Here is a 458,009-nt window from a genome sequence, read left to right as displayed (position 1 = left end):
TCGGCGTCGATCTGCTTGCCGTTCTCGGTGGAGACGCGGACACCGTCGGCGGTGTACTCGACGCCGGAGAAGCGGGCCTTGAGCTCGAACTTGATGCCGCGCTTGCGGAAGGCGCGCTCCAGCAGCTTGGAGGAGTTCTCGTCCTCCAGCGGGGCCAGGTGCGGCAGGGCCTCGACGATGGTGACGTCGACGCCGAAGGACTTCCAGACGGACGCGAACTCGACACCGATCACGCCACCGCCGAGGATCACGGCGGACTTCGGGATGCGGTCGAGCTTGAGGGCGTGGTCCGAGGAGATCACGCGGTCGCCGTCGATGGTCAGGCCCGGCAGCGACTTCGGCACGGAGCCGGTGGCGAGGACGATGTGGCGGCCCTCGATGCGCTGGCCGTTGACGTCCACCGAGGTCTGCGAGGAGAGCTTGCCCTCGCCGGTGACGTAGTGGACCTTGCGGGAGGCCACCAGGCCCTGCAGGCCCTTGTACAGGCCCGAGACGACGTCGTCCTTGTACTTGTGGACGCCCTTGATGTCGATGCCCTGGAAGGTCGCGAGGACGCCGAACTCGGCGGCCTCGCGGGTCTCGTCGGCAACCTCGGCGGCGTGCAGCAGGGCCTTGGTCGGAATGCAACCACGGTGCAGGCAGGTACCGCCCAGCTCGCCCTTCTCGATCAGGGCCACGCTCAGACCCAGCTGAGCGGCGCGGAGCGCCGCGGCGTAACCGCCGCTTCCGCCTCCGAGAATGACTACGTCGAAAACGGTGCTGGCGTCGTTCGCCACGTCACGTCCTCCATGCAAAGGGGTGCGGATCGCCGGGCCGGTCGCGGTCCGGTGGGTCGGGTAAGCCTTGTAAGGCGCCCAGTCATGCCGGAAATACATCTTCGCACTTGTTCGCGGCGGCTGATGTCCGGGGCTGCCTCGGCAGGGTCACAGTGTCAGCTCGCCGGGGGCGGAATGCCCCATGGATGAGGGTATCGCCCCAGCTCACAGCGGTACGAGTGGCCGTGGGAGGAGTGGCTGAGCCGATCGTGGACCAGGGCTGTTCCACCCTGCGGAACAAAGTTTCGCCCGGGGCGAACACGGTCTCGAAATGTGGCGAACTGTATTACCGACAGGTAACTCGAATGCAGAGAGGCCCGGCGCCTTGTGGCGCCGGGCCTCCCGTGGATCAGCGGAGCCGTCAGGCCTTGCCGCCCGCGGCGGTCTCCTCGGCGAAGCGGACCAGCGTGCGGATCGCGCTGCCGGTGCCGCCCTTGGGGGTGTAGCCGAACGGCGCACCCTCGTGGAAGGCCGGGCCGGCGATGTCCAGGTGCGCCCAGTCGATGCCCTCGGCGACGAACTCCTTCAGGAACAGACCGGCCACCAGGCCGCCGCCCATCCGCTCGCCCATGTTGGCGAGGTCGGCGATGGTCGACTCGGTCATGCCCTTGCGCAGGTCGGCCGGGAGCGGCATCGGCCAGGAGGCCTCGCCCGCCGCGTCGGCGGTGTTGTGCAGCTGCTCGCGCAGGTCGTCGTTGTTGGCCATCACACCGAAGGTGCGGTGGCCCAGCGCCAGCACCATCGCACCGGTCAGGGTGGCGACGTCGACGATGACGTCCGGGTTCTCCTCGCCGGCCCGGACGATCGCGTCGGCCAGCACCAGACGGCCCTCGGCGTCGGTGTTGAGCACCTCGACGGTCTTGCCGCCGTACATCCGCAGCACGTCACCCGGGCGGGTGGCCGAGCCGGACGGCATGTTCTCGGCCAGCGCCAGCCAGCCGGTGACGTTGACGGCCAGGCCGAGGCGCTTGGCGGCGACGACGGCCGCGAACACGGCGGCGGCGCCGGCCATGTCGCACTTCATCGTCTCGTTGTGGCCGGCCGGCTTCAGCGAGATGCCGCCCGAGTCGTAGGTGATGCCCTTGCCGACGAAGGCGAGCGTGGCCTTGGCCTTCGGGTGGGTGTAGGCCACCTTCACCAGGCGGGGCGGGTTCTGGGAGCCGATGCCGACGCCCAGGATGCCGCCGAAGCCGCCCTTGGTCAGCGCCTTCTCGTCCAGCACCTCGACCTTGAGGCCGTGCTCCTTGCCGGCCGCCTGGGCGATCGCGGCGAAGGACTTCGGGTTCAGGTCGTTCGGGGCGGTGTTGACCAGGTCGCGGGCGCGGTTGATCTCCTCGCCGACCGCCGTGGCGCGCTCGACGGCAGCCTTGGCGTCCTTGCTGCCCTTGCGGTCCGTCAGCACGACCAGCTCGCCGACCGGCGCCTTGCCGTTCTCGCCGTTCTTGTACGAGCCGAAGACGTACGAGCCGAGCAGACCGCCGAGCGCGGCCGCCTCGATCTCCTCGGCCGAAGCGGCCGGGAGGGCCAGCGCGGCCTTCTTGGTACCGGCCAGGGTGCGGGCGGCGACACCGGCCGCGCGGCGCAGGGACTCCAGGGAGTAGCCCTCCTCGGCGGCCTCGCCGAGGCCGACCGCGAGCACGAGGGCGGCCTTCAGGCCGGCCGCGGCGGGGAGCTTGACCGCCTCGCCCTCGGCGCCGGTCGCGCCCAGGGTGCTGAGGACCTCGGCCAGCTTGCCCTCGAACGCCTCGGCCACGGCCTCGGCGCCGGGAGCCACCAGCAGGCCCTTCGGGCCCTTGGCCACACCGATCACCAGGGCATCCGCGCGCAGCGAAGCGGCGGAGGAGGTGCTCACAGACAATGCAGTCACGTAAATGCGTCCTGTTCTTTCGCGGTCCACGGCCGAGTACGGCGCCGGTGCCGCACCGGCGTAACCCCGGCGTGCTCCGCTGGAACAGGGCGCAGGGCTACGGTGCTCCCCGCATGGTAGTCCGCATGCTGGGATCCCGCCGCCCCCGCCTTCGCAGGTGGGCACCCCCGGGCACGCGCGGGCGGCTACCCCAGGGCGCGGGGAACTGCGCGAAACCGGAAGAAACGTTGCCGCACCGAACCTGAAGCCACGCGTTGCACCGCCCTGGCGTCGGGTCAGGTCATGGCCAGCAGGACCAGCGCCCCCGTCGCCGCAGTCTCCGCCATCGCGCCCAGCACATCCCCGGTGATCCCGTCGAGCCGCCGCACGCACCGCCGCAGCAGCACCCACGAGCACCCGACCCCCACCGCAAGCGCCGCCGGGTACCGCAGCGCCGACCACCCCTCGCCCCAGCCCGCGAGGCCGAGCCCGAGCGCCGCACCCGCCGACACCACGAGCGCCCCGCCCACCGGCACCGTCCCCGCCACCATCGCCCCCAGACCGCCGGGCCGGGCGGCGGGTACGGAGCGCAGACAGCCCCACGCCAGCGCGCACCGCGCCGTCACGGCGGCGGTCAGCACGGCCAGCGCCCCGCGCCACTCCGAGACCGAGAACTGCCCGGCCAGTGCCGCGACCTGGGCCAGCAGCACCAGAACGAGCGTCAGGACACCGAACGGTCCGATGTCCGACTGCTTCATGATCCGCAGCGCGTCCTCGGCCGGCTTCCCACTGCCCAGACCGTCGGCGACGTCCGCGAGCCCGTCCAGATGCAGGCCCCTGGTCAGGGCGGCCAGGACGGCGACGGCCGCCACCGCGCCGAGCAACCCGCCCGCACGCCAGCCGACCAGTGCCCCGGCGGCGGCCGCGAGCGCGCCCAGCACCAGCCCGACCAGCGGAGCGCAGAGCATCGCCCGCCCCGCCGTCGGCCGGTCCCAGCGGTCCACCCGTACCCGCAGCACGGACAGCGTGCCGAACGCGAAGCGCAGCCCGTGCACCCCGGACCTCAGACCCGGCCCAGCAGCTCCGCGGCGCTGGGCAGCCGTGGCGGCTCCTTGGGCGTCGCCACCTGAGTCACCGTCGGCACGGCGGACGGCTCGGCCAGGGTGTCGGCCGCGGCCTGCAGCAGCGGCAGCGCCAGCAGTGCGCCGACGCCCTCGCCCATCGAGACGTCCAGGCCCTGCAACGGCGTCAGGGTCAGCCGGTCGTACGCCTTCGCCTGGGCCGGCTCGCCCGTCGACTGCCCGGCCCGCCACCACTCCGGCGCCCGGAACGCGATCCGCTGCGCGACCAGCGCGCAGGCCGCCGAGACCACACCGTCCAGCACAACCGGCAGCTTGCGCACGGCGGACTGCAGCAGAAAGCCCGTGATGGCGGCGAAGTCCGCTCCGCCGGTCGCGGCGAGCAGCGCCAGCTGGTCACCGAGCACCGGACGGGCCCGCCGCAGCGAGTCCCGGACGGTCGCGCACTTGACCATCCACACCCGGTCGTCGATCCCCGAGCCCCGCCCGGTGACCGCCGCGGCGTCGGTGCCGCAGAGCGCGCCGATCAGCACCGCGGCGACGGTGGTCGAGCCGACCCCGAGATCGCCGAGCACCACCACGTCCGTACCGGCGTCGGCCTCCTCGTCGGCGACCGCCATACCGGCCCGGAAGGCGCGGGTGGCCTCCTCGAGGGTCAGCGCGCTCTCCACGTCGATCCGGCCGGAGCCGCGGCGCACGCGGTGCCGCACCACCTCGTCGGGGAACTCCTCGGGAGCGGCGTCCACCGCGAGGTCGACGACCCGGACCTCCGCGCCGTAGCGCCGCGCGAGCACGGCCACCGGGGCGGTGCCGTCCAGCACGGCGTGCACCCGCTGCGCGGTGCCGCCCTCGGCCGGCAGCCGGGAGACCCCCAGCGAGGCCACCCCGTGGTCGCCGGCGAACAGCAGCACCTTGGCGGCCGTCAGCGGCCGCACCGGGGACCTGCCCTGTACGGAGGCCAGCCAGCTGCCGAGCTCCTCCAACTGCCCGAGGCCGGCACGCGGCTTGTCCAGCTGCTGCCAGCGTTCCTCGGCGGCCCGGCGGGCGCTGTCGTCGGGGCGCTCGACGAGCGAGGAGAACGTATCGAGATCCACGGTCGTGTCCATCGCTCGGAAGGCTACACGGCAGGGGCTTTGATGGTCAGCACTTGCCCGGCCACCACCAGCAGCACGCGCTCGGAGGCCTCGGCCACCGCCATGTTGAGCCGCCCGAGGGTGTCCCGGAAGCGGCGGCCGGCGGCGGTGGCGGGGACGACGCCCATCCCGACCTCGTTGCTCACCGCGATCACCCGACGCTCCGTCAGCCGCCAGGCCTCGGCCAGCGCGTCACAGCGCCGCTGCACCGCCCGCTCGCCGCCCGCCGCCCACGCGGCGTCGTCCCAGGCCTCGCACTCGTCCATCACGGTGGTCAGCCAGAGCGCCAGACAGTCGATCAGCACCGGCGCCTCGTCCTGCCGGTCGCCGAGCACCGCCTCGAGCTCGCAGGTCTCCGCCGTCCGCCAGCTCGCCGGACGCCGCTCCCGGTGCAGCTCGACCCGCTGCGCCCACTCCGGATCGCCGTCGCGGGTGCCGCTGGTGGCCACGTACAGGACGTCCTCGTACGCGGCGAGCAGCTGCTCGGCCCGGGTGGACTTGCCGGAGCGGGCGCCGCCGAGGATCAGGGTGCGGGGGAGTGGCATGGCGGACATCCTGCCCGATGAGGCATGGGGACGATCAGGGCGGGCACGCTAACCTGCGCACCACAACACGTGGTCAGCGGGAGGAGCCCAGGCATGGTGTGGACGTGGCGGTACGAGAAGAAGGACGGCACGGTGGTCACCCCGCCCGGCGGCGAGGAGGAGTTCGCGGGCCAGGGCGACGCCGAGTCGTGGATCGGCGAGAGCTGGAAGCAGCTCCTGGAGGACGGTGTCGACACAGCGGTCCTCCTGGACGACGACCGCGTCATCTACTCCATGAGCCTGCACGAGAGCTGACCGACCGACGCCGGCCAACACCGGCGCAACCGGCCAACCACCAGGGGCGCGGGGCTCTGTTTGATCAACTGCGCGCGCGAAACCGGAAGGTACGGTCCCGCACCGAACCCGAAGCAGTGAGCTGCACCGCGCCCCTGAGGTCGCCTACTTCACGCCCACCACATGCAGCAGAGCCGCCACCTGACGGTACGGATCCTCACGCCCGGCCCGCTCCTCGGCGTCCAGCAGCTGCGCGAGCTGCCGCCCGTCCACCGGCGCCGCGTCCTCCGGGGCGTTGTCCGTGAAGACCCGCACCCCGTACCAGTCCCGCAGCGGCACCGAGACCTCCGACAGCGTGGTCGCCAGGTCGGTGAGCCGGTCCGCGCGGGCGGGCAGGCCGAGGCGGTTGGTGTAGCGGGAGCTGTCGAAGGCGTGCAGCGCCGTCCGCCAGTCACCGGTCAGGCCGGGCCGCATGGCCAGCGCGTCGGCGTTGCGCACCAGCAGCGACAGCAGGCCGCCGGGCGCCAGCATCCGGGCCAGCGAGGCCAGCATCGGGTCCGGGTCGGGCAGGTACATCAGCACGCCGTGGCAGAGCACCACGTCGAAGCTGCGCGGTCCGAACCACCGCCCGCACTGGTGCCCGTCACCGCCCAGCAGCCGGACGCGCTGCCGGACCTCCGGCGGCTCGGCCGCCAGCGCGGCCTGTGCGGCGCCGAGCGTGACCGGGTCCGGGTCGAGCCCGGTCACCACGTGTCCGGCTCGCGCCAGCCGCAGTGCCTGGGTGCCCTGCCCGCAGCCCACGTCGAGCACCCGCAGGCCGGTCAGCCCGTCGAGCTGCTCGGTGAGCTGCCGGGTGACGAGCTCCTGCCGGACCAGATTGCGCAGCCCGCCCTGCCGCTCCAACCACGGCGCGGCCGGGTACGGGGCACTGCGGGCCGGGAGCCGGTCATGTCCGCCCGACCCCTGCCAGGGCAGCGCGTACAGCCCCGGGCCCTCCGGCCCGGACGGAGTGGCCCAGGAGGACTGCGGCGGGACCGGCTCGGCGGTCAGGGCCGCTCGCCCCGCTTCACCTGCGGCTTCGGCAGCCGCAGCCGCCGCATCTGCAGGATGCGCATCAGCGAGTAGGCGACCGCGCCGCGGGTGTTCTGGTCGGGGAAGCGCTCGGCGAGCGCCTTGCGCAGGCCGAGGCCCAGCCGGACGAAGTCCAGCACGACCAGGACGAAGAAGGCCAGGAAGAGCATGGTGGAGAGCAGCTGCAGCACGGGCACCCGCACGACGCTGAGGATCAGCACCACCACGGCGTACGGCAGGAAGAACTCGGCCAGCGACCAGCGCGAGTCCACGTAGTCGCGGGCGAAGCGGCGCACCGGGCCCTTGTCACGGGCCGGGAGGTAGCGCTCGTCGCCCTCCAGCAGCGCGGTGCGCTGCCGCTCACGCTCGGAGCGCACGCGCTCGCGGCTCTGCTTGGCGGCTGCCTTACGGTCCTTGGGGACGACCACCCGGGTACGCCGGTTGGCCTCGGCCTCACTGCGCTTGGGCGTCGGCCGGCCCTTCTTGGCCTGCGGGTCGCGGGACTGGGTCATCTCGTCCTGCTCGGCCAGCGCGGTGGCGGCGGAGGAGGCATCATCTGAGCGGCGTCGGAACACACCCCCAGCGTACGTGCTGGCCGGGCGCTTGTGACGGGGCCCTTGGAACCGAACCGGTATCGATGCGTCCGTCTCCGGGCTCACCTGGCGTGTCCCCTACGGGTGCCCCTCCCCGCGGCGGATCATGGACCAGGGTCGGATCCACCCTTGGGATGAGGCCGCAGCTTCCGCGCTGTAGCAGTCTTGTTGCAGGCAGGTGCACTGCGGCGATCGGCTCGCTGCACATAGACTCGATCCTGTCAGTACGAGACGGAACCGCAGGCCCGAGAAGGGGGCACCCGAGGCCCATGAGCGACGGAATCATGAAGCGTATGGGGCTGATCTTCCGCTCCAAGGCGAACAAGGCCCTGGACCGTGCGGAGGACCCGCGAGAGACGCTCGACTACTCCTACCAGAAGCAGCTCGAACTGCTGCAGAAGGTCCGCAGGGGCGTCGCCGACGTGGCCACTTCGCGCAAGCGGCTCGAGCTCCAGCTGACGCAGCTGCAGCAGCAGTCCGCGAAGTACGAGGACCAGGGACGCAAGGCGCTCTCGCTGGGCCGCGAGGATCTCGCCCGTGAGGCGCTGACCCGCAAGGCCAACATGCAGTCCCAGATCACCGACCTGGAGATGCAGTACCAGCAGCTCCAGGCAGAGGAGGAGAAGCTCACGCTCGCCTCCCAGCGGCTGCAGGCCAAGGTGGACGCCTTCCGTACCAAGAAGGAGACCATCAAGGCCACCTACACCGCCGCCCAGGCGCAGACCCGGATCGCGGAGTCCTTCTCCGGGATCTCGGAGGAGATGGGCGACGTCGGCCTGGCCATCCAGCGGGCCGAGGACAAGACGGCCCAGATGCAGGCCCGGGCCGGCGCGATCGACGAGCTGCTCGCGTCCGGTGCGCTCGACGACGCCAGCGGTCTCGGCCGCAAGGACGACATCGAGGCCGAGCTGGAGCGCGTGGCCGGCGGCTCGGACGTGGAGCTGGAGCTGGCCCGGATGAAGGCCGAGCTCACCGGCGGCACCCCGGCGGCGCAGCCGGCGATCGAGCAGGGCAAGCAGGACACCCCAGGGACGATCAACTACAACAAGTGATCCGACACTCCACGACAGCAGGGAGACGCGCCGGCATGATCATGAGGGTCATGGGTGAGGGGCAGTTCCAGGTGGGCGAGGCCCATCTGAACCGGCTCAACAAGCTCGACGACGAGCTGCTCACCGCACTGGAGGCGGGGGACGAAGGACAGTTCCGGGCCGCGCTCGGAAAACTGCTGGACGCGGTGAAGGAGTGGGGCACGCCGCTGCCCGACGACTCCCTGGAGCCGTCGGACCTGATCCTGCCGAGCGTCGACGCGACGATCGAAGAGGTCAGCGCACTGCTGCGGGACGAGGGCGACGGGCTGATCCCCGGTCTGCCCGAGTGACAACGTGAGAAAGGGCGGCTCCCCGTGACGGGGGAGCCGCCCTTTCGCGTACCCGCTACGGCAGGGCCAGCATCCGGTCCAGCGCGGCCTTGGCGTACTTCTCGGTCTCCGGGTCCACGGTGATCACGTTCGGCACCCGGCCGTCGACCAGCGACTCCAGCGCCCAGACCAGGTGCGGGAGGTCGATCCGGTTCATGGTCGAGCAGAAGCAGACCGCCCGGTCCAGGAAGACGATCTCCTTGTCCGGGTGCGCCTTCGCCATGCGGCGGACCAGGTTGAGCTCGGTGCCGATGGCCCACTTGGAGCCGGGCTCGGCGGCGTCCAGCGCCTTGATGATGTACTCGGTCGAGCCCACCATGTCGGCGGCCGCGACGACCTCGTGCTTGCACTCGGGGTGCACCAGCACGGTGACGCCGGGGATCCGCGCACGGACGTCGTTCACCGAGTCCAGCGAGAAGCGGCCGTGCACCGAGCAGTGCCCGCGCCACAGGATCATCTTGGCGTTCCGCAGCTGTTCGGCGGTCAGCCCGCCGTTCGGCTTGTGCGGGTTGTAGAGCACGCAGTCGTCCAGCGAGAAGCCCATCTCGCGGACGGCGGTGTTGCGGCCCAGGTGCTGGTCCGGCAGGAAGAGCACCTTCTGGCCCTGCTCGTACGCCCACTCGAGTGCCCGCTTGGCGTTGGACGAGGTGCAGATGGTCCCGCCGTGCTTGCCGGTGAACGCCTTGATGTCGGCCGAGGAGTTCATGTACGAGACCGGGACCGTGATGTCCGCGATCCCGGCGTCGGTGAGCACGTCCCAGCACTCGGCGACCTGCTCGGCGGTGGCCATGTCGGCCATCGAACAGCCGGCCGCGAGGTCGGGGAGGATCACCTGCTGCGCCGGGCCGGTCAGGATGTCCGCGGACTCCGCCATGAAGTGCACACCACAGAAGACGATGTACTCGGCCTCCGGGCGGGCGGCGGCGTCGCGGGCCAGCTTGAACGAGTCGCCGGTCACGTCGGCGAACTCGATGACCTCGTCACGCTGGTAGTGGTGGCCCAGGATGAAGACCCGGTCGCCGAGCTTCTCCTTGGCCGCGCGGGCGCGCTCGACCAGGTCCGGGTCCGAGGCGGGCGGCAGGTCGCCGGGGCACTCGACGCCACGCTCGCTGTTGGGGTCGGCCTCGCGGCCGAGCAGCAGCAGAGCGAGCGGCGTCGGGGTGGGGTCGACGCCGTAGGTCTCGATGGTGGTGGTCACGGGCGGGTGCCCTCCTGTGCGGCCGATCAGTCGAACAGCCTTCTCGTCTATCTGACGCTATCTATCATAACCCGTTAGCGTCACTCTGACGATGGCCATCCTGTCGATGTGATGAGAACCGCTCGCCGGGACGGAGTCTTCCCCCGCGTGTCGAGAGGCGTGGACAGCCCGGTCACGTTAGCTGGTCCCATGAAGGCAATCGCGATCAGGCGGTACGGCGGCCCGGACGTCGTCGAGTACACCGAACTCCCCGATCCCAAGGTCGGGCCCGACTCGGTGCTGGTGCGAGTGAAGGCCGCCGGGGTCAATCCGGTCGACTGGAAGGTCCGCGAGGGGTACCTGGACGGGATCCTGGACGTCCACTTCCCGCTGATCATGGGCTGGGACGTGGCGGGCGTGGTCCAGGCCGTCGGCGGTGGCGTCACCGAGTTCAAGCCCGGCGACGAGGTGATCGGGTACGTCCGCAAGGACACCGTCGAGCACGGCACGTACGCCGAGCTGGTCTCCGCCCCCGTGCGGACGCTCGCGCTCAAGCCGGCCGCGCTGGACTGGGCCGCGGCGGGCGGGCTGCCACTGGCCGGGCTGACCGCCTACCAGGGGCTGGTGAAGGCCCTGCGGGTCACGACCGGGGAGACCGTGCTCATCCACGCCGCGGCCGGCGGGGTCGGCACGCTGGCCGTCCAGATCGCCGGGGCGCTCGGCGCCCGGGTCATCGGCACCGCCCGGGAGCACAACCACCGCTTCCTGCGCGAGCTCGGCGCCGAGCCCGTGATGTACGGCGAGGGCCTGGTCGACCGGGTCCGGGAGATCGCGCCCGAAGGCGTGGACGCGGCGTACGACCTGATCGGGGGCGACGCCGTCGAGGTCTCGGCCCAGTTGGTGGCCGACCCGTCGAGGATCGCCTCGATCACCGACTTCGGCGTGGTCGCCCGAGGCGGGCACTACGTCTGGACCCGCCCGGACGCCGCCGATCTGGCGGAGCTGGCGAAGCTCGCCGACCAGGGCAGGCTCAAGGTGCCGGTGGCCTCCACCTTCCCGCTGGCCCAGGCCGGCAGCGCGCAGGCGCTGAACGCGGAGGGACGGACGCGCGGGAAGATCGTCCTGTTGATGGACTGACCAAGAGTTTTCGCCAGAATAGAGCGGTGTGTCGTTTCTTCAGCGGCACGGCGAATTCAGGCACAACCAGTGGAGCCCCGCACCGATGAGCACGCACAGACCGCCGGAACCGGGCGGGGCCTCCCTCGACGACACGGACCGTCTCCTCCTCAACCACCTGAGCCGTGACGGCCGCGCCTCGTACGCCGAGATCGGCCTGCTGGCCAACCTCTCCGCCACCGCGGTCCGCCGCCGGATCGACCGGCTGCGCTCCCGGGGCGTGGTGCGCGGCTTCACCGTCGTCCTGGACCCGGCCCTGCTGGGCTGGCAGACCGAGGCCTTCGTCGAGGTCTACTGCCGCGAGCGCACCTCGCCGGAGGAGCTCCTGGCCAGCCTGCGGCAGTTTCCCGAGGTGGTCGCGGCCTGGACGGTGACCGGCGACCCGGACGCGCTGGTCCACCTGCGGGCCTCCGACACCCGTCACCTGGAGGCCGTCATCGAGCGCATCCGCAAGGAGCCGGGCGTTCAGCGAAGCCGCAGCTCGGTGGTGCTCTCCCAGCTGATCGGCTGATCGGCCGAGCCGTCTGAGCAGCGCCGCATACCGCCCCGAGCCGAAGGGCGCGCCGACGCCGAAAGCGACGAGCGACAAACGGGCGACGAAGGAGCGAGTGCCAGAGCGAGGAGTGTCGGCGTCGGATTGGAGCGCCCGGAGGCGAGTGGGCGAATCACAGCGCAGGAATCCTGCGTGCGACGCGCGGAACGCGCTCGAAAGCTGCCTCAGCAGGCGCGTTCCGACGCGCGCCCGAAGGTCCACGCTGCCTACGCTGAACGTGTCCGGCAGGCCCCACCAGCCCCGGGCCTCCCTGACACCCCACAGCGAGAGGCACCCTCGTGTCCGCAGCCCCCAACCGCATGCACCGGCCCGACAGCGAGTTGGTCGATCTGGTATTCGACTACATGCGCGAGCGGCTGCAGTACGACCCCGTACCGCTCGACCACCCCGGCGACGGCGAGCACCTGCGCGCCCACCTCGCGGGCGTGCTCAACGAGCACGGGAACAACCCCGCGGACGTGCTCAAGCTCTACGACCACGAGCTCTCCCGGGCGGTCATCTCCGCCGACAGCCCGCGCTACCTGTCCTTCATCCCGTGCGCCCCCACCAAGGCCGCACTGCTCTTCGACATGGTGGTCTCCTGCGCCTCGCTCCAGGGCATCTCCTGGCTGGAGGCGGCCGGTGCGATCGCCGCCGAGAACCAGGTGCTGCGGCTGATAGCCGACCGCGCGGGCCTGCCCGAGTCGGCGGGCGGCACCTTCGTCTCCGGCGGCTCGGCCGGCAACCTCTCCGCGCTGGTGGTCGCCCGCGACGTGGCCCGCCGCAAGCTCGGCGTAGGACCGGAGGCGCGGCTGCGGATCGCCGTCGCCGACCAGGTGCACTCCTCGGTCAAGAACACCTTCAACATCATCGGCGTCGAGGCCTTCAAGGTCCCGACCGTCGACCGCCGGTTCACCGGCGAGGCCCTGCGCGCGGCGCTGGCCGCAGACCCCAACCCCGAGACCGTGATCGCGGTGGTCGGCACGGCGGGCACGACGAACGAGGGCATCGTCGACGACCTGCAGGGCCTGTCCGAGGTCACCCGCGAGCGGGGCATGTGGTTCCACGTGGACGGTGCGTACGGCGGCGCGGGTCTCTTCGCCCCCTCCGTCCGCGAGCGCTACAACGGCATCGAGCACGCCGACTCCTTCGTGGTGGACCCGCACAAGTGGCTGTTCGCGCCGTTCGACTGCGCCGCGCTGATCTACCGCAACCCGCAGCTGGCCCGCGCCGTCCACACCCAGGACGCCTCGTACCTCGACGTGCTGCACACCGAGGGCGACGAGTGGAACCCGACCGACTACGCCTACCACCTCACCCGCCGGGCCCGTGGGCTGCCGCTCTGGTTCTCGCTGGCGGTGCACGGGACCCAGGCGTACACCGACGCGATCGAGGAGGGCCTGAAGCTGGCCCGGGAGACCGCGCAGGTGATCCGGGAGACCGAGCACCTCGAGCTGCTCATGGACCCGCAGCTCTCGGCCGTCTGCTTCCGCCGCACCGGCTGGACCAACGACGACTACTACCGCTGGTCGCAGCAGCTGCTGGCCGACCAGATCGGCTTCGTCACGCCGACCGGCTGGGACGGCGAGACCGTCGCCCGCTTCGCCTTCCTCCACCCGGGCACCACGATGGAGATGGTCCACGAGATCCTCGCCACCATGGCGTAACGGGTTTCCCCGCGAGAGCGAGTTCTTCAGGGGCGCGGGGAACTGCGCGAATCGGAAGGTACGGCGCCGCGGTCCGGCCGTTACCGGCTGACCCTGGGTGCCCTTCCGACTCGCGCAGTTCCCCGCGCCCCTTGTGGTGACCCAGCTAGAGCAGGCCGCCGCTCGGGATGTAGGGCGTCGGTGGCCGCATGCCCCGCAGGGCGAGGTACCCCCGGGTGTCCAGGCTGAGGCCGACCTCCAGGCCGACGTCCACGGCCCACTCCTGCTCGGCGGTGAGGAACTCGACCAGAGCGTCCTCCCCGTCGGGCACCCGGGCCAGAGCCTCCCGCAACAGCCGCGTGGCGATCCGCTTGGACGTGGCGGCGAGCAGCTTGACGCCACCGCCGTCGCGGTAGCAGTAGCCGCTCCCGGCCAGCGTGTCCGCGATCAGCAGCTCGTCGTAGTGGGCCAGCATGAACTCGTGGTCGGGGCCGTGGGCCGCCCCGCGCAGTCGCCGGTCCACCGAGTCCAGCAGGTGGCGGTGGGTGGCGTTGCCGGGGTGCACGGGGATGTCGCCCGGGTCCTGGAGTCCGGAACGGTCGACCGGGCCCGTCAGCCGCATCGTGGGGTGCAGTGTGAAGCCGGCTGCGCGGTAGCGCCGGGCCGCCGCCGGCGACGGCGAGGCGCAGAGCATCCCGCGCAGACAGCCCCGCCCGTACGCGGCCGCGCGCTCCAGCAGCAGCCGGCCCACCCCCTTCCCCTGGGCGCTCGGCAGGACGGTGAACAGCGTGAGGATCCACACACCCTCCCGCCGCATCGACAGCGCGCAGCCCACCGGCTCGCCGTCCTGCTCCGCGATCCAGCAGCCCTCCGGGTCCGTCTGCACCAGGTGCCTGGTCCTGGCCCGGTGGTGCACTGTGCGGGTGATGTCGTCCGGTGCCTCGGCGGGAGTCCCGGCGAGGTGCCGGAAGGCCGCTCGCGCGATCTGGTGGACGGCCACGGCGTCCGCCTCGGTGTCCTGGAGCTGACGAATGATCACGCCCTCCATCCTGGCCGCCGGGACCACCGAAAGAGGGCCGTTTGCCGGGATCGGGCACCGAGCTTGGTCGCCGGGTGTGCGAGCATGGGTGCGTGGGGGAGTGGGCGACGAAGAACGTCCCCCAGAAGAACCACAGAACCATCGCCCGGGAAATGAATCCGGGTGGCCGCTGGTTGGCACTGGCGGCAGATCGTCGTCACAGACCCGGGAGTAAGCAGATGACCGTCCAGGACGAGACCACCGTCGAGAGTGGTCTGCTCCTTACCGATGCCGCTGCGGCCAAGGTGAAGGGCCTGCTCGAGCAGGAAGGCCGCGACGACCTCGCGCTGCGCGTCGCCGTTCAGCCGGGCGGTTGCTCGGGCCTGCGTTACCAGCTGTTCTTCGACGAGCGCTCGCTCGACGGCGACGTGGTCAAGGACTTCAACGGTGTCAAGGTCGTCACCGACCGGATGAGCGCGCCGTACCTCGGCGGCGCCACGGTCGACTTCGTGGACACCATCGAGAAGCAGGGCTTCACGATCGACAACCCGAACGCCACCGGCTCCTGCGCCTGCGGCGACTCCTTCAGCTAAGTCCTGAAGCAGCGCAACGGCCCCCGAGACCACTCGGGGGCCGTTGTCGTTCTCCGCTACTGCGGTCCGCCGGCCGGGCCCGGGTCCAGCGGGACCTGCTGGCCGGTGCCGAGGTCGATCACCTTGCGGCCGGCCAGCGGGTGGTCCAGCTGGGCGGTGACCGTCTCGCGCTTGGCGAGCGCCGGGCACTCCCGGCCCCTCGGCGCGGGCTCGGTGACCACCACGCGGACGTCCACCTCGCCCTGCTTGGACTCGTCCACCTTCAGGCCGTACTTCGCGCAGACGCCGCCGTAGAACCAGACGGTGAGCGTGTTGCCCTGCACCTGGTGGGCGAGGGCCGGCAGCTTGACCGGGGCGGGCTCGCCGACGGCTATCCCGGGGCCGCTCGGCGAGGCGCTGGGAGCCGGGGTGGGGCTCGAGGACGGGCTGGGGGACGCGGTGGCGCTGGGCGAGGCGCTCGCCGAGGGCTGCCCGGTCGCCGAGGCACTCGCCCCGGTCGAGCCGCCGGCCGATCCGCACGCGGCGACCGTCCCGACGGCGAGCATCAGCCCGGCCAGCGCCGTCACCCGGCGCCTGCGCGTGGCCCGGACCGGTACGGCTGCGGTCTTCTCGTCCATGGTGTGACATTCCTTCCGAGGGCTCAGCACTCCGCCACCGCAGTGGCGCTGCGCGGATCTGACGTGCCCCGGAGGAATCCGGTTCCCGGCTAGCTGCCGTACTCGGCCATTTCGGCGACCAGCCGCTGCGTACGGGACGGCACCGAGACGCCCACCGGGGTAGCGGCGGCCGGTTCGGGGCCGGCGGTCAGCGGGGGCCAGAAGCGGCCCAGCCGACGCGACGAGCTGACCAGCTCGTCGAGAGTGTCGGCGTCGACGTCACCCGTCAGGACGCTGGGGACGCGCAGGGCGGTTCTGCTGGGCATCATCGGTCATCGCTCCGATCGCCGACCGCGGCGGCACTGCCACGGACCTGGGCGGGGGCCGCAATCCGGGCCTCCTGTCTGCGACCCTAGGCCGCCGCACTGCGCTGGGCCAGAGCTACCCAGGGGTAGTACTCGTTCGATCCATCGGTGCGGCCGGTATGGCTGACAGGGTCCGGCCCGGTACCGTGTGAGGGTTCAGTCAACTGATTTTCGGCCTCCGGCCACCTGAGGAGACCTCGTGCGTATCGCCGTCGCCGGCTCGATCGCCACCGACCACCTGACGACCTTCCCGGGCCGCTTCGCCGACCAGCTGGTCGCGGAGCAGCTGCACACGGTCTCGCTCTCGTTCCTGGTCGACACCCTCGACATCCGCCGCGGCGGGGTCGCCCCGAACATCGCCTTCGGCATGGGCGTGCTCGGCCTGCGCCCCGTCCTGGTCGGTGCGGCCGGCGCGGACTTCGAGGAGTACCGCGGCTGGCTGGAGCGCAACAATGTGGACACCGACTCGGTGCACATCTCCGAGACCCGGCACACGGCGCGCTTCATGTGCACCACGGACCAGGACCACAACCAGATCGCCTCGTTCTACACGGGCGCGATGGCCGAGGCCCGCAACATCGAGCTCAAGCCCGTCCACGACCGGGTGGGCGGCCTGGACCTCGTACTGATCGGCGCCGACGACCCGCAGGCGATGGTCCGCCACACCCAGGAGTGCCGGACCCGTGGCTACGCCTTCGCCGCCGACCCCTCGCAGCAGCTGGCCCGCCTGGAGGGCGAGGACATCCGCGAGATCGTGGACGGCGCCGCGTACCTGTTCACCAACGAGTACGAGGCCGCGCTGATCGAGTCCAAGACCGGCTGGGGTGCGGAGGAGATCCTGGGCCGCGTCGGCACCCGGGTCACCACCCTGGGCGCCAAGGGCGTCCGGATCCAGCGCAAGGGCGAGCCCGACATCACCGTCGGCTGCCCGGCCGAGGACCGCAAGGCCGACCCGACGGGCGTCGGCGACGGCTTCCGGGCCGGCTTCCTGGCGGGCATCTCCTGGGACCTCGGCCTGGAGCGCTCCGCCCAGCTCGGCTGCATGCTGGCCACCCTGGTGATCGAGACCGTCGGCACCCAGGAGTACGAGCTGCGCCACGGCCACTTCCTGGAGCGCTTCGCCACCGCCTACGGCGACGAGGCCTCCGCCGAGGTCCGGTCCAAGCTGGTCAGGTAGTCCGCCGTACCAGGTAGGCGGAGCCCCGGTCGCGCCCGTAGTCGGCGGCCGGGGCCTCGCCCAGGTACTCCTGCTCCCGCATCTCGCACCAGGCGGGGATGTCCAGCCGCGCCGCCTCGTCGTCGGACAGCACCGCGACCGTACCGCCGGGCGGCACCTCGCCGATCCGCTTGGCCAGCTCGATCACCGGCAGCGGGCACCGCTTGCCGAGAGCATCAATAACCAGGGTCTGACGACCGGACGCCGCAGGCACGGCCAGGTCGAGCCCGAGCGGGGCCCGTACGCCCGCGACGATGTCCGGCAGGACGGCCAGGAAGCGGTCGACGTCCGCCTCGGCCACGCCGTACGGGAGGGAGACCCGGACGTTGCCCTCGGTCAGCACACCCATCGCCGCCAGTACATGGCTGGGCGTCAGGGTGCTGGAGGTGCAGGAGGAGCCGGAGGAGACCGCGAAGCCGGCCCGGTCCAGCTCGGTCAGCAGCACCTCGCCGTCCACGTAGAGGCACGAGAACGTGACCAGGTGCGGCAGCCGGTTGACCGGGTCGCCGACCACCTCCACCTCGGGGACGAGCCGGGGCACCTGGGCCCGGATGCGCTCGACCAGGGCGTGCAGCCGGGCGTTCTCGCGCTCGGCCTCCGCCCGTACGGCGCGCAGCGAGGCGGCGGCGGCCACGATCGCGGGCACGTTGACGTACCCGGGGACGCGGCCCCGCTCGCGCTCGTCGGCGGGCAGCGGTGAGGCGTAGCGGACGCCCTTGCGGACGGCGAGCACCCCGACGCCCGCCGGACCGCCCCACTTGTGCGCGCTGGCGGCCAGCAGCGACCAGCCGGGCGGGACCGGCAGCCGGCCGGCGCTCTGCGCGGCGTCGACCAGCAGCGGGACGCCGGAGATCGCGGCGGCCGTCTCGGTGACCGGCTGGACCGTGCCGACCTCGTGGTTGGCCGACTGGAGGACGGCCAGCGCGGTGTCCGGCCGGATGGCGGCGGCGAAGTCCCGGGCGGAGACCAGGCCCTGGCGGTCGACGCCGACCTCGGTCACCTCGCCGCCGGCCGCCGCGTGCTGCTCCGCGGTGTGCAGGACGCTGGAGTGCTCCACGGCGGAGTGCACCAGGTGACGGCCCGTCCGACGGTTCCCGGCCAGTGCGCCCAGGATGCCCAACTGCACGGCTTGGGTGCCGCTGCCGGTGAAGGAGATCTCGTCCGCCCGGGCCCCGAGCACCTCGGCGACGGTCTCCCGCGCGGCGTCGAGCAGCATCCGGGCCTGCCGTCCGGAGCGGTAGAGCCGAGCCGGATCGGCCCAGCCCTCGTCCAGCGCCGCGGTCAACGCCTGCCGGGCGACGGGGTGCAGAGGTGCGGTGGACGCGACGTCGAAGTAGGTCACATGCTCACCGTAGACGAGCGGCCCCGGTGGCATGCCCCTTGCCCGGTTCGCCGGATTCGTCCGTGCCCGACGATCCGTCACCCGCGTGTCGCAGTGCCATCCCCCGATCGGCTGTGCGAGCCTCGAATGCCCGCCATGACCTGCGATTCCGTGCCCCCGGGGGCTGATCGGGTACCCGGGCGGCGCGTTACCGGGACCTGCCCGTCAGGAGCGCATAAGGCTGGAGTAGGGTTTGGCCCGCATAAGCATTCAAACCGTGCCCGTGGCCGGGTCGCCGGGGAGGCGCACAGCACTCCCGGGGGGCGACGCGATCGCGGGCGAGACTTCGGGAAGGCGCTACGTGAGTCCCAACGGCTCCGACCGCTCGCCGCGGCGCACGATGCGGCGGAAGCTGCCTCAGGCGCTGGCACTGGGCCTCGTCATCGCGACCGCTACCGGCTGCTCGGCCAACGACCTCCCCAGGCTTGGCCTCCCCACCCCGGTCACCAAGGAAGGGCCCCTGGTCCTCCACATGTGGCAGGGCTCCTGGATTGCGGCGCTGGCAGTCGGTGCATTGATGTGGGGTCTGATCCTCTGGAGTGTGATCTTCCACCGGCGCAGCCGCAGCAAGGTGGAGATCCCCCCGCAGACCCGGTACAACCTGCCTATCGAGGCGCTGTACACCGCGGTCCCCCTCGTCATCGTCTCGGTGCTGTTCTACTTCGTCGCGCGCGACGAGGCGACGCTGACCCAGACCTCCGCCAAGACGCAGCACACCATCAACGTGGTGGGCTTCCAGTGGAGCTGGGCGTTCAACTACGAGAACAGCGAGAAGCCGGACCCGGCGAGCACCACCGCCGCGTACGACGTGGGCACCCCGGGTGAGCCGCCGACGCTCTACCTGCCGATCAACGAGTCGGTGAAGTTCGTCCTCACCTCGCGGGACGTCATCCACGACTTCTGGCCCGTCAACTTCCTGATGAAGCAGGACGTCGTGCCGGGCGTGGTCAACGCTTTCGAGGTCACCCCGACCTCCTTCGGCACCTTCAAGGGCAAGTGCGCCGAGCTCTGCGGCGTCGACCACTCGCGGATGCTGTTCAACGTCAAGGTCGTCTCGCACGACGCGTACGAGCAGCACCTCAAGGAGCTGCGGGCCAAGGGCCAGACCGGCTCGGTGCCCTCGGGCATCACGGGCATTGAAGGTGAGAAGTGACTATCCTCAACGAACCCGCCGCGGCCGGCGGGCCAGCCGGGGCCCCGGTCACGGCCGGCGGGGCCGAGCGGACCCGCAAGCCGGGTTCCACCATCATCAAGTGGATGACCACCACCGACCACAAGACGATCGGCACGATGTACCTCGGTACGTCGTTCGCCTTCTTCCTGATCGGTGGCATCCTCGCGCTGGTCATGCGTGCCGAGCTGGCCCGTCCGGGGACGCAGATCCTCTCGAACGAGCAGTTCAACCAGGCGTTCACGATGCACGGCACGATCATGCTGCTGATGTTCGCGACGCCGCTGTTCGCCGGTTTCGCGAACTGGATCATGCCGCTGCAGATCGGCGCTCCCGACGTCGCCTTCCCGCGACTGAACATGTTCGCCTACTGGCTCTACCTGTTCGGCTCGATCATCGCGGTGGCCGGCTTCCTCACCCCGCAGGGTGCGGCCGACTTCGGCTGGTTCGCGTACTCGCCGCTGTCGGACGCCGTCCGCTCGCCGGGTGTCGGCGCCGACATGTGGATCATGGGTCTGGCCTTCTCCGGCTTCGGCACGATCCTCGGTTCGGTGAACTTCATCACCACGATCATCTGCATGCGCGCGCCCGGCATGACGATGTTCCGGATGTCGATCTTCGTCTGGAACGTCCTGCTGACCGCCGTGCTGGTCCTGCTGGCCTTCCCGGTGCTCGCCGCCGCGCTGTTCGCCCTCGAGGCGGACCGCAAGTTCGGTGCGCACGTCTTCGATCCGGCCAACGGCGGGGCACTGCTCTGGCAGCACCTCTTCTGGTTCTTCGGCCACCCCGAGGTGTACATCATCGCGCTGCCGTTCTTCGGCATCGTGTCGGAGATCATCCCGGTCTTCAGCCGTAAGCCGATGTTCGGCTACTCCGGCCTGATCGCTGCCACCATCGCGATCGCCGGCCTCTCCGTGACGGTGTGGGCGCACCACATGTACGTCACCGGACAGGTGCTGCTGCCGTTCTTCTCCTTCATGACCTTCCTGATCGCGGTCCCGACCGGTGTGAAGTTCTTCAACTGGGTCGGCACCATGTGGAAGGGCTCGCTGAGCTTCGAGACCCCGATGCTCTGGACGATCGGCTTCCTCGTCACCTTCCTCTTCGGTGGTCTGACGGGTGTTCTGCTGGCCTCCCCGCCGATCGACTTCCACGTCTCGGACTCGTACTTCGTCGTGGCGCACTTCCACTACGTGGTCTTCGGCACCGTCGTCTTCGCGATGTTCGCCGGCTTCCACTTCTGGTGGCCGAAGATGACCGGCAAGATGCTCGACGAGCAGCTTGGCAAGATCACCTTCTGGACGCTGTTCATCGGCTTCCACGCGACCTTCCTGGTCCAGCACTGGCTCGGCGCGGAGGGCATGCCCCGCCGCTACGCCGACTACCTGGCCTCGGACGGTTTCACCACGCTGAACACCGTCTCGACCATCGGCTCGTTCCTGCTCGGTCTGTCGATCCTGCCGTTCCTGTACAACGTCTGGAAGACCAACAAGTACGGCGAGAAGGTCGAGGTCGACGACCCGTGGGGCTACGGCCGCTCGCTGGAGTGGGCGACCTCCTGCCCGCCGCCGCGGCACAACTTCCTCACCCTGCCGCGGATCCGTTCGGAATCCCCGGCGTTCGACCTGCACCACCCGGACATCGCGGCGCTGGACTACCTCGAGTACCACGGTGAGCCGGCCAAGCACTTCGCCGGGGTCACCCCCGCGACGTACGACACCCCGCAGCTGGGCAAGGGCAAGAAGAAGGAGGGCGACGCCTGATGAAGGAACAAGGCAAGATCTTCATCGGCTTCGCGGTCTTCATCCTGGTGATGGCCATCGTCTACGGCCTCTGGACCTCGCACGCCGGCAAGCCGGAGCCGGCCGGTACCACGGCGCTGTTCCTGGCCTTCGGCCTGTGCGCCTTCATCGGGTACTACCTCGCCTTCACCGCCCGCCGGGTGGACAGCGGCGCGGGTGACAACCCCGAGGCCGAGGTCGCGGACGACGCCGGTGAGCTGGGCTTCTTCGCCCCGCACAGCTGGCAGCCGCTCTCCCTGGGCATCGGCGGCGCGCTGGCCTTCCTGGGCGTCATCTTCGGCTGGTGGCTGCTCTACTGGTCGATCCCGATCATCGCGATCGGCCTGTACGGCTGGGTCTTCGAGTTCTACCGGGGCGAGGACCAGAACCAGTAGGTTCCCCCGCTCCGAACCTTCGGGCCGGACATCCCTTCTTAGGGGTGTCCGGCCCGAAGCGCTTCCCGGGTACGGCCCCCCGGGTGGTCGGCTCACTCGTTCGGTGCAACCAGGGCTCCGGCCGGGTGCCGCGCCTGTCACCCATTCCTACGATCTGATCAATCATCGGAACCCTTGGAGGCAGCGATGAGTGGCAGTCGAGGTCGTAAGAGTGGGCGGGCGGTCATAGCGGGTTTCCTGGTCCTTTCACCGGTCGCGGGCTGCTCGTCCGGCGGATCGGAGAGCGCACTGGCGCTTCCCGAGTCCGTGGACGCCGGCCCGCTGGTGCACATCTCAGCCGTCGGTGAGGTCGACCCGGCGCAGCCCTTCACCGTTACCGCCGAGTCCGGCAGCAAGCTCACGGACGTCACCGTCACCGGCTCCGACGGCCGCGTGGTGACCGGCAAGCTGGCCGACGACCAGCGGACCTGGACGTCCACCGGCCGGCTCCGGGCGGGCACCCACTACACCGTACGGATCACCGCCGACGACGGGAAGGGCGGCCGCGGCGAGACCACCACGAGCTTCACCACCGTCGCCGCGAAGAACCTGCTCACCGCCGAACTCGGCCCCGACTCCTCCGGCAGCGGCGTCTACGGCGTGGGCCAGCCGCTCACCGTGAAGCTCTCCGAGGCGGTCAAGGACCCCGTGGCCCGGCAGGAGGTCGAAAAGAGCCTGACGGTGGTCTCGGAGCCCGCCGTGACCGGTGCCTGGTACTGGGTGGACGACAAGAACCTGCACTTCCGCCCGCAGGAGTACTGGCCGGCCAACGCGAAGATCAAGCTCAGCTTCGACCGCCCGGGCGCCCGGATATCCGACGGCCTGTACGTGGGGGAGCCCAGCACGCGCTCCATACGCACGGGGGACAAGGTCGAGGCCGTGGTCGACGCCGGCTCGCACCAGCTCACCTACCGCCGCAACGGCCAGGTGGTGAACACCATCCCGGTCACCACCGGCAAGCCCGGGTTCTCCACCCGGAACGGCATCAAGGTGGTGCTCGGCCAGGAGTCCGTCGTCCGGATGAACGGCGAGACCATCGGGATATCGGCGGGCAGCCGGGAGTCGTACGACCTGGAGGTCCACTGGGCCACCCGGGTGACCTGGAGCGGCGAGTACGTGCACGCGGCGCCGTGGTCGGTGGCCTCGCAGGGGGTCGACAACGTCAGCCACGGCTGTACGGGCATGAGCACCGACAACGCGAAGTGGTTCTTCGACCAGACCCGGATCGGCGACATCGTCCAGGTGGTCAACAGCCTCGGCCCGCAGATGGAGCCCTTCGGCAACGGCTTCGGGGACTGGAACATCACCTGGACCGACTGGGTCAAGCACAGCGCCCTCGCCAAGCCCGTCACCACCGCGGGCTCGACGGATCCCGGTGAGGCCGCGGGCAGCCTGCTGCCGGAGGTCTGATCAGCCGTCGGCCCCGTAGACCAGCTGCAGCGCGCCGTTGACGGCCGCCAGGGCGTCCTCCCTGGACACCCCGAGCCGCACGGCGCGCTCGGCGTACTCCGCGGCCGCGGCGGCGGCCAGCCGGTGCGCGGTGTCCCCGGCGGCGGCGATCAGGGTGCCGCGCCGGCCGTGGGTCTCCACCACCCCGTCGGCCTCCAGCTCGCGGTAGGCCCGGGCCACCGTGTTGGGGGCCAGCCCGAGATCCTCGGCGAGCGCCCGTACGGTGGGCAGCTTCAGCCCGGTGGGCAGTACCCCGCTGCGGGCCTGCTCGGCGATCTGCGCCCGGACCTGCTCGTACGGGGGAGTGGCGGAGGCGTGGTCGATGCTCAACTGCATGGCACTCATTGTGCCCGCAAACGCTTGGGGCCCTGCACGATGTGCAGGGCCCCAAGTGGTGTGGCGATCAGGTGAGATCAGTGGTGGCCGTGGCCGCTGGTGATCTCGCGGTGCTCCTCGGCGGTCGGCTTGGGGATCTGGTTCCCCTCGCCGAAGTAGCCGCGGGAGAGCTTGGCGCGGGTCTTGGTGAGAACGCCGACCTTGCGCTTGACGCCGTTCTCGTCGACCTCGGCCGGGAGCTCCATCGGCTCGTACTGCTCGTGCGCCGTGTACTTGTGCAGCTTGTCCTGCGGCAGCTGGGCGTGGACCTCGACGAACTCACCGTGCGGCAGGCGCTTGATGATGCCGGTCTCGCGACCGTGCAGCACCTTCTCCTTGTCGCGGCGCTGCAGGCCGAGGCACCAGCGCTTGGTGATGAAGAAGACCAGGACCGGGATCACGAAGAAGCCGACCCGCACGAAGTACGTGATGTCGTTGATCGACAGGTGCAGGTGCGTGGCGATCAGGTCGTTGCCACCACCGATCAGCAGGATCAGGTACTCGCTGACCCAGGCCGCGCCGACCGCGGTGCGGACCGGAGCGTTGCGCGGGCGGTCCAGGATGTGGTGCTCGCGCTTGTCGCCGGTGATCCAGCCCTCGATGAAGGGGTAGGCGGCGATCGCGAACAGCACCAGCGGGAAGACCATCAGCGGCACGAACACACCCATGTTGAGGGTGTGGCCCCAGGCCCGGATCTCCCAGCCCGGCATGATGCGGATCAGGCCCTCGGAGAAGCCCATGTACCAGTCCGGCTGGGCGTCGGTGGACACCTGGTCGGGGCGGTACGGGCCGTACGCCCAGATCGGGTTGACCGTGGCGACCGCGGACATCGCGGCGACCATGCCGAACACCAGGAAGAAGAAGCCACCGGCCTTGGCCATGTAGACCGGCATCAGCGGCATGCCGACGACGTTCTGCTCGGTCTTGCCCGGGCCCGCCCACTGGGTGTGCTTGTGGTAGAAGACCAGGATCAGGTGCGCCACCAGCAGGCCCAGCATGACGCCCGGGATGAGCAGCACGTGGATGGTGAAGAACCGCGGCACGATGTCGGTGCCGGGGAACTCCCCGCCGAACAGGAACATCTGGCCGTAAGTGCCCACCAGCGGGACGGCGAGGATCGCGCCCTCCATGAAGCGGATACCCGTACCGGAGAGCAGGTCGTCCGGGAGCGAGTAGCCCATGAAGCCGTCGAACATGCCCAGGAAGAGCAGCAGGAAGCCGAAGACCCAGTTGATCTCGCGGGGCTTGCGGAACGCGCCGGTGAAGAACACGCGCATCATGTGCACGAGCATCGAGGCGACGAAGACGATCGCGGCCCAGTGGTGGATCTGACGGATCAGCAGGCCACCGCGGACCTCGAAGCTGATGTCCATGGTCGAGGCGTAGGCCTCGGACATCTTGATGCCGTCGAGCGGGGCGTAGGGGCCGTGGTAGACGACCTCCGCCATGCTCGGCTTGAAGAAGAGCGTCAGGTAGACGCCCGTCAGGATGATGATGATGAAGGTGTAGAGGGCGATCTCACCGAGCATGAAGGACCAGTGGTCCGGGAAGATCTTGCGGAGGTTGGCCTTGGCGAGGGAGTAGATCCCCAGCCGGCCGTCCGTCCAGTCGGCTGCCGCCTCCCACTTGTTGGCGGGCTTGTCGCGAGTGGACCCGGTGCTGGGCCTGGCGTCGCTCTTGACGCTGCTCGCGGAACTCATGAGCGCTCCCAGAAACTCGGGCCGACGGGCTCGTCGAAGTCGCCGGTGGCGACCAGGAAGCCCTTCTCGTCAATGGTGATCTTCAGCTGCGGCAGCGGGTGACCGGCCGGGCCGAAGATGACACGGGCACCGTCCGCCAGGTCGAAGGTCGACTGGTGGCAGGGGCAGAGCGCGTGGTGGGTCTGCTGCTCGTACAGGCTGATCGGGCAGCCGACGTGGGTGCAGATCTTGGAGTACGCGAGGATGCCGCCGAAGCCCAGCTCCGCCGAGTTCTTGTCCTTGATGTCCTCCGGAGCGATCCGGACGAGCATCAGGGCGTCCTTGGCGATGTTCTGCTGGAAGTCCTCGTCCGACTCCTCCAGGCCCTCGGGCTTGGCGAAGGTGAGCGAGCCGATGACGATGTCCTCGGCCTTCATCGGCTCGTTGGTGTTCATGTTGATCAGCGGGATCGGGTTGGCCGGGGTGGCCTTCTGCCAGCCCGTGTGATCCAGCTTCTTCTCGGGCAGCGGGCCGAGGTCGCGCAGCAGCACCACGCCGGAGAGCGGCACCAGGGCCATCGAGCCGATCAGCGTGTTGCGGATCATCTTGCGGCGGCCGAAGCCGGACTCGGCGGCACCGGTCTTGAACTGCTCGATGACGTCGTTGCGGACCTCGTCGTCGGCCTCGATCGGGTGACGCTCGGCCGGGAGCTCGTGGTCCGACATCAGGGTGCGGGCCCAGTGGACCGCACCCGCGCCGATGCAGAACAGCGCCACACCCAGCGTCAGGCCCAGCGCGAAGTTCAGCGCGCTGACGTGCCCGATCGGGAAGATGAAGACGATCTTGTCGATCGGGAAGATCACGTACGACGCGATGAACCCGATGGTCGCCAGCATCGACACGACGAACATCAGCGAGACCTGGCGCTCGGCGCGCTTGGCGGCCCGCTCGTCGATGTCGGTGCGACGGGGCTCGTGGGCCGGCAGGCCCGGGTCGGCGAACGGGTCGCTGTGGGGGGCGACCTCGTGGCCCTGGGAGGCGTCGTGCGCCTCCGGCAGCTTCTCTTCAGGCATCTCGTGGCTCATGACTTCTTGGCCTTGGTGGTGTGGGCGGCGACCCAGATCGCGACCGCGATGAGAGCGCCGAGACCGAAGATCCAGCCGAACAGACCCTCGGTCACCGGACCGAGGCTGCCCAGGGTCAGACCACCGGGGTTGGGCTCATCGTTGGCGGTGTGGCGGACGAAGGCCACGATCTGCTTCTTCTGCTCCTCCGGCATGGTGGTGTCGGGGAACGACGGCATGTTCTGCGGGCCGGTCTGCATGGCCTCGTAGATGTGCTTGGCGTCGACACTCTCCAGGGAGGGGGCGTACTTGCCCTTGGTCAGGGCACCGCCCTGGCCGGCGAAGTTGTGGCACTGGGCGCAGTTGGTGCGGAACAGCTCGCCACCCTTGGACACGTCGTCCGGGTTGGTGGAGGTGTACTGCTCCTTGGTCGGCGTCACCGGGCCGGGGCCGAGCGAGGCCACGTACGCGGCCAGCTGGTCGATCTCGGCCTGGTTGTAGATGACCTTCTTGCGCGGGACCTGGGCGCCCGGCTGCTGCGCGGGCATACGGCCGGTGCCGACCTGGAAGTCGACGGCGGCGGAGCCGACGCCGACCAGGCTCGGACCGTCGGTGGAGCCCTGGCCGTTCAGGCCGTGGCAGGAGGAGCAGCCCACGGCGAAGAGCTTCTTGCCCTCATCGATCGCGAGCGACTGCGCCGAGGTGTCGGCCTGCGCCTTCTCGGCGGGCGCGAACGCGGCGTACAGCCCCCCGGTGGCCGCCAGGGCGAGAAGTAGGACGACCAGCGCCGCCAGTGGGTGGCGCCGTCGTGCGGAGAGCTTTTTCACGGATGAACCCCGGTGTCAGGATCTGGTCGGCTGGTGGGCGTGCCCGGCGGTCCGGTCTGGTCGGGCCGGCTTCGGGGGACGCGCGGTCGGTCGGTGCAGGTGAGCGGCCCCGGCCGGCGGTCAGCGACCTGATCAGCTGGTTACTTGATCAGGTAGATGGTCGCGAACAGGCCGATCCACACGACGTCGACGAAGTGCCAGTAGTACGACACGACGATCGCGGCGGTGGCCTGCTCGTGCGTGAACCGCTTGGCTGCGTACGTCCGTCCCAGGACCAGCAGGAACGCGATCAGACCACCCGTCACGTGCATACCGTGGAAGCCGGTGGTCAGGTAGAACACGGTGCCGTACGGGTCGGAGGACAGCGAGAGGCCGTCCTCCTTGACCAGCGAGGTGTACTCGTAGATCTGGCCGCCGATGAAGATCGCGCCCATCACGAAGGTGATGATGAACCACGAGCGGAGCTTCTTCACGTCACCGCGCTCGGCGGCGAAGACGCCGAGCTGGCAGGTGAGGGAGGAGAGCACGAGGATCGTGGTGTTCACCGAGGAGAAGGGGACGTTGAGGGCGCCCGCCTTCTCGCTCCAGAACGCCGCGCCCTTGACCGAGCGGAGCGTGAAGTACATCGCGAACAGGGCCGCGAAGAACATCAGCTCGGAGCTCAGCCAGACGATGGTTCCGACGCTGACGAGGTTCGGCCTGTTGACCGCTCCGTGCGCGTGTCCGGTTTCTGTTGCTGTTGCTGTCGCCACGACGGACATTATGTCGGTCCCTTATTCCGTCTTCACGCCGGGGGGTGTCCCTCGGAGTGTCCGGTGCGTGCGGTATGCCCCGTTGAGGTCCGACGGGGCGTCCGACGAGGCGGTCGGTGGCGCTGTGTCCGTTTTCTGACGGTTCTTCGGAGGGGGTCGGGTGGGCCGAGCACTCCTTTGCCCCGCGTGTCACTCCCGCCGCCGGGCGCCCGGGTGGGCTAGGAGGTCCGCCGTACGAGTGGTGTACACCGCCGAGGGTGACGCTCCGTCCTCCATGCGGGTGACGCGTGAGCGTGCCGCCTTGAGAGAGATCGCGCCAGGGACTCACCTCGGGGGGTGGTCGGGAGTAGCATCCGGAGGTGAACGTGGTCCGGATCACACCGGACCTGGTGGAGCCGACGTACGACGCGAGCACGACGCACGACGTAACAACGCAGGACGTAATAAGAGGACGAGCACCCGGGAGCAGGGCCCATGGCGCACACGACCGACGACACGCTCACCGTTCTGGTCTACAGCGACGACCGCAACACCCGCGAGCAGGTCACCCTGGCGCTCGGCAAGCGCCCGGCCGCCGACCTCCCGGAGGTCCGCCACCTGGAGTGCGCGACGGTGCCCGCGGTGCTGCGCGCGCTGGAGAAGGGCGGCGTCGACCTCTGCGTGCTGGACGGCGAGGCCGTCCCGGCCGGCGGGCTCGGCGTCGCCCGGCAGATCAAGGACGAGATCTACGGCTGCCCGCCCGTGCTGGTGCTGATCGGCCGGCCCCAGGACTCCTGGCTCGCCGCCTGGAGCCGGGCCGACGCGGCCATCGCCCAGCCGGTCGACCCGGTGGCGCTGGCGGAGGCGGCCGCCACCCTGCTCCGGGCCCGGCTCACGGGGCGGGCTCCGGCGCACCACTGAGGTTCTGGGACTGGTTGTCTCACCAGGAGAGAAGGGGAGCGGAGATCGCGGCGGTGGCGCCGCGCCGCTCGCTAGGCTGACTTCATCCCTTTCGGTGAACCGATGAGAGCTGGAGTCAGCCATGGTGAACGTGCACCCTGCGAACGGCGGTAGCGACCCCGCGCAGGTGGTCCGCACCTGGCCGGACATCCTGAGCGCGCTGCTGGCCGGCACCGACCTGACCCAGGCCGACACCGCCTGGGCGATGGACAGCATCATGCGCGGCGAGGCCAGCCCGGTGCAGGTGGCCGGATTCGTGGTCGCGCTGCGGGCCAAGGGCGAGACGGTCGACGAGATCTCCGGTCTGGTCGAGGCGATGTACGCGCACGCCGAGCCGCTGAGCATCCCGGGCCCGGCCGTCGACATCGTCGGCACGGGCGGCGACCGGGCGAAGACGGTGAACATCTCCACCATGTCGGCGATCGTGGCGGCCGCGGCGGGCGCCAAGGTCGTCAAGCACGGGAACCGGGCGGCCTCCTCGGCCAGCGGCTCCTCCGACGTCCTGGAGCGGCTCGGCATCAGCCTCGACCTGAGCGCCGAGCGGGTGGCCGAGGTCGCCGAGGAGGTCGGGCTCACCTTCTGCTTCGCCGCCAAGTTCCACCCCGCGATGCGGCACGCCGCCCCGGCCCGACGCGACCTCGGCGTGCCCACTGCCTTCAACATCCTCGGGCCGCTGACCAACCCGGCCCGGGTCACCTCCCACGCCATCGGCTGCTTCGACACCCGGCTGGCCGGGCTGATCGCGGGCGTGCTGGCGCGGCGCGGCGCGACGGCGCTGGTCTTCCGGGGCGACGACGGCCTGGACGAGCTGACCATCTCCACCACCTCGCGGGTCTGGATCGTGAAGGACGGTCAGGTCACGGAGGCCGCCTTCGACCCGCGGGACGTGGGCATCGAGCTGGTCGGCATCGAGGCGCTGCGGGGCGCGGACGCCGAGTACAACGCCAACGTCGCCCGGCGGCTGCTGGCGGGCGAGCGGGGGCCCGTACGGGACGCCGTTCTGCTCAACACGGCGGCCGCGCTGGTCGCGCTGGAGCTGACCGACGCGCCGCTGGCGGAGCAGCTGGCCGCGGGTATCGAGCGGGCTGCGGCGGCGATCGACTCGGGTGCGGCGGAGGCCACGCTGAAGCGCTGGTCCGAGGCCACGGCGCGCTGAGGGTCTCCTTTCAGGGGCGCGGGGAACTGCGCGAAACCGGAAGACGCACGGCCGTCACCGCTCCACCGGGAGCAACAGGCACCCCGCTACGCCGTTTCGCGACCGAGTGCCAGTGGCTCTCGGCGAGGCGGTGACGGCAACGCCGTCTTCCGTCACGCGCAGTTCCCCGCGCCCCCTGTTGGCTCGCCGCGCTTGTCCGGATGGTGGGCCGTGGTTTGACCACTCTGCGGGCTGTGCTTAGAGTCTTCGACAGGTCATGAGTGACAGCGACAAGCCCCAGCTTGCTGTCCGGCAACCCTCCGTCCGTGGCGGGGTGCCCTGGGTGAGGACCGGGCTCCGCGGCGAACCGTCCGCGTGGCAAGCGCGGACCACCGGCATATCTGCACTCCCGGGGTCCTGACCCCGGAGGAGTGCACTCCCATGTCCGTGACCACCACTGATCTCTGCGCCCCGCTCGCCGTCCTCGGCCACGACGTCCAGGTCCCGCTGGTCAGCGGCGAGAAGGTCGCGTACGCCGCGCTCGACTACGCCGCGAGCTCCCCGGCCCTCCAGCGGGTCTGGGACGATGTCGCCGCGTACGCCCCCTACTACGGCAGCGTGCACCGCGGCGCCGGCTACCTCTCGCAGCTGTCCACCGACCTCTTCGAGCAGAGCCGCCGCACCGTCGAGGAGTTCCTCGACCTGCGCGAGGGCGACCAGGTGGTCTTCACCCGCGCCACCACCGACTCGCTCAACCTGCTGGCGGGCGTGCTCCCGGCCGGCACCCGGGTCTTCGCCTTCGAGACCGAGCACCACGCCTCGCTGCTGCCCTGGCGCCGTGAGGGCCTGACGGTCACCTACCTGCGGGCCCCGCGCTCGCACGCCGAGGCCGTTGCCGCCCTCGACGCCGCGCTCGCCGACGCGGTCGAGGGCCCGAAGCTGTTCTGCGTCACCGGCGCCTCCAACGTCACCGGCGAGCTGTGGCCCGTCGCCGAGCTCACCGAGGTGGCTCACCGGCACGGCGCCCGGGTCGTCCTGGACGCCGCGCAGCTCGCTCCCCACCACCGGGTCTCCGTCCGCGAGCTCGGCGTCGACTGGGTCGCCTTCTCCGGCCACAAGCTGTACGCCCCGTTCGGCGCGGGCGTGCTCGCCGGGCGCAGCGACTGGCTAGACGCGGCCGAGCCGTACCTGGCAGGTGGCGGCGCGAGCCGTACGGTCGCCCGCGAGGTGGACGGCTCGGTGGCCGTCGAGTGGCAGAGCGGCCCGGCGCGGCACGAGGCCGGCTCGCCGAACGTGATCGGCGCCTACTCGATCGCCTCGGCCTGCCGGGCGCTCGGCGAGGCCGGCTTCGAGGTGCTGGAGGCCCGCGAGCAGCGGCTGATCGCCCGTCTGAAGGCCGGGCTGGCCGAGATCCCCGAGGTCAAGGTGCTGAGCCTGTTCGGTGAGGACGCCGCGCGGGTGGGGGTGCTGTCGTTTGTCGTCCAGGGGTGGAACAGCTCGCACTTCGCGGCGGCGCTGTCGGCCGAGTACGGGATCGGGGTGCGGGACGGGCTGTTCTGCGCGCACCCGCTGGTCCGTACGCTGCTGGGCGGGGAGGACGCGGCGCCGTCCGAGTGCGGTGCGCCGGAGGCCTCGCTGCCGGGCGAGCGCAGTCTGAACGCGATTCGGGTGAGCTTCGGTGCCGGGACGCCCGACGAGCACCTGGAGCGGTTCCTGGCCGCGGTTCGCGAGCTGGTCACGGACGGTGCGCGCTGGACGTACCGCAGCGAGGGCGGCCGCTGCGTTGCCGACACCCGTCGCTGAGGGGTGCCACCAGGGGCGCGTGGGGGCACCTCCCGGCCGAAGGCTGGGGGAGAACTGCGCGAGGCGGAAGGTGCGGCGCCGTCACTTCCGATTTCGCGCAGTTCCCCGCGCCCCTGATAGTGCAGGCTGATGGCGAGCCCGAAAAAGCTACTCGTCGAGGCCGAGGGCGAACGCGGCTTCGAGGTCGTGCTGGGAGTAGGTGCGGAAGGCGATCTGGGTCTCGGTGTGCTCGACCCCGGGGACCTTGTTGAGGCGGCCGGGGATCACCGTGGCCAGGTCGTCGTGGTGCCGTACCCGGACCATCGCCACCAGGTCGTAGCCGCCGGTCACCGAGTAGACCTCGCTGACGCCCTCGATGGCGGCGATCGCCTCCGCGATCTCGGGGATCCGGTCGACGCTGGTCTTGATGAGAACGATCGCGGTGATCACTCTGCGGCTCCTGTCCGTGGGGTTGGAGCCAGCGTATCGGGGGCCCGCCGACGCGTCCCCGCCCAGGCGGCCAGGTATCCGGCCGTGAAGCCGATGACGTGGACCAGGTAGGCCACCCCGGGTCCGCCCGAGCGGACCGACCACCACTGCAGGACGAACCAGAGCCCCAGCACCAGCCAGGCGGGGAAGCGCAGCGGGATGAAGAGCAGCAGCGGCACCAGCGCGGTCACCCGCGCCCTCGGGTAGAGCCGCAGGTACGCGCCGAGCACCCCCGCGATCGCCCCCGAGGCGCCGACCAGGGCCCGGACGGATTCGGTGGAGTGCGCCTCGGCCACCGCGTAGCCGTACGTCGCGAGGTAGCCCACCGCGAGGTAGCAGAGCAGGAAGCGCAGCCGGCCGAAGCGCTCCTCGACGCCGGGGCCGAAGACGAACAGGAAGAGCACGTTGCCCAGTAAGTGAAGCCACCCTGCGTGCACGAAGAGCGAGGTGAGGACGGAGAGCACGGGCAGCTTGCGGGGCGAGGGGGAGACCGAGCAGTCCGCCGCCACCTTTGGCAGGGCGGTGAGTTGATCGGCCGTCAGCGGGCGGTTGCGGACCAGTTCGGCGGGCACGGCGCCCCAGCGCTGCTCGTACCGCTGCTCGGCGCAGACCCGGCTCTGGCCGATGCCGTAGCGCGGGTTGAGTCCGAAGCTAGGGCCGATCAGCAGGACCAGCGCGTTGAGCGCGATCAGAGTGAGGGTGACGACCGCCGGACGGCCGGGCGGGCTGTCGTCCTGCGCGCCGACGTGGTCGAGGACGGGAGTCACCATGCTGCGAGCATTCCTCGGGCCGCCGGTGCTGACACCGCGTTGTACTGCGTGTGGGTGACGCCGTCGAGTGTCTGTACCGGTGGCGGGCGGCGAACGGGCAGGCAATAGGCTTGGTCGTCAAGACCCGGGTACAGCCGAGAGACTGCACCGACCGAGAGGACAGGCCGATGACCGTCGCCGCACCCACCGCTGAGACCCGCTGGCGCTGCACCCTCTGTGGCAACCTGACCCGTTTTGACGTGACCCGCTCCTCGCGGGTCGTCGAGTACCTGCACTTCGACCTCGCGGGCGAGTCCAAGGTGGAGGAGACCGAGGTGCTCGCCGAGACCATCGAGTCGGTGCGCTGCCGCTGGTGCAACGCGGTGGACCAGGTCGAGCTGGTGGCCCGTCCGGGCGCCGAGGAGCAGGCGGAGCCGCAGGAGTCCTGAGACGCCCGACCGGCCCTGCCCGGGGTGTGACGACGTCCCGGGTGGGGCACGGTACACGGGACAATTGCAGAGAGCGGTGAGTTTGAGGGCAGCGGCAACCGGCCGTACGGACCCCGCAGAGCAGGATCGGAGCCGAGGACGTGGTGGACGCAGCGAGGGGGCCAGCCGAGACGCAGGGGCATCCGCCCGCTGCGGACGCGGCCCGTGCCGTCCCGGTGGCCGACGCCGAAGCCGGCACCGAGACCACCGCCGAGCCCGGCACCGAGTCCACCACCGAACCGGGCACCGAGGCGGCTGCGGAGCATCTTGACCGGCCGCTGCCCGAGGGTGTCCGCCGCCGGGTGGTCGGGATCGCCGCCGACGCCCTCGGCGGCCTGCCGCCCGCCGATCTGCCCGCCTCCCTGCGGCAGTACGCCAAGTTCACCCCGGCCCGCCGGGCCAAGTACGCGGGCACGGCGCTCGCCGCCGCCCTGGAGTCCGAGCCCGTCTTCCGGCTGCGGATAGCTGACCGCCTCCGGCTGGGACAGCCCGACCTGGTCAAGGCCCTCGAAGCGGGCAGTGTGCCCGGCGCCGCCGATCCGATGGACGTCGCCGCCGCCGCGTACCTGCTGCGCCCGGCCGGCTGGTCCCGGCTGGTGGCCGAGGCGGGCGAGCAGGTGGAGCGGGCCGGGGCCGAGGGCGCCGCCGCCGAGGCCGCCCGGCTGGTCGAGAAGCTGCAGGAGGAGCTGGCCGAGCTGCGCTCGCAGGCGCGGGCCGATCTGGAGCGCCAGCGGGCCGACTCGGAGGGCGTCCGAAAGGAGGCCGAGTCGCTGCGTAAGAAGGTGCGCAGCCTCGAGAGCGACACCAAGCGGGCGCAGGCCGAGGCCAGGAAGGTGCATGCCGAGCTGGAGGCCGCGAAGTCCGCGGCCGCCGCGGAGCGGAGCGCGGCGGAGGGCGAGGCGCGTCGCCTGAAGCACCGGATCTCCGAGCTGGAGACGGCCGTGGAGGCGGGCCGGCGCTCGGCCAGGGAGGGCCGCAGCGTCGAGGACATGCGGCTGCGGCTGCTGCTGGACACCGTGCTGCAGTCGGCCCAGGGCCTGCAGCGCGAGCTGGCGCTGCCGGTCACCCAGATCCACCCGGCGGACCTGGTGGACGCCGTCGTCCCCGGCTCCGCCTCGCCGCACGACGTGGCCCGGCGCGCGCTCGCCGAGGACGACCCTGCGCTGCTGGACCAGCTGCTGGCGATCCCTCAGGTCCATCTGGTGGTGGACGGCTACAACGTCACCAAGACCGGCTATCCGGCCCTGCCGCTGGAGCAGCAGCGGATCAGGCTGCTCGGCGGTCTGGCGATGCTCGCCCAGCGCACCCAGGCGGAGGTCACCTGTGTGTTCGACGGGCAGGATCTGGACGTTCCGGTGATCATGGCGCCGCCGCGTGGCGTACGGGTGCGGTTCAGCCGTACGGGGGAGACGGCGGACGAGCTGATCCGGCGCCTGGTGCGGGCCGAGCCGCAGGGACGTCCTGTGGTGGTGGTCTCCACGGACAAGGAGGTCGCCGACGGCGTGCGCAAGGCGGGCGCCCGTCCGGTGGCGTCGATTCTGCTGCTCAACCGGCTGGCCCGGTCCTGAGAAGTCCTGATGGCTGGTCAGCGTGGCGTGGCCGGGATGTGTCGGTCCCGTGAATTCCCCTCTGCGGCAAGAAGTTCGTAGAGGTAGGGGAGTGGCGCGAAGCTGTGATCTTCACTAGGGTCTGGCGTCAAACCTATTTTCCGGACTGTCACTCGATTGGGTGAGTCCAGCAGGAAGAAGGAGCTAGACCCTTGGCCTCCCACCGCCGTCCCAAGCAGCCGAGCCGCGCGCGGGTCTCCGTGCTGACCGCTGCCGCAGCGACCGCGGTCGCCCTGTCCGCGCAGGTGAGTGCCCACGCGGCGCCCGCCCAGCCGAACAAGGACGAGATCAAGGCCCAGGTCGACAAGCTGCTCGAGGAGCAGGAGCAGGCCTCCGAGAAGTACAACGGCGCCAAGGAGCGGGCCGACCAGCTGCGCAAGCAGGCCGACCAGCTGCAGGACCAGGTCGCCCGCGGCCAGGACCAGATGACGCAGCTGCAGAGCGGCCTGTCGGCGGTGGCGGGCGAGCAGTACCGGGCCGGCGGGATCGACCCGTCGGTGGCGCTGATGCTCTCCTCCAATCCGGACGGCTACCTGGCGCAGGCGTCCAGCGCCGAGCAGGTCACCGAGACCCAGGCGCAGACCCTGAAGTCCCTGAAGGACCAGCAGCGCCGGCTCGACCAGCAGAAGCAGGAGGCCGCGGCCACGCTGGCCGAGCTGGACCGCAGCACCAAGATGCTGAACGACGCCAAGGCCGAGGTCCAGCAGAAGCTCCAGGAAGCCAAGACCCTGCTGAACAAGCTCAGCGCCGCCGAGCGTGCCGCCATCCTGGGCGACCGGGCCTCGCGCAGCGACTCCCGCTACGACATCAGCAACCTGCCGGACCCCGGTGGCTACGCCGCCGTCGCGGTCAACGCCGCGATGAGCAAGCGCGGCGCACCGTACGTCTGGGGCGCCACCGGCCCCAACAGCTTCGACTGCTCGGGTCTGATGGTCTGGGCGTACGCCAAGGCCGGTGTCTCGCTGCCGCGTACCTCGCAGGACCAGGCGACCGTCGGCACCCGGGTGCCCTCGCTGGCCCAGGCCCAGCCGGGCGACCTGGTCATCTACCACAGCGACGCGCACCACGTCGGCATGTACATCGGCAACGGCCTGGTGGTGCACGCCCCGCACACCGGCGACGTGGTCAAGATCATGGACGCCGACGCGATGCCGATCAAGACCATCCGTCGGGTCTGACGCTCAGTCTCATATCGGACATTTGGCTACCGTTCGCCACATCTGACGCACGGTGACACGCGCGGGCCCACCGAAATGTTCCTGTGATCCGGAACACGTCCGGTGGGCCCTTTCGCGTCCATATGATGAGAATTCATCAGCCGAACGTGCTTTTTCCGTCACCCTCGGTCGTAATCACAAGCGAACTTGGCCGTCATTCCGACTTTTTACCTACAAGGATTTGAACGGATCACGGTTTCGTTACTAGGGTCATGCCTCGAGCCACCGCACAGTCGATCACCCAGCCTGGGTGGCGGCGGTGGCTACCGCCGAGTCCGAGAAACAGCGGGGCAGGTCAACTGTCCTACGGGGAAGCCCCGGAAGGGGTGCTGTGGATCGGAGCCGGGGAACCACGTTCCTCGGGGTGAATCGGCGCCAGGTCGGCAGTCAGCTGCCGGTGAGGCGTCGTAGGGCATCTCTTCCAGCCCGAACCCGTCAGCTCACCCGGTAGGCGGACGTAGGAAGAAGGAGTCCGCCTTCGTGGCGTCCCATCGTCGTCCCAAGCCTGCCAGCCGTGCCCGCGTCTCGATCATGACCGCTGCCGCCGCAGCGGCCGTGGCCCTCTCCTCGCAGTCCGGTGCACACGCCGACCCGGCGCCCACCAAGGACGAGGTCAAGGCCCAGGTCGACCAGCTCAACGAGCAGGCCGAGCAGGCGACCGAGAAGTACAACGCGGCGACGGAGAAGCAGCAGACCCTGCAGAAGCAGGTCGGCAACCTCCAGGACCAGGTGGCGCGGCAGCAGGCCGAGGTGAGCACCCTTCAGGGCAGCCTCGGCGAGATCGCGGCCGAGCAGTACCGCAGCGGTGGGATCTCGCCGACCGTCCAGCTGATGCTCTCCAGCAGCCCGGACTCCTTCCTCAGCCAGGCCGGCTCGCTGAACCAGCTCGGTGCCAGCCAGAGCGACGCGCTGAAGACCCTCAAGGACCAGCAGCGCCGGCTCGACCAGCAGAAGTCCGAGGCGCAGTCCAAGCTCGCCGAGCTGGACGCGACCACCAAGGACCTCAAGGCCAGCAAGGACGAGGTCAAGGGCAAGCTCGCCAAGGCCAAGGCCCTGCTCGACTCGCTGACCCAGAAGGAGCGCGACGACCTCGCGGCCGCCGAGGCCAAGGCCGCCTCCAGCTCCCGCGCCTCGCGCGACCAGACCCGCGTCGACCTGAGCAACGTGCCGTCCGGCTCGTACACCGCCAACGCGATCGCCGCCGTCCAGAGCAAGCTCGGCGCCGACTACGTCTACGGCGCGGCCGGCCCGACCAACTTCGACTGCTCGGGTCTGATGCAGTGGGCGTACGCCCAGGCGGGTGTCTCCATCCCGCGTACCTCGCAGTCGCAGGCCTCGGCCGGGACCAACGTCGGCACCAACATCGCCAACGCCAAGCCCGGCGACCTGATCATCTACTACAGCGACATGCACCACGTCGGCATGTACGTGGGCGGCGGCCAGATCATCCACGCCCCGCACACGGGCGCGGTGGTCCGGTACGAGTCCGCCACGGTGATGCCGATCGCGGCCATCGTCCGGGTCTGATCCCGTACTCCTCCCCGCAGGCCCGGCCCCCTCATGGGTGCCGGGCCTGCGGCATCTCCGGGTTCGTCGAGCTGATGTCCGATTAGGGGTCAAATATTCGGTGTTACGGGGGTTTGGACTAGATCGCTGTGACTCGCTAACGTCTGCCCCCGGACCTCCGCACGGACGGCCGCCCATCCCGGGCGGCGGCGGTGGCCCGGCCGCAGGAATGGAGTCGCCGCATGTCGATGCACCGCCGTTCCCAGCTGCCAGGCGCACACCGGCTGGCCCGTGCGCTGGTACTCACCGCAGCCGCGACCACCGCGCTCGGCATGGCGGTCGGCGGAAGCGCCCAGGCGGCGCCCGCCGCGCCCGCCGAGCCGCCCTCCAAGAAGGACGTCAAGGCCCAGGTGGACCAGCTCTACGACGAGGCCGAGCAGGCCTCCGAGAAGTTCAACGCCGCCCAGGAGTACCAGAAGCAGCTTCAGGCCGAGACCGGCGCCCTGCAGGGGCAGGTGGCGGCCGGGCAGGAGGAGCTCAACCGGCTGCGCGCCGACCTGGGGGTCGTCGCGGCGGCCCAGTACCGGGCCGGCGGCATCGACCCGGCCGTCCAGCTGATGCTGGACTCCGACCCCGCGGCCTACCTGAACCGGGCCCGCAGCCTCGACCAGGCCGCCGCGCGCCAGAACGACACGCTGCACCAGGTGATCGACCGTCAGCGGCGACTGGACCAGCGGCGGGCCGAGACCACCGCCAAACTCGCCGAGCTGGAGGAGGTCCGCCGTGCGCTCGCCGAGAGCAAGGAGGAGGTCCAGCAGCGGCTCACCAAGGCCCAGCGCCTGCTGAACACCCTCGGTGCGGGCGAGCGCGCCCGGATGGTCGCCGAGGACGCCAGGGACGCCGAGAAGCGGGCCACCCGCGGCCTCGACCGGCTCGACCTCGGCAATCTGCCGCCCTCCTCCGACCGGGCCGCCGCCGCCCTGGCCGCCGCGATCAGCAAGATCGGCTCACCGTACGTCTACGGATCCACCGGCCCGCGCACCTTCGACTGCTCCGGTCTGATGTACTGGAGCTGGCGGCAGGCCGGAGTGACCTTGCCGCGTACCTCGCAGGCGCAGGCGTACGCGGGGCAGCGGGTGAGTCTGTCCGAGGCACGACCGGGAGACCTGGTGATCTTCTACAGGGACATGCACCACGTCGGCATGTACGCCGGCGGCGGCGTCGTCGTGCACGCGCCCTACCCGGGCGCCAAGGTCCGCTACGAGAGTGTCAACGCGATGCCGGTCGCCGGGGTGGTGCGAGTCTGAGCACCGACGAGGAGCCGCTGGTCACCGACCTGCCCCGGTCCGCCGAGGCGGGTCGCTGCACGCTGTCCCGGCGCGGTGCGCTGCTGCTGGCGGCCGGCGGGCTGGCCCAGCTCTCGCTGCCGTTCACCCGGCCCGCCGTCCGGACCGTCACGGCGTCCCCGGCGATCGCCGTGCCCTCGGCCCGGCCGGGGATCGAGGCGCTGCTCGCCGAGCGGGCCAGGGCCCTGCACCAGGTCGACCTGGCCGCCCTGCTGGCCGGCGTCACCCCGGAGGCCAGGACCGCCCAGCGCGAGGCGCTGGCCCGGATGGTGCAGGTGCCGTTCGCCGACGTCTTCTACCGGCTCACGGACTTCGAGGAGCCCGGGCCCGCCGACCGGCTGACCGCCACGGCCGAGTTCGGCTTCCGGCTGCAGGACGTCGACGACCACCCCGCGGTGATGGCCCGCAAGCTGTCCTTCGTCCGGGCCGGTGGCGGCTGGCTGCTCTCGGGCGACCAGCCGACGGGGCCGTCCGCGCTCTGGGACCAGGGGGTCGTCCACGCGGTACGCGGAAAGCACAGCCTGGTCCTCGGCCCGGCCGGGGAGAGCGAGCTGGCGCCCACGGTGGCGGTGGCCGACCGGGCGGTACCGGCCGTGAGCGAGGTCTGGGGCACCGGCTGGGCAGGCCGCCTGCTGGTCGAGATCCCTGCGACCGAGGTGCAGTTCGCCCAACTGCTGGGCGTCCCCGCGGCCGACTACCAGGGCATCGCCGCGGTCACCACGGCCGCCGCAGGGGCCCCGCTGCACGCCCCCGCGGACCGGGTGCTGATCAACCCGGAGGCCTTCGCCGGGCTCACCGAGCTGGGGCGGCGGGTCGTCACCACCCACGAGGCGACCCATGTCGCCACCCGCGCCGACACCCGGGCCTGGACGCCGCTGTGGCTCTCCGAGGGCGTCGCGGACTTCACCGGGTACCGGGGCACCGGCCGCACCCCCCGCCAGATAGCCCCCGAGCTCGCCAGGGACGTCGCAGCGGGCCGGATCCCGCAGTCGCTGCCCGCCGACGCGGACTTCGCGGCGGGCTCCGCCGGGATCGCCCAGGCGTACGAACTCTCCTGGCTGGCCTGTGATCTGATCGCCCGTCGGTTCGGCACGGACCGGCTGGTCGCGTTCTACCGCGCGGTGGGGGCGGAGGGGCCGCCCGCGGACCGGGACGTCTGGCTCGACCGGGTGATGCGCGACCGGCTCGGGCCCGGTATCGCCGAGTTCACCAAGCTCTGGGTCGCCGAGACGGCACGGCTCGCGGGCTGAGGCGCCGTCCGGCCCCGCCGGTCGGTCAGCTCCGGTGCGCGGCCACCTGGGCGGCGAGCTGCCCGGCACCGATGAAGTCGGTGTGGGTGCCCGCACTGGTGCAGGCGAAGGCCCCGGCGACGGCGCCGGCCAGCATGCACTCCTCGGCCGGCCGGCCCGCGAACCACGAGCTGAGGAAGCCGGTGACGAAGGCGTCCCCGGCGCCGTTGCTGTCCACGACCGGCTGGCCCGGGTCGACCGTCGGGAAGTGCCGCACGGTGTCGTCCTCCCGGGTGAGCAGGTAGCTGCCCTCGCCGCCCGCCGTCGCGGCGACCAGCCTGGCCCGGCCCTCGGCCAGGACCGAGCGCATGACCTCCTCGTGGCGTCCCCGGCAGCCGGCCACCGACAGGAAGACCAGGTCCGAGCGGAGCGCGTAGAAGCGGTGGTGCTCGTCCTCGCCGTCCCAGGCGTGCAGGTCGGTGGAGCAGCTCAGGCCCAGGCGGTGGATGTCCTGGTAGAGCTCGCGGTTGATGCCCGTGATGGACAGGTGCACGTGGGCGGCCTGCTCCAGGAAGGGCAGGTAGAACGCGCGGGGGAGTTGCAGGCCGGCCGGGTGGCGGCCGTCGTAGAAGGAGAAGCGCAGCCCGTCCGCGTCCACCAGGTTGATGCCCCGCGGGGTGCCGGCGGGGGACAGCAGGTGGCTGAAGTCCAGGCCGCGCCGACCGTACGCCTCCAGGATCATCGCGCCCTGCGGGTCCTCGCCGAGGAAGTCGATGAACTTGGTGCGCAGGCCGAGGGTGTGACAGCCCAGGGCCACCCCGTTCCCGGTGTGCCCGACGTAGTCGATCACCGGGGGGACGTACACCGAGTCGGCGTCGGGGATCTCCAGCCGGTCGACGCGCACGATGGTGTCGACGCCGGCTCCGCCGACGACCAGGATGTCGTACTCGGACATGGGGCCCCTCGGTGCGTGCGGAGGTGGCCGGCCGACGGTGCGTCAGGCGGCGTGCCGATGTTTCCATCGGGCGGCGGCCGCCTGCAAGGCCTTGCGGAAACTTTCTGGAGATCCCGTTCGGGGGTGGCCGTTCGGCGGCGGTCGCTCAGGGGCGGTCGACGACGATCGGCCGGTCCAGGCCGTCCAGCAGGTCCTGCTCGTACGCGATCCCCGGCCGTACGGGGTAGCCGGCGGGCTCCAGCGCGGGCAGGACCACCGTCCGGGCCGGTTCGGGGGCGCGGGTGGACCGCCACAGGCGGCGGCAGGAGACGAGGGCGGCGGCGAGCAGCAGCAGGTTCCGTACGGTGAGCACCGTCACGCCCCACGGCCGGCTGTCGTGCACCTGGCCGAAGAGCACCGGGAACTCCACCGTGGTGACCAGCGTGGCCACCAGGATCAGCACCGCGACCGGCTTCTGGCTGGTGCCCCGCACCGTCAGACAGACGGCCGCGATCCCGACCAGCCACACCAGGTACTGCGGGCTGATCACCCGGCTGGTCACGGTGAACAGCAGCAGCGCGGCCAGCGCCGCGTCATAGGTGGTGGACGGCTGCCAGCGCTTGGCCCGCAGCCGCCAGAGCAGCAGCCAGGCGAAGCCGAGCAGGGTCGCCGCCACCGAGACCCTGGAGATCACCGGCACCCACGGACCGAGCAGCTCCACCGAGCCGTAGTTCATCGACACCTGGCCGTTCCAGCCGCCCGCCAGCCGCGCGAAGTGCAGCGGCAGCGCGCCCAGGGACTCGACCTCGATGCCCCGGTCCCGCTGGAACTTGAGGAACTCGAAGGCGCCGTTCATCCCGGCCGCCAGCAGGAAGCCCAGTGCGCTCAGGGCGGCCAGCGCGGCCGTCCAGGAGCGCCTGGTCCGGCGGCCGCGCGGGGTGCCCGCCAGCGCCAGCAGCGGCCAGATCTTCACCAGGCCGCCGAGGCCCAGCAGGATGCCGCCGATCGCCGGACGGCGCAGCAGCGCCAGCAGCCCGGCGACGGCGATCGCGGTGACGATGATGTCGTACCGGCAGTAGACAGTGGGACCGAGCAGTGGCACGCCCGCGACCCACACCCAGGCACCGGTGAAGCTCCGGCCCCGGCGCGTCCCGGCCCGCGTCAGCAGGCCCATGGCGAGCGCGTCGAGGATCCCGCAGAGCACGTAGAAGGAGACCAGGTAGGACCACGGCAGGAGGCCGGGCAGCAGGATCACCAGGGCCGCGCCGGGCGGGTACTGCCAGGTCACGTCGTCGAGCGGGAAGGTGCCGGTCTGCAGCACCTCGTACCAGCCGTGGTAGATCACCGAGACGTCGGCGGTGACATCGGTGCCGGAGATCCGGATGACGCCCACCACCATCAGCACGATCAGTACCCGGGTGACGAGCCAGCCGGCCGCCAGCGCCCAGAGCGCCCCGCCTGCCGGGGGACGCGGAGCGGGCAGCGCGGTACTGCCGGTGTTGCCGGTGACACCGGCCGGGACCAACTCCACTGCGCTCCTCGTTCGTCTCGGACGTCACAGAACCGCAGGCGTCGGGACGCCCTCCAACGGGAACCGTGTGCCCCCCGGGCCCACCGTAGGGCCTTACCTGTCTGGACCGGCCCGGGACGGAAACGGTTGCGCTGCCTTGCCGCGTTCCCGGCGAGCCGTGGTGTTGACCTATGGTACGGATCACCGAGCGGTACACCGAGCACCCCCCGACCGAGCGAGCCGTGGCATGCACAAGACCCTGATCGTCACCAACGACTTCCCGCCGCGGCCCGGCGGCATCCAGGCCTTCGTCCACAACATGGCCGTCCGCCAGCCCGCAGGGAGCGTCGTGGTGTACGCCTCGACCTGGCGGGACGGCAGCGAGGTCGCGCGGTTCGACGCCGAGCAGCCGTTCCCGGTGATACGCGACCGGACGAAGATGATGGTGCCCACGCCCAGGGTCACCCGGCGGGCCGCCGAGATCCTCAAGGCCGAGCGCTGCGACTCGGTCTGGTTCGGCGCCGCCGCCCCGCTCGGGCTGATGGCCCCCGCGCTGCGCCGGGCCGGTGCCGGGCGGCTGCTCGGTATGACCCACGGCCACGAGGCGGCCTGGGCCCAGCTGCCGGGCTCGCGTCAGCTGCTGCGCCGGATCGGCGAGGGCACCGACACGCTCACCTACCTCGGCGAGTACACCCGCTCCCGGATCGCCTCCGCGGTCGGCCCCGAGGCGGCGAAGCGGATGGTCCAGCTGCCGCCGGGCGTCGACGAGCAGACCTTCCGCCCCGACTCCGGCGGCGCCGAGGTGCGGGCGCGGCTCGGGCTGACGGACCGTCCGGTGGTGGTCTGCGTCTCACGCCTGGTGCCGCGCAAGGGCCAGGACACGCTGATCGCGGCGATGCCGCAGATCCTCGCAGACGTACCGGACGCGGTGCTGCTGATCGTCGGCGGCGGCCCGTACCAGGCGGACCTGGAGAAGCTCGCCGAGGCCACCGGGGTCGCCTCGTCGGTGCGGTTCACCGGGGCCGTGCCGTGGTCCGAGCTGCCCGCGCACTACGGCGCCGGGGACGTCTTCGCGATGCCGTGCCGCACCCGCCGGGGCGGGCTGGACGTGGAGGGCCTGGGCATCGTCTACCTGGAGGCCTCCGCGACCGGCCTGCCGGTCGTGGCGGGGGACTCGGGCGGGGCGCCGGACGCCGTGCTGGAGGGCGAGACGGGGTACGTCGTCCCGGGGCGCTCGACGGACGTGCTGGCGGAGCGGATCGTCCGGCTGCTCCACGACGAGGAGCTGCGGCGGCAGATGGGGGAGGCCGGGCGCCGCTGGGTCGAACGCTCCTGGCGCTGGGACCTCCTGGCCGGCCGCCTCACGTCCCTCCTGGCCGCCTGAGCCCCTCCGGGGAGATCGGGCAAGCCACGGGGGCGCGGGGAACTGCGCGAATCGGTAGGCCACCGGGCCCGGCTGACCGCAGTTGCCTTCCGATTCGCGCAGTTCCCCGCGCCCCTGATTTTCCCCGAATTCCTGATGTGCCCCGAGCTCCGGAGATGAAGAGCCCTCAGCGCTGGTAGAGGGCCTCGACGTCGGCGGCGAAGTCCTTCAGGACGAGGTTGCGCTTCAGCTTGAGGGACGGGGTGAGGTGCCCGCTGGCCTCGGAGAAGACGGTGTCCAGGACGCGGAACTTCTTCACCGCCTCGGCCTTGGAGACCGCCAGGTTCCCGTCGTCCACGGCCGCCTGGAGCGCGGCCAGCAGGTCCGCATCCTCCCGCAGGTCGGCCACGGTGGCCTCGGCCGGCTTGCCGTTGAGCTCCTTCCACTTGGGGAAGAAGTCCTCGTCCACGGTCACCAGGCAGGCGATGAACGGCTTGCGGTCGCCGACCACCATCACCTCGCCGATCAGCGCGTGCGCCCGGATCCGGTCCTCGATCACCGCGGGGGCGACGTTCTTGCCGCCCGCTGTGACGAGTATCTCCTTCTTCCGGCCGGTGATCGTCAGGTAGCCCTCGTCGTCGAGGCTGCCGATGTCGCCGGTGGCGAACCAGCCGTCATGCAGGGCCTCCGCCGTGGCGGTCGGGTTGTTCCAGTAGCCGGTGAAGACCTGCGGGCCCTTGAGCAGGACCTCGCCGTCCTCGGCGATCCGGACCGAGGAGCCGGGCAGCGGCTGGCCGACGGTGCCGATCTTCGGCTTGTCGTGCGGGTTGAAGGCGGTGGCCGCGCAGGTCTCGGTGAGGCCGTAGCCCTCGAGCACGGTGAAGCCGATGCCGCGGTAGAAGTGGCCCAGCCGCTCGCCGAGCGGGGCGCCGCCGGAGATCGCATGGGTGGCCCGGCCGCCCAGCGCCGCCCGCAGCTTGCTGTAGACAAGTCTGTCGAAGACCTTGTGCTTGAGCTTCAGCGCCAGCGAGGCGCCGCCCTGGTCCAGCGCCCGGCTGTACGCGATGGCGGTGTCGGCGGCCTGGTCGAAGATCTTGCCCTTGCCGTCGGCCTGGGCCTTGGCCCGCGCGGTGTTGAAGACCTTCTCGAAGACCCGCGGCACACCGAGGATCAGCGTCGGCCGGAAGGAGGCCAGCTCGGCCGTGACGTCCTTGATGTCTGAGACGTGGCCCAGCTTGATCGGGGCGATGGCCGCGGCGATCTCGGCGATCCGGCCCAGCACGTGTGCCAGCGGCAGGAAGAGCAGGACGGAGCTCTCGCCGGTACGGAACAGCGGCTCCAGACGGGCCGTCACATTACCCAGCTCGGCCAGGAAGTTCCCGTGCGTCAGCTGACAGCCCTTCGGGCGGCCGGTGGTGCCCGAGGTGTAGACGATGGTGGCGATCGAGTCGGCCGTCGGGATCGAGCGGCGCTCGGTCACGGTGGTGTCGGCGACCTTCGCGCCCGCCTCGGCCAGCTCGGCCAGCGCGCCCTTCTCGATCTGCCAGGTGTTCTTCAGCTCCGGCAGCCGGTCGCGGACCTCGGCCACCACCGCGGCGTGCGCGTCGGTCTCGGTCACCACGGCGACGGCCCCGGAGTCGCCGAGGATCCACTCGACCTGCTCGGCGGAGGAGGTCTCGTACACCGGCACGGTGATCGCGCCCGCGCACCAGATCGCGAAGTCCAGTAGCGTCCACTCGTAGCGGGTGCGGGACATGACGCCCACCCGGTCACCGGGCTCGATGCCGGCGGCGATCAGGCCCTTGGCGGCGCTGTGCACCTCGGCCAGGAACTGCGCAGCCGTCAGATCCGTCCAGTGGCCGTCCGCCTTGCGGCTGAGTACCGCGACGCCCGGGTGCTGCTCGGCGTTCTGGTGGACGAGGTCGGAGAGGTTACCGCCGCTCGGTACCTGGTAGCGGGCCGGAAGGCTGAACTCGAGCAAGACTGCTCCTCGTCTGCGACGCTGCGGGACGGCAGGACGTTACTGCCCGGTAGGTGGATTCGGCCAGGGGGGTCGGCCCCGTTGTTCGAAGAGTCACACCGCAGGGCCGTGGAGGGATCGTTTCGACTCGCACCTTACGACAGCACCGATGAAACCCGCCGGTAGCCCAAGCCCCTCCAAGGCCCGGTGACTCGCCCTTCGGCTCAGGGCCGCGAACTGTGGCGATCTCCGATCGCGATAACCTGCCCTGGGCGCACACCTGAAGAGACGCGGAGGGCCGTTCCATGGCGGAGCACACCAGGTCGAGCATCATCATCGACGCGACCCCGGCCGAGGTCATGGCGGTGATCGCGGACTTCGCCGCGTACCCGGCGTGGACGGGCGAGGTCAAGGAGATCGAGGTGATGGAGACGGCCGAGAACGGCCGGGCCGCCCAGGTGCGCCTGCTGCTCGACGCCGGTGCGATCCGCGACGAGCACGTCCTCGCCTACACCTGGGACGCCGACCGCGAGGTCAGCTGGACGCTGGTGAAGAGCCAGATGCTGCGGGCCCTGGACGGTTCGTACAGCCTCGCGGCCGCCAAGGGCGGCACCGAGGTCACGTACCAGCTCGCCGTCGACGTGAAGATCCCGATGCTGGGCATGATCAAGCGCAAGGCCGAGAAGGTCATCATCGACCGCGCGCTCGCCGGCCTGAAGAAGCGCGTCGAGGGATAGTGGCGTCCCGGACGATCCTCGTCACCGGTGACGGCTCGCCGCTGGTGGCCGCCGCCACCGCGCTGCACGCCGCCGGGCAGGGCAGGCGCACGCTGCTCCTCGCCGCGGACGACCCGCACCGCACGCTGGACACCGTGCTCGGCGTACGGCTCACCGAGCAGCCCGCCCCGTACGCCGACGGCCTCACCGTCGCCCGGGTCGACGAGCAGGCGGCCTTCCGAGGTGCGCTGGGCGAGCTCGGCGGCCGCCTCGGACCGGCCCTCGACCTGATCGGCGCTACCCCGCTCGACCCGGAGGAGCTCACCCCGCTCCCCGGCACCCGGCAGCTCGCCCTGCTCCGCGCGCTGCGCGCCGCCGACGCCCACGTACTGGTCGTGGCAGCCCCGCATCCCGCCGAGCTGATCGCCGCGCTCGCCCTGCCCGAACAGCTCGACCGCTACCTCGCCCGGCTGCTGCCCGAGCAGCGCCAGGCCGCCCGCGCGCTGCGCCCGCTGCTCGCCGCGGTGGCCGGGGTGCCGATGCCCGCCGACTGGCTCTTCGAGGCCCGCACCTGGGCCGCTGCCGCGCTCGCCGAGGCCCGCTCCGTGATCGAGGCGCCCGGCACCTCCGTCCGGCTGGTGGTCGATGCCGAGACCCACAGCCCCGACGAGCTGCGCCGGATCCGCTCGGGCCTGGCCCTCCACGGGCACCGGCTGGACTCCGTGATCGTCCACCGGGCGCTGCCCGCCATGGCGGTCGACTCGCCCGACCCCTGGCTCGCCGCCCTGGCCGCCCGCCAGCGCGAGCGGCTGGCCGAGCTCGCCGGGCACTTCGACGTACCGGTGCTGACCTGCCGCCAGCCGGAGGCGACGCTGGAGGGGATGGCCGCCGAGCTCTACGGCGACGGGGCGCAGCCCGTTCCCCGGGAGACCCCCTGGCGGGTCGAGGACCGGCTCGCCGAGGACGGCCTGCTGGTCTGGCACCTCGCCCTGCCCGGCGCCGACCGGGCCGACCTGGAGCTGGTGCGGCGCGGCGACGAACTGGTGGTCGGCATCGGTGCGTACCGTCGGATCGTCCTGCTGCCCTCCGCGCTGCGCCGCTGCACGGTGAGCGGCGCGGGGCTCGCCGACGGCGTGCTCTCGGTCCGCTTCGCGCCGGACCCGGCGCTCTGGCCCCGTGGCAGCGGCGGGGACGTCCGGTAGTTTCGGGTGGACCGCGGCCGTGGGTGGCCGCCTGAGGAGAGGCTCCCGATGGCCGACGAACAGCCCCTTGCCGCCGAGCTGGGACCCCTGGTGGAGGAGGTCCGCCGGTTCGCCTCCGCGGTGGGGGAGAAGGCCCAGGAGTTCGGCGGGAAGCTGCGCGAGCAGAACCCGGAGGTGTACGGACATCTCGCCGCCGCAGGGGGCGAACTGCTCGCCGCGTACCGGGCGGCCGTCTCCGGCCACGAGCGGCGCTGGGCCGGCCCCGGACACGCCGACAGCGAGCCCATCGACCTTGACGGACCGTCAGACAACTAGTGAAGCCGCAGGTCAGGAGTGGTCACCGTACGGCCCAGGCTCATCACCCAGCGAGGCAAACCGTACGACTTTTGAAGACGCCCTCCCATCTTTCGCTCAAATTGTCTTCGGTTAATGTATGCGCCGGTGTGTACGGGAGCACCGTTGTGCGGGTACCGTTCCGCTCAGCGGGAACGAGTGAATAGCTGAGGGACACATGGCTCTGACCATCGGCGTCGATGTCGGCGGTACGAAGATCGCGGCCGGCGTGGTCGACGAGAACGGCGAGATCCTCGCCAGGACTCGGGTACCCACCCCGGCCGACCCCCAGTGGGCGGTCGACGCCATCGCACAGGCCGTACGCGAGCTCAAGGAGCAGTACCCGGACGTGGCCGGTGTGGGCGTGGGTGCCCCGGGCTTCGTCGACCGGGAGCGCTCCACGGTGATCTTCGCGCCCAACATCGCCTGGGAGAACGAGCCGCTCAGGACCCGGATCGAGGAGCTCACCGGCCTCGGGACCGTCGTCGAGAACGACGCCAACTGCGCCGCCTGGGCCGAGTTCCGCTTCGGCGCGGCCGCCGCCTACAGCGACATGGTGCTGATCACCGTCGGCACCGGCATCGGTGGCGGCATCGTCCTGGACGGCCGGCTGCACCGCGGCCGCTTCGGCGTGGCCGGCGAGATCGGTCACCTCAACATGGTTCCGGACGGCCTGCTGTGCGGCTGCGGCGGCAGGGGCTGCTGGGAGCAGTACGGCTCGGGCCGCGCGCTGCGCCGCTACGGCCGCGAGAAGGCCGCGGCCGATCCGATCCACGGCAAGCGGATGCTGGAGCTCAACGACGATGTGGCCGAGACCATCCGCGGCATCCACATCACCCAGGCCGCCGAGGAGGGCGACCCGCTCGCCCTCGAGTGCTACGAGGAGCTGGCCGACTGGCTGGGCCGCGGCATGGCCGACCTCGCCGCGCTGTTCGACCCCGCCGTCTTCGTACTCGGCGGCGGCGTCTCCGACTCCGGGAGCCTGCTGCTCGACCCCGTGGTCAAGGCCTTCGGCAAGTACCTGACCGGTGGCGCCCACCGCCCCCGCGCCGAGGTCGTCCTGGCCTCGATGGGCTCGGCCGCAGGCATCTCGGGCGCGGGCGACCTCGCCCGGGTCTGAGTTCTCACCCCGAACGGCGAGGCAGGAGCCGGTGCTCCCGCCTCGCCGACAGGCCCTGTCCGGCCGATCTTGCCGGGCGCACGACGCGCCCCCAGCCTTCGGTCGGGAGGTACCCCCAGGCATCCCGCCTCTACGCGTCGGCGGATCGGCCAGGTACGACCCAGTACGAGGCCGATCCGCCGAAACGCCCAGCCGGGCGCCCACCGCCGCGCGCTGATCCGACAAGATCGGCCGGACAGGGCCTAGCCTTTCCCGGGTGAGTCCGGAAACCGAGCTTCCCGAACTGCCGCCCTCCGGGGCCGAGCCCGACGGCGGCCGCCGCGTCCGCCTGCTCAGCTACAACATCCGCTCGCTGCGCGACGACCGGCACGCGCTGGTGCGGGTGATCCGGGCCTGCGCGGCCGATCTGATCTGCCTTCAGGAGTCGCCCCGCTACTGGCGGCCCGAGGGCCAGGCCGCCTGGCTCGCCCGGCAGACCGGCACCGTCATCCTTTCGGGCGGCGGCCGGATCGCGGCCGGCCCGCTGCTGCTCGGCAGGCTCGCCGTCGACGTCCTGGAGACCCGCGACCGGCTGCTCCCCAAGACCCGCGGCCTGCACGCCCGGGGCTTCGCCACCGCGCTGGTACGGATCGGCGGCTCGGCCCCCTTCGCGGTGACCAGCTGCCACCTCAGCCTCGACCCCGACGAACGCTTCCGGCAGTTCGGCCTACTGCCCACCCAGTTCTCACCGGGCGAGCACGGCATCATCGCGGGCGACTTCAACGAGCACCCCGACGGCCCCGGCTGGCAGCGGCTGGCCGCGGACTTCCAGGACGCCCACCTGACCGCCCCCTGGGGCGGCACCTTCACCTCCGTCCCCGAGAACCCCCACCAGCGCATCGACGCCGTCTTCACCACCCAGAGCCTGAAGGTCCTCGCCTGTGGCGTCCCGCACGGCCTCCCGGGTGTCTCGCCCGCCGACCTGCTGGCCGCCACCGACCACCTGCCGGTCCTGGCCGTCGTCCGCGTTCCACCGGACCGGGCGTAACCGCCCGACGGTGACCGACCAAGGGCATCCCGACAGTAGGTAAGGCAGCGGGCCCCTGTGGTACCCGGTCCTGATCTGTTGCCCGCCTACTGGCGGAGCCTCTAACTCACCTGGCGGATGTTGGCGCCGACCAGGACGCCGTTGGAGACGGTGTAGGTGCCTTGGTAGACCTTGACCGTGCCGTCGGTCTGGGTGGCGTAGAGGACGGCCTCGACCGTGGAGGAGCCGCTCTCCAAGTTCCGCCGCAGGAAGGCCGGCCGGGCCGCATCGGCCTTCTGAGCCGGCGTCAGACGACCGCGCCGCCGTTCGGGTCCTCGGGCTCGTCCTCGTCGTGGTTCTTCATCCGGGCCACCAGGGTGACGAAGCCGCCCAGGAAGGCGCTCACACCGACCCACGCGGGCCAGCCGGCGACCTCGCGCCAGACCACGGAGTCGAACAGCAGCAGGGCCGGGCCGCCGAGGACGGCGAGCCAGGCGAACTTGGTGGTGGTGTCCGCCTCGGGGAGCGGCGGGGGCTCCGGCGGGACGAAGTGGCCCTCGTCCGGGTCCTCGGCGGCCTCGTAGTCACGCGGACCGCGAGCGAGACCGGGGCTCGGTTCAGCGGGGCGGGGCCGGGGCTGCGGGGCCAGGTCGGCGAGGTCGTCCCGGGCGCGGAGGTTCTCGATCTCCGGCCACTCGGGGTTGTTGAGGTCCACCGGGTCGTCGAACTGGGCGACCAGGGCCGCGAAGATCGCGTCCTGCTCGGCCTGGCTGCCGGCCTTCGGGCGCCGTACGGGCGCGTCCGGCTCGCCGGCGGGCTCGCTCTTGGCGCTGCCGTCCCGGGGCAGCTCGTCGTCGCCGCCCGCCGTGTTGGTCTCGTGCACTGCCGGCCCTTCAGCCCAGGTGGTTCTCGGCATTCACATCCGCGGAAGCAGCCGGGGCCAGCCGCCTGATGAACTCGAGGCTCGCCTCGAATATCAGCTCGGCGTCGTGGTCCAGCGTCGCCACGTGGTAGCTGCGCTCGCAGAGCAGCTCTGTCACATCGGTCGAGGATATCCGGGCGAGCACCAGTTCCGAGTTGGCCGGCGAGACCACGTGGTCCTGCGGGCTGTGAAGCAGTAGAACTGGCTGACGTACGTCGGGCATTCCCGCCTGGACGGTCTTCCACAGCCGGGCCAGTGACCAGGCGGCGTGCAGCGGCGTCCGGTCGTAGGCGAGCTCGTTGGAGCCCTCCAGCGCAATGTCGTTGGCGACCCCGGGCAGGCTCGGAACCAGGTGACGGAGCACCGGCAACAGCACACTTGCGGGGTTGTCGGAGCGGACGGACGGGTTGACGAGCACCACCCCGGAGACGGCCGGGCCGTGCTGGGCCGCCAGCCGCAGGGCCAGCGAGCCGCCCATGGAGAGCGCGCAGACGAAGACCTGCTCGCAGGTCTCGGCCAGCTCCCGCAGCTCGCGGTCCACCTCGGCGTACCAGTCCTCCCAGCGCGTCAGCTGCAGGTCCTGCCAGCGGGTTCCGTGGCCCGGCAGCAGCGGCACCGAGACCGTGAGCCCGGCGGCGGCGAGCCGGTCGGCCCAGGGACGCATCGACTGGGGGGAGCCGGTGAAGCCGTGGACGAGCAGGACCCCGACCGGCCCGCCCTTGTGACGGAACGGTTCGGCACCGGGCAGCACTGGCATCTGCGGGCTCCTTCGCGGGCGGCGCGGGGCGTGGCGGGGTCGGGAGCCGCATCGTCCCACGCCGTCCCGCGCCCCGTACAGCCCCTCTACCGCCTGCCGGTGCGCACGCGAAGGCGGCGGGGCATTAGGATCGACCGGTCCGCATAACAGGAGGCCCGGGTTGTTCTACCGACTGATGAAGATGATCGTCGCACCACTGCTGCGGATCTTCTTCCGGCCGTGGATAGAGGGTGCGGAGAACATCCCCGACGAGGGGCCCGCGATCATCGCGAGCAACCACCTGTCCTTCTCGGACTCCTTCTTCCTTCCCGCCCTGATGAAGCGCCGGGTGACGTTCATCGCGAAGGCGGAGTACTTCAACACCCCGGGCCTCAAGGGCAAGCTCACCGCGGCCTTCTTCAAGGGCGTGGGCCAGCTCCCGGTGGACCGCTCCGGCGTCCGCGGCGCGGGCGAGGCGGCGATCCGCAGTGCGGTCGCGGTGATCGAGCGCGGCGAGCTGTTCGGCGTCTACCCGGAGGGCACCCGCTCGCCCGACGGCAAGCTCTACCGCGGCAAGGTCGGCGGTCTGGCCCGCGTCGCGCTGGCCACCGGCGCCCCGGTGATCCCGGTCGCGATGATCGACACCGAGAAGGTCCAGCCGCCCGGCCAGGTCGTGCCCAACTTCGGCATCCGCCCCGGCATCCGGATCGGCCGCCCGCTCGATTTCTCCCGCTACCAGGGCATGGAGAACGACCGCTTCATCCTCCGCTCCGTGACGGACGAGGTGATGTACGAGATCATGCGGCTGTCCGGCCAGGAGTACGTCGACATCTACGCGACCGCCGCCAAGCGGCAGATCGCCGACGACAAGAAGCGCGCGGACGCCGAGCGCAAGGCCGAGCAGAAGGCGCTCAAGGCGCAGCAGGAGGCGGAGAAGAAGGCCGCCGAGGCCGAGGCGGGCGGCAAGGACGGCAAGGGCAAGGACTCGGCGTAACGCGGTAGGGGTAGGGGGGCAGATGGCGGACCACAGAGCCGAACTGGCACGGCCCACCAGCACGGTGGCAGTCCGCGGCGGCACCCTGGCGGCGGGCGGGATGTCCGTCGAGATGCCGCTCTGGCGGGCGATCTCGTACTTCCGGGTGATGGCTCTGGCGTACGCGCTGTTCCGCTACTTCAACGCCTACCTGGACTACCTCCACCCCGTCTCCGGCTGGATCTATCTCGGCGCCCTCACCCTCTGGACGCTCGCCAGCACCCGGGCCTTCGCCGGCCCGCTGCGCTGCACCTGGTACGTGCTGGCCGCCGACCTGGCCTTCGCCGTGACCGGCGTGGTGATGAGCGGCATCATCGACACCCCGGCCCGGATCCACGGCGGCGCCCTGACCCTGCCGACCATCTGGGCCGCCGGGACGGTGCTCGGCTTCGCGGGAAAGGGCGGCTGGAAGCCCGCCGCCCTCGCCGGCACGGTGATCGGGGCGGCCAACATCGTCGGCCACGGCGGTGTCTCCCCCGACAACCTGCACAACATCGTGCTGCTGATGGTGGCCGGCTGCGCCATCGGGTACGTGGTCGAGCTGGCCCGGGCCAGCGAGGCGGCGCTCACCCGGGCCCTGCAGGTCGAGGCGGCCACCCGGGAGCGCGAGCGGCTCTCCCGGGACATCCACGACGGGGTGCTGCAGGTGCTCGCCCTGGTGCAGCGCCGTGAAGGTGACCTCGGGGAGCTCGGCCGGCTGGCCGGCGAGCAGGAACGCGCGCTGCGCACCCTGATGACCGGCGGCCCGCTGCCCCGGCAGGCCGGGGCCGACCAGGACCTGCGGACGCTGCTCACCCCGTACGCGGACGACCGGATCACCGTCTCCGCCCCCGGTACGCCGGTGCTGCTCGCCGGCCCGGTGGCCGGCGAGCTGGCCGCCGCCGTGGGGGCGGCCGTGGACAACGTGCACCGGCACGCGGGTGAGCGGGCGCGCGCCTGGATCCTGATCGAGGACGAGCCCGAGGCCGTCACGGTGAGCATCCGCGACGACGGGCCCGGCTACCCGGCGGGCCGCCTCGGCGAGGCCGAGAAGGCCGGGCGGCTCGGGGTCTCCCAGTCGATCCGCGGCCGGCTTCTGGACCTCGGCGGTACGGCCGAGCTGTACTCCGTGCCGGGTGAGGGCGTCGAGGTGGAGCTTCGGGTGCCGAGGAGAGAGAAGTGACCGTGGATCAGGTACGGGTCATGGTGGTGGACGACCACCCGATGTGGCGCGAGGCGGTGTCCCGCGATCTCGCGGAGGCGGGCCTGGACGTGGTGGCCACGGCCGGGGACGGCGAGGAGGCCGTCCGCCGGGCGCGGGCCTCGTCGCCGCAGGTGGTGGTGCTCGACCTCAACCTGCCGAGCCTGCCGGGCGTCGAGGTCTGCCGCCAGGTGGTGGCGTACGACCCGTCGGTGCGCGTTCTGGTGCTCTCCGCGAGCGGCGAGCACGCGGATGTCCTGGAGGCCGTGAAGTCCGGCGCGACGGGCTACCTGGTCAAGTCGGCCGGGCGCGAGGAGCTGCTGGACGCCGTGCGCCGTACGGCCGTCGGCGACCCGGTCTTCACCCCGGGGCTGGCCGGGCTCGTCCTGGGGGAGTTCCGTCGGCTGGCCGCGGAACCCGCTCCCGCCGCCTCGCCCGCCGTACCGCAGCTGACCGCCCGCGAGACCGAGGTACTGCGGCTGGTGGCCAAGGGCCTGTCGTACCGCCAGATCGCGGACCGGCTGGTGCTCTCGCACCGCACCGTGCAGAACCACGTCCAGAACACCCTCGGCAAGCTGCAGCTGCACAACCGGGTCGAGCTTGTGCGCTACGCGATCGAGCAGGGCCTCGACGACGAGTAGGTGCGGCAGCCGAGGCCCCTTGGGTTCACCCGATCCCGTCGAGTGCCCACGTTATATGTCTTTTCCGGCGTACGGGTGAAAGCCCGTAACTCTGACTTCCCGTCACCTCTCCACCCCTGCTAGAAATTCGGCGACATAAGTCGTGCACGAATAAACGCGCTGGGGAAAATGTGAAGAGGAAGACTCTGTCGGTACTCGCCGCGGCGGTTCTCGCGGTCCCGGCCATCGCGCTGTCCGTCCCGCCCGCCTCCGCCCAGGCCGCCCCGCCCGCGGCCGTCGCCGCCGACGCACCGGTCGCCGACGAACCCGAGGCGGACCCGAACTGCTTCGACGGCGACTGCAAGCTCGGGCCCGCGAAGCTGCCCACCACCGGGAAGCTCGGCGAGCTGGTGAAGGACTACCAGCGGTTCGGCGGCCTCAGCTCCAAGGACTTCCTGCGCACCTACTGGGACCCGGCGGCGGGCTCCAGGGGCCGCTGGAAGTACCCGAGCAACAACGGGTTCAAGGTCGGCGAGGACGGCCGGACCCTGCTCGACAAGAAGGACGTGGAGGTCGAGGTGAACACCGCCCTGGACCGCTTCGGCTCCGAGGAGGGCGCCTACCTCGCCCTCGCCGGGACGCCGTACGCGAAGCGCGCCATGCCGCCGCAGGGTCTGGTCGAGCCGGTCGTCTACCACGACTACGTGGTCAAGAAGCCGTTCAAGGTCTACCGGGGCACCACCGCCCCGTACTTCAACCAGCCGGGCGACGGCACCCAGTTCCAGCTGGACCACACCCTGCTGGCCGACATCCCGGGCGTCCCCCAGGACGACAAGAAGATCCTGCCCTGGCTGATCACCAACCACTACCTCGACCGGGCGTGACGCGATGAGCGACTCCCTCGAAGAACTCGCTCCCGGCCTCACCCAGCTGGACCTCGACGGACAGCTTCCGGACCAGCCGGCCTGGTCCCCGGGCCGGGCCGCCGGGGCCGCCGGGCCGGTGGAGAGCCGGTACTTCAAGCGGCTGGCCGACTGCCGCAAGGACACCTACGACGTCGTCGTGGTCGGTGGCGGGGCGGTCGGCTGCGCGATCGTGCACCGGCTGCTGCAGCGGGGGTTCCGGGTCCTGCTCCTGGAGAAGGGCCCCTTCCTGCTCCCGGAGCACGTGCAGAACCTCGACCCGGTGTACCAGCCGCTGATGACCAAGGCCGTCGCCGAACCCTGGGACATCATCCCCAAGGACGGGTACGGGCTGGCGCCGCAGATCCCCTTCCTCGGCGGCCGGGCGCTGTTCTGGAGCACCTGGATCCCGCAGCCCGCGCGCGAGCAGATGCCCGGGTGGCCGGACGCGGTGCTCGACGAGCTGCGGCCCTACTGGGGCGCCGCGCGCAAGCTGCTGGGCTCGGTCGAACCCTCCGACATGGGGCCGGAGTTCGACACCTTCCACCCCCGGCTGGTCCGGCGCCTGTTCGACGGTCTGCCCGCGCTGCCCGACTTCGTGGACTACTCCCGCGAGCGTGACCTGGAGACCCCGCTGGCCTCCCGCGCGACCACCTCGACGCTCGGGTACCGCAAGTTCAGCCCGGTCCCGCTGCTGCTCGACGCCGCCGTCCGGTACGCCGTGAACGGGCAGGCCGGCAAGCCCCGGCTCTCGGTGGTCGCCGAGTGCGAGGTCCTCGGGATCGAGGCCGAGCAGAAGGACGGCCTGCAGGTCGCCAAGACCCTGCTCACCAGCCAGGACAAGCTCGAACTGAACGGCACCCCGGTGGTGCTGGCCACCGGGGTGATCGAGCCGACCGGGCTGCTGATGCACGCCTTCCCCAAGGCCCTCAGCCCGCTGGCCGGCAAGAACCTGGGCGGCCACGTGGCCAACTGGTTCACCGTACGGGTGCCGAGGGCCGCCTACCCCGACCTGCCGGACCGGTTGCAGATCTCCTGCACCTACCTGGAGGGCACCCACCGCCCGCCGGGCGGGAAGCCGGGCGACGCCCGGGACTTCCACATCCACCTGATGGCCGCCTCCAACCCCAGGCCGGCCGACGCCGTCGCCGACCTCTACCGGCTCATCCCGGACTCCTTCGACCAGGAGTTCCTCACCCAGCTCACCGACTCCGAGCACATCGGCTTCCTGGTGCACTGCCTGGGCGAGTGGCGCGGCGAGCTGACGGGCGCCTCCCAGGTCACGGTGGACACGAAGGGCAGACCCGGCGTCAAGATCGTCCCGAGCGCCGCGGACCTGGCCCTGGAGAACGCCATGGAGAAGGCCGCGGACGCCCTCGTCGGGCTGCTGGCGAACGGTCAGACCCCCCAGTACTGGGACAAGGGGTGGATCAGCGGGCCGCCGCCGAACCGGCGCAAGAAGCTGCTGGTGCACGAGTCCGGAACGCTGCTGATGGGCAGTACCGCCGCAGACTCCGTCACCGACCACCTCGGCCGCCCGCACGGGGTGGGCGGCGTCCATGTGGCCGGCGCGGCGACCTTCCCCAGCAGCGGCTCGTGGAACCCCACCCTCGCCGCCGTCGCGCTCGGGCTGCGGCTGGCCGACAAGCTGACCAGGAAGGCGGGCTGATGACGACCACGTACCCGCGCGAGACCGTCGACGGATTCGTCGAGGTCTCCCGCCTGCTGACCGGCTTCGAGACCTTCGAGCTGTACGGCACCGGGATGGCCGAGCTCTACCTGGAGACCATGATCGACCAGGTCGGGGAGGCCGCCTACCAGGAGTTCGTCTTCGCCCTGGACCGGGCGGACAGGGACCCGGAGAAGATCCAGGACGAGGTGGCGCAGGACATCGCCCGTGCCGTCACCCACCTCTGGTACCTGGGTGTCTGGCCGCAGCTGTCGGCCTCCGCCCACGGCAAGCTGCGCCGGGAGAAGCCCAACGTGGCCTTCACCGCCGCCCCCGAGGCCTATGTCGAAGGACTGGTCTGGCGGACGTTCCACGGTCACCCGCCGGGGGCCAAGCCGCCCGGCTTCGGCACCTGGGCGGCCCCGCCGCCCGGCGCCCCCGAGATCCCCGCGCCGCAGCAGCAGGCAGGAGGAACGTCATGAACCACGCACGTGAACTCGACGGCCACAAGTACGACGTGATCGTGGTCGGCGCCGGGCTGGCGGGCACCATGGTCGCCAAGCAACTCGGCGACCAGGGCTGGCGGGTGCTCGTCCTGGAGGCGGGCACCCAGACCCTGGACACCTGGCCCGGGCACCTCGACGCGATGAACACCTTCTACGCCGCGCTCGCCAAGGTGCCCAACTCCCCGTACCGGCCCAACGAGGCGGCCCCGTCGTCCGACGTGCTGCACACCGTGTCCAAGCCGGGCGGCGGGTACGAGTCGAAGGGCTACCTCGTCCAGAACGGCCCGCTCCCGTACGGCACCGACTACCTGCGGGCCAACGGCGGCACCTTCATGCACTGGCTCGGCCTGACCCCCCGGATGCACCCGACCGACTTCCAGGTCAGGACCACGTACGACTACGGCCTGGACTGGCCGATCGGCTACGAGGACCTGGAGCCCTACTACCGCGCGGCCGAGCGGGAGATCGGCGTCTCGGGCGATGTGGCCGAGCAGAAGCGGGAGATCGGGCTGCCGTTCCCGGAGGACTACGTCTTCCCGATGCACGAGATCCCCAGCAGCTACCTCGACCGGGTGCTGGCCAGGGACTTGGACGGCACGCGCGTCGACTCGGCCCACACCTCCGAGCCGATCGAGCTGAAGGTCGTCAACACCCCGCACGGCCGCAACAGCACGCCCAACAACATGTACGACGGCGGCAAGGGCTACCGCCCCGTCGAGGCGGCCGGGCTGCCCAACTACGGCGAGCGCTGCGTGGGCAACTCCTCCTGCACGCCGATCTGCCCCGTCCAGGCGAAGTACAACCCGCTCAAGACCCAGGCCGCCTGGAGCCAGAAGGTCACCCTCGCCGCCCGCGCCGTCGTCACCCGGGTGCTGGCCGGTGAGAACGGCCGGGTCTTCGGGGTCGAGTACCAGGCGTACGACGACCCGGCGGCGCCGGTGGCCACCACCCACACCGCCGAGGCGCACATCGTGGTGCTCGCCGCGCACGCGATCGAGAACGCCAAGCTGCTGCTGGCCTCGCAGCTGGCCAACAGCAGCGACCAGGTCGGCCGCAACCTGATGGACCACCCGGTCATGCTCACCTGGGGCCTGATGCCCCAGCCGGTCGGCCCGTACCGGGGGCCCGGCTCCACCTCCGCCCTGGAGGCCTTCCGCACCGGCGACACCCGGTCCTCGCACGCGCCCTTCCGCGCCGTGATCGCCAACTGGGGGTGGATCTGGGCGGCCTTCTCGCCGGGCAGCGACGTGGCGGGCAAGCTCGGCATCCCGTTCAGCACCCAGAAGCCCCGGGGCAAGGCGGTGTACGGCAGACGCCTGCGCGAGGAGCTCGGCGACGAGATCGGGCGCCAGTTCGCCTTCCAGTTCGAGATGGAGCAGGACGCGGAGGCCCGCAACCGCGTCACCATCGACCGCCGGTACCGCGACCGGCTCGGCAACCACCGGCCGGTCCTCACCTACGACCTCTCCGACCATGTGAAGGAGGGGATGGCCGTCGCCCAGCACGTCTCGCAGCAGATCTTCGTGCAGCTGCGGGCCGAGAGCCACACCTGCTACTCCGACGAGTCGCCGAGCTTCTTCGAGTACGAGGGCGCGCCCTTCGAGTTCCACGGCGCCGGCCACGGTGCGGGCACCCACATCATGGGCACCGCTCCGGCCAACTCGGTGGTCGACCAGTGGCAGCGCACCTGGGACCACCCCAACCTGTACGCCGTCGGCTGCGGGAGCATGCCGTCCATCGGCACCTCCAACCCGTCGCTGACCATGACCGCCCTGGCGCTGCGCAGCGCCGAGCAGATCCACCGGGACCTGATGGACCTGCACCGGCCGCTGATGGCCGGGGTCGGGACCTCCCCCGCCGACCGCCCGGAGGCCGCGAAGTGACCACCACCGATACCGCTGTCACGGACTGGCAGTACCCCTTCACCGACATCGTGGGCCGGGTCGCGGAGCTCGAGCAGCCCCCGTTCAAGGTCCCGGAGACCGTCGAGGAGCTTCGGTACTTCCTGCAGGCCGCGCTCGCGCTGGAGCACCTGACCATCCCGCCCTATCTGACGGCGATGTACACCCTCAAGCCCGGCACCAACCGCGAGGCGTTCTACGCGATCCGTGCCGTGGTCCTGGAGGAGATGCTCCACATGACGCTGGTCGCCAACCTGATCAACGCGGTCGGCGGCAAGCCCGTGGTGGCCCACCCGGACTTCGTGACCGACTACCCGGTGACGCTGCCGTACGCCAAGGAGAAGGTGCCCGTCGCGCTGCGCCACTTCGGCCCGGAGGCGCTGCGCACCTTCCTCTTCATCGAACGGCCCGAGGACGTCGCCGAGCTGCCCGGCCACCCCACCGTGGCCGACGACGACGGCTGGACGTCCATCGGCCAGTTCTACAACACGATCCGCCAGGGCCTGCTCAACCTCGCGTCGACCAAGGAGAAGGAGCGCAAGCTCTTCGACAGCGACCGCAAGCAGGTCGGCCCGGAGGACTTCTTCAACTCCGGCGGAGAGGTGTTCGAGATCCACGACCTGGCCACCGCACTGAAGGCGATCCGGGTCATCACCGAGCAGGGCGAGGGAGTCGCGGAGACCATCTACAACTCCGACCACCAGCTCTTCGGCGAGGCGCAGGAGCCGGCGCACTTCTTCCGCTTCATGGAGATCTACCAGGAGCGCAAGTACGGGCCGCACGACACCCCTTACTCCGGGCCCACCGGCCCCGCCCTGGTCGTGAGCTGGGAGGACGCCTACCCGATCCCGCCGGAGGCCACGGTCGCCGAGTACCCGGAGGGCGAGGTCCGAAAGGCGGCCGGCGACTTCAACGTGGTCTACGCCCGGCTGCTGCTGCACCTGCAGGCCGCGTACGACGGCGAGCCCAAGCGGATCCAGGCGGCCGTCCCGGCGATGCTCGAACTACGGGATCTCGCCGAGCAGTTGTACCGGAACCCGCACCCGGACGAGGAGCTGCGAGACCAGGGCCTGCACGCCTGCCCCACCTACGAGATCTACGGCACGCACTTCGGCGAGGCCCGCTCCCAGCTGGACGGCGGGCTCGGCGGCGTCGCGGCGCTGCTCACCGGCCTGTCCTGACGGGCCGGCCGGCCCTCCCGAGAGAACCACCCACCCGAGAACACCCGAGGAGCCCCCGCATGACCAACAACGGCAAGTCCCTGCCGCCCGTCCCGGCCCCGTTCCGGCTGCCGTTCCACTACGGCGCCTTCCACAACATCGGCATCGACTTCCTGGTCGACCCGAAGAACCCGACCGAGCGGCTGCGGGGCACCAGCCTGGAGCCGACGCTCTTCGGCGGGAAGGCCTGCGTCTCGCTCAACTACCAGATGTACTTCGCGCAGTTCGAGAACGGGGGGAGCGTGATCCAGGAGATCGAGGTCAACATCATCGCCCACCCGACGGCGAACTCCTCCCACGTCCCCACCCTCACCTACGAGCAGTTCGCCCAGGGCGAGGACCAGACCAAGCTGATCGGCAACAGCCGCATCCACGTGGTCTGCGACTCGGCGCTCGCCATCGAGGCGGGCAAGAAGCTGTTCGGCGAGCCGAAGATCCCCGCGGTCTTCGACGTCACCATGCCCACGCCGAACGCCAAGCCCGCGCAGCTGTGGAAGATCGCCTGCAACAACGCGATCCTCAGCAGCGACAAGCAGCGGGTGGAGCCGAAGAGCCCGAAGGAGCCGCTCTTCTCCTTCGAGGCCGACCTGTCGACGCTGGCCCCCGCCCCGGTCAGCATCGCGCCGTTCACCGAGTACGGCGTCAAGGACAAGAAGCCCGTCGCCGCGCCGCTCAACGTCTCCCAGCCCTACCAGGGCTACACCCTCACCGACGCCACCTCGGGCAGGGTGAAGCTGACGGTGTCCGCCAAGGACTCGGACGTCGGCAAGACGCTCACCGAGCTGATCGGCACCGCCAAGGCCGCGGGCATCTGGGTCTACCAGTCGCCCGTCGTCGCCCAGCAGAACCGCGCGTACTACGTCGAGACCAAGTCCTGATCCCGGGTGCGCGGGGCGGAATGTCCCGCTCCGCGCCCTTCGGCTCAGGGGCGAGTAACGGGCACCCGACCGGCCGTCAGCTGCGGACGGCGCTCGCGTCCCGCAGCAGCCCGGCGACGATGTCCACACCCTCGCGGGTCAGCACCGACTCCGGGTGGAACTGCAGGCCGGCGAAGCCCGGCCCGCGCAGGGCGTGGACATCGCCGGTGACGGCATCCCGGGAGACCTCGATGCCCTCCGCCGCCAGCCGAACGGCCTCGGCGTCGGTGCAGCGGGCGGTGAAGGTGTTGTAGAAGCCGACCGTGCGGCGGGTGCCGAACAGGTCGACGCTCTCCTGCGCGCCCTGGTACGGCACGGCCTTGCGCGCCAGCGGCAGCCCGAGCTCGGCCGAGAGCAGCTGGTGGCTCAGGCAGACCGCCAGCAGCGGCGCGGTCCGCGTCCCGGCGCGGACGGCGGCGAGGGAGTCGGTGACGATCGGGCGCAGCAGCGCCATCTTGGCGTCGGCGAGGTCGGCCGGGTCGCCAGGGCCGGGGCCGAGCACCAGCGGACCCGGGTGGGCGGCCACGCGCGCCCGCAGCCCGGGGGTGTCGTACCGGAGCACGGTGACGTGGTGGCCGAGCGAGGTCAGCAGGTGGGCCAGCATCGAGGTGAAGGTGTCCTCGCCGTCCACCACCAGGGTGTCCAGCCCCGCGGCGGCCGGGGCCGCCTGCTGCATCCGCAGCCAGAACGGCGCGAGGTTGGTGCGCCGGGCGTCGAGCGCGGCCTGCACCCGGTGGTCGTCGGCCAGCCGGGGTCCGCCCGAACGGCCGGACGGCTTCGCCGGCGCCGGGCGGGCGCCGATCGCGGTGAGCACCCCGGCCGCCTTGGCGTGCGTCTCGGCGACCTCGGACTCCGGGTCGGAGTGGCGGACCAGCGTGGCGCCGACCCGGACCACCAGCCGGCCGTCGGCCGGGTCGATGTCGGCGGTCCGGATGCAGATCGGCGAGTCCAGCAGCTGCCCGCCGCTGGCCGAGCGGCCGATGAGCGCCAGCGCGCCGGAGTAGTAGCCGCGGCCCGAGCGCTCGTACCGCTTGATCACGCGGGTGGCGTTCTGCACCGGGCTGCCGGTGACGGTGGCGGCGAACATCGTCTCCTTGAGCACCTCCCGGACGTCCAGCGAGGTACGGCCGCGCAGCTCGTACTCGGTGTGCGCGAGGTGCGCCATCTCCTTCAGGCGAGGGCCCAGGACCTGGCCGCCGAGGTCGCCGACGGTGCACATCATCTTGAGCTCCTCGTCGACCACCATGGTGAGCTCCTCGAGCTCCTTGGGGTCGTGCAGGAACTCCAGCAGGGAGTCGATGGTCGGGCCGCCGGAGGGATAGCGGTAGGTGCCCGAGATCGGGTTCATCACCACCGTGCCGCCGCTCTGCCGGACGTGGACCTCGGGGGAGGCGCCGACCAGGATCCGCTCCCCGGTGTGGACGAGGAAGGTCCAGTACGCGCCGCGCTCCTGCTCCAGCAGGCGGCGGAAGAGGCTCAGGGCCAGGGCGGGGGTGAACCCGTCCAGCTGGGCGCTGAAGTCCCGCCGGATCACGAAGTTGGCGCCCTCGCCGCGCCCGATCTCGTCCTGGATCACCCGGCGGACGATCTCCGCGTACTCCGCGTCGTCGATGTCGAAGGAGCCGTTGGACAGCGAGACCGGCAGCTGCGGCAGCGTTTCGAGGGCCGAGGCCAGCGGGAAGGCGTACTGCTCGTCCACCGACAGAGCCTGCAGCGGGGTGCCGTCGTCGTGCGCGTCGAAGCCGCGCTCGCGGATCTGCCGGTACGGGACGAGCGCGAGCAGGTCGTGGCGCGGACCGCCCGCCGGCAGCCCGGCCCGGACCGGCAGCTCGGCCAGCGTCTCGTACGAGCCGACCGTGCCGAGCAGGACCTCGACGGTGTCGAGGGCCAGCCGCGGCGCGCGGCGGTGCAGCAGGGCGAAGGCCGGGGCACCCGGGGCGGTGAGGCGGGCGAGCAGAGCGGTGAGGTCGGTCACGAGAGGATGGTTCCTTCCGGGGAGTCGTCGCTGGTGCGGTACCGGTCCGCATCGTTTCCCGGAGGGCCATCAGGCGGTTATACGCCGACGGCCGCCCCGAGGGGCGGCCGTCGTGCTCGTCTGGAGACGCGCTATCGGTGGGCCACCTCGGGGATGGTCCACCACCAGGAGTAGGTGTGGGGCGCGTTCATGGCTCTGAGAGTAGCCGATCCGAATTCGGGGTGAAGCAGATCACGCGAATGTCCGAACTGTGTCTCACCCATCGGGCAGTGGTCACAATTCGGTTGTCACAACCCGTAGCCTTGACCCTGTGACCGTGACAAATCCCCACCACACCTGGCAGTCCCTGCCCGCGGCGCAGCAGCCTGAATGGCCGGATCCTGAGGCGCTGCGCAAGTCCCTTGCGGACCTCGCCTCGTATCCGCCCCTCGTCTTCGCCGGCGAGTGCGACCAGCTGCGCGCCCGGCTCGGTGCCGTTGCGCGTGGTGAGGCCTTCCTGCTGCAGGGCGGTGACTGCGCCGAGGCCTTCGACGGCGTGTCGGCCGAGCAGATCCGCAACAAGCTCAAGACCCTGCTTCAGATGGCGGCCGTGCTGACGTACGCCGCCTCCGTCCCAGTGGTCAAGGTCGGCCGGATCGCCGGCCAGTACTCCAAGCCCCGCTCCAAGCCGACCGAGACCCGCGACGGCGTCACCCTGCCGACCTACCGCGGCGACTCGGTGAACGGCTTCGAGTTCACCGCCGAGGCCCGCATCCCGGACCCGGAGCGCCTGAAGCGGATGTACAACGCCTCCGCCGCGACGCTCAACCTGGTGCGTGCCTTCACCACCGGTGGTTACGCGGACCTGCGCCAGGTGCACGCCTGGAACCAGGACTTCGTGCGCAACTCGCCCTCCGGGCAGCGCTACGAGAAGCTCGCCCGGGAGATCGACAACGCGCTGGCCTTCATGCAGGCCTGCGGGGTCGCTCCCGAGGAGTTCAAGACCGTCGAGTTCTACTCCTCGCACGAGGCGCTGGTACTCGACTACGAGACCGCGCTGACCCGCGTGGACTCGCGGACGGGCGACCTGTACGACGTGTCCGGCCACATGGTCTGGATCGGTGAGCGCACCCGCCAGCTGGACGGCGCGCACATCGAGTTCGCGTCCAAGATCCGCAACCCGATCGGTGTGAAGCTCGGCCCGACCACCACGGTCGAGGAGGCGCTCACCCTGATCGAGCGGCTCGACCCCGAGCGCGAGCCCGGCCGGCTCACCTTCATCACCCGGATGGGCGCGGGCAAGATCCGCGATCACCTGCCCACCCTGGTGGAGAAGGTCACCGCCTCCGGCGCCCAGCCGGTGTGGATCTGCGACCCGATGCACGGCAACACCTTCGAGGCCGAGACCGGCCACAAGACCCGCCGCTTCGACGACGTGCTCGACGAGGTCAAGGGCTTCTTCGAGGTGCACCGCGCGCTCGGCACCCACCCGGGCGGCATCCACGTGGAGCTGACCGGCGACGACGTCACCGAGTGCGTCGGCGGCGGCGACGAGGTGCTGGTCGACGACCTGCACCAGCGGTACGAGACGGCCTGCGACCCGCGGCTCAACCGCAGCCAGTCGCTGGACCTCGCGTTCCTGGTGGCGGAGATGTACCGCGGGCACTAGTCCTTGGCTGCGTTGATCGCAATGTGATGAAGGCCCCTTCGGTCTCGGGATTCCCGAGGTCGGAGGGGCTTTGTCATGCCCGGATGCTTGGGTAAGGTAAGGCTTAGCGAGCTAAGGGAAGCCTTGGCTCTATCTGTGAGCCTGACCGTTGGGAGAGACCGCGATGTACGTGTGCATGTGCCATGCGGTCACCGAGGACCAGGTCAAGAAGCAGATCGAGAACGGCGCCGACACCCCGCGCCGGATAGCCAAGGGCTGCAAGGCCGGCACCGACTGCGGCTCCTGCGTGCGACGCATCCAGGCCCTGCTGGGTGAGCACGGTGCCCGCCCGTGCCCGACAGCGCGGCTGGCCGCCAAGCTCGGGCTGGCTGAGCCGGAGACCGGCCTGGTCGAGGCCGTCCGGCCGCTGCGCGCCGCCTGAGGGGCAGCGCTCCCGCTCGGGGATCCCGCGGCTCAGGACTCCGGCTGCTCGATCAGCTGGGCCAGGTAGAGCGCCTCACCGAGCTTCTCGAGCAGCTCGAGCTGGGTGTCGAGGTAGTCGATGTGGTGCTCCTCGTCCGCCAGGATGTCCTCGAAGATGTTGGCCGAGGTGACGTCGTTCTTGGCCCGCATCACCACGATCCCGCGCCGCAGCCGGTCGATGGCCTCCACCTCGACCTGGCGGTCCGCCTCGAACATCTCCTTGACCGTCTGACCGATCCGGACGTGGAAGAGCCGCTGGTAGTTGGGCAGCCCGTCGAGGAAGAGGATCCGGTCGGTGAGCACCTCGGCGTGCTTCATCTCGTCGAACGACTCGTGCCGGGTGTACTTCGCGAGCTTCGTCCAGCCGAAGTTCTCCTGCATCTTGGCGTGCAGGAAGTACTGGTTGATCGCGGTCAGCTCGGCGGTGAGCTGCTCGTTGAGGAACTCGATGACCTCGGGGTCGCCCTTCATGGCGGTGCCTTCCTGCTTCAGACGTCACGCGCGGAACCACGGCTGACCGCATGGTGGCACTGTCCAGGGCGTAAATTCCAGTAAGTTCACACTTAGTGATAGATGCGTCGGAATATCCGATTTGCCGGAAATTGGGGCCCGGTAGGGGTGCGCGCGGCGGAGTGCCCGCGGTCTGTCACCATGGAGCCATGGGTCAGTCCGAACAAGAACCGCTTCAGTCGTCTGACCCGAGGCTCCCTCCCGGGCAGCGCCTGCAGCGCGGCTGGCCGGTGCTGCACTACGGCCCCGTCCCGCGCTTCAAGCCGCTGACGTGGGACTTCCAGGTTTTCGGGGCCACCGCCTCGGCCGACAAGCACAGCTGGGACTTCGAGGGCTTCAACGCCCTGCCGCGGGTCACCGTGCGAGGTGACCTTCACTGTGTCACCCGCTTCTCCATGCTCGGCAGCGAGTGGAGCGGCGTGTCGGCCTCCACCATCCTCGACCTGGTGCCGCCGGCCGACGACGTCACCCATGTGATGGTCTGGGCCGAGTACGGCTACAGCTCCAACCTGCGCCTCGCCGACTTCGCGGACCCGCGCACGGTCTTCGCCACCCACCGCAACGGCGAGCCGCTCACCGTCGAGCACGGCTTCCCCGTCCGGCTGGTGGTCCCGCAGCTGTACGCCTGGAAGGGCCCCAAGTGGGTGCGCGCAGTCGAGTACATGCGCGCCGACCGGCGGGGTTTCTGGGAGGAACGCGGCTACCACAACCGCGCCGACCCCTGGTCCGAGCAGCGTTACTCGTACCAGGAGGAGCCCGGCGACGGGCCGTTGCGGTAGCGGCGCCCCTGCTCAGTCCAGCAGTGCTGCGACGGCCGGGACCGTCTCGGTCTCGCCCATCCGGAAGGCCAGCCAGGAGCCGTCGCCGAAGGCGAGGTCCAGCCGGTACGCCTGACGCGCCGGATGCGGCTCGCGGCGGCGGACGTACGCACCGCGGGGGAGCTCGGCCAGCAGGTGCTCGGCCTGGGGCTGCCCGGCGCGCGACTCGCTGCTGAGCAGCAGGAGCCGGTGGCTGGTCAGGACAAGGGTCACATCATCCTTGTCCCAGAGGATCTTCGGCGCTGCCGCATTGCGCACGGCGCAGAGAAGCTGCCCGGCCGTGCTCTGCCAGCCTCCCGACCACGAGCCACCGTGGAACGGTCGGCGGATCGCCCGGTAGCTTCTCCGCCCAAGGGCTGGCCCGCGCCAGCTGACGGTGAACGGATTCATCCACTCGGGGAAGATCGTGTTGAACAGCGCGCCGAACCAACTCTCGACGTCGGCCGACCGCTTCGGCTTCTTCCACCGGTAGGCCCGGGGGACCTTCAGCGGGAGCAGGTCGTCGATCCCGCACTGGACCGCGCCGAGCAAGACCTCGCCCTGGCGCAGATGCGGTGTCACCACCGGGTGGAGCCAGGTGGGGCCGACGGTGGTCGGCTGGTACGTGCTCACCCGAAGGCCTCCTCGATCCGGCTGCGGTCGACATGGTATGCCGGGGGTGCCTCGTCGCCGTTGTCCAGCAGCGAGCGTCGCCCGGTTTCGTCCATGGCGTAGTCCTTGAGCGGACCCTTCCACTTCCTGTCGAGGCCGACCTCCTTGAGGCCGTGCTCGACGGCCTTCTGCGGCAGCTTCAGTGCCTGCCGCTGCAGCAGGCTAAGGCCCTCCTCCTTGCCCTCCTTGCCGCTCAGCGCCTTGGCGGTCTTTCGGACGTCAGCGGCCGCGCTGCGAACCTTCCGGGCCTGCTGGAGGATCTCCTTGATCGGCTTGCCGGCTCGCTGGGCCTCCTTGAGTTCCTTGATCGCCTTCATCAGGTCCTTGAGTACAGTAGCGAGCCTCTCGGAGACCACCCCGATTCGCTCGATATAAACCGCAACCTCGGCCCCACTCACCAGAGCGTCGACGACGGTCGCCATGCCGAATGTCACCAGGTCGAGGATGAAGCTGGTCGCCAGCTGAGCGATCAGCATTTCGATCAGCTCGGAGATCAGGTGGATCACCGTCTCCTCGGCGAGCTCGCACTCCTTCGCCGCCTGGCCGAGGATCTGGGCCGTCTGGCTCATGTCCTCGGCGGTGGCGTCGACGGCCGTGACGATCTCGCCGGTGTGCCTGGCGAAGGAGTCCGAGGCCTGGCCCTGCCAGTCCTCGGAGAGCTGGGTGGCGCCGGTCCGCAGGTCATCGGCGACCTGCTGCATGTCGACGGCCCGGTCGTGCCACGCCTTGGCCGCCTCGGTGAGCAACTCCGGTGCGCCGGTGACCTTTTCGAGCCAGGTCAGGACACCGGTCTTCTCCAGCGTCCACTCGACGGCCTCGTCCAGGGCGCCGCTGATACCGCTGCGGTCGGGGCTCTTGGCCTCCGGGACAGCGGGGAACTCCTGCCGGTTGTGCTGCCGGGCCCAGCTGTAGGCATCGGAGGTGCCCCAGCTCTGCATGGTGCTCACGCGGGGATGACCTCCATCGTGCGAACCACGTCGAAGTCGATGTTCCGGTAGCCCTCGGCGGTGCCGGAGAGCCCTTCGGCGGTGTCCATCAGCAGCTGCGACAGGTCGGAGCAGTTCTGCAGGTCCGCGTCGTGGTGCTCCTGGTAGGAGGTGTACAGCCCGTGCGCGTCCGGGAGCAGTCCGAAGGCGTTGGACGGGATCTCGATCGAGCCCAGGGAGCTCATGATCTGCAGGACGCGCTCCGACGCCTGTTCCAACTGTGCGGCGTATCTGTCGAGCGCCTCCGGATGGACCCGGTACCCGTCCTGCATGCTCTGCTCCCCGTCGTGGCCTCGCGTTCGGTCGGCGTCAAGCTACCGCACCGAATCGGCGGAACAGCCGGGTTGAGGGCCCGTCGGCCGGGCCTGCGCAAAGGTCTTACGCGGATATGGTTCGTTCTTTACCGAACCGGCCGCGGCAGGGGCCAACGGGCTCAGAACAGGCCGAAGTTGATCACCACGACGGTGTCCTGCGGGCGTCGCTGACCCGCCGTCGGCGTCTGGCTGACCACCTTGCCGGTGCCGAACAGGTTGAGCCCGTTGCTCTGGGTCTTGAAGCCCGCGTCGGTCAGCGCCTTGGTGGCCTCGTCCTTCGTCAGACCCACCACGCTCGGCACCGGGACCATGCCCTTGCTGACCACAAGGGCCACCGGAGTGTTCACCGCGAGCTGCCGGCCGACAGCCGGATCGGCGCTGACCACCGAGCCCTCGGGCACGGTGTCGCTGAACTCCTCGGTGGTCGTACCCGGCGTCAGGCGGCCATCGGTGAGCGCCTGCCTGGCCTGGGCGAGCGGCTTCCCGACGACGCCGGGCACGGCGACCCGCTCCGGGCCCTTGGAGAGGGTGACCTTCACCGGATCGCTCTTGCGGACCCGCTGCCCGACGCCCGGATCGGTCGACATCACCTGACCCGAGGGCACGGTCTCGCTGAACTGCTGGGTGAACGCGCCCTGCAGCCCGGCGGTCTCCAGCGTCGCCACCGCCTGCGCCTGGGTCTGCCCGAGCACGCTCGGCATCGTCGTGTACAGCGCACCGGACAGGAAGTAGCTGGCCCCGCCGACCAGGAGCAGCACTGCGGCGATCACGGAGACCCAGATCAGCGGCTTGCGCGAGCGGCGCGGCCGCTCGGCCCGTACGGGGGTCGGCTCGTCGTACGGGCGCGGCCGGGCGAGCATCAGCGTCGGGACGTCCAGCACGCTGGTCCGCTCCACCGGCTGCTCGGCCTGCGGGTTCACCGGCCGGTCCAGGACGGAGGTCAGCTCGCCGGTCGGGTACTGCGGGGTGGGGCGGGAGGAGGCGGGCGGCTCGGCGTCCAGTTGAGCGGGCGTCAGGCCGCGCCGGGCCCGCTGCAGGGCGGCCAGCAGCTCGACGGCGTCGTACGGGCGGGCCTGCGGGTCACGGGCGGTCGCGGCGGCGACTATCGCGTCCAGTTCGGGCCCGACGCTCGGGGCGACCCGCGAGGGCGGCGGGACGTCCTCGTGCAGGTGACGGTAGATCACCTGCATCGGGTTGTCCCCGGTGTGCGGCTTGGCGCCGGTCAGCATCTCGTACAGCAGGATGCCCGAGGCGTACACGTCCACCCGCTGGTCGGTCGGCGTACCGGGCTGGACCTGCTCGGGGGCCAGGTAGGACACCGTGCCGAGCACGGTGCCGGCCGAGGTGGTGCTGGTGACCGAGCCGTCCGTACCGGAGAGCAGCCGGACCAGGCCGAAGTCGGCGACCTTGACCAGGCCGCCGTCGGTGATCAGTACGTTCTCCGGCTTCACGTCCCGGTGGACGAGGCCGGCTCGGTGGGCGGCGCCGAGGGCGGCCAGCACCGGCTCCAGGATGTCCAGGGCGGCGCGGACGCTGAGCGCTCCGCGGTCCCTCAGGACGTCGCGCAGGGTGCGGCCGGGCACGTACTCCATGGCCAGGAAGACCGTCCGGCCGTCGGCGCCCTGGTCGAAGACGTTGACCACATTCGGGTGGGCGAGCCGGGCGACGGCTTTGGCCTCCCGGATGAAACGGGCGGAGAACTCGGCGTCGTCGACCAGCGAGGGGTGCATCACCTTCAGCGCGACCACCCGGTCGAGCCTGGTGTCGGTACCCCGGTAGACCGTGGACATACCGCCTGCCGCCACGCGCTCGTCGACCCGGTACCGGCCGTCCAGCAAGGTCCCGATCAGCGGATCGTGCAGCGTTCTGTCCACGCGAGGAGTGTAGTGCGGCGCGGCGCCCCAAGAACCTGCCGGGCAACGGGCCGGCCTTTAGGGGCGCAGGGAACTGCGCGAAACGGAAGGTCCCGATGCGGCACTGTTCTCGGGGGAGCAGGTTGCACTGTCCGCCGTTGCCGTCGGCTGCGTCGTTGCCTTCCGGTTTAGCGCAGTTCCCCGCGCCCCTGTCTGGGCTCGCCGACTGCGTTCGGATGCGGCCCCTGTCTGGCTCGCCGACTGCGTTCGGATGCGGCCCCAGTCTGGGCTCGCCGGTTGCGAGAGGTCAGAAGGCGGGGCGTTCGCGGTGGTCGAGGTCGGCGCGGCCGGCCATTGCGGAGGAGGCTTCGGCGTGGAAGCGGCGGGGGATGCGGCCGGCCCGGTAGGCGAGGCGGCCGGCCTCGGTGGCGCGCCGCATCGCGTCGGCCATCAGCACCGGGTCCTGGGCCCGCGTCACGGCGGAGGCCAGCATGACCGCCGAGCAGCCCAGCTCCATGGCGAGCGCCACGTCGGACGCGGTGCCCGCACCCGCGTCCAGGACAACCGGGACACCCGCACTCTCGACGATCAGCTGGAAGTTGTGCGGGTTGCGGATGCCGAGGCCCGAGCCGATCGGCGAGCCCAGCGGCATGATCGCCGCGCAGCCGACGTCCTCCAGCTTCCGCGCCAGCACCGGGTCGTCGTTGGTGTACGGCAGCACCGTGAAGCCGTCGTCGACCAGCGTCTCGGCGGCGTCCAGCAGCTCGATGGGGTCCGGCAGCAGGGTCCGCTCGTCCGCGATGACCTCCAGCTTCACCCAGTCGGTGCCGAGCGCCTCGCGGGCGAGCCGGGCCGTCAGGACGGCCTCGCCGGCGGTGAAGCAGCCGGCGGTGTTCGGCAGGATCCGGATGCCGTTGCGGGTGAGCACGTCCAGGACGGACCCCTGGGTGCCCGGGTCGACCCGTCGCATCGCGACGGTGGTCAGCTCGGTGCCGGAGACCCGCAGGGCCTGCTCCAGGATCTCCAGGCTCGGCGCGCCGCCGGTGCCCATGATCAGGCGGGAGCCGAAGGTGGTGCCGGCGATGGTGAGAACGTCGTCCGCCACGGTGCTCAGCCTCCCTGGACGGCGGTGAGGATCTCGATGCGGTCGCCCGCGCTGAGCCCGGTCGCCGGCCAGGCGCTGCGCGGCACGACGGTCTCGTTGAGCGCGGCGGCCACGCCGGTCGGCGAGGCGCTCAGCTCGGCCACCACCTCGGCGAGCGTGGTCGCGGGCGGCACCTCGCGGGGTTCGCCGTTGACGGTGAGCGGGATGTCGTTCATGCGGCGACCTTCGAGCTGAAGCGGCTGGGGGAGAAGGGGGCGGCGAGTTCGGGTGTCACGCCGGTGGTCAGGTACTCGGCGAGCAGGTCCGCCGTCACCGGGGTGAGGAGGACGCCGTTGCGGTAGTGGCCGGTGGCTGCCACCAGGCCGGGCAGGGCGGTGGGGCCGAGCAGCGGGGCGTTGTCCGGAGAGCCGGGCCGCAGCCCGGCGCTGGTCTCGACGAGCGGCAGTTCGGTGAGCCCGGGGACCAGCTCGTGGGCGTCGCGCAGCAGCTCGTAGACGCCTCCGGCGGTCACCGTGGTGTCGTAGCCCTGCTCCTCGCTGGTCGCGCCGATCACCAGCTCGCCGTCGGCGCGCGGCACCAGGTAGATGTGCTGTCCGCGCACCACGGCCCGGACGTTGCGGGAGAGGAACGGCGCGTACGAGGCCGGGATGCGCAGCCGCAGGATCTGGCCCTTGACCGGCCGGATGGCGGGCAGCACGCCCTCGGGCAGGCCGGGGAGCAGGTGGCTGTGCGGGCCTGCGGCGAGCACGATCTGATCGGCGGTCAGCTGTCCGCCGTCCTCGAGGCGGACGCCGCTCGCGCGGCCGTCGGTGAGCAGCAGCTCGGCGGCGGAGGTCCGGTGGAACCCGACGCCGGCCCGGGTGCAGGCCTCGACCAGCGCCCTGCACAGCCGCCGCCCGTCCACCTGGTGGTCGTCGCTCACGTGCAGGCCGCCGCGGACCCCGGGCGCCAGCATCGGCTCGAGCTTGCGGCACTCGCGGCCGGTCAGCCACTGCGATGCGAGGCCGAGCCGCTGGTGGAACCGGTGCAGTTCGCGCAGTTCCTCGCGGTCGTCGGAGTCCAGGGCGACGGCGAGCGTGCCGGTCTGCCGGTAGCCGGTGTCGAGGCCGCTGGCCTCGGTCAGCTCGGCGGCGAACGCCGCGTACCGCTCGTTGGAGGCCATGCCGAGCCGCAGCAGCGGTTCCTCGCCGTACTGGAGCTCGGTGACGGGGGCGAGCATGCCCGCCGCGACCTGGGCGGCGCCGCCGCCGGGCGCCGGGTCGACCACGGTGACCGCCAGTCCGCGCTGGGCGGCGCGCCAGGCGAGGCCTAGGCCGATGATGCCGCCGCCGATCACGAGAACGTCTGTGCCGGTGCGTGCCACAGTCTGGATTCTCCCTTCGCCGGTATGACCCGGATCAGGTTCGGACGGTCGCAGGCCGCGTAAGCCCGCCTCTCAGCCCGGTGCGCCGGGCTCCCGTGATGAGGTGCACCCACCATAACGCCGGGTGTCGCGATGGCCGAAGGCGCGTACGAGGCGTGGACACCCCTCGATAGGGTGGCGGCGTGGCTGAGCTGAACATCGTGGATCGGGTGGTCGTCGTAGGCGCCGGGATGGCGGGCGCGCAGTGCGCGCTCACGCTGCGGCAGGGGGGCTGGCAGGGGCGGATCACCCTGGTCGGCGAGGAGCCGCACCTGCCGTACGACCGGCCGCCGCTCTCCAAGGACGTGCTGCTCGGCAAGAGCGACACCACCGCCTTCGACATCGACTGGCACCATCTCGGCATCGAGCTGCTGCCCGGCCGCCGTGCCACCGGCCTGGAGCCCGGCGTGCTGCACACCGACGCCGGTGAACTCCCGTACGGCGGACTGGTGATCGCCACCGGTGCCGAGGCCGTCGCCCTGCCCGGGGCCGCCGGTGCCCAGGTGCTGCGGACGGTCGACGACGCGCTCGCCCTGCGTGCCCGCCTGGTGCCCAGCGCCCGGGTCGCGCTGGTCGGGGCCGGCTGGATCGGCGCCGAGACGGCGACCGTGGCCCGGCAGCTGGGCTGCGAGGTGACGGTGATCGAGGCCGGTCCGACCCCGCTGCCGGGTGCCCTGCCCGCGGAACTGGGCGCGCTGATGACCGACTGGTACGCGGCCGCCGGGGTCGAGCTTCGCTGCGGTGTCGGGGTGGCGGCCGTGGAGCCGGGAGCGGTGCTGCTCGCCGACGGTGCCCGGGTGCCCGCCGACGAGGTGGTGGTCGGTATCGGGGCCCGCCCGGCCACCGGCTGGCTGGCCGGCAGCGCGGTCGAGCTCGATGCGGCCGGCGCGATCCTGGTCGACGAGCACCTGCGCACCAGCGCCCCGGACGTCTGGGCGGCCGGCGACTGCGTCTCGTACCCCTCGGCCCGCTCCGGCACCCGGCTGACCGTCCAGCACTGGGACCACGCGCTGCAGTCCGGCCGGGCGGCGGCGGCCGCCGTCCTGGGCGCCGGGGAGCCGTACGACCCGGTGCCGTACTTCTGGTCGGAGCAGTTCGGCCGCATGGTCCAGTACGCCGGACGGCACGCCGGGGCCGAGGAGCTGATCCGGCGCGGCTCGGCGGCCGACGCGTCCTGGACGGTGCTCTGGCTGCGCGAGGGCCGCCTGGTCGGCCTGCTCACGGTCGACCGCCCGCGTGACCTCAACCAGGGCCGTCGCCTGATCGAACGCGGCGCGGTGCTGGACCGGGCGTTGGCCGCCGACCCGTCGGTGCAGTTGAAGGCCACTGTCGCGTAGAGGCGCCGCGAGGTGGCAGTCTGGTGCCGTGAGCGAGATCGAGTCCAAGATTGAAGCCCTTGTCCCGGCATGGCTGTACCTGCCCGACATCTCCGAGCAGTGGGGAGTACCCGTCACCGAAGTCCGCGACATGGTGCGGTCGGGGAAGCTGATCGCCGTCCGGCGCGGCCCCAACAAGTCCCTGCAGGTCCCGGCCGCCTTCATCGACGGCCCCGGCCTGGTGAAGCACCTCTCCGGCACGCTGACCCTGTTGCGGGACTGCAAGTTCACCGACGAGGAGATCCTGGAGTGGCTCTTCACCGAGCAGCCGTCGCTGCCCGGCACTCCGATCCAGGCGCTGGTCGAGAACCGCGGCACCGAGGTGAAGCGCCGGGCCCAGGCGGAGCTGATCTGATGGCGGACGCCCGCGCGCAGCTGGCCGACGCCCGGCTCTACCTGTGCACCGACGCCCGCCGCGAGCAGGGCGACCTGCCCGAGTTCCTGGACGCCGTGCTGGCAGGCGGCGTGGACATCGTCCAGCTCCGCGACAAGGGGCTGGAGGCCAAGCAGGAGCTCGAGTACCTGGAGGTCTTCGCCGACGCCGCCCGCCGGCACGGCAAGCTCTTCTCGGTCAACGACCGTGCGGATGTCGCGCACGCCGCGCGGCCGCAGGTGCTGCACCTCGGGCAGGACGACCTGCCGGTGCCGGCCGCGCGGGCGATCCTCGGCGAGGAGATGATCTTCGGGCGCTCCTGCCACGCCGAGTCCGAGGTGGACGCGGCGATCGCCGAGCCGGGCGTGGACTACTTCTGCACCGGCCCGGTCTGGCCCACCCCGACCAAGCCCGGCCGTTACGCGCCGGGGCTCGGCCTGGTCTCGTACGCGGCCAAGGCGGTGACCGACCGGCCGTGGTTCGCGATCGGCGGCATCGACCTGGGCAACCTGGACGAGGTGCTCGCCGCCGGGGCCCGGCGGGTGGTCGTGGTGCGGGCGATCACTGGTGCGGAGGACCCGGGCGCGGCGGCTGCGGAGCTGGCTCGCCGACTCAGGTCCGCGTAGGGGTACCCCCAGGGGCGCGGGGAACTGCGCGAATCGGAAGGCCCCGGTCTGCCAGGCGCCTTCGGCAAGAAGTTGCACCGCCCTCGGATCTGCAGAGCGGGTGCGTCTTGCTCATCGAGGGACGGTGCGGCTTCGGGGCCTTCCGATTTCGCGCAGTTCCCCGCGCCCCTGGGGATGCCCGCTCTCGTACGGCGCACGTCCGGGGGATGCCCGCTCTCGTACGGCGCACGTCCGGGGGATGCCCGCTCAGTACTTGCGGATGGTGGCGGCTTCGGCGAGGGCGAGGAGGGTTGAGCGGGCGGGGCCGTCGGCGAGGGGGGCTGCGTCGAGGGCTGCCAGGGACTGGCGCATCAGTTCCTCGATGCGCTGCTCGACCACCTCGGCCGCCCCGCTGCGCTCCACCAGGGCACGCAGGGCCGGAATCTCCTCCGCCGTCAGGTCGGGTGCGCCCAGCCGCTCGTCGAGGTGCCGCGCGTCGGCCGGCGACAGCCCCCGCATCGCGTGCGCGACCAGCAGGGTCCGCTTGCCCTCGCGCAGGTCGTCCCCGGCGGGCTTTCCGGTGACGGCAGGGTCGCCGAAGACGCCCAGCAGGTCGTCGCGGAGCTGGAAGGCCTCGCCGAGCGGCAGGCCGAAGGCCGAGTACGCCTCCACCAGCTCGGGCCCGGCCCCGGCCAGCAGTCCGCCGACCTGCAGCGGGCGCTCGATCGTGTACTTCGCCGACTTGTAGTGCAGGACGGTCTGCGCGCGGTCCAGCGCGCCCCCGTCCGCGGAGTCGCCGGCGACCGGTTCCAGGACGTCCAGGTACTGGCCGACCATCACCTCGGTCCGCATCAGGTCGAAGGCCGGCTTGGCCGCCAGCACCCGCGCGGAGGGGAGGCCGGAGCGCAGGAACAGCTCGTCGCACCAGATCAGCAGCAGGTCTCCGAGGAGGACGGCCGCCGAGGCGCCGTACTGCTCGCGGTCGCCGCGCCAGCCGCTGTCGCGGTGCAGCGCCTCGAAGCGGCGGTGCACGGAGGGCAGGCCGCGCCGGGTGTCGCTGCGGTCCATCAGGTCGTCGTGCACCAGAGCGCTGGCCTGCAGCAGCTCGAGCGCGGCGGCGGCGTGTGCGATGCCCGTACTGTCGGCGGCCCCGCCCGCGCCGCGCCAGCCCCAGTAGCAGAAGGCGGGGCGCAGCCGCTTGCCGCCGTCCAGCAGGAACTCCCGCAGCGCGTCGGAGGCGGGCACCAGCTGGGGGGAGATCTTGGCGAGCAGCGTGGACTGCCCGTCCATGAACTCCGCGAGGGCCGCGTTGACGCGTTCGCGGACGGCCTCCGTATCGATCGGGCTGGCCGGCCGGCTGGTGGACGAGGACACGAGTAGGACTCCGGATCACTGGGGTGACAATCAGCCTAACGGGGGCCGAGGCCGTCGTCCGCACGACGCCTGTCACCCGAACGTGGGACGACGTCTCAGCAGATGGACCACGATTGTCAAGGCCTTCGCCAGGCCCGCTAACCTGCCAGCATGGCACTCGGCATCCCCTCCACCAGAACCGACCGCGCACAGACCGTGCGCGATTTGCTGGCGGCGGGTGACCGGTCGTTCTCCTTCGAGTTCATGCCCCCGCGCACCGAGGCGGGCGAGTCCAAACTGTGGGACGCGATCCGCCGGGTCGAGGCCCTGGATCCCAACTTCGTCTGCATGACCTACGGCGCGGGCGGCTCCTCGCGCGGCCGTACGGTCAACCTGGTCGGCCGGATCGCCACCGAGACCACGCTGACCCCGGTCGCCCACCTCACGGCCGTCGACCACTCGATCGCCGAGCTGCGCAACATCATCGGCCAGTACGCGGACGAGGGCGTGCGCAACGTCCTCGCCGTGCGCGGCGACCCGCCCGGCGACCCGATGGGCGAGTGGGTCCGCCACCCCGAGGGCGTCACCTACGCGTACGAGCTGGTCGAGCTCATCAAGGGCATCGGGGACTTCTGCGTCGGCGTGGCCGCCTTCCCGCAGATGCACCCGCGCTCGGACAACTGGGACGACGACATCCGGCACTTCGTGGCCAAGTGCCGGGCGGGCGCGGACTATGCGATCACCCAGATGTTCTTCGAGGTCGAGGACTACCTGCGGCTGCGCGACCGGGTCGCCGAGGCCGGCTGCGAGACGCCGATCATCCCGGAGATCATGCCGGTCACCAACGCCAGGCAGCTGGAGCGCTTCCCGCAGCTCAGCGGCTCGCCCTTCCCGGTCGAGCTGGAGCGCAGCCTGCGCGCGGTGGCGGACGACCCGGAGGCACTGCGGGCGGTGGGCCTCGAGCACGCCACCGCGATGTCCGAGCGCCTCCTCGCGGAGGGCGCCCCCGGGCTGCACTTCATCACCCTCAACCACTCCACGGCCACCCTGGAGATCTACCAGAACCTCGGCCTGCACCAGCGCTGAGCCCGTCCGGGAATGTGGGTTCGGGAGCGCCGAGCCTGTACAGTCGCCCGCACACGCGCGGGTACGTGACTGGAGGCATCAGGATGGGCATCGGGTACCTGCTGCTGTATGTCGCGTTGGCGGTGGTGGCGCTCTGGCTGATGGCCGAGCTCCTGCTGCAGAACCGGGCCCCGCTGCACTGGCGGGCCGTCGCGCTGGCCGGATTCCTCTGCGTCGTCGCGGGGATGCGGCTCAGCTCGGTGGTGGTGATCGGCGCGGGCGCGGCCGCCTTCGCCGTCGGCCAGGTCTTCGTCACCCTCTCCGTCAAGCGCGGTTACATCGCCGGCTGGTCGCTGCGACGCCAGGACGGCAGCCTGCCGGGCCCGCTCTCCCGCATCCCGCTGCTGAGCGCCGCCACCGGTGGTGCCGTGGTGGCCGCCGCCGTGGTCGAGCCCGTCGGCGAGGTGGGCCCGGTCGAGCCCGAGGCGCCGGTCGCGGCGTACGAGATGCAGGAGCTCACCCCGGACGAGGGCGTCTACGCCGAGGAGCCCGCGCCGTACTACCAGCAGCAGCCCGAGCAGCCGTACTACCAGCCCGGCTACGACCCCGCGGCCGTCCAGTACGCCGACCAGCAGTGGCAGCAGCAGCCCGCCTTCACGTACGACCAGTCCTACGGCACCCAGCCCCAGTACCTGGACCCCTACGGCCAACCCCAGTACCAGGACCCCTACGGCCAGCCGGTGCAGCAGGGCTGGGAGTACCAGCAACAGCCCAGCACCCCCGAGCAGCAGCCCGCCTACGGCTACCAGCCCCAGCCCTGGGACTACCAGCAGCAGGGCTGAGCAGCCCACCAGGACCGAATACCGCGCGCGGTCTCAGGCCGGGCCGATCACGCCCGCCGTGATGGAGGCGGACATGCCCGCGCGGGCGAGCCCGCCGCCGGGGTGGGCGGTCGCGCCGATCAGGTGGAGACCGGGGAGCGTCGACCGGTTGGGCGGGTTGAGGTAACGGCCCGCGGTGCCCGCGAGGGACGGGGGAGTCTCCGGCGCGGTCGGCGGCAGGATCTCGCGCCACAGGACCCGCTCCCGCAGGTCCAGCCCGGCTGCCGCGAGGTGGTCCAGGAGATGGTCGGCGTAGGCGTCGAGGCCTGGGCCGGCCTTGACAGGCACGGTGACGGTGAGTGAGACGGCCTCGTGCGCGGCGTCCGGGACGAGGAGCGGGTCGTCCGGGCGGTGGACCTGCACGGTGGGGTGCCGGGCCAGGCCGGGGTGGTCGAAGAGCGCGTCCAACTCCTGCGCGTTGTCCCGGGCGTGCACCACCGTGCGGTACGGCGTCCCGGCGGGGCGTGCGCCGCTCAGCGCGAGCAGGACGGTCAGCCGGCCGACCTCGGGCGTTCCGCCGGCCGGGACCTGGACGGGAGCGATCCGCTGCTCGGCCAGCCGATGGGCGTCCATCGCCGAGAGCACCAGGTCGGCCTCGAACCGGCGGTCCCCGGCCGCCACCCCGCAGGCCCGCCCGTCCTCGACCAGGACCTCCGTGACCGGGGTGTCGAAGTGGAACTCCACCCCGCGCTGCTCGCACCGCCCGAAGACCGCGTCGGCCAGCGCCCGCAGGCCGCCCCGGACGTACCAGACGCCGAAGGACTGCTCCATGTACGGCAGCACGGTGGCCCCGGCGGGCGCCTCGCGCGGGTCCAGCCCGGCGCGCAGCGCGTACTCGTACAGCAGGGCCGTGAGCCCCGGGTGGCCGCCGAGTTCGCGGTCGGCCACGTCGGCGAGGGTGGCGGTACGGCGGGTCAGCCGGGCCAGGCCCCGGCGGGGCGGCGCGGGGTACGGGTCGGTGTGCAGCGGCCTCGGGTCGGCCGGGAGGGGCTCCTCGAGGAGTGGGCGCCGGGTGGCCTCCCAGACCGCGCGGGCCCGGTTCATCACCTCGCCCCAGCGCTCGCCCGAGCCCAGGCCGAAGGCCGTGTCCAGGGCCTGCCCGACGCCGCCGCGGGAGGCGTTGGGCAGCAGCAGATCGGTGCCGTCGGGGAAGAGGTGCCGGCTCTCCGGATCGACCGGGGAGAGCCCGACCAGCGCCTCCAACGGTTCCTTGCCCGTCTTCAGGGCGAGGTCGCGGTAGACGGCGGGCAGCGTCAGCAGGCTCGGCCCGGTGTCGAAGGAGAAGCCGTCGCGCTCGTAGCGGCCGACCATCCCGCCGTACGTCCCGCTCGCCTCACAGACCGTCACCCGATGCCCGAGGGTGGCCAACCGCGAGGCGGCCGCCAGCCCGCTCATTCCTGCGCCGATGATGACGATCCGTGCCATGGCACATGATCCTATGCGGGACTCAGGGACTCACTCGGTACGTGGCCGGCTGCGGCTGTCGTGCGGCCGCCCGGGCGGCCTTGCGCTCCCGGCGGCGCTGCACGAAGCGGCGGATCCGGGAGACCGCGAACCACACCAGCACCGCGCCGATCGCCAGCAGCGTCGCGGCCAGCGAGGCGGCGATCCACGGGTGGAAGATGGCCAGCGTGACCAGACCGGCCACCGACAGGTCCTCGGCCATGCTCAGCACGATGTTGCTGGCGGGCTCCGGCGAGGTGTTGACGGCCATCCGCAGCGAGGCCTTGATGCCGTGGCTGACCAGCGCCGTCGTCCCGCCCACCGCCCCGGCCGCGACCTCGCCCAGCGAACCGGGGTCGTGGCTCGCCAGCAGCGCACCCACGGTCGCACCCGCGATCGGGCGGATCACCGTGTGGATGACGTCCCAGACCGAGTCCACGTACGGGATCTTGTCGGCGACCGCCTCACAGAGGAACAGCACCGTCGCGGCGATCAGCACGTCCGTGCGCTCCAGGACCGGCGGCACCGATTCGGCCCCGCCGAACCGCCCGAACAGACCGAGCAGCAGCACCACGGCGTAGGCGTTGATCCCGCTCGCCCAGCCGCTGGTGAAGATCAACGGGACGATGCCCACGTTCGTGCTCCCCTCCGAGTCGCCGTCCGAACGTCGAACGGCCGGGCCACACCGTACCGGGACGGCGGCCCGGCATGTCAGGACGCCGAGGCGGGCCCTACGGTTCCACCCGGGGGGTGTCCGGGCGCAGTTGAGTACGGATACTCAGTTCCCGAGTTGAGTACCTCAACGGATGGCCTCCCACCTGCGGGAACGGCAGGATGGAGGTCATCGGGAGGACGGGCCGTCAGGCGCCGTCCCCGGCAGCGGTCTGTGGGCCGCGCACTGCAGCCGGTCACGGCCACGCACCGCCGACACGGGGCGGCGGAGCGGGGACGAGGGGGACGGCTACGGGGGAATACCGGGAGCGCGGGGCCGCCGCCTCGCGCACCGGTGGACGTTCAGGGCGGTTCCGCACAGCACGCCGACGGGGGATCGGGCCTGGCGGGACCGCCCTCGCCATGTCCGCAGCCCCCTGGATTGTCAGTGGTGCCGTCCACGATGGAGGAGCACGGGTCGTCCGGCCCGCGCGACCCGCTTCGGACCGGGGGAGCTCATGACCATCAGTCACCCTGAGACCGTCACCCGCCGCCCAGCCGCTCCGCAGGTTCCTGCGCAGCCCAGCCCGTCGCCGCAGCTTCCGTCCCCCCACACCCGGGGTGACGATGTCCACCAGGTGCTGCGCCGGGCCGCCGCCCCGCCGGCCGCACTCGATCTGCTCCGGCACGCCGGCGCCACCCTGACCCAGGCCCGCCGCTGCGGCGATCCGCTCCAGCGGTACGCCACCGCCCACCTCGCCGCGCTGCGCACCACGGCCGCCGTACTGGCGGTGCGCGGGCGTCCGGAGAAGCGCCCGCGCCGGCGGCAGGCCATCCGCAGCGCCTGGGACCTCCTGCCGGAGGTGGCCCCCGAGCTGTCCGAGTGGGCCGTCTACTTCGCCGCGGGCGCCCGCCGCCGGGCCGCCGCCGAGGCGGGCATCCGCAGCGCGGCCACCGCGCGCGACGCGGACGACCTGATCCGCAACACCGCCCTGTACCTGCGCATCGTCCAGCGCCTGCTCGGCCTCCACCCCGACGCCCCGGCCGAGCCGTTACCGCTGGACGGCCAGTAGCTGCGGCAAAGGGCCTAAGGTGGAGCCGTTCAGTGAAACCTCTGTGCCGAGGAGCTCCTGCCTTGTACCCGACGCGTCCCCGCAGCGCCCTGCGTACCGCCGTGGTGTGGGAGGTGGTGCGAGCGGCCCTGGAGCAGCGGGCCGCGGAGTTGGACCAGCCGGTGCTGGACGTGCTCGACACGGGCGGCGGCACCGGTAACTTCGCCGTGCCCGTGGCCCGGCTCGGTCACCGCGTGACGGTGGTCGACCCGAGCCCGGACGCGCTCTTCGCGCTGGAGCGCCGCGCCGCCGAGGCGGGTGTCACCGACCTGGTCCGCGCCGTCCAGGGCGACACCCAGACCCTGCCCGAGGTGATCACCCCGGCGACCGTGGACGCGGTGCTCTGCCACGGCGTCCTTGAGGTGGTGGACGACCCGGCCGAGGCGCTCGGCAACCTCACCGGGACGCTGCGCAAGGGCGGCCTGGTCAGCCTGCTCGCCGCCAACCGCAACGGCGCGGTGCTGGCCCGTGCCCTGGCCGGCCACTTCAACGAGGCCCGCGCCGTCCTGGACGCCCCGGACGGCCGCTGGGGCGCGCACGACCCGATGCCGCGCCGGTTCAGCGTCGAGGAGCTCGGCGACCTGGCCCGCGCGGCCGGTCTGCGGGTCGACGCGGTGCACGGTGTACGGGTCTTCGCGGACCTCGTCCCCGGCGTGCTGGTGGACACCGAGCCGGGCGCGATGGAGGCCCTGCTCAAGCTGGAGCAGGCCGCCGCCGAGCAGCCCGCCTTCCACGCCGTCGCCACCCAGTTGCACCTGCTGGCCGCGCTCGTCTGACCGGGTCGTCGGGCCGTGGATCGGGCTCCCGCCCGACGCTGCCCCGCAGGTCCCGGAGATTCCGGTGATCCGGGCACTTGTACGCGTCCTGCAACGTTGGGTTCCCTGTGGGAGCAGAGCGTGGAAGTGGCCCGAGCCACGTGCGCTCGACCACCCCGAACCACGGCGCCGGACCGTATGATCTGGGTAAAGCCGGAAAGCATGACAGCCAGACGCATGGGGCATATGGACCACACAAGGCCGAGCCAGGGGTGGCGGACCGGTCGCCCCGCGACCGACGAGTAGGAGGACTCCGTGCCGCTCTCGGAGCACGAGCAGCGACTGCTCGAGCAGATGGAGCGAGCGCTGTACGCCGAAGATCCCAAGTTCGCGTCAGCGCTCGAGGGAACCGGGCTGCGCACCTACACCCGTCGGAGGGTCTACCAGGCCGCCGCGGGGTTCGTGGTGGGCATTGCTCTCCTGATGGGGGGCATGGTCGCTCAGCTCATCTGGGTGAGCGTCGTCGGGTTCCTGGTGATGCTGGGCTGCGCGGTCCTCGCCGTTACCGGCTGGAGGCGCGGTCCGGTCGGGCACGGAGCGGGTGCCAAGGCGACCCCGGCTCCGAGCCGAAAGGCCGGTGTGATGGACCGGATGGAGCAACGCTGGCAGCGCCGTCGGGATGAACACGACGGCCTGTAGCCGCACTGGAACGAAGTCTGAGGGCGGGCAGTCGAGTCGACTGCCCGCCCTCAGGCTGTCCTGCTACCCACGCCTCCCGAGCCTGCGGAACATCGTTCCGACCCGCTCGGTGACTCGCGTCCGGCGGGCCCGGAAGCCGTCCTGGACGGCCGCCACCCGGTCCGCGATCCGCCACCGCAGCCGTATCGACGAGGCCGGCAGCAGCACCGCACGCGCCCGGCCGCGCCGCCCCGCCCAGGCCTTCAGACCGTCCGTCGCGGTCCGTACGTCGGGCCCCAGCGGCAGCTGCGGCTGAACCTCCCGCGCGTACAGCACCTGCTCGGTGGCCAGTGCCAGCCGCCCGGCGGCGGCCGAGGCGGTGGCGTCCAGCTGCCCGGTCTCGGCGATCCGCCGGGCCGTACCGCGCGGCGTCCGGGCGTCGTCCGGCGGGATGCCCAGGTCCCAGGCGCTGTCGATCAGCTCCTCCCAGGCGGCCAGCACCTGCCGGTCGGTGAGCTCGGCCGGCGGGGCGCCGGGCAGGTGCCTGCCCACGCCCAGTCGGCGACGGCGCAGGCGCGCCCGCCAGAGCATCGGGGTGGCCAGCAGGCCCAGCACCACCAGGCCTCCCGCCAAGGAGGTCAGGCCCTGCCAGGAGAGCCACCACGGGCGCTGGTGCACCGTCCGCACGGCGACCGGGGAGTCGTCCGGGCAGTTGTCGAGGCGCCGCTGCTGGGCGGCGCAGCTGCTGCTGGAGCTCGGTGCGGCGGAGGCGTTCTCGCTCGGTGCCGTCGTGGGCTGCTCGGCGCTCGCACTCGGGGAGGGCGCGGCCTGCTCGACCGTGTACCCGGGCGTGGAGCCCAGGTTCGGGGTCGGCTCGAAGCGCAGCCAGCCGGCGCCGGGGAAGTAGAGCTCGGGCCAGGCGTGGTAGTCCTGGCTGCGCACGACGAACTTGCGGTCGCTCTGCTCCTTGCCGGGGGCGAAGCCGATGGCGACGCGGGCCGGGATGTTCAGCGAGCGCGCCATCGCCGCCATGGTGGCGGCGAAGTGCACGCAGAAGCCGGTCTTGTCCTGCAGGAACTTCACGATCGCGTCGTTGCCGGTCCCCGCGTCGACCTTGAGGCTGTAGTGGAAGTCGCCGTCGGCGAACCAGTTCTGCAGCGCCACCGCCTGGTCGTACGGGTTCGACTTGCCCGCCGTGACGCGCCGGGCGGTCTCGGCGACCACCGGCGGCAGGTTCTGCGGCAGCTGCAGGTACCGCTGGGTGATGTCGGGCGGCGGGCTGCCGGCCCTGCGCAGCTGGTCCGGGCTCGGCTCCACGTCCAGGCTGGTCACGCGGTAGCCCAGGCCCTTGGTGCGCTGGCCGTTCTCGCCGATCAGGGCGCGGGTGTTGGGCTCGTAGCGCCAGTTGCCGGGCACCGAGACCGCGTCGGCGGGGTAGGGCATCGGCAGCCACTCGGTGCTCAGGTTGTCGGAGATCCTGATGTCGGTGCTGACGGGGGTGGTGGAGACGCCGGAGGCGAGCCCCTGCGGGTCGGGCAGCGGGTCGGGGACGTTCTGCAGGCGCTGCTCGGAGATCTTCCACTGGACACCGTCGAAGCTGTCCAGGGCGGCGATCCGCAGGTACATCTCGCGGGCGCCGCTGGAGTCCGTGGCGTAGCGGAGCATCTCGACGTTGTCCGGCCGGCGGAGGCTGTCCGTCAGTGCCACCACCGGGTTGAGCGAGGTGAGGCCGCCGGTGCCCTTGCCGATGCCGCCGTGGCCGGCGCCGCCGCCGACCAGACCGAGGTCGCCGTGCGGGATGAAGGCCGGCAGGATCAGCGCGCACACCAGGGCGAGCAGGCCGACCCGGTGGCCGCTGTGCGAGAGGGTGCCGGACGCGCGCTGGGATGTGCCGTGGAAGACCCGCCCCCAGCGGGAGAGCCGGTCCTGGCCCTCGGCGAAGAGCAGCAGCAGGTAGCCGGCGGCGCCGAACAGGAACCAGAGCCAGGCCCCGCCCCCGCCCGACAGCCCGGTGCCGACCGAGTAGAGCGCCAGCAGCGGCAGCCCGGCCGCCGCCGCCCGGCGGAAGGTCACCGCGAGGGTGTCCACCACCACCGCGACCAGGGTGACCGAGCCGACCAGGATCAGCCGCAGCCCGTCGGTCGCGGGAGCCGGGATGGCGTACTGCTGGACGTCGGTGCCCCCGTCGGACAGCAGCGAGCCGACCGCGTCGAGGGCCCGCAGGCCCGGCAGCACCCCGTAGGACATCGAGGACTGCACGAAGACCAGCAGCAGCACATAGAGGACGATCACCAGCTGGAGCGGCACCACGGCTCTGCGGGGCAGCGCCAGACGGCGCAGGCCCGCGCCGGCGGCGGCGGTCACGGCGGTCAGGAAGAAGGCCTGCGCGACCCAGCCGGCCGGGCTCACCAGCGGGGTCAGACAGAGCGTCACCAACGCCGTCGCCAGCGCCGAGAAGAGCGTCAACTTGGCCCGGGTGGTCACTCGCCGACCTCGTTTCGATAGGGGGCGGCCTTCGCCGATCGGTCGGCCAGGCGCCAGAGCGCGGGCACCGAGTCGCCGGCCTTGGCGGACAGGACGGTCCAGCCGGCCTCGCGCAGCGCGCGCACCTGCCGCACGGCCTCGTCGTCCTCGGTGCCGGGGAGCAGATGGCGCAGCCCGGCCCAGGTGCCGGTGTCCAGCAGGAACGCGACGGCTCCGCCGGTCCGGCGGCGCAGCCGCCCGAGCCGGGCCACCTGCTCGTCGTCCAGCGAGCCGAGGACGGCCACCAGCAGGCCCTCGCCGCCGAGGCGCAGCACCTCCTCGGCGCGGCCGAAGCCGCCGCCGTCGGAGTTCTCCACCACGGCGAGCGCGTCCAGCAGCAGCCCTGCGGCCTCGGCCACCGTGCCGACACCGCCCGCGCCCGGGCCCGGCACGGAGAGGCCGGTGTCGGTGAGCAGCCTGGTCCGGTAGCCGCGCTCCATCAGGTGCACGCCCACCGAGGCCGCGCAGCTGACGGCCCATTCGAAGGAGGACGCGGGGCCGCTGCCCCGGTGCCCGATCTCGCGGGTGTCCAGCAGGACGGTGGCGCGGGCCTGGAGCGGCTGCTCCTCCCGGCGGACCATCAGCTCGCCGTAGCGCGCGGTGGATTTCCAGTGCACCCGGCGCAGGTCGTCGCCGTGCCGGTACTCGCGCGGGATCACGTCGTCGTCGCCGGCCAGCGCCAGCGTCCGGGTGTTGCTCTCGCCGTGCCCGGCCCACTCGCCCGCCAGCCGTACGGTCGGCAGCGACTGGACCTGCGGCACCACGGTCAGCACGTCCGAGGCGGAGAAGGACCTGGTCAGCTCGCACATCCCGAAGGGGTCGGCGACCCGCAGCTGGAGCGGCCCGAGCGGGTAGCGCCCGCGCAGGTCGGAGCGGACCCGGTAGGAGACCTCGCGGAAGCCGCGCGGCTCGACCCGGTCCAGGACGAAGCGCGGGCGCGGCCCGAGCACGTACGGGACCTTGTCCTCCAGCAGCAGCAGGCCGGTGGGGACCCGGGAGACGTTGTCCAGCCGCAGGTGGACCCGGGCCTCCTGGCCGGCCGCGGCGCGGTGCGGGGTGAGCCTGCGCCCGCCGGCCACCCGGTAGCGGGTGCGCAGCAGCAGGACGGCGGCGGCCAGCGGCAGCGCGGCCAGCAGCACCCCGACCTGCAGCAGCGCGTCCTGCCCGAAGACGTACGCGCAGAGCGAGGCGGTGACCCCGGCGGCCAGGAAGGACCGGCCGCGGGTGGTCAGGCCGCGCAGGCCGGTGCGCAGGCCTGACACCTTGTCGGCCTGCGTCACCTCAGCCCCGCCCCTGCGGACGGGGGATCGGCAGCCGGGCCACCAGGTCCAGCACGATCTGCTCGGCGGTGCGCCGGCTCAGCTGGGTCTCGGCGGTGGGCAGCAGGCGGTGCGCCAGGACGGGGACGGCGAGCGCCTGGATGTCGTCCGGCAGCACGTAGTCCCGGCCGTCCAGGGCGGCGGTCGCGCGGGCGGCGCGGATCAGGTGCAGGGTGGCCCGGGGGGAGGCGCCGAGGCGCAGCTCGGGGTGGTTGCGGGTGGCCGCGACCAGTTCCACCGCGTAGCGGCGGATCGCGTCGGCGACGTGCACCGCGCGGACCACCTCGATCAGCTTGAGGATGTCGTGGGCGTGCGCGACCGGCTGGAGGTCCTCCAGCGGGCTCGCGCCGCCGTGCACGTCGAGCATGGCGAGCTCGGCCTCGGCGCTCGGGTAGCCGATCGAGATCCGGGCCATGAAACGGTCGCGCTGGGCCTCGGGGAGCGGGTAGGTGCCCTCCATCTCCACCGGGTTCTGGGTGGCCACCACCATGAAGGGGGAGGGGAGTTCGTAGCTGGTGCCGTCGATGGTCACCTGCCGCTCCTCCATGGACTCCAGGAGGGCCGACTGGGTCTTCGGCGAGGCGCGGTTGATCTCGTCGCCGACCACGATCTGCGCGAAGATCGCGCCCGGGCGGAACTCGAAGTCACGGCGGTTCTGGTCGAAGACGTTGGTGCCGGTCACGTCGGACGGCAGCAGGTCGGGGGTGAACTGGATACGGCGGACATTGCAGTCCAGCGACTTGGCGAGCGCCTTGGCCAGCATGGTCTTGCCGACGCCCGGGACGTCCTCCAGCAGCAGGTGGCCCTCGGCCAGCAGCACCGTCAGCGCGATCCGGACGGCCTCCGGCTTGCCCTCGATGACGCTCTCGACCGAGGCGCGGACGCGCTCGACCACCGCGCTCAGCTCGTGCAGGCCGGCCGGGCGTGATGCCGCCCCCGTGCCGACTGCGGCGGTCTGTCCGTTGAAGGTCGTCACCCGTTAGCTCCCATGCCCCGATTCGCGCCGGACCTGTTCCCGGGCCGGCCCCACCCGATTACGCGGCCCGCTGCCGTACGGTTCCACCGGAGCGGTACGGGGCAGGCCTGCAGGCGCATTCTTCCCTGTCGGGCGGCCAGAAGTCACTCTCACCCGCTGAGGTACCGGGCCGACCACAGGGGCGCGGGGAACTGCGCGAGATCGGAAGGCAACGGCCTGTGCCCTTCCGCTGCGCGCAGTTCCCCGCGCCCCTGGGATGCCCGATCCAGCCGCTCAGTGGATCTCGCGGAGCAGACCCGTGTGGACGTCGAAGACGAAGCCGCGGACGTCGTCGGTGTGCAGGAGGAACGGCGAGGTGCGGACCCGCTGCATGGACTGGCGGACGTCGCCGTCCAGGTCGACGAAGGACTCCACCGCCCACTGGGGGCGCTGGCCGACCTCCAGCTCCAGCTCGCGGCGGAAGTCCTCGGTGAGGCCGAGCAGGCCGCAGCCGGTGTGGTGGATCAGCGCGATCGAACGGGTGCCGAGAGCGCGCTGGCTGATGGTGAGCGAGCGGATGGTGTCGTCGGTGACCACCCCGCCGGCGTTGCGGATGACGTGAGCGTCGCCGAGTTCGAGGCCGAGCGCGGCGAACAGGTCGAGCCGGGCGTCCATACAGGCCACCACGGTGACCTTCTGGACGGGGCGGGCGTCCATCCCGCCGTCGCGGAAGTCGACCGCGTACGCGCGGTTGGACTCGATGAAGCGGTCGATGATGCTCGGGGCGGGATCGGCAGCGGCGGTCGGCGTGGGCCGGTCGGGGGTCACTGTCATACCGATGACGCTAATAGGATTTCGGCCCCCGTGGTGGGTGTGGAGCGGTCTGATTCTCCCGGTGTGATGGAGCACATAGCGGAGCTCGAGTGGTGTTCGAGGCGGCTCGCCCGTTCTGCCCGGTTTTGCCCGGCGCGCGCGGAGGCCGGTGCGCGTTGCGTCCGACCGGGGGACACCGACCGGGCCGGCGGCCCGGACCTGCGAAGACGGATACCTCCGCCCGGGTGGTGCGCCGTCGCGGACGATTGACTGGGGAGTGCGGCGCGATAGAGTTGCGGCGCAGTGGAGCACACTCGTCACGCATCGTCAACTGTGCTTTCGCGGCTGGTTGATGCAGTCCGTACGCAGCCCGCGGCCTCCACCCGCTCCGTGCCTCCTGGCGCACCTTCCCCGGTGCCGGGCGGCCTCTCCTTCCCCAGGCGAGCGGGCGGGGACCACGGGCGGCGTACGGAATCGCTCGTTCAGTGGTCCAAAATGGTCGACATGAGCACCGACAGCGGTACAGCGAGCAGTCCGGCACCCAAGCACGTCCCGGTGATGCTCCAGCGCTGCGTCGACGCGCTGGCCCCGGCGATCTCCGCCCCCGGCGCCGTGGTGGTGGACGCCACGCTGGGCCTCGGCGGCCACAGCGAGGCGCTGCTCACCCAGTTCCCCGAGGTCCGGCTGGTCGCGGTCGACCGTGACCCGGCCGCCCTCAAGCTCTCCGCCGAGCGCCTTGCGCCGTTCGGGGACCGCGCGACCCTGGTGCACGCCGTCTACGACGAGATCCCCGAGGTCCTCGCCGACCTGGGCATCCCGAAGGTCCAGGGCATCCTCTTCGACCTGGGCGTCTCCTCGATGCAGCTGGACGAGGCCGAGCGCGGCTTCGCCTACGCCCAGGACGCGCCGCTCGACATGCGGATGGACCAGACCCGCGGCCTGAGCGCCGCCGAGGTGCTCAACACCTACAGCCACGGCGACCTCGCGCGCATTCTCAAGGTCTACGGCGAGGAGCGGTTCGCCGGGAAGATCGCCTCGGTGATCGTCCGTGAGCGTGCGAAGGAACCGTTCAGCAACAGCGCGCGTCTGGTCGAGTTGGTACGCAACGCCATTCCGGCCGCCACCCGGCGCACCGGCGGAAACCCGGCCAAGCGGACCTTCCAGGCGCTGCGGATCGAGGTCAACGGCGAGCTGGAGGTCCTCGACCGGGCCATCCCGGGCGCGCTGGACTCGCTCGCGGTGGGCGGCCGGATCGTGGTGATGTCGTACCAGTCGCTGGAGGACCGCCTGGTCAAGCAGTACTTCGCGGCAGGTGCCACCAACACCGCCCCGCCCGGTCTGCCGGTCATCCCCGAGGAGCACCAGCCCTGGCTGAAGCTGCTCACCCGAGGCGCCGAACTGGCCACCGAGGGGGAGATCGAGGAGAACCGGCGTGCCGCGCCCGTGCGACTGCGCGTGGCGGAGAGGATCAGGGACCGAAGCACCCGGGGCTGACCTGGCCCGACGGGGGACGAAGGGCCTCCTCGCGAGCGCCCGGAGGCGAGCGAGGAACGAGGGGAGAGCGCAGTGCCGGTGGCCGGCGGTGGCCCAGGGGTTCGAGCACGGCGGGAGAGCAGCGCGCTCCCCGGTCAGGGCGCCAGAGCGCGGATCACCGTACGGCCCGGCGCCCGGTCGGCCCGGGGGCGCACGCCCTTCGCGGTACTGGTCGTGGTGCTGCTCTCGGGCGGTCTGCTCGGCCTGCTGATGCTCAACACCGCGCTGAACGAGGGCTCCTTCGAGCTCTCCCGGCTGCAGAAGCAGACCACCGAGCTGACGGACCAGCAGCAGACGCTGCAGCAGCAGATCGACCAGGGTTCGGCCCCCGACGCGCTGGAGCGGCGAGCCCGCGAGCTGGGCATGGTGCCCGGTGGCGACCCGGCCTTCCTGCAGGACGACGGGAAGGTCCAGGGCAAGCCGGGCCAGGCCCAGGACACCCCGCCGGTGAAGCGTTCCGGCAACGACCTGTGGCAGCAGGCCCGGCCCAGCGCCCAGCCCGGCGCCCAGGACAGCGCCCAGCCCAGTGCTCAGCCCGGCGCCTCGGCGGCCCCGAGCGGCGATCCCGGCGTACAGATCAACCCGGCGCCGCCGGCCACCCCGTCAGCTCCGGCCGGAGGTACGCCGCGATGAGTACGCCCCGTCAGCCCTCGCGGGGCTCCGGCGACCGCAAGCCTCCCCGCCCGAACCCCGCTCGCAAGCCCGGCGAGCGCCCGCGCCCGCCGCACCAGCGCGGCGCAGATCCCCGCCGCAGCGCCGACCAGCGCCGCGCGCCCGCCGCCCGCAGGCCCCGGCCGCCGGCCCCCCGCCCGCAGCCCCGCCTGATCAAGCTGGGCGATCCGCGCCGCCGTCTGCGGGTGGTCACCGTCTCGCTGGCCCTGGTCTTCTCGGTGTTCGCAGGCCGGCTCGTCCAGCTCCAGCTGCTCGACTCCGACGCGCTGGCGGCGCAGGCGGGCGCCAACAAGTACGTCGAGGTGAAGCTCTCCGCCGAACGCGGCTCGATAACGTCCTCCGACGGCGTCGCCCTCGCGACCACGGTCGACGCGTACGACATCAACGGGGACCCTTCGCTCTACACCCCCGAGACAGCGCAGATCCCGGACGCCCCCGAGCAGGCGGCGGCGCTGCTGGCCCCCATCCTGGGCCGCTCCAAGGAGCAGCTGGCCGCCGCCCTGCACACCCCGAAGACCAAGTGGGTGCCGCTCGCGCCCCGGCAGAGCCCGGAGACCAAGCGGCAGATCACCGATCTCAGGGCGACCCTGGCCAGGCAGACCGACACCAAGGCCTGCCGCGCCCAGAAGCTCCTGGTCGGCAAGCCCGCCGAGCAGGGGGGCCGCCAGTACGTGGACGCCGCCTGCGTGAACCCGCTGGCCGGGGTCATCTCCCAGGAGAGCACCCGGCGGATCTACCCCGCGGACGGGCTGGCCGCCAACCTCGTCGGCTTCGTCAACGCGGACGGCACCGGCACGGGCGGCCTCGAGCTGCAGTTCCAGAAGGAGCTGGCCGGCAAGGACGGCAGGAGCACCTACGCCTCGGCCGGGGGCCGGATGGTGCCCACCGCCGGCGGCAGCCAGCAGTCGCCCGTACCGGGTTCCGACCTGCGGCTGACCATCAACCGGGACATCCAGTGGGCGGCCCAGCGGGCCATCACCGACCAGGTGGCCAACGCCGGGGCGGAGAAGGGCTACGTCATCGTCCAGGACGTGCGGAACGGCCAGATCCTGGCCATGGCCACCTCGCCCGGCTTCAACCCCAACGACCTCTCCGCCGCCAAGTCCGAGCAGCTCGGCAACGCCGCCGTGCAGGACGCGTACGAGCCGGGCTCCACCGCCAAGCTGATGACCATGGCCGCCGTACTGGACACCGGCGCCGCCGCCTGGGACACCCACGTCACCGTGCCCAACACGCTGCAGCGCTCGGACCGGGTGTTCCACGACGACATCGACCACGAGACCTGGTACCTGACCCTGGCAGGGGTGCTCGCCAAGTCCTCCAACATCGGGACCATCGAGGCGGCCGAGCACCTCGGCAAGACCCAGCCCGAGGCCAACCAGGTGCTCGCCGACTACCTGCACCGGTTCGGTATCGGCCAGTCCACCGGCCTCGGCTTCCCGGGCGAGACCAAGGGCATCCTGGCCAAGCCCGAGGACTGGAAGGGCTCGCAGCAGTACACGATCCCCTTCGGCCAGGGCCTGTCCGTGAACGCGCTGCAGGCCACCTCGGTGTTCTCCACCATCGCCAACGGCGGTGTCCGGGTCGCCCCGAGCCTGCTGATGGGGACCACCGGGCCCGACGGCCGGTACACCCCGGCCCCGGCCGGGGTGCAGACCCGGGTGGTCGGCCCGCAGACCGCCAAGACCCTCACCGAGATGCTCGAGTCGGTGGTCACCGACGAGCAGGGCACCGGCGGCAAGGCGCAGATTCCGGGCTACCGGGTGGCCGGCAAGACCGGCACCGCCAACCGGGTGGACCCCAAGACCGGCAAGTACTCCGGCTACACCGCCTCCTTCATCGGCTTCGCCCCGGCCGACCAGCCCAGGGTCACGGTCTCCTGCGTCATCCAGGACCCGGTCAACGGCCACTTCGGCGGCCAGCTCTGCGGGCCGGTGTTCAAGCAGGTGATGGAGTTCACCCTGAAGACCCTGCAGGTCGCGCCCAGCGGAAGTGAGGCGCCCAACCTGCCTGTCGACTGGAAGCCCTGATGAGCGACGCCCCCAACCGTGATGTGAACGAGATCACGATGCAGCCTTCTCGGTTTGGCCCTGGGGGCCCCTCGGCCGATAGCCTTCCCGCCGTGCCGAAACCCGATCAAATCTCCGCGAGCCCGCCCCGCCCGACCAAGCCGGCGCTGACGCCGCTCGCCGAGGTCGCCCGTCTGCTGGGCCTGTCGCCCGCAGAAGGCGGGCAGGTCACAGGCATCACCCATGACTCCCGGGCGGTCCGCCCGGGCGACGTGTACGTGGCCTTCCCCGGTGCCAACTTCCACGGTGCGCGCTTCGCCGCCCAGGCGGTCGCCGCCGGTGCCGTCGCGGTGCTCACCGACGCGGCCGGGGCCGAGCTGGCCGCCGACTGCGGTGCCCCGCTGCTGGTCGTCGACAGCCCCCGGGCCCGCATGGGCGAGCTGGCCGCCGCGATCTACGGCCGACCCAGCGAGCAGCTGCTGACCATCGGGCTCACCGGTACCAACGGCAAGACCACCACCTCGTACCTGGTCGAGGGCGGCCTGCGCGGCGCCGACCTGGTGCCCGGGGTGATCGGCACCGTCGAGATGCGGGTCGGTGACGACCGGATCAAGAGCGAGCGCACCACCCCCGAGTCCACCGACCTGCACGCCATCCTCGCGGTGATGCGCGAGCGCGGTGCGGACGCGGTGGTCATGGAGGTCTCCAGCCACGCGCTCTCCTACGGCCGGGTCGACGGGGTGGTGTACGACGTCGCGCTGTTCAACAACCTGACGCCGGAGCACCTCGACTTCCACCCGGACATGGAGGACTACTACCGGGCCAAGGCCCGCCTCTTCCAGCCCGAGAAGGCCCGCCGCGGCGTGGCCAACCTGGACGACGCGTACGGCCGCCGACTGGCCGGCGAGGCGCCCATCCCGGTCACCACCTTCTCCGCCAAGGGCGACCCCGAGGCCGACTGGCGGGCGCTGGACGTCCAGCTCGGCCCGATCGGCTCGACCTTCCGGGTCGTCGGCCCGGACGGCATCTCGGCCGACGCCTCGGTGCCGCTGCCCGGCCCGTTCAACGTCTCCAACGCGCTCGGCGCGATCACCGCCCTGGTCACCGCAGGCGTCCCGCTGGAGGCCGCCGTCGCAGGCGTGGCCTCGGTCGCCGGCGTCCCCGGGCGCCTGGAGCGGGTCGACGCCGGGCAGCCGTACGTCGCCGTGGTCGACTACGCGCACAAGCCGGACGCTCTGCAGGCCGTCCTGGAGTCGCTGCGCGAGGTCACCAAGGGCCGGCTGCACGTCGTGGTCGGCTGCGGCGGCGACCGCGACCCGCACAAGCGCGGCCCGATGGGCGCCATCGCGGCCCGCCTCGCCGACACCGCCGTACTGACCAGTGACAACCCGCGCTCCGAGGACCCGCTGGCGATCCTCGCCACCATGCTCACCGGCGCGGCCGGCGTGCCGGAGGCCGAGCGCGGCGACGTTCTGGTCGTGCCCGACCGGGCCGAGGCGATCGCCGACGCGGTCGCCCGCGCACACGCCGGGGACACGATCCTGGTGGCGGGCAAGGGCCACGAGCTGGGCCAGTACGTACGGGACGAGATCCGCCCCTTCGACGACCGCCAGGTGCTGCGCGAGGCCATCGCGCACAGCCTGGTCGCTCAGGGGAGCCGAGGAGTGGAGCAGCAGTGATCGCACTGACCCTTGCCGAGGTCGCCGCGGCCGTCGGCGGCACCCTGGACGGTGCCGACCCCGAGGCCCTGGTGACCGGCCCGGTGGAGCACGACTCCCGGAAGCCGGTCGCCGGCGGGCTGTTCGTCGCCGTCGTCGGCGAGCGGGTGGACGGCCACGACTTCGCGGCGCAGGCCGTCGAGAACGGCGCCGTCGCGGTGCTGGCGACCCGTCCGGTCGGAGTGCCCGCCGTCCTGGTCGACGACGTGGTCACGGCGCTCGGCCGGCTGGCCCGCGTGGTGGTCGAGCGGGCGGCCGACACCGCCGTCGTGGCGCTCACCGGCTCGGCCGGCAAGACCAGCACCAAGGACCTGATCGCCCAGGTGCTGCAGCGCCAGGGTGAGACCGTCTTCACGCACGGCTCGCTCAACAACGAGATCGGGCATCCGATGACGGCGCTGCGGGTCGAGCCGAGCACCCGGCACCTGGTGCTGGAGATGGGCGCGCGCCACAAGGGCGACATCGAGTACCTCACCGGGATCACCCCGCCGCGGATCGGCCTGGTGCTCAACATCGGTACCGCGCACCTCGGCGAGTTCGGCTCCAAGGAGGCCATCGCCGAGGCCAAGGGCGAGCTGGTCGAGGCGCTGACCGAGGACGGCATCGCGATCCTCAACGCCGACGACCCGCTGGTCCGCGCCATGGCGGAGCGCACCAAGGCCCGCATCGTGCTGTTCGGCGAGAGCCCGAAGGCAGACATCCGTGCGTCGGACGTTCGCCTGGACGACGCCGGACGGCCATCGTTCACGCTGATCACCCCGGCCGGTTCCGCACCGGTCCAGCTGCGCCTGTACGGTGAGCACCACGTTTCGAACGCCCTCGCCGCCGCTGCGGTGGCGGTGGCGCTCGGCATGTCCGTCGACGACACCGCCGCAGCCCTTGGCGAGGCGGGTGCGCTGTCCCGCTGGCGCATGGAGGTCGTCGATCGGGCCGACGGTGTCACCGTCGTCAACGACGCCTACAACGCGAACCCCGAGTCCATGAGGGCCGCGCTGCGAGCGCTCGTGTCGATGGGGGGCCGGGGCCCGGGGCGCCGCCGTACCTGGGCGGTGCTCGGCGAGATGCGGGAGCTCGGCGAGGACAGCCTCGGCGAGCACGACGCCATCGGGCGGCTCGCGGTCCGACTGGACGTCACCAAGCTGGTGGCGGTCGGCGGTCGCGACGCGGCCTGTATGGAACTCGGCGCGAGGAACGAAGGTTCGTGGGGTGAGGAGTCGGTGCTGGTGTCCGACGCGGACGCGGCGGTCGAGCTGCTGCGGGGTCAGCTGCGGCCAGGGGACGTGGTGCTGGTGAAGGCATCGCGTTCGGTGGGGCTGGAGAAGGTCGCCGAGGCGCTCCTCGCGGACGGGGCTGAGCAGTGAAGCAGATTCTCTTCTCGGGCATGATCGGTCTGATCCTGTCCCTGCTCGGTACGCCGGCGTTGATCCGGCTGCTGGCCAAGCACGGCTACGGCCAGATGATCCGCGACGACGGCCCCAAGGCCCACCACAGCAAGCGCGGTACGCCCACGATGGGCGGTATCGCCTTCATCCTGGCGACGCTGGTCGCCTACTTCGCCACCAAGGCGATAGTGGGCGAGAGGCCGACCGCCTCCGGGCTGCTGGTGCTCTTCCTGACCACCGGTCTGGGCCTGGTCGGCTTCCTGGACGACTACATCAAGGTCGTCAAGCAGCGTTCGCTCGGCCTGCGGGCCAAGGCGAAGCTGCTCGGCCAGTCCTTCGTGGGTCTGACCTTCGCCATCCTGTCGCTCCAGTTCAGTGACGACCGGGGCCTGACCCCGGCCTCCACCCACCTGTCCTTCGTGCAGGACTTCAGCTGGTCGATCGGCCCCGTGCTGTTCGTCATCTGGGCCTATTTCATGATCGCCGCGATGTCCAACGGCGTGAACCTCACCGACGGCCTGGACGGCCTGGCCACCGGCGCCTCGGTGATGGTCTTCGGCGCGTACGTCTTCATCGGCGTCTGGCAGTACGGCCAGACCTGCGCCCACATGATCACCGCCACCGCCAACTGCTACGACGTCCGCGACCCGCTGGACCTCGCGGTGGTCGCCTCGGCGCTGATGGGCTCCTGCTTCGGCTTCCTGTGGTGGAACACCTCGCCCGCCAAGATCTTCATGGGTGACACCGGCTCGCTCGCCCTCGGCGGCGCGCTCGCGGGTCTGGCGATCTGCTCCCGCACCGAGATGCTGCTGGCCCTGCTCGGCGGCCTCTTCGTGATCATCACCCTGTCGGTGATCATCCAGGTCGGCTCGTTCCGGATGACCGGCAAGCGCGTCTTCAAGATGGCACCCTTGCAGCACCACTTCGAGCTCAAGGGCTGGAGCGAGGTGCTGATCGTGGTCCGCTTCTGGATCATCCAGGGTCTCTGCGTCGCCGTCGGCCTCGGGCTCTTCTACACGGGTTGGGTGACCGGATGACCGATCTCCAGTGGCCCGGCCTGCCGGTCGTCGTCGCCGGCCTGGGCGTCTCGGGCATCAGCGCCGCGCGCGTGCTGCGTGACCTCGGCGCCGCCGTCACCGTCGTGGACGGCGGCGACGGCGAGGGCCTGCGCGCCAGGGCCGCGGAACTGGAGGGCATCACCGTCCGCCTCGGCGACGGGGACACCCTCCCCGAGGGCACCCGCCTGATCGTCACCTCGCCCGGCTGGCCGCCCAGCAGCCCGCTGTTCGCCGCCGCCGACGCGGCCGGCGTCCCCGTCTGGGGCGACGTCGAGCTCGCCTGGCACCTGCGCAAGCCCCTGGAGAGCACCGGCGAACCGGCCCCCTGGCTGGCCGTCACCGGCACCAACGGCAAGACCACCACCGTCCAGATGCTCGCCTCGATCCTGACCGCGGCGGGCCAGCGCACCGCCGCCGTCGGCAACGTCGGCGTCTCCGTACTGGACGCGGTGCTCGCCGAGGAGCCGTACGACGTGCTCGCCGTCGAGCTCTCCAGCTACCAGCTGCACTGGGCGCCCTCGCTGCGCCCGCACTCGGCCGCCGTGCTCAACCTGGCGCCCGACCACCTCGACTGGCACGGCTCGATGGAGGCGTACGCCGCCGACAAGGGCCGGATCTACCGGGGCAACCAGGTCGCCTGCGTGTACAACCTGGCCGACCCGGCCACCGAGGCGCTGGTCCGCGAGGCCGACGTCGAAGAGGGCTGCCGGGCGATCGGCTTCGGGCTCGGTACGCCGGGCCTCTCCCAGTTCGGCGTGGTCGAAGGGCTGCTGGTCGACCGGGCCTTCGTCCCCGACCGGCAGAAGAACGCCGCCGAGATCGGCGCCGTCGAGGACGTCAACCCGCCCGCCCCGCACAACATCGCCAACGCCCTCGCGGCGGCGGCGCTGGCGCGCGCGTACGGGGTCGACGTGAAGGCCGTCCGGGACGGCCTGCGGGCCTTCCGCCCGGACGCCCACCGGATCGCCCAGGTCGCCGTCGTCGACGAGGTCACCTGGATCGACGACTCCAAGGCCACCAACACCCATGCGGCGGCCGCCTCGCTGGCGGCCTATCAGCCGATCGTGTGGATCGCCGGCGGCCTGGCCAAGGGCGCGACCTTCGACGAGCTGGTCCAGGGCGCGGCGCAGCGCCTGCGGGCCGCCGTGCTGATCGGCGCGGACCGCGCGCTGATCCGCGAGGCGCTGGCGCGACACGCGCCGGATGTACCGGTGATCGAGGCGGCCGAGGGTGAGACTGGCGCGGTGGCGATGACCGAGGTGGTCCGTGCTGCCGCCGGACTCGCCCGACCGGGTGACACCGTCCTGCTGGCCCCGGCCTGTGCCTCGATGGACATGTTCACCAACTACGGCGAGCGCGGGGATCTCTTCGCGGCGGCCGTACGAGAACTGGGGCGTTGACCCCTAGGGGCGCGGGGAACTGCGCGCGGCGGGAGGGCACCACGTCAGCGTCTTCCGTTTCGCGCAGTTCCCCGCGCCCCTGGGGTCGACCAATCAACAAGGGGGAACCGTGGCGGGTGAGGGCAAGGCGGGGACGGCCGCTCCGCCGGAGCGGTCCTCCAGACTGCAGCTGATCTCGGCGACCACGACCACCTTCAAGTCCGCCGGTCCGGTCACCCGGGCGCGGGCCCTGCGGGCCAGGTTCCGCTACCTGCTGGACCGGCCGCTGACGCCGTACTACCTGATCCTGGGCGCCACGCTCTTCCTGGTGGTGCTCGGGCTGGTGATGGTCTTCTCGTCCTCCCAGATCCTGGTGATGCAGCGTCACCTCCCGATCACCTTCTTCTTCCGCAAACAGCTGGTCGCCGTCCTGCTCGGCGCCGTGCTGCTGGTGCTCTTCGCGCGGATGCCCGTCCGGCTCCAGCGGGCCCTGGTCTACCCGCTGCTCTGCGGGGTGATCGGTGCGCTGGTGCTGGTGGCCATCCCGGGCATCGGCATGAAGGTCAACGGCAACCGGAACTGGATCAACCTGGGCTTCTTCCAGGTCCAGCCCTCCGAGTTCGCCAAGCTCGCCCTGGTCCTCTGGGGCGCCGACCTGCTCGCCCGCAAGCAGAAGACCCACATGCTGGACCAGTGGAAGCACCTGCTCGTCCCCCTGGTGCCCGGCACCGTGGTGCTGATGATGCTGATCATGCTCGGCGGCGACATGGGCACCACGATGATCCTGATCGCGATGCTCTTCGGCCTGCTCTGGATGGTCGGCGCCCCGCTCAGGCTCTTCGGCGCCACCCTCGGCATCGCCGTGGTCGCCTGCACCGCGCTGATCATCACCGTGCCGCACCGCCTCGACCGGCTTGCCTGCATCGGCGTCACCAAGCCGGACCCCAACCTCAACTGCTTCCAGGCCCTGCACGGCCTGTACGCCTTCGCCGCGGGCGGACCGTTCGGGTCCGGACTGGGCGCCGGCGTCGAGAAGTGGGGCCAGCTGCCCGAGGCGCACACCGACTTCATCTTCGCCGCGACGGGCGAGGAACTCGGTCTGGTGGGGACGCTGTCGGTTCTCGGTCTCTTCGCGGCACTAGGGTATGCGGGTATCCGTGTGGCCATCGGTACGAAGGATCCCTTCGTCAGGTACGCCGCGGGAGCCGTCACCACGTGGATCATGGCGCAGGCCATGGTCAACTTGGGGTCGGCACTGGGACTGCTGCCCATCGCGGGCGTCCCGCTCCCGCTGTTCTCCTACGGCGGTTCCGCCATGCTGTCGGCCATGTGCGCCATCGGGGTGCTGCTCTGCTTCGCACGCAGCTCCCCGGCGGCCAAGGCGGCACTCGCCGCCCGGAGCTCGAACTCCCGGACCAGGACACGACTGGCCCGGGTGCTGCCACGACGACGAACCACAGCGCGCCCGGCCCCCCGGCCGCCGCGCAGGGAGCGGTGAATTTCGGTGCATGTCGTACTCGCCGGCGGCGGGACCGCCGGTCACATCGAGCCGGCCCTCGCCCTCGCGGACGCCCTCCGCAGGCACGACCCGTCCATCGGGATCACCGCCCTCGGCACCGAGCGCGGTCTGGAGACCCGGCTGGTGCCCGAGCGCGGCTACCAGCTGGAGCTCATTCCGGCCGTACCGCTGCCCCGCAAGCCCACCCCCGAGCTGATCACCGTCCCGGGCCGGCTGCGCGGCACGGTCAGGGCGGCCCAGGAGATCATCGAGCGGGTCAAGGCGGACGCCGTAGTCGGCTTCGGCGGCTACGTCGCGATGCCCGCCTACCTGGCCGCCAAGCGGGCCGGTGTGCCGATCGTGGTGCACGAGGCCAACGCGCGCCCCGGTCTGGCCAACAAGATCGGCGCGCGCTACTCCGACTTCGTCGCGGTCTCCACCCCCGACAGCAAGCTGCGCGACTCCCGCTACATCGGCATCCCGCTGCGGCGCACCATCGCCACCCTGGACCGCAACGCGGTGCGCCCCGAGGCCCGGCACTACTTCGGCCTGGACCAGCGGCTGCCCACCCTGCTGGTCTCCGGCGGCTCCCAGGGCGCCCGGCGCCTCAACGAGACCATCCAGACCATCGCCCCGCGCCTTCAGCAGTACGGCGTGCAGATCCTGCACGCCGTCGGCCCGAAGAACGAGCTCCCGGTGATCGACGACATCCCCGGGATGCCGCCGTACCGCGCCGTGCCGTACGTGGACCGGATGGACCTCGCGTACGCCGCGGCGGACCTCATGCTCTGCCGGGCGGGCGCGATGACGGTCGCCGAGCTGGCCGCCGTCGGCCTGCCGGCCGCCTTCGTCCCGCTGCCGATCGGCAACGGCGAGCAGCGGCTGAACGCCCAGCCGATGGTCAAGGCGGGCGGTGGCCTGCTGGTGGACGACGCCGATCTGACGCCCGACTGGGTGCTGCAGAACGTGCTTCCGGTGCTCACCGACCCGCAGCGGCTGTGGGACATGAGCCGCGCCGCCGCCGAGTTCGGGCGACGGGACGCGGACGAGCTGCTGGTCGGCATGGTCTACGAGGCGATCGAGGCCTCCAGGGGCGGCCGCCGTCGTGGCTGACGCCTCGGTTCTCACGGACCCGCTGGAGGAGGAGGACTTCGGGGAGCGCGCTCCCCGGCTCCGCCTCTCCCGGCGCGGGATCGTGGTGCTGAGTGCGTTCGGGGCGCTGGTGGTGGGCGCGGTCTGCTGGCTGGTGTTCTTCTCCTCGGTGCTGGACGTGCGCAGCGTCGCCGTCCAGGGTCTGGAGAGCGACCGGCTGACGGCGGACCAGGTCCGTGAGGCCCTGGGTGGTCTGCAGGACGGGCCGCTCGCCCGGGTCGACCTCGACGAGGCCGAGCACCGGGTGGCGGCCGTTCCGCGGGTGGCGAAGGCCGAGGTCTGGCGCGGCTGGCCGCACACCCTGCGGGTCAAGGTGGTCGAGCGCCGGCCGGTGGCCGCCGTCAGGACCGAGGACGGGAAGTTCACCCAGGTCGACGCCACGGGGGTGAGCTTCGCGACCGAACCAACGGCGCCCGCCGGGGTCCCCGTGGTGGAGCTGGCCCTCAGTCAGCAGGCGAACGATGCCCTCGGGGTGATCGGCCGGCCCGAGCTGGTCCGGGCGGCGGTGACGGTGGCCGCCGCCCTCCCGGCGGACGTCGCCAAGCGGGCCGGTGCGCTCCAGGTGCACTCGTACGACGACATCCGGCTTCAGCTCGGAAACGGGGTCACGGTGCGGTGGGGAAGCCCGGACCGGACCGAGCGGAAGGCCAGGGTGCTGACCGCTCTGCTGGGCCAAAAGGCCGTGAATTATGACGTGAGTGCGCCAGATGCGCCAGCAGTGTCGGGATGATCCGGTAAGTTCTATGTCCGAGGGCGGTGTTGACGGAGCCACGGCTCCGGGCCGACCCTTGGTGGTCACCCCGGTTTCACCGGGCGGTTGATGATCACATAGGCTCAAAAGAAAAAAGGGAAGCTCGGCGTGTTCGTTGAACACCGGGCCGTCGCGACCTAATGTCCTGTGTTACCAGGCAGTTCTTCGCAGCAGGCTTGCGAGAACGATGACCTGACGCAGGCACATCAGTAACCCTAAAGGTCAAGTTTAGGGTTCGGGTCGGTGGTCGGAATTTCGGACATCTCGTCACGAATCCGTGCTCCCCACCCATCGACATCCGTCGGTTTTCACGCACCGTGGGAAGCCGACCCGGAAATTCGAGGCGAGAGGCCTTCGACGTGGCAGCACCGCAGAACTACCTCGCAGTCATCAAGGTCGTCGGCATCGGCGGCGGTGGTGTCAACGCCATCAACCGGATGATCGAGGTCGGTCTCAAGGGCGTCGAGTTCATCGCGATCAACACCGATGCGCAGGCCCTCCTGATGAGCGACGCCGACGTCAAGCTCGACGTGGGCCGTGAACTCACCCGGGGCCTCGGCGCCGGCGCCAACCCCGAGGTCGGCCGCAAGGCCGCCGAGGACCACCGTGAGGAGATCGAGGAGGTCCTCAAGGGGGCCGACATGGTCTTCGTCACCGCCGGCGAGGGCGGCGGCACCGGCACCGGCGGCGCGCCCGTCGTCGCCAACATCGCCCGCTCGCTGGGCGCGCTCACCATCGGCGTGGTCACCCGCCCCTTCACCTTCGAGGGCCGCCGTCGCGCCAACCAGGCCGAGGACGGCATCGCCGGCCTGCGCGAAGAGGTCGACACCCTCATCGTCATCCCCAACGACCGGCTGCTGTCCATCTCGGACCGCCAGGTCAGCGTGCTGGACGCGTTCCGCTCCGCCGACCAGGTGCTGCTGTCGGGCGTCCAGGGCATCACCGACCTGATCACCACGCCCGGTCTGATCAACCTCGACTTCGCCGACGTCAAGTCGGTCATGTCGGACGCCGGTTCGGCCCTGATGGGCATCGGTTCGGCCCGCGGCGAGGACCGCGCGAAGGCGGCGGCCGTGATGGCCATCTCCTCCCCGCTCCTCGAGGCCTCGATCGACGGCGCGCGCGGCGTGCTGCTCTCGATCTCGGGCGGTTCGGACCTCGGTCTGTTCGAGATCAACGAGTCGGCCCAGCTGGTCAGCGAGGCCGCCCACCCCGAGGCGAACATCATCTTCGGTGCGGTCATCGACGACGCCCTCGGCGACGAGGTCCGGGTCACCGTCATCGCGGCGGGCTTCGACGGCGGTCAGCCGCCGGCCATCGTCCGCGACCCGGTGGTGAAGGCGACCCCGGCCTCCGCGCCGTCGGCTCCGGAGCGACCGGCCACCCGGCCGTCGTACGGGAGCATCGGCTCGGTGACCGCCCGCTCCGAGGAGTCCCGCTCCACCGAGTCCCCGGTCACCGCGACCGCCCAGCCCGTCCCGCCGCAGGTGCAGCCGGCCCGGCAGCCGTTCGTGGAGAGCCCGGCGGAGGAACTCGACGTGCCAGACTTCCTTAAGTGATCGAACAGCGCGTACGAAACGGTGCTCACTTCGCCTTCACCGACCGGTGGGGCGGGGTGAGCATCGCGCCGTACGGGGAGCTCAACCTCGGCGGCGCGGTGGGTGACTCGCCGGAGGCGGTACGGGAGAACCGAATCCTCGCCGCCTCCTCGCTCGGGCTCGACCCGGCCGACGTGGTCTGGATGAACCAGGTGCACGGAGCCGAGGTCGCCGTGGTGACGGAGCGCCAGCCGGCGGGGGAGGCCCCGACCGTGGACGCGGTGGTCACCGACCGGCCGCTCGCCCTGGCGGTGCTGACCGCCGACTGCACGCCCGTCCTGCTCGCCGATCCGGCCGCCGGCATCGTCGCGGCCGCCCACGCGGGCCGGCCGGGCCTGGCCGCCGGGGTCGTCCCGGCCGCCGTCCGGGCGATGCTGGACCTCGGGGCCCGTGCCGAGCGGATCGTCGCCGCCACCGGCCCGGCCGTGTGCGGCCGTTGCTACGAGGTGCCGGAGGCGCTGCGGGCGGAGGTGGCGGCGCTGGTGCCCGCCGCGTATGCGGAGACTTCCTGGGGAACGCCCGCGCTGGACGTCCCCGCCGGGGTCACCGCGCAGCTCGCCGAGGCCGGGATCACCGAGGTGGTGCGATCATCTGTCTGCACCCTTGAGTCGGCCGATCACTTCTCCTATCGCCGTGAGCAGCGCACCGGCCGGCTCGCGAGTTACGTCTGGTTGGGCTCTGAACTCTCATGACGAATGACATCTACGGTCCGTTCCCCGGCTCGCCGGACTTCCTGGCGGCGCTGACGGAACAGCAGCGCGCCCGCTACGAGGAGCTCGGAACCAACCTCGAGGTGGTGGAGCGCCGGATCGCGGCAGCCTGCGACGCGGCGGGACGGCGCCGGGACGAGGTCACCCTGGTCGTGGTCACCAAGACCTACCCCGCCGAGGACAGCGCCCTGCTGGCCGGACTCGGCGTCACCGATGTCGCGGAGAACCGGGACCAGGATGCCGCGCCCAAGGCGGAGCGGTGTGTCGACCTGCCCCTGACCTGGCACTTCGTCGGTCAGCTGCAGACCAACAAGGTGCGTTCGGTGGTGCGGTACTCGGATCTGGTGCACTCGGTGGACCGGCCCCGGCTGGTGGAGTCGCTCTCGGCGGCGGTGCTCAAGTCGGAGCGGGCCCCGCTGGGTTGCCTGGTCCAGGTCGCCCTCGACAAGGAGGCCGGCGAGGGTGAGGGCCGGGCCGGCGTGGCGCCCGGAGAGGTGCTCGCGCTGGCCGACCGGATCGCCGACACGCCCGGGCTGCGACTGGCCGGTGTGATGACCGTCGCTCCGCTCGCCGGCCCCCTGGCGGGCGACCCGGCGAAGGCTTTCGAGAGGCTGGCGGAAATCGCAACCTCCGTACGGGCGGCGCATCCTGCTGCCACGATGGTCTCGGCAGGTATGAGCGGCGACCTGGAACAGGCCGTGGCCGCCGGAGCGACACATGTACGCGTCGGTACGGCGGTACTCGGAGTGCGGTCACCGCTCCGGTAACGTCACCGGGTAAGTAGATCAGACTGCAGGACAAAATAGGACAGAACCTAGCAGCTTTCTACAGCGCTAGCTAACCGTGGATCGCATCTCCGCGGCCACCTCCATGATCTGACGGGCCATCGCCCTCGGCGAGTCATGGATTGACCGCGGAATCCGCAGGCGAAGGCCGCCGGTGACGATCCACCACAGAGCGGAGGAGACAGGAGCATGGCCGGCGCAATGCGCAAGATGGCGGTCTACCTCGGCCTCGTGGAGGACGAGACGTACGACGGCCAGGGGTACGACCCCGACGACGACTACGACACGGACCCCGAGCCGATCCGCACCGGACGGACGGAGGACCTCCAGCGGCCCGCCCCGGCACCGGCACCGGTCGCCCACATCGCACCGCAGCCCGTTCCGGCTGCCGTACCGATTCGGCAGGAGACGCCGCGGATGGCCCCAGTGTCGTCCATCACACCCGACCGCCGCCACAACCTCGAAAAGAGCGCCCCGGTGATCATGCCCAAGGTCGTGAACGAACGAGAGCCCTACCGCATCACCACGCTGCACCCGCGCACCTACAACGAGGCCCGTACCATCGGGGAACAGTTCCGCGGCGGCACTCCTGTGATCATGAATCTCACAGAGATGGACGACACGGACGCCAAGCGGCTCGTAGACTTCGCGGCTGGACTCGTCTTCGGTCTGCACGGCAGTATCGAGCGAGTGACACAGAAGGTGTTCCTGCTGTCGCCTGCTAACGTCGATGTAACGGCGGAGGACAAGGCTCGGATCGCCGAGGGTGGGTTCTTCAACCAGAGCTGACCCGGCCACGACTTTACGTGTGGGTTCAGAAACAGTGAGTGACTGATGGTGGCTGACGGTCCGTCGGCCAGGGAGAGGGAAGCGGGATGGGGATCGTATGGGCAGTGCTCTACTACGCACTGACCGTGTTCCTGGTGATCCTGCTTTTCAGGCTGGTCATGGACTGGGTCTTCCAGTTCGCGCGCTCGTGGCGTCCGGGGAAGGCCATGGTCATGGTCCTGGAGGCCACGTACACTGTCACGGATCCGCCGCTCAAGCTTCTTCGGCGATTCATCCCGCCGTTGCGTCTCGGGGGCGTGGCGCTCGACCTGTCCTTCTTCGTACTGATGATCATTGTGTTTGTCCTGAGATCGCTCGTGCTGACTCTGCCGTCTTGAGCGCTGCGACAGGATGCCGGTGTGCCGACGATCACGTTGAGGTGAAGAGATGCCATTGACCCCCGAGGACGTTCGGAACAAGCAGTTCACGACCGTCCGGCTGCGAGAAGGCTATGACGAGGACGAGGTCGATGCCTTCCTCGACGAGGTCGAAGCCGAGCTGACGCGTCTGCTCCGCGAGAACGAGGACCTGCGCGCCAAGCTGGCCGCTGCCACTCGGGCCGCTGCGCAGAACCAGGCCAACATGCGCAAGGAGCAGCAGCAGCCGCAGGACGGGCGTCCCGGCGCCCCCGTGCCTGCTGCCATATCCGGCCCGCCGGTGCCCGGCCAGCAGCAGGGCCCCGGTCAGCAGATGGGCGGCCCCGGGCCGCAGCAGCTGGGTGGCCCGCAGGGGATGGGCGGTCCCGTCCCGCAGCAGATGGGCAACCAGCCGCTGGGTCTTCCGTCCGGCGCTCCGCAGCTCCCGGCCGGCCAGGGTGGCCAGATGGGCCAGCAGCAGATGGGCCAGCCGATGGGCGGCCAGCAGCAGATGGGCCAGACCATGGGCGGCCAGCAGCAGCTGGTCCAGCCGATGGGCGGTCAGATGCTGCAGCCGATGGGTGGCCCGATGGGGCAGCCGCAGCTCGGTGGTCCGCAGCAGATGGGCCAGACCATGGGTGGGCAGCAGCAGCTGCAGCCGATGGGCGGTCCGATGGGGCAGCAGCTCGGTGGGCCCATGGGCGGCCCGATGCAGCAGCAGGGCGCCGGCGGCGACAGCGCGGCGCGCGTGCTCGCGCTCGCGCAGCAGACGGCGGACCAGGCGATCTCCGAGGCGCGTTCCGAGGCCAACAAGATCGTCGGCGAGGCGCGGAGCCGTGCCGAGGGGCTGGAGCGGGACGCTCGGGCCAAGGCGGACGCTCTGGAGCGGGACGCTCAGGAGAAGCACCGCGTGGCGATGGGCTCGCTGGAGTCCGCGCGGGCGACGCTCGAGCGCAAGGTCGAGGACCTGCGGGCCTTCGAGCGTGAGTACCGTACGCGTCTGAAGTCCTACCTGGAGACGCAGCTGCGGCAGCTGGAGTCGCAGGCGGACGACTCGCTGGCTCCGCCGCGGATTCCGGCCACCGCTTCGCTGCCGCCGGCGGCTTCGTCGATGGCCTCGGCCGGTGCCTCCTCGATGAGCAGTGGGGCGCCGAGCTTCGGCGGCCAGCCCTCGTTCGGTGGCAACGGGCAGTCGTTCGGCGGCCAGAACTCGTTCGGTGGCGGCAGTGGCCAGCCCTCGTTCGGGGGCCAGGCGAACGGTGGCAGCGGTGCCGCACAGATGGCTCCGGCGGGGATGACCCAGCCGATGGCTGCGGTGCGTCCGCAGCCGCCGCAGCCGATGCAGCAGGCTCCGGCGCCGATGCGTGGGTTCCTGATCGACGAGGACGGCGACAACTGAGTCGCTTGAGTCGCTGACGTAGTACATCGAGGGCGCCCCCTCTGTGACGGATTGTCACGGTGGGGGCGCCCTCGTGTGTGGGGGCGGTGTGTTTACGGGGCCGGGGTGCGGGTGGGGTGCCGGGGACGTGGGCCGGGGAAGCTGCTCCAGGGGGCTGGTGTGATGTACGAGCCTGGCGGCTCACACATCACACTTCTACGCCTCCCTCCGCAACCCACCCCGTCCCGCGTCCCCTCCCGTAGGGCCGGTGGTACGGCAGCGGGGCCGCCTCCGGTGTGGAGACGGCCCCGCTTGGTGTGTTGTCGGTTACGCTTTGCGGAGCTGGAAGGCGAGGCCGAGGCCCTCGTCCGAGAAGTTCTCGGACTCCCAGTCGGCCGCGCCGGCCTGGAAGTCGACGGCGAGGACCTCGTCGGCGACCAGCGGCCCGTGCTCGGCGATCGCCTCGGCGGTCTCCTCGTTGGCGGCGCGCCAGCGGAGGATGATGCGGTCGGCGACGTCGAGGCCGGAGTTCTTCCGGGCCTCCTGGATCTGGCGGATGGCGTCGCGGGCGATGCCGAGGCGCTTGAGCTCCGGGGTGATGTGGAGGTCGAGCGCGACGGTCGCGCCGGACTCGTTGGCCACCGCCCAGCCCTCGCGCGGGGTCTCGGTGATGATGACCTCGTCGGGGGAGAGGGCCACCGTCTCGCCGTTGAGGGAGACGGTTGCCGCTCCGGTGGTGCGGAGGTCGACGGCGAGGGCGGCTGCGTCGGCGGCCGCCACTGCCTTGGCGACGTCCTGGACGCCCTTGCCGAAGCGCTTGCCGAGGGCGCGGAAGTTGGCCTTGGCGGTGGTGTCGACGAGGGAGCCGCCGACGGCCGCCAGGGACTCCAGCGCGGAGACGTTGAGCTCTTCGGCGATCTGGGCGCGCAGGTCGGCGGGGAGTTCGTCCCAGCCCTGGGCCGCGATCAGTGCGCGGGAGAGCGGCTGGCGGGTCTTGACGCCGGACTCCGCGCGGGTGGCGCGGCCGAGTTCGACCAGGCGGCGGACCAGGGCCATGTGGCGGGAGAGGTCGGTGTCGATGAGGGATTCGTCTGTGGTCGGCCAGGTGGCCAGGTGGACGGAGGTGGGGGCGGTCGGGTCGACCGGGACGACGAGGTCCTGCCACACGCGTTCGGTGATGAACGGGGTGAGGGGGGCCATCAGGCGGGTGACGGTTTCGAGTGCCTCGTGGAGGGTGGCGAGGGCGGCCTTGTCGCCCTGCCAGAAGCGGCGGCGGCCGCGGCGGACGTACCAGTTGGAGAGGTCGTCGACGAAGCCCGACAGGAGCTTGCCGGCGCGCTGGGTGTCGTAGGCCTCGAGGGCGGCGTCGGTTTCGCGGACGAGGGTGTTGAGCTCGGAGAGGACCCAGCGGTCGAGCTGGGGGCGGTCGGCGGGCTTCGGGTCGGAGGAGGAGGGGGCCCATCCGGTGGTGCGGGCGTAGAGGGCCTGGAAGGCGACGGTGTTCCAGTAGGTGAGGAGGGTCTTGCGGACCACCTCCTGGATGGTGCCGTGGCCGACGCGCCTGGCCGACCAGGGCGAGCCGCCGGCCGCCATGAACCAGCGGACGGCGTCGGCGCCGTGCTGGTCCATGAGCGGGATGGGCTGGAGGATGTTGCCCAGGTGCTTGGACATCTTCCGGCCGTCCTCGGCGAGGATGTGGCCCAGGCAGACGACGTTCTCGTAGCTGTTCCTGTCGAAGACGAGGGTGCCGACGGCCATGAGGGTGTAGAACCAGCCGCGGGTCTGGTCGATCGCCTCGGAGATGAACTGCGCCGGGTAGCGCTTCTCGAAGAGCTCCTTGTTCTGGAGCGGGTAGCCGTACTGGGCGAAGGGCATGGAGCCCGAGTCGTACCAGGCGTCGATGACCTCGGGGACGCGGGTCGACAGACCGCCGCATTCGCGGCAGTCGAAGGTGACGTCGTCGATGTACGGGCGGTGCGGGTCGAGGCTGCTCTGGTCGGTGCCGGTCAGCTCGGAGAGCTCGGCGAGGGAGCCGACGCAGGTGAGGTGGTTCTCCTCGCAGCGCCAGATGGGGAGGGGAGTGCCCCAGTAGCGGTTGCGGGAGAGGGCCCAGTCGATGTTGTTGTTCAGCCAGTCGCCGAAGCGGCCGTGCTTGACGGAGGAGGGGAACCAGTTGGTGGCTTCGTTCTCCCGGATCAGCGCGTCCTTGACGGCGGTGGTGCGGATGTACCAGGACGGCTGCGCGTAGTAGAGCAGCGCGGTGTGGCAGCGCCAGCAGTGCGGGTAGCTGTGCTCGTACGGGAGGTGGCGGAAGAGGAGGTCGCGGGCCTTGAGGTCGGCGACCAGGGTCTCGTCGGCCTTCTTGAAGAAGATGCCGCCGACCAGCGGGACCTCGGGGGCGAAGGTGCCGTCGGGCATGACCGGGTTGACGACCGGCAGGCCGTACTGGCGGCAGACGGCGAGGTCGTCGGCGCCGAAGGCCGGGGACTGGTGGACCAGGCCGGTACCGTCGTCGGTCGTCACGTACTCGGCGTTGACGATGTAGTGGGCGTCCGGGATCTCGACGAGGTCGAAGGGGCGTCGGTACGTCCAGCGCTCCATCTCGCGGCCGGTGAAGGTCTGACCGGTGGGCTCCCAGCCCTCGCCGAGGGCCTTGGTGAGGAGGGGCTCGGCGACGACGAGCTTCTCGTTGCCGTCGGTGGCGACGACGTAGGTCACCTCGGGGTGCGTGGCTACGGCGGTGTTGGAGACCAGGGTCCAGGGGGTGGTCGTCCAGACGAGGAGCGAGGCGTCGTCGGCGAGGGGGCCGGAGGTGAGGGGGAAGCGGACGAAGACGGAGGGGTCGACGACGGTCTCGTAGCCCTGGGCCAGCTCGTGGTCGGAGAGGCCGGTGCCGCATCGGGGGCACCAGGGGGCGACGCGGTGGTCCTGGACGAGGAGGCCCTTGTCGAAGATCTGCTTGAGGGACCACCAGACGGACTGCACGTAGGAGGGGTCCATGGTGCGGTACGCCTCGTCGAGGTCGACCCAGTAGCCCATGCGGGTGGTCAGCTTGGCGAACTCGTCGGTGTGGCGGGTGACGCTCTCGCGGCACTTGGCGTTGAACTCGGCGATGCCGTACTTCTCGATGTCCTGCTTGCCGGAGAAGCCGAGCTCCTTCTCGACGGCGAGCTCGACCGGGAGGCCGTGGCAGTCCCAGCCGGCCTTGCGGGCGACGTGGTAGCCCTTCATCGTCCGGTAGCGCGGGAAGACGTCCTTGAAGACGCGGGCCTCGATGTGGTGGGCGCCGGGCATGCCGTTGGCGGTCGGCGGGCCCTCGTAGAACACCCACTCGGGGCGGCCCTCGGACTGCTCCAGGCTGCGCTCGAAGACCTTGTTGTCCTGCCAGAAGCTCAGGATCTGGTGCTCGAGGGCGGGGAGGTCCACCTGGGCGGGGACGGGGTTGTAGGTGGTCACTGGGCTTCTACCTCCGGCGGATGCGTGGGTCTGATCCGACGGAGGGACGAGACGGTGTCTGCCGTCCCGCGGTACCACCCTCCTTGACCGCGGTGGTGCGTGCGGCCCTCTTGTTTGGGCTTGCTGCCGGGTCTAGTGGGCCGTGAGGCCGTTCTTCCGGCGGCTCCGGGGTGATCTTCCCGCCGTGCACACCCCCGGGCTCGCACCATCCCCGGGTCGCTCATGGCTGCGTACGTCGGTACTCGTCCCATCTGCGCCTTGCAGGCTTCAGTGTATCGGCCCCGACAAGTGGGTTTGCCGTAACTCGCTGAGTGGTTAGCCGATGACGATCTGGGCACAACTTGGTCAGCACTCGGGCAGGGGCGGCAGCGGCGGCTGCTCGGGTGGGATCGGTATGAGGCATCGGTATGTCCCGTTGTGACCGGATTCGATGGGGATTATCGTTCCGGCACTGGAGGCCGCCGGGAACCGGCGGTTCGATTCGTTCGTAGATGAGGTCGAAGCCATGGCTGAGAAGGCAACCGGCGCTACCGCCACCAAGCGGGCACGCAAGGCCGTGGCGGGCGACTCAGGGGAGGGGACCGTGAACACACGGCACAAGACCAGTACGACGACGGCCGGGCGGGTCGCGGCGACCAGCCGCACCCACACGCCGGCGGGGACCGGCGCAAGGGGCGGCGCCGAGTCGGTGGACCCGGCCGAGCTGCCCGTACGCCCAGGTGAGGACCCCTGGACGGCGGCCGAGGTCGCCGAGCTGCACGGTGAGCTGGACGGCGAGCTGGTGCGGCTCCGGGCCGAGATCGAGGCCGCGGAGGCGGCGATCACCGGCCTGATGCGCGACTCGAACGACGGTGCGGGGGACGACCAGGTCGACGCCGGTACCAAGAACATCAACCGGGAGAGCGAGCTGGCCCTGGCCAACAACGCCCGGGACAGCCTGGCCCAGACCGAGCGCGCGCTGGCCCGGCTGGAGGGCGTCGGCTTCGGAGTGTGCGAGTCCTGCGGCCAGGCGGTGGGCAAGGCCCGGCTGCAGGCCTTCCCGCGGGCCACGCTGTGCGTTCAGTGCAAGGCGAAGCAGGAACGCAGGTAGTCAAGGCGAGCAGCAGAGTGGGCCAAGGGGTCGGGCGTTGCCGTACGCTCGACCCCGTAACGTCGGCCCATTTGTCACGGCAGCGGAGCGGATCATCAGTACGCCAGGTTCCCCGAAGACCCAGGACGACTCCGTCCCGACCGCGCTCCCGGAGGACGCCGTGGAGGAGACCGCCGTCGAGAGCGGAGTGACGGTCGTCAGGCGCCGCCGGATCGGCGTGCTGCTCGCGGTCGCCCTGCTCGCCTACCTGATCGACCTCGGCAGCAAGCTGCTGGTGGTGGCCAGGCTGGAGGGCCACCAGCCGATCGAGGTGGCCGGCGACATCGTGACCCTGCAGGTCATCCGCAACGCCGGGGCCGCCTTCGGTATGGGCCAGGCGATGACGGCGGTGTTCACGCTGATCGCGGCCGCCGTGATCGTGGTGATCTGGCGGATCGCCCGCAAGTTGTACAGCCTGCCCTGGGCCATCGCGCTGGGTCTGCTGCTGGGCGGTGCCTTCGGCAACCTCACCGACCGGCTGTTCCGCACGCCCGGCGTCTTCCGGGGCCATGTGGTGGACTTCATCTCCGTCCAGCACTTCGCGGTCTTCAACCTGGCCGACTCGGCGATCGTGTGCGGCGGGATTCTGGTGGTCCTGTTGTCCTTCCGGGGCAGCAATCCGGACGGTACGACCCATCAGGCCGCCAAGGGCGAGTGAATCAGGGGTCTTCGTTCCGGCATACTCGTACGGGTGAGTACCGCAGCGCAGACCCGCAGCCTCCCCGTTCCCGACGGCCTGGAGGGCGAACGACTCGACGCCGCCCTCGCCCGGATGTTCGGCTTCTCCCGTACCAAGGCCGCCGAGCTGGCCGCTGACGGGAAGGTGACGATCGACGGCGCGACGGCAGGCAAGTCGGACCGGGTGATGGCCGGATCCTGGCTGGAGGTCGAGATCCCCGCTCCCGCCGCCCCCGTGCAGGTCGTCGCCGAGCACGTCGAGGGCATGCGGATCGTCCACGACGACGACGACATCGTGCTGATCGACAAGCCGGTCGGCGTCGCCGCGCACCCCAGCCCCGGTTGGACCGGTCCCACGGTCATCGGCGGTCTGGCGGCGGCGGGCTACCGGATCTCCACCTCGGGTGCCGCCGAGCGCCAGGGCATCGTGCACCGGCTGGACGTCGGCACGTCCGGGCTGATGGTCGTCGCGAAGTCCGAGCGCGCGTACACCGACCTCAAGCGGCAGTTCCACGACCGCGTGACGGAGAAGAAGTACAACGCACTGGTCCAGGGGCACCCCGACCCGATGAGCGGGACGGTCGATGCTCCGATCGGCCGGCACCCGAGCTCGGACTGGAAGTGGGCGGTCACCCAGGCCGGCAAGCCCTCGGTGACGCACTACGACCTGATCGAGGCGTACCGCGCGGCGTCGCTGCTGGACATCAAGCTGGAGACCGGCCGCACGCACCAGATCCGGGTGCACATGTCCGCGCTGCGCCACCCGTGCGTCGGCGACCTGACCTACGGCGCCGACCCGACGCTGGCCAAGCGCCTCGGGCTCACGCGGCAGTGGCTGCACGCCGTGGAGCTGGGCTTCGAGCACCCTGCCGACGGTGCGTGGGTGCAGTTCCGGAGCGAGTACCCGGCCGACCTGCAGAAGGCGCTGGACGTCATCGCCTCGGAGAGCTGAGATGATCCGCGTCGCGGTCGGGGAGGCGGACCTGGCGCTGGTGCACGGCATCCGGCGCGAGGTCTTCGTGGTGGAGCAGAACGTCCCGGAGGAGCTCGAGTACGACGAGCTCGACGCGACCTCGCTGCACGTGCTGGCGCTGGCCGAGGACGGTACGCCGCTGGGCACCGGCCGGCTGATCCACGGCGACGAGGCGCTGAAGCTGACGGGTGTCGAGGGCCGGGTGCTGCTCGGCCGCCTCGCGGTGGTTCGGGCCGCCCGGGGCACCGGGCTCGGCGCCGACCTGGTCCGGGCGATCGAGCAGGCCGGGCGCGAGCACGGCGGCCGGGAGCTCGAACTGCACGCGCAGGTCCAGGCCCTGGGCTTCTACGAGCGCCTCGGCTACGAGGCCGAGGGCCCGGTCTACGACGACGCGGGAATTCCCCACCGGACGATGACCCGGGTCCTGTAGCCTCCGGGCCGTAGTTCTCCAGGAACAGCCCGCGCGGCGTCTAGCCGGTCTTGGGCGGCGTCTCGTCCGTGCGGATGCGGGGGAGGGCGTTCGGGTGCTCGTCGCGGAGGTACGCGATCAGTTGCTCGCGTACCTCGAAGCGGAGGCCGGCGGCGTCGTCCGGCGTCCGGGCCGTCATGGCGGCCCGGATCACCAGGGTGGTGGGGGTGGTGTCGGTGACCTGGAGGGACCACTCCTCGCCGTCCCACAGCGGTGAGGTCTGCAGGTGGTCGTGCAGGGCCGTGCGGAGCCGGTCGACCGGGGTGGTGTGGTCGAGGTGCAGGACCACCCAGGCGAGCAGGCCCGGGTGCTTGCGGGTCCAGTTCTCGAACGGCTTGCTGACGAAGTACGAGACCGGGACGACCAGCCGCCGGTAGTCCCACATGCGGAGCACCAGGTAGGACAGGGTGATCTCCTCGACGACACCCTGCTGGCCGTCCACCACGACGGTGTCGCCGATCCTGACGGTGTCGCTGAAGGCGATCTGCAGGCCCGCGAAGAAGTTGCCCAGCGTGCTCTGAGCGGCGATGCCGGCCACGATGCCGATGATGCCCGCCGAGGCGAGCAGGCTGGCACCGATCGTACGCATGGCCTCGAAGGTCAGCAGGATCACCGCTACGGTGACCACCGCGATGAGCGCGCTGACGACCCGTCGGAGCATGCTGATCTGGGTGTGCACCCGCTGCACCCGTGACGGGTCGTCGCTGACCGTCTCGTACCGGCTGAGGACTGCTTCCAGTGCCGCCGCCACGACCCTGACGGTCAGCCAGCCCAGGCTCGCGATCAGGAACAGCACGGTGGCGTGGTGCAGTCCGTCGCCCTCGAGATCGAGCAGCCGCTCCAGCGACCCCGCGGCCAGCAGCAGGCTCGCCAGCACCACCAGTTGGAGGGGCACCCGGCATCGGCGCAGCAACGGCCAGACCGGCGCCTCCGGATGTCGGGCCGCCACCCGCTGCAGCACCTGGTCGACGATCCACCCGATGGCGACGGTCACGGCGACGATGCCGAGAAGCGTGGACAGCTGCCAGAGCACGGGGGCACCTCGACGGATCGACTCCGGTGTGGTTTGCACCATACCGGGCCGATTTGCCGGATTCCTGCTGTGGCGGTCGGGGTGTTGCTCGAGCCGCTCTGGAGGGGCGCCTCTAGAACAGTCCGTGCCACATCTGCTCGACCAGCACCGCCCACCAGGTGGTGTCCCGGCGGAACGCCTGCGGGTCGATCTCGGCCAGTCCGGTCTGGAGTGCGGCCAGTGCCGCCCCGGCGGCCGTCGGGTCGAGACCCGCCAAGGTGGGCCAGGTGTCGGCGAGCAGCGCGAGGCTACGGACGAAGGTGGACACCGAGCTGTTGACGAAGCGTCCGCTGCCGGTGCGCGGGTGGACGGCCCAGACCGAGCCGGGCTCGTCGCCCGAGTGCTGGACGGCGATCACGCAGAGCCCGTCCGAGCCGATCCGGGTCCAGGAGGCCAGGACGTCGAGCACCTTCGGGTCGGCCGGTGAGCCCGCCGCCATGAAGTGGGTGCGCAGGTCGGCGAGGAGACCGCCCGCGGGCGGGGCGTCGGGCCGGTCCGCGGTGAAGAAGAGCGGGAGTTCGGCAGGCAGTCCGGCCCAGGCGAGGGTGGACCGGGTGGCGTCGGGCAGCGCACTGGCGGCCAGGTCGTCGGCGTCGTATCGGACCACCCTGCCGACGGCGATGGGGAGCTGACGCCCGAGCGCTACGTCCCGGACCGGCTCGGCCGGGGTGACGGCGTCCGGCAGTGGCGCGGGCACCCGGTTCGGCCGGGGCGGCGCGGGGCGCACCTCGCGCTGTTGCCGCTCCGTCAGCGCGGCCACGCCCTGGGTGCGCTCCTCGGCGGCGATCCCGTACGGGTGGTCGCAGCTCACCTCGGCGGTCGGGAAGTGGCGCTCCAGTACGGCGGCCGGGTAGCCGCCCGGCAGGGTGGCCGAGCGCAGGCTGGTGTGAATGGTGCGGACGGCGTTCTCCGGCACGCCACGCCGGGCCAGTTCGGCCACCAGCTGGTGCTCGACCGGCGGGCGGCCGGGGCCTGCAGTGAGGTCGATCCGGGTGGTCTCGCCGGTGACCGGGTGCGGGTAGGTGGCGGTCAGCGCGTTGCCCGGGCCTGTGGCGGGGCGGCTGCGCTGGCGGTACACCTCGATGACCTCGTCCACCGGGATCGAGGACCAGACGCTGAGCTCACCGGTCTGCCGGTCCACCACGCCGCAGGCGTCACCGAGGTCGGCCGGCGGGCGGCGCTCGCCGGTCACCGGGTCGCGCTCCAGTGCTGCGGGCGCGGCCCAGACCGCCCAGCCGAGGTCGAACTCCCGGTTGCGCACCTCACGGCGCTGCTCGGCGGGTGCGTCGCCGTTCAGCCAGCCGTCGGCGGTGCTGAGAGCTTGCTCCTGGCTGATCACGCAGAACTCCTCGATGGTGGTGGATGCTCCGAGGCTACCTGCCGGGCGGGCAAGGCCGGACGGGAACTGCCTGCTGGGGTCATATGATCGCATGACCAATGTCGCGGCGGGCTGAGACAGTTGGCGGCAGCGTACCGACGGAGACCACGGAACTAAGGGGGCGGTCATGGCCGCGGAGCGGGAGATCGAGGACGACGAGCTGCTGGAGGTCGCCGACAACCCTGAGCAGGCGCGCCAGCTGCACAAGGCACTGCGGACGATCGCCGACAACCCCTCGGTGGGCAAGCCCCTGCAGGAGATGGCGAAGGACGTACTGAGTGGCCGGGTCGGCATGCGTGAGGTGGTGCAGTCCGACCGCTACCTCGGCATCATCGGCGACCGGCTGGGTCAGATGCGGGAGGCGGCGGAGAACATGTCGCCGAAGCAGCGGGAGCAGTCCGAGGCGCGCGCGGAGAAGTTGATCGAGGAGCGGGAGCGGGAGAGCGAGGGGCGCGAGAAGCGGAAGTAGCGCGCGGGGTGGGGGTGGCTGACGGTCTGTCGTGTCCGACACATAGGATTGAATGACTGTCAGCCTGCTTGGTTGTAGGCGCGGGTGCGGGCACGGGGAGTCGGGGCGGGGATGGCACAGCAACAGATCGTCGTGGACGCGGACAACCTCCGGTCCGAGGGGCGGAGCTTCGAGGCAGTGGGTGAGGACTTCCTCAACGCCGTCGACCAGATGATGTCCCGGCTGGAGACCCTGGAGAAGGGCGACACACCGCCCTGGGGCGACGACGACCTCGGCGAGAAGTTCGGGGTGGTCTACGAAGGCCTGCGGGACGGCATGGAGGAGTCCATGAAGTCGCTCGGCACCCGGCTCGGTGAGATGGGCCAGAAGCTGCAGGGCATGGCGGCGAACCACGAGGCCAACGAGTCCGAGACCGGCGGCCGGCTCGACGCGATGGGCAGCCGGGTGGACGGACTCGGCGACGGGATCCGCACGATGTCCCGCCCGGTGTACTGACCCGTTCTCGCACCGCGCTCGTCCTGCCTTCGTACCGGCTCCACAGCCGTTGACCGTCCGCCGTTCGTTGTTTTTTGCCAGGGGGGAATGACGTCGTGTCGCTCATGCTGCCGGACAGTGTTGAGTGGGTCCTCGAGATGCTCGGCTACGACTGGCCGACCGCCGACGAGGACAAGCTCATGGAGTCCGCGCAGGTCTGGCGGGACTTCGCGGACCAGGTCGAGGAGATGCACTACCGGGCGGCCGGCTCCGCCAACAGCATCATGTCGGCCAACTCCGGTGACTCGATCGACGGCTTCGGCAAGGCCTGGGAGAAGTTCTCCGGCGGCGGCAACAGCGGGTACCTGGCCGACGCCGCGATGGCCGCGCGGCTGATCGCGGCGGCGCTGGACGCGGCGGCCGTCATCGTGATCACCTGCAAGGTCGCCGTGATCGCGCAGCTCGTGGCGCTGGCGGTGGAACTGATCGCCGCTCAGGCGGCCGCGCCGTTCACCTTCGGCCTCTCCGAGCTGGGCGCGCTCGGCGCCACGCAGGCGGCCAAGCTGATCGTGCGGCGGCTGCTGCGCGAGCTGCGGCAGGCCCTGCAGGAGGCCATCCTCGAAACGCTCAAGGAACCGGCCGTCTCGGCGATCCAGGGCATGATCAGCGACCTGATCGCCCAGACCGTCAACCAGGGTTTCGGCGCGCAGGACGGCTACGACCTGGGGCGGACCGCAAAGCGCGGCGGCAAGGAGTTCGTCGACGCGGCGAAGAACTCCGGGGACACCTTCAAGGACGCCCTCAAGGACGGCCTCGGTTCGCGGGCCGGGGGCGCGGCGCGGCACCACGCCGAGTCGGCGGCCGGGCGGCACGGGTCGGACTCGGGCGGGTCGGAGGGGTCCTCGGATTCCTCGCACTCCGGTGGTTCCTCGCACTCCGATGGCTCCTCGGGCTCCGGTAGCCGTGGCCGGGACGGGGCGGGCGATTCTGGCGGGTCCTCCGACTCATCTGGGTCCTCCGACTCATCTGGGTCCTCGGGCTCTTCTGGCTCTTCGGGCTCCTCCGGCTCGTCCGGTTCCTCCGGCTCGTCCGGTACGGGGTCGCGGCACGCGCCGGATCCGGGAAGCAGCGACGGTTCCACCCGTCCGTCCGGCTCGGGTCCCGAGAACTCGAGTGCCGACAACTCCTCGGGCTCGGGCAACGGCAGCACACCGACCGCGACCCGCCCCGTGTCGAGCGGGAACGACGGCCGCCCCACGGCGCCGTTGGACGCTTTCGGCACCCGGCTCAACTCGGACCCGACCCCCGCCCCGTCCGGCGACAGCACGCCGCCCGCGTCTCAGCACGCCGGCTCGGACGGCGCCGGTCAGCCGTCCGGTGATTCGTCGGGCCCGGCGAGGGCCGGTGACGCAACTCCGCCGCCGTCGGCTGGTGGTGATGGTCAGTCGTCTCCTGGGCATGTTGGGCGTGATGGCCAGCATGGTGGGTCGGGTGACGGCCCTGCGCGTGGTGGTGATGGTCAGTCGTCTCCTGGGCATGTTGGGCGTGATGGTCAGCACGGTGGGTCGGGTGATGGTCCTGCGCGTGGTGGGGATGGTCAGTCGTCTCCTGGGCATGTTGGGCGTGATGGCCAGCACGGTGGGTCGGGTGACGGCCCTGCGCGCGGTGGTGACGGCCAGTCCTCCGGTGCGCATGTAGGGCGGGAGGGCCGGGCCGACGGTTCCGGGGGTGTGCCCCCACGGACTCCGGAGACCCAGCCGACCGCCTCCCACACGCCGGGTCCGGTCAGCGGCGACGGCCGGCCGACGGCCCCAGGGGATTCGTCGGGCCCGGCAAGGACCGGTGACGCTCCGGCGCACCAGTCCGGTACGGCGGAGAGCCGACCCGCTGCCCCGAGTTATGGGCCCGTCCGGCCGTCCGATGGTGCGTCGCCCGGGCCGCAGGGGCCGGCTCCGGCCGGTGACAGCCGCCCGCACCAGCCCGCCCCCGGTGACATTCCCTCGCCGCGTCACGAAGCTGCGCCCGACACGGGCACGGCGACGCGTCCCGACACGGGCACGGCGACGCGTCCCGACGCTGCCCAGCCGCAGGAACGTCCTTCCCAGCAGCCGCCCACCGCAGGCACTCCCGATCCGCGCACCGCTGATCCGCGGACCCCGTCGCCCGCCGGCCCGACACCGGATGCCTCTGCGCCCTCGCACACGCCGGGCGAGCCCGGACCCCGGTCTGCCGACCCCCGAGTGCAACCGTCGGACGGCGTTCCCCGTGTCGACCCACGGACAGCGATGGCCGACCCGGCTCCCGACCGGCAGTCGGACGGCACCCCCAGGCCCGGGTCGCTCCACACGGCCGGCCTCGGGCCGTCCGCGGTCCAGACGGCGCCGGACCACCGCAACGCCCCCGGGGCGGACTCGTCCACGCCCACGAACCAGTCCACGGCCAACCCGGCGGCAACCGGCCCGATGATGCCGGGCGGCACGGCGCCGACCGGGACCCCCGGTGGCGCGACGCCCGGCTCCAGCCGCCCGAGCCCGACCGCCGCTGCGCCGTCCACCGGCGCACCCTCGTCGTCCCGTCCGACCGTGCCCGGCCAGACCGTGCCCGGCCAGACCGTGCCCGGCCAGACCGGGCCGGGGCGGACGGACCGTCCGGACACGCAGTCGCCCTCGAACCCGACCTTCACCCCCCGGCCGGCTGCCGACCGGTCCCCGGCGGCGCCGAGCAGCCCTCCGCGTCCGGCGGGCGACAGGCCGTCCGCCGCACCCGGCACGCCGTCCCGCCCCGACCCCCGGGCCGCGTACGCGCAGTCGCCCGCAGCCCCCGGCCGGACCTCGCCGACCCCGGCCGCGAACCCGCCGCACGGAGACGCGTCCGGACCAGCCCGTCCGGGCGACGCCCCGCGCCACGACCAGGACCAGCGGCCCGCGCCTCAGCACACCCCCGATCACCCGACGGCCGACCCTTCCCGCCCGGACCGGGACAACCACGACCCCGCCGCACCGGACACCACCCACGACCCGTCCAAGGACACGGACCCGTCCCGCCCGGACCGGGACAACCACGACCCCTCCTCGGACACGACCCACGATTCGTCCAAGGACACGGACCCGTCCCCCCGTGCCACGGACAACCGACCCACCGACCGTCCAGGCGGACTGGAGGAGCCGTCCGCCCGCGACCACGAGCGGGTCGAGAGTGCCGTCCCGCGCAACCCGGACGGCACGCCGCAGCGGCACCCGGACCCCAACGACAGCGACTGGCCCGGCGCGATCAACGGCGACGATCCCCACGCCCCCGGCCGCAACAACAACTGCGTCGACGTCGCGCTCGCCACCGTCGACACCTACTCCGGCCACCCGACCCCGGCGGCCTCCCGGACCCCGGACTACGACGCCGACGGTCGTCCCTCCGACCGCGGCGAACGCGGCGGCCGCGACCGCATCGAGAACGCGCTCGGCGCCAAGTTCTCGGACCTGGGCGACGGCCCGAGCGCCTACCGGCGGCTGGAGGACACCCTCCGGCAGAACGGCCACGGCTCGCAGGCGGTGATCATCACCCGCGATGCCGACGGCCGTGCCCACGCATGGAATGCCGTCAACCACAACGGCAAGATCACCTACGTCGACGCCCAGACCGGCCGGCGCAGCGACAAGCCGCTCCACAACGGCGACAACGGCGTCTTCGCCATCCCCCTCACACCCGACCGCCGTCCGGCCAACCCTGCCCCTGACCCCCATCACGACACATCCGACGACCGCCCCGAGCGCCGCGCCCCTGAGCGCCCGGCCGGCAACGATGACGCCGACCGTGAGCGGGTCAGGCAACAGGTCGCGAGGGCCAACGAAAAGGACCAGAAATGGTTCAAGGAGCATTACAGCAAGGACGGCCGCCGTTCTCGTATCGGAAAGAAGGATGAGAACGGCAACGAGATCCCGCAGCTGACGCGGAATCCGAAGTACCCGGAGGACTCCGACGACAAGTGGATCGCCGCATCGGATGCGCCGCCCCCGCTCGCGGAGTCGTACAAGCAGATACCGGATGTGCTCGGCAAGCCCGCGACGGTCGCAGAGGAGCACAAGCAGCGGATCCTCGACGCCGTCGAGAAGCGCAAGAGGGCCATTGCGCAGGACCGGGCGGCCGAGAAGGTGCTCGAGGCCGCAGAGCAAGCACTGGTCGCGAACCGAACGGACGAGAACAAGAAGAAGTACGAGGAGGCTCGCGACGCTCACAAGGATCCGCACGCACAAATGGGCAAGGCCGGTGAGGAGCTCGGCGACCAGGCGGCCGAGTACCACGCCGTGCCCGACCAGGAGAAGTGGGCGGGTGCCACCCGAATTGACGACAGAAAGGAGGGGAACAACAGGTTCGACCAGATCTGGGAGCTGCCTAACGGTGGCTACGTGGTCGTGGAGGCAAAGGCCCCGACCGCGAAGCTCGGTGATCGAAAGGCCACCAACGGTCGGAAGGTGATGCAGGGGCACCCGGACTACTTCGAGGCGATTCTCGCTCAGATGGAGAAGCGCGGCGGCGACGAGGAGGGCCTCGCGGACAAGCTCAGGACTGCCTGGGAGAACGGAAAGCTTGATTATGTCCTGGTTCAGGCAAAGGTGAAGGACGAACAGTACGCCGGCTATAAGATGAAGGAGTTTGACATCGGCAAGCCGGAACCGAGGGGAAGTCAAGATGGTGGAGACGGTGGCTCGTCATGACGTCGACAGTGGCAATGCCGCGCGGGATGTGGAGTCCCTTGTCCGGATCCTCGGGAAGCGGCTCAGTGACGATGAGCTCAGTGCGTGGCGACTCAGCGGTGCCGCCACGACTTCTCTGATCATGGCGGAGAAGCGCGGTCTGCTGGATCCGGTTGCCGAGGAGCTGGAGACGTGGGAGGCCTATGTCACGGCGATGCAGACGTCGTCTGCGGTGTTCGCCGCGCTGACTGCCGAGGGGAACTCGGTGGAGTGCCGGATCGGCGACGAGGTTCGGTCGGTTTCCACGACCGATCCGCAGCACTTCACTGATGCCGGGGCGTGGTTGAACGCGTTCTGGCTGGCCGTGGTCTGCCGGGAGCGCGGGCGTCTGGACATGCTGAGCGCGGTGTCGGTGGATGCGCTGCGGGCTTCGGGGGCGGAGTTCGACGAGTACATCTATGCCTGGGTGGAGGCGCTCCAGGCGTTCTGGGCGGAGCGGCCGGAGCTGGGCGAGAAGTTGGCGGAGGCCATCGAGGGGACGGATCCCGATGTGGCGGTGATCGCCGGACGGGAGTTGGTACTGGAGCTCCTGTACCCGCCGATCGGAGCGTTCTTCCAGTTCGTTCAGCGGGACGTCGAGGCGTTCAACGAGGCGCTGGCGGAGGGGCTTGAGTTGCACCGGCGGTACTGGACCGCGGACGAGGAGCGGGCCGCGGACTGCGACGGGTTCGTCGCGCTCGCCCTGCTCGGCGTGGCCTGCCTGGCGTACGACGCCGGCATGCCGGTCGAGTTGGACTCCGAGTACCTGCCCAAGCATCTGCTGCTGCGCAGCTGGGTCGGCGAGTTCGCCACCTGATGCCGGAGGGCGCAAGGCCACTCGCCGCGCTCGACGGCACCACGCTCGGTGGCCCGGAGAACTCCGGGTGCTCAGCTTCGCGAGTCGGCCCGTCCAGTTCCTGCGGATCGCGCTGTTGCACCATGCCGCGCTGTCCGCGCCCGTGCTGCTCGGGCCCTACGACGCGGGCGACCTGGAGGCCGATGTCGAACACTGGCTGACGGCCCTCGACCGGCCGGCCGCCGAGAGCGGCTTCTGGGAGCACCGCTTCTTCGTCCCGTCACTGATCGCGGCCTGGGAGGGATGGGTCGAACAGCGGCCGAGCCTCGAAGGTGTGAGCGCCGGCTCCTTGGGGCTTCAGCGGCCGAGGTACCGCTCGACGGCTGCCGCGAGGGCCGCGGGGTCTTCCTCCGGCGCGTAGTGGCCCGCGTTCTGGAGTACTTCGAGCTGGGCGTTGGGGTACCACTGCAGCCAGGTGGCCTGCAGGGCCTCGGGGCCCAGGGCCGGGTCGTTCGCGCCGGCGACGAGGAGGACCGGGGTGGGGTTGTCCTTGACACGCTCGTGGAAGTCGTCGCGTGACCAGGAGTTGAGGTAGGCGCGGAAGGCTGTTGCCGAGGAGCGCTCCACCGAGCGGCTCACCATGGCGTCCAGCCAGGCGGCGTCGTGCTGCCCGCCGGTGGTGTTGTCGATGATCGCCCTGCGGTTGGCGGGATTGTCCGCGGCTCCGGCGAACAGCTCCCAGGTCGCCTCGTCGAGCGGGAAGCCGGACGCGGGCACCGGCGAGATGCCGATGATGGAGCGGACGCGCGACGGGGCGTCCAGCATCATCAGCTGAGCCGCCTTGCCGCCCATGGAGTGGCCGATGACCGAGAAGGTCTGCCAGCCCAGGTGGTCGGCCACGGCGAGGGCGTCCTCGGCGACCTCCTCCATGGTGAAAGCGCCGTCGGCGTCCTTCGCCTCGCCGTACCCGCGGCAGTCCAGGAACGCGTAGCTGAAGGTGTCCCCGTTCAGATGCTCGCGGATCGGGTCGAAGCTGGACCGGTCGCCGAACCAGTTGTGGAGCAGGAGGGCTCGTTCGGATCCACTGCCCTGAACCTCGTGCGGAACAACCTGTCCTGTCACTACGTCCCCCGGTGATGAGGTGGTCGCCCAGTGCGGATGTCGGAGGCCACCGACGAGGTCAAGTCTTCTGACCTCCGCCGGGCCAGGTCAACACGCCACGCAGACGGACCGGCAGAGTCGGGGGCAGCCAGATCACTGACGTCGTGTCATCTCTTCTGAAGCGTCCCGTGCTTGCTCGTCGGCGGTTCGGCGTGATGGTCCCGAGGAAGATCGGGAGAATCCCCTAGGGTCGGGGGCCATGGCTAATGTGACCCGATCCCGTGGGGTGGGTGCGCTCGGTGCACCGGTGAGTGGGCTGCGTCCGTGCGTCCGTCGACCGGCGGGCGGACCGGCGCTGTGACGGTCTGCCGGGTCGCGCCGGGTGGGGCGGCTGGGGCGGCTGGGGGAGCGCGGGTCGGTATCTCGTCATCCGGTGGTGGTGAAGGGATGTGCCCGTGACCGGACTGCTCGCCGAGGCAGTCGTGACGCCCGCACGCCACCATGGTGAAGCCCGGCGGCCGTGGGGGCCGGGGAGGACCGTGGCGGCGGCCGTGCTGCTGGCCCTGGCGCTCAACGTCGCGTGGGCGTGGTGGGCGGCGAGCGGGGGCGGCGACCTGGCGGCGCAGTACGCGTGGATGCGGTTCGCCAGGGATCACCCCGAGGCTGCGTACGCCTTGTCGTGGTACGGGGGAGTGCATCCCGTGTCGTACAGCGTGCTCGCGCCGTACCTGATGGCTGCGGTGGGTGTGCGGACGGCCGCCGTGGTGGCGGGCGCCGCCTCGGCGGGGTTGTTGGCCTGGCTGCTGGTGCGTTCGGGGATCCGGCGGCCGGCGGTACCTGCGTCATGGGGAGCGCTGGCCCTGTCGTGCAACGTCGCGAGTGGACGGGTGACCTTCGCGGTGGGCGTGCTGTTCGGGCTCGCCGCGCTGGCGCTGGTGGCCCCCAGGCCCGGGCTTCCGCTGCGAAACCGGCAGGCCTGCACGGCGACGGTGCTGGGGTTCCTGGCCGCGCTCACCAGCCCGGTGGCGGGCCTGCTCCTGGAGGTCGCCGCGGCCGGTCTGTTCCTGGCCGGGCACCGCCGCCGGGCGCTCACGACGGGACTCGGCCCGCCCCTGGTGGTCCTCGCGTCGGTGCTGCTCTTCCCGTTCACCGGGGTACAGCCGATGAATGCGACCTCGCTGCTCGTCCCGACCGGCGCAGCCGTCGCGCTGGCCGTCCTCGCCCCTCGGCGGTGGCGCATCCTCCGGGCCGGCGCCTGGGTGTACGCGGCCGGGGTGGCCGCCACCTGGGCCGTCCCCTCCCCGCTGGGCAGCAACGTGGAGCGCCTGGCCCTGCTCTTCGGCGGGACGCTGTTACTGGCCGCGGCGGCGCAGCAGGGAGGCAGAAGGGCGGTGGCGCTGTACACGGCGTTCGCCGTCGTCGCGGTCTGGCAGCTCGCGAAGCCGGTCGGCGACCTCGCCGTGACCGCGCCGGTGCCGTCCTGGGCGGCGCGGAGCGGCCCGGTGATCGCCGAGCTGCAACGGCTGCACGCGGACCGCGTACGCGTCGAGGCCGTGCCGACCCGATCGCACCGCGAAGCATCGATCCTGGCGCCGTACGTCAATCTCGCACGGGGCTGGAACCGTCAGGTCGATGCCGACCGCAGCGCCCTCTTCTACGAGGCCACGCTGACCGCCCCGAGCTATCACGCCTGGCTGCAGCACTGGGCCGTACGGTATGTGGCCGTGGCCGACAGCGCTCCCGACGGAGCCGCCGAGCAGGAGGCGCGCCTCGTGCGCGACGGGCAGCCGTGGCTGCGCCACATCTGGACGGACGGCAACTGGGAGCTGTACGAGGTCACCGATCCGGTCCCGCTGGCCGATCCACCGGCCACCGTGCAGCGGGCCGGACCGGCGGACATCCTCCTCGACGTTCCCGTCCAAGGCTCCGTCACCGTCCGTATCTCCTGGTCGCCCTGGCTCGGCGTCGACGGCGTGGACGGCGCCTGTCTGGCGCCGGACGGAGACTGGACGCGCCTCTCTGTGCCCCGCCCCGGCGTCTACCGCATCGGGGCGAGCTATCGGCTCCCGCGGCAGGACGTCGGCTGTCCGTGACCGCCGACGCCTGCCGCGGGTAGCGGGATCAGGCGGTGCGCTCGGCGGCGCTGCGCTCGACGCAGAACTCGTTGCCCTCGATGTCGGCCATGGTCGCCCAGCCGGTGCCGTCGGGGCGGCGGTGGTCGGCCACCAGGGTGGCGCCGAGGGTCAGGAGGCGTTCGACCTCCTCGTCGCGGGTGCGGTCCTGGGGCTGGACGTCGAGGTGCACCCGGTTCTTGCTCGTCTTGGGCTCGGGGACCGTGACGAAGAGGAGCGTTCCGCCCGGGGTGGCGACCAGTGCCTCCGGGTCGCCGGGCTTGTCGTCCTCGTGCACCGAGGAGTCGAGCACCTCGGCCCAGAAGCTGCCGAGCGCGTAGGCGTCGGCGCAGTCGATGGTGATGTGTCGTACAAGGGAAGCCATGTGGATCACTATGGCCATACCCGCCACGGCAGTCCACCTGTTTCACAGATCGTCAGTACGAGCCTTCCCAGCGCGTCCAGCGGTCCGTCTCCCGGCTGCGGATGGCGGCCCCTGGGTACCCGATCCTGATCCTTGGCCCGCCTGCCGGCCCGAGTCTCTTACAAGATTCCTACTCCGAGAACGGATAGGATCGGTACCCATGAGCTTCGGTGGGGCATGGCGCCGCTGGCGCCGAGGTCTGACGACCCGGAAGGTGCTGGCGGGCTCGGTGGCGGCGGTGCTGCTGGCCGGGGCGGCCGGGACGGTCGCGGTGGCCTCCGGCGACGATCGGGCGGCGGTGCATCAGGAGGATCGTTTCCTCGAGATGCCGGAGACCCCGGGCAGCGCCCGGAAGGTCAGCCTGGACACCTCCTTCTTCACCACGGGCACCGGCGCCCGCCCCGCGATCCTGCTCGCACACGGCTTCGGCGGCAGCAAGGACGGTGAGCGCGAGCGCGCCCAGCAGCTCGCCCGCTCCGGCTACGCGGTGCTGACCTGGTCGGCGCGCGGCTTCGGGCACTCCACCGGCAAGATCGGGCTGGATGCGCCCGACCGCGAGATCGAGGACGTCAAGCACCTGGTCGACTGGCTGGCCAAGCGGCCCGAGGTCCAGCTCGACGCCCCCGGCGACCCGAAGGTCGGGATCACCGGCGCCTCGTACGGCGGCGGGGCCGCGCTGCTCGGCGCCGCGTACGACTCCCGGATCGACGCCGTGGCCAGCCAGATCACCTGGTGGAACCTGGCCGACGCGCTCTTCCCGCAGGGCGTGCGGGGGAGCGGTGCGGCCGACGGGGTGTTCAAGAAGCTCTGGGCCGGGATCTTCTTCACCACCGGGTCGGCCGGCGACCTGACCGGCCCCCCGAGGGGCCCGCAGCCGCCCGACGGCCAGGTCGGGTGCGGCCGCTTCCTGGACGAGCTCTGCGCGATGTACAACCGCGTCGCCACCGCCGGCCATGCCGACGCCGAGGCCGTCGCGGTGCTGGAGCGCTCCAGCCCGTCCTCCGTGGCAGCCAGGCTCAAGGTGCCGACCCTCGTCGTTCAGGGGCAGCAGGACTCGCTCTTCCCGCTCGACCAGGGCGACGCGATCGCCAAGGCCGTGGCCGCCAACGGCGCCCCCGTCGGCGTCGACTGGTTCGCGGGCGGCCACGACGGCGGCACCGAGACCAGCGCTCGCGTCGACACCCGGATCACGGGCTGGTTCGACCACTATCTCAAGGGAACGGGCAGCGGCACGGGCCCCGCCTTCCGGGTCACCCGGACCGGTGGCGTGGACTCCACCGGCTTCCAGGCCGTGCTGCGCGGCGCGAGCGCCGACAGCTACCCCGGCCTGGCGGGCACCGGCTCCCGTACCTTCGAGCTGACCGGCCGTGAGCAGCGCATCGCCAACCCGCCGGGCGGCGCCCCGCCGAACATCTCCACCCTCCCCGGCATCGGCGCCCTCGCCCAGTTCGCCGCGATCGGCGGCGGCGTCTCGCTCGACTTCCCGGGCCAGTACGCGAGCTTCGACTCCGAGCCGCTGGACTCCACGCTCCACCTCACCGGCGCGCCCGCGGTCTCGGTCAAGGTCCAAGCCGACCGCCCGGACGCCGTGCTCTTCGCCAAGCTCTACGACCTCGGCCCGGACGGCAGGCAGACGCTGCCCCAGCAGCTGGTCGCGCCGCTGCGGGTCACCGGGGCCGACGCGCCCGGCGGCCGTACGGTCGAGCTCGCGCTGCCCGCCGTCGACCACTCCTTCCCGGCCGGACACCGGCTGCGCCTGGTGCTGGCCGCCACCGACCTGGCGTACGCCTCGCCCGCCCAGCCCGCCACCTACCGGGTCGCGGTGAGCAGCCCGCTGACCGCGCCGACCGTGGCCGGGCTGGTCACCGAGGCGGCGCCGCTGCCCGCCCGCACCTGGCTGCTCCCGCTGCTCGCCATCGGCGTCGCCGCCGTCCTGCTGCTGGGCCGGCGCGGTCTGCTCCGGCAGCGGCGGCAGCGGCACACCCCCGACCCGGCGCTGGCCGAGGTCCCGCTGCAGATCACCGGTCTGAGCAAGCGCTACCACGTTGCCAGCGACCGGTACGCCGTCCAGGACCTCACCTTCCGGGTCGAGCAGGGCCAGGTGCTCGGCCTGCTGGGCCCCAACGGCGCGGGCAAGACCACCACACTCCGGATGCTGATGGGTCTGATCCGGCCGGACGCCGGGGAGATCCGGATCTTCGGGCATGCCGTGCGCTCGGGGGCGCCGGTGCTCTCCCGGGTCGGCTCCTTCGTCGAGGGCGCGGGCTTCCTGCCGCACCTCACCGGCCGGGCCAACCTGCACCTGTACTGGCAGGCCACCGGCCGTCCCGTCGCGGACGCCCACTTCGACCAGGCGCTCGCCATCGCCGACCTCGGCGAGGCGCTGGACCGCGCCGTGCGTACCTACTCCCAGGGCATGCGCCAGCGCCTGGCCATCGCCCAGGCCATGCTCGGCCTCCCCGACCTGCTGATCCTCGACGAGCCCACCAACGGGCTCGACCCGCCGCAGATCCGCGAGATGCGCGAGGTGATGATCCGTTACGCCGCCGCCGGACGTACCGTCATCGTCTCCAGCCACCTGCTCTCCGAGGTCGAGCAGAGCTGCACCCATCTGGTGGTGATGGACCACGGCCGTCTGGTCAGCGCGGGCGCCGTCGCCGAAATCGTCGGTGGTGGCGAGCTGCTGCTGGTCGGTACGCCGGCCGGCTACGGCCCGGACGAGCGCGCGGTGGCCGCCGAGAAGGCGGCCGGGCTGGCGGGTGTCGGCTCGGTGGAGGTGGTCGAGCGGGGGCTGCTGGTGCGGCTGGACGGCATGGCGGCCAGTCAGCTGGTCGCCGAGCTGGTCAGACTCGGCGTCCCCGTCGAGAGTGCCGGGCCGCACCGCCGCCTGGAGGACGCGTTCCTGTCGCTGATCGGAGGCTCCGCGTGACGACACTGGACCAGGTGGACCACGCGGCGGGCTACCAGGCCCGCCGGACCCTGCCGCTGCGGGTGGAGGCCGTCCGCCAGCTGCGGCGCCGGCGCACCATGGTGATCACCGGGGTGCTGGCGGCGATGCCGTTCATCATCCTCGCGGCGTTCCAGATCGGCGGTACGCCGAGCCGGACCGACCGCACCACCTTCATCGAACTGGCCACCGCCTCCGGGCCCAACTTCGCGGCCACCATGCTTTTCATGGGCACCGGCTTCATGCTGGTGATCCCGGTCGCGCTGTTCTGCGGTGACACGGTGGCCTCGGAGGCCAGCTGGTCCTCGCTGCGCTACCTGCTCGCCGCACCGGTGCCCCGGGCCAGGCTGCTGGCCCGCAAGTTCACCGTCGGGCTGGCCTTCTCGGCGGGCACGATCATCCTGCTCCCGGTGCTCGGGCTCGCGGTCGGCACCGCCGCATACGGCTGGGGGGACCTGAAGCTCCCGACCGGCGTCAGCCTCCCGGCCTCGGTCGCGCTGCCGCGCCTCGCCATCGGCGTCGGCTTCGTGTTCCTGAGCGAACTGGTCATCGCCGCGCTGGCGTTCTGGCTCTCCACCGCCACCGACGCCCCGCTCGGGGCGGTCGGCGGGGCGGTGTTCATCTCGATCATCACCGGCGTCCTGGACGCCGTCACCGCGCTCGGCGGCCTCCGGGAGTGGCTGCCCGCGCACTGGCAGTACGCCTGGGCGGACGCCCTGCAACCCCAGCTGGAGTGGGGCGGGATGCTGCAGGGCGTCTCGCTCTCGATCAGCTACGCGATCGTGCTGCTCGCGCTGGCCTTCCGCGGCTTCGCCCGCAAGGACGTGGTGTCCTGACGGCAGTCCCACTGGGTGTCCCCGGAGAAGCGCGGGTGCAGCGGGAATGAGCCGTAGAGCCCTGGGGTGTCGGCCCGCCGCCGGTTCACGGGGCGGGGCCGACGGGGTGTCACTTGACGGGGGACCAGACGCGCTCGATCTTCTGGGTGCCGGAGCGGGTGCGGTACGAGCGGGTCCACTTGCTGGTCGCGTCGCGCTTGGTGCGGTCCGAGAGGACGAAGTAGTCCATCTGGACCTGCTCGGGGGTGACGTCGAGAACGCCGTAGCCGTGCGAGTCCAGGTCGACCCACTTGACGTGCCGGTTGGCCGCCTCGATCGCCGCCACGCCCAGCAGGGAGACGGTCTGCGGGGCGACCTTGAGGATGTCGTCGATGTTGTCGGAGCTGACCGAGGTGACCACGAACTCGGTGGCCGCGGTGCCCGAGGCCGGGTAGGTCGCGGCCTCGACGGGCACGTCGGCGGCCCAGGCCGAGTGGATGTCACCGGTCAGGAAGACGGTGTTGCGGATGCCCTGCGAGGTCAGGTGGCCCAGCAGCTCGCGGCGGTCGTGGGTGTAGCCGTCCCACTGGTCCGGGTTCACGGCCAGGCCCTCGGCGGGCAGCCCGAGCAGCTGGGCCAGCGGGCGCAGCAGGTAGTCGGGCAGTGAGAGGAAGGCGACCGGAGAGATCATCACCGAGTTGCCGACCAGCCGCCAGGTGGTGTCCGAGGCCGAGAGGCCGGCCTTCAGCCAGTCCAGCTGGGCCCGGCCGGTGATCGTACGGTCGGCCGAGTCGACGTCCCCGCTGCCCACCTTGGCCTGGGCGGTACGGAAGGAGCGCAGGTCCAGCAGCGAGAGGTCGGCCAGTCTGCCGTAGCGCAGGCGGCGGTAGGTGGTGCCGGCGATCGACGGGCGGACCGGCATCCACTCGAAGTACGCCTGCTTCGCTGCTGCCACCCGGGCCGCCCAGTCGCCCTCGGTGGCGGGCGTGTGGTTCTCGGCGCCGGTCGAGGAGGCGTCGTTGGCGAACTCGTGGTCGTCCCAGATGGCGATGGTCGGCACGGTGGCGTGCAGCGCCTGCAGGTCCGGGTCGGTCTTGTAGCGGCCGTGCCGGGTGCGGTAGTCGGCCAGGTTCAGGATCTCGTGCGCGGGCTCGTGCGGGCGGACCACGGTGCCCCGGGCGCAGAACTCGCCGCTCTTGTACTCGTAGATGTAGTCGCCGAGGAAGAGGAAGGCGTCCAGGTCACCACGCGCCGCCAGGTGCCGGTACGCGGAGAAGTACCCGGCCTCCCAGTTGGCGCAGGACGCGACGCCCAGGCGCAGGTGGGTGAGCGCGGCGTCGGCGGCCGGGGCGGTGCGGGTGCGGCCGACCGGCGAGACGACCCCGGCGGCGGTGAAGCGGTACCAGTACTGGGTGTCGGCCTTCAGGCCCCGGGCGTCCACCTTGACGGTGTGGTCGGAGGCGGCGGAGCTGGTGACCGTCCCGGACGCCACCACCTGGGTGAACGCCCGGTCGGTTGCCAGCTGCCACAGCACCTCGGTGTCGGGCCCGGTGTTGGAGCCGGGCACGGCCTCCGGGGTCGGGGTGACCCTGGTCCAGAGCACGAGGCCGTCGGGGATCGGGTCGCCGGAGGCGACGCCGTGCAGGAACTGCGGCGCGGGCGCGGCGGTGGCCGTCCCGCCCAGGGACAGTGGCAGGGCGGCCGCACCGGCGGTGAGGGCGGCGGCCTTGAGGACCCGGCGGCGGCGCGGCCGGGCAGCGGACGTGGCAGGTATGGGCTCGGTCACCGGATCATGCTACTGGCGGGTAGGTGCTTTCCCGGACCCGTCTCTGACTGTTCGTCGAGTCTTCACCGGTACGTTCGCCGATACGTTCGCCGGTACGTTCACCGGGCCCGACCGGGCGGACCGTGCCGGAGCGGAAGGGGCCGGCCGCTCCGATGGGTGATGATGGAGACCCGGCCCCAGCCCGTCAGCGAAGGAGCCCATCCGTGGCCCAGATCGTCCTCTTCCACTCCGCCTACGGCCTGCGCCCGGCCGTCCTCGCCGCGGCCGAGCGCCTGCGCGCGGCCGGTCACCAGGTGCACACCCCCGACCTCTACGACGGCAGGACCTTCGACACCGTCGAGGAGGGCATGGCGTACAAGGACGAGGTCACCAACGACGAACTGCTCCGACGGGCCGTCACCTCGGTCGTCCCGCTGCTCACCCCGGTCAACGGCACCACGCCCGCCGAGGACGGCCTGGTCTACGCCGGCTTCTCGCTCGGCGGCGCGCTCGCCCAGAACCTCGCGCTCGCGGACGAACGTGCCAAGGGCCTGCTGCTCCTGCACGGCACCTCCGACATCAAGGACGACGCGACGACCTCGATCCCCGTCCAGCTGCACGTCGCCGAGCCGGACGCCTTCGAGCCCGAGGACTGGCTGAACGCCTGGTACCTGCGGATGCTCAAGGCCGGCGCCGAGGTCGAGATCCACCGCTACCGCGGCGCGGGCCACCTCTACACCGACCCCGAGCTGCCGGACTACGACGTCGAGGCCGCCGAGCAGACCTGGGCCGCCGTCCTCGACTTCCTCGCCGAGCTGGACGGCTGACGCCCCGTGGCCGCAGCCGGGTACTCGGGCACCCCGCTTCCGCGGAAGCTGGGCATCAAGCCGGGGGCCGTCCTGCTGCTGGACGGCTCCCCGGCGGGCTTCGAGATCCCCGGCCTGCCGGACGGAGTGGTGATCCAGCGGACGCCGGACCCCGACGACCCGTTCGACGTCGGGGTCTGGTTCCCGTCCGACCGGGCCGAGCTCGAGTCCCGGCTCGCCTGGCTGCGCGCGGCGATGGACCAGGCCGCCGGGCTCTGGCTGGTCTGGCCCAAGAAGGCCGCGAGGATCCCGACCGACCTGAGCGAGAACGTGGTCCGCGAGGTGGCGCTGCCGACCGGCCTGGTCGACAACAAGGTCTGCGCGATCGACGAGACGTACAGCGGCCTGCGCCTGGTCATCCGCCGCGAGCTTCGGCGGGGCTGACCGGGCTTCGCTACTCCTCGATGGCTCCGCCGATACGCCGCAGGTGCTGCCGGAAGGTGTACGAGGGATCGTCGGCGCGCCGGGCCAGGAAGTCGGCGAAGGCCGTCTGCCCGCGCAGCGTCTCACCGGCCCGGATCCTGCGGGCCTGTTCGCGTTCGGTCTGCCGGATCTGACGGGCCGTCGCCAGCACCTCCCCGGCCCGCCCGGCCGGGACGAACAACACGCCGTCCTCGTCGCCGATGACCAGGTCCTCACTGCTCACCAGGTGCGGCCCGAACCGCGCGGACTCCAGCGCCTCCGGCTCCCGCTCGTCCAGCCGCACCGGACCGGGCGGGTACGCGCCGTAGCTGAACACCGGAAGCCCGATCTCCGCCAGCTCGGGCGTGTCGCGGTGCAGCCCCCACACCACCAGGCCCGCCAGTCCTGCCGCCTCGGCCTCCAGCGCTGCCAGGTCGCCGACACAGGCCTCGTCCAGCCGCCCGCCGTTGTCGATGACCAGCACGTCACCCTGCTCGGCGCGGCCGAACGCCTCCAGGAACACGTCCACGCTTCCGTAGTGCCGCGCCGGCAACACCCGCCCCGCGATCCGGTGCCCGGGGGCGACCGCACCGATGCCGGGCGGTGCGGCGCGCAGCGGCACGCCGATGCGGACGCAGGCATCGGCCACCAGCGGTGTGGACAGGTCGGCGAAGGCCTTGAGCATGGCGTACTCCCGGACTCGGTCCCGTCCGCCGTGCACGGATGCAGCGGACGGCGTCGTGATCCTAGCCCGAGCCCATGACGGTTCGTCAGGGTCCGTCCACGATCTCGACGCCGGCTGCGAGCATCCTGGCGGTGATCTGGTCTGCCAGTGTGTCGTGGCAGATGAGCAGGTACATCGGTCGCTCGCCCTTCATGACGATCAGGTAGCCGCTGCCCGTCTGCTCGAGTTGCCACTGGTCACGTCCGGTGGTCCACATGGCCTCGTAGGAGGCGAGGTCCGGCTCGTCGGTTCCGGCCTGGGTACGGTCCCCGGGGCCGGGTCGGCGCTCGGCTCGGAAGGAGACTGCGGGCAGGTAGCCGCCGGGCGCGGCGGGCTGGAGTCGGAGCTCGGGGTATCGGCCGTCTCCGAGCACCTCCAGCACCTCCAGCACCTCGGCCGCCGGGTAACCGAACAGGTCGATGTCGTCGAGGATGACAGGGACGCCGGCCGGGCCGTGCCACGCCGGCGGTCGAGTGCCCCGTCCGACCGTGGGCCGGCGCGGGTGCCAGGCCCGGCTCAGTACGACGTTCGCCAGTAGCGGGTCGGACCGGTCGATTCCGTCCGCGCCGGCGGTCAGCTCGAGGTCGCCCCACTGGACGGTGCAGGTCCACGCCTCGTCGAGAGCCCCCTCAACGCGGACCTGTCCGAGGCGGGCCAAGGTCTCCCGCGTGGTGTCACCGTCCATGCCGAAGCGGAGCGTTCCCGCACCGTCCGGCAGGACGACCCCGACCCCTGGCAGCAGTTCGAACATCCGCTGATCGTCGCGGCTCGCCGCACATCGCCGCAACCGGGTTCACACGGCGGCCCGACGGCGGATCAGAGGCCCGGGATGCGGCCGTTGCGGAAGAGGTCGACGAAGATCTGGTGGTCGCTGCGAGCCCGGTCGCCGTAGGTGTGGGCGAAGTCGACCAGCATGTCGTTGAAGCCCCGCTCGTCGGCCGAGATGGCGGCGTCGATGGCGTGCTCGGTGGAGAACGGCACCAGGCTGTGGCCGCTGGAGGACTCGTCGGCGGCGGCGTGCATGGTCGCGGTGGCCCGGCCGAGGTAGTCGACCACGGTACGGAGGTCGCCCGGCTCGTTGAGGTCGGTCCAGTCGAGGTCGGCCGCGTACGGGGAGACCTCGGCGACCAGCTGTCCCTGGCCGCGCAGCGTGGCGTACCCGAGCCACGGGTCGCTGTGTGCCTGCAGGGCCCGCTGGGAGATCACCGTGCGGTGGCCCTCGTGCCGGAAGTACCCGCGGATCTCCTGGTCGGTGACGTGCCGGGACACGGCCGGCGTCTGACCCTGCTTCATGTAGATCACGACATCGTTCTCGAGCGCGTCGGTGTGCCCCTCCAGCAGCAGGTTGTACGAGGGGAGGCCGGCGCTGCCGATGCCGATGCCCCGGCGGCCGACGACGTCCTTGACCCGCAGCGCGTCGGGCCGGGCCCGCGAGGCCGGAGGCAGGGTGGTCAGGTAATCGGTGAACGCGCTGAGCACCTCGGCGCGGGTGGCCTCGTCCAGCGGGATCGAGCCGCCGCCGGAGCGGAAGCGGCGCTCGTACCCGTCCACGACGGTGAGCTCGTCGAGCAGCTCGACCCTGGTCTGCAGCCGGGCCTGCTGCAGGGTGCTCAGGATCGGGCCGGTCGCCGTGTCGAGGGTGTACGCATCGGCGGGGCCGGACGCCACCAGGGAGGAGATCTGCCCCCGGTACGCCGTGGCGAAGACGCGGACCAGCTCGGTGATCGTCCCGTCGGAGAGCGCCTTGGCGTAGCCGATCAGGGCGAGGCTCGCCGCCAGCCGCTGGACGTCCCAGGTGAAGGCACCGACGTAGGCCTCGTCGAAGTCGTTGACGTTGAAGACGAGCCGGCCCTCGGCGTTGAGGTAGGTGCCGAAGTTCTCCGCGTGCAGGTCGCCGTGGATCCAGACCCGGCTGGTGTGCTCGTCCAGGAACCGTGCGCCGTACGCCTCGAACGGAGCCGTGGTGAGGTCGGCGTAGTACAGCCCGGCGGTGCCCCGGTAGAAGGCGAAGGCCGAGGCCGCCATCTTGCGGAACTTGACCCGGAAGGCCGCCGGGTCCTGGGCCAGCAGCTCGCCGAAGGCCGTGTCGAAGACCTTCAGGATGGTGTCGGCTCGGGCCGGCTCGCGGTCGGCGGCGTTCAGCTGGGTGGCCATGAGTTCGTCCTCTGTGGTGCGGATGTCCCGAACATGATGACGCCGGCAGTATCCGCGCAGGTTCCTCGGGGCGGGAGGTGCCCGGTCAGATCCCCGCCAGCGCCGGGACCCGGCCGTCGGCGATGGCTGTGACGAGGCCCGCGTGGTCGATGTCGTTCTGGTCGGCGTACCGCAGGGCGAACTCGCCGATCGCGCGGTCGAAGGCGTCGCCGTTGCCGAGGTAGGCGGCGATGCCGATCCGGTCCCCGGAGCGGGCGTGGGCCCGCGCCAGCGCGACGCCGCACAGCTCCGCGTACCTGCCCAGCAGGCGCAGCGACATGGACTCGATCTCGGCGGAGCCCTTCATGTCGCGCAGCTGCCGCCAGTAGAAGTGGCGGCCCGCGGGGCCGGTCACCCAGCCGAGGAAGATGTCGCTCGCGGCCTGGATGAGGCGCTGCCCGGCGACCACCCGTTGGCCGTGGTGGTCGTACTCGCTCGGCGGCATATGGTCCTCCAGCACCGAGCGCTGCGCCTCCTTGACCTGCAGGATCAGCGGGTCCTTCTCGTCCCGGCCCTCCAGCAGCGCGATCAGGCACAGGGTGCCGACGCTGCCGACGCCGACCACCTTGCGGGCCGCGTCGACGAAGCGGTAGCGGTCGAGCAGGTGCCCCCGCTCCTCCTGGAGGGTGTCGCGGTAGTCGGCGAGGATGCCTCGGATCATCGCCGTGTCGTCGGTCTCGATCCGCTCCAGCAGCGGCGGCGAGTCGATGAACCGGCGGCGCCCGTCGACGACCTCGGTGAGCTTGGCCGCCGCCTGAAGGCTGTCCCGGCGGCGGGCCTTCGCCAGGTTGGCCTCGAACCGGCGGCGCTGGGCAGGCCGCCCGATCAGCGGCAGGATGTCCTGCGTGTCGATCCGCTCGTACCAGACCTCGAGCTCGCCGATGGAGGCCAGCCGCCGCATCGACCGCCGGTACGCGCCCACGGAGGCGAGCACAATCTCGCGTGCCTGCCGGTCGTCCGCGCCGTTGGCGCGGGCCGCGACGGCGAGGCTGGCCGCGAGCCGCTTGACGTCCCACTCGAACGGGCCGGGGAGGGTCTCGTCGAAGTCGTTGAGGTCGAACAGCAGGGCGCGCTCGGGGGAGCCGAAGACGCCGAAGTTCACCAGGTGGGCGTCGCCGCACAGCTGCACCGTCAGCCCGGTGTGCGGCTGGGTGGCCAGGTCCGCGGCCATCGCGGCGGCTGCGCCGCGCAGGAACGCGAAGGCCGAGGCGGCCATCCTGCCGTGCCGGATGGGTACCAGCTCTGCCACCCGGGTCTCGGCCTGCGCCGCCAGGACCGCCACCGGATCGGTCCGGTCGGCAGCCGGCTCCCAGGCGCCGTGGGACGAACGGGGGACCTTCTGGCGGACGGCCCGCCCCTGCTCGGCACGCTCGGCCACGCCGGTCTCAGCAGACATCCGCTCCTCCGCCGGCCGGTACCCGCTCGGTGACCTGGGCCGGTGTGCCTCACGCTAGGCCACGGAGAGGGAAACCCGTTGCTGTACGCGCTGGTGTCTCGGGAGGAGTGCCGTGTCGGCTGAGCTGGTCCTCGGGCTGGACGTGGGCGGTACCAGCACCCGTGCCGTGCTGACCGACCTGGCCGGGCACGAGCTCGGCCGGTACCGCGCCGAGGGCGGCAACCCGCACCTGCACGGGCCCGCCGAGGCGGCGGCACGGATCGGCTCCGTCGTCCGCGAGGTCCTCGCCGGGCGCGACCCCGCGCGCGTCGCGGCCTGCGTGATCGGCCTGGCCGGGTACCGCACCCTGGGGGAGGAGACCAGCGGCTTCGCCGAGCGGTGCCGGGCGGCGGCCGGGCTCGCGGTTCCGGTGACGCTCTGCCACGACGCCGAGGTGGCGTTCGCGGCGGGCACCGAGGAGTCGAGCGGGGTGGTCCTGATCGCCGGTACGGGAGCCGTCGCCTGCCGGATCGAGGACGGGAGGGTCGCGGCGACGGCCGGCGGTCACGGCTGGCTGCTGGGGGACGAGGGCTCGGGGTTCTGGCTGGGGCGCGAGGCGGCGCGGCACGCGCTCAAGGGCACCGGGGGCCTGGCGGAGGCTGTGCGCGCCGAACTGGGGGCGGACATCCTGCGAGCCGTGTACGCGGAGCCGAAGCGGCTCGCCACGCTCGCGCCGCTGGTGAGCGGCCACGCCGAGGCCGGGGACCCGGCGGCGGGGGAGATCGTCGATCGCGCGGTCGGGCACCTGGCGGCGCTCGTGCGGGAGGCCGCGGCGTCGAAGGAGGCCGGGGCGTCGAAGGGGGCCGTGGTGTTCGCGGGGTCGGTCGCGCTCACGCCGGGGCCGGTACGCCGGGGCCTCGAAGCAGCGCTGCCGGGGGCGCGTCCGGCCGGGGACATCCCGCTCGCGGCGGCCCGGATCGCCGCCGGCTCCGTGTCCGAGAATCCGGGTCGGCCGTGAAGGATTAGACTCCTGGTGCGAGCGTGAAGAGCGTGGTCCGGGCCCTGGAAGTGGTTCGGGCCTTACGTGTTTCAGGTATCCGGAGCACCCACCGTGACCTGCGCGTTCGCCGCCAAGCAGACAGCACCGAGCCCCCGGAGGCCCCGCCTTGAGCGACCAGCCGTACGCGCACCTGCACGTCCACACCGAGTACTCGATGCTGGACGGTGCCGCCCGGCTGAAGCAGATGTTCAAGGAGGTCGACCGCCTCGGCATGACCCATGTCGCGATGACCGACCACGGGAACATGTACGGCGCGGCGGAGTTCCACCGGCAGGCCAAGGAGGCCGGGATCACCCCGGTGATCGGCATCGAGGCATACGTCGCGCCCGAGGCCCGGCACAACACCAAGCGCATCCTCTGGGGCCAGCCGCACCAGAAGAAGGACGACGTCTCCGCCTCCGGCGCGTACACCCACAAGACCATCTGGGCCCGGAACAAGGAGGGCCTGCACAACCTCTTCCGCCTCTCCTCCCGCTCCTACGCGGAGGGCTGGCTGGTCAAGTGGCCCCGGATGGACAAGGAGATCATCGCCGAGCACGCGGCCGGCCTGATGGCCTCCACCGGCTGCCCCTCCGGTGAGCTGCAGACCCGGCTGCGCCTGGGCCAGTTCGACGAGGCACTGAAGTCGGCCGCCGAGTACCAGGACATCTTCGGCAGGGAGAACTACTTCCTGGAGCTGATGGACCACGGCCTCGACATCGAGCGCAGGGTGCGCGACGGCCTGATCGAGATCGGGAAGAAGCTCGGCATCCCGCCGGTCGTCACCAACGACTCGCACTACACCACCGAGGCCGACGCGACCTCGCACGACCTCCTGCTCTGCGTCCAGACCGGCAAGAACCTCTCCGACCCGGACCGCTTCCGGTTCGACGGCAGCGGCTACTACATCAAGTCCGCCGCCGAGATGTACGCCGTGGACTCCTCGGACACCTGGCAGGAGGGCTGCCGCAACAGCCAGCTGCTGATCGCCGAGCGGGTCGACCCGAGCGGCATGTTCGAGTTCAAGAACCTGATGCCGCGCTTCCCGGTCCCGGAGGGCTTCGAGACCGAGGACGACTTCTTCCGCGCCGAGGTGTGGAAGGGCATGGACTGGCGCTTCCCCGGCGGCTACGACGAGGAGCACCGCCGGCAGGCCGAGTACGAGATGAACACCATCTGCCAGATGGGATTCCCCGCGTACTTCCTGGTCGTCGCCGACTTCATCATGTGGGCGAAGAAGAACGGCATCGCGGTCGGCCCCGGCCGTGGTTCGGCGGCCGGCTCCCTCGTCGCGTACGCGATGGGCATCACCGACCTCGACCCCATCCCGCACGGCCTGATCTTCGAGCGCTTCCTCAACCCCGAGCGCGTCTCGATGCCCGACATCGACGTCGACTTCGACGAACGCGGACGCGCCGACGTGATCCGCTACGTGACCGACAAGTGGGGCGCCGACAAGGTCGCCATGATCGTCACGTACGGCACCATCAAGGCCAAGGCCGCCATCAAGGACACCTCGCGCGTCCTCGGCTACCCGTACGCGATGGGCGACCGGATCACCAAGGCGATGCCGCCGGACGTGATGGGCAAGGGCATCCCGCTCTCCGGCATCACCGACTCCTCGCACCCCCGCTACGGCGAGGCGGGCGAGATCCGCGGGCTCTACGAGAACGACCCGGACGTCAAGAAGGTCATCGACACCGCGCGCGGCATCGAGGGCCTGATCCGCCAGCCCGGTGTGCACGCGGCCGGTGTCATCATGTCCGCCGAGCCGCTGACCGACCACATCCCGGTCTGGACCCGGCACACCGACGGTGTGACCATCACCCAGTTCGACTACCCCACCTGCGAGGGCCTCGGCCTTCTCAAGATGGACTTCCTCGGCCTGCGGAACCTCACGATCATGGCCGACGCGGTCAAGGCGATCGAGAAGAACAAGGGCATCAGGATCGAGCTGCTCGATCTCGAACTCACCGACCGCACGACGTACGACCTGCTCTCGCGCGGCGACACGCTCGGCGTCTTCCAGCTCGACGGCGGGCCGATGCGCTCGCTGCTGCGGCTGATGAAGCCGGACAACTTCGAGGACATCTCCGCCGTTCTCGCGCTGTACCGACCGGGCCCGATGGGCGTCAACTCGCACACCAACTACGCGCTGCGCAAGAACGGCCAGCAGGAGATCACCCCGATCCACCCCGAGCTGGAGGCTCCGCTCAAGGAGATCCTCGAGCCCACCTACGGCCTGATCGTGTATCAGGAGCAGGTGCAGAAGGCGGCGCAGATCCTGGCCGGCTACTCGCTCGGCCAGGCCGACCTGCTGCGCCGGGCGATGGGCAAGAAGAAGAAGGAGATCCTCGACGCCGAGTTCATCCCCTTCCAGAAGGGCTGCCGCGAGCGCGGCTACTCGGACGCGGCGATCCAGGCGGTCTGGGACGTCCTGGTCCCCTTCTCCGGCTACGCGTTCAACAAAGCGCACACCGCCGGGTACGGGTTGGTCTCGTACTGGACCGCGTACCTCAAGGCCAACTACCCGGCCGAGTACATGTCGGCGCTGCTCAGCTCGGTCAAGGACGACAAGGACAAGTCGGCCGTCTACCTCAACGAGTGCCGCAAGATGGGCATTCAGGTGCTGCCGCCGGACGTCAACGAGTCGGACGCCGACTTCACGGCACACGGTGACGACACGGTGCGGTTCGGCCTCACCGCCGTCCGCAACGTGGGCGGCCCGGTGGTGGAGTCGATGATCCGCACCCGGAAGTCGAAGGGGAAGTACAGCTCCTTCCCGGACTTCCTGGACAAGGTCGAGTCGGTGGTCTGCAACAAGCGGACGGTCGAATCCCTCATCAAGGCGGGCGCGTTCGACTCGCTCGGGCACACCCGCAAGGGGCTCACGGCGCAGTTCGAGCCGATGATCGACAACGTGGTGGGCGTCAAGCGCAAGGAGGCCGAGGGCCAGTTCGACCTCTTCGGAGGCGACGCCGTCTCCGACGAGCCGAGCTTCGGCCTCGACGTGGTCTTCGCCGAGGACGAGTGGGACAAGTCCTTCCTGCTCACCCAGGAGCGCGAGATGCTCGGTCTCTACGTCTCCTCGCACCCGCTGCACGGCATCGAGCACGTCCTCGCCGACAAGGCCGACTGCGCCATCGCCGACCTGGCCGAGCGCCCCGACGGCTCCATCCTGCAGATCGGCGGCATCATCTCGGGTCTCCAGCGGAAGATGACCAAGCAGGGCAACGCCTGGGCCATCGCCACCGTCGAGGACCTGGCGGGCTCCATCGACTGCATGTTCTTCCCCGCCAGCTACCAGCTGGTCTCCTCCCAACTCGTCGAGGACGCCGTGGTGTTCGTCCGCGGCAAGCTCGACAAGCGGGAGGACGTGCCCCGGCTGATGGGCATGGAGCTGTCCGTACCGGACCTCTCCAACTCGCACGCCGACGCGCCGATCGTCATCTCGATCCCCAGCGGGAAGATCACTCCGCCGCTGGTCGCCCGCCTCGGCGAGGTGCTCACCCACCACAAGGGCAACACCGAGGTACGGCTGCGCCTCGAGGGCGCCCGCCGGACCACGGTGCTCCGCCTCGACCGGCACCGGGTCAAGTCCGACCCGGCCCTCTTCGGCGACCTCAAGCAGCTGCTCGGCCCGAGCTGCCTGGCGAGCTGAACACGGCCCGGCCCCGGCGGTCTCAGGACTGCCGGGGCCGAGCCGCGGTTCTCAGCTCCAGCGGTAGCGGAGCTTCAGGTTGTCGACGACCAGGTTGAAGCGCGCCCGGTCCAGTGCGCAGGCCTCACGGCGCATGCCCTCGTCGTGCACGCGCATCACGCGGTCCAGTGCCACCCAGGAGTCGCGCCCGGTGCGGTCCCACGGGCCCGCGCCGATCGGCACCCAGTCACGGTCGTGGTCGTGGCCCTTGCTGGAGAGCATGATGGCGAGCACCGTCCCCTCGGCCTCACGGGCGACCACCAGCACCGGCCGGTCCTTGCCGCGCCCGTCCCGCTCCTCGTAGGGCACCCACGTCCAGACGATCTCGCCCGGGTCCGGGTCCCCGTCATGGTTGGGCGCGTACGCGGTCCGGACGTGCCCCATGTCGTAGGGCTCGACCTCGACGGTCGCGGTGGGGCCGCTACGGCCCCGTGCGTTCTGGTCCTGATTGATCAACTCGGCCACGCGGACAACCTAGTGACCAGGTGGCACGCAGATCAAGGTCCGGGCTCCGCCAGTAGGTCACCGAACAGGATTTGAGTACCCCAGGGGCGCGGGGAACTGCGCGCAACGGTAGGGCACAGGTCGTCGCCTTCCGGTTTCGCGCAGTTCCCCGCGCCCCTAGGGGGTTACCCCTGCCTCACACTAAAGGGCCAACTCCGTTGGGAGCGCGGCGCTCAGGGCGGCAGTGAAGGCCGAGACGGCCGGGTGGGCGCCGGCTCCGCTGCGGAAGGCGACGGCCGTCCGGCGGCACATCGACAGCTTCGTCAGCAGCACGCCGCCAGGCAGGTCCACCGTGCCGAGCTGGGGGACCAGGGCGACGCCCTGGCCGGCGGCGACCAGGGCCAGCATGGTGGCGAAGTCGTCGATCCGGTGGCGGATCCGGGGAATGAAACCGGCGGCCTGGCAGGCGCCGACGGCCATCGCGTGGCAGAGCGTCCTGGGGGTGGCGACGATCCACGGCGCCTCGCGCCAGTGGCCGAGGACGGCGGTGTCGGTGCCCGCCGGGCCTCCGGGGGTGGCGGAGGCCAGGTACATCGCCTCGGTGAACAGCGGCCGGGTCTCCACTCCCGGCTCCTCGGGGCCCGGCGCGAAGTCGTGGTCGTGGACCAGCGCGATGTCCAGCTCGCCCGCCCGCAGCGCGTCGGCCACGGCGGCCGAGTCGAGTTCGGAGACCATCGGTTCCAGCCCGGGATGCTCGCGGAGCAGGGTGGTGAGCGCGGCCGGGATGACCGCTCGCGCGGCGGACGGGAAGGTGCCGATCCGCAGCGGGCCGGCCAAGCCCTGGCGGGCGCCCGCCAGTTCGGCGGTGGCCTGCTCGAGCCGGTCCAGGACGGCCTCGGCGTGGCGGACCAGTCCTTGCCCGGCGGGCGTCAGCGCGACCCGGCGACCGGTGCGTTCCAGCAGCGGCACCCCGGCCTCCCGCTCCAGTACCGAGAGCTGCTGGGAGACGGCGGACGGGCTGAAGGACAGCGAGCCGGCGACGGCGGCGATCGTGCCGCGGTGGGCCAGTTCGCGCAGCAGGCGCAGGCGTCGGACATCGAGCATAAGCACACCTTACGAGAACCGTCGGAAATATGAACTGGACCTGCAAAGGGTGCGGCCGTCAGGCTCGATGCCATGGACTTGCACGGGATCTATGTGCCGCTGGTGACACCGTTCACGGACGGCGGGGAACTCGCCGCCGGGGCCCTGGAGCGGCTGGCCCACGAGGTGCTCGACGAGGGAGCCGCAGGGTTGGTGGCCCTCGGTACGACCGCCGAGGCGGCCACCCTGGACGACGCGGAGCGGCGTACGGTCGTCGAGCTGTGCGCCCGGGTCTGCCGCGAGCGCGGGGCCACGCTGATCGTGGGTGCCGGGAGCAGTGACACCCGGCGCAGCGCGGAGGCCCTGGCCAAGCTCGCAGGAGCGGATGCCGCGCTGGTGGCCGTCCCCGCGTTCAGCCGCCCGGGCGAGGAGGGGGTGCTGGCCCACTTCGCGTACCTCGCGGAGCGCAGCCCGGTGCCGCTGATCGTCTACCACATCCCCTACCGCACCGGGCAGACGCTGAGCGCGGCGGCGCTGCGCCGGCTCGGCGGCCTGCCCGGGGTGGCGGGCGTCAAGCTCGCCGTGGGCGGGGTCGACCAGGCCGCCATGGAGCTGCTCGGCGACGTACCGCCGGGCTTCGCGGTGCTGGCCGGTGACGACCTGTACCTCTCGCCGCTGCTGGCCCTGGGGGCGGCGGGGGGCATCCTGGCGGCGGCGCACCTGGCCACCGGACGGTTCGTCGAGCTGGCGGAGGCCTGGGGCAAGGGGGACGCGGAGCACGCGCGCGCCCTCGGCCACCGGCTCGCGGCCATGGCCGGAGCGGCCTTCGCCGAGCCCAATCCGACCGTGATCAAGGGCGTCCTGCACGCCCAGGGCCGGATCCCCAGCCCGGCGGTACGGCTGCCGCTGCTGCCCGCGGGCCGGGCGTCCGTCGACCACGCTTTGGAACGCCTCGCCGCCCTGGCCTGCTGAGAAGGCATGATGGGCACGTGCGGGCCGTGATCGAGTACAACACTGGAGGAGAAGTCGGATGAGGATCGGCATCGTAGGAGCCACCGGTCAGGTCGGCGGCGTGGTCCGCAACATTCTGGCGGAGCGCGAGTTCCCCGTGACGCAGCTGCGCCTGTTCGCCTCGGCCCGCTCGGCGGGGCGGACGCTGCCCTGGCAGGGCACCGAGATCACCGTCGAGGACGCGACCACGGCCGACTACAGCGGTCTGGACATCGTGATCTTCTCGGCCGGCGGTTCGACCTCCAAGGCCCTGGCGCCGAAGGTGGCGGCAGCGGGCGCGGTGGTGATCGACAACTCCTCCGCCTGGCGTCGTGACCCCGAGGTGCCGCTGGTGGTCTCCGAGGTGAACCCGCAGGCGATCGCCGACCGCCCCAAGGGCATCATCGCCAACCCGAACTGCACCACCATGGCCGCCATGCCGGTGCTCCGGCCGCTGCACGACGAGGCCGGGCTGACGGCGCTGATCGCCACCACCTACCAGGCGGTCTCCGGCAGCGGTCTGGCCGGTGTCGCCGAGCTGCACAGCCAGGCCCAGAAGGTCGTCGAGTCCGCCGACCGGCTCACCTTCGACGGTGAGGCCGTCGAGTTCCCGGAGCCCGGCGTGTACAAGCGCCCGATCGCCTTCAACGTGGTGCCGCTGGCCGGCGCGATCGTCGAGGACGGCTCCTTCGAGACCGACGAGGAGCAGAAGCTCCGCCACGAGTCCCGCAAGATCCTGGGCATCCCCGAGCTCAAGGTCTCCGGCACATGCGTGCGCGTCCCGGTCTTCTCCGGCCACTCGCTGCAGGTCAACGCCCGCTTCGAGCGCCCGATCAGCGTGGAGCGCGCGTACGAGCTGCTCGCGGACGCCCCCGGGGTCGAGCTCTCGGAGATCCCGACCCCGCTGCAGGCGGCCGGCAAGGACGCCTCGTACGTCGGCCGGATCCGCGTGGACGAGACGGTCGAGAACGGTCTGGCGCTCTTCCTCTCCAACGACAACCTCCGCAAGGGCGCTGCTCTCAACGCCGTCCAGATCGCCGAGCTGGTCGCCGCAGAGCTGAGCTGAGCTGACTGAGCCGAGCTGACACCGCGACGGCCCTGCCCCGACTCGGCGAATGCCGGGGGCAGGGCCGTCGTCGTTCGATCAGCAAGCCGTGTACGCGGTGACAGCGGCTCAGGAGACGGTGACCGGGAGCTCCTGGGAGGCGGCGTCGCCGGTCCACTTGTCGCCGGGGGAGTACCACTGGTAGTCGCCGGAGCCGGTGGCCCTGACCTCGGCGGTGACGGTGCCGGAGGCGTCCGAGGTGGCGGTGGCCACGGTGGTCCAGAGGTGGCTGCCGCGCGGGCGGAACTGCAGGTAGGCCACGCCGTCCTGGTAGCCGTGGTACCTGTTGTCGCTCCAGAACGACCGGGCCAGCCAGCCCTGGATCTTCAACTCCTGCCCGGCACCCGCCTGCTGGGGGACCCCGGAGCCGGCCAGTCGGGCCGCCCGCTTGAGCGAGAAGCCGCCCGCCGTCGGGCCGACGAAGCGGTCGCCGTCGTTGGCCTGCACCTTGAGGTCGACGAACCAGGTGCCGGCCTCGTCGTTGAAGATCTGCTTCTTCGACGGATCGACCGTCACCGTGCCCCGGCACACCGACTTCTGCGCGGACACCGCCGTGCAGCGCATCGGGCCCGCCTTGAGCACCCCGTACGTCGGGCCCCAGACGCCGATCGGGTCGACCGACCTGATCCCCGAGTCGTCGGTGGCGGTCACCACCACCGGGAAGGTCACCGGGCCGGCCGGGCCGAGCAGGATCGAGCGGCCGTCGTTGACGGTGACCGAGGTCACCGCGGTGTCACCGCGCGAGCTGTCCGTGGCGATGGTGGGTACCAGCAGCACGCCTCCCGCCGCCACGGCGGCCACCGCGCACAGCACCACAGAACTCTTACGCATGATCCCTCAGTATCGCCGCAGCCCTGAGGGCACCGTACCAAGCATGATCCGGCAGGACGGTTCGCCGCCCGATCGGGGGGTAAAGGAGTGCCCAACGGTCGTGCGGACCGGGGCTCGGCGCACGCGCCGGCGTTGCCGTCCGGCAGCCCGGCGCCCCTCGACGGCCGAGCCGACCGGGAGAAGAGGTGCGGAAGTGGACCGCTGCGTTGTCCTCGTGGACGCCGGATACCTGCTGGGCGCCGCCGCCAGCCTGCTCGCCGGGGAGCCCTCGCGCTCGCGGGTGACGGTGGATCACACCGCGCTGATCGCCGCGCTGCGTGAACGGGCCGAGGCCGAGACGGGGCTGCCGCTGCTGCGGATCTACTGGTTCGACGCCGCCCCCGAGCGCCGCCCGCTGCCCGAGCACCGCCGCCTGCGGGTGCTGCCCCGGGTCACCGTGCGGCTGGGCGCGCTCACCCGTGCCGAGGGCCGCTGGGTGCAGAAGGGCGTGGACGCCGCGATGCATGCCGAACTCACCGAGCTGGCCCGCAACCGGGCCTGCGCCGATGTGGTGCTGGTCACCGGCGACGGTGACCTGCTGCCCGGCATGATGTCCGCCAAGGAGCACGGCGTGGTCGTCCACCTGTGGGCGCTGCAGGCCGCCGACGGGGACTTCAACCAGTCCGAGGACCTGGTCGGCGAGGCCGACGAGCGCCGGGTGCTGGACCGCGAGTGGATCGAGCAGTGGGTCCGGCCGCGCGAGCTGCCTGCCACCTTCCCGACGCCCGGGCCGCGCCACGAGATCGCCAAGATCCTCGCCGCCCCGCCCGCCCCCGCCGGCCCGGTGGCCCCCGCCGAGCCGGCCGCCCAGGCCCGCCCGGTCGCCGCCCTGAAGGTCGTCCCGACGCCCAAGGACCTCGCCGTACGGACCGCCGCACCCGCGCCCGCCTCGCTGGTCCTGCGCTGGTCCTCCGAGCGAGGCTGGGTGGAGAAACCGGGCAGCGAGACCACCACGGCGGGCGACGGCCTGCCGACGCTCGCCCAGCTCACCACCGCCGAGCAGCGCTGGGCCGACCGCGAGGAGGACATCACCTCCATCGGCGGCGACGCCCACGAGGTCGGGCAGGTCTTCGCCCGCCGCTGGCTGGACCGCCTCGGGCCCGTCGAGCGGCTCACCGCCCTCTGGGGCGACTACCCGCGCATCCCGCACCGCCTCGACGGCGAGCTGCTGCGCTACGCGGCCCGCTTCGGCCTGCTGGCGCACAAGGACGACCAGATCGACGAGCACGACCGGTACGCGATCAGGGCCGGCTTCTGGAAGGAGCTCGGGACGCGGGTGCCGGGCGGCGAACTGGTGGTGGCGGAGGACCGGACGGTGTAGAAGGGGCGCTTCCCGCCCCCTTGTCCGGTTCTGCTCCGCCAGCGCGTAGAGTCTTCGACCGTGAGCGACACCGACCGGCGGGAACCACAGGCCGCGCCGCCTGGCGACCTCGGCGGTCCCGGCCACCACGCCGGTCAGTGCTGCACCGTACGAGGCCTGGCCAAGAGCTACCGCAGCGGGACGGCCCAGAGCAGCGGGACGGCCCGGATCCGGGCCAACGACGGCATCGGCCTGGACATCCGGCGCGGCGAGGTCTTCGGCCTGCTCGGCCCCAACGGCGCCGGCAAGTCCACCCTGGTCCGCCAGCTCACCGGCCTGCTGCGGCCGGACCACGGCAGCATCGAGATCCTCGGCCACGACATCGTCCGCCACCCCGAGCGCGCCTCCCGGCTGCTCGCGTACCTCGGGCAGGAGTCCACCGCGTTGGACGAGCTGACCGTGGCCATGGCGGCCGAGACCACCGGACGGCTGCGAGGCCTGAGCCGGGCGCAGGCCCGAGCCGCCTCCGCCGAGGTGCTCGCCGAGCTCGGCCTGGAACCGCTCGCCGGCCGCCCGGTCGGCAAGCTCTCCGGCGGCCAGCGCCGCCTCGCCTGCTTCGCCGCGGCCCTGGTCGGGGAGCGTCCGCTGCTGGTCCTGGACGAGCCGACCACCGGCATGGACCCGGTGGCCCGCCGCGCCGTCTGGTCGGCCGTCGACCGCCGCCGGGCGGAGCGCGGCACGACCGTCCTGCTGGTCACCCACAACGTCATCGAGGCGGAGACCGTCCTGGACCGGGTCGCCGTGCTGGACGAGGGCCGGGTGATCGCCTGCGACACCCCGGGCGGGCTGAAGGCCCTGGTCGACGGCGACGTCCGGCTCGACCTGGTCTGGCGCACCGAGGCCCCCGTCGAGGTCCCCGCCGTCGCCCGGCTCGCCGAGCGGGCCGAGCGCACCGGCCGCCGCTGGACCGTCCGCACCACCCCCGAACAGGCCCGCGAACTGGTCGCCGCCGTCACCACCGGGCCGGCCTTCGCGGCCCTGGACGACTTCACCCTGGCCACCCCCAGCCTGGAGGACGCGTACCTCAAGCTCGGCGGCCGGCACGGAGGACTGGCGAAGTGACCCTCCTCGACGCCCCCGTGGCCGCGACGGCCGCCCCGCTCGCCCCCGCCGCCCGCCTGCTGCCCTCGCTGGCCGCCGTCTACCGGGCGCAGCTGGCCAGGGCCAGGGTGGCCCGCATCCCGCTGCTCTTCGTCGCGACCTTCCAGTCGCTCGGCATCCTGGTGATGATGCGCGGCGTGGTCGACCCGGGCGACAACCCGGCCGCCCACTCCGTGGTCGCCGGGTCCAGCGTGCTGGTGGTCGCCTTCGTGGCACTCAACCTGCTCGCCCAGTACTTCGGCCGGCTCCGCGCCACCGGCGGCCTGGACTTCTACGCGACACTGCCCGTCCCGCCCGCCGCCGTGGTGCTGGGGGCGGCCGGTGCGTACGCCTCGTTCACGGTGCCCGGCGCCCTGCTCACGGCGGGTGTGGGCGCGTGGATGTTCGGCCTGCCGTGGGCGCACCTGTGGGTGCTGCTGGCGGTCGTCCCCCTGGCGGGCGCCGCGCTGGCCGGGCTCGGCGCGGCCTGCGGGCTGCTGGCCCCGCGCCAGGAGATCGCCACCCTGCTCGGCCAGCTCGGCATGTCGGCGGCGCTGCTGCTGGGCGTCCTGCCGGTCGGGCACCTGCCGGAGGCCGTGCGATGGCTGCGCGACCTGCTGCCCTCCACGTACGGGGTCGAGGCGTTCGCCCGGACCTTCACGGCGAGCCCCGACTGGACGGCCGTCGCCGGCGACCTCTCGGTCTGCGCGGCCGTCGGCCTCGTCTCGCTGGCCCTGGCGACCTGGGCCTACCGCCGGGCGACCACTCGCTGAGGTCCTGATCCATCTCTCACCGGCGAGTCGTGAAACGATGGGCCCCGTGACCGTACCGAACACACCTGCGGGTCCTGGCGCCGAGCCGACGCCCGACGCGAACCCCTACGCCGTGGGCCCCGACCTCCAGCCGCTCGCGCGGGAGCGCAGGCCGCTCCTGCCGGAGCTGCGGATCGCGGTCCTGACGACGGTGGCCTGCGTCCTGCTCGGCGTGGTCGTCGGCCTGCTCTGGCTCTGGCTGGCCCCCCGGGTGATGCTCGTCGCGACCAGCGACGCCATCCGGTACGTGGACCCCGAGGGCGAGCAGCGGGCGGGTGCGGACAGTGTCTTCGCGCTGCTCGGGCTGGGGGCCGGGGTGCTCACCGCGCTGGTCGCCTTCCTGCTGAGCCGCGGCAGGGGCGGCGGTGTCGCGGTGGCGGTCGGGCTGGCCGTGGGCGGGCTGGCGGGTTCGCTGGTCGCCTGGCAGGTCGGGATGCGGCTGGGGCCCGGTACGGACGTGATCGCGAACGCCAAGCATGCCGGGCAGGGCGTGGAGTTCAGTGCGGCCATCGAGCTCGGGGCGCGGGGCGCGCTGCTGGTGTGGCCGATGACGGCGATGGTGCTGCTGCTCGCCCTGTCGGCGGCCTTCGGCAAGCGGGAACAGGACCCCCCGCCCTACTGGGCAGGCCCCCAGTGGTCGGACCCGACCCCCGGCTCCTCCCCGAAGCAGCAGGACGGCGACGCCCCCACCCCACCGGCCTAGCGTCCATCAGGCACGCGGGGCTCACCAGGAGCACGGGGTTCATCAGGGGCGCGGGGAACTGCGCGAAACGGCAGACCGGGAGCCGCACCTGCCCGCCGGGCCTAAGTGGCACCGCCTCACCGGTAGGGCACGAGGTGCAACGTGCCCGCCGGGCCCGGCTGACCGCAGGCGCCTTCCGTTTCGCGCAGTTCCCCGCGCCCCTGAATGGCTCGCCCGACCTGACAGGGTCCCCCGCGCCCAGATGGCTCGCCCGATCTGTCAGCGGCCGATGGGGGCCGTCCGCGCGTTGGTGAGCGTGATGAGGTCGGCGGGTGCCAGTTCGACCTCCAGGCCGCGGCGACCGGCGGAGACGTACACCGTGGGGTGGTCCAGCGCGCTGGAGTCCAGCACCGTCCGCAGCGCCCGCCGCTGACCGAGCGGCGAGATCCCGCCCAGGACGTAGCCGCTGCTGCGCTCCGCGGCCGCCGGCTCGGCCATCGCCGCCCGCTTTCCGCCGACCGCCGCGGCGAGCGCCTTGAGGTCCAGCTGCCCGGAGACCGGCACCACGCCGACCATCAGCGTCCCGTCGACCTCGGCCACCAGCGTCTTGAACACCCGGGCCGCCGGAATCCCGAGGACCTCGGCCGCCTCGCCGCCGTAGGAGGCGGCCGCCGGGTCGTGCTCGTACGCGTGCACGGTGAAGGGCACCCCGGCGGCCTCCAGCGCCACCGTCGCGGGCGTGCCCTGCCCGCCCCTCTTCTTCGCCATGTCCGTGGTCCTCAGTTCGGGCTGAACGCCTGGCGGGTCAGGTCCGCCGCCGGCAGCGAGGGCAGCCAGGCGAGCAGGGCCGTCTCGCGGCGCAGCAGTTCCAGCTCGGTGGTCAGCCGCTGCGCGGTGTCCGCGCAGGCCAGCAGCTCCTGCTTGACGGGGGAGGGGAGCACCGAGGCCGCCGCGACCAGGTACGAGAGCACCTGCGGGTCGGTCGGCAGGTCCTGCTCGCCGGCCAGGCTGGCCTCGCGGGCGCCCGCCAGCCGCTTCTGGTAGGCCCGGAACGCCCGCTCGACCCCGGCCGCCAGCGCGCCCGCGCCCTCGCCGGGCTCCTCGTCCATCGGCTCGATCTCGCCGACCAGGTACGGTCCGTCGACGTCCACCGAGCGCAGCCGGAACCGGGTGGTGCCGGTGACCAGCAGCTCGTACTGGCCGTCGGGCTGCTCCTGGGCGGAGGCCACGTCGGCGACGCAGCCGACGTGGTACAGCGCCTCCAACGGGTCACCCGTCACCGTGCCGAGGCCGTCCAGCGGGCCCGCCGGGCCGTGGTTCTCGCGGACCGGTGCGACCTCCCGGCCGTCCTTGATCGCCAGTACACCGAAACGGCGCGGCTGGTCCTCCGGCTGCGTCAGCAGGTCGGCGACCAGCCGCCGGTAGCGCTCCTCGAAGACGTGCAGGGGCAGCACAAGGCCCGGGTAGAGGACCGTGTTGAGGGGGAAGAGCGGGAGCCGTTCAGTCACGGCGCACAGCGTAGTTGTCCGGAGGCCCACCGCGCTCCGAGGTATTTCGGCCGGGCACCGAAGCCGGGCACCGTCAGCCGCGCTGCAGCATCCTTGTCGCGCCCGCGACCACCGTGGTCGCCAGCACCCAGCCCGAGACCACCAGCGCGGCGGCCACGTACTGCCCGGTCCGGTCCGGGTTCCAGCCGTCCTGGCCGAGATTGACCACCGGCAGCACCTTGCCGAGCGCGTACAGCACCGGGTTCCAGTGCGGTTTCTCGTCGGCCTTCAGGGGCTCCGGCTCGTGCCCGCTGAAGTACGCGGTGCCCAGCGCCCAGGCCAGCACCAGCCAGAGCGCCGCCCGCCCCGGCCGGTAGCCGTAGCCGACCGTCACGTCCTGGAGCAGTCCCCAGAGCCGCCCGGGCAGCGGCAGGGTCGAGCGCCGCCGTCGCTGCTTGGCGTGCTGGACCTCGCGGGCGTCCTCGTCCCGTCCGTCCCGGCGCAGCGCCGCCGCCAGCTGCTCGTACGGCTCCGGCTGGTACTCGCCGAGCGCGTCCTCCAGCCAGGCGATCCGCTCCTGCACCGTGAAGGGCCGCTCGGGCCGGAGCGATTCGTACGTGAAACCGGTGAGCCCGACATGGCCGTCCCTGGGCCAGCTGTGCGGGGCGTCGACCAGATTGCCCACCTTGGCGCGGGAGAGCGAGACCTTGCCGCCCGGCGGCTTGTGGCAGGTGAAGCGGAGTTCGGGGGTCTGGACGCGGCGGAGCGAGAGTTCCTGGAGGGGGGAGAGGTGGAACTCGGCGTGGGTGATCAGGCAGGCGTTCTCGAACTTGCCGTCGACCATCCGGACCCCGCCGTAGGCCCGGAACGGCGTGCTCGGGGTCTCGGCCAGGACCGGCGCGGCGCCGTAGCCGTCGCCGTAGATGGTCCGCGAGTCGGTCCAGCCGCCGTCGAGGGAGCCGCCCAGGTAGAGCGTGTTGCCGACGCTGATGTGGGCCATGTTGAGGCAGTAGCGGTCGGGCCCGGCGGCGCGCAGCTGGGCGCCGCGCAGCGAGAACCGCCCGCCGATCCGGCTGGTGCGCAGGCTGATCTCGCCGAAGACGTGGATGCGCTCGGCCTCCAGATCCTGGTGGATGGTGATCCCGTCGGCGGCCAGCGCGCGACCGTACTGGTCGCCGCCGATGGTGGCCTGGTTGAGCAGCAGATCGGTGCCGATCTTGGCGTCGGTGAGCCGGATACCGTGCGGGACGACGCAGCGGGCCAGATGCAGATCACCCTCGGTGGCCAGCCGGGACGCCTCGATCCGGGGTATCAGGCAGCGGATCAGCCGCAGGGTCTGGGCCCGCGCCTCGGAGATCAGCACCTTCTTCTCGAACCGGCAGTCGGTCAGCTCGACGTACTGCGTGATGGTGGCGCCGGCCAGCCTGAGCGAGCCCGCGATGTACGCGCCGGTGAGCTTGAGGCTCGTCACCCTGGCGGGCGCCGGGCCGGGGCCGTTGAGCAGCAGCGTGGCCAGCACCTCGGCGCGAATCGTCCGCTCGGCGGGCCAGTCGGGGCCGGCGACGACGTCGTCCACGGCGTCGTCACCCGTGCGCAGGTCGTAGTAGCGGCCCTCCCGAAAAGCCTCCCAGAGCCCCCGCTCGGTCGCCGTCCAGTCCGCGGGCGCCTGCTCCACCCGTTCCTCCCCCAAGATCCGTAACTGTCTCGCCTTTCGTATCACGGACTGAAATGCGCGGCTGTTGATTCCGGCCACTCCCTACACTGGGCTCTGTGATCTCTCGAATCGACCTGCGCGGCTCGACCTCCGACCCGCGCGACGTGCTGCCCCGTGCCGAGTTCGACGTGGAAACCGCCCTGGAGAAGGTGCGGCCGATCTGCGAGGACGTACGCCATCGCGGTGTCGCGGCGCTGATCGAGATCACCGAACGCTTCGACGGCGTCACGCTGACGAGTACGCGGGTCCCCGAGGAGCGGATCACCGCCGCCCTGGAGACCCTCGACCCGAAGGTGCGCGCCGCGCTGGAGGAGTCGATCCGCCGCGCCCGGCTCGTTCACCGCGAGCAGCGCCGCACCGACCACACCACCCAGGTGGTGCCGGGCGGCACGGTCTCCGAGCGCTGGGTGCCGGTCGACCGGGTCGGCCTGTACGTGCCGGGCGGCCTGGCCGTCTACCCGTCCTCCGTGGTGATGAACGTCGTCCCGGCCCAGGAGGCCGGCGTGGCGGGCATCGCGGTGTCCTCCCCGCCGCAGAAGGAGTTCGGCGGGTCCGTCCACCCGACGATCCTGGCCGCCTGCGGCCTGCTCGGCGTCACGGAGGTGTACGCCGCCGGTGGTGCCCAGGCGATCGCGATGTTCGCGTACGGCACCGAGGAGTGCGCCCCGGTCAACCTGGTGACCGGCCCGGGCAACATCTACGTGGCCGCCGCCAAGCGCCTGCTCAAGGGCCGGATCGGCATCGACGCCGAGGCCGGGCCGACCGAGATCGCCGTCCTCGCGGACGACAGCGCCTCGGCGCGCGACGTCGCGGCCGACCTGATCAGCCAGGCCGAGCACGACCCGATGGCCGCCTCCGTCCTGGTCACCGACTCGCCCGAGCTCGCCGACGCGGTCGAGGTGGAGCTGGCCGAGCAGGTCGCGAACACCAAGCACCGCGAGCGCGTCACCGAGGCGCTCAGCGGCAAGCAGTCCGGCATCGTCCTGGTCTCCGACATCGAGCAGGGCCTCGCGGTCGTCAACGCCTACGCGGCCGAGCACCTGGAGATCCAGACCCGGGACGCGCGTGCCGTGGCCGCCCGGGTGCGCAACGCGGGCGCCATCTTCATCGGCCCGTACGCTCCGGTCTCGCTCGGCGACTACGCGGCCGGCTCCAACCACGTGCTGCCGACCGGCGGTTGCGCCTGCCACTCGTCCGGCCTGTCGGTGCAGTCCTTCCTCCGCGGCATCCACGTCGTCGACTACTCGCGCGAGGCCCTCGCCGACGTCGCCGCGCACGTGGTCAACCTCGCCAACGCCGAGGACCTGCCCGGCCACGGTGACGCCATCCGCGCCCGCTTCGAGTGGACGGTACCCGGCGCATGAAGATCGACGACCTCCCCATCCGCGACGAGCTGCGCGGCCAGTCCCCTTACGGTGCACCGCAGTTGGACGTCCCCGTCCAGCTGAACACCAACGAGAACCCGTACCAGCTGCCCGAGCCGCTGGTCGCCCGGATCGCCGAGCGCGTCGCCGAGGCGGCCCGCAACCTCAACCGCTACCCCGACCGGGACGCGGTCGAGCTGCGCGAGGGCCTGGCGGCGTACCTGACCCGGACCACCGGCTTCGCCGTCGCCCGGCAGCAGGTCTGGGCGGCGAACGGGTCCAACGAGGTGCTCCAGCAGCTGCTGCAGACCTTCGGCGGGCCCGGCCGCAGCGCGCTCGGCTTCGAGCCCTCGTACTCGATGCACGCGCTCATCTCCCGTGGCACCGGCACCGCCTGGATCTCGGGGCCGCGCAACGAGGACTTCACCATCGACCTCGACGCGGCGCTGGCCGCGCTGGCGGAGCACCGCCCGAACGTGGTCTTCATCTGCTCGCCCAACAACCCGACCGGCACCGCCGTCGGCGCCGACACCGTGCTGGCGCTGTACGAGGCCGCGCAGGCGGCCCGGCCCTCGCTGGTCATCGTCGACGAGGCGTACGTCGAGTTCTCGCACCGCGCCTCGCTGCTGCCCATGCTCGAGGGCCGGCCGAACCTGGTGATCACCCGCACCATGTCCAAGGCCTTCGGCGCCGCCGGGCTGCGCCTCGGCTACCTGGCCGCCGACCCCGCCGTGGTCGACGCCGTGCAGCTGGTCCGCCTGCCGTACCACCTGTCGGCCGTCACCCAGGCGACGGCGCTGGCCTGCCTGGAGCACACCGACACCCTGCTCGGCTACGTCGAGCGGCTCAAGGCCGAGCGGGACCGGCTGGTCGACTCGCTGCGCGGCCTCGGGCTCGAAGTCACCGACTCGGACGCCAACTTCGTCCAGTTCGGCCGCTTCGAGGACACCCACGCCGTCTGGCAGGCCATCCTCGACCAGGGCGTCCTGGTCCGCGACAACGGTGTCCCCGGATGGCTGCGCGTCACGGCCGGCACCCCGGCCGAGAACGACGCCTTCCTCGACGCCGTCCGTACCGCCATCAAGGAGCTGTAGACCCGCTATGTCCCGTATCGGCCGCGTTGAGCGCACCACCAAGGAGACCTCGGTCCTCGTCGAGATCGACCTCGACGGCACCGGCAAGACCGACATCTCCACGGGCGTCGGGTTCTACGACCACATGCTCGACCAGCTGGGCCGCCACGGTCTCTTCGACCTCACCGTGAAGACCGACGGCGACCTGCACATCGACACCCACCACACCATCGAGGACACCGCCCTCGCCCTCGGCGCCGCCTTCAAGCAGGCGCTCGGCGACAAGGTCGGCATCTACCGCTTCGGCAACTGCACCGTGCCGCTGGACGAGTCGCTCGCCCAGGTCACCGTGGACCTCTCCGGCCGCCCCTACCTGGTGCACACCGAGCCCGAGAACATGGCCCCCATGATCGGCTCGTACGACACCACGATGACCCGGCACATCCTGGAGTCCTTCGTCGCCCAGGCCGCCATCGCGCTGCACGTGCACGTACCGTACGGTCGCAACGCGCACCACATCGTCGAGTGCCAGTTCAAGGCCCTCGCGCGTGCTCTGCGCTACGCCTCCGAGCGCGACCCGCGCGCGGCGGGCATCCTCCCCTCGACCAAGGGTGCACTGTGAGCAAGTCCGCGACACTGCTGATCATTGCCGGGCTCTTCCTGTCCGGCGGCGTGTACTCGTTCTGGAAGCAGAAGCAGTCGAAGAGCCTGATCGCGGTACTCGCGATCGGTGCGGTGCTGTGCCTGTCCTCCGGCATCATGCGCCTCTAGAGACTGGAACTCGAATACCCATGGCCAAGAACGTCGTAGTCCTGGACTACGGGTCGGGCAACCTCCGCTCCGCCCAGCGCGCCGTCGAGCGCACCGGCGCGAACGTCACCGTGACCTCCGACTTCCAGGCCGCGCTCGACGCGGACGGCCTGCTCGTCCCCGGGGTCGGCGCCTTCGAGGCGTGCATGCGCGGCCTGAAGGCGGTGCGCGGCGACATGATCATCGGCCGTCGGCTGGCCGGCGGCCGCCCGGTGCTGGGCATCTGCGTCGGGATGCAGATCCTCTTCGAGCGCGGCGTCGAGCACGGCGTCGAGACCGCCGGCTGCGACGAGTGGCCCGGCACGGTCGAGCCGCTGGACGCGCCGATCGTCCCGCACATGGGCTGGAACACCGTCGACGCGCCGGAGGGGAGCCGTCTGTTCGCCGGGCTCCCCGACGACGCGCGCTTCTACTTCGTCCACTCCTACGGCGTGCGCCGCTGGGAGCTCGAGGTGACCAACGAGAAGATCCACGCGCCGCTGGTCACCTGGGCCACCCACGGGCACCCGTTCGTCGCCGCCGTGGAGAACGGCCCGCTCTGGGCCACCCAGTTCCACCCCGAGAAGTCCGGCGACGCCGGCGCCGCCCTGCTGACCAACTGGGTCAACACCCTCTGATACCTGGAGAGCCGTACTCCATGAGCGAACGAAGTGAGCGAATCGTGGGAGCTGTGCCTGGCGAAGCCACCACCGAGCGAAGCGAGGGTGGGGGTATGAGCCGCCTCGAACTCCTCCCCGCCGTCGACGTCCGGGACGGCCAGGCCGTCCGCCTGGTCAAGGGCGCCTCCGGCACCGAGACCTCCTTCGGCGAGCCGCTCGCCGCCGCGCTGGCCTGGCAGAACGCCGGCGCCGAGTGGCTGCACCTGGTCGACCTGGACGCCGCCTTCGGCACCGGCTCCAACCGCGAGCTGCTCCGCGAGGTCACCGGCCGCCTGGACATCAAGGTCGAGCTCTCCGGCGGCATCCGCGACGACGAGTCGCTCGCCGCCGCCCTCGCCACCGGCTGCACCCGGGTCAACCTCGGCACGGCGGCCCTGGAGACCCCCGAGTGGGTCGCCAAGGTCATCGCCGAGCACGGCGACAAGATCGCCGTCGGCCTGGACGTGGTCGGCACCACCCTGCGCGGCCGCGGCTGGACCCGCGACGGCGGCGACCTCTACGAGGTCCTCGCCCGCCTGGACTCCGAGGGCTGCGCCCGTTACGTCGTCACCGACGTGAACCGCGACGGCACCCTCACCGGCCCCAACCTCCAGCTGCTGCGCGACGTCTGCGCCGCCACCGACAAGCCCGTCGTCGCCTCCGGCGGCGTCTCCTCCCTCGACGACCTGCGGGCCATCGCCACCCTCGTGCCCGAAGGTGTCGAGGGCTCCATCGTGGGCAAGGCACTCTACGAGCAGAAGTTCACCCTCGAAGAGGCCCTGGAGGCCGTGTCATGACAGATCGTCAGATCGTACGCGGCAGGGTCGCCGGATTCTCCCCCTGGGAGGACGACTTCGGCTTCGCACGGGCGGTGGCCGCGGGGGACCACGTCCATGTGGCCGGCTCCACGGCGTGGGTGGACGGGAAGATCGAGCACGAGGGCGACCCGTACAACCAGACGCTGGCGGCCTTCGGCGTCGGCCTCAAGGCCCTTGCCGCGTACGGTCTGACGGCGGACGACGTGATCCGCACCCGGATGTACATCACCCACGTCCGGGACGCCGACGAGGTGGGCCGGGCACACAAGAAGCTCTTCGACGCGGCCCGTCCGGTCTCCACCATGGTCGTGGTGGAAGGCCTGATCGACTCCCGGATGATGGTCGAGATCGAACTCGACGCCTACCGCGCCGGGCTCGCGAACTCCCTGGAAGGCAACGCACCATGACCCTCGCAGTACGAGTCATCCCCTGTCTGGACGTCGACGCGGGCCGAGTCGTCAAGGGCGTCAACTTCCAGAACCTGCGTGACGCCGGTGACCCGGTCGAGATGGCCAAGCTCTACGACGCCGAGGGCGCCGACGAGTTGACCTTCCTCGACATCACCGCCTCCTCGGGTGACCGCGAGACCACCTATGACGTGGTCCGCCGCACCGCCGAGCAGGTCTTCATCCCGCTCACCGTCGGCGGCGGCATCCGCACCGTCGAGGACGTCAACAAGCTGCTGCGGGCCGGCGCGGACAAGATCGGCGTCAACACCGCCGCCATCGCCCGCCCCGAGCTGATCCGCGAGATCGCCCAGCGCTTCGGCCGGCAGGTGCTGGTCCTCTCCGTCGACGCCCGCCGCTGCCCGCCCGGCACCGAGACCGCGTCCGGCTACGAGGTCACCACCCACGGCGGCCGCCAGGGCACCGGGCTCGACGCCGTCGAATGGGCAGGGCGCGCGGCCGAGTTGGGTGCGGGCGAGATCCTGCTCAACTCGATGGACGCCGACGGCACCAAGGACGGCTACGACCTGGAGATGATCCGCGCCGTCCGCAAGGCCGTCTCCATCCCGGTCATCGCCTCCGGTGGCGCCGGCAAGCTCGCCGACTTCGCCCCGGCCGTGGAGGCCGGCGCCGACGCGGTGCTGGCGGCTTCCGTCTTCCACTTCGGCGACCTGCGCATCGGCCAGGTCAAGGAGGCCCTGCGCGAGGCGGGGCACCCCGTCCGCTAGGTGCACCATCAGGGGCTCGGGGAACGGGCTCCTGTACAGATGCCCGATTGCGTGGATACCCGCGCCGTTCCCCGCGCCCCTGATGTAGCTGATCGCCTGCCTCAGGCGTTCTGCGGCGGCACGCTCTTGATCACCGCGAACGGTGCGCCGAACGGGTCCGTCAGCCAGGCCATCCGGCCGATGTCCGGCGCGTCCATGGCGGGCATCATCACGCTGCCGCCGGCCGCCTCCGCGCGGGCGACCACCGCGTCGGCGTCCGTCACCTCGAAGTACGGGATCCAGGCCGTCGGCTGGTGCTCGTCCTGCAGTGGAGCGAGGCCGCCGAACATGGCCGAGTGGTCGTCCGGGGCGCCGCCGGCCGGGGTGACGATGGTGTACGTCATCCCCGGCACCTCCATCTCCATGGACTTCCAGTCGAACAGCGCCTTGTAGAAGCCCAGCGCCTTCGGCACGTCGCTGGTGTGCAGCTCGATCCAGACCAGCGTGTCCGGATCGGTGACGGCGTCGAGGCCCTTCGTCGTGCCGGGCTGCCAGACCGAGAACTGGGCGCCCGTCGGGTCGGTGAGACACGCCATCCGCCCGGCCTCCATGACGTCGAAGGCCTCGACCCGGACGGTGCCGCCGGCCTGCTCCGTCGCCTTGGTGGTGGCGTCGGCGTCCGGCGTCTGGAAGTAGATCGTCCAGGCGGAGCTAGCACCCTCCTCGGTCAGCGGACCGAGCGCGGCGACGGTCCTGCCGTCCTTCTGGAAGAAGCCGTACCCGCCCGCCTCGGGGCCGAGCGACTGGAACGACCAGCCGAAGACCGCGCCGTAGAACGTGGCGGCAGCCTCCGTGTCCGGGCTGCCGAGGTCGATCCAGCTGGGTGAGCCGGGCTTGAAGTCGGTGGTGATCATGATCTGTTCCCCTTCGACATGTCGACGAACCAGTGACCGGGGCTGCACGCGACAGGCTGTGACGCACGGCACTTCCCGGCCATCCCTCAGGCTGGCACACCCCACTGACAACCGGGCGCGGCCTCGCCGCGGTCAGTCGATCGGGCCGATCGGAAGCCTGCCGCGCAGTGCTGCCACCGCCTCCGGCGGTCCCTCCACCTGGAGCACGGCGTTCGCCCCGCGCCCGTACGCGAACAGCATCAGCTCGCCCGGCTCGCCGATGATCCGGACCGTGTCGGCGCTCCGGCGCGCCACCGTCACGGTCCGCCCGTCGGGGTGCTGCAGAACGAGCCGGACCGGTGTCTTCGCCCCGGCCTCCAGCCGCGCCAGCATCGGCAGCCGCCGCCACAGCGTCTCCGCCAGCCCTTCCGGCACGGTCAGCGGCTGCCACTCACCCGCCCGGCGGACGTCCTCCGCGTGCACGAAGTACTCGACCACATTGGCCGCCTCGTCCGCCCCGGGCAGGGCGAACGGCGACAGCACGGGCGGCCCGGTGCGGAACAGCCGCAGCAGCTCCTCGTACGGGCGTTCCGCGTACTGCTCCTGCACCCTGGCGGTCCAGCCGGCCAGCGGCTTCACCCGGATCCCGGCGGCCGCGTCGGGCCGTCGTTCCCGCAGCACCAGGTGCGCGGCGAGATCGCCGGTGGTCCAGCCGGAGCACAGCGTCGGCGCCTGCGGGCCGGCCGCGGCCAGCAGTTCGGCGAGGCGGTGGCGCTCGGCGCGGGCATGGTTCGACATAGGGCCACGATAGGCCCTTGCCGGGCACGGGCCGGGACTGCCCTTGCCGGGTCTGGGGCCCCGGAGGACAGTGGGAGCTGGGGGCGGGCACGGCGCGCGGACGATCGAGGCCGGGGGGTACCCGGAGGTACGCCATGACGTTCGTCCAGATCATCGACTGCAAGACCGACAAGGTCGACGACCTCAACCGCCTGATGGACACCTGGGTCGAACAGACCCAAGGTAAGAGGACGGCCACCCACTCCGTCGTCGCGGCCGACCGCGCAGACTCCAAGCACATCGTCGAGATCGTGGAGTTCCCCTCGTACGAGGAGGCGATGAAGAACTCCCACCTCCCCGAGACCGACCGGATATTCCGCGAGATGGTGGCGCTCTGCGACGAGCCGCCGACCTTCACCGACCTCGACGTGATCCGCGACGAGCAGCTCAACAAGTCGGCCGCGCGCCGCTTCTTCGAGGAGGTCGGCAAGGGCAACGTGGACGTGGTCGACGAACTGTTCGCGCTCGACTACCACGACCACGACCAGGCGAACGAGGTCGACACGATGGGGGCGGCGGGCATGAAGCAGAAGGCCGCCGGGTACCTGGCGGGCTTCGACTCCATCACCTTCACCCTCGGGAGCCAGCTGGCCGACGGCGACGAGGTCGCCACCCGGTGGAGCTGGAGCGGCGTCCACAGCGGCGAGTTCATGGGCCTGCCGGCCACCAACAAGCGGGTGGAGATGACCGGCACCACGACCTTCCGGTTCCGCAACGGCAAGATCCAGGAAGGCTGGTGGAACTGGGACAACCTCGGCATGATGCGCCAGCTCGGCCTGCTCCCGCGGTGACCGGGCCCGACCGGGTGCGACGGGCCCTTGACCGGACTGCACGGGCGTCCTAGTGCAGATGACCCGTCAACTTCCGGCCGCCCTGCCGGTTGCTGACCGTCATGGTGCACGTGGCCTCGCGCATCCCCTGCTGGTAGTACTGCAGATACGGCCCCAACGGGAAGCCGTAGTACGGCCCCCCGCCGCCCTGCCGCTTGTCCCACTCCGCGAGCGGCGCCTTGCAGGCCTCGCGCAGCGCGCGCCCGATCTGCGCGTCGTCGGTCAGCCCCTCCGGCAGCAGCACATTGGCGATGGCCTCCCCGTCGTGCTCCGCCTCGCACGGCCGGGCCTCCGCCTTGGTGATGACCGTGCTCAACTGCGGGTGGTCGAAGCACGTCCCCGGCAGGAAGTAGGGGTACGGCAGCACCTTCGACGGACTCGGCGCTGGGCTGCTGCTCACACTCGGCTGCGGAGGCGGCGACAACGCCGCCTTCTTCTCCTCCGGCCACAGCAGCACCCCGCCCCCGACGAGCAGCGCCACCAGCACGACCACCGCCACCACCCACCGACGGCGCGAACGCTCCCTCTGCTCCAACCCGGCCCCCTAGCCTCGCAGCCATTCTGTCCGCAGCCCCCGGGCGCTGCCACGGGTTTGGAGCCATTGGTCGAAGGCCGATCAACTCGGTACCGCACGGTGCGTTATACGCTGTCGGCGGCACGGCCCGGATCAAGAGGAATCTGATGCGAGTCGGAATCATCGGGCACGAGGGGCTCTCGGATCTCACCGAGATGCTCGTACGTGGCGAACTGTGGCAGTTGGTGACGACGTTCGGCAGCTACGAGCTGGTCGGGGTGACCTGTCTGGCCGAGGGGCCGGAGACGTGGTTCGCCCAGTCGGTGCTCGATCACGGGGGCAAGGTCGAGGTCATCGTCTCGGCGAGTGCGGGGCGGGCCGGGGCGTTCGCCGGCAAGGGGAGCAAGGCCCGCCAGCGCCTGCTGAACGAGGCCAACGCCGTGCACCGGCTGGCCCCCGTCGAGGTGGGCGGGCTCGGGGACGACACCTGCCGGGCGCTGGTCGGCATGATCGACGAGCTGATCGCGGTCTGGGACGGCCGCCCCGGCAGCGAAGCGGCCAAGGTCGTCGAGGCGGCGCAGCGGGCCGGCCTCTACGTGCAGGTGGTCTGGCCGGACGGCTGCGAGAGCCCGGCCGAGTGAGTGGCGCCACCTGCAAGAATGGCTCCATGTCCACCACACCCGCCGCCCCCGGCAGCACCGCCCTCGATCCCGCCGTCGCCGCTCGCCTCAAGCGCACCGAGGACGGCCTGCTCCCCGCGATCGCGCAGCAGTACGACACCGGCGAGGTACTGATGCTCGGCTGGATGGACGACGAGGCGCTGCACCGCACCCTCACCACCGGCCGCTGCACCTACTGGAGCCGCAGCCGCCGCGAGTACTGGGTCAAGGGCGACACCTCCGGCCACTTCCAGCACGTCAAGGCGGTCGCCCTGGACTGCGACGGTGACACGCTGCTCGTCCAGGTCGACCAGGTCGGCGCGGCCTGCCACACCGGCGCGCGGACCTGCTTCGACGAGGACGTCCTGCCGGTCGCTCGCTAACCTTTCCCCACCCGTCCCTGCTCACGAACGGTGCCGTCACCCATGGATCTTGAGGCCTTCCGCAAGCTCGCCGTAGACACCCGGGTCATCCCGGTCACCCGCCGGCTCCTCGCGGACGGCCTCACGCCCATCGGCCTGTACCGAAGCCTGGCGGCCGAGCGCCCCGGCACCTTCCTGCTGGAGTCGGCCGAGCAGGGCAGCTGGTCCCGCTACTCCTTCGTCGGCGTCCGCAGCGCGGCCACCCTCACCGCCGACCCCGAGGGCAACGCCCGCTGGCACGGCGCCCCGCCGGTCGGCATCCCCACCTCCGGCGACCCCCTGCAGGTCCTGCGCGCCGCGCTGGAGACCCTGCACACCCCCCGCCACACCGACGACGGCCTCCCGCCGCTCACCGGCGGCCTGGTCGGCTACCTCGGCTACGACATCGTCCGCCGCCTGGAGAAGCTGCCCGACCTCACGCCGGACGACCTGAAGCTCCCCGAGCTCACCATGCTGCTCGCCACCGACCTGGCCGTCCTCGACCATGCCGACGGCTCGGTGGTGCTGATCGCCAACGCCGTCAACCACAACGACCTGGCCAGCGGCGTCGACGAGGCGTACGCGGACGCCGTCGCCCGCCTGGACACCATGGAGGCCGACCTGCGCCGCCCGGTCGATCCGGGCCTGGCCACCTTCACCCCCACCGCCGTTGACGCCCACTCACCCTTCGGCGGAGCTCCGTACCGGGCCGCCGTGGAGGAGATCAAGGAGCGCATCAGGGCCGGCGAGGCCTTCCAGGTCGTCCCGTCCCAGCGCTTCGAGGCGCCGTGCCCGGCCAGCGCTCTGGACGTCTACCGGGTGCTGCGGACCACCAACCCCAGCCCGTACATGTACCTGTTCCGCTTCCCCGGCCCGGATGGCACGGCGGAGGGCGGCTTCGACGTGGTGGGCTCCAGCCCCGAGGCGCTGGTGAAGGTGACGGACGGTCAGGCGATGGTCCACCCGATCGCCGGTACCCGGCACCGGGGGACCACCCCGCACGAGGACGCCGAGCTGGCCGCCGAACTGCTCGCCGACCCCAAGGAGCGGGCCGAGCACCTGATGCTGGTCGACCTCGGCCGCAACGACCTGGGCCGGGTCTGCCGTCCGGGCAGCGTCGAGGTGGTCGACTTCATGTCGATCGAGCGCTACAGCCACGTGATGCACATCGTCTCGACCGTGACCGGCCAGGTCGCCGAGGGCAGGACCGCCTTCGACGTGCTCACCGCCTGCTTCCCGGCCGGCACCCTCTCCGGTGCGCCCAAGCCGCGCGCGATGCAGATCATCGAGGAGCTGGAGCCCACCCGCCGCGGCCTCTACGGCGGCTGCGTCGGCTACCTCGACTTCGCCGGCGACTCCGACACGGCCATCGCCATCCGTACCGCCGTCCTGCGCGACGGCACCGCGTACGTCCAGGCCGGTGCGGGCGTGGTCGCCGACTCCGACCCGGAGAGCGAGGACACCGAGTGCCGTAACAAGGCCGCCGCCGTCCTCCGGGCCGTCGCCACCGCCAACACCCTGCGGTAGCGGCAGACCCCGGCTCGGCGGTCCGGGACACCCGTCATGGATAGTGGACGGGTGACCGGACTGCCTTCGCCCCGTAACGCCGAGCCCGCGACCGCCGGACCGAACGGCGGTCGGCGCAGCCTCGGCGTGATGCTGCTGCTCACCGCGCTCGGCGCCGTGCTGGTGCTGACCGCCGTCGGGCGGACCTGGGCCGAGGGGCGGGTCGGCGAACAGCTGGAGATCAGCGTCACCGGCAGCACGATCTCCGGTCTGCCGGGCGGGCTCGCCCTGGTCGCCCTGGCGGCGGCCGTGGCCGTGTTCGCGGTACGGGGCGCGGGGCGGATCGCCGTCGGCGTTCTGGTGGTGCTGGCCGGGCTCGGCGTGGCCGCCGGGGCCGTGCTCGGTGCGTACGACAACGGGGCGCTGGACGCCGAGGCGGGGCGCAAGCTCGCGCTGGTCAGTGCGCAGGCCGAGCAGATCACTCACAGCGCCTGGCCCTGGGTGGCCCTGGCGGGCGGGCTGCTGCTCGCGGGGGCCGGGCTGCTCACCGTCCGGTACGGGAGCGGCTGGCCCGCGATGGGCGCCCGCTACGACGCCCCCGCACGCAAGGCTCCGGCCCGCAAGCCGTCGGCCGGGCCCGCCGGGACGCCCGCCGACCTGTGGCAGGCACTCGACCGTGGCGAAGATCCCACCCACTGACCCCGGACCCCGCTTTGGGTCGGTCGTCACCGCCCGGCACAATGGAACACGTCAACCCGCCGAGCGCCCCGCGCAGCCCGGCCGGGACCCGGAGAACCAAGGAGCACCCTCAGATGTCGGCAAATGCGCACGGCAACACTCCCGCCGCCTGGACCGGCGTGACCATCGCCTTCGTCGGTTTCACGGTCAGCGGCGTCGCCATGATCATTCCCGCGGTGTGGCTCTTCTGGGTCGGTCTGGCCGTCGTCCTGGTCGCCGGCGTGGTCGGCAAGGCGATGTCGATGGCGGGCCTCGGCAAGCAGCCCAGCCCCCACTACGCGACCACGACGGCCGCCGTCGAGGAGCCTGCCGCGGTCTCCGCGGCCTGATATTCGAGATCCCGGCCCCACCGGGCCGAACTCTCGAGGGTCGAACAGCTGTAGGTCGAACGGCGGGCGCCACGCCCGCCGTTTCGCATGTGGGTGTCCGGCGGCCCCGGCGGGGGCAGAATCGGCAGGGTGAACGCCGTCGCCCCGCAGTCCGCCGCACCCACCCCGCAGCCGTCCGTGCTGCGCCGGCTCAGCCGCCCGCTGGCCGCGCTGGCGGCCGTCGGCATCCCGACCCTGTACGTGGCCGCCGTCGACCCCAACACCCCCGGCCACTACCCGACCTGCCCGGTCCTGCAGGCCACCGGCTGGTGGTGCCCGGGCTGTGGCGGCCTGCGCTGCGTCCACGCGCTGGCCCACGGCGACCTCACCACGGCCGGCCACGACAACCTGCTGGTGCTCGTCCTGGCGGCGGTGCTGGGGGTGCTCTGGCTGCGCTGGCTCTGGGCCGCGCTCACCGGCGGCCAGGCACCCCGGTTCAGCATCGGGCTCAGGCAGACCGTGCTGCTGACCCTGGTCCTGGCGCTCTTCATGATCTTCCGCAATCTCCCGGCGGGAGCCGGCCTGGCGCCGCCGCTCGTGTGACCCGGAGCGTGATGCCACGGGTGACCCCTAGGGGGTGACCCAGCGGAGCGAACAGCGCACGCACCGGTCCGCTCCGCGAGACGCGCGCCGGGCGGATGCGCTTCGCGCCCCCTGCGCCCGATACCATCGAAGTGCAGACGGGGGCGTACGAGCACAGGATCCTCACCGTTCCGTGCGATTCGCACCCGTTCGCCTTGACCGAACTGCCGGTCCGGGAGGACAACCCGTCCCCCGGCGGCTGGCTGGCTGAATGCCCAGCTGAATGCCTAGCAGAATGATGGGGGCGCCCGCGTGAGTGTGCTCGACGAGATCATCGACGGGGTCCGTGAGGACCTCGCCGAGCGACAGGCCCGGGTCTCCCTTGACGAGCTCAAGGAGCTGGCCGCCAAGGCACCCGACGCCAAGGACGGCGTGGCCGCGCTGCGCGGTGACGGTGTCCGGGTGATCTGCGAGGTCAAGCGCTCCAGCCCCTCCAAGGGCGCGCTGGCGGCGATCGCCGACCCGGCCGCCCTGGCGCTTGACTACGCGGCCGGCGGTGCCGCCGCAATCAGCGTACTGACCGAGCAGCGCCGCTTCGGCGGTTCGCTCGCCGACCTCGACGCCGTCCGCGCCGCAGTGGACACCCCGCTGCTGCGCAAGGACTTCATCGTGACCGCGTACCAGCTCTGGGAGGCCCGCGCCCACGGCGCCGACCTCGCCCTGCTGATCGTCGCGGCGCTCGACCAGCCGGCTCTGGTCTCGCTCATCGAGCGGGCCGAGTCGATCGGGCTCACCCCGCTGGTCGAGGTGCACGACGAGGAGGAGATCGCACGCGCCGTCGACGCCGGCGCGAAGATCATCGGCGTCAACGCCCGCAACCTCAAGACCCTTGAGGTGGACCGCAACACCTTCGGCAACGTGGTGGACGCCATCCCGGCGCACATCGTCAAGGTCGCCGAGTCCGGTGTGCGCGGCCCGCACGACCTGATCGCGTACGCCAACCTGGGAGCCGACGCCGTCCTGGTCGGCGAGTCCCTGGTCACCGGCAAGGACCCGAAGGCCGCCGTGGCCGACCTGGTCGCCGCCGGTGCCCACCCGGCCCTGCGCAACACCGGGCGGGGCTGACCCGAAGATGGCCCGTCGCCTCGCTCCCGGCTGCCGCCCGCGCGGCTGTCGCGCGCCCGCACGCCGGGTGCTCGGGCGACGGGTGCGGTACGTGATCGGCTGCGAGCCCGGCCAGGTGCAGGGTCGTCGATGGCGAAGGACGCACGGCTGAGCACAGCCGTTCCACGTCACTGAAAGCCATCTATCCACAAGGACTTTCGCCATGTCCGAGAACGACTACCTGCCAGGCACCCAAGTCCCCGACGCACGGGGCTACTTCGGGGCGTACGGCGGCCGGTTCATCCCCGAGGCGCTGGTCGCCGCCGTCGAGCAGGTCGCCGAGGAGTACGAGAAGGCCAAGGCCGACCCGGCCTTCGCCGCCGAGCTGGACGCCCTGCTCAAGGACTACACCGGCCGGCCCAGCCCGCTGACCGATGTGCACCGCTTCTCCGCCGAGGCGGGCGGCGCCCGCATCCTGCTCAAGCGCGAGGACCTGAACCACACCGGTTCACACAAGATCAACAACGTGCTGGGCCAGGCGCTGCTCACCCGCCGGATGGGCAAGACCCGGATCATCGCCGAGACCGGCGCCGGCCAGCACGGCGTGGCCACCGCCACCGCCTGCGCGCTGTTCGGCTTCGACTGCACCATCTACATGGGCGAGGTCGACACCGAGCGCCAGGCGCTCAACGTCGCCCGGATGCGCATGCTCGGTGCCGAGGTGGTGGCCGTGAAGTCCGGCAGCCGCACCCTCAAGGACGCCATCAACGAGGCGTTCCGCGACTGGGTCGCCAACGTCGACTCCACGCACTACCTGTTCGGCACCGTGGCAGGACCGCACCCCTTCCCGATGATGGTCCGCGACTTCCACCGGGTGATCGGCATCGAGGCCCGGCAGCAGGTCCTGGACCGCACCGGCCGGCTGCCGGACGCGGTCGTCGCCTGCGTCGGCGGCGGCTCCAACGCGATGGGCATCTTCCACGAGTTCATCCCCGACGCGGGCGTCCGCCTGATCGGCTGCGAGGCGGCCGGCGACGGCGCCGACACCCCGCGCCACGCCGCCACCCTCACCAAGGGCGACCCCGGCGTGCTGCACGGCTCCCGCACCTACGTCCTCCAGGACGAGGACGGCCAGACCATCGAGAGCCACTCCATCTCGGCCGGTCTGGACTACCCCGGCGTCGGCCCCGAGCACGCCTGGCTGAAGGACTCGGGCCGCGCCGAGTACCGCCCGGTGACCGACGACCAGGCCATGCAGGCCCTGCGCCTGCTGTCCCGCACCGAGGGCATCATCCCGGCCATCGAGAGCGCCCACGCGCTGGCCGGCGCCCTGGAGCTGGGCCGCGAGCTCGGCCCGGAGGCGACCATCCTGGTCAGCCTCTCCGGCCGCGGCGACAAGGACATGCACACGGCCGCCCAGTACTTCGGCCTCTACGACAGCGAGGGCAAGTGACCATGAGCTCGAAGCTGAGCAAGGCCCTCGCCGCCGCCAAGGCGGAGAACCGGGCCGCCCTGATCGGCTACCTCCCGGCCGGCTTCCCGACCGTCGACGGCGGCATCAAGGCGGTCCGCGCCCTGATCGAGGGCGGCTGCGACATCGTCGAGGTCGGCCTGCCGCACTCCGACCCGGTCCTGGACGGCCCGACCATCCAGACCGCCGACGACATCGCCCTGCGCGGCGGGGTCAGGATCAAGGACGTGCTGCGCACCGTCGCCGAGGTGGCCGCCGCCACCGACGCACCGGTGCTGGTCATGACGTACTGGAACCCGGTCGACCGCTACGGCGTCGCCCGGTTCGCCGCCGACCTGGCTGCCGCCGGGGGCGCGGGCTGCATCCTGCCCGACCTGCCGGTCGAGGAGTCGGACGAGTGGCGCAAGGCCGCCGGGGAGCACGGTCTCGACACCGTGTTCGTCGTCGCCCCGAGCAGCAAGGGCCCGCGCCTGGCCGAGGTCACCGCGGCCGGCAGCGGCTTCGTGTACGCGGCCGCCGTGATGGGCGTGACGGGTACCCGGGCCGCCGTCGGCAACCTGGCCGAGGACCTGGTCGCGCGTACCCGGGCCACCACCGACCTGCCGGTCTGCGTCGGCCTCGGGGTCTCCACGGCTGCCCAGGCGGCCGAGGTGGCGGCCTTCGCGGACGGTGTGATCGTCGGCTCGGCCTTCGTCCAGCGCATCCTGGACGCCGACGGTGACGAGGCGGCCGCCCTGGACGCCGTCCGGACGCTGGCCGGCGAGCTCGCCGAGGGCGTCCGGCGCCGGTAGCTCTCTCCGACAGCCCGTCACCTCTCCCGAGTCCTGGGAGAGGTGACGGGCTGTCGCGCATCCGCAAGCCGGTGAACCCGTACGGGTGAAGAGTGGCCACCTGACGCATCGGCGGGGGTTGACCGGCGTTGAGTGGAGGGACGAGTTGGGGATCCTTCCACCCAACGTGGTTCGTGCACTGTTCGACCGTCGCGGACCGGACCGGAAGACCGCCGAGAGCTATCGAAGGAGCCGCCCGTGCCGTGCCTCCAGCGCGCCGTACTCCTGCGGGCGGCCGCCGCCGCCCTCGCCCTCGGGGTGGCGATCGGAGCCGAGGCCACGGTCGGACATGCGCTGGCCAAGCGGGGTGCGGAGCGCGCCGAGCGCGACGCGTACGTGTGCAGCGAGGCCGCCAGGGTGGAATCGGTGGTCCGCGCAAGCCGCTCGCAGAGCGACGGCCGGCCGGTGCTGACGGGGGTGGTCACGCCCGGGCGCTGCGGCTCGGGCGGCCGCTAGAGCGGTTCGGATCCGGGGCCGAACAGACCGGACAACTACCTGAATCCATCACTCATTCGGCTTAATGCGCGAATGTGGAGGAACCCTCACTCATCCCCTACGGTTCATCGGGAAGCGTGGGTGACACCGCGTCAGGGCGCCGCGCCCGGTCGGCAGCGGCGGTGACCAACCGAGGGGATTCCCGATGGCCAGTCAGCAGACCGCGGAGCCGCGGGCCGGCTCCGCGCTGCGCCGCGCGGTGGACGGGCAGGCGGGGGAGTGGTTCGGCCTCGTCGTCCGGATCGCCCTCGCGCTGGTCTGGGGCTGGGCCGGGCTGGCCAAGATCTCCGACCCGGCCGAGGCCGCGCAGGCCGTCCGGGCCTACGAGATCCTCCCTGAGTCCCTGGTCAAGCCGGTCGGTTACGGGCTGCCGTTCCTGGAGCTGGCGCTCGCCCTGCTGCTGCTGATCGGCCTGGGCGTGCGGATCGACGCCGTCATCTCCGCCGTGCTGCTGCTCACCTTCATCGCCGGGATCAGCTCCGCCTGGGCCCGCGGCATCTCGATCGACTGCGGCTGCTTCGGCGGCGGCGGGGCGGTCGACTCCTCGAAGACGGAGTACCTGCAGGAGATCCTGCGCGACTGCGGCTTCCTGCTGCTCGCGGCCTGGCTGATCTTCCGGCCCCGGACGAAGTTCTCGGCCGACGCCTGGCTCGCCGCCTAGCGGAACGCTGTTCAGAGCCGCTGTCCGAACAATCCATCGGCCCCCACCTTGGACGTACCGAGTGATGAGTGAGAAGAACCGAGAAGGCAAGCGCACCGCCCGCGAGCGGATGCAGCAGGAGCGGGCGGCGGAGGAGGCTCGGGCCAAGCGCAACAAGAAGATGATCATCATCGGCGTGGTGGTGGCGGTCATCGCCGTCGCCACCGCGGTGGGCGTCGTGGTGCAGAACCAGCGCTCCAAGCCGGAGACCCCGGTCTCCGCGCCCGCGGGCGCGATCGGGGACAAGAACCTGGTGATCCCGGCCGGCCCGGCCAACGCGCCGTCCGTCCTCACCGTCTACGAGGACCCGCGCTGCCCGGCCTGCGGCTCCTTCGAGCGCCAGTTCTCGCCGACCGTGGACCAGCTCGAGGACCAGGGCAAGGTCTACCTCAACTACCACATCGTGTCGTTCATCGACCGCTCGCTCGGCGGCAAGGGCTCCAAGTACGGCGCCAACGCGCTGGCCTGCGCGCAGGACGCGGGCAAGTTCCGCGACTACCACGACGTGCTGTACAAGAATCAGCCGGACGAGACCGCGGACTCCTTCGGCAGCACCACCACGCTGATCAACCTGGCCAAGCAGGTCCCCGGGCTGGTCACCCCGACCTTCGAGGCCTGCGTCAAGGACAACAAGTACGGCGGCTGGGTCTCGGCCGTCCAGCAGGACTTCGACAAGTCCAGCTTCAAGTCGACCCCCACGATCCTGCTCAACGGCACCCCGGTCTATCCGAAGAAGGGCGAGGAGCAGATCAGCCCGGAGAACCTGGTGAAGTGGGTCGACGAGGCCAACCAGGGCAAGCCGCTGGGCACCACCGGCGCCGCCTCCGCCAGCCCGGCCCCGACCAGCACCGCCGCCGAGACCAACACCCCGCCGTCCCCCTGATCCACCGCACCGACGCGCCGCCGTGCCCCCGCTCGGGGCACGGCGGTGTCGCGTACGGGAGAACAGTTCGGAAGCTGTGACCCATGCCGGTGCCCGTTTGGGTGCGCGAACACGGTAGCGTCGACATCGCCATGGATATCGCTTACATTCCGAGCCCGTCGCGGGGCGTCCTCTATCTGGGCCCCATCCCGCTGCGCGCGTACGCCTTCTGCATCATCATCGGTGTCGTCGTGGCCGTCTGGCTCGGCAGCAAGCGCTGGGTCGCCCGGGGCGGCGCCAAGCACACGGTCGGCGACATCGCCGTCTGGGCCGTGCCGTTCGGCCTGGTCGGCGGCCGCCTCTACCACGTGATCACCGATCACCAGCTGTACTTCGGCGACGGCAAGAACCCCTGGAAGGCCTTCGCCATCTGGGAGGGCGGCCTCGGCATCTGGGGTGCGATCGCGTTCGGCGCGGTCGGTGCCTGGATCGGCTGCCGCCGCCGGGGCGTCCCGCTGCCGGCGTACGCCGACGCCATCGCGCCCGGCATCGCGCTCGCCCAGGCCTGCGGCCGCTGGGGCAACTGGTTCAACCAGGAGCTCTACGGCAAGCCGACCACCCTCCCGTGGGGGCTGGAGATCCACAAGGTCGAGTCCGACGGCACCGTCATCGACGGCGTCTTCCACCCGACCTTCCTGTACGAGTCGCTCTGGTGCATCGGCGTCGCCCTGCTGGTGATCTGGGCCGACCGCCGCTTCACCCTGGGTCACGGCCGCGCCTTCGCGGTGTACGTGGCGGCCTACACGGTGGGCCGCTTCTGGATCGAGTACCTGCGGATCGACGAGGCGCACCACATCCTCGGTCTGCGGCTCAACGACTGGACCTCGATCCTGGTCTTCATCGGCGCGGTCGTCTACCTGGTGATCGTCGGGAAGAAGCACCCCGGCCGGGAGGCTCCCGACTCGATCGACCCGGCCGCCCACGGCGACGAGGTGACTCAGTCCGTGGACGACAAGGTGGACACCCCGGTCGCGGACGCGACCCCCGAGAGGACCGACAACGGCTCGGGAACCCCTGCCTGACCTGCGCAAACGCAGCGCCCCGGCCGCTCCCACCGCTTCGGTGGCGGGCGGCCGGAGCGCTGTTCGGACAGCCTTACTTTGCTGGAATCTGTCTAATCTTCGGACTAGTTTCGACTGTGTGAGAGCCCTGCGGGCAGCCACCCTCACGGCCTTTCGCCGTGCCCGGCTGCGTCCGAGGGGGGTACCCCGGCCGGCGGCCGGGGTGGACGTTCGAAGAAAGGCCGAGACCGTGACCGTAACCATTGCCGAGCCGATCGCCGAGGAGCACCCCATGCCCCGCATTCCGGCGGAGGGGCACCACCGTGACGTCAACGGCGGCTGGCTGCGGCCGGCCGTCTTCGGTGCGATGGACGGTCTGGTCTCCAACTTCGCCCTGATGGCCGGTGTGGTCGGCGGCGCGGTCAGCAGCAGCACGGTGATCCTGACCGGGTTGGCCGGCCTGGCCGCGGGCGCGTGCTCGATGGCGGCGGGGGAGTACACCTCGGTGGCCTCCCAGCGTGAGCTGGTGGAGGCCGAGATCGAGGCCGAGCGCCTGGAGCTGCACCGGAACCCGCACGGCGAGCTGGCCGAGCTGGCGCAGCTGTACGTGTCGCGAGGCGTGGATCCCAAGCTCGCCCGCGAGGTGGCCAGGCAGCTGTCCGCCGACCCCGACCAGACCCTGGAGATCCACGCGCGCGAGGAACTGGGCATCGACCCGCACGACCTCCCGTCGCCGCTGGTGGCCGCCGCCTCCTCGTTCGCCTGCTTCGCGCTGGGCGCGCTGCTGCCGCTGCTGCCGTACCTGCTGGGTGCGACCTCGCTGCTGCCGGCCCTGGTGCTCTCGCTGCTCGGTCTCTTCCTATGCGGTGCGGTGGTCTCCCGGGTGACGGCCAGGGCCTGGTGGTTCAGCGGCCTGCGTCAGCTGGTGCTGGGCGGCGCGGCGGCCGGCGTCACGTACCTGCTGGGCATGCTGATCGGCGGGCACGTCGGCTGACGCGGGCGGGGCACCCTACCCGAAGGCTTCGTGCGATGGCACAGGGTCTTGCATGGATATGCCGTCAGCTGCGTGACGTTCCACACATGGGTTCGCCCCGGTGACCTGGCCTAACCTCACCAGCGGACGTGCCGACCCGAAGATTCGTGCCTGTCGGTCGGCTGTCGATGATGGATTCGCAGGTAGTGCCGTTCTCGCCATGTGGACGGAGGATTTCGCCCCTGTTTCAGTCCGGGTGCGTCCGGGCACACTGGTGAGAGCGTGCGGACCGGCGTCCGCTTCTCATCGCTCCGGTTACCAGCCGGTAATAGCTCCTGAGCTGGGGCTGCGTCCGCCATGTGGACGCGATATTCCACTTCTCGGGATATCCGGCATCATGTAACCTGCACGAAATCGCAGAGGGCCAACGTCGTCCCTATTGCACTTGCACTTTGCCAAAGACGACGACGGGAGAGCCGATGCTGTCTGCATCCATGCACTCCGCCAACGAGCCCCAGCAGGCCGGCGCCCCCCGCCGGCCCTACGCGCTCGTTCCGGATGCGCGACCTGCTGCTCAGGGCCTGTACGACCCGCGAAACGAGCACGACGCCTGTGGCGTCGGTTTCGTCGCCACGCTGACCGGCATCGCCGACCACAAGATCGTCGAGCAGGCGCTGACCGTCCTGCGCAACCTGGAGCACCGCGGTGCCACCGGCGCCGAGCCGGACTCCGGTGACGGCGCGGGCATCCTGACCCAGGTCCCGGACGCATTCCTGCGTTCCAAGGTCTCCTTCGAGCTTCCGGCCGCCGGCTCCTACGCCGTCGGTATCGCGTTCCTCCCCCAGGAGGACGCCGCCGACGCCGCCGCGGTTGCCCAGATCGAGGCGATCGCCGCCGAGGAGGGCGTCACCGTCCTCGGCTGGCGCGACGTCCCGGTCACCCCCGACCTGCTCGGTGCCACCGCCCGCTCGGTCATGCCCCGCTTCCGCCAGATCTTCCTGGCCGGTGGCGAGAAGGCGGGCCTGGAGCTGGACCGCACCGCCTTCGTCGTGCGCAAGCGCGCCGAGCGCGAGGCCGGCGTGTACTTCCCGTCGCTCTCCGCCCGCACCATCGTCTACAAGGGCATGCTGACCACCGGCCAGCTGGAGCCCTTCTTCCCCGACCTGTCGGACCGGCTCTACGCCTCCGCGCTCGGCCTGGTGCACTCCCGCTTCTCCACCAACACCTTCCCGAGCTGGCCGCTCGCCCACCCGTACCGCTTCGTCGCGCACAACGGCGAGATCAACACGGTCAAGGGCAACCGGAACTGGATGACGGCCCGCGAGTCCCAGCTCGCCACCGACCTCATCCCCGGCGACCTCAGCCGGATCTTCCCGATCTGTACCCCGGACCACTCCGACTCCGCGTCCTTCGACGAGGTCCTGGAGCTGCTCCACCTCGGCGGCCGCTCGCTGCCGCACTCGGTGCTGATGATGATCCCGGAGGCGTGGGAGAACCACGCCACCATGGAGACGGCCCGCCGCGCCTTCTACCAGTACCACTCCAACCTGATGGAGCCCTGGGACGGCCCGGCCTGCGTCACCTTCACCGACGGCACCCAGATCGGCGCGGTCCTGGACCGCAACGGCCTGCGCCCGGCCCGCTACTGGGTCACCGAGGACGGCCTGGTCGTCCTCTCCTCCGAGGTCGGCGTGCTCGACATCGCTTCGGAGAACATCATCAAGAAGGGCCGCCTGCAGCCCGGCAAGATGTTCCTGATCGACACCGCCGAGCACCGCATCGTCGAGGACGAGGAGCTCAAGGCGCAGCTCGCCTCCGAGCACCCGTACGAGGAGTGGGTGGCCGCCGGGCAGATCCAGCTGGCCAAGCTCCCCGAGCGCGAGCACATCCACCACACCCACGCCTCGGTCACCCGCCGCCAGCAGACCTTCGGTTACACCGAGGAGGAGCTGCGGGTCATCCTCGCCCCGATGGCGAAGACCGGCGGCGAGGCGCTCGGCTCGATGGGCACCGACAGCCCGATCGCCGCGCTCTCCGAGAAGCCGCGCCTGCTCTTCGACTACTTCATCCAGCTCTTCGCGCAGGTCACCAACCCGCCGCTGGACGCCATCCGCGAGGAGCTCGTCACCTCGCTGCTCAGCAACCTCGGCCCCGAGGGCAACCTGCTGGCCGCCGAGGCCGCGCACTGCCGCTCCGTCGGCATCACCTTCCCGGTGATCGACAACGACGAGCTCGCCAAGCTGATCCACATCAACGCGGACGGCGACCAGCCCGGCCTCAAGGCCGTCACGCTGTCGGGCCTCTACAAGGTCTCCGGCGGCGGCGAGGCCCTGGCCAACCGCCTGCAGGCGATCGCGGCCGAGGCCGACGCGGCGATCGCCGACGGCGCCCGCATCATCGTCCTCTCGGACCGCCACTCGGACGCCGAGCACGCGCCGATCCCGTCGCTGCTGCTCACCTCCGCCGTGCACCACCACCTGATCCGCACCAAGCAGCGCACCCAGGTGTCGCTGCTGGTCGAGGCCGGTGACGTCCGCGAGGTGCACCACGTCGCGCTGCTGATCGGCTACGGCGCCGGCGCGGTCAACCCGTACCTGGCCATGGAGTCCGTCGAGGACCTCGTCGAGCAGGGCACCTTCCTGACCGGCGTCGAGTCCGAGAAGGCCATCAAGAACCTGATCAAGGCGCTCGGCAAGGGCGTTCTCAAGGTCATGTCGAAGATGGGCATCTCCACCGTCGCCTCGTACCGCGGTGCCCAGGTCTTCGAGTCCATCGGCCTCTCCCAGGAGCTGGTCGACACCTACTTCTCCGGTACCACCACCAAGCTCGGCGGCATCGGCCTGGAGGAGATCGCCAAGGAGGTGGCCGCCCGCCACGCCAAGGCGTACCCCGCCTCCGGCATCACCGCCGCGCACCGCGCGCTGGACATCGGCGGCGAGTACCAGTGGCGCCGCGAGGGCGAGCCGCACCTGTTCGACCCGGACACGGTCTTCCGCCTGCAGCACTCCACGCGCAGCCGCCGGTACGACATCTTCAAGCAGTACACCGAGCGCGTGAACGAGCAGTCCGAGCGCCTGATGACGCTGCGCGGCCTGTTCAAGCTGGACGGCAAGGGCCGGGCCGCGATCTCCGTCGACGAGGTCGAGCCGGTCTCCGAGATCGTCAAGCGCTTCTCCACCGGCGCCATGTCGTACGGCTCCATCTCGATGGAGGCGCACGAGACCCTCGCCATCGCCATGAACCAGCTGGGCGGCAAGTCCAACACCGGTGAGGGCGGCGAGGACCCGGAGCGCCTGTACGACCCGGCGCGCCGCTCGGCGATCAAGCAGGTGGCCTCCGGCCGCTTCGGCGTCACCAGCGAGTACCTGGTCAACGCGGACGACATCCAGATCAAGATGGCCCAGGGCGCCAAGCCCGGCGAGGGCGGCCAACTGCCCGGCCACAAGGTCTACCCGTGGGTCGCCAAGACCCGGCACTCCACCCCGGGTGTCGGCCTGATCTCCCCGCCGCCGCACCACGACATCTACTCCATCGAGGACCTGGCTCAGCTGATCCACGACCTCAAGAACGCCAACCCGGCCGCGCGTATCCACGTGAAGCTGGTGTCGGAGGTCGGTGTCGGCACGGTCGCCGCGGGTGTCTCCAAGGCGCACGCGGACGTCGTCCTGGTCTCCGGCCACGACGGTGGCACCGGTGCCTCCCCGCTGACCTCGCTGAAGCACGCGGGTGGCCCCTGGGAGCTCGGCCTCGCCGAGACCCAGCAGACCCTGCTGCTCAACGGCCTGCGCGACCGCATCGTCGTCCAGACCGACGGCCAGCTGAAGACCGGCCGTGACGTGGTCATCGCCGCTCTGCTGGGCGCCGAGGAGTTCGGTTTCGCGACCGCGCCGCTCGTCGTCTCCGGCTGCATCATGATGCGCGTCTGCCACCTGGACACCTGCCCGGTCGGCGTCGCCACCCAGAACCCGGTGCTGCGCGAGCGCTTCTCCGGCAAGCCCGAGTTCGTGGTGAACTTCTTCGAGTTCATCGCGGAGGAGGTCCGCGAGATCCTCGCCGAGCTGGGCTTCCGCTCCATCGAGGAGGCCGTCGGCCACGCCGAGCACATCGACGCGGCCGCCGCGATCACCCACTGGAAGGCCGCCGGTCTCGACCTGGCCCCGCTCTTCCACGTGCCCGAGCTCCCCGAGGGCGCGGCCCTGCACAACACCACCACGCAGGACCACTCGCTCGACAAGGCGCTGGACAACGAGCTGATCGAGCTCTCGGCCGAGGCCCTGGAGCACGGCGAGACCGTCCGCATCCAGCTGCCGATCCGCAACGTCAACCGCACCGTCGGCACCATGCTCGGCCACGAGGTGACCAAGCGGTACCGCGGCGAGGGCCTGCCCGAGGGCACGATCGACGTCACCTTCACCGGTAGCGCCGGCCAGTCCTTCGGAGCCTTCGTCCCGCGCGGCATCACGCTGCGGCTGGAGGGCGACGCCAACGACTACGTCGGCAAGGGCCTCTCCGGCGGTGTGGTGATCGTCCGCCCGGCGCGCGAGGCGGCCGCCATCGGCGCCGACGCCCAGCACCACGTCATCGCGGGCAACACCATCGGGTACGGCGCCACCAGCGGCCGGATCCACCTGCGCGGCAAGGCCGGCGAGCGCTTCGCCGTCCGCAACTCCGGTGCCACCCTGGTCGTCGAGGGCGTGGGCGACCACGGCCTGGAGTACATGACCGGCGGCCGGGTCGTCATCCTGGGTGAGACCGGCCGTAACCTGGCAGCGGGTATGTCCGGCGGTATCGCGTACGTCCTGGACCTGCGTCCGGCGAACGTGAACGACGGCATGGTGGGCATCGAGGCCCCGACCGCCGCCGACCGCGACTGGCTGCGCGAGACCGTGCAGCAGCACTACGAGGAGACCGGCTCCACCGTGGCCGCCGAGCTCCTGGCCGACTGGGGCAGCGGGGTCTCCCGCTTCTCCAAGATCATGCCGACCGACTACAAGGCAGTGCTCGCCGCCAAGGATGCCGCTGAGCGCGATGGACTCTCCGAGTCCGAGACCACTCGCAAGATGATGGAGGCGGCACATGGCTGACCCCAAGGGCTTCCTGACCACCGGAAAGCAGTTGGCCGAGCGCAGGCCCGTGGACGTCCGTCTGCGGGACTGGAACGAGGTCTACGTCGAGCGCAGCCTCCTGCCGATCATCACCAAGCAGGCCGGCCGCTGCATGGACTGCGGCATCCCGTTCTGTCACAACGGCTGCCCGCTCGGGAACCTCATCCCCGAGTGGAACGACCTCTCGTACCGGGAGGACTGGACCGGTGCGATCGAGCGGCTGCACGCGACCAACAACTTCCCGGAGTTCACCGGCCGCCTCTGCCCGGCGCCCTGTGAGTCGGCGTGTGTGCTGGGGATCAACCAGGACGCGGTGACCATCAAGAACGTCGAGGTCACCATCATCGACAAGGCCTGGGACCGCGGCGGGGTCACCCCGCAGATCCCGGAGCGCCTGTCCGGCAAGACCGTGGCCGTGGTCGGCTCGGGCCCGGCCGGCCTGGCCGTCGCCCAGCAGCTCACCCGGGCCGGGCACACCGTGGTGGTGTACGAGCGCGCCGACCGCATCGGCGGCCTGCTGCGCTACGGCATCCCCGAGTTCAAGATGGAGAAGCGCCACATCAACCGCCGCATCGAGCAGATGCGCGCGGAGGGCACCCGGTTCCGTACCGGCGTCCACGTGGGCGAGGACATCACCGGCCAGCAGCTGCGCGAGCGCTTCGACGCGGTCGTCGTGGCGGCGGGTGCGACCACCGCCCGCGACCTGCCCGTCCCCGGCCGGGAGCTCAAGGGCATCCACCAGGCGATGGAGTACCTGCCGCTGGCCAACAAGGTGCAGGAGGGCGACTTCGTCGAGCCCCCCATCACCGCCAAGGGCAAGCACGTCATCGTGATCGGCGGCGGCGACACCGGTGCGGACTGCCTGGGCACCGCCCTGCGCCAGGGCGCGGCCTCGGTCACCCAGCTGGAGATCATGCCCCGGCCGAGCGACGAGCGCCCGGGCCACCAGCCCTGGCCGACCATGCCGATGACCTACAAGGTCACCTCCGCGCACGAGGAGGGCGGTGAGCGGATCTACTCCGTCAACACCACCCACTTCAGCGGCGACGAGGACGGCAACGTCCAGGAACTCCACCTGGTCGAGGTCGAGTTCAAGGACGGCCGGTTCGAGCCGGTCCCCGGCACCGAGCGTTCCATCCCGGCGCAGCTGGTCACCCTGGCCATGGGCTTCACCGGCACGGACGTCCAGAACGGCCTGGTCGAGCAGCTCGGCGTCGACCTCGACGCCCGCGGCAACATCAACCGCGACTCCAAGTTCGCGACCAACGTGGACGGCGTGTACGTCTGCGGTGACGCGGGCCGAGGCCAGTCGCTGATCGTCTGGGCCATCGCCGAGGGCCGTTCCGCCGCAGCCGCGGTGGACAAGTACCTCGGCGGCAAGACCGCCCTCCCCGCTCCGATCCGCCCGACCGACCGCCCCCTGGTGGTCTGACGGCCCGGGCGGTCGAAAAACCCTCACCGCAATCCGCCGGATGCTCCCCATCCGGCTGCACCAAACCGCGACCCGTCAGAGCCGCCGGGCCAATGCGGTCACAACGGCACCTGCTCCCTCCCCGACCAAGTTGGGGGCAGGTGCCGTTTTCATGTCCCGGCGCTCGCCGCCAGCAGTGCCTCAGCCACCGCTGAGCGTACGTACAGCACGCTACGGCCCGCACGATGGCGCGTCACCAGGCCGGCGCCGCTGAGGGCGGAGAGGTGGTGGGAGACGTTGGGGGTGGAGAGGCCGGTGCGCAGGGCGAGTTCGGTGGTGGAGGCCGGGGCGTCGAGTTCGGTGAGCAGCAGGGCGCGGGCACGGCCGAGGACGGCGGTCAGGCCGTCGGGGACCGGGGTGGAGTGTTCCCAGAGCGTGGCGACGCCGGGTGGGGCGTAGACCAGGCCGGGCTGGTGCGGGGGGTTGGTCTGGGAGTAGATGCCGGGCCAGGCGAAGGAGGAGGGGACCAGCACGAGACCGCGTTCGCCGTCCAGTTGACGTTCGGCGCGGAACCAGCGGTGGGCCACCCGGAGGGTGCCGCGTTCCCAGCTCACCGCCGGGTGCAGGTCGGCGAAGAGGGCCGCCGGCCCGCCGGTGGACATCTGCCGTGCGCGGCGCAGTACTTCGCCCTCGGCAAGCCGTTGGATGCGCGGCCAGAACGGTGCGATCGCGGCATTCCAGTACGCCAGCACCTCCGCCGCCAGCCGGTCCAGCCCGGCCGCCGGTCTGTTCCTGAACTCGGCGACCAGCGGCGGGAGTTCGCCGCTGATCCGGTCGAGGTCGGCCCGCACCTGGTGGTGGCCGGTGGCCAGCAGCCGCTCCAGCTCCTCCTCCACGGTCGGCGCGAAGTTCAGCGGGATCGGCGTGAGGAAGTCCGGGGTGTAGACGGTGGGCACCGGGACCAACTGCGCCAGCAGCTCGATGCCCACCCCTTCGAGCCGGGCCCGCGCCTGCCGCACCCACGGCAGGTGCACCGCATGCTCGCCCGGCTCCTTCAACACCTGGACGCTGTTGGTGACTTCCCACAGCGGCGAGCAGGCGAAGCGCGTCATCGCCAGGTCCTGGGCGGAGAACTCCAGCGTCAGCACGTACGCGCCACCCTCCGAGGATTCCAGCAGGACGAAATCTCTGGGCCCCGGTGATCACCGGCCCGAGGATCGAGCCCATGACCTCCGCGACCATTGCCCGGCCCCTGCGGGCCGTCGGCCAGCAGCGTAACCTCCTCGGCGCACACCTGATCGACAGCCTCGGCAGCGGGCTGCTGCTCGCCTTCACCGTCGTCTACTTCGTCCGCACCACCACGCTCGGCCTGACTGCGATCGGCGCAGCGATCACCCTGGCCCGGCTGCTCGCGATGCCGACCGCGCTGCTCACCGGGCCGCTCATCGACCGGCTCGGCGCCCGCACGGTGGCCGCCGCCGCGAACCTGCTCTCGGCTCTCGCCTACACCGGAATGCTGGCGGCGGGCCGGGTCTGGCAGATCATCGCCGTCGTCTGGCTCGCGCAGGTCGGCACCGCCGCCTACTGGACCTCCAGCACCGGCCTGGTCGTGCTCGCCGCGGAGGAGGCGGACCGCCCGCGCTGGTTCGCGCTGATCGGATCGCTCCGCAATGGCGGCCTCGCCGTCGGCGCGGCAATCGGCGCACTGCTGCTGGGCGTTGGCGGCACCGGCGGGCTGCGCGCGATCGTGCTGCTCAACGCCGTCAGCTTCGCGGTCGCGGCAGCTCTGCTGGCCACCTGGCGACCCGCCCGCGCGGCCGCCGTCGCCCGGGAAGCGGTCCGGGGCAGCTACCGCACGGTGTTGCGGGACCGGCGCTACCTGCTGCTGGTCGCCATCAATCTGAGTTTCGTCTTCGCCTCGCTGATCCTCAGCCTGCTGCTCGCCGTCTACCTCACCGAGGACCTGCACCGGCAGGCCTGGGTGGCGGGCTCGCTGCTGGTGCTCAACAGCGCGCAGGTGGTGCTCACCCAGACCACCGTCACCCGCCGCCTGGCCCGCTTCCGCCCGATCCGGGTCATCGCCGCAGGTTCGCTGCTCAATGCCCTCGCCTTCGGTCTGTTCGCGCTGCTCTCGGCGGCCCCCGGCTGGGCGGTCATGGCGGGCCTCTACACCGCGATGCTGATCTACAACGCCGCCGAGACGGTGGCCACGCCGTACCGCGAGGACCTCAGCGTGAGCCTGGCCGACCCCGGTATGCGCGGCCGCTACCTTGCCGTGTACCAGCTCTCCTGGACGGTCGGCCAGGCCGTCGCACCCGGCCTGCTGACCCTTCTGCTCGGGTACGGCGGCGCCTGCCCGTGGCTCTTCCTCGGCGCGCTGAGCCTGGCCGCCGTACCCGCGCTGCTGCTTCTCGAACGGTCGGTCACTCGGCCGTCACTGCTGTCAGCCCCGGCCGCTGCACCTGCGGGGCGCCCGTGATGAGGTCGAGGACGACCCTGTTGCCGAGCGGGTGCGCGAGGTGGAAGGTCGCCGGGCCGGAGCGCAGCGCCGCACCGCCTGCCCATCCCTGACCCCTTGGTCGGGTTGGTCGGGTGGAGGTACGCGATCAGCACGACCACCGCGTCCGTCTCGTAGGCCTCGGTCCGCTGAATCTCGTCGCAGTCCCCGTGCCCCACGGTGCCGGTCAGCGTGAGCCCGTCCGCCGAGGTGCCGGTCCAACCGGCTCCCGCCACATCGGGGAACAACTGCCCGCTCAGGTAGGCGAACTTGTCGTTCCCGCCGTGAAAGGCGTCCTTCGGCAGCCACTCCGGTCCGGCGTTCACCGGGTAGTAGCCCGTCGCCCAGGCCCGCTCCTCCGCCGAGCTCGGCCAGGCCTTGGCCACTACGTCGGCGCGCTGGTGCGCCTCCGGGATCGGCCCTCTCGCCAGGCCGCCGCTCGACTTCGGAATGTCCCCGTTCGAGCCGCAGGCGGTGGTCAGCGTGAGCAGCAGTGCGAGTGCGGCGAGCTTCTTGGTCATGGCAGTTCCCCCGTAACGACGAATCGGCGGCACTGTGACGTACAGTGCCGCCGACCGGTTCCTCAGGGATCAGAACAGCGGCATGCCCGCGCGCACCAGGCGCCAGGTCACCCCGCCGAAGTCCGCCGGGTCGATGACACCCTTGGCCTTCACCCACGCGATCATCGTGTTGCGGATCTCGTCCGAGTTGGCCCACACCTTGGTCGCCGACGCGACGTGCGGGAAGTTACCGCCGCCGTTGGCCCGGTAGTTGTTCACCGCCAGCACGAACTGCGCCGCCGGGTCCACCGCCTTGCCCTCGTACGACAGGTTCACGATCCGCGAGCCCACCGGCCGGGTGAGGTCGATGTCGTACGAGACGCCGTACACCGAGTCGAAGTTGTAGTCCGGCGTGTTCTGCTGGTTGGTCAGCGTGTCCAGGTTGATCGGGTCGCCGACGGCCAGCTGCGCGAAGTACTTCGCCGAGAACTCCAGGTAGTCCTTGATCTGAGCACCCGTCAGGATCCGGGCCTCCAGCGTGTTCTCGTAGATGTACAGCCCCGCTGCGTCCCGCAGCTTCACCGTCCCCGCCGGGATCAGCGCCGTGCGGTTGAACGGCGCGGCCTGCGCCAGCACCGGCAGGTTGGCGTACGAGGTCGAGGCCAGCGCCGCCTTGACGGTGTCCGCCTGCACCCGGCCGATGAGGTCGATGATCGGCGCGTCCTTGAAACGGGCCTCGGCGATCGACAGCTCCGCCTTGCAGGTGCCGATCACCTGGTTGACGTACTCCACGACCTTCTTGTGCTGGGCGCTGATCAGCTCGACGATCTCCGGGTCCTCGGGCACCGTGTTGGAGTTCAGCACCCGCGAGGTCAGCGAGGTGACGTGCCACTGGCCCCGGCTGAACTCCACCTCGAAGTCGAAGCAGGAGAGCCGCTGCGCCCAGCAGAGCGGCTCGGAGAGCACGACGGTCTTCCCGGTCTCCTTGTTGACGATCAGCCGCTGCGGCACCTCCTTGTGGGTGTGGCCCACCAGCACCGCGTCGATCCCCGGCACCGTCTCCGCCATCTCGCCCGAGGCGTCCTCGGGCCAGGGCAGCTGGTCGCCGTAGGTCGTCGGCTCGTCGATGCCCGAGTGGGCCGACACCACGATGATGTCCGCACCCGCCGCCTTCATCCGCGGCACGTACTTCTTCGCCATCTCCACGATGCCGGGGAAGACCATCTGGCCCGAGACGTTGGCCTTGTCCCAGATCGCGATACCGGGGTTGGTCAGGCCCAGGATGCCCACCCGCAGCGGGCGGCCGTGCCCGAGGTGCAGCTCCTTGATGACGTACGGCTGGAAGGCCGGGCGCTCGTTCTTGGCGAACAGCGCGTTCGCCCCCAGCAGCGGGAAGTCCAGCTGCTCCTCGAAGGCGCGCACCGTCGGGATGCCGTAGTTGAACTCGTGGTTGCCGAGGGCGGCGGCGTCGTAGCCTATGGCGTTCATCGCCTCGGCCATCGGGTGCCGGGGCGGGCGCTTGCCGGCGATCGGCTCCACGCGGGCGTAGTAGTAGGTCAGCTGGGTGCCCTGGATGATGTCGCCGGCGTCGATGAGCAGGGTGCGGTGACAGCCCTTCTCCTCGCGGATCCGGTTCACCAGGGTGGAGATCTTGGCCAGGCCGACGTCGTTGTGCGCCTTGTCGTCGTACTCGGCGTCGGTGAAGTAGTCCCAGTTCAGCACCCGGCCGTGCAGGTCGGTGGTGCCCATCACGGTGAAGGACTGCTTCAGCGGGGCCTTCTTGAGCCCCTCCGCCTCGCCCGCCGTGGCCGGGGTCGCGGCGGCGGCCGGGGTGGCGGCGGCGACCGGAAGGCCGCCGACCAGGGCCGCACCGGCGGCGGTGGCGGCCGAGCGGGTGACGAAGTCACGACGATTCAGGGGCATGGACGACTCCAACGGGGGCAGACGGACCGTCAGCAGCTGTGACGCGCGTAGAGGAACGCGCGTAGAAGTCTGCCGGGGAATCCGCCCGGCGAACAGACCCCGGCACGTTTCCAGCAGGTGAGAAGTTGAACACCTTTACGTGACCAGCCGGGCCACCACCCCCGTCAGCCGGTCCACCTCCGCCCTCAACACCGCCGCCGCGTCCACCCCGCCCGGCTCCAGGCCCTCCCACACCCGAGCCCGGACATAGCCGTCCAGCGCCACCGGCAGCTCCCAGCCGACGATCCGCTCCACCCCCGGCGCACCGGCCAGCGCCGCCAACAGCCCGTCCAACCCCACCGACCCGGGCACCCCGACCAGCTCCGCCCGCTCCGCCAGCTCCCGCAGCGGCTGCGCCTCCGGCTGCCGCCGACCCGGCACCAGCAGCGCCCCCGCCCCGTACAGGCCGGCCACCACGCCCGGCCACCACGGCCCGGCCAACCCCGCGAAATGCAGCCCCAGCCCCACCGCACCCGCCGCGCAACCCACCAGGTTGCGCGGCGACTCCAGGTACTCCAGCGCCCTACTGGTAGCCACGGATCTCCTCGAAGGCCCCGTCGAGCGACCCCGTCCCGTCGAACAGCTTCCCGCCCGTCAGCTCCGCGATCCCCTGCAACTGCCCCTTCGCCGCATCCCCGAAGAGGATCGGGAACACCGGCACCGCTCTCCCGCCCTCCGGCAACTGCTGGAAGAACGACCGGAACTCCGCGTCCGACGCCCCCTCGTTGCTCTCCCCGTCCGTCATCAGCACGATCGAGGTGAACCGGTCGTCGCGCGCGGCGCCCTGCTGCCGCGCCACCACCCGGTACGCCTCCTCCAGCGAGCTGTACACCGCCGTACCGCCGTCCGCCTCCAGCGCCTGCACGTCCGCGTTGATCGACGCCAGCTCCGCCGCCGACGAGGACTGCGGCACCACATGCACCTTCTCCGACTTCACCGACGAGGCGAACGAGATCAGCGTCACCTCCTCCCGGTCCCGGAAGCGCCGCACACCCCGGGTGTCCTCCGCCCCCGTCAGCCGTGCCATCGCCGCCTTCAACGACCGCAGCCGCTCACCCTTCATCGACCCCGAGGTGTCCAGCACGTACACCGTCCGCGACGGCCGCCGCAGCTCGTTCTGGTACGAGGACAGCAGCCCGTCCGCCACCGCCCGGCTCCCCGGGAACGGCAGCTCCCGCCGCCGGTCCGCCGGCAGCCCCGCCGCCGGCGCCACCTCCGCCGTCACCGGACGGCGCAGCGTCTGCTCCGAGATCCGCTGCTGCACATCACTGCGCAGCAGGTACTTCGTCAGCCGCTGGAACGACTCCCGGGCCGGCTGCCCCGCCGAGGCCAGCAGGGACAGCGGATAGTCCGCCGACACCACCCCGTCCACCGGCCGCACCACCGTCAGACGGTCGTCCGCCGGCAGCGTCCGGTTCAACGACAGCAGCACCGACTCGTAGTTCACCAGCGCACCGACCTTCGCCCCCCGGCCCGCCTTCTGGTACGCCTGCGCCAGCCACCCCGACGAGCCCGAGGTCAGCTTCTGCCCCGAGAAGAACCGCTGCAGCTGCGGCGTCGCCTTCCTCACGTCCGCGTCCGTCAGCGCCGACCCCGCCCCCGAGAACGCCGAGGCCACCGCCACCAGCGCCGAGAACCCCGAGTTGGACCGCGACGGATCTGCCATCCCGTACGACAGCCGCCCGGCAGAAGCCGCATCTCCCAGCTGACCCCAGGTCACCTTCGAGCCGTCACCCCAGCCCAGCTCGCTCAGAATGCCGCTGCGCACGCCCACCGCCACCGGTGACACCATCACCGGGGTCTCCGAGATCAGCTTCGCCTTCCCGCCGTCGTCGAGGCGCAGGTAGTGGTTCGACGGGAACCAGACCGCGTCGTACTTGCCGTCCGCCCGGCCGGCGGCGACGGCGTCCGCGCCGTCCAGCGAACCGGTCCAGGCGAACTGCACGGTGACACCCGTCGCCTTCCTGGCCTCCTCCAGGACCGGCGCCATGTCCTGCAGTTCACTTCCCGCCAGGACGCGCAGCACGCCCTCCTTGGGCGTCGGCGACAGGTCGTCGGGTCTCGGATTCGGGTCGCTCGTACATGCCGTGAGCAGCAGGACCAGAACGGCCGGCACGAGCCGCCGCAGTACCTGGGTCGCCTGGGTCGCCAGGGTCACCTTGGTCATCGCCTTCATCCCCCTACCGGCCCTTGGCCGCGTCGACCAGCCTGGACAGCACCGCGACCGCCGGCACCGGTGCCTGCCGGACTCCCGCCGCCGACAGGTCCGGCGCGAAGGCCGCTCCCGGACGCCCGGCCAGCGCGGCGGCGAAGGCGGCGGCGTCGCCCTGCGGACGGAAGCCGAACTTCGCCTCCAGGGCCCGCAGCTTCTCGTCGTCGCGCAGCAGTCTGGCCAGACGGTCGCCCTCGGGTGTCAAGGCAACCGCGGTGTGGTCACTCGAAACGGTGGTGTCCGGATAGAGCACCACCAGGTCCCCCGTCGAACGCCCCTGCGCCGCCAGTGACGCCACCTGCGACTCGTACACCAGCACCAGCGGATTGCCCACGCCGGACAGGAAGTCCTTGAAGGGGCCGTCGCTGCTGGTCTTCTGGTCTCCCTGCATCGCCGTCAACTGCCTTACCAGTGGCGCCGTCCGGGCCACTCCGGCATCGTCCGACACCACCCGGCCGCCGTTCGCCAGGTACGAGACCGCGGCCAGGTGCAGCGCGCCCGAGGAGGATGTCGCCGGGTCCGTCGTCGTCACGTACAGCGCACCGGAGAGCTCGGCGTGACCGGCGCTGCCCTTGAGGCTCTGCCAGGTGCGGTCGGCGCGCACGGCGGCCAGGTAGGCGTCCATCCGGAACGTCCACAGGCCCGATTCGGACTTCACCGCAAGGCCGTTGTCGCGCAGGACCTCGGCCACCGGGGCGTGCGCGATGACCACCAGCGGGGAGTAGAAGGGCCGCACCGGCTCGGTGGAGATGTGCCGGGCCGAGCGGATCTCCTCGGCGGGCGGCAGACTGGACGGGAAGGCGAAGTCGTAGCCGTCCAGGCTCGTACTGGTCATCGACCACGAACCGGTGGTCTGCACATCGACCCTGAAGCCCTTCGCCTTCAGTTCGCGGACCACCGCCGGGTCGGCGAAGAACTCGGCCTTCTCGGAACCGATCAGCCCCCGGACGGCAGTGGTCCCACCCGATCCGATCCGGTCGTGGAACACCGCGAAGGCCACCCCCGCCAGCAGCAACAGCGCTGCCAGCACGCCCCCCACACGTCTCATCGCCAACCCTTCCCCCAGGCCCGGCAGTTCCGGACCATGAGCGTCCCGCCGACTCCGTAGCGCCGGCCGAAGGGCGGATGAACCAGGGGTGAACAGGCCTTCACGGAACGGCATCGAGGTGTCGGTCCTGTGCTCGTCCTGCTCTCAACTCCACCTGTCAGCAAGTGAAGTCACGGCGTGTCAGTTCGTTAACCCAATCGTTCGCCAACCGCCACCGTGCGGCCCGTAGGAACTTCGCTGTTACGCGCCGGTAATGCCTACGCTCTTCAGTCATGCGCCGAGCAAAAATCGTCTGCACCCTCGGGCCCGCCGCCGACTCGTACGACCAGATCAAGGCCTTGGTCGACGCCGGTATGGACATCGCCCGATTCAACCTCAGCCACGGCTCCCAACTGGAGCACGAAGAACGCTACCGCCGCGTCCGCAAGGCCTCCGACGAGACCGGCCGCAGCGTCGGCATCCTCGTCGACCTCCAAGGCCCGAAGATCCGGCTCGACCGCTTCGCCGAAGGTCCTGTACTCCTTGAACGCGGCGACGAGTTCACCATCTCCGTCGAGGACGGCATCGAGGGCGACCGCGAGATCTGCGGCACCACCTACAAGGGCCTCGCCGCCGACGTCTCGCGCGGCGAGCGCATCCTCGTCGACGACGGCCGGGTCACCCTCGAGGTCACCCACGTCGAGGGCCCCCGCGTCCACTGCATCGTCATCGAAGGCGGCCTGGTCTCCGACCACAAGGGCCTCAACCTGCCCGGAGTCGCCGTCTCCGTGCCCGCGCTCAGCGACAAGGACGTCGCCGACCTGCGCTGGGCCCTGCGGACCGGCGCCGACCTGATCGCCCTCTCCTTCGTCCGCAGCGGCAAGGACATCGAGGACGTCCACCGCATCATGGCCGAAGAAGGCCGCCACCTCCCCGTCATCGCCAAGATCGAGAAGCCCCAGGCCGTCGACAACCTCGAATCCATCGTCGACGCCTTCGACGGCATCATGGTCGCCCGCGGCGACCTCGGCGTCGAAATGCCGCTGGAGCAGGTGCCGCTCGTCCAGAAGCGCGCCATCAAACTCGCCAAGCGCAACGCCAAGCCGGTCATCGTCGCCACCCAGATGCTCGACTCGATGATCAACGCCTCCCGGCCCACCCGCGCCGAGGCCTCCGACGTCGCCAACGCCGTCCTCGACGGCACCGACGCCGTGATGCTCTCCGGCGAGACCTCCGTCGGCAAGTACCCCGTCGAGACCGTCAAGACCATGGGCCGCATCATCGAAGCCGCCGAGGACGACATCCTCGCCGCCGGCCTCCCGCCCCTCACCGAACGCAACAAGCCCCGTACCCAGGGCGGCGCCGTCGCCCGCGCCGCCGCCGAGATCGGCGACTTCCTCGGCGCCAAGTACCTCGTCGCCTTCACCCAGAGCGGCGACACCGCCCGGCGCCTCACCCGCTACCGCTCGCCCATCCCCGTCCTCGCCTTCACCTACGAACCCGCCGTCCGCAGCCAACTCGCCGTCACCTGGGGCTGCGAGACCTTCCTCGGGCCCTTCGCACCCACGACCGACGAGATGGTCGCCCAGGTCGACGCCCAGCTGATCGGCCTCGGCCGCTGTCAGAAGGGCGACATCGTCGTCATCACCGCCGGCTCACCCCCCGGCCTGGCCGGCTCCACCAACCTCGTCCGCGTCCACCACGTCGGCGAACTCGACAACTGAACACGCCTCGCGCGTACGGGCGGCGCCCCTTCCGGATCCCGGGGGAGCGCCGCCCGTACGCGCATCAGCGCTGGGCGGCACGGATGTGCTTGACGATCTGGCCGAGATCCTCCGACGCGGCGGAGGGGAAGGCGGTGAGACGCCCGTGCACCGCCCGCGACAGCGGCAGGTCCGCCCCGGAGACCGCCAACGCGACATCCTTGGCGGCCAGCCACACCGGGAAGTGACTCCCCTGACCGAAGGCACGGCCCGCCACACCGGCGAGGGGCCCGTGAGCCATCGCCCCCGTCACCAGCTCCTCCGGCAGGCCGAAAGCATCAGCAAGGGCCATCGCCTCCCCGATCGCGGTGACGCCGGTGATCACCGCATTGATCAGTACGACCTTGAGGGCCGCGCCCGTGCCGGTCGCACCGCAGAGAGTCAGCGTGCCGAACACCTCCAACACGTCCCTGACCTCGGTCACGTCCCCGCCGACCAGCAGCGAGAGCTCACCGCCGGCCGCGCGGTCGACACTGCCCATGACCGGCGCATCCACCAGAGCAACACCCTCCGGGAGCATTCCCGCCACCTCCCGCACCCCCTGCGGGCCGATCGAGGACGCCTCGATCAGAGTGACGCCGGGCCGCAGCGCCGAGGCAAAGGCCCCCACCACCTCCCGCACGGCAGCCGGGTCGGCCAGCATCGTGATGACGACATCGGCCTCCCGGACGGCCTCGGCCGGAGTCGCCGCCACTCCGGCTCCCGCCGCCGCGAGTTGAGCCGCCCGCGAGGCCGTCCGGTTCCACACCGTCAGCGGATAGCCCGCCGCGAGCAGGCGTCGGGCCATCGGCGTACCCATGCCTCCGAGCCCCAGAAACGCGATCTTCTTCTCCATGGCCTCCACGGTAGGCACCGCGATGACATGCCACCAGCGAATGTCTAGCATGGCAGCCATGCCCGAAACGCATGACTTCTCCACCTCCTCGCTGCGCGTGTTCGTCGAGGTGGCCAGGCTCGGCTCCTTCACCGCCGCCGCTCAGACCATGGGTTACACGCAGTCGGCGATCTCGCGGCAGATCTCCGCCCTGGAGAACGAAGCCGGCACCGCACTGTTCGACCGCCTCCCGCGAGGCGTCCGCCCGACCGAACCCGGCCGCCGGCTGCTCGGACACGCGGAAGCCGTACTCGAACGCCTCGACGCGGCCCGCCGCGAGCTGACCGACCTACGAGACCTGGCCACCGGCCGACTTCGCGTCGGCACCTTCGCCACCGCCGCAGCCGCGCTCGTACCCAAGGCCATAGCCGCCTTCCGCACGACCTACCCCGACATCGCCGTCACACTCGAAGAAGGGCTCACCCCCCGACTCCTGACGAAGCTGACAGCCGGCGAAGCCGACGTGGCCGTCATCAGCACCACCTACGACCAGCCACTGCTCGGCGTCGAACTACGCAAGCTGTGCGACGACTTCATGATGGTCGCGCTTCCTCCCGGCCACCGGCTCGCCGGCCGCCGCCAGGTCAGACTCGCCGACCTCGCCGACGAGGAATGGATCGCCGGCAGCTCCCGCCCCGAGGACACCCTCATCAGCTCATGCCTACGCACCGGATTCAGCCCCAGAATCGGCTTCGTCGCACGCGACTGGATCGCCAAACAGGGCTGCGTCGCAGCCGGACTCGGCATCACCCTCATCCCCTCCGTGGCCGCGGACGCCATCCGCCCCGACATCACCCTCGTCTCCCTGCACCCCAAGGACATCCCCGTACGACAGGTCTACGCCGCCACCCCGGACGGCGTCACCCCCTCACCCGCCGCGCGCGCCTTCCTCGACCTGCTGTGCCCGCAGTGAAGCTCATCACCGTCCCACCCCGATCTCGGCCACTCGGCACCAGGAGCGTCGCAGCACCGTCACAACCCGATCGGCAGCCTCCGACCATGGGTACCTTCACCGCAGACGGCGTCTCGGACGAGCAGACGCCGCAGGGAGGGACACAGACCATGAGCAGAACACTCAGAACCGCCGGCGCCGCCCTGGCCGCAGCCGTACTCACCGCCGCCCTCGCCACCGGCTGCGGACCGGACACCACCACCGGCGGAGACGGACAGAAGGCCACCAACGCCGCACCCTCGTCCGTAAGTTCGTCAGCCCTGGGAACCTCTCGGCCCACCACCGTCCAGATCGGCAGGACCGCCTACTGGGGCGGCCTGAAGATCGACGTGAAGTCCGCCACCTACAAGCCCGCCACCGAAGGCGGCTACGGCTACAAGGTCGTCCTCGACACCACCGTCACCAACACCTTCAGAACCACCGCCGTCAGAAACTGGCCCGACTTCGCCATCGACATCGCCGGCACCCCACTCGGTGGCGACTACGGCTCCGCCGTCCCGCCCACCCCCGGCGCCTCCAACCCGCTCACGCTCACCTTCAACGGCTCAGCCGACGCCGACCACGCCTTCACCTTCGACGGCGCCTCCCTCGTCCTCGGCGACGCAAGCGAAGCCCAGGCCGTCGTACCGCTCGGCAAGGGCGGCCGCGAAGCCATCTCCCTCAAGCCGATCGACCTCAAGCTCCCCGCCAACACCGTCCTCACCTCCGGCCGGCTCAGCCTCAGCCTCAAGACTGCACAACTGCGCGCCGACGTCGGCAACAACAACGGCCTCAAGCGCGGCCAGCGAGCCCTGCTCGTCGTCTTCGACATGACCGGACACGTCGGCCCCGCCGGCATGGCCGTCGACGGCGGGATCCTCCGCCTCAAGCTCCCGAACGGCCAGGTCGTCGGCCCCATCGCCGCCCCCATCGAGGCCATCTACCCCGACCGCCCCACCCGCCAGGACCAGGCCGCCTGGTTCGTCTTCGAAGGCGCCACCGACGGCGACTACACCCTCTCCGTCACCGACACCGACACACCCCCGGCTTCCGTCCCCCTCCCCGCCACCGGCCTCAAGGACAGCGGCCCGGTCAGCTGACACACCCTCCACCCAACGGCGCAGCCCCCCGGGGGAGGGGCTGCGCCGTCAGTACTTCGGCCCGATGTGCTCGTCCATCAACGCGACGGATGCGCGGCGGGCGACGGAGACGTCGACGGCCCGGCTCGGCCGCTGCGTGACCTTCCACTGCACACCCACCGCGTCGAGGGTGTCGGTGAAGATGTGGACGATGTCGGCCGAGGTGTTGGTGAAGAAGTACCGCGGGTACTCGTAGCGCTTGATTTGGCCACCAACCGTTCTGGTAGTCCAGTTGGTGATCCGACAGCCATCGGAGTGGATGAGGCCGCGGAGCAGTGCCCACGGGTGCTCGGCGACAATGCGTTGCTGCCAAGGCATCAGAGAGATGCGACGTAGGTGCTTGGGGCCGGCGCCGTGCTGAGGAAAGAGGCAGGGCCAGTGCTTGCTGTTGCTGACCACGCTTGTGCAGCCTGGCGCTCGTATGCTGACCACGCTTGTGCAGCCTGGCGCTCGTACGCGGTGGACCTTATTGCTCGGCATCACGGCGCCGACGGCATGTACGCAGGCATCGATCAAGCCGGGCCAGGTATCGCCGCAGGCTATTCGGAGTGCGTAGACCTCTCGGCGGCCTCGGCTGATGCAGCCATCGCCCAGATAGAGGCCGAGGAGGTAGGCGTAGTCGGCACGTGGGCGACCGGACTCAAGTTCGCCGCATTGGACTGGGCACTCCGCAGTCATCGAGGGGCTCGGCGTAATGCGTGTCGTCCATTGGCGGATGGAGTATCGAGAGATGCCCATGGCGCGGCTTACCTGGCTGAAGGTCAGGCCAGCCTCGTGCAGGGCGACTGCGCGCTGCCGCGTTGCAATGTCGTACATGCTCGCGAGGCTGAGCCACGGCTACGTCTCAGATCGCGGATACCGGAGGATCTTCACCCGGAACGATGAAGATCTCCAACGGTCGACTGTCCTTCAAATCGAAGGAAAAGTACCCCGAGTGGGATTCGAACCCACGCTGGATGGTGTTTGAGACCATTGCCTCTACCGCTGGGCTACCGGGGCTCCCATGGAATCGAAGGTTTCCCTCGATACCGCGTGACTCAAACATACAGGGTCTAGGTAGGCTCGTGCATGCAGCACCCCGCCGGAACGAGGAGCCCCGTGAGCACCGCCGACGAGCAGCCCCAGCCGCTTGAGACCGACTCGCCCCAGATCACCCGAATTGTCATCGCCGAGGACGAGACGTTGATCCGTCTCGACCTGAAGGAGATGCTCGAGGAGGAGGGTTACACCGTCGTAGGCGAGGCCGGAGACGGTGCGACGGCGGTGAAGCTGGTGGAGGAGCTCCGTCCCGATCTGGCGATCCTGGACGTGAAGATGCCGATCCTGGACGGGCTGTCCGCCGCCGAGCAGATCCACCACGCGCACCTGGCCCCCGTCCTGATGCTCACTGCGTTCTCGCAGCGTGAGCTGGTCGACCGGGCCCGTGACGCGGGCGCGATGGCGTACATCGTGAAGCCGTTCAGCAAGAGCGACCTCGTCCCCGCGATCGAGATGGCCGTCTCCCGGTACACGGAGATGCGCACGCTCGAGGAGGAGATCGCCGACCTCACGCAGCGCCTGGAGACCCGCAAGCTGGTCGACCGCGCGAAGAGCGTGCTGCAGACGAAGTTCGGGCTGACCGAGCCGGCTGCCTTCCGCTGGATCCAGAAGACCTCGATGGACCGTCGGATGACGATGGCCGCCGTTGCCGAGGCCGTGATCGAGGAGGGTGTGGCCCAGGACAAGAAGAAGTCCGACGAGGCCAAGCCCGAGAGCTGAGCAGTAATAACGAGGAAGGGCCCGGCCGCAGTGGCCGGGCCCTTCCTTGTTACGTGACTACGTGGTCAGTCCTCGCCGAGGTACGCCTTGCGCACCGACTCGTCGTGCAGCAGGTCCGCACCCGTGCCGGTGAGCACGATGCGGCCGATCTCCATGACGTAGCCCTGGTCGGAGAGCGAGAGCGCGGCCTGGGCGTTCTGCTCGACCAGCAGCACCGTGGTGCCGGCGGCCTTGAGTTCGATGATGGTCGCCATGATCTTCTGCATCATGAGCGGCGAGAGGCCCATCGAGGGCTCGTCGAGCATGAGCAGCTTCGGACGGGACATCAGCGCGCGCCCCATGGCGAGCATCTGCTGCTCACCACCCGACAGGGTGCCTGCGGCCTGCTTTCGACGCTCGCCCAGAATCGGGAAGAGCGTGTAGGCGCGCTCGATGTCCTCGGTGATGCCGGGGGTGTCCTTGCGGAGGAAGGCGCCGAGGAGGAGGTTCTCCTCGATGGTCATCCGCGGGAAGATGTGGCGTCCCTCGGGGGAGTGGGCCAGCCCCAGCGAGACGATCTTGTGCGCGGGCACCGCGTTGAGCGGCTGGCCGTCGAAGGTGATCTTCCCGGCGGTCGGCTTGAGCAGACCCGACAGGGTGCGCAGCGTGGTGGTCTTGCCGGCGCCGTTGGTGCCGATGAGGGTGGTGACCTCACCTTGGTTGACGGTGAAGCTGATGCCCTTGACGGCTTCGATCTTGCCGTAGGAGACGCGGAGGTCCTCGACCTCGAGCAGAGCGGTCACTGGTCGGCCTCCGTGCTGTTCGTGCTGTCCGTGCCGTCGGCAGTGGCGGTGCCGGGGGCTGCCTCGGTGGCTCCTTCGAGGGGGGCGCCGAGGTAGGCGGTGATGACGCGTTCGTCGTTCTGGACGGTTTCGCGGTCGCCTTCGACGATCTTCTGGCCCTGGACGAGGACGGCGGTGCGGTCGCAGAGGTTGAAGATGAACCGCATGTCGTGCTCGATGACCAGGATCGCGATGCCCTTGTCCCGGATGGCGAAGACCAACTCCTCGGCGGCGCGGGTCTCCTGGGGGTTCATGCCGGCGGTGGGCTCGTCGAGGAGCAGCAGGCCGGGGTCGCTCGCGAGGGCGCGGGCGATCTCGAGCTTGCGCTGTTCGCCGTAGGGGAGGTTGCGGGCGAGGTGGTCGGCCTTGGCGGCGAGGCCGGTGAACTCCAGGAGTTCCATGGCCTTTTCGCGGCTCTCGGCTTCTGCGCGGCGGTAGCCGGGGCCGCGGAGGATGGCGGAGAAGAGGCCTTCCTTGGTGCGGCTGTGCCGGCCGACGAGGACGTTCTCCAGGACGGTCATGTTGGCGAAGAGCCGGATGTTCTGGAAGGTGCGGGCGATGCCGGCCTGGGTGACGAGGTGGGGCTTGGGCGGCAGGACGGTGCCCTTGTAGCTGACGGTGCCTTCGGTGGGCACGTACAGGCCGGTGAGGCAGTTGAAGAAGGTGGTCTTGCCGGCGCCGTTGGGGCCGATCAGGCCGACGATCTCGCCGCTGTTGACGGTGAGGTCGACGTTGTTGACGGCGGTGAGGCCGCCGAAGCGCATGATGACGCCGCGGGCTTCGAGCACGGGGGTCGCTGCGGTGTTGTCGGCGGGGCGGGGGGCGGGGACGGTGCTGGTGGTCATGGTGCGGGTCACGCCCCTGCCTTGGTGAGTACGGGCTCGCCGGGCTCGGCCGGCTCCTGGCTCTCGTCGTCCTCGTGGAACTCGAGCTGCTGGCGTCGGCCGGCGATGAGGCCTTCGGGGCGCAGGCGCATGAGGAGGACGAGGGCGATGCCGAAGAAGAGCAGCTGGTAGTTCTTGAGGAAGACCAGCTTCTCGGGGATCAGGTAGAGCAGGGTGGCGCCGACGAGCGGGCCGCTGATGGTGCCCATGCCGCCGAGGACGACGGCGGCGACCAGGAAGGCGCTGTTGGGCGGCACGGAGGCGGCGAACTGGTAGGGGTCGGGCACGACGCTGTAGCTGACGTGGGCCATGACGGTGCCGGCGAGGCCGGCGAGGGAGGCGCCGAGGGCGAAGGCGAGCAGCTTGAGCTTGAAGCCGTTGATGCCCATGGCCTGGGCGGCGGTCTCGTCCTCGCGGATGGCGACCCAGGCGCGGCCGATTCGGGAGTCGTTGGCGCGGCTGAAGACGACGACGACGATGCCGGTGAAGAGGAGCATCAGCAGGAAGTAGTTGGCGAAGCGGCCGAGCGTGAAGCTGCCGAAGGTGTGCTCGATCCCGAAGTTGAACCCGAGGATGTCGAGGTCGGGGATGTTGCGGATGCCGTTGGGGCCGTTGGTGACCTTGGGGCCGGAGATGCCGTCGAGGCTGTTGACGGCGATGCGGAAGATCTCTCCGAAGCCGAGGGTGACGATGGCGAGGTAGTCGCCGCGCAGCCGCAGGGTGGGGGCGCCGATGACGACGCCGAAGACCAGGGCTGCGGCCATGCCGGTGAGTGCGGCGGCCCAGAAGGGGAAGTGCAGGCCGACGGGGGAGGAGCTGGAGCCGGAGACCAGGGCGGCGGCGTAGGCGCCGACGCCGAGGAAGGCGACGTAGCCGAGGTCGAGGAGGCCGGCGAGGCCGACGACGACGTTCAGGCCGAGGGCGACGGTGGCGAAGATGAGGATGTTGACGCCGACGGTCGCGAAGTGGTCGTCGCTCTGGGTGAAGGGGAAGGCGGCGGCTGCGGCGAAGGCGGCGGCCGTGGAGGTGCCGCGGTGGCGCGCTGTGATGGCGGTGAGCCGGCCGGCCAGGCCGGACCGGACGAGGGTCCAGGCGCCGAGTGCGGTCAGGATGAGGAAGCCGGAGAACAGCTCGCCGTACTCGGTGGTGATGCCGTAGGTGAAGACGGTGAGGCCGACGGCGGCGGCGCCGATGATGATCAGCACCTCCACCCAGCGGTTCAGCGGCTTGACGGCGGGTACGTCGGGGCGCGGGCCGACGAGGCGGTTCAGCGCGGTCAGGCCGTAGCGGATCTGGCTGACGACGCCGCCGAGCCGGGGGAAGCCGATGGCGGCGGAGCGGTGCGGCAGGCCGAGTGCGCCGATCAGCGGCAGCAGGGAGGCCAGGCCGGCGACGTAGCCGCCGGGTTCGAGGTTGGCGACGCCGCCGAGCTCGGCGCTGATGGCGATCAGCGTGTACCAGGTGGTGGCGAGGGTGGCGGTGGCCATCAGCAGGGCTGCGGCCTCGGGGCCGGCGGGGCTGAGCCAGCGGGTGCCCTTGACGCCGTAGAGCGGGAGGGCGAAGAGGGTGGTGAGCAGGCCTGCGACCAGGGTGAGGACCTGCAGGCCGCCGGGGTAGCCGTCGACGGTGAGGTCGCCGGGGAACTCGGAGGTCCAGGTCCAGTGGATGAAGGTGCTGGCGGCGGCGGCGAGGCCGCCTCCGGCGACCAGGGCCTTGGCGGCTGCCGGGGGCATCGGGATGACGCGGCGCGTGATGGTGCTCATGGTGTGGTCTCCCGCTTCCTCAGGCTCGGTCCGTGACGCGTTCCCCGAGTAGGCCTTGTGGCCTGACGAGGAGGACGACGATGAGGAGGGCGAAGGCCCAGACGTTGGCCCAGGAGCCGCCGCCGAGCTGGTGCATGCCGGGGACGTCCTGGATGTACGCGGTGGCGAGGGACTCCGCGACGCCGAGGACGAGGCCGCCGAGCATGGCGCCGTAGATGTTGCCGATGCCGCCGAGGACGGCCGCGGTGAAGGCCTTGAGGCCGGCGAGGAAGCCCATGGTGGGGCTGACCTGGCCGTAGCGCAGGCCCCAGCCGATGGCGGCGATGGCGGCGAAGGCGGCACCGAGGGCGAAGGCGATCACGATGATGCGGTCGGTGTTGATGCCCATGAGCTTGGCGGTGTCGGGGTCCTGCGCGGTGGCCTGCATGCCGCGGCCGGTGCGGGTCTTGCCGACGAAGGCGGCGAGTGCGCCCATGCACAGGGGGGCCGCGATGAAGAGGTAGAAGTCCGCGGGCTGCAGGGTGACGCTGCCGAGGTGGTAGGGGCCGCCGGGCAGCTGCGGGAAGCTGCGGCCTGCCTTGGCACCCGGGTAGAGCTGCTCGACGAGCTGCTGCAGGGTGATGGAGAGGCCGATGGCGGTGATCAGCGGGGCGAGCTTGGGTGCCCCGCGCAGCGGCCGGTAGGCGAAGCGCTCTGCGGCGACGGCGACCACGACGGAGACGATCACACCGCCGAGCAGCATGAGTGGCAGGGCCAGCCACAGACTGGTGCCTGACGGGAGGACGAGGTAGGTGGTGAGAGCACCGAACCCACCCGTCATGAAGATCTCGCCGTGGGCGAAGTTGATGAGCTGGACAATGCCGTAGACCATTGTGTAGCCGATCGCGATCAGCCCGTAAAGGGAGCCGAGGATCAGGCCGTTGGCCAGCTGCTGCGGCAGTTCGTGCACCGCTGGGCCTCCGAGGGGGTTCGGTTGGGGGTTCGCTGTGTGGGGTTGCTCGAACCGGTGGCGCACGACGGGGGCGCTGGTTCGCAGCGCCCCCGCCGGGTGGTTCGTGGTGTTGCCGGTACTGCTGCTGGGTCAGCCGCCGTAGGTGCCGGTCTTGGCGACCGTCCAGGCGCCGTCCTTGACGGCGTACACGGTGAGCTGCTTGTTGACGGCGTCGCCGTACTCGTCGAAGGCGACCTTGCCGGTGACGCCGTTGAAGCTGACCTTGCTCATGGCCTCGACGACCTTGCCGCGGGCGTCGGCGGGCAGCTTGCCGTTGTTGGCGGCGGCGACGGCCTTGACGCCCTGGATGATGGCCCAGGCGGCGTCGTAGGAGTAGCCACCGTAGGCGGCGTACGGGTCGGAGTAGTTGGCGGCCTTGTAGTCGGCCACGAACTTCTTGGCGGAGTCGAGCTGCTCGACCGGCGCGCCGACCGAGGTGGCCAGGTCGCCGTTGGCGTTGTTGTTGGCCTTCTTGATGTACTCGGGGTCGTACATTCCGTCGCCGCCCATGACCGGGACGGTGACGCCGGCCTTCTTGAGCTGGTCGGTCAGCGGGCCGGACTGCGGGTACTCGCCGCCGTAGTAGATGATGTCGGCGCCGGCGGCCTTGGCCTTGGTGGCGACGGCCGAGAAGTCGAGGTTGTTCTCGTCGATGTGGTCCGAGCCGGCGATGGAGCCGCCGAGCTTGGTGAACTCCTTCTGGAAGGCCGCGACCAGGCCGACGCCGTAGGTCTTCTTGTCGTCGATCAGGTAGGCCTTCTTCTTGCTCAGGTCCGTGTAGGCGTACTGAGCGGCGAAGGGGCCCTGGATCGCGTCGGTGGTGGCGGTCCGGAAGTAGGTCTTGAACTGGCGCTTCTTCTCGGTGTCGTACTTTTCGCCCTGGGTCAGCGCCGGGTTGGTGTTGGCGGGGGAGATCTCGACCAGGTTGGCGGACTCGAAGACCTGCTGCATGGACTGGGCGACGCCCGAGTTCAGCGGGCCGACCACGCCGAGGACGGTCTTGTCGGCGACCAGGGCGGTGGCGTTCTGCTGGCCTTCCTGGGGGGACTTCTTGTCGTCCAGGGCCTTCACCTTGAAGGTGACGCCGGGAACCTCTTTGGTGTCGTTGGCGATCTTCGCCGCGAGCTCGGTGGAGTGCTGGATGCCCAGGCCGAGCGCGGAGAGCGGGCCGGTGAGCGGGGCGTCGACGCCGATGGTGACGACGGTGCCGCCGGCGTCCTCGGAGCCGCTCTTGTTCTCACCGCGCGAGCCGCAGGCCGACAGGGTGAGCGCTCCGGCGACTGCGATGCTCACGACAAGGAGTGAACGATTACGCACGAGGGTTCCCTTTCTGAGGAAAAGCACCGGGCCGGAACTGGCGGGGTGCCGGGTCGCGCGCTGGGGCCAGGCCCAATCCATTTGGCGCGGTGACTGGCCGTGACTCTAGAACGCGTTCGGCGACTCGGGCAGGGGTGTGGGCAGGCTGTGATTCTCTTGTTATGCGAGCATGCCGCCGTAATCTCACATGCTGATCGTTTCAGCCTTACCGGACACCGGGTGCTACGGGCGGTCTCGGGTCACGGAAGGGTGGAGGTGGCAGAAAGCCTGGTAACACCGGGCATGTCCGGATAGCGGACACAGGTGTCCGGGAGCGGTGAAACGGGCGGTTACGTCCGGATACCGGAATCCGGGCAGGTGATATGCAGGTTTCTGGACAGGTCACGGGCGTAGCCGTCTCCCAGAATCTGACTCACTGTCTGGATTGCGCGCGTGTTACGTAGCGTTACATCGAGAAAGGGCAGGCCCGCGTCGCGTGGTGCGGCCGCACAGTCGGTGACGAGGTACACGACGTCGAACTCGACCTGGCGGCCGGGTTCCACCGTCCGCGGCAGGGCCGTGCCGACCACCGTGGTGGTGATCCCCCGGTAGCTCTGGTGCGCCTCGACGATCTCGTACGGGAAGGGCCCGGTGGCCGTGGCCAGCACCCGGAGCGTGAACTCGTGGCCGCCGGGGGCGGCTTCGCGCAGCTGGCCGCCGTAGCTGAAGCCGGACACCTGAACGGGGTACGGGGGAGGGGAGTTGGCCGCCTGGGCCGGGCGGTCGGCGGCGTGCCGGGCCACCAGCAGCGTGCCGCCGGCCAGCAGCAGGGCGGCGAGCGCGTACCACTGACGGCGGGTCAGCCCGCGGCGCGGAAGGGGGGCGTGCGGCACGACCTTCGCGCCCTCGGCCGCCTCGACTGGGCCGAGGGCGCCGTAGGACCCGCCGGGCTGTTCGCTCCCGTGCCCAGTACCGGACATGCCGCCCCCTCGTCTGGCCACTGCCTGCCCAGACATGGCGGTGGCCAAACAGAAGGACGGCCGGAGGCTCCGCGGGTAGGCAGCTGGGCAACCTCTAGGGGCGCGAGGAACTGCGCGAGACCGGAAGGCACCGGCCTGTGCCCTACCGCTGCGCGCCGTTCCCCGCGCCCCTGTGGTTACCCGCTGCCATGAGAGGCGGACGTTCTTACAGATCCCGCAGCATGCAGGTCAGCCGGCAGCTGGTGATCCGCTTACCGGTGTCGTCGGTGATCGCGATCTCGTACGTGGCGGCGGTGCGCCCCTTGAAGACGGCGGTGGCCACCCCGGTGACCAGGCCGGAGGTGGCCGAGCGGTGGTGGGTCGCGTTCAGGTCGACGCCGACCGCGTACCGCCCGGGCCCGGCGTGCAGCATCGCGCCGATCGATCCGAGCGTCTCCGCCAGCGCGGCGGACGCCCCGCCGTGCAGCAGCCCGTACGGCTGCTGGTTGCCCTCGACCGGCATGGTGCCGACCACGCGGTCCCCGGACGCCTCGACGATCCGGATGCCGAGCCGGTCGCCCAGGTGTCCGCCCGAGAAGGTCGACGGGTCGACGCCGAGCTTCGCGAAGTGGTCGATGACGTCCTGCGGGACTTTCAGAACCGGGGCCGCGTCGGTCATGGTGCTCCTGCCGTTTCTAGGGTCACGTCGTTGTGCCTTCTGGTTGTGCCTGTGATCGTACGACCGGCCCGGGCGGGTGCGGACGGGCCCTGCCCGGCGTCGTCTGCGGCGTTGTCGGTGGCGGGCCATAGGATCGGTGTCCGGCAGTGGAATCGGCAGGAACGGACGTTGACGTGGCTACGCAGAGTGCAGCTAAGAGTGCGGCGGGTGGCGCGGGCTCGGGGCAGCGCCCCCGGCTGATGCTGCTCGACGGGCATTCCATGGCCTACCGGGCATGGTTCGCCCTGCCCGTGGAGAACTTCAACACCACCACCGGCCAGACCACCAACGCGATCTACGGCTTCGCCTCGATGCTCGCCAACACCGTGCGGGACGAGCAGCCCACCCACCTCGCCGTGGCCTTCGACCTCTCCCGCAAGACCTTCCGCTCCGAGGAGTTCCCCGACTACAAGGCGAACCGCGCCAAGACGCCCGACGAGTTCAAGAGCCAGGTCGGCCTGATCGGCGAACTGCTGGACGCCATGCGGATCCCGCGGATGACCGTCGAGGGCTTCGAGGCCGACGACATCATCGCCACCCTGGCCACGGCCGCCGCCGCCGACGGTTTCGAGGTCCTCATCGTCACGGGCGACCGCGACGCGCTCCAGCTGGTCAGCGACCACGTCACCGTGCTCTACCCCACCAAGGGCGTCTCCGAGCTCACCCGCTACACCCCGGAGAAGGTCTCCGAGAAGTACGGCGTGACGCCGAACCAGTACCCCGACCTGGCCGCCCTGCGCGGTGACCCGTCCGACAACCTGCCCGGTATCCCCGGCGTCGGCGAGAAGACGGCCGCGAAGTGGGTCAACCAGTTCGGCTCCTTCGACGAGCTGGTCGCCCGCGCCGACGAGGTCAAGGGCAAGATCGGCGAGAAGCTCCGCGAGCACCTCGACTCCGTCAAGCGCAACCGCGTGCTCACCGAGCTGGTCCGGGACGTCCAACTCCCGCTCGGCGTCGGCGACCTGGCCCGCACCCCGTTCGACCGGGAGGCCGTCGGCCAGCTGCTGGAGGCGCTGGAGTTCCGCAACCCCAACTTCCGCGAGCGCGTCTACGGCGTCGACCCGGCCGGCGCCGAGCTCGCCGCCGAGGTGGAGACCGCCCCCGGCGTCGCCGTCGAGGGCGAGCTGCTCACCGAGGCCGGCGCACTCGCCGCCTGGCTCGACGAGCACGCCCAGGGCATGGTCGCCGTCGCCGCGGTCTACGAGTGGGCGCTCGGCTCCGGCCGCGTCCAGGAGATCGCCCTCGCCACGGGGGAGACGGCCGCCTGGTTCGACCCGGCCGAGCTCGCCGAGGCCGACGAGCGCGCCTTCGCCGCCTGGCTCGCCGACGCCAAGCGCCCCAAGGCCCTGCACATCGCCAAGCAGGTGATGCGCGCCTTCGCCGAGCAGGGCTGGCAGATCGCCGGCGTCACCGCCGACACCGCCCTCGCCGCCTACCTCGAGAAGCCCGGCCGGCGCACCTTCACCCTGGACGTCCTCGCCGAGGAGTACCTCGCCCGCTCGCTGGCCCCCGCCGCTGCCGCCGAGAGCGGCCAGCTCTCCTTCGACGCACCCGAGCACGACGCCACCGCCGGTGCCCAGGCCCTGATGACCCAGGCCCGCGCCGTCCTCGACCTCGCCGCGTACTTCGAGACCCGGCTCGCCGAGGTCGGCGCCACCGAGCTGCTGCAGGAGATGGAGCTGCCCATCGCCGAGCTGCTCGCCCGGATGGAGCGCACCGGCATCGCCGCCGACCGCGAGTGGCTCACCACCATCGAGTCCCAGTTCGCCGCCGAGATCCAGCGGGTCGTCGAGGAGGCGCACGCCGCCGTCGGCCACCCCTTCAACCTGGGCTCGCCCAAGCAGCTGCAGGAGATCCTCTTCGGCGAGCTCGGGCTGCCCAAGACCAAGAAGATCAAGACCGGCTACACCACCGACGCGGACTCCCTCACCTGGCTGGCCACCCAGACCACCAACGAGCTGCCCGTCATCCTGCTCCGCCACCGGGACCAGGCCAAGCTGCGCACCACCGTCGAGGGCCTGCTCAAGACGGTCTCCCCGCAGGGCCGCATCCACACCACCTTCAACCAGATGGTCGCCGCCACCGGCCGCCTCTCCTCGCAGGACCCGAACCTGCAGAACATCCCCGTCCGCACCGAGGAGGGCCGGATGATCCGCCGCGCCTTCGTCGTCGGCGAGGGCTACGAGTCGCTGCTCACGGCCGACTACTCCCAGATCGAGCTGCGCATCATGGCGCACCTCTCCGAGGACGAGGCCCTGACCGAGGCCTTCGCCAGCGGCGAGGACCTGCACACCACCGTCGCCTCCCAGGTCTTCAACGTCTCCAACGGTGCGGTCGACGCCGAGATGCGCCGCAAGATCAAGGCGATGTCCTACGGCCTCGCGTACGGGCTCTCCGCGTACGGGCTCTCCCAGCAGCTCGGCATCAAGCCGGCCGAGGCCCAGGGTCTGATGGACACCTACTTCGAGCGCTTCGGCGGCGTCCGCGAGTACCTGCAGCGCGTGGTCGAGGAGGCCCGCGCGACCGGGTACACCGAGACCCTGCTCGGCCGCCGCCGCTACCTGCCCGACCTGACCAGCGACAACCGCCAGCGCCGCGAGATGGCCGAGCGGATGGCCCTCAACGCCCCCATCCAGGGCTCGGCCGCCGACATCGTCAAGATCGCCATGCTGCACGTCGACCGCGCCCTGACGGAGGCTCAGCTCCGCTCCCGGATGCTGCTCCAGGTGCACGACGAAATCGTCCTGGAGCTCGCCCCGGGTGAGCGCGAGCAGGTCGAGTCCATCGTCCGCGAGCAGATGGCCGGCGCCTACCCGCTCCGCGCCCCCCTCGACGTCTCCGTAGGCGTCGGCCCCAACTGGGAGGTGGCGGCGCACTGACGCGCCGTCAGACCACCGGCACGGGGGCACCCGCTGTGCTCCCGTGCCGGGCCCGGCCGCTAGGATCCGCGCGGCCTGAGCCGCGCAGTCAGCGCGGCGGGCACCGCGTGGGGTGAGGGCATGTCGCAGAGCGAGAACGAGCAGCCGGGTCCGGCCGAGGTGACCAAGGACCGAGCGGGCCGGATACGTCTGGCGGCGGCCGCCGCGGTAGGGGCGCTGGTGCTCGTAGCTGTTGCCGGTTGGGCCACGGCCGGGCAGGGGCCGACCCTCCGGAATCTGCCCGCCGTGGTGCAGGCAGCGCCGTCGGCCGCTTCGGCCACCCCTGATCCGGCGCCCAGCCCGTCGCCGTCTCCCTCGCTCAGCCTGTCGCCGTCTCCCGGCGCCGAGCCGACCACCGAGGCACCGGCTCCCGCTGCGGCGACGACCACACGCCGGGCCACGAAGAAACCGGCCACCGAAATCAGTCCGGGCACCGACAACTGCAACTGCAACGGCGTCAAGGTCGCGCCCGGCCCTTCGTGTGCGAGGAACGCGGCCGGGGAGATCATGACCTGCGACCCGGTCAGGAGCCTCACGCCCATGCCCCGCCCGTCCCCGTCCGGTTCCACCGTCCGCTAGACGGTCACCGCCGTGGGTTGGCCCGCCTGGTCGGCTCCGCCGTGGTGGGGTCCTCGGGCCAGGGGTGGCGGGGGTAGCGGCCGCGGAGGTCGGCGCGGACGGCGCGGTAGCCGTCGCGCCAGAAGGAGGCCAGGTCGCCCGTCACCGCGGCCGGGCGGCCGGCGGGGGAGAGCAGATGGACCGTCAGCGGCACCCGGCCGCCCGCCAGGGCGGGCGCCGCCTGCCAGCCGAACAGCTCCTGCAGCTTGACCGCGAGCACGGGCCGGTCCCCGGAGTAGTCCACCCGGATCCGGGAACCGCTGGGTACGGTGATCCGCTCGGGCGCCAGCTCGTCCAGCCGACCGGCCTCACCCGTCGCCCACGGCAGCAGCCGCTGAAGCGCGGCGGCCGTGTCGATGCGCTCCAGGTCGCTGCGGCGCCGGGCCCTCGACAGCTCCGGCTCCAGCCAGTCGGCGGTCAGCAGCGCCCCCTCGCTCACGTCCGGCCACGGCGCGCCGAGCGTCCGGTGCAGGAAGGCCAGCCGCTCCCGCAGGCCCACCGCCTCCGCCGGCCACCGGAGCACCGAGCCCACCCCCTCGCGAGCCAGCCCGTCGAGCAGCGCGTCCCGCACCAGCGCCGGATCCGGGTCGGCCAGCGGTATCGAGGTGAGCTCGACCGCGCCCAGCGCCTCCACCCGTCGGGCTACCAGATCGCCGCGCCGCCCGCCCGCCCAGCTGACCTCCTCGCGGGTCGCCAGCAGCGAGGCGCCGGCCAGCCGCGCGGTGTCCTCGTCCATGGCCACGGCCCGCAGGATGCGCGCCGACGGCGATCCCGCCGGCCGGTCCGCGACGGCCACCGCCAGCCACTCGACCCCGGCGAGCGCCGAGCCGGGCCCGGCCTCGGCCGCCGTCCCGGAGGCCATCAGATACGGGCCTTCCGCCGACCGCGCCCGCGCGATCCGCTCCGGGTGGGCCAGCGCGACCACCAGGCCTGCCGCGACCCGGTCCGACAGTGCGGTCTCCGGGGTGTCCCCGGCGCGCAGCCGTCGCACCTCCTCGCGCCAGCGCCCCGCGTAGGGGTCGCGTCCCCCGCGCACAGCGCGCCAGACGGCGTGCAGATCGTCGCCGAGCGCCCGGGGCGGCTCCTCCGAGAGCAGCGCCACCAGCTCCGCCGCGCGCCGTGAGCCCACCAGCTCCGCGCCGTCCAGCAGCGCACGGGCGAGTCGGGGGTGCAGCCCGGTGCGCGCGATCCGTACGCCGCGCTCTGTGGCGCGGCCGTCAGCGTCGACCGCGCCGAGGGCGAGGAGGGTCCGGTGGGCCGCCGCCATCGCACCCGCCGGCGGCCGGTCGGGCAGCGCCAGCCCGCGCGCGTCCGGATCGCCCCAGCAGGCGGCCTGGAGCGCGAACGAGGTGAGGTCGGCCAGTGCGATCTCCGGGGTCGGGAAGGGCACCGCCCGGGCGTCCTCCACCTCGGCCCAGCAGCGGTAGACGGTGCCCGGAGCCTCCCGCCCGGCCCGCCCCGCCCGCTGGCGCCCGGCCGCGAGCGAGGACCGTACGGTGACCAGCCCGGCGAGGCCGCGCGCGTGGTCGGTACGGGGCTCGCGGGCCAGCCCGCAGTCCACCACCACCCGCACGCCCGGCACGGTCAACGAGGACTCGGCCACCGAGGTGGCCAGGATGACCCGCCGCCCCTCCGAGACCGCCAGCGCCGCGTCCTGGACCGCCTGCGGAGCCTGCCCGTGCAGCTGCAGTACCGCCACGCCCGGGACGGACAGCATCCCGGCGACCCGGGCGATCTCGCCGACACCCGGCAGGAAGCAGAGGACGTCCCCCTCCCGCTCCGCGAGCGCCCGCCGGACCGTCGCCGCCACGTGCTCCAGCAGCAGCGGGTCGGTCCGCGTCCCCTGCGGCGGGCGAACGGGGCGCGGCGGGGGCGCCCAGACCACCTCGACGGCGTGCGAGACGCCGTGTGCTTCGATCACCGGTGCCGGCCCGTCCTCGCCACCGAGCAGCTCGGCCCAGGCCTCGGTGTCCGAGGTGGCGGAGGCGCAGACCACCTGCAGCTCGGGCCGCAGCGCCGCCCGGACGTCCAGCAGGAAGGCGAGCGCGGTGTCGGCGTCCAGGTGCCGCTCGTGGCACTCGTCCAGGACCACCACGTCGACGCCGCCCAGCTCCGGATCACGTTGCAGCCGCTGCAGCAGCACCCCGGTGGTGACCACCTCCACCACGGTCTGCGGCCCCGTCCGCCGCTCCCCGCGCACGGTGAAGCCGACCTCCGTACCGACCGGCGAGCCCAGCAGCCAGGCCATCCGCCGCGCCGCCGCCCGGACGGCCAGCCGACGCGGCTCGGCCACCAGCACCCGGCGCGAGGGCCCCGGCAGGGCGTCGACCAGCCCGGCCAGCGCCAGTGGCACCAGCGTGGTCTTGCCCGTTCCGGGCGGCGCCGCCAGCACGGCCACCCCGCGCGAGGCCAGCGCGGCGTGCAGCGGCGGCACGGCGGTACGGACCGGCAGTTCGAGCCCGACGGAACGCACCGTCAGCCCCGGCGCGCCACGAAGATCGCCGTCCCGGGGATCAGCCGGCCGCGCAGCGGCGACCAGCCGCCCCACTCCTGCTCAAGGCCCTCGGGCCACTCCGGCTCCACCAGGTCCAGCAGCTGGAACCCGGCCGCCGTCAGCTCCCGTACGCGGTCGCCGATGGTCCGGTGGTGCTCGACGTACGTCGCCTGCCCGTGCTCGTCCTGTTCCACGTACGGCGTGCGGTCGAAGTAGGAGGCGGTCGCCGTCAGCCCCTCCACCCCGGGCTCGTCGGGGAAGGCCCAGCGGATCGGGTGGGTGACCGAGAAGACCCAGCGCGCCCCCGGCCGCAGCACCCGGTGCACCTCGCGCATCAGGGCGGCGGTGTCCGCGCTGAACGGCACCGCGCCGTACGCCGAGCAGGCCAGGTCGAAGGCGCCGTCCGCGAACGGCAGCACGGCGGCGTCGGCCTGCACCACCGCCACCGGCTCGGCCCCGCGCCCGAGGTCGATCCGCCGCGAGTGCTGGAGCTGCCGGAACGAGATGTCCAGCGCCACCGGCCTGGCCCCCTGCGCGGCCAGCCAGCGCGAGCACTGCGCCGCGCCGGCGCCGATCTCCAGCACGCTCAGGCCCTTGACCTCGCCCAGCAGGTGCGCCTCGGCCTCGTCCAGGCCCTCGGGGCACCAGGTGAAGCGGTCGTCGCCGAGGAACTCGCCGTGCTCGTCCTGGTACTCGTCCGCGTTGCGGTCCCACCAGTGCCGCGAAGCCCGGCTGCTCTCCTCGGGCGCGGCCTCGCGCCGGACGGCGTCGTCGTCCTCACCCGGAGCGGAGTCCTCTCCCGGGGCGGAGTCCGCTCGTGATCCGGAGACCTCCTCCGGATCAAAAGAGTCGGGCAGGTCGAAGGGGGTGGTGGCCAAGGTGATAGAGCCCGTCGCGTAGGGTGGTGGCTGCGGAAGCGCTGCTGTCGTGAACCGGCCCTGTCAAAAGGGGTGGCTCCCGGCGGTGGCATCCGGGGAACGGGCCCCTGTGGCTGCCAACCCCGCACCCGACGATCACGGGTGCGAGGTGCGCAATCGGAGGATATGGCCTGATCCATCCCGGTCTCCACCGTCTCGCCCCCTCCGGCGTTGACCGTGCCCGGCTGTCCCCGTATGCTACAAGTTGCGCTGCGGGCCTGCGCGCCTCGGACGGAGCAGGTCGCGCTCGCATCTGTCGAAGACCCCACGGTCGCAAGACGGACACCCCCTGTTGATCAGGTTTTGGTGGGCCGTGCTCTTGGCTGTCCGGCTTTCGGTGGGAGCGATACGGGCCCTCCGCGTGGCATTACCTACGACTTCATGTCCGTACCGGAGCCCTTTTCCTAATGACGAGCCCCACCGACACCTCTGTCAGCACCACCCCGCAGGTTGCGGTCAACGACATCGGCGATGCCGAGGCTTTCCTCGCCGCCATTGACGAGACCATCAAGTACTTCAACGATGGCGACATCGTTGAGGGCGTCATCGTGAAGGTCGACCGTGACGAGGTGCTCCTCGACATCGGTTACAAGACCGAGGGTGTCATCCCGTCTCGCGAGCTCTCGATCAAGCACGACGTCGACCCCCACGAGGTTGTCTCCGTTGGCGACAACATCGAGGCCCTGGTTCTCCAGAAGGAGGACAAGGAGGGTCGTCTGATCCTGTCCAAGAAGCGCGCTCAGTACGAGCGTGCCTGGGGCACGATCGAGAAGATCAAGGAAGAGGACGGGATCGTCACCGGTACCGTCATCGAGGTCGTCAAGGGTGGTCTCATCCTCGACATCGGCCTCCGTGGCTTCCTCCCGGCGTCGCTCGTCGAGATGCGCCGCGTCCGCGACCTCCAGCCCTACGTGGGCAAGGAGCTCGAGGCCAAGATCATCGAGCTGGACAAGAACCGCAACAACGTGGTCCTGTCCCGCCGTGCCTGGCTGGAGCAGACCCAGAGCGAGGTCCGCCAGACCTTCCTCACCACCCTGCAGAAGGGCCAGGTGCGCTCCGGCGTCGTCTCCTCGATCGTCAACTTCGGTGCCTTCGTGGACCTGGGCGGCGTCGACGGTCTCGTTCACGTCTCCGAGCTGTCCTGGAAGCACATCGACCACCCGTCCGAGGTTGTCGAGGTCGGCCAGGAGGTCACCGTCGAGGTTCTCGACGTTGACATGGACCGCGAGCGCGTCTCCCTGTCGCTGAAGGCGACCCAGGAGGACCCGTGGCAGCAGTTCGCCCGTACGCACCAGATCGGCCAGGTCGTCCCGGGTAAGGTCACCAAGCTGGTTCCGTTCGGTGCGTTCGTCCGCGTGGACGAGGGCATCGAGGGTCTGGTCCACATCTCCGAGCTGGCCGAGCGCCACGTGGAGATCCCGGAGCAGGTCGTCCAGGTCGGCGACGAGATCTTCGTCAAGGTCATCGACATCGACCTCGAGCGTCGCCGCATCAGCCTCTCGCTGAAGCAGGCCAACGAGGCCCTGGGTGCCAACCCGGCCGAGGTCGAGTTCGACCCGACCCTGTACGGCATGGCTGCCTCGTACGACGACGCCGGCAACTACATCTACCCGGAGGGCTTCGACCCCGAGGCGAACGACTGGCTGCCCGGCTTCGAGAAGCAGCGTGAGGAGTGGGAGCGCCAGTACGCCGAGGCGCAGGCCCGCTTCGAGCAGCACCAGGCTCAGGTCATCAAGAGCCGTGAGGCCGACGCCGAGGCCGCTGCCGAGGGTGGCGACGCTGTTGCCGCCGCCGCCGGTGGCTCGTACTCCTCCAGCAGCGACGAGGGCTCCGGCGCTCTCGCTTCGGACGAGGCGCTCGCCGCGCTGCGCGAGAAGCTGGCCGGTGGCCAGAGCTGAACCCAGCTGTGAGGCGTTCGCGCTGATCGGTTGAGAGCTTGTCAGGCAGTGGGCCCCATCCGGGTAACCGGGTGGGGCCCACTGTTTTGCTGCTTATGTGTCTTTTATGTGAAGGAAGTTTTGTGAGATGGCGCTCACACGAATGCTATGGGCCTTTTAGGGCCTAGCGCATACCTTGGGATGAGTTGCCCGATTGGGCCCCCATCCGGCCCCCCACGTAAGGCACCCGGTATATGCGCCGAACCCCCGCAGTGACCGCCGAGTCCCATGCGCCCGCCGACCGCAAGGTCGACGGGCGGCTCGCAGCCCTCGGGCGGTTCTGCTTCCGGCATCGGCGCTGGGTGCTGGGGTTCTGGGTGGCGGTCCTGGCCGTGGGCGTGCTGATCGGCGGGCGGGTCTTCGAGGGCACCGTCGCCGGCACCTCGGCGGGCACCTCCGAGGCGGCCAAGGGCACCGCCGTCGTCGCGGCCGCGGACCCGGCCAAGGGCAGCGTCACCGCCCTGGTGGACGGCGCACCGGTCGACGGCCAGGGCGTGAAGGCCGCGGTCACCGAGGCGACCGCGGAGATCGCCAAGCTTCCCGGAGTCGTCTCCGCCGCCGACACCTACAGCGCGGGTTCGTCCCTGCGCGCCACCGACGGCAACGCGAGCCTGGTCTCGGTCCGGATGGCGACCGACAGCACCGGCGCGCAGCTCGACGCCGTCACCCAGCGCCTCGAGTCCATCCACGCCGACGGCGCCCACGTCACCGTCGGCGGCGACCTCGTGCTCCAGCAGGAGGTCAAGGACCAGACCGAGAAGGACACCCGCTTCGGCGAGATCGTCACGCTGCCGCTGACCCTGATCGTGATGGTGCTGGTCTTCGGCGGCCTGGCGGCCGCCAGCCTGCCGGTGATCGGGGCGGTCGCCTCGGTCGGCGGGGCCCTGCTGGCCATGTTCGGCTTCAGCCAGATCATGGACATCGACACCAGCGTGCTGCCGATCGCGACCGTGCTGGGCCTCGGGCTCTCCATCGACTACGCGCTGCTGATGGTCAACCGCTTCCGCGAGGAACGCGGCCACGGCGCCGACATCGCTGCAGCCGTCGAGCGCACCGCCGCCACCGCAGGCCGTACGGTCGCCTTCTCCGGGCTGACCGTGGCGGTCGCCCTCTCCGGTCTCTTCGTCTTCACCAGCCCCGTCCTGCGCGCCGTCGCGGCGGCCGGGGTGAGCGTCGTGGTGATCGCGGTCGCGGCCGCGCTGACCCTGGTTCCCGCGCTGCTCGGCTTCGCCGGACGCCGGATCAAAGCGCCCACCGCGCCCGTCCCGGACGAGGGCTTCTTCGCCCGAACGGTACGCCGGGTCCGTAAGCGGGCGGTGCCGGTCGCGCTGGTCTGCACCGCGCTGCTGGTGGCGGCCGGGGCTCCGTTCGCGGGCGCCCAGATGCGTGACTCCGGCGCCTCCGTGCTGCCGGCCACCTCGGCCGGACGGCAGGTGGCGGACACCGTCGATCAGCGGTTCCCGCAGGCCGCGGCCGCGCCGATCACCGTGGTGGTCCAGGCCGGCCAGGGTGCGGCGCAGTCGTACGCGGACTCCGTGGTGGCCAAGCTGCCGGGCGTCAGCGGCGTCCGGGCGGTCACCCCGGTGAGCGACCAGGTCAGCACCATCGACGTCCTGGTGGACGGCGATCCGCAGGGCGACCGCGCGAAGACGGTGGTCGACGAGCTGCGCGCGGACCGCGGCGGCCTGAAGACCGAGGTGACCGGCGGGGCGGCCTCCGTGGTCGACTTCAAGCAGGAACTCATGAGCCGCGGCCCCTGGGCACTCGGCCTGGTCGCCGCGGGCACGCTGCTGCTGCTCTTCCTGATGACCGGCTCGGTGGTGATGCCGGTCAAGGCCCTGCTGATGAACCTGCTCTCGCTCGGCGCCTCACTGGGCGCCCTGACGCTGGTCTTCCAGGACGGCTGGTTCAGCGGGTTCCTCGGGTTCAGCCCGAACGGCGGCCTGGAGACCTTCATCCCGGTGCTGGTCTTCGCCTTCGCCTTCGGCCTCTCGATGGACTACGAGGTCTTCCTGCTCTCGCGGATCAAGGAGCTACGGGACCAGGGGTACAGCTCCGCCCGCTCCGTGGAGCTGGGGCTCCAACGCAGCGGTCGGATCATCACCTCGGCGGCCCTGCTGATGGTGATCGTCTTCGCCGGATTCGCCGCCGGGGACATGCTGATGGTCAAGCAGATGGGGATCGCGCTGGCCGTCGCGGTGGCGGTGGACGCCACGCTCGTACGGTGTCTGCTGGTTCCGGCCGCGATGACGCTCTTCGGTGACTTCAACTGGTGGGCGCCGGCGCCGCTGCGCCGACTGCACCAGCGGTTCGGGCTGAGCGAGCACGTGGAGCTGCCGCCGATCCCGGTCACCGCGACCGTTCCGGCTCCGCGGGCCGACCTGGACCACGAGCTGGGCGAGGAGCACGGCCGGGGCCGGGGCCAGGAGCAGGTCCGGGAGCTGGCGGCCGTCAGCGGCTGACGCAGGAGTTCCCGAACCCGGGCGCCAGCCCGCCGACGACGTCCAGCGCGCTGCAGGTGGCAGCGGCGCTGCCGGCCGTGCCGAACATCAGGCCGCACACGGCGGCGGCGAGGAGCAGGCCGTTACGGGCGGTCAGGGCCTTGCGGACGGTGGTCACGGGGATTCCCTTCGAGGGCGATGCGGAACGCTCTGCTCAACGCTCGCGCGACCGGGAGGGCATGGCCCGTTCACCCGTCCGGCTCAGGCCAGCCGCCGTAGCAGGGCGACGCCGTCCCGTAGCTGACGCTGCTCCTGCGGGGTGAGACGTTCCGAGATGGCCGCCGCGATGCTTCCTTCGCGGCGGCTTCGCTGTGCCTGGAGTGCGGCGATGCCGGTCCCCGTGGCGGCGACCAGCAGCTTGCGGCCGTCGGTGGCGTGCCGCTGCTGCTCGACCAGCCCGGCTTCGGTGAGCAGCGACACCGTACGGGCCATCGACTGGTGGCGGACGCGCTGCAGAGCAGCCAGCTCGCTGGTGGTGCGCGGGCCCTCGCGGACCAGCCAGCCGAGTACGGCGGCCTGGTTCTGCGGCAGCTCGTCGTCCACCCGCAGCCGGCGTACCAGGGTGCCGATGGCGAGGCGCAGCTCGGCGGCGAGTTCCAGTGGGTCGACGGTCTCCATGGGCATCAGCGTACCCGGTGTTTCTCCAGCAAAACTGTACAGCCTTGCTGTAGTGTTCCGGGTATGCGACTCACCAAGTTCGGACATGCCTGCGTACGTGTCGAGCACGCCGACGCCACCGTCGTGATCGACCCCGGGGTGTTCACCTCGGCCGATGCCCTGGACGGCGCCGACGCCGTGCTGATCACCCATGAGCACTTCGACCACTTCGTGGAGGACAGGCTGCGCGCGGCCGCCGAGGCCGATCCCGGTCTGCGGATCTGGGCCAACCGCTCGGTGGCCGGGCAGCTGGACGGCCTCGGCGCCCGGGTGACGGTGGTGGGCGAGGGCGACGCCTTCGACATCAACGGGCTCGAGGTGAGCGTCCACGGCGAATGGCACGCCGTCATCCATCCCGAGATCCCCCGGGTCGGCAACATCGGCTTCCTGCTGGGCGGGAAGCTCTTCCATCCGGGCGACGCGCTCACCCTGCCCCCGCACCCCGTGGAGACGCTGCTGCTGCCGATCGCCGCCCCGTGGGCCAAGGTCTCGGAGCTGATCGACTACGTCCGCGAGGTCAGGCCGCGGCGCGCCGTTGCGGTCCACGAGGCCGTGCTGAGCGAGGCCGGCCAGCTGGTGCACGGCCGGCTGCTGGGTGAGGGCGGTCCGGGTACGGGCGCCGAGTTCAGCCAGCCGGCCGCGGGCGAGCAGCTCGACCTGGGCCGGTAGCGCCGGAGCTCTCCTTGGACGGTACCTGTGCGATGCCTCAGGTGCGGCGCTGGACCTGCGCGATCGAAGCGTGACCGAAGTGGGCGGTTGCTCGCGCAGTTCTCCCCCAGCCTTCGGCCGGGAGGTGCCCCCACGCGCCCCTGGAGAGTGCATGGCTGACGTCGTGCCCATGATCTGCCGGAGGGCCTAGCCCACCAGGGCGGGTTCGGCGGCCGGGGTGAAGGGGCGGCCGTCGAGTGTCCAGTGGGGGTCGGGGGTGATCTCCAGGGCCGCGTAGACGTGGGCGGCGACGTCGGTGTGGTGGAGCGGGGCCACGGGCGCGCCCGGGGTGATGCCGGGCCCGCTCGCCGCGATCCAGGCGGTGCGCTCCAGCTCCGTACGCCCGCCGTGGCCGCCCTGGTCGAGGTGCCCGTGGTCGGTGACCACGATGACGGTCCACTCCTGTCCGGGGCGGTCGGCGACGGCGGCCAGCAGCCGGCCCAGGCGCCGGTCGGCGGCCTCGACCGCCCGACGGTACTCCTCGCCGCAGCCCAGGAAGTGCGCGGTCTCGTCCACGGCTCCCAGGTAGACGAAGGAGGCCTGCGGGTCGTCGTCGCTCCTGCCCAGCACGTACTCCGCCTCCGCGGTCACCCGCTCGTCGCAGACCTCCCAGGCCTCGGGGGTGTCCTCCAGCGGCGCGATGTACGAGAGCCGGCCCGGTGCGGCGAACAGCGGCCCGCCGCTGCGGGCCAGGAAGAGCGGCTCCCAGCCGCCGGCGGCGAAGGTCCGCCGGCGGTGCCCGGCGGCCAGTCGGGTGGTGAAGTCGGGGAAGACGTCCAGCCGGTTGCCGCCGAAGTGGTTGCCGAGCACGCCGTGCTTGGCGACGCCGACCCCGGTGACGATGGTGGCCCAGCAGGGGCCCGACATGGTCGGGGTGGCCTCGTCGACCTGGACCGGGGCGAGGAAGCCCGCGGCCGCGATGGAGTCCAGGTGCGGGGTGTGCAGCTCCGGCAACAGGTCGAGCCGGACGCCGTCGATGCCGACGACCAGGACACGGCGGGGGCCGGCGGGCCAGGAGGTGGACACGGGACTCCGATCGCTCAGGTGTGGGGGGCCTGACCGGCACCCTAACCGGGCCCGCCGGCCGGACGAAGCGGCGATTCCCGGGAATTCCGGGGGTCGGATCGCACTGTTCGTCCGACGGTGGCCGGATGTTCGTCTGCGTGACTCCCACCGGCCCCCGCTCAGGGCGGGGGAGGCTCGGCGGTAGCCTGACGCCATGCTGAGGATCGGACTGACGGGCGGGATCGGCGCGGGCAAGAGCGAGGTCTCGCGGCAACTCGCCGCGCTGGGCGCGGTGATCGTGGACTCCGACCTGATCGCCCGTGAGGTGGTGGCGCCCGGTACCGAGGGGCTGCAGGCCGTCGTGGCGGAGTTCGGCCCGGGGATCCTGCAGGCGGACGGCTCGCTGGACCGGCCCGCCCTGGGCGCGCTGGTCTTCGCGGACCCCGACCGGCTGGCGGCGCTGAACGCCATCGTCCACCCGCTGGTCCGTGCCCGGTCCGCCGAGCTGGAGGCCGCCGCCGGGCCGGACGACATCGTGGTGCACGACGTCCCGCTGCTCACCGAGAACGGGCTGGCGCCGCTGTACGACCTGGTGCTGGTGGTGGACGCCTCCGACGAGGTCCGCCTCGACCGGCTGGTCCGCCTGCGCGGCATGGCCGAGGCGGAGGCCAAGGCCCGGATGGCCGCCCAGGCCACCCGGGAGGCCCGGCTCGCGATCGCCGACCTCGTGATCGACAACAGCGGCCCGCTGGCGGACCTGGCCCCCCGCGTCCAGGAGGTCTGGGAGCAGCTCAGGGCCCGCCAGACCGGCTGAACGGGTGCCGTCCGATGCGGCCGGTGGTGGCTCACCTGGGTTGGATGAGGTCCCAGCGGTTGCCGTAGAGGTCCTGGAAGACGGCCACCGAGCCGTACTCCTCGTGCCGGGGCTCCTCCAGGAAGGTGACCCCGGCGGCGGTCATCCGGCGGTGGTCGCCCTCGAAGTCCTCGGTGTTGAGGAAGAGTCCGACCCGGCCGCCGGTCTGGTCGCCGATCCTGGCCTGCTGCTCCGGCTTGCTCGGGCGGGCGAGCAGCAGGCCGGTCTCGCGTGAGCCGCGCGGCGCGACCACGACCCAGCGGCCGCCGTCCTCGCGCGGACTGTCCTCGCGCAGCTCGAAACCGACGGCGTCCACGTAGAAGGCGATCGCCTCGTCGTAGTCGCGTACGAGCAGGGTGGTGAGTCCGATGTGTGCCATGCCGGACATGCTGCCAGCCGCGCATGGCGCGGAGCGCGTTCGGGGGAACCACGGGGTCCGGTTGGTCCGCCATCGGTGAACATCCTGGGCACCCGCGGCGGCATCGGGCGATGCTTGCGGAAACGACCGGAGGAGAAGACGGATGACCGAGCGTGCCGAAACCCTCTACGAGGCCGTCGGCGGGATCGACGGCCTCCGCAGGCTGAGCAACACCTTCTACGAGGGCGTCCTGGCGGATCCGCTGCTGGCGCCCGTCTTCGCGGACTTCACCCCGACACACATCGAGCACGTCGCCGTCTGGCTCGGCGAGATCTTCGGCGGCCCCGCTCGCTTCACCGCCGAACTCGGCGGCCACCAGGCCCTGCTGCGGGCCCATCTCGGCCTGTCGATCACCGAGGAGCACCGGACCCGCTGGCTGGAGCTGATGGCCGCCGCCGTCGACAAGGAGCTCCCCGACGACGAGCTGCTGCGCCGCCGGGTCATGGAGTACTTCGACTGGGGGACCAGGATCGCCCGCGACGTCTCGGCCGCGCCGGTCGGCGAGGAGCTCGGGGACCCGGGGCCGACGCCGCGCTGGGGCTGGGACGGCCTGGTCTAGAGGCTTCGCAAGCAGGTCAGGCAGATGGGCAATCACCACAGGGGCGCGTGGGGGTACCTCCCGGCCGAAGGCTGGGGGAGAACTGCGCGACATCGGAAGGCACCGGCCTGCGCCCTTCCGCCTCGCGCAGTTCCCCGCGCCCCTGGGATGCCCGATCCTGATCGGTGCACCTACGGGCGGAGCCTCAGGGCTTGCGGGCGACGCCTGCCCAGATGCCTGTCTCGGCGTCGGTGTCCTGCAGGGCCTGGTCGGGCCGCCAGAGCGGGGCGGTGACCAGGCCCGGCTCCTCCAGCTCCAGCCCGTCGAAGAAGCGCAGCACCTGCTCCCGGGTGCGCATCGTCAGCTGGGCGGTGGCGTTGCGGTAGATGGCCGGGCCCTTGCCCGCCTCCTCGGGGGAGATGAAGTCGGCCGTGCCGTGCGAGAGGGCGAGGTAGCTGCCCGAGGGGAGGGCGTCGACCAGGCGGCGGACGATGCCGTACGGGTCGTCGGCCTCGTCGATGAAGTGCAGCACCGCGAAGAGCAGCAGGGCCACCGGCTGCCCGAGGTCCAGGACCTTGCGGACCTCCGGGCTGTCCAGGATCGCCTCGGGGTCGCGCAGGTCGGCCTGCGCGACCGTCGCTCTGCCCTGGCTGGCGCCCGCGAGCAGGGCGCGGCTGTGCACCAGCACGATCGGGTCGTTGTCGAGGTACGCCACCCGGGCGTCCGGGTGCACCTGCTGAGCCGTCTCGTGGGTGTTCCCCGCGGTCGGGATGCCGGTGCCGATGTCCAGGAACTGCTTGATGCCCTGGTGGGCGAGGTGGCGGACGGCGCGCTGCAGGAAGGCCCGGTTGGCGAGCGCGCTGATCCGTACCAGCGGGCTGAGTGCCATCACCTTCTCGGCGGCCTCGCGGTCGGCGGGGAAGTTGTCCTTCCCGCCGAGGTAGTAGTCGTACATCCGGGCCGGGTGGGGTATCTCCGGGCGCAGGTCGGCCGGTGGGCGGAGCTCCTCGCCCTCGCCCGTCATCCAGTCCAGCGAGACGCCCTGATGCTCGGTCATGTCGGTGTTCCCCCGTGACTGTTCGACGGTTTCGCTTGGCATGATAGATCGGCCGGCCGTACTGCGGGACGGATCGCTCAGCAGGTCTGCGAGTGGGGCTCGGGCCCGGTGGACGGGTCCCGGGTGAAGAGGTAGCGGGCGCCGGGGCCCGCCGCACCGGCCCGGTCGCCGGCGTTGTAGAGCGCGCAGCGTGAGAGCGAGAGGCAGCCGCAGCCGATGCAGCCGGTCAACTTCCGCTTGAGGGTCTCGAGTTCGGCGATCTGCTGGTCGATCCTGGACTGCCAGGACTCGGCGACGCCGCTCCACTCGGTGACGCTGGGCGCACGGTCCTCCGGCAGCCGGTCGAGTGCGGTGCGTGCCTCGTCCAGCGAGAGCCCGACCCGCTGGGCGGCCCGGACGAAGGCCACCCGGCGCAGCGTGGCCCGTGCGTACCTGCGCTGGCCGCCGGCCGTGCGCTCGGCGTGGATCAGGCCGAGCTTCTCGTAGTAGCGCAGGGCGGAGGCGGCGAGGCCGCTGCGCTCGGAGAGCTGGCCGATGGTGAGGAGATCGTGCCGGGAGAGTGCCATGGGCGGCGAGAATACCGTGCTTGACTTGAAGTCGGCTTCAAGTTGCAACCTCTTCCCATGACCACCGCAGCGATCATTCCGCAGGAGTACGGCTTCCGGGACCTGCCGCATCTGATGGCCCTGATGACCGGCGACGAGAAGCACGGCCCGGCCGCCACCTCCACCCTCGACGCCCTCTGGGTCCTCTACGACCGGGTGCTCAGGGTCTCCCCGGCGATGGCCGGGGACCGCGACCGCTTCCTCCTCTCCAAGGGCCACGGCCCGATGGCCTACTACGCCGTCCTGGCGGCCAAGGGCTTCCTGGCGGCCGATGTCCTGCCGAGCTTCGGCTCGTACGACTCCCCGCTCGGCCACCACCCCGACCGGCTGCTCGTCCCCGGCGTCGAGATCGGCTCAGGCTCGCTCGGCCACGGCCTGCCGCTGGCCGTCGGCACCGCGCTCGGCCTGCGCGCCCAGGGGCTCACCAACCCGGCGGTCTGGGTGCTGATCGGCGACGCCGAGTTCGACGAGGGCAGCAACCACGAGGCGCTCGCCTTCGCCGGCGCCTACGGGCTGGACCGGCTGCACGTCGTCGCCATCGACAACTCCTCCGCCACGCACGGCTGGCGCGGCGGCATCGCCACGCGCTTCGAGGCCGAGGGCTGGTCCGCGGTGACCGTGGACGGCCGCGACCACGAGGCCCTGTACGAGGCGTACACCGCACCGCACCCGGGCCGGCCGCACGCCGTCGTCGCCCGGGTGGAGCCCAAGAACTCCTGAGAGGACCACCGATGGACACCATGCGCGAGCGTTTCTTCGCCGTCACCACCGAGCTGCTCGACCACGACCCCCGGCTCGCCGTCGTACTGGCCGACATCAGCACCGACGGCTTCGCCCCTGCCGCCCGGCGCCACCCCGACCGGGTCGTCAACGTCGGCATCCGCGAGCAGCTGCTGATCGGCGCGACCGGCGGCCTGGCACTGGCCGGGATGCGGCCGATCGCCCACACCTTCGCCAGCTTCCTCATCGAACGACCCTTCGAACAGGTCAAGTTGGACCTCGGCCACCAGGGCGTCGGGGCGGTGCTGGTGAGTGCCGCCGGCTCGTACGACTGGCCGGCCGGGGGCCGCACCCACATGGCACCCGGCGATGTCGCCCTGCTCGACACCCTGCCAGGCTGGACGGTGCACGTCCCCGGCCATCCCGACGAGGCCGAGACGCTGCTGCGCCACGCCGCGGCAGACGGCGACAGCAAGGTGTACGTCCGGCTCTCGGCGCACCGGAACGACGCCGCCCAGCCGGTCGAGCCGGGAAGGTTCGTGACGGTCCGTCAGGGTCGGCGCGGTGTCGTGCTGGCCGTCGGCCCGATGCTGGACGCCGTGCTGGCGGCCACCGAGGGCCTGGACGTCACCGTGCTGTACGCCGCCACCGTCCGCCCCTTCGATGCGGCGGGCCTGCGGGCCGCCGTGGGCGACCACGCCGACGTGGTGCTGGTCGAGCCCTACCTGGCGGGCACCTCCGGCAACGCCGCCCACGAGGCGCTGGCCGACCTCCCGCACCGCGTCCTCGGGCTCGGCGTCCCGCGCGAGGAGCACCGCCACTACGGCTCGATCGCCGAGCACCTGGCCGCGTACGGGCTGGACGCGAGCGGCCTGCACGAGCGGATCGCGTCCTACCTCTGGTGAGCCTGGGATCAGTCCACCCGCACCACGGCGGCCGAGTCGGGCGCGAGGAAGAGCGAGCCGTCCCCGGCCGGCCAGCAGTCGCCGTAGAGCGCGAGGGTCTCGGCGTACGGCCGGTCCAGCGGCACCGAGAGCGGCCCGTCGCCGCCGAGGTTGACCGCGACCCGGTACGGGCCCCGGTGCACCAGCAGCCAGCGCTGCTCGTCGTCGTAGGAGACCCGCACGGCCGACAGGTCCGGGTCGGACAGCTCCGGGTGGGTACGCCGCAGGCGGATCAGCCGCCGGTACCAGTCGAGCAGGCCGGCGTGCGGCTCACGGGCCGGTTCGGTCCAGTCCAGGGTGGAGGCCAGCACGGTGGCGGGTGCCTGTGGGTCGGGGATCTCCTCCTCGCGCCAGCCGTGCGAGGTGAACTCCCGGCGCCGGCCCTGCCGGACGGCCTCGGCGAGCTGCGGGTCGGTGTGGCTGGTGAAGTACTGCCAGGGCGTGCCCGCGGCCCACTCCTCGCCCATGAACAGCATCGGGGTGAACGGCGAGGTCAGCACCAGCGCGGCCCCGGCGGCGAGCCGGCCGGGGGAGAGGGCGGCGGAGAGCCGGTCCCCGGTGGCCCGGTTGCCGACCTGGTCGTGGGTCTGCAGATAGCCGAGCAGCCGGTGCCCGTACGCCTGCGGGAACGGCCGGCCGTGACTGCGGCCCCGGAACGAGGACCAGCTGCCGTCGTGGAAGAAGCCGTGGGTCAGGGTCTTCGCCACCGCCGCCAGCGGGCGCTGTGCGAAGTCCCCGTAGTAGCCCTGGGACTCACCGGTGAGCGTGGTGTGCAGTGCGTGGTGGAAGTCGTCGCTCCACTGCGCGGTCAGGCCCAGGCCGCCCGCCTGGCGGGGGTTGGTGGTGCGCGGGTCGTTGAGGTCGGACTCCGCGACCAGGAACAGCGGCCGGCCGGTCGCTTCGGCCAACTTCTCGACCGCGAGGGCGAGTTCCTCCAGGAAGGGGAGTGCCCGGTCGTCCGCGAGAGCGTGCACGGCGTCCAGCCGCAGCCCGTCGATCCGGTAGTCGCGCAGCCAGGCCAGCGCGCTGCCGATCAGATAGGCGCGCACCTCGTCCGAGCCGGGCGCGTCCAGGTTGACCGCGGTGCCCCAGGGCGTGTGGTGGCGGTCGGTGAAGTACGGGCCGAAGGCGGGCAGGTAGTTGCCGGACGGGCCGAGGTGGTTGTGCACCACGTCCAGCACCACGCCGAGCCCCTTGCGGTGGGCCGCGTCCACGAAGCGCTTCAGCCCGTCCGGACCGCCGTACGGCTCGTGCACCGCCCACAGCGACACTCCGTCGTAGCCCCAGCCGTGCCGTCCGGAGAACGGGCAGACCGGCATCAACTCCACGAAGTCCACACCGAGTTCGACCAGGTGGTCGAGGCGCTCGACTGCCCCGTCGAAGGTCCCCCCCGGCGTGAAGGTGCCGATGTGCAGCTCGTACACCACACCACCGGGCAGCGGCCGCCCCTGCCAGGGGATGTCCGACCAGCGGAACGCGGAGTGGTCGACGGGCCTGCTCAGGCCGTCAGGCCCGTACGGCTGGCGCGGCGAGCGCGGGTCCGGCAGTGGCCGGCCGCCGTCGAGCCGGAAGCCGTAGTCCCCCTCGGGCGCCTCGGCCTGCCACCAGCCGGGCCGGCCGCCGTCCGCCTGCATGGGGTACGACGTGCCGTCCACCTCGACCTCGACCAGGAGAGCGTCCGGCGCCCACACCTGATAGCCCGTCACGGACCCTCCGTCAGCAGCGCCACCGGGTAGTGGTCCAGCAGCCCGTCCAACGGTACCGGCCCGGCCGGGAACGTCCGCTGTGTCAGCTGCTCCGTCCACCGCCCGGCGGGCAGCTCCAGCACGGTGTCGCGCCAGCCGCCGGACCGGGCGAGACCGTACGGCAGCCTGGTCACGGCGCTGATCACCCGGGGACCGCGGCCGAAGGCCAGCAGGTGGTCGGCGGCGGGCCCCTCGGCGGCCAGCGGGCGGTAGGAGCCGAACTCGCGGCGCAGGTGCAGGGCCGTGGTGGTGAGGTGGAGCTTCTCGCGCGCGAAGTCACCCATCCGGTCCGTCGGCGAGTCGGTCAGTCGGACGGCGAGCGAGCCCAGCCCGACGGGCGCGCGGTTGTCCGGGTCGACCAGCGTGTACAGCGGCTCCTCGCTGCCCTGGTACACGTCCGGCACGCCCGGCACGGTGAGATGCAGCAGCGCCGCCGCGAGGCTGTTGCTGCGGGCGTACGGCGCCAGCAGCTGGACGAAGCCGGCGATCCTCGGGCAGAGGCCCGGATTGGCCAGCGCCCCGCGGGCGTAGTCGGTCAGGGCCCGCTCGAAGCGGGCGTCGGGGGCCGTCCAGGAGGTGTGCTGCTTGGCCTCGCGGGCGGACTTCAGCAGGGTGGCGACCAGTCGCTCGGCGCTGAGCGGCCAGGCCGCGATCAGCGTCTGCCAGAGCAGCCAGGCCGTGCTGCGGTCCGGGCACGGCCCGGCCGCCGTCGTCCAGGCGGCGCACTCGGCGGCCCAGGCCTCGGGCACCTCGGCCAGCACCGCGAGCCGGGCGCGGGCGTCGGCGCTGCGCTTGGTGTCGTGGGTGGAGAGCGCCGTCATCGAGTACGGCCAGTGCTCCTCCTGGTAGGTGCACCACCGGTGGAAGTCCTCGGGCTTGACGCCGGGGTGGGCCGGGTCGCCGCCTACCTCGTTCAGGCTGAGCAGCGCGTTCCAGCGGTAGAACGCGGTGTCCTCGACACCCTTGGCGGCAACGGCGGAGGCGGTCTGGGCGAAGCGGGTGCAGAACTCGTCCTTGGCCGGGCTGCGCCCGAGCCGGCCCAGCGCCAGGTCGCGGACCAGCTGGGCGGTGGCGTCGCCGTCCGCCACTGCCGCCTCGACGTCCGCGACCGCCCGGAGCGGGGCCGGCTCGCCGGGCCGGACGTACGGCCGGTACACCGGGTAGGCCGTCAGCAGCCGCTGCAGCGTCTGCCGCAGAGCCCACGGAGCGTGGTCGGCCAGCGCCGTCTCGGCGGCGCAGATGCCCTGGACCAGCCGGACCAGCCGGTCGACCTCGGCGGCCAGCTCCCCGTCGGGCCCGGTCAGGTCGGCCCGCCCGCGCCGGGCGGCCTCGTCCGCCCACTGCGGGTCGCCGACGTCGCGCCGGTACGCCAGGATCAGCCGCTCGGCGCCCACCTGGTCGAGGAGCACCCCGTCGATCCGGCGCAGCGCGTCGTACCCGGTGGTGCCCGCGCACGGCCAGTCGGCGGGCAGCTTCTCGGGGCCGGTGAGGATCTTCTCCACCACCGTGTAGGCCCCGCCGGTGGCCTCGGCCAGCCGCTCCAGGTAGCCGCGCGGGTCGGCCAGGCCGTCGGGGTGGTCGATCCGGAAGCCGTCCAGGATGCCGTCGGCGTGCAGCCGCAGCAGCGTGCGGTGCGTCGCCTCGAAGACCTCGGGCACCTCGACCCGGACGGCGATCAGCTCGTTGACGGTGAAGAAGCGGCGGTAGTTGAGCTCGGCACTGGCCAGCTGCCACCAGGCCAGCCGGTACCACTGGCGCTCCAGCAGCTCGGGCAGCGGCAGATCGGCGGTGCCGGGGCGCAGCGGGAAGGCGTGCTCGTGGTAGCGCAGCACCTCGCCGTCGACCGTCAGCTGGTCCAGCACCGCGCCGAGCCGGTCGCCGAGCAGCGGGAGCAGCAGGCGGCCCCGGCCGGGGGCGTCCGACGGCCCGGGCTGCGCCGTCCAGTCGATGTCGAACCAGTGGGCGTACGGCGAGTCCGGGCCGTCCCGCAGGACCTGCCAGAGCGGCTGGTTGAGCTGCTCGGGCACCGGCAGGGCCATGTGGTTGGGCACCACGTCGGCGATCAGCCGCAGGCCGTGCCGGTGTGCCTCGGCGGCCAGCGAGCGCAGGGCGGCCTCGCCGCCGAGCTGCTCGCTGATCCGGCCGTGGTCGACGGTGTCGTACCCGTGGGTGGAGCCGGGTACGGCCTCCAGCAGGGGCGACAGGTGCAGGTGGGAGACGCCGAGCGCGGCGAGGTACTGCACGGCCTGCTCGGCGTCGTGCAGGGTGAAGCCGGGCTGGAGCTGCAGGCGGTAGGTGGACAGCGGGGGAGGCGTGGCGCCCGCCGGGCGTGGCTGTGCGGAGGCTGCGGCGGAGGTCATGGGGTGATCCCTACCCGCGCCGCGCCGTCAGTATGGCCCTCCGGGTGCGAATGGTACGAACGGATGATCCGACCGGTCGTCTCAGGCCGGTCGTCTCAGGCCGGCCGCTGGAGCACCATCAGCGAGCGGTCGGTCAGCCAGAGGGTGTCGCCGGCCTTGACCCTGGCACCGGTGCCCGGGGTCGGCAGGACGGGCTGCGCGGTGTCCACCACCACCTGCCACTCCCTGCCGTGGTCGGCGGGCACGGTGAACTCCAGCGGCTCGAAGTGGGCGTTGAACATCAGCAGGAAGGAGTCGTCGATGATCTTGCCGCCGCGCCGGTCGGGCTCGGAGATGGCGTTGCCGTTCAGGAAGACCGTCATCGACTTGGCGTAGCTCGTGCTCCAGTCCCGCTTGGTCATCTCCTCCGCGGCGGGGGTGAACCAGGCGATGTCCGTCAGGTCGTCGTGGGTGCCGGAGACGGGGCGGCCGTGGAAGAAGCGGCGGCGGCGGAAGACCGGGTGGTCGCGGCGGAGCCAGATCATGCCCTGGGTGAACTCCAGCAACCGGGCCTCGGGCCCGTCCCCCTTCGGCCAGTGCACCCAGGAGAGCTCGTTGTCCTGGCAGTACGCGTTGTTGTTGCCGCCCTGGGTCCGGCCCAGTTCGTCGCCGTGCGAGAGCATCGGGACGCCCTGCGAGAGCAGCAGGGTGGCGATGAAGTTGCGCTGCTGGCGCGCTCTCAGCTCCAGCACCGCCTGGTCCGCGGTCTCGCCCTCCGCGCCGCAGTTCCAGGAGCGGTTGAAGCTCTCGCCGTCCCGGTTGTCCTCGCCGTTGGCCTGGTTGTGCTTGTCGTTGTACGAGACCAGGTCGCGGAGGGTGAAGCCGTCGTGGCAGGTGACGAAGTTGATCGAGGCGATGGGCCGTCGGCCGTCGTCCTGGTAGAGGTCGGAGGAGCCGGTCAGCCGGGAGCCGAACTCGGCGAGGCTGGCGTTCTCCCCGCGCCACAGGTCGCGGACGGTGTCCCGGTACATGCCGTTCCACTCCGTCCACAGCGGCGGGAAGTTGCCCACCTGGTAGCCGCCCTCGCCCAGGTCCCACGGCTCGGCGATCAGCTTGGCCTGGGAGACCACCGGGTCCTGCTGGACCAGGTCGAAGAACGAGGACAGCCGGTCCACCTCGTGGAACTGCCGCGCCAGCGTGGCGGCGAGGTCGAAGCGGAAGCCGTCCACGTGCATCTCGGTGACCCAGTAGCGCAGTGAGTCCATGATCATCTGAAGCACGTGCGGGCTGCGCATCAGCAGGCTGTTGCCGGTGCCGGTGGTGTCCTCGTAGAAGCGCTGGTCCTTGGCGAGCCGGTAGTACGAGACGTTGTCCAGGCCGCGGAAGGAGAGCGTCGGCCCCAGGTGGTTGCCCTCGGCGGTGTGGTTGTAGACGACGTCCAGGATCACCTCGATCCCGGCCGCGTGCAGCGCCTTCACCATCGACTTGAACTCCTGCACCTGCTGGCCCCGGTCGCCGCCGGAGGAGTAGGAGGAGTGCGGGGCGAAGAAGCCGATGGTGTTGTAGCCCCAGTAGTTGGACAGGCCAAGGTCCCTGAGCCGGTGGTCGCGGACGAACTGGTGCACCGGCATCAGCTCGATCGCGGTGACGCCCAGCTTGGCCAGGTGCTCGATCACCGCCGGGTGCCCCAGGCCCGCATAGGTGCCCCGGATCTCCTCGGGGATGCCCGGGTGCAGCTTGGTGAGGCCCTTCACATGGGCCTCGTAGAGCACGGTGCGGTGGTAGTCGGTGCGCGGTGGGCGATCGTTTCCCCAGTCGAAGTAGGGGTTGATCACCACCGAGTGCATGGTGTGCGGGGCGGAGTCCAGGTCGTTGCGGCGCTCGGGGGCGCCGAAGTGGTAGCCGTACACCGACTCGTCCCAGTCGATGTGGCCGCTCATCGCCTTGGCGTACGGGTCCAGCAGCAGTTTGGCGCTGTTGTGGCGCTGGCCCAGGCCCGGATTGTGCGGGCCGTGCACCCGGAAGCCGTAGCGCTGGCCGGGCTGGATGCCCGGGAGGTAGGCGTGCCGGACGAAGGCGTCCGTCTCGCGCAACTCGACGGCCGTCTCGGATCCGTCCTCGGCGAGCAGGCACAGCTCGATCCGGTCGGCGCTCTCGGAGAACACCGCGAAGTTGGTGCCGGCCCCGTCGTATGTGGCGCCGAGCGGGTACGGCTGCCCTGGCCAGACCTGCATATGTCCTCAACTTCCCTGTAGCCAACAGGAATTGGCTCTCGACCGGGCTTGCCCGGCCGAGTGTCCCGTATGTACGGCCCATGCGCACCGTGACGTACGGCACATGGGGCATCCTCCCCAACACCTGCCCGCAGACCGAGTTCATTGACCGCTTGTTCGCCCGAACGGGTGTCCGTGAGGCGGAAGCACCCCGCGCCCGAACGGATTGTTGTGCCGTCAACCGGCTGCGGCCCGCGTGGCGCGGCAGTACGCTTGATCGTCCGGCGCGCTCCGGACCCCATGCGGAAACAGGCTCTGCCAAGGCCGCCATGGTTGAGACTGTGTCAGTGGACGGTCCGTCACTCCATCAGGAGAAGAGGGGCCGAGAGGTGAGGTAGCGCATGGTGGTCCCCGCCGACGGCCGGGGTGGTCCCGAGGGCCCCGGGCGGAGCGAGGCGCCGACGGTGGTCATGCGCACGTCCGCGGCCGGCCGCGGCACCATCCCCGCGCAGCCGGGCCCGCCCGACGGCCTGCCGCTCGCCTGGTCCGACGGGCAGTGGGAGCTGGCCCACCACCGGGTACGGCTGGCGGGCCGGGCGTACGTCTGGCTCAACCTCGTGGAGCAGCGGCTGCGCGCCCTGGTGGACGAGGTGCTGCGCCCGGTCTACGCGCCGGCCCACGGCGAGGACTGGGTGACCGCCGCCGCCGGTCCGGCCGGCGAGGAGTGGGTGCACCGGGCCGGCGCCGTCCGCGAGGTCAGCCGCCGCAAGGGCTACCTGCTCGACCCGGCCGACGACGACCCACTGGTCTTCCTCACCCTGCCCCAGCTGCGCGAGCTGATGGTGCAGCACTGGCCCTGCTTCGAGCCGTACGTGATCGACCGCCGCGAGGTCGAGCTGGCGCTGGACGAGCTGGAGGTCGCCCGGCACGTCGTCTCGCGCAACCGCAGCCTCTCGCAGACCGTGCTGGCCCAGACCGAGCGGGCCGCCGCGCGGGTGCTCACCCTGCTGGACGGCGGTGCCGGCGGGGTGCCCGCCGACGTGGTCGAGGAGCTGGTCGCCGGGCGGTTCGCGGACGTGGTCGCGGTGCACCCGGACCGGGTCCGGCTGCAGCGCGACCTGCCGGTGGAGGACCTGCTGGACGGAGCGCGGCGCCTGGACGCCGTCGGCATCGGGCTGGGGATGCTCTGCCAGAACTACACCGGCAAGCGGCTGGTGCGGCTGGCCTCCGAGGGCTGCCGGGTACGGCTGCTCTTCCTCAACCCGGCCAGCAGCGCGGTGCGCCGCCGGGAGCGGGAGCTGGGCCTCGGGCGCGGTGAGCTGGCCCGCTCGATCGAGATGAACATCATGCACGTCCGCCGGGTGCGGGCCCGGCTGCGGGACCAGGGCGGCTTCGAGATCCGGGTCTTCGACGAGATGCCGAGGTTCACGGCCTACCTGGTGGAGGGCCCGCGGGTGGCGGGGCCGGCCGGCGGCCGCCGGCGCTCGGGGGACGTCGGGGTCGTCCAGCCGTACCTGCGCCGGGCCCGGGGGATCGAGTCGCCGGCGCTGGTGCTGCGCGGCGGTGCGGGCCAGGCTCCGGGCGGCCAGGAGCCCGGACTGCTGGAGGTCTACCGCGAGGAGTTCGAGGGAGTCTGGGCGGACTCGCGTGCCGTCTCCTGAGTGATGGTCGGAGTTTTTGCCGCCCCGGCGTGGACGCTCGGCCGCGCTGGCCCTAAGGTATGCCTAAGCTAAGCCACGCGCCCTGGACAGTTCCTGTCCGGGGCGTTGGGCTGCGCCGTCCCGGTTCCACTCGGTCCCGGGGCACGGGCACAGGACAGGTAAGGCCGGGCTGGTCCCGGGGAGGAGCCCTCGACATGTGGGACGACGCGTTTCCAAGCTTCTTGATCGGCCTACGTGAGGGCCTGGAGGCCGGGCTGATCGTGTCCATCCTGGTCGCCACCCTGGTGCGCTCCGACCAGAAGTCCCGTCTCCCCCAGGTGTGGACGGGCGTGCTGGCCGCGCTGGCGTTGGCCCTGAGCTTCGGCTCCGTGCTCACCTTCACCGCCGCCAAGCTCTCCGGCTCCGCGCAGGAGGCCTTCGGCGGCACGCTCAGCCTGGTCGCCGTCGCCTTCGTCACCGCAATGGTGTTCTGGATGCGCCGCTCGGCCCGCAACCTCTCCTCGGAGATCCGCGAGAAGGTCACCGCGGCGCTCGCCATGGGCGCCGGGACGCTGGTCCTGACCAGCTTCCTTGCCGTCGGCCGCGAGGGCCTGGAGACCTCCCTCTTCCTGTGGAGCACCATCCAGACCGCGAAGGACTCGACCGGCCCGCTGGTCGGCGCCGCCGTCGGCCTGCTGATCGCCACCGGCCTCTGCTGGGGCCTGTACCGCCGGGTGCTGAAGATCAACCTGACCCGCTTCTTCACCGTCACCGGCGCCGTCCTGATCGTGATCGCGGCGGGCGTGCTCAGCTACGGCCTGCGCGACCTGCAGGAGGCCGGTGCGCTGCCCGGCGGCCACGCGTACGCCTTCGACCTGAGCGGGAGCATCGACGCCGGTTCCTGGTACGCCACCCTGGTGCAGGGCGTGCTCAACCTGACCGTCACGATGACCTGGCTTCAGGTCGTCGCCTACGTCGCCTACCTGGCGGTCGTGATGACCCTGTTCGTCCACGGCGTCCGGGTACCCAAGCCCCAGCCCGAGCCCGCCGCTCCGGCCGCCGAGGCCGACCCCGCCGCAGACGCCTCGGCCGAGGAGCCCGCGAAGAGCGGCCGCCCGCGCTGGCTGGTCCCCGCCGTGCTGGTCGCCGTCCCCGCCGTGGTGGCGGGCACCGTCATCGCGGTGAGCGACGGCAAGCCCGCCGAGACCGCGACCGTGGCCGTCTCCGAGGACGAGTGCGGCAAGGGCTTCACCACCCCGCTGCCCGGCCAGCAGGTCTTCCAGATGCACAACACGGGTGACAAGACCTCAGAGGTCTACCTGGTCAACCCGGCCAGCGGCGCCGTCTACGGCGAGATCGAGGGCCTGGCCCCCGGTACCACCCGCGCGCTCACCGCCACCATCGGCACCGGCGACTACGCCTGGCGCTGCGTCCCCACCGGCGGCAAGAGCGTCACCTCGGCAGCCGTGCACGTCACCGGCGGCACGGACGTCAAGGCCGTCATCCCCGTCGCCGAGGACGACCTCAAGGCCCCGCTCGAGGCGTACAAGGCGTACGTCAACCAGGGCCTCGCGACCCTGCTGACCCAGACCCAGAAGCTCCAGGCCGACATCCACGCGGGCGACCTCAACACCGCCCGCGCCGACTGGCTCACGGCGCACGTGCAGTACTCCTCGCTGGGTGCCGCGTACGGCACCTTCGCGGACTTCGACGGGAAGATCAACGGCCGGGCCGACGGCCTGGAGGGCAAGTCCGAGGACAAGGACTTCGCCGGCTTCCTGCGCCTCGAGTACGGCCTCTGGCACAACCAGTCGCCCGCCGACCTGACCCCCGTCGTGGACCAGCTGGCCACGGACGTGGACGGCCTGGTCAAGGCCTTCCCGACCCAGGAGTTCGACCCGGCGGACCTGCCGCTCCGGGCCCACGAGATCCTCGAGAACACCCTCCAGTTCGAGCTCACCGGCTCCACCGACCAGGGCAGCGGCACCAACCTGGCCACCGCCCAGGCCAACGTGGCCGGCACCCAGGAACTGCTGACCGTCCTTCAGCCGCTGCTCAAGGAGCGCAACCCCGGGCTGCTGGCCAAGGTCGACGCCGGAATGGCCCGGATCAACGGCCTGCTCACCGCCGCCCACCGCCCGGACGGCAGCTGGACCCCGCTCGACCAGCTCGCGCCCCGGGCCCGGTACCAGCTGAACGGCGCGGCAAACCAGCTGCTCGAAGACCTCGCTCCCATCCCCGACCTGCTCGAGATCCGGAAGTCCGCCTGATGAACGACCAGACCGCAACCGGCTCCTGCCCCTTCCCGCACGCCGCCGCCGCTGCTGCTCCCGTCGAGAGCGGCTGCCCGGCCGGGCCCGCCCGCCGCAGCTTCGTCAAGGCCGCGCTCGGCGCGAGCGCCGGTGCCGCCGCCATCGCCGGAGGCGCCTTCGGCCTCTCCACGGGCCCGGCGAGCGCCGACAGCTCCACCAAGGCCGCCAAGTCCGGTTCCGTCGCCTTCCACGGCGCCCACCAGGCCGGCATCACCACCCCCGCGCCCCGCTACGCCGCGTTCGTCTCCTTCGAGGTCGTCGCCCAGGACCGCAAGGCCCTGGAGGAGCTGTTCCACACCCTGACCGACCGGATCCGCTTCCTCACCGCCGGCGGCACCCCGCCGGACCTCGGCGTCGGCGCGCCGCCGTCCGACAGCGGCATCCTCGGCCCGGTGCTGCCGACCGACAACCTGACCGTCACGGTCGGCGTCGGCGCCTCGCTCTTCGACGACCGGTACGGCCTGGCCAAGGCGAAGCCCGCCAAGCTGAACCCGATGAAGACCTTCCCCAACGACAACCTGCAGGCCGCCGAGCTGCACGGCGACCTCTCGCTGCAGATCTGCGCCGAGAGCCAGGACACCGTGCTGCACGCGCTGCGCGACATCGCCCGGCACACCCGCGGTGCGATGCAGGTCAAGTGGCGGATCGACGGCTTCCAGAACCCGTCCCGCCCGGACGGCGCCCAGCGCAACCTGATGGGCTTCAAGGACGGCATCGTCAACCCGGACACCAACTCCTCGCGGGAGATGGACAAGCTGGTCTGGGTCACCGAGGGCAGCGGCGAGCCCGCCTGGGCCGTCGGCGGCAGCTACCAGGTCATCCGCATCATCCGGATGCTGGTCGAGTTCTGGGACCGCGTCTCGCTCACCGAGCAGGAGAAGATGTTCGGCCGCCGCCGGGACACCGGCGCCCCGCTGGACGGCGCCAAGGAGACCGACGCCCCGGACTACGCCAAGGACCCCGACGGCAACGCCATCCCGCTGGACGCGCACATCCGGCTGGCCAATCCGCGGACCGACAAGACCGACGACTCCCGCATCCTGCGCCGGGGCTTCAACTACGACCGGGGCATCGACAAGGTCGGCAACCTCGACATGGGCCTGGCCTTCTGCTGCTACCAGCAGGACGTGGTGCGGCAGTTCGAGGCGACCCAGACCCGCCTGATCGACGAGCCGCTGGTCGACTACATCTCGCCCACCGGCGGCGGCTACTTCTTCGTGCTGCCGGGCGTCAGGGACAACGCCGACTGGCTGGGCCGCGGGATGTTCGCCTAGGGCTATAGGTGCTACCGGCCGGCCAGGGGCGCGGGGAACTGCGCGAAACTGCGCGAAATCGGAAGGCTCCGGCCTCAGGTGGATCTGTCTGAGCGAGAGGCACCCTGAAGCGCTCTGCGCGACGGGGTGCCTCTCGCTGTCCGCGCAGGCCTCCGCGCCCCGGATGTTGCCCCGCCGGGCCCGGTTGTCACTGGCAGCGGCGATGATGGTCCACATCACGGCGGACGGACGGAAGGAAACCCCCACATGAGCTGGTGGAAGGAGTCACTGGTCGGCTTCGACCTGGAGACCACGGGCACCGATCCGGCCGAGTCCCGGATCGTCACCGCGGCTCTGGTCGACACCCTCGGCGGCCGCGCCGAGCGGGTCGCCGGCTGGCTGCTCGACCCGGGTGTGCCGATCCCCGCCGAGGCCTCGGCGATCCACGGCATCACCGACGATCAGGTCCGCGGCAAGGGCCGCCCGGCCGCGGAGGCCGTCGAGGAGATAGCCGCGGCTCTCTGCGAGCGGCTGCTGGCGGGCCGGCCGGTGGTCGCCTTCAACGCCCCGTTCGACCTCTCCCTGCTCGATGCCGAGCTCCGCCGGTACGGGCACCCCGGCCTGGCCGAGCGGCTCGGCGGCACCGTCGGGCCGGTGGTGGACGCGCTGGTGATCGACCGTTCCGTCGACAAGTACCGGAAGGGTTCCCGGACACTGCAGCACGTCTGCGCGGTGTACGGGGTCGAGCTGGAGGATGCGCACGAGGCGGGCAGCGACGCGCTGGCCGCCGTCCGGGTGGCCGTCGCCCTCGGCGAGCGGTACCCCGCACAGGTCGGCGAGCTGACACCGGTCAGCCTGCACGAGCGTCAGATCGACTGGTACCGGGCCTGGGCGGAGGAGCTGCAGGCCTGGCTGCGCCGGGGCAAGGATGCGGAGGCCGTGGTCGACCCGCGCTGGCCGCTGCGGTAGCGCCCGGCGCGGCTGAGGCGGTCCGCGAGCAGGTCAGCCAACCGATCAGTACGGGGCATCCCCAGGGGCGCGAGGAACTGCGCGAGATCGGAAGGCAACGGTCTGCAGCTCCCGTTTCGCGCAGTTCTGCCCCGCCTTCGGCCGGGAGGTGCCCCCACGCGCCCCTGATGTGCTTGCTCGGCTGGCTCCTAGACCGCGGGGAAGTCGAAGGAGTAGCCCTGCGCGATCAGCCAGGGCAGCAACTGCTTCAGCGCCGCGACGGTCTGGCTGCGGTCGCCGCCGGCGTCGTGCAGCAGGACCACCCCGCCCGGCCTGAGGTCCCGCTGGACGGTGGCGACGATCGCGGGGGCGCCCGGGCGGGCCCAGTCGCGGGTGTCGACCGACCAGCCGAGCGGGCGCAAGCCGCACTGGGCGGCGATCAGCTGGTTCTCGGCGGTGAAGTCCCCGCCGGGAGCACGGAACCAGCGCACCTTGGTGCCGGCGCCGCCCGCCTTGGCGATCATGTCCTTGGCCGCGCTGATCTCGTACACCTGCTGGTCGTGCGAGAGCGCGTGCATGGGCTGGGGGTGGTGCACGGTGTGGTCGCAGAGCCGGTGCCCCTCGGCCAGGATGCGCCGGACCATCGCCGGGTCGGCAGCGGCCTGCGGGCCGATCTGGCAGAAGGTGGCCCTGGCGCCGTACTGGGTGAGCAGGTCGAGGATCTGACCGGTCGCCGGGCCCGGGCCGTCGTCGAAGGTGAGCGCCACGGTGCGGCCGCCGGAGGCGGTGCCGCGCACGATCGAGGTCGGGGTGAGCGGCGGCGGGGGCTGGGGCGCGGGCGGCCGGGACGCCGAGGCGGACGAGGCCGGCTTCGAGGGGGAGGGCTTGGGCGGTGCGCTGAGCGCGACGGATGTGGTCGGCGTGGCCGAACTCGGGGGTGACGTCGGGGCGGTGGGGCTCACCGTGGAGGGTGTCGGAGCGCCGGTGGAGGGTGTGGGCTCCGGCCGGATCGCGCCCTGCGCGGCCCCGCAGCCGGCGATCAGGACGGGCGCGAGGAGCGCCGTGAGGCCGTACCGAAGACTATGGCGGGAAGGTGACCGGTGGCTGGGTATCCGCATGGCGACGGCTCCTGACGTCGTACCGGCGGCCCGGGGAGGGCGTCTGCCCAGGGGGACGCCACGTGCGAATGCGCTGGTTCCGAAGAAGCGTACGAGAAGTGGAGCACCGTCAGAAGGGGTGCCACCGGACGTCCGTCGCGCCGTCCCGGAGCGAGGCGACCCGCCGGTGGAACTCGGCCGAGGCGGCCGGGTTCCCCGGCACCTGCTGGGCCACCCAGGAGGCGCTGGCCGTCTCCCGGGCGCCGCGCAGCACCGCGAAGCCGGGCCAGTCCCGGACGTCCCAGCCGTACCCGTCGGTGAAGGCTCGGTAGTCCTCAGCCGGTACGCCGTACCGGTCGTGGCTCAGTGCGAGCACCACCAGGTCGTGCTCGCGCAGGTCGGAGCAGACGTTCTCCAGGTCGAGCAGGACGGGCCCGTCCGGGCCCAGGTGCACGTTGCGCGGCAGCGCGTCGCCGTGGATCACTCCCGGCGTCAACTGCGGTGTCAGCTCGGCGATGGCGGCGGCGAAGGTGTCCCGGCGGTCGCGCAGGAACGCGGCGTCCGCCGGATCGACGTACCCCTCGGCACCGGCCAGCCACCGCTCGACCGGGGCCAGCAGATCGCGCCGGCCGAGCGGGAAGGGCGGCTCGGGCAGCCGGTGGAGCGTGCGCAGCAGCGGCGCGAGGTCGGCCGGCCGCGCCTCCCGTACGGCGGGAGCCAGGCGGTGCCAGAAGGTGACGGGGTGTCCGCCCGCCACGCCCGGCTCGGCCAGGTACGGGCGGGCCACCGGCACCCCCTGCTCCGCCAGCCACTCCGCAACCTTCAGCTCCCGCCCGGCCCGCCCGGTGAGCTCGGGTCCGCGCCCGACCTTGGCCACCACGGCCGGGCCCCCGAGGTCGAACACCGCGTTCTCCCCGAGCGCCAACAACCCGGCCCCCACCGGCTCCGCCATCCCGGCCGCAGCACAGGCAGCTGCCAGCAGGGCACGGGCTCTCGGCTCGTCGAAGGTGGTCATGAAACGGAAGCGTACGAGAGCCGGACCCCGCGCCTGGAGCGCCCGGAGGCGAACGGGCGAGTAGCGGCGGGGCCCGGCCGGTGTGACGGGAGGTCAGACCCGGGCGTTGCTCGGGTACTGCCCCTCCGGGAGGTGCAGGCCGGTCGGTGCGGGCGCGGCGGGGGTGACCGGGGGAATGGGGTCGTTGTGGGAGAGATCGGGGAGCCAGTTCAGCCACTTGGGGAGGTACCAGTTGCGCTCGCCCAGCAGGCTCATCACCGAGGGGAGCAGTACCCCGCGGATGACGGTGGCGTCGATCAGGACGGCCACCGCGAGGCCGACGCCCATCTGCTTCATGGACTGCATCGAGAGGGTGCCGAAGACCGCGAAGACCGCCACCATGATGACCGCCGCACTGGTGACCACCCCGGCCGTGCTGCGGATGCCGTACGAGATGGCGGCCCTGGTCTCCAGGCCCCGGTCGTGGGCCTCCTTGATCCGGGAGACCACGAAGACGTGGTAGTCCATGCTCAGGCCGAAGAGGATCACGAAGAGGAAGAGCGGCACCCAGGACTCGACCGCGCCGACCCCGGCCGTGCCGATCAGTGCGGCGCCCACCCCGTGCTGAAAGACCAGCGCGAGCATTCCGTACGCAGCGCCCACCGACAGCAGGTTGAGCACGACGGCGGTGACGGCGATGCCCAGCGAGCGGAACGAGGCGAGCATCAGCAGGAAGGCGAAGGCGACCACGAAGCCGAAGACCGGGAGCATGCTGCCCGACATCTGCTCGTTGAAGTCGTGCGAGGCCGCCGTGCTGCCGGTGACCGGGGCCTCGGTGCCGGGGACGGCGAGCAGGGTGCCGGGCACCACGTCCTTGCGCAGGGCGGTCAGGGCGGCGGTGCTGGTCGCGTCGTTGCCGCTGCCCATCAGCGGGACGTCGATGGTGGCGACGTTCTGAGCCTGGTGCACGGTGACCTGGATCGGGCCGTGCATCTTGCCGGTGGCCAGCGCCTTGGTCTGGAAGTCGGTGATGGCCTGCTGCATCGCCGGGGCGGAGATGTCCCTGGCCTTGACCACGATGGTCGCGGGGGAGGGGCTGCCGGGGAAGGCGGCCTCGATCCGGGCCGAGGTGGCGACCAGGGCGTTGCCCTTGGGCAGCTGCTGCTGGAACGTCAGGTTCGCGGTGTGCATGGTGAGCATCGGCGCGGCCAGCCCGAGCAGCAGACCGCCGGCGAGGACGGTCGCGGCCATCGGGCGGCGCAGTACGGGGGTGAGCACGGCGTTCCAGACCCGGCCGCCGTTGGAGCTGTCGGCCTTGCGCAGGCGGTGCAGGAAGGGCACCCGGCCCTTCTCGACCCGGTCGCCGAGCATCGAGAGCAGGGCGGGCAGCACGGTGAGCGAGCCGAGCACCGCGGTGATCACCACGATGATGGTGGCGAAGGACATCGCCTGGAAGTCGGCGATCCCGGTGAGGAACATCCCGGCCATCGCGACCACCACGGTGACGCCGGAGACCAGCACGGCCCGGCCGCTGGTGGCGGCGGCGACCCTCAGGGCGGTCTCCGGGTCGCGTCCGGCGGCCCGCTCCTCGCGCTCACGGCGCAGGTAGAAGAGGCAGTAGTCGACGCCGACCGCGAGACCCACCAGCAGCATCACCGAGCTGGCGTCGTCGCTGGTGTGCAGCAGCCCGCTGCTGAGCGCGACCAGCCCGCCCGCCGCGATGAAGGCGGTCATCGCGAGCACCACCGGCAGGACGGCGGCGACCAGCGCGCCGAAGGCGATCAGCAGGATGCCGAGGGCGAGCGGCACGGCCGTCCACTCGGCGCGGCTGAAGTCGTTCTTGAACTGGTCCTGGAACCACTTGCCCGCACTGGCCTCGCCGAACTCCTCGACGGTCAGGTCCTTGTGCTCGGCCTGCACCTTCGCGACCGCGTCCAGCACGGCCGGCACGTTCTCCACCGCGTGCTCGCGGTCCTCACCGGCGATGGTGAACTGCAGCAGCGCGGAGTGCCGGTCGGCGGAGATCGCCTTGGTCTCGTACGGGCTGCGCAGCTCGGCGGTCTTCCCGGTGGCCCGGACGGCCGCCCCGGCCTGGTCGACGACGGCGCGGAAGGCCGGGTCGTCGGCGGTCAGGGTTGCGCTCTGCACCAGGACGGTCTCGCCGGCCGGGCTCTTGATCCCGGCCTCGTCCAGGATCTTGGCGGCCCGGGCGACCTGGCCCGGCATCGCCTCGGAGTCGCTGATCTTGGTGCTGCCGTGCACACCGCCGAGGTAGGCGGCGAGGACGACGAAGAGCAGCCAGCCGAAGACGGCGGTCTTTCTGTGCCGGGCGCTCCAGGCGCCCATCGCGGCGGCGAGTCCTAGTTTCACGGTGTTGTCCCCCAGGGAAAGCGGCGGCCCTCGGGGCCGTCGTGGCTGTTGCCGGGCTGCGGTCCGGCTGCACGAACGACCTTAGGAAAACCACATCTGACGCGGCATCCGGCTGGCGGGGGAGTCCGCCCTGGGTCTCCCCCCAGGGCCGGGGTGGGGTTTTCCCTACCTGCTCCTCCTTCTTGGGGTAGGCCGGAGATCCACCCTGAGGGGGAGGCGTCTCCACCCGGAGCACGAGGTGATCTGGCCTGCGCGCAGGTCAGGATGGACCGGGGCCCGAATCGCGGCCCCTAGGGGGCGCGTCCGACGGGGGTCCGCTTGCCGGGCGGCAAGTAGGTTCTCGTAGGATGCTGTTTCTTACTTACCTGCCGACCGGCTAAGAGCAGCGTGCTCTGCGCCGATCCTTGCCGTCGCCCGGCGTCCCGTCCCCCCAGGGCTGCGGTGAACCATGCCCAGGAGGCACAACGAGCATGTTCCACCGAATCGGACACTTCGTCGTCAAGCGGGCGTGGTGGGTGATCATCGCCTGGATCGTCGCCGCCGTCGCCATCATCGGCAGCGCGCCGAAGCTGGACGCGCAGACGGACGAGAGCAGCTTCCTGCCCCGCCACTACGAGTCCATCCAGGCCTCGCTGGTGCAGGAGAAGGCCTTCCCGGCCAACTTCACCCCCGCGGCCATGCTGCTCTTCGAGCGCACCGACGGCGGCAAGCTGACGGACGCCGACCAGGCCGCCATGAACAAGGTGGTCCAGGGCCTCACCGACAAGCACGTCGCGCTGGTCGAGAAGATCCTGCCGGTCAGCCCCCAGTCCACCTCCAAGGACGGGAAGTACGCGCTCTCCATGGTCGCCATGGAGAAGAACACCGCGCACAAGCCGGAGGCGGCCGACTCGGCCAAGCTGCTGCGCGACGACGCCAAGCAGCTGGCCGACGGCAGCAGCCTGAAGGTCCAGCTCGGCGGTCAGGCCGCGCAGAACCTGGACCAGAAGGACTCCTCCGAGCTTGCCAACGCGCTGATCGGCATCGGCACGATCGTGATCATCCTGCTCACGCTGGGGATCATCTTCCGCAGCCCGATCATCGCGCTGCTGCCGGTCCTGTCGATCTTCGTCTTCTCGATGGTCGCCAACGGCCTGATCGCGGACGCGAGCAAGGCCTTCGGCCTCAAGGCCGACTCCTCGGTCTCGGCGATCCTGATCATCGTGCTGTTCGGCGTCGGCACGGACTACTTCCTCTTCCTGATGTTCCGCTACCGCGAGCGGCTGCGGGCCGGTGACGACCGCAAGGAGGCCGTGGTCAACGCGGTCGGCCGGGTTGGTGAGGCGATCGCCTCGGCCGCCGGCGCGGTCATCGTGGCGTTCAGCGTGCTGGTGCTCTCCAGCCTCGGCATGTTCAAGGCGCTCGGCCCCTCGCTGGCCATCGCGGTCGCCGTCACCGCGATCGCGTCCGTCACCCTGGTGCCCGCGGTGCTCTCGCTGATCCCCGAGAAGGTGCTGTTCTGGCCCTCCAAGGCCTGGCAGCGCGAGCCTGAGAACGCCCGGTTCGCCGCGCTCGGCCGTACCGTCGAGCGTCGCCCGGCTCTCGTCGCGATCGTCTCCGGCGCCCTGATGCTCGCCCTGTCCTTCGCCGCGTTCGGCTACAAGGGCACCTTCGACCTCGCCTCCGGCTCGATGCCGAAGACTAAGGAGTCGATGGTCGTCCAGGACACCCTGATGACCGCCTTCTCGGCCGGCGCGGCCGACCCGAGCCACATCTACCTGACCACCACCGAGGGTGGCGCCAAGCTGGACGCCGCCGCGCTCGACGGCTACGCGTCCCAGCTGGGCAAGGTCGACGGCGTCGCCCAGGTCGTCCCCAAGCCGAACCTCAGCGCGGACGGCACGACGGCCGACTTCACCGTCATGCTCAAGGACGCCCCCGCCACCAACGCCGCCATCGACACCGTCGGCAAGCTGCGCACCGTCGCGCACGACGCGGCGCCGCAGGGCACCAAGGCGTACGTCGGCGGCATCACCTCCGTGTACAAGGACATCAACACCGCGATGGCCCGCGACTACTCGCTGGTCTTCCCGATCGCGGCGCTGCTGATCATGGTGATCCTCGGCCTGCTGCTGCGCAGCGTGGTGGCGCCCTGGTACCTGATGGCGGCGGTCGGCCTGGGCTTCGGCGCCACGATCGGTGCCACCAGCCTGCTCTTCCAGCAGGTGCAGGGCGAGGCCGGCCTGATGTTCATGCTGCCGATGTTCATCTACCTCTTCGTGGTGGCGATCGGCACCGACTACAACATCCTGATGATCGCCCGCCTGCGCGAGGAGGTGGCCGAGGGCCACAGCCCGCGCAAGGCGGCGCGGATGGCCATCCAGCACGGCGGTCCGACCGTCGCGGCGGCGGGCGCCATCCTGGCGGCCACCTTCGGCACCATGCTGCTCGCCGGGAACTCGCTGTTCAGCCAGATCGGCTTCTCGGTGGCGTTCGGTATCGCGGTCTCGGCCTTCGTGATGGCGCTGTTCTTCACCCCGGCCCTCACCGCGCTGCTCGGCCGCGCGGCCTGGTGGCCCGGTCACGGTGAGGTGGCCGGCCACGAGGCGGCCGCCCCGGTCGCGCTGCGGAAGGACGACCCGGAGCCGGCCGGCCGCCGCTGAGGCGACGGAGGGCCCGAGGGAGGATCCACGGACCCCTCCCTGGTCAGGGGGCATGCGGTGCTCGCGCCGCGTGCCCCCTTCTGCGCCCGGTCAAACAAAATGTGTCGAGGGAAACTTCTCCGATCATCGCGGGCCGGGCCGTGCTACAGTCGGAGCAGTTGCAGTTTTGGTTCCCATGAACGTTTGTGTGCGCCTGCTGGTACCAACCAACAGGCGCATTTGTTTTGTCCGGTGTTTTGTCTCCGGATGGGGATCGCGGCTACTTGGGGTCTACGAGGTGTGGGCCCCTTGCCCCAGAGAAGGAGACGGTTATGGCTACCGGCGTCGTGAAGTGGTTCAACAGCGAAAAGGGCTTCGGCTTCATCGAGCAGGAGGGTGGCGGCCCGGACGTGTTCGCCCACTACTCCAACATCCAGGCCAATGGCTTCCGTGAGCTCGTTGAGGGCCAGCACGTCGAGTTCGACGTGACCCAGGGCCAGAAGGGCCCGCAGGCCGAGAACATCCGCGTCATCTGAGTCCAGCTTCCGAGCTGAACTCGTAGCGCGAAGCGAGGGCCCGTACCGCACGGTGCGGGCCCTCGCCCATGCCGCCGAACGGCCGGGGCGGCGAACTTCCTCCTGTCGGCCGACCCTCCCCCAGCCTCTGGCCGGGGGTACCCCCAAGGTCCATCGCCACGGCTCAGCCGTGGCCGTCGGCCGATCAGGATGGAGAATCCATGACCAACCCTGCCCGCCCGCCGCGCAACCGCTCCGCCAACGGCGCAGTCAACCGCAGCCAGGGCTCCACCGGCCGCCCGCAGTCGGCCGGCCGTCCCCAGTCCGCCGGGAGCCGCGCCCAGGGCGGCGGCAGCCGCCGCGCCCCCCGGGCCCGTACGGCCGCGCCGCAGGCACCCGCCGACTTCACGGTCGTCGAGGGCACCCCGGCACGCCCGCCGGCCGCGAGCTTCGCCGAGCTGGAGATGCCCAAGGGCCTGCTCTCCGCGCTCACCCGGGAGGGCGTCACCGAGCCCTTCCCGATCCAGGCGGCCACCCTCCCCGACTCGATCGCCGGGCGCGACGTCCTCGGCCGCGGCCGTACCGGCTCCGGCAAGACCCTCGCCTTCGGCCTGTCGGTGCTGACCCGCACGGCCGGACAGCGGGCCGACGCCCGTCGCCCGCTGGCGCTCGTCCTGGTGCCGACCCGCGAGCTGGCCCAGCAGGTCACCGACGCCCTGACCCCGTACGCGACCGCCGTGAACCTGCGGATCGCCACGGTGGTCGGCGGTATGTCGATCACCCGGCAGGCCAACGCCGTGCGCCGTGGCGCCGAGGTACTGGTCGCCACCCCGGGCCGCCTGGACGACCTGATCAACCGTGGGGACGTCCACCTCGACCAGGTGAAGATCACCGTCCTCGACGAGGCCGACCAGATGGCCGACATGGGCTTCCTGCCGCAGGTCACCAAGCTGCTGGAGCAGGTCGCCGAGGGCGGGCAGCGGATGCTGTTCTCCGCGACGCTCGACCGCAACGTCGATCGCCTGGTCCGGCGCTTCCTGACCGACCCGGTGACGCATTCCGTCGACCCGTCGGCCGGCGCGGTCACCACCATGGACCACCACGTGCTCCAGCTGGAGGCGGCGGACAAGGCCTCGGTGGCGGCCCACATCGCCTCCCGCGAGGGCGGCGTGATCATGTTCGTGCACACCAAGCACGGCGCCGACCGGCTCGCCAAGCAGCTGCTCGCCACCGGCGTCCGGGCCGCGGCCCTGCACGGCGGCAAGTCCCAGCCGCAGCGCAACCGGACCCTCGACCAGTTCCGCGAGGGTCACGTCACCGCGCTGATCGCCACCAACGTCGCGGCCCGCGGTATCCACATCGACGGGCTCGACCTGGTCGTGAACATCGACCCGCCGATCGACCACAAGGACTACCTGCACCGCGGCGGCCGCACCGCCCGGGCCGGCGAGTCCGGCACGGTCGTCACCCTGGTGCTGCCCGAGCAGCGCCGTGAGGTCAGCCGGCTGATGACCACCGCCGGGATCCGCCCGACCACCACCAAGATCCGCCCCGGCGACGCCGAGCTGGCCCGGATCACCGGCGCCCGTACGCCCTCCGGCGTGGCCGTCACGGTCACGCCGCCCGTCACCGCCGTACCCGCGGCCGCTCCGGCGGGCAACGGCGCACCGCGCCGCCGCCCGGTCAAGCGCTCCGGGCTGCCGGCGGACGTCGACATCAACGGCAACGCCCGCCGGCCCCGCCCGAAGCAGCGCGTCGGCGCGGGTGCGGGCTCCGGCGGCGGCCGTACGGCGGCCGGCTTCCTCGGCAAGTCCTCGGGGTCCAAGCCCGGTTCCGGCTCCAAGAGCGGCTCCAACTATGGCACCGGACGTCAGCGCCGCAAGGCCGACTAGTCGCGCAGCGTTCACGTGAGGGGCATCGGACCGTCAGGTCCGGTGCCCCTCCGGCGTTCTCACGGGCCGTGAGTGGTAGCTTCTTGGTCCAGCCATGGGATTCATATGACCTGATCATTGCCTTGACCATGGATGGCTGTCGGATGCCGGCGCGGGAAGCGCCACGGGGAGAGGAACCTGCCATGTCAGGGGAGTACCGCGTCGATCCGGAGGCTCTGCGGCGATTCGCCCGGACCTCCGCCGAACGCTCGGACAAGCTGCGGGCGATACGCAGCGAGCTGGGCTCGCACATGCTGGCGCCGGACGCGTTCGGCAAGCTGCCCGAGTCGGCCGAGATCGGCCGCCACTACCAGGAGCGGGCCGAGGCCGCGCTCGACAACCTGACCTCGGCCGCAGACACCATGGAGCGGATCAACACGCACTCCGAGGACCTGGCCCGCTCCTACGAGCGCGCCGAGCAGGAGACCGCGGACTCCATGCGGACCATGATGGGGGGTCTTGGGGCGTGAGCGAGCGTAGCGAGCGAACCATCGGAAGGCGCGTGTTCCGCGAAGCGGCTGCGCAGCGAAGCGAGGCGGACGCATGAGCGGGCCGGTCTCGGGGGCCGTCGACGCCTACACCAAGATCAATGAGTGGATGAGCCCGATGGGCAGTGTGATCGACGAGATCATGCGCCCCATCGTCGAACCGCTCGCCGAACCCCTGGAGTTCGTCACCGGCGACCCGGAGGGCCTGACGGAGGCGGCCGAGCTGTGGCGTCGTCAGGCGCAGGCCCTGCGCGAGGTCGTGGCCGACCAGCGCCGCGACCGGGCCAACCTGGCGTACGACTGGCAGGGGGAGGCCGCCGACCACTACCAGCAGGAGCTAGCCGAGTACGAGACGGCCCTGGAGGCCGAGGCCGACGACATGGACCTCACGGCCGACCAGCTGGAGGAGGCCGCCGCCCAGTGCCGGGTCGCCCAGGACCTGGTCGAGACGGTCATCCGCGAGCTGATCGAGTGGGGCCTGATCACCCTGGCCGCCTCGCTGGCCTTCAGCGTCGTCACCGCCGGTATCTCGCTCGCCGCCGAGGCCGCCGCGGCTGCGGCGGAGGGTGCGATCGCGACCACCCGGATCGCCAACCTGGTCCGGAAGCTCGCCAGCGCGCTCAAGAAGATCGAGGAGGCGCTGAAGGCCCTCAAGGCGGTCTCCAAGCGGCCGCACCTCAACCCGAAGAAGCCGTGGACCTGGAACAAGCCGCTCGACGTCGAGGCCTACCTCGCCAAGAAGGGCACCAAGATGATCGGGAAGGCCGCCCTGCACGGCATCGGCCTGACCGGCGACCCGGTGGGGCAGACCGTCCAGCAGGCCGTCCAGGACGGGCTCGGCCTCGCCGCGGACGAGGCGGACAAGCGGATCGCCGGTAACCAGCACCACGAACCCGAGTTGAGCCCGGAGGAGCGCAAGCGGCGCTTCGACGCGGCCTTCGGCTGAACCAGGGGAGAGACACCATGCTGAACCGGGATCGGGAGATCGTCACACCCCTCCTCCAGCCGGGCGAGCTGCTCGCCGAGGCGGCCAACGTGAGCCTGGCGCCGGGCATCCCGCACCCGCCGCAGGAGCTGCTGACGCCTCGCCGGCCGAGCGCGCTGGAGCAGAAGATCGCCGGCCCGTTCAACTCGCTGCGCAAGGCGTACGCGGTGCTGAACCCGGTCTCCTCCGCCGTCGGGGCGGTCGAGGACCGGCTGATGAACGCCGTGCCGGACTCGGTCGTGCACGGCCAGGGCATGGGCGGCAGCTGGCAGAGCGCGGCCGGGCGGTTCGTGGTCCGGATGCACGATCAGGGCGCCAGTGCCTCCGGCCTGTTCGCGGTCACCGACCGGCGCGCGCTGATGGTCGTGGACCGAGCCAAGCTCTGGCAGCTGAGCGAGTCCAACGCGGTGCACTGGGAGGCCTCGCGCGCGGAGCTGGTCGAGGTCCGCCGCAACGCCAAGGGCGTCCTGCAGCGCGGGCGGCTGGACCTCGTCTTCGCCGACGGCTCCTGGGCGGGCATCGTCACCGGGCTGCCGGCGAACGCCGACCCGCTCGCGGCGGCCTTCGCCCACCGGCCGTACTGACGGCCCTACCCGATGGCCGGGGCCGGGGTGAGCCTGCGCAGGCGCGCCTCGGTCTCGGCGTCGCGCGGTGACAGCACCACCAGGTGCAGCTCGCCGGGCGCCTGCAGCACCACCTGATCGATCCTCAGCATGCCCAGGGTCTCGTGGTTCAGGTCCTTGGCGGTGCCGATGCGCTCCTGCACCTCGTGCTCGTCCAGCCAGCGGTCGGCGTCCGGGAACGCGGCGCGCAGCCGCTTGATCAGCCCGGCCAAGCTCTCACCACCCCGAGCTCCGTACGCGGCGCGCAGCTCGGCCACTGTCCGGCGGGCGTGCCGCTCCCAGTCCACCGTCCGCTCGCGATGAACCTTGTTGGCGAACACCACCCAGGCGAGATTGCAGTCCTCCTGCGACCAGTGCGAGAACTCGAACAGCGCCTCGGCGGCCGGATTCCACGCCCGGATGTCCCAGTCCGCGTCGATCAGGAACGCCGGAAAGGGCTCCTGGGCCTGCACCAGCCGCAGCAGCGGGGCCGGGACCTCGGGGGCCGCCGGGGGCTCGACCGGCAACGGCGCGCTGCCCGCCAGCCGGAACAGGTAGTCCGTCTCCGCCCGGTCCAGCCGCAGCGTACGGGCCAGACTGGCCAGCACCTCCGGCGAGGGGTTGATGTCGCGGCCCTGCTCGAGCCAGGTGTACCAGGTCACCCCGACCCCGGCGAGCAGCGCCAGCTCCTCCCGGCGCAGCCCCGGCGTCCGCCGTCGCACGCCCGGTGCCATACCGACCTCGGCCGGGGTCAGCCGGGCCCGGCGGGTGCGCAGGAAGTTCGACAACGCCTGCCTGCGGAGTTCCGTGCCGGCCATCTCTCGTCCCCCGTCCTGGTGTTCGGACTACCAGTATCGCCACGCACTGCTCCCGCCCGCGGCCGGCAGGGAGGCTGGGAGCACGGAATTCACCCGAGGGGATACGAAGATGATGAACCGTTCGATCCGCGGAGCCCTGCTCGCCGCGATCACCACCGCCCTGCTGGCCGGGAGCGTGCTGCCCGCCACCGCGGCGACCGGCTGCCGGTACCCGGAGGTGGTGGCCGGCCACGCCGACACCCTCCACCCGGAGGGCGCCACCTGGGACGCCGTGCACCACCGCTTCCTGGTCGGCTCACTGCGCCACGGCACCGTCTCGGTCGTCGCGCCCGACGGCAGCGCCGCCACGCTGGTGGACGACCCGGAGGTGCTGGTGTCCATCATCGGACTGCACGTCGACGCCGCACGCGGGCGGGTCCTGGTGGCCAACGCCGATCCCGGTGCGGGGCTGCGGACCTCGCCCGGGACCTTCCACCGGCTGGCCGGGGTCGGTGCGTACGACCTGGCCACCGGGCGGCGGCTGTTCTACGTCGACCTGGCGGCGGTCGCCGGTGACGGCGGCCAGCACTTTGCCAACGACCTCGCCTTCGGCCCGGACGGCACCGCGTACGTCACCGACTCCTTTGCGCCGGTGGTGTACCGGGTCGGCGTCGACGGGGCGGCCTCGGTGCTGCTCCGGGATGCCCGGCTGGCCGCGCCGGGCGGTGGATTCGGCCTCAACGGCATTGTGCGGCAGGGTGGTTGGCTGGTGCTGGGCAAGTACGACGACGGGACGCTCTGGCGGGTCCGGATCGCCAGGCCGACCGAGGTCTCGCAGGTCCGGGTGGCCACCGCTCCCGGCACGCTGACCGGCCTGGACGGCCTGCTGCGCCGCCCCGACGGCACCCTGCTCGGCGTGACCAACGAGCTCGGCGCGGCCGGGCACGACGCCGAGGTCGAGCTCCGCTCCGACGACGACTGGCGCACCGCCCGCCTCACCGCCGTCCACCCCTCACCCGACCAGGCCCCCACCGCCCTCACCCCGGGCCCGGCCGACACGACGTACCAGCTCTCCGGCCGTCTCGACCTGCTCTTCGCCGGCACCCCGAGCGACGCCTTCACCCTGCGTAGGGTGTGACTGCCATGGGAGTGTGCACCGAGGCCCCGCGCCCGGCGCGCACTCCCATCGGCGATCCGCCCTGCGTAGGGTGTGAGGCGGAAGCGGATGGTTCGACGGATGGGAACTGATGGACCTCGGTGCTCGGCTGGCCCTGCAGGAGGGCTGTCTGGACGAGCTGTTGGAGGCGCTGGGCCTGGAGTGGGCGGACTCCGCTGATCCGAGGATCGCCGCCTTCGCCGAGCGGCAGCCGCACTTCCCGCAGTACCACCGGATCGGGCACAAGCGGCAGTTGGTTGTGCAGCACGTGACCGGAAACCGTCCGCTGGTCGAGCAGCACTACGACCAGCTGGTCCGGGCGCTCGTCCACGACGAGGATCCGAGCTCGCCCCGCTGGCTCGCCGCCGCCCTGGTTCAGGCGGTGGGACGGCGACGCGTGCAGGAGAGTCTGGTCAGGGTGATGGAGGAGGGCACGCCGTACCAGCGGGCCTGTGCGGCGGGTGCCTGGAATTGGGTTCAGGCACCGCTCGAGTACGCGACCGAGGAGGACCTCCACGCCGGGCGACCGACCCGGGCGAGCCTCGCCGAGCGGGACGCCCTCGCCGACCTCGAAGCCCGCTACCGGGCCGCGCTGGACACCGGCTCCCGCTAGGCCGTCAGGGCAGGTGCGGCCGGGACCGCCACGCGGGCCTGGTCGTAGCGGTGGAGAAGCAGCTCGGCGATCTCCGGGGCCGCGCCGAGGACCGGGGCGAGGAGGTCCGCGGTGCCGGCCGAGGAGGCGATGCGGTCGGGGAGCAGGCCCGGGGCCAGCAGGTACGGCGCGACGGCGACGCGGCGGACACCTCGCGCCCGCAGGGCTGCGATGGCGTCGGGGACGTGCGGGGGAGTGGCCGAGGCGTACGCGACCTCGACGGCGGCCCAGCCGCGGGTGCGCTGCCACTCGGCCGCCACCGCCCGAGTCGCCGCGTTGGCGGCGCGGTCCGAGGATCCGGCCGCGGCCAGCACCACGCCCGTACGGGAGCGGACGGCGGCCGAGCCGACGTCGAGACCCGCCTCCGCCTCCGCCAGCCGCCGGTCGAGGGCATCGAGCAGCAGCGGGGACGGCCCGAGCACGTCCGCGAGAGGCAGGTCGGCGCCGGCCTCGCGAAGGGCGGCCGGGATGTCGCTCCTGGCGTGGAAGGCGCGACCGAGGAGAAGGGGGACGGCGACGGCGGGTGCGCCGTCGAGCCGGGAGACCACCTGGGGGATGCGCGGGGCGCAGTGGTCCAGGTAGGCGGTGGCGACCTCCAACGAGGGCCGGAGCGTACGGAGTTGGACGACCAGCGCGTCCACCGTGGCGGCGTGCCGGGGATCCCGGCTGCCGTGGGCGATCAGGAGCAGGGCAGGGCTGCCCGCACCCGCGGCGGTGCGGGTGGGTGCGGGTGCGGACAGCCGGCCGTCGTACATGTCGGGGATCCCTAGCGGTTGCCGGCCAGCAGGCCGCGGCTGCGCAGCACGCGGCGCTCCAGCGGCGAGAAGAACAGCAGGTCGATGGCCACGCCGACGAAGAGGATCAGGATGATGCCGAGCAGCACGCCGGACATGTCGGAGAACTCGCGCTGGTTCTCCAGGTACCGGCCGAGGCCGACACCGAGGTCCGGGGAGGCGGCGATGAGCTCGGCCGCCATCAGCGAGCGCCAGGAGAAGGCCCAGCCCTGCTTGAGGCCGGCGAGGTAGCCCGGCAGCGCGGCCGGCAGCAGGACGTGCCGGGCGCCCGACAGGCCGCTGGCGCCGAGGGTGCGGCCGGCCCGCAGGAACAGCGGCGGCACCTGGTCGATGCCGGAGATCAGGCCGTTGGCGATGGACGGGACGGCGCCCAGCAGGATCACCGCGTACATCGCCTGGTCGTTGATGCCGAGCCAGATGACGGCGGCGGGCACCCAGGCCACCGAGGGCAGCGACTGCAGGCCGGAGAGCACCGGACCGACGGCGGCCCGGATCGGCTTGACCCGGGCGACCAGCAGGCCGATCGGGGTGCCGATCACGACGGAGGCGGCGAAGCCGGACAGGCCGCGCCAGACGCTGGTCCAGATGATCGAGAAGAGCGTCCCGGCCTCCCAGAGGTCGGTCAGCGCGCCCCAGACGTCGGCGGGGCTGGGGAGCTTGTACTCGGAGGTCAGGTGGAGGCTGTACGCGGCCTGCCAGACCGCCACGACCAGGAGCAGGCCGAGGACGGGTGGCAGCACCTTCTGCCGCAGCACCTGGGTGATCGGGGTGCGCTGGATCTGGACGGCGTCCAGCGCGTCCAGGCCGGCCTCGACGCTCTTGAGGTCGGACTCGACGGGCGCGGTGGGGGCGGCCTTCTCCAGGCCGGGGACGGTGTCAGTGCTGGCCATGGCGGCGGATCTCCCCACGCAGTTCTTCGGTGATCTCGATGGACAGGTCCGCGACGCCGGCGGATTCGATGCGGCGCGGCTGCGGCAGGTCGATCCGCCACTCACGGGCGACCCGGCCGGGGCGGGAGGAGAGCAGCACCACGCGCTGGGCCAGCCGGACGGCTTCCCGCACGTTGTGCGTGACGAACAGGACGGCGAGCTTGCGCTCGGCCCAGATCCGGGTGATCTCGTCGTGCAGCACGTCGCGGGTGATGGCGTCGAGCGCGGCGAACGGCTCGTCCATCAGCAGCACGTTGCTGCCCTGGGCCAGCGAGCGGGCCAGGGCGACGCGCTGGCGCATGCCTCCGGACAGCTCGTGCACGCGCTTGCCGAACGCGCCGCCGAGGCGGACGAGTTCGAGCAGCCGCTCGGCCTCGGCGCGGCGCTCGGCCCGCGGGACGCCGGCCAGTCGCAGGGCGAGTTCGATGTTCTTGCCGGCCGTGAGCCACGGGAAGAGCGCGTGCTCCTGGAACATCAGCGCGGGGCGGGCACCGGGGACCTCGATGGTGCCGGCGGTGGGCTTGTCGAGCCCGGCGACCAGGTTGAGCAGGGTGGACTTGCCGCAGCCGGAGGCGCCGAGGAGGGTGACGAACTCACCGGGCGCGACGTCGAGGGAGATGTCGTCGAGCACGGCGGTGGCGGCGCCGGGGCGGCCGAAGGACTTGTGCACGTGCGAGAGCCGGACGGCGGGAGCGCCGTCCGTCGCCTCGACGCGGGGGGCGTCTTCCGAGGTGGTCAGTGCCGGGCTCATCCGGGCACCTCCTGCATGAGTGGTCATGGGCCCCTCCTGCCCGTTGGCGGGGAAGGAGGGAGAGGGTCGCGAGAAGCGGGAGCCGGGGTCCGGCCCCGCTCCGCCGTGTGATTGGGCATCGACCAAGGCGGGGCGGGGGCACGGACCACGGAGCTACTGGGTGCGGAGGGTCACTTGGCGCCGAGGCCGGCGTCCGCCACGGCGGCCTGGCCCTTCTCCTTGAGCACCTTGTTCAGCGGGGCGAGGTCGTAGATCCCGGCCAGGTTGGGCTTCTTGAGGAGCCCGGCGGTCACCGCGTGGTCGGCCTCGGCCTGCAGGGTGCCGGCCAGCGGGTCGTCCAGGAAGTCCAGGTCCGACCAGGCGAGGTCGAGCAGCGCGACGTCCAGGGCGTTGCCGGAGGCGTCCTTGATGGCGGCGTTGGCGTCGGCCTTGGCCTTGTCCGGGTTGGCCTTGATGAAGGCGTTGGTGTTCACCGAGCCGCGCAGCACGGCCTCCACCACGTCCGGGTGCTCCTTGAGGAACTTCTGCGAGACGATGATGTTGGTGATCACGAACTTGCTGTCCGGCCACAGGGTCTTCTCGTTGAGCAGCACCTTCGCGCCCAGCGTGACCAGCTTGGAGGCGGTCGGCTCGGGCACCCAGGCGCCGTCGATCGAGCCGGACTTGTAGGCGTCCGGGGTGACCTTGTTGTCCGTACGGACCACGGAGACGTCGCCGGCGCCGGACTGGGCGTCGACCTTGTAGCCCTTCTCGGCCAGGTAGTTCAGCAGCGCGACGTCCTGGGTGTTGCCGAGCTGCGGGGTGGCGATCTTCTTGCCCCTGAGGTCGTCCAGGGTCTTGATCTTGTCGGGGTTCACGACGAGCTTGACGCCGCCGGAGGCCGAACCGCCGATGATCTTGAGGGACTGCCCGTTGGACTTGGTGAAGCCGTTGATCGCCGGGGAGGGGCCGATCCAGCCGATGTCGATCGAGCCGGCGTTCAGCGCCTCGATCTCGGCCGGGCCCGCGTTGAAGACCTGGGTCTTGACCTGGGTGGCGCCGAGCTCCTTCTGGATCAGCCCCTCCTTGAGGCCGACCAGCGGGGTGCCGTGGGTCAGGTTGGCGAAGTAGCCGATCTTCACGGTGTCCGCGGAGAGCTTGGCCCCCGAGGCGTTGGTGGCGGCCACCGGGGCCGAGGAGGCCTTGTCGGTGCTCTTCGAGCCGTAGCCGCAGGCGCTGAGCAGGCTGACGGCGGTCAGACCGGCGATCGCGGCGACGGCGGACCGTCTGATCCGGCCGGAGCCGAGGCCCCTCGCGGTATAACGCAGCACGATGTGCGGGAAGGCCGAGTTCGGTGCCATGAGAGTCGTCCTGTTCATGGAAGGAAGGTGGTCTTGGCGGTGCTTGCGGCACGTGGAGTGCCGGGCAAGCCGGGCTGTCAGGGGAAGGACGGCCCGGTGACAGGGGATCAGCGCCCCTGTCGACCCACACATCGCGTCAGTCCGCCCTGGCCGCTGCCGAGGACGCCGCTGCCGATGCGGCCGCCTTCCTTGTCCATGCCCGAGAACGCCTCGCTGGGCATCAGACCCAGTCCTCCTCTAGGGGTTCAGTGGTGCGTACGGTCTCGAAGGACTCGCCCGCCATGCCGGCGGTGAGAGTCGTGCCGTCGGCCGGGTCGATCAGCAGGAAGGACCCGGTCCGGCGGTTGTCGGTGTAGTGGTCGAGCGCCAGCGGCTCGGCGGTGCGCAGGAGCACGTGGCCGATATCGTTGACCGACAGGCCGTCGGCGCCGGAGCGCTGCTCGAGCGAGTCGATGTCGATGCGGTACGTGATCTCCTTGACCAGCGCGCGCACGGTGCGGGTGGTGTGCTTGAGCAGCACCTTGTCCCCGACGCGCAGCGGGCGCTCGTGCAGGTGGCAGACGGTGGCGACGACGTCCTTGGTGGGCGTCGGGGCCTGGCCTGCCGCGATCAGGTCGCCGCGCGAGATGTCGATGTCCTCGGCGAGGCGGACGGTGATCGACTGGGGGGCCCAGGCGATGTCCGTCTCCTTGCCGAGCGCGTCGATGCCCGCGACGGTCGTGGTGTGGCCGGAGGGCAGCACGGTGACGGCGTCACCGGTGCGCAGCACCCCGGAGGCCAACTGGCCCGCGTAGCCCCGGTAGTCACGGTGCTCGCCGCTCTGCGGACGGATCACGTACTGGACCGGGAAGCGCGCCGGCTCCTCGCTGGGGTCGCTGCCGACCGGGACGGTCTCCAGGTGCTCCAGCAGGGTCGGGCCGCCGTACCAGTCCATGTGCGCGGACGGCTCGACCACGTTGTCACCGGCCAGCGCCGAGATCGGGATCGCGACGACGTCCTCGACACCGAGCGAGGCCGCGTAGGCGGTGAACTCGGCGGCGATGGCGGCGAAGACGGGCTCCGCGTACTCGACCAGGTCCATCTTGTTGACGGCCAGCACCAGGTGCGGGACGCGCAGCAGCGCGGCCACGGCGGCGTGGCGGCGGGTCTGCTCGACCACGCCGTTGCGGGCGTCGACCAGGACCACGGCCAGCTCGGCGGTGGAGGCGCCGGTCACCATGTTGCGGGTGTACTGCACGTGCCCCGGGGTGTCGGCGAGGATGAACCGCCGCCGCGGGGTGGCGAAGTAGCGGTACGCCACGTCGATGGTGATGCCCTGCTCGCGCTCGGCGCGCAGGCCGTCGGTGAGCAGCGCGAGGTCGGGGGCCTCCTGGCCGCGGTTGCGGGACGCGTGCTCGACCGCCTCCAGCTGGTCCGCGAGGACCGACTTGGAGTCGTGCAGCAGTCGCCCGACCAGGGTCGACTTGCCGTCGTCCACGGAACCGGCGGTGGCGAAGCGCAGCAGCGCGGTGGCGGAGGCCTCGCCGAAGGGGTTGTCGGCCGTCGAATCGGCCTGCAGATCAGTCGACATCTTAGAAGTACCCCTCGCGCTTACGGTCTTCCATGGCGGCCTCGGACATCTTGTCGTCCGCCCGGGTGGCGCCGCGCTCGGTGAGGCGGCTCGCGGCGATCTCGGTGATCACGTCGGCGATGGACACCGCGTCCGAGTCGACCGCGCCGGTGCAGGACATGTCCCCGACCGTGCGGTAGCGCACCAGGCGGCGCTCGACCGTCTCGGTCTCCTTGGGGCCGCCCCAGTCGCCGGCGGTCAGCCACATGCCGTTGCGGGCGAAGACGTCGCGCTCGTGGGCGTAGTAGATCTCGGGGAGCTCGATCTTCTCCCGCTCGATGTACTGCCACACGTCCAGCTCGGTCCAGTTGGACAGCGGGAAGACGCGCACGTGCTCGCCGACCGCGTGCTTGCCGTTGTAGAGGCTCCACAGCTCGGGGCGCTGGCGGCGCGGGTCCCAGGCGCCGAACTCGTCGCGCAGGGAGAAGACGCGCTCCTTGGCGCGGGCCTTCTCCTCGTCGCGGCGGCCGCCGCCGAAGACGGCGTCGAAACGGTTGGTCTCGATGGCGTCCAGCAGCGGGACGGTCTGCAGCGGGTTACGGGTGCCGTCGGGGCGCTCGCGCAGCCGGCCGTCGTCGATGAAGTCCTGGACGTGGGCCACGTGCAGGCGCAGGTTGTGCTCGGCCACCACGCGGTCGCGGTAGGCGATGACCTCGGGGAAGTTGTGCCCGGTGTCGACGTGCAGCAGCGAGAACGGCACCGGCGCGGGCCAGAAGGCCTTCAGCGCCAGGTGCAGCATGACGATGGAGTCTTTGCCGCCCGAGAACAGGATCACCGGACGCTCGAACTCGCCGGCCACCTCGCGGAAGATGTGCACCGACTCCGCCTCGAGGGCGTCCAGGTGCGACAGCGCGTAGGGGTTCTCCTGCGTGTCCAGGAGGGTGTGGGTCGCGGTCGTCATGCCAGGCCCCTTGTCGTCAGGAAGGCGTGCAGCTCGGCGGCGGAGTCGGCCACCGACCGGTTCTGGGTCTCGATGCGCAGCTCCGGGTTCTCCGGGGCCTCGTACGGGTCGTCCACGCCGGTCAGACCCGCGATCTCACCGGCCGCCTGCTTGGCGTACAGGCCCTTGACGTCACGCTCCGAGCAGACCTCGACCGGGGTCGCGACGTGGATCTCCAGGAACTCCGTGCCGGCCTCGGCGTGCCGGTCGCGGACCGCGGTGCGGGAGGCGGCGTAGGGGGCGATCACCGGGGCGAGCACCTTGACGCCGTTGGACGCGAGCTTCTCGGCCACGAAGCCGATCCGGGTCACGTTGGTGTGCCGGTCCTCCTGGCTGAACCCCAGCCCCTTGGACAGGAATTCACGGATCTCGTCACCGTCGAGGACCTCGACCTTGTGGCCCTCGGCCCGGAGTCGCTCGGCCAGGGCGAAGGCGAGGGTGGTCTTGCCCGCACTGGGCAGCCCGGTCAGCCACACGGTGGCGCCGCGCTCGCAGGGGGCGGCCGCGCGGGCCGCCTCTGCGGCTCCGTCGGCTGCCAACGTCTGAGCTGTGGTCACGGTGAAGTCTCCTGGTGGTACGGGTTGGTGGTGCGATGTCAGAGATGGATGCCGCACTCGGTCTTGCCCGAGCCGGCCCAGCGGCCCGCCCGTCCGCTCTCGCCCTCGCCGGGCTTGGCGGTGCAGGACAGCGGCGAGCAGCCGATGGACGTGTAGCCCTCCCACAGCAGCGGGTTGAGCAGTACGCCGTTGGCGGCGACGTACGCGTCCACGTCCTCCTGCGTCCAGCGGGCGATCGGGGCCAGCTTCACCTTGCGGCGCTTCGGGTCCCAGGACACCACGGGGGTGTTGGCCCGGGACGGCGACTCGTCGCGGCGCAGCCCGGTCGCCCAGGCGTCGTACCCGCCGAGGCCGCGGTTGAGCGGCTCGACCTTGCGGAGCGAGCAGCACAGGTCCGGGTCACGGTCGTGCAGGTTGGGCCCGTACTCGGCGTCCTGCTCGGCCACCGTCTGCAGCGGCTTGAGCGTGATGACGTTGACCGGCATCACCGCCGCCACCGCGTCCCGGGTGCCGATGGTCTCGGCGAAGTGGTAGCCGGTGTCCAGGAACACCACGTCTACGCCCGGGAAGACGGAGGAGGCGAGGTGCGCCACGACCGCGTCCTCCATCGAGGAGGTGACGCAGAAACGCTTGCCGAAATTGTCGGCGGCCCACTTCAGGATCTCCTGAGGGGTCGCCTCCTCCAGCTCGCGCCCGGCCGTGGTGGCCAGTGCCTCGTAGTCAGTCACGCTCATGTGCGGCTCCCCCCGATGACAGCAGGCCCAGGAACTTCAGCTGGAAGGCACGGCGGCAGCCGTGGCACTCCCAGGCACCGTGACCGGCCTCCGACGGACGCAGGTCCTCGTCGCCGCAGTACGGGCAGTGGAAAGGTGCGGCTCGCTCACTCACGACAGCGCCTCCTCACTGGCCCTGGCCGTCCACTGGGCGAAGCGCTCGCCCTCGTTCCGCTCGGCCTGGAAGCGCGTCAGCACCCGCTCCACGTAGTCCGGCAGGCCGTCCTTGGTGACCTTGAGCCCGCGGACCTTGCGGCCGAAGCCGGCCTCCAGGCCCAGCGCGCCACCGAGGTGCACCTGGTAGCCCTCGACCTGCTCGCCGTTCTCGTCGGTCACCAGCTGGCCCTTGAGACCGATGTCCGCGACCTGGATGCGGGCGCAGGCGTTCGGGCAGCCGTTGATGTTGATGGTGAGCGGCTCGGCGAAGTCCGGCAGGCGCTGCTCCAGCTCGTCGATGAGCGTACGGCCGCGCTCCTTGGTTTCGACGATGGCGAGCTTGCAGTACTCGATGCCGGTGCAGGCCATGGTGCCGCGGCGGAACGGGGACGGCGTGACCCGCAGGTCCAGCGCCTCCAGCCCGGCCACCAGCGACTCGACCCTGCTCTCCTCGATGTCGAGGATCAGCATCTTCTGCTCGGCGGTGGTACGAAGCCGGTCGCTGCCGTGCTCGGCGGCGAGCTCGGCGACCTGGCCGAGCAGCTTGCCGTCGACCCGGCCGACGCGCGGCGCGAAGCCGACGTAGAAGCGGCCGTCCTTCTGCCTGTGCACGCCGACGTGGTCGCGCCAGGTGCCGCTGGGCTCCTCGGGCGCGGGGCCGTCGATCAGCTGGTACTTGAGGTACTCGTCCTCCAGGACCTGGCGGAACTTCTCCACGCCCCAGTCGGCGACCAGGAACTTCAGCCGGGCGCGGTTGCGCAGGCGGCGGTAGCCGTAGTCGCGGAAGATGCCGATCACGCCACCGTAGACGTCCGCGACCTCGTCCAGCGGGACCCAGGCGCCCAGGCGCACGCCGAGCTTGGGGTTGGTGGAGAGACCGCCGCCGACCCAGAGGTCGAAGCCGGGGCCGTGCTCGGGGTGGACCACGCCGACGAAGGCGATGTCGTTGATCTCGTGCGCCACGTCCAGCAGCGGCGAGCCGGAGACCGCCGACTTGAACTTGCGCGGCAGGTTGGAGAAGTCCTTGTTGCCGATGAAGCGGCGCTGGATCTCGTCGATGGCCGGGGTGCCGTCGATGATCTCGTCCTCGGCGATGCCGGCCACCGGGGAGCCGAGGATGACACGCGGGGTGTCACCGCAGGCCTCGGTGGTGGACAGGCCGACGGCCTCCAGCTTCTGCCAGATCGCGGGGACGTCCTCGATCCGGATCCAGTGGTACTGGACGTTCTGGCGGTCGGTCAGGTCGGCGGTGTTGCGCGCGTACTGCTCGGAGACCTCGGCGATCGCCTTCAGCTGCGCCACCGTCAGGCGGCCGCCGTCGATCCGGACGCGCAGCATGAAGTACTCGGCGTCGAGCTCGTGCGGCTCGAGGATCGCGGTCTTGCCGCCGTCGATGCCTTCCTTGCGCTGGGTGTACAGACCCCACCAGCGCATCCGGCCGCGCAGGTCCGCCGGGTCGATCGAGTCGAAGCCGCGGTGGGCGTAGATGGTCTCAATGCGTGTCCGCACGTTGAGACCGTCGTCGTCCTTCTTGAACTGCTCGTTGGCGTTGAGCGGCGTGAAGTGGCCCATGCCCCACTGGCCCTCGCCGCGGTGGCGGGTCACCTTGCGGGCGGCGGCGGGACGGCGCGCGGCGGCGCTGTCGACCTGGGGCTCGACCGGTTCGGGAGTGGGGGCCATGGTGTCGTCCTTAAGCAGCTGGCTCTGTTGCGGGGTGCTGGGATCCCCGGGCGCGGACTGCTCTGACCTGCGGGGTTGCAGCAGGTGGCGAGAGAACAGTGACCCTGGCCTGGGGCGCCCGCGCATCCGCGTCGGCGGGGATGGCGAGGTGGTGGCGCCGGGTGCGGTGGTGGCGGCGGGGTGGGGCTCAGGTCACCGGACAGATGGCGCTGGACACGCGAAGGAGATCGACGTGAAGTCGACCTACTAGGGTGGTTCCGGCGCTTGGCATGGCTAGAGATTCGCACGACGAGCGACTCTCGGTCCACTAACGTCCGCATTCTGGACGATTGAGTATCGCCCTTCGAGATGACGGCCTGACCGCCCCTCATCTGCCAGGCCCGACGGCAACGGTCGGGGCACCTGCGGCGACCAGCGGCGGCCCGGTACGTGCGGGCGCGCGGGGGACCATCGCCGGGGCCGATACCGTAGGCATGTGCAAGCAGCAGGCAGTACACCACGCGAGACCCCGGGCCAGGCCGCCGAGCGTCCGTCCCGGCGCCGGGGCAAGGGCTCCCGGCGGGCCGCAAAGCGCGTCACCCTGCGGTCGACCGTGTGGGCACTGCTCAAGGACACCACCAACACCTGCGTCGAGTACCGCGTCACAGGGCTCGCCGCGGAGGCCGCGTTCTTCACCCTGCTGTCGATCCCGCCGCTGCTGCTCTGCCTGGCGGGCACCCTCGGCTACCTCGACGCCATCCTCGGCGCCGGCACCATCGAGCGGCTCAAGCAGGACATCGTCTCAGCAGCTGGGACGGTGCTCTCACCGAGCTCGATCGACCAGATCGTGCAGCCGCTGCTGACCGGCGTCTTCGACAACGGCCGGCCCGACCTGATCTCGATCGGCTTCCTGCTCTCGCTCTGGTCCGGCTCCCGGGCGCTCTACATCTTCATCGACACCATCACCGTGATGTACGGGCTCGACGGCAAGCGCGGCATCGTCAAGACCCGCCTGATGTCCCTCGGGCTCTACCTCGGCGCGCTGGTGATCGGCTCGCTCGTCCTGCCGCTGCTGGTGGCCGGCCCCGGCCTGGTGGTCTCCGCGCTGCCGAACTCGGCGGCCGTGGTCAGCGCGCTCTACTGGCCGGTGGCGATCCTGCTGCTGGTCGTCTTCCTCACCACCCTCTACCACGTGGCCGTCCCCGTCAGTACGCCCTGGCGCGAGGACATCCCGGGCGCGCTGGTCGCCCTCGGGGTCCTGGTGATCTGCAGCGTGCTGCTCCGGCTCTACCTGGTCAGCTCGGTCGAGGGCCCCTCGGTGTACGGGTCTCTGGCCGCGCCCGTCGCGGTGCTGCTGTGGATCGGCGTGGTGGCGCTCGCCGTGCTGATCGGCGCCGCGATGAACGCCGCCATAGACCGCCGCTGGCCCACCGTCGAGACGGCCGACGCCCGCGCCGAGAACGAGCGCGCCAGCGAGGAGGCCGCCGAGGCGGTGGTCCGCGAGGTCACCGCCCGCCGGGCCGTGGAGCGGGCTCGCCGCGCCCGCGAGCTCGGGCTGGCGGAGGGCGTCGAGGAGGAGTTCGACGAGGACGACGACGAGGGCCACGCACCCTCCGAGTACCCCGAGCGCTGGGCCGACATCCTGCCGCCAAGCAACGTGCGCGGCCGCCTGGGCTCGCGCGGCGCCCACCGCCGCCAGCCCCCGCCCCCGCCGGACAGCGACCGCCCGGCCCCGCCTCCCCGCTACCCGACCCGGGGGCCCTGGGACGGGCTGTAAGGCACGTGTGACCCTCGCCCGCGTCCTGTCGCCACGAGCCTGCCGAGAGGCGAGAGTGAGTGGTGGGACGGACCGCGTGGTCCGCCGCGGCCCGACGCGAGCGAGGAGGAGCCCACCGTGGCCGAGGACGGCTCTTCGACCGGCCCGCTGACGCCCGCGCGGCTGCCCCGGTGGTCGCTCCTCCTGCTCAGCGGCGCGTACGCCCTGGTCGTGGCGGCCGTCGCGGCGGACCTGGCCACCGGTCCGAGGACCACCGCCTCCCCGATCATCGCGACCCTGCCGGTCCTGGCCGGGGCGAGCGCCCGCTCCGTACGGGTCCCGCTGCTGGCCGGCCTGCTGGCGACCGGGGTGGTCGTGAGCCTCTCCTTCGTCAACCCGGGTGTTCCCCTGGTGGTCCACATCGTCGCGGTGTTCGCCGTCCTCGCGGCGACCATGGCCAGCGTCGCCAACGTCGTCCTCATCCGGGCCCGGGAGCAGCAGCTCCACCGGATCCGGACCGTCGCCGAGGCGGCCCAGCAGGCCCTGCTGCGGCCGGTGGCCCAGCGGGTCGGCCCGCTGCGCGTCGCCGTGCGGTACGCGGCGGCCGCCGCCGAGGCCCGCATCGGCGGGGACCTGTACGAGGTGCTGGACACACCGCACGGCGTGCGGCTCCTGCTCGGCGATGTCCAGGGCAAGGGCCTGGCGGCCGTGGAGACGGCCGCAGACGTGCTCGGAGTCTTCCGCGAGGCCGCCGCGACCGACCCCGACCTGGCCGGGGTGGCCGAGCGGCTGGACTCCGCGATCGCCCGCCGCCCCGCGAACGAGCGGTTCGTGACCGCCGTACTGGTCGGCGTTCCGGCCGAGCCGGGGCGGGCCCAGATCGTCAACTGCGGCCACCCGCCGCCCCTGGTCCTGCGCCCTACGGGAGAGGTGCACGAGGTGAGCCCCGACCACCACGCACCCCCGCTGGCGCTGCTCGGGCTGATCGGCGGGCACTACCGGGCGGAGCCGCTGGACCTGGGGCCGGGGGACCTGCTTCTCCTCTATACCGACGGCGTCTCGGAGGCCAGGGACGCGGACGGCCACTTCTACCCGCTCGCCGAGCGGCTGTCCGCGCTGCCGGGCGCTGATCCGGACGGGGTGCTGACCGAGATCCTCGCGGACGTCCGCGAGTACACCGCCGGCGGGATGAACGACGACGCGGCCATGCTGGCCGTCCGCCGGCAGGTGTGAGGGGCACAAGGGGACGGCACAAGGGGAAAGGCGCAGGTCAAAAATAGGATGCGCGCCGCGCGGGGTCGTCCGTAGGCTCTGGCGCAGCATCAGATCAGCAGCAACGAATTCAGGGGCCCCGTTCCAGGGCCGGAACAGAAGCAGGAGGTGAGCCTCGTGGCTGTCACCGTCGTCACGGCTGCCCAGGGCAGCACTCGCACCCACCTCTTCCGCCCGGCCGCCGGCTGACGTACGAGAGCACTCTCGCGCAGCCGTAGACCCGCCGGGATCGCATTCCTCCCGAAGGGCCCACTGCGTTGTCCCACGCATCCCTGAGCACGACCGTCTCCACCCTGTCCGCCTACGGCTGGACTCCCGAGCTCGACGAGCTCTTCGCCCCCCTCGCCGAGGCCGGGCTCACCCCTGCGCGCATCGCCCGGGTCGACCGCGGCCAGTGCGATGTCGTGCTCGCCGACCCCGAGTCGGGCGAGCTGCGCACCGTCCGGGCCGACTCCCGTCCGGTGGGCAGCCCGAACCCGATCGACTGCCCGTGCACGGGTGACTGGGCGGCCGTCGACCTGTCGGCCGACCCGATGCCCACCGTCTCGGCCCTGCTGCCGCGCGGTACGGCCATCATCCGCAAGGGTTCCGGTGGCCGCTCGGACGGCCAGGTGCTCGCCGCCAACATCGACACCGTGCTGATCGCCGCCTCGCTCGCCGCCGAGCCGGACCTCGGCCGGATCGAGCGCTTCCTCGCCCTGGCCTGGGAGAGCGGCGCCGAACCGCTGGTCGTCCTCACCAAGGCCGACCTGGTCGACGACGCCGACCACATCCGCGCCGACGTCGAGCAGATCGCCCCCGGTGTCACGGTGCTGGTGGTCAGCGCCGAGACCGGCGAGGGCCTGGACGTGCTGCGCGCCTGCGCGCCGGGCTCCACCGCGCTGATCGGGCAGTCCGGCGCGGGCAAGTCGACCCTGACCAACGCGCTGGCCGGGACGGACGTGATGGCCGTCCAGCAGACCCGCGCCACCGACAACAAGGGCCGGCACACCACCACCACCCGCGAGCTCATCCCGCTGCCCGGCGGCGGCGCGGTGATCGACACTCCCGGTCTCCGAGAGGTCGGCCTCTACGGCGGCGAGGGCCTGGCCCAGGCCTTCTCCGAGATCGAGGAGCTGGCGGAGAACTGCCGCTTCCACGACTGCAGCCACCGGTCGGAGCCCGGCTGCGCGGTGGCCGCCGCTCTCGCGGACGGGGTGCTGCCGGAGCGCAGGTGGGAGAGCTATCTCAAGCTCCAGCGCGAGAACGAGTGGATCGCCTCGCGCACGGACGCCCGGCTGCGTGCCGAGCGTGCCCGCCAGTGGAAGATCATCGTCAAGTCGGCCCGCCCGCCGCGGCCCTGACGAGCCAGGCGGCCGCCCCGGGTGTCAGGACCCGGGGCGGCCGCCCGGCGGTTCAGGACGGCAGCCGTTCGGGACAGCAGCAATTCTGGACGGCGGTGATTCAGGACGGCAGCTCGCCCGTACGGATCACCTCGGCGTACCAGCGCGCGCTGTCCTTCGGCGTGCGCCGCTGGCTGGCGAAGTCCACGTGCACGATGCCGAAGCGCTTGCTGTAGCCGTACGCCCACTCGAAGTTGTCCAGCAGCGACCAGAGGAAGTACCCGCGCACCGGCGCCCCGTCGGCGGCCGCACGGCGCACCGCGTCCAGGTGGGCGTGCAGATAGGCCACCCGCTCGGGGTCGTGCACCGCGCCGGACGGGTCGCTGTAGTCCTCGTACGCGGCGCCGTTCTCGGTGACCAGCAGGGGGACGCCCGGCAGGTCGTCCCGCAGTCGGGTGAGCAGCTCGTACAGCCCGTCGGCGTCGACCGGCCAGCCCATCGCGGTGCGGGTGCCCTCGGCGGGCAGGAAGCGGATGCCCTGGTCGGCGGGCCACGGCGACAGCTCGCCCTGGTGGCCGTCCTGGCGGGGCGCCGGGGCGGACGGGTCGTCGGAGGCGACCACCGTCGGCGTGTAGTAGTTGATGCCGAGCGAGTCGATGGGCCGGGAGATCTCGGCGAGGTCGCCGTCGTGGACGAAGGACCAGTCGGTGACCTTCGCGGTGTCGGCCAGCACGTCGGCCGGGTAGCTGCCGTGGAAGACCGGGTCGAGGAAGATCCGGTTGGCCAGGCCGTCGATCCGGCGGGCCGCGTCCAGATCGGCGGGGCCGTCCGTGAGGGCCCGCACGGCGGCGAGGTTGAGGGTCAGCGAGACCTCGGCCCCGGCGGGCAGTGCGGCACGCAGGGCTCCGGTGCCGAGGCCGTGCGCCAGCAGCAGGTGGTGATGGGCCGTCAGGGCGTCGGCGGGGCTGGTCCGGCCGGGGGCGTGCACGCCGGAGCCGTAGCCGAGGAAGGCGCTGCACCACGGCTCGTTGAGCGTCGTCCAGGTCGGGATGCGGTCGCCCAGCCGGCCGGCCGCCAGGGCGGCGTACTCGGCGAAGCGGTAGGCGGTGTCGCGGTTGGTCCAGCCGCCGAGGTCCTCGAGGGCCTGCGGGAGGTCCCAGTGGTAGAGCGTGGCGACGGGGGAGATGCCCTTGGCCAGCAGCTCGTCGACCAGGCGGTCGTAGAAGTCGAGGCCGGCCGCGTTGGCCGGGCCGGTGCCGCCGGGCCGGATGCGCGGCCAGGAGAGCGAGAACCGGTAGGCACCCAGGCCGAGTTCGGCCATCAGCGCGACGTCCTCGCGGTAGCGGTGGTAGTGGTCCGCGGCGATGTCGCCGGTGTCGCCGTTGCGGACCTTGCCGGGCGTGCGGCTGAAGGTGTCCCAGATGGACGGCGTCCGGCCGTCCTCGGCGGCGGCGCCCTCGATCTGGTACGCGGCGGTGGCGGCGCCCCAGACGAAGCCGGTGGGGAATCCGGTCGGAGTTCCGGTACGGACAGGAGCGGGCAGGGCCTCTACGGACATGTCGCCTTCCATGGTTGAAGAGTACGAGGGTCAGCCCTTGACGGCGCCCTGCATGATGCCGCCGACGATCTGGCGGCCGAGCAGCCCGAAGACCACCAGGACGGGGAGGGTGCCAAGCAGCGTGCCGGCCATGATGATCGACTGGTCGGGGACGTACCCCTGACCGAGCGACTTGAGGGCCACCTGCACGGTGGGGTTCTGCGAACTCAGCGCCACGATCGGCCAGAAGAAGTCGTTCCAGGTGGCCATGAAGGTGAGCATCCCGAGCACGGCCATCCCCGGACGGGCCACCGGCAGCACGATGCTGCGGAAGATCCGCAGGCTGGACGCGCCGTCCATCCGCCCGGCCTCGATCAGCTCGTCCGGCAGCGCCTGGATCAGGAACTGCCGCATGAAGAACACCCCGAAGGCGGACACCAGCGAGGGCAGGATCACGGCGGGCAGCTTGTTCTGCAGGTCCAGCTTGACGATCACCATGAAGAGCGGGATCACCCCGAGCTGCGGCGGGATCATCATCGTCCCGACCGTGACGGCCAGCAGCAGCCCTCGCCCCCGGAAGCGGAGCTTGGCGAAGGCGAAGCCCGCCAGCGTGGAGGAGAGCACCACGCCCGCCGTGACGGCGGTGGAGACCAGCAGTGAGTTGAGCAACGCGGTGCCGATCGAGGCCTGTTGCAGTGCCTCGCCGATGTTGTGGAACAGGTTCGGGCCGGGTGTGAGCGCCGGAGTCGCCGCGCTGAGCTCGGAGTTGCTCCGGCTGGCGGCCACCAGCGTCCAGTAGAACGGGAAGACGAAGGCCAGCGTGGCGGCCGTCAGCACGGCATAGGCGAGCGGACCACCCTGCAGGGGCGAGCGTTTCATCACGGGTGTCACCGGTCCGTACGGTTGCGACGGGCGGCGATCGCCGCGTTGATCAGGGCGAGTACGACGATCAGCAGGAACATCACCCAGGCCACGGCCGCCGCCCGGCCGAGGTGGAAGAAGCTCCAGCCCTGCTCGTACATGTAGAGCCCGAGGGTCTGGTACTGGTGCGAGATCCCGCCGCCCGCGTTGCCCTCGTACAGCAGGGGCTCGCCGAACAGCTGGGAGGCGCCGATCGTCGAGACCACCACGGTGAAGATGATCGTGGGCCGCAGGCCGGGGACGGTCACATGGCGGAACTGCTGCCAGCGCGAGGCGCCGTCCATCGCCGCCGACTCGTACAGCTCGCCGGGGATGGCCTGCATCCCGGCCAGGTAGATCAGCGCGTTGTAGCCGGTCCAGCGCCAGGTGACGATCGCCGAGACGCCGAACTGCGAGGCCCAGGTGTCGGCCTGCCAGTCCACCGGGCTCAGCCCGACGCCGGCCAGCACCCAGTTGATCAGCCCGTAGTCGCGCCCGAAGAGCTGGGCGAAGACCAGGGTGGCCGCGGCGACCGAGGTGGCGTACGGCATCAGCATCGCGACCCGGAAGAAGGTCCGGCCGCGCAGGCGGTAGTTGAGCAGGTGGGCCAGACCGAGCGCCAGGAGCAGCTGGGGGACGGTCGACAGCACACCGATGGTGAAGGTGTTGCGCAGCGCGTTCCAGAAGAACGGGTCCTCGAAGAGACGCGTGTAGTTCTGCAGGCCCAGCCAGTCCATCCGGTCCGCCGTCTGCAGCTCGACGCGGTGCAGCGAGACGTACGCCGTGTAGAGCAGCGGGAACAGCCCGAAGGCCGCGAACAGGACGAAGAACGGGGCGAGATAGCCGTACGGGGCGAGCCGGGCGCCCCAGCGCGGCCGCGCGGCGCGGGTGGCCTGCGCGGGGAGGGCGGGGGCGGGCCGGGAGATTGTGGCCATGGTGGTCCTTCGGTGGGCCCTCTCTCCCGAGGAGTCCTCGGGAGAGAGGTGATGAGGCGTCAGTTACCGCTGGCCTTCTTGATGTTGTCCAGGGCGTGCTGCCAGGCGGTGGCCGGGGCGGTGCCGGTGCGCTCCACCTCGCCCAGGGCGTCGGTGAACGCCTTGCCGATCACGCCGTCGTCGGTGCCGAGCACCTGGGCGGGCATGTTGGCCGCTGACTCGCTGAAGATCTCGCCGATCGGCGCGTTGTTGAAGTACGGGTCCTTCACGGTTTTGATCGCGGCCTGGGCGCCGGTGCTGGAGGGGAAGGAGCCCTGCTTGGTGAAGAGCTTGGCCTGCTGCTCCTTGGCGTTGAGCCACTTGATCAGCTCGGCGGCCTCCTTCTGGTGCTTGGAGCTTCTCGGGATCGCCAGGTAGGAGCCGCCCCAGTTGCCGGTCTTGCCGGGGCCGGCCGCGATGTCCCACTTGCCCGCGAAGGCCTCGCCGGCCTGGCCCTTGATGTAGCCGATCATCCAGGCGGGGCAGCTGAGGGTGGCGAACTTGCCGGTGCTGAAGGCCTTGTTCCACTCCGGCGTCCACTGCGGCAGCTTGGCCGAGAGGCCGTCGGCGACCAGCTTGGTGGAGTTGGCCCACGCGGTCTGCACGGCCGGGCTCTTGTCGTACACCGGCTTTCCGCTCTCGTCGGCGTAGCGGACCTTCTCCTGGCCGACCTCGGCGGTGAACATCCCGGCCGCGCTGTCCGTCCACTTGTTCCCTTCGGGGGCGGACCCGCCTGCTGCCTTGGTGACGTACTGCTTCCCCAGGGCCAGGTAACCGTCCCAGCTGGACCACTTGGCGGCCAGCTCGGTGCGGTCGGTGGGCAGGCCGGCCGCCTTGAAGAGGTCGGTACGGAAGCAGATCGCCTCCGGGCCGATGTCCGTACCGGCGCCGAGCACCTTGCCGTCGGCGGTCCTGACGGCCGCGCCCTTCCAGGGCACCAGGTCGTCGTTGACGCCGCCGAGCCCGAGGGTCTTGAGGTCGGCGAACTTGTCGGCCTGCTTCTGGACGACGCTGGCGATCCGGCCGACCTCCAGGCCCTGGATGTCCGCGAGCCCGCCGCCGCCGGCGAGCTTGGTCTGCAGTGCCTGCCAGTACTGGCCCTCGTCCTGGGTGTCGGTCTGCTTGATGGTGATGTTCGGGTGCGCCGCCATGTACTCGTCGTAGAGGCCGGTCTCCTTGAACCCGAAGGTGCCGAAGAGGTCGATCGTGAGGGTGACCTTGCCGTCGCCGCCGGCGTTGTCCTTCGAGCCGGCCGTGCCGGAGCTGCAGGCGGTGAGGAGCATGGTGGCGGCGAGGGCGGCACTGCCGACGGCGGCGGTGGTGCGGCGGGCTCTGAAGGGGCGCATGGGGATGCCTCCTGGCGCGGCTGAGGTGGGTGGACGACTGGTCGGACTCTGAGATCGAGGCTGAGAGCGCTCTCAGTCGTTGCGAGGAGACTGCCGGGCGGTCCGTTCTCCCGTCAAGAGGTCGAAACCTGAACGTAATCTCGGGAGTTGGCCCAGCTGTGCGTTTGGAAGGTGAACATCGAGGAGTCGGCGCGGATCTCGCCCTGGCCGTTGACACCCCTCCTCGGACACCTCTACGGTCCGAAAGCTGAGAGCGCTCTCACTCGTTCCCATGCCCCCCACCCGAGGTGCCACCCCATGAAGCCGCCACGCCAGCTCCATCGCGCCAGCCCTCGCACCAGATCCCTCCGCCGCCCGGCCGCCGCGATCACCGCCCTCGCCCTCGCCGCGGCGGCCGCCCTCACCGCCACGGTCGGCGCGGGCAGCGCCTCCGCGGCGACCGTCCCGGTCGGGCTCGGCTCCTACAGCGACAGCCGCCCCGCCGGTACCGTCGGGCCCACCAACTCCGACGGTGCGCCGGTCACCCCCAAGGTCACCGCTCGGATGGCCGGCAAGGCCGCGCCGACCAACGACTGGTGGTCCTCGCTGATCTACCAGCGCTATGCGGGCAACCCGTACTCGGAGAACCTCTACGCCCACCCCTTCACCTTCAAGGCGGCCGCCGGGGGGTTGGAGGTCGGCTACCCGACCACGCCGACCGTCACCTCCGACGGCCGCCAGTACGACTTCACCCACACCCGCGACCTCACCCTCGGCGTGGCCGGTCTCAACTCCCCGGACACCAAGGTCGACGGCTGGTCCGACTGGACCGTCACCCCGTACTGGGCCGACGGCGCCCACACCTTCTCCGCGACCATCGGCCACGGGCTCCCTTACGTCTACGCCCACGCCACCGGCGGCGCGGCCCAGGTCACCGCAGCCGGCACCCCGACGGTCTTCTCCAACCAGGGCAACGTCCTCGGCATCACCGTCGGCGGCCACAACTACGGGCTCTTCGCCCCGACCGGCACCAGCTGGACGGTCAACGGCAGCACACTGAGCGCGGCCCTCGGCGCCAAGGACTACTACTCGGTCGCCGTCCTGCCCTCGCAGGCCGACCTGGCCCTGTTCCGCACCTATGCCTACAGCTTCGTCACCGACACCAAGGTCACCTGGAGCTACCAGGCCGCCAACGGGACGCTGTCGACCACCTACACCGCGACCACCACGCCGCAGGAGGGCAGCCAGACCGGCACCCTCCTCGCGCTCTACCGCCACCAGTGGCTCGCCACCGGCGACGCGCTGACCTCGCTCACGTACACCTCGCCGCGCGGGCAGATGAAGGTGCGCCAGGGAAGCGGCTTCACCACCGTGCAGAGCGTCGGCGGCGTACTGCCCTCGCTGCCGGACGTCGGTTCCTACGACCGGGCCGCGCTGGCGGCGTACGTCCGGGACCAGGCCAACGCGAGCGACCCGTTCCTGGCCGCCACCGACACCTACTGGACCGGCAAGGCCCTCGGGCGGCTGGCCCAACTCGTACCGATCGCTGACCAGTTGGGTGACGCCGCGACGCGTGACAAGCTGCTCGGCCTGATCAAGGGCAAGATGCAGACCTGGTTCACCGGCGGCGGCTCGCCGGGCTTCGCGTACGACAGCACCTGGAAGACGCTGATCGGCTACCCGGCCTCCTACGGCACGGACGCCGAGCTCAACGACCACCACTTCCACTACGGTTACTTCGTCCAGGCCGCTGCCACCGTGGCCCGCTACGACTCCGCCTGGGCCGCCGACTCCGCCTGGGGCGGCATGGTCAAGCTGCTCGCCAAGGACGCCGCCAACAGCGACCGCACCGACACCCGCTTCCCGCTGCTGCGCAACTTCGACCCGTACGCGGGCCAGGGCTGGGCCTCCGGACACGAGGGCTTCGCGGCCGGCAACAACGAGGAGTCCTCCTCCGAGTCGCTCAACTTCAGCTCCGGGCTCATCCTTTACGGCTCCGCCACCGGGGACGGCGCGCTGCGCGACCTCGGCATCTATCTCTACACCACCGAGGCCAACGCGGTGGAGCAGTACTGGTTCGACGCGGACCACGCGGTGTTCCCGGCGAGCTTCGGCCACCACACGGTCGGCATGGTCTGGGGCAGCGGGGCCGCGTACTCGACCTGGTGGACGGCCAGCCCCGGCATGATCCACGGGATCAACGTGCTCCCGGTGACCGGCGGTTCGCTCTACCTGGCGCGCCGCCAGGACGAGATCAAGGCCAATCTGGCCGAACTGAAGGCCAACAACGGGGGAGCCTTCACCGACTGGCGCGACCTGCTCTGGGAGTTCCAGGCACTGGCCGACCCGGCTGCCGCCAAGGCCAACTGGGACAGCGGAATCGGCGGTTACACCCCGGAGGAGGGCGAGTCCAAGGCGCACACGTACCACTGGATCTACAACCTGGCCTCGCTCGGCACGCTCGACCCGGCGGTCACCGCCGACACCCCGACGGCGGCCGTCTTCGTCAACGGCGCGACCCGGACGCACGTGGCGCACAACTACGGTACGGCGGCGCGGGCGGTCCACTTCTCGGACGGCACGACACTGACGGTGCCGGCGCGCTCCACGGCGAGCGAGCGGGGCTCCTTCCAGGACGGCGGCAGCGGCGGGACCACCGGCTCGCCCTCACCCACCCCTACCCCTACCCCCAGCCCGACGTCGACCGTGCCCGCGACCACCGGCAACACCTTCTACCTGCAGGCCGGCGGCGCGCTGTCCACGGCGTACGGTGCCGCGGCCGCCGTGGACACCATCCCCTCGGCGGGCGGCGCCAACCACGACGGCACGCCGTACCAGGCCAAGGTCTACGAGATCCGTAACGTCAGCGGCACCCTGCGTTCCGGCGCGGCAACGGACTTCGACCTCTACGTGGACGCCGGGACGGGCGTCGGGCTGGGGCAGCAGGTCAGGGTCTCCTACGACCTGACCGGCAGCGGCACCTTCAGCCGGGTCGAGACGTTCCGCTACTTCGCGACCGACCCGGTCACCGGCTGGGAGCGGTACTCGGGCGCGGGGGCCGGCCTGCTCTCCGCGACCGGCACGCTCGGCAACCTCGACCACGGCACCATCCGCGTCGAGGTCTGGTCGGCCATCGGCAACGGGCCGGCCCAGCTGCGAGTCGGGGCGAGCCAGGCGCAGGGCAGCGTCTCGGTCCTGCGGATTCCGTTCAACTGAGGTCGGAGACCTGAGGCTTGAGTCCGACCGACAGTGGCCCGCCGGAACATCCGGCGGGCCACTGTCGATCAATTTACGGGTTTTCCGTGGACCTCGGCGGAACGGCCTGATCCCTGCGGGCCCGGTCGTCCTCCTCGGTGACGGGCCTCACTCCCACCGCGCAGTGATAGCACCGGTACGAGCTCTCGTCGTACCGGTACCACTCGTGCGCACCGCAATCGCCCTTCCCCTTCGGGAAGGCCCTGCCGAGCCAAGACGGCAGCAGGACTCTCAGCCTCGTCCTCAGTCTGTATTTCGATGTGATCTCAACCAGCCCCAAAGTCGATCGGAGCAAACAGGTGGGAGGTCATACCTACCACGTAAAGGCCCACGTGAAGAAAGCACCGATACCGAACGCGGCGGCTGCTGCTTCACACCCGCCGAAGACACAGGCCGCGGCGGCCGCGCCGACGGCTATTCCACCGAGTGTCCACTTCGCGGCGCTCCACCAGAAGTTGCTGTGCCCGCCGGCCTTCTTCGAGTGGCTGGAGCGCGAACCTCTGTCACCTCGGGCCTTCTGCTCCTTCTTGATCTTCTGCTTCATGGCCTTCGACGTGTGCGGAGACTTGTAGGCGTCGGCGAGCTCCTTGTCGGTCCAGTGAGTGAACTCGCTGCTGCGCTGCCTCCCCCGGGCGTTCCGGCCGTCCAGGTCGAGCTTGTTCACCGGATCCTGGTTGACGTATTCGTACGCATTGGCGGATCCGCCGGCTACCGGGTCGACCGAGAGGAACCGCCCGGTGGCGGGGTTGTAGAGGCGGGCCCCCATGAGGGTGAGGCCGGTGGGGGTGTCGTCGGAGCGCTGCTTGGCGCCCAGCCAGCCGTATCGAGCCTTGGGCTGGGAGCTGCGGGCGTTACCGAACTCGTCGAAGTCGAGGACGACCGGGGCAACGGCGGTATCCAGCGGGAGCTGAAGGGTGATGTCGCCGTGGAGGTTCGAGAGCTGGAGGACGGTACCCCCGGTCTTGGTGGTGGTGGCGCCGAGACCGCCCTCGCTGCCGGCGACGTTGCGGGTGACGTTTCCTGAGACATCCTCGGTGATCCAGCGGGGGCTGTCGGCGTCCGAGTCGTAGTGGTTGGTCTTGGACCCGGTCTGGGTCCAGGTCCCGGCGTTGTTGGTCTCGGCTGTCCAGGCGTGCAGGCGCTGGTTGGAGTCGAGGGTCCAGGTCTGCCGGTTGCTGCCCGCAGTCTGCTGCTGCACCAGGTCACTGTTGTAGTAGGCGATCGCGGTGCCGGGCAGGGCGGTGGTACGGCCGAACGCGTCGTAGGTGTAGCCGGAGTTCACCAGGCGGTCGGCGCTGTCGTAGATGCTGGTGGCCGTGGTGCCCCCGGTGGTGGTGCAGACCTGGCCGCGGGCCGCGGTGGTGGTGCCGAGTGCGGTGCGGTTGGTGTTCTTGTCGAAGGTGTAGCTGCGGGTGGTGCAGACGGCATCCACGGAGGTGTCCTGCACCTGGGTCAGACGGCCGGTCTTGTCGTAGGTGTAGCTCTGGGCAGCGGTGACGCCGGCAGTTCCGGCATGGGTGGCCCACTGTCCGTGGACCGTCTCGGTGATGCCGTCGGACACCAGCACGGTGCCGTCGCTGTCGCGGGTGTAGGTCCGGTTGACGGCGGCGCCTGCGGGATCCTGGCGGTTCGTCATGGTGAAGCCACCGGGCAGGCCCTGGGTTGCCACACCACCATCGGCGTCGTATCGCGCCGTGAACGTTCCGGCGACGGAGTCCGTGGTCGAGGTCGCCAGGCCGCGCGGGTCGATGGCGGTGTCGTAGGCGTAGGTGGTCGTGGACGGAACACTGTCGGTCACCTTGGTGGGCCGGTTCAGCGCGTCGTACTCGGTGGTGGTGACGCCACCGTCGGCATCCGTGTAGGAGATCTGGCGGCCGAGCACGTCGTACGCCTTGGTGATCGTCCCGCCGCCGGTGGAGTCCTGTTTGGTGACCGCGCCGGTCGCGGGGTCGTAGGTGACCGTGACCGCGGGGACAGCCGTGCCGACGCCGCCGCTGACCGTGGTGGTCACCGGGCGGCCCGCGGCGTCCGCGGTGATCGTGGTGGTGCGGGTGGAGCCGTTGGCGGTCTCGTCGGTCTGGGTGGTCTGGCCGAACAGGCCGTACTGGACGGTCTTGGTCGGCAGCTGGGAGGGGTTGGAGCCGCCTCCGGTGATGTCACCGGCGGGGCCGGTCTGGCAGAGGAGGTCGGCCCACTCCGGGCGGCCGGCGCAGGTGCCGGTGCCGGTCGGGCTGTAGTAGGCCGTCGTGGTGGTGCCGGCGTCCGAGCCGTTGGAGGCGGGCAGAGAGGTGGAGGCGACTCGGCCCTGGCTGTCGTATCCGGTGGTGGTCGTCAGCGCGAGGCCACCCGCGTCCTGGATCTTCTGGGTGGGAACACCCAGGGCCCAGTCGTAGACCGTCTTGTCGGTGCGGGTCTCGGCGAAGACGTCCGGCCAGGCGCGCAGCCAACCGCCGGTGGCGGTGGTGGTGACCTGGTCCTTGATCTTGGCCGTGCCGTCGGTCGGACGGCCCTCGTCGTAGGTCTTCACCGTGTGGGTGCGGGAGGTGACCTGGCTTCCTGCTGCCGCGACCGTCGTCGAGCCGGACACGGCGTCCGCTGCAAGGGTTACCCGGTGCAGCGGTGCAAAAGTCTCGGTCTCGCGCTGCCCGTCCGCGCCGAAGACGCTCGTGCTGGACAGCAGCCGGGCCCGGTCTCCGGAGGGGAGGGTGTCGATGCCGAGGTCGGCGAGCTGCGCCTTGAGCGGGTCGGTGCCGCCAAGAGCCAGCTCGCGGTTGGCGGCGGTCAGGCTGCGGACCTGGTTGCCCCACTTGTCGTACTCGGTCGTGGTGACCCGGTGTCCGGGGGAGACGTCGTTGACCTGGTTGCCCGAGGCGTTCAGGTAGTTGATGTCGGCCCGGGTGTAGTCGCCCGCGTTCAGGTCTGCGCCGTTGTTGGAGGCGGGGACCTGGTCGGACGGGAACACGGCGGTGGCGTCCGTGGGCATGTCCGTCTGACCCCAGCCGGCGCCGGCGGTGGCCGACAGGTCCTCGGGCGCCTTGCTGCCCGTGGTCGGGACGCCGTAGACGAGGGTGCTGGTAGCGGTGCCGTTCACCGTGCTCGCCGTGCCGGGTGTCAGGGTGTTCGTCCACACTGACGTCAGCATGCCCTCACCCGCAGCCGGGTTGGAGCCGACATTCCCGTACGCCATGTGATAGCCGCCGCTGATTCCCGGCGGCAGCACGGCGTAGAGCGCGCCGTCCGACGCGGTACCCACGATGTAGGAGTACTGCGTCTTGGCGCCGGTGCCCAGGCGCGGGTCCCACTCCTGCCGCAGGCGCCCGGCGGTGTCGTAGCGGTAGGTGGCCACGTCGGTGGCGGTCGAAGCTGCGGCGCCAGGGGCGGTGGCCCACAGCTTGATGGTGCTCACCTGGTCGGCGAAGTCGCCGAAGTCGCTGCCGTTGGTGTCACCGACGGCGGTGGTGGAGGTGGCGTAGACGAACTGCAGGACGCGGCAGCCCTTGACGGTCACATCGGCGGCGCAGGCTGCGGAACTGGCCGCAGAGGTCGGGGCGATGACCAGCTTCGGGCGGGCCAGGGTCTTTCCGCCCACGGTGACCTTCTCGGAGACCACGGTCGTGGTCGAGTTGGCCAGGCCGTCCAGCAGGCTGGAGGTCACGGTCCAGGTGGTGGCGGCCGGGTCGACCTTGGAGAAGGTGGTCACGGTGCCCTCGGTGTCGGAGAGGGTGAAGTCTCCGGTGGTGAAGGCTCCGCGCAGGGTGAGGGCCTCACTGCCGGGCTCCGGCACCCAGCCGTCGCCGGCTGCGTTCGCGGTGAAGGCGACGGTGCCGCCATCGGTGCTCACCACGTCCAGCGAGGTGTCCGAGGTCTTGCGGATCTCGGTGTACTCGGACTGGGACACGTCGGAGGCGACCCCCGATACCCAGTTCGGCCCGAAGATCGCTGCCTGGCCCGCCTGGTTCGCCGCGGCCTTCGGGTCACGGGAAGAACTCGTACGACCCACGTTCAGGCCGAACAGCGACACATCGGTGGCGGAGACGGTGAGGTCTCCGGTGAGCAGGTTCACGCTGCCCGGGCCGACGTTCTGGGTCGCGGCGCCGTCGGCCTTGCGGTCGACGATCACCTTGATGGGTTCGGCGGACACGGCGGCGCTGTTGGGGCCGGTGAAGTCGGCGCGGACCTGCACGGTGCCGTCCGGGTTGACCGTCGACGTGGCGTTCCAGGTCAGTGCCGGGCTCTTGCCGGAGGTGAGCGCGGCCGGCCACGAGGTGAGCGCGGTGCCGCCGTTGGTGACGTCGCCCGCCGGGATCTGGGTCCAGGCGTCGGCGTCGGAGCGGCGCCAGGAGAAGGCGACGCTGTCGTACCTGGCGGCGTCGGCCTCGGCGACCAGCGGCACACGGGCCGCGGTGCGGGTGCCGTCGTTCGGCGCGGTCACGCCGCCGGCGCCGACCTGGAAGGCGTACGAGACGGGCTCGGACCTGTTCTCCGCCCGGTCCACCGCCCGCACCTGGAGGGTGTTGGTGCCGGCCTTGGCCGGGGTGACGGTGAGGTTCACCGGTGTGGTGGTGCCGTTGGTGGCGACCCTGGTCCAGGTGGCGCCGTCCAGCGACCACTCCAGGCCGTTCTGGTCACCGCTCGGCGGGGTCACGGTGAACATGCCGGACTGGCCTGCGCCCTTGACCCACTGTCCGGACGGGTAGTCGGTCGAGGTGACCGAGGCCGGGGCGGAGGGGGCGGAGGTGTCGACGGTGAAGTAGGCCCAGGCGGACCAGCCGGTGTTGTAGTGCAGGCCGTCGTAGGGGGAGGTGCGGAACTTGTAGGTCTTGCCGTTGGTCAGGACACCGGCCGGGACCTTGACGGACGCGGGCTGGCCGGACGGCACGTACGGCGAGACCAGGACGTTGCCGACCTGGGCACCGGTGTCGTTGTCGAAGATCTGGAAGGTGCCGTCGACCTTGTCGTTGTTCGGGTCGACGAAGGTGTCCCGCAGCGTCGGCGTGGTCGAGTTGACCCACCAGGTGCCGCTCGTGTCCTTGTAGAAGGGCGAGCCGGCCTGCTGGTCCGTGCCGGTGCGCGGACGGTAGTTGTAGTTCACCGTCAGCTTCGGGACGTTGCTTGCGGCGTTGGCGGAGTTCACCTCCTTCCAGTACTTCGTGGAGACCTCGTCCGGGGCACGCAGGCCCATGCCGGACGTGGTGTTCTTCGCCGACGTCCAGGTCTGCACCAGGTTGGTGACGTCCGCGTTGATCCAGTCGTCCGCCGCACACCCCGTGCGGCCCTTGGTCTCGGTGGAGGTCGCCTTCTTGGAGTTCCACGACGGCTGCGCGGTCCACCGCGAGGCGGTGGAGGCGAGCGAGGTGTCGTAGACGTCCCACGCGTAGGCGGCGCAGTCGCTGTTGCCGGAGTGGAAGTTCCACAGGGACACCGTGGCGCTGGTGATCAGCGCATCGGCGATCGGGCCGGTGTTCCAGTTGATGAACGCACGCGCCTCGCGTGACGACCCGTCGGCGTTCTTGGTGCCGGGGTTGCCCCAGTACAGCTCGGTGTCGGCGGACCAGTCGACCGTCTCGCCCTTCTGCACCCGGGTGTCGAAGACGTTGCCGAGCGCCGTGGTGGACGGGTCCACCGTGACCGGGTAGCGGGTCTTCGGGTCGGCGAGGAACTTGGCGTCGGGGGTGAAGACCAGATCGATGGTGTCGCCGTGCTGGACGACCTTCAGATCGACCTTTCCATGGTTCGGGTGCTCACTCGAGCCCTCGACCGAGGTGGCGTCCCACATCACCGGCGCGGGGAGCACGGCCCGCTTCTCACCGGTCCTCTTGTCCGTGAACAGCACGCTGCCGTCCGGCTGCGCCTCGGCCTTCAGGCCCTTGGCCTTCAGCGGCATGGTGTACGAGAAACCGGCCGCCGTGGGGCGCTGCTTCAGCGTCACGTACTGCTCGAAGCCGGTACGCGTCGCCTCCACCACGAGGTCCGCCGCGCCGTCGGCGATGGCGTCCTGGTAGATCGCCTTCGTGCCGTCCAGTACGGGCTTGGGCAGGCCGCCCTTCCACTGCAGCTCCACCTGCTGGTCGCCCTCGCCGAGCGACACCAGGGTCCGCGCATCGCCCTTGCCGGCCTGCGACTCGGCGAGCGATTTCACCCGCGCACCGCCCGCGCCGGCCAGCTTCAGCCCACGCGGGTGCGCCTTCGGCGCAACCGACCCGTCCGAGGCCGCCTGCAGGCCAAGGTCGACGTCGACCCACTGGCCGTTCTGCTGGAAGCGCACCGGACCGGCGAACAACTCGGACGTCAGAGAGCCGTCCTTGTTCACCCACGTCGTCGACGTCTCCGTCCGCTCCGACAGTGCCTCCACCCGCTGGCCCGACAGGCGGGCCGCGATGCGAGCGGACGGGATGTCAGCAGCCCATGACGGGCCCGACTTGGTGGTCTTGCCCGCCGGGGCGGCGACCGCCGGCTCGGCACCCGCCAGCAGCGACATCGCCACCGCCAGGGCCAAGGTCCCGCTCATTGCCCGGAAGCCGGCGGGTGTTCTCCGCCTGCCACGTCCGGTTGTGTAGGTGCTCATCAATGCTCCTTGACTCACCGTCGTTCAACGGTGACGCCCGGAGCATAAGTTGAGGCCAGAGCTGCTCTGACCAGCACAAATCGGTCTATGTGATCTTGAAATGTCTCAACGCCAGGTAGATCGTTACGATCTTTCACGACACCCGCACAACGCACGGGATCCCGGTGTGGAGCCGGCCTTCTCGCCGTGGCACGCCGTTCACCTTCCAGCACCGCATCGGGTGCCCCGAACTGAGGTCAGGCGGACGGGACTCGCTCAGACCCGCTCCGCCTCCTGGCTGCCCAGCAGGCGGAAGCGGGCGAGTACCACCGGGGTCGCGTCGTCGACCGTGAAGTCCGGGTCGCCGAGCACCTCGCGCATGTCCGCGCTCTGCCAGAAGCCTTCGTGCGACGCCCGCCACTCGGCCACCGTCGCGAACCCCTCGCCCTCGTCGAGGGCGTGCTGCAGCCCTACCTCGGCGAGCGGCACGACCCGTACCCCGGTCCACTCGATCACGCCGACGCCGCGCTTCCGGGAGTCGACCAGCACCTGCCGGGAGCCGACCGCGGGGAGCGGCTCACCCAGCTTCTCGTACTCGGCGAACAGCCCGGTCGTGCTGGTCTTGGACCCGTCCAGGATCGCGGCCACCAGCCGGTCACGCCCTGGTCCGGGGAACGCGAACTCGGCTATCGGGAGCTCGGGGAACTGCTCGGCGGTCATACTGCGACGCTACGCCTCACCCGGATGGCGTGCCGAGGGATCTCCCCGGCATCACGCCGAGCCGCGCCGGACCAGGTGGGTCGGGGTGATCACCGAGGTCGGGGCGTTGACCCGCGGCGAGGTCTGCGTGCCCGCGCCGGCGAGTCGGCGGAGCAGCAGGCGGGCCATGAGGCGGCCCATCTCCTCGATGTCCTGGCGGACGGTGGTGAGGGGCGGTTCCGTCCAGGCGGCGACCGACTCCACATCGTCGAAGCCGACCACCGCGACGTCCTCGGGCACCCGGCGGCCGCGGGCGCGCAGGACGCGCAGTGCGCCGGAGGCCATCGAGTCGGAGGCGGCGAACACGGCGTCCAGGTCCGGCCGGCGGGCCAGGAGCTCGGCCATGGCGCGGCCGCCGCCGTCCGGCGTGAAGTCGCCCTCGGCGATCAGCTCGGGGTCACCGTCGGGCAGCAGGTCGCGGTAGCCGTCGAGGCGGTCGATGGAGGAGGTCTGGTCGAGCGGCCCGGTGATCGTGGCGATCCTGGTGCGGCCGAGCGACTGCAGGTGCTGGACGGCGAGCCTCGCACCGCCCCGGTTGTCGCTGTCCACGTAGACCAGCTCGCGGTCCGACTCGGCACCCGGCCAGCCCGGACGGCCGCCGATCACGGTGGGCAGGCCGACCTTGCGGGCCATCTCGGGCAGCGGGTCGCTGTGGTGCAGCGAGAAGAGCAGCGCACCGTCCACGTGCCCGCCCGCCAGGTAGCGGCCGACCCGGTCGTAGTCGCGCTGGTCCTCGACCAGCAGCAGCACCATCTGGTTGTCGGCGGCGGACAGCTCCCGGCTGATGCCGCGCAGGTGCTGGGCGAAGAACGGGTCGGAGAAGAGTCTGCTCTCGGGTTCGGCGACCACCACCGCGACCGCCTGGTTGCGCCGGGTGACCAGGGTCCGCGCGGCGAGGTTCGGGACGTAGCCGAGCTCGTCGACGGCGCGCTGCACCTTCTCGCGGAGCGATTCGCGTACGCCGGTGCCGCCGTTGACCACCCGCGAGGCAGTGGCCCTGGACACCCCGGCCCGCTCGGCGACGGACTCAAGGGTCGGGCGCGGGAGGGCGCCGGCCGACCGGACCTCGGGCTGCTGCTCGGTCACCGCGGGCTCCTCTCCGGAGATCTCTGCAGGCGGGCTCGGATCCGGCATGTGGCGCCGGACCGTCTGCGCGAAGCCTATCGGGTCCGCAGCAGCTACTGAGAGCGCTCCCACAAGCTGGATCCGACAGCCCCCGTGACTCGCCCGCCGCTGCCCGCGACGCGCCCGCCGACGCCCCGGGCTGACCCGCCGGCTGCCCGGGGCTGACCCGCCGCTCGCGCGGGCTTGCCCGACGCTGACGTCGGTTTTCCGCCAGTCGGCGCCCGGCCGGTGCTTCAGACTGGAGGACGTGATCGACGACGACACCAGGTACCGAGCCGTGGACAGCCGGGACGCCCGTTTCGACGGTGTGTTCTTCACCGCCGTCCGCACCACCGGCATCTACTGCCGCCCGAGCTGCCCGGCGGTGACACCGAAGCGCGTCAACTGCACCTTCTACCCGACCGCGGCCGCCGCTCAGGGCGCCGGCTACCGGGCCTGCCGCCGCTGCCGCCCCGACTCCGTCCCCGGCTCGCCCGAGTGGAACCACCGGGCCGACCTGGTGGGCCGGGCGATGCGGCTGATCGGCGACGGCGTGGTGGACCGCGAGGGTGTCGCGGGCCTCGCCGACCGCCTCGGCTACAGCTCCCGCCAGGTGCAGCGCCAGCTCACCGCCGAACTCGGTGCGGGGCCGATCGCCCTGGCCCGCGCCCAGCGCGCCCAGACCGCCCGACTGCTGCTGCAGACCACCGAACTGCCCGTCACCGAGGTGGCCTTCGCATCCGGCTTCTCCTCCGTACGACAGTTCAACGACACCGTGCGCGAGGTCTACGACCGCACCCCGAGCGGCCTGCGCGCCGAAGCCGGGGCGGGCCGACGCGGTGCGGCACCGGCCGGGACGATCAGCCTTCGCCTGGCGTACCGGGGGGCGCTCGACAGTGACCACCTGCTCGACTTCCTCGCGCTGCGTGCCGTCCCCGGCATCGAGGAGGTGGTGCCCGGTGAGCGGCCCGGCGTCCGGACGTACCGCCGCACACTCGCGCTCCCGTACGGGCACGGCATCGCCGAGGTGGACGGGCTGGGCGCGGGCGACCAGCCCGACCGGGGGTGGCTGGACTGCCGGCTGCAGCTGACGGAACTGCGCGACCTGACCACCGCCGTGTACCGCCTGCGCGCCCTCTTCGACCTGGACGCCGACCCGGACGCGGTGGACGGACAGCTCGGAGCGGACCCGGTGCTGAGCGAGCTGGTGCGCTCCCGCCCCGGCATCCGCTCGCCCGGCCACGTCGACCCGCACGAGCTCGCCGTGCGGGCGGTGCTCGGGCAGCAGATCACCGTCACCTCGGCGCGCACGCTGGCCGGGAGACTGGCCGAGCGCTACGGCCGGGCACTCCCGGAGCCCAGCGGCGGACTGCGGATGCTCTTCCCGGCCACGACCGCCCTCGCCGAGGCCGATCCGGCCGACCTCGCGATGCCGGAGGCGCGCCGCCGGGCCCTGCGCGGGCTCTGTGCCGCGCTCGCGGAGGGCGAGGTCCGGCTGGACGGCGGTGTGGACCGCGAGGCTGCGGCGGCCGAGCTGCTGGCGCTGCCCGGGATCGGCCCGTGGACCGTGGGATACCTGCGGATGCGGGCACTCGCCGACCCGGACGTGTTCCTGCCCAGTGACGCCGGGGTGCGGCACGGACTCGTGCGGCTCGGGCAACCGGGCGACCCGAAGGCGGCCGCCGCGGTCGCCCCGGCGTGGGCGCCGTGGCGCTCGTATGCTGTCCACCGGCTCTGGACGGCACCGTCCACGGAGGAGCGTGAGAAGGCATGACGACGGTCTTCACGACCATGGAGAGCCCACTGGGCCGACTGCTGCTGAGCGGTTTCGTGGACGGGAACGGCCCGGCGGCGCTCGCGACCGTCACGGCGCCCGGGCAGAAGGGCGCACGCGGTGAGCCCGACGCGGACTGGGAGCCCGACGCGGCGGCGCTGGCGCCGGCGGTCGAACAGCTGGCGGCCTACTTCGCGGGTGAGCTGACCGTCTTCGACCTGCCGCTGGCGCCGGTCGGCACCAAGTTCCGGCAGCGGATCTGGGCGGCGCTGGACGACATCCCGTACGGCGGGACCGTCACCTACGGCGAACTCGGCGCGGCCGCCGGTCAGTCGCCGCGCGCCGTGCGGGCAGTGGGCGGGGCGGTGGGTGCGAACCCGCTGCTGGTGATCCGGCCGTGCCACCGGGTGATGGGGGCGAACGGCGCGCTCACCGGCTTCGCGGCCGGGGTGGAGCGCAAGCGGTGGCTGCTGGAGCTCGAGCGCGGCACGCTGTTCTGACGGGCTGTCGACCGGCGCTCCGTCAGGTCCGCCAGGTCCGTCAGGTCCGTCAGCCCGTACGGTCCTCCGGGCCGGAGCCCGCCAGGGCCTTGGCCAGCAGCTCAAGACCCGGCAGAGCGCCCATGACGGCCTCGCGGTCCGCACGGGAGAGGCTCTCCAGGGCGTCGGCCATCCGTCGCTCGTGCGCCCGCTGCCAGTCCCGGAGCTGCTGGTGACCCGCCTCGGTCAGGGCGATCCGCGCGGTACGGCGGTCGCCGGGGTCGGCCTGCCGGTCCACGAAGCCCGCCTCCAGCAGCTTGCCGACCAGCCCGCTCACGGTGTTGGGTGCGAGGCGCTGACGGGCCGCCAGCTCGCCCACCCGCAGGGGGGCCGCGGCCAGCGTCTGCAGGAGCTCCACCTGGGCCATCGGCAGCGACTCCCAGGGGTAGTCGGTGCGGATGCTGCTGCGCAGGGCTCGACGCAGTCGGGTGATCACATCGGTCAGCCGTTGGGCGCGCTCGATCGCCGCCGCCTCCTCGAACGCGGACCCGCCGCCGGCGGCCGGGCCCGCCTCGGAGGCGGCGAGGGCGGGGGAGGGCGAACCGGGGTCGGAGTCGGGCAGCGACGGCATGGCCGACAGCGTAGCGCTTCGTAGCAGATGCCTCGCTGGGTGACCAGATCTGTCAGCGAGTACATCCTGCAACGATGTGATCGCACAGGGACTGGTTCGTTCAGCGAGTAGTTCTGCAGCAGATATATTCGGCCCATGAGCACCGACCGCCGACCTCGTCTCCTCGACAGCCGACTGCTCACGGAGCGCCCTCGTCCCCGTCAGATCGCAGCCTGGCGGCACGCCCACTGGTTGGCCGTCGGCACGGTCTGCCTGGGGGCCTTCCTGGGGCAGCTCACCGCGAGCATCACGGCCCTGGCCTTCCCGGCCCTGGAGAGCGGCTTCCGGGCCAACTTCGCCGCCGTCGAGTGGGTCGCGCTCGCCTACCTCCTGGTCCTGGTGGCCCTGCTGGCGCCGATCGGCCGGCTCTCCGACCTGGTCGGCCGCAAGACCATGTACCTGGGCGGCTTCGCGGTCTTCGCACTCGCCTCGCTGGGCGCGGGACTCTCGGGCAGCCTGGCCCAGCTGGTGGCCTGGCGGGCGGTGCAGGCCGTCGGCGGCGCGATGATGCAGGCCAACAGCGTGGCTCTGGTGGCGCGCGGGGTGCCGGAACGGGCCATGCGTACCGCGCTCGGCGTCCAGGCTGCCGCCCAGGCGCTCGGCCTCGCGCTCGGCCCGACCCTCGGCGGGCTGCTGGTGGCACACGCCTCGTGGCGCTGGGTGTTCTGGATCAACGTCCCGATCGGCCTGCTCGGCATCCTGGCCGGGTGGTTCCTGCTCCCGCGGACCCACCCGCAGGGGCGCCCTGCCACCGAGTTGGCCACCGGGGGAGATGAGGGCCGGGGTGAGAGGCGCTTCGACCTGCTCGGGCTGGTCCTGCTGGCGGGCTCGTCCACCGCACTGCTGCTCGCCCTCTCCACCGCCTCCGGGCTGCCCCTGCCCGGCTGGGCGGTGGCCGCGCTGCTCCTCCTCGCCGCCGTGCTGGCGGTGGCGCTGGCCAGGCAGGAGCAGCGCGCGGACCGGCCGATCATCCCGCCGGGCCTGGTCAACACCCCCGGCATCCGGGCCGGGCTGGTGGTGGCACTGATCGGCTATCTGCTGCTGTTCTGCCCGCTGGTCCTCGGTCCGGTCATGCTGGTCGGCGCCGGCGTACCGGTGACCACCGCCGGGCTGGTGATCACCGCGCTGCCCGCCGCCTTCGCGGTCGCCGCTACGGTCGGCGGTAGCCTGCTGCCCGGAGGCTGGCCCGACGCGACGCGCTGCCGCCTCGGGGCACTGGTCGCGGGCCTCGGCCTGGCCCTGGCAGCACTGCTCCCGGCAGCCCCGGCCTCCTTCGCCGGGCCGCTCCTCGTCGCCGGCTACGGCCTCGGCCTCATGCTCCCGGCCAACAACGCGCTGGTGATGCGCGCGATCCCCGCCGAGAGCTCGGCGGTCGGCGGCGGCCTGGTCAACATGGTCCGCAGCCTGGGCACCGCCCTCGGCACGGCGCTGCCCGTGCTCGCCGTGCACCTGGCCGGCCATGCGGTAGGCGGCCGGGCGGTGCTGGTGCTGCTGGTCGCCGTGGCCGCGCAGGCGGCGCTGCTGTCGGCAGGCGTACGGGCGCGGCGCTGAAGGGGGCGCCGGTTCCCGGGCTCCGGCGGCACCGAAGGTGCGGCCTGGGCGCGAAAACACGACCGGGGTGCGGCGGACGGGACCGTCCACCGCACCCCGGAGGGCCGGCGAGTGATCAGGAGAGCGGCTTGGCGCCGCGCTCCGCGAGCATCCCGGTGATCAGGTCGATCTCGGAACGCTGCCCGTTGACCATGGTCTGGGCGAGGCGCTTCTCCACCGCGTTGGCGCTGAGGTCGACATAGCCCTGGGCCATCGCGACCCCGCCCTTGTGGTGCTGGATCATCAGCTGCAGGTAGTACACCTCGGCGTCCCGGCCGCTGAGCCCGCGCAGCTTCTCGAGCTCCGTGTTGGTGGCCATGCCCGGCATCAGGGAGCCGTCGTGCGCCTGGTAGTCGTGGTCCATCCGCATCCACGCCATCGGCTTGGCGGCCGAGCTCTGCGTCAGCCCCCACTGGTCCAGCCAGCCCGTCAGCATGCCGCGCTGGTTGGCCTGGGTGTTGATGATGTCGAAGGCCAGGTTGCGGACGGCGGTGTCCTGCGTCCGGTCCCGGACGATGAACGACATGTCGATCGCCTGCTGGTGGTGGGTCGCCATGTCCCGGGCGAACCCGGCCTCGGGCGAGTCACTCGCGGGCGCGGTCGCCGCGGTACCGGAGGCGGACGTGCCGCCCGCCAGGAGCGCCGGAACGCCCAGGCAGAGCGCCACGACGGCGGCCAGCGCCGCCGGCCACCACATCCACCGCCGACGCCCCGCCGGCCGCTCCTCGACAGCCGTCTCCGGGTCGGCCTCGTCCGTCACTGGGCGGTGCTGCACGACGCCCCCGGCTCCTGGGTCTGCGGGCCCTGCACGTACTTGGTGAAGAACTGGCCGACCCGCGGGTCACTGGCACTGTCCACCGTCAGCTGGGTGCCCCAGGCGGTCAGCGTGACGGTGCCCTGCTCGTCCGGGTACGGGCTCATGAACGAGTACGGCGTCGCCTTCACCTTCTCCGACAGCGTCTTGATGTCGTCGGCGCTCGCCTTGCCGTTGTAGGTGACCCAGACCGCGCCGTGCTCCAGCGAGTGAACGGCGTTCTCGTTCACGACCGGCTTGTCGTAGACGACGCCCATGCAGTTCAGCCAGACAGGGTTGTGGTCGCCGCCGACCGGCGGGGTCTGCGGGTAGCTGACCTTGGTCTGGACGTGGTTGCGGGAGAGGTTGTCGAAGGTCTTCACGCCCGTGACCGGAGCCTTTGCCGCGGCGTCCTTGGCGTCCTGCTTCGACTTCGCGTCCAGCGCGATCCACGCGCCGCCGCCGATCATGGCGGCCACCAGCAGACTCGCCACGCTGATCGCGAGGATCTTGTTACGCCGGTCGCGGCGCTCCTCCTCGGCGCGCAGCTCGGCGATCCGCGCGCGGCGGTCGGTGGGGCTCGGGCGGCCGGCGTTCGACTTGCTCGCCTTGTTGGACTGCTTGGAGGCGGAACCCATGGAAATTGTCCTTGTCCCCGCCGTGCGCTCTGGGCACGGCGGTATGCGGGTGTGGCGGGGAGGCGGAGCCGTCGGACCGTCCGCGAGGCGGCGCGGGCCGACGGTGGGTTCCGCTCAGGTCCGGAGGACCTGCAGGGCATGGAGGTCCGGCGCGAGGTCGGGCCCGGCCAGGGTGGTGAGCGGTGCCGGGCTCGGCAGTGCCCGCGGCGGACTCAGCTGTGCGGGGACGGCGGCTGCGGGCTGCGGCGGCGCGTTCGGCAGCTGGGACTCCTGGCCGCAGTACGGATGGCTGGAGCAGCCGTTGCCCGGCAGCGGGTGTTCGCCGTCGGCCGAGCACCAGGTGAGCGGCAGTCCGGCATCCGTCGGCGCGCCGATCGGGGCCCCGTGGTGGGCAGAGATCCCCTGGGCCGCGGAGAGCGAGTGGACCGCGTGCGCCGTGTGCGCGGCGGGCCCGGTGACCGTGGTCACAGCAGGCGGTACCTGCTTCGCGCCCACCGCCTGGGCGCGTCCAGCGGACGGGAGCACCACCAGCAGACCCGCCAGCACCAGTGCACAGAGCACGCCTGCCGGGCGGCCCGCGTACGTGGCCCTCCCCGGCGGCGGTGCGGTGACTCCCGGCGCGGTCATGCGGACATATTAATCAGCCGAACGAGTGAAGCGATGCCCCTCACGGGCCATCACTTTCCGCATTGCCCGAGACTTTGTCCGGCTGAATCGGCCCTGCTTGGGGCAGTTCCGGGCAGGTCGGACGCATCGGACCAGGCACTGGCCGGATCGCTGCCCCCACAGGGTGATCGGTTGTCCCCGAATCCCGGACACCGTCGTTCTCCTTGGGGACAATGACGTCGAGTCCGGCACTCAGCCCGCTCGGCAGACGGCACATACGGACGAGGAGCCGCCAGATGAGCAACCAGGGCGCACCCCCGCAGCACCGGCCGGAGGACGGCTGGTGGCACACGGTGTACGAGGGCCCGGCGGGCACCCTGCCGGACACCCCGGACGCCTCGGCGGGCGAGGGCAGCGTCGACGACTGGTTCGACTCGGCGGCGGGCATGATCGGAGTTCAGCGGACGGGGGATCGTCCCGCCCCGCCGGAGCCCGCTGCGGACGATGCGGAACCCGCCGTTTCCTCAGCGGCTCCGGCCGACGCCAGCGTCGACGACTGGTTCGACTCGGCCGCAGGCATGATCGGCTCCCAGCGGACGGGAGAGCCCGCCGCCGAGCAGCCCCCCGCCGAGCAGCCCGCCCCCGAACCTGAGCCGTCGGCTCCGGCGTCGGCTGCTCCTGCGTCGGACGGCTCCGACTCCGGCTCCGACTCCGCGGCCACGGCCCTTCCCGCCGCGGAGGACCCCGCGCCTGCCCCCGCTGCGCAGGAGCCCGAGTCCACCGAGACCGCCACCATCGTTGAGCCCCCCGACCCGATGCCCAGCCACCCGGCCACCGCCAAGCCGTACCAGCCGCCCGTCCCTCACGTCGGTGAGCGCCCTCCCACGTACGGGCCCGAACCCACCGCGCTGCCGGCCTCGGACCCCGACATGCTCGCCGCCCTCGTCCCCGACACCGTCCTCGAAGGCGCCCAGTACGGGGCGGCGACCCTCCGAGCGGTCTCCGTACGGGGGGACTCCGCCCGGTACCGGGGCGAATCCCGTCGGGACGCGCTGCTGGTCACCCGCTTCGGCGAGGGGGAGGAGGGCCTGCTGCTGGCCGTCCTCGGGGCCCCGAGCCGCTCGCAGATCCCCTCGTCCCTGGCGGCCGAGGCGTGCAAGCACCTCGCCGCCGCCATCGGGCGCAGCCGCCCCGAACTCGCGGCCGACCTGCGCGCCGGCGCCCGGGACCGCCTGCGCTACGGTCTGCAGCGCCTCACCGCCCGTGCGGCCGTCCCGCTCAGGTCCTCCGCCGCCACCGGGCCGACCGGCCCCGACGAGCCCGACGACCCGATCGACGAGCCCGCACCTGATGGACAGTCACCCGACCTGTCATCACCCGACAGCGGTTCGCTGCACTGCCTGCTGGTCTCGCTGGACCCGGAGGCCACCCACCGCGCCGCCTTCGGCATCGGCCCCGGCGGGCTCTACCTGCTCCGCTCGGGCCACTGGATCGACGCGTACGCGGCCCGCCTGCTGCACCACCCGGACGGCCGGCCACCGGCTCCCGCGACCGCCGATCAGACTCCGCGCCCGTTCCGGTTCCGCCTCGTCCCGGCGACTCCCGGCGACATCCTGCTGCTCTGCACGCCCGGTCTGGCCGAGCCGATCGCGGACGAGCCGGCCGTCGCGCACTTCCTCTCCAGCCACTGGGCCCACCCGCACCCACCGGGGACGGTCGACTTCCTCCGCCAGGTCCAGGTCCGCGCCAAGGGCTACGCCGACGACCGTACGGCTGCCGTGCTCTGGACCGAGTAGTACCGAGTAGCAGCGGATCAGACGGGGGAGGGCCCTCGGCGGCCGCCGAGCAACGCCGCCGCGACGGAGGCCACCTGCGCGGCGGCCTCCTCCCGGCGTGCCCCCGGCAGTCCGATTGCGATCGGCACCGCGAACCCGTCCAGCAGCGCCCGGATCTGCACGGCCCGGTCGTGCGAACCGTTCGGCGCGAACGTGCCGGCCGCCACGCCCTCCTCGATCAGCGCCACCAGCTCGGCCTGCCAGGGCGCCTCGATCTCCAGCTGCCCCTGCCTGATCTCGGCACTGGACGGAGACCGGCCCCACACCTCGAGCCAGAGGATCCAGCGCGGATCGCCGGGCCCCTCCGGCAGGTACAGCTCCGCGTACGCGGCCAGCCGGTCCCAGACGCTGGCGCCGTCCCGCGCGAGCGCGGCCCGGCGGCGTTCGCCGAGCTGCTCCTCGCTCCAGCGCAGGGTCTCCAGCAGCAGCTGGTCCTTGCTGCCGAAGTAGTAGAGGAGATGCCCCGCGCTCATCTGGAGCTGTTTGCCGAGCCCGGCCATGGTCAGCTTCGCGAGCCCGTGCTCCGCGATCGCTGCGCGAGCGGCCGCGAACACCTCTTCACGCGGTCGCGCAGCACGGCGCGCCCGTGGCTCCGCCATCTGCTCTTCCTCCTGGCTGCTCGGACCGGCGCTCCCACGATACGGCTTCGGCCAGCTCACCCAGGGTCTCGCTGCGATGACGCGTAGCCCGCCCCGGGAGGGGAACAAGATGTTTTGAACGAGTTGTTGTCAACGATCGACTTGCCACCTACGGTGGGAAGCATGACCGAAGACACCGCACCCGGCGCCGCTCAGCTCTCCGGGCCCTTCGCCGGGCCGGACCTCGCGGAGGCGCACGCCAAGCGGCAGTACCCCGCGCTCTTCCGGATCACCGAGCGCCACGCGCACGCCGACTCCCGCAGACGGTGGGAGGAGCAGCGGATGCCGATGGGGCCGATGGATGCCTGGCGGCGGGTGGTCCTGCTGGCCGGCGGCACGGAGTTCCCCGAGGAGGGCGAGCCGCCGGTCGACGCGGACGACCTCGCCGCTGCCCTGGCCCTCGTCCAGTGGGCGCGCGCCGAGGTCGACGAACTGGAGATCGGCCTGCTGGAAATGGCGCGCGGCCGAGGACTGACCTGGCAGCAGATCGCCTACAACCTCGGCCTCGGCTCCGCCCAGGCCGCGCGCCAGCGCCACAAGCGCCTCACCGGCCGCACCGAACCGGCGGAGTGACACAGGGGCAAGTCCCAGATCCCTCCGCCGGTTCGGTGCGGCCACGGGCCACCGGCGCTCGTGTCAGACGGACACGCCGTAGGCCTCGGTGAACGCCTGCTGCGCGTACCCCTCCGACGCGAAGCCGTAGCCGTCACGCCCCCAGTCGGTGCCCCAGCTGTTCCGGACGATGAAACGCCGGTCGGCGGTGTACCCCACGAGGGCGACGGCATGGCCGCCCCGGACGGTCTCCTGCTTGTAGACGTCGAGGTTGCCGTCCGTGTCGCGCGCGTCGTCCCAGGTCCGGTCGACGTCGAGTCGGACCAGGATCGGGCCACTGCCGGATGCCAGCCATCTGCGCCACTCGTCCAGATTCCGGCCCAGGTTGAAGTACGCGGCCACCCGCCGCTGCGCGGCACGGGCATAGAAACCGGCCGTGGACCCGGGAAACAGCAGCGGAGGGGGCTTGAACGGCAGTTCCGCGTCGCGTACCACCCCGAACTTCCGGGCGACGTCGAGAGCCGCCTTCAGGCTGGTGCCCGCCTCCTCGACGAAGGTCGTCGGCTGACTGATGAACTGGTCGGTCTCCTTGGAGGCCATCCAGACGTAGCGGACCGACAGAGGATCATCCTGGCGCAGCCGGTGGGCCTTGACGAAGCACCAGCGAAGGACGGAGTCGGCGGTCGCCCACCCCACGCAGGAGCCCGTGGACTCCTGGTTGCCGATATGCCACCAGGGCTCTCGGAGATCCACGTGGCTCGGGGCCGCCGCGGGCGCTTCCGCCAGCAGCCCCGCCTCGACGGCGTGGCGGGGCTGCCAGTCCCGGTCGGTGTCGCGGGACGGGACGCAGTTCAGGATTCGATGGTTCTGTGCGGCGCTGTCGGAGTAGGTCATGGTGATCCTTTCACCTTGCTTGCCACGCCTTCTGGGGCGGCGAGTTCAAGGTGAGCCTCCCGGAGATTCCGGGCAGCGGCGACGCGGAGGACCCTGCGAACCGCCGAACGGGCTCACACTCCTCCGGGAGGAGTACCTCCGTACGGAAACGTGCCGGACCACCAGCTCGCGCCGGCGGGCTGCTTGGTGGTGGCGTTGAGGCGGTTGAAGAGGTTGGTCACGCCGATCATTTCCAGGTCTGTGCTGAACCGGTGACCCGAACTCCAGCCGGTCTGCTGTGCCTGTCACATCGGCCGGGTTTCGTCGGTCAGTGAGGTGACACGGCGAGACGAGGGAGTGTGACCGATGGACGAGAACGAATTTCTGGCGGAGCGATTCGAGGCGCACCGCACCCACCTGAGGGCGGTGGCCTACCGGATGCTCGGCTCGCTGAGCGAGGCGGACGATGCCGTCCAGGAGGCGTGGCTCCGGCTCCACCACTCCGACCCCAGTGAGGTCGAGAACCTGGGCGGCTGGCTGACCACGGTCGTCGCCCGGGTGGCGCTGAACATGCTGCGTTCGCGCAGGACACGGCGCGAGGAGTCCCTGGACGACGTGCACGTGCCCGACCCGATCGTCAGCAGCGCGGACGGGGTCGACCCCGAGTACGAGGCCCTGCTGGCCGACTCTGTCGGCCTGGCCCTGCTCGTGGTCCTGGAGACCCTGCCTCCCGCCGAGCGGCTCGCGTTCGTGCTGCACGACATGTTCGCCGTGCCCTTCGACGAGATCGCCCCCATCGTGGACCGCTCGCCGACCGCGGCCAGGCAGCTCGCCAGCCGCGCACGCCGCCGGGTGCAGGGAGCGGCCACTCCCGACACCGACCTCGGCCGCCAGCGCGAGGTCGTCGACGCCTTCCTCGCCGCCTCGCGCAGCGGTGACTTCGACGCTCTCCTCGCGCTGCTCGACCCGGACGTCGTGCTGCGAGCCGACACCGGCGATTCGCTTGCGGGCGTGTCCAAGCTGGTGCGCGGTGCCCGGGCGGTGGCCGGGCGGGCGCTCACCTTCGGACGGTTCGCCGAGTTCGCACGACCGGCACTGGTGAACGGAGCCGCGGGCGTCGTCACGGCTCCGGGAGGACAGCCGTTCTCGGTCATGGGCTTCACGATCGCGGGCGGGAAGATCGTCGAAATCAACCTGCTCGCCGACCCCGAGCGCCTGAGCTCACTCGACCTGACCATCCTGGACGACTGACGACTGACGACTGACGACTGACGACTGACGACTGACGGCCCAGGCTGCCGGCCCGGGTGGCTTCGGGGGCCCGGGCCGGCCAACGCGGTGAGCGGGGCGTGATGCTCAGTCCGTGGACGGGTTCTGGCGTGCCCGGTGCGGGCCCAGGTCGCTCAGGACGGCGCCGAGTTCCTCGGGGGTGAGGGGCGTCGCGGGGAGGGGGCCGGCCACCTCGGCGCGTAGGCCGTCGAGGAGGAGGGCGAGGTAGCGACGCCAGGCGTCGGGGGCGGTGGCGGTCAGGGCGGGCACGGCTCGGCCGAGGGCGGCCAAGGCGAAGAGCAGGTCCTCCGCAGTGATGTCGTCGCGCATCGCGCCTTGTTGCTGCGCGCGCCCGACCAGGACGTGGATGGTTTCCCGGTTCTGGACGTGGAGGGCCTCCAGCGAGGGGATTCCTTGAACCCCGGTGGTCATGAGGTCGTTGGCGCCACGGTCGGCGGCCAGGCCCGCGAGCACGAGATCGAGGTACGCCGCGAGGCCGGCCCAGGCGTCTTCGCTCTCCCGCGCTGTTTCGCAGGCCACCGATGTCTCTGTCAGGAGCGCGTGGAAGACCGCCTCGATGAGTGCCGCCCGGTTCGGGAAGTGCCGGTACAGGGTGGCGTTTCCGACGCCGGCCCGTCGGGCGATCTCGTCCAGGGGTGCGTCCAGCCCTTGGTCGGCAAAGACGTTCCGGGCGGCTGCGGTCAGCAGCTCCCGGTTGCGCCGGGCATCGCGCCGCAGCGGTGACGGCTCGCGTTCGCCGACGTTCATCCTGTCTCCTTCCGGAACCGGGGAGCACTCCCCGGATGAGATGATATCGTCGGCGCCGGAAGCGGGGAGCTGTCCCCACTTCAGTCCGACTGCGGAGGGGACGGAAGGACATGACGGACAGAGCCCTGGTGCTGGGCGGTGGCGGTCTCGTCGGGGGAGCATGGGCGATCGGCATGCTGGCCGGCCTGGCCGACGCCGGTGTCGACCTCACGGCTGCGGACCTGGTGATCGGCACGTCCGCGGGTTCGCTGATCGGCGCGCAGTTGGCGTCGGGGCGCTCGGTCGAGGAGCTCTACGAGGAGCAGCTGGGTGGTCCGGACGGCGGAGTCACCGTGCGGGTCACTCTCGGCCAGACGGCCAGGTTCCTGTGGGCGGCACTCGGTTCGCGGAATCCGGAGATCGCGGTAAGGCGCCTGGGGCGGGCGGCCCTTGGCGCTCGTACGGTGCCGGAGAGTGACGTCCACGAGGCCATCGGCACGCTGCTGCCGGTGCGCGACTGGCCTGGCCGACCACTGAAGGTGGCTGCCGTGGACGCGCGTACGGGCGAGTTGACCGTTTTTGATTCAGGTAGCGGAGTCAGCCTGCCCCTGGCCGTCGCAGCGAGCTGCGCGGTGCCGCTCGTGTGGCCGCCGATCACCTTGGGACAGCGGCGGTTGGTCGACGGCGGCATCCGATCGACAGCCAACGCCGACCTGGCGAGCGGCCACCGGCGGGTCGCCATCATCGCCCCGATCCCCAAGGGCCCGGGGCCGATGCCGAGCACGGCCCGGCAGGCTGCGGAGTTGACGCGGGACGGGGCCGAGGTCGCGCTGGCGGTCCCGGGCGACGCTGCACGCCGCGCGATGGGCCGCAATCTCCTCGACCCTGCGCGCAGGGCTGCCGCCGCACGCGCGGGACGCGCCGAGGCGGATGCCTACGCGGCGACCATGGCTGCGGTGTGGAACGACTGAGGAAGTGTCAGGGACTGGTTCGGATGCCGGCGACTCACTGTTCGTCAGCAGCCTGGTCCAGGGCCGCCTTTGCCGCCGGAAGGACGGAGCGGGTACTGATGCGCGCGGATTGATGCCCATCGCCTGTCACATTTCTGCGCTGTGGCGGGTCATAGAAGCGAGAACGCAAGACCCCGGCCGGGGCAAGCCGCACCGGCACACGCCCGATAGGAGCACCTTCGATGTTCACCGCCTACGTCGTCGTCACCGTCCTGGCCGCCATCATGGCGGGCTTCTCGGCCGGCTCCGTCTTCTTCCGCGCCCAGTGGGTCGTGCAGCCCTTGGCCGACTACAGCGTCCCCCAGTCGTGGTGGCTGTGGCTCGGTGCGGCCAAGGCCGCGGGGGCTGCGGGCCTGTTGGTCGGCCTGTTCGTGCCCGTCATCGGCGTCCTGGCCGGGATCGGCCTGGTGCTGTACTTCGCCGGGGCGGTCGTCACCGTGATCCGGGCCCGGTGGTACTCCCACGCCGCGTTCCCGCTGCTGTACATGGCACCGGTGGTCGGCGCCCTGGCACTGGGGTTCGCCGCCTGAGCCGCGGCCGGGCCCCGTCCGACGGAGCCGTCCCGGAAACGGCCGGAGCCGGACCACGTCAGGCACCTTCAGGTGCAGGACGGGTCCGGCTCCGGCGTTGAGGCGGGGCAGCGATCGGACGGTGCCGGCCGTCAGGCCTTCGGCTGCTGCTGGGTGATGCAGTGGATGCCGCCGCCGTTGGCGAAGATCTCGCGGGCGTCGACCAGTTCCACCTTGCGGTCGGGGTAGGCGTCGCCCAGGATGCTCGCCGCGACCTGGTCGCGCGGGTCGTTGAACGCGCAGAGGATGACCGCGCCGTTGGCGACGTAGTGGTTGATGTAGGAGTAGTCGACCGGCTCGCCGTCCTCGTCGTTCAGGACGGTCGGCGCGGGGAGCTCGATGACCTCCAGCTGGCGGCCGGCGGCGTCCGTCGAGGTGCGGAGGATCGCGACGAGCTCCTTGCAGACCTCGTGGTCGGGGTGGGCCGGGTCCGGCTGGACGTGGGCCACGACCACGCCGGGCTTGACGAAGGAGGCGACGATGTCGATGTGGCCGCGGGTGCCGAACTCGTCGTAGTCGCGGGTGAGTCCGCGCGGCAGCCAGATGACCTTGGAGGTGCCGAGCTGGGCGTTGAGCTCCGCCTCGACGGCCTCCTTCGTCCAGTCGAAGTTGCGGCCCTCGCCGAGCTGGACGGTCTCGGTGACCAGGACGGTGCCCTCGCCGTCGACGTGGATGCCGCCGCCCTCGTTGATCAGCTCGGAGGCGAAGCGCCGGACGCCCGTCAGCTCGGTGATGTGCTCCGCGATGTGCTGGTCGTTGTCCCAGCGGGCCCAGGACTGTGCGCCCCAGCCGTTGAACACCCAGTCCGTCGCAGCCAGTTCGCCCTGACCGCTGATCAGGAAGGTCGGGCCGATGTCGCGCATCCAGGCGTCGTCCAGCGGGCGCTCGACCAGCTCGACCTCCGCCGAGACGTAGCGGCGCGCGTCCTCCAGCTCACCGGTGTTGACGATCATCGTGACCGGCTCGTACCGGACGATGGTGTTCGCGACCTTGGCCCACGCCTCCCGGGAGTTGTGCAGGTGCTCGGGGGTGTCGAAGGTCGGGTTGTCGGTCGGGAACGCCATCCAGGTGCGCTCGTGGGGGTGCCACTCGGCGGGCATCCGGAAACCGAGGGAAGCGGGCGAGGCAGCAGTAGCCATGAGGGTCAAATCCTAAGGAGATCAGAGGAAGTAGAGACGGCTGAGGGAGACGCTGTCGGCGGGCTCGGAGCGGAGCGGAGCGCCGTCGAGGGAGACCAGACCGGAGGCGGCCTCCACCTGGACGTTGCCGATCCGGGCGTTGCGCACCATGTTGCGCGGCCCGATGCCACGGGTGTTCCGCACACCCACCCGGCGCCTGCGGGTGGGGAGTTGGTCGGCGGCCACGTCCAAGTACGAACCGTCGGCCGCGGCCTGGGCGACGAAGGCGACCGAGATGTCCGCCGCCGTCGCGCCGTGGGCGCCGAACTGCGGGCCCAGCACCAGGGGTTCGCAGCGGTCGGTGGAGGCGTTCGGGTCGCCCACCACGCCGTACGCGGGGAAGCCGGCCTTGAGGACCAGCTGCGGCTTGGCGCCGAAGTGGTCGGGCCGCCAGAGCACGATGTCGGCGAGCTTGCCGACCTCGATCGAGCCGACCTCGTGGGCCAGACCGTGCGCGATGGCGGGGTTGATGGTCAGCTTGGCGATGTAGCGGAGGACGCGCTCGTTGTCGTCGCCGCCCTCGTTGGTGCCGTACGAGCCCTCGCCGTCGAGCGGGCCGAGCTCGGTCTTCATCTTGCCGGCCATCGCGAAGGTACGGCGTACGGTCTCGCCCGCCCGGCCCATGCCCTGGGCGTCGGAGGAGGTGATGCCGATGACCCCGAGGTCGTGCAGCACGTCCTCGGCGCCCATCGTGCCGGCCCGGATGCGGTCGCGGGCCATGGCGGCGTCGCCGGGCAGGTCGACCTTGAGGTCGTGGGCCGAGACGATCATGCCGAAGTGCTCGCCCAGCGCGTCCCGGCCGAACGGCAGGGTCGGGTTGGTGGAGGAGCCGATGACGTTCTCGACGCCGGCCATCTTCAGCACGTTCGGGACGTGCCCGCCGCCGCAGCCCTCGATGTGGAAGGCGTGGATGGTGCGCCCCTCCAGCACGGCGAGGGTGTCCTCGACCGAGAGGCACTCGTTCAGACCGTCGGTGTGCAGGGCGACCTGGACGTCGTACTCCTCGGCGACCCGCAGCGCGGTGTCCAGGGCCCGGGTGTGGGCGCCCATGTCCTCGTGCACCTTGAAGCCGGAGGCACCGCCCTCGGCCAGCGCCTCGACCAGCGGGGCCGCGTCGGAGGAGGAACCGCGGCCCAGGAAGCCGATGTTGACCGGCCAGGCGTCGAAGGAGTTGAAGGCGTGCCGCAGCGCCCAGGGGGAGTTGACCCCGACGCCCCAGACCGGGCCGAACTCCTGCCCGATGATCGTGGTCACGCCGGAGGCCAGCGAGGCCTCCATGATGCGCGGCGACAGCAGGTGGACGTGGGTGTCGATGGCGCCGGCGGTGGCGATCATGCCCTCGCCGGAGACGATCGTGGTGCCGGTGCCGACGACCACGTCGATACCGTCCAGCGTGTCCGGGTTGCCGGCCCGGCCGATCGAGGCGATCCGGCCGTCGATCAGGCCGATCGAGGTCTTCCTGATGCCCTGGATCGCGTCGATGACGAGCACGTTGCTGATCACGACGTCGCAGGTCTCGCGAACAGCGGCGGCCTTGAGGTGCAGCCCGTCGCGGGCGGTCTTGCCGAAGCCGGCCAGGAACTCCTCGCCCGGCTCCTGGGAGTCGGACTCGACCCGGACGATCAGGCCGCTGTCGCCGAGGCGGATGCGGTCGCCGGCGCGGGGGCCGTGGACGGCGATGTAGTCATGGGGGGTAATCGCTGTCACGACTCGATCTCCGCATCGTCGAACTTGGTCAGATATCCCGTCGCGCGGGCCTTCTCCAGGGCGGCCTCGCGGGCGCCGGGTGCGTCCAGCGGCCCGTCCACCAAGCCGGCGAAGCCGATCGCGACGCGCTCGCCGCCGATCGGGACCAGGCCGACCTCGACGGTGGCGCCCGGGTCGAAGCGGACCGAGGATCCCGCCGGGACGGCCAGGTGCGTGCCGTACGCCGCCGCGCGGTCGAAGGCCAGGCGCGGGTTGGCCTCGAAGAAGTGGAAGTGGGAGGTGACCGAGATCGGCACCGCCGAGGTGTTGTGGACCAGCAGGACCACGGTCTCCTCGACCGGGTCGTAGCCCTCGCCGCTGCCGATCAGCGCGCCGCCGGGGGCGTCGTCGCCGAGCGAGCCGGCGCCCTTGAAGGGGTCGTTGATCACGGCGAGCCGGGTGCCGTCGTCGAAGACAGCCTCGACCTGGACGACGGTGACGACGTCCGGCACGCCCGGCAGGACGTCGTCGGCGCTGAGCACGCTGCGCCCGGCCTCGATGGCCTCGGCGAGACGGCGGCCGTCGCGGGCGGCCTCGCAGACGGTGTCGGCGATCAGGGCGGTGGCCTCGGGAACGTTGAGGCGGACGCCTCGGGCTCGGCGGGCGCGGGCCAGCTCGGCCGCTGTGAAGATCAGCAGCCGGTCCCGTTCGGTGGGGGTCAGTCGCACGGTTCCTCGCTCGCGGGTGCCGGTGGGTCGGAAGGTGGGTCGGAGAAGTTAGAACGACGTTCAAACATCTCCGGCCATTGAACCTGGGCTGGGCCGCCGTGTCCAGCGTTGCTCGCGAGGAACCGTTCGGCGCGCCGGGCGTCGCAATCGAGTATTCGGTGGCGGGTAGATATAAGGTCCCTGATACACAGGAGGTGCCTTCCATGACTACCGACCCGGACGAACTGCTCGCCGGTCCGAAGGGTGTCCGGCTGCGCCTCGGGCCCGCCGTCAAGCAGGCCGAGCAGGCCGTGACGGCGGCCAAGGCCGACGCGCTGCGCGAGCTGGATCTGACGGTGCCGCAGTACGCGGTGCTGCTTCAGCTGATGGAGCGGCCGGGCATGTCCGGCGCCCAGCTGGCGCGCGGCGCGGCCGTCACTCCGCAGACCATGGCGGGCGTGCTGGCCACCTTGGGGGCCAAGGGTCTGATCGAGCGTGAGCAGTCCGAGGTGCACAGCAAGGTGCTGGTCACCCGGCTCGGCGAGTCCGGGCGGGCTCTCGTAGCAGAGGCGGACGCGCGCGTGGTCGGGATCGAATCGGCGCTTTGGACAGCCTTCGAGGAGGCGGAGCGCGAGCTGTTCCGTTCCTTCCTCCAACGTGCGGTTGCCGCGCTGCAAAAGTGAGTAAAGCGCCCCCCGTGCGCCGGTAATGTGACTCGCCGTCACTCATTCAGGGCAGTTTGAAGTGGGCGGGAGAGCAGAATGACGGACCGGCGGAGTGTGCTTCGGGCAGGCACCTTGGCGATGGCGGCGCTTGCCGCGAACCTCGGGGTCTCCACGGCGGTCGCCGCCTCCTCGGGGGGCGGTGGCACCGGCCTGGTGACCACCCCCCAGGAGGCCCTGGCCCGGCTGAGGGCCGGCAACGAGAACTGGGTCGCCAACCGGTCCTCCCACCCCGACGCCTCGCCGGCCCGCCGCCGCGACCTGGCGACCCATCAGGAGCCCTTCGCGGTGGTCTTCTCCTGCATCGACTCGCGGGTCCCCCCGGAGCTGGTCTTCGACCAGGGCCTGGGCGACCTGATGGTCGTCCGTACCGCCGCGCACACCCATGACGGCCTGGTGACCGGCAGCCTCGAGTACGGCCCGGCCGAGCTCGGTACCAAGCTGCTCGTCGTCCTCGGCCACCAGCGCTGCGGCGCGGTGACGGCCGCCGTGAAGTCCTTCCGCGACGGCGAGCGGCTGCCCGGGCATCTCGCAGACATCGTCCGGGACCTCCGGGCGCCCTACGAGGAGGCCCGCCGCCAGGGCACCCCGCCCGAGCAGCTGGTCGAGGCGACCATCCGGGCCCAGACCCGCCAGACCGTGGCCCGGCTGCGCTCGGACCGGCTGCTGCGCCCGCTGGTCGCCACCGGGAAGCTGGAGGTGGTCGGCGCCTACTACTCGCTGGACAGCGGCGCCGTCACCTTCTCGAACTGATTTCCGATCTCGAACTGATCCTCGATCCCGGAATCCGCCGAATAAACCTGTCGGCGGGCCCGGGATGGATCACGCCAGGGCTCCTGAGCCCCACTTCACCCCAGGTGGCCGCGTATGCACTGTTGCGAATCGCGGCAGCTGGGCATGAGGATGGTCGTCAGTAAGGGACGGCCCGACCCGGTGGGGGACTCGGTGCGGCGGCTGTCCGGACGAGGGCGGGGGCGTACGTTGATGGATGGTCAGGCGAGGTTTCCGCGTCAGCGGACGGCTTCGAGCAGCGACACGGTCACTCCCGTCGGGCGTGGCGACACCCCGGCACCCGTGCACGAGCCCGGCTGCGCACTGCACCGAAGGCTGCACGCGGCACTCGACCCGGCAGATCTGGTCGCGGTCAGCACGGTCCGGCACCGGCTGCGGGCGGCGCTGAGCCTCTGGGGGGTGCCCGAACTCGCCGACACCGCCGAGCTTCTGGCCTCCGAGCTGGTCACCAACGCGCTGGTGCACACCGGGCGCGGCGCGGTCTTCGACGCCGTCCTGACCCCGGAGCAGCGGCTGCGGATCGAGGTGCAGGACGGCGCCGCCCGGCTGCCGGGCCGCCGTACCCCCGCCGAGTACGCCACCTCGGGCCGCGGCCTGCTGCTGGTCGAGGCGCTCGCCGACGACTGGGGCGTGCAGCTGCGCGGCGACGGCAAGGTCACCTGGTTCGAACTCGAGGCCGCCTGACCACTCCCTGACAAGCCCCTTGATCGCCGGTCCGTAGCCGATCCGTAACCGGTCCATCGGCGGTCGGTCGGCGGACGATCATCCTGCTCAGCTGGGACCGGATCGTGCGCGATTCACCGACCGGTCGTCCCTCGGCATTGCCGCCTTGCCGAACATTCGACAGGATAGTGAGAATGTGTGTCCGGGAAGGCAGCGGGGAGAACCGAGCCTCGACTGACCGCCACCACCCGTGACACCGTCCGACTCACCACACGGCTATCGCAGTCCGCCCGGACGGCATGGCACGGCAGCGGCAGGAGAAGCATGGCGACAGAGCCCGAGCCGCAAGGGCCCGCGCGCCGCACCCCACCGGCCCAGTCCGCCAGGAGCGCCGCAGCAGTCAACGCGCTGCGTACCGCACCGAGCCTGGCGGGCGGCGGTATCGTGCCCGGCGTCCCCTCCAGAGGTCTGCCCACCCGTACCGGCGACTCCACCCCCGACTGGCTCGAGCCGGCGATGGCCGCCAACGGCATCGGCTCCTTCGACTGGGACATCCGCCGCGACGTCCTGGAGGGCGACCACCGGGCCTGTGCCATCCTCGGCCTGGAGTCCGGCCGCTTCGACCGCAGCTCGGCCGCCTTCCTGGCCATGCTCCACCCCGAGGACGCCCCCGTGGTGCGCCGCCGGGTCGAGCGGGCCGTCGCCGAGCTCGGCCAGTGCGGCGCCTACTACCGCACCGTCTTCCCCGGCGGGGAGCTGCACGCCGTGCGCTTCCGCGGCCGGGTGCTGGCCGACGCCTTCGGCCGGGCCTCCCGGATGGTCGGCTTCGTCTGGGACGCCACCGTCGAGCTGCACAAGCGCGAGCGGGCCGGTGAGCTGGCCGCTCTGCGGGAGGAGCGCTCGCGCTTCATCAAGGAGGCCGCCCGAGCCCTCTCCGAGGCCGTCACCGTCCGCGACGTGGCCCGGGTCTTCACCGAGCTGCCGCTGCCCGGTCTGCCGCCGGACGGCCTGGTGCTCGCCTCGCTGGAGGCCGGCCGGCTGCACGTGCTCGGCGCCAGCGGCTACCCGCCCGAGGACATGCACCCGTACCACCGGACCCCGCTGCTGCCCACCCATCCGGCGGCCGAGGCGATCCGCAACCGCGCGCCGGTCTTCATCGCCACCCGGGACGAGTACCGCGAGCGCTACCCCGAGGCCTGGCCCCAGCTGGCCGAGGGCGGTATGCGCAGCGCCTGGGCCTTCCTGCCGCTGGTCGCCAGCGGCCGGCCCATCGGGGTCTGCCTGGTCAGCTTCGACGACGACCGCCGGCTGGACGCGGACGAGCGCACCCTGCTCTCCACCCTCGGCGGCCTGGTCGCCCAGTCCCTCGCCCGGGCCCGGCTGCACGACGCCGAGCACGAGCTCGCGGCGGGCCTGCAGCGCGTCATGCTGCCGCGCACGGTGCCGTCCGTCCCCGGGGTCACCACCTCGGTGCGCTATCTCGCGGCCGGCTCCGGGCTCCAGATCGGCGGCGACTGGTACGACGTCGTCCCGCTGCCCGGCGGACACGTCGGCCTGGTGATCGGCGACGTCCAGGGCCACGACGTGCACGCCGCCGGCATCATGGGCCAGCTGCGGATCGCCCTGCGCGCGTACGCCGCCGAGGGGCACCCGCCGGCCGCGGTGATGGCCCGTGCCTCCCGCTTCCTTGCGGACCTGGACACCGACCACTTCGCGACCTGCACCTACGCCGAGGTGAACGTCGACTACGGCGTGGTCTACGCCGTCCGGGCCGGCCACCTCGATCCGGTCGTGCGCCGGGCCGACGGCAGCGCGACCGTGGTGCCGGTGACCGGCGGGCTGCCGCTGGGGGTCGCGCCGGACGAGGAGTACCGGGTGACCCGGTTCAGCCTCGACCCGGGCGAGACCGTGGTGCTCTGCACCGACGGTCTGGTGGAGGCCCGCGACATGGACCTCGACACCGGCTTCGCCCGGCTCTGCGAGGCCGTCTCCGGCGAGCTGCCGGGCCGCGGCGAGTCGCCCCGCGACCCGATCGAGGTGCTGGCCGACCGGATCGCCTCGCAGGCCGCGGACTCCACCGAGCGTGAGGACGACATAGCGCTGCTGCTGCTCCGCTGGGACGGCCCGGCCGGCGGCCTGGCCGCCCAGCAGCTGCGCCGCCGGATCGGGCAGGCCGACCTGGCCCGGATCTCCGAGCTGCGCGGCGAGCTGCGGGACGCGCTGCGCCGCTGGGGTGTCGCCGAGCTGGTCGACACCGCCGAGCTGCTGGCCTCCGAGCTGGTGACCAATGCGATCCGGCACACCGACCGGGACGCCATGTTCACCGCCCGGCTCTACCGCGAGCCCGGCGACGGCCGGGTCGCCGAGGCGGGCCGGGCCAGGCTGCGGGTCGAGGTGGAGGACGAGTCCGACCTGTGGCCGACCCGCCGTACGCCGGGGGAGCAGGCCTCCTCCGGGCGCGGACTGATGCTGGTCGAGGCGCTCGCGGACGGCTGGGGCGTGGAGCCCCGGGGCTCGGGCAAGCGGATGTGGTTCGAGCTCTCCGCCGAGCCGCAGGGCGAACCGGCGGAGAGCTGACCAGGGGCCTGCCCGAGGGTGGTCAACCGAACTGCTGCTCCAGGTCCTTGAGCTTCTGCTCCAGGGAGTCGAGCCTCGGCAGGGTCATGGTGTCCTCCTCCGGGGTGAGGTCGACGCTGCGCCGGGCCGGGCGGGCCGGCAGACCGGGCTGGGCGACCGTGATCTCGGCGGGGGCCCCATCGGTTATGGCGGGCTCCGAACCGCCGGCCTCGAGTTGCGGGGTCAGCTGACGGGTCGCGCCACGCGGCCGCCAGACCGCGCCGTGGTACCGGCCGATCGCCCGGATCTCCGCCCGCTCCCGCCGGCTGGCCATCCGCTGCCGCTCGCGGCTGAGCGCGGCCTCGCGCTTGTCGTCCCGCACCTCCTCGACGGCCTCGTCCAGACTGCGGACGCCCTCGAGGAGCATCAACGACCAAGCGGCGTACGTCTCCAGAGGTGCCCGCAGCCAGCGGACGATCCGGATCTGCGGCAACGGCCGCGGTACCAGGCCCTGCTCGCGCAGCGCGGCCCGGCGGGTCTGCTTCAGCGCCCGGTCGAAGAGCACGGCGGCCGAGAGCGACATCCCCGCGAAGAACTGCGGGGCCCCGGCGTGGCCGAAACCGCGCGGTGCGTGCACCCAGTTGAACCAGGCGGAGGCACCGGCGAACAGCCAGACCAGCAGCCGCGAGCCCAGTGCCGCGTCGCCGTGGCTGGCTTCCCGGACGGCGAGGACGGAGCAGAACATCGCGGCCCCGTCCAGGCCGAACGGCACCAGGAACTCCCAGCCCCCGGAGAGGTTGAGGTTCTGCACCCCGAAGCCGACCAGGCCGTGGAAGGAGAGTGCGGCTGCGACGGCGGCGCAGCAGAACAGCAGCGTGTACGAGGCCGCCCCGTAGAGGGACTCCTTGCGCCGACGGCGCTCCTCGTTGCGCTCCCAGGAATCCGAGCCGGCGGCCGAGCCGGCCGCCTTGGTACGGACGAACGCCACCAGCACGGCTATCACCACCAGTGCGACCACGCCCGTGATGGCCCAGCCCAGTGGTATGTCGGACAGTTTCATGGCCTGAACCAGCCTCGCTTTCCTGCCTTGTGATGGCGGGGACCATCATGGCGGATAGCTGACTGCCTTTTGGCTGGTTTGCTGTCAATACGCTGAGGAGAGGGAATTCCGACCAAGATTGCTGCGGATAATAGGATTAGTGATGAATCATTACTTCTGTTCTGTGCACGTCCGAGGGCAGCTGAAACAGGCCTCCGCGGGGCGCACCGTGTAGAACAGACAGCAGCTCACCCGAGTGCGTGTACGCATCGGTGCGGCCCCCGGCTGCTCCAGCAGCCGGAACCCCGCCCCGCCGACGAACGGAGGCTGTTCCGTTCCCGGCAGCAGCTTGGCCAGGTCGGCCGCGGCCCGCTGCTCCTCGCCCAGCAGGCTCCCGAGGTACCAGAGGCCCTCGATGACGTCGTCGGTCGCCATCCCCCAGAGCGTGTGCGGCCCGCGCCGCACCTCGCGGCGGAACGCGGCCAGCACGGGCGTCAGATGCTCCGTCAGCGCCACCAGCAGCTCGGCCCCCAGCGCCGCCTCGTCCGGCAGCACGCGCGCGCCTGGCAGCGCGGCCGCGGGATCGTCCGGAAGGCAGGAGAACTCGAGGGCCCGGACCGTGAGTTCACCCGTGCTGCGGCGGATCGAGACCTGCTCCACCGGGATCCTCGGCACCCGGCGCTCCAGGAGCCAGGGGACGGTGAACAGCAGGGCGACCGGCCAGGTGTAGCGGTGCAGGCAGAAGCCGGCCGCGACGTCCGGGCGCAGGGGCTCGCCGTACTCGGCCAGCCCCTGCCGGGCGTCGAAGGCGATCAACTCCCGTAACGCATCCAGGTTCTGGACGAACTCGGTGGTGGCGGTCCAGCCGTCGCCCGAGCGCGGCGCTCCGGGGCTGATGCGCAGCTCGGGGAAGACGCTGCCGATGCGCGCATAACTTCCCAGCAGTGGCGTGGCCTCGGGCTCGGGCGTGACCTCGGCCTCCGGCGCGGCCGGGCGCGGCTCGATGCTGCTCACGGTCATGGCAGGCCCATCGGGTCGACCGGAGCTCGGGGAGCCCGGGAACGGCAAGGCTGACCTGCCCGAGGCGCTGCTCCCCTCGGACAGGTTAGCCTCACCTTAGCTGATGGTGTCCCCGACTTCCTGCCCGACGCGGCCGTCCGGGGGAGCCGCCGGAGCGGGCACGGCGCTCAACTGGCGCGCGAGCCACACCGGCACTCCCCCCAGTGCCTGCACGAGCCGGGACGCCTCGGCGCGCAACCGCACCGCCTCGGCGGGTTCGGACACCTCGGCCAGCGCGGCGAGCGCCGGTGCGACCCCCACCGTGAAGCCCAGGCTCTCCCGCAGCCGCAGCGAGGCGTGGAACCCTTCGCGGGCCCGCTCGTGGTCGCCCGCCGCCAGTGCCAGGCCGCCCAGATGACGCCACGTGTAGGAGCGCAGCAGCTCGTCCCCGCGCTCCGCCGCGCCCTCGTGCGCCCTGCGGTACGCGATCCAGGCGGACGTACGGTCGCCCAGCAGGTTCTCCGCGACCAGGCCGCGCCGGAAGTCCAGCAGTGGCCGGCCGGGCGCGTCCGGCGGCAGCAGCGCCGAGGTCCGCCCGAGGGCCGCCTGAGCCTCGTCCAGGCGGTCGCGCGGGCCGAGGGTGCTGGCCACGTACGCGAGGAAGCCGCGCGCGCACGAGGCCGCCGCGCGCTGCTCGGCGCTGGCCACGCCGGCCTCCGCCAGTCGCAGCGCCTCCTCCGCCTGCTCCCAGTGGCAGGCGGTGAACAGGCACTGCTCGATGAGGAGTTCAGCCCGGCTCAGGGCGACGGCGGGGTCCTCGGCGGCGGCCGGGCGGAGTATCTCCGCAGCCTCCTGCCAGCACCCCCGCGACCGCAGCCGCCAGACCGCGTCCGCTGTGCTCCCCGGGGCCGTACCGTGCTCCGACAACGCCACCTCCTTGTGTGCGGTGTCCGGCAAGGCGCAGCCCACCAGGTGGGCTGCGCTGTGGCGGCAATTCAACACGGGGGTGAGCTTGTGCACCAGATCACGAGCGCGAGAGGTTCCGGAACCTTGTGATCCTCATCTCACGCACCGTCAGCCTTTTCAGGACGTCCAGCCCGTCTCCATCAGGGCCTCGGCCGCGCCGTTGGCCGGTTGCGGGATGCCGGCGAGGTCGAGCCGGAAGAGCGCCACCAGCAACTGTTCGCCGCGGACCGTCGCCTGATGGGAGTACCCGGCCAGGCTGAACATGGCGGCCGCTATCTCCTCGGCGTGCAGGGTCTGCAGCCACAGGCACTCGACCGCCTTGACGTCGGCCGGCTCGGTGCCCGCGTCCACCTGGGCGACCATCCGGCTGCCCAGCATGGTCACTGCCTCGCTCTCCTGATCCTCCGTCAGTTCCAGGTCCTCGAAGCCGAGCCACTGCAGATACCGGGCCGCCGTCAGCACGGCGTCCTCCTTGCTGCGTACGGGGTGCGGCCGGAACGGCGTGCGCTGCTGCCAGAGGCCGGGCCCCGGCTGGCCCTGCGGTGGGACGGTCGCCGCCGCGCCCGTGTACGGGTGCGCGCCGTACGGGCGGGTCTGCGGCGGGGCGCCGTTCTGCGGGCCGGCGTGCTGGGGGCCGTGGTGCTGCGGGCTCAGCAGGCCGGTGCTCTGCAGGCGCGGGGCGCGGTCCACCGGAAGGCGCACCGTCGCGCCGCAGTTGCAGGTGAACTCGGGCTGCGGCCACTGGTCGTTGCGGCCGCAGTGCGGGCAGCGCATGCTCAGCCAGGAGTCCTCCCAGGACCGGAACCGCACCTGGACCGGCACCCCGCCGCGCAGCAGCGGGACCCGCAGCTGCGCCCCGCAGGGGCAGGGCAGGCTCGGCGGCTCGTACAGGTGCTCGCGGCGGCAGGCCGGGCAGCGGATCGGATTCGCCCCGGCGGGCGCGCCGGCCGGTGAGCCGGGGGCGAACCGCGCCGGGTCGCTGAAGTCATCGGGCAGCGGCGCTCCGGTCATGGCTTGCACCGTCCGTTCGGGTCGGCTGGGCAGGTCGTTACCCATCGTCCCCGATCCGTGCGGGTGTTGGCAGCGATTGCGGCAATCCTCAGGGGGAGTTCAGGGGCGCGCCGGCGCTCCAGCGGGCGAGGTCCTCGGGCGTGTCGAGGTCGTCGGGGACGGCGACGTCACCGCACTCGACCAGCACGATCTCCGCCGCGTGGGCGGCGAGCAGGGCGCGGGCACCGGCGTCGCCGGTGGCACCGACGGCGGCCTCGGCGAGGTAGGGAGCGCCGATCAGGACGGGGTGGCCGCGCCTGCCCCCGTACGCGGCCGCCGCGAGCCCGGCGCCCGCCCGGTGCGCGGCCAGCAGCCGGGCGACGGCGGCAGGCGTGACACCGGGGGTGTCCACCAGCATCACCAGCACGCCGTCCGCATCGGCCGGCAGGGCCGCGAGACCCGCGCGCAGGGAGGAGCCCATTCCGGTCTCCCACGCGGGGTTGTCGACAAGTCGGCAGTCTCCGAGTTCGGCGGTGGCCCGTACCTGCTCACCTGACGCGCCGAGCACCGCCAGCGTGGAGGTGCATCCGCCGGCCCGTACCACCGCCAGGGCGTGCTCGATCAGCGGCCGCCCGCGGTAGGGGATCAGTGCCTTGGGCCGGCCGCCGAGCCGCCGCCCGCCACCGGCCGCGAGCACCAGTGCGGGAACCGTCTGCCGATCTTCCATGCGGCCAGTCTGGCCGCCTTGCCGGGCAGCTGCAGTTGTATGAATGCACAAGGCAAAGCCGCAGGTCGGCGCGGGGGGCCGGTTCTTCTGCCGCTGGATCTTCCGCAGGCCTCCCCCTGTACTGGGCAGATGGCACCTCGTACTGAGCAGCTGCACGGCGCACCTGCCCCGCTGGTCGACCGCTTCGGCCGGGTCCACACCGACCTGCGGGTATCCCTCACCGACCGCTGCAACCTGCGCTGCACGTACTGCATGCCGGCCGAGGGCCTCAACTGGCTCCCCAAGGCCGAGGTGCTCACCGACGAGGAGATCGTCCGGCTGGTGCGGGTCGCGGTCCAGCGGCTGGGGATCAGGTCGATCCGCCTCACGGGCGGCGAGCCGCTGCTGCGCCGGGGTCTGCCCGGCCTGGTCGCCCGGCTCACCGAGCTCGGCCCCGAGCTCTCGCTCACCACCAACGGCATCGGGCTGGCCCGGATGGCCGAGGACCTCCACACGGCCGGGCTGCAGCGCGTCAACGTCAGCCTGGACACCCTGCGGCCCGAGCGGTACGCCGAGATCACCCGCCGCGACCGGATCGACGACGTGTTCGCCGGGCTGGCCGCCGCCCGGGCCGCCGGACTCGCGCCGGTCAAGATCAACGCCGTCCCGGTGCGCGGGGTCAACGACGACGAGATCCTCGACCTGGTCGAGTTCGCCGCCGCGCACGGGTACCGGATGCGCTTCATCGAGTCCATGCCGCTGGACGCCCAGGGGGCCTGGGAGCGGGACAAGATGATCACCGCGGACGAGATCCTGGAGATCCTGGGGGGGCGCTGGGAGCTCGTGCCGGTCGGCCGCCACGGCAACGCCCCCGCCGAGGAGTGGCGGATCGAGGGCACCGACACCGTGATCGGCGTGATCGCCTCGGTGACCCGGCCGTTCTGCGGCGGCTGCGACCGCGTCCGGCTCACCGCCGACGGCCAGCTGCGCAACTGCCTCTTCGCCACCACGGAGTCGGACCTGCGCGCCCTGCTGCGCGGCGGCGCCGACGACGCGGCGATCGAGTCGGCCTGGCGCAACACCATCGCCCGCAAGGGCCCGGGCCACGACATCAACTCCGCCGACTTCGTCCAGCCCGACCGCCCGATGTCCGCGATCGGCGGCTGAGCGGGGCGGCAGGCCTGCAGGTGCGGCAGACCTGACGAGGTTGGCGTCCGACGGTGGCCCGGGCCCGGGCCTGCCTTGCACGCTGTGGCTCTCCGTCCTCACCACGGGAGCGAACAGTGCACAGAACGATCAAGCGCACCATCCTCAGCTGCCTGGCGGCGGTCGCGCTGGCCGCAGGCTCGACAGCCGTCCCGGCGTCCGCGGACGCCGAGAGCGCCCCGACGGGCTCTCGGACCCTCTGGGACGACTCCTTCCGCAACGGCTTCTCCCACGCCGGCGGCGACGCCAAGTGGGCGCTGTTCCCGGCCGGTTCACTGCCGGAGGGCGACGGCGTCCCCACCGTCTCGGCGAACGGTCTCACCGTCGTCCCCACCGGCCGCAACCCCAGGACCGGGCAGCCGGCCTTCGCCTACTCCACCGGGCAGGAGCACGACGGCGGCGCCGGCACGGCCGACCACGTCAAGTGGTACGCCTACGCCAACCACACGGCGAGCAGCGGAGTGGCGGGCTTCGACGCCGTCCCCGGGCAGGTGCTCACCTGCGGCTCGCGACTGGCCGCCCGGACGTACGGCACCGAGCAGCACCCCTTCGGCGCCGAGGTCGCCGACCCGCAGAGCGACCTGCGGCTGTCCTCCGGGGCGGTGTCGATGGTCGACTTCGAGACCATGACGGTCTTCGACTTCTTCGTCACCAACAGCAAGCTCTACGCCTTCTACGAGCGGCTGCCGAAGCCGGGCGAGACCTACGCGGCCTTCTCCTACGCCCTTCCGGTGGCGGACCGTTGGCCGGGCAAGAAGCACGACCTGGCGATCTCCTACGACCGGCAGGCCGGCACGGCGGTGTGGCGGGCGGACGGGCGCGAGGTGCTGAAGATCGACCGTCTGGGCTTCCGGCCCGCCGACCGCTCGCACCTCGTGCTGGACCTCGGCGGGACGGAGCAGCCGGTGGCCCCCCGGCAACTCTCCTGCGGGATCGCGATGTTCGTCCTGCTGGACGCGGAGGGGAGCAACGACCGCGGCCTGGTGCGGCTCACCGACCAGCAGGGCGCGTACTACGACCCGGACCTCGGGGCTCCCGCCGAGCAGCGGTTCGTCGACGACCTGAGCCTGCCCCGCAACCGCCTGTGGGGCCAGGGCGCCCGGCTCGACGTGGAGCGCGTGACCGTGTCCTCCGTACCCAGGGGCTGAACGGCCCTCGGAGCGGTGGTTCCGGCTCCGTCCGGGACGGGGCCGGAACCGGGGGCGACGGGTGGCGGGCGAAGGGCCCGTGTGACACTCGTCATGCCACCGCGAACCCCCTTGCGCCGGCTTGACCCGGTGTGAGACGGCTGGTCTGCTGGTGCGCCGTCAGCCGTACCACCACCGGGGGAGATTTCCGTGCGTGCCCGTCGTACCGCCCTGTCCGTCACCGCTCTGCTCCTTCTCTCCGCCCCGGCGCTGACGGCCTGCAGCGGCGGCAAGACCTCCAACGACGCCGCCCGGCCCTCGGCCGGGGTCGGCACCAACCCGCTGCAGAACCCGGACGGCACCAAGCCCGGCCTGGCGCCGCTCACCTCGGACGAGGACCGCAAGGCCGCCCGGGCGCTGATAGCCACCGTCAGGACGGCCGACGCCGGGCCCAAGACCGGCTACGACCGGGACCAGTTCGGCCCGGCCTGGACGGACAACGTCGAGGGCGTCCCGCTCGCGCACAACAACTGCGACACCCGGGACGACCTGCTCGCCCGTGACGGCAGGTCGTTGGAGCACAAGGACGGCTCGTCCTGCGTGGTGACCGGGATGTCCATCTACGACCCGTACACCGGCAAGACCGTGCAGTGGAGCAAGCAGCAGGCCAGCAAGATCCAGATCGACCACGTGATGCCGCTCTCCTACGACTGGCAGATGGGCGCGGCGAAGTGGGACAAGGCCAAGCGGGTCCAGATCGCCAACGACCCGCTGAACCTCATCCCGGCGGACGGTCCGCAGAACGCCGCCAAGGGCGACTCCGGCCCGGCGGCGTGGCTGCCCGCCAACGAGGCGGTGCGCTGCTCCTACGCGGTGCGCTTCGCCCAGGTCTCGCTCAAGTACCAGCTGCCGGTGACCCCGGCGGACAAGAAGGCGATGCTGCGGCAGTGCGGTGGTTGAAGAGCACATCACCAGCAGCGGCCCGGCGAGCCTGAGCGCCGGCACCCGCGCCGGCACGGGGGCGGGCTGCGGATAGACCCGGGGCAGTGGGACCTGCAGGCGCCCGGCCCCTGACACGTATTCAGCCAGCTGTTTCAACGGGCATCGATGGCCCTTCGATCAGCCGTCCTGAGATAGTAGCCACGGACATTGTTTCCATGTACTCTATCTGCATGAAGCTCGACCCCACCCCCGGCTACCTGGTCTGGCGCCTGTCCATGAAGTGGCGCGCCGCCGTCGACCGCGCGGTCGGGCCGCTGGGGCTGACGCACGCCCAGTACTCGCTGCTGGCCTCGCTGCACGGGATGGCCCGGGCCGGGCAGCGGCCCAGTCAGCGGGAGCTGGCGGACCACACCGGCCTGGAACCGATCTTCGTGTCCAAGCTGGTGCGGGCACTGGAGGGTTCCGGGCTGCTGCTCCGCGAACCGCACCCGGACGACTCCCGGGCCGTCCGGCTCAGCCTCACCGAACACGGCTCGGACGTGGCCGTCCGCGCCATCGCCGTCGTCCAGGAGCTGCACCAGGAACTCACCGCTCCCCTCGGCGGTCCCACGAGCGCGCGGACCGGCGCGCTCGTGGATGCCCTGCACGCCCTACTCGGCACAGATGACAGGAGCGCACCCATGACCCAGACCCCGCTTCTCACCGGCCAGGACATCGGCACCGCCGCCTACGCGACCCGCGCGGTGCTGGACCGCCTGCTCGACCGGCACCGGCTCGGCTTCCCCCAGTGGGTGTCCCTGCGTGTCGTCGCCACCCGCGGACCGGCGCTGCCGCGTCCGGAGTTCGAACAGATCCTGACGGACGGCCAGGCGCTCCCGCCCGAGCTCGTCCCCACCCTTGCCGCACAGCTGCTCGACGCCGGCCTCGCCGTCGCCGACGACTCCGGCCGCCTCGACCCCAGCCCGCAAGGCCGGGCGCTGCACGACGAGATCACCGCGGAGATCGCCGGTATCACCGAGCAGCTCTACGGCTCGCTCGACCCCGCCGATCTCGCCGCGACCCGGCGGATCCTCGATCAGGTCACCGTCCGGGCACGGGAGCTGAGCGACGGGCTCTGAACAGCTCAGGGCCGCGGGTCCGCGCGCGGTCCGGCTGCGGTACTGTTACCGGCGTCGAGCAGTGAACGAACGCATCGAGGAGGTGGGACCCATTACCGCTGGATCAGGTCGGGTGCTCTCACCTCACGGTCGTACGGTCCCTCTTCGCTAGGTGACCGCGAGAGCGCCCTTCGGAAACCCCGAAAGGCTCTCATGTCCGCTTCACCCTCCGCTCTCCCTTTCTCCGCCATCGTCACCAGGCTTCGGGCCGCCGGCTGTGTCTTCGCCGAGGACGAGGCGCAGCTGATCATCTCCACGGCGCGTACGCCTGACGATCTCACCGCCATGGTCGGCCGGCGAGTCGACGGCCTGCCCCTCGAACACGTCCTCGGCTGGGCCGAGTTCTGCGGTCTGCGGGTGACCGTGGACCCCGGTGTCTTCGTCCCCCGCCGCCGTACCGAGTTCCTGGTCGGGCAGGCCGCCGCACTCGCCCGGCCGCAGGCCGTGGTCGTGGACCTGTGCTGCGGCTCGGGAGCCCTGGGCGCAGCCCTGGCGGCGGCCCTGGGCCAGGTCGAGCTCTACGCCTCCGACATCGACCCCGCCGCGGTGGAGTGCGCCCGGCGTAACGTCGCCGCCGCGGGCGGCCGGGTGTACGAGGGCGACCTCTTCGAGCCGCTACCGGCCACTCTGCGGGGCCGCGTCGACGTCCTGCTCGCCAACGTGCCCTACGTGCCCACCGAGGAGATCGGGCTGCTGCCCCCGGAGGCCCGCGTGCACGAGGCGAGGGTGGCGCTGGACGGCGGCGAGGACGGGCTCGAGGTCCTGCGGCGGGTGACCGCGGCGGCGGCTCAGTGGCTGGCGCCGGGCGGTCACCTGCTGTTCGAGACGAGCGAGCGCCAGGTGCCGCAGGCCGTCGACACCGTCGCCCGTGACGGGCTGATACCGCAGGTGGTCTGCTGCGACGACCTGGACGCCACCGTCGTCATCGGGACCAGGCCCGCCCTCCCCGCGGGAGCGGGCCGCCGGTGAGCGGCGACTGACGCCGGACAGCCGTCCGGCCCACCGGAGGAATCCGATGGGCCGGACGCGCTGGGGAGGCCGAGGTCAGCCGGTCGGGGCCGTCAGGTCGTAGACCGTGGTGCTGCCGACCGTCTTGGCGGTGTAGTGGGCCGCCACCCAGGTGGCGATCTGGGAGGACTCGGAGGTGGAGGACGAACCGCCGCCCATCCCGCCGCCGCCCATGCCGCTGCCGGATCCGATGAAGTAGTGGATCTTCCCGTCCTTCACGTACTGCTGGAAGGCGGTGAGGCTCAGCGAGGGGTCGGTGCCGTTGAAGCCGCCCAGCGCCATCACCGGCTCACCGGTGGCGAGCTGGTAGCTGGCCTGGTTCTGCGAGCCGACCGCGGCCGCCACCCAGGTGTAGGAGCCGGCGTCCTGCTTGAGCAGGGCGGCCAGTTCGCTGCTCACCTGGGCGCCGTTGATCAGACCGCCCATCCCGCCGCCGCCCATACCGCCACGCCCGTCGTCGCGGGCCGAACCGGTGGAACCGGTCGAGCCGGTGGTGGAGCCGGTTCCGTTCTGGGCCCCGCCCGGGAAGCCGCCCTGAGGCGCGGCGGGCATGCCGTTCTGGGTGCCGCCGGGAGCGCCTCCCATCTGACCGCCCGTCTGACCGCCCGTCTGGCCGCCCTGGCGGGTGCCGCCCGGGAAGCCGCCCATGCCGCCACCGTCACCGCCGGGGAACCCGCCACGGCCGCCACCCATACCGCCGAAGCCGTTGGAGCCCTGCACCCGCGGCCCGGCCGTCACGATCGAGCCGGTGTGCGCGGTCGAGACGGTGTCCAGCGCGTACGCCGTCGGCCCACCGAGCGTGGCGGCCAGCGCCACCAGCCCGGCCACGGCCGCGAGTCGGCCGGCCAGCCGGCCCGCCAGCAGCAGCGCACCCGCCGCCGCGAGCCCGCCGAGGAGCACCGCCCAGCGCAGCCACGGCAGGAAGGTGGCGCTGCGCCCGAGCAGCACGTACCCCCACACCGCCGTGACGGCGACGACACCGGCGAGCATCGCCGCGTACGGCAGGCGCTTGCCCGCCCGCCACAGCCCGTCGGCGCCCATGCCGACCAGTGCGGCCACGGCCGGGGCCAGCGCCACCGTGTAGTACTGGTGGAAGATGCCGGACATGTAACTGAAGGTCAGCCCGGTGCACAGCAGCCAGCTGCCCCACACCAGGAAGGCCGTCCGGGCACTGTCGGTGCGGGCGTACCTGCGGGTCGCCCAGAGGCCGATCACCAGCAGGATCAGCGCGGCGGGCAGCAGCCAGGCGATCTGGCCGCCGATGTCGCCGTCGAAGAGCCGGGTGATACCGGTGGTGCCCCAGCGGCCGCCGCCCTGCCCGCCACCGCCGCCACCGACGCTGCCGGTCTCGTCGCCGGTCAGCCGGCCGAAGCCGTTGTAGCCGAAGGTGACTGAGAGGAAGTCGTTGTCCTGCGAGCCGCCGATGTACGGCCGGGAGGAGGCCGGTACCAGCTCGACGATCGCGACCCACCAGCCGGCCGAGGCGACCAGCGCCAGTCCGGCGAGCAGCAACTGGCGCACCCGCCGCCACAGGCCGGTCGGCGCCACCACCAGGTAGATCAGCGCGAAGGCCGGGAGGATCAGGAAGGCCTGCAGGGTCTTGGTGAGAAAGCCGAAGCCGAACATCACGCCGACGAACAGCAGCCAGCGGGTGCTCGCGGTCTCGGTGGCCCGCACCAGCCCGTACGCGGCAAGGGTCAGCAGCAGCACCAGCAGCGCGTCGGGGTTGTTGAAGCGGAACATCAGCGCGGCCACCGGGGTGAGCGCCATCGCGGCGCCCGCGACGAGGCCGCCGACCGCCGAGAAGCGGCGGCGCACCGTCGCGTAGATCGTGCCGACCGTCGCCACCCCCATCAGGACCTGCGGGGCGAGCACGCTCCATGAGCTGAGCCCGAAGATCCGGCCGAAGATCTCCATCGGCCACAGGGACATCGGCGGCTTGTCGACCGTGATGAAGTTGGCCGCGTCCGAGGAGCCGTAGAAGAAGGCCTTCCAGCTCTGGGTGCCGGCCTGCACGGCGGCGGAGTAGAAGGAGTTGGCCCAGCCGGAGGCGGTCAGGTTCCAGAAGTAGAGCGCCGCGGTGGCGGCCAGCAGCCCGAGCAGCGCGGGGCGGACCCAGCGCGGGTCGTCGGGGCGGCCGCGCCAGGCGCGGGTGGGGAGGGTACGGAGCCGGCCGGCCCAGGAGGCCGGTCCCTTGGGCCCGGGCTCCGGGAGCTCGGCGGGCGCGCCCCATGGATCGGTGACGGGGGGCTCGACCGTGGCCTGTGCCGGGGGCTCCGGCGGCGGATAGTTCGCGGCCTCGGGCCACGAAACACTGGTCGGAGGAACGGGACTGGTCGGGGTCATGGGAGATACGCTCGGGGACCTCGCTGAGATTCTCATGAAGCCCAGCTATGAGCCTGGTTTGATCTCCGACGGACCGCGTCCGGCCAGGTCAGGCGGGGTGCACCGGCTGAGGAGGGGTCAGCTGCCTGCCGAGCCACTCCAGGGCGGGCGGGATCTCCCTGGTCCAGGTGTGGAAGTTGTGGCCGCCGCTGTCCAGCGTGATCGTCGACATCCGGGTCGGAGCCTTGAACGCGGCCACCATCTTCTGCGTGTCGGCGTAGTTCTGCTCGTTGAAGCTGGTCGCGAGCAGCAGCGAGACCGGTACCGGCGGCTTGTTCTTCAGCCGCCAGAGCAGGTCGTTCTCGCGCTTGAGCTCGGCCCGGCCGTCGAAGAGGTCACCGGTGGTCGGGTCGATCGGCGCGGTGTAGTAGCCGGAGAGGGACACGGCCGCCGGGTACGCGTCGGGCCTGCGCAGGGCGAACTTCAGCGCGCAGTACCCGCCGGTGGAGTTCCCGATCACGGCCCGGGCCTCAGGGCGGTCGGTGATCCGGTACGTGCCGGACATCGCCCTGGGCAGGTCCTGGGTGAAGAAGGTCTCCACCTGGGGGCCGTTCGGGATGTCCATGCACTCGGTGTCCCGGTTGCCGCCCGAGGCCGTCGTACGCATCATCACCAGCACGGTCGGCGGCAGCTTCCCCGCCTCGATCGCCTGGAGCGTGGACGCCGGGTACGCCATCAGCGAGAGCAGCTTCTCGGCCGAGCCGGGGTAGCCGGCCAGCACCAGTGCCATCGGGAACTGCTGCTGCGCGAAGCCCGGCTGGAAGTACTGCGGCGGCAGGTAGACGTACGCGGGGCTGCTGAGCCCGGAGGCAGCGCCCTTGATGGTGACGTTCTGGATCACGCCCGAGCGGTCCTTGGCCGAGCCCTGGGCGGAGTACATCTTCTGCTCGCCGGTCAGCGAGATCGCCTTGCCCGGCTGGTGGTCGACCACCGTGCCGGGCGCGCCGTCGGTGCCGAGCAGGTCGCTCCAGGTGGTGTAGAACCCGAAGTACGAGTTGGCCACCAGGCCCATCGCCACCAGCACCGTGACCTGCGTCGCGAAGAACGCACCGAGCCGCCCCAGCCACGCCTTCCAGCCGCGTCCGGCGAGCCTCGGCCAGAGCCACATGGTGGCGGCGAAGGCGGCGACCGCCAGGAGGGCGGCGACGATCTGGAGCGGAAGTCCGGTCAGGCTGGGCACCAGCTGATGGTAGATGACCGTTCGATGAGAGCCGGACGGCCCCCTCGGTCAGGTGCTCGCTGACGTGGCTCCGCCAGTAGGTGCACCAATCAGGATTGGGCATCCCAGGGGCGCGGGGAACTGCGCGAGACCGGAAGGCAACGGCCTGCAGCCTCCCGCCTCGCGCTGTTCCCCGCGCCCCTGTGGTTGGCCCACTGCTCTCACTTCCTGGCGGACGCTCTACGACGCGGTGCGTGGGATGCGGCGCTGCCAGTCACGGTCGAAGACGACGGAGCCGCCCTCCAGGGCCGTGAGGTGGTTGTGGGTGGTGAAGTGGGTGGCGTCGCAGGTGATCTCCGAGCGGGTCCGCAGGGTGACGTCCCAACCGATGTCGGGGCGCTCCAGGCGGATGGTCCAGTCGGAGCGGGTGACGGCGCTGAGGGGGTCGTCGGAGAGGATGCGGTACGCCTCGACGGCGTGCTCGTCGAGGACCAGGCCGTCGGGGTAGGTGCGGGTGCCGCCGTACCCGGGGTCGATCTCCAGCCGCCACTCGCCGGTGGCGACGTCCCGGAGCACCATGCGCTCGGGCCGGGCGGTGAGCGGTTCCGTGACGTGGACGGCCATCCCGGCGGCCTGCTCGGGGGGCTCGAAGGTGATCGGGGGGCTGCCGACGTCGGCGGCCAGGTGGCGGACGGGCACGGTGAGCGTGCTGTGGCCGGGGTCGAGCTCGAAGCCGCCGACCTCGGGCTGCGGCCAGATCCACGGCCAGTACGTGGAGGAGAGGGCAAGCCTGATCCGGTGGCCGGCCGGGAAGGCGTGGGCGATGCCGGCCAGGTCGAGGTCGACGTCCTCGACCGCACCCGGCTCCCACTCCGCCACCTGGCCGCGCCCGCGCCGGGAGGTGAGGTTGAGCACCCCGCGGGTGACCAGGGTCGACGACCCGTCCGGTGCGACGTCGCAGAGCCGCGCGATCACCTGACCGCGCCGCGCGTCGCACCGGACCCGCAGCCGTAGGCCGGGCCGTCCGAGGATCTCGACCGGTTCGGGCAGTGGGCTGGAGTCGAAGCAGACCGAGCGCCCGTCCTCCTCGCGCTGGTCCGGCGGCAGGTCCGAGTCGTTGCCGAACGGGAGGAACCGCCCGGCGTCCACCCCGGTGTGCTGCGGCGAGCGGATGTGGACGAAGCGGTCGTCGGAGGGCGTCCCGGCGGTGCGCAGCGCGTCGTCCAGGCCGTAGTGGATCTCGCGCACGTCCGGCGAGGGCCAGGTCTCGTCGCCGACCCAGCGCCCGGGCCGGTTGGCGTACACCGTCGCGGGCGGCACCGACTCGTTCATCCAGCTCCGCAGCGCGGGCTCCTTCATCACCCCGGTGTCGACGTCCTTCAGCCAGTGGTCCCACCAGCGCAGCGTCTCCTGCAGGAAGCCGATCGCCGGGCCCGGCGGCAGCCCGCGGTCCGGGTACTGGTGCGGCCACGGGCCGATCAGGCCGCGGACGGGCGCCTCCAGGTGCTCCACCAGCCGCAGCACGGCGTCCCGGTACGGGTCGGCCCAGCCGCCGACGGCCAGCACGGCGGCCTTGATCGCGCCGTAGTCCTCGCAGACGCTGCCGCGCCGCCAGTAGTCGTCGCGGGTCTGGTGGGAGAGCCAGGGGTGGATGAGGGGCTCGACCGCCTCCAGCCGCTCCAGCCACATCGGCCGCCAGTCGTCCCCGACGTACTTCGGGTCCGGGGGCCGGGCGACGAAGGCCAGCATGGCGGCCGACCAGGCGTGCATGTCGACGGCCAGCAGCGAGCCGCCCATGTAGTGGACGTCGTTGTCGTAGCGGTCGTCGGTCGAGCAGACCGTGACCACGGCCTTCAGCGCCTCCGGTGCGCGCGCCGCGATCTGCAGGCTGTTGAGACCGCCCCAGGAGACGCCGAACATCCCGACCTTCCCGCTGCACCAGGGCTGCGCGGCGAGCCACTCGATCACCGCGACCCCGTCGGCGAGCTCCTGCTCGGAGTACTCGTCACCCGGCAGCCCGCCCGAGTTCCCGTGCCCGCGGATGTCCACGCGGACGCCCGCGTACCCGTGCCCGGCGTACCAGGGGTGCCGCTGGGCGTCGTCCGGCGACGTCCGGTCGGTGAGCCGGTAGGGCAGGTACTCGAGCAGCGCGGGCACCGGCTTCTCGGTGACGGGGCGCCAGATCCGGGCGTACAGCCCGGTGCCGTCCGGCAGCGGGATGCGCACGTCCTCGCGGGTGGTCCGATGGGGGTAGGTGGCGGGGTGCTGCATCAAGGCCTGCCTCTCCGCTCCGGCGATCCACGAAATCCGACAATAGTGGACTTTATGCCCGATTTCCTGACCAGCCGTGATCTATGGGCCGTCAGAGCGGAGAGGCGGGTTGGCCGGGGTCAGCTGGCCTTGCTGAGCCAGGCGGTGGCGTTGAGGGCGAGGGCGGCGTTGGTGCCGGCGGGGTCGTCCCAGCCGTTGTAGAGGGTGTTGCCGGACTGGCCGGTGCCGTCGTCGGCGGGGGAGCTGTCGCCCCAGATGGCGACCCGGCCGCTGCCGAAGGTGCTGGTGACGAAGAAGGCACCGGTGTTGCCGCTGTACCCGGTGCGGTACACCAGGCCCTTGACGGAGGAGTTGTCCGCGGGCTTCAGGGTGAAGGTGGTGCCGGCCCGCAGGATGGACCCGGTGACGGTGCCGAAGCTGCCGTGCAGGACGGGGTTGCTCGCGTCGCTGACGGCTCTCGGGTTGTCGGTGGAGATGTTCTTGAGGTCCACCGAGAAGCCGAAGGGGTCGGTGCTGTCGACGCTGTTGGTGGTCAGCAGGTCGTTGATGATCGCGGGGGAGTCCCAGCCGTCGTTGTTGCGGTCGCTCTGGGTGTGGTCGGAGATCAGGAAGAGCCCGCCGCCGTTCTGCACGAACTTCATGATCGCGGTCTTCTCGGCGGTGCTGAACCTGATGTTCGGCTCCGGGATCACGAAGGTGTCGAAGTTGGCCAGGTCCAGCGCCGCGCCGGTGCCGTAGCTGATGGTGGAGCCCGAGGGGAGCGTCTTGAGGCTGTAGGAGCCGGTCTTCTGCAGAGCGACGCCCCAGGCGGAGATCGCGCCGGTCCAGCTCTTCTCGGTGGTGGGGTTGGCGTTCTGGCCGAGCGGGTCGGGGATGCTGGTGCTGATGATCCAGTCGGCGTTGCCGGCCGTCTCGGCCTTGCTGTTGTCGAACAGCACCCGGTGCGGGGTGGCCGCGACGGCGGGGGAGGCGGGGGTGGCGAGGCCCGTGAGGGTGGCCGCCAGGACCGCCGAGGTGGCGAGTGCCGCCTTGGTGCGGATGTTACGAGAGCCGGTCATCTGCCGTTCCTCCGTGGGGAGTTGAGGTGTGTGGGGCAGGGGTATCCGCGCGTAGATCCGAGTATCCGCGCGTAGAAGGAGCGGCGAAAGCGTCCGGGGGTTACAGAAATTTGTACGGCACATGACGAGCGCCGGACGGGGCGCTCCGATATGCATGCGGGGGGCGCGTAGTTGCATATGACTTGCAACTACGGCCGAGTACGGGGAAGGATGGCCCAGCTCAGCAGCTCCGTACCCGAGAGGACCCTCCATGCCAGCGCCCAGCCGTCTTCGTGACCGGCTCACCCGCGACGAGTGGATCCGCCTCGCCGGGATGGGCGTCTTCATCCTCGCGCTGCACGTCATCGGCTGGTTCACCCTGCTCGCGGTCATCGCGCCGAAGCACTACGACGTGGGCGGCCAGGTCTTCGGCGCGGGTATGGGCCTGACCGCGTACACCCTGGGCATGCGGCACGCCTTCGACGCCGACCACATCGCGGCGATCGACAACACCACCCGCAAGCTGATGGGCCAGGGCAAGCGGCCGCTGTCCGTCGGCTTCTGGTTCTCGCTCGGCCACTCGTCCATCGTCTTCGGCCTCTGCGCCCTGCTGGCCTTCGGCATCCAGTCCCTTGCGGGCCAGGTCGAGTCGGACGGGTCCACCCTGCACGCGGCCACCGGCCTGATCGGCGTCAGCGTCTCGGGGACCTTCCTGGTGCTGATCGGCCTGATCAACCTCGGCGCCTTCAACGGCATCCTCAAGGTCTTCCGCAAGATGCGCGAAGGCGAGTTCGACGAGGCCGAGCTGGAGAAGCAGCTCGACAAGCGCGGCTTCATGAACCGCATTCTCGGCCGCGTCACCAAGGCCGTCACCAAGTCCTGGCACATGTACCCGGTCGGACTGCTCTTCGGCCTGGGCTTCGACACCGCGACGGAGGTCTCGCTGCTGGTGCTGGCCGGCGGCGCGGCGGCCTTCTCGCTGCCCTGGTACGCGCTGCTGGTGCTCCCCGTGCTCTTCGCGGCGGGGATGAGCCTGCTGGACACCATCGACGGCTCGTTCATGAACTTCGCCTACGAGTGGGCCTTCTCCAAGCCGGTCCGCAAGATCTACTACAACCTCACCGTCACCGGCCTGTCGGTGCTGGTCGCGCTGGTGATCGGCGTGATCGAGCTGATCGGCCTGCTCGGCGAGAAGCTGGACATCACCTCGGGCCCGATCGGCTGGATCGCCGAGCTCGACCTCAACCTGGTCGGCTATGCGATCGTCGGCCTCTTCGTGCTGACCTGGGCGGGGGCGCTGGCCTTCTGGAAGTTCGGCAAGGTCGAGCAGAAGTGGTCGGCGGGGCTGCGGGAGCCGGCTGCCGCCGTGGAGGGTGAGTAAGGCAGCCCGAGCCGGTTGCACTATCAGGGGCGCGGGGAACTGCGCGAGATCGGAAGCAACGGCCCGTAGCCTTCCGCCTCGCGCAGTTCTCCCCCAGCCTTCGGCCGGGAGGTGCCCCCACGCGCCCTGTGGCCGGCCCGAAGCCTCACCCGCCGGTGGCGCCCCCGGGCAGGGCCTGGCTCAGCTGCAGGTGAGCTGGGGCGCAGCCCAGTCCGCATGGTCGGAGGTGGCGCCGTCACCCCCGTCGGTGACCACCAGCCGCAGCTCGTAGCCGCCGGTCAGGTCGGCCGTCAGGTGCTTCGCGGCGTCGTTGAAGGTCAGCACGCCGCTGTCGGCGACCTTGGTGGTGTCCCGGTAGATCTGGAAGACCACCGAACCCTTGCTCGTCGACTCGTCGTCCACACCCACGTCCGTACCGAGGCCGGTGCAGGTGCCGCCGAGGTAGTAGCTGACCTCGCTGTAGGCGTGGACGCCCAGGCCCTTGGCGTAGGGCGCACCCTGGACGGTGAGGGTGCGGCCGTCGCCGGCGGGCTGCTCGCCGTTGCTGCGGTCACGCTCCACCGGGCCCCAGCCGCTGACGGCGGAGGTCCAGGAGAGGTCGCTGAGCGCGCGGGTGCCGGCCGAAGGGCCGTCGCCGCAGGCCAGCTTGGGGTTGGCCCAGTCCGCGTGGTCGTAGTTGATGCCGTTTCCGCCGTCGGTGACCACCAGCCGTAGCTTGGTGCCGCCGGTGAGATCGGCGCTCAGGTGCTTCGCCGGGTCCTTTCCGGTGAGCACCCCGCTGTCGGCGACCTTGGTGCCGTCGCGGTAGATCTGGAAGACCACCGAGCCGTTGCCGTTGACCTCGTCGTCCACCCCGACGTCGACGCCGAGGTTCTTGCAGGTGCCGCCCAGGTGGTAGGTGATGTCGCTCTGGGCATGGACGCCGAGGCCCTTGCCGTACTGGGTGCCCCGGATGGCCAGCGTCCTGCCGTCGCCCGCCGTGCTCTCCCCGTTGCTCCGGTCGCGTTCGACCGGTCCCCAGCCGTTGACGGCCGAGTTCCAGGTCAGGTCGCTGAGCCGGCTCAGCCCGCTGGGCGGCGGGACGGGGTTGCCCGGGGTGATCCTGAGCATCACCGTGCCGTGCGCGGGGACGGAGGCGCTGACGGCGCCTGTGGTCGAGCTGCCCGCCTTGGTCCACAGGTCCTTGACGGCGTACGAGGCCGCGCCGCCGATGCCGAGGTCCTGCACGGTGGTGGAGACGGTGGCGGTGGAGGCGTTCTCGTTGGTCAGGGTGACCGCCCGGCTGCCGTCCGCCAGCGGCTTGGACATCACCACCTTGCCGCCGGAGCTCGAGACCACGGTGCCCTGCCGTCCGAGCGGGTCCTGGTCGACGGCGATGACATCACTGTTCGTCAGGATGTCCAGGGTGGCCTGGCTCGCGCTGCGCAGGTCGCTGCCGATCAGCAGCGGGGCCGCCATCTCGGCCCAGAGGCTGAAGTGGGTGCGGTACTCGGTGTCCGTCATACCGCCGTTGCCGACCTCCAGCATGTCCGGGTCGTTCCAGGCGCCGACGCGGGCGTAGGGGGCGAGCGGCTGGTTCGCGTGGGCGATGCCCAGCATGCTGGACCAGGAGTCGCCGATGTCCCCGGTGGTGCGCCAGGAGTTGCCCACCGGCTGCGCCCAGTTCCAGGGCTGGCTGGAGCCCCACTCGCAGATGCTGTACAGGATCGGGCGGCCGGTGGCCTTCAGGGCGTCGCGCATCGCCGTGTAGCGGGTCAGGACGTCCACGCCCTGGTTGTTGCAGTTGTCGTACTTGAGGTAGTCCACGCCCCAGGAGGCCCAGAGGTTGGCGTCCTGCTGCTCGTGGCCGAGGCCGCCGGGGAAGCCCTGGACGTCGCAGGTCTTGCTCCCGGCGCTGGAGTAGATGCCGAACTTCAGGCCCTTGCCGTGCACGTAGTCGGCGACGGCCTTGATGCCGTTCGGGAATCGGACCGGGTCGGGGACGAGGTTGCCTGAGGAGTCGCGGTTGGGCAGCGCCCAGCAGTCGTCCAGGTTGACGTACTGGTAGCCGGCCGCCTTGAGGCCCTTGGTGACGAAGAGGTCGGCGATGCCCTTGACCATCGCCTCGTTGAACTCGGCCCGGCAGTGGGTGGAGTTCCAGTTGTTGAACCCCATCTGCGGGGTGACGGCCAGTCCGTTGTCCAGTGCCAGCGCGGGTGGGGCGGTGGCGAGCTGGCCGGCGGCGGCGAGGGCGCCGCCTCCGGTCAGCAGGGCGAGTGACGTGAGCGCGGCGGCCGAGCGGCGGCGCCAGGAGGTTCTGCGGGACGGCACGGTGCGGCTCCTGCAGGGTGGTGGGGGCGGGGCGCGAAGGCAACCAAAGCCCACGCGTTCCAACGGAATGCAACACATGAGAGCGGCGTTTCAGGTTCGCGTCAAGACTCCACGCAGGGTCTCCGGCCCACCTCCTGACCAGATCTGACGGTAGATCAGTCCACACCGGTGCAGTCCCAGTCGGATGTTTGAAAATGTTGATCCTTGGCAACGGCTGGCCACGGATGGGAGGGCGCGATGCCGGGCGGCGGCCGATGGTGCGCCAAGTGTTAACGAACGATGTCTTGTCGCGTCATTTTCTACGCGCGTATCTTGGGCCCGTCCGGCTTCGCCCGGCTCGTGATCTACGCGAGTAGTGCACCGTGCTGCCTTGCCATGCCCGCACTCTGATCCACCCTCAGCTCCCGGCGACCCCACGAGCGCCGGGGGACCTTGCTGCACCCTGACGCCGGGTCACCGTGATGGCCCGGCAGCCGAAGGAGTCCTGTCCCGGTGACCAAGTCCACCGCTCCCCGCCCCCGCTCGCGCAGAACGCTGCTGCGCGCGACGATCCTCCCGGCCGGCGTCGCGGCCTCCCTGGTTCTGGTGCCGCTGCCGGGCGCCGTCGCCGCGCCCTCGGCCGACGCGGTCATCGCCGAGGTGTACGGCGGCGGCGGCAACTCCGGTGCCGTGCTGAAGAACGACTTCATCGAGCTGGCCAACAAGGGCGGCGCCGCCTTCGGCCTGGCGGGCTACAGCGTCCAGTACATCTCCGGCACGCCCGGCGCGACCTCGAAGTGGGGCGTGACCCCACTGACCGGCTCGATAGCCCCCGGCGGCCGCTTCCTGGTCGCCGAGGCGGCGGGTGCGGGCGGCACGGTGGACCTGCCCACCGCCGACGCCACCGGCAGCCTCGCGCTCTCCGCCACCAGCGGCACCGTCGCGCTGGTCGAGGGCACCGACCCGCTCACCTGCAAGACCGCCGCCGACTGCGCCGCCGACCCGCACGTCCGCGACCTGGTCGGCTTCGGCACCGCCGTGGTCCACGAGGGCAGCGCCTCGGCGGCCGGTACGAGCAACACCACCTCGGTGGCGCGCGGTTCGGCCCTCGCCGACACCGACGACAACGCGGCCGACCTGAAGGCCGGTGCCCCGACCCCGACCAACTCCCTCGGGGAGACCTCCGACACCGGCGGCACCTCGACCGGCCCGACCGAGCCGGGCAGCATCCGGATCCACGACATCCAGGGCACCACCCGGGTCTCGCCCAAGCTCGGCAAGACCATCGCGGGCGTCCCCGGCATCGTCACCGGCGTGCGCACGTACGGCTCCAAGGGCTTCTGGATCCAGGACCCGAACGCGGACGCCGACCCGGCCACCAGCGAGGGCATCTTCGTCTACACCGGCAGCGCGGTGCCCACCGTCGCGGTCGGCGACTCGGTGCTGGTCACCGGCAAGGTGGGGGAGTACTACCCGGCCTACAACGGTGGCGGACAGTCCGTCACCCAGCTCACCAACCCGTCCGTCACGGTGCTCTCCTCGGGCAACGCGGTGCCCGCCCCGGTCGTGCTGAGCGGCGCCGACATCCCCGCGGCGTACGCCCCGGACGCGGCCGGCGGCAGCATCGACGGCCTGACCCTGCAGCCCGGCACGTACGCGCTGGACCTGTACGAGTCGCTGGAGGGCATGAACGTCCAGGTCGGCAACGTCCCCGTGGTGCAGGCCACCGACAAGTACAACGAGCTCTGGGTCGACGCCCGTTGCGAGGACGAGCGCAGCGAGCGCGGCGGCGTCGTCTACCTCGGCTACGACAACCCCAACCCCGGCCGGCTGATGGTCCAGTCGCTCACCCCGGTGGCCCAGCAGCCCTTCCCGGTGGCCAACGTCGGCGACCGGCTGACCGGCACCACCGCCGGCCCGCTGGACTACAACCAGTTCGGCGGCTACACCATCGCCGCGGGCAGCATCGGCGCGGTCCAGGACAACGGCCTGAAGCGCGAGGTCACCTCGCGGGCCCTGCCCAGCGAGGTCTCCGTCGCCACGTACAACGTCGAGAACCTCGACCCGAGCGACTCCGACGAGAAGTTCGCCCAGCTCGCCGAGGGCGTCGTCACCAACCTGCGGTCGCCCGACGTCGTGACCCTGGAGGAGATCCAGGACAACAACGGCCCGACCAACGACGGCACGGTGGACGCCGACGCCACGGTGGCCAAGTTCGTCGCCGCGATCAAGGCGGCCGGCGGCCCGGCGTACGACTGGCGCTCCATCAACCCGGTGGACGGCAAGGACGGCGGCGAGCCGGGCGGCAACATCCGCCAGGTCTTCCTGTTCAACCCGGAGCGGATCTCCTTCGAGGACATCGCGGGCGGCGACTCCACCACCGCCGTGGACGTCACCGGCACCGGCAAGTGGGCCTCGCTCACCGCCTCCCCGGGCCGGATCGACCCCGGCAACGAGGCCTGGAACAGCAGCCGCAAGCCGCTGGTCGGCCAGTTCCGCTTCCACAACAAGAAGATCTTCGTCATCGCCAACCACTTCAACAGCAAGGGTGGCGACCAGGGCCTGGACAGCCGCTTCCAGGCTCCGACCCGCAGCTCCGAGGTGCAGCGCGTCAAGCAGGCGACGGTCGAGCAGGCCTTCGTCGCCAAGCTGCTGGCCGCCGACCCGGACGCCCGGGTGGTCTCGCTCGGCGACTTCAACGACTACCAGTTCTCCCCGGCGCTGGCCACGCTCACCAAGGACGGCGTGCTGCGCGACCTGGTCAACGACCTGCCGGAGAGCCAGCGGTACTCGTACGTCTACCAGGGCAACTCGCAGGTGCTCGACCACATCCTGGTCAGCCCGGCGCTGAAGCACGTCAAGTACGACGTGGTGCACATCAACAGTGAGTTCGCGGTCCAGGCGAGCGACCACGACCCGCAGGTGGTCCGCATCAAGCCGTGAGGCCGACGCGCAGCGGGGGCACGGCCACCTCCCCGGCCGTGCCCCCGCTGCGCGCTCTTCCGGTCGGTGCCCCGAGGTCAGTGGCCCAGGGTCTTCAGCACCGCGCCCGCCAGCGCCTGCTCCCCGGTGGCGTTGGGGTGGAACGGGACGGCGGGAGAGCCCGGGAGGGCGCCCTCGATCCACCGGTCGTCCGAGCAGACGTCGTGCCCCTTGGTCGCGGCCATGGTGTCCACGTAGGTGGCGCCGTTGGCTGCGGAGGTGGCGGCCAGCATGGTGTTGAGCTTGCCGAGGATGCCGCGCAGGTAGGCGACGTCCCCGACGGTGACGGGCTGGCGGCCGAGGCAGTCCCACTCGTTGTCGGGGAGCACCGACGGGTAACCGACCACCAGGATCTTGGCGTTCAGGGCCTTGGCGTGGATGCGCTGCAGCGCGTCGGCGAGCTGCGGGGCCGCGGCGTCGATCCGGTTGACGAGGTCGTCCTCGCCGTACTCCCAGGCCCAGTGGTTCCAGTCCCAGTGCCCGTGGCCGTAGACGTCGTGGCAGGGGGTGCCCAGCGGGTTGACCACGGCGCCCGCCACGCAGGTCGCGATCACCTCGCCGATACCCAGGTCGGAGGTGCCGAGGTCGTTGCCGCCGATGCCCAGGGTGATCAGACCGGTGTCGGCCCTGACCCCGTCCAGCTGTGGGTCGTTCACCCGGATGAAGGCGTCGTACTGGGCCGAGGTGATCGCCTTGACCTTGGCGGCCGAGCAGGTGACGTCCGTGTACGTGCTGCTCTTGAGTGCGGCGGCCACCAGATGGCCGTAGTTGTGGTCGGATCGCAGGCAGAGTCCGGCCGACTGGCCGGGCACGCCGGCGCCCGCGGCATAGGAGTCGCCGAGCGCGACGTAGGAGCCCGCGCCCTCGGTGGCGTGGGCCGCGGGTGCGGTGAGAGCGGTGAGCGCGGCGGCCATGACCACGCCGCTGACCAGGGCGGACGTACGTTTCAGGGCAGGGCTGAGCACGGTTCCTCCTGGGGGAGAGAAACGGGTGGGGTGGGTGGGGGTGCAAGCCGGGCCACAGCTACTACTGATCGGTAAGTTACCGTCAAGTTACATGCGCGTCCAGATAATTGACCGGGGAATTTCCGAATAGCCGTCAGGCGTATTCGGAATTACGCTCCACCGCGTAGCGAAGGACATTCGGAAACGGGGTGGAGCGTAATTCGGGCGGCGGCTTGTTACCGGCCGGTTGACTGGCAGGTTGGCAGGCCGCAGAATCCGACACACCCTGCTGACCCTGGAGGACCGCCCGTGGCACTCGACGCCGACGTCATCGTCATCGGAGCCGGCCTCGCGGGCCTGGTCGCCACCGCCGAACTGGCCGACGCCGGACGCAAGGTGATCCTGCTCGACCAGGAGCCCGCGGCCTCGCTCGGCGGACAGGCGCACTGGTCCTTCGGCGGCCTCTTCCTGGTCGACTCGCCCGAGCAGCGCCGGATGCGCATCCGCGACTCCCACGAGCTCGCCTGGCAGGACTGGCTCGGCACGGCGGGATTCGACCGGGACGAGGACCACTGGCCGCGCCGGTGGGCCGAGGCGTACGTCGACTTCGCGGCGGGGGAGAAGCGTGCCTGGCTGCACGCGCAGGGCGTGCGGTTCTTCCCGGTGGTCGGCTGGGCCGAGCGGGGCGGACTGCTGGCCAGCGGGCCGGGGAACTCCGTCCCGCGCTTCCACATCACCTGGGGCACGGGCCCCGGTCTCGTAGAGCCGTTCGCCCTCCGGGTGCGGGCCGCCGCCGCCCGCGGGCTGGTCGACCTGCGCTTCCGGCACCGGGTCACCGGCCTGGCGGCCACCGGCGGGGTGACCGACACCGTCAGCGGCGAGGTGCTGGTACCGAGCACGGTCGACCGCGGCGTGGCGAGCTCGCGCGAGGTGGCGGGCTCCTTCGAACTCCGGGCGCAGGCCGTGATCGTCACCTCGGGCGGTATCGGCGGCAACCACGAGCTCGTACGCAAGGCCTGGCCCGCCCGGCTCGGTACGCCGCCCGAGCGGATGCTCTCCGGCGTCCCCGCGCACGTGGACGGCCTGATGCTCGACATCGCCGGTGCCGCCGGCGGCCATCTGATCAACGGCGACCGGATGTGGCACTACACCGAGGGCATCGAGAACTGGGACCCGATCTGGCCCAAGCACGGCATCCGCATCCTGCCGGGGCCGTCCTCACTCTGGCTGGACGCGCGCGGGCGGCGGCTGCCCGTACCGCTGTTCCCCGGCTTCGACACGCTGGGCACGCTCGAACACATCATGACGACCGGTTACGACCACACCTGGTTCGTCCTCACCCAGAAGATCATCGAGAAGGAGTTCGCCCTCTCCGGCTCCGAGCAGAACCCGGACCTGACGGGCAAGAGCATCCGCGGGGTGCTCGGCCGGGCGCTGCCCGGGGCCACCGGGCCGGTCGAGGCGTTCAAGAAGCACGGCGCCGACTTCGTGGTGGCGGACGACCTCGGGGAGCTGGTCCGCGGCATGAACGCGAAGGCCCCCGAGGCCCTGATCGACGAGGCCGAGCTGCGCCGCGAGATCGAGGCCCGGGACCGCGAGATGGCCAACCCCTTCAGCAAGGACCTGCAGGTCACGGCCATCCACGGAGCCCGCCGCTACCTCGGCGACAAGCTGATCCGCACCGCTGCCCCGCACCGCCTGCTCGACCCCAAAGCGGGCCCGCTGATCGCCGTCCGGCTGAACATCCTGACCCGCAAGTCGCTCGGCGGGCTGGAGACCGACCTGTCCTCCCGCGTCCTGCGCGCCGACGGCTCGGTGCTGGACGGCGTGTACGCGGCGGGGGAGGCGGCCGGCTTCGGCGGCGGCGGGGTGCACGGCTACCGCTCGCTGGAGGGCACCTTCCTCGGCGGCTGCCTCTTCTCCGGCCGGGCGGCGGGGCGGGCGGCGGCCGAGGCCACCGGATAGCGCGCACGGCGCCCGGCACGGGGTGTGCCGGGCGCCGTCTCCGCGGTGGTTCAGCGCATCATGTAGACGCTGTCCATGAATTCCAGGATCTGCTGGTCCGTCACCCGGCTGCCCTCGCGGTGGCCCATGGCGAGGTCGGCCTCACTGATCATGCCGACCAGCTTCTTCTCGCTGTCGATCACCGGCATGCGGCGGATCTGGTGCTCTTCCATCTTCTTCAGCACGGTGTCCATGTCGTCATCGGCGCGGACGCAGTGCAGATGGCCGCCGAGGTCCATCGCCTTCATCATCGACGGGTCCTTGCCCTTGGCGATACATTTGGTGACGATGTCACGGTCCGTGACGATGCCCTTGAGCAGCTGGTCATTGCCGCAGATGGGGAGGGCGCCGACGTTCATGTCGGCCATCATCTTGGCGGCCTCCATCAGGGTCTGGTCCTGCCCGATGCACTTGGCGCCGGCGTGCATGATGTCGCTTGCCTTGAACACGGAAACTCCTTCGTGACCGCTCCGGAGCGGAAGCGGAATGTGATGGTGCGATCACCATATGCAGCCGGGCGGAGGCTCGCGACAGGGATCTTGAGCCGGTGGGGCAGAATCTGGTGATCATGGGGGCGCGGTTCCGCGACCCCGGAGCCTGTCGGAAGGAAGCTGATGGCCCGTCGTACCCGCAAGGAGCCCGCCGCCCCGGCCGCACCGGTCACGGTCACCGTCTGCCGGGGCTGCTGCTGCGGTGTGGCGGCCAAGCACCCGGGCGTCGACCACGCCGGGCAGCTGGAGCGTCTGAGGGAGGGCGTCGGCGACGCGGGCAAGGTCCGGGCGGTGCAGTGCCTCGACGCCTGCGACCACTCCAACGTGGTGGTGGTCAGCCCCTCGGCCGAGGGCCGGGCGGCGGGCGGCCGCCCGGTGTGGCTGGGGTGGGTGCTGGCGGACGACATGCTCGACGAGATAACCGCCTGGGTACGGGCCGGCGGGCCCGGCCTCGCCGAACCGCCGGGGACGCTCGACCTGCAGGCCTTCGCGGTGTCGCGCCGGGTCCGGGAGGGCCTGCCGGGCTGACGGCTCGGCGGGTCCGGCGGCTCGGCCGCGACGGCCTGCCGAGTCGGCGCCGGGATCGCCCCGGGCGGGTGACATGCTGGGCACATGGCGGAACTGAACGGCCGGCCGGTGAGGTCGGCGGAGCTCCAGACCCTCGCCCTCACCAACTACGGCCACTTCACCACGATGCGCGTCGAGGCGGGCCGGGTACGCGGGCTCGGGCTGCACCTGGAGCGGCTCGTACGGGACTGCCGGGCGGTCTTCGGGACCGAGCTGGATCCCGAGCGGGTACGGGCGTACGCGCGGCGCGCGGTGCCGGGCGACGGGCCGGTGGTCGTCCGGGTGACCGTCTTCGACCCGGCGCTGGACGTCGGGCACATCGGGGCGGACGCCCACCCCCGGGTGCTGGTGACCACACGTCCGGCGGGCAGTCTGGCGCTCCCGCCTCTGCGGGTCCGCTCGGTGCGGTACCTGCGGGACCAGCCGGCGGTGAAGAGCGTCGGCCTCTTCGGCGCACTGCGGCACCGGCGCGAGGCGCAGCGGGCGGGTTTCGACGACGCCCTGTTCGTCGACGCGGAGTCGGCCGTCTCCGAGGGCGGCACCTGGAACATCGCCTTCGTCCGGGGTTCCCAGGTGGTCAGGCCCGACGCGGACTGCCTGGTGGGCACCACGATGGAGCTGTTGCAGCAGGTCCGTCCGGGTGCCACCGAGCGGGTGACGCTGGAGCGGGCGGCCGGGTTCGACGCGGCGTTCGCCACCAACGCCGCGATCGGCGTACGGGCCGTCAGCGGGCTGGACGGACTGGCCTTCCCCGCCGACCACCCGGTGATCGCCGAGCTCGCCGGGGAGTACGCCGCACTGCCGGGCGAGCTGCTCTAGACGACGGGTCAGGAGGCCTCGGGCGACTGGTGGGCGGTCGGGCTCCCGGGGGCTTCGAGGGCCTTGGTGAGCCACTCGATCCAGAAGGTCTCCAGGCCGATGCCCGCCTGCAGCACGAGGTGCTGCAGGCGGTTCTCGTCGGCGGCCTTCTCGACCGGGAAGTCGCGTTCCTCGATCTCGGTGTACTCGGCCAACTGTCGTCGGTGCAGGGCCAGATGGCGCTGCAGCTCGGTGTCGAGCCCCTGCGTTCCGACCACCGCCGCCGCCCGCAGGCGCAGCAGGAGAGGTTCGCGGATGGGCTTCGGGTCCTGGCTCTCGGCGACCCAGCCGGTCAGTTCCTCGCGGCCGGCCGGGAGGACTTCGTACTCCTTGCGCTGTCCACGGGACGGTGCCTGGGGCAGGGCTCTGATGAGCCCTGCCTGCTCCAGCTTCCCCAGCTCGCGGTAGATCTGCTGGTGCGTGGCGGACCAGAAGAACCCGATCGACCTGTCGAAGCGCCGCGTCAGCTCCAGCCCCGACGACGGCTTCTCGAGCAGGGCGGTGAGGATCGCGTGCGGCAGGGACATGGGGCCAATCCTAGGCTCGGGCCGGTCAGATGACCGCGGCGAGCTCGGTCCCCTGGCGGATGGCCCGTTTGGCGTCCAGCTCGGCGGCGAGGTCGGCACCGCCGATGAGGTGGGGCGTGAACCCTTCGGCGACCAGGGCCTGGTGGAGGTCGCGGCGGGGCTCCTGGCCGGTGCACAGCACGACGGTGTCGACGGCGATGACGCGGCGTTCACCGTCGACGGTGAGGTGGACACCCTCGTCGTCGATGCGGTGGTAGGTGGCGCCCGCGGTCATGGTGACGCCGCGGTGCCTGAGCTCGGTCCGGTGGATCCAGCCGGTGGTCTTCCCCAGCCCGGCCCCGACCTTGGTGCTCTTGCGTTGCACGAGGTGGACCGTACGGGCCGCCGTGCGCCGCCGGGGCTCGCGGAGCCCGCCGGGCGTACGGTGCTCGGGGTCCACGCCCCACTGCGCGAGGAAGACGTCCGGGTTGAGGGCGGCCTGCTCACCCGGGTCGGTCAGGTATTCGGCGACGTCGAAGCCGATACCGCCCGCGCCGAGGATCGCGACCCGTTCCCCCACCTCGGCCTTGTCGCGCAGCACGTCCAGATAGCTGAGCACGCTGGGGTGGTCGACCCCGTCGATCTCGGGGGTGCGCGGGGTGACGCCGGTGGCGAGGACGATCTCGTCGAAGCCGTCGGCCAGGGTCTCGACGGTGACGGCGGTGCCGAGGCGCACGTCCACCCGCTGGACGGCCAGCTGCGTGCGGAAGTAGCGGATCGTCTCCGCGAACTCCTCCTTGCCGGGGACCTGGCGGGCGATGTTGAGCTGCCCGCCGATCTCGTCGGCGGAGTCGAAGAGGGTGACGGCGTGCCCGCGTTCGGCGGCCGAGACGGCGAAGGCGAGGCCGGCGGGGCCGGCGCCGACCACGCCGATGCGCTTGCGCCGCCGGGTCGCTGAGAGGACGAGCTCGGTCTCGTGGCAGGCCCTCGGGTTGACCAGGCAGGAGGTGATCTGTCCGCTGAAGGTGTGGTCGAGGCAGGCCTGGTTGCAGCCGATGCAGGTGTTGATGGTCTCGGCCCGGCCGCTCCGGGACTTGGCGACGAAGTCCGGGTCGGCCAGCAGCGGGCGGGCGAGGGCCACCATGTCCGCGTAGCCCTCGGCGATCAACTCCTCGGCCAGCTCGGGGGTGTTGATGCGGTTGCTGGTGACCAGCGGGATGCCGACGGCGCCCATGACCTTCCTGGTGACCCAGGTGAACGCGCCGCGCGGGACGGAGGTCGCGATGGTGGGGATGCGCGCCTCGTGCCACCCGATGCCGGTGCTGATGATCGTGGCGCCCGCCGCCTCGATCTCCCGGGCCAGGGTGACGACTTCGTCCAGGGTGGACCCGCCCGGGATGAGGTCGAGCATCGACAGGCGGTAGATGAGGATGAAGTCCGGGCCGAGCCGCTCGCGGACCCGGCGGACGATCTCGACCGGGAAGCGGATGCGGTTGCGGTACTCGCCGCCCCAGCGGTCCTCGCGCCGGTTGGTGGGCGCGGCGATGAACTCGTTGATGAGGTAGCCCTCGGAGCCCATGATCTCGACGCCGTCGTAGCCGGCGAGCCGGGCCAGTTCGGCGGCCCGGACGAAGTCCTCGATGGTCTGCTCGACCTCTTCGTCGGCGAGGGCGTGCGGGGTGAAGCCGCTGATCGGCGCCTGGATCGCGGACGGGGCGACCAGGTCGGGGTGGTGGGCGTACCGGCCGAAGTGCAGGATCTGCATGGCGATCCGGCCGCCCTCGCGGTGGACGGCGGCGGTGACGGCGGCGTGCTTCTCGGCCTCGGCCTCGGTGGTCAGCTTGGCGCCGCCGGACCACGGGCGCCCCTTCTCGTTGGGGGCGATCCCGCCGGTGACGATGAGCCCCACACCTCCCCGGGCTCGGGCCGCGTAGAACTCGGCCATCCGCTCGAAGCCGTTGGGGGCCTCCTCCAGGCCGACGTGCATCGAACCCATCAGCACCCGGTTGGGCAGCGTGGTGAAGCCCAGGTCGAGCGGGCTCAGCAGGTGGGGGTACTCGCTCATCCAGCGCCTCCTCGCGCGAAGTCGTCGCCACACGGTAGGCCGCTCCACCCTCACTATGCAACTAGTTGCACAATCGATTGGGTCACCAGGACCGGGCAGCCCCGAGGAGGTGCTCGCGGACCATCGCCAGCTGCGGGATGCCGACGGTGCCCGCGCGCTGGGCGAGAAAGGCGGTGTTGATGGGAGGATCCGCGGGGTCCAGCAGCGCCACGAGTGCCCCGGAGGCCAGCTCGTCCCTGCAGAGATAGCGCGGCAGGACGGTGATCCCGGCCCCGGCCACCACGGCGGACAGCACGCCGCGCAGATCCGGGACGACCACGGCCGCCGGCCCGGTCAGGCGGGTGCCGAAGACGTGCCGCCAGTAGCGGCGAGCGATGGGCAGGTCCTCGGCATAGCTCACCAGCGGCGCTCCGCGCAGCGCGGCCGCGCCCTGCCGCGCGACCTGCTCCGGGCCGATCCGCGCGGCCCAGACGGGCGAGGCCACCAGGACGAACTCCTCGTCCATCAGCGGGACGGCGGCGAGGGCGCGGCCCCGAGGCCGGGTGGTGGCGAGCACCAGGTCGAAGTGGCCCGCGCGCAGCCCGTCGAGCAGCTCGTCGGTGAGCCCGGTGGTGATCCGGAGCCGCAGGCCGCGCTCCACCAGCGGCGCCAGGGCGGGCAGCACGCGGACGCACAGCAGCTCCGCGGGGCCGGCCAGGTGCACCGGCTCGGCAGCCACCGTCCCGCCGGGGCGGCCCCGCTCGGCCACCGCGGCAAGGGCGTCCAACGGACCCGCCACCTCCGTAGCGAGCTCCTCGGCCACCGAGGTGGCGGCCACACCCCGCGGCAGCCGTTCGAAGAGTGGGCGGCCCAGCTGCTGCTCCAGGGCGCGCACCTGCGCGGTCACGGTCGGCTGGGAGAGCCCGAGCAGGCGGGCGGCGGCGGTGAAGGACCCGGAGCGGTGCACCGCGAGGAAGGTCCGCAGCAGGGTGAGGTCCAGGGGAGAGCCGGCGCGGCCGTAATCCGCAGGCTCCTCGGAGCCATCGGAAATCCTATGGGTCATGCAGGAGAGCCTATTGGATTCCGATGGATCGGCGGCCTACGGTCGAGATCGCACCGAGACCGCGCTCCGAGGAGATGTGATGGCAAGGATCCTGTTTGTGATGACCGGCGCCGAGTACTGGACGCTCGCCGACGGAACCAAGCACCCGACGGGGTACTGGGCGGAGGAGGTCGTGGTGCCGTACCGCGCCCTCACCGAGGCCGGTCACGAGGTCGTCGTCGCGACGCCCGGCGGCGTCGTGCCCGTGGCGGACGCCGCCAGCCTCACCCCCGAGGTGAACGGCGGGCAGGAGGGCGCGGACGCGGTGGCCGCCTCGCTCGCGTCGATCACGGCTCTGCAGCACCCGCTCAAGCTGGCGGAGGTGGACCTGGCTGACTACGCCGCCGTGTTCTACCCGGGCGGGCACGGCCCGATGGAGGACCTCGCCGTCGACGCCGACTCCGGCCGGCTGCTGACCGCCGCCCTGGACTCTGGCAAGCCGCTCGGCGTGGTCTGCCACGGCCCCGCCGCGCTGCTCGCGGCCCAGCGTCCTGACGGTACGTCACCGTTCGCCGGCTACCGGCTGACCGGGTTCACCAACGCTGAGGAGACCCAGGCGGGGCTCGCCGAGAAGGCGAAGTGGCTGCTCCAGGACCGGCTGGTCGCCCTCGGCGCGGACTTCCGGGAGGGCGCGCCGTGGGCCCCGAACGTGGTCGTCGACCGCAACCTCACCACCGGCCAGAACCCGGGCTCGTCCGGCGCGGTCGCCGCTGAGCTGCTCAAGGTGCTGGGCTGACCCGACACGCCTCGACCGGCCCGTTGCCCCGGCTCTGCCGGTGGGTGACGGGCCGGCCCGGGTTCGGCTCGTCAGGCGGTGTTCTCGGCCTGGGCCATCCAGGAGTACTTCTCCAGGTCGGCGGTGAGGCCGATCAGGATGTCCTGGGTGACCGGGTCAGGGCCGCCGGTGGCGTCGATGCGGGTGCGCATCCGGGTGATCACGGCGCCGAGCGCGTGGACCAGGGTGCTGACGGTGGCGGAGTCGGCCACCGCTCCCTCGGGGGCGGTCGCAATGCCGCTGGTCGCGGCCACGGTCTTGGCCCGCCCGTCAGGGGAGATGCCGATCGCGGCGGCCCGCTCGGCGACCGTGTCGGCGTGCCCGCGGGCCAGCACGACCACCTCGTCCAACTGAAGGTGGACGGACCGGAATCGCGGGCCGACCACGTTCCAGTGCAGCTGCTTGGCCACCAGTGACAGGTCGATCAGATCGACCAGCGCGCCCTGGAGCGCGTCGCCCACCACCTTGCGATCGGTGTCCGGCAGCGGGCTCTTGATTCCGTACATCGGCTCTGCTCCTCCTCGGCTCGACTCCGTCGGTCAGCATGGCACAGAGAGGGGCAAAACGGTCATAATGCTCGCTGTCAGGTCGCGCTCAGAGGCTCCGCCAGCAGGTGCAGCGATCAGGATCGGGCATCCCAGGGGTCGGCCCGGTGCCTCACCTCCTGGCGGGAGCCCTCAGCCAGCGAAGGCGATCTCCGCCAGGCGCAGCTCCCCACGCAGCGTCAGGCGGAGGTCCTGGACGCCGGATACGGGCTCCGTGAGATCGACGGTGACGTCCGTCCAGGCGTGCCGGCCGCCGGTCGGCGGTACCGGCGCGGTCGTGACCGCGCCGCCCACGTGGATCTCGACGCTGGCCCCGCCGGGCGCGGTCCGTGCGACGGTGAGCGTGACGCTCGTGGCACCGCTGCCGAAGTCCGTGTCCTGGAAGAGGAGTTGCCCGAGTGCCTGGCTCGCGACGGCCTCGCCCTCGGCCGGTGTGCGGTCCACCAGACGCACGCCGGAGCTCGCGTCGAAGTCGCGGGCCAGGACGGGGGACCGGAGCGCCGGGCGTGGCTCCGGGGCCGGTCCGGTGAGGGTCAGCTCGGCGGTCGAGCGCAGGTCGGCGCTGGAGGCGCCGGCCCACAGGGTGTACCGGCCCGGGTCGGTGGTCCAGCGGCCGTGTGCCACGTCCCAGTGGCCGAGGGCGGCCACCGGCACCCGGAAGGTCAGTACGCGCTCCTCGCCGGCCGCCAACTCGACGCGCTGGAAGTCCTGCAGACGACGCAGCGGGGTGGGCACCCGGGAGTCGAGCGCGTGCGAGTAGAGCTGGACCACCTCCGCGCCGTCCCTGGCACCGGAGTTGGCGATACCCAGCGTGACGACGGCCTCCGAGCCGTCCAGCACCGCCGCCAACTCCCCGTACCGGAACGAGGTGTAGGAGAGCCCGTGCCCGAAGGGGTAGAGCGGTTCGTCCTCCAGGTAGAGGTACGTGGAGCGGTTCGCGATGATGTCGTAGTCGAGCAGATCGGGCAGTTGCTGCCCGGCGCGGTACCAGGTCTGCGGCAGGCGGCCGGCGGGGGAGTGCTCACCCAGCAGGACGTCGGCGAGCGCGCGGCCGCCCTCTTGGCCGCCGTGCGCCGTCCAGAGCACGGCGGGGACCTCGCGGTCGGCCCAGTCGACGGCGTACGGGTAGCTGCTGACCAGGGCCAGCACGGTGCGCGGATTGGCGGCGCGGGCGGCGCGGAGCAGCTCCTCCTGCTGCGGGGGCAGCGCGAGGTCGGCCCGGTCCTCGGTCTCCCGGCCGTTGATGTGGGGGTCGTTCCCGGCCACCACGATCACCACGTCGGCCTCCGCGGCGATCCGTGACGCCGCCTCGGCCCCGGCCGAGACCGTACGGACGACGAAGGGCTCGGCGAGCTCCCTGGAGGGTGCGTACGTGGTGACGGCGCCGCTGCCCGCCGCGACCGCGACCCAGTGGCCGCTGCCGAGGTGCTGGATGCGGACCCGGCCGTCCTCGCCGCGCTCCAGGCGGAAGGTCTCCTGGACGACCCACTCGTCGGGGTGCCCGGCGGTCGCCGCGAGGATTCCGTAGTCGTCCTTGGTGAGGTAGCGGCCGTCGTGCGCCTGCAGGGTGGTGACGCCCTGGCCCCAGTCCTGGACGGCGAACTGCTCGGCGGGGCCGACCTGGTGGCCGGTCGCGGCCAGCAGGCCGTCGGCGGAGGTGCTGAGGTAGCCGCCGGTGCTGGTGGAGCGCAGGGCGATCCGGTCCAGCCCGTCCGTGTACGTGACGGCCTCGGCGCCCAGGCGCTCGCGCAGGGCGTCCAGCAGGGTCACGCGGTAGGGCAGCGAGCCGCTGTACCAGTCGCGCAGCACGTCGTCGCCGAGCGGCCCGACCACGGCGATCCTCGCGTCGGCGGGCAGCGGCAGCAGGTCGCCCTCGTTGCGCAGCAGGACGACGGCCTGCCGGGCGGCCTCGCGAGCCGGCGCCCGGTGGTCCGCGCAGGCGATGACCTCCTGGCCGGTCGCCGCGTACGGGTCGAGCTCGGGGTCGAGTTCGCCGACCATGATGCGCAGGGCGAGCCGGCGGGAGACGGCGGCGTCGATGTCGGCCTCGCTGATCAGGCCGCGCTCCAGTGCTTCGGTCAGGCGGCCGACGGTGACGGGGGAGTCGGTGCCGTGGTCGGTGAAGCTGTCCACGCCCGCGCGCAGGGCGGCCGCGTGGCCCGTCGCGTGGTCGGGGTACCAGCGCTGCGCCGCGACCAGGTTGGACGGCGCCTCGGCGTCGCTGCAGACCAGCAGGCCGTCGCCGCCCCGCCACTTCCGCAGCTCGTCGGCGATGAGGGGCGAGACGTGCGCCGGGCGGCCGTTGACCAGGTTGTACGAGGGCATCACGGCGGCCACCGCACCGGCCTCCACCGGGCCCCGGTAGCAGGGGAGTTCGTACTCGTTGAGGACCCGGGGGCGCAGGTCGCCGGAGGTCGAGGTGCGGTCGTTCTCGTTGTTGTAGCCGAGGAAGTGCTTCAGCGTGGGGGCCGTCCGCCAGTACACGGGGTGGTCGCCGCGCAGGCCGCGGGTGAAGGCGGTGGCGAGTTCGGCGGTCAGCAGCGGGTCCTCCGCGTAGCCCTCCTCGTTGCGGCCCCAGAGCGGGTGGCGCAGCGGATTCACCACGGGGGCCCAGACGTTGAGGCTGACCGGTGCGCTCCGGCCCTCGCGCGGGGGCCGCTCGTGGAAGGCGCGTACCTCGGTGCCGACGGCCTCGCCGACCCGGCGCAGCAGCTCGCGGTTCCAGCTCGCGCCCAGGCCGACGGCCTGCGGGAAGGAGGTGGCCTCGCCCAGCCAGGAGACGCCGTGCAGGGCCTCGGTGCCGGTGACGTGCGCGGCCAGGCCGAGCCGGGGGATCGCGGGCGCGTGCTGGTGCAGCAGGGCGATCTTCTCGGCGAGTTCGAGGCGGGAGACGAGGTCCTTGACCCGCTCGTCCAGGGGGGAGCCGCGCGTCTCGGTACGGGGCGTCGGGCATGGGGTGGTCCTCCGGTGCGGCGCTGGCGCTTCATGAGTTTCTTCGGAGCTTGTCGATCGAAGCGCTTCGAAGTTCGCAGCGAAGCGGGCCGCTGTCAAGGCGTCCGACGGCGGGGAGCCGGCCCGTTTTCCGGGCAATCCGGCTGGTCCGGACCAGTGTCACGGTCGCGGTGCAGCCTGTCCCGAACTGGCCGAAAGCCGTGTGTTGTCGTCAAGTCCTGAACTGTGAAGCTCGTGCAAACCCTTGTGCGGCGACGCCTCCTGGCCTAGCCTCGGCGCCACGTTGAAGCGCTTCGACAGCACGGACCGGACATCTGCACCACCCGCACCGTCGTTCTCACCGACCCCACAGCCGACGGCCGGGCGCCGCCCGCTCCCGACCTGACGCACCTGCACACGACGAAGGGCGCACCCCATACGGACCGAGGTCGGCCGTGCCGGCCCTGATCCCGGTGGTCTGCGTGTACCCGTTCGTCCAGAAGCACTTCCAGAAGGGCATGCTGATCGGCGCCGTCAAGGGCTGAGCAGCCGTCAGTGACCGCCGTCAATGACCAAGGAGCAACGCGTGCCTTCCCTTGCCGATGTGACCCGCGGCCGGATCCTGTTCGGCGGCGACTACAACCCCGAGCAGTGGCCCGAGGAGGTCTGGCCGGAGGACGTCCGGCTGATGCGGGAGGCCGGCGTCACCACGGTGACGGTCGGCGTCTTCTCCTGGGCGATGCTCGAACCGACACCCGGTGCACGGGAGTTCAGCTGGCTGCGGCGTCTCCTCGACCTGCTGCACGAGGGCGGCATCGAGGTCTGCCTGGCCACCCCGACGGCCTCCCCGCCGCCCTGGCTCGGTGAGCGGTATCCCGGCACGCTGCCCGTCACCGCCGACGGCACCACCCTGTGGTGGGGCTCGCGCAACCAGTGGTGCCCGTCCTCCGCCGACTACCGGGTGCACGCCCTCGCCCTGGTCGAGGACCTGGCCGCCGAGTTCGGCCACCACCAGGCCGTGCGGATGTGGCACATCTCCAACGAGTACGGCCCGGTCTGCCACTGCGAGGAGAGCGCCGAGCGCTTCCGGGCCTGGCTGCACAAGCGCTACGAGAGCCTGGACGCGCTCAACGCCGCCTGGGGAACGGCGTTCTGGAGCCAGCGGCACGCCGACTGGTCCACCGTGATCCCGCCGCGCAGCGCGCCGTACATCCCCAACCCGGCCCAGGTACTGGACTTTCAGCGGTTCAGCTCCGACGTCCTGCTGGAGTGCTTCACCGCCGAGCGTGACCTGCTCCGCCGCCACACCCCGCACCTGCCGGTCACCACCAACTTCATGACCCTCTACAAGCACGTCGACTGCTGGTCCTTCGCGAAGGAGGAGGACGTCGTCTCACTCGACAGCTACCCGGACCCGGGCGACCCGCGCGCCATGGTCCGGTCCTCGCTCGGGCAGGACATGACCCGCTCCCAGGCGGGCGGGCCGTGGATGCAGATGGAGATGGCGGCAGGCTCGGTCAACTGGCGTGGCGTCAACCGCGCCAAGCCGGCCGACCGGCTTCGGCTGGAGGCCCTGCAGGCGGTGGCCCGGGGCGCCGACGCGCTCTGCTTCTTCCAGTGGCGGGCATCCCGTGCGGGCGCCGAGAAGTTCCACTCCGCGCTGCTCCCGCACGCCGGTGCCGACACCCCGCACCACCGGGCCGTACGAGCACTCGGCCGCGAACTCGGCCTGATCGCCGAGGTGGTCGGGGCGAAGGTCGAGGCCGAGGTCGCGGTCGTCTTCGACTGGCCCAGCTGGTGGGCACTGGAGCAGCGCGGGCGCCTCTCCGACCGGGTCGACCTCGAGCCGATCGCGCTGGGCTGGCACGGCGCGCTCTGGGACGCCCACCTGACCGCCGACTACGTCCACCCGGAGGCCGACCTCAGCCGGTACCGGATGGTCGTGGTGCCCAACCTCTACCTGGCCTCCGACCGTGCGGTGCAGAACCTCACCGGCTTCGTACGGGCCGGCGGCACACTGGTCAGCGGCTTCTTCACCGGCGTCGCCGACGAGACCGACACCATCCGGCCCGGCGGTGTGGACGAGCGGCTGTGCGAGGTGCTCGGAGTCCATCCGCTGGAGTGGCGGCCTCTCGACGAGCCAGTCCCGCTGGGGGACGCCTCCACCGGGACGCTGTGGAGCGAGGAACTCGCCCTCGCCGAGGGCACCGAGACCCTGGCCACCCTGGCCGACGGCACCCCGGTGGTCACCCGCAACGGCACGGCGTACTACCTCTCCACCCTCCCCTCACCGGAGTATCTGCAGCGCCTGCTGGCCTCCGCCGCCCGTGCGGCGGGCGTGCAACCCGCCCTGCCCGGCCTCCCCGAGCAGGTGGAGGCCGTCCGCCGGGGCCCGTTGCTCTTCGTGCTCAACCACGGCTCCCAGCCCGCCGTCGTGCCGCTGCCTGCCGCCCACCATGAGCTGCTCACCGACCGTGCCGTGTCGGGCGACCTGGTTCTCCCGCCGCGCGACGCCGCTGTCCTCCGCCCACTCTGACCACCCCACAGGACGGTCCCCATGCCTCCGGCTGCCACCCCCACCCATGGCATCCACGACACCGCCCCCGCCACCCGCTGGGAGGACGCCTACCTCGGCGGCAACGGCCGCCACGGCGCCCTGGTGCACGGCCGAACGGAGGACGAGGCGGTGGTGATCACCCACCACGACCTGGTGTTCCCGGGCGCCGGCCCCGCCGTGGAGCCTCCGCACCTGGCCCCCGAACTCGCAGCGACCCAGGACGAGTTGCTGGCCGGGGACCAGGACGCCGCGGTCCGCCGCTTCGGGGGTGACTGGGAGCCGCGGCACGTCCAGCCCTTCCACCCCGGCTTCGCCGTCCGGCTGCGGCGAGCGGCGGCCGGGCCGGCCGAGGAGTACCGGCGCAGCCTCGACTTCCGTACCGGCGTCGCCACCGCCGCCTGGCGCGAAGGGGACGGGGAGTGGCGCACCGAGTGTTTCGTCTCCCGGGCCGACGACGTGGTCGTCCACCTGCTGACCGCTCCGGCGGAGGCCGTGGCCGAGGTCGAGATCAGCCTCGACGGGCGGCTGCCCGGCGCGCCGGAGAGCCTGCGGGCAGCCGTACGCTCCGTCTACCGCCCGGCCGAGGTCGCGGGCCCCGCCGAGCTGCCGCGTGACACCGCCCTGCTGCGGCTGCGGGCCCGCTACCCCGACAGCGAGTACGGCTACCGGGGCGCCACCCGGATCATCGCGCCGGGTGGGACGGTCCGCTGCGACGGCCCCCGGGTGTACGTCAGCGGCGCCCGCCAGGTGCTGCTGCTGACCCGGACGGCGCGCGGCACGGTAGGCGGCCCGGCCTCCGAGCTGAACCGGCTCGACACCGGTATGTACGCCCTGCCCGACGACTACCCGACGCTGCTGGAGCGCCATCTCGCCCTGCACCGCGAGGCGTACGACCGCGTGACCCTGGACCTCGGCGCCGACCCGGCCGACCGCGAGCTGCCGGTGGCCGAGCTGCTCGCCCGCCAGGCGGCCGACCCCGCCGCCCTGCAACTCGCGCTGCTGGAAGCGCTGTTCGCCGGCGGCCGCTACCACCTGCTGTCCGCCTCCGGGCACCGTCCGCCCCGGCTCTGCGGCCTGTGGGCGGGTGACTGGGACACCGCCTGGGGCGGCGCGTTCACCACCAACGCCAACCTCAACCTGCAGATCGCCTCGGCCGCCGCCGGTGCCCTGCCCGAGGCCTCGCTCGCGCTGGCCGAGCTGGCGCTCGGTCAGCTGGAGGACTGGCGGACCAACGCCCGACGGCTCTTCGGCACCCGGGGGGTCGTCGCCCCCGCCCACACCGACGGCACCAACGGCCTCCAGTACCACTTCAACCACAGCTGGGCCCACCACCTCTGGACGGCCGGTGCGGACTGGCTGCTGCAGCCGCTCGTCGAGTACGCCGAGACCTCCGGCGACACCGCCTTCCTGCGGGAGCGGCTGCTCCCGGCACTGATCGAAGTGGCGCAGTTCTACGAGGACTTCCTCACCCGGACCGGGCCGGACGGGCGGCTGGTCGTCGTCCCCTCCTACTCGCCGGAGAACCACCCGGGCGACCTGGCGAGCGGCCGAAGGCTGCCCGCCGCGGCCTCGGTGAACGCGACCATGGACATCGCCGCCGCCCGGCACGCCCTGACCACGGCCGCCGCTCTGGTGGACAGGACGCGCGCCGAGCGCTGGCGCAACCTCGCCCAGCGCCTCCCCGACTACCTGGTCAACCCGGACGGCGCACTCGCCGAGTGGGCCTGGCCCGGCTACCGCGACTCCTACGACCACCGGCACGTCAGCCACCTCTACCCCGTCTGGCCGCTGGACGAGATCACCCCCGAGGACACCCCCGAGCTCGCCGAGGCGGCCCGGACGGCGCTGCTGCTGCGCGGCGACGAGAACCACTCCGGCCACGGCCATCTGCACCGGGCGCTGGCCGCCGCCCGGCTGGACGACGCGGGCCTGCTCGGGCGACAGCTGGCCCAACTGCTGCTCCGGGACTTCTACTTCCGCTCCCTGATGAGCAGCCACTACCCCGATCGCAACGTCTACAACGCCGACGTCGCCCACGGCCTGCCCGCCGTGCTGATCGAGATGCTGGTCCGCTCCCGCCCGGCGAGCGGGAACCGCCCGGCCCGGATCACCGTCCTCCCCGCGCTGCCCGCCGCCCTCGCGCGGGGCAGTCTGCGCGGCGTACGGACCAGGTCCGGTGCCGTGGTCGAGGAACTCTCCTGGGACGCCGGGCAGGTCGCGGTGGTGCTCCGCTCGGCCACCGACCAGCGGGTCGAGCTGCGGATCGCGCCGCTGCACAAGCGCGAGGGCGAGCTCCTGGAGCTGACCGCCGGTCAGGCCCGAAGGCTGGTGGTGGGCCTGTAGGTCCTTTACGAACATATGGCCGAAACTTACTGGGCGGGAGACCGACACGACGACGGCTGTTCACCGAACGTCCGTGTGCGCGCCATCCGCCGCTGCGAATCTCCCCGGCATGGATATCCCACGCATGGGCGTGCCCGAGAAGCTCGCCGACCGTATGAGCATGGCCGAGCAGCACGAGTACCTGCGCAGCAAGTTCTCCCGCCGCAAGGCGCTGCGCTCCGGCGCGATCACCGTGGGCGCGCTGGCCGTCGGCGGCGTGCTCGGGACGGGCACCGCCTCGGCCGCTCCGGCCACCCCGGCTCCGGCCACCAAGTCGGCCACCGACGGCATCGACGGCTCGCTGGTCGCCCCGATCGGCCGTCACCTGGCGTTCGGCGCCGAGCCGGACACCCAGTTCCGGATCTCCTGGCAGGTGCCGGCCCCGGTCAAGAAGCCCTTCCTGCGCTTCGGCAAGCACCCGTGGGCCCTCAGCCACAAGATCGAGGCGGAGGTGCGCGCCCTGCACACCCCCGCACTCACGCCGACCGGCACCCCGGTCGACCAGTACTACCTGCACGTCTCGCTGGACGACCTGCACCCCGACACCACGTACTACTACGGTGTCGGCCACGAGGGCTTCGACCCGGCCTCGCAGCAGGCGATCTCCACCCTCAGCACCTTCCGCACCGCGCCCGCGCGCGACTGGCGCTGGGGCCGCCCGTACGAGCCGTTCACCTTCACCGCCTTCGGTGACCAGGGCGTCAGCGCGCACGCGGCCGGCAACGACCACGTGATCCTGGCCCAGAAGCCGTCCTTCCACCTGCACGCCGGCGACATCTGCTACGCCGATCCGTGGGGCCAGGGCCAGGACGCCGACAAGGCCGCGTACAACGCCACCACCTGGGACGCCTTCCTGGCGCAGACCGAGACGGTCTCCTCGAAGATCCCGTGGATGGTCTCCTACGGCAACCACGACATGGAGGCCTGGTACTCGCACAACGGGTACGGCGGCGACTCCGCCCGCTTCTTCCTCCCGGACAACGGCCCGGACCCGCGCACCGCCCCCGGCGTCTACTCCTTCAAGTACGGCAACGTCGGCGTCATCTCCCTGGACGCCAACGACGTCTCGTACGAGATCCCCGCCAACCTGGGCATCACGGCGGGCAAGCAGACCACCTGGCTGGACCGGAAGCTCCGCGAGCTGCGCGAGGACGACACCGTCGACTTCATCGTGGTGTTCTTCCACCACTGCGCCTTCTCGACCACCAAGGCCCACGCCTCCGAGGGCGGCGTCCGCGAGGCCTGGGTGCCGCTGTTCGAGAAGTACCGCGTCGACCTGGTGATCAACGGTCACAACCACGTCTACGAGCGCACCGACGCGATCCTCGGCAACAAGGTCTCCAAGGCCGTGCCGAGCGGCGAGACCATCGAGCCGGCCAAGGACGGCATCGTGTACGTGACGGCGGGCGCGGCCGGCCGCAGCCTGTACAGCTTCGACGCCCCCGACACCTACGAGGGCCACGAGCACCGGGTCGAGTCCATCGACACGTACCACTTCGGCAAGGGCCAGGTGAAGGTCACCGAGACCGTCGAGTGGTCCCGGGTCCGCTACACCGGCTACTCCTTCATCAAGGTGGACGTGACCCCGGCGTACCCGGGCCGCAAGTCCTCGATGAAGGTCACCGCGCTGGCCGAGGACGGCACGCAGATCGACCACTACACGATCCTGCGCAAGGCCGGCGAGTGCTGGGACGGCGACGAGGACGACAACGACGGCTGGGACTGGGGCTGGGGCCGCCGCTGACCCGCGAAAGAAGCCCGGGCCCGTACCGCGCCGGCGGTACGGGCCCGTTGCCGTCAGCTCTTGAGCGCGGCCAGCTGTTCGGCCAGGGTGTCGCTGTGCTGGAAGGTCAGGCCCGCGAGCGCCACGTGCTTCCAGCGGACCGTGCCGTCGCCGTCCAGGATGAACACCGACCTGCGGAGCCCGAGGCCCGGCACCGCGATCCCGTACGCCTTGGCGACCGAGCGGTCCGTGTCGGCGAGCAGGGGGAAGGCCAGGCGGTGCTTACGGGCGAAGCGCTCGTGGCTGTCGAGGTCCTGCGGGCTGATGCCCCAGACCGTCGCGCCCAGGTCCTTGAACCGGTCGAGGTCCGAGGTGTACGAGCAGAGCTGCTTGGTGCACACGGCGGTGTCGTCGCCGGGGTAGAAGACAAGCACCAGCGGGCCGTCTCCCTTGACGTCGGCGAGCCGGTACTCGCGCCGGTCGGCGGAGTCGTCGGTGAGCAGCAGACCGGGCAGGGTGAAGTCGGGGGCCTGGGTGCCGACCTCGGGGGGCTTGGGCATCGGGCTTCCTTTCGCGGAGGTGCCCCGATGTTACTGCCCGGTCGCCTGGCCCGGGCCCGCCGCGTTCTAAGCTCTGGGGCCATGACCGTCCTGCGTTCCGTCCTGCTCTTCCTGCTCGCCGCCGTCCTCGAGATCGGCGGTGCCTGGCTGGTCTGGCAGGGGACGAGGGAGAGCCGGGGCTGGGCCTGGATCGGCGCGGGGGTGGTCGCTCTCGGCGCGTACGGCTTCGTGGCGACGCTCCAGGCGGACTCGCACTTCGGGCGCATCCTCGCCGCGTACGGCGGTGTGTTCGTGGCCGGCTCGCTCGCCTGGGGCATGGCCCTGGACGGTTACCGGCCGGACCGCTACGACGTCATCGGCGCGCTGATCTGCCTGGCCGGCGTCGGCGTCATCATGTACGCCCCCCGGCGATAACCGGTTGCCGCCGGTACGGCGGGGCGACTACGGTCCCCACGCCGTGCCGTTCCGTCGGTGCCCTCTCGCTCCGGAGTCGTCTTGCCGATCCGTCTCACCCCGCTGTCCGATCCCGACCGCGGCCCGTCCGGCCACCGCCTGGCCTGGCTGGCGTCCGACGACACGGGCATCCCGGTGGGGTCCGCGTTCCTCCGGGTCTTCACCCGGGCCGGGCAGGACCACCTCGCCGAGCTCGAACTCCACGTCCACCCCGCCGAGCGCCGCAGCGGCACCGGTTCCCGCTTGCTGGAGGCGGCGGTGGCCGCCGCCGGGGAGGAGCGCCGACGCTGCGTCATCGCCCAGGCGGAGGCAGGATCGCCGGGGGAGGGCTTCCTCCGGGCCAGGGGATTCCGCCGGGTGCTCGGCCTCACCTACGCCCGGCTGGCACTGGCGGAGGCAGACCTCGGCGCGCTCTCCGAGATCGTCGCGCAGCCGCACGCCGGCTACCGGCTGGCCTGGTGGGACGGCACCGTCCCCGAGGAGCTCGCCCAGACCTTCACCGCGTCCCGCCGGGCCATGGACGACATGCCGATGGACGACACCGACTACGGCACGGTGATCTGGGACGTCGAGCGGGTCCGGGCGGCGGCGGAGGCCGTGGCCAAGCGCGGCGACCTCCTGCACACCGTGGTCGCGGTCGACGAGTCGGACGGCTCGATCGCCGGGTTCACCGAGCTGGTCGTGCCGGGCGACGGCAAGGGCGACGCCCAGCACTACGGCACCGGCGTGCTCCCCGAACACCGCGGCCACGGCCTCGCCCGCTGGATGAAGGCCGAGTCGATCCGCCAGGCCCGCGAGCGCCACCCCGAACTCGGCGGCCTGCTGGCCGACACCGCCGACAGCAACACCTACATGCGCGGCATCAACGACGCCCTCGGCTACCGGCCCACCCACCGGACGGTCGAGTACCAGGTCGACCTCTGATGCTGAGCCGCGGTCACTGCCGGTAGGTCGTCAGGAAGCGGCCGATGCGGCTGATGGCCGTCTCCAGGTCGTCGGCCCGGGGGAGGGTGACGAACCGGAAGTGGTCGGGGCGGGGCCAGTTGAAGCCGGTGCCCTGGACGATGTGGATCTTCTCGCGGAGCAGCAGGTCCAGGACGAACTGCTCGTCGTCGACGATCCGGTGGACGGCCGGGTCCAGCTTTGCGAAGGCGTAGAGGGCGCCCTTGGGCTTGACGCAGCTGACGCCCGGCAGCTCGTTGAGCGCGCGCCAGGTGACGTCGCGCTGCTCGGTGAGGCGGCCGTTCGGCAGGGTGAGGTCGTGGATGCTCTGGTGGCCGCCGAGGGCCGCCTGAACGGCGTACTGGGCCGGGACGTTGGGGCACAGGCGCATGCCCGCGAGCATGGTGAGCCCCTCCAGGTAGTCCTTGGCGTGCTGCTTGGGGCCGGAGACCACCAGCCAGCCGCTGCGGAAGCCGGCCACCCGGTAGGCCTTGGAGAGGCCGTTGAAGGTCAGCGTCACCACGTCGTCGGAGAGGGCGGCGAGGCAGTGGTGCTCGACGCCGTCGTAGAGGATCTTGTCGTAGATCTCGTCGGCGAGCACCATCAGGCCGTGCCGGCGGGCGAGTTCGAGGATGCCCTCCAGGAGCTCCTTCGGGTAGACCGCGCCGGTCGGGTTGTTGGGGTTGATGACGACGATGGCCTTGGTGCGGTCGGTGATCTTCGAGGCGATGTCGTCGAGGTCGGGGTACCACTCCGCCTCCTCGTCGCACAGGTAGTGCACCGCCTTGCCGCCGGCCAGCCGGACGACCGCCGTCCAGAGCGGGAAGTCCGGTGCGGGGACGAGTACTTCGTCGCCGTCGTCGACCAGCGCCTGGACGGCCATCTGGATCAGCTCGGAGGCCCCGTTGCCCAGGTAGACGTCATTGACCGTGACCCCGGCGACGCCGCGCTGCTGGTAGTACTGCACCACCGCCCGGCGGGCGGGCAGGATGCCGCGCGAGTCGCTGTAGCCGTGCGCGTTGGGGAGGTTGCGGATGATGTCCTGGAGGATCTCCTCCGGCGCCTCGAAGCCGAACGGGGCCGGGTTGCCGGTGTTCAGCCGGAGCACGCTGTGCCCGGCCTCCTCCAGTGCGTTCGCCTGGTCGACCACCGGGCCGCGGATCTCGTAGCACACGCCCGTCAGCTTGCTGGACTGCCGAAACTCCATCTGCGGCCTCCCGACCGTCACACCGCACCATCGTCTGGTTGCTTTGTTCTACCAAGTAACCACTTGGAAAGTCCAACCTTTTGGCTATGCTGATCCACATGTCACGCCGAAGCTACGACCAGTACTGCGCCGTCGCCCGCGCCCTGGACGCGGTGGGTGAGCGCTGGAGTCTCCTGATCGTCCGCGAACTCCTGGGCGGCCCGCGCCGCTACACCGACCTGCACGCCGACCTGCCCGGCGTCAGCACCGACATCCTCGCGACCCGGCTCAAGCAGCTGGAGGGCGAGGGCCTGGTCGTCCGCCGCAAGCTCGAGCGGCCCGCGAACGCCACGGTGTACCAGCTGACCGAGCGCGGGCTGACGCTCCGTCAGGTGGTCGACGCCCTCGGTACCTGGGGTCTGGACGCGCTCGGCGAACCCCGCCCCACCGATGCCGTGCGCGAGCACTGGTTCACCGACCGAGGGGCGCTGGAAAGGCAGCTTTGAACGAGGATCGTCCGACTATCGTCTGAGGCATGACGACTTCCGCCGGACACCAGCTCGCCCAGGTCAACATAGCCCGACTGCTCGCCCCGATCGACAGTCCGCAGCTGGCCGGCTTCGTCGCCGCCCTGGACCCGGTCAACGCCCTTGCGGACCGGGCGGACGGCTTCGTCTGGCGGCTCGTCGAGGGCGAGAGCGGGAACGCCACCGCGCTGCGGATCTTCGGGGACGACTGGATGCTCGTCAACATGTCCGTCTGGCGTGACCCGGCGGCGCTGGAGGCCTACGTCTACAGCGAGGAGCACCGTGCGGTGCTGCGCCGCCGCCGCGAGTGGTTCGAGAAGCCGGCCGAGGCGATGACCGCCCTGTGGTGGGTCCCGGCCGGCCACCGGCCCACGGGGGCGGAGGCCGAGCAGCGCCTCGTCACCCTGCGGTCCAAGGGCCCGACGGCGGAGGCCTTCACGCTCCGCGAGACCTTCCCGGCGCCGGACGCGCGGTCGGGGAGCTGACGTCTGTTCCGTCTGTCACGACCTGCTCGATCGCGAGCCTGAGAAAGGTGAGGGCCAGCTCCGCGCGGCGGGCGATCCACTGAGGCGAGGCCGGGCCGGGGGCGCCGTAACGGCGCTGCCTGATGTCGTCCACGACCTCTGCGGGGGCGCCCAGTTGGGTGAGTACGTCCAGCGCTTCGGCCTTGGTGATCAGCCTGCCGTCCTGCATGGTCACCGTCGCTCTGGCCAGGGTCAGCAGGCCGAGGTCGACCCAGACGTCGCGGTCCCACCATTCCGGGTGGTCCAGCGACGGCCGCCAGAAGCCCTCCAGGTCCTTGACGACGAACTCGGCGAGCTGCCGGTCGGTCACCCGTGGCAGAAGGGCAATTGGTGCCTCGCCGTACAGAACGAGTCCGAACTCGTGCAGCTCACGCCTGGTGACCGGGGTGACCGGACGGCTCGTGAGCTCCTCATGGGCCCAGGTGAGGTGCGATTGGGCCGGGTCCTGCACCTCCCCGGCAACGGGGTAGCTGCAGTGCAGCTTCGACGCGAGGGGGACGGTGCTTCCCAGGCTCTCGTGCACCTGCTCGAGCCGCTGTTCCTCCGCCGCCGTGCACGGCCGGTCGAGGACGGCGATCAGGTCGAGGTCGCTGCGGCCCGGCTGGTAGTCGCCTCCGGCGAGCGAACCGTGCGCCCACACCGCCACCAGCGGCAGGACCGGCCGGAGGTCGCTGATGAACCGGTCGAGCAGCCGGCTGGTCGCCTCATCCGTCATGGGGAGAGTCTCTCGCACAATGGCCGTTGGGGCAGGATGATCCCCCACGAGTGCCGAGAGTGCGGAGGAACGGAGGCAGCCTGGGCGTCGCCGTTCAGGGCGCCAGCACCTCCGTCCCGAGCCAAGGGCGCAGGACCTCGGGTACCACCACCGTCCCGTCCGGCTGCTGGTGTTGCTCGAGGATCGCCGGCAACAGACGGCTGGTCGCCAGCCCCGAGGCGTTGAGCGTGTGGACGAAGGCTGGCCGGCCCCCGGTGGGGCGGTAGCGGATGTTCCCGCGTCGTGCCTGGTAGTCGCGCGCGTTCGAAACCGAGCTGACCTCGACGTAGGCGTTGATGCTGGGCAGCCAGACCTCCACGTCGAAGGTCTTGGCCATCGCGGCGCTGGTGTCCTCGGCTGCCAGCCGCGTGATCCGGTAGTGCAGGCCCAGGGCCGACACCAGCTGCTCGGCCTTGGCGAGGAGCTCCTCGTGCGCGGCGTCCGAGGCGTCGGGGCGTACGAACTGGAACAGCTCGACCTTGTCGAACTGGTGACCTCGCAGCGTTCCGCGCTCGGTTGCGCGGTACCCGCCGATCTCCTTGCGGTAGCACGGCGAGTACGCGAAGTACTTCCTCGGCAGCTCCTCCTCGCTCAGGGTCTCGTCGCGGTGGAGGTTGACCAGGGCGGTCTCCGAGGTGGGCAGCAGGAACCGTCGTGGTCCGGCCTCGGCCGGCTCTCCGGGCTTCCCCGGCGCTGCGGGCTCGATGGCGAAGACCTCGTCGGCGAACTTGGGGAACTGGCCGGCCGTGTAGCCGGCTTCGTAGGTCAGCAGGTGCGGGGGCAGGACGAACTCGTAGCCGTCGCGCAGATGGGTCTGGACGAAGAAGTTGAGCAGCGCCCATTCGAGCAGCGCGCCGTTGCCGCGGTAGATCCAGTGGCCGCTGCCGCCCAGCTTCACCCCGCGCTCGTAGTCGATGAGCCCCAGGCGCTGGGCGAGTTCGACGTGGTCACCGGCCGGGAACGCGAACTGCGGTGGTGCGCCGACCGAGCGAAGGACCTCGTTGTTCTCCTTACCGCCGGCCACCACGTCGTCGTCGGGAAGGTTGGGCAGCTGGTCCAGGAAGTTCCGCCGGGCGGTGCCCAGTTCGGCGAGCTGGGTCTCCAACTCGTCCAGGTCCACGCCGACGGCCGTCGACCGCACGCGCAGAGCGGTCACGTCCTGGCCGGTGCGCAGAAGCCGGGCGACCTCGGCGGAGCGCTGCTTCCGCTCGGCCCGCAGGTTCTCCACCGCGGTCCGGGTGCGGCGGAACTCTTCGTCGAGCCGCAGGAATTGCGCGAGATCCACCTGGAGCCCTCGCTTGGCCAGGGCGCGCTCGACGAGCTCGGTGTGCTCTCGGATGAGGGTGACGTTCAACATGGCGACGGGTGCTCCGCTCGGTCGATCCGCGATGTGATCCCCAGGGAGCGCGGGCGAGCAGGGGACTCGCGGTGCCACCGCGCCTTCGCCGCCAACACACGGCGGCCTCAGCTTGGCTCGGTCACGGGAGCCGGCCGGCGGGGCATTGGGCCGCAGGGCCGTTCCTCCCCGCACTCGGGAGGGGATTCACCCCGGGGTGCGAGACTGCCTTTCCAGCTGCCGGCAGCTCTCTCGGCTCGCACGATCCCGCGGTTACTCGTCTCCGTCATCGCGTTGCCCCGAGGTTAGGACGGCTCGGTGAGGTCGGCAACGAAATTACGGCGCACGGCGTGGCGGGCGGCCGGGGTGTTCGCATTACCGGCCGGCGGCGGCCGACCGGACCGACCGGACCGACCGGACTCCGACCGGACTCCGAGCGGGCAACCGAAGCCCGGGGGTGGCATTACCGGCCAGTACGTCCTGCACGTACGATCGTCCCGCCATGGACAACACTGCCGCTTCCACCACGTACCGCAGCTACGTCGCCGTCGGGGACTCCTTCACCGAGGGCATGTGCGACGAGCTGCTTCCCGACGGCCAGTACCGGGGCTGGGCCGACCGCGTCGCCGCCGCTCTGGCGGCCGAGTCACCGGGGGAGGAGTTCCGGTACGCCAACCTCGCCGTGCGGGGCAAACTCATCGGCCAGATCCACGGCGAGCAGGTGGACCGGGCCGCCGCCATGGGTGCCGACCTGGTCACGCTGGCCGGCGGGCTGAACGACGTGCTGCGGCCCGGCTGCGACATCGCCCAGGTCAGGGACCTGCTGGGCCGGGCGGCCGGCAGCCTGCTGGCGGGCGGTGGCACCGTGGTGATGTTCACCAGTACCGACCCCACCCGGCGGCTGGCGGGCAGCGCCCGGCTGCTCCCCGCCATCCTGGAGATGAAGGCCTTCGTCGAGGGGCTCGCCAAGGACCACCCCAACGTGGCCGTGGTGGACCTCTTCTCCGCGCCGTGCTTCGACGACCGCCGGCTCTGGGACGAGGACCGGCTGCACCTCTCGCCGGAGGGCCACCGCCGGGTGGCCGAAGCGGTCCTGGAGGCCTTGGGCCGCCCCGCATCCTTCGACTGGCGGGCACCGCTGCCCCCGGCCGCCCCACGCGGCCGCACCGAGCGCCTGCGCGCGGACCTGCGGTGGCTGCGGATCCACCTCGGCCCCTGGATCGGCCGCCGCCTGACGGGCAGGTCGTCCGGCGACGGCCGCCCGCCCAAGCGCGCCGAGCTGCTCCCGTACGAGGGCTGACCGCCGGTCAGCTCGCCCAGGGCGGGGTGATCACCGATCCGTCCGCGAGCACGGCCTGCAGGCCGGTGCTGGTGGTCACCCAGGCCTCGGCGGTCTCCTCGCCCGGGTTGTCGATCTTCAGCGCGGCACCCGCAGGGGCGATCACGGTGTCACCGGGCGCGAGCCGGCTCGGCCGGCCGTCGATGGTGACCACCGGCGTGCCCGCCAGCAGATGCACGATCTCCTCGCGGCTGATGGTGTGCTCCACGCCCTGCGTACCGGCGGGGATCTCGACCCGCCACGCACAGAGCTCGCTGCTGCCGGTGGCGGGGGTGGCGTACGAGACGAACCGTGCGCCGTGGATCTCGTGGACGGTGGCTTCGCCGGACCGGACGACGGGCATGGCATACCTCCAGATGGACAAGTAGATTGACTATATGGTCAAGCAACTTGTCCATCTCGTCAAGGGGGAAAGGGTTTGGCAGACTTCCGGCATGACCGACCCCGACTTCGTCGCCCCGAGCATCCCGCCGCTGATCCTCGGCCTGGCGGCCGACCTGGTCCGCACCATCGACGCGGGCGTGCGCGAGCGCGGCTTCGGCGACGTCCGTCCGGCGCACGGCTTCGCCTTCGCGCGGCTGGCCCCGCACGGGGCGAGCGTCGGGGAGCTGGCAGAGCATCTGGGGGTGACCAAGCAGGCGGCGAGCCAGCTGGTCGAGGAGCTGGTCCGCAAGGGCTATGTGGAGCGGCAGCCGCACCCCGCCGACGCCCGCGCCAGGCTGATCGTGCTGACCGATCGCGGTTGGGCCTGCACCCGGGCCGCCGACGCGGCCGCGGCCGACGCCGTCCGCCCGTGGGCGGCCGCGCTCGGCGAGCGGCGGCTGCGGGAGCTGCGCGACGATCTGGCCAGGCTCGCCCCCACGGGGCAGCTGCGGCCCGTCTGGTGACAGTCCGCCAGGTACGCCAGGTACGCCAGGTACGCCGGCTCCTTCAGGTACGGGCTCAGTTCGCCAGGGTGATCCGGATCGCGATCGTGCCCGCCGTACCGCGCCGCAGGCGGCTGCCGAGCAGGGACAGCCGCCCGATCAGGCCGTACTTGCGCTGAAGCAGCTTGCGGTACTCGGCGGTCGTCGCGGCGTCGCAGATCTCGGCGGTGGCCGTGACCTGTTCGCCGGTGGCCTTCCCCCGGACGTCGCAGGGCCCGACCAGGACGTCCGCCCGGTTGCGGATCCGCTTGACCTTCCAGGAGTCGGCCACCGTCCAGACCCCCAGAGAGCGGTCGTCCCGGACCACCCAGACCGGGGTTGGCACGCCCGTCCCGTCCTTCTTGTAGGTGGTGAGGAGCAGGTACTTCCCGGCGCCGAGCTGCTCGAGCAGCGTCTCATCCATGGCGGGGAGTCTAACGACCACGCCCCCGGCGGGTGTTGTCGTGGATCAGGCGACGCGGATCGGGCCCCGCTGGACCTGCGGAGCCTGCTGCAGCGCGGGGACCGGGGAGACCGTGACGCGCCAGAGGCGGGCCGCGGACCAGAAGGAGGCCGTCAGCAGCAGCCCGTTCCGCACCACGATCACCGCCGTGGCCTTCCAGCCGCCCTGGATCAGCGAGTCGAAGAACAGCGGGTAGTCGATGGTGGTGACGCCGACCGCGAGCAGCAGCAGCAGGGCGACCGGCCGCTGGCAGGAGCCGCGGACCGTCAGGCAGACGGCTGAGAGCCCGATCAGCCAGATCAGGTACTGCGGGCTGATCACCCGGCTGGTCACGGTGAACAACAGGACGGCCGTCAGCGCCGCGTCGTACGGCGTGGCCGCGCTCCACCGCCGCGCGCGGAACCGCCACAGCATCAGCCAGCCGAACGCGGTGGCGGTGAGCAGCAGCGAGGCGCTGGCGATCATGTGGACGTGCGGCCCGAGGAACTCCAGCGAGCCGTAGTGCTGGTTGACGTCCCCCGGCCAGCCGAGCTGGCGGGCGACCTGCAGCACGCTGCCGCCGAGCGACTCGATCTCCACACCGCGGCCCTGCTGGGCGGTCAGGAAGTCGAAGGCCCCCCGGAAGAGGGTGGCCAGGACCAGCAGCAGCGCGGCCGCCGAGGCGCACATCGCCGTCCAGGCCTGGCGGCTGCCGCGCCCGCGCGGGGCACCGAGCACCACCAGCGCCGGCCAGACCTTGACCATCGCGCCGATCCCGGCGAGCGCCCCGCCCGCCCTCGGGCGGCTCGGCAGGAGCAGCAGCGAGGCCATCGCCAGCGCGGTGACCGGCAGGTCGTAGCGCCCGTACGGGAGGCCGAGCATCAGCGGGAGTGCCAGCGCCCACATCCAGGCCCCGGCGGTGGACCGGCCGCGGTGCACGCCGCCGTTGCGCCGCAGCGAGACCCGGACCAGTGCGGCCTGGGTGACGGCGTCGGTGATCAGCATCAGGACGGCGAAGGCCTGCAGGTAGGTCAGGAAGGGCAGCAGGCCGGGCGCCAGCATGGCCAGCGCGGCACCGGGCGGGTACTGCCAGGTGACGTCCCCGACCGGGAAGGTGCCGTCGCGGAGGATCTCGTACCAGTTGAAGTACGTCCGGTGGACCTCGATGGCCTGCTCGGCCTTGCCGGAGCGGAGCATGCCGACCATGACCAGCCGGCTGGCGACCCAGTAGCCCGTCAGGGCGAGCGCCTCGCGGGGCCAGGTGGTGGGCCTGGTCCAGCGGAACGGACCGGCCTGCGGGATGCCCCACTGGGTGACCGGGGTCGGGGCCTGAGCCACCATCGCCTCCACATGAAGGTTTCTGTGTGATCTATCTCATATCAGACAAATCTGGTCAGATGATCACCGCTGAGCTGCGTGTCACCGACCGTCAGCACAACGCGCCACGTGACCCGGAGGACACGGTCACACCTTTCACGGGCCCCGCACCTGCCAGAATGCAGGGCGAAACTCTGAGCTGAACCCAGGAGAAGGTGGCCGGCTTCGTGACCATGCCAGTCGAACGCAAAATCGCCGAAGAGCTGGGCGTCCGCGAAGGGCAGGTGAAGGCGGCCGTCGACCTGCTCGACGGCGGCGCGACCGTCCCCTTCATCGCCCGCTACCGCAAGGAAGCCACCGGCGAACTCGACGACGCCCAGCTCCGCAGTCTGGAGGAGCGGCTGCGCTACCTGCGGGAGCTGGAGGAGCGCCGGGCCGCTGTTCTCGAGTCCATCGAGGCCCAGGGCAAGCTGGACGACACCCTGCGCGCCCAGATCCTGGCCGCGGACTCCAAAGCCCGGCTGGAGGACATCTACCTCCCCTACAAGCCCAAGCGGCGTACGAAGGCGCAGATCGCCCGCGAGGCGGGCCTGGAGCCGCTGGCCGATGCCCTGCTCGCCGATCCCGGGCTCGACCCGCAGGCGGCCGCCTCGGCGTACCTGAACGAGTCCGTCGCCGACCAGGCCGCCGCGCTCGAGGGCGCCCGCGCCATCCTGGTCGAGCGCTTCGGTGAGGACGCCGACCTGGTCGGCACCCTGCGCGAGCGGATGTGGTCGCGCGGCCGCCTGGTCGCCACCGTCCGCGAGGGCAAGGAGCAGGACGGCGCCAAGTTCGCCGACTACTTCGACTTCTCCGAGCCGTACACCAAGCTCCCCTCGCACCGCATCCTGGCCATGCTGCGCGGCGAGAAGGAGGAGGCCCTCGACCTCGAGCTCTCCCCGTACGACGGGACCGAGGGAGACCTGCCGGGCGAGAACGACTACGAGCAGCGGATCGCCGCCCGCTTCGGCATCGCCGACCGGGGCCGCCCGGCCGACAAGTGGCTCGGTGACACCGTCCGCTGGGCCTGGCGCACCCGCATCCTGGTCCGGCTCGGCATCGACCTGCGCACCAGGCTGCGCCAGGAGGCCGAGGACGAGGCCGTCCGGGTCTTCGCCGCCAACCTGCGCGACCTGCTGCTCGCCGCCCCCGCCGGCACCCGCGCCACCATGGGCCTCGACCCCGGCTTCCGTACGGGCGTCAAGGTCGCCGTGGTGGACGCGACCGGCAAGGTGGTCGCCCACGACACGATCTACCCGCACCAGCCGGCCAACAAGTGGGACGCCTCGATCGCCACCCTCGCCGCGCTGGCCGCCAGGCACTCCGTCGACCTGGTCGCGATCGGCAACGGCACCGCCTCCCGCGAGACCGACAAGCTGGCCGAGGACCTGATCAAGCGCCACCCCGAGCTGAAGCTCACCAAGGCGATGGTCTCCGAGGCGGGCGCGTCCGTGTACTCCGCCTCCGCGTACGCCTCCCAGGAGCTGCCGGACCTCAACGTCTCGATCCGCGGGGCCGTCTCCATCGCCCGGCGCCTGCAGGACCCGCTGGCCGAGCTGGTCAAGATCGACCCCAAGTCGATCGGTGTCGGCCAGTACCAGCACGACCTCAGCGAGGTGAAGCTCTCCCGCTCGCTGGACGCGGTGGTCGAGGACTGCGTCAACGCGGTCGGCGTGGACGTCAACACCGCGTCGGCGCCCCTGCTCACCCGGGTCTCCGGCATCACCGCCGGACTCGCCGACAACATCGTGGCGCACCGCGACACCAACGGCCCGTTCCGCACCCGCCGCGCGCTCAAGGACGTCGCCCGGCTCGGCCCGAAGGCCTTCGAGCAGTGCGCGGGCTTCCTGCGGATCCCCGGCGGCGACGACCCGCTGGACGCCTCCAGCGTCCACCCGGAGGCGTACCCGGTGGTGCGGCGCATCCTCTCCGCCACCGGCGGGGACCTGCGCTCGCTGATCGGCAACGGCACCGCCCTCCGCGCGTTGCGGCCCGCCGACTTCGCGGACGACACCTTCGGCATCCCCACCGTCACCGACATCCTCGGCGAGCTGGACAAGCCGGGCCGCGACCCGCGTCCCGCCTTCAAGACCGCCACCTTCAAGGAGGGCGTCGACAAGATCGGCGACCTGGAGGTCGGCATGGTGCTGGAGGGCGTGGTGACCAATGTCGCCGCCTTCGGCGCCTTCGTGGACGTGGGCGTGCACCAGGACGGCCTGGTGCACGTCTCGGCGCTGTCCAAGAACTTCGTCAAGGACCCGCGCGAGGTGGTCAAGCCCGGTGACATCGTCCGGGTCCGGGTCACCTCGGTCGACGTGCCGCGCAAGCGCATCGGCCTGACGCTGCGTCTGGACGACGAGGTCTCACGCCCCGCTGCTAACGGTGGCGAGGGCGGGCGGGACGGCGGTGTCCGACGGGAGGGCGGTGGCCGGCGCGAAGGCGGACCGCGTCCGCCGCGCCAGGACCGGCGCGGTGGTGGTGGTGGCGGCGGTGGTGGCGGTCAGGCGCCGGTCGGCAACAGCGCGATGGCCGACGCGCTGCGCCGGGCCGGTCTGACCGGTGGCGGCAACTCCGGTAGGCGCTGAGGAAGTTGAGGGGGCCGGTGGCGCGTGTGCGCCACCGGCCCATCCCCCGCTCAGCCCCGGGCGCGTGACTCGATGGCCAGGGTGAGCAGTTCGCTCCACCACTCGTCGCGACCGCGCACCAGCAGCCGCCGGGCCTCGTCGGCGGTCATCGCCCGGACCTCGACCACCTGCTCGCCGTCGGCCGGATTGGTGGGCTCCGAGTCCACGGTCACCTCGGCCCAGCCCCACAGCCAGGCCTTCTCCGGGTGCGGCTGCCACGGGCGGTACGGCACCGGACTGTCCGTCACACAGCGGTGCGCCCCGATCCAGACCGGGGGCCCGGCCAGCCGGGCGCCGGCCTCCTCGCGCAGCTCACGGACGAGGCAGGACTCGATGCTCTCCGCGGCCTCGCGGGTGCCGCCCGGGAGGAACCAGTGGCCGCGCGCGTCCCGGCACAGGACCACCTTGTCGTCGGAGAACCCGACCAGGTGGATGTTGGTGATCAGCTCGTCCGGCGGCAGCTCCGCGGAGAACTGCGCGTCGATACCGCCCCAGGCCCAACGCTGGGGGGCGTGCAAGTGCGGGAACCGGGCCGCCAGGTCCGCGAGTTCCCCTGCTCTGTCCGTGGTGTCCGTCATTCAGTGATCGTAGTCCCAGCGATGGGCCGTGAGAGGGTTGACGATCCGTCCGGTGGTGCGGCTTCCGGCAGCGGGCTGGGCGGGCCCCTCGCCTAGAGGTTGATCTGGTAGAGGATGAAGCCCCGGTTCAGTGCCACCTGGTCGTAGAGGCGGCGGGCGGTGGCATTGGTCTCCTGGGTGGACCAGTAGACCCGGCTGCACTCCTGGGTGCGCGCCCACTCGGTCACCGCGGCGATCAGCGCCCGCGCCACGCCCCTGCCCCGGGCCTCCGGCGCGGTGAACAGGTCCTGCAGGTAACACACGTCCGGCGCCGAGGTGCTGGCGTGCACGAGGAAGTGCGTGATGCCGACCAGCCTGCCGTCGAGCCACGCGCCGAGAGCGTGCATCCGGGTGTCCTTCCGGAACTCCGTCCAGGCCCGGTCGTACATCTCGGGCGGGAGCGTGCGCTCGTAGAAGTCGATGTAGCCACGGAACAGGCTCTCCCAGTCGGCGCGGTCCTCCGGGGCGAGCTTGCCGATGCTGACCATGTGCTGCCTTTCACGCGCGGGCCTGGACGGTGAACCCTATCCCCGGGCGCCGCGGCCCGGCCGGAAGCTGCGTAGATTGGCCCCAGGCAATCGTGCAACGTTCAACCTGGAGGACTGGCATGTCCCACCCCCGGCCCAGCGTCCTCTACGTCACCGACCTCACCTACCCGGCCAAGGGGCGCCGGTACTGCGACGAGGACATCCACCTGTCGGCCCGGCTCCGGGAGGACTTCACCGTCGCCCTGTGCCACCCGCTGGACGCGGCCGCGCTGATGGACGGCTTCGACGTGACCGTGGTCCGCAACAGCGGGCCCGTCCTGCACTACCAGGAGGCGTACGACGCCTTCCGCGTCCAGGCACTGGACCGCGGCACCCTCGTCTTCAACCCGCTGACCGGGCGGGGTGACATGGCCGGCAAGCAGTACCTGCTGGACCTGAGCGCCGCCGGGTACCCGGTCATCCCCACCATCGACCGCCCGGAGGACCTCGACCGGCTTCCCGCCGCGGCCGAGTACGTCGTCAAGCCCAAGCTCGGCGCGGACTCCATCGGCATGGAGTTCGTCACCCCCGAGCGGCTGCCGGAGCTGGCCTTCGACGGCGCCCTCGTCCAGCCGCGGATCCGCTTCCGGTACGAGGTCTCGTTCTACTTCGTGGGCCGCACCTTCCAGTACGCCCTGTACGCCCCGCGGCCGGAGGAGCGCTGGGTCCTGGAGCGGTACGTCCCCAGCGCCGAGGATCTGGAGTTCGCCCAGAGCTTCGTCGAGTGGAACAGCCTGGACCACGGCATCCAGCGCGTGGACGCCTGCCGGACCCCCGAGGGCGAGCTGCTCCTCGTCGAGCTGGAGGACCTGAACCCCTACCTCTCCCTCGACCTCGTCGACCCCGCCACCCGCACCGCCTTCCTCGCGGACGTGACCGCCTCGGTGCGCTCCCTGCTCGGCTAGTGCACGGCGGTGGACCAGGGGTGATGTCAGTGGCACCCGGAAGAATGTTCCCCATGACGGACGCCACTGCTCTCGCCTCCCAGGCCGCCTATACCGAGGCGGTCGCCACCGCCGCCCGGGCCGCCGCGGCCTACTACGCCGACGGCGCCACACCGCTGGACGACGATGTGTACGACCAACTGGTGCGCGCCATCGAGTCGTACGAGACGGCCCATCCGGAGCACGTCCTGCCGCAGTCGCCCACCGGTAAGGTCGCGGGCGGGACGGCCTCCGGGGACGTCCCGCACTCGGCGCCGATGCTGAGCCTGGACAACGTCTTCTCGGTCGAGGAACTCGCCGCCTGGGCCGCCGGATTGGAGCGTCGGCTAGGGCGCCCGGTGGCCGCCTGGTGCGTCGAGCCCAAGCTGGACGGCCTGGCGGTCGCAGCCCGCTACCGCGCCGGGCGGCTCACCCGGCTGATCACCCGGGGCGACGGCCTCGCGGGTGAGGACATCTCCCACGCCGGCGGCAGCATCCTCGGTCTGCCCGAGACCCTCGCCGAGCCCGTCGACGCCGAGCTGCGCGGCGAAGTCCTGCTCACCCAGGACCAGTTCGAGCAGGCCAACACGACCCGCACCGCACACGGCGCCGCCCCCTTCGTCAACCCGCGCAACGGCGCCGCCGGCACCCTGCGGGCCAAGGACCGCCCGTACCGGATCGAGCTGACCTTCTTCGCGTACGGGGCGCAGGGCCTGGCCGGCGGCCTCGCCCACAGCGAACTGCTCGGCCGCCTCGCCGAGTTGGGTGCCAACACGGCGGCCTCGACGGCCGCACAGCCGCGCCGTTGTGAGACGGTGGCCGAGGTACAGGCCCGGATCGAGGAGATCGCCCGCATACGGGCGGAGCTGCCGTTCGGGATCGACGGCATCGTGGTGAAGGCCGACGCGGCAGCGGACCAGGAGCTGGCCGGGTCCGGCTCCCGGGCGCCGCGCTGGGCGATCGCCTACAAGCTGCCCGCCGTGCACCGCGTCACCAGGCTGCTCGCGGTCGAGTGGAACGTCGGCCGGACGGGTGTCATCGCACCCCGGGCCGTGCTGGAGCCCGTCGTGGTGGACGGCGCGACGGTCACGTACGCGACCCTGCACAACCCGGCCGACATCACCCGGCGCGGGCTGCTGATCGGCGATCAGGTCTCCGTCCACCGGGCCGGGGACGTCATTCCCCGGGTGGAGGCGCCGTTGGTCCAGCTCCGCACGGGGGCGGAGCAGCCGATCGAGTTCCCGGAGGTGTGCCCACGCTGCGGTGACGCCATCGACACCTCCCAGCAGCGCTGGCGCTGTGTGCGGGGGCGCGGCTGCCAGGCGGTGGCGTCGATCCGCTACGCCGCCGGTCGGGACCAGCTGGACATCGAGGGGCTGGGCGGGACACGTGCCGTGCAGCTGGTCGATCGCGGGCTGGTCGCCGACGTCGCGGACCTCTTCCTCCTCACCAGGGAACAGCTGCTGACGCTGGACCGGATGGGCGCGACCAGCTCGGACAACCTGATCGCCGCGATCGAGGCGGCCAAGGCGCAGCCGCTCCACCGGGTGTTCTGCGCGCTCGGCGTGCGCGGTACGGGCCGTTCGATGTCGCGGCGGATCGCGCAGCACTTCGGCAGCATGGCCGCCATCCGGGCGGCGGGCGTGGACGAACTCGCCGAGGTCGACGGGATCGGTCCGGAGAAGGCGGCGGTGGTCGTCGCGGAGCTTGCCGAACTCGCTCCGGTGCTGGACAAGTTGGCGCTCCTCGGGGTGGGGGTCGGCGAAGCCGTGACGGCTCGGCCCGGGGCAGGGGCAGGGGCAGGGGCGGAGGCGGTGGCCGAGGGGCCGCTGGCGGGCCAGGCGGTGGTCGTGACGGGCACGATGAGCGGCCCGCTCGCACAGCTGTCGCGCACCGAGGTGAACGAGCTGATCGAGCGGGCCGGCGGCAAGGCCTCCTCCAGCGTCTCCAAGCGCACTTCGCTGCTCGTCGCGGGGGAGAAGGCGGGATCCAAGCGCGCCAAGGCGGAGGAGCTGGGGGTGCGCGTGCTGAACCCGGAGGAGTTCGCGGAGCTGGTCGGGGAGTTCCTGAACTGACCGCCCGAAGGGTCCTGGCATCATGTGCGTCCGAGAGACGAGGGGGCACCATGAGACCGGACGAGCGGACCACCCGGAGCGTGCGCTATCTGCTGGGGCTGCTCGAGGAGCCGGCCGCCCGCCGGGTCTGCCACCGCCTGCGGATGCCCTTCGAGGGCGAGGTGGGGCCGACGCCGTCGTACGACTGGGACCTGACGTCGTTCCTGAATCAGCAGGCCCCGGGGTCGGCGGTGCTGTGGATGCTCCAGGAGGACGACCCGGAGGTCAACGCGGAGCTGTACACGGATGCGCTGCCCGTGGGCCTGCGGCGGGACATCCTGGAGGGCGTCTCCTTCGCGCCGGAGCCTGCGAAGCTGGCCGAGCCGGTGCCGGTGAGCCCTCACCTGTGGCGCTCCCCGTGGGACTGGCAGCAGAACGCGACGGACGTCCCGGTGGCCGATGTTCTCGACGCCTTGTACCAGGTCGGGGGCCGGAAGGCGTTCAGGCAGGCGCGGGCGGCTGCCGCGCGGATCCGCAATGAGCACTGGCCGGCCGTCGCGCAGGCCCACCGGGACGTGCCGCTCCCCGGCTTTGCCCGCTGGACCGTCAGCGTCCGGGCCGACTGCCCGGCGGATCTTCGAGAGGAGTTCGGCTCCCACGCCAAGTTCCGGCATCGGGTACGGCAGGCCGGGATCTTCGACGGGCCCGCCGAGTATCTGGCCGCCGCCGCACCTGCTGCCGGGCTTCACCGGCACGGTGGAGGCGCTCATCGGCGCGGCCGGCATGGCGCCCGAGCCGGCGTGCGAGGCCGAACGCGAGGCCGACCATGTGGCCGAGCCCGCGCCGCGTGGTGACGTTCGGCTTCGCACCAAGGTCCTCCGGTTCTTCGGACTGGCCTAGGCAGCCGAGAAACCACCACAGGGGCGCGGGGAACTGCGCGGAAGCGGTAGGGCAGAGGTCGTTGCCTTCCGATCTCGCGCAGTTCCCCGCGCCCCTCCTGTGGTTACCCGGTCACCACGCCGCCTCCTGGTAGTCCTTGAGGAACACGCCGGCCACCGGTGCCCCGGCCTCGCCGCGCACGATCGGGTCGTAGATCCGGGCTGCGCCGTCCACGATGTCCAGCGGGGTGCGGAAGCCCTTCGCCGCGAGGTAGGACTTCTTCGGGGCCGGGTTCTCGTCGGTGATCCAGCCGGTGTCCACGGCGCACATGTGCACGCCCTGCTTGGCCAGTTGGGCCGCGCTGGTGCGGGTGAGCATGTTGAGCGCGGCCTTGGCCATGTTGGTGTGCGGATGGCCCGCGGTCTTGTTCCGTACGGTGAACCGGCCTTCGACGGCGGTCACGTTGATGATGTACCTGCTGGGGTGCGGCGAGGCGAGCAGCAGGGGCAGCAGCCGGTCACAGAGCAGGGCCGGGGCGAGGGCGTTGACCAGCTGGGTCTCCAGCACCTCGGACGGGTCCAGCTCGCCGAGTCTCGCGGACCAGGAGTTGACCGGCGCGGTGTCGGGCAGCAGCCCGGCCTCGTCCGCCTCCCGTGCGACCTCGCCCGCCATGGCCGAGGGTTCCAGCCGGGCAGCGGGCCAGGCGGCCGTCAGCGCGGGCATGGGGCGGAAGCCGGGCGCGTGGAAGGCGGTCACGCCGGCCGGGAGTTCGGCGTGCTCCCCGGCCGTCAGCAGGGCGTACGCCTCGGGCGGGCGGCGCAGGGTCTGGGCGGCGTTGTTGACCAGGATGTCGAGTGGTCGTGCCTCCGTCCGCAGGCGAGCGCAGAGGCCGAGGACCTGGCGCGGGTCACGCAGGTCGATGCCGACGACGGTGAGCCGGTCGAGCCATTCGGAGCTGCCGGGGGCGGCCTGGAAGCGGCGTACGGTGTCGTGCGGGAAGCGGCTGGTGACGGTCAGCTCGACGCCGTCCCGGAGCATCATCAGCGCCAGCTGGAAGCCGATCTTCACCCGGCCGCCGGTGAGCAGGGCCCGACGGCCTCGCAGGTCGGTGGAGAGCGCGCGGCGGGCGGCGTTGTCGGCGGCGCAGTCGGGGCAGAGCAGGTGGTAGAAGCCGTCGAGCTCCCGGTATGTCGACTTGCAGACATAGCAGTGGCGCGCGCGCCGGAGCCGGCCGATCGACGTGAGCTGCTCCGGCAGTTCCAGTGGTGCGTCCTCGCGGCGGGCCAGAGCCCCGGTGACGGTCTCTGCAGCCAGTGCGGCGTCCGCCGCGCGGGCCTCGACACGCCCCATCGACCGGCGCTTGCGGCGGCCCTCGCGGACGAAGGACTCGGCGAGCTTCTCCGCTCGCAGCCGCACCGGATGGTCGGCGGGCAGCTGCCGCAGCCGGCCGACCGTTTCCGCGTAGGCGGCCAACTCCTCGGCCGTCACCCCGGTGTGCTGCACTGTCCCTCCCCGTGGGCCTTCGATGCTGCCCGGGGCCGGATTCGAACCGGCGTGTCCCCCGATGCGAACGGGGTGCGTCTGCCTCTGCGCTACACCGGGCAGCGACGTGGATCCTAGCGGGTTTCCTCGAACAGTCGCCCGGCCCGGCTGATGCTTGACATGGCCGCACTCAAGTCTTACGAGTTGTTGTGCGGGCCGGGCAGGACGCCGCCCGGCTCCCGGGCACAGGAGGGAGACCTGACATGGCACGCTCGGTCGGTATCGACCTCGGCACCACGAACTCGGTGGTGTGCGTCCTGGAGGGAGGCGAGCCCACCGTCATCGCCAACGCGGAGGGCGCCAGGACCACGCCGTCCGTCGTCGCCTTCGCCAAAGGGGGTGACGTGCTCGTCGGTGAGGTCGCCAAGCGGCAGGCAGTCACCAACGTCGACCGCACCGCCCGCTCGGTCAAGCGGCACATCGGCGAGGCGCAGTGGCACTTCCCCGAGGCGGGTGACGTGGACGGCAAGCGGTACACGGCGCAGGAGATCTCCGCGCGGGTGCTGCAGAAGCTCAAGCGGGATGCGGAGGCGTATCTGGGCGAGAACGTGACGGACGCCGTCGTCACGGTGCCCGCGTACTTCAACGACTCGCAGCGCACCGCCACCAAGGAGGCGGGTGAGATCGCGGGCCTGAGGGTGCTGCGGATCGTCAACGAGCCGACGGCCGCCGCGCTGGCGTACGGGCTGGACAAGGAGAACGACCAGACCATCCTGGTCTTCGACCTGGGCGGTGGCACCTTCGACGTGTCCCTGCTGGAGATCGGCGAGGGCGTCGTCGAGGTGAAGTCCACCAACGGTGACACGCACCTGGGCGGCGACGACTGGGACCAGCGCGTCGTCGACCACCTGGTCAAGCAGTTCAAGAACGGCTACGGCGTCGACCTCTCCAAGGACAGGATGGCGGTGCAGCGCCTGCGCGAGGGCGCCGAGCGAGCGAAGATCGAGCTGTCCTCCGCCTCCGAGACGACCATCAACCTGCCCTACATCAGCGCGTCCGCGGACGGGCCGCTGCACCTGGACGAGAAGCTCACCCGGGCCCAGTTCGAGCAGCTCACGGCCGACCTGCTGGAGCGCTGCAAGAGCCCGTTCCACAACGCGATCAAGGACGCCGGGATCAAGGTCTCCGACATCGACCACGTGATCCTCGTCGGCGGTTCGACCCGCATGCCGGCGGTGACCGGGCTGGTCAAGTCGCTCACCGGCAAGGACCCGCACAAGGGCGTGAACCCGGACGAGGTCGTCGCCATCGGCGCCGCGCTGCAGGCCGGCGTCCTGAAGGGCGAGGTCAAGGACGTCCTGCTGCTCGACGTCACCCCGCTGTCCCTGGGTATCGAGACCAAGGGCGGCATCATGACCAGGCTGATCGAGCGGAACACCACGATCCCGACCAAGCGCTCGGAGATCTTCACCACGGCCGAGGACAACCAGCCGTCCGTGCAGATCCAGGTCTACCAGGGCGAGCGCGAGATCGCCGCGTACAACAAGAAGCTCGGCATGTTCGAGCTGACCGGTCTCCCGCCGGCTCCCCGTGGCCTGCCGCAGATCGAGGTCACCTTCGACATCGACGCCAACGGCATCATGCACGTCGGTGCGAAGGACCTCGGCACCGGCAAGGAGCAGCGGATGACCGTCACCGGCGGCTCCGCGCTGCCGAAGGACGACATCGAGCGCATGATGCGCGACGCCGAGCAGCACGCCGAGGAGGACCGCCAACGACGCGAGGCCGCCGAGACCCGCAACCAGGCCGAGCAGTTCGTCTACGCCACCGAGAAGTTGCTGCGCGAGAACTCGGACAAGATCCCGGCCGAGGTCAGGACCGAGGTCGAGACGGCGATCGCCGACGTGAAGGAGAAGCTCAAGGGCGAGGACGTGGCGGCCATCCGCGAGGCCATGGAGCGGGCGACCACGGCCGCACAGAAGATCGGTACGGCGCTCTACTCCCAGTCCCAGGCCGGTGCGGGGCCCGAGCCCGGCGGCGGGGCTTCGGCCGGCCCGGGGCAGAGCGGTGACGAGGAGGTCGTCGACGCCGAGATCGTCGACGACAGTTCGAAGGGAGGCGCGGGATGAGCCGACCGGACGGTCCCCGGGCGGGGGATCAGCCGTCCGAGATCGTGATCCGCGACAAGCGGCGTATCGACCCGGTCACCCTGCAACCACGGGAGCCTGACCGGCCGACGAGGGAGCGTGAGCACGAGCGGGCGACGGGACAGGTCGCAGACGGCTCGGCGGGCGAACGCGCCCAGGTGGAGATGGACCGGACGACGGTGCTGGAGACGCTGCTCGCCGAGCGCACCGCCGACCTGCAACGCCTCAAGGCCGAGTACGACAACTACCGGAAGCGGGTCCGGCGCGACCGGCTGGCGATCCGCGAGATCGCGGTCGTCAACGTGCTCACCGGGCTGCTGCCGGTCCTCGACGCCATCGACCAGGCGCGTGAGCGGGGGGAACTCTCCGGCGGACTGGCGGCCGTCGCCGACGCGCTGGGGTCCCAGCTCGCCACCCTCGGGCTGGAGTCCTTCGGAGAACCGGGTGAGGCCTTCGATCCCACCCGCCACGAGGCGGTCACGGACGTGCTGTCCGCCGATGTCGACCGGCCCACCTGCACGGCAGTGCTGCGAGCCGGCTACCAGGTCGGACAGCACCTCCTGCGCCCGGCCCAGGTCGTGGTCAGCGAACCACGTACCGGGTCGGACGACGGGTGAGGCGCGACCACGGGTGAGGCGCGCTGCGGGCCCTTCTCGGAGCCGGTCCGGTCAGAGCCGGTCCGGGCGGGCGAAGAACAGGTCGTAGCCGGGCGGAAGCTGCAACAGCACGCGCTCCATCAGCTCCGGGTCCGCGGCCTCGGCGACGACGCTCAGGACGGCGCCCACGTCCCGGTGGACGGTCTCCTGGCTCGCGCCGTCGATCCAGGGGGCGGCGGCCCGGAGGAACTGCTCGGGTCCCAGTGGTTCGGCAGCCGCCGCCGGCGCGAGCAACAACATCGAGCAGCGCTGCGGCAGCGGGGCCGCGAGTTGGGCGCGCTCCTCACCCACCAGATGCGCGCCCAGCAGACCCAGGACGACCCGGACTGCCTCCTCGGCATGCTTCGGGTCGGGATACTCCCCACGCTCCTCGACCCGCTGAAGGAAGGACTCCCAGCGCATGGCCATCGGCCAACTCACCTCTTCAGGTCCCTGGCGTGCCGCTGCCCGGTCCGGGGGTGTCGCCGTGGGCAAGGCCTCCTCCCTCGACCGAAATCCCGGGCCGGACAGGTCTGTGGGTCAGCTCCCCCCGACTCCTGTATCCGTCCTTACCGGTCCATATACCTCAAAACGGCCGACTTGACAAGACCCTGCCGGGGGAGCGGGCTCGAAGAGGTTCTCACCGCGCACGCCACGCTCCCGGCGGAGTCGAATACATGCGCGAAGAGATGCGTGGAGGTGTTAGTTTCACGGGCGGTACGCAGGTCAGCGGTATGCATGCCAGCGGATGAGGGGGACGGTGTGATCGGCGTTGGAGCGATAGCGGGCATCGCAGCGGTGTCACTGGGGATGGTGCTCACGCCGGGCCCGAACATGATCTACCTCGTCTCCCGCTCTGTGGCCCAGGGCCGCCGGGCCGGGCTGATCTCGCTCGCGGGCGTCGGTCTCGGCTTCCTCACCTACCTGGTCGCGGTCACCGCCGGGATCGCGACCGTCTTCGCGCTCGTCCCGGAGATCTATCTGACGATCAAGCTGGTCGGCGCCGGCTACCTGCTCTGGCTGGCCTGGAAGGCCGTCCGGCCTGGTGGCAGGTCGGCCTTCACCCCGAAGGAGCTGGCCGCCGACCGTCCCGGCCGGCTGTTCCTGATGGGCCTGCTCACCTGCCTGCTCAACCCCAAGCTCGCGATCCTGTACGTCTCGCTGCTGCCGCAGTTCGTCGACCCGCAGCGCGGCCATGTGGCACTGCAGAGCCTGCTGTTGGGCCTGACCCAGATCGCCGTGGGCCTGACCGGGAACACCTTCTTCGTCCTGACGGCCGGCTCGGTCTCCGCCTTCTTCGCCCGCCGTCCGCTCTGGCAGCGGGTGCACCGCTACGCGATGGGCACCGCCCTGGCCGCGTTCGCCGTACGGATCGCCGCCGACCGCTCACGCGTGGTGCTCGCCGCCCCCTGAGGGGTCACCAGCCCGGTGCTCCCGGAGGACTCACCAGGCCGGTGCTCCTCGATGGCTCACCAGGTCGGTGCGGGGACGCTTCCGATCCCCAGCGTGCCCTGCATGGGCAGCAGCCCGGACTGCAGGACCGCGACGAACAGCGGCAGGACGAGCTCCACGAAACGGGCCGCCCCGGCCGCCCCCAGCGCCTCCCAGGGCCCGGCCGCCAGCTGGTCCGTGAGCCGCTCGACCTCGTTGCGCCCGGCCCGGCCGAGCTCGGTCGCCCGGCCCTCCGCGTCCAGCCAGCCGCGGGCCGTCAGGCGCTCCCGGGCGCCGGCCCACTCCTCCGCGCTCCAGCCCCGCCCGGCGAACGCCTCGTCCGGTGCGGCGCCGATCCCGGCGAAGGAGACCAGCGACTCGCACGGGTCGAGACCGGCGGCGAGCAGGGCCGCGAGATGGCCGTCGCCGCGGTGCTCGCGCAGGATCGTCACGGCGTGCCAGAGTGCGAGATGCGGCTCCTCGGGCCAGTCCAGCGCCGCGTTGGCGGCGGCGAGCGGCCGGCCGGCGGTGACCGCGGCCTCGGCGGCGGTCCGCGCCAGCCGGGCGAGTTCGGCGAGCTCGGGCCCGTCGACCTGGGCGCCGAACAGGGCCCGGTACGTCCGGTCCACGGCCCGCCACCGCGCCTCCAGCACCTTCGCCGGGTCCGCCGTCGACCAGGCCGCCGGGATGTACCGGGCGACCGTGTCCGGGCTGAAGCTGTAGAAGGCCGCCGTCACCAGTTCGCGGCTCGCGGCCCCCAGCGGAGCCGCGCGCCAGGCGAAGTAGCTGGGCCAGCGGCTCTCGACGTCGTACCCGAGGGCCGCTGCCTCGGCGAAGGCCTCGGGCGCGAAGTACAGCACCGCGTGCACCGCTTCGAAGTGGTGCCACACCGTCCGCGGCAGCGCTCGGTCCTCTGTCACGGCAGCCCCCTGAACCTGATCGGCGAGCGGTGCGACGAGTGCCGCCCGGTAGAGGCGTACTCTACCGGGCGGCCATTTCGAATGACGATCAGTCAGCCCGCGTACTGGGCAAAGATCTTCGAGAACTCGTACGGCGTCTGCGGGATGTTGGTGCACTTGTACAGTGCACCGGTGCACGCGTTGGCGTCCCGGGACATCTCCCAGAAGGCCAGCACGCCGAGGTGGTGCTGCTTGGCGAAGGCCACCAACTGCTGGGCGTCCGCCTGGTTGTAGATCTGGTGGTCGTCGTTCTCCCCGAGCATCGGGGTCACGCCGGTCAGCCTCCACAGCTGGGCGTCGGTCTTGGCGGGGTAGAGCGTCTTGAGCTGGTCGTGGGTGCTCTGCCCGGCCTGGACGGCCGCGTCGCCGTAGTCGCTGCTCGGCCGTCCGTAGTCCATCGCCATCACGTTGACCAGGTCGACGTTCACCCCGGCGTCCCGGGCCGAGCGGACGATGCTCACGCCGTCGGCGGTCAGGCCCTCCGGTAGGACGGGCAGGGTGAGCGAGACCTTCAGGCCGGGGTGCGCCTGCTGGAGCTTGGCGAGTGCGGCCGAGCGGCGGTCGTTGGAGGCTTTGTCGGCGACCGCCGCGCCCTCGATGTCGAAGTCGACGTACGTGAGGTTGTAGGCCTTCACCACGGCGTCGTACTCGGCGAACAGCGAGTCCACCGTGCCGCAGGCGGCGGCGAGTTCGGTGCCGGAGGCGCCGCCGAAGGAGATCTTGACGTCCCCGCCGGCGGCCCGGATCGCGTCCACCTGGTCCTTGGCCCAGCCGCTGCGCGGATCGTACGCGTTGAACCAGCTGGCCTTGCAGCCGACCGAGGTGACGAAGGCCAGGGTGAACGACTTGAGGTTGCCGCGGCTCGCCATGTCCGTGAGTACGGGAGTCGGCCAGGCGCCCATGTCGACGTACGGGGCCACCGGGACGGCCACGTTGGGCGGCGGGGTCTGGGTCTGCGTCGCCGTGGGGGAGGGGGACGGTGACGGGGAGCTGCTGGTCGGCGGCGGCGTGGTCGGCGGGGGAGCGCCCGGGCCGCTCAGCACGACGTCGTCGGCGAGGTAGGCGCCCTGCCCGTACCAGCCGTGCAGGTAGACCGTGACGCTGGTGGTGCTCGCGCCGGTGGTGAAGCTGGTGCTGAGCTGCTGCCAACTGCTGCCGCCGGGCGTCCAGGTGGCCGGATCGGTCACCCCGGCGCCCGTCGCGCCCAGGTACACGTACTGGCCCTGGACCCAGGCGCTCAGCGAGTACTTGGTGTTCGGCTGCACGCTGACGGTCTGGCTGCACTGGGCGGTGTCGCTGTTGCTCGCGGCCCCCTTGAGTGCGTAAGAACCGGAGTGTGCGGGGCTGTTGACGACGGACCCGGTGCCGGCCGAGCAGCTCCAGCTGCCGAGCGATCCGCTCTCGAAGCCGGGGTTGGCGAGCAGATTGCCGTCGGCGGCGTTGGCGCTGACGGCCAGGGTGGTCAGCGCGCCCGCCGCGAGGGCGGCGGCGCAGCCGAGAGGTATGAGTTTCGCCCGCCGTGGGGCGGCATGGTGATTGAGCGCGCGTGGCATGTGGGGTGCCTTTCGGGACGGTGCCGTCGCCACCCGGCGCTGGTCGTGGGGGTGCACAGGTGACGGGCTGTGGAGTGGTCCTGAACGTGCGTGAGCGCGGTGCACGGGCGTGGTGCCTTGACTTCAAAATGGACTAGACCAACTGGGCACGTCAAGAACCCCGGGCGCGGTTTACGCCAGCCTTAAGGTTCGAAGCGGAGCTGAAGCGGTGGGGGCGAGGTCAGGCCGGGAGACCCGCGCGGCGGCGGGTCGCCTCGGCGACGGCGGACCAGTCGCGGTCGGCGTCGCCGTGGGCGACCGCGTCGAGGAAGGCGTCGCGCAGGACGCTGCCGAAGGGGAGCGGCACGTGGGTCTCGGCGCCGGCGGCGAGCGCGAGGTTGACGTCCTTGAGGCCCAGGGCCAGACGGAAGCCGGCGGGGTCGTAGCGCCGTTCGGCGACCATCGCGCCGTACCCCGAGTAGATCGGGCCGGGGAAGACGGTGCCGGTGAGCATCTCGACCAGGTCGGTCGGCCGGACGCCGTTGGCCTCGGCCAGGCTGCAGGCCTCGGCCAGCGACTCGATGGCGCAGGCCAGCAGGAAGTTGGTGCTGATCTTGGCGGTGTTGGCCTGCAGCGGCTCCGTGCCGAGCCGCCAGGTGCGCCGGCCCATGGCCGCGAACAGCGGTTCCACCCGGTCCAGCAGCGCGTCGGGACCGGCGGCGAGGATGTTGAGCTCCCCAGCCGCCGCCACCATCGGCCGCCCGAGCACGGGCGCGGCGACATAGCCGACCCCGTGCTCGGCGTGCAGCGCGGTCGCGCGGCGGGCGAGCTCGAGGGAGACCGTGGCCATGTTGACGTGCACGGACGCCCGCGCGGCCGCGAGCAGGGCCGGGTCGTGGAGCACGGCGTCGACCGTGGCGTCGTCGGGGAGCATCGAGACGACGACCTCGTTGGCGAAGACCTCGGCGAGGTCCGCCGCCGCCGTGGCGCCCTGCTCGGTCAGGGCGCGGACCGGCTCCGGAGAGCGGTTCCACACCTGGACCTGGAAGCCGGCCCGGAGCAGGTTGGCCGCCATACCGCGCCCCATCGCACCGAGACCGACGAAGCCCACCTTCTGCACGGTCACCGCTCGCTCCTCCGCCTCGGCACGTGATCACCCTGACTGTACGTCACCCCGCGCGGGCGAGCCGGGCTTGACCTCGAGTGCACTCCAAGGGGCAGGGTGGAGCCCACGACCCGCCGCACCCCGAAGGAGCAACACTCATGCGTACCACCACACTCGGCAGCAATGGCCCCGAGGTCGGCGTGATCGGCCTCGGCTGCATGGGCATGACCTGGGCGTACGACCCGAACGGCCGGGACGACACGACCTCGGTCGAGGTGCTGCGCTCGGCGCTGGACCTCGGCGTGACGCTCATCGACACGGCGGACATCTACGGTCCGTACGACAACGAGGAGCTGGTCGGCCGTGCGCTCACCCCGCCGTACCGCGAGCGGGCCGTGCTGGCGACCAAGGTCGGCCTCGTCCCGGGCACCGGCGGTGCGCGGGTGGGCAACGACGGCCGTCCGGAGCACGTCCGGCGGGCGATCGACGACAGCCTGCGCCGGCTGGGCACCGACCATGTCGACCTCTACCAGCTGCACCGGGTCGACCCCGAGGTGCCGATCGAGGAGACCTGGGGCGCGCTCGCCGAGGCGGTCCAGGCGGGCAAGGCGCTGCGGATCGGTCTCTCGGAGGTGACGGTCGAGCAGATCAAGCGGGCGCAGGCCGTCCACCCGGTCGCCTCGGTGCAGTCCGAGCTGTCGCTGTGGACCAGGGACCCGCTGGCGGAGGTGCTCCCCTACACCGAGGAGCAGGGCATCGCGTTCCTGCCGTACTCGCCGCTCGGCCGGGGCTTCCTGACCGGTCGCTTCAGCTCTGCGGCAGAGCTGCCGGCCGACGACTGGCGCTCCACCCTGCCGCGCTTCCAGGCCGAGGCGCTGCAGGCCAACCTGGCGCTGGTCGAGAAGGTGCAGCAGATCGCCGCCCGCACGGGCGCCACGGCGGCTCAGGTGGCGCTCGCCTGGGTGGTCGGGCAGGGACGGTACGTGGTGCCGATCCCGGGCACCAAGACGCCCAAGTACCTGGCGGACAATGCGGCCGCGGCCGAGCTCACGCTGACCGCCGCGGACCTGGCCGAGCTGGACGCGCTGCCGGCGCCGGTCGGCGGGCGGTACTGACCGGACGGTGGTTCCCCGGGCATCAGAGCCCGGGGAACCACCGGACACCGATCAGGACGCTCGCGTCCTGATCCAGATCAGCTTCCGCCCGGTCTCGGCCGGGGCGGTGGGTTCGAAGTCCACCACCCGGTCGAGCCGGTAGCCGAGCTTGCGCGGGACGGCGGCGCTGGCCGCGTTGCCCTCGTCGCAGTGGATCTCCACCCGCTCGATGCCCGGCAGGGCCAGCGCGGACGCGGTCAGCGCCCCGGCCGCGGCGGTCGCGATGCCCCGGCCGGCGTGGTCGGCGGCCACCCAGTAGCCGATCTCCAGTGCGCCCGCGCCGATCCGCCCGTGCAGGCCGAAGGCGCCGATCACACTGCCCGGCCGGGCGTCCAGCCCGGCGAGGTACATGAAGTCGGTGCCCGCGTCCCATGCTTCGACACCGGCCTGGGCCATCTCCGTGGTGTGCGCGAGGGTGGGCGCCGAGACGGCCCACTCCATCCACGGCCGCAGGTGGTCGAGGTTGGCGGTCACCGCGGTGTTCAGCTCCGGAGCGTCCGCGAGCGCACGGCGGCGCAGCGACACCCCGCCCGCGATCGCGATCACCTCGGGTGGGCGGCCGTGCGTGATGGGGGAGGGGGTGGCCTCTTGGGTGGTGTGGCTCATAGCCGGATTATCCCTGTCACCGACGATGCTCACCAGCGGTTTTGTCCGGGTGCTGTCAGGCCGTCAGAGCCGGACCAGCACCTCGTCCAGCGGTTTGCGGTGCAGGTCGGGTACCCGCGCGCCGTCGGCCGGGTAGCCGACCGGGATCACGTACGCCGCCCGCTCCTCCGCCGGCCGTTCGCACACCTCGTTGAGGAAGCGCATCGGGCTCGGGGTGTGGGTGAGGGTGGCCAGCCCGGCCTGGTGCAGGGTCGCCAGCAGCAGGCCGACGGCGATGCCGACGGACTCCTTGGTGTAGTAGGGGCGGGGCGAGCCGGGGCCCTTGTGCACCTCGAACACCACGATCACCGCCGGGGCGTCCTCGAGGAAGGGCTTGTGCCAGTCCGTCCCGATCGGCGCCAGCGCGGCGAGCCACTCCTCGGAGGCCCGGTGCGCGTAGAACTCGCGCTCCTCCGCCTCGGCCGCCTCGCGCAGCCGGCGCTTGCGCTCGGGGTCGGTGACCACCACGAACCGCCAGGGCTGAACGTGCGCCCCGCTGGGGGCGGTTGACGCCGTACGGACCGCCCACTCGAGGACCTCGTCCGGGATCGGACGGGTCGAGTAGTCGCGGACGGTCCGGCGCCTGGCCATCACGTCGTGGAAGGACCTGCTGCGGGCCGCAGCCTCGTGGGCGGGCACCGTCATGGGCCGGAGCGGCACGGTCGGGTACGACGAGGCCGCTGCCGATGCACTGTCAACCATGCTCTCCAGCAGAGCACATGACGTCCCCGCAGCGGAAGGCCTCAGCGCTCGTGGACCAGACCATTCGCGACCTCGATCCGCCGGTTGACCGTCACCGCCTCCAGCATCCGCCGGTCGTGCGTCACCAGCAGCAGCGTGCCGGTGTACGAGGCGAGCGCCGACTCCAGCTGCTCGATGGCAGGCAGGTCCAGGTGGTTGGTCGGCTCGTCGAGCACCAGCAGGTTCACCCCGCGCGCCTGCAGCAGGGCCAGGGCCGCCCTGGTCCGCTCGCCGGGGGAGAGGGTGGCGGCCTGGCGCAGGACGTGCGCGGCCTTCAGCCCGAACTTGGCCAGCAGCGTGCGGACCTCCTCCGGCGAGAGGTCCGGCACCGCCGCCGCGAACGCCTCCGCCAGCGGCTCGTCCCCCAGGAACAGACCGCGCGCCTGGTCGACCTCCCCGACCACCACGCCCGAGCCCAGGGACGAGCTCCCGCCGTCCGGTTCGAGCCGCCCGAGCAGCGCGGCCAGCAGCGTGGACTTGCCCGCGCCGTTGGCGCCGGTGATGGCGATCCGGTCCGCCCAGTCGATCTGCAGGTCCACCGGGCCGAGGGCGAAGTCGCCGCGCTGCACCGAGGCCCCGCGCAGGGTGGCCACCACCGAGCCGGAGCGCGGCGCGGTGGCGATCTCCATCCGCAGCTCCCACTCCTTGCGGGGCTCGTCGACCACGTCCAGGCGCTCGATCATGCGCTGGGTCTGCCGGGCCTTGGAGGCCTGCTTCTCGGTCGACTCGGCGCGCATCGCGCGGCCCATCTTGTCGTTGTCGCCGGACTTGCGGCGGGCGTTGCGCACGCCGTGCTCCATCCAGCCGCGTTGCATCCGGGCCCGCGCCTCCAGGCCCGCCTTGGTGTCGGCGTACTCCTCGTACTCCTCGCGGGCGTGCCGACGGGCGACCGCCCGCTCCTCCAGGTACGCCTCGTAGCCGCCGCCGTAGAGGTTGATCTGCTGCTGGGCGAGGTCCAGCTCCAGCACCCGGGTGACGGTACGGGCCAGGAACTCGCGGTCGTGGCTGATCACCACCGTGCCGGCGCGCAGGCCCTTCACGAAGGACTCCAGGCGGTCGAGCCCGTCCAGGTCGAGGTCGTTGGTGGGCTCGTCCAGCAGGAAGACGTCGTACCGGGAGAGCAGCAGCGAGGCCAGCCCGGCGCGGGCCGCCTGGCCGCCGGAGAGCGCCGTCATCGGCAGGTCCAGGCTCACCTTGAGCCCGAGCGAGCCGGCGACCTCCTCCGCCCGCTCCTCCAGGTCGGCGCCGCCGAGATCCAGCCAGCGGTCCAGGCCGGCGGCGTACGCGTCGTCCGCGCCGGGGCGACCCTCGACCAGGCCCTCGGTCGCCTCGTCCAGCGCCGCCTGCGCGGCCGCGACGCCGGTACGGCGGGCCAGGAAGTCGCGGACCGACTCGCCCGGACGGCGCTCGGGCTCCTGCGGCAGGTGGCCGACGTTGGCCGTCGGCGGGCTCAGCCTGAGCGAACCGCCCTCGGGAGTGTCCAGCCCGGCCAGCAGCCGCAGCAGTGTCGACTTGCCGGCCCCGTTCGCCCCGACCAGACCGATCACGTCGCCGGGGGCGACGACCAGGTCCAGGCCGGAGAAGAGGGTGCGGTCGCCGTGGCCGGCGCTCAGGTCCTTGACTACGAGAGTGGCGCTCATGATGCCCCGATCCTAATGGGCCTCCGGAAAACCCTTTGCGGGCCCGCAACGGCTCCCCTACCTTCGATCCCGGCCCTGCAAGCAGAGGAAGACTGGAGAAGGCCGTTGCTCTACTGAGGTCATGAGACACCGCCCCCCGCGCCGTTCCGAGCGCGGCGTGTGAGCGTGCGTGCGACCTCAGTGGTGAGTTGATCTCCCGAGATCTTTGTCCCGCACCCGCGGTGTCTCCCGTGTTGCTACCTCGTCCGCCACAGCAACCACCCCGGGAGGCCATCCATGGCTCAACCGACCACCTCCATCCTCTGCACCGACCTGGGCTTCGACTGGCCCGACGGCACCACCGTGCTCGACGGCTTCCACCTCGCGGTGGGCCCCGGCCGCACCGGCCTGATCGGCCTCAACGGCGCCGGCAAGTCCACCCTGCTCCGCCTGCTGGCGGGCGAGCTCACCCCGGCCTCCGGCACCGTCCGGGTCGGCGGCGAGCTCGGCTACCTGCCGCAGGACCTCACCCTCGACACCACCCAGAGGGTCGACGAGGCGCTCGGCATCCGGGCGGCCCGCGAGGCCCTGCACGCCATCGAGTCCGGTGATACCGACGAGCGGCATTACGCGGCCGTCGGGGACGACTGGGACGTCGAGGAGCGCGCCCGCGCGACCCTCGACCGGCTCGGCCTGGCCCGCCTGGACCTGGACCGCACCACCGGGGAGCTCTCCGGGGGTGAGGCGGTGCTGCTGCATCTCGCGGCCCTGCTGCTGCGCCGCCCGGACGTTCTGCTGCTCGACGAGCCGACCAACAACCTGGACCGGCACGCCCGTTCACTCCTCTACGAGGCCGTGGCGAGCTGGCACGGCGTGATGGTGATCGTCAGCCACGACCGCGAGTTGCTGCAGCACGTCGACCAGATCGCCGACCTGCGGGCGGGCTCGGTCACCTGGTACGGCGGCAACTTCGCCGACTACGAGCGGACGGTCGCCGCCCAGCAGGAGACCGCCGAGCGGCTGGTCCGGGTGGCCGAGGCCGATGTCCAGCGGCAGAAGCGGGACTTGATCGAGGCCCGCACCAAGCTGGAGCGCAGCGCGAGCTACGGGAAGAAGCGCTCGGAGAGCCGCAACGACCCGAAGATCATCTCCGGCAAGCTCAAGCGGCAGGCCCAGGAGACGGCCGGCCGGGTGCGCGGCATGCACACCGAGCGCCTGACCGAGGCGAAGGAGCGGCTGACGGCGGCCGAGGAGGCCGTCCGCGACGACGCGGAGATCCGCATCGACCTGCCGCGCACCGCGGTCCCGGCCGGGCGGACGGTGCTGAACCTCGACCACGTCCGCCTCCCGTACGGCACCCGGGCCCACCTGGAGCTGCGCGGTCCGGAGCGGGTCGCCCTGGTGGGCCGCAACGGGTCGGGCAAGTCCACCCTGCTACGAGCCGTCGCGGGCGAGATCGGCCCGCTGGAAGGGGAGATCAGCACGCCCGTACCGCTGCGCCACCTGCCGCAGCGTCTGGACCTGCTGGACGACGGGCTGACCGTGGTGGGCAACGTGAAGTCGTACGCCCCGGCGGCCGACGACAACGCGATCAGGGCACGGCTGGCCCGCTTCCAGTTCCGGGGCGGGCGCGCCGACCAGCTCGCGGGCACGCTCTCCGGCGGCGAGCGCTTCCGGGCGACGCTGGCCGCCCTGCTGCTCGCGGACCCGCCGCCGCAGCTGCTGATGCTGGACGAGCCGACCAACAACCTCGACCTCGCCAGCGTCCGCCAGCTCACCCAGGCGCTCGCCGCCTACCGGGGCGCGCTGATCGTGGCCAGCCACGACCTGCCGTTCCTGCGAGGGCTCGGGATCACGCGCTGGCTGGAGCTGGACGGCGAGCTGCGGACGATCGACCCGATGTAGGGACCGGTCAGGGTGGTGACGGAGGCCCCTCCGTCACCACCTGCGGGTCAGGCGGTGGCGGGCTTGAGCCTCCGGGCCACCGTCGTGCCCAGCCGGTCGAGGCCGACCACGGCTGCGCCGAGGGCGATGAACTCCACCGTCAGCTGGACGATCTGGCCGGCCACCCAGCCGTAGCCGTTCTCCGTCGGGTCCAGGAAGAAGTACGGGTAGGCGTTGGGGAAGTGCGGGAAGACCGCCGCGCGCAGCAGCGTCAGCCCGGCGTAGCCGAGCGGGAAGGAGAGCCAGACCGGCAGGTCCCGCCACTGCGAGGCGTTCCGCGGCTTCAGGCAGAGCCAGTCGAGCATCACCATGACCGGCGTGACGTAGTGCAGGAAGAAGCTCGACCAGTGCTGCAGCCGGTCCGGGCCCGAGACCAGGCCGGGCAGCGGGTTCTCGCCGTGGTTGAGCAGGATGTGGGCGACCAGGCCGGTGATCGTGATGTAGAGCACCGCGGCTCCGCGCAGTCGCGGCGCCGGGGCGTCGGTGGTGCCGCGCCTGGCCATCCAGTAGACCGCGCCCGCGAAGTAGCCGAGCACGATGACGTTGCTCTCGATGGTGAAGTACACCAGCGAGGCGGTGCCGAGGATCAGCCCGAGCCCGGCCGAGATCACGATGGCAAGGCGCCACCAGAGTGCGGGGCGGGTCCAGACTGACATGCGTTCACCAGTTCTTGTCGTACGGTTCGCGGATTTTTCGAACTCTACCCATGGGTAGCCTTCGGACGGAAGCTATCCGGCCTGCACGAACCCGGACTCGTACGCCACGATCACCGCCTGCGTACGGTCCCGTACGCCCAGCTTGGCGAGCACGCTCCCGACGTGCGTCTTGACCGTCTCCGGGCTGACCACCAGCCGTTCGGCGATCTCGCCGTTGGTCAGCCCGGCCGCCATCAGCCGCAGGACCTGCCCCTCCCGGTCGGTCAGCCGCGACACCGGCCCGGCGTGCGGGCGGCGGCGCTCACCACCGCGCTCACCACCACGCTCACGGCTGCGCAGCGCCAGCTCGCGGACGGCGGACGGGAAGAGCAGCGAGTCGCCGTGCGCCACCAGCCGGACGGCCTGCACCATCTCCTCCGCCCTGGCGCGCTTCAGCAGGAACCCGGCGGCCCCGGCGCGCAGCGCGTCGTACACGTGGTCGTCGTTCTCGAAGGTGGTGACCACCAGGATCCTGGGCGGCGGCTCCATCGTGGCGACCAGTTGCTCGGTGGCCCGGATGCCGTCGACCCCCGGCATCCGGACGTCCATCAGCACCACGTCCGGCCGCAGCTCGCGGACCAGCGGCACCACCTCGGCGCCGTTGGGCGCCTCGCCGACCACGGTCAGGTCCGGCTCGGCGTCCAGGACGACCCGCAGGCCCATCCGGACCAGGCGCTCGTCGTCCGCGACCACCACCCTGATCACAGGTTTCCCCCTATCGGCAGCCGGACGGCCAGCCGCCAGGTGTCGCCGTCCGGCCCGGCCGCGCAGTCGCCGCGCAGAGCGGTGGCCCGTTCGGCCACGCCGCGCAGGCCGCGCCCGCCCCCGGGACGGCTCGGCCGCCCGGCGCCCATCGGATTGGTCAACTCCACGTCCAGCCGCCCCTCGTGTATCTCCAGCCGCAGCCTGGCCGGCACCGGGCCGGCGTGCCGCAGCACATTGGTCAGTCCCTCCTGGACGATCCGGTACGCCTCGCGCGAGAGCTCCGCCGGCAACTCGGCCAGGCCGGGCCCGGCGAGTGACTCGACCGCGACCCCGGCCCGGCCCATCTGCCGCAGCAGGCCGCCGAGTTCGGAGAGCGTCGGCCCGGCTCCCGGGGCCGGTCCCGTCGGCTCCTCGCGCAGCAGCCCCAGGACGGTGTCCAGTTCGGCCACCGCGGCACGTGCGGTCTCCTCGATCGCCCGCAGGGCCTCGGCGGCGAACTCCGGGTCGGACCCGAGGACCTTCCCCGCCGCTGCCGCCTGAATGGACACCGCGCTCAGCGCGTGCCCGACCGAGTCGTGCAACTCCCGTGCCAGCCGGTTGCGCCGGGCGAGCTCGACGGCCCGCCGCTCCGCCGCCGCCAGGCGCTCGGCCGGCGTCGGGCCGAGCAGGGCGGGTGCGCTGCGCGCCAGCAGGGCCCCCGCGCCGGCGTTCACCGCGAGCAGCAGAGCCAGCAGGGCGGGGCCCAGCAGCAGCCCCGAAGGAAGCTCACCGTAGGTCTGCCGTATCAGGCTCCGCCCGGGGTTGCCGAGCGAGTCGATGGGGGAGAGCAGCAGCACCACCACGGCGGGCGGCGTCGCGAGGGACATCCCGCTGACGATGCCGCCGAGGAACAGGTGCAGCACGAACCACGCGGCCGTCCGCCGCCGGGCCGCCCACGAGTGGGACGGCGTACTGGCCAACTCGCCCGCGGCGCCTGCGCACAGCGCACGTGCCGCAGTGCCCTCGAGTGCGCGTACCACGGGGACGAGCGCGGTGATCGCGGCCATCGGCAGCGACAGGGCGAAGGCGGCGAAGTTCAGTGCGAGCCGATGGGCGGCGTCGTCGCCCGGCAGGGCCACGGACAGCAGCACCTGCGAGAGCAGCCAGTAGGGCATCAGCAGGGCGCCGCCGAGCACCAGGTGCACCCAGCGCAGCGCGGCCCGCCGTCCGATCAGTGCACTCATCGCCCTGACTCTACGTCGGTCCCCGCGGACGCCGCGGTCGAGGAGAGGTCCATGGGCGCGACTCTGCCACCGAGTGCCCGGCCGATGCATCGGCCCTGGTCGGGATCCGGCTCCCCCGCCCGGGGGAGCCGGTCTCATCCCGAGGGGTCAGAGCACAGTGCAGGCGGTGCCCCCAGGGTGATGGCGGTCGCTGCGGGGTTGGCACTACCGAAGGCGCCGTTGAAACCGAAGCTCGCCGAGCCGGCCGCCGCCACCGCCCCGGCCGTCACGGCGCGGTGGTCGGCGGCCTGCTGGGAGGCGGGGCGGACGGGGCCTCCGAAGGCCGCCGGAGACGCTACGACGCTCGCGCCGAGGCGTCAACGGGGCCTGTCCTGCCAAGGGTGAGCGGTCAGAAGATCAGGTGGGCTGCTTCGTGGGTGCGGGTCTCGATTCCGGAGGCGGCCTTGTTGATGAGCTCGTGGGCCAGGTTGGAGCAGGCGCGCGCGGCGGCGAGCTCTTCACCGATCGTGGAGTCGGGCGAGTCGTCGGGGTTGCGCCGGGCGATCCCCACACCCTTGACGCCCGGAGCGCTGAACCCGTTCAGGGTCGCGGTGCAGGCGGTGCGGTTCTCGTCCTCCTCGAAGTTCAGATCGATGATCCAGTGGTTGTGCATGACGGATCACCCCATCGGTGTCGGAGCGGGTACTTAGAGCATGTGCGCGCCCCGGGCTGCTCGCAAGCTCCAGCCCGTCTCACCCTTGTTACCGGCGGGTCGCTTGCCTATCATCGCCAGTGTTACAGCTTTACTGTCAAACCTCTCTCGGGGGCAGCAGGTGACGGAGACGACCAGCCATGGGCCGCTGGCCGGGGTGCGCGTGGTGGAACTGGCGGGCATCGGGCCCGGACCGTTCGCCGCGATGCTCCTGGCAGACCTGGGCGCGGACGTGGTGCGGGTGGACCGCCCGACGCCGCCGACGCTCGGTGTGGACCCGGCCTTCGACGTCACCAACCGCAACAAGCGCTCCGTGGTCATCGACCTGCGCGCCCCCGAGGGCCCCGGCCTGGTGCTCGACCTGGTCGAGCGCGCCCAGCTGCTGATCGAGGGCTTCCGCCCCGGCGTCGCCGAGCGGCTCGGCGTCGGCCCCGAGGCCTGCCTGGCCCGCAACCCCGCCCTGGTCTACGGCCGGATGACCGGCTGGGGCCAGGACGGCCCGCTGGCACCCAGCGCCGGACACGACATCGGGTACGCCGCCACCGCCGGGGTGCTCGGCCTGATCGGCGAGCCCGACCGGCCCCCGGCCATCCCCGCCAACCTGCTCGGCGACTACGCCGGCGGGTCGCTCTACCTGGTGGTGGGCCTGCTGGCCGGCCTGCACCACGCCCGCGCCACCGGCACCGGACAGGTGGTGGACGCCGCCATCGTGGACGGCGCAGCCCACCTCACCTCGATGCTCTGGGGCCTGCGCGCCACCGGCCTCTGGCAGGACCGGCGCGGCACCAACCTGCTGGACGGCGGTGCCCCCTGGTACTCCGTGTACCGGACCGCCGACGGCGGCCACATGGCCGTCGGCGCGCTGGAGCCCCAGTTCTACGCCGAGTTCGCCAAGCTGCTGGGCCTGGGCGAGGACGCCCCCGGCCAGTACGACACCGCCCGCTGGCCGGAGCTGCGCGCCGAGATCGCCGCCCGATTCGCCACCCGGACCCGGGCCGAGTGGACGGAGCTCTTCGAAGGCACCGACGCCTGCACCTCGCCGGTGCTCACCCTCGGCGAGGCCGCCGACCACGAACACCTCAAGGCACGCGGCACCTACACCACCCGGGACGGCGTTACCCAGCCCGCGCCCGCCCCGCGCTTCTCCGCCACGCCGGGCGCGCTGCGCCGACCGCCCGCCCGACCCGGCGCGGACACCGCCGAGGTCGCCCGGGACTGGGACCTGCCGCACCTGGGCTGACGACCGCCCTCGCGTAACGACATCAAAGGAGATCTCCGTGCAACGCGAGCTCTACACCGAGGACCACGAGGCCTTCCGGGAGACCGTCAAGGCCTTCCTGGCCAAGGAGGTGCTGCCGCACCACGACCGCTGGGAGCAGGCGGGCATCGTGGACCGGGCCGCCTGGCTGGCCGCCGGGAAGCAGGGCCTGCTCGGGCTCGCCGTGCCCGAGGAGTACGGCGGCGGGGGCGAGCCGGACTTCCGCTACGCCGCCGTCCTGGCCGAGGAGTTCACCCGCGCCGGAGTCAGCGGGCTCGCCGTCGGCCTGCACAACGACATCATCGGCCCCTACCTGACCTCCCTCGCCACCGAGGAGCAGAAGCGGCGCTGGCTGCCGGGCTTCTGCAGCGGCGAGCTGATCACGGCCATCGCGATGACCGAGCCGGGCGCCGGATCGGACCTGCAGGGGATCCGTACCGGCGCGGTCGACCAGGGTGACCACTACCTGCTCAACGGCGCCAAGACCTTCATCTCCAACGGCATCCTGGCCGACCTGGTCGTGGTGGTCGCCAAGACCACGCTGGAGGGCGGCTCCAAGGGGCTCAGCCTGCTGGTCGTCGAGCGCGGGATGCCCGGGTTCGAACGCGGCCGCAACCTGGACAAGATCGGCCAGAAGGCCCAGGACACCGCCGAGCTGTTCTTCAACGACGTCCGCGTCCCCAAGGCCAACCTGCTCGGCACCGAGCACGGCGCCTTCCTCCACCTGATGCAGAACCTGGCGCAGGAGCGGCTCGCGATCGCCGTCTCCGCGATCGCCGGCGCCGAGCACCTGCTGGAGCTCACCACCGAGTACGTCAGGCAGCGCGAGGCCTTCGGCCGTCCGCTCGCCAAGCTCCAGCACGTCCGGTTCGAGATCGCCGAGATCGCCACCGAGTGCGCCGTCACCCGGACCTTCGTGGACCGTTGCATCATCGAACTGGGACGCTACGCGCTCACCCCGGCCGACGCCTCGATGGCCAAGTGGTGGGCCACCGAACTCCAGAAGCGCACCGCCGACCGCTGTCTCCAACTCCACGGCGGCTACGGCTACATGACCGAGTACCCGGTCGCCAAGGCCTTCACCGACGGCCGCATCCAGACCATCTACGGCGGGACCACCGAGATCATGAAAGAGATCATCGGCCGCTCCCTCCTCGGCTAAGACCACGGCTATGACCACGGCTACGACCTCGGTCAAGACCCTCGAAAGGCACTCACCGTGACCACCGAAGCGTACGTCTACGACGCTATCCGCACCCCACGCGGCCGGGGCAAGGCCAACGGCTCGCTGCACGGCACCAAGCCGATCGACCTCGTGGTCGGCCTGATCCACGAACTGCGCCGCCGCTTCCCGGGCCTGGACCCGGCCGCCATCGACGACATCGTGCTCGGCGTGGTCAGCCCGATCGGCGACCAGGGCTCCGACATCGCCCGGATCGCCGCGATCGCCGCCGGGCTCCCCGACACGGTGGCCGGCGTACAGGAGAACCGCTTCTGCGCCTCCGGCCTGGAGGCCGTCAACCTGGCCGCCGCCAAGGTCCGCTCGGGCTGGGAGGACCTGATCCTGGCCGGCGGCGTGGAGTCGATGTCCCGCGTCCCGCTGGGCTCCGACGGCGGTGCCTGGGCGATGGACCCGATGACCAGCTTCGAGACCGGCTTCGTCCCGCAGGGCGTCGGCGCCGACCTGATCGCCACCATCGAGGGCCTCAGCCGCACCGACGTGGACGCCTTCGCCGCCGAGTCCCAGGCGCGCGCCGCCAAGGCCTGGGCGGACGGCAAGTTCGACCGCTCGGTCGTCCCGGTCAAGGACCGCAACGGGCTGGTCGTCCTGGACCGCGACGAGTTCATCCGCCCCGGCACCACCGTCGAGACCCTGGCCGGCCTCAAGCCCTCCTTCGCCGCGATCGGCGAGGCGGGCGGCTTCGACGCCGTCGCCCTGCAGAAGTACCACTGGGTCGAGTCCATCGACCACGTCCACCATGCGGGCAACTCCTCCGGCATCGTCGACGGCGCCGCCCTGGTGGCCATCGGCAACCGCGAGATCGGCGAGCGGTACGGGCTGCGCCCGCGCGCCCGGATCGTCTCGGCCGCCGTCTCCGGCTCCGAGCCGACCATCATGCTCACCGGCCCCGCCCCCGCCACCCGCAAGGCGCTGGCCAAGGCCGGGCTGAACGCCGCCGACATCGACCTGGTCGAGATCAACGAGGCCTTCGCCGCCGTCGCGCTGCGCTTCATGCGCGAGCTCGGCTTCAGCCACGAGCAGGTCAACGTCAACGGCGGTGCGATCGCCATGGGCCACCCGCTCGGCGCGACCGGCGCGATGCTGATCGGCACCCTGATCGACGAGCTGGAGCGCCGAGACCTCCGCTACGGCCTGGCCACCCTCTGCGTCGGCGGCGGCATGGGCATCGCCACCGTCATCGAGCGCATCTGACTCCCGGGAGACCTTTCCTCATGTCTGACAACACCCCCGTCATCCGCTGGGAGCAGGACCAGGACGGCGTGGTCACCCTCGTCCTCGACGACGCCTCGCAGTCCGTGAACACCATGAACGGCGCCTTCCGGGACGCCCTGGAGGAGGTGATCCCCCGGCTGGCGGCCACCGAGGGCCTGCGCGGCGTGATCATCACCTCCGCCAAGAAGACCTTCTTCGCCGGCGGTGACCTGCGGCTGCTCTCCGCGGTCCGTGCCGAGCAGGCGGGCGAGTTCTTCGAGGCGTCCATGCGGCTCAAGCAGCTGCTCCGCACCCTGGAGACGCTCGGCAAGCCCGTGGTCGCGGCGATCAACGGCAGCGCCCTCGGCGGCGGTCTGGAGATCGCCCTCGCGTGCCATCACCGCATCGCGCTGGATGCGCCCGGCAGCCGGATCGGCCTGCCGGAGGTCACCCTCGGCCTGCTCCCCGGCGCGGGCGGCGTGGTCCGCACCGTACGGCTGCTCGGCATCACCGACGCGCTGCTCAAGGTGCTGCTGCAGGGCCGCCAGTACCGGCCCGCGCAGGCCCTGGAGAACGGCCTGGTGCACGAACTGGCCACCACCCGCGAGGAGATGCTCGCCAAGGCGCGCGCCTTCATCGAGGCCAACCCCACCGCTCAGCAGCCGTGGGACGCCAAGGGCTACAGGATCCCCGGCGGCACCCCGTCCACCCCCGCCTTCGCCGCCAACCTCCCGGCCTTCCCGGCCAACCTGCAGAAGCAGCTCGCCGGCGCGCCGTACCCGGCGCCGCGCAACATCCTGGCCGCCGCCGTGGAGAGCGCCCAGGTGGACGTGGACACCGCGATGGCGATCGAGGCCCGCTACTTCACCGAGCTGGCCTGCGGGCAGACCGCCAAGAACATGATCCAGGCGCTCTTCTTCGACATGCAGGCGGTCAACTCCGGTGCGGGCAGGCCGAAGGGGATCCCGGCCCGCGAGGTGCGCAGGGTCGCGGTGCTGGGTGCCGGGATGATGGGCGCGGGGATCGCGTACTCCTGCGCCAGGGCCGGCATCGAGGTGCTGCTCAAGGACGTCACCCTGGAGGCCGCCGAGCGCGGAAAGGCCTACTCCGAGGGGCTGTTGGACAAGGCGGTGGCGCGCGGCCGCTCCACCGCGGCCCAGCGCGACGAGCTGCTTGCGCGGATCACCCCGACCGCCGACGCGGCCGACCTGGCCGGCTGCGACGCGGTGATCGAGGCGGTCTTCGAGAACCCGGAGCTCAAGCACAAGGTCTTCCAGGAGGTCCAGGACGTCGTGGCGCCCGACGCGCTGCTCTGCTCCAACACCTCCACCCTCCCGATCGGCCTGCTCGCCGAAGGCGTCGGCCGCAGCGCGGACTTCATCGGCCTGCACTTCTTCTCGCCGGTCGACAAGATGCCGCTGGTCGAGATCATCCGCGGCCCGCAGACCGGTGACGAGGCACTCGCCCGTGCCTTCGACCTGGTCCGCCAGATCAACAAGACCCCGATCGTGGTCAACGACTCGCGCGGCTTCTTCACCTCCCGCGTGATCGGCCAGTTCATCAACGAGGGCGTCGCGATGGTCGGCGAGGGCGTCGACCCGGTCTCCGTCGAGCAGGCCGCCGCCCAGGCCGGCTACCCGGCCAAGGTGCTCTCCCTGCTGGACGAGCTCACCCTCACCCTGCCCCGCAAGATCCGCAACGAGGCCCGCCGCGCCGTCGAGGAGTCCGGCGGCAGCTGGACCGAGCACCCGGCCGACCGGGTGATGGACCGGATGCTCGACGAGTTCGAGCGCCCGGGCCGCAGCGGCGGGGCCGGCTTCTACGACTACGAGGACGGCCGCCGCACGCGCCTCTGGCCCGGCCTCCGTGAGCACTTCACGAAGCCGGACGCGCAGATCCCGTTCGAGGACATGAAGGAGCGGATGCTCTTCGCCGAAGCCCTGGACTCGGTGCGCTGCCTGGAGGAGGACGTGCTCACCTCCGTGGCCGACGCCAACGTCGGCTCGATCCTCGGCATCGGCTTCCCGGCCTGGACGGGCGGCGTGCTGCAGTACATCAACGGCTACGAGGGCGGCCTGCCCGGATTCACCGCCCGCGCCCGCGAGTTGGCGGCCGCGTACGGCGAGCGGTTCACCCCGCCGCCGCTGCTGGAGCGCCTCGCCGCGGAGGGCGGCAGCTTCAAGGACTGAGCGCCGTCGGGGCCGCGCGTCACTCCGCCGAGGGGCGCGCGGCCAGCTCCTCCGCGAGCGAGCGCTGGAAGGCCGTCACCAGGGCCTGCACCACCATCGGCTGGATCTGGTCGGCGAGCAGCTTCATCCGCTCCAGCTCCTCCGGCGCCGGGTCGCTCTCCCGGTACGGCTTCCAGACCGTCTCCCGGAACAGCCGGTGCAGGTCGTGGGCTGTCGCCTGGCTGTGCAGGCGCACCACGGCACGCGCGGCGACCAGGGTCTCCAGCGGGATCGGCACGTCCAGGACCCGTACGCCCAGCGGGAGCAGACCCGGGTCGATCTTGAACACGTCCGGGTCGTCCGTCCGGTGCAGGGCACCCATCGCGGCCAGCCGGTCCACGTCGGCGTCCGAGAGAGCACGCCCCGCCCGGCGCTCCAGCTGGCCGCGGTGTGCCTCCTCGGCGGTCTCCGGGGTCCAGGAGGCGACCAGGGCGCGGTGGATGGCCAGGTCCAGCGAGCTGATGTCCTCGGGGAGTTGGGCCAGATACCGCTCGATCGCGGCCAGGGTGAGGCCCTGGCGCTGCAGCTCCTCGATGAGCTCCAGCCGGTCCAGGTGGGCGGACCCGTACAGGCCGACCCGGCGCGGGCCGAGCTCGGGCGGTGGGAGCAGGCCCTTGGTGCTGTAGAACCGCAGGGTGCGCACCGTCACCCCGGCGCGGGCGGCAAGCTCGTCGACGGTGAGCTGCGGGGGTGTCGCCATGATGCCGTCTCGCCTTCCGCCGGTCGCTGTCACACCACTGCTGTGACAGCAGCAGTGTGACAGCGCCGTGCCCGGTCGGTCTAGGAGGCGAGCGGCAGCAGGTCGGCGTGGTGCCTGCGGGTCACCTCGGGGTGGGCCCGCAGATAGCCCTTGAGCTCGTTCCGGCCGAACTCCGCGAAGAGGGGGTTGCCCGGGTCCTGGGTGGCGCCCGGCGCGTGGTGGGCGTGCGGGAACTCCAGCGGCTCGATGTGCGCGTCCAGCCGGGGGTTGTAGAAGAACGGCACCGAGAAGCGCTCCCGGGCGCCGGGCGGGCTGACCACCCGGTGGCTGGTGGCCTTGAGGTACCCGTCGGTGGCCACCTCGAGCAGCTCGCCCAGATTGACCACGAAGGCGCCCTCCAGCGGCGGGACCTCCAGGAAGGAGCCGTCCGCGCGCTCCACCTGCAGCCCGCCGACGGAATCCTGCAGCAGCAGCGTGATGAAGCCGTAGTCCTTGTGCGCGCCCACGCCCTGGCCCGCGCCGTCGGGGGCGGTGCCGGGGTAGCGGACCAGCTTGAGGCGCAGGTGCGGGTGCCCGGCGAAGGCGTAGTCGTAGAAGTCCGGCTTGGCGCCGATCGACGCCAGCAGCTCGTGCAGCAGCCGCCCGGCGACCCCGTTCAGCCGGTCGATCCAGCCCAGCGTCGCCGTCCGCAGTTCGGGCAGCGCGGCCGGCCACTGGTTCGGGCCCTCCAGCCACCAGTACGGAGGCTCGCCCGCGGCCGGGACGTGCGGCGGCAGCTCGGCGCCGATGTCCAGCTGGTCGCGCCAGTCCTGGCTGCCGCCGGTGCGCTCGTCGCCGGTACGGGTGTAGCCGCGGAAGTGCGGGGAGTTCAGGTTGCTCACGGCCAGTCTGTCGGCCTCGGGCAGCTCGAAGAAGGCTCGCATCGCGCTGGTCAGGGCGGCCGTCTCGGCCGGGGTTATGCCGTGGCCGGTCAGCTGGAAGAAGCCGACCTCGGTCGCGGCGGCGCGCAGGGCGTCGTGCAGCCCGGTCCGGTCGGCCGCGCTGCCGTCGGCGAGCGAGAGGTCGATCACGGGGAGGCCGGTGAGGGGGTACTGCTGCGTCATGGGTGACATCCACGAGGTTGGTGCCCGGGCCGGTTCCGGCGGGTCGCCGGGGACGCCGCAGCTACCACGCGGGGTGGGCGGGTGCTGCGAGGCCGGGGGAAGGATGTGTCGGGAGGGAGGGTCAGCCGGAGCGTCGACAGGACATGCTCGTGACGCGGAGCAGGTCCACGTGGCGACGGCTGACGAGAATGAGCACGCCACCAGGTTAGCGCGGGCGGTGAACGAACACGGGGCCCCACCGTTACCGGCCCCGGGCCGCCAGCTCGCGCAGTTCGTTCTTTCTGACCTTGCCGCTCACCGTCATCGGGAAGGACGACATCACGCGCACCTCGCGCGGCGTCTTGTAGCGCGCCAGCCGGCCCCGGCAGTACTCGGCCAGTTCCGCCTGGGTGAGGGTGCCCGCCGGGTCGCGCAGGATCACGAAGGCGCAGATCTCCTCGCCGTACCGCTCGTCCGGCACGCCGACCACCTGGACGTCCGCGATCCCGGGGTGGCCGTGCAGGAACTCCTCGATCTCGCGCGGGTAGATGTTCTCGCCGCCCCGGATGATCATGTCCTTGATCCGCCCGACGACGGCCAGGTACCCGTCCTCGCGCATCACCGCGAGGTCGCCGGTGTGCATCCAGCCCTCCTGGTCGACCACCTCCGCCGTCCGCTCGGGCTCGTCCCAGTAGCCGAGCATCACCGAGTAGCCCCGGGTGCACAGCTCACCCGCCTCACCACGCGGCACCGTCCGCCCACTCGCCGGGTCGACCACCTTGACCTCGACGTGCGGGAGCACCCGGCCGACCGTCGCCGTACGGTGCTCCAGGTCGTCGTCCCGGCGGGTCTGGGTGGAGACGGGCGAGGTCTCGGTCATCCCGTACGCGATGGCGACCTCGGCCATGTGCAGGTCGGTCATGACCCGCTTCATCACCTCCACCGGGCAGGGCGAGCCGCCCATCACGCCGGTCCGCAACGACGAGAGGTCGAACTCGGCGAAGTCGGGCAGGCCGAGTTCGGCGATGAACATGGTCGGCACGCCGTACAGCGAGGTGGCCCGCTCGGCGGCGACGGCCCGCAGGGTGGCGGCCGGGTCGAACCCCGGCGAAGCGATGACGACACAGGCACCATGGCTGAGGGCGGCCAGATTGCCGAGCACCATGCCGAAGCAGTGATAGAACGGCACCGCCACGCAGACCCGGTCCTGCTCGGTGTAGCCCAGCAACTCACCCACGCAGTGGCCGTTGTTGAGGATGTTGCGGTGCGACAGGGTGGCGCCCTTGGGGAAGCCCGTGGTGCCGGAGGTGTACTGGATGTTGATCGGCTCGTCACAGCTCAGCTCCGGGAACTCCCCCTCACCGTCCAGGAGTTGCCATTCGCCGATCCACAGGGTCTCGCGCAGCCCGGGGCACCGGCCCTCGGCCTCCTCGACCATCGCCCGGTAGTCGCTGTCCCGGTACGTGCTCTGGGAGACCAGCAGGCTGACCCCCGACTGGTTCAGCACATAGATCAGCTCATGGGTGCGGTAGGCCGGGTTGATGTTCACCAGGATCGCGCCGATCCGGGCGGTGGCGTACTGGACCAGCACCCACTCCGGGCAGTTGAGCGCCCAGATCCCCACCCGGTCACCCTTGGCCACCCCGCGCGCCAGCAGATCCCGGGCCAGGCGGTCGACGTCCCGGCCGAGCTCGGCGTACGTCCAGCGGCGGCCGCTCGGGACGTCGACCAGCGCCTCCCGCTCGGGGAACTCGGCGACGGCCCGGTCGAGACGCCGGCCGAAGGTGTCGGTCAGCAGCGGAGAGTCCGTGCTGCCGCGTGTGTAGGACGCCTGCTCGGTCACCGTTGACCCCCGCATGTCGGCACCCGTCCAGGTTTCGTCACCGCTGACGGTTCGTCAAGGCAGCGCACGGCCCGAGCCCAGCTGTTCGATTTTCCACCGCCAACACGGAGCGTAATCGAACAATCCGCCACCGCGACATTTCCCCAGGTCAGAGCTTTTCTATCACCCCGTCAGATATTCGGACTTGAATATTTGCGAACAGATGTTCGATCCTGAAGTGTGCCCACTTTCGATTCCACGCTCCTCCGGCCGGCCGAGGGCGGCCTGCTGCCCGTCCTCCCGGCGCTGGCCCCGCTGCTGCCCGGCGGCGGGCTGCGGCGCGGCGCGGCGGTGTCGGTGCACGGCGACACGGGCCTGCTGCTCGCGCTGGCGGCCGGCGCGGCGACGCTCGACGGGACCTGGTCCGCAGCGGTGGGCCTGCCCGACCTCGGCCTGGCCGCAGCAGCCGGCTACGGCATCGACCTCCGCCGTCTGCTGCTCGTGGACGACCCCGGGCAGCACTGGCCGGAGGTCGTCTCGGCCCTGGCAGGGGCGGTCGGACTGATCCTGCTGTGCCCGGACGGCCCGGTGCCCCCGCAGCTGGCGGCCAGGCTCACCGCCGTGCTGCGGCGCGGCGGCTGCGCGCTGCTGGTGGCCGGGCCCTGGCCGGGCGCCGTACTGCGGCTGAGCGTGAGCTCCGCCCGCTGGTTCGGGCTCGGCGCGGGGTACGGGCAGCTGCAGGGGCGCCAGGTCGAGGTGGCCGCCGAGGGGCGTGGTGCCGGGGGCCGGGCCCGTACGGCACGGCTGTGGCTGCCGGACGAGCACGGAACGGTACGGGCGGCGGAGGCCGAGCAGCCGGCGGTGGCCCTGCCCGGTCTGGCGGCGGTGTGACATGACGACGTCGGAAGCGGGTGCGCCCCGGGCGCTGGTGGTCTGGTGCCCGGACTGGCCGGTCGTCGCCACGGCCCCGGACGCCGGGGCGGACCGTGCGGTGGCGGTGCTGGAGTCCGGACGGGTGCTGGCCTGCTCGGACGCGGCCCGCGCCGCCGGAGTGCGCCGTGGGCAGCGCCTGCGGCTGGCCCAGCGGCTCTGCCCGGACCTGGAGCTGCGGGACCGCGACCCGGAGGCCGAAACCCGGCTGTTCGAACCGGTCGTCGCAGCCGTGGAGGCCTTCACGCCCCGGGTGGAGGTCCTACGCCCCGGGATGTGCGCGATCCCCGTGAAGGGCCCCAGCCGCTACTTCGGCGGCGAGGAGGCCCTCGCGGCCCGGATCCACACCGCGGTGGCGACAGCGCTCGGCAGGCCCACCCCCGAGGCGCATCCGCTGCCCGAGGGGGTGGCGAGTGACCACCCCGGTAGCCGCCCCCGCCCCCAGCCCCAACCGGACGCCGCGACGCCGCGAAGCCAGGTCGGGGTGGCCGACGGTCTGTTCGCCGCCGTGCTCGCGGCCCGCGCCGCCGTACTCGTCCCGGCCGGGCGGACGGCGGAGTTCCTCGCCCCGTACCCCGTGGCCGCGCTCGGTGACGAGCCGCTGGCCGACCTGCTGGTCAGGCTCGGCATCCACACCGTGGGCGATTTCGCCGAGCTCTCCGGGCCGGCCGTCGCCGACCGGTTCGGCCCGACCGGAGCGGCCGCGCACCGCCGCGCCCGGGGCCTGCAGTCACGCCCGCTCGCCCCCCGCCCCGAGGGCCTCGACCTCACGACGGAACAGCTCTTCGACCCGCCCGAGCAGCTCGCCGAACCCCTGGTCTTCGTCGCCCGCACCCTCGCGGAACAACTCCACACCCGCCTCGGCGCGGTCGGCCTGACCTGCCACCGGGTCGCCGTCGAGGTGACCTGCGCCGACGGCCGCACCGCCTCCCGCCTCTGGCGGCACGAGGGCCGGCTGGGCGCCTCCGCCCTCGCCGAACGCGTCCGTTGGCAGCTGCAGGCCTGGCAGAGCGCCGCCACCTTCCCCGACGAGGCAGGCGGCTTCACCGCGCTGCGCCTCGTCCCCGACGGCCTGGTCCCCGACCAGGGACGCCAGCTTGCCCTCTGGGGCCAGGCGGTCGCCGAGGACCGGGTGGAGCGCGCCGTCGCCCGGGTGCAGGCGGTGCTCGGGCACGCGGGGCTGCGCCGGATCGAGCCCGCCGGCGGCCGCGGCCCGGGCGAGCAGGCCGTACGCGTCCCCTGGGGCGAGGTGTACGAGGCCCCGGCCCCCGCCCCCTGGCCCGGCCGCCTGCAGGACCCGCCGCCCTCGGTGGTGCCCCGTACCCCCGTCCCGGTCGCCGTTCTGGACGCGGGCGGCACCCCCGTCACCGTCAGCGGCCGGGCCGAGGTATCCGCCCCGCCGTCCCGGCTCACCCTGGACGGCCGGCTCCTCCAGGTCACCGGCTGGACCGGGCCCTGGCCCGCGGTCGAGTACTGGTGGGACCCGGCGCGCTCCCGGCGCCGCGCCCGCTTCCAGGTCGCGGTCGCCGACGGCCGGGCCCTGCTGCTCACCGTCGAGGGCGGCCACTGGTCCGTGGAGGCGGCCTACGACTGAGACCCAACTGCCGGGGGGCAATGACGAGAACCGAACCACCCCCGAGACGGAGCAAGACCCGCGATGGGATTCACCAGCCACCCCTCGCTCCCCTGGAACGAGCTGCACCGCCGCCTGGCCGGCCGCCCGGGCCACACCGGCGCCGACGTCGTACCCCTGCGAAGACGCCCGACCCCACCCCCACCTCGACTCACCCCCGAACCATGGGCCGAGCTGCACACCCACTCCGCATTCAGCTTCCTCGACGGGGCCAGCGACCCCGAGGCCCTGGCCGAGGAGGCCGCCCGGCTCGGCATCGAGACCGTCGGGCTCACCGACCACGACGGCCTGTACGGAGTGGTCCGCTTCGCCGACTCCGCACGCGACCTGGGGCTGCGAACGGTCTTCGGCGCCGAACTCACCCTGAGCCCCGACGAGCACCTGCTGGTCCTCGCCCGCAACCCGGAGGGCTACCGCCGCCTGTCCGCCGCGATCAGCGCCGCCCAGCTCGCGGGCGGGGCCAAGAACCGCCCGGCGTACGACTTCGAGGCGCTCGCCGAAGCCCACCACGGCCAGTGGGCGGTGCTCACCGGCTGCCGCAAGGGCCGCGTACCGGCCGCGCTCGCCACCCACGGCGCCGCCGCAGCCGAACGCGAACTGCACACCCTCACCGAGGCGTTCGGCAAGGCCAACGTCTTCGTCGAGCTCATCGACCAGCGCCTGCCCGGCGACGACGTACGCAATGACCGGCTGGCGGCCCTGGCCGCCAAGCTCGACCTGCCCGCGGTCGCCTCCAACAACGTCCACCACGCCTCCCCGGCCCAGGGCCAACTCGCCCAGGGGCTCGCCGCGCTGCACGGACGGCGGACCCTCGACCAGGCCGCCGGCTGGACCGGCGCCGCCGGCACCGCCCACCTGCGCTCCGGCCGCGAGATGGCCGCCCGGCTCGCCCGCCGCCCCGGCGTCCAGCAGGCCACCGTCGAACTCGCCCGCGCCTGTGCCTTCGACTTCGGCGGCCTGGAGCCCAGGCTCCCTGGCTTCCCCGTCCCCGAGGGCCACAGCGAGATCAGCCACCTGCGCACCCTGGTCGCCGAGGCGGGCCCCGTCCGCTTCGGCGCCGGCAACGAACCCGCCCTGCGCCAGCTCGCCCGCGAACTCGACGTCATCGAACAGCTCGAACTGGCGGGGTACTTCCTCATCGTCCACGACATCGTCGTCTTCTGCCGGCAGCAGGACATCTGGTGCCAGGGCCGGGGCTCCGCCGCCAACTCCGCCGTCTGCTACGCCCTCGGCATCACCGCCGTCGACCCCATCCACTACGGGCTGCTCTTCGAACGCTTCCTCAGCATCGCCCGGGACGGCCCGCCCGACATCGACCTCGACATCGAGCACCGCCGCCGCGAGGAGGTCATCCAGTACGTCTACCGCCGGTACGGCCGGGAGCACGCCGCCCAGGTCGCCAACGTGATCACCTACCGCCCCCGGCTCGCCCTGCGCGACGCCGCCCGCGCGCTCGGCTACCCGCAGGGCCAGATCGAGGCCTTCACCCGGCAGAGCGACTTCCGCGGCCCGCCCGGCGCGGACGCGGTGATCCCCGCCGACGTCATCGCCCTGGGCCGGCAACTCCACGGTCTGCCACGCCACCTGGGCATCCATTCGGGCGGGATGGTGCTCACCCGGGAGCCGATCGGCGAGATCTGCCCGACCGAGTGGGCCCGGATGCCGGGCCGCTCGGTGCTGCAGTGGGACAAGGACTCCACCGCCGGCGCCGGGCTGGTCAAGATCGACCTGCTCGGCCTCGGCATGCTCTCCGCCCTGCACGACACCTGCGACCTGATCGCCGCCCACCACGGCGTCCGCTACGACCTGGCCTCCATCCCGGACGACGACCCCGACGTCTACGCGATGCTCTGTCGGGCCGACACCGTCGGCGTCTTCCAGGTCGAGTCGCGCGCCCAGATGGCCACCCTGCCCCGGCTGAAACCGCGGAAGTTCTACGACCTGGTGGTCGAGGTCGCCCTGATCCGCCCCGGCCCCATCCAGGGCGGCTCCGTCCACCCGTACCTGCGCCGCCGCGCCGGGGCCGAGCCGGCCCACTGCCCGCACCCGCTGATGGAGAACGCCCTCAGCAAGACCCTCGGGGTGCCGCTGTTCCAGGAGCAGATGATGCAACTCGCCATCGACTGCGCCGGGTTCAGCCCTGCCGAGGCCGACCGGCTGCGCCAGGCGATGGGCTCCAAGCGCTCCCACCAGCGCGTCGCCGAGCTGCGGCAGCGCCTGCTCGAGGGAATGGCCCGGCGGGACATCCCGGCGGACATCGCCGAGGACGTGTACACGAAGATCGAGGCCTTCTCCAACTACGGCTTCCCGGAGAGCCATGCGATCAGCTTCGCCTACCTGGTGTACGCCAGCGCCTGGCTCAAGTACCACCACCCGGCGGCCTTCACCTGCGCCCTGCTGGCCAACCAGCCCATGGGCTTCTACTCACCGTTGAGCCTGGTCTCCGACGTCCGGCGGCACGGTGTGCAGGTCCGCGGCGTCGACGTGAACGCCAGCGGGCCCGGGCCCACCCTCGAGCCCGATCCCGACCCCTCCGACCGCAACCCGATCCCGCAACCCGCCATCCGCCTCGGCCTCACCACCGTACGGGGGCTGGGCGTCCCGCAGGCCGAGGCCGTCGCGGCCGGCCGGCCGTACGCGGACCTGGAGGACTTCGCCCGCCGTACCGGCCTCCCGGCCCCCGTCCTGGAGGCGCTGGCCACGGCGGGCGCCTTCGGCTGCTTCGGCCTGAGCCGCCGCCAGGCCCTGTGGTCCGCCGGGGTGTACGCCACCGCCACGCCCGACACTCTCCCCGGTACGGCCTCCGGGGGCACCGCGCCGCCGCTGCCGGCGATGACCCCCGTCGAGGAGACCATCGCCGACCTCTGGGCCACCGGCACCTCGGCCACCAGCCACCCGGTGCAGCACCTGCGCGCGGCCCTCGACCGGGGCGGGGCCCTGCCGGCGTCCGCCCTGCACACCGTCGAACCCGGCACCCCGGTCCTGGTCGGCGGTCTGGTGACGCACCGCCAGCGGCCTCCCACCGCCGGAGGGGTCCTCTTCATCAGCCTGGAGGACGAGACCGGGCTGATCAACGTCATCTGCAGCCGCCCGGTCTGGGAGCCGCAGCGCCGCACCGCCCTGGACCGGGCCGGCCTGCTCATCCACGGCCACATCGAACGCCACCACGGCGCGACCAACCTGGTCGCCACCCGGCTCGCCCCCCTGCGGATCGGCGTCTGAGCACCGCCTCCCGGCCAGGACGTCCGTGGTGACTCTGCGTACCCACTCGGAAGAGAAGCTCCGGCCCCTGCCCCGCTCGACCACTGCCGCCACGCCCACGGCGGAAGCGATACGGCTCCCGTGCGATCCGCAGGTGAGACGCTGGTGAGGGAGGTGATCGGTTGCCATGACGGGTACATCGGAAGGGCCGACTACTCCCGGGCCGCGCGGCGAGGATCCGACCGGCGCGGGCAGCCGTACGGGCGCCTCGCGCTCGGGCAAGCTGCCCGCCCGGCACCGTTCGCGTGCCCTGGCCGTGCGGGTCTGGCGTCAGGGCCGCGAGCTGGAGCTCATGCACCGGGCGATGGGCTTCGCCGCCCTCGCCTTCGTGACGCTGATCCCGCTGCTCATCGTCGTGGCCGCCGCCTCGCCGGTGCACGGCAGCGGCTTCGCGAACTGGGTGATCGAGGGCCTCGGCGTCTCGGGGTCACCCGCAGAGGCGGTCCGTGAGCTGTTCTCCTCACCACGCCAGGCGCTCAACACCACCACCGGCCTGAGCCTGGCGGCAGTGATCCTCTTCGGGGTCACCTTCATGTCCGCCGTGCAGAACGGCTACGAGCGCATCTGGCGCCTGCCACCGGCCCCCTGGCACGCCGCCTGGCGGCAGGCCATCGGCCTGGCGGCCCTGATCGGCTATCTGCTCGCGGCCTCCTGGAGCGAAGTCCCGGGGCAGGGCACGGCAGCTCAGCCGGTGTTCCATCTCACCGCCATCCTGGGCGGCGGCCTGCTGTTCTTCTGGTGGATCCAGCGGCTGCTGCTGGGCGGCCGGGTGCGATGGCGGGCGCTGTTCCCGGGGGCGGTGGCGACCGTCGGCGCGCTGGTGGGTCTGCGGGTGTTCTCGCGGCTGGTGTTCGCCCCGCTGATCGTCTCCAACGCGCTGTCCTACGGTGCGATCGGTACCGTCCTGGTGGTCCAGTCCTGGCTGATCGGTGTCGGCTTCACCGTCTTCGGGGGTGCACTCGCCGGTCACGGCCTGTGGGAGGGGCGTGACCATCTGCACCTCCACCTCCCCGTTCACCTCCACCACAACCACCGCCCGCCGGGCTACCACCACCCGGGCCACCACCCCCCGGAGCGGGACAAGTAGGCGGCGCCGTCACCGCCCGAGCGCTGCGGCGACCGCGGCCTCCGCATGGAGGCGGGTGGTGGCGAAGACCGGGACGGGGCTGTGCTCGGGGCCGATGAGGAGCTCGATCTCGGTACACCCGAGAACGACGCCTTCGGCCCCGCGCGCCACCAGCTCGTCGATGACGGCCCGGTACGCCGCCCGCGACTCCTCCCTGATCACGCCCCGGCACAGCTCGTCGTAGATGATCCGGTGGACGACGGCCCGGCCGTCCTGGTCCGGGACGAGCACCTCCAGGCCGTGGCCGGCCAAGCGGCCGCGGTAGAAGTCCTGCTCCATGGTGAAGGCCGTCCCCAGCAAGCCCACCCGTCGCAGCCCGGCAGCCCGGACGGCTGCCGCCGTGGTGTCGGCCAGGTGCAGCAGCGGGACCTGGACGGCGGCCTCGACCTGGCCGGCGACCTTGTGCATGGTGTTGGTGCAGATCAGCAGCAACTCGGCGCCCGCGGCCTCCAGCGCCTTGGCGGCGGAGGCGAGCACCTCGCCCGCCTCCGCCCAGCGCCCCTCCACCTGCAGCCGCTCGATCTCCGCGAAGTCGACCGAGTAGAGCACGCACTTCGCCGAGTGCAGCCCGCCCAGCCGGTCCCGCGTGAGTTCGTTCAGCAGGCGGTAGTACTCCGCCGTCGATTCCCAGCTCATCCCGCCGAGCAGCCCGATGGTCTTCATCGCGCCACTCTGGCACACGCGTCGGACTAGCCGCGGACGGTGGGCATCCCCATGAGCACCGGGCCGTCGGCGCCGCCCTTGGTGCAGGTGTCGTGGCAGTCGGCGTCCAGGCTGCAGCAGAGCGAGCAGATGGTGCCCTCGTGGAACGGGCAGTGCGCGGTGTCGGGCACCTCGTAGCTGCCCTCGCAGACGGTGCAGACCCGGGTGACGACCGGGTCGGTGAGGGCCAGGTCCGCCTCGGGGTTCGGCCGGGCCAGGTAGTAGCGGCCCTTGGTGGCCCAGGCGATCAGGGGGCTGCAGGCCATCGCCAGGACGAGCGCGATGAACGGGCTGAACGCCTCCGCGTAGGTGCCGAACCAGCCGAAGAAGGCGGCGATCGAGACGGCGGCGGCGATGCACATCGCCCCGAAGCCCGCCGGGTTGACCGGGTGCAGGTAGGCCCGCTTGAACTCGATGTACTTCGGGCTGAGGCCCAGCGGCTTGTTGATCACCAGGTCGGCGGTGACCGCGCCGATCCAGGCGATCGCGACGTTGGAGTAGAAGCCCAGCAGCGAGCCGAGCGCGCTGAACATGTTGAGTTCCATCAGCAGCAGCGCGATGCCGCAGTTGAGGAAGATGTACCAGACCCGGCCGGGGTGGCGGTGGGTCAGCCGGGAGAAGAAGTTCGACCAGGAGAGCGAGCCGGAGTAGGCGTTGGTCGAGTTGATCTTCACCTGGGAGACGATCACGAAGAGCCCGGCCAGCGGCAGCGCCGCCGCGCCGAACCACGGCCGCAGCGACTCCACGTACGGTGCGATGGGCTCCAGCGCCTTGGTGTTGCCGACCACGTCCAGTGCGGCGAAGGCGAGCAGGGCGCCGCCTAGTTGCTTCAGCGCGCCGATCACCACCCAGCCGGGGCCGGCGGCCAGTACGGCCAGGTCCCAGCGCCGGGCGTTGGCCGGCGTGCGCTGCGGCATGAACCGCAGGTAGTCGGCCTGCTCGCCGATCTGGGCGATGAGCGAGAGGGCGACGCCGGTGCCGAGACCGAAGCCGAGCAGGGTGAAGCCGGAGCCGACGCCGTGGGTGCCGCCGAAGTGGGTGAAATCGGCGAAGGTGCCGGGGGAGTGGAAGGCCAGGATGACGAACGGGCCGACCAGGCCGAGGATCCACAGCGGCTGCGTCCAGGCCTGCAGCTTGGAGATCCAGGTCATGCCCTTGAAGACGATCGGGATCACGATCAGCGTGGTGATCAGGTAGCCGACCGGCAGCGGGATGTGCAGCACCTCGTGGAAGGCCTGCGCCATGATCGAGCCCTCGAGGGCGAAGAAGATGAAGGTGAAGCTGGCGTAGACGAGCGAGGTCAGGGTGGAGCCGAGGTACCCGAAGCCGGAGCCGCGGGTGAGGAGGTCCATGTCCACGCCGTTGGCGGCGCAGGCCCGGGCGATGGGGATGCCGGTCAGGAAGATGACGGTGGCGGCGGCGAGGATCGCGGCCAGTGCGTTGGTGAAGCCGTAGGACATCGCGATCCCCGCGCCGATCGCGTAGTCGGCGAGGTAGGCGATCCCGCCCAGTGCCGTGGAGGCCACGGACAGCGGAGACCAGCGCCGGAAGGAGTGCGGCGCGTAGCGGAGCGAGTAGTCCTCCAGGCTCTCGTCGGCGGCGGACTTGGCGTACGAGCGGCGGGGGCCCGGGAGCTCAGGGGCGGACGTCGGTGGGCTGGTGGTCTCGGTCATCACCGCTCCTGGTGGTCGTGGCGTTGTGAGCGGTGACGTTAGGGAGCGAGTGTGAAGCACACGGTGCCCGCGCGGTTTCGGCGACGTAACCGGCTGACCGGACGTCAAGCAGGCTCGCCCAGAGCGATGATCCGCAGGTCGGCGGGCCGCACGACGTACCGGACGTCCTGACTCCCGCCCTCGTACCAGGTCTCGGTGAGCACGACGGCATTGCCGCCGGCGGGGCGGACGGACCACGACCGTGGAATGTTGTGGGCGCGGAACACCGGGTCGGCCTCGTTGGCCGCGCCCCAGACGCTGAGCCGGGCGTTCAGCACCGGCTCCACGAACCGCCTTCGGACATCGCGCGGTTGGTCCTCGATCTCCCCGAGAACGGCCAGGCGGTACTCCGTGAAGAAAGCGTCGACCCGGCCCTCGGCCGTCGTCGCCGAGGCGGGCACGGGAGCGGCGAGAGACGCCATGAGACCTGCCGTGGCGGCGAAGAGTCGTACACGTTTCGTCATGACGGACAGGGAATCAGTTCGGCGACGAACCTGTACATCGCTCGGGAGGGTGATTCAGAGCCGCGCTCGTCCCGCCCCCGGTGCGCCTGCGAAGGCCTGGGCGATCGGCAGCCAGGACGCCGCCACGGCACCCGTTGTGTGCAGGTCGAGGTCCTCGCGATGGCGGCGCTGGGTGACCAGGAGGCAGAAGTCCAGGGCGGCGCCGCTCACTTGATCCGCAGCGTCCTCCGGCCCCCAGGTCCACAGCTCGCCCGAGGGCGCGGTCAGTGACACCCGTACGGGCTGCTCCGGCACCGGCAGCCCGTGCAGGGTGAAGGCGAAGCCCATGGTCCGTACGCCCAGATGGGCCACGTGCCGCAGCCGCGCGGTGGGCTTCCGCTCGACGCCCAGCGCGTCGGCCACGTCCTGCCCGTGCGCCCAGGTCTCCATCAGCCGGGCCGTGGCCATCGTCGCGGGCTTCATCGGCGGGCCGAACCACGGCAACCGGGCATCGGCCGCAGCCGCGGCGGCCAGCGCGTCCGACAGCTCCTCCCGCCCTGCCCGCCAGCGCCCCAGCAGCGCCGCGGGTTCCTCGCCGACGCCCTCCGCCGCACCCTCCTCGATCGGGTCGCCGCCGGCGCCGAAGACCCGCTGGGCGGCGGCCGCGAACTCCCCGGGCTCCCGTGCCGCGAGCAGAGACCAGCGGTCCGTCCAGGCCAGGTGCGAGAGTTGGTGGGCGATCGTCCACCCGGCGGCCGGGGTGGGGGTGGCGAGGCCTTCGCCGTCCAGGCCCGCCACCAGGGAGTCCAGATCGGCGCTCTCGGCCCGAAGGTCGTCCAGCACGGTGGTGAACCCTGCCATGTGTTGTCCCCTTCCTCGGAGTTGTTCGCAGCGTAACGGCCCGGCCGGGCCGCCGGAATGGTCGTGTCGCGGCTCTCCCCTCCACGGGAGGGCCGTGTGAGAATCGCCCGGTGACCCCGATGACGAGGGCTGAAGCGACCCCTGACATCGACGCGAGCGCCGCCGAACTGGTCCGTTCCGCGGTGCTGGGAGACCTTGCGCGCCGGGTGGTCGCCGACTGCGGCGCCGATGTCGGCCTGGTCGGCGTCCCGGACCGCTCGGACCGGCCGAGGCGGATGGTGCTGCGCCACTGGGCGGGCACCCGCGCCGATCTGCTGCACGACCTCGAAGTCCCGGTCGGCACCGGACTCGGCGGCCGCGCACTCGCCGAGCGAGCCCCCAGCTGGGTCCCCGACTACCGTGCGGCGACGACGATCTCGCACCACTACGACGCCGCCGTGAGCGCCGAGGACCTGTACGCGATGCTGACCGTCCCGCTGATCCACGAGGGCACCGTGCACGGCGTGGTGTACGCCTCGCTGCGCGCGGTGGTCTCCTTCGGCGACGCCCGGATCGGCTCGGTGGCCCGCCTGGCGGCGACGGCGACCCGCGCCCTGGCCGGGGCCGCCGCCTGGCAGCGGCCGGATCCGAAGCCGGTGAGGGTACGGCTGACGCCCCGGGAGCACGAGGTGCTCCGCTGGGCGGCGGCCGGCCGGACCAACCCGGAGATCGCCGCCCAACTCGGCCTCACCTGCAACACCGTCACCGGCTACCTGAAGAGCGCGATGCACAAGCTCGGCGTCCGCAATCGCGTCGAACTCGCCATCACCGCACGCGAGTTCGGCCTGATCAGTTGACCTCGCGGGCGCGCCCCGCCCAGTAGGGCTCCCGCAGCCGGAACTTCTGCAGCTTGCCGGTGGTGGTCCGCGGCAGGCTGTCCCGGAACTCCACCGAGGTGGGCGCCTTGTAGCCGGCCAGCCGCTGCTTGCAGTGGGCGATCAGTGCGGCCTCGTCGGCACTCTGCCCGTCCTTGAGCACCACCAGGGCCTTGACCGTCTCGCCCCACTTGCGGTCGGGTACCCCGATCACCGCGACCTCGGCGACGGCCGGGTGGCCGTACAGGCAGTCCTCCACCTCGATCGAGGAGACGTTCTCCCCGCCGGTGATGATGACGTCCTTCTTGCGGTCGGAGATGGCCAGGTAGCCGTCGGTGAGGGTGCCGCCGTCACCGGTGTGGAACCAGCCGCCCTTGAGCGCGGCGGCGGTCTCGTCCGGCTGCTTCCAGTAGCCCTCCAGCACCGTGTTGGAGCGGACCAGGACCTCGCCCTGCCCGTCCACCCGCACCTGGCTGCCGAGCGCCGGTGAGCCGGCCTGCACCAGCCGTTCGGCGCGCTCGGCCGGCGGGAGGGCATCCCACTCGGCGCGGCCGCGGTTGACCGTCACCACGGGGGAGGTCTCGGTCAGGCCGTAGATCTGCATGAACTCCCAGCCCAGCTCGCTCTCGATGCGCTGCACCACCGAGGTCGGCGGGGGCGCACCGGCCACGATGATCCGCACCCGGTCCCGCCCGGGGACCGGGCCGTCCCAGTCGGCGGCGGCGTCCAGGACGGCGGTGGCGACGGCGGGCGCGCCGCACAGGAAGGTCACCCCGTGCCGCTCGACCCGGCGGAGGATCTCCGCGCCGTCCACCTTGCGCAGCACCACGTGCTGCGCGCCGAGCCCGGTCAGCACGAAGGGCAGGCCCCAGCCGTTGGCGTGGAACATCGGCAGCGTGTGCAGGTACACGTCCCGGTCCCCGGCCCCGAAGTGCAGGCCCATCAGCACGGCGTTGAGCCAGATGTTGCGGTGCGTCAGCTGAACACCCTTGGGGCGGGCGGTGGTTCCGCTGGTGTAGTTGATGGTCGCGGTGTCCGACTCGGAGATCCGGTGCCGGACGGGCTCGCGGTCGAAGTCGTACAGCTGCGCGTCGCTCTCGGCGCCGAGCACGAAGCGGTGCTTGACCGGCACACCGGCCAGCGCCTCGTCCAGTTCAGGGTCGACCAGCAGCACGGATGCTCCGCTCTGCTCGACGATGTACGCCACTTCCTCGGCCTTCAGGCGGAAGTTGACCGGTACCAGGACCCGGCTGTGGCCGCTGACCCCGTACAGCGAGGTCATCAGCCGGGCCGAGTTGTGCGAGACGACGGCGACCCGCTCGCCCGGTCCGACGCCGAGCCGGTCCAGCCCGGCGGCCTGCGCACGGGCGAGCTGAGCCATCCGACGGTACGTCACCTCGCCCCAGGAGTCGGCCGGTTGCACCGGCTCGTCGACCAGTCCGACCCGGTCGCCGTAGACCAGCTCGGCCCGGTCGAGGAAGTCCATCACGGTGAGTGGAGTCTGCATGCCGCCCACTGTGCCCGCCCCCGCACCCCGCAGGACACCCCCGATCGGGGGTGTTACCCGAATGGTCGCGCGCGGGGCCTTTTTCCGGCAGTGGTCGCGATGCCCTCCCGAAGGGCCGCGGCGTCCGGCGGCGAGGGCTGGGCCATCGAGGCACAAGACCTGGTCCGGGCGGGTGATTCAGGCCGGGGAGTGGTCATAGCCCTGCCGCGCGATGCCGATCATTCATCCGTCCCGTACCAACCTGGAGGATTGATGCGCACCACCATCGCCAAGATCACCGCCGCGACGGCTCTCACCGCCTTCGCGCTCCTCGCCGGCAGCGGAACGGCCTCGGCCTACGCCCATCACTGTCCCAAGAAGCACCACCCGCAGGGTGCCCTCGCCGTGGGCGGCGACGCCGTGAGCCACGACGACGGTTCCGCGCTCGCGGTCGGCGGTGACGCGACGGCGTGGGACGGCGACGCGCTCGCCGTGGGCGGTGACGCGACCGCCTGGGGCGGCTCCGCGCTCGCGGTCGGCGGCGACGCCACCAGCCACGACGACAAGGACAAGGACGACGACTGCTGAGCCTGGCTCAACGGCCGGGTGCCCCTGCGGGGCGCCCGGCCTCGGCACGCTCGGAGCCCGGCGGTGACGGTACGGCGGTCGCGGGGGAGGAGCGTCAGCCGAGCTGGATCGAGCGCTTGGCGAGGCCCATCCAGAAGCCGTCGATCACGCTGCGCTGGGTGGCGAGGTCGGCCTCTCCCGCGCCGAGGGCGACGAAGAGCGGCGCGAAGTGCTCGGTCCGCGGGTGGGCCAACCTGCCCGCCGGCGCCTTGCGTTCGAAGTCGAGCAGCGCGTCGAGGTCCTGGGCGGCCAGCGCGCGGCGGCCCCAGTCGTCGAACTCGGCCATCACGGGGGTCACCCGGCCGTCCATACTGAGTGCCCGCAGGTTGTGGGTGAAGAAGCCGCTGCCGACGATCAGTACGCCCTCGTCGCGCAGCGGAGCCAGCTTGCGGCCGATCTCCATCAGCCGCTGCGGGTCGAGGGTGGGCATCGACACCTGCAGCACCGGGATGTCGGCGCCCGGGAACATCTCGACCAGCGGCACGTACGCGCCGTGGTCCAGGCCCCGGTCCGGGATGTCCTGCACCGGGGTGCCGGGAGCGCGCAGCAGCTTGCGCACGCTCTCGGCGAGCTCGGGTGCGCCCGGCGCGGCGTACCGGACCCGGTAGTAGTGCTCCGGGAAGCCCCAGAAGTCGTAGACCAGTGGCACCGTCGTGGTGGCGCCCAGGGCGAGCGGCGCCTCCTCCCAGTGCGCGGAGACCATCAGGATCGCCTTGGGCCTGGGCAGGTCGGCGGACCAGGCGGCCAGCTCGCCGGGCCAGATCGGGTCGTCGGCCAGCGGCGGGGCCCCGTGGGAGAGGTAGAGGGCGGGCATGCGCTCGGGGGCGGCGGTGCTCATCGGATCTTCCTCGGTTCGAATGGCGATCTGTTGTTCAAATTTGAACCGTACGTCTTCGATGGTACGCCTTGGTTCGAATTTGAACAACCGGGTACCATTTCCCCATGGATGAACCCCGTTGGCTGGACGAGCATGAGATGGCCGCTTGGCGGGGTTTCGTGGCCGCCAGCAATCTGATCGAACGGCGCCTGGAGCAGCAGCTCAAGGAGAGCGCCGGTCTCTCCCACACCCAGTACGAGATCCTGGTGCAGCTCTCGGCGGCCTCGGACGGCTCCCTGCGAATGACCGACCTGGCCGACCGGCTGGTCACCTCCAAGAGCGGCCTGACCTACCAGGTCACCCAGCTGGAGAAGGCCGGGCTGGTGTTTCGCCGCTCCTGTCCCAGCGATGTGCGCGGTGTGTTCGCCGAGCTGACGGAGGAGGGCTGGCGGGTGCTGCGCGAGGCGGCACCCGGGCACGTGGCCACCGTCCGCGAGGTACTGATCGACGTCCTCAGCCGCGAGCAGCTGGCCGTACTGGCCGAGAGCCTCGGCGAGGTCAGCAGCCGGCTGCGCGCCGCGGACCGCTGAACCGCGGAACGCCCGAACCGCCTAGGCACCTCGCCCGGGTGAGCAGAGCAGTGCCGCCCGCAGGTCCAGCCGGTCCTCCAGGCGGCCGAGGCTGCGCCCGGTGAGCTCCTCGATCCTGCGGATCCGGTAGTGGACGGTGTTCACGTGGATGTGCAGAGCCTCGGCCGTACGCGCCCATGAGCCGTCGTGGTCCAGGAAGGTGCCGAGGGTGCCGAGCAGCGAGACGCCGTTCTCGCGGTCGTGGTGCGCCAGCGGTGCCAGCAACCGGTCATGGAAGGCCGCGGTGACCTCGGCCGGGATGCCCCGTAGCAGTGCCGCCAGCGAACCGAGCTCGCCACTGCTGCCGACCGTCCTGTCAGTGCTGTCCGCCGCGGCGGACAGCGTGTACGAGGCCTGTACGAGCGCGCCGCGCAGCGGCCCGCTTGCCGGTGCGGTGGACGGGCCCACGCCGGCCCGGAGCCGCCGCCGGCCCGTCAGCTCGGCCTGCAGCGCCGGCCAGGCCGCCCGCAGTCCGGCCGTCACCGCCGCTGCGGGTGCGGCGACCAGCGCGGTGGCGCCCCCGTGCCCGTCGGTGGCCGCCGCGAAGGGTGCGCCGACCCCGTGCAGTGCCTCCGCCAGCGCGGTCGCGGCCCAGGACGCCGCGCGCGGCTCCGCGGCGCCGTCGATCCGTGCGGTCACCGGGACGAGCGGTCGGCCCGAGGGCAGCCCGCAGGCGGCCATGGCGTCCGCGAGACCGGGGCCGTCCTGGGCCAGCAGCTCGACCAGGTGGGCCGCCGTCTGGCGCTGGGCGGAGGCGGTGGCCCGCGCCCGGGTGGCCAGCGGGGCGAGCAGTTCGGCCAGGCCGTGCAGCACGGCGGAGGCGGAGAGCTCCGGTTCGGTGTGCGGCCGGAGCAGCCAGCCGTCGAACGGGGAGCCGTCCTGCGGTCCGACCGCGATCCCCTCGCGGGTGCCGGTGCGGCCGGGCGCCGAGGAGGCGAGCACCCGGCCGGCGGCCGTGACCATCGAGCAGTCCGGCACCCCCAGCCGGGCCACCGCCAGAGCCAGCACCTCGCCGAGCGGGGCCCCGGTGTGCAGCAGCGTGAGCAGCTCGTGCCGTGCCGCGTCCGGGATCGCCGCGACCCCTTCCGAACGCGCCTGCAGATCCCCCCAGAGCCGCAGGTAGACCCGGTCGGTGACGGCGCGGAAGCTGGTGCCCGCCGGTACCGAGAGCAGCGGGATGCCGTGCATGCGGCAGGCCTCCACCAGGCTCTCGGGCACCGCTCCGTGGGTGCCCTCGCCCGCCAGCAGGGCGGCCACCCCGGCACTGCGCAGCGAGGTGGCGAAGCGCAGCGCCGCCGAGGACTCGTCCGGCTGCCACCAGACCAGCCCGGTCAGCACCAGCTCGCCGGGCTGCAGATAGCGGGCCGGGTCCTGCAGGTCCGTGGAGGTCACTCCGGTCACCTGCCGGCCGAGCAGCGGGGCCGTGCCCCAGGCCAGCCCGATGTGCAGGTCGTCCAACTCCAGCAGATCCCCGACGATCACGTTCGCTCCCTGTGCTGTGCAGCGCCTTTCCTGCCTCTCGCTCAAGCAAGGGCAAGGTGCGCACAGGCATCGTAAATGCAAGAGCGAACTGCTCCATCTCCTCTTGTCCGATCACCCAGGGGCGACCGCCCGGCCTGGTGGTCGGGACCAGTCGTCCGCCCAGTTGTGCCGTTGCTACATCCGGTCCGTCGCGGACCGAAAGCTCGGCAGCACCTGCAAGGGATGTAATCACCCATCCATCGCGCACGCCGCTGAAAATCGGCCTTCAGGCTGGAATGTGCGAATGGATCGAGCTGTCATCGGGTACCACCCCTCCCGGGCCGCACACCGCGCCGGCCCGGGAGAGGTATCGCCGATGAGTAGACCTGCCACCACCACGGGCGCCGTCCTGTTCCACGGCCGGCTCGAAGAACCCCTCGAACTGACGGTGGAGGAGCTGCGGGCCCTGCCGTCCCATCGGGTCCGGGTCAGCTTCGACTGCCTGAGCAGCGGGCAGCAGCACCACGGCTTCGAAGGGCCGAAGCTCTGGGACGTGCTCCGCGCCGCCCGGCCCCGGGTGGACTTCAAGGGTCGTAAGCAGCGCCTGCGCCACCTGCTGACCGTCACCGGGGCCGATGGCCACTGCGCGGTGCTCTCCTGGGCCGAGATCGACCCGGACTTCGGCGGGCAGCAGATCCTGCTCGCCACCAGCATCGACGGCACACCCCTGGACGAGACGGGCCCCCAACTGGTGATCCCCGCCGACCACTGCGGGGCGCGCTACGTCAGCGGGATCACGGCGGTCTGGCTGGGCTCGGTGCCCGAGTAGGCCCTCAGGCGGTGGCGAGGGAGATCTCGGTCGACTTGATCAGCGCGACGACCGGGGACCCGGCCGCCAGGGCCAGCTCGGTGGCGGCGTCCGCGGTGATGGCGGCGGTCAGCTCGCCGCCGTCCACGGAGACCTTGACCCCGGCCATCGCCCCGCCGGTGGCGACCTCGGTGACCGTGCCGGGGATCTGGTTACGGATGCTCAGCCCGGCGACCGGCGCGGTGGCGAGTGCGACCTCGGTCGACTTCACCAGCGCCCGGACCGCACTGCCCGCGCCGATGCCGAGCTCCTTGACGGCATCCAGGGTCACCGCGGCGGTGAGCTCCCGGCCGCCCGCCAGGCGGACCTTGACGGTGGCCATCACCTCGCCCTCGGCGACGGAGGTGACGGTGCCGGGAAGCTGGTTGCGGATGCTGAGGCTCATGCGGGTGCTCCTATTCGGTAGTGCGGAAACCTAGAAGGACCGGGTGTGGTTGCTCGTGCGGCGTCACGACAGCGCTGCGGCCCGGACGCAGAGCACGTCCGGCAGGTGGGAAGCCAACAGCGACCAGCTGTCACCGTCGTCCGCGCTGCCGTACACCTCGCCGTTCCGGTTGCCGAAGTACACCCCGGCCGGCTCCGCGTCGTCGGTGCAGAGGGCATCGCGCAGCACCACGCCGTAGTGGTCCTCCTCGGGCAGCCCCCGGGAGAGCGGCTGCCAGCTCTCACCCGCGTCCTGGGTGCGGTAGACCCGGCAGCGGCGGTCCACCGGCAGCCGTGCGTAGTCCGCGTCGAGTGGGAAGAGGTATGCGGTGCCGGTGCGCCGGGGGTGCGTGGCGAGGCCGAAGCCGAAGGTGGCGGGCAGGCCGCCGCCGATGTCCTGCCAGCGGGAGCCGCCGTCGTCGCTGCGGTAGACCCCGCCGTGGTTCTGCAGGAAGAAGCGGTCGTGGTCGACCGGATCCGCCGCGACCTTGTGCACGCACTGGCCGAACTCCGGGTACTCGTCCGGCAGGAAGGGGGCGCGGATGCCGGTGTTGGCGGGGTGCCAGTTCTGCCCGCCGTCGGTCGTCCGGTAGACGCCGCCGGTGGAGACGGCGACCGTCACCGTCGACGCGTCCCGGGGGTCGGTGATGACGGTGTGCAGACCCTGTCCGCCGAAGCCCGCCGCCCACTCGGCGCGCTGGGGGTGCGACCAGAGGGCCTCGTCCAGGGCGAAGCTCTCGCCGCCGTCCGTCGAGCGGAACAGTGCGGCCGGCTGTGTTCCCGCGTACACGACGCCCGGGGCCTCGTCACCGGCCGGATGCAGCTGCCAGACCCGCTCCAGCGAGGAACCGGTGTGCTCGGGGAACCGGACCGCGGGCCTCGGTGGCTCGTTCCACGTGCTGCCGAGGTCGTCCGACCACCACACCGAAGGGCCCCAGTGGCTGCTGTCGGCACCGGAAAGCAGCCGGACCCGGCCGCCGCGCCGGTCGATCGCCACCGAGTAGATCGCGTTCATCTGGAAGTGCGGCCCGGTGAACTCCCAGGTGGCCCGGTCGGAGCTGCGCCCCAGGAAGAGGCCCTTCTGTGTTCCGACGGCCAGCAGCACTTCGGTCATGGATACCACCTGGTCAGTGACGTGCGACCCCCGCCGTCAGTCTGCTCCGAGGCGGCGGGCGTCGCACGTCACCGCGCCGGGAATGGCGGGGACTCCCACGTGGTTTAGGATTCAACAAGTCCCACCCGAAGGAGTGTTTCCGATGGTCCACACGATCGACGTCCGCCGCGCGGGCGAGCGCTTCCACACCCAGGCGGGCTGGCTCGACTCCTGGCACTCCTTCTCGTTCTCCCGGCACTGGGACCCGAAGAACACCCACTTCGGCCTGCTGCTCGTCTCGAACGACGACATCATCGCGCCCGGCACCGGTTTCGAGACCCACCCGCACCGGGACATGGAGATCATCACCTGGGTCCTCGACGGGGCGCTGGTGCACCAGGACTCCGAGGGGCACAACGGCATCATCTACCCGGGCCTGGCCCAGCGGATGAGCGCCGGCACCGGCATCCTGCACAGCGAGAAGAACGACTCCTGGACGCTCACCGGCGAGCCCGAGCACGGCAACCCGGTACGGCTGGTGCAGATGTGGACCGTCCCGGACGCCGCGGGCATCGCCCCGGGCTACGAGCAGCTGGACATCAACGACCAGCTCTCCCAGGGTGGCTGGACCACGCTGGCCTCCGGCATGCCCAAGCACGCCAACCAGCGGGCGATCGGGATCCGGCAGCAGCACGCCGCCCTGCACGTGGCGCGCCTGCGCCCCGCCGAGACGCTGGAGATCGCCACCGCGCCGTTCACCCATCTCTTCGTCGCCCGTGGCGAGTTGACGCTGGAGGGTGCCGGCCTGCTGGGCGAGGGCGACGCCGCCCGGATCACCGGCGCCGAGGGTCAGCGGGTCATCGGCGGTCCCGAGGGTGCCGAGGTCCTGATGTGGGAGATGAACGCCGCGATCACCGTCTCCTGAGGTCTCCTGAGGGTGCCCCGGCGGCGTCCTGAGGCGTCCCGAGGCCGGTCACCGGGCCGCGGTGGCGTCGCGGCAGCCCTCCAGCAGGCGCAGCCACACCTCGCTGATCGTCGGGTACGAGGGCACCGCGTGCCAGAGCCGGTCGACCGGCACCTCGCCGACCACCGCGACGGTCGCGGAGTGCAGCAGCTCCGCGACCGACGGCCCGACGAAGGTCGCGCCGACCAGGAGCCCGCGGTCCAGGTCCACCAGGACCCTGGCCTGCCCCCGGTAGCCGTCGGCGTACAGGGACGCCCCGGCCACCTTGCCGAGATCGTGGTCCACCGCCCGGACGCGCAGGCCCGCCCGTTCGGCCTGACGGAGCGTCATGCCGACGGACGCCGCCTCCGGTTCGGTGAACACCACCTGCGGCGGCCCGGCGGTGTCCGCAGAGGCGCTGTGCGCTCCCCACCGCTGGGTGTCCAGCTGCTCGCCCCGGGCCCGGGCGCCGATGGCCGCGCCCGCGATCCGGGCCTGGTACTTGCCCTGGTGGGTCATCAGCGCGCGGTGGTTGACGTCCCCGGCCGCGTACAGCCAGCCGCCCGCCACGCCACGTACGGTGCAGCTGTCGTCGACCTCCAGCCAGGAGCCGGGGGAGAGACCGACGCTCTCGAGCCCGATGTCGTCGGTGCGCGGTGCGCGGCCCGTCGCGTAGAGGACCTCGTCCGCCTCCAGCCGGTCGCCGCCACCGAGGGCCAGGGTGACCGGACCGCTGCGGTGGAGTTCGACGATCGGGCCGCTGCGATGGAGTTCGGTGACCTCGGTGTCGAAGCGGATGTCCACCCCGGCCTCGGTCAGCGCCTCGGCGACCAGCTCCCCGGCGAACGGTTCCATCCGGGGGAGCAGGCCCGGTCCCCGTACCAGCAGGGTGACCTCGGAGCCGAGGGAGCGCCAGGCCGTCGCCATCTCGACGGCCACCACGCCGCCGCCGACCACGGCGAACCGGGACGGGACCCGGGCGGAGCTGGTCGCGTCGCGGCTGGTCCAGGGGTGGGCCTCGGCCAGGCCCGGCACGTCGGGCAGGTGGGGCCGGCTGCCCGTGCAGACCGCGACGGCGTGCCGGGCCGTCAGCAGCCGTTCGCCGTCGACCAGCACGGCGCGCTCCCCGGCGAGGCGCCCATGGCCCCGGACCAGGTCGATGCCGGAGTCGCGCAGCCAGTCGACCTGGCTGTCGTCGTGCCAGTGCGAGGTGAACTCGTCCCGCCGGGCCAGCACCGCGGCCACGTCGAGGCTGCCGCTCACCGCCTGCTTGGCGCCGGCGAGCGCGTGGGCGTGCGCGAGGGCGGAGGGCGGGCGCAGCAGCGCCTTGCTGGGCATACAGGCCCAGTACGAGCACTCGCCGCCGGCCAGCTGGCTCTCCACGACGACCGTGCTCAGGCCGGCGGCCCTGGCCCGGTCGGCGAGGTTCTCGCCGGTCGAGCCCGCGCCGAGGACCACCACGTCGTACTGCTCGGGCTGGGGGCTCATGACTCTCGCTCTCACTCGACCGGGCGGTACCGGCACCATCCTGCGATGATCCGGTGCCGCCCGGCGGGTGCGCGGTCGGCGTGTCGCGAGCCGCCGTGTCGCGAACTCCCCGACGTGCAGCCGACGGCGACTCGCGGCGAGCGAGGACGGTCGGTCAGATGACCGCCGGCGCGAGCTCGTCGGTGTCCGGTCGCTCGGCGCCCACGCCCTGCATCAGCCGCTGCGGGCGGCGGACCAGCAGGTAGCCGGCCCCGACCAGGGTGACCAGGCCGACGCCGAGCAGCGCGGCCCAGACCTGGTACCAGGGGGCGCCGGGCGGGGCGAGGATGGTGCGCGGCCAGCAGATGTTGATGACCTCGAGACCCGTCCAGAGGACGGCGAGGAGGTTGAGCAGGGTGCCCCAGCGGCCGTACGAGACCTGGCCCGCGGGCTGCCAGGTGCCGCGCAGGCGGGCGATCAGGGCGGTCAGGGTGAGCAGGAAGAACGGCAGGAAGGTGGCCGCGGTGCCGAAGGTGATCAGGCTGCCGATGGCGGTGCTCTCCAGGCCGAGCGGCAGGGCGGCGCAGCTGACCAGGGTCGCGGCGACCAGGCCGCCGATCGGGGCCTTGTGCCTGTTGACCTTGCGGACCTGCCGGGAGAACGGGAAGACGCCGTCGCGGGCGAGGGAGTAGAGGCCGCGGGCGGCGCCGCCCTGGGAGGCCATCAGGCAGGCGGTGAAGCTGACCAGGACGACGATCACGAAGGGCTTGGCGGACCAGTCGCCGAAGCCGGCGGTGACGGCGGTGGTGACCGGGTCGAGGTCCTGGCCGGCCACCACGGCGGCCGGGTCCGGGTGCGCCAGGACGACGGAGACGGCGTTCAGCATGACCACGGCGCCGACGCTCAGCAGGGCCCAGCGCATCGCGCGTGGCACCTGGCGGGCGGCGTCCTTGGTCTCCTCGGCGGTGGAGACACAGGCGTCGAAGCCGATGAAGGCCCAGCCGCCGACGGCGATCACGGCGAGGAAGGACATCACGCCGCCGGTACCGGTGGTGGCGGGGGCGTTCAGGGTGTCGGTGAGCAGCCCGAAACCGTGCCGGCGGAAGAAGAGCAGCAGCGCCAGGCCGACCAGCACGGAGGCGACGGCCTCGGCGGCGATGCCGAGCGAGACGAACCAGCGCAGCAGGTTGATGCCGTAGGCGTTGACCAGGGTGCAGAAGACCATGAACCCGACCGAGACCAGGACCAGCTGGGCCGGTGTCGGGGTGGCGCCGAAGAGTGCGAAGACCCATGGGGAGGCCAGGTAGGCGACCGTGGTGTTGGCGAACATCACGGCGAACTGCCACACCCAGCCGGTCAGCCAGGCAAAGGTCGGGCCGGCCAGGCGGCGGGCCCACTGGTAGGCGCCGCCGGCCAGCGGCCACTGGGAGGCGAGCTCGGAGTACACGCAGACCACCAGCAGCTGTCCGAGCAGACAGAGCGGGAGGGCCCAGACCCAGGCGCCACCGTCGATGCTCATCCCGACCTGGGCGACGGCGTACAGCCCGACCACGGGGGAGACGACGGCGAAGCCCATCGAGATGTTGCCGAGAACCCCGAGGCTGCGGCGCAGCTCCTGCCGGTACCCGAGTGCCTCCAGCCGCTCGCTGTCGGCGGGATCCGCAGTTCTTGGCGGGTTGTCGTTCATGTCGGGTCCACCTTGCCGTCGGCGAAAACTAACTTTGTTAGTCCGGGACGGTAGCCGGTGATCAGGGGGTAACGGAAGAGGCCGACACCAGGCTGTAACGTGGCCGCGTCGATGAACGGGCGAAGGGTGGGGCCAGTGGGGCGTCCGAGCAGGGCACTGCTGAGCAGGGAGATCATCGCCAGGGCGGCCCTGGAGGTGGTCGACGAGAGCGGGGCCGACGGTCTCACCATGCGCGCGCTGGCCGACCGCCTGGGGGTCAAGGCCGCCTCGCTGTACAACCACGTGACCGGCAAGGACGAGCTGCTCGACGCCCTCGCCGAGCTGGTCAACGCCGAGATCGACCTCTCCCCGCTGGCCCCGGACGACGGCGGGGAGGAGGGCCGGGACTGGCGTGAGCGCCTGGCCGAGTACGCGCGGGGCTACCGCGCCGCCTTCATACGGCACCCCAACACCATCGCCCTGCTGGCCCGCCGCCGGGTCGAGGCCGAACGGCAGCTGCTCGGGTACGACGCGCTGCTCGCCGCCCTGGGCCGGGCCGGGCTCGCCCCGGCCGACGCGGCGGAGGCGGCGGCTGCGCTGGACTACCTGGTGCTCGGCTCCGCGCTGGAGACCTTCACCGCCGGTTTCACCCGGCCCGTCCCCGAGTACCGCCCCGGCTACCCCGCCCTGGCGGGCGCGCTCGAGGCCTCGGCGGAGCGCGGCGGCGGGCCCGGCGGGCTCGACGAACGCGGCTTCGAGCTGGCGCTGCGGCTCCTGCTGGACGGGCTCGCGGCGCGCCTCTAGGACGACGAGCGGGGGCGGGTCCGGGTGACTACCGTCCAGGCCCACCCCCGCCGTACGGCTACGCCTGGGGCTCTGCCCCGGCGTCGGCCTTCGCCTTGGCGCGCACCTCGTCCATGTCCAGCGCCCGAGCCTTGGCGATCAGGTCCTCCAGGACCTGCTCCGGCAGCGCCCCGGGCTGGGCGAAGACCAGGACACCCTCGCGGATGATCGCCAGCGTCGGGATCGACCGGATCTCGAACGCCTCCGACAGCTCCTGCTGCGCCTCGGTGTCGACCTTGGCGAAGATCAGGTCAGGGTGCCGCTCGGAGGCCTTCTCGTACACCGGTGCGAAGCGCAGGCACGGCCCGCACCAGCCCGCCCAGAAGTCGATGAAGACGAAGTTCTTGCCATCCGGCCCCTGGACCACTTCGTCGAAGTTCTCCGTGGTCAGCTCGACGGTGCTCATGTCGCCCTACCTGCCCTTCGGGTGCTGTTCGCGCCCACGCGCTCCGGCGTCAACCAGCGGGCCGGCCGGGCTATTCCACCGGGGTCGAGAGGCCCGCGCCGGGCCTCTCCGAAATTTTTTCGGCGGGCTTTGAACACTCATCCCGCGCGGTGCGTACTGATGGGAGAGGGCGCGGGGAAGACGCCCATCACTCAAGCCGACCATGCCATTTGGGGGAACAGTCATGCCTACTCTCCGTCGCGCCGCAGTCCTGGCCGCAGCCGGAACCGCCGTCGCCGCTCTCGTGACGGGCTGCGGCTCCAGCGGCTCCTCGTACAGCCCCGGCTCCGCCACCACCCCGGCCTCGCCCTCCGCGCCGGCCTCCCCGACGTCTCCGGCGTCCCCTTCGGCCCCGGCCTCACCGGCGGAGAAGGCCGCGCTCCAGACGGCCACCGCGGGGAGCCTCGGGACGGTCGTCACCGATGGTAACGGCTTCACCCTCTACCGCTTCGACAAGGACACCGCCAAGCCGTCCATGTCGAACTGCAACGGCAACTGCGCCAGTCTCTGGCCGCCCGTCGCGCCCGTGGACAAGGGCCAGGTCAAGGGCGTCGACCCGGCTCTCGTCGGCACCGTGACCCGGGCCGACGGCAGCAAGCAGCTCACGCTCAACGGCTGGCCGCTGTACCGGTACGCGCCCGACACCAAGGCCGGTGACACCAAGGGACAGGGAGTCGGCGGAACCTGGTTCGCCAGCACCCCCGACGGCAAGAAGGCCGGCGCTCCGGCCCCGGCCACCAGCCCCAGCACCGGCGGCGGAGGCTACGGCTACTGAGCCACTCGGGTGTGCGGGTGCGTACGTCGGACGTGCGCACCGAACCCCGCGTACTCAGCGGCGGGAGCGCGAGCAGGAGCACGAGTGCGGCCGGTGGAGGCCGTCGGTAGCAGCGGGTGACAGAAGGCGTCGGGTGACGTGCTGTCCGTCTCGACCTGGAGGTACGGGTGCGCAAGGATGGCGCCGTGACCGAGCATCCCTTCGCCCGCCGGAGGTCCGGCGGCGGATCCTCGTCCGGCCTGGCGCCGGACGAGGAGCTGATGCGCACCCTCTACCGCGACCATGCGGGGCCGCTCTTCGGCTTCGTACTCCGGCTGGTGGCCGGCGACCGGCAGCGGGCGGAGGACGTGGTTCAGGAGACGCTCGTACGGGCCTGGCGCAACATCCACCAACTGGACGCCTCGACAGGCTCGTTGCGTCCCTGGCTGGTGACCGTCGCCCGGCGGATCGTGATCGACAGCCATCGCAGCAGCCTCGCCCGGCCGCGCGAGGTGGACGCCTCGCCGCTCGAACTGCTGCCCGCCGAGGACGAACTCGACAAGGCGCTGAGACTGATGACCATCTCCGACGCGCTCGACGATCTGACCGTGGCCCACCGCGAAGTGATCGTCGAGACCTACCTGAAAGGCCGTACGGTCAACGAAGCGGCCGCCGAGCTCGGCATCCCCGCAGGTACCGTCAGGTCACGGATCTTCTATGCGCTGCGTGCTCTGAAGCTCGCGCTCGAGGAACGAGGAGTGACATCGTGACGACGCCCCAGTCACCCCGGTCACCCGAGCCGTCGCGGGTCCAGCACGTCGACGTCGGTGCGTACGTCCTCGGTGTCCTCGACCCCGCCGACCGGCTGAAATTCCAGGAGCACCTGGACGGTTGCGCCAGGTGCGCGGCCGAGGTCGAGGAACTCGGCAGTCTGGAGCCCCTGCTGGCCGAACTGGCCGTGTCCGGCATGCCGGCGGCCGAGGCCGACCCGGTGCCCAAGCCGAGCGAGGAACTGCTCGGCCGGCTGGTCGGGGAGGTGTCGGCGGCCCGGCGGCGCAGCCGTACCAGGCGGCTGGTGCTGGTGGCGGCAGCCGCCGTGCTGATCGTCGGAGGCCCGGCCGTGACCGCCGCGCTGACCATCGACGCCGCGGCACCGCAGGCCGTGGCGGCCCAGCAGTTCAGCGCCACCGACCCGCTGAGCGGCACCTCGGCCACGGTCGGCGTCGAACCGAAGACGTGGGGCAGCCAGATCAGCCTCTCCCTCTCCGTCCCCGACCTTCAGGGCCCCGTCAGCTGTGACCTGGTCGCGGTCTCCCGCCACGGCGAACGCCAGACCGTCACCACCTGGTCCGTCCCCCAGAACGGCTATGCCGCCCTCCGGACCACCGGCGGCTCGGGCCTGTCCCCGACCGACATCGACCACTTCGAGGTCCGCACCCTGGACAGCTCCAGCCGCCTCCTCGTCTCCGTCCCGGGCGCACCCGCCGCGTCCTGACACCTGACCCGGACGTGGCCGGGGGTACGGCCGGCCTCCGTACGCCTGGCCCTGCCGCCCCAACAGCCTGTGCACCTCAGCCCGCCGCCAGCCGCGCAGGGTGCGCCCACAGTGGCGGGCGTACAGGTGCTGGAACAGCGGGACGAGTGGGCCGGCCAGCCGGGTGTACCAGCGGTTGGGTCGGCTGAAGGCGGTGACGGTGAACCACACGGCTTTGTCGGGGCCCATCTCGACCACGAAGGACTCCTCACCGCACTCGGGGTGCCCGGTGCGGGTCCCGTACGCGAAGCCGATCCGGTCGCGCTCGTACGCGCTCCAGACCACCTCGCACGGGCCGGTGACGCGCAGTGGGCCGACTCCGATGGCGCACTCGACGGCGACGCCAGGCGCGGCCCGGTCGGCGTCCGCCCGTACCTGGACTCCGGCGGCGCGGTGCATCCGCCAGGTGGTGACGGCGGTGCCTGCGGTGGCGAGGACATCCCGTCCGTGGCCGAGGAGGACCCGGTGGTGGAGGTGGTTGTAGCCCGCGGGGAGCGGTTGGCCGAGCCTGCCGGTGGAGCCGATCTCGGGGTAGTTGAGGGTGGTCATCACGGCGGCGCTCCAGATGCTTGAACGTGTTCAAAATCCTGCCAGTCGCAGACTCTACGCCAGATCCGAACGCGTTCAACGCCGGCCCTGGGGGTCCCTCGGAACCCGAGGCACACCCCTGGGCGCACACCGAGGCGCACACTGGAACGGAGGAGGCCACGCTCACTGCGCGTGCCCGCCGAGGCGGTGGCGTGGACGGCCGTCATGTCCCGAATCCCGTTGATCTGCCCGCGCTGCGGTCACCCCCAGCGCGTCATCCCGGGCGGCCCCGAGCACCCGGTCCGCGTGGTGCACGCCGAGACCGGCCGCGAAGAGTGCGAGCCCGCCGACACCCGCCCGGAATCCCTCCCGACCCCGGACAGCCGGGGCACCTGACCTGACCCGGCCCGGCCCCGCGGCCCGGCGGTGGAAAACGCGTCGCGCGCGGCGCAGTCTGGAGGAGAAACCTCAGGAGGTGGCGGCCATGATGCAGACCGTTGTCGGATGGCACATCGAGCTGGAGTTCCAGGAGGAGGGCGACCGCACCAAGGCGGCGGCCCTGGTCCGGCTTGCGGACGGGACAGAGGTCAGGGCCCACGGCTACAGCACCAGGCACCACGCCGATGCACCGCAGGCGCGGGTCGGCGAGGAGGTCGCCGGTGCGCGTGCGCTCAACGACCTCGCCATGCAGTTGCTGACCAAGGCGCACGACGAGCTCAAGCAGGCCCCGCCCGCGTAGGGCGCAGCGCGGTTACGTCCGGCGGCCGGCCCAGCGGCCGGTCCAGCCGTTACGGCGTGCGGACCTCGTCGGCCTCCCTGGCGCTCGCCCCGGGCTCGGTCGCCGCGCTCGCACGGGCTGCCCGGGACCGCTCGGCCCACCGTACGGCAGGCGTCATCGCGCCCCCTGCCAGGGCGAAGAGGGCTCCCAGCACCAGCCAGCCCGGCGTACCCCAAGCGATGATCAGGGAGGTCAGCAGCAGCGGGCCGAGCATACGCGCGACGGCCACACCGGTCCCGAAGAAGCCCTGGTACTGCCCCTGCTTGTCGGCGGGGGCCAGCCCGAAGCCGATCTCCCAGGCGCCGGAGGCGAGCAGCATCTCGCCCGCCACCTGGAGCCCGGCCGCGAGCAGCAGCACTCCCGCGGCCGACCAGGCCGACGCCCCGGTGGCGGACAGCGCGAAGCCCGCGCAGGAGACCAGCAGCAGCACTCCCGCGTACCGGACGAACCGGGCGGCGGTCGCCAGTCCGTCGACCCGCTGCGCCACCCGGACCTGCAGCAGCACCACGCTCACCGTGTTGAGGACCAGCAGAGCCGCCGTCAGCCAGCCGGGCGCCGCCGTCCGCTCGACGATCCAGAGCGGGATGACGAGCGAGAGCAGCGGCATGTAGAGCAGCATCACGGTGTTGAGCAGCGCGACCAGGGCGTACGGCCGGTCCCGCAGCACCGCCAGCCGCGGCTCGCCGGCCACCGCGGCCACGGGCTCGACGGCGGGCAGCCGTCGCAGGACCAGGGCGGAGGCGAGGAAGCTCAGCGCGTCCATCGCGAAGACCGCGAGGTAGCCCGCCCGGCTGTCGTACTGGAGTGCCACGCCGCCCACCGCCGCACCCACCGCCAGCCCGGCGTTGACGGTCGACTGCAGGTAGGCCCTCGTCTCCGTGCGCCGCTCCGGCGGGACCAGCCCGGCCAGCAGCGCCTGGCGCGCCGCCGACAATCCGCACTGGGCGCAGGCGTAGCAGAGCGCCGCGACGACGAAGGCGGGGAAGGAGCGCACGACCAGGAACGAGCCGACCGCCGCCGCCGTGGCCACCGCGAGCAGTATCGCGACGGCGCGGGGCCCGCGCCGGTCGGCGAGGTGGCCGAGCGGCACGCCCGCCACGGCGCCGACGGCCCAGCCGAGCGTCAGACCGAAGCCGATCTGCGTCGGTGACAGCCCGACGATGCGGGTGAAGTACAGCGCCGAGCACACGTAGTACGCGCCGTCGCCGAGGGAGTTGGTGAGCTGCGCGGCGGCCAGCACCCGGGCCGGTCCTGCCGGTGGTATCAGGCGGTCGGCTCTCATCACGGCCCCTCCCTCGACCTCGGAGTACCGCCCGCGCGGTACCGTGCCGAGCACCCTAGAGCACGTCACTGACAGCCGGAAGGTCCCGCTGACACCGGGTCAACTCGCCAGGCCGTCCAGCGGCACCTCCGGGTCCGAGAGCGCGGCCTTGTCCACCGGGCGCCCGGAGCGGACCAGTTCGCGGATCGGATCGGTCACGTCCCAGACGTTGACGTTCATCCCGGCCAGCACCCGGCCGTCCGCGAGCCAGAACGCGATGAACGCACGAGCGGCGACATCGCCCCGGAAGACCACCTCGTCGTAGCCGTCGGGCTCGACGTACCCGGTGTACTCCATCCCGAGGTCGTACTGGTCGGTGAAGAAGTACGGCACCCGGTCGTGGACGGCCTCCTGACCGAGCATCGACCGCGCCGCCGTCCTCGGCTGGTGCAGGGCGTTGGCCCAGTGCTCGACCCGGATCGGCTTGCCGAGCAGGGGGTGGAAGGCGTTGGCGACGTCGCCCGCGGCGAAGACGTCGGGGTGCGAGGTCCGCAGGTGCTCGTCGGTACGGACCCCGTTGTCGATCTCCAGGCCGGCGGCTGCGGCAAGGGCGGTGTTGGGCGTGATCCCGATGCCCACGATCACCGTGTCCGCCTCGACCAGGCTCCCGTCACCCAGCCGGACGCCGCTCTCGGTCAGCCAGGCGACCTGGATGCCGAAGCGCATCTCGACGCCGTGCGCGCGGTGCAGGTCGGCGAAGACCTTGGCGGCCTCCGGGCCGAGTACGCGCAGCAGGGGCAGTTCCGCCATCTCGAGCACGGTCACCTGGGCGCCGGCGGTCCGGGCGGCCGCTGCGGTCTCCAGTCCGATCCAGCCCGCCCCGATGACCACGATCCGGGCACCGGGCCGGAAGGCGGCCCTGATCCGCTCGCTGTCCTCGACGGTCCGCAGGTACAGCACGTTCTCGCGGTCGGCGCCGGGTACCGGCAGCCGGCGCGGGGCGGAGCCGGTGGCCAGCAGCAGCTTGGCGTAGCCGAGCCGGCTGCCGTCGGCGAGCGTCACGGTGTGCGCGGCGGGGTCGATCGCGGTGGCCGTCGTACCGAGCATCAGGTCGACGTCGTGCTCGCGGTACCACTGGGCCGGATGGACGTAGATCTTCTCCCGGGCGGTCTTCCCCATCAGGTAGCCCTTGGAGAGCGGCGGCCGCTCGTAGGGCCGCTCCCGCTCCTGGCCGATCATGATGATCGGCCCGTCGTAGCCCTCCTCACGCAGGGCCTCGGCCGCCTTGGCCCCGGCCAGGCTCGCACCCACGATCACGTGCGCGGTGTCCATTGCCAGCTCCTCTCCTCGGCCTCATCTCACCCTGTGCGGCGCCGTGTCGCGAGGCGGACCGTGCCATGGCGTGATGCTGCACCTAGGCTGAGGAGAGCCAGGACCGGAAGGAGCAGCTCCGATGAGCGAGCAGACCATCAGCGTGCGCTGTGTGCCGGCCGCGCCGTGCTGGGTCAGCCTGATGGCCCGGGATCTCGAGGTGGCGCAGTCCTTCTACGGCCCGCTGCTCGGCTGGACCTTCGAGGAAGGGCCGGACCGCTGGGGCCCGTACGTGCGCGCGGTGGTCGACGGTGTGGAGGTTGCCGGGATCGGCGTGGTGGCGGGGGACTGGCAGCCGCCGGTCGCCTGGACGACGTACTTCGGGATCGAGAGCGCCGACGAGGCCGCGGACCGGGTCCGCGAACGCGGCGGCACCCTGGCCGTCGGCCCGCTCAACTTCGACGCCGGGAGGATCGCGCTCGCCGCGGACCTGGGGGGCGCGGCCTTCGGCATCTGGGAGGGCGACCTGGGTTGTTCCACCTGGGTGTCCTCGCCCGGGGCCCCGGTCTGGATCGAGCTGCGCACGGCCGATCCGTTCGCGATGGCGCTCTTCTACGGCGAGGTGTTCGTCTGGGACGACCGTGACCCGAGGCGCTTCGAGGTCCGCTGGGAGCACGAACGCGTGGTGCTGCGGGCCGACGGCCGGAGCGTGGCGGCGCTGCGTACGGCCGCCGACGTCGCCCCGCACTGGGAGGTGTTCTTCTCGGTCGCCGACACGGACGCGGCGGTCGAGCGTGCGGTCGTGCTCGGCGGCGCGGAGATGGACGCCCCCTCGGACACGCCGTACGGGCGGGTGGCCAGGCTGAGGGACGCCGAGGGCGGGCTGTTCTCGGTGATCAGCCTGAAGGAGTGAGTGCGGGTCAGCTCAATGGCGGACCTGTGCGAAGAGGCGGTGCATCGCGTCCGGAAGCTGCTCGGGTCCGGTGACCGGCCGGTGGAACTCGAAGCGGGCATCGAGCATCCGGGCGCCGCTGGTCAGCCTGACGCGCAGTCCGAAACGGTCCAGGGCGACCGGGCGGACGTCGACGGGGTGGTCGGTGGGGTGCTGCCGGCCCCGCAGGCCTGACGGGTGTTCGAGTGCCTGGGCACCCAGCAGCCGGAGCTGTTCAGGGTGGGCGGCGGCGAGGTGCTGGAGCATCGCGGCCTCGTCGGCGGCGATCGGGTCCGGAACGGCTGCCGTGAAGGCGGCGAGGTCGACGCAGCACTCGGCGCCCCAGAGGTCCTCCACGGCCAGGTGGTCGAGGGCGAAGCGGAGCAGCGCCTGTCCGGTGGCCGGACGTCGCGGGAAGAGCCCGTCCAGCACCTCCGGCCCGGCATTCGGCAGCGCGCTGAGGCGTCCGTGAGCGGTGGCCCGGCCGCGGATCCGGTGCGGCAGGGCGACCGGGGCCACGTCCACCGCCTCCAGCTCCGCGACGAGCTCCGCCGTTCGGGCGACCGAGGCGATCCGGTACAGCGGCGAGGAGGTCTCGACCAGCACGGCGAGCGCCCGGTCGGGCAGCACCGCGCAGCGGACCAGTGGCGGAATGCCCGGCCGGTTGACCAGGTCGATCCCGGGCACGTCGAGCACCACCGAGGAGGCGAACTCCAGCAGCGTACGGGCCCGTTCGGCCGAGGTGGGCGCAGGCCTGCCACCCGCTGCGGTGGGCCGGGTGGCAGTGCCGGTGGGCTGGCTGTCGGCGTCGGGCATCCATCCTCCTGGGTTAGTTAGGTGAGCCTAACCTAATGCCCTGGTGTCGGGGAAGTGATGACTGACGACTTGTCGGTCCGCGTGCCCTGGCCCGGAGGAGGGGTGCCACGCCGACCCGGGGTACGGGCCGGCCGAGTCCGGTGGGTCAGCCCGTGGCGCCCAGCATGCGAAGGACGAGGATGCCGTAGCGGCGGCCGAGCTCCTCCGGGGTCTCGCTGCTGCGGTCGGTGTACCAGCGGGAGACGTCGATGCCGAGGGAGGTGACGGCGCGGGCGGCGGTGCGGACGTCCGGGACGTCGAAGGCTCCCGAGGCGACGCCGGTGTCGATGACCGCCTTGACGGTCTCCTCGATCCGGCGGCGGAGCTCGGCCACGACCTCGAAGTCCTCGTCGGGGAGGGCGTGCAGCTCGTGGTTGACGATCCGGCCGACGGTGTGGCCCCGGGCGTGCCAGGCGGTGAAGTCCTCGACCAGGAGGCGCATCTGCGCGACGGGGTCGCTGTCGGACCGGGCGGCGTGCTCGACCAGGTTCAGGGTGGCCTGGTGGCCGGTGCGGCTGATCTCGGAGAGCAGCGCGGCCTTGGACGGGTAGTGGATGTAGAGCGCGGCCGGGCTCATGCCCGCGGCGGTGGCGATGTCCCGGGTGGTCGTGGCGTGGTAGCCGCGCCGGGCGAAGGAGTCCACGGCCGCGAGCAGCAGCCGCCGGGCGGCCTCGGGGCGCTCTCCGGTGCGCTCGCCGGGCCAGAGATCGGCGGTTGCTTGGTCGGTCATGTCGTAAATCCTCGCAGATGGCCGTGGCCGGGTCCGCCGGGCGGGTGGTCCGGAGGTCCCGGATGGTTGACAGTGTCGCCCGTCGCCAACATGCTAAGCAAGCGCTTAGTCAGTGCGAAGTTCATTGAGAGGCTCGAGAGGATTGGCGATGACCCCTTCGTTCAAGGGCCGGGTGGCCCTGGTCACCGGAGCCAGCCGTGGCATCGGCCTCGGCATCGCGCGCGAGCTCGTCGAGCGCGGCGCCAAGGTCTGCATCACGGCCCGTAGCCCCGAACCGCTCGCCGAGGCGGTACGCGAGCTCGGCGGCCCGGACCACGCGATCGCCGTCGCGGGCAAGTCCGACGACGACGCGCACCAGGAGGAGGCCGTCGCCAGGACCCTGGAGGCCTTCGGCCGGCTCGACCACCTGGTCAACAACACCGGCATCAACCCGGTCTACGGGCCGGTCCTGGAGACGAGTCCGGAGGCGGCCGCGAAGATCCTGGCGGTCAACGTGCTCGCCCCGCTGGCCTGGACGCGCCGCGCCCACGCCGCCTGGATGGGCGAGCACGGCGGCTCGGTGGTCAACGTCGCCTCCATCGCCGGTATCCGGGCCTCCAGCGGCATCGGCATGTACGGGGTCAGCAAGGCGGCCCTGATACGGCTGACCATGGAGCTGGCCGCGGACCTCGGCCCGGACATCCGGGTGAACGCCGTCGCACCGGCCGTCGTCAAGACGAAGTTCGCCGAGGCCCTGTACGAGGGCCGCGAGGAGAAGGTCATCCGCGCGTACCCGCTGGGCCGGCTCGGCCTGCCCGAGGACATCGCGGGCGCCGTCGCCTTCCTGCTCTCCGAGGACGCCGGGTGGATCACCGGTCAGACCCTGGTGGTCGACGGTGGCGTGACCCTGGGCGGTGGGCTGTGACCGGACGCTTCGACGGGCTCGGCGTGGTGGTCACCGGCGCCGGCCACGGCATCGGCGCCGCCCTGGCCGAGGCCTTCGCGGCCGAGGGCGCCCGGGTGGTCGTGAACGACCTCGACGCCACTGCCGCCCAGCAGGTCGCGGACCGGATCGGCGGCACGGCCGCGCCCGGCGACGCAGCCGGTGCGGAGGGTGTCGCCGAGCTGATCGCCGCGGCCCGCAAGGCCCTCGGCGCCATCGACATCTACTGTGCCAACGCCGGTGTGGGCACCGCCGGTGGCGCCGACGCCGGGCCGCAGGCCTGGGCCACGGCCTGGGACGTCAACGTGATGTCCCACGTCCGCGCCGCCGAACAGCTGCTCCCCGAGTGGCTGGAGCGCGGCGAGGGCCGCTTCGTGGCCACCGTCTCCGCCGCCGGGCTGCTGACCATGCTCGGCTCGGCGCCGTACTCGGTCACCAAGCACGGTGCCTACGCCTTCGCGGAGTGGCTCGCCGCCACCTACCGCCACCGCGGCCTGCGCGTGCACGCGCTCTGCCCGCAGGGCGTACGGACCAAGATGCTCGAGGACGCGGGCCACGCCGGACGGGTCCTGATGGCCGCCACCGCGCTGGAGCCGGCCGAGGTGGCCCAGGCGGTGCTGCGGGGCATCGAGGAGGAGGAGTTCCTGATCCTGCCGCACGCCGAGGTGGCCGAGTACTACGCCAACCGGGCCACCTCGCCCGACCGTTGGCTCGACGGCATGAACCGGCTGCAGCAGGCCATCGAGAAGGGGTGAGCGGGATGAAGGCATGGCAGGTCGGCGCGCTCGGCGAACCGGGCGAGGTGATGCGGCTCCAGCAGGACGTGCCGCAACCCGAGCCCGCCGCAGGGCAGTTGCTGGTCAAGGTGCGCGCGGCGGCGGTCAACTTCCCCGACGCGCTGATGTGCCGGGGCCACTACCAGGTGCGGCCCCCGCTGCCCTTCACGCCCGGCGTGGAGCTGTGCGGCGAGGTGGTGACGGGTGAACGGGCCGGGGAGCGGGTGATCGGCACCCCGCTGCTGCCCGCCGGGGCCTTCGCCGAGTACGCGCTGATGGACGCCGGCGGCGCTTTCCCGGCGCCCGCCGCGCTGGACGACGCCGAAGCGGCGGCCCTCCACATCGGGTACCAGACCGCCTGGTTCGGCCTGCACCGCAGGGCCGGGCTGCGCGCGGGCGAGACCCTGCTGGTGCACGCGGCGGCGGGCGGTGTCGGCAGTGCGGCCGTCCAGCTCGGCAAGGCGGCTGGCGCGACCGTGATCGGCGTCGTGGGCGGAGCCGAAAAGGTGGCCGCAGCCCGCGAGTTGGGTGCCGACCTGGTGATCGACCGACGGACCGAGGACTTCGTCGCGGTGGTCAAGGAGGCCACCGGCGGGCGTGGCGCGGACGTGGTCTTCGACCCGGTGGGCGGCGACGCGTACACCGGCTCCACCAAGTGCATCGCCTTCGAGGGCCGGATCCTGGTGGTCGGCTTCGCCAGTGGCGGCATCCCCTCGCCCGGGCTCAACCACGCCCTGGTGAAGAACTACTCGATCCTGGGCCTGCACTGGGGCCTCTACAACACCCATGACCCGCAGGCCGTCCGCGCCGCGCACGCCGAGCTGACCGAGCTCGCCGCCAAGGGCGTGGTCCGGCCACTGGTCAGCGAACGGCTGCCGTTCGAACGGGCCGCCGAGGGCGTCCAGCGGGTCGCCGACGGCACGTCCACCGGGCGGATCGCGATCCTGGTCTGAGCCGAGGGTGGAGGAGCGCGTGGCCGGCCCTCAGCGGATGATCCCGGCCGCGCGGGCGGCGGTGATCCAGGCCGGGTAGCTGCTGAGCAGACGGGCGTACAGGTCGGCGTCGGAGAGAGCGGTGGGATTCTTCCCCGTCGCGCAGAATCCGGTGTTGCCGACCGTACGCCCGTCCAGGCTGTCCAGGGTGCGGAGGAAGGAGAACATCCGGGCGTCCGGCTCTCCGAAGCCCACGAACTGCCAGAAGACCGGCAGCCCCGAGCTCTCCTGCAGCAGTTTCCGGACGTTCCGCCGGTCGGCGGCTGCGCCGTCGGTCTGGAAGATCACGAAGGCCGGATCGGTCGCTCCGCACGCCTGGTAGTGCTCCAGCACCGTGCGCATCGCGGGAGCGAAGTTCGTGCCGCCGAACTTCGCTCCGCATGCCTTCCGCACCCGCTCGACCGCGCCCCTGTGCTCGGAGATCTCGACGTCCTGCGCGCTGTACGACCGGTCGTTGAACAGGACGACCGGCACGGTGCCGTCGTCGTCGAGGTTCGCCGACAGGGCCAGGGACTGCTCCGCCAGGCGCTGCACGGCCCCGTTCCGGTACAGCCGCGACATGGAGGCCGAGTGGTCCAGGACCAGGTAGACGGCGGCCCGGCGGCCGTCGAGACCGCTCTTGCTCAGCGAGACCGCGGCCTGCTTGTACAGGGAGACCAGGGCCGGGGCCTCGGCCTGCAGCTTCGTCAGACTGATGGCGGGCTTGGCCGTCGACGGTAGGTCGGGTGCGGGCGCGGCCGTAGCGGTCACGGGCTTGTCGACCGGGGCAACTGCGGTAGCCGGGGCGGACGTTCGGCGGCGGCGAAACATGCCCAGTATGCCCACGGAGTGTCCTCACCGATCTGATCGACAGTCATGAGAAATCCCCGCAGCATAGCCGGTGACCGCGCCCGTGGGGAGGGGGACGACTTGCCGGGTCCCCCTCCCCGCCGCGTCAGTCCACCGGTCCCGGCAGATCCACCAGCCCCGCCAGCGCGTTGCGGTGGTGGCCCGGCGTGCCCAGGGCGATCTGGTCGGCCTTGGCGCGCTTGAGGTAGAGGTGGGCCGGGTGCTCCCAGGTCATCCCGATGCCGCCGTGCAGCTGGACGCACTCCTCCGCCGCCCGTACGGCCAGCGCGCCGCAGTGGGCCTGCGCGACGGCCACCGCCAGCGCGGCGTCCGGGCTCTCACCGGCCAGCGCGTCGGCGGCGTACCGGGCGGCGGCCCTGGCCCCCACCGTCTCCAGCCAGAGATCGGCCAGGCGGTGCTTGATCGCCTGGAACGAGCCGAGCGCACGGCCGAACTGCTTGCGCTCCTTCAGGTACGCGACCGTGGTGCCCAGACACCACTCGGCGATGCCCAGCTGTTCGGACGCGAGCAGCCCCGCCCCCGTCAGCAGGGCCCGCTCCAGCGCGGCCGGGGCGGTGTCGGCCCCCGCCAACTTCCGTGCCGGGACGCCCTCCAGCGTCACATCGGCGAGCGGTCTGGTCAGGTCCAGCGAGGTCCGCCGGACCACGCCGAGGCCCGTCGCGCTCGCCTCCACCGCGTACAGCCCCGGGCCGTCCGCGTCCACCGCCGGCACCAGCAGCACGTCGGCGGTCAGCGCATCGGCGACCGAGGTCAGCCGCCCGGTCAACGCGCCGTTCCCGTCGGCCCGGACGCCGGAGGGGAACGCCGCACCGGGCGCCGTGGAGAGCGGAACCGCCAGCACGGCCGTCCGTGCCCCCTCGGCGAGCGCGGGCAGCAGGTCGGAGGCCGGGCAGGCCAGCAGTGCGGTGGTGGCCAGCACGGCGCTCCCGAGGAACGGCACCGGCGCTACGCTGCGCCCCAACTCCTCCATCACCACCGCGGTTTCGCGCAGCGAGGCGCCCGCGCCGCCGTACTCCTCCGGCACCTGAAGCCCGGCCGCGCCGAGCTCGGCCGCCAGGCTGCGCCAGAGCGCGAGGTCGTACGGCTCGCGGCTCTCGCAGCCGGCCAGGACGGCGCTCGGCGGGCAGTGGTCGGTGAGCAGGTCCCTTACGCTGGAGCGGAGTTCCTCCTCGATCTCCGAGTAGAGAAGATCGCTCATCGGGCCAGCTCCTTCCAGGGCAGGTCCTTGTCGGTACGCGGCTCGGCGGGCAGGCCGAGCACGCGTTCGGCGATGATGTTGCGCAGGATCTCCGAGGTGCCGCCCTCGATGGAGTTGCCCTTGGCGCGCAGATACCGGTACCCGGCCTCGCGGCCGTTGAAGTCGACGATCTCGGGACGGGTCATGGTCCAGTCGTCGTACGCCAGGCCCTCCTCGCCGAGCAGTTCGACCTCCAAGCCGCTGAGCTCCTGGGCCAGCCGGGCGAAGGCGAGCTTCATCGCCGCCCCCTCGGGGCCGGGCTGCCCGACGGTGAGCTGCTGGCGCAGCCGCTCGCCGGTGAGCCGGGCCACCTCGGCCTCCAACCAGGCCTTGAGCAGGCGCTGGTGGAGCTCGTGCGTCCGCAGCTCGGGCCGCCGCCGCCACGTGTCGGCGACCACTCCGACCATGCCACCCTCGCGCGGGATCGCCTGGCCGCCGATCGCGACGCGCTCGTTGTTGAGCGTGGTCTGGGCGACCTGCCAGCCCTCGCCGACCGCACCGAGCCGGTGCGCGTCGGGGATGCGCACGCCGGTCAGGAAGACCTCGTTGAACTCGGCCTCACCCGTGATCTGCCGCAGCGGCCGGACCTCGATGCCGGGGTCGGTCATGTCGCAGATGAAGTACGTGATGCCCCGGTGCTTGGGCACGTCCGGGTCGGTGCGGGCGATCAGGATGGCCCAACGGGCGGTGTGGGCGCTGGAGGTCCACACCTTCTGGCCGTCCACGACCCAGCCGTCGCCGTCCCGGACCGCCCGGGTGCCCAGCGCCGCCAGGTCGGACCCGGCCCCGGGCTCGCTGAACAGCTGGCACCAGACCTCCTCGCCCGTCCAGAGCGGGCGCAGGAAGCGGGACTTCTGCTCCTCGGTGCCGAAGCGAAGGATGGTGGGGGCGGCCATGCCGAGCCCGATGCCGATCCGGCGAGGGTCGTTGTCGGGGGCGCCGGCGGCCGCCAACTCGGCGTCCACCTCGGCCTGCAGGGCACGCGGTGCGCCCAATCCGCCGAGGCCCACCGGGAAGTGCACCCAGGCGAGGCCGGCGTCGAACCGGGCCCGCAGGAAGTCGAGACGGTCGGTGGTCGCCGGGTCGTGTTCGGCGAGGAAGGCGCGTACGACCGTGCGGATGTCCATCTCGGACATCTCAGACCTCCTTCTGCTGGTAGCGCTTGAGCTCACGGCGGGCCAGCGAGCGCTTGTGCACCTCGTCCGGGCCGTCGGCCAGGCGCAGGGTGCGGTTGCCCGCCCAGAGCTGGGCGAGCGGGGTGTCCTGGCTGACCCCGGCGGCGCCGTGCGCCTGTACGGCCTTGTCGAGGATCCACTCGACCGTCGCCGGTACGGCGATCTTGATGGCCTGGATCTCGGTGTGGGCGCCCCGGTTGCCGACGGTGTCCATCAGCCAGGCCGTCTTGAGCACCAGCAGCCGGGCCTGTTCGATCCGGACCCGGGCCTCGGCGATCCAGTCCTGGACCACGCCCTGCTCGGCCAGCGGCTTGCCGAAGGCGACCCGCTCGGAGACCCGGCGGCACATCAACTCCAGTGCCCGCTCGGCGATTCCGATCGCCCGCATGCAGTGGTGGATCCGGCCGGGACCGAGCCGGGCCTGGGCGATCGCGAAGCCGGACCCCTCCTCGCCGATCAGGTTGGCGGCCGGGACGCGGACGTTCTCGAAGAGGATCTCGGCGTGCCCGCCGTGGTCGGCGTCCTCGTACCCGAAGACCTTCATCCCGCGCTTCACCGTCACCCCCGGGGTGTCGCGCGGGACCAGGATCATGCTCTGCTGCCGGTGGGTGGCGGCCGTCGGGTCGGTCTTGCCCATCACGATGAAGATCCGGCACTCGGGGTTCATCGCCCCGGTGATGTACCACTTGCGGCCGTTGACGACGTACTCGTCCCCGTCGCGCGCGATCCGGGTGGTGATGTTGGTGGCGTCGGAGGAGGCCACCTCGGGCTCGGTCATGGCGAAGGCCGAGCGGATCTCGCCCGCGAGCAGCGGCTCCAGCCACTGCTTGCGCTGGGCCTCGTCACCGAACTGGGCGAGCACCTCCATGTTCCCGGTGTCCGGCGCCGCGCAGTTGAGGGCGGCGGGTGCCAGCAGGATGCTGCGGCCGGTGATCTCGGCCAGCGGCGCGTACTGCTGGTTGGTCAGCCCGGCGCCGTGCTCACCCGGCAGGAAGAGGTTCCACAGCCCCCGTGCGCGGGCCGCCGCCTGCAGCTCCGCCACGACCGGCGGGATCGACCACGGTTCACGTGCGGGGTCGGCGAGTTGGGCGGCCAGTACCGGCTCCGCCGGGTACACCAGCTCGTCCATGAAAGCCAGCAGCTGCCCGCGCAGCTCCTCGGTCCGCTCGTCGTACGAGAACTCCACGGTCACCGCTCCTTAAGCGAGGTAAGGCCGAACTGGACGAACAGCGGGACGAGTTCGCCGACGCGGTCGAAGCCCGTGCCCACCGTCCCGCCCTGGGTGAAGCGGAAGTGGATGCCCTCCAGCACGACCGCGAGCTTGAACGACGCGAAGCCGACGTACCAGCCGAGCGCGGAGACGTCCCGCCCGGAGCCCAGCGCGTACCGGCCGACCATCTCGGCGGTGGTCGGGAAGCCGGGTGCGAGGGCGGCGCCGGGCAGGATGCCGTCGTACTGGCGGGCCAGCTCGGTGTACATCACCAGCAGCCCGAGGTCGGTCAGCGGGTCGCCGACCGTCGACATCTCCCAGTCGAGCACGGCCCGGATGCGGTCGTCAGGGCCGACCAGGACGTTGTCGAGCCGGTAGTCCCCGTGCACCAGGGCGGGCGTGGGCGAGACGGGCAGGCTCTCCGTCAGCTGCTGGTGCAGCTCGTCGATGCCCGGCACCTCGCGGCTCCGGGAGGCGTCCAGCTGGCGCCCCCAGCGACGGAGTTGACGCTCAAGGAAGCCTTCCGGGCGGCCGAAGTCCCCGAGGCCGACGGCGTCCGGATCGACGGCGTGCAGGTCCACCAGGGTGTCCACCAGGTGCAGTCCGAGGGCGTGCACCCGGTCCGGCCCGAGGGCGGCGAGCGCCTCGGCGTCCCGGTGAGGGGTGCCCTCCACGTACTCCATCAGGTAGAACGGCGCGCCGATCACCGACGCGTCCTCGACCAGCAGCAGCGTCTTCGGCACCGGTACCCGGGTGGGCTGCAGAGCGGCCATCACCCGGTGCTCGCGGGCCATGTCGTGCGCGGTGGCCAGCACATGGCCCAGCGGCGGTCGGCGCAGCACCCAGCTCGTGCGGCCGTCCTCCAGCAGGTACGTCAGGTTGGACCTGCCGCCCTCGAACAGGCGGGCACGCAGCGGGCCGCGCACGATTCCGGGCAGCTCGGCATCGAGGTGCTCGCGCACCCGCGCGAGATCGAGGCCGGGCGGGTCGGGGTACTCATCGCTCATGGCGTCCTCGGGAGGTCAGGGTAGGTGACTAAGCGCTTGCTTAGCATCTCCGTGACCGGTCCGCCTGTCAACGCTCCGGGGACACCTCACAGGCTCCGCCGGTGGACGGAGGCATCCCCGCAGGGGCACGTGCCGTTGACCTCCTGCTTCCACTTGCGCACCAGCGGCCCCGTCCCACAACCGCAGGAGCCCGGCCGGTGGGACCGGCCGGGCTCCTGACGAGGTGCGTGAGGGGTCAGTGGCCGCCCTCGTCGACCACCTCGACGTCCTCGATGTTGCGCTCGATCGCCTCGGCGGGCAGGGCGACGCGGATCGCCCAGTAGTAGATCGCCACGGCGAAGACGGCCACGACCGCCATGTCCCACCACATCGGCAGGTTGCCGTTGCCGTCGCCGAAGCCGCCCTGCCAGGAGATCACGCCCAGGCCGAGCAGGTAGGCCGGCAGCCACTGCGCGGCCTTCCAGTTCAGCTGCGGGGCGTTCGGCAGGCCCTTGCGGATCGCGTACGCGGCGTAGCCGCCGAGCAGCGCGTAACCGATCAGGATGGCGAAGCCGAGCTTGGCCAGGGTGTGCCAGCCGGTCCAGTAGATGATCAGGCTCGCGACCACGAAGGACAGCGGGGCGATGACCGCGCCGAACGGCAGGCGGTAGGAGCGCTCACGGTCCGGCAGCCGGCGGCGCAGCGCACCGAAGGCCAGCGGGGCGCCCGCGTACATCAGCACGCTGGCCGAGGTGATGAAGCCGACCAGTTCCTGCCAGCTCGGGAAGGGGAGGAAGCAGATCACGCCGGTGATGAACGAGATGGTGAGACCGAACCACGGCACGCCGCGCCCGTCGACCTTCTCGAAGGCCTGCGGCGCGTAGCCGTTCTTGCTGAGGCCGTACGAGATGCGGGAGGTGGAGGTGGTGTAGATCAGGCCGGTGCCGCCGGGGGAGACGATGGCGTCGAAGTACAGCACCCACGCCAGCCAGCCGAGGCCGACCAGGGTGGCGAGACCGGCGAACGGGCCCTCGATGCCGGGGAAGTCCAGCTTGTCCCAGCCGCCGGCGAAGGAGGCCGCCGGAAGGGCGGCGATGAAGACGACCTGCAGCAGGACGTAGATCAGGGTGCCGATGGTCACCGAGCCGAGCACGGCGCGGGGGATGTCGCGCTTGGGGTTCTTGCTCTCGCCCGCGAGCTGGATGGCCTGCTCGAAGCCGAGCAGGGCGAAGATGATGCCGCTGGTGCTGATCGCGGCGAGCACGCCCTTGGTGCCGAACGGCGCGAAGCCGTGCGAGGTGAAGTTGCCGCCGTGGAAGTTGGTCACGGCGAGCACGAAGATGGTGAGCAGCGGGACGAAGATCTTCAGCCAGGTGGCAGCGCTGTTGGTGTGGGACAGCACGCGGACACCGAGGAAGTTGACCGCCACGAAGACGCCCATGAGGATCACCGCGACGATGAAGCCGCTGGTGGTGAGGGTGCCGTTGTCGTTGAGGAAGCTCTTCGCGAACTCCCAGTGACCGGCGTAGCCGATCATGGCCTCGACCTCGATCGGTGCCACCGTCGCGGCCTGCAGCCAGGAGAACCAGCCGAAGGACATGCCCGCCAGGCCGCCGAAGGCGTAGTGCGGGTAGCGCGCGGTACCGCCTGCGACCGGGAACAGCCCGCCCAGCTCGGCGTGGACGAACGCCAGGAGCACGATGGCGACCGCGCCGATGCCCCAGGAGATGAGGGCCGCCGGGCCGGCGACCATCACGGCGTTCTTGGCCCCGTAGAGCCAGCCGGAGCCGATGATCGAGCCGACGGAGGCCCAGAGGAGACCGATGAGCCCGACCTCGCGCCGCAGGCTGCGGCGGGTCGGTGATCCGGTCGGTGGGGCGACGGTGGGGGTGAGCTGGTCAACAGATGCCATGGGGGAGAAAACCTCGTGGGGTGGCAGGGGTGTTGAGAGTTGCCCAAGGCTAGGCGGACGTCGGTGCTGCGCAACAGTCACCGAAGCCGAATAGTTACATTCACGAGGTCATTTTCACCTCAGCCGCACAGGTGTCATCGGTGCAGGTCAGAGGGCATTTGAGGATTTGTTGAGCTTTCCCGGAATGGGGATCGGTTCGCCGTCGCGCGCATAGTGATGTGGCCAATTCCGAGCGTCTCGGGGGTTACTTGCGGGTTGGAAGTGAATAGATATACAGGATTCTGTCGATGGTTGATGTGGTGCAGGATCACAGTCCGGGCGCCTGATAGCCGTTCAGGAACCAGAGCGCGGCGGTGTACCACAGCAGCGCGATCGCACAGACCAGGACGCCGCCCGCGACCGGCAGCGCCCAGCCGGGCAGCCGGCGGTGGCGTACCACGATCACCTTGGCGGCGAAGGCCCCGTACAGGAAGCAGCCGGTGACCGAGTGCAGGGCGACCCGGGTGTCGGTCAGCTGCACCCCGTACGCGGTGATGCAGTGCTGGGCGATCGGGAGCGAGACCAGGAAGGTGACCAGCCCGCCGATCCGGTGGGTGGTCCGCACCGGACGGGGGGCGGGGCCGGTGGCGGGCAGCCGGCCGTACATCCAGAGGGCGAGCAGCAGCTGGATCAGGGCCAGGCCCAGCAGGGCGGTGCCCAGCTGGGCCTTGAGGCGCTGTGCGTCCTTGCCGTACTGCCCGAAGAGCCCGCGCGCATAGTCGGGGGTGTGGGCGCGGCCGTACCAGTAGAGGGCCAGCGTGATGGCCGGCGGCAGCAGGACCCACAGTGCGCCGAGGGCGGCGCGGCGACGCCGCCCCGCCGGTACATCGATGCGGTGCACGGCGTCTTCCTCCCCGGCCCGCTCAGCCCTCGACCTTGTCGCCGGCGGCATTCAGGACGTACCACTCGGCGCCGAACTGGTTGAGCTCCTGGCCGTTGGTGTCGCCGGGCTTGGCGTCGCCCACGTAGTAGTACAGCGGGTGGCCCTTGTAGACCACCTCGGTGCTGCCGTCGGCGCGCTTGGTGGTGCCCAGCAGGCCGGCGTCGGCTCCGGTTCCGGCGACCGGGGCGCCGGTCGTGGTCAGCGGCGGCCAGGCGGCTGCACACGCGTCGTTGCAGGTCGAGGTCGTCGAGGTGTCGGCCTGGAAGAGGTAGAGCGTCCGGCCCTTGGAGTCGACCAGGATCGGCCCGAGCTTGCCCGCGGTGGCCACGGCCACGGTCGTACCGGCGGCGGCCGATCCGGAGGCGGAGGCCGACGGACTGGCGCTCGCGGACGGCGAGGCGGAAGCGTACGCGGACGTCGGCGCGGAGGTGGTGGGCGAGCTGGTACTGCTGCTGGAACTCTTGCTGCTCGAGCAGCCGGCGGACGCGGCGACCAGCAGGGCGACGGCGGCCAGTGAAGTGGTTGCCGGGCGGAGGGCTCTCATGCGGGACTCCTGACGGAGGGGCGGATCGACTCCCTCCACTACCGCCCGGTCCCGGCCGCGCGTCCACTCCGGAGGCCGCCATGTCGGCGGTTGGAGGGAAGCGGTTGGCCCGGATGGTCCTCAGCCCGGCCGCGTGAGGCCGCCGCCTACTCGGCCGTCCAGACGGTGGCGTCGCCGCCCCGCCAGCCGACCAGATCCGGATCATCCAGGTCGGGGTCGTCGACCCCGGCGCGCCGGATGAATTCCGCGACATCCTCTGCGGTGTACGCCTTGCCGACCAGCCGGCCGTAGATCTCGACCCGGCGGTACGGCCGCGCCCCACGGGTGGGCGGGCGCACGACGACGGGCGGGGTGAAGATGTCCCCGTCCGGCGTGCGGCGTGACTCGTCCATGCCTTCAGTGTCACTCCTTGGAGCGCTCAGGCCCCACCTGTGCGCTCGCGCTGCGGGGCAGCCGGGCGGCGACGGCCGAGAGCAGCAGGTCCAGGGCGAGCGGGTAGCCGCTGAGCCTCATGTCGCCGATCAGCAGGTGCGCGGTGGCGGCGATGTTGGGGTGGGTGCTCGCCGGGAGCTGGGCGTACCGGGCCTGCCAGACGCTCAGATCGGCCGCCCTGGCCGGGGCGGGCAGTGCGGCGACCGCCGCGTCGAGGGCGGCGAAGCTGAGCGCCTGGTCCACGAACGCGTGGTAGAACCGCACCGCCTCGCCGTCCGGGAAGCCCGCCCCGCGCAGCAGGCCGAGGATCGTTTCGACCGCCCGGGTCTCGTTGCTCCGACCGGTGGTCCGGTACGCCGCGAGCAGGGCCGCCTGGGGGTGTGCCTGGTAGGCGGCGTGGATCCGCAGGCCGATGTCGCGCAGGTCGGCCTGCCAGTCGCCGGTGGCCCGCCAGCCGTGCTGGGCCTGCGCGATGAGCTCGTCCGTGATGGCCAGCAGCAGGTCGTCGGTGCTGTGGAAGTACCGGTAGAGCGCGCTGGGGTCGGCCCCGAGCGCCGCACCCAGGCGCCGGACCGTGAGGGCCTCGGCGCCGTGCCGGCCCAGCAGCCGCAGCGCCGTCTCCACGATGACCTGCTCCGACAGCACGGTGCCCTGCTTGGTCGGCCGCCTGCGACGCCGCTCCGGCTCCGGAACCACTCGGTCGGTCATGTCCGGCTCCTCGCCTCGCTCCGTGGTCCCGCACCTTATGTCAACGGCATTGACGTGTGAAGAGGGTCGGAGTTTCATGGCCAGCCACCGGGGCCGCGACAGGCCCCTCGGTCAAGGCGGTGGTCCGTTGACAGCAGTGGCGAAGGACGGGACGAGATCCTCGGGGCGGCACGGCGGCTCCACGCCCGTGACGATGCGGAAGTCGATCGGCATCGTGGACGGCGTGGTGATCGCCGCCTCCAGTACGGCCGCGACCTCCAGCATCGGCATCGGGCTCGGCCTGATCGCGGGCATCGTCGGCCTGCACCTGCCGGCCATCATGCTGCTGGCCTTCCTGCCGGTGCTCGGCATCGCCGGCGGGTACGGGCGGCTCAACCGCGTCGAACCCAATGCCGGCAACAGCTACACCTGGGTCGGCCGTACGCTCAACCCCTGGCTGGGCTTCCTCACCGGCTGGGTCAACATCGTCGGCACCGTCGTCTTCATGGCGTACACCACCGCGGTGACCGGCTCCGCGATCCTCCAACTCGCCGGGCAGGCAGGCCTGCACAGCCTGGCCGGTCTCGCGCTCGACCCGGACTCCACCCTGCAGACCACCCTGATCGGCCTGGTGGTGCTCGCCGCGGCCACCCTGGTCGCCGTCCGCGGACTGGAGCTCGCGGCCGGTCTGCAGCGGTACCTGCTGGTCTTCGAGTACCTCGTCCTGCTCGGGTTCTGCGGCTACGGCCTGTTCGCCGGCACCCAGCCGTTCTCCCTGGAGTGGTACAACCCCTTCGCGATACCGTCGCTCACCGCACTCGCCCAGGGGATGGTGCTCGCGGTCTTCTGCTACTGGGGCTTCGAGGCGGTCTTCAGCGTCGGCGAGGAGGTCCGCGACCCGCGCGACGCCTCGCGCGGCGGTCTGATCGCACTGACGGTCATGCTGGGGATCTTCCTGCTCGCCACCACCGCCTTCCAACGTGTCCTCCCGCTGGACGAGTTGGCCGGCAACGGCGCCCACGGCCTGACCTACTTCGGCGAGAAGCTGGCCCACCAGCCGCTGGCCGCACTGCCGTTGATCGCGCTGACCTTCTCCGCCGTGGCGTCCCTGCAGGCCGCCGTCATCCCGACCGCGCGCGGCACCTACGCGATGGGCCGTGACGGCACCCTCGGACGGATCTGGACCCGCATCCACCCGCGGCACGCGACCCCGGTCGCCGGGACGGTGCTCATCTCCGTCATCTCCTCCGCCATCGCCGTACTCTCGCTGGTCATCCCGACGGTCACCGACCTGATCTCGGCGGCCGTCAACGCGATCGGCATCGTCGTCGCCCTCTACTACGCACTGACGGCCATCGCCTCCGCCGTCCGCTTCCGCCACCTGCTGCGGACGGCGCCGCTGGAGGCCCTGCGTGCGGTGGTCGGCCCGGTGCTCAGCGCGATCGCCCTGCTCGCGCTCGGCGGTTACCTCGCCTGGACCTTCTACGACTCCACCGACCACTTCGAACTCCGGGCCGACAACGGCTGGTTCCAGCTCCTCTGCCCGGTCCTGATGATCGGGTCCGGCCTGCTGGCCGGCGCCTGGGCCCGTTGGGGACGTAAGTCGCCCTACTTCCTCACCGGCCGCGGCACCGACGCCGAGGCCGTCACGCTGATCACGTCCGCATGACCACACCCACCCTCATGGAGCACCACTCATGACCCACGCCGATCTGGTCTTCACCGGCGGCCCCGTCCTCACGGCCGACTCGGCACGCACGCGGGCGAGCAGCCTCGCCGTCACGGGCGAACGGATCACCGCCGTCGGCCACGACGAGGTCCGGGAGTTGATCGGACCGAAGACCGAAGTCGTCGACCTGCGCGGCAGGTTGCTGATCCCCGGCTTCCAGGACGCCCACATCCACGCCGTGTACGGCGGCTCCGAACTCAGCGAGTGCGACCTCACCGGCACCACCGGGACGGACGAGTACCTGCGGCGCATCCGCGAGTACGCCGACGCCCACCCGGAACGTCCCTGGATCACCGGGAGCGGCTGGTCGCTGGAGAGCTTCCAGGGCGGGCTCCCCACCCGGCAGTTGCTCGACAGCGTGGTCGCCGACCGTCCGGTGTACCTGCTCAACCGCGACCACCACGGCGCCTGGGCCAACACCCGTGCCCTGGAACTGGCCGGGCTCAGCAGGGACACCCCCGACCCCGCGGACGGCCGGATCGAGCGCGAGCCGGACGGCACCCCGAGCGGCGCCCTCCAGGAGGGAGCCACCGGCCTGGTCGCCCGTCTGGTGCCGCCGAGCACCGCCGCCGACCGCCTGAACGGGCTGCTGCGAGCGCAGCGGCTGCTGCACTCCCTCGGCATCACGGGCTGGCAGGACGCCCTGCTCGGCGTCTTCAACGGCCAGCCCGACCCCTCGGACGCCTACCTGTCCGCCGCCCGCGCCGGCACCCTGACGGCCAGGGTCACCGGAGCGCTCTGGTGGGACCGCGCCAGGGGCGCCGAGCAGATCCCCGAACTGGTGGAGCGCCGGGCCGAGTTGAGGCACGGCAGGTTCCGGGCGAGCTCGGTGAAGATCATGCAGGACGGCATCACCGAGAACTTCACCGCCGCGATGACCAGCCCCTACCTGGACGGCTGCGGCTGCGCCACGGCCAACAGCGGGCTGAGCTTCGTCGACCCGGAGGCGCTGCGCTCGTACGTCACCGAGCTGGACGCGCTGGACTTCCAGGTGCACTTCCACGCCCTGGGCGACCGTGCCGTACGGGAGGCGCTGGACGCCGTCGAGGCCGCCCGGACCGCCAACGGCCGACGCGGCACCCGGCACCATCTCGCCCACCTGCAGGTCGTCCACCCGAGTGACCTGCCGCGCTTCGCCGGGCTCGGCGCGATCGCCAACATCCAGCCGCTCTGGGCCGCCCACGAGCCGCAGATGGACGAGCTGACGATCCCCTTCCTCGGGCCCGAACGCGCCGCCTGGCAGTACCCGTTCGGCGATCTGCTGCGCGCCGGGGCCACGCTGGCCGCCGGCAGCGACTGGCCGGTCAGCAGCCCGGACCCGATCGCCGGGATCCATGTCGCCGTCAACCGCACGGAGCCCGGCGCCACCGGTGGCAGGGTCTTCCTGCCGGAGCAGCGGCTGGATCTCGGCACGGCTCTCGCGGCCTACACGGCAGGCTCGGCCCACGTCAACGGGCTGGACGATGCGGGCAGTCTGCGGGCCGGCAACCTGGCCGACCTGGTGGTGCTCGACCGGGACGTCTTCGACGGACCGCCGGAGGAGATCGCCGAGGCGCGGGTCCTGCAGACGTACGTGGGCGGGGAGTTGGTGCACTCGGCCTAGCGGCTTCGGGGTATCCCAGGGGCGCGGGGAACTTCGCGAAACCGGAAGGGCACAGGTCGTCGCCTTCCGATCTCGCGCACGCAGTTCATCAAGCAGGGCCCCGCGCCCCTGTGGTTGCCCCGTCTAGTTGCGGAGCAGCAGCACCACGCCGGCCAGGATCACGCCGAGCCCCAGGGCGGCCACGCCGCGGGCCAGCCGGTGCGAGCGCAGGACCGGGACGAAGTGGTCCACGGCGTATCGGCCCGGGCCGGTCAGTGCGACTGCCGCCGCCGCTGCGGTGAGCAGCCACTCGTACTCCGAGCCCTTCGGCGCGAAGAAGCCGCCGCCCCAGGTGACGGCGAGGGCGTTGAGCATCGTGCCGACCAGGGCCGCACCGGCCAGCGGTGTCAGCAGGCCGACGGCCACGCCCAGCCCGCCGAAGGTCTCGGTGAGCCCGGCCACGGCGGCCATGGTGCGGCCCGACGGGTAGCCGCTGGCGGTGAAGAACCGGCCGGTCGCGTCGAGGCCGAAGCCGCCGAACCAGCCGAAGAGCTTCTGTGTGCCGTGCGCCGCCATGGTGAGGCCGAGCACAAGGCGCAGCAGCAGGAGTCCGGCGTCGTATCCGTGGGGGGAGGCGCTCGGTCGTCGGCTGTCTGCGGAGGCGTTCTGCGGGGCGGTGAGGGTCGACATGAAGGGGCTCTCTCCCGTCTCGGGCACTGTGGTTCAAATTCGAACCATCGGTCTGGCTTGACCGTACATGATGGTTCTACTTTGAACAACTGACGGTGTGTCGACCCCGGCTCAGGCTCCCATGATGCGGGCCTTGTCGGCCCGCAGTGCGGCGACCACCTCGGCCGGAGCGGTGGCCGGGGAGCCTGCGGAGTACGGGGGTTGGGGGTCGTACTCGGTGCCCAGCTGGATGGCCTGGGCGACGCGGTCCCCGGCGATCCGGCCGGCCAGGTGCAGCGCGAGATCGATACCGGACGAAACTCCGGCGGCGGTCGCGTACTTGCCGTCGAACACCACCCGGTCCGGGCTCGGGGCCGCACCGAGGCCGGGCAACTGGTCGAGGGTCAGCCAGTGCGAGGCCGCCTGGCGTCCCTTGTCCTCGAGCAGGCGGCGGGCTGTCTCCAGCCTGATGCCATCGACATATCGACCCGGCGTCACGCCGACCTCGGCGGCGAAGGCGCGCGCGAAGGTCAGCCCGGCGGATCGCGGCGCGGGTCGGCGAAGAGTGTGGCCCGGTGGAGGGGCGGCGGGTCGCCGGGGATCCCGGCGCGGTACCAGTAGACCTTCAGCGTGAGCTTGAGGATCAGCCGGACCCGGTTCAACAGCAGCCCGGCCAACGGGAGTTCGACCAGCAGCGCGGAGGCGAGGCTCAGCCACAGGTCGTCGGTTCCCCAGGCCAGCATGACGTCGAACCACGCGTCGCAGAGCAGGAGGACGGAGGCGACGAGGGCGCACGGGACGACCAACTGCCTGCGCTGCCAGCCCGACCAGCCGGTCGCCGCGAGCGCGAGCAGGAGCGCGATGTCGAAGCCGACCCAGGCGAGCCGCCACTGCCGTGACTCGTAGTGCACCGGCAGCGTGGTGGCGAGGTAGACGATCCAGGGGATCAGCGCCAGGCAGCAGGCCATCACCAGGCCCAGCCCCTGCCGCCGTCTACGGGCGGCCAGTTGGACGAAGTCCTGGCCGAGGACCGTCTGCCAGTCCCCGTGCCCGCAGTGCGGGCAGTGCGGCGGCTGCGGATCGTCCATGACGTCCTCCTGGTCGTGTGAAATCCACCCGCGCTCAGAGCGGTCGGAGGGAGCGGATGGTGATGCGGACCGCGTCGTCCGGGTCGCCGGTGAGCCGGGCGGCGAGCAGGCGCGGGATGTCGCTCTCCTGGGAGTAGCCGGGCACGACGGTGACCTCGGCCTCGCGGGTGCCGGGCGAGCCGGCCGGCGTGTACGTCACCAGGTAGGTGGTCCGGTCGGGTGGGGGCGCCGCGTCGTCGTGGTGCACGGGTCACTGCTCCCGCACCACGTCATGGGCGTCCTTGTCCTCGCGGAGGGCGAGGAAGCGCGGATGCCGCAGGCGGCCGTCCCTGGTCCAGTCGGTGAAGGCGACCTGGGCGACCAGGCGTGGCTCGACCCAGTGGGCGTCCCGCTCCGGTACCGGGTCGGCGAACGGCGAGTCGGACCGGGCGAGGCCGTCCATGGCGGCCCGGAGCCGGTGCAGGGTGGCGGCGTCGAATCCGGTGCCGACCTTGCCCGCGTACCGCAGGCGGCCGTCCTCGAAGTAGCCCAGCAGCAGGGCGCCGAAGCCCACCCGGCTGCCGGCCGGCTCGGTGAAGCCGCCGATCACCAGCTCCTGCGCGGCCGAGCATTTGAGCTTGAGCCAGTCGGGCGAGCGCCGCTGCACGTACGGCCCTTCGGCCCGCTTGGCGATCAGGCCCTCCCAGCCGCGCGCACAGGCGTCGGCCAGCGGCGCCTCGCCGTCGGCGTTCCGGTGGAGGGTGTAGCGCAGCGGCCCGCCGAAGCGGATCGCACGCCGCAGCAGCTGCTTGCGCGAGCGCAGCGGCAGTCGGGTGGTGTCGTACCCCTCCAGATGGAGCAGGTCGAAGAGGTAGTACGTGACCGTGACGCCGGTCGCCCTCGCCCTGGCGGCGTCACGGAGCTGCATCCGGCGCTGCAGGAGCTCGAAGCTGGTCACGCCGTGGTTGTCCAGGGCGACGATCTCGCCGTCCACCACGAAGCGCTGCACGGGCTGCGCGGCGAGGGCCTCGACCAGCTCCGGGTACCCGGCCTCGATCGACTTGCCGTTGCGGGAGACCAGCCGGACCTGGTCGCCGTCGCGGTACGCGAGCGCGCGGACGCCGTCCAGCTTGCGCTCCAGGATCCAGCCGCTGTCGAACTCCCGGCGCCGGCTCGGCGTGGCGAGCATCGGGCTGAGCGCTCCCGGGAGCGGCACGGGCCCGGCTGCCTGGCTTGCTGAGACGGTCACTCTGCTGCCCTCCGTTGCCTGTCTCTCCAGGGTGCCCCCGACCAGCGCCGACGGCTGGCCGGAGGCGGCGGGGGAGAGCACCATGACGGTGAACACGACGCACACCGAGGAGGCCGACCATGGCCAGGCCGATCTGGACCGGCACGCTGAGCTTCGGGCTGGTCACCGTCCCGGTGGGGCTCTACTCGGCCACCGAGGACCACTCCCCGCACTTCCGGCAGCTGGAGCGCGGCACCTCCGACCGGGTGCGCAACCTGCGGGTGAACGAGCGCACCGGCAAGGAGGTCGCGTACGGCGACATCGTGAAGGGCTACGAGATCGCCGAGGGTGAGTACGTGGTGTTCGAGCCGTCGGAGCTGGAGGACCTCTCGCCCGGCCGCTCCCACACGATCGAGATCCGCGGCTTCGTCGAGCTGGAGCAGGTGGACCCGATCTTCTTCGACAAGACGTACTACCTGGGCCCGCGGGGCAAGGAGTACGCCCATGTGTACGCGCTGCTGCACCGGGCGCTGGCCGAGACCGGCCGGGCCGGGCTGGCGACCTTCTCGATGCGCGGCAAGCAGTACCTCGCGGGGGTCAGGGCCGAGGAGGACCTGCTGGTGCTGCAGACCATGCACTACGCCGAGGAGGTCCGTGACCCGCGCCGCGAGGTCGACAACCTCCCCGAGCAGGCCGAGCCTCGCGAGAAGGAGCTGGCGGCCGCCCGGCAGCTGATCGAGGCGCTCAGCATCGACTGGGACCCCGAGGAGTATCACGACACCTTCGGCGAACAGGTCCGCGAGCTCGTCGAGGCCAAGCTTTCCGGCAAGGAGACCGTGACCGCGGAGCCGGCGCCCGAGTCGACCAACGTCGTCGACCTGATGGACGTGCTGCAGCGCAGCCTCAGCCAGGCCGGCGGGCGGGAGCAGGCCGAGGCGGGCGACGGTGAGAAGGCGGAACGGCCCGCCCGCAAGGCCAAGGCGAAGGCCGCCGGCACGTCCTCGGCGAAGGGCGGCACGACGGCGAAGCGGGCGAAGGAGGAACAGCCCGACCTGTCGAAGCTCAGCAAGGCCGATCTGTACCGCCTCGCCACCGAGCAGGGCATCCAGGGCCGGTCGACGATGACCCGCGACGAGCTGCAGCAGGCGCTGGAGGCTGCCGCCAGGCCCGGTCGGCGCCTGCACGCGGTGTCCTGACCGGCCTACCGTTGCTGCCTGCCCGGCGGCTCCGCGATCGGGTATCCCAGGGCGCGGGGAACTGCGCGAAACGGGAGGGCACAGGTCGTTGCCTTCCGGTCTCGCGCAGTTCCCCGCGCCCCTGTGGTTACCCCTGCTGCCTCGCCTACAGGGCACGCCGCATGCAGACCCGCGGCCAGCGGTCCAGGCCGTGGGCGGCCTCGCGCCGCCGGATCTCCCGGAGGCCGGGGGTGAGAACGCTCTCGTCCAGCTGCTGGAAGCCGAAGCGAGCGTAGTAGGGGGCGTTCCACGGCACGTGGGCGAACGTGGTCAGGGTGAGCGCAGGTGTCCCGTCGGCCGCGGCCCGGGCTGCGAGGTGGTCCAGCAGCGAGCTGCCCACCCGGCGGCGGGCGCTGTCCGGGTGGACCGAGACCTGCTCGACGTGGAGGTTGCCGTCGACGGGATCGGCGAGGAGGTACGCCACCGGACGGTCGGCTCCGTCGGCCGCCACCCAGGCCAGCCCGGCCCGCTGGTAGCGGGCGAGTTCCTCGAGCGGGAAGGGATCGTCATCGGCGATCTCCGGCATGCCGATGCCGCGGAAGCACTCCCCGGCGGCCCGCTCGATGTCCTGGAGGAGGGGAAGCTCCTCAACGGCGACTGCTCGGATGCGCATCGGGCCAGTGTCCCCGGTGGGGCGGGCGGCGGCCACTCAAATATGCCCGAGCCAGACGGTGGTGACGTTGCAGAACTCGCGGATCCCGTGCGCGTTCAGCTCCCGCCCGTACCCGGACCGCTTGACGCCGCCGAACGGCAGCGCGGGGTGCGAGGCCGTCATGCCGTTGAAGAACACCCCGCCCGCCTCGATGTCCCGCACGCAGCGCTCCTGCTCGGCCGGCTCCGTGGTCCAGACGTTGGAGCTCAGCCCGTACGGCGAGTCGTTGGCGAGGGCGATCGCCTCGTCCAGGCTGTTCACCCGGTACAGGGTGGCGACCGGGCCGAAGGCCTCCTCGTGGTGGATCCGCATCTCCGGGGTGATGTTGGTGAGGACGGTCGGCGGGTAGTACCAGCCGCCCGACACGTCCGAGAGCTCGGGTCCGCCGGAGTGCAGGCCGCCGGCCTCGGCGGTGGCGCCGTGGGCCAGCGCGTCCGCGACCAGCGCCGCCAGGTCGTCCCGGCCCTGCCGGGTCGCCAGCGGGCCGATCTCGGTCTCCGCGTCCATCGGGTCCCCGACCCGCAGGGCGCTCATGGCGTCGGCGAACTCGACGGCGAACCGGGGGTAGACGTCCGAGTGCACGATGAAGCGCTTGGCCGCGATGCAGGACTGGCCGTTGTTCTGGGTCCGCGCCCGCACCGCCGTCCGGACGGCGGCCGTCAGGTCGGCGCTGGGCAGGACGACGAAGGGGTCGCTGCCGCCCAGCTCCATCACGGTCTTCTTCAGTGCGTCCCCGGCCGCCGCCGCGACCGCCCGCCCGGCCCCCTCGCTGCCGGTCAGGGTCACCGCGACGACCCGGTCGTCGCGGATCACGTCCCCGACCGCGTCGGTGCCGATCAGCAGCGTCTGGAAGACGCCCTCGGGTGCCCCGGCGCGGTGGAACAGCTCCTCCAGCGCCAGCGCCGTCCGGGGCACGTTGGAGGCGTGCTTGAGCAGGCCGACGTTGCCCGCCATCAGCGCGGGCGCGGCGAAGCGGATCACCTGCCAGAGCGGGAAGTTCCACGGCATCACGGCCAGCACCGGCCCGAGCGGGCGGTAGCGGACGTACGCGGCCGTCGCGCCGGAGTCCGCGACGTCGCCCTCGCCCGGGAGCTCGTCGGCGATCAGGGCGGCACCGTGGTCGGCGTACCAGCGCAGGGCCTTGGCGCACTTGGCCGTCTCGGCCTTGGCTTGCGCGAGCGGCTTGCCCATCTCGGTGGTCACCGTGCGGGCCAGCTGGTCCTGGTAGGCGTCCATGACGTCGGCGGCGCGCCGCAGCAGCTCGGCCCGGTGCTCGAAGCCGGTGGTCCGGTAGTCGCGGAACGCGGCCTCCGCACGGGCCAGGCGCACCTCCAAGGCGTCGCGGTCCAGCGGTTGGAAGGTCTCCAGGGTCTCGCCGGTCGCGGGGTTGACGGTTGCGATGGGCATGCTGAGCTCCAGGGTTACCGGGATCCGGGGTTACCAGGGGCTACCGGGCGCGGTCGGCGCGACCGGCGCTCACTCGGGTTTGGACTCCGCTCGTGCGGCGGCGTCCCGGGCCCGGGCGCCCGCCCTGGTCCGCCCGGCCGACACCTGGCGGTACGGGTAGCGCCGCAGGTACTCGGCCTCCAACTGCCCCATCCGCAGGGTGTGCCGTTGCAAGGCGTCGTCGGAACCCCAGAGGAAGGTCTCGTGCCGCGTGCGGTGCAGCTGCTCCAGCTCCCGCACCAGCACATCCGTGTCGAGGGCGGGCGGCGGGACGCCCGCAGACCTGTCCTGCAGGGTGTCGGGGTGTGGCATGGCCGTCCTCCTCGGAGATGTCGGCCCCCCTTGTACGGGTGCCCCGGTCAGGGCGTCGGTAACCGCGTTTCCCCTTCCGTCACACCGGGCACGTGCTGCCACATGGACCCCGTTCAGGCGCTCGAGCGGATCGCCTTCCTGCTGGAGCGCGAGCAGGCCTCGACCTACCGGGTGCAGGCCTTCCGGCACGCCGCCGACGCCGTCCGCGTTCGGCTCGCCGAGCACCCCGACCCCTCGGCTCTCGCGACCCACGCGACCCGGCTCGCGGGCGTCGGGCCGGTCACCGCGCAGGTGATCGCCGAGGCCCTGGCCGGCGGTACCCCGGCGTACCTCGCCGACCTGGAGGAACGCGCCCGCGAACCGCTGGCCACCGGCGGTGAGGAGCTGCACGCGGCCTTACGCGGCGACTGCCACACGCACTCCGACTGGTCCGACGGCGGCAGCCCGATCGAGACCATGGCCCGCACCGCGCAGCAGCTCGGCCACGAGTGGACCGTGCTCACCGACCACTCGCCCCGGCTGACCGTCGCCAAGGGCCTGAGCGCCGACCGGCTGCGCGCGCAGCTCGACGTCGTCGCCGAGCTCAACACCCGGCTCGCCCCCTTCAGGCTGCTCACCGGCATCGAGTGCGACATCCTGGACGACGGAGGCCTCGACCAGGAGGACGAACTGCTCGACCGGCTGGACGTGGTCGTCGCCTCCGTCCACTCCAAGCTCCGGATGGAACCGATGCTGATGACCCGTCGGCTGCTCGCCGCCGTCCGCAACCCGCGGGTGGACATCCTGGGCCACTGCACCGGCCGCCTCATCGGCGAGAAGCCCCGCCCCGAGTCGCAGTTCGACGCGGACAAGGTCTTCGCCGCCTGCGCGGACTCCGGCACCGCCGTCGAGATCAACTGCCGCCCCGAGCGCCGCGATCCGCCCGGCCGCCTGATCGAACGGGCCGTCGAGGCCGGCTGTCTGTTCGCCATCGACACCGACGCCCACGCACCCGGCCAGCTCAGCTGGCAGCCGTACGGCTGCGCCCGCGCGGCCCGGGCCGGCATCGGCCCCGAACGGATCGTCACCACCTGGACGGCCCGTCAGCTCCTGACCTGGACCGCGAGCCGGCGTACGCCGCGTACCCCGCGCCCCTCGCGCACCCGGCGGTGACGCCGTGCCCTCCCTGTCCGACCCCACGGAGACCGTCACCGAGATCGAGGGCCGCCGGCTGAAGCTCACCCACCTCGACAAGGTCCTCTACCCGGAGACCGGCTGGCCCAAGGCCGCCGCAGTGCACTACTACGCCCAGGTCGCACCCCTCCTGCTGCCCCACCTGGCCGGCCGCCCGGCCTCCTTCCTGCGCTTTCCCGAGGGCGTGGAGGGCGAGCGGTTCTGGGCCAAGCGCGTCCCGCCGGGCGCGCCGGACTGGGTGACCGCCCTCGATGTCACCCACAAGGAGGAGACCATCCGGCATGTCGTGGTCGCCGACCTGCCCACCCTGCTGTGGGCGGCCAACCTCGGCGCCCTCGAACTCCATGTGCCGCAGTGGCAGCACGACCCGGCCGAGCACGACCGGCTGATCATCGACCTCGACCCCGGGCCCGGCGCCACCGTCGTGGACTGCTGCGCCGTCGCCCTGCTGGCCCGCAAGGAGCTGCAGGCGGACGGTCTGACGGCCTGGCCCAAGACCTCCGGCGTCAAGGGCCTCCATCTGCTGGTGCCGATCCGGCCCGCCCCCGAGCACGAGGCCACCGCCTACGCCCGCCGCCTCGCCGGCCGGCTGCGCGCCGCGAACCCGGCCCTGATCGTCGACCGGATGGACAAGTCGCTGCGGGCCGGCCGGGTCTTCGTCGACTGGTCGCAGAACAACAGCGCCAAGACCACCGTCGCCCCCTACTCGCTGCGGGCCGGGCCCCGCCCCACGGTGTCCGCGCCGGTCACCTGGACCGCCGTACGGTCCTGCCGCCGGCCGGAGGAGCTGGTCCTGACGCCCGAGCAGGTGGCCGCCCGTACCCGGGACCCGATGGCGGACCTGACCGACCCGAGGAAGCACGGTGCCCTGCCGCACTGAGCGGCAGGGCTCCCGGCCCGGCGGACGAGGCGGTGGTCAGCCCCAGGCCATCTCGCCCTTGGCGACCTTCGGCCCGATCTGGGCCGCGATCAGCATGCCCGCGTCGGGGTAGCGCTCGACCAGCTCCGCCGTGGCCTCGGCGCCGTCGGAGGCGGCCGGGAGGATGGTCTCGAAGGCGAGCAGGTAGTCGCGGGTGTAGCGGATCGCGCTTGCGTCGGTGGCGGAGCCGGGAAGCCGGTGGCCGGGGACGACCAGCACCGGATCCAGCAGCTCCATGTCGTTCAGCAGCTCGATCCAGGCGGCGCGCTGCTCGGGCCGGGGGGTGTCGGCCGTCCACACGTGCTGGTTCTGGAACAGCAGCACGCCCCCGACGATCGCCCGGTGCCGGGCCTGCCACAGGTAGTGGCGGTCCGGCAGGAGGGGGTGGCCGCCCGTCAGCTCGAAGCGGTGGCCCTCGAAGAGGAGGTCGTCGGTCAGCGGCTGCAGCTCGACCAGGCGGGTCGGACGGTTGGCACCCACCGCCTCCCAGGCCTTGAGCTTGCCCTCGTGCGCGGCCCGGATGTGCGCGATGACGGGCGGCGTGGCGACAAGCTCCGCCCGCGGGAAGGCGTCGGCGACGACCTCCGCACCCCAGTAGTAGTCGGGGTCGGCGTGGCTGATGAAGACCTTGGTCAGTTCCTTGCCGGAGTCGAGGATCCCGGCGACCAGGCGGTGGCCGTCGGCCCGGGTGAACCCGGCGTCGATCAGGAGGGCCTGCCGCTCGCCGGTGATCAGGGTCGCGGTCTTGTTCCTGCTGCCGACCGGGAAGTCCAGGTCGATGACCTTGAAGTCGAGGGTGCTCAACGAAACTCCTCAGGATCGGGTCCGGGGCACGGTGGCGCACTCCGTAGGATTGCGTGATGTCCATACCCAAAGCCGAGCTGCACCTGCACATCGAAGGCACCCTGGAGCCCGAGCTGGCCTTCCGGCTGGCCGAGCGCAACGGCGTCACGCTGCCCTTCGCGAGCGTGGACGAGCTGCGCGCGGCGTACCGCTTCGATGATCTGCAGTCCTTCCTCGACCTGTACTACCGGTTGACGGAGGTGCTCGGCACCGAGCAGGACTTCACCGATCTGGCCGACGCCTATCTGGCCAGGGCCCGGGCGCAGGGCGTCCGGCATGCCGAGATCTTCTTCGACCCGCAGGCGCACCTCGCCCGCAAGGTCCCGATCGAGACGGTGATCGGCGGGCTGAGCGCCTCGCTCGACCGCAGCCAGGAGCGGTTCGGCATCACCACCGGCCTGATCCTCTGTTTCCTCCGCGACGAGCCGGCCGAGGCCGCGCTCGCGACGCTGGAGGCCGCGAAGCCGTACCTGGACAAGATCATCGCCGTCGGCCTGGACTCCGCCGAGGTCGGCAACCCGCCGTCCAAGTTCACCGCCGTGTACGAGCGCGCCCGTGAGCTGGGCCTGCGGGCCGTCGCCCACGCCGGGGAGGAGGGCCCCGCCTCGTACGTGTGGGAGGCGCTCGACCTGCTGCGGGTGGAGCGGATCGACCACGGCATCCGCTCGCTGGAGGACCCGGAGCTGGTCGAGCGCCTCGTCCGGGAGCGCGTCCCGCTGACGGTGTGCCCGTTCTCCAACGTCCGGCTGCGCTGCGTGGACACGCTGGCCGACCACCCGCTCCGGCGGATGCTCGACGCCGGTCTGGTCGCGACGGTCAACTCGGACGACCCGGCGTACTTCGGCGGGTACGTCGGCCAGAACCTCGTCGACACCACCGCCGCGCTCGGGCTGACCGAGGACCAGGTACGCACCCTGGCCCGCAACTCCTTCGAGGCCTCCTTCCTCGACGAGCCGACCCGGGCGCGCTACCTGGCCGAGGTCGAGGCCTACCGGTTCTGACCGGCGCGGGGGGTGAGCCGCCGCACGCGGCTGACGCACCGCCGGGCATCCCGGCGGTGCGTCAGCCTGCGTCCGTCAGACCCCGGCGGGTACGGCCACCCGCTCGTCCACCACCGGGACGGCGGTGGCGGGGGCCGGCCGGCGCAGGCCCTTGAGCAGGACCACCAGGGCCGCCGTGACCACCGTGCCCGCGGCGATGGAGAGCACGTACAGGACCGGGCTGCCGATCAGCGGCAGCACCCAGATTCCGCCGTGCGGGGCCCGCAGGGTGGATCCGAAGGCCATCGACAGGCCGCCCGCCGTCATGCTGCCCACGATCGCGGAGGGGATGACCCGCAGCGGGTCGGCGGCCGCGAACGGGATCGCACCCTCGGTGATGAAGGAGGCGCCGAGCACCCAGGCGGCCTTGCCGTTCTCCCGCTCCTCGCGGGTGAACAGCCTGCCGCGGACGACGGTGGCCAGGGCCAGGCCGAGCGGCGGCGTCATACCGGCGGCCATCACGGCGGCCATCACCTTGAGACTGCCGGCGTCCGGGGTGGCGCCGGCCGTGGTGAGCGCGCCCGCCGCGAAGGTGTACGCCACCTTGTTGAGCGGGCCGCCCATGTCGAAGGCCATCATCGCGCCGAGCAGCACCCCGAGCAGGATCGCGTTGGTGCCGGAGAGGCTGTTCAGCCAGTCGGTCAGGCCGCTCATCACCGAGGCGATCGGCGAGCCGATGACCACGAACATCAGGAACCCGACCACCGCCACCGAGAGCAGCGGGATGACGACCACCGGCATGATCCCGGCGATCGACCTCGGCACCCGCCAGCGCACCATCCAGCGCACCAGGAAGCCCGCGATCAGACCCGAGGCTATGCCGCCCAGGAAGCCCGCCCCGACGGTGAGGGAGATCGCGCCGCCGACCACGCCCGCGGCGAGTGCGGCGCGGTCCGCGATGGCGTACGCGATGTAGCCGGACAGGATCGGCACCAGGAAGCCGAAGGCCGCCTTGCCCGCCTGGAACAGCATCGCGGCCCAACTGTGCTGCGAGGCCCAGTCGAAGTGGCCGACCACGGACGGGGCGGAGGCGATCTCGTACCCGCCGATCGCGAAGCCGAGGGCGATCAGCAGACCGCCGGCCGCGACGAACGGGATCATGTAGCTGACGCCGGTCATCAGGTACTGGCGCAGGCGGTTGCCCCAGTGCTCGTCCTTGCGGACGGATGCGGTGGTGACGGGCGCGGTGCGGGTCGGGCCGGCCGCCTTGGCCAGCTCGGCGGCCTGCGCGACGAGGTCGTCGGCCCGGTTGACCCCGGCCTTGACGCCCACGTCGACGGTCGGCTTCCCGGCGAACCTGGCCTTGTCCCTGACCTCGACGTCGTGGGCGAAGATCACCGCGTCGGCGGCCGCGATCACGGCCGGGTCGAGCGGCGTGGAGCCGGCCGAGCCCTGGGTCTCGACGTGGATCTGCGCGCCCGCGCGGGCGGCCGCCTGCTCCAGGGCCTGGGCGGCCATGTAGGTGTGGGCGATACCGGTGGGGCAGGAGGTGACGGCGACCAGCCGAAGGGCCGTGTCCGCCGCCCGAACGGGCGGCTCGGCGGCCGGCTCGGCCGTCGGCTCGCCGTTGACCAGCGCGGCGACCGCGCCCGGGTCGGTCGCCGCCCGCAGCGCGCCGGTGAACTCCGGGTCCATCAGCCGCCGGGCCAGCGAGGCCAGGATCTGCAGATGGGCGTCGTCCGCACCGTCCGGCGCCGCGATCATGAAGACCAGGTCGGCGGGGAGCCCGTCCGGCGCGTCGAAGTCCAGGCCGCGCGAGCTGCGCCCGAAGGCCAGGCTCGGCCGGGTGACGTGGGCGGACCGGCAGTGCGGGATGCCGATGCCGTCGCCGAGCCCGGTGGGGGCCTGCGCCTCGCGGGCGGCGATGTCGGCGAGGAAGCCGTCGAGGTCGGTGACCCGGCCCTCGGCCACCAGCCGCTGGGCCAGGGCGCGCAGCGCCTCGGACTTGTCGTCGGGGGCCAGATAGAGATCGACGAGCGCTGGGGTGATCAGTCTGCCGGAGTCACTCATGGTCTTCAGTCCTTCTGCAGTCGTGCCTGTTGGTTCCCGTGCCCCCGGGTCCTTGGTTGTTCGGTCGCGGGTGGTTCAGTCGCGGGTGGTTCAGTCGCGCAGCACGCGCTCCGCCGGGATCTCGGCGGTCACCCTGACCGCCGCATGATCGAGATCGGCGGGGGTCGGCATCATGCTCCCCGGCAGCCGGACGGCCGCCGCACCGTGCGCTAGCGCGGCCGCCAGCGCCTTCAGCCCCGAGCCGCCCGCGCCCAGGAAGCCCGCCAGCGACGCATCGCCCGCTCCCACATCGCTGCGCACCTCGGCCACCGCCGCGGTGCCGAACCAACTGCCCTCCTCGGCGACCAGCAGCATGCCGTCGGCGCCGAGGCTCGCGAGTACCTGCTGCGCCCCGCGCTCCCGCAGCTCGCCCGCCGCCTCGACGACGTCGCCGACGGTGGCCAGCGGGCGGCCGACGGCCTCGGCCAGTTCCTCCCGGTTGGGCTTGACCACGTCCGGCCGCGCCTTCAGCGCCGCGAGCAGGGCGGGCCCCGAGGTGTCCAGGGCGATCCGGGCCCCGCCCGAGTGCACCTGGCCGACCAGCTCGGCGTACCAGTCGGGAGCCAGCCCGCGCGGCAGGCTGCCGCAGCAGGCCAGCCAGTCCACCTCGGGGCCGGTGAAGTCCCTCCGTACGGCGGCCAGTAGAGCGGCCGACTCATGCTCGCTGAGCTCGGGGCCGGGTGCGTTGATCTTGGTGAGGCCGTGGTCGGACTCGACGATGCTGACGTTGATCCGGGTCTCACCGCGCACCGGGACGGTGGCCACGGCGATGCCCTGGCGGAGCAGCAGGTCGGAGAGGAGCAGCCCGGAGAACCCGCCGAGCGGCAGGACGGCGGTGGTCCGGTGCCCGGCGGCGGTGAGCGCCCGGGCGACGTTGACGCCCTTGCCGCCGGGGTCGACGCGGTCGGTGGCGGCGCGGTTGACCTCGCCCCGGGACAGTGCCGGCAGCTCGTAGGTGCGGTCCAGGCTGGGGTTGGGGGTGATGGTGACGATCATGCGCGGATCACTTCCGGTCCGAGGTTCGCGATCTCTGCGGCCTGCTGGTCGGTCAGCCCGGTGTCGGTGACGAGGATGTCGACCTGCTCGAGCGACCCGAAGCGGGCGAAGTGCCGGGCGCCGTACTTGGCCGAGTCGGCGAGCAGCAGCACCCGGCGGGCCCCGGCCACCATGGCCCGCTTCACCGCCGCCTCGGCGAGGTCCGGAGTGCTGAGCCCGCCCTCGGGGGAGAAGCCGTTGGTGGCGATCACGGCGACGTCGGCGTGGACGTCCGCCAGGTCGCGCAGCGCCCAGGCGTCCACGGCGGCCTGGGTGCGGTGGCGCAGCCGGCCGCCGACCAGGTACAGGGTGAGGTCCGGGTGGTCGGCGAGGCGGGCGGCCACGGGGAGGGCGTTGGTCACCACGGTCAGGCGGCTGTCGAGGGGGAGCAGCGCGGCGAGCCGGGAGACCGTGGTGCCGGCGTCCAGCAGCAGGTTGCCCTCGGTGGGCAGCAGCGGCAGGGCGGCCCGGGCGATCCGCTCCTTCTCGGCGGCGGCGGTACTGTCCCGTTCGGCCAGCCCCGGCTCCAGGTGCAGTCCGCCCGCCGGGAGGGCGCCGCCGTGGACGCGGCGCAGCAGCCCGGCCCGGTCCAGCGCGCTGAGGTCGCGGCGGATGGTCTCCTGCGTGACGCCGAAGTCCTCGGCGAGCGAGGGCACGTCGACCCGCCCGTTTTCCTGGGCGAGGAGCAGGATCTGCTGCTGGCGCTCGGGAGCGTACATGTGGGATCAGATCCGTTTCATGTCTGTTTACGCCTGGTTAAGGCCAGACCATACGACAGCGGGATCGAAAAGCAAACACGTCCGGATGTCCGGTTTCAGATTGAGACGATTGCCCGAATCTGTTGACACCTGCGCTTGAACGGGCGTAGAACCAATCGAAACGCGCCGCTAACGGGCGTGAAACCACATACCGCCCGGACCTGTGCCCCTGCCCCCGAGCCACAGGTCCGGGCTTCCCCACCCGATCCACCCGAAGGAACCGTCATGCCCCAGCTCCTGGTCACCATCGGCTCGCAGAGCGGTCTCCATGCCCGTCCGGCGTCGCTCTTCGTCCAGGCCGCCGCCCGCCAGCCGGTCAAGGTCACCCTGGCCAAGCCGGGGCAGCACCCGGTGGACGCCCGCAGCCTGCTCTCCGTCCTGGCGCTCGGCGCGGGCCACGGCGACACCCTGGAGCTCGCCGCCGAGGGAGACCAGGCGCAGGGCGTCCTGGAGGAGCTCGCCGCGCTCCTCGGCAGCGACCTGGACGCGCGCGCATGACGCGGCTGCTCACCGGCATCGGGGTCGGCCTCGGCAGCGCGGCCGGCCCGGTGGCGCGGATGGCCGCCGCGCCGGCCCTGCCCGCACCCCGCATCGTGGCCGACCCGGCAGCGGAGGCGGCGGCCGTCCGCCGGGCCGTGACCGACGTCGCCGCCGAGCTGGCGCAGCGGGCCGCCCGGGCCACCGGGGTCGCCGCCGAGGTGCTGGCGGCCCAGGCGCTGATGGCGGCAGACCCCGTGCTGGCCGACCGGGCCGTCGAGCTCGTCGAGCAGGGCACGGACGGCGCCCACGCGCTGTCCGCCGCCTACGCGCGGTTCCGGGCCGACCTGCAGGCGGCAGGCGGCTTCTTCGCCGAGCGCGTCACCGACCTGGACGACCTGCGCAACCGCTCGGTCGCCCGGCTGCTCGGCCTGCCGACACCGGGACTGCCGGACCCGGGCCACCCGTACGTCCTGGTCGCCGAGGATCTCGCCCCGGCCGACACCGCGCTGCTCGACCCGGCGCGCGTCCTCGCCCTGGTCACCGCGCGCGGCGGGCCGACCAGCCACACCGCGATCCTGGCCAAGGCGCTCGGCCTGCCCGCCGTCGTCGGCTGCGCGGAGGCCGGCAGCCTGGCGGACGGCCAGGAGGTGCTCGTGCACGGCGCCGACGGCCTCGTCGAGGCCGGGCCGACCCCGCAGGCCGTCCGGCGGGCGGCCACGCGCGAACAGCACCGCCGGGAACGGGCCGACAACGTCCACGGCCCCGGCCGCACGGCGGACGGCCACCCCGTCGCGCTGCTGGTCAACCTCGGCGCGTCGCACGAACTGGCCGGCGCGGCGGCGGCCGACGCCGAGGGCGTCGGACTCTTCCGGACGGAGTTCCTCTACCTCGACCGCGCCCAGGCCCCCGGCCGCGAGGAGCAGACCGCCGCCTACCGGCAGGTCTTCGAGGCCTTCACCGGCCGCCGGGTGGTGGTCCGCACCCTGGACGCCGGCGCCGACAAGCCGCTGCCCTTCGCGAGCGCACCGGACGAGGAGAACCCGGCCCTCGGCATACGAGGCCTGCGCACCTCGGCCCGCGATCCGCAGCTGCTGGAGACCCAGCTGGCCGCCGTCGCCGCCGCCGCGCAGGGCAGCGGGGCGGAGGTCTGGGTGATGGCGCCGATGGTGTCCGTACCACGCGAGGCCGCCGAGTTCGCCGCCCGGGTCCGGGCGCACGGGCTGCCGGTGGCCGGCGCCATGGTGGAGGTTCCGGCGGCCGCGCTGCGGGCCGGGCGGCTGGCGGAGGTCTGCGACTTCCTCAGCATCGGCACCAACGACCTGGCGCAGTACGCCTTCGCCGCCGACCGCACCCTCGGCTCCCTCGCCGAGCTGCTGGACCCCTGGCAGCCCGCCCTGCTCGACCTGGTCGCCGCCACCGCCGGTGCGGCCGCCGAACGGGGCAGGCCGGTCGGCGTCTGCGGCGAGGCTGCCTCGGACCCGGCCCTGGCGCTGGTCCTGGTCGGGCTGGGCGTGACCAGTCTGTCCGCCGCGCCGTCCTGTCTCGCCGAGCTCCGGGCAGCGCTCGCCGCCCACACCCTCCAGGACTGCATCGAGCTGGCCGGGCTCGCCCTCGCAGCGCCGGACGCCGCCACCGCGCGGTCGGCGGTGCTCCGCCGCATCGGATGACTGCTGTTCCTCGCTCGCCGCCGGGCGGGACTGAGCGACACCCCGCCCGACCTCACCGACATCACCTGGTCCAGGCTCGCCGCGGCCGCGATCGCCCTCGGACTGACCTGCGGACTCATGCCGCTGCTCGGTGTCGCCCACCCGCCCGCGGGGGCGACGACGCTCATCGTCGCGATGGGACTGCTCCGCACACCGGGCCAGCTGGCGGTCATCATGCTCGCCGTCGTCCTGCTGGTCGTCCAGGGCCTGCTGGTCAACCGGCTGGCCGGGATCCCGTACCCCCTCTGGCGGCCGCTGCCCGCCCCGCCCGGTCGCTGAAGACTCCTGCCGCGGCCGCATCCCGTGTGGTAGACCGAGTGGGACCGGTGTGTTCCCCGGCCGGGTGCACATGCCGGCCCGACGGCCGGCCCGACGAGAGGATCCTTCCCATGTCGCAGCAGGTCAGGGCAGTCGTGGCGGCCGCCAAGGGCGCACCCGTGGAGCTCAC

At 71.8% G+C, this 458,009-nt stretch carries 406 protein-coding genes, 2 tRNA genes, 8 pseudogenes and 3 riboswitches (2 of these 419 running past the window's edge); of the genes and pseudogenes, 216 read left to right on the top strand and 200 right to left on the bottom strand.

The window, feature by feature from the left end:
• The 5 genes and pseudogenes from lpdA to cobU all read right to left on the bottom strand — a co-directional run.
• Positions 1-776, bottom strand: partial view of a dihydrolipoyl dehydrogenase gene (gene lpdA / locus FB465_RS08225; RefSeq protein ID WP_145789027.1) — the 5' portion only. Its footprint begins 613 nt before the window's first position; the window shows 776 of its 1,389 coding nt (coding positions 1-776); it begins with the start codon at positions 774-776; its stop codon lies beyond the left edge, outside the window.
• Positions 777-1,176: 400 nt separating this feature from the next.
• Entirely contained in the window at positions 1,177-2,682 is a 1,506-nt protein-coding gene (locus FB465_RS08220) for a leucyl aminopeptidase (RefSeq protein ID WP_145789025.1), read from the bottom strand.
• Between the two features lie 275 nt (positions 2,683-2,957).
• Positions 2,958-3,716, bottom strand: coding sequence for an adenosylcobinamide-GDP ribazoletransferase (locus tag FB465_RS08215; protein WP_246192574.1), 759 nt, complete (start codon positions 3,714-3,716; stop codon positions 2,958-2,960).
• Between the two features lie 8 nt (positions 3,717-3,724).
• Positions 3,725-4,846, bottom strand: coding sequence for a nicotinate-nucleotide--dimethylbenzimidazole phosphoribosyltransferase (locus FB465_RS08210; protein ID WP_145789023.1), 1,122 nt, complete (start codon positions 4,844-4,846; stop codon positions 3,725-3,727).
• 11 nt (positions 4,847-4,857) lie between these two features.
• Positions 4,858-5,466 (bottom strand): annotated as a pseudogene (cobU, locus tag FB465_RS08205) (bifunctional adenosylcobinamide kinase/adenosylcobinamide-phosphate guanylyltransferase); the annotation flags it as partial.
• A gap of 45 nt (positions 5,467-5,511) precedes the next feature.
• Here cobU and FB465_RS08200 point away from each other — a divergent pair.
• Positions 5,512-5,712: a hypothetical protein gene (locus tag FB465_RS08200; protein ID WP_145789019.1), complete on the top strand. Its 201-nt coding sequence runs from the start codon at positions 5,512-5,514 to the stop codon at positions 5,710-5,712.
• 144 nt (positions 5,713-5,856) lie between these two features.
• On the opposite strand, the gene FB465_RS08195 is transcribed toward FB465_RS08200, so the two are convergent.
• Positions 5,857-6,594: a methyltransferase domain-containing protein gene (locus FB465_RS08195; RefSeq protein WP_246192573.1), complete on the bottom strand. Its 738-nt coding sequence runs from the start codon at positions 6,592-6,594 to the stop codon at positions 5,857-5,859.
• Between the two features lie 143 nt (positions 6,595-6,737).
• Positions 6,738-7,337 (bottom strand): DUF3043 domain-containing protein, encoded by a 600-nt coding sequence (locus FB465_RS08190; RefSeq protein WP_246192572.1) that lies wholly within the window; start codon positions 7,335-7,337, stop codon positions 6,738-6,740.
• A gap of 287 nt (positions 7,338-7,624) precedes the next feature.
• Between FB465_RS08190 and FB465_RS08185 the strand changes: the two genes are divergently transcribed.
• Together FB465_RS08185 and pspAA are read left to right on the top strand one after the other, a co-directional pair.
• Entirely contained in the window at positions 7,625-8,407 is a 783-nt protein-coding gene (locus FB465_RS08185; protein ID WP_145789017.1) for a PspA/IM30 family protein, read from the top strand.
• 35 nt (positions 8,408-8,442) lie between these two features.
• The gene (gene pspAA / locus FB465_RS08180; protein ID WP_145789015.1) at positions 8,443-8,736 is read left to right on the top strand and encodes a PspA-associated protein PspAA; all 294 of its coding nucleotides are present in this window, start codon (positions 8,443-8,445) and stop codon (positions 8,734-8,736) included.
• A 55-nt stretch (positions 8,737-8,791) separates the two neighbouring features.
• On the opposite strand, the gene nadA is transcribed toward pspAA, so the two are convergent.
• The gene (gene nadA / locus FB465_RS08175) at positions 8,792-9,973 is read right to left on the bottom strand and encodes a quinolinate synthase NadA (protein WP_145789013.1); all 1,182 of its coding nucleotides are present in this window, start codon (positions 9,971-9,973) and stop codon (positions 8,792-8,794) included.
• Positions 9,974-10,162: 189 nt separating this feature from the next.
• Between nadA and FB465_RS08170 the strand changes: the two genes are divergently transcribed.
• From FB465_RS08170 to FB465_RS08160, 3 genes are all read left to right on the top strand, one after another.
• Entirely contained in the window at positions 10,163-11,089 is a 927-nt protein-coding gene (locus tag FB465_RS08170; protein ID WP_145789011.1) for an NADP-dependent oxidoreductase, read from the top strand.
• Between the two features lie 85 nt (positions 11,090-11,174).
• The gene (locus tag FB465_RS08165; RefSeq protein ID WP_145789009.1) at positions 11,175-11,639 is read left to right on the top strand and encodes an Lrp/AsnC family transcriptional regulator; all 465 of its coding nucleotides are present in this window, start codon (positions 11,175-11,177) and stop codon (positions 11,637-11,639) included.
• A gap of 320 nt (positions 11,640-11,959) precedes the next feature.
• A complete protein-coding gene (locus FB465_RS08160) occupies positions 11,960-13,327 on the top strand; it encodes a pyridoxal phosphate-dependent decarboxylase family protein (RefSeq protein WP_246192571.1) in 1,368 nt (455 codons plus the stop codon).
• A gap of 145 nt (positions 13,328-13,472) precedes the next feature.
• Here the strand turns inward: FB465_RS08160 and FB465_RS08155 are convergent, their stop codons facing one another.
• Entirely contained in the window at positions 13,473-14,354 is an 882-nt protein-coding gene (locus tag FB465_RS08155; protein ID WP_425461149.1) for a GNAT family N-acetyltransferase, read from the bottom strand.
• A gap of 209 nt (positions 14,355-14,563) precedes the next feature.
• Here FB465_RS08155 and erpA point away from each other — a divergent pair, with 209 nt between their 5' ends.
• Positions 14,564-14,917 (top strand): iron-sulfur cluster insertion protein ErpA, encoded by a 354-nt coding sequence (gene erpA / locus FB465_RS08150; protein ID WP_145789006.1) that lies wholly within the window; start codon positions 14,564-14,566, stop codon positions 14,915-14,917.
• A 56-nt stretch (positions 14,918-14,973) separates the two neighbouring features.
• Here erpA and FB465_RS08145 read toward each other — a convergent pair whose 3' ends face one another.
• Both FB465_RS08145 and FB465_RS08140 read right to left on the bottom strand, forming a co-directional pair.
• Positions 14,974-15,534 carry a hypothetical protein gene (locus FB465_RS08145; RefSeq protein WP_145789004.1) on the bottom strand — a complete coding sequence of 187 codons (561 nt, stop codon included), beginning with the start codon at positions 15,532-15,534 and terminating at the stop codon, positions 14,974-14,976.
• Positions 15,535-15,623: 89 nt separating this feature from the next.
• On the bottom strand, positions 15,624-15,839 hold the full coding sequence (locus tag FB465_RS08140; RefSeq protein ID WP_170290521.1) for a hypothetical protein: 216 nt from the start codon (positions 15,837-15,839) through the stop codon (positions 15,624-15,626).
• Between the two features lie 238 nt (positions 15,840-16,077).
• Between FB465_RS08140 and FB465_RS08135 the strand changes: the two genes are divergently transcribed.
• Positions 16,078-17,055, top strand: coding sequence for a carbohydrate kinase family protein (locus tag FB465_RS08135; RefSeq protein ID WP_145789000.1), 978 nt, complete (start codon positions 16,078-16,080; stop codon positions 17,053-17,055).
• Here the strand turns inward: FB465_RS08135 and FB465_RS08130 are convergent.
• Positions 17,048-18,436: a cysteine desulfurase/sulfurtransferase TusA family protein gene (locus FB465_RS08130; protein WP_145788999.1), complete on the bottom strand. Its 1,389-nt coding sequence runs from the start codon at positions 18,434-18,436 to the stop codon at positions 17,048-17,050. The two genes, FB465_RS08135 and FB465_RS08130, sit on opposite strands and share 8 nt — an antisense overlap.
• Positions 18,437-18,776: 340 nt before the next feature.
• Between FB465_RS08130 and ctaC the strand changes: the two genes are divergently transcribed.
• The 4 genes from ctaC to FB465_RS08110 all read left to right on the top strand — a co-directional run bounded on the left by ctaC (position 18,777) and on the right by FB465_RS08110 (position 23,271).
• The gene (ctaC, locus tag FB465_RS08125) at positions 18,777-19,628 is read left to right on the top strand and encodes an aa3-type cytochrome oxidase subunit II (RefSeq protein WP_145788998.1); all 852 of its coding nucleotides are present in this window, start codon (positions 18,777-18,779) and stop codon (positions 19,626-19,628) included.
• A 92-nt stretch (positions 19,629-19,720) separates the two neighbouring features.
• Positions 19,721-21,409: an aa3-type cytochrome oxidase subunit I gene (ctaD, locus tag FB465_RS08120; protein WP_246193170.1), complete on the top strand. Its 1,689-nt coding sequence runs from the start codon at positions 19,721-19,723 to the stop codon at positions 21,407-21,409.
• Entirely contained in the window at positions 21,409-21,822 is a 414-nt protein-coding gene (locus FB465_RS08115; RefSeq protein WP_145788995.1) for a cytochrome c oxidase subunit 4, read from the top strand. The genes ctaD and FB465_RS08115 overlap by 1 nt, the downstream gene beginning before the upstream one ends.
• A gap of 186 nt (positions 21,823-22,008) precedes the next feature.
• Positions 22,009-23,271, top strand: coding sequence for a L,D-transpeptidase (locus FB465_RS08110; protein ID WP_145788993.1), 1,263 nt, complete (start codon positions 22,009-22,011; stop codon positions 23,269-23,271).
• On the opposite strand, the gene FB465_RS08105 is transcribed toward FB465_RS08110, so the two are convergent.
• The 5 genes from FB465_RS08105 to ctaE form a co-directional block, all read right to left on the bottom strand.
• Positions 23,272-23,646, bottom strand: a complete 375-nt coding sequence (locus FB465_RS08105; RefSeq protein ID WP_145788991.1) for a GntR family transcriptional regulator — start codon at positions 23,644-23,646, stop codon at positions 23,272-23,274.
• Between the two features lie 77 nt (positions 23,647-23,723).
• On the bottom strand, positions 23,724-25,385 hold the full coding sequence (gene qcrB, locus FB465_RS08100; RefSeq protein ID WP_145788989.1) for a cytochrome bc1 complex cytochrome b subunit: 1,662 nt from the start codon (positions 25,383-25,385) through the stop codon (positions 23,724-23,726).
• Entirely contained in the window at positions 25,382-26,449 is a 1,068-nt protein-coding gene (qcrA, locus tag FB465_RS08095) for a cytochrome bc1 complex Rieske iron-sulfur subunit (RefSeq protein WP_145788987.1), read from the bottom strand. The genes qcrB and qcrA overlap by 4 nt, the downstream gene beginning before the upstream one ends.
• Complete coding sequence (gene qcrC, locus FB465_RS08090) at positions 26,446-27,255, bottom strand: cytochrome bc1 complex diheme cytochrome c subunit (protein WP_145788985.1); 810 nt, start codon at positions 27,253-27,255, stop codon at positions 26,446-26,448. Before qcrC ends, qcrA begins: the two co-directional genes overlap by 4 nt.
• Before the next feature lie 140 nt (positions 27,256-27,395).
• On the bottom strand, positions 27,396-28,016 hold the full coding sequence (gene ctaE / locus FB465_RS08085) for an aa3-type cytochrome oxidase subunit III (RefSeq protein WP_145788983.1): 621 nt from the start codon (positions 28,014-28,016) through the stop codon (positions 27,396-27,398).
• Positions 28,017-28,481: 465 nt separating this feature from the next.
• Between ctaE and FB465_RS08080 the strand changes: the two genes are divergently transcribed.
• From FB465_RS08080 to FB465_RS08070, 3 genes are all read left to right on the top strand, one after another.
• The gene (locus FB465_RS08080; protein WP_145788982.1) at positions 28,482-28,907 is read left to right on the top strand and encodes a hypothetical protein; all 426 of its coding nucleotides are present in this window, start codon (positions 28,482-28,484) and stop codon (positions 28,905-28,907) included.
• A gap of 121 nt (positions 28,908-29,028) precedes the next feature.
• Positions 29,029-30,102 (top strand): anthranilate phosphoribosyltransferase, encoded by a 1,074-nt coding sequence (gene trpD / locus FB465_RS08075; RefSeq protein ID WP_145788981.1) that lies wholly within the window; start codon positions 29,029-29,031, stop codon positions 30,100-30,102.
• Positions 30,103-30,354: 252 nt separating this feature from the next.
• Positions 30,355-30,472, top strand: a riboswitch (SAM riboswitch).
• A 50-nt stretch (positions 30,473-30,522) separates the two neighbouring features.
• A complete protein-coding gene (locus tag FB465_RS08070) occupies positions 30,523-31,884 on the top strand; it encodes an aminotransferase class V-fold PLP-dependent enzyme (RefSeq protein WP_145788979.1) in 1,362 nt (453 codons plus the stop codon).
• Between the two features lie 147 nt (positions 31,885-32,031).
• Here FB465_RS08070 and FB465_RS08065 read toward each other — a convergent pair whose 3' ends face one another.
• Together FB465_RS08065 and FB465_RS08060 are read right to left on the bottom strand one after the other, a co-directional pair.
• Positions 32,032-32,313, bottom strand: coding sequence for an Lrp/AsnC family transcriptional regulator (locus tag FB465_RS08065; RefSeq protein WP_145788977.1), 282 nt, complete (start codon positions 32,311-32,313; stop codon positions 32,032-32,034).
• Positions 32,310-33,122, bottom strand: coding sequence for a rhomboid family intramembrane serine protease (locus FB465_RS08060; RefSeq protein WP_145788975.1), 813 nt, complete (start codon positions 33,120-33,122; stop codon positions 32,310-32,312). The genes FB465_RS08065 and FB465_RS08060 overlap by 4 nt, the downstream gene beginning before the upstream one ends.
• Before the next feature lie 167 nt (positions 33,123-33,289).
• Here FB465_RS08060 and FB465_RS08055 point away from each other — a divergent pair, with 167 nt between their 5' ends.
• The 6 genes from FB465_RS08055 to FB465_RS08030 all read left to right on the top strand — a co-directional run bounded on the left by FB465_RS08055 (position 33,290) and on the right by FB465_RS08030 (position 40,515).
• Complete coding sequence (locus tag FB465_RS08055; protein ID WP_145788973.1) at positions 33,290-33,550, top strand: hypothetical protein; 261 nt, start codon at positions 33,290-33,292, stop codon at positions 33,548-33,550.
• 140 nt (positions 33,551-33,690) lie between these two features.
• Positions 33,691-35,157 (top strand): NYN domain-containing protein, encoded by a 1,467-nt coding sequence (locus tag FB465_RS08050; protein ID WP_211785739.1) that lies wholly within the window; start codon positions 33,691-33,693, stop codon positions 35,155-35,157.
• Positions 35,158-35,348: 191 nt separating this feature from the next.
• On the top strand, positions 35,349-36,374 hold the full coding sequence (locus FB465_RS08045; RefSeq protein ID WP_145788971.1) for a C40 family peptidase: 1,026 nt from the start codon (positions 35,349-35,351) through the stop codon (positions 36,372-36,374).
• A 356-nt stretch (positions 36,375-36,730) separates the two neighbouring features.
• A riboswitch (cyclic di-AMP (ydaO/yuaA leader) is annotated at positions 36,731-36,883 on the top strand.
• Between the two features lie 10 nt (positions 36,884-36,893).
• Entirely contained in the window at positions 36,894-37,940 is a 1,047-nt protein-coding gene (locus FB465_RS08040) for a C40 family peptidase (RefSeq protein ID WP_145788969.1), read from the top strand.
• Positions 37,941-38,161: 221 nt separating this feature from the next.
• Positions 38,162-39,226, top strand: coding sequence for a C40 family peptidase (locus tag FB465_RS08035; protein WP_145788967.1), 1,065 nt, complete (start codon positions 38,162-38,164; stop codon positions 39,224-39,226).
• A gap of 170 nt (positions 39,227-39,396) precedes the next feature.
• Entirely contained in the window at positions 39,397-40,515 is a 1,119-nt protein-coding gene (locus FB465_RS08030; protein WP_145788965.1) for a hypothetical protein, read from the top strand.
• 25 nt (positions 40,516-40,540) lie between these two features.
• Here FB465_RS08030 and FB465_RS08025 read toward each other — a convergent pair whose 3' ends face one another.
• Positions 40,541-41,449 (bottom strand): carbohydrate kinase family protein, encoded by a 909-nt coding sequence (locus FB465_RS08025; RefSeq protein ID WP_145788962.1) that lies wholly within the window; start codon positions 41,447-41,449, stop codon positions 40,541-40,543.
• A 145-nt stretch (positions 41,450-41,594) separates the two neighbouring features.
• Positions 41,595-42,959: a glycosyltransferase family 87 protein gene (locus FB465_RS08020; protein WP_246192569.1), complete on the bottom strand. Its 1,365-nt coding sequence runs from the start codon at positions 42,957-42,959 to the stop codon at positions 41,595-41,597.
• A gap of 226 nt (positions 42,960-43,185) precedes the next feature.
• On the opposite strand from FB465_RS08020, the gene FB465_RS08015 reads away from it, so the two are divergent.
• Positions 43,186-44,322, top strand: coding sequence for a glycosyltransferase family 4 protein (locus tag FB465_RS08015; protein ID WP_145788960.1), 1,137 nt, complete (start codon positions 43,186-43,188; stop codon positions 44,320-44,322).
• A gap of 166 nt (positions 44,323-44,488) precedes the next feature.
• Here the strand turns inward: FB465_RS08015 and FB465_RS08010 are convergent, their stop codons facing one another.
• On the bottom strand, positions 44,489-46,282 hold the full coding sequence (locus FB465_RS08010; protein WP_145788957.1) for an AMP-dependent synthetase/ligase: 1,794 nt from the start codon (positions 46,280-46,282) through the stop codon (positions 44,489-44,491).
• Between the two features lie 284 nt (positions 46,283-46,566).
• Between FB465_RS08010 and FB465_RS08005 the strand changes: the two genes are divergently transcribed.
• From FB465_RS08005 to FB465_RS07985, 5 genes are all read left to right on the top strand, one after another.
• Positions 46,567-46,998, top strand: coding sequence for an SRPBCC family protein (locus FB465_RS08005; RefSeq protein WP_145788955.1), 432 nt, complete (start codon positions 46,567-46,569; stop codon positions 46,996-46,998).
• Entirely contained in the window at positions 46,998-48,179 is a 1,182-nt protein-coding gene (locus FB465_RS08000) for an ArsA family ATPase (protein WP_145788953.1), read from the top strand. Before FB465_RS08005 ends, FB465_RS08000 begins: the two co-directional genes overlap by 1 nt.
• A 48-nt stretch (positions 48,180-48,227) precedes the next feature.
• Complete coding sequence (locus FB465_RS37875; RefSeq protein ID WP_145788951.1) at positions 48,228-48,494, top strand: DUF5304 family protein; 267 nt, start codon at positions 48,228-48,230, stop codon at positions 48,492-48,494.
• 196 nt (positions 48,495-48,690) lie between these two features.
• Entirely contained in the window at positions 48,691-49,632 is a 942-nt protein-coding gene (locus FB465_RS07990) for an ROK family glucokinase (RefSeq protein ID WP_145788949.1), read from the top strand.
• A gap of 256 nt (positions 49,633-49,888) precedes the next feature.
• Positions 49,889-50,659 carry an endonuclease/exonuclease/phosphatase family protein gene (locus FB465_RS07985; protein WP_145788947.1) on the top strand — a complete coding sequence of 257 codons (771 nt, stop codon included), beginning with the start codon at positions 49,889-49,891 and terminating at the stop codon, positions 50,657-50,659.
• Between the two features lie 101 nt (positions 50,660-50,760).
• On the opposite strand, the gene FB465_RS37450 is transcribed toward FB465_RS07985, so the two are convergent.
• Genes FB465_RS37450 through FB465_RS07975 form a run of 3 tightly spaced genes read right to left on the bottom strand, consistent with a single transcriptional unit; the run spans position 50,761 to position 52,317 of the window.
• The gene (locus tag FB465_RS37450) at positions 50,761-50,895 is read right to left on the bottom strand and encodes a hypothetical protein (RefSeq protein ID WP_281292328.1); all 135 of its coding nucleotides are present in this window, start codon (positions 50,893-50,895) and stop codon (positions 50,761-50,763) included.
• Positions 50,896-50,945: 50 nt separating this feature from the next.
• Positions 50,946-51,521, bottom strand: coding sequence for a hypothetical protein (locus FB465_RS07980; RefSeq protein ID WP_246192568.1), 576 nt, complete (start codon positions 51,519-51,521; stop codon positions 50,946-50,948).
• Between the two features lie 10 nt (positions 51,522-51,531).
• Positions 51,532-52,317, bottom strand: coding sequence for an alpha/beta hydrolase (locus tag FB465_RS07975; RefSeq protein ID WP_145788943.1), 786 nt, complete (start codon positions 52,315-52,317; stop codon positions 51,532-51,534).
• A 160-nt stretch (positions 52,318-52,477) separates the two neighbouring features.
• On the opposite strand from FB465_RS07975, the gene FB465_RS07970 reads away from it, so the two are divergent.
• The 9 genes from FB465_RS07970 (at position 52,478) to FB465_RS07930 (ending at position 62,205) form a co-directional block, all read left to right on the top strand.
• A complete protein-coding gene (locus FB465_RS07970) occupies positions 52,478-53,290 on the top strand; it encodes a lysophospholipid acyltransferase family protein (RefSeq protein ID WP_246192567.1) in 813 nt (270 codons plus the stop codon).
• 100 nt (positions 53,291-53,390) lie between these two features.
• Entirely contained in the window at positions 53,391-54,491 is a 1,101-nt protein-coding gene (macS, locus tag FB465_RS07965) for a MacS family sensor histidine kinase (RefSeq protein WP_145797206.1), read from the top strand.
• Between the two features lie 20 nt (positions 54,492-54,511).
• On the top strand, positions 54,512-55,150 hold the full coding sequence (locus tag FB465_RS07960; RefSeq protein ID WP_145797205.1) for a response regulator: 639 nt from the start codon (positions 54,512-54,514) through the stop codon (positions 55,148-55,150).
• A 170-nt stretch (positions 55,151-55,320) separates the two neighbouring features.
• On the top strand, positions 55,321-56,013 hold the full coding sequence (locus FB465_RS07955; RefSeq protein ID WP_145788941.1) for a TNT domain-containing protein: 693 nt from the start codon (positions 55,321-55,323) through the stop codon (positions 56,011-56,013).
• A gap of 4 nt (positions 56,014-56,017) precedes the next feature.
• Positions 56,018-57,700 carry an FAD-dependent oxidoreductase gene (locus FB465_RS37445; RefSeq protein WP_145788939.1) on the top strand — a complete coding sequence of 561 codons (1,683 nt, stop codon included), beginning with the start codon at positions 56,018-56,020 and terminating at the stop codon, positions 57,698-57,700.
• Entirely contained in the window at positions 57,700-58,182 is a 483-nt protein-coding gene (locus tag FB465_RS07945) for a hypothetical protein (protein WP_145788937.1), read from the top strand. Before FB465_RS37445 ends, FB465_RS07945 begins: the two co-directional genes overlap by 1 nt.
• Positions 58,179-60,089 (top strand): GMC family oxidoreductase, encoded by a 1,911-nt coding sequence (locus FB465_RS37440; RefSeq protein ID WP_145788935.1) that lies wholly within the window; start codon positions 58,179-58,181, stop codon positions 60,087-60,089. Before FB465_RS07945 ends, FB465_RS37440 begins: the two co-directional genes overlap by 4 nt.
• Positions 60,086-61,288, top strand: coding sequence for a ferritin-like domain-containing protein (locus FB465_RS07935; protein ID WP_170290520.1), 1,203 nt, complete (start codon positions 60,086-60,088; stop codon positions 61,286-61,288). Before FB465_RS37440 ends, FB465_RS07935 begins: the two co-directional genes overlap by 4 nt.
• Positions 61,289-61,347: 59 nt before the next feature.
• Positions 61,348-62,205: a hypothetical protein gene (locus tag FB465_RS07930; protein WP_145788930.1), complete on the top strand. Its 858-nt coding sequence runs from the start codon at positions 61,348-61,350 to the stop codon at positions 62,203-62,205.
• A gap of 76 nt (positions 62,206-62,281) precedes the next feature.
• Here the strand turns inward: FB465_RS07930 and FB465_RS07925 are convergent, their stop codons facing one another.
• On the bottom strand, positions 62,282-64,219 hold the full coding sequence (locus FB465_RS07925) for an anthranilate synthase family protein (protein ID WP_145788928.1): 1,938 nt from the start codon (positions 64,217-64,219) through the stop codon (positions 62,282-62,284).
• A gap of 310 nt (positions 64,220-64,529) precedes the next feature.
• On the opposite strand from FB465_RS07925, the gene FB465_RS07920 reads away from it, so the two are divergent.
• Both FB465_RS07920 and FB465_RS07915 read left to right on the top strand, forming a co-directional pair.
• The gene (locus tag FB465_RS07920; RefSeq protein ID WP_145788926.1) at positions 64,530-65,867 is read left to right on the top strand and encodes a class II 3-deoxy-7-phosphoheptulonate synthase; all 1,338 of its coding nucleotides are present in this window, start codon (positions 64,530-64,532) and stop codon (positions 65,865-65,867) included.
• Positions 65,868-66,030: 163 nt separating this feature from the next.
• Positions 66,031-66,288 (top strand): (2Fe-2S)-binding protein, encoded by a 258-nt coding sequence (locus FB465_RS07915; protein ID WP_145788924.1) that lies wholly within the window; start codon positions 66,031-66,033, stop codon positions 66,286-66,288.
• Positions 66,289-66,320: 32 nt separating this feature from the next.
• Here FB465_RS07915 and bfr read toward each other — a convergent pair whose 3' ends face one another.
• Positions 66,321-66,800 (bottom strand): bacterioferritin, encoded by a 480-nt coding sequence (gene bfr, locus FB465_RS07910; protein ID WP_145788922.1) that lies wholly within the window; start codon positions 66,798-66,800, stop codon positions 66,321-66,323.
• A 188-nt stretch (positions 66,801-66,988) separates the two neighbouring features.
• Between bfr and FB465_RS07905 the strand changes: the two genes are divergently transcribed.
• Positions 66,989-67,618, top strand: coding sequence for a sulfite oxidase-like oxidoreductase (locus FB465_RS07905; RefSeq protein ID WP_145788921.1), 630 nt, complete (start codon positions 66,989-66,991; stop codon positions 67,616-67,618).
• 12 nt (positions 67,619-67,630) lie between these two features.
• Here the strand turns inward: FB465_RS07905 and FB465_RS07900 are convergent, their stop codons facing one another.
• The 7 genes from FB465_RS07900 to thiO all read right to left on the bottom strand — a co-directional run bounded on the left by FB465_RS07900 (position 67,631) and on the right by thiO (position 73,929).
• On the bottom strand, positions 67,631-68,269 hold the full coding sequence (locus tag FB465_RS07900; RefSeq protein ID WP_145788918.1) for a hypothetical protein: 639 nt from the start codon (positions 68,267-68,269) through the stop codon (positions 67,631-67,633).
• The gene (locus tag FB465_RS07895; RefSeq protein ID WP_246193163.1) at positions 68,266-69,246 is read right to left on the bottom strand and encodes a WXG100 family type VII secretion target; all 981 of its coding nucleotides are present in this window, start codon (positions 69,244-69,246) and stop codon (positions 68,266-68,268) included. Before FB465_RS07895 ends, FB465_RS07900 begins: the two co-directional genes overlap by 4 nt.
• A gap of 5 nt (positions 69,247-69,251) precedes the next feature.
• Complete coding sequence (locus FB465_RS07890; protein WP_145788915.1) at positions 69,252-69,566, bottom strand: hypothetical protein; 315 nt, start codon at positions 69,564-69,566, stop codon at positions 69,252-69,254.
• 161 nt (positions 69,567-69,727) lie between these two features.
• Entirely contained in the window at positions 69,728-71,482 is a 1,755-nt protein-coding gene (gene pknB, locus FB465_RS07885) for a Stk1 family PASTA domain-containing Ser/Thr kinase (RefSeq protein ID WP_145788913.1), read from the bottom strand.
• 286 nt (positions 71,483-71,768) lie between these two features.
• Complete coding sequence (locus tag FB465_RS07880; RefSeq protein WP_145788911.1) at positions 71,769-72,566, bottom strand: thiazole synthase; 798 nt, start codon at positions 72,564-72,566, stop codon at positions 71,769-71,771.
• Positions 72,567-72,571: 5 nt separating this feature from the next.
• Complete coding sequence (gene thiS, locus FB465_RS07875; RefSeq protein ID WP_145788909.1) at positions 72,572-72,781, bottom strand: sulfur carrier protein ThiS; 210 nt, start codon at positions 72,779-72,781, stop codon at positions 72,572-72,574.
• Positions 72,778-73,929: a glycine oxidase ThiO gene (gene thiO / locus FB465_RS07870; protein ID WP_246192566.1), complete on the bottom strand. Its 1,152-nt coding sequence runs from the start codon at positions 73,927-73,929 to the stop codon at positions 72,778-72,780. The genes thiS and thiO overlap by 4 nt, the downstream gene beginning before the upstream one ends.
• Positions 73,924-74,036: riboswitch (TPP riboswitch) on the bottom strand. (Overlaps the previous gene by 6 nt.)
• 123 nt (positions 74,037-74,159) lie before the next feature.
• Here thiO and FB465_RS07865 point away from each other — a divergent pair.
• Genes FB465_RS07865 through thiE form a run of 3 tightly spaced genes read left to right on the top strand, consistent with a single transcriptional unit; the run spans position 74,160 to position 76,343 of the window.
• Complete coding sequence (locus FB465_RS07865) at positions 74,160-75,305, top strand: NAD(P)/FAD-dependent oxidoreductase (RefSeq protein WP_246193159.1); 1,146 nt, start codon at positions 74,160-74,162, stop codon at positions 75,303-75,305.
• Positions 75,306-75,333: 28 nt separating this feature from the next.
• Entirely contained in the window at positions 75,334-75,699 is a 366-nt protein-coding gene (locus FB465_RS07860; protein WP_145788905.1) for an Rv2175c family DNA-binding protein, read from the top strand.
• Positions 75,699-76,343, top strand: coding sequence for a thiamine phosphate synthase (gene thiE, locus FB465_RS07855; protein WP_145788903.1), 645 nt, complete (start codon positions 75,699-75,701; stop codon positions 76,341-76,343). The genes FB465_RS07860 and thiE overlap by 1 nt, the downstream gene beginning before the upstream one ends.
• Positions 76,344-76,589: 246 nt before the next feature.
• Here the strand turns inward: thiE and FB465_RS07850 are convergent, their stop codons facing one another.
• Positions 76,590-77,696: a polyprenyl synthetase family protein gene (locus FB465_RS07850; RefSeq protein WP_246192565.1), complete on the bottom strand. Its 1,107-nt coding sequence runs from the start codon at positions 77,694-77,696 to the stop codon at positions 76,590-76,592.
• 150 nt (positions 77,697-77,846) lie between these two features.
• Between FB465_RS07850 and metF the strand changes: the two genes are divergently transcribed.
• Both metF and FB465_RS07840 read left to right on the top strand, forming a co-directional pair.
• The gene (gene metF / locus FB465_RS07845) at positions 77,847-78,761 is read left to right on the top strand and encodes a methylenetetrahydrofolate reductase [NAD(P)H] (protein ID WP_145788901.1); all 915 of its coding nucleotides are present in this window, start codon (positions 77,847-77,849) and stop codon (positions 78,759-78,761) included.
• A gap of 83 nt (positions 78,762-78,844) precedes the next feature.
• Positions 78,845-79,582: a hypothetical protein gene (locus FB465_RS07840; RefSeq protein WP_145788899.1), complete on the top strand. Its 738-nt coding sequence runs from the start codon at positions 78,845-78,847 to the stop codon at positions 79,580-79,582.
• 33 nt (positions 79,583-79,615) lie between these two features.
• Here FB465_RS07840 and FB465_RS07835 read toward each other — a convergent pair whose 3' ends face one another.
• Positions 79,616-81,046 (bottom strand): phytoene desaturase family protein, encoded by a 1,431-nt coding sequence (locus FB465_RS07835; protein ID WP_145788897.1) that lies wholly within the window; start codon positions 81,044-81,046, stop codon positions 79,616-79,618.
• A gap of 22 nt (positions 81,047-81,068) precedes the next feature.
• Positions 81,069-81,698, bottom strand: coding sequence for a DUF4126 domain-containing protein (locus tag FB465_RS07830; protein WP_145788896.1), 630 nt, complete (start codon positions 81,696-81,698; stop codon positions 81,069-81,071).
• A 535-nt stretch (positions 81,699-82,233) separates the two neighbouring features.
• On the opposite strand from FB465_RS07830, the gene FB465_RS07825 reads away from it, so the two are divergent.
• From FB465_RS07825 to FB465_RS07815, 3 genes are all read left to right on the top strand, one after another.
• Positions 82,234-82,788, top strand: a complete 555-nt coding sequence (locus FB465_RS07825) for an SAV_6107 family HEPN domain-containing protein (protein ID WP_145788894.1) — start codon at positions 82,234-82,236, stop codon at positions 82,786-82,788.
• Positions 82,789-82,850: 62 nt separating this feature from the next.
• Positions 82,851-83,603: a methyltransferase domain-containing protein gene (locus tag FB465_RS07820; RefSeq protein ID WP_145788892.1), complete on the top strand. Its 753-nt coding sequence runs from the start codon at positions 82,851-82,853 to the stop codon at positions 83,601-83,603.
• A gap of 294 nt (positions 83,604-83,897) precedes the next feature.
• Positions 83,898-84,281: a DUF3040 domain-containing protein gene (locus tag FB465_RS07815; protein WP_145788890.1), complete on the top strand. Its 384-nt coding sequence runs from the start codon at positions 83,898-83,900 to the stop codon at positions 84,279-84,281.
• A gap of 63 nt (positions 84,282-84,344) precedes the next feature.
• Here FB465_RS07815 and FB465_RS07810 read toward each other — a convergent pair whose 3' ends face one another.
• The 4 genes from FB465_RS07810 to FB465_RS07795 form a co-directional block, all read right to left on the bottom strand.
• A complete protein-coding gene (locus FB465_RS07810) occupies positions 84,345-86,744 on the bottom strand; it encodes a transglutaminase TgpA family protein (RefSeq protein WP_145788889.1) in 2,400 nt (799 codons plus the stop codon).
• Entirely contained in the window at positions 86,741-88,063 is a 1,323-nt protein-coding gene (locus FB465_RS07805; RefSeq protein WP_145788887.1) for a DUF58 domain-containing protein, read from the bottom strand. The genes FB465_RS07810 and FB465_RS07805 overlap by 4 nt, the downstream gene beginning before the upstream one ends.
• Before the next feature lies 1 nt (position 88,064).
• Positions 88,065-89,015, bottom strand: a complete 951-nt coding sequence (locus FB465_RS07800) for an AAA family ATPase (RefSeq protein WP_246193157.1) — start codon at positions 89,013-89,015, stop codon at positions 88,065-88,067.
• 336 nt (positions 89,016-89,351) lie between these two features.
• On the bottom strand, positions 89,352-89,891 hold the full coding sequence (locus tag FB465_RS07795; protein WP_145788870.1) for a beta-class carbonic anhydrase: 540 nt from the start codon (positions 89,889-89,891) through the stop codon (positions 89,352-89,354).
• A gap of 483 nt (positions 89,892-90,374) precedes the next feature.
• Here FB465_RS07795 and rsmH point away from each other — a divergent pair, with 483 nt between their 5' ends.
• The 16 genes from rsmH to FB465_RS07715 all read left to right on the top strand — a co-directional run bounded on the left by rsmH (position 90,375) and on the right by FB465_RS07715 (position 108,698).
• Positions 90,375-91,364, top strand: a complete 990-nt coding sequence (gene rsmH / locus FB465_RS07790) for a 16S rRNA (cytosine(1402)-N(4))-methyltransferase RsmH (RefSeq protein ID WP_145788867.1) — start codon at positions 90,375-90,377, stop codon at positions 91,362-91,364.
• Between the two features lie 72 nt (positions 91,365-91,436).
• Positions 91,437-92,036 (top strand): cell division protein FtsL, encoded by a 600-nt coding sequence (gene ftsL / locus FB465_RS07785; protein WP_425461148.1) that lies wholly within the window; start codon positions 91,437-91,439, stop codon positions 92,034-92,036.
• Positions 92,033-94,105 (top strand): peptidoglycan D,D-transpeptidase FtsI family protein, encoded by a 2,073-nt coding sequence (locus tag FB465_RS07780; RefSeq protein ID WP_145788865.1) that lies wholly within the window; start codon positions 92,033-92,035, stop codon positions 94,103-94,105. Before ftsL ends, FB465_RS07780 begins: the two co-directional genes overlap by 4 nt.
• Positions 94,093-95,763 (top strand): UDP-N-acetylmuramoyl-L-alanyl-D-glutamate--2,6-diaminopimelate ligase, encoded by a 1,671-nt coding sequence (locus FB465_RS07775; RefSeq protein WP_425461243.1) that lies wholly within the window; start codon positions 94,093-94,095, stop codon positions 95,761-95,763. Before FB465_RS07780 ends, FB465_RS07775 begins: the two co-directional genes overlap by 13 nt.
• The gene (locus FB465_RS07770) at positions 95,760-97,163 is read left to right on the top strand and encodes a UDP-N-acetylmuramoyl-tripeptide--D-alanyl-D-alanine ligase (RefSeq protein ID WP_145788861.1); all 1,404 of its coding nucleotides are present in this window, start codon (positions 95,760-95,762) and stop codon (positions 97,161-97,163) included. The genes FB465_RS07775 and FB465_RS07770 overlap by 4 nt, the downstream gene beginning before the upstream one ends.
• Positions 97,160-98,221, top strand: coding sequence for a phospho-N-acetylmuramoyl-pentapeptide-transferase (mraY, locus tag FB465_RS07765; RefSeq protein ID WP_145788858.1), 1,062 nt, complete (start codon positions 97,160-97,162; stop codon positions 98,219-98,221). The genes FB465_RS07770 and mraY overlap by 4 nt, the downstream gene beginning before the upstream one ends.
• Positions 98,218-99,642 (top strand): UDP-N-acetylmuramoyl-L-alanine--D-glutamate ligase, encoded by a 1,425-nt coding sequence (gene murD, locus FB465_RS07760; RefSeq protein ID WP_145788856.1) that lies wholly within the window; start codon positions 98,218-98,220, stop codon positions 99,640-99,642. The genes mraY and murD overlap by 4 nt, the downstream gene beginning before the upstream one ends.
• Positions 99,643-99,751: 109 nt before the next feature.
• Complete coding sequence (ftsW, locus tag FB465_RS07755) at positions 99,752-101,119, top strand: putative lipid II flippase FtsW (RefSeq protein ID WP_425461147.1); 1,368 nt, start codon at positions 99,752-99,754, stop codon at positions 101,117-101,119.
• A gap of 6 nt (positions 101,120-101,125) precedes the next feature.
• Positions 101,126-102,232: an undecaprenyldiphospho-muramoylpentapeptide beta-N-acetylglucosaminyltransferase gene (gene murG, locus FB465_RS07750; RefSeq protein WP_145788854.1), complete on the top strand. Its 1,107-nt coding sequence runs from the start codon at positions 101,126-101,128 to the stop codon at positions 102,230-102,232.
• On the top strand, positions 102,225-103,001 hold the full coding sequence (locus FB465_RS07745) for a cell division protein FtsQ/DivIB (RefSeq protein WP_145788852.1): 777 nt from the start codon (positions 102,225-102,227) through the stop codon (positions 102,999-103,001). Before murG ends, FB465_RS07745 begins: the two co-directional genes overlap by 8 nt.
• A gap of 380 nt (positions 103,002-103,381) precedes the next feature.
• Positions 103,382-104,581, top strand: a complete 1,200-nt coding sequence (gene ftsZ / locus FB465_RS07740; protein ID WP_145788849.1) for a cell division protein FtsZ — start codon at positions 103,382-103,384, stop codon at positions 104,579-104,581.
• Positions 104,578-105,312, top strand: a complete 735-nt coding sequence (pgeF, locus tag FB465_RS07735) for a peptidoglycan editing factor PgeF (RefSeq protein ID WP_145788847.1) — start codon at positions 104,578-104,580, stop codon at positions 105,310-105,312. Before ftsZ ends, pgeF begins: the two co-directional genes overlap by 4 nt.
• Entirely contained in the window at positions 105,309-106,097 is a 789-nt protein-coding gene (locus FB465_RS07730; protein ID WP_145788844.1) for a YggS family pyridoxal phosphate-dependent enzyme, read from the top strand. The genes pgeF and FB465_RS07730 overlap by 4 nt, the downstream gene beginning before the upstream one ends.
• A 207-nt stretch (positions 106,098-106,304) precedes the next feature.
• Positions 106,305-106,904, top strand: coding sequence for a cell division protein SepF (locus FB465_RS07725; RefSeq protein WP_145788842.1), 600 nt, complete (start codon positions 106,305-106,307; stop codon positions 106,902-106,904).
• An 86-nt stretch (positions 106,905-106,990) separates the two neighbouring features.
• Positions 106,991-107,281 (top strand): YggT family protein, encoded by a 291-nt coding sequence (locus tag FB465_RS07720; RefSeq protein WP_145788840.1) that lies wholly within the window; start codon positions 106,991-106,993, stop codon positions 107,279-107,281.
• Positions 107,282-107,330: 49 nt separating this feature from the next.
• Positions 107,331-108,698 (top strand): DivIVA domain-containing protein, encoded by a 1,368-nt coding sequence (locus FB465_RS07715; RefSeq protein ID WP_145788838.1) that lies wholly within the window; start codon positions 107,331-107,333, stop codon positions 108,696-108,698.
• A gap of 306 nt (positions 108,699-109,004) precedes the next feature.
• Here FB465_RS07715 and ileS read toward each other — a convergent pair whose 3' ends face one another.
• Complete coding sequence (ileS, locus tag FB465_RS07710) at positions 109,005-112,133, bottom strand: isoleucine--tRNA ligase (RefSeq protein ID WP_145788836.1); 3,129 nt, start codon at positions 112,131-112,133, stop codon at positions 109,005-109,007.
• A gap of 505 nt (positions 112,134-112,638) precedes the next feature.
• Here ileS and FB465_RS07705 point away from each other — a divergent pair.
• From FB465_RS07705 to FB465_RS07690, 4 genes are read left to right on the top strand one after another with little or no spacing between them, the layout of a single operon-like run.
• Entirely contained in the window at positions 112,639-113,223 is a 585-nt protein-coding gene (locus FB465_RS07705) for a TraR/DksA family transcriptional regulator (RefSeq protein ID WP_246192564.1), read from the top strand.
• A gap of 37 nt (positions 113,224-113,260) precedes the next feature.
• Positions 113,261-113,920, top strand: coding sequence for a signal peptidase II (gene lspA, locus FB465_RS07700; protein ID WP_145788834.1), 660 nt, complete (start codon positions 113,261-113,263; stop codon positions 113,918-113,920).
• A 33-nt stretch (positions 113,921-113,953) separates the two neighbouring features.
• Positions 113,954-114,892, top strand: a complete 939-nt coding sequence (locus FB465_RS07695; protein ID WP_145788832.1) for an RluA family pseudouridine synthase — start codon at positions 113,954-113,956, stop codon at positions 114,890-114,892.
• Between the two features lies 1 nt (position 114,893).
• Positions 114,894-115,343 (top strand): GNAT family N-acetyltransferase, encoded by a 450-nt coding sequence (locus tag FB465_RS07690; protein ID WP_145788830.1) that lies wholly within the window; start codon positions 114,894-114,896, stop codon positions 115,341-115,343.
• A gap of 40 nt (positions 115,344-115,383) precedes the next feature.
• Here the strand turns inward: FB465_RS07690 and FB465_RS07685 are convergent, their stop codons facing one another.
• A complete protein-coding gene (locus FB465_RS07685; RefSeq protein WP_246192563.1) occupies positions 115,384-116,415 on the bottom strand; it encodes a mechanosensitive ion channel family protein in 1,032 nt (343 codons plus the stop codon).
• A 112-nt stretch (positions 116,416-116,527) separates the two neighbouring features.
• Positions 116,528-117,793, bottom strand: a complete 1,266-nt coding sequence (locus FB465_RS07680; protein ID WP_145788825.1) for an SUKH-4 family immunity protein — start codon at positions 117,791-117,793, stop codon at positions 116,528-116,530.
• A 166-nt stretch (positions 117,794-117,959) separates the two neighbouring features.
• On the opposite strand from FB465_RS07680, the gene FB465_RS07675 reads away from it, so the two are divergent.
• The 5 genes from FB465_RS07675 to FB465_RS07645 all read left to right on the top strand — a co-directional run bounded on the left by FB465_RS07675 (position 117,960) and on the right by FB465_RS07645 (position 124,719).
• The gene (locus FB465_RS07675; protein ID WP_145788823.1) at positions 117,960-118,301 is read left to right on the top strand and encodes a hypothetical protein; all 342 of its coding nucleotides are present in this window, start codon (positions 117,960-117,962) and stop codon (positions 118,299-118,301) included.
• 111 nt (positions 118,302-118,412) lie between these two features.
• Positions 118,413-118,796: a WXG100 family type VII secretion target gene (locus FB465_RS07670; RefSeq protein WP_145788820.1), complete on the top strand. Its 384-nt coding sequence runs from the start codon at positions 118,413-118,415 to the stop codon at positions 118,794-118,796.
• A 104-nt stretch (positions 118,797-118,900) separates the two neighbouring features.
• Positions 118,901-123,484 carry a toxin glutamine deamidase domain-containing protein gene (locus tag FB465_RS35645; protein ID WP_246193150.1) on the top strand — a complete coding sequence of 1,528 codons (4,584 nt, stop codon included), beginning with the start codon at positions 118,901-118,903 and terminating at the stop codon, positions 123,482-123,484.
• Positions 123,459-124,319 carry an immunity 49 family protein gene (locus tag FB465_RS07650; RefSeq protein WP_145788813.1) on the top strand — a complete coding sequence of 287 codons (861 nt, stop codon included), beginning with the start codon at positions 123,459-123,461 and terminating at the stop codon, positions 124,317-124,319. The genes FB465_RS35645 and FB465_RS07650 overlap by 26 nt, the downstream gene beginning before the upstream one ends.
• Positions 124,320-124,386: 67 nt before the next feature.
• Complete coding sequence (locus FB465_RS07645) at positions 124,387-124,719, top strand: hypothetical protein (protein WP_145788811.1); 333 nt, start codon at positions 124,387-124,389, stop codon at positions 124,717-124,719.
• Here FB465_RS07645 and FB465_RS07640 read toward each other — a convergent pair.
• Entirely contained in the window at positions 124,656-125,420 is a 765-nt protein-coding gene (locus FB465_RS07640) for an alpha/beta fold hydrolase (protein ID WP_145788809.1), read from the bottom strand. The genes FB465_RS07645 and FB465_RS07640 overlap by 64 nt on opposite strands.
• A 434-nt stretch (positions 125,421-125,854) precedes the next feature.
• Between FB465_RS07640 and FB465_RS07635 the strand changes: the two genes are divergently transcribed.
• Positions 125,855-127,492, top strand: coding sequence for an MFS transporter (locus FB465_RS07635; protein WP_145788808.1), 1,638 nt, complete (start codon positions 125,855-125,857; stop codon positions 127,490-127,492).
• Positions 127,493-127,523: 31 nt separating this feature from the next.
• Here the strand turns inward: FB465_RS07635 and FB465_RS07630 are convergent.
• A pseudogene (locus tag FB465_RS07630) lies at positions 127,524-127,895 on the bottom strand (VOC family protein); the annotation flags it as partial.
• A gap of 199 nt (positions 127,896-128,094) precedes the next feature.
• Between FB465_RS07630 and FB465_RS07625 the strand changes: the two are divergent.
• Together FB465_RS07625 and FB465_RS07620 are read left to right on the top strand one after the other, a co-directional pair.
• Positions 128,095-130,863, top strand: a complete 2,769-nt coding sequence (locus FB465_RS07625) for an alpha/beta fold hydrolase (protein ID WP_145788806.1) — start codon at positions 128,095-128,097, stop codon at positions 130,861-130,863.
• A complete protein-coding gene (locus FB465_RS07620) occupies positions 130,860-131,717 on the top strand; it encodes an ABC transporter permease (RefSeq protein ID WP_145788805.1) in 858 nt (285 codons plus the stop codon). The genes FB465_RS07625 and FB465_RS07620 overlap by 4 nt, the downstream gene beginning before the upstream one ends.
• A 109-nt stretch (positions 131,718-131,826) precedes the next feature.
• On the opposite strand, the gene FB465_RS07615 is transcribed toward FB465_RS07620, so the two are convergent.
• Complete coding sequence (locus FB465_RS07615) at positions 131,827-133,482, bottom strand: alkaline phosphatase D family protein (RefSeq protein ID WP_145788804.1); 1,656 nt, start codon at positions 133,480-133,482, stop codon at positions 131,827-131,829.
• Positions 133,483-133,634: 152 nt separating this feature from the next.
• Between FB465_RS07615 and FB465_RS07610 the strand changes: the two genes are divergently transcribed.
• Together FB465_RS07610 and FB465_RS07605 are read left to right on the top strand one after the other, a co-directional pair.
• Positions 133,635-134,288 (top strand): dienelactone hydrolase family protein, encoded by a 654-nt coding sequence (locus FB465_RS07610; protein WP_145788803.1) that lies wholly within the window; start codon positions 133,635-133,637, stop codon positions 134,286-134,288.
• A 6-nt stretch (positions 134,289-134,294) separates the two neighbouring features.
• Positions 134,295-134,711: a DUF3052 family protein gene (locus FB465_RS07605; protein ID WP_145788802.1), complete on the top strand. Its 417-nt coding sequence runs from the start codon at positions 134,295-134,297 to the stop codon at positions 134,709-134,711.
• Positions 134,712-134,721: 10 nt separating this feature from the next.
• On the opposite strand, the gene FB465_RS07600 is transcribed toward FB465_RS07605, so the two are convergent.
• From FB465_RS07600 to FB465_RS07585, 4 genes are all read right to left on the bottom strand, one after another.
• Positions 134,722-135,414, bottom strand: coding sequence for an RraA family protein (locus FB465_RS07600; RefSeq protein ID WP_145797199.1), 693 nt, complete (start codon positions 135,412-135,414; stop codon positions 134,722-134,724).
• 85 nt (positions 135,415-135,499) lie between these two features.
• Positions 135,500-136,204, bottom strand: coding sequence for a hypothetical protein (locus tag FB465_RS07595; RefSeq protein ID WP_145788801.1), 705 nt, complete (start codon positions 136,202-136,204; stop codon positions 135,500-135,502).
• Between the two features lie 65 nt (positions 136,205-136,269).
• Positions 136,270-137,607 (bottom strand): DUF2252 domain-containing protein, encoded by a 1,338-nt coding sequence (locus tag FB465_RS07590; RefSeq protein WP_145788800.1) that lies wholly within the window; start codon positions 137,605-137,607, stop codon positions 136,270-136,272.
• 85 nt (positions 137,608-137,692) lie between these two features.
• Positions 137,693-139,042 carry a DUF2252 domain-containing protein gene (locus FB465_RS07585; protein ID WP_145788799.1) on the bottom strand — a complete coding sequence of 450 codons (1,350 nt, stop codon included), beginning with the start codon at positions 139,040-139,042 and terminating at the stop codon, positions 137,693-137,695.
• A 112-nt stretch (positions 139,043-139,154) separates the two neighbouring features.
• Here FB465_RS07585 and FB465_RS07580 point away from each other — a divergent pair, with 112 nt between their 5' ends.
• Both FB465_RS07580 and dnaE read left to right on the top strand, forming a co-directional pair.
• On the top strand, positions 139,155-140,039 hold the full coding sequence (locus FB465_RS07580) for an N-acetylglucosamine kinase (RefSeq protein WP_246192562.1): 885 nt from the start codon (positions 139,155-139,157) through the stop codon (positions 140,037-140,039).
• Positions 140,040-140,187: 148 nt separating this feature from the next.
• Positions 140,188-143,721, top strand: coding sequence for a DNA polymerase III subunit alpha (dnaE, locus tag FB465_RS07575; protein ID WP_145788798.1), 3,534 nt, complete (start codon positions 140,188-140,190; stop codon positions 143,719-143,721).
• Positions 143,722-143,772: 51 nt separating this feature from the next.
• Here the strand turns inward: dnaE and FB465_RS07570 are convergent, their stop codons facing one another.
• Together FB465_RS07570 and FB465_RS07565 are read right to left on the bottom strand one after the other, a co-directional pair.
• Positions 143,773-144,225 (bottom strand): type II toxin-antitoxin system PemK/MazF family toxin, encoded by a 453-nt coding sequence (locus FB465_RS07570; protein ID WP_246192561.1) that lies wholly within the window; start codon positions 144,223-144,225, stop codon positions 143,773-143,775.
• A 180-nt stretch (positions 144,226-144,405) separates the two neighbouring features.
• Positions 144,406-145,308, bottom strand: coding sequence for a LysR family transcriptional regulator (locus tag FB465_RS07565; RefSeq protein WP_145788797.1), 903 nt, complete (start codon positions 145,306-145,308; stop codon positions 144,406-144,408).
• Between the two features lie 72 nt (positions 145,309-145,380).
• On the opposite strand from FB465_RS07565, the gene FB465_RS07560 reads away from it, so the two are divergent.
• Both FB465_RS07560 and FB465_RS07555 read left to right on the top strand, forming a co-directional pair.
• Positions 145,381-146,259, top strand: coding sequence for a dihydrodipicolinate synthase family protein (locus FB465_RS07560; RefSeq protein ID WP_145788795.1), 879 nt, complete (start codon positions 145,381-145,383; stop codon positions 146,257-146,259).
• A 58-nt stretch (positions 146,260-146,317) separates the two neighbouring features.
• A complete protein-coding gene (locus FB465_RS07555) occupies positions 146,318-147,343 on the top strand; it encodes an aspartate-semialdehyde dehydrogenase (RefSeq protein WP_145788793.1) in 1,026 nt (341 codons plus the stop codon).
• 108 nt (positions 147,344-147,451) lie between these two features.
• Here FB465_RS07555 and FB465_RS07550 read toward each other — a convergent pair whose 3' ends face one another.
• Positions 147,452-148,213 carry a hypothetical protein gene (locus tag FB465_RS07550; RefSeq protein ID WP_145788791.1) on the bottom strand — a complete coding sequence of 254 codons (762 nt, stop codon included), beginning with the start codon at positions 148,211-148,213 and terminating at the stop codon, positions 147,452-147,454.
• A gap of 193 nt (positions 148,214-148,406) precedes the next feature.
• Here FB465_RS07550 and FB465_RS07545 point away from each other — a divergent pair, with 193 nt between their 5' ends.
• The 4 genes from FB465_RS07545 (at position 148,407) to FB465_RS07530 (ending at position 152,207) form a co-directional block, all read left to right on the top strand.
• Positions 148,407-149,573, top strand: a complete 1,167-nt coding sequence (locus FB465_RS07545; RefSeq protein ID WP_145788788.1) for an NYN domain-containing protein — start codon at positions 148,407-148,409, stop codon at positions 149,571-149,573.
• A gap of 156 nt (positions 149,574-149,729) precedes the next feature.
• Positions 149,730-150,674 carry an ABC transporter ATP-binding protein gene (locus tag FB465_RS07540; RefSeq protein WP_145797196.1) on the top strand — a complete coding sequence of 315 codons (945 nt, stop codon included), beginning with the start codon at positions 149,730-149,732 and terminating at the stop codon, positions 150,672-150,674.
• Positions 150,671-151,465, top strand: coding sequence for an ABC transporter permease (locus tag FB465_RS07535; protein ID WP_145788787.1), 795 nt, complete (start codon positions 150,671-150,673; stop codon positions 151,463-151,465). Before FB465_RS07540 ends, FB465_RS07535 begins: the two co-directional genes overlap by 4 nt.
• A gap of 46 nt (positions 151,466-151,511) precedes the next feature.
• A complete protein-coding gene (locus FB465_RS07530) occupies positions 151,512-152,207 on the top strand; it encodes a hypothetical protein (RefSeq protein WP_145788784.1) in 696 nt (231 codons plus the stop codon).
• A 258-nt stretch (positions 152,208-152,465) separates the two neighbouring features.
• On the opposite strand, the gene ybaK is transcribed toward FB465_RS07530, so the two are convergent.
• The 3 genes from ybaK to FB465_RS07515 all read right to left on the bottom strand — a co-directional run bounded on the left by ybaK (position 152,466) and on the right by FB465_RS07515 (position 155,348).
• Positions 152,466-152,954 (bottom strand): Cys-tRNA(Pro) deacylase, encoded by a 489-nt coding sequence (gene ybaK, locus FB465_RS07525; protein ID WP_145788781.1) that lies wholly within the window; start codon positions 152,952-152,954, stop codon positions 152,466-152,468.
• An 11-nt stretch (positions 152,955-152,965) separates the two neighbouring features.
• Positions 152,966-153,694: an LON peptidase substrate-binding domain-containing protein gene (locus tag FB465_RS07520; RefSeq protein WP_145788780.1), complete on the bottom strand. Its 729-nt coding sequence runs from the start codon at positions 153,692-153,694 to the stop codon at positions 152,966-152,968.
• Between the two features lie 73 nt (positions 153,695-153,767).
• Entirely contained in the window at positions 153,768-155,348 is a 1,581-nt protein-coding gene (locus FB465_RS07515; RefSeq protein ID WP_211785737.1) for an oxidoreductase, read from the bottom strand.
• A gap of 95 nt (positions 155,349-155,443) precedes the next feature.
• Between FB465_RS07515 and hisD the strand changes: the two genes are divergently transcribed.
• The 8 genes from hisD (at position 155,444) to hisF (ending at position 161,264) form a co-directional block, all read left to right on the top strand.
• Positions 155,444-156,751, top strand: coding sequence for a histidinol dehydrogenase (gene hisD / locus FB465_RS07510; RefSeq protein WP_145788776.1), 1,308 nt, complete (start codon positions 155,444-155,446; stop codon positions 156,749-156,751).
• Positions 156,748-157,845, top strand: coding sequence for a histidinol-phosphate transaminase (locus tag FB465_RS07505; protein ID WP_145788773.1), 1,098 nt, complete (start codon positions 156,748-156,750; stop codon positions 157,843-157,845). Before hisD ends, FB465_RS07505 begins: the two co-directional genes overlap by 4 nt.
• Positions 157,846-157,852: 7 nt before the next feature.
• Positions 157,853-158,446: an imidazoleglycerol-phosphate dehydratase HisB gene (hisB, locus tag FB465_RS07500; protein WP_145788770.1), complete on the top strand. Its 594-nt coding sequence runs from the start codon at positions 157,853-157,855 to the stop codon at positions 158,444-158,446.
• Complete coding sequence (locus FB465_RS35640; RefSeq protein ID WP_170290518.1) at positions 158,443-158,595, top strand: hypothetical protein; 153 nt, start codon at positions 158,443-158,445, stop codon at positions 158,593-158,595. Before hisB ends, FB465_RS35640 begins: the two co-directional genes overlap by 4 nt.
• A 20-nt stretch (positions 158,596-158,615) precedes the next feature.
• Positions 158,616-159,251, top strand: a complete 636-nt coding sequence (gene hisH / locus FB465_RS07495) for an imidazole glycerol phosphate synthase subunit HisH (protein ID WP_145788767.1) — start codon at positions 158,616-158,618, stop codon at positions 159,249-159,251.
• Positions 159,252-159,346: 95 nt separating this feature from the next.
• Entirely contained in the window at positions 159,347-160,069 is a 723-nt protein-coding gene (gene priA / locus FB465_RS07490) for a bifunctional 1-(5-phosphoribosyl)-5-((5-phosphoribosylamino)methylideneamino)imidazole-4-carboxamide isomerase/phosphoribosylanthranilate isomerase PriA (RefSeq protein WP_145788764.1), read from the top strand.
• Positions 160,066-160,497, top strand: coding sequence for a RidA family protein (locus FB465_RS07485; protein ID WP_145788762.1), 432 nt, complete (start codon positions 160,066-160,068; stop codon positions 160,495-160,497). The genes priA and FB465_RS07485 overlap by 4 nt, the downstream gene beginning before the upstream one ends.
• Positions 160,494-161,264, top strand: coding sequence for an imidazole glycerol phosphate synthase subunit HisF (gene hisF, locus FB465_RS07480; protein WP_145788760.1), 771 nt, complete (start codon positions 160,494-160,496; stop codon positions 161,262-161,264). Before FB465_RS07485 ends, hisF begins: the two co-directional genes overlap by 4 nt.
• 101 nt (positions 161,265-161,365) lie before the next feature.
• Here the strand turns inward: hisF and FB465_RS07475 are convergent, their stop codons facing one another.
• A complete protein-coding gene (locus FB465_RS07475; protein WP_145788757.1) occupies positions 161,366-162,157 on the bottom strand; it encodes a VOC family protein in 792 nt (263 codons plus the stop codon).
• A 132-nt stretch (positions 162,158-162,289) separates the two neighbouring features.
• Positions 162,290-162,934 (bottom strand): TIGR03085 family metal-binding protein, encoded by a 645-nt coding sequence (locus FB465_RS07470; protein ID WP_145788755.1) that lies wholly within the window; start codon positions 162,932-162,934, stop codon positions 162,290-162,292.
• A 134-nt stretch (positions 162,935-163,068) separates the two neighbouring features.
• Here FB465_RS07470 and FB465_RS07465 point away from each other — a divergent pair, with 134 nt between their 5' ends.
• Entirely contained in the window at positions 163,069-163,764 is a 696-nt protein-coding gene (locus FB465_RS07465; RefSeq protein ID WP_145788754.1) for an ester cyclase, read from the top strand.
• A 49-nt stretch (positions 163,765-163,813) separates the two neighbouring features.
• On the opposite strand, the gene FB465_RS07460 is transcribed toward FB465_RS07465, so the two are convergent.
• On the bottom strand, positions 163,814-164,338 hold the full coding sequence (locus tag FB465_RS07460) for a hypothetical protein (RefSeq protein WP_145788752.1): 525 nt from the start codon (positions 164,336-164,338) through the stop codon (positions 163,814-163,816).
• Positions 164,339-164,484: 146 nt separating this feature from the next.
• On the opposite strand from FB465_RS07460, the gene FB465_RS07455 reads away from it, so the two are divergent.
• The 17 genes from FB465_RS07455 (at position 164,485) to FB465_RS07375 (ending at position 182,544) form a co-directional block, all read left to right on the top strand.
• Positions 164,485-164,958 carry a hypothetical protein gene (locus tag FB465_RS07455; protein ID WP_145788749.1) on the top strand — a complete coding sequence of 158 codons (474 nt, stop codon included), beginning with the start codon at positions 164,485-164,487 and terminating at the stop codon, positions 164,956-164,958.
• Between the two features lie 26 nt (positions 164,959-164,984).
• Complete coding sequence (gene hisI, locus FB465_RS07450; RefSeq protein WP_145788747.1) at positions 164,985-165,359, top strand: phosphoribosyl-AMP cyclohydrolase; 375 nt, start codon at positions 164,985-164,987, stop codon at positions 165,357-165,359.
• Positions 165,360-165,401: 42 nt separating this feature from the next.
• A complete protein-coding gene (locus FB465_RS07445) occupies positions 165,402-166,904 on the top strand; it encodes an anthranilate synthase component I (protein ID WP_145788745.1) in 1,503 nt (500 codons plus the stop codon).
• 51 nt (positions 166,905-166,955) lie between these two features.
• Positions 166,956-167,582: a TIGR02234 family membrane protein gene (locus FB465_RS07440; RefSeq protein WP_246192560.1), complete on the top strand. Its 627-nt coding sequence runs from the start codon at positions 166,956-166,958 to the stop codon at positions 167,580-167,582.
• A gap of 113 nt (positions 167,583-167,695) precedes the next feature.
• Positions 167,696-167,950 (top strand): HGxxPAAW family protein, encoded by a 255-nt coding sequence (locus FB465_RS07435; RefSeq protein WP_145788740.1) that lies wholly within the window; start codon positions 167,696-167,698, stop codon positions 167,948-167,950.
• Between the two features lie 129 nt (positions 167,951-168,079).
• Positions 168,080-168,532 (top strand): DUF2752 domain-containing protein, encoded by a 453-nt coding sequence (locus FB465_RS07430; RefSeq protein WP_145788738.1) that lies wholly within the window; start codon positions 168,080-168,082, stop codon positions 168,530-168,532.
• Positions 168,533-168,823: 291 nt separating this feature from the next.
• The gene (trpC, locus tag FB465_RS07425) at positions 168,824-169,636 is read left to right on the top strand and encodes an indole-3-glycerol phosphate synthase TrpC (protein WP_145788736.1); all 813 of its coding nucleotides are present in this window, start codon (positions 168,824-168,826) and stop codon (positions 169,634-169,636) included.
• A 7-nt stretch (positions 169,637-169,643) separates the two neighbouring features.
• Entirely contained in the window at positions 169,644-169,787 is a 144-nt protein-coding gene (gene trpM / locus FB465_RS37870; protein WP_425461144.1) for a tryptophan biosynthesis modulator TrpM, read from the top strand.
• A 51-nt stretch (positions 169,788-169,838) separates the two neighbouring features.
• Entirely contained in the window at positions 169,839-171,068 is a 1,230-nt protein-coding gene (trpB, locus tag FB465_RS07415; RefSeq protein WP_145788731.1) for a tryptophan synthase subunit beta, read from the top strand.
• 2 nt (positions 171,069-171,070) lie between these two features.
• A complete protein-coding gene (gene trpA, locus FB465_RS07410; protein WP_145788729.1) occupies positions 171,071-171,877 on the top strand; it encodes a tryptophan synthase subunit alpha in 807 nt (268 codons plus the stop codon).
• Positions 171,878-172,114: 237 nt separating this feature from the next.
• Positions 172,115-172,372: a hypothetical protein gene (locus tag FB465_RS07405; RefSeq protein WP_145788727.1), complete on the top strand. Its 258-nt coding sequence runs from the start codon at positions 172,115-172,117 to the stop codon at positions 172,370-172,372.
• Between the two features lie 184 nt (positions 172,373-172,556).
• On the top strand, positions 172,557-173,072 hold the full coding sequence (locus FB465_RS07400) for a MauE/DoxX family redox-associated membrane protein (protein WP_145788725.1): 516 nt from the start codon (positions 172,557-172,559) through the stop codon (positions 173,070-173,072).
• Positions 173,073-173,136: 64 nt separating this feature from the next.
• Positions 173,137-173,994, top strand: coding sequence for a DsbA family protein (locus FB465_RS07395; protein WP_145788723.1), 858 nt, complete (start codon positions 173,137-173,139; stop codon positions 173,992-173,994).
• A gap of 131 nt (positions 173,995-174,125) precedes the next feature.
• Positions 174,126-175,055, top strand: a complete 930-nt coding sequence (gene lgt, locus FB465_RS07390) for a prolipoprotein diacylglyceryl transferase (RefSeq protein WP_145788721.1) — start codon at positions 174,126-174,128, stop codon at positions 175,053-175,055.
• 271 nt (positions 175,056-175,326) lie between these two features.
• Positions 175,327-176,028: a VIT1/CCC1 transporter family protein gene (locus FB465_RS07385; RefSeq protein WP_145797195.1), complete on the top strand. Its 702-nt coding sequence runs from the start codon at positions 175,327-175,329 to the stop codon at positions 176,026-176,028.
• A 458-nt stretch (positions 176,029-176,486) separates the two neighbouring features.
• Positions 176,487-181,091: a glutamate synthase large subunit gene (gene gltB, locus FB465_RS07380; protein ID WP_246192559.1), complete on the top strand. Its 4,605-nt coding sequence runs from the start codon at positions 176,487-176,489 to the stop codon at positions 181,089-181,091.
• A complete protein-coding gene (locus FB465_RS07375; protein ID WP_145788719.1) occupies positions 181,084-182,544 on the top strand; it encodes a glutamate synthase subunit beta in 1,461 nt (486 codons plus the stop codon). Before gltB ends, FB465_RS07375 begins: the two co-directional genes overlap by 8 nt.
• 149 nt (positions 182,545-182,693) lie before the next feature.
• Here FB465_RS07375 and FB465_RS07370 read toward each other — a convergent pair whose 3' ends face one another.
• Complete coding sequence (locus tag FB465_RS07370; protein ID WP_145788717.1) at positions 182,694-183,671, bottom strand: ArsR/SmtB family transcription factor; 978 nt, start codon at positions 183,669-183,671, stop codon at positions 182,694-182,696.
• A gap of 77 nt (positions 183,672-183,748) precedes the next feature.
• Between FB465_RS07370 and FB465_RS07365 the strand changes: the two genes are divergently transcribed.
• Positions 183,749-185,002 carry an MFS transporter gene (locus tag FB465_RS07365; RefSeq protein WP_145788715.1) on the top strand — a complete coding sequence of 418 codons (1,254 nt, stop codon included), beginning with the start codon at positions 183,749-183,751 and terminating at the stop codon, positions 185,000-185,002.
• Between the two features lie 608 nt (positions 185,003-185,610).
• On the opposite strand, the gene FB465_RS07360 is transcribed toward FB465_RS07365, so the two are convergent.
• The 4 genes from FB465_RS07360 to FB465_RS07345 form a co-directional block, all read right to left on the bottom strand.
• Entirely contained in the window at positions 185,611-187,443 is a 1,833-nt protein-coding gene (locus FB465_RS07360; protein ID WP_145788713.1) for a bifunctional metallophosphatase/5'-nucleotidase, read from the bottom strand.
• A 135-nt stretch (positions 187,444-187,578) separates the two neighbouring features.
• Positions 187,579-188,019, bottom strand: a complete 441-nt coding sequence (locus tag FB465_RS07355; protein WP_145788711.1) for a hypothetical protein — start codon at positions 188,017-188,019, stop codon at positions 187,579-187,581.
• Positions 188,006-189,649 carry a VWA domain-containing protein gene (locus FB465_RS07350; protein ID WP_425461143.1) on the bottom strand — a complete coding sequence of 548 codons (1,644 nt, stop codon included), beginning with the start codon at positions 189,647-189,649 and terminating at the stop codon, positions 188,006-188,008. Before FB465_RS07350 ends, FB465_RS07355 begins: the two co-directional genes overlap by 14 nt.
• Positions 189,650-189,662: 13 nt before the next feature.
• Entirely contained in the window at positions 189,663-190,742 is a 1,080-nt protein-coding gene (locus FB465_RS07345) for a hypothetical protein (RefSeq protein WP_145788707.1), read from the bottom strand.
• 272 nt (positions 190,743-191,014) lie between these two features.
• On the opposite strand from FB465_RS07345, the gene pyk reads away from it, so the two are divergent.
• Positions 191,015-192,445 (top strand): pyruvate kinase, encoded by a 1,431-nt coding sequence (gene pyk / locus FB465_RS07340; RefSeq protein WP_145788705.1) that lies wholly within the window; start codon positions 191,015-191,017, stop codon positions 192,443-192,445.
• 64 nt (positions 192,446-192,509) lie between these two features.
• On the opposite strand, the gene FB465_RS07335 is transcribed toward pyk, so the two are convergent.
• Positions 192,510-193,319, bottom strand: a complete 810-nt coding sequence (locus FB465_RS07335) for an NAD(P)-dependent oxidoreductase (RefSeq protein ID WP_246192558.1) — start codon at positions 193,317-193,319, stop codon at positions 192,510-192,512.
• Between the two features lie 58 nt (positions 193,320-193,377).
• On the opposite strand from FB465_RS07335, the gene FB465_RS07330 reads away from it, so the two are divergent.
• Both FB465_RS07330 and FB465_RS07325 read left to right on the top strand, forming a co-directional pair.
• Complete coding sequence (locus FB465_RS07330) at positions 193,378-194,271, top strand: LysR family transcriptional regulator (protein WP_246192557.1); 894 nt, start codon at positions 193,378-193,380, stop codon at positions 194,269-194,271.
• 149 nt (positions 194,272-194,420) lie between these two features.
• A complete protein-coding gene (locus tag FB465_RS07325) occupies positions 194,421-195,389 on the top strand; it encodes a hypothetical protein (protein WP_145788702.1) in 969 nt (322 codons plus the stop codon).
• 48 nt (positions 195,390-195,437) lie between these two features.
• On the opposite strand, the gene FB465_RS37695 is transcribed toward FB465_RS07325, so the two are convergent.
• On the bottom strand, positions 195,438-195,746 hold the full coding sequence (locus tag FB465_RS37695) for a hypothetical protein (RefSeq protein ID WP_342791891.1): 309 nt from the start codon (positions 195,744-195,746) through the stop codon (positions 195,438-195,440).
• 608 nt (positions 195,747-196,354) lie between these two features.
• Positions 196,355-196,427, bottom strand: a tRNA-Leu gene (locus tag FB465_RS07315).
• 99 nt (positions 196,428-196,526) lie between these two features.
• Here FB465_RS07315 and FB465_RS07310 point away from each other — a divergent pair.
• On the top strand, positions 196,527-197,186 hold the full coding sequence (locus FB465_RS07310) for an ANTAR domain-containing response regulator (RefSeq protein ID WP_246192556.1): 660 nt from the start codon (positions 196,527-196,529) through the stop codon (positions 197,184-197,186).
• A 65-nt stretch (positions 197,187-197,251) separates the two neighbouring features.
• On the opposite strand, the gene FB465_RS07305 is transcribed toward FB465_RS07310, so the two are convergent.
• The 7 genes from FB465_RS07305 to FB465_RS07275 form a co-directional block, all read right to left on the bottom strand.
• Positions 197,252-197,968 (bottom strand): ABC transporter ATP-binding protein, encoded by a 717-nt coding sequence (locus FB465_RS07305; protein WP_145788696.1) that lies wholly within the window; start codon positions 197,966-197,968, stop codon positions 197,252-197,254.
• On the bottom strand, positions 197,965-198,852 hold the full coding sequence (locus tag FB465_RS07300; protein WP_145797192.1) for an ABC transporter ATP-binding protein: 888 nt from the start codon (positions 198,850-198,852) through the stop codon (positions 197,965-197,967). The genes FB465_RS07305 and FB465_RS07300 overlap by 4 nt, the downstream gene beginning before the upstream one ends.
• An 8-nt stretch (positions 198,853-198,860) precedes the next feature.
• Positions 198,861-200,654: a branched-chain amino acid ABC transporter permease gene (locus tag FB465_RS07295; protein ID WP_145788694.1), complete on the bottom strand. Its 1,794-nt coding sequence runs from the start codon at positions 200,652-200,654 to the stop codon at positions 198,861-198,863.
• A gap of 19 nt (positions 200,655-200,673) precedes the next feature.
• Positions 200,674-201,603 carry a branched-chain amino acid ABC transporter permease gene (locus FB465_RS07290; RefSeq protein WP_145788692.1) on the bottom strand — a complete coding sequence of 310 codons (930 nt, stop codon included), beginning with the start codon at positions 201,601-201,603 and terminating at the stop codon, positions 200,674-200,676.
• Positions 201,604-201,735: 132 nt separating this feature from the next.
• Positions 201,736-202,962: a branched-chain amino acid ABC transporter substrate-binding protein gene (locus FB465_RS07285; protein ID WP_145788690.1), complete on the bottom strand. Its 1,227-nt coding sequence runs from the start codon at positions 202,960-202,962 to the stop codon at positions 201,736-201,738.
• A 329-nt stretch (positions 202,963-203,291) separates the two neighbouring features.
• Complete coding sequence (locus FB465_RS07280) at positions 203,292-203,921, bottom strand: Tat pathway signal sequence domain protein (RefSeq protein ID WP_145788688.1); 630 nt, start codon at positions 203,919-203,921, stop codon at positions 203,292-203,294.
• Positions 203,922-204,126: 205 nt separating this feature from the next.
• Entirely contained in the window at positions 204,127-204,579 is a 453-nt protein-coding gene (locus tag FB465_RS07275) for a PaaI family thioesterase (RefSeq protein WP_145788686.1), read from the bottom strand.
• A gap of 239 nt (positions 204,580-204,818) precedes the next feature.
• Here FB465_RS07275 and polA point away from each other — a divergent pair, with 239 nt between their 5' ends.
• Positions 204,819-207,497, top strand: coding sequence for a DNA polymerase I (polA, locus tag FB465_RS07270; protein WP_425461242.1), 2,679 nt, complete (start codon positions 204,819-204,821; stop codon positions 207,495-207,497).
• A 120-nt stretch (positions 207,498-207,617) separates the two neighbouring features.
• Positions 207,618-208,115 (top strand): hypothetical protein, encoded by a 498-nt coding sequence (locus FB465_RS07265; protein WP_145788681.1) that lies wholly within the window; start codon positions 207,618-207,620, stop codon positions 208,113-208,115.
• 4 nt (positions 208,116-208,119) lie between these two features.
• On the opposite strand, the gene hrpB is transcribed toward FB465_RS07265, so the two are convergent.
• Positions 208,120-210,627 (bottom strand): ATP-dependent helicase HrpB, encoded by a 2,508-nt coding sequence (hrpB, locus tag FB465_RS07260; protein ID WP_145788679.1) that lies wholly within the window; start codon positions 210,625-210,627, stop codon positions 208,120-208,122.
• A gap of 2 nt (positions 210,628-210,629) precedes the next feature.
• Positions 210,630-211,526: a class I SAM-dependent methyltransferase gene (locus FB465_RS07255; RefSeq protein ID WP_145788677.1), complete on the bottom strand. Its 897-nt coding sequence runs from the start codon at positions 211,524-211,526 to the stop codon at positions 210,630-210,632.
• Between the two features lie 446 nt (positions 211,527-211,972).
• On the opposite strand from FB465_RS07255, the gene rpsA reads away from it, so the two are divergent.
• Positions 211,973-213,463 carry a 30S ribosomal protein S1 gene (gene rpsA / locus FB465_RS07250; RefSeq protein WP_145788675.1) on the top strand — a complete coding sequence of 497 codons (1,491 nt, stop codon included), beginning with the start codon at positions 211,973-211,975 and terminating at the stop codon, positions 213,461-213,463.
• A gap of 233 nt (positions 213,464-213,696) precedes the next feature.
• Positions 213,697-215,964, top strand: coding sequence for an MMPL family transporter (locus FB465_RS07245; protein ID WP_145788673.1), 2,268 nt, complete (start codon positions 213,697-213,699; stop codon positions 215,962-215,964).
• Here the strand turns inward: FB465_RS07245 and FB465_RS35635 are convergent.
• Both FB465_RS35635 and FB465_RS07240 read right to left on the bottom strand, forming a co-directional pair.
• Positions 215,954-216,121 carry a hypothetical protein gene (locus tag FB465_RS35635; RefSeq protein WP_170290517.1) on the bottom strand — a complete coding sequence of 56 codons (168 nt, stop codon included), beginning with the start codon at positions 216,119-216,121 and terminating at the stop codon, positions 215,954-215,956. The genes FB465_RS07245 and FB465_RS35635 overlap by 11 nt on opposite strands.
• Before the next feature lie 83 nt (positions 216,122-216,204).
• Positions 216,205-216,621 (bottom strand): MarR family winged helix-turn-helix transcriptional regulator, encoded by a 417-nt coding sequence (locus FB465_RS07240; protein WP_145788671.1) that lies wholly within the window; start codon positions 216,619-216,621, stop codon positions 216,205-216,207.
• Between the two features lie 63 nt (positions 216,622-216,684).
• Between FB465_RS07240 and FB465_RS07235 the strand changes: the two genes are divergently transcribed.
• The gene (locus tag FB465_RS07235; protein WP_145788669.1) at positions 216,685-217,329 is read left to right on the top strand and encodes an MBL fold metallo-hydrolase; all 645 of its coding nucleotides are present in this window, start codon (positions 216,685-216,687) and stop codon (positions 217,327-217,329) included.
• A 186-nt stretch (positions 217,330-217,515) separates the two neighbouring features.
• On the opposite strand, the gene FB465_RS07230 is transcribed toward FB465_RS07235, so the two are convergent.
• Complete coding sequence (locus tag FB465_RS07230; RefSeq protein WP_145788666.1) at positions 217,516-218,394, bottom strand: alkaline phosphatase family protein; 879 nt, start codon at positions 218,392-218,394, stop codon at positions 217,516-217,518.
• A 193-nt stretch (positions 218,395-218,587) separates the two neighbouring features.
• Between FB465_RS07230 and coaE the strand changes: the two genes are divergently transcribed.
• Positions 218,588-219,187, top strand: a complete 600-nt coding sequence (coaE, locus tag FB465_RS07225) for a dephospho-CoA kinase (RefSeq protein ID WP_145788663.1) — start codon at positions 218,588-218,590, stop codon at positions 219,185-219,187.
• 31 nt (positions 219,188-219,218) lie between these two features.
• Here the strand turns inward: coaE and FB465_RS07220 are convergent, their stop codons facing one another.
• Positions 219,219-219,605, bottom strand: a complete 387-nt coding sequence (locus tag FB465_RS07220; protein WP_145788660.1) for a VOC family protein — start codon at positions 219,603-219,605, stop codon at positions 219,219-219,221.
• 142 nt (positions 219,606-219,747) lie between these two features.
• Here FB465_RS07220 and FB465_RS07215 point away from each other — a divergent pair, with 142 nt between their 5' ends.
• Positions 219,748-220,203: a group II truncated hemoglobin gene (locus FB465_RS07215; protein WP_145788658.1), complete on the top strand. Its 456-nt coding sequence runs from the start codon at positions 219,748-219,750 to the stop codon at positions 220,201-220,203.
• A 184-nt stretch (positions 220,204-220,387) separates the two neighbouring features.
• Here the strand turns inward: FB465_RS07215 and FB465_RS07210 are convergent, their stop codons facing one another.
• Entirely contained in the window at positions 220,388-221,239 is an 852-nt protein-coding gene (locus tag FB465_RS07210) for an SAM-dependent methyltransferase (protein WP_145788656.1), read from the bottom strand.
• Between the two features lie 77 nt (positions 221,240-221,316).
• Complete coding sequence (gene soxR, locus FB465_RS07205) at positions 221,317-221,805, bottom strand: redox-sensitive transcriptional activator SoxR (RefSeq protein ID WP_145788653.1); 489 nt, start codon at positions 221,803-221,805, stop codon at positions 221,317-221,319.
• A gap of 57 nt (positions 221,806-221,862) precedes the next feature.
• On the opposite strand from soxR, the gene FB465_RS07200 reads away from it, so the two are divergent.
• A complete protein-coding gene (locus FB465_RS07200; protein WP_145788650.1) occupies positions 221,863-222,564 on the top strand; it encodes a thiamine pyrophosphate-dependent enzyme in 702 nt (233 codons plus the stop codon).
• Positions 222,565-222,575: 11 nt separating this feature from the next.
• On the top strand, positions 222,576-223,469 hold the full coding sequence (locus tag FB465_RS07195; RefSeq protein ID WP_145788647.1) for a transketolase family protein: 894 nt from the start codon (positions 222,576-222,578) through the stop codon (positions 223,467-223,469).
• Between the two features lie 8 nt (positions 223,470-223,477).
• Here the strand turns inward: FB465_RS07195 and treZ are convergent, their stop codons facing one another.
• From treZ to glgX, 3 genes are all read right to left on the bottom strand, one after another.
• Complete coding sequence (treZ, locus tag FB465_RS07190) at positions 223,478-225,214, bottom strand: malto-oligosyltrehalose trehalohydrolase (protein WP_246192555.1); 1,737 nt, start codon at positions 225,212-225,214, stop codon at positions 223,478-223,480.
• Positions 225,211-227,613, bottom strand: coding sequence for a malto-oligosyltrehalose synthase (gene treY / locus FB465_RS07185; RefSeq protein WP_145788645.1), 2,403 nt, complete (start codon positions 227,611-227,613; stop codon positions 225,211-225,213). Before treY ends, treZ begins: the two co-directional genes overlap by 4 nt.
• Before the next feature lie 95 nt (positions 227,614-227,708).
• On the bottom strand, positions 227,709-229,826 hold the full coding sequence (gene glgX / locus FB465_RS07180; RefSeq protein ID WP_145788643.1) for a glycogen debranching protein GlgX: 2,118 nt from the start codon (positions 229,824-229,826) through the stop codon (positions 227,709-227,711).
• Between the two features lie 380 nt (positions 229,827-230,206).
• Here glgX and FB465_RS07175 point away from each other — a divergent pair, with 380 nt between their 5' ends.
• The 4 genes from FB465_RS07175 (at position 230,207) to FB465_RS07160 (ending at position 235,979) form a co-directional block, all read left to right on the top strand.
• Entirely contained in the window at positions 230,207-231,466 is a 1,260-nt protein-coding gene (locus FB465_RS07175; RefSeq protein WP_145788641.1) for an SAV2148 family HEPN domain-containing protein, read from the top strand.
• 194 nt (positions 231,467-231,660) lie between these two features.
• Positions 231,661-233,715 (top strand): iron uptake transporter permease EfeU, encoded by a 2,055-nt coding sequence (gene efeU, locus FB465_RS07170; protein WP_145788638.1) that lies wholly within the window; start codon positions 231,661-231,663, stop codon positions 233,713-233,715.
• Complete coding sequence (gene efeB, locus FB465_RS07165; RefSeq protein ID WP_145788636.1) at positions 233,715-235,031, top strand: iron uptake transporter deferrochelatase/peroxidase subunit; 1,317 nt, start codon at positions 233,715-233,717, stop codon at positions 235,029-235,031. Before efeU ends, efeB begins: the two co-directional genes overlap by 1 nt.
• Before the next feature lie 246 nt (positions 235,032-235,277).
• Positions 235,278-235,979 (top strand): exonuclease domain-containing protein, encoded by a 702-nt coding sequence (locus FB465_RS07160; protein ID WP_145788634.1) that lies wholly within the window; start codon positions 235,278-235,280, stop codon positions 235,977-235,979.
• Between the two features lie 188 nt (positions 235,980-236,167).
• Here FB465_RS07160 and FB465_RS07155 read toward each other — a convergent pair whose 3' ends face one another.
• The 3 genes from FB465_RS07155 to FB465_RS07145 all read right to left on the bottom strand — a co-directional run bounded on the left by FB465_RS07155 (position 236,168) and on the right by FB465_RS07145 (position 240,395).
• The gene (locus FB465_RS07155; protein WP_246192554.1) at positions 236,168-236,920 is read right to left on the bottom strand and encodes a polysaccharide deacetylase family protein; all 753 of its coding nucleotides are present in this window, start codon (positions 236,918-236,920) and stop codon (positions 236,168-236,170) included.
• Between the two features lie 265 nt (positions 236,921-237,185).
• The gene (locus FB465_RS07150) at positions 237,186-238,070 is read right to left on the bottom strand and encodes a phosphotransferase enzyme family protein (protein WP_145788629.1); all 885 of its coding nucleotides are present in this window, start codon (positions 238,068-238,070) and stop codon (positions 237,186-237,188) included.
• 93 nt (positions 238,071-238,163) lie between these two features.
• Positions 238,164-240,395 carry an MMPL family transporter gene (locus FB465_RS07145; protein ID WP_145797190.1) on the bottom strand — a complete coding sequence of 744 codons (2,232 nt, stop codon included), beginning with the start codon at positions 240,393-240,395 and terminating at the stop codon, positions 238,164-238,166.
• 494 nt (positions 240,396-240,889) lie between these two features.
• On the opposite strand from FB465_RS07145, the gene FB465_RS07140 reads away from it, so the two are divergent.
• The 6 genes from FB465_RS07140 to FB465_RS07115 all read left to right on the top strand — a co-directional run bounded on the left by FB465_RS07140 (position 240,890) and on the right by FB465_RS07115 (position 247,543).
• Complete coding sequence (locus FB465_RS07140) at positions 240,890-243,061, top strand: MMPL family transporter (protein WP_145788626.1); 2,172 nt, start codon at positions 240,890-240,892, stop codon at positions 243,059-243,061.
• 311 nt (positions 243,062-243,372) lie between these two features.
• Complete coding sequence (locus FB465_RS07135; protein ID WP_145788624.1) at positions 243,373-243,576, top strand: cold-shock protein; 204 nt, start codon at positions 243,373-243,375, stop codon at positions 243,574-243,576.
• A gap of 200 nt (positions 243,577-243,776) precedes the next feature.
• The gene (locus tag FB465_RS07130) at positions 243,777-245,447 is read left to right on the top strand and encodes a DEAD/DEAH box helicase (RefSeq protein WP_145788622.1); all 1,671 of its coding nucleotides are present in this window, start codon (positions 243,777-243,779) and stop codon (positions 245,445-245,447) included.
• 182 nt (positions 245,448-245,629) lie between these two features.
• On the top strand, positions 245,630-245,956 hold the full coding sequence (locus FB465_RS07125; RefSeq protein WP_145788620.1) for a hypothetical protein: 327 nt from the start codon (positions 245,630-245,632) through the stop codon (positions 245,954-245,956).
• 73 nt (positions 245,957-246,029) lie between these two features.
• A complete protein-coding gene (locus tag FB465_RS07120) occupies positions 246,030-246,920 on the top strand; it encodes a WXG100 family type VII secretion target (RefSeq protein WP_145788618.1) in 891 nt (296 codons plus the stop codon).
• Between the two features lie 17 nt (positions 246,921-246,937).
• Entirely contained in the window at positions 246,938-247,543 is a 606-nt protein-coding gene (locus tag FB465_RS07115; protein ID WP_145788616.1) for a hypothetical protein, read from the top strand.
• A 5-nt stretch (positions 247,544-247,548) separates the two neighbouring features.
• Here FB465_RS07115 and FB465_RS07110 read toward each other — a convergent pair whose 3' ends face one another.
• Positions 247,549-248,379: a helix-turn-helix transcriptional regulator gene (locus tag FB465_RS07110; RefSeq protein WP_145788615.1), complete on the bottom strand. Its 831-nt coding sequence runs from the start codon at positions 248,377-248,379 to the stop codon at positions 247,549-247,551.
• Between the two features lie 112 nt (positions 248,380-248,491).
• Here FB465_RS07110 and FB465_RS07105 point away from each other — a divergent pair, with 112 nt between their 5' ends.
• Together FB465_RS07105 and FB465_RS07100 are read left to right on the top strand one after the other, a co-directional pair.
• Positions 248,492-249,496: a hypothetical protein gene (locus FB465_RS07105; RefSeq protein ID WP_170290516.1), complete on the top strand. Its 1,005-nt coding sequence runs from the start codon at positions 248,492-248,494 to the stop codon at positions 249,494-249,496.
• A 109-nt stretch (positions 249,497-249,605) separates the two neighbouring features.
• On the top strand, positions 249,606-250,127 hold the full coding sequence (locus FB465_RS07100) for a hypothetical protein (protein ID WP_145788611.1): 522 nt from the start codon (positions 249,606-249,608) through the stop codon (positions 250,125-250,127).
• Here the strand turns inward: FB465_RS07100 and FB465_RS07095 are convergent.
• The 11 genes from FB465_RS07095 to FB465_RS37685 form a co-directional block, all read right to left on the bottom strand.
• Positions 250,124-250,921: a sirohydrochlorin chelatase gene (locus tag FB465_RS07095; protein WP_145788609.1), complete on the bottom strand. Its 798-nt coding sequence runs from the start codon at positions 250,919-250,921 to the stop codon at positions 250,124-250,126. The two genes, FB465_RS07100 and FB465_RS07095, sit on opposite strands and share 4 nt — an antisense overlap.
• 11 nt (positions 250,922-250,932) lie before the next feature.
• On the bottom strand, positions 250,933-251,850 hold the full coding sequence (locus tag FB465_RS07090) for an ABC transporter permease (protein ID WP_145788607.1): 918 nt from the start codon (positions 251,848-251,850) through the stop codon (positions 250,933-250,935).
• Positions 251,837-252,640, bottom strand: coding sequence for an ABC transporter ATP-binding protein (locus FB465_RS07085; protein ID WP_145797189.1), 804 nt, complete (start codon positions 252,638-252,640; stop codon positions 251,837-251,839). The genes FB465_RS07090 and FB465_RS07085 overlap by 14 nt, the downstream gene beginning before the upstream one ends.
• A 170-nt stretch (positions 252,641-252,810) precedes the next feature.
• Positions 252,811-253,980: an ABC transporter substrate-binding protein gene (locus tag FB465_RS07080; protein WP_145788605.1), complete on the bottom strand. Its 1,170-nt coding sequence runs from the start codon at positions 253,978-253,980 to the stop codon at positions 252,811-252,813.
• 220 nt (positions 253,981-254,200) lie between these two features.
• On the bottom strand, positions 254,201-255,550 hold the full coding sequence (locus FB465_RS07070) for a sulfate adenylyltransferase subunit 1 (protein WP_145788601.1): 1,350 nt from the start codon (positions 255,548-255,550) through the stop codon (positions 254,201-254,203).
• A gap of 1 nt (position 255,551) precedes the next feature.
• Positions 255,552-256,490 (bottom strand): sulfate adenylyltransferase subunit CysD, encoded by a 939-nt coding sequence (gene cysD, locus FB465_RS07065; protein WP_145788599.1) that lies wholly within the window; start codon positions 256,488-256,490, stop codon positions 255,552-255,554.
• Positions 256,487-257,068 carry an adenylyl-sulfate kinase gene (gene cysC, locus FB465_RS07060; RefSeq protein WP_211785954.1) on the bottom strand — a complete coding sequence of 194 codons (582 nt, stop codon included), beginning with the start codon at positions 257,066-257,068 and terminating at the stop codon, positions 256,487-256,489. Before cysC ends, cysD begins: the two co-directional genes overlap by 4 nt.
• A gap of 56 nt (positions 257,069-257,124) precedes the next feature.
• The gene (locus FB465_RS07055; protein ID WP_145788595.1) at positions 257,125-257,820 is read right to left on the bottom strand and encodes a phosphoadenylyl-sulfate reductase; all 696 of its coding nucleotides are present in this window, start codon (positions 257,818-257,820) and stop codon (positions 257,125-257,127) included.
• On the bottom strand, positions 257,807-257,974 hold the full coding sequence (locus FB465_RS07050; RefSeq protein ID WP_145788593.1) for an IS1 family transposase: 168 nt from the start codon (positions 257,972-257,974) through the stop codon (positions 257,807-257,809). Before FB465_RS07050 ends, FB465_RS07055 begins: the two co-directional genes overlap by 14 nt.
• Complete coding sequence (locus FB465_RS07045; RefSeq protein WP_145788591.1) at positions 257,971-259,695, bottom strand: nitrite/sulfite reductase; 1,725 nt, start codon at positions 259,693-259,695, stop codon at positions 257,971-257,973. The genes FB465_RS07050 and FB465_RS07045 overlap by 4 nt, the downstream gene beginning before the upstream one ends.
• 187 nt (positions 259,696-259,882) lie before the next feature.
• On the bottom strand, positions 259,883-259,966 hold the full coding sequence (locus FB465_RS37685; protein ID WP_310593185.1) for a putative leader peptide: 84 nt from the start codon (positions 259,964-259,966) through the stop codon (positions 259,883-259,885).
• Between the two features lie 204 nt (positions 259,967-260,170).
• Between FB465_RS37685 and FB465_RS07040 the strand changes: the two genes are divergently transcribed.
• The 3 genes from FB465_RS07040 (at position 260,171) to rsgA (ending at position 264,045) form a co-directional block, all read left to right on the top strand.
• Complete coding sequence (locus FB465_RS07040; RefSeq protein ID WP_145788589.1) at positions 260,171-261,451, top strand: YihY/virulence factor BrkB family protein; 1,281 nt, start codon at positions 260,171-260,173, stop codon at positions 261,449-261,451.
• A gap of 117 nt (positions 261,452-261,568) precedes the next feature.
• Positions 261,569-262,663: a PP2C family protein-serine/threonine phosphatase gene (locus tag FB465_RS07035; protein WP_145788587.1), complete on the top strand. Its 1,095-nt coding sequence runs from the start codon at positions 261,569-261,571 to the stop codon at positions 262,661-262,663.
• Positions 262,664-262,959: 296 nt separating this feature from the next.
• Positions 262,960-264,045, top strand: coding sequence for a ribosome small subunit-dependent GTPase A (gene rsgA, locus FB465_RS07030; RefSeq protein WP_145788586.1), 1,086 nt, complete (start codon positions 262,960-262,962; stop codon positions 264,043-264,045).
• A 100-nt stretch (positions 264,046-264,145) separates the two neighbouring features.
• Here rsgA and FB465_RS07025 read toward each other — a convergent pair whose 3' ends face one another.
• Genes FB465_RS07025 through FB465_RS07010 form a run of 4 tightly spaced genes read right to left on the bottom strand, consistent with a single transcriptional unit; the run spans position 264,146 to position 268,781 of the window.
• On the bottom strand, positions 264,146-265,582 hold the full coding sequence (locus FB465_RS07025) for a GH1 family beta-glucosidase (protein WP_170290515.1): 1,437 nt from the start codon (positions 265,580-265,582) through the stop codon (positions 264,146-264,148).
• Between the two features lie 30 nt (positions 265,583-265,612).
• Entirely contained in the window at positions 265,613-266,440 is an 828-nt protein-coding gene (locus FB465_RS07020) for a carbohydrate ABC transporter permease (protein WP_170290514.1), read from the bottom strand.
• Positions 266,441-266,448: 8 nt separating this feature from the next.
• On the bottom strand, positions 266,449-267,396 hold the full coding sequence (locus FB465_RS07015) for a carbohydrate ABC transporter permease (RefSeq protein ID WP_145788580.1): 948 nt from the start codon (positions 267,394-267,396) through the stop codon (positions 266,449-266,451).
• A 59-nt stretch (positions 267,397-267,455) separates the two neighbouring features.
• Positions 267,456-268,781 carry an ABC transporter substrate-binding protein gene (locus tag FB465_RS07010; protein WP_145788579.1) on the bottom strand — a complete coding sequence of 442 codons (1,326 nt, stop codon included), beginning with the start codon at positions 268,779-268,781 and terminating at the stop codon, positions 267,456-267,458.
• Positions 268,782-269,078: 297 nt separating this feature from the next.
• Here FB465_RS07010 and FB465_RS07005 point away from each other — a divergent pair, with 297 nt between their 5' ends.
• The gene (locus tag FB465_RS07005; RefSeq protein ID WP_145788577.1) at positions 269,079-271,976 is read left to right on the top strand and encodes a glycosyl hydrolase; all 2,898 of its coding nucleotides are present in this window, start codon (positions 269,079-269,081) and stop codon (positions 271,974-271,976) included.
• 352 nt (positions 271,977-272,328) lie between these two features.
• Here FB465_RS07005 and FB465_RS07000 read toward each other — a convergent pair whose 3' ends face one another.
• From FB465_RS07000 to FB465_RS06990, 3 genes are all read right to left on the bottom strand, one after another.
• A complete protein-coding gene (locus FB465_RS07000) occupies positions 272,329-278,523 on the bottom strand; it encodes a DNRLRE domain-containing protein (protein WP_145797188.1) in 6,195 nt (2,064 codons plus the stop codon).
• A gap of 312 nt (positions 278,524-278,835) precedes the next feature.
• Positions 278,836-279,279: an ASCH domain-containing protein gene (locus FB465_RS06995; protein WP_145788575.1), complete on the bottom strand. Its 444-nt coding sequence runs from the start codon at positions 279,277-279,279 to the stop codon at positions 278,836-278,838.
• A gap of 51 nt (positions 279,280-279,330) precedes the next feature.
• Complete coding sequence (locus FB465_RS06990; RefSeq protein ID WP_246192552.1) at positions 279,331-280,404, bottom strand: LacI family DNA-binding transcriptional regulator; 1,074 nt, start codon at positions 280,402-280,404, stop codon at positions 279,331-279,333.
• Positions 280,405-280,690: 286 nt separating this feature from the next.
• Here FB465_RS06990 and FB465_RS06985 point away from each other — a divergent pair, with 286 nt between their 5' ends.
• Together FB465_RS06985 and FB465_RS06980 are read left to right on the top strand one after the other, a co-directional pair.
• The gene (locus FB465_RS06985; RefSeq protein WP_145788571.1) at positions 280,691-282,196 is read left to right on the top strand and encodes a DNA-3-methyladenine glycosylase 2 family protein; all 1,506 of its coding nucleotides are present in this window, start codon (positions 280,691-280,693) and stop codon (positions 282,194-282,196) included.
• Positions 282,193-282,696: a methylated-DNA--[protein]-cysteine S-methyltransferase gene (locus tag FB465_RS06980; protein WP_145788569.1), complete on the top strand. Its 504-nt coding sequence runs from the start codon at positions 282,193-282,195 to the stop codon at positions 282,694-282,696. The genes FB465_RS06985 and FB465_RS06980 overlap by 4 nt, the downstream gene beginning before the upstream one ends.
• Positions 282,697-282,745: 49 nt before the next feature.
• Here the strand turns inward: FB465_RS06980 and FB465_RS06975 are convergent, their stop codons facing one another.
• On the bottom strand, positions 282,746-283,306 hold the full coding sequence (locus FB465_RS06975) for a MarR family winged helix-turn-helix transcriptional regulator (protein ID WP_145788567.1): 561 nt from the start codon (positions 283,304-283,306) through the stop codon (positions 282,746-282,748).
• 135 nt (positions 283,307-283,441) lie between these two features.
• Between FB465_RS06975 and FB465_RS06970 the strand changes: the two genes are divergently transcribed.
• Complete coding sequence (locus FB465_RS06970) at positions 283,442-284,896, top strand: MFS transporter (protein WP_145788566.1); 1,455 nt, start codon at positions 283,442-283,444, stop codon at positions 284,894-284,896.
• Positions 284,897-285,011: 115 nt separating this feature from the next.
• On the opposite strand, the gene FB465_RS06965 is transcribed toward FB465_RS06970, so the two are convergent.
• The 3 genes from FB465_RS06965 to FB465_RS06955 form a co-directional block, all read right to left on the bottom strand.
• Positions 285,012-285,632 (bottom strand): DUF305 domain-containing protein, encoded by a 621-nt coding sequence (locus FB465_RS06965; RefSeq protein ID WP_145797187.1) that lies wholly within the window; start codon positions 285,630-285,632, stop codon positions 285,012-285,014.
• A gap of 59 nt (positions 285,633-285,691) precedes the next feature.
• Positions 285,692-286,366: a thioredoxin-like domain-containing protein gene (locus FB465_RS06960; protein ID WP_145788564.1), complete on the bottom strand. Its 675-nt coding sequence runs from the start codon at positions 286,364-286,366 to the stop codon at positions 285,692-285,694.
• 114 nt (positions 286,367-286,480) lie between these two features.
• On the bottom strand, positions 286,481-286,993 hold the full coding sequence (locus tag FB465_RS06955; protein WP_145788562.1) for a hypothetical protein: 513 nt from the start codon (positions 286,991-286,993) through the stop codon (positions 286,481-286,483).
• A 275-nt stretch (positions 286,994-287,268) separates the two neighbouring features.
• On the opposite strand from FB465_RS06955, the gene FB465_RS06950 reads away from it, so the two are divergent.
• Positions 287,269-288,768, top strand: a complete 1,500-nt coding sequence (locus FB465_RS06950) for a PP2C family serine/threonine-protein phosphatase (protein ID WP_246192550.1) — start codon at positions 287,269-287,271, stop codon at positions 288,766-288,768.
• A 17-nt stretch (positions 288,769-288,785) separates the two neighbouring features.
• Here FB465_RS06950 and FB465_RS06945 read toward each other — a convergent pair whose 3' ends face one another.
• Complete coding sequence (locus FB465_RS06945) at positions 288,786-289,406, bottom strand: TetR/AcrR family transcriptional regulator (protein ID WP_145788560.1); 621 nt, start codon at positions 289,404-289,406, stop codon at positions 288,786-288,788.
• A gap of 162 nt (positions 289,407-289,568) precedes the next feature.
• On the opposite strand from FB465_RS06945, the gene FB465_RS06940 reads away from it, so the two are divergent.
• Positions 289,569-290,018 carry a DNA-binding protein gene (locus tag FB465_RS06940; protein WP_145788557.1) on the top strand — a complete coding sequence of 150 codons (450 nt, stop codon included), beginning with the start codon at positions 289,569-289,571 and terminating at the stop codon, positions 290,016-290,018.
• Between the two features lie 63 nt (positions 290,019-290,081).
• Here the strand turns inward: FB465_RS06940 and FB465_RS06935 are convergent, their stop codons facing one another.
• Entirely contained in the window at positions 290,082-290,891 is an 810-nt protein-coding gene (locus tag FB465_RS06935; protein ID WP_145788554.1) for a C1 family peptidase, read from the bottom strand.
• A 345-nt stretch (positions 290,892-291,236) separates the two neighbouring features.
• Between FB465_RS06935 and FB465_RS06930 the strand changes: the two genes are divergently transcribed.
• Positions 291,237-292,121, top strand: coding sequence for a sigma-70 family RNA polymerase sigma factor (locus FB465_RS06930; RefSeq protein ID WP_145788551.1), 885 nt, complete (start codon positions 291,237-291,239; stop codon positions 292,119-292,121).
• Between the two features lie 105 nt (positions 292,122-292,226).
• Here FB465_RS06930 and FB465_RS06925 read toward each other — a convergent pair whose 3' ends face one another.
• The gene (locus FB465_RS06925) at positions 292,227-292,907 is read right to left on the bottom strand and encodes a TetR/AcrR family transcriptional regulator (protein ID WP_145788548.1); all 681 of its coding nucleotides are present in this window, start codon (positions 292,905-292,907) and stop codon (positions 292,227-292,229) included.
• A 110-nt stretch (positions 292,908-293,017) separates the two neighbouring features.
• Here FB465_RS06925 and FB465_RS06920 point away from each other — a divergent pair, with 110 nt between their 5' ends.
• Together FB465_RS06920 and FB465_RS06915 are read left to right on the top strand one after the other, a co-directional pair.
• On the top strand, positions 293,018-293,857 hold the full coding sequence (locus tag FB465_RS06920; protein ID WP_145788546.1) for a patatin-like phospholipase family protein: 840 nt from the start codon (positions 293,018-293,020) through the stop codon (positions 293,855-293,857).
• Positions 293,858-294,078: 221 nt separating this feature from the next.
• A complete protein-coding gene (locus tag FB465_RS06915) occupies positions 294,079-294,426 on the top strand; it encodes a DoxX family protein (RefSeq protein WP_145788545.1) in 348 nt (115 codons plus the stop codon).
• 131 nt (positions 294,427-294,557) lie between these two features.
• On the opposite strand, the gene FB465_RS06910 is transcribed toward FB465_RS06915, so the two are convergent.
• Genes FB465_RS06910 through FB465_RS06900 form a run of 3 tightly spaced genes read right to left on the bottom strand, consistent with a single transcriptional unit; the run spans position 294,558 to position 298,057 of the window.
• A complete protein-coding gene (locus FB465_RS06910; RefSeq protein ID WP_145788543.1) occupies positions 294,558-295,604 on the bottom strand; it encodes an agmatine deiminase family protein in 1,047 nt (348 codons plus the stop codon).
• 21 nt (positions 295,605-295,625) lie between these two features.
• Positions 295,626-297,386 (bottom strand): urease subunit alpha, encoded by a 1,761-nt coding sequence (locus tag FB465_RS06905; protein WP_425461241.1) that lies wholly within the window; start codon positions 297,384-297,386, stop codon positions 295,626-295,628.
• The gene (locus FB465_RS06900; protein WP_145788541.1) at positions 297,347-298,057 is read right to left on the bottom strand and encodes an urease subunit gamma; all 711 of its coding nucleotides are present in this window, start codon (positions 298,055-298,057) and stop codon (positions 297,347-297,349) included. Before FB465_RS06900 ends, FB465_RS06905 begins: the two co-directional genes overlap by 40 nt.
• Before the next feature lie 203 nt (positions 298,058-298,260).
• Between FB465_RS06900 and FB465_RS06895 the strand changes: the two genes are divergently transcribed.
• The 4 genes from FB465_RS06895 to FB465_RS06880 all read left to right on the top strand — a co-directional run bounded on the left by FB465_RS06895 (position 298,261) and on the right by FB465_RS06880 (position 302,790).
• Positions 298,261-298,719, top strand: coding sequence for a MarR family winged helix-turn-helix transcriptional regulator (locus tag FB465_RS06895; RefSeq protein ID WP_145788540.1), 459 nt, complete (start codon positions 298,261-298,263; stop codon positions 298,717-298,719).
• A gap of 78 nt (positions 298,720-298,797) precedes the next feature.
• Positions 298,798-299,511, top strand: coding sequence for a carbonic anhydrase (locus FB465_RS06890; protein WP_145788538.1), 714 nt, complete (start codon positions 298,798-298,800; stop codon positions 299,509-299,511).
• A 321-nt stretch (positions 299,512-299,832) separates the two neighbouring features.
• Positions 299,833-300,234 (top strand): ATP-binding protein, encoded by a 402-nt coding sequence (locus tag FB465_RS06885; RefSeq protein ID WP_246192549.1) that lies wholly within the window; start codon positions 299,833-299,835, stop codon positions 300,232-300,234.
• Between the two features lie 303 nt (positions 300,235-300,537).
• The gene (locus FB465_RS06880) at positions 300,538-302,790 is read left to right on the top strand and encodes an ATP-binding SpoIIE family protein phosphatase (protein WP_145788534.1); all 2,253 of its coding nucleotides are present in this window, start codon (positions 300,538-300,540) and stop codon (positions 302,788-302,790) included.
• Between the two features lie 22 nt (positions 302,791-302,812).
• Here FB465_RS06880 and FB465_RS06875 read toward each other — a convergent pair whose 3' ends face one another.
• The 5 genes from FB465_RS06875 to FB465_RS06855 all read right to left on the bottom strand — a co-directional run bounded on the left by FB465_RS06875 (position 302,813) and on the right by FB465_RS06855 (position 307,490).
• The gene (locus tag FB465_RS06875) at positions 302,813-303,829 is read right to left on the bottom strand and encodes a DUF2637 domain-containing protein (protein WP_145788532.1); all 1,017 of its coding nucleotides are present in this window, start codon (positions 303,827-303,829) and stop codon (positions 302,813-302,815) included.
• A 150-nt stretch (positions 303,830-303,979) separates the two neighbouring features.
• Positions 303,980-304,828, bottom strand: a complete 849-nt coding sequence (locus FB465_RS06870; protein ID WP_145788531.1) for a (2Fe-2S)-binding protein — start codon at positions 304,826-304,828, stop codon at positions 303,980-303,982.
• A 96-nt stretch (positions 304,829-304,924) separates the two neighbouring features.
• On the bottom strand, positions 304,925-305,734 hold the full coding sequence (locus tag FB465_RS06865; protein WP_246192548.1) for a hypothetical protein: 810 nt from the start codon (positions 305,732-305,734) through the stop codon (positions 304,925-304,927).
• Positions 305,735-305,890: 156 nt separating this feature from the next.
• Complete coding sequence (locus tag FB465_RS06860; RefSeq protein ID WP_246192547.1) at positions 305,891-306,784, bottom strand: hypothetical protein; 894 nt, start codon at positions 306,782-306,784, stop codon at positions 305,891-305,893.
• Between the two features lie 88 nt (positions 306,785-306,872).
• Complete coding sequence (locus tag FB465_RS06855; protein ID WP_145788527.1) at positions 306,873-307,490, bottom strand: nucleotidyltransferase family protein; 618 nt, start codon at positions 307,488-307,490, stop codon at positions 306,873-306,875.
• A gap of 129 nt (positions 307,491-307,619) precedes the next feature.
• Between FB465_RS06855 and moaA the strand changes: the two genes are divergently transcribed.
• The 5 genes and pseudogenes from moaA (at position 307,620) to FB465_RS06830 (ending at position 312,870) form a co-directional block, all read left to right on the top strand.
• Positions 307,620-308,636: a GTP 3',8-cyclase MoaA gene (moaA, locus tag FB465_RS06850; protein WP_145788525.1), complete on the top strand. Its 1,017-nt coding sequence runs from the start codon at positions 307,620-307,622 to the stop codon at positions 308,634-308,636.
• A 116-nt stretch (positions 308,637-308,752) separates the two neighbouring features.
• Entirely contained in the window at positions 308,753-309,823 is a 1,071-nt protein-coding gene (locus FB465_RS06845; RefSeq protein ID WP_145788523.1) for a DUF6081 family protein, read from the top strand.
• A gap of 189 nt (positions 309,824-310,012) precedes the next feature.
• Positions 310,013-310,762, top strand: a complete 750-nt coding sequence (locus tag FB465_RS06840; RefSeq protein WP_425461140.1) for an HNH endonuclease family protein — start codon at positions 310,013-310,015, stop codon at positions 310,760-310,762.
• Between the two features lie 197 nt (positions 310,763-310,959).
• Positions 310,960-311,406: pseudogene (locus FB465_RS36765) on the top strand (MarR family winged helix-turn-helix transcriptional regulator); the annotation flags it as partial.
• Positions 311,407-312,054: 648 nt separating this feature from the next.
• Entirely contained in the window at positions 312,055-312,870 is an 816-nt protein-coding gene (locus FB465_RS06830; protein ID WP_145788519.1) for a putative protein N(5)-glutamine methyltransferase, read from the top strand.
• Positions 312,871-312,945: 75 nt separating this feature from the next.
• Here FB465_RS06830 and FB465_RS06825 read toward each other — a convergent pair whose 3' ends face one another.
• From FB465_RS06825 to FB465_RS06810, 4 genes are all read right to left on the bottom strand, one after another.
• Positions 312,946-315,255, bottom strand: coding sequence for a glycosyltransferase family 39 protein (locus tag FB465_RS06825; protein WP_145788518.1), 2,310 nt, complete (start codon positions 315,253-315,255; stop codon positions 312,946-312,948).
• Between the two features lie 88 nt (positions 315,256-315,343).
• Positions 315,344-316,474, bottom strand: coding sequence for an alpha/beta hydrolase (locus FB465_RS06820; protein WP_246192546.1), 1,131 nt, complete (start codon positions 316,472-316,474; stop codon positions 315,344-315,346).
• 219 nt (positions 316,475-316,693) lie between these two features.
• A complete protein-coding gene (locus tag FB465_RS06815; protein ID WP_145788515.1) occupies positions 316,694-318,724 on the bottom strand; it encodes a CocE/NonD family hydrolase in 2,031 nt (676 codons plus the stop codon).
• Between the two features lie 119 nt (positions 318,725-318,843).
• Positions 318,844-319,782 carry a motility-associated ABC transporter substrate-binding family protein gene (locus tag FB465_RS06810; protein ID WP_145788512.1) on the bottom strand — a complete coding sequence of 313 codons (939 nt, stop codon included), beginning with the start codon at positions 319,780-319,782 and terminating at the stop codon, positions 318,844-318,846.
• Between the two features lie 250 nt (positions 319,783-320,032).
• Between FB465_RS06810 and nicT the strand changes: the two genes are divergently transcribed.
• A complete protein-coding gene (gene nicT, locus FB465_RS06805) occupies positions 320,033-321,142 on the top strand; it encodes a Nickel transporter NicT (protein ID WP_145788510.1) in 1,110 nt (369 codons plus the stop codon).
• A gap of 180 nt (positions 321,143-321,322) precedes the next feature.
• Here nicT and FB465_RS36760 read toward each other — a convergent pair.
• Positions 321,323-321,742: pseudogene (locus FB465_RS36760) on the bottom strand (NPCBM/NEW2 domain-containing protein); the annotation flags it as partial.
• 36 nt (positions 321,743-321,778) lie between these two features.
• Positions 321,779-323,392, bottom strand: a pseudogene (locus tag FB465_RS06800) (NPCBM/NEW2 domain-containing protein); the annotation flags it as partial.
• Positions 323,393-323,944: 552 nt separating this feature from the next.
• On the opposite strand from FB465_RS06800, the gene FB465_RS06795 reads away from it, so the two are divergent.
• Positions 323,945-326,374 (top strand): endonuclease/exonuclease/phosphatase family protein, encoded by a 2,430-nt coding sequence (locus FB465_RS06795; RefSeq protein ID WP_425461139.1) that lies wholly within the window; start codon positions 323,945-323,947, stop codon positions 326,372-326,374.
• Positions 326,375-326,451: 77 nt separating this feature from the next.
• Here the strand turns inward: FB465_RS06795 and FB465_RS06790 are convergent, their stop codons facing one another.
• Positions 326,452-327,378 (bottom strand): SGNH/GDSL hydrolase family protein, encoded by a 927-nt coding sequence (locus FB465_RS06790; RefSeq protein ID WP_246192545.1) that lies wholly within the window; start codon positions 327,376-327,378, stop codon positions 326,452-326,454.
• 288 nt (positions 327,379-327,666) lie between these two features.
• On the opposite strand from FB465_RS06790, the gene FB465_RS06785 reads away from it, so the two are divergent.
• A complete protein-coding gene (locus FB465_RS06785; RefSeq protein WP_145788507.1) occupies positions 327,667-329,322 on the top strand; it encodes an FAD-binding dehydrogenase in 1,656 nt (551 codons plus the stop codon).
• Between the two features lie 50 nt (positions 329,323-329,372).
• Here the strand turns inward: FB465_RS06785 and FB465_RS06780 are convergent, their stop codons facing one another.
• Positions 329,373-329,810 (bottom strand): CBS domain-containing protein, encoded by a 438-nt coding sequence (locus FB465_RS06780; RefSeq protein WP_145788505.1) that lies wholly within the window; start codon positions 329,808-329,810, stop codon positions 329,373-329,375.
• Positions 329,811-329,975: 165 nt separating this feature from the next.
• Between FB465_RS06780 and FB465_RS06775 the strand changes: the two genes are divergently transcribed.
• The gene (locus FB465_RS06775; protein ID WP_145788503.1) at positions 329,976-330,380 is read left to right on the top strand and encodes a (2Fe-2S) ferredoxin domain-containing protein; all 405 of its coding nucleotides are present in this window, start codon (positions 329,976-329,978) and stop codon (positions 330,378-330,380) included.
• 84 nt (positions 330,381-330,464) lie between these two features.
• Positions 330,465-331,238 (top strand): aminotransferase class IV family protein, encoded by a 774-nt coding sequence (locus FB465_RS06770; RefSeq protein ID WP_145788500.1) that lies wholly within the window; start codon positions 330,465-330,467, stop codon positions 331,236-331,238.
• A gap of 8 nt (positions 331,239-331,246) precedes the next feature.
• On the opposite strand, the gene FB465_RS06765 is transcribed toward FB465_RS06770, so the two are convergent.
• The 3 genes from FB465_RS06765 to FB465_RS06755 form a co-directional block, all read right to left on the bottom strand.
• Complete coding sequence (locus FB465_RS06765; protein ID WP_145788497.1) at positions 331,247-331,804, bottom strand: PadR family transcriptional regulator; 558 nt, start codon at positions 331,802-331,804, stop codon at positions 331,247-331,249.
• A 25-nt stretch (positions 331,805-331,829) separates the two neighbouring features.
• Positions 331,830-333,848: an NADPH-dependent 2,4-dienoyl-CoA reductase gene (locus FB465_RS06760; RefSeq protein ID WP_145788494.1), complete on the bottom strand. Its 2,019-nt coding sequence runs from the start codon at positions 333,846-333,848 to the stop codon at positions 331,830-331,832.
• 82 nt (positions 333,849-333,930) lie between these two features.
• Positions 333,931-334,890, bottom strand: coding sequence for a LysR family transcriptional regulator (locus tag FB465_RS06755; RefSeq protein ID WP_145788492.1), 960 nt, complete (start codon positions 334,888-334,890; stop codon positions 333,931-333,933).
• Positions 334,891-334,969: 79 nt separating this feature from the next.
• On the opposite strand from FB465_RS06755, the gene FB465_RS06750 reads away from it, so the two are divergent.
• Complete coding sequence (locus FB465_RS06750; protein ID WP_145788490.1) at positions 334,970-335,665, top strand: type 1 glutamine amidotransferase domain-containing protein; 696 nt, start codon at positions 334,970-334,972, stop codon at positions 335,663-335,665.
• Positions 335,666-335,736: 71 nt separating this feature from the next.
• On the opposite strand, the gene FB465_RS06745 is transcribed toward FB465_RS06750, so the two are convergent.
• Positions 335,737-336,210 carry a Dps family protein gene (locus FB465_RS06745; protein WP_145788487.1) on the bottom strand — a complete coding sequence of 158 codons (474 nt, stop codon included), beginning with the start codon at positions 336,208-336,210 and terminating at the stop codon, positions 335,737-335,739.
• A 171-nt stretch (positions 336,211-336,381) separates the two neighbouring features.
• Entirely contained in the window at positions 336,382-339,300 is a 2,919-nt protein-coding gene (locus FB465_RS06740) for a glycoside hydrolase family 3 C-terminal domain-containing protein (protein ID WP_145788485.1), read from the bottom strand.
• A 448-nt stretch (positions 339,301-339,748) separates the two neighbouring features.
• Here FB465_RS06740 and FB465_RS06730 point away from each other — a divergent pair, with 448 nt between their 5' ends.
• From FB465_RS06730 to FB465_RS06720, 3 genes are all read left to right on the top strand, one after another.
• A complete protein-coding gene (locus FB465_RS06730; protein WP_170290513.1) occupies positions 339,749-341,716 on the top strand; it encodes a beta-galactosidase in 1,968 nt (655 codons plus the stop codon).
• 21 nt (positions 341,717-341,737) lie between these two features.
• Positions 341,738-344,080: a glycosyl hydrolase family 95 catalytic domain-containing protein gene (locus FB465_RS06725; RefSeq protein ID WP_145788479.1), complete on the top strand. Its 2,343-nt coding sequence runs from the start codon at positions 341,738-341,740 to the stop codon at positions 344,078-344,080.
• A gap of 109 nt (positions 344,081-344,189) precedes the next feature.
• Positions 344,190-345,863, top strand: coding sequence for a purple acid phosphatase family protein (locus tag FB465_RS06720; RefSeq protein WP_145788477.1), 1,674 nt, complete (start codon positions 344,190-344,192; stop codon positions 345,861-345,863).
• A gap of 53 nt (positions 345,864-345,916) precedes the next feature.
• Here FB465_RS06720 and FB465_RS06715 read toward each other — a convergent pair whose 3' ends face one another.
• Positions 345,917-346,402, bottom strand: coding sequence for a peroxiredoxin (locus tag FB465_RS06715; protein WP_145788475.1), 486 nt, complete (start codon positions 346,400-346,402; stop codon positions 345,917-345,919).
• Between the two features lie 81 nt (positions 346,403-346,483).
• On the opposite strand from FB465_RS06715, the gene FB465_RS06710 reads away from it, so the two are divergent.
• Both FB465_RS06710 and FB465_RS06705 read left to right on the top strand, forming a co-directional pair.
• Positions 346,484-346,816 carry a YnfA family protein gene (locus tag FB465_RS06710; RefSeq protein WP_145788473.1) on the top strand — a complete coding sequence of 111 codons (333 nt, stop codon included), beginning with the start codon at positions 346,484-346,486 and terminating at the stop codon, positions 346,814-346,816.
• 81 nt (positions 346,817-346,897) lie between these two features.
• Positions 346,898-347,779: a GNAT family N-acetyltransferase gene (locus tag FB465_RS06705; RefSeq protein ID WP_145788471.1), complete on the top strand. Its 882-nt coding sequence runs from the start codon at positions 346,898-346,900 to the stop codon at positions 347,777-347,779.
• Between the two features lie 13 nt (positions 347,780-347,792).
• Here the strand turns inward: FB465_RS06705 and FB465_RS06700 are convergent, their stop codons facing one another.
• On the bottom strand, positions 347,793-349,004 hold the full coding sequence (locus FB465_RS06700) for a pyridoxal phosphate-dependent aminotransferase (RefSeq protein ID WP_145788469.1): 1,212 nt from the start codon (positions 349,002-349,004) through the stop codon (positions 347,793-347,795).
• A 98-nt stretch (positions 349,005-349,102) separates the two neighbouring features.
• On the opposite strand from FB465_RS06700, the pseudogene FB465_RS06695 reads away from it, so the two are divergent.
• Positions 349,103-349,456 (top strand): annotated as a pseudogene (locus FB465_RS06695) (winged helix-turn-helix transcriptional regulator); the annotation flags it as partial.
• 62 nt (positions 349,457-349,518) lie between these two features.
• The gene (locus FB465_RS06690; RefSeq protein ID WP_145788465.1) at positions 349,519-349,995 is read left to right on the top strand and encodes a DUF3291 domain-containing protein; all 477 of its coding nucleotides are present in this window, start codon (positions 349,519-349,521) and stop codon (positions 349,993-349,995) included.
• Here the strand turns inward: FB465_RS06690 and FB465_RS06685 are convergent.
• Entirely contained in the window at positions 349,946-350,749 is an 804-nt protein-coding gene (locus tag FB465_RS06685) for a nucleotidyltransferase domain-containing protein (protein WP_145788463.1), read from the bottom strand. The genes FB465_RS06690 and FB465_RS06685 overlap by 50 nt on opposite strands.
• Positions 350,750-350,843: 94 nt before the next feature.
• Entirely contained in the window at positions 350,844-352,145 is a 1,302-nt protein-coding gene (gene serS, locus FB465_RS06680) for a serine--tRNA ligase (protein WP_145788461.1), read from the bottom strand.
• A 481-nt stretch (positions 352,146-352,626) separates the two neighbouring features.
• Here serS and FB465_RS06675 point away from each other — a divergent pair, with 481 nt between their 5' ends.
• Positions 352,627-353,424: an SGNH/GDSL hydrolase family protein gene (locus FB465_RS06675; protein WP_145788459.1), complete on the top strand. Its 798-nt coding sequence runs from the start codon at positions 352,627-352,629 to the stop codon at positions 353,422-353,424.
• 7 nt (positions 353,425-353,431) lie between these two features.
• Here FB465_RS06675 and FB465_RS06670 read toward each other — a convergent pair whose 3' ends face one another.
• Positions 353,432-353,806 (bottom strand): cupin domain-containing protein, encoded by a 375-nt coding sequence (locus tag FB465_RS06670; protein WP_145788457.1) that lies wholly within the window; start codon positions 353,804-353,806, stop codon positions 353,432-353,434.
• A 91-nt stretch (positions 353,807-353,897) separates the two neighbouring features.
• Here FB465_RS06670 and FB465_RS06665 point away from each other — a divergent pair, with 91 nt between their 5' ends.
• Entirely contained in the window at positions 353,898-354,350 is a 453-nt protein-coding gene (locus FB465_RS06665; RefSeq protein WP_145788455.1) for a MarR family winged helix-turn-helix transcriptional regulator, read from the top strand.
• Between the two features lie 55 nt (positions 354,351-354,405).
• Here FB465_RS06665 and FB465_RS06660 read toward each other — a convergent pair whose 3' ends face one another.
• Positions 354,406-354,792 (bottom strand): PPOX class F420-dependent oxidoreductase, encoded by a 387-nt coding sequence (locus tag FB465_RS06660; RefSeq protein ID WP_145788452.1) that lies wholly within the window; start codon positions 354,790-354,792, stop codon positions 354,406-354,408.
• Between the two features lie 45 nt (positions 354,793-354,837).
• Positions 354,838-356,151, bottom strand: coding sequence for a glycosyltransferase family 87 protein (locus FB465_RS06655; RefSeq protein ID WP_145788450.1), 1,314 nt, complete (start codon positions 356,149-356,151; stop codon positions 354,838-354,840).
• 209 nt (positions 356,152-356,360) lie between these two features.
• Here FB465_RS06655 and FB465_RS06650 point away from each other — a divergent pair, with 209 nt between their 5' ends.
• Complete coding sequence (locus FB465_RS06650; RefSeq protein WP_211785952.1) at positions 356,361-358,751, top strand: Tex family protein; 2,391 nt, start codon at positions 356,361-356,363, stop codon at positions 358,749-358,751.
• 50 nt (positions 358,752-358,801) lie between these two features.
• Here FB465_RS06650 and FB465_RS06645 read toward each other — a convergent pair whose 3' ends face one another.
• Together FB465_RS06645 and FB465_RS06640 are read right to left on the bottom strand one after the other, a co-directional pair.
• Positions 358,802-359,368, bottom strand: coding sequence for an NUDIX domain-containing protein (locus FB465_RS06645; RefSeq protein ID WP_145788446.1), 567 nt, complete (start codon positions 359,366-359,368; stop codon positions 358,802-358,804).
• Between the two features lie 92 nt (positions 359,369-359,460).
• Positions 359,461-359,895: a GNAT family N-acetyltransferase gene (locus tag FB465_RS06640; RefSeq protein ID WP_145788444.1), complete on the bottom strand. Its 435-nt coding sequence runs from the start codon at positions 359,893-359,895 to the stop codon at positions 359,461-359,463.
• Positions 359,896-360,014: 119 nt separating this feature from the next.
• Here FB465_RS06640 and FB465_RS06635 point away from each other — a divergent pair, with 119 nt between their 5' ends.
• Genes FB465_RS06635 through FB465_RS06625 form a run of 3 tightly spaced genes read left to right on the top strand, consistent with a single transcriptional unit; the run spans position 360,015 to position 363,765 of the window.
• Positions 360,015-360,839: an ATP-grasp domain-containing protein gene (locus tag FB465_RS06635; RefSeq protein WP_145788443.1), complete on the top strand. Its 825-nt coding sequence runs from the start codon at positions 360,015-360,017 to the stop codon at positions 360,837-360,839.
• A 44-nt stretch (positions 360,840-360,883) separates the two neighbouring features.
• Complete coding sequence (gene ligA, locus FB465_RS06630; protein WP_145797179.1) at positions 360,884-362,932, top strand: NAD-dependent DNA ligase LigA; 2,049 nt, start codon at positions 360,884-360,886, stop codon at positions 362,930-362,932.
• A gap of 50 nt (positions 362,933-362,982) precedes the next feature.
• Positions 362,983-363,765 carry a hypothetical protein gene (locus tag FB465_RS06625; protein WP_145788441.1) on the top strand — a complete coding sequence of 261 codons (783 nt, stop codon included), beginning with the start codon at positions 362,983-362,985 and terminating at the stop codon, positions 363,763-363,765.
• Positions 363,766-363,922: 157 nt separating this feature from the next.
• Here the strand turns inward: FB465_RS06625 and FB465_RS06620 are convergent, their stop codons facing one another.
• Both FB465_RS06620 and FB465_RS06615 read right to left on the bottom strand, forming a co-directional pair.
• Positions 363,923-365,293 (bottom strand): SDR family NAD(P)-dependent oxidoreductase, encoded by a 1,371-nt coding sequence (locus FB465_RS06620; protein WP_145788439.1) that lies wholly within the window; start codon positions 365,291-365,293, stop codon positions 363,923-363,925.
• A gap of 26 nt (positions 365,294-365,319) precedes the next feature.
• Positions 365,320-365,393: transfer RNA gene (locus FB465_RS06615), tRNA-Ala, on the bottom strand.
• Positions 365,394-365,535: 142 nt separating this feature from the next.
• Here FB465_RS06615 and dnaK point away from each other — a divergent pair.
• Positions 365,536-367,401: a molecular chaperone DnaK gene (dnaK, locus tag FB465_RS06610; RefSeq protein WP_145788437.1), complete on the top strand. Its 1,866-nt coding sequence runs from the start codon at positions 365,536-365,538 to the stop codon at positions 367,399-367,401.
• Positions 367,398-368,036 carry a nucleotide exchange factor GrpE gene (gene grpE / locus FB465_RS06605; RefSeq protein ID WP_145788435.1) on the top strand — a complete coding sequence of 213 codons (639 nt, stop codon included), beginning with the start codon at positions 367,398-367,400 and terminating at the stop codon, positions 368,034-368,036. Before dnaK ends, grpE begins: the two co-directional genes overlap by 4 nt.
• Before the next feature lie 51 nt (positions 368,037-368,087).
• Here the strand turns inward: grpE and FB465_RS06600 are convergent, their stop codons facing one another.
• Positions 368,088-368,483 (bottom strand): DUF2267 domain-containing protein, encoded by a 396-nt coding sequence (locus FB465_RS06600; RefSeq protein WP_145797178.1) that lies wholly within the window; start codon positions 368,481-368,483, stop codon positions 368,088-368,090.
• Positions 368,484-368,816: 333 nt separating this feature from the next.
• On the opposite strand from FB465_RS06600, the gene FB465_RS06595 reads away from it, so the two are divergent.
• Positions 368,817-369,467 carry a LysE family translocator gene (locus tag FB465_RS06595; RefSeq protein ID WP_145788433.1) on the top strand — a complete coding sequence of 217 codons (651 nt, stop codon included), beginning with the start codon at positions 368,817-368,819 and terminating at the stop codon, positions 369,465-369,467.
• A 56-nt stretch (positions 369,468-369,523) separates the two neighbouring features.
• Here FB465_RS06595 and FB465_RS06590 read toward each other — a convergent pair whose 3' ends face one another.
• The 3 genes from FB465_RS06590 to FB465_RS06580 form a co-directional block, all read right to left on the bottom strand.
• Positions 369,524-370,405: an SCO6745 family protein gene (locus FB465_RS06590; protein WP_145788431.1), complete on the bottom strand. Its 882-nt coding sequence runs from the start codon at positions 370,403-370,405 to the stop codon at positions 369,524-369,526.
• 92 nt (positions 370,406-370,497) lie between these two features.
• On the bottom strand, positions 370,498-371,997 hold the full coding sequence (locus FB465_RS36755; RefSeq protein ID WP_145788429.1) for a carbohydrate binding domain-containing protein: 1,500 nt from the start codon (positions 371,995-371,997) through the stop codon (positions 370,498-370,500).
• A 220-nt stretch (positions 371,998-372,217) separates the two neighbouring features.
• Positions 372,218-373,102 carry an NAD(P)-dependent oxidoreductase gene (locus FB465_RS06580; protein ID WP_246192544.1) on the bottom strand — a complete coding sequence of 295 codons (885 nt, stop codon included), beginning with the start codon at positions 373,100-373,102 and terminating at the stop codon, positions 372,218-372,220.
• 137 nt (positions 373,103-373,239) lie between these two features.
• On the opposite strand from FB465_RS06580, the gene FB465_RS06575 reads away from it, so the two are divergent.
• The gene (locus FB465_RS06575) at positions 373,240-374,196 is read left to right on the top strand and encodes an aldo/keto reductase (protein ID WP_145788427.1); all 957 of its coding nucleotides are present in this window, start codon (positions 373,240-373,242) and stop codon (positions 374,194-374,196) included.
• A 51-nt stretch (positions 374,197-374,247) separates the two neighbouring features.
• On the opposite strand, the gene FB465_RS06570 is transcribed toward FB465_RS06575, so the two are convergent.
• From FB465_RS06570 to FB465_RS06560, 3 genes are all read right to left on the bottom strand, one after another.
• Positions 374,248-374,841 carry a GNAT family N-acetyltransferase gene (locus FB465_RS06570; RefSeq protein ID WP_145788426.1) on the bottom strand — a complete coding sequence of 198 codons (594 nt, stop codon included), beginning with the start codon at positions 374,839-374,841 and terminating at the stop codon, positions 374,248-374,250.
• A gap of 63 nt (positions 374,842-374,904) precedes the next feature.
• A complete protein-coding gene (locus FB465_RS06565) occupies positions 374,905-375,582 on the bottom strand; it encodes a nitroreductase family protein (RefSeq protein ID WP_145788423.1) in 678 nt (225 codons plus the stop codon).
• A 41-nt stretch (positions 375,583-375,623) separates the two neighbouring features.
• A complete protein-coding gene (locus tag FB465_RS06560; RefSeq protein WP_145788421.1) occupies positions 375,624-377,261 on the bottom strand; it encodes an ABC-F family ATP-binding cassette domain-containing protein in 1,638 nt (545 codons plus the stop codon).
• A gap of 276 nt (positions 377,262-377,537) precedes the next feature.
• Here FB465_RS06560 and FB465_RS06555 point away from each other — a divergent pair, with 276 nt between their 5' ends.
• Positions 377,538-379,145, top strand: coding sequence for an ABC-F family ATP-binding cassette domain-containing protein (locus FB465_RS06555; protein WP_145788417.1), 1,608 nt, complete (start codon positions 377,538-377,540; stop codon positions 379,143-379,145).
• A gap of 47 nt (positions 379,146-379,192) precedes the next feature.
• On the opposite strand, the gene FB465_RS06550 is transcribed toward FB465_RS06555, so the two are convergent.
• The 4 genes from FB465_RS06550 to FB465_RS06535 all read right to left on the bottom strand — a co-directional run bounded on the left by FB465_RS06550 (position 379,193) and on the right by FB465_RS06535 (position 382,459).
• Positions 379,193-379,840: a Pr6Pr family membrane protein gene (locus tag FB465_RS06550; protein WP_145788410.1), complete on the bottom strand. Its 648-nt coding sequence runs from the start codon at positions 379,838-379,840 to the stop codon at positions 379,193-379,195.
• Positions 379,841-379,912: 72 nt separating this feature from the next.
• Positions 379,913-380,581, bottom strand: a complete 669-nt coding sequence (locus tag FB465_RS06545) for a response regulator transcription factor (RefSeq protein ID WP_145797176.1) — start codon at positions 380,579-380,581, stop codon at positions 379,913-379,915.
• Positions 380,581-381,807 (bottom strand): sensor histidine kinase, encoded by a 1,227-nt coding sequence (locus tag FB465_RS06540; RefSeq protein ID WP_145788408.1) that lies wholly within the window; start codon positions 381,805-381,807, stop codon positions 380,581-380,583. Before FB465_RS06540 ends, FB465_RS06545 begins: the two co-directional genes overlap by 1 nt.
• 388 nt (positions 381,808-382,195) lie before the next feature.
• Complete coding sequence (locus FB465_RS06535; protein ID WP_145788406.1) at positions 382,196-382,459, bottom strand: DUF1876 domain-containing protein; 264 nt, start codon at positions 382,457-382,459, stop codon at positions 382,196-382,198.
• Between the two features lie 160 nt (positions 382,460-382,619).
• Here FB465_RS06535 and FB465_RS06530 point away from each other — a divergent pair, with 160 nt between their 5' ends.
• From FB465_RS06530 to FB465_RS06515, 4 genes are read left to right on the top strand one after another with little or no spacing between them, the layout of a single operon-like run.
• On the top strand, positions 382,620-383,738 hold the full coding sequence (locus tag FB465_RS06530; RefSeq protein ID WP_246192543.1) for a CaiB/BaiF CoA transferase family protein: 1,119 nt from the start codon (positions 382,620-382,622) through the stop codon (positions 383,736-383,738).
• A gap of 37 nt (positions 383,739-383,775) precedes the next feature.
• Positions 383,776-384,918 carry an acyl-CoA dehydrogenase family protein gene (locus tag FB465_RS06525; RefSeq protein WP_145788404.1) on the top strand — a complete coding sequence of 381 codons (1,143 nt, stop codon included), beginning with the start codon at positions 383,776-383,778 and terminating at the stop codon, positions 384,916-384,918.
• 57 nt (positions 384,919-384,975) lie between these two features.
• A complete protein-coding gene (locus FB465_RS06520) occupies positions 384,976-386,190 on the top strand; it encodes an acetyl-CoA C-acetyltransferase (RefSeq protein ID WP_145788403.1) in 1,215 nt (404 codons plus the stop codon).
• 20 nt (positions 386,191-386,210) lie between these two features.
• On the top strand, positions 386,211-388,379 hold the full coding sequence (locus FB465_RS06515) for a 3-hydroxyacyl-CoA dehydrogenase NAD-binding domain-containing protein (protein WP_145788401.1): 2,169 nt from the start codon (positions 386,211-386,213) through the stop codon (positions 388,377-388,379).
• A gap of 19 nt (positions 388,380-388,398) precedes the next feature.
• Here FB465_RS06515 and FB465_RS06510 read toward each other — a convergent pair whose 3' ends face one another.
• From FB465_RS06510 to FB465_RS06500, 3 genes are all read right to left on the bottom strand, one after another.
• Positions 388,399-389,118: a MerR family transcriptional regulator gene (locus FB465_RS06510; RefSeq protein WP_145788400.1), complete on the bottom strand. Its 720-nt coding sequence runs from the start codon at positions 389,116-389,118 to the stop codon at positions 388,399-388,401.
• Between the two features lie 80 nt (positions 389,119-389,198).
• Entirely contained in the window at positions 389,199-390,221 is a 1,023-nt protein-coding gene (locus tag FB465_RS06505; RefSeq protein WP_145788398.1) for an isopenicillin N synthase family dioxygenase, read from the bottom strand.
• Between the two features lie 241 nt (positions 390,222-390,462).
• Positions 390,463-392,058 (bottom strand): AMP-binding protein, encoded by a 1,596-nt coding sequence (locus FB465_RS06500; protein ID WP_145788396.1) that lies wholly within the window; start codon positions 392,056-392,058, stop codon positions 390,463-390,465.
• A gap of 204 nt (positions 392,059-392,262) precedes the next feature.
• Between FB465_RS06500 and FB465_RS06495 the strand changes: the two genes are divergently transcribed.
• The 4 genes from FB465_RS06495 (at position 392,263) to FB465_RS06480 (ending at position 398,933) form a co-directional block, all read left to right on the top strand.
• Positions 392,263-392,913, top strand: coding sequence for a hypothetical protein (locus tag FB465_RS06495; RefSeq protein WP_145788395.1), 651 nt, complete (start codon positions 392,263-392,265; stop codon positions 392,911-392,913).
• A 1-nt stretch (position 392,914) separates the two neighbouring features.
• Entirely contained in the window at positions 392,915-394,546 is a 1,632-nt protein-coding gene (locus tag FB465_RS06490) for a DNA polymerase Y family protein (protein WP_145788393.1), read from the top strand.
• 63 nt (positions 394,547-394,609) lie between these two features.
• Positions 394,610-397,807 carry an error-prone DNA polymerase gene (locus FB465_RS06485; protein ID WP_145788391.1) on the top strand — a complete coding sequence of 1,066 codons (3,198 nt, stop codon included), beginning with the start codon at positions 394,610-394,612 and terminating at the stop codon, positions 397,805-397,807.
• Positions 397,808-397,973: 166 nt separating this feature from the next.
• A complete protein-coding gene (locus FB465_RS06480) occupies positions 397,974-398,933 on the top strand; it encodes a YihY/virulence factor BrkB family protein (RefSeq protein WP_211785735.1) in 960 nt (319 codons plus the stop codon).
• 9 nt (positions 398,934-398,942) lie between these two features.
• Here the strand turns inward: FB465_RS06480 and FB465_RS06475 are convergent, their stop codons facing one another.
• From FB465_RS06475 to FB465_RS06460, 4 genes are all read right to left on the bottom strand, one after another.
• Positions 398,943-399,635, bottom strand: coding sequence for an aspartate/glutamate racemase family protein (locus tag FB465_RS06475; protein ID WP_145797174.1), 693 nt, complete (start codon positions 399,633-399,635; stop codon positions 398,943-398,945).
• 26 nt (positions 399,636-399,661) lie between these two features.
• Positions 399,662-401,347, bottom strand: a complete 1,686-nt coding sequence (locus FB465_RS06470) for a purine-cytosine permease family protein (RefSeq protein ID WP_145788390.1) — start codon at positions 401,345-401,347, stop codon at positions 399,662-399,664.
• A gap of 104 nt (positions 401,348-401,451) precedes the next feature.
• Positions 401,452-401,850: a hypothetical protein gene (locus FB465_RS06465; protein WP_145788388.1), complete on the bottom strand. Its 399-nt coding sequence runs from the start codon at positions 401,848-401,850 to the stop codon at positions 401,452-401,454.
• 54 nt (positions 401,851-401,904) lie between these two features.
• Entirely contained in the window at positions 401,905-402,690 is a 786-nt protein-coding gene (locus FB465_RS06460; protein WP_145788386.1) for a TIGR03084 family metal-binding protein, read from the bottom strand.
• Between the two features lie 119 nt (positions 402,691-402,809).
• Here FB465_RS06460 and FB465_RS06455 point away from each other — a divergent pair, with 119 nt between their 5' ends.
• Positions 402,810-403,526 carry a helix-turn-helix transcriptional regulator gene (locus tag FB465_RS06455; protein ID WP_145788384.1) on the top strand — a complete coding sequence of 239 codons (717 nt, stop codon included), beginning with the start codon at positions 402,810-402,812 and terminating at the stop codon, positions 403,524-403,526.
• Here the strand turns inward: FB465_RS06455 and FB465_RS06450 are convergent.
• On the bottom strand, positions 403,519-405,051 hold the full coding sequence (locus tag FB465_RS06450) for an AMP-binding protein (RefSeq protein WP_145788382.1): 1,533 nt from the start codon (positions 405,049-405,051) through the stop codon (positions 403,519-403,521). The genes FB465_RS06455 and FB465_RS06450 overlap by 8 nt on opposite strands.
• 252 nt (positions 405,052-405,303) lie before the next feature.
• Between FB465_RS06450 and FB465_RS06445 the strand changes: the two genes are divergently transcribed.
• Positions 405,304-405,618 carry a hypothetical protein gene (locus tag FB465_RS06445; RefSeq protein ID WP_145788380.1) on the top strand — a complete coding sequence of 105 codons (315 nt, stop codon included), beginning with the start codon at positions 405,304-405,306 and terminating at the stop codon, positions 405,616-405,618.
• 94 nt (positions 405,619-405,712) lie between these two features.
• Here the strand turns inward: FB465_RS06445 and FB465_RS06440 are convergent, their stop codons facing one another.
• On the bottom strand, positions 405,713-406,495 hold the full coding sequence (locus FB465_RS06440) for a dioxygenase family protein (protein ID WP_145788378.1): 783 nt from the start codon (positions 406,493-406,495) through the stop codon (positions 405,713-405,715).
• A gap of 104 nt (positions 406,496-406,599) precedes the next feature.
• Between FB465_RS06440 and FB465_RS06435 the strand changes: the two genes are divergently transcribed.
• Positions 406,600-407,064 (top strand): MarR family winged helix-turn-helix transcriptional regulator, encoded by a 465-nt coding sequence (locus tag FB465_RS06435; RefSeq protein ID WP_145788377.1) that lies wholly within the window; start codon positions 406,600-406,602, stop codon positions 407,062-407,064.
• Between the two features lie 21 nt (positions 407,065-407,085).
• Here the strand turns inward: FB465_RS06435 and FB465_RS06430 are convergent, their stop codons facing one another.
• Positions 407,086-408,585: a PucR family transcriptional regulator gene (locus tag FB465_RS06430; RefSeq protein WP_145788375.1), complete on the bottom strand. Its 1,500-nt coding sequence runs from the start codon at positions 408,583-408,585 to the stop codon at positions 407,086-407,088.
• A 355-nt stretch (positions 408,586-408,940) separates the two neighbouring features.
• Here FB465_RS06430 and FB465_RS06425 point away from each other — a divergent pair, with 355 nt between their 5' ends.
• Positions 408,941-409,393, top strand: a complete 453-nt coding sequence (locus tag FB465_RS06425; protein WP_145788373.1) for a molybdopterin-dependent oxidoreductase — start codon at positions 408,941-408,943, stop codon at positions 409,391-409,393.
• A gap of 4 nt (positions 409,394-409,397) precedes the next feature.
• On the opposite strand, the gene FB465_RS06420 is transcribed toward FB465_RS06425, so the two are convergent.
• Both FB465_RS06420 and FB465_RS06415 read right to left on the bottom strand, forming a co-directional pair.
• A complete protein-coding gene (locus FB465_RS06420; protein ID WP_145788371.1) occupies positions 409,398-409,817 on the bottom strand; it encodes a TOBE domain-containing protein in 420 nt (139 codons plus the stop codon).
• Positions 409,818-409,880: 63 nt separating this feature from the next.
• Positions 409,881-410,969 (bottom strand): WD40/YVTN/BNR-like repeat-containing protein, encoded by a 1,089-nt coding sequence (locus tag FB465_RS06415; RefSeq protein WP_145788369.1) that lies wholly within the window; start codon positions 410,967-410,969, stop codon positions 409,881-409,883.
• 142 nt (positions 410,970-411,111) lie between these two features.
• Between FB465_RS06415 and FB465_RS06410 the strand changes: the two genes are divergently transcribed.
• Positions 411,112-411,873, top strand: coding sequence for a pirin family protein (locus FB465_RS06410; RefSeq protein ID WP_145788368.1), 762 nt, complete (start codon positions 411,112-411,114; stop codon positions 411,871-411,873).
• Positions 411,874-411,921: 48 nt separating this feature from the next.
• On the opposite strand, the gene FB465_RS06405 is transcribed toward FB465_RS06410, so the two are convergent.
• Positions 411,922-413,379: a dihydrolipoyl dehydrogenase family protein gene (locus tag FB465_RS06405; RefSeq protein WP_145788366.1), complete on the bottom strand. Its 1,458-nt coding sequence runs from the start codon at positions 413,377-413,379 to the stop codon at positions 411,922-411,924.
• Positions 413,380-413,533: 154 nt separating this feature from the next.
• Positions 413,534-415,045 (bottom strand): APC family permease, encoded by a 1,512-nt coding sequence (locus tag FB465_RS06400; protein ID WP_145788364.1) that lies wholly within the window; start codon positions 415,043-415,045, stop codon positions 413,534-413,536.
• A gap of 135 nt (positions 415,046-415,180) precedes the next feature.
• Here FB465_RS06400 and FB465_RS06395 point away from each other — a divergent pair, with 135 nt between their 5' ends.
• Positions 415,181-415,828 (top strand): TetR/AcrR family transcriptional regulator C-terminal domain-containing protein, encoded by a 648-nt coding sequence (locus FB465_RS06395; protein WP_145788362.1) that lies wholly within the window; start codon positions 415,181-415,183, stop codon positions 415,826-415,828.
• A gap of 58 nt (positions 415,829-415,886) precedes the next feature.
• Here FB465_RS06395 and FB465_RS06390 read toward each other — a convergent pair whose 3' ends face one another.
• Positions 415,887-416,273, bottom strand: a complete 387-nt coding sequence (locus tag FB465_RS06390; protein WP_145788360.1) for a thioredoxin family protein — start codon at positions 416,271-416,273, stop codon at positions 415,887-415,889.
• 223 nt (positions 416,274-416,496) lie between these two features.
• Here FB465_RS06390 and FB465_RS06385 point away from each other — a divergent pair, with 223 nt between their 5' ends.
• The 3 genes from FB465_RS06385 to FB465_RS06375 all read left to right on the top strand — a co-directional run bounded on the left by FB465_RS06385 (position 416,497) and on the right by FB465_RS06375 (position 418,561).
• Entirely contained in the window at positions 416,497-417,087 is a 591-nt protein-coding gene (locus FB465_RS06385) for a hypothetical protein (protein WP_145788359.1), read from the top strand.
• Positions 417,088-417,254: 167 nt separating this feature from the next.
• Positions 417,255-417,836 (top strand): sigma-70 family RNA polymerase sigma factor, encoded by a 582-nt coding sequence (locus tag FB465_RS06380; protein ID WP_425461137.1) that lies wholly within the window; start codon positions 417,255-417,257, stop codon positions 417,834-417,836.
• A complete protein-coding gene (locus FB465_RS06375; protein WP_145788355.1) occupies positions 417,833-418,561 on the top strand; it encodes an anti-sigma factor family protein in 729 nt (242 codons plus the stop codon). Before FB465_RS06380 ends, FB465_RS06375 begins: the two co-directional genes overlap by 4 nt.
• A 93-nt stretch (positions 418,562-418,654) precedes the next feature.
• On the opposite strand, the pseudogene FB465_RS06370 reads toward FB465_RS06375, so the two are convergent.
• Positions 418,655-419,149 (bottom strand): annotated as a pseudogene (locus tag FB465_RS06370) (DUF1990 family protein); the annotation flags it as partial.
• Positions 419,150-419,353: 204 nt separating this feature from the next.
• Here FB465_RS06370 and FB465_RS35630 point away from each other — a divergent pair.
• Positions 419,354-419,524, top strand: a complete 171-nt coding sequence (locus tag FB465_RS35630; RefSeq protein ID WP_170290511.1) for a hypothetical protein — start codon at positions 419,354-419,356, stop codon at positions 419,522-419,524.
• A gap of 88 nt (positions 419,525-419,612) precedes the next feature.
• Complete coding sequence (locus FB465_RS06365; RefSeq protein ID WP_211785734.1) at positions 419,613-419,867, top strand: DUF1876 domain-containing protein; 255 nt, start codon at positions 419,613-419,615, stop codon at positions 419,865-419,867.
• A gap of 49 nt (positions 419,868-419,916) precedes the next feature.
• Here the strand turns inward: FB465_RS06365 and FB465_RS06360 are convergent, their stop codons facing one another.
• Together FB465_RS06360 and FB465_RS06355 are read right to left on the bottom strand one after the other, a co-directional pair.
• Entirely contained in the window at positions 419,917-421,188 is a 1,272-nt protein-coding gene (locus FB465_RS06360) for an MFS transporter (protein WP_145788351.1), read from the bottom strand.
• A gap of 99 nt (positions 421,189-421,287) precedes the next feature.
• Entirely contained in the window at positions 421,288-422,499 is a 1,212-nt protein-coding gene (locus FB465_RS06355) for an NAD(P)/FAD-dependent oxidoreductase (protein WP_145788349.1), read from the bottom strand.
• A 121-nt stretch (positions 422,500-422,620) separates the two neighbouring features.
• Between FB465_RS06355 and FB465_RS06350 the strand changes: the two genes are divergently transcribed.
• Positions 422,621-423,391 (top strand): VOC family protein, encoded by a 771-nt coding sequence (locus tag FB465_RS06350; RefSeq protein WP_145788347.1) that lies wholly within the window; start codon positions 422,621-422,623, stop codon positions 423,389-423,391.
• Between the two features lie 12 nt (positions 423,392-423,403).
• Here the strand turns inward: FB465_RS06350 and FB465_RS06345 are convergent, their stop codons facing one another.
• Together FB465_RS06345 and FB465_RS06340 are read right to left on the bottom strand one after the other, a co-directional pair.
• Positions 423,404-424,225 (bottom strand): DUF2470 domain-containing protein, encoded by an 822-nt coding sequence (locus FB465_RS06345; RefSeq protein ID WP_145788345.1) that lies wholly within the window; start codon positions 424,223-424,225, stop codon positions 423,404-423,406.
• A 145-nt stretch (positions 424,226-424,370) separates the two neighbouring features.
• Entirely contained in the window at positions 424,371-424,994 is a 624-nt protein-coding gene (locus FB465_RS06340; protein ID WP_145788343.1) for a TetR/AcrR family transcriptional regulator, read from the bottom strand.
• Between the two features lie 148 nt (positions 424,995-425,142).
• Between FB465_RS06340 and FB465_RS06335 the strand changes: the two genes are divergently transcribed.
• The 3 genes from FB465_RS06335 to FB465_RS06325 are packed head-to-tail and all read left to right on the top strand — an operon-like array spanning position 425,143 to position 427,645.
• On the top strand, positions 425,143-425,898 hold the full coding sequence (locus FB465_RS06335) for an SDR family oxidoreductase (protein WP_145788340.1): 756 nt from the start codon (positions 425,143-425,145) through the stop codon (positions 425,896-425,898).
• Positions 425,895-426,671: an SDR family oxidoreductase gene (locus FB465_RS06330; RefSeq protein ID WP_145788338.1), complete on the top strand. Its 777-nt coding sequence runs from the start codon at positions 425,895-425,897 to the stop codon at positions 426,669-426,671. Before FB465_RS06335 ends, FB465_RS06330 begins: the two co-directional genes overlap by 4 nt.
• A 5-nt stretch (positions 426,672-426,676) precedes the next feature.
• Positions 426,677-427,645 carry an NADPH:quinone oxidoreductase family protein gene (locus FB465_RS06325; RefSeq protein ID WP_145788336.1) on the top strand — a complete coding sequence of 323 codons (969 nt, stop codon included), beginning with the start codon at positions 426,677-426,679 and terminating at the stop codon, positions 427,643-427,645.
• Between the two features lie 30 nt (positions 427,646-427,675).
• Here the strand turns inward: FB465_RS06325 and FB465_RS06320 are convergent, their stop codons facing one another.
• From FB465_RS06320 to FB465_RS36750, 8 genes are all read right to left on the bottom strand, one after another.
• On the bottom strand, positions 427,676-428,434 hold the full coding sequence (locus FB465_RS06320) for a VWA domain-containing protein (RefSeq protein ID WP_246192542.1): 759 nt from the start codon (positions 428,432-428,434) through the stop codon (positions 427,676-427,678).
• 184 nt (positions 428,435-428,618) lie between these two features.
• On the bottom strand, positions 428,619-429,731 hold the full coding sequence (locus FB465_RS06315; RefSeq protein WP_145788334.1) for an acyl-CoA dehydrogenase family protein: 1,113 nt from the start codon (positions 429,729-429,731) through the stop codon (positions 428,619-428,621).
• A complete protein-coding gene (locus FB465_RS06310; RefSeq protein ID WP_145788332.1) occupies positions 429,728-430,906 on the bottom strand; it encodes an acyl-CoA dehydrogenase family protein in 1,179 nt (392 codons plus the stop codon). The genes FB465_RS06315 and FB465_RS06310 overlap by 4 nt, the downstream gene beginning before the upstream one ends.
• Before the next feature lies 1 nt (position 430,907).
• Positions 430,908-432,131: an acyl-CoA dehydrogenase family protein gene (locus FB465_RS06305; RefSeq protein WP_145788331.1), complete on the bottom strand. Its 1,224-nt coding sequence runs from the start codon at positions 432,129-432,131 to the stop codon at positions 430,908-430,910.
• A gap of 2 nt (positions 432,132-432,133) precedes the next feature.
• Positions 432,134-433,162: a phosphotransferase family protein gene (locus FB465_RS06300; RefSeq protein WP_145788329.1), complete on the bottom strand. Its 1,029-nt coding sequence runs from the start codon at positions 433,160-433,162 to the stop codon at positions 432,134-432,136.
• A 235-nt stretch (positions 433,163-433,397) separates the two neighbouring features.
• Positions 433,398-435,053: an APC family permease gene (locus tag FB465_RS06295; RefSeq protein ID WP_145788327.1), complete on the bottom strand. Its 1,656-nt coding sequence runs from the start codon at positions 435,051-435,053 to the stop codon at positions 433,398-433,400.
• A gap of 307 nt (positions 435,054-435,360) precedes the next feature.
• A complete protein-coding gene (locus tag FB465_RS06290) occupies positions 435,361-435,933 on the bottom strand; it encodes a DUF6529 family protein (protein WP_425461135.1) in 573 nt (190 codons plus the stop codon).
• Between the two features lie 22 nt (positions 435,934-435,955).
• Positions 435,956-436,303, bottom strand: coding sequence for a COG4315 family predicted lipoprotein (locus FB465_RS36750; protein ID WP_246192541.1), 348 nt, complete (start codon positions 436,301-436,303; stop codon positions 435,956-435,958).
• Between FB465_RS36750 and FB465_RS36745 the strand changes: the two genes are divergently transcribed.
• Positions 436,296-436,532 carry a hypothetical protein gene (locus FB465_RS36745; protein WP_246192540.1) on the top strand — a complete coding sequence of 79 codons (237 nt, stop codon included), beginning with the start codon at positions 436,296-436,298 and terminating at the stop codon, positions 436,530-436,532. The genes FB465_RS36750 and FB465_RS36745 overlap by 8 nt on opposite strands.
• A gap of 133 nt (positions 436,533-436,665) precedes the next feature.
• Here FB465_RS36745 and FB465_RS06280 read toward each other — a convergent pair whose 3' ends face one another.
• Complete coding sequence (locus FB465_RS06280) at positions 436,666-436,911, bottom strand: hypothetical protein (protein WP_145788323.1); 246 nt, start codon at positions 436,909-436,911, stop codon at positions 436,666-436,668.
• Positions 436,912-436,921: 10 nt separating this feature from the next.
• Positions 436,922-437,659, bottom strand: coding sequence for a TetR/AcrR family transcriptional regulator (locus FB465_RS06275; RefSeq protein WP_145788321.1), 738 nt, complete (start codon positions 437,657-437,659; stop codon positions 436,922-436,924).
• A gap of 193 nt (positions 437,660-437,852) precedes the next feature.
• Here FB465_RS06275 and FB465_RS06270 point away from each other — a divergent pair, with 193 nt between their 5' ends.
• Together FB465_RS06270 and FB465_RS06265 are read left to right on the top strand one after the other, a co-directional pair.
• On the top strand, positions 437,853-439,307 hold the full coding sequence (locus FB465_RS06270) for an APC family permease (protein WP_145788319.1): 1,455 nt from the start codon (positions 437,853-437,855) through the stop codon (positions 439,305-439,307).
• A 28-nt stretch (positions 439,308-439,335) separates the two neighbouring features.
• On the top strand, positions 439,336-440,970 hold the full coding sequence (locus tag FB465_RS06265; RefSeq protein ID WP_145788317.1) for an amidohydrolase: 1,635 nt from the start codon (positions 439,336-439,338) through the stop codon (positions 440,968-440,970).
• Between the two features lie 123 nt (positions 440,971-441,093).
• Here the strand turns inward: FB465_RS06265 and FB465_RS06260 are convergent, their stop codons facing one another.
• The 5 genes and pseudogenes from FB465_RS06260 to ligD (FB465_RS06240) all read right to left on the bottom strand — a co-directional run bounded on the left by FB465_RS06260 (position 441,094) and on the right by ligD (FB465_RS06240) (position 443,874).
• Positions 441,094-441,639, bottom strand: coding sequence for a DoxX family protein (locus tag FB465_RS06260; protein WP_145788315.1), 546 nt, complete (start codon positions 441,637-441,639; stop codon positions 441,094-441,096).
• A gap of 111 nt (positions 441,640-441,750) precedes the next feature.
• Positions 441,751-442,053: pseudogene (locus FB465_RS06255) on the bottom strand (type 1 glutamine amidotransferase family protein); the annotation flags it as partial.
• Positions 442,054-442,148: 95 nt separating this feature from the next.
• Positions 442,149-442,706 carry a hypothetical protein gene (locus tag FB465_RS06250; protein ID WP_211785733.1) on the bottom strand — a complete coding sequence of 186 codons (558 nt, stop codon included), beginning with the start codon at positions 442,704-442,706 and terminating at the stop codon, positions 442,149-442,151.
• 34 nt (positions 442,707-442,740) lie between these two features.
• On the bottom strand, positions 442,741-442,953 hold the full coding sequence (locus FB465_RS06245) for a hypothetical protein (RefSeq protein WP_145788314.1): 213 nt from the start codon (positions 442,951-442,953) through the stop codon (positions 442,741-442,743).
• 3 nt (positions 442,954-442,956) lie between these two features.
• Entirely contained in the window at positions 442,957-443,874 is a 918-nt protein-coding gene (gene ligD, locus FB465_RS06240; RefSeq protein ID WP_246193146.1) for a non-homologous end-joining DNA ligase, read from the bottom strand.
• A 179-nt stretch (positions 443,875-444,053) separates the two neighbouring features.
• On the opposite strand from ligD (FB465_RS06240), the gene ku reads away from it, so the two are divergent.
• Positions 444,054-445,109: a non-homologous end joining protein Ku gene (gene ku / locus FB465_RS06235; RefSeq protein ID WP_145788312.1), complete on the top strand. Its 1,056-nt coding sequence runs from the start codon at positions 444,054-444,056 to the stop codon at positions 445,107-445,109.
• 145 nt (positions 445,110-445,254) lie between these two features.
• On the opposite strand, the gene FB465_RS06230 is transcribed toward ku, so the two are convergent.
• From FB465_RS06230 to FB465_RS06220, 3 genes are all read right to left on the bottom strand, one after another.
• The gene (locus FB465_RS06230; RefSeq protein ID WP_145788310.1) at positions 445,255-445,761 is read right to left on the bottom strand and encodes a GNAT family N-acetyltransferase; all 507 of its coding nucleotides are present in this window, start codon (positions 445,759-445,761) and stop codon (positions 445,255-445,257) included.
• A 36-nt stretch (positions 445,762-445,797) separates the two neighbouring features.
• The gene (locus tag FB465_RS06225; RefSeq protein WP_145788308.1) at positions 445,798-447,207 is read right to left on the bottom strand and encodes an NADP-dependent succinic semialdehyde dehydrogenase; all 1,410 of its coding nucleotides are present in this window, start codon (positions 447,205-447,207) and stop codon (positions 445,798-445,800) included.
• Positions 447,208-447,276: 69 nt separating this feature from the next.
• On the bottom strand, positions 447,277-447,558 hold the full coding sequence (locus FB465_RS06220; RefSeq protein WP_246192539.1) for a DUF6158 family protein: 282 nt from the start codon (positions 447,556-447,558) through the stop codon (positions 447,277-447,279).
• A gap of 102 nt (positions 447,559-447,660) precedes the next feature.
• Between FB465_RS06220 and FB465_RS06215 the strand changes: the two genes are divergently transcribed.
• Positions 447,661-448,710 carry a PHP domain-containing protein gene (locus tag FB465_RS06215; protein ID WP_145788306.1) on the top strand — a complete coding sequence of 350 codons (1,050 nt, stop codon included), beginning with the start codon at positions 447,661-447,663 and terminating at the stop codon, positions 448,708-448,710.
• 4 nt (positions 448,711-448,714) lie between these two features.
• Entirely contained in the window at positions 448,715-449,611 is an 897-nt protein-coding gene (ligD, locus tag FB465_RS06210; RefSeq protein ID WP_246192538.1) for a non-homologous end-joining DNA ligase, read from the top strand.
• 36 nt (positions 449,612-449,647) lie between these two features.
• On the opposite strand, the gene FB465_RS06205 is transcribed toward ligD (FB465_RS06210), so the two are convergent.
• The gene (locus tag FB465_RS06205) at positions 449,648-450,454 is read right to left on the bottom strand and encodes an MBL fold metallo-hydrolase (protein WP_145788304.1); all 807 of its coding nucleotides are present in this window, start codon (positions 450,452-450,454) and stop codon (positions 449,648-449,650) included.
• A 56-nt stretch (positions 450,455-450,510) separates the two neighbouring features.
• Between FB465_RS06205 and FB465_RS06200 the strand changes: the two genes are divergently transcribed.
• Entirely contained in the window at positions 450,511-451,494 is a 984-nt protein-coding gene (locus tag FB465_RS06200; RefSeq protein ID WP_145788302.1) for an adenosine deaminase, read from the top strand.
• 75 nt (positions 451,495-451,569) lie between these two features.
• Here FB465_RS06200 and FB465_RS06195 read toward each other — a convergent pair whose 3' ends face one another.
• From FB465_RS06195 to FB465_RS06185, 3 genes are all read right to left on the bottom strand, one after another.
• Positions 451,570-453,543, bottom strand: coding sequence for a PTS fructose transporter subunit IIABC (locus tag FB465_RS06195; RefSeq protein WP_145788300.1), 1,974 nt, complete (start codon positions 453,541-453,543; stop codon positions 451,570-451,572).
• Positions 453,544-453,633: 90 nt separating this feature from the next.
• Positions 453,634-454,578, bottom strand: a complete 945-nt coding sequence (gene pfkB / locus FB465_RS06190; protein WP_145788298.1) for a 1-phosphofructokinase — start codon at positions 454,576-454,578, stop codon at positions 453,634-453,636.
• Positions 454,575-455,336, bottom strand: a complete 762-nt coding sequence (locus FB465_RS06185) for a DeoR/GlpR family DNA-binding transcription regulator (protein ID WP_145788297.1) — start codon at positions 455,334-455,336, stop codon at positions 454,575-454,577. Before FB465_RS06185 ends, pfkB begins: the two co-directional genes overlap by 4 nt.
• A 264-nt stretch (positions 455,337-455,600) precedes the next feature.
• On the opposite strand from FB465_RS06185, the gene FB465_RS06180 reads away from it, so the two are divergent.
• The 4 genes from FB465_RS06180 to FB465_RS06165 all read left to right on the top strand — a co-directional run.
• Positions 455,601-455,873, top strand: coding sequence for an HPr family phosphocarrier protein (locus tag FB465_RS06180; protein ID WP_145788295.1), 273 nt, complete (start codon positions 455,601-455,603; stop codon positions 455,871-455,873).
• Positions 455,870-457,522 (top strand): phosphoenolpyruvate--protein phosphotransferase, encoded by a 1,653-nt coding sequence (gene ptsP / locus FB465_RS06175; protein WP_145788294.1) that lies wholly within the window; start codon positions 455,870-455,872, stop codon positions 457,520-457,522. The genes FB465_RS06180 and ptsP overlap by 4 nt, the downstream gene beginning before the upstream one ends.
• Positions 457,523-457,840 carry an HPP family protein gene (locus FB465_RS36245; RefSeq protein WP_145788292.1) on the top strand — a complete coding sequence of 106 codons (318 nt, stop codon included), beginning with the start codon at positions 457,523-457,525 and terminating at the stop codon, positions 457,838-457,840.
• A gap of 110 nt (positions 457,841-457,950) precedes the next feature.
• Positions 457,951-458,009: the beginning of an S-(hydroxymethyl)mycothiol dehydrogenase gene (locus tag FB465_RS06165; RefSeq protein WP_145788290.1), read on the top strand. It continues 1,027 nt past the right edge of the window; 59 of the gene's 1,086 nt are visible here — the first part of the coding sequence; its start codon is at positions 457,951-457,953; its stop codon lies beyond the right edge, outside the window.

The sequence above is a fragment of the Kitasatospora atroaurantiaca genome, assembly GCF_007828955.1.
Classification (GTDB): Bacteria; Actinomycetota; Actinomycetes; order Streptomycetales; family Streptomycetaceae; genus Kitasatospora; species Kitasatospora atroaurantiaca.
The sequence above is the reverse complement of the archived record's forward strand: the minus strand, read 5'-3'. Positions and strand labels throughout refer to the sequence as shown.

Coding starts and splice junctions, on each gene's coding strand:
- FB465_RS06490 (WP_145788393.1), top strand. CDS start 392,915: ATGACGACGTCGGAAGCGGGTGCGCCCCGGGCGCTGGTGGTCTGGTGC.
- FB465_RS07335 (WP_246192558.1), bottom strand. CDS start 193,319: ATGGAGAAGAAGATCGCGTTTCTGGGGCTCGGAGGCATGGGTACGCCG.
- FB465_RS06655 (WP_145788450.1), bottom strand. CDS start 356,151: ATGGTGGCTCAGGCCCCGACCCCGGTCACCCAGTGGGGCATCCCGCAG.
- FB465_RS07975 (WP_145788943.1), bottom strand. CDS start 52,317: ATGCCAGTGCTGCCCGGTGCCGAACCGTTCCGTCACAAGGGCGGGCCG.
- FB465_RS06665 (WP_145788455.1), top strand. CDS start 353,898: ATGACCGACCCCGACTTCGTCGCCCCGAGCATCCCGCCGCTGATCCTC.
- FB465_RS06435 (WP_145788377.1), top strand. CDS start 406,600: ATGGATGAACCCCGTTGGCTGGACGAGCATGAGATGGCCGCTTGGCGG.
- FB465_RS07475 (WP_145788757.1), bottom strand. CDS start 162,157: ATGATCACCACCGACTTCAAGCCCGGCTCACCCAGCTGGATCGACCTC.
- FB465_RS07895 (WP_246193163.1), bottom strand. CDS start 69,246: ATGCAGAGCTGGGGCACCTCCGATGCCTACAGCTGGGCCCGGCAGCAC.
- FB465_RS06910 (WP_145788543.1), bottom strand. CDS start 295,604: ATGGCTACTGCTGCCTCGCCCGCTTCCCTCGGTTTCCGGATGCCCGCC.
- FB465_RS07070 (WP_145788601.1), bottom strand. CDS start 255,550: ATGTCGACTGATCTGCAGGCCGATTCGACGGCCGACAACCCCTTCGGC.
- FB465_RS07550 (WP_145788791.1), bottom strand. CDS start 148,213: ATGCGTAAGAGTTCTGTGGTGCTGTGCGCGGTGGCCGCCGTGGCGGCG.
- FB465_RS06760 (WP_145788494.1), bottom strand. CDS start 333,848: ATGAGCGAGTACCCCCACCTGCTGAGCCCGCTCGACCTGGGCTTCACC.
- FB465_RS06690 (WP_145788465.1), top strand. CDS start 349,519: ATGACGACTTCCGCCGGACACCAGCTCGCCCAGGTCAACATAGCCCGA.
- FB465_RS08055 (WP_145788973.1), top strand. CDS start 33,290: ATGACCGTCGCCGCACCCACCGCTGAGACCCGCTGGCGCTGCACCCTC.
- FB465_RS07585 (WP_145788799.1), bottom strand. CDS start 139,042: ATGTCTGCTGAGACCGGCGTGGCCGAGCGTGCCGAGCAGGGGCGGGCC.
- FB465_RS06215 (WP_145788306.1), top strand. CDS start 447,661: ATGGACCCCGTTCAGGCGCTCGAGCGGATCGCCTTCCTGCTGGAGCGC.
- erpA (WP_145789006.1), top strand. CDS start 14,564: ATGACCGTCCAGGACGAGACCACCGTCGAGAGTGGTCTGCTCCTTACC.
- FB465_RS06980 (WP_145788569.1), top strand. CDS start 282,193: ATGACGACGGTCTTCACGACCATGGAGAGCCCACTGGGCCGACTGCTG.
- FB465_RS07220 (WP_145788660.1), bottom strand. CDS start 219,605: ATGGCACACATCGGACTCACCACCCTGCTCGTACGCGACTACGACGAG.
- metF (WP_145788901.1), top strand. CDS start 77,847: ATGGCACTCGGCATCCCCTCCACCAGAACCGACCGCGCACAGACCGTG.
- FB465_RS37685 (WP_310593185.1), bottom strand. CDS start 259,966: ATGCCAAGCGCCGGAACCACCCTAGTAGGTCGACTTCACGTCGATCTC.
- pyk (WP_145788705.1), top strand. CDS start 191,015: ATGCGCCGAGCAAAAATCGTCTGCACCCTCGGGCCCGCCGCCGACTCG.
- FB465_RS07120 (WP_145788618.1), top strand. CDS start 246,030: ATGAGCGGGCCGGTCTCGGGGGCCGTCGACGCCTACACCAAGATCAAT.
- FB465_RS07195 (WP_145788647.1), top strand. CDS start 222,576: ATGGACACCATGCGCGAGCGTTTCTTCGCCGTCACCACCGAGCTGCTC.
- FB465_RS06510 (WP_145788400.1), bottom strand. CDS start 389,118: ATGGCGACACCCCCGCAGCTCACCGTCGACGAGCTTGCCGCCCGCGCC.
- FB465_RS37695 (WP_342791891.1), bottom strand. CDS start 195,746: ATGCCTTGGCAGCAACGCATTGTCGCCGAGCACCCGTGGGCACTGCTC.
- nicT (WP_145788510.1), top strand. CDS start 320,033: ATGCCAGCGCCCAGCCGTCTTCGTGACCGGCTCACCCGCGACGAGTGG.
- FB465_RS06480 (WP_211785735.1), top strand. CDS start 397,974: ATGACGGGTACATCGGAAGGGCCGACTACTCCCGGGCCGCGCGGCGAG.
- FB465_RS06360 (WP_145788351.1), bottom strand. CDS start 421,188: ATGAGAGCCGACCGCCTGATACCACCGGCAGGACCGGCCCGGGTGCTG.
- FB465_RS06500 (WP_145788396.1), bottom strand. CDS start 392,058: ATGCGGGGGTCAACGGTGACCGAGCAGGCGTCCTACACACGCGGCAGC.
- FB465_RS07610 (WP_145788803.1), top strand. CDS start 133,635: ATGGGTGATGATGGAGACCCGGCCCCAGCCCGTCAGCGAAGGAGCCCA.
- serS (WP_145788461.1), bottom strand. CDS start 352,145: ATGTTGAACGTCACCCTCATCCGAGAGCACACCGAGCTCGTCGAGCGC.
- FB465_RS06730 (WP_170290513.1), top strand. CDS start 339,749: ATGACCAAGGAGCAACGCGTGCCTTCCCTTGCCGATGTGACCCGCGGC.
- FB465_RS06470 (WP_145788390.1), bottom strand. CDS start 401,347: ATGACCGAGACCACCAGCCCACCGACGTCCGCCCCTGAGCTCCCGGGC.
- qcrA (WP_145788987.1), bottom strand. CDS start 26,449: ATGAGCCACGAGATGCCTGAAGAGAAGCTGCCGGAGGCGCACGACGCC.
- trpB (WP_145788731.1), top strand. CDS start 169,839: ATGTCCGAGAACGACTACCTGCCAGGCACCCAAGTCCCCGACGCACGG.
- FB465_RS06295 (WP_145788327.1), bottom strand. CDS start 435,053: ATGGCATCTGTTGACCAGCTCACCCCCACCGTCGCCCCACCGACCGGA.
- FB465_RS06635 (WP_145788443.1), top strand. CDS start 360,015: ATGTCCCACCCCCGGCCCAGCGTCCTCTACGTCACCGACCTCACCTAC.
- FB465_RS08025 (WP_145788962.1), bottom strand. CDS start 41,449: ATGTCCGAGTACGACATCCTGGTCGTCGGCGGAGCCGGCGTCGACACC.
- FB465_RS07160 (WP_145788634.1), top strand. CDS start 235,278: ATGAGCTGGTGGAAGGAGTCACTGGTCGGCTTCGACCTGGAGACCACG.
- FB465_RS36755 (WP_145788429.1), bottom strand. CDS start 371,997: ATGCCACGCGCGCTCAATCACCATGCCGCCCCACGGCGGGCGAAACTC.
- FB465_RS06365 (WP_211785734.1), top strand. CDS start 419,613: ATGATGCAGACCGTTGTCGGATGGCACATCGAGCTGGAGTTCCAGGAG.
- FB465_RS06230 (WP_145788310.1), bottom strand. CDS start 445,761: ATGCGCATCCGAGCAGTCGCCGTTGAGGAGCTTCCCCTCCTCCAGGAC.
- hisH (WP_145788767.1), top strand. CDS start 158,616: ATGGCCAAGAACGTCGTAGTCCTGGACTACGGGTCGGGCAACCTCCGC.
- FB465_RS06515 (WP_145788401.1), top strand. CDS start 386,211: ATGTCTGACAACACCCCCGTCATCCGCTGGGAGCAGGACCAGGACGGC.
- FB465_RS07130 (WP_145788622.1), top strand. CDS start 243,777: ATGACCAACCCTGCCCGCCCGCCGCGCAACCGCTCCGCCAACGGCGCA.
- FB465_RS07555 (WP_145788793.1), top strand. CDS start 146,318: ATGAGGATCGGCATCGTAGGAGCCACCGGTCAGGTCGGCGGCGTGGTC.
- FB465_RS06565 (WP_145788423.1), bottom strand. CDS start 375,582: ATGGTTGACAGTGCATCGGCAGCGGCCTCGTCGTACCCGACCGTGCCG.
- FB465_RS07930 (WP_145788930.1), top strand. CDS start 61,348: ATGACCAACAACGGCAAGTCCCTGCCGCCCGTCCCGGCCCCGTTCCGG.
- FB465_RS06575 (WP_145788427.1), top strand. CDS start 373,240: ATGCGTACCACCACACTCGGCAGCAATGGCCCCGAGGTCGGCGTGATC.
- FB465_RS07945 (WP_145788937.1), top strand. CDS start 57,700: ATGACGACCACGTACCCGCGCGAGACCGTCGACGGATTCGTCGAGGTC.
- FB465_RS06685 (WP_145788463.1), bottom strand. CDS start 350,749: ATGACGGATGAGGCGACCAGCCGGCTGCTCGACCGGTTCATCAGCGAC.
- FB465_RS06965 (WP_145797187.1), bottom strand. CDS start 285,632: ATGTGGTGGCCGGCGGCGCTGGCCGCCGTCGTGGCGCTCTGCCTGGGC.
- FB465_RS06915 (WP_145788545.1), top strand. CDS start 294,079: ATGTTCACCGCCTACGTCGTCGTCACCGTCCTGGCCGCCATCATGGCG.
- FB465_RS35630 (WP_170290511.1), top strand. CDS start 419,354: ATGTCCCGAATCCCGTTGATCTGCCCGCGCTGCGGTCACCCCCAGCGC.
- grpE (WP_145788435.1), top strand. CDS start 367,398: ATGAGCCGACCGGACGGTCCCCGGGCGGGGGATCAGCCGTCCGAGATC.
- FB465_RS06925 (WP_145788548.1), bottom strand. CDS start 292,907: ATGAACGTCGGCGAACGCGAGCCGTCACCGCTGCGGCGCGATGCCCGG.
- FB465_RS07590 (WP_145788800.1), bottom strand. CDS start 137,607: ATGGCCACCCAGCTGAACGCCGCCGACCGCGAGCCGGCCCGAGCCGAC.
- FB465_RS08015 (WP_145788960.1), top strand. CDS start 43,186: ATGCACAAGACCCTGATCGTCACCAACGACTTCCCGCCGCGGCCCGGC.
- FB465_RS06765 (WP_145788497.1), bottom strand. CDS start 331,804: ATGTCCCTGCCGCACGCGATCCTCACCGCCCTGCTCGAGAAGCCGTCG.
- FB465_RS06675 (WP_145788459.1), top strand. CDS start 352,627: ATGGACAACACTGCCGCTTCCACCACGTACCGCAGCTACGTCGCCGTC.
- FB465_RS07010 (WP_145788579.1), bottom strand. CDS start 268,781: ATGCGCCCCTTCAGAGCCCGCCGCACCACCGCCGCCGTCGGCAGTGCC.
- FB465_RS06830 (WP_145788519.1), top strand. CDS start 312,055: ATGTCCGCTTCACCCTCCGCTCTCCCTTTCTCCGCCATCGTCACCAGG.
- FB465_RS06260 (WP_145788315.1), bottom strand. CDS start 441,639: ATGTCGACCCTCACCGCCCCGCAGAACGCCTCCGCAGACAGCCGACGA.
- FB465_RS06660 (WP_145788452.1), bottom strand. CDS start 354,792: ATGGATGAGACGCTGCTCGAGCAGCTCGGCGCCGGGAAGTACCTGCTC.
- polA (WP_425461242.1), top strand. CDS start 204,819: ATGCTGCTCGACGGGCATTCCATGGCCTACCGGGCATGGTTCGCCCTG.
- FB465_RS06880 (WP_145788534.1), top strand. CDS start 300,538: ATGGCGACAGAGCCCGAGCCGCAAGGGCCCGCGCGCCGCACCCCACCG.
- FB465_RS06400 (WP_145788364.1), bottom strand. CDS start 415,045: ATGAACGACAACCCGCCAAGAACTGCGGATCCCGCCGACAGCGAGCGG.
- FB465_RS07375 (WP_145788719.1), top strand. CDS start 181,084: ATGGCTGACCCCAAGGGCTTCCTGACCACCGGAAAGCAGTTGGCCGAG.
- FB465_RS06715 (WP_145788475.1), bottom strand. CDS start 346,402: ATGCCCAAGCCCCCCGAGGTCGGCACCCAGGCCCCCGACTTCACCCTG.
- FB465_RS06625 (WP_145788441.1), top strand. CDS start 362,983: ATGAGACCGGACGAGCGGACCACCCGGAGCGTGCGCTATCTGCTGGGG.
- FB465_RS08210 (WP_145789023.1), bottom strand. CDS start 4,846: ATGGACACGACCGTGGATCTCGATACGTTCTCCTCGCTCGTCGAGCGC.
- FB465_RS07465 (WP_145788754.1), top strand. CDS start 163,069: ATGACGTTCGTCCAGATCATCGACTGCAAGACCGACAAGGTCGACGAC.
- FB465_RS08200 (WP_145789019.1), top strand. CDS start 5,512: ATGGTGTGGACGTGGCGGTACGAGAAGAAGGACGGCACGGTGGTCACC.
- thiS (WP_145788909.1), bottom strand. CDS start 72,781: ATGAACGACATCCCGCTCACCGTCAACGGCGAACCCCGCGAGGTGCCG.
- FB465_RS07720 (WP_145788840.1), top strand. CDS start 106,991: ATGGGGATCGTATGGGCAGTGCTCTACTACGCACTGACCGTGTTCCTG.
- FB465_RS06970 (WP_145788566.1), top strand. CDS start 283,442: ATGAGCACCGACCGCCGACCTCGTCTCCTCGACAGCCGACTGCTCACG.
- FB465_RS06460 (WP_145788386.1), bottom strand. CDS start 402,690: ATGGCAGGGTTCACCACCGTGCTGGACGACCTTCGGGCCGAGAGCGCC.
- FB465_RS07505 (WP_145788773.1), top strand. CDS start 156,748: ATGAAGATCGACGACCTCCCCATCCGCGACGAGCTGCGCGGCCAGTCC.
- FB465_RS07000 (WP_145797188.1), bottom strand. CDS start 278,523: ATGAGCGGGACCTTGGCCCTGGCGGTGGCGATGTCGCTGCTGGCGGGT.
- gltB (WP_246192559.1), top strand. CDS start 176,487: ATGCTGTCTGCATCCATGCACTCCGCCAACGAGCCCCAGCAGGCCGGC.
- FB465_RS06275 (WP_145788321.1), bottom strand. CDS start 437,659: ATGACCGACCGAGTGGTTCCGGAGCCGGAGCGGCGTCGCAGGCGGCCG.
- FB465_RS07560 (WP_145788795.1), top strand. CDS start 145,381: ATGGACTTGCACGGGATCTATGTGCCGCTGGTGACACCGTTCACGGAC.
- FB465_RS35645 (WP_246193150.1), top strand. CDS start 118,901: ATGCTGCCGGACAGTGTTGAGTGGGTCCTCGAGATGCTCGGCTACGAC.
- FB465_RS07135 (WP_145788624.1), top strand. CDS start 243,373: ATGGCTACCGGCGTCGTGAAGTGGTTCAACAGCGAAAAGGGCTTCGGC.
- qcrB (WP_145788989.1), bottom strand. CDS start 25,385: ATGAGTTCCGCGAGCAGCGTCAAGAGCGACGCCAGGCCCAGCACCGGG.
- FB465_RS07400 (WP_145788725.1), top strand. CDS start 172,557: ATGGCCAGTCAGCAGACCGCGGAGCCGCGGGCCGGCTCCGCGCTGCGC.
- FB465_RS07690 (WP_145788830.1), top strand. CDS start 114,894: ATGATCCGCGTCGCGGTCGGGGAGGCGGACCTGGCGCTGGTGCACGGC.
- FB465_RS07915 (WP_145788924.1), top strand. CDS start 66,031: ATGTACGTGTGCATGTGCCATGCGGTCACCGAGGACCAGGTCAAGAAG.
- FB465_RS07245 (WP_145788673.1), top strand. CDS start 213,697: ATGCGCCGAACCCCCGCAGTGACCGCCGAGTCCCATGCGCCCGCCGAC.
- FB465_RS08115 (WP_145788995.1), top strand. CDS start 21,409: ATGAAGGAACAAGGCAAGATCTTCATCGGCTTCGCGGTCTTCATCCTG.
- FB465_RS07365 (WP_145788715.1), top strand. CDS start 183,749: ATGACCTCCGCGACCATTGCCCGGCCCCTGCGGGCCGTCGGCCAGCAG.
- pspAA (WP_145789015.1), top strand. CDS start 8,443: ATGATCATGAGGGTCATGGGTGAGGGGCAGTTCCAGGTGGGCGAGGCC.
- FB465_RS07730 (WP_145788844.1), top strand. CDS start 105,309: ATGACGAATGACATCTACGGTCCGTTCCCCGGCTCGCCGGACTTCCTG.
- FB465_RS06350 (WP_145788347.1), top strand. CDS start 422,621: ATGAGCGAGCAGACCATCAGCGTGCGCTGTGTGCCGGCCGCGCCGTGC.
- FB465_RS07385 (WP_145797195.1), top strand. CDS start 175,327: ATGCCCCGCATTCCGGCGGAGGGGCACCACCGTGACGTCAACGGCGGC.
- FB465_RS06710 (WP_145788473.1), top strand. CDS start 346,484: ATGACCGTCCTGCGTTCCGTCCTGCTCTTCCTGCTCGCCGCCGTCCTC.
- FB465_RS08070 (WP_145788979.1), top strand. CDS start 30,523: ATGTCCGTGACCACCACTGATCTCTGCGCCCCGCTCGCCGTCCTCGGC.
- treY (WP_145788645.1), bottom strand. CDS start 227,613: ATGACCTCCGCCGCAGCCTCCGCACAGCCACGCCCGGCGGGCGCCACG.
- FB465_RS06280 (WP_145788323.1), bottom strand. CDS start 436,911: ATGGACGAGTCACGCCGCACGCCGGACGGGGACATCTTCACCCCGCCC.
- FB465_RS07330 (WP_246192557.1), top strand. CDS start 193,378: ATGCCCGAAACGCATGACTTCTCCACCTCCTCGCTGCGCGTGTTCGTC.
- FB465_RS06485 (WP_145788391.1), top strand. CDS start 394,610: ATGGGATTCACCAGCCACCCCTCGCTCCCCTGGAACGAGCTGCACCGC.
- FB465_RS06975 (WP_145788567.1), bottom strand. CDS start 283,306: ATGCCGTCGCTGCCCGACTCCGACCCCGGTTCGCCCTCCCCCGCCCTC.
- hisF (WP_145788760.1), top strand. CDS start 160,494: ATGACCCTCGCAGTACGAGTCATCCCCTGTCTGGACGTCGACGCGGGC.
- FB465_RS08035 (WP_145788967.1), top strand. CDS start 38,162: ATGTCGATGCACCGCCGTTCCCAGCTGCCAGGCGCACACCGGCTGGCC.
- FB465_RS07210 (WP_145788656.1), bottom strand. CDS start 221,239: ATGACCGAGCATCAGGGCGTCTCGCTGGACTGGATGACGGGCGAGGGC.
- FB465_RS07350 (WP_425461143.1), bottom strand. CDS start 189,649: ATGACCAAGGTGACCCTGGCGACCCAGGCGACCCAGGTACTGCGGCGG.
- FB465_RS06745 (WP_145788487.1), bottom strand. CDS start 336,210: ATGTACGGAATCAAGAGCCCGCTGCCGGACACCGATCGCAAGGTGGTG.
- FB465_RS07015 (WP_145788580.1), bottom strand. CDS start 267,396: ATGGCCACAATCTCCCGGCCCGCCCCCGCCCTCCCCGCGCAGGCCACC.
- FB465_RS37445 (WP_145788939.1), top strand. CDS start 56,018: ATGAGCGACTCCCTCGAAGAACTCGCTCCCGGCCTCACCCAGCTGGAC.
- FB465_RS07905 (WP_145788921.1), top strand. CDS start 66,989: ATGGGTCAGTCCGAACAAGAACCGCTTCAGTCGTCTGACCCGAGGCTC.
- FB465_RS06180 (WP_145788295.1), top strand. CDS start 455,601: ATGCCCCAGCTCCTGGTCACCATCGGCTCGCAGAGCGGTCTCCATGCC.
- cysD (WP_145788599.1), bottom strand. CDS start 256,490: ATGACGACCGCGACCCACACCCTCCTGGACACGCAGGAGAACCCCTAC.
- FB465_RS07095 (WP_145788609.1), bottom strand. CDS start 250,921: ATGTACGACGGCCGGCTGTCCGCACCCGCACCCACCCGCACCGCCGCG.
- FB465_RS07890 (WP_145788915.1), bottom strand. CDS start 69,566: ATGCAGGACGGGTACCGGGTCCATCCGGAGGCGCTCGACAGATACGCC.
- FB465_RS07670 (WP_145788820.1), top strand. CDS start 118,413: ATGGCACAGCAACAGATCGTCGTGGACGCGGACAACCTCCGGTCCGAG.
- FB465_RS07150 (WP_145788629.1), bottom strand. CDS start 238,070: ATGACCACCTTCGACGAGCCGAGAGCCCGTGCCCTGCTGGCAGCTGCC.
- FB465_RS06450 (WP_145788382.1), bottom strand. CDS start 405,051: ATGCAGACTCCACTCACCGTGATGGACTTCCTCGACCGGGCCGAGCTG.
- FB465_RS06355 (WP_145788349.1), bottom strand. CDS start 422,499: ATGGACACCGCGCACGTGATCGTGGGTGCGAGCCTGGCCGGGGCCAAG.
- ctaE (WP_145788983.1), bottom strand. CDS start 28,016: ATGTCCGTCGTGGCGACAGCAACAGCAACAGAAACCGGACACGCGCAC.
- FB465_RS08105 (WP_145788991.1), bottom strand. CDS start 23,646: ATGCAGTTGAGCATCGACCACGCCTCCGCCACTCCCCCGTACGAGCAG.
- FB465_RS37875 (WP_145788951.1), top strand. CDS start 48,228: ATGGCCGACGAACAGCCCCTTGCCGCCGAGCTGGGACCCCTGGTGGAG.
- FB465_RS06815 (WP_145788515.1), bottom strand. CDS start 318,724: ATGCAGCACCCCGCCACCTACCCCCATCGGACCACCCGCGAGGACGTG.
- FB465_RS06890 (WP_145788538.1), top strand. CDS start 298,798: ATGACGGACCGGCGGAGTGTGCTTCGGGCAGGCACCTTGGCGATGGCG.
- FB465_RS06935 (WP_145788554.1), bottom strand. CDS start 290,891: ATGACCTACTCCGACAGCGCCGCACAGAACCATCGAATCCTGAACTGC.
- FB465_RS06340 (WP_145788343.1), bottom strand. CDS start 424,994: ATGACCGACCAAGCAACCGCCGATCTCTGGCCCGGCGAGCGCACCGGA.
- FB465_RS07360 (WP_145788713.1), bottom strand. CDS start 187,443: ATGCCCCTGAATCGTCGTGACTTCGTCACCCGCTCGGCCGCCACCGCC.
- FB465_RS06670 (WP_145788457.1), bottom strand. CDS start 353,806: ATGCCCGTCGTCCGGTCCGGCGAAGCCACCGTCCACGAGATCCACGGC.
- FB465_RS06770 (WP_145788500.1), top strand. CDS start 330,465: ATGGCGGAACTGAACGGCCGGCCGGTGAGGTCGGCGGAGCTCCAGACC.
- FB465_RS06250 (WP_211785733.1), bottom strand. CDS start 442,706: ATGGACGATCCGCAGCCGCCGCACTGCCCGCACTGCGGGCACGGGGAC.
- FB465_RS06420 (WP_145788371.1), bottom strand. CDS start 409,817: ATGAGCCTCAGCATCCGCAACCAGCTTCCCGGCACCGTCACCTCCGTC.
- FB465_RS07565 (WP_145788797.1), bottom strand. CDS start 145,308: ATGCTCGATGTCCGACGCCTGCGCCTGCTGCGCGAACTGGCCCACCGC.
- FB465_RS07395 (WP_145788723.1), top strand. CDS start 173,137: ATGAGTGAGAAGAACCGAGAAGGCAAGCGCACCGCCCGCGAGCGGATG.
- moaA (WP_145788525.1), top strand. CDS start 307,620: ATGGCACCTCGTACTGAGCAGCTGCACGGCGCACCTGCCCCGCTGGTC.
- FB465_RS06390 (WP_145788360.1), bottom strand. CDS start 416,273: ATGAGCACCGTCGAGCTGACCACGGAGAACTTCGACGAAGTGGTCCAG.
- FB465_RS07300 (WP_145797192.1), bottom strand. CDS start 198,852: ATGACCACCAGCACCGTCCCCGCCCCCCGCCCCGCCGACAACACCGCA.
- FB465_RS06535 (WP_145788406.1), bottom strand. CDS start 382,459: ATGCACAACCACTGGATCATCGATCTGAACTTCGAGGAGGACGAGAAC.
- FB465_RS07280 (WP_145788688.1), bottom strand. CDS start 203,921: ATGTCCGGTACTGGGCACGGGAGCGAACAGCCCGGCGGGTCCTACGGC.
- FB465_RS08080 (WP_145788982.1), top strand. CDS start 28,482: ATGGCGCACACGACCGACGACACGCTCACCGTTCTGGTCTACAGCGAC.
- FB465_RS06555 (WP_145788417.1), top strand. CDS start 377,538: ATGGCTCAACCGACCACCTCCATCCTCTGCACCGACCTGGGCTTCGAC.
- FB465_RS08060 (WP_145788975.1), bottom strand. CDS start 33,122: ATGGTGACTCCCGTCCTCGACCACGTCGGCGCGCAGGACGACAGCCCG.
- FB465_RS07200 (WP_145788650.1), top strand. CDS start 221,863: ATGACCACCGCAGCGATCATTCCGCAGGAGTACGGCTTCCGGGACCTG.
- ku (WP_145788312.1), top strand. CDS start 444,054: ATGGCCAGGCCGATCTGGACCGGCACGCTGAGCTTCGGGCTGGTCACC.
- FB465_RS06325 (WP_145788336.1), top strand. CDS start 426,677: ATGAAGGCATGGCAGGTCGGCGCGCTCGGCGAACCGGGCGAGGTGATG.
- FB465_RS06720 (WP_145788477.1), top strand. CDS start 344,190: ATGGATATCCCACGCATGGGCGTGCCCGAGAAGCTCGCCGACCGTATG.
- FB465_RS06600 (WP_145797178.1), bottom strand. CDS start 368,483: ATGGCCATGCGCTGGGAGTCCTTCCTTCAGCGGGTCGAGGAGCGTGGG.
- FB465_RS06950 (WP_246192550.1), top strand. CDS start 287,269: ATGAGCAACCAGGGCGCACCCCCGCAGCACCGGCCGGAGGACGGCTGG.
- FB465_RS06415 (WP_145788369.1), bottom strand. CDS start 410,969: ATGACCGAAGTGCTGCTGGCCGTCGGAACACAGAAGGGCCTCTTCCTG.
- FB465_RS06265 (WP_145788317.1), top strand. CDS start 439,336: ATGACCCACGCCGATCTGGTCTTCACCGGCGGCCCCGTCCTCACGGCC.
- bfr (WP_145788922.1), bottom strand. CDS start 66,800: ATGAAGGGCGACCCCGAGGTCATCGAGTTCCTCAACGAGCAGCTCACC.
- FB465_RS07595 (WP_145788801.1), bottom strand. CDS start 136,204: ATGTTCGAACTGCTGCCAGGGGTCGGGGTCGTCCTGCCGGACGGTGCG.
- FB465_RS06570 (WP_145788426.1), bottom strand. CDS start 374,841: ATGAGCCACACCACCCAAGAGGCCACCCCCTCCCCCATCACGCACGGC.
- FB465_RS06700 (WP_145788469.1), bottom strand. CDS start 349,004: ATGGAGTTTCGGCAGTCCAGCAAGCTGACGGGCGTGTGCTACGAGATC.
- glgX (WP_145788643.1), bottom strand. CDS start 229,826: ATGCAGGTCTGGCCAGGGCAGCCGTACCCGCTCGGCGCCACATACGAC.
- FB465_RS06385 (WP_145788359.1), top strand. CDS start 416,497: ATGCCTACTCTCCGTCGCGCCGCAGTCCTGGCCGCAGCCGGAACCGCC.
- FB465_RS06195 (WP_145788300.1), bottom strand. CDS start 453,543: ATGAGTGACTCCGGCAGACTGATCACCCCAGCGCTCGTCGATCTCTAT.
- FB465_RS07025 (WP_170290515.1), bottom strand. CDS start 265,582: ATGTCCGTAGAGGCCCTGCCCGCTCCTGTCCGTACCGGAACTCCGACC.
- FB465_RS06940 (WP_145788557.1), top strand. CDS start 289,569: ATGACCGAAGACACCGCACCCGGCGCCGCTCAGCTCTCCGGGCCCTTC.
- FB465_RS06300 (WP_145788329.1), bottom strand. CDS start 433,162: ATGAGCGATGAGTACCCCGACCCGCCCGGCCTCGATCTCGCGCGGGTG.
- hisB (WP_145788770.1), top strand. CDS start 157,853: ATGTCCCGTATCGGCCGCGTTGAGCGCACCACCAAGGAGACCTCGGTC.
- FB465_RS07080 (WP_145788605.1), bottom strand. CDS start 253,980: ATGGCACCGAACTCGGCCTTCCCGCACATCGTGCTGCGTTATACCGCG.
- FB465_RS07435 (WP_145788740.1), top strand. CDS start 167,696: ATGTCGGCAAATGCGCACGGCAACACTCCCGCCGCCTGGACCGGCGTG.
- dnaK (WP_145788437.1), top strand. CDS start 365,536: ATGGCACGCTCGGTCGGTATCGACCTCGGCACCACGAACTCGGTGGTG.
- FB465_RS07455 (WP_145788749.1), top strand. CDS start 164,485: ATGCGAGTCGGAATCATCGGGCACGAGGGGCTCTCGGATCTCACCGAG.
- FB465_RS07295 (WP_145788694.1), bottom strand. CDS start 200,654: ATGAGCACCATCACGCGCCGCGTCATCCCGATGCCCCCGGCAGCCGCC.
- FB465_RS07265 (WP_145788681.1), top strand. CDS start 207,618: ATGTCGCAGAGCGAGAACGAGCAGCCGGGTCCGGCCGAGGTGACCAAG.
- priA (WP_145788764.1), top strand. CDS start 159,347: ATGAGCCGCCTCGAACTCCTCCCCGCCGTCGACGTCCGGGACGGCCAG.
- FB465_RS07115 (WP_145788616.1), top strand. CDS start 246,938: ATGCTGAACCGGGATCGGGAGATCGTCACACCCCTCCTCCAGCCGGGC.
- pfkB (WP_145788298.1), bottom strand. CDS start 454,578: ATGATCGTCACCATCACCCCCAACCCCAGCCTGGACCGCACCTACGAG.
- FB465_RS07725 (WP_145788842.1), top strand. CDS start 106,305: ATGGCCGGCGCAATGCGCAAGATGGCGGTCTACCTCGGCCTCGTGGAG.
- FB465_RS08145 (WP_145789004.1), bottom strand. CDS start 15,534: ATGGACGAGAAGACCGCAGCCGTACCGGTCCGGGCCACGCGCAGGCGC.
- FB465_RS07600 (WP_145797199.1), bottom strand. CDS start 135,414: ATGCTCAAGGCCTTCGCCGACCTGTCCACACCGCTGGTGGCCGATGCC.
- FB465_RS07470 (WP_145788755.1), bottom strand. CDS start 162,934: ATGTCGAACCATGCCCGCGCCGAGCGCCACCGCCTCGCCGAACTGCTG.
- FB465_RS06755 (WP_145788492.1), bottom strand. CDS start 334,890: ATGACCCATAGGATTTCCGATGGCTCCGAGGAGCCTGCGGATTACGGC.
- efeU (WP_145788638.1), top strand. CDS start 231,661: ATGTGGGACGACGCGTTTCCAAGCTTCTTGATCGGCCTACGTGAGGGC.
- FB465_RS07325 (WP_145788702.1), top strand. CDS start 194,421: ATGAGCAGAACACTCAGAACCGCCGGCGCCGCCCTGGCCGCAGCCGTA.
- FB465_RS07090 (WP_145788607.1), bottom strand. CDS start 251,850: ATGGCCAGCACTGACACCGTCCCCGGCCTGGAGAAGGCCGCCCCCACC.
- FB465_RS07715 (WP_145788838.1), top strand. CDS start 107,331: ATGCCATTGACCCCCGAGGACGTTCGGAACAAGCAGTTCACGACCGTC.
- FB465_RS08110 (WP_145788993.1), top strand. CDS start 22,009: ATGAGTGGCAGTCGAGGTCGTAAGAGTGGGCGGGCGGTCATAGCGGGT.
- FB465_RS06775 (WP_145788503.1), top strand. CDS start 329,976: ATGGCCCGTCGTACCCGCAAGGAGCCCGCCGCCCCGGCCGCACCGGTC.
- ptsP (WP_145788294.1), top strand. CDS start 455,870: ATGACGCGGCTGCTCACCGGCATCGGGGTCGGCCTCGGCAGCGCGGCC.
- FB465_RS06895 (WP_145788540.1), top strand. CDS start 298,261: ATGACTACCGACCCGGACGAACTGCTCGCCGGTCCGAAGGGTGTCCGG.
- FB465_RS07105 (WP_170290516.1), top strand. CDS start 248,492: ATGAACCGTTCGATCCGCGGAGCCCTGCTCGCCGCGATCACCACCGCC.
- FB465_RS07840 (WP_145788899.1), top strand. CDS start 78,845: ATGGGCATCGGGTACCTGCTGCTGTATGTCGCGTTGGCGGTGGTGGCG.
- FB465_RS06945 (WP_145788560.1), bottom strand. CDS start 289,406: ATGGCGGAGCCACGGGCGCGCCGTGCTGCGCGACCGCGTGAAGAGGTG.
- FB465_RS06930 (WP_145788551.1), top strand. CDS start 291,237: ATGGACGAGAACGAATTTCTGGCGGAGCGATTCGAGGCGCACCGCACC.
- FB465_RS06920 (WP_145788546.1), top strand. CDS start 293,018: ATGACGGACAGAGCCCTGGTGCTGGGCGGTGGCGGTCTCGTCGGGGGA.
- FB465_RS06185 (WP_145788297.1), bottom strand. CDS start 455,336: ATGTACGCTCCCGAGCGCCAGCAGCAGATCCTGCTCCTCGCCCAGGAA.
- FB465_RS06550 (WP_145788410.1), bottom strand. CDS start 379,840: ATGTCAGTCTGGACCCGCCCCGCACTCTGGTGGCGCCTTGCCATCGTG.
- FB465_RS07990 (WP_145788949.1), top strand. CDS start 48,691: ATGGCTCTGACCATCGGCGTCGATGTCGGCGGTACGAAGATCGCGGCC.
- FB465_RS06445 (WP_145788380.1), top strand. CDS start 405,304: ATGCGCACCACCATCGCCAAGATCACCGCCGCGACGGCTCTCACCGCC.
- FB465_RS08165 (WP_145789009.1), top strand. CDS start 11,175: ATGAGCACGCACAGACCGCCGGAACCGGGCGGGGCCTCCCTCGACGAC.
- FB465_RS07650 (WP_145788813.1), top strand. CDS start 123,459: ATGGTGGAGACGGTGGCTCGTCATGACGTCGACAGTGGCAATGCCGCG.
- FB465_RS06475 (WP_145797174.1), bottom strand. CDS start 399,635: ATGAAGACCATCGGGCTGCTCGGCGGGATGAGCTGGGAATCGACGGCG.
- FB465_RS07485 (WP_145788762.1), top strand. CDS start 160,066: ATGACAGATCGTCAGATCGTACGCGGCAGGGTCGCCGGATTCTCCCCC.
- FB465_RS07960 (WP_145797205.1), top strand. CDS start 54,512: ATGGTGGTGGACGACCACCCGATGTGGCGCGAGGCGGTGTCCCGCGAT.
- rpsA (WP_145788675.1), top strand. CDS start 211,973: ATGACGAGCCCCACCGACACCTCTGTCAGCACCACCCCGCAGGTTGCG.
- FB465_RS08140 (WP_170290521.1), bottom strand. CDS start 15,839: ATGCCCAGCAGAACCGCCCTGCGCGTCCCCAGCGTCCTGACGGGTGAC.
- FB465_RS06870 (WP_145788531.1), bottom strand. CDS start 304,828: ATGACCGTGAGCAGCATCGAGCCGCGCCCGGCCGCGCCGGAGGCCGAG.
- FB465_RS07240 (WP_145788671.1), bottom strand. CDS start 216,621: ATGGAGACCGTCGACCCACTGGAACTCGCCGCCGAGCTGCGCCTCGCC.
- FB465_RS08170 (WP_145789011.1), top strand. CDS start 10,163: ATGAAGGCAATCGCGATCAGGCGGTACGGCGGCCCGGACGTCGTCGAG.
- FB465_RS06645 (WP_145788446.1), bottom strand. CDS start 359,368: ATGACGGACACCACGGACAGAGCAGGGGAACTCGCGGACCTGGCGGCC.
- FB465_RS07345 (WP_145788707.1), bottom strand. CDS start 190,742: ATGAGACGTGTGGGGGGCGTGCTGGCAGCGCTGTTGCTGCTGGCGGGG.
- FB465_RS06855 (WP_145788527.1), bottom strand. CDS start 307,490: ATGGAAGATCGGCAGACGGTTCCCGCACTGGTGCTCGCGGCCGGTGGC.
- FB465_RS06725 (WP_145788479.1), top strand. CDS start 341,738: ATGCCTCCGGCTGCCACCCCCACCCATGGCATCCACGACACCGCCCCC.
- FB465_RS07835 (WP_145788897.1), bottom strand. CDS start 81,046: ATGGCACGGATCGTCATCATCGGCGCAGGAATGAGCGGGCTGGCGGCC.
- FB465_RS06505 (WP_145788398.1), bottom strand. CDS start 390,221: ATGACGCAGCAGTACCCCCTCACCGGCCTCCCCGTGATCGACCTCTCG.
- FB465_RS07145 (WP_145797190.1), bottom strand. CDS start 240,395: ATGGGCGCCTGGAGCGCCCGGCACAGAAAGACCGCCGTCTTCGGCTGG.
- FB465_RS06335 (WP_145788340.1), top strand. CDS start 425,143: ATGACCCCTTCGTTCAAGGGCCGGGTGGCCCTGGTCACCGGAGCCAGC.
- FB465_RS07445 (WP_145788745.1), top strand. CDS start 165,402: ATGGATCTTGAGGCCTTCCGCAAGCTCGCCGTAGACACCCGGGTCATC.
- FB465_RS07705 (WP_246192564.1), top strand. CDS start 112,639: ATGGCTGAGAAGGCAACCGGCGCTACCGCCACCAAGCGGGCACGCAAG.
- FB465_RS06455 (WP_145788384.1), top strand. CDS start 402,810: ATGACGAGGGCTGAAGCGACCCCTGACATCGACGCGAGCGCCGCCGAA.
- FB465_RS06640 (WP_145788444.1), bottom strand. CDS start 359,895: ATGGTCAGCATCGGCAAGCTCGCCCCGGAGGACCGCGCCGACTGGGAG.
- FB465_RS07055 (WP_145788595.1), bottom strand. CDS start 257,820: ATGAGCGTGACTGACTACGAGGCACTGGCCACCACGGCCGGGCGCGAG.
- FB465_RS07675 (WP_145788823.1), top strand. CDS start 117,960: ATGGCCGCGGAGCGGGAGATCGAGGACGACGAGCTGCTGGAGGTCGCC.
- FB465_RS06860 (WP_246192547.1), bottom strand. CDS start 306,784: ATGACCGGAGCGCCGCTGCCCGATGACTTCAGCGACCCGGCGCGGTTC.
- FB465_RS06410 (WP_145788368.1), top strand. CDS start 411,112: ATGGTCCACACGATCGACGTCCGCCGCGCGGGCGAGCGCTTCCACACC.
- FB465_RS06995 (WP_145788575.1), bottom strand. CDS start 279,279: ATGACCGCCGAGCAGTTCCCCGAGCTCCCGATAGCCGAGTTCGCGTTC.
- ligD (WP_246193146.1), bottom strand. CDS start 443,874: ATGCTCGCCACGCCGAGCCGGCGCCGGGAGTTCGACAGCGGCTGGATC.
- FB465_RS07865 (WP_246193159.1), top strand. CDS start 74,160: ATGGCGGGCGCGCAGTGCGCGCTCACGCTGCGGCAGGGGGGCTGGCAG.
- ligA (WP_145797179.1), top strand. CDS start 360,884: ATGTTCCCCATGACGGACGCCACTGCTCTCGCCTCCCAGGCCGCCTAT.
- thiE (WP_145788903.1), top strand. CDS start 75,699: ATGGCGGACGCCCGCGCGCAGCTGGCCGACGCCCGGCTCTACCTGTGC.
- FB465_RS07215 (WP_145788658.1), top strand. CDS start 219,748: ATGACCGAGCGTGCCGAAACCCTCTACGAGGCCGTCGGCGGGATCGAC.
- FB465_RS07825 (WP_145788894.1), top strand. CDS start 82,234: ATGACCATCAGTCACCCTGAGACCGTCACCCGCCGCCCAGCCGCTCCG.
- FB465_RS06425 (WP_145788373.1), top strand. CDS start 408,941: ATGAGTAGACCTGCCACCACCACGGGCGCCGTCCTGTTCCACGGCCGG.
- FB465_RS06750 (WP_145788490.1), top strand. CDS start 334,970: ATGGCAAGGATCCTGTTTGTGATGACCGGCGCCGAGTACTGGACGCTC.
- FB465_RS07100 (WP_145788611.1), top strand. CDS start 249,606: ATGGACCTCGGTGCTCGGCTGGCCCTGCAGGAGGGCTGTCTGGACGAG.
- FB465_RS06825 (WP_145788518.1), bottom strand. CDS start 315,255: ATGACCCCGACCAGTCCCGTTCCTCCGACCAGTGTTTCGTGGCCCGAG.
- FB465_RS06465 (WP_145788388.1), bottom strand. CDS start 401,850: ATGACGAAACGTGTACGACTCTTCGCCGCCACGGCAGGTCTCATGGCG.
- FB465_RS06270 (WP_145788319.1), top strand. CDS start 437,853: ATGCGGAAGTCGATCGGCATCGTGGACGGCGTGGTGATCGCCGCCTCC.
- coaE (WP_145788663.1), top strand. CDS start 218,588: ATGCTGAGGATCGGACTGACGGGCGGGATCGGCGCGGGCAAGAGCGAG.
- FB465_RS07125 (WP_145788620.1), top strand. CDS start 245,630: ATGTCAGGGGAGTACCGCGTCGATCCGGAGGCTCTGCGGCGATTCGCC.
- ybaK (WP_145788781.1), bottom strand. CDS start 152,954: ATGGCGAAGAAGAGGGGCGGGCAGGGCACGCCCGCGACGGTGGCGCTG.
- FB465_RS06225 (WP_145788308.1), bottom strand. CDS start 447,207: ATGCCCATCGCAACCGTCAACCCCGCGACCGGCGAGACCCTGGAGACC.
- FB465_RS07275 (WP_145788686.1), bottom strand. CDS start 204,579: ATGACCGACGCGGCCCCGGTTCTGAAAGTCCCGCAGGACGTCATCGAC.
- efeB (WP_145788636.1), top strand. CDS start 233,715: ATGAACGACCAGACCGCAACCGGCTCCTGCCCCTTCCCGCACGCCGCC.
- FB465_RS07625 (WP_145788806.1), top strand. CDS start 128,095: ATGAGCTTCGGTGGGGCATGGCGCCGCTGGCGCCGAGGTCTGACGACC.
- FB465_RS07235 (WP_145788669.1), top strand. CDS start 216,685: ATGCGACTCACCAAGTTCGGACATGCCTGCGTACGTGTCGAGCACGCC.
- FB465_RS06955 (WP_145788562.1), bottom strand. CDS start 286,993: ATGACCGCGCCGGGAGTCACCGCACCGCCGCCGGGGAGGGCCACGTAC.
- FB465_RS06440 (WP_145788378.1), bottom strand. CDS start 406,495: ATGAGCACCGCCGCCCCCGAGCGCATGCCCGCCCTCTACCTCTCCCAC.
- FB465_RS07110 (WP_145788615.1), bottom strand. CDS start 248,379: ATGGCCGGCACGGAACTCCGCAGGCAGGCGTTGTCGAACTTCCTGCGC.
- FB465_RS07140 (WP_145788626.1), top strand. CDS start 240,890: ATGTTCCACCGAATCGGACACTTCGTCGTCAAGCGGGCGTGGTGGGTG.
- FB465_RS06810 (WP_145788512.1), bottom strand. CDS start 319,782: ATGACCGGCTCTCGTAACATCCGCACCAAGGCGGCACTCGCCACCTCG.
- FB465_RS06315 (WP_145788334.1), bottom strand. CDS start 429,731: ATGAGCGATCTTCTCTACTCGGAGATCGAGGAGGAACTCCGCTCCAGC.
- FB465_RS06875 (WP_145788532.1), bottom strand. CDS start 303,829: ATGAAACTGTCCGACATACCACTGGGCTGGGCCATCACGGGCGTGGTC.
- FB465_RS07020 (WP_170290514.1), bottom strand. CDS start 266,440: ATGAAACGCTCGCCCCTGCAGGGTGGTCCGCTCGCCTATGCCGTGCTG.
- FB465_RS06540 (WP_145788408.1), bottom strand. CDS start 381,807: ATGAGTGCACTGATCGGACGGCGGGCCGCGCTGCGCTGGGTGCACCTG.
- FB465_RS06345 (WP_145788345.1), bottom strand. CDS start 424,225: ATGCCCGACGCCGACAGCCAGCCCACCGGCACTGCCACCCGGCCCACC.
- FB465_RS06200 (WP_145788302.1), top strand. CDS start 450,511: ATGTCCATACCCAAAGCCGAGCTGCACCTGCACATCGAAGGCACCCTG.
- FB465_RS06650 (WP_211785952.1), top strand. CDS start 356,361: ATGCCAGTCGAACGCAAAATCGCCGAAGAGCTGGGCGTCCGCGAAGGG.
- rsmH (WP_145788867.1), top strand. CDS start 90,375: ATGAGCACCGACAGCGGTACAGCGAGCAGTCCGGCACCCAAGCACGTC.
- FB465_RS08185 (WP_145789017.1), top strand. CDS start 7,625: ATGAGCGACGGAATCATGAAGCGTATGGGGCTGATCTTCCGCTCCAAG.
- trpD (WP_145788981.1), top strand. CDS start 29,029: ATGGTGAACGTGCACCCTGCGAACGGCGGTAGCGACCCCGCGCAGGTG.
- lgt (WP_145788721.1), top strand. CDS start 174,126: ATGGATATCGCTTACATTCCGAGCCCGTCGCGGGGCGTCCTCTATCTG.
- FB465_RS37440 (WP_145788935.1), top strand. CDS start 58,179: ATGAACCACGCACGTGAACTCGACGGCCACAAGTACGACGTGATCGTG.
- FB465_RS07045 (WP_145788591.1), bottom strand. CDS start 259,695: ATGGCCCCCACTCCCGAACCGGTCGAGCCCCAGGTCGACAGCGCCGCC.
- FB465_RS06405 (WP_145788366.1), bottom strand. CDS start 413,379: ATGAGCCCCCAGCCCGAGCAGTACGACGTGGTGGTCCTCGGCGCGGGC.
- macS (WP_145797206.1), top strand. CDS start 53,391: ATGTCCGTCGAGATGCCGCTCTGGCGGGCGATCTCGTACTTCCGGGTG.
- soxR (WP_145788653.1), bottom strand. CDS start 221,805: ATGGCACTCTCCCGGCACGATCTCCTCACCATCGGCCAGCTCTCCGAG.
- trpA (WP_145788729.1), top strand. CDS start 171,071: ATGAGCTCGAAGCTGAGCAAGGCCCTCGCCGCCGCCAAGGCGGAGAAC.
- murD (WP_145788856.1), top strand. CDS start 98,218: ATGACCGATCTCCAGTGGCCCGGCCTGCCGGTCGTCGTCGCCGGCCTG.
- FB465_RS06960 (WP_145788564.1), bottom strand. CDS start 286,366: ATGGGTTCCGCCTCCAAGCAGTCCAACAAGGCGAGCAAGTCGAACGCC.
- hisI (WP_145788747.1), top strand. CDS start 164,985: ATGTCCACCACACCCGCCGCCCCCGGCAGCACCGCCCTCGATCCCGCC.
- FB465_RS08155 (WP_425461149.1), bottom strand. CDS start 14,354: ATGGAGGGCGTGATCATTCGTCAGCTCCAGGACACCGAGGCGGACGCC.
- trpM (WP_425461144.1), top strand. CDS start 169,644: ATGGCCCGTCGCCTCGCTCCCGGCTGCCGCCCGCGCGGCTGTCGCGCG.
- FB465_RS07085 (WP_145797189.1), bottom strand. CDS start 252,640: ATGAGCCCGGCACTGACCACCTCGGAAGACGCCCCCCGCGTCGAGGCG.
- FB465_RS08005 (WP_145788955.1), top strand. CDS start 46,567: ATGGCGGAGCACACCAGGTCGAGCATCATCATCGACGCGACCCCGGCC.
- FB465_RS07780 (WP_145788865.1), top strand. CDS start 92,033: ATGAGTACGCCCCGTCAGCCCTCGCGGGGCTCCGGCGACCGCAAGCCT.
- FB465_RS06220 (WP_246192539.1), bottom strand. CDS start 447,558: ATGCCACACCCCGACACCCTGCAGGACAGGTCTGCGGGCGTCCCGCCG.
- FB465_RS07795 (WP_145788870.1), bottom strand. CDS start 89,891: ATGACAGTGACCCCCGACCGGCCCACGCCGACCGCCGCTGCCGATCCC.
- FB465_RS06560 (WP_145788421.1), bottom strand. CDS start 377,261: ATGAGCGCCACTCTCGTAGTCAAGGACCTGAGCGCCGGCCACGGCGAC.
- FB465_RS07005 (WP_145788577.1), top strand. CDS start 269,079: ATGAAGCCGCCACGCCAGCTCCATCGCGCCAGCCCTCGCACCAGATCC.
- FB465_RS06310 (WP_145788332.1), bottom strand. CDS start 430,906: ATGTCCGAGATGGACATCCGCACGGTCGTACGCGCCTTCCTCGCCGAA.
- FB465_RS07175 (WP_145788641.1), top strand. CDS start 230,207: ATGGTGGTCCCCGCCGACGGCCGGGGTGGTCCCGAGGGCCCCGGGCGG.